Origin of the sequence: Mesorhizobium sp. M3A.F.Ca.ET.080.04.2.1 (assembly GCF_003952525.1) — a bacterium.
Classification (GTDB): Bacteria; Pseudomonadota; Alphaproteobacteria; order Rhizobiales; family Rhizobiaceae; genus Mesorhizobium.
The window spans coordinates 3,955,580-4,408,872 of the sequence record NZ_CP034451.1 but is presented as its reverse complement, the minus strand read 5'-3'; the positions used below and the strand labels follow the sequence as shown (position 1 = coordinate 4,408,872).

The following is a 453,293-nucleotide window of genomic DNA, read 5'->3' as shown; positions in this document are numbered from 1 at the left end:
AACCCTGACGGTTCGCGCAGATTGTTTCCGCCGATCACGGCGAAATAAAGCTTGGCGTGCCTATTTCCGGCGGCGGGCGACAACCGGCGGCGGTTCGATTGCGCCAGCCCTGACGCGAGCAGGTTTCAGCGCTGGTGCGCCGGAATCCTTCACGATCGTCAACGAGCGCGGGAAGAACTGGACGTTGTGCAGGCCGCGGCCGATGTTGAGGATAGCTGTCTCGGGCAAACGCTTCTCCAGCATCGACAGCACCCGCCTCAGCGATGGGCCATCGAAGGCGTCCAGGGCCTCATCGATGATCACCCAGTTCGGTTTCCGCAGGGCGAGCCGGGCAAAGGCGAGCGAGCGTTGTTCGTCATCGCCCAGTTCACGTTCCCAGCGTCCGCTGCGGTCGAGCGAGGACGACAGCCGTTCGAGACCAACCTCGGCAAGCACCGCCGCGATCTCGGCATCGCTCGCCGGCGCAGATCCGTTCGCATGGTCGAGCACCTCGCGCAACGTTCCGGCCGGAAAATAGGGAACGCGAGGCACGAAGATGGGCGCTTCTCCCTCCGGCAGGCCGATCTTCCCGCTGCCCCACGGCCACAGGCCCGCAAGGGCGCGGAAGAACAGTGTCTTGCCGGCGCCCGGCTCGCCGGTGATCATCACGCGCTCGCCGGCACGAATCTCGACATGCTCGTCGGCGAGCCTCGTGCATCCCTCCGGCGAGGCTACCTCGAGTCTTTCGAACGTCATGCTGCCATCGGCATTATCAGCGAACGCAATGCGCTTTTCCCTGTCGTGCAGCACATCGGTTTCGTTGAGCGCGATGCGGAAGTCTGCCACCCGCATCAGCGTGGCGCGCCAATCGGCGATGGCGCCGATGTTGTTGATGAACCAGCGCAATGACGAGTGCACCTGATTGAAGGCGCCGACCGCCATCATCAGCCCGCCGAAACTGATAGTACCCGAGAAATAAACCGGGGCAGCGACCAGGATCGGCGCCACCACGGTGATCCAGCCATAGGTATCGGTCACCCAGGCCAGGTTGATCTGGGCGGTGTAGATGCGCCGCATGGCGCCGAGCACCGCGCCGAGGTCGAGCTGAAGCCGTCGCCTTGCATCGGCTTCGCCACGGTAAAGCGCGATGGCGTCGACATTCTCGTTGACCCGCACCATGGAGGAGCGCAGCTCAGCCTCCCGTGTGTAGCGATCGCTGTTGAGGCCGATCAGCGGACGTCCGACCAGCCAGCTCAGCCAGGAGGCCGTGCCGGCATAGAGGAAGGCCGCCCAGACCATGTAGCCCGGTATTGCCAAGGAGCGATCGCCGATGTGGAAGACGAAACCCGAGGACAATTGCCACAGCACGCCGACGAAGGACACGAGCAGGATGAACGATTGCAGCAGCCCGACGCCGAGATCCGTCGACAGGTCGGACAGATGCCCGGCATCCTGCTGCATGCGCTGATCGGGATTGACGCCGATCGCTCCGGCATTGGCCAGCCGGAAAGCGCGCGCGGGTCGCATCCATTCCTCGATCAGATCGAGCGTCAGCGCCTCGCGCAGCTTCAGCCGGATCATCTGGTTGAGCCAGGTCTGGCCGATGTTGAGCACCAGCAGCCCGCCGGCAATGGCCGCGAAGACGAGAAGCTGGTGCAGGAAGTCCGCCATGTCGCGGCGCGCCAGCGCATCGTAGAACGGTTGGTTCCAGCGGTTGAGCAGGACCTGGCCCATCGCCGTCGCGACGATGACGCCCACCATGCCGACCGACGTCCACAGCAGCCACCTGCGAACTGGTGATGCTTTGAGCGCCAGCCCGATCGTCGCCACCTGATCGGAAAGGCTGCTGGCCTCGACCGACACGGCGGCCCGCTGGGTTTCGGGCAATTGATCCAGTTGATCAGCCATGAAGGAAATTCCCGATTTCGGGCACGATCACCGGCACAGCGCCGGGAACCCGCCCCTCAGATAGGGGAATGGCGAGCATGCGATGCAAGGAGCGCACCCGTTCACGAACGCGTCAATCGCTTCCGCGTGGCGTCCAAGGCTGTGCGGCCGAGCGTCGTCGCCCCTTGCGGCGAGAAGACCGGCACGAAGACACGGCGCGAGGCGCGCTGCGCGACCGGCACGCCTTGATAGAGCCGTTTCTGCGCCTCGACGATGATGACGCCCGAAAAGATCGGCCAGAACCGTCGCCCCGCCTGCTCCAGCACATTGTGGAACCGCATCATGAAGTGCCGCGGCGACGGCGGAAAGAACAGCGCGTCGGACCATGCCGCCGGAGTGAAATTGGCCTCGCGCAGCAACTCGGTCAGTTGGCCGCGCGAGAACGGCCGGCCATTGCCGAAGGGCGTGTGCTCGAAACGCGCCCAGACGCCGCGTCGGTTCGGGACCACGATGACGACCCGACCCGCCGGCGACAGCACGCGCCAGATCTCGTTCAGCGTCTCGCGCGGATTCTCGACATGTTCGAGCGAATGGACGAGCAGCATCCGGTCGATGCAGGAATCGACCAGCGGCAGCTCCTCGTCGAAGACGAGCGCCGTCGCCGTCGGCCCGGTCGGCGGCCACACCACCGCTCCTTGGGTCGCCGGCATGAAGGCGAACACCCGCTCGGCGTCGGTGCCGAAGCGCTCCAGCCAGGGCAATGTATAGCCGAGCCCGACCAGCCTTTCGTTCGGCACCGCCGCCCATATCGACGACAATGCCATGGTGATCGCGCGCTCGGCCAGGCGCCCGAGCGTGGTCGAATAGAATGAGCGGAGATCGACGATATCGGAATGCATGGCCGGAACGGTAGCGGCGAAGCCTGCCAAGTTCAACAAAGGCCGATGACATCGGCGGCCGAGCGCCCTATGTCTCTGCGGCGCCTGCATCAGCCTGAAATCAATTTCGATTTCGGCAAGGACGATGCGGCAGGTAACAAGTGTTAGGCGTCCTCTTGTGCGTCCACCTGGACGCGCGGCGCTCTGACGGAGGGAGATGCAATGTCCGTCCAGATCGAGCAGTTCATGTGCCGCACCGACAATTTCGGCGTACTCGTGCACGATCCCAGGAGCGGACAGACGGCGCTCATCGACGCGCCGGAAGAAGCGCCGATCCTTGCGGCGGTCAAGCGCACCGGCTGGACGCCGACGATGATCCTGACCACGCACCACCATGCCGATCACGTCGAAGCCAATCGGGCGCTGAAGGAGCGGTTCAAGCTGCGCATCATCGGGCCGGCGGCGGAGAAGGATAAGATCCCCGGCATTGATGAAACCGTCGAGGAAGGCTCAGTCGTCCATCTTGGCGACGAAAGGATCGAGGTCATCGCAACGCCCGGGCACACCGCCGGCCATGTCTCCTACCATCTGCCGGCATCGAGAGTGGCCTTCACCGCCGACACGCTGTTCGCGCTGGGCTGCGGCAGGCTGTTCGAGTGCAAGCCGCCGGTGATGTACGGCTCGCTTAAGAAGCTTGCAGCGCTGCCGGCCGAGACGGCGATCTATTGCGGGCATGAATACACGCTCTCCAACGCCCGCTTCGCGCTGACCATCGACCCGAGCAATTCGGCGCTCAAGGAACGCGCCTCCAGGATCGAGGCGCTGCGCGCCGATAACAAGCCGACCTTGCCGACGACGATCGGCGAGGAACTGTCGACCAACCCGTTCCTGCGCTGGCACGACCCGGCGATCCGCAGGCATCTCGGCATGGAAAGCGCGAGCGACGCCGAGGTTTTCGCCGAAATCCGCAAGCGCAAAGACAACTTTTGATGCATGTCGCCCAAACTGCATTGCGGTCTTGGGGTAGCCACATGCATTAAGGTGAACGGCCTCTTTCCATGACCAGCGCTGCCGAAATCATAGCCACGCTCGACCTCAAGCCGCATCCCGAGGGCGGCTGGTATGCCGAGACTTTTCGTGACGGTGCCGCAGGCACGCGCGGCCACTCGACCGCGATCTATTTCCTGTTGGAAAAAGGCCAGCTTTCGGCCTGGCATAGGGTCACGGACGCGGCCGAGGTCTGGCACTTCTATGCCGGCGGACCGCTGGCGCTCGCCATGCATGAGGAAGGCTCCGCCACAGTGATCGAACAGGTGCTGGGCACCGCACTTGCCGCGGGCGAGCGGCCGCAGATCGTCGTTCCGGCCGGCTGGTGGCAGTCGGCGCGCAGCCTCGGCGAGTGGACGCTGGTCGGCTGCACGGTGGCCCCGGGCTTCGACTTCGCCGCCTTCGAATTGGCCGAACCGGACTGGCAGCCAAAAACCGCCTGATGCATGTCGCCCGGAAGTGCGCAGCGGTTCTGGGGCAACCACCAGCGTAAGAACCAAGACTTAATGCGCGTCGCTGAACCCACTCAGCGCGACGCGGTACTAAAACAGCAGGAATCCCAGGGTGATCGCCAACTGGGCTGCATAATAGAGCACCCAGACCGCGTAGCGCATCCAGACGCGATGCGGCGAGATCGCGGCGAGCAGGAACCGCTCCGCCGCCAGCAGCCCGTCCGAGGTCATGAACAGCACCGCGCCCGGGATGACCAAGGGCTGGAAGGTGGTGAGCGCCGCGATGCCCATTCCCATGATCGTCGCGACATAGACGGCGATCGGGATCCGCAGAGCGGGGCCGACGCGGCGCCAGAGCGCAGCGAGCATCACGATGCCGAATGCAACCATCGCCAGCGCGATCGCGCCGCGCCACGATTGGGCAGAGAGCAACTCGAGGCCGCCGCCGATGTCGAGAAACAGCACGACATAGGCGACATGCGCGGCGAGGAAGCTCGCCAGCCCGGCGAGAAAGGCCTTCTCGCCGTCGCGCGAGAGAAAGGCATCGCCGGCCGCGCTGAGCGCCAGCGCCGCGACGAGCAGCACTGGGCCGCCCTGCATGGCGGCGAGCACCGCCAGAAAGGCGACGGCCAGCGTCTTGGCCGCCGACCGGGCAAGCCGCGGCGGCATGTCGAGGGCAAAGGCGTAGATCACCGCGGCGGCAAACGAAAACAGCAGCGTCGCGTTGGCGTTGGCCTCGATGCCGCCCGCAAAGGGCATCATGCGCCGGCGTCTCCGATTGCCGGCCTGCGCAACAGGAGCGACTTCGCCGCGAGCGCGGCGCCCCCGGTGATAAGCAGACAGGCGGCGAGAATGCGCAGCGACGGCTCGGCGACTCCGGCCGCAAGCAACACCAGGGTCGACAGCAGCGGCGCGGCATAGCTTGCCGCCCCGAGGACCTGGATGTTGCCGCGCTTGACGCCGACATCCCAGGCGTAGAAGGCCGCCCCCACCGGCATCAGGCCCAACCCAAGCACGGCCAGCCACTGTGCGGCGCCGTCGGGCAGAACTGTCCTCTCGAGCAGAAAGTGGCAGGCCAGCGAAAGCACCGATGTCGCGGCGCAGAACCAGGTGACGATCGAGGTCGGCACCGAGGGAAACCGCCGCGACAGCAGCGAATAGGAAGACCACAGGAGCGCGCAGACGCCGGCCATCGCGTAGCCGAAGGCATAGCGGGCGTCGAAGGCCAATCCACCGCCCTTGGTGACGATCAGGACCGTGCCGGCTAGGCCGAGCAGCGCGCCGACGACATGGTTCCAGGCCAGCCTCTCGCCCGGCATCAGTGCCGAGCCGAGCACGATCAGGAGCGGCCACAGATAGGCGATCAGGCTGGCCTCCACCGCCGGCGCATTCCGCAAGGCGGTGAAGTAGAAGAAGTGGTAGCCGAACAGGCCGGCGATGCCGATGACCCAGACCTGCGGCGGAACCTTCTCAGGCCGTCCGGCGGCCGGCATCACCAGCCGCGCGGCAAGTCCGACGCCGGTGCCGATGGCGAAGGTGACGGCCGACAACAGGAACGGCGGCACCTGCCCGGAGGCGTCGGTGAGCAGCGCCAGCAGCGCCCACATGGCGACCGCGGAGAAGCCGATCAGTGTTGCCCGCCCCATCCGCGTCTCCTGCGGCGCATAAGGGCGCCTCTGACAATTCCAGGAAAAATGCGTAGCGGCTTTCCGTCCGGAATTGTGAAAAACAAGCTAGTTGGTTGCCTCAAACCGTCTCGCACTGATGGTCAGCGGCCCGATCTGGGTGCCGACTGTGGCGCGGATCGGCGCATATACGCCGGTTTGGCCGAGCGGTGCAAACGTCACCATCATTCGGCTCTTGTTCTGCAGGAAATCCAGGGCTTTGCGCCCCTTGCGATAGCCCGCCACCGGCTGGAAGCCCATTTTGCAGGTCACCGTGTCGCCTTTGTAGCCGCGTACCGAGATCGAGCCCTTCGAGGCATAGGTCAGCGTCAGATTGGCGCGCATCTCGCCGTCATAGAATTTGACCGTGCGGCCGCAGACCTGGTCGAGGCTGTCGGCATGGACGACCGTCGCCGCCATCGGATCGAGCACCGATGTCAGATCGCCGGCGCCGAGCGGCACCCAGCTTTTCGGATCGCGCTTTTTCGGCTCCGGAACGACCTTGGTCGAAGCCACCGCGCCGTTGGCGAAGCGGATGTCGACCATCGACGCCTTCTTGCCGGAGGTGTAGTCGGCGCGGAAGACCTGCGGCCGGATCTGCTTGCCCGAAATCGTGCCTTTCGAAGAGATTGTGCCCTTGGTGTCGTCGAAAATCCTGGCCAGACCGGCCGCTGAGACGGTGCCGTTGATCGCATAGTTGTCGCCGTCGTAGCGGCTGGAAAACGTCGCGCGGGCGACCGAAAGACCAAGGAAGGATACGGTATATTCGCCGTTGAACGACTGCGGCGCCGCGGCAAGGCTTGCCGTCGGCACCGCGAAGGCAAGCAGGCTGGCAAGTGCATGGGATGGGCGAAGCATGACGGGCGGCGAGTCCTTGGTTCGGCCTGAACACTATGGTTCCAGCCTGGCATATCCCTTCGCAACGGGGTTATAGGGTGGAATCCGGCCTTTATATGGAGCGCACGCTGTCGCCGCCCATCTGCCGGAGCTTGACGCGCTGGCGAAATGCAACTATGGAACGCCAACTTTTCCAAAGGCCGCCTGACAGAGACCGCGCGCCGCCTGGCGCGGGCAGAATGGTTTGGCAGGTTTAGAAACTGAAGGTTAGACAAGATGTCCCGCACCTGCGAACTCACTGCCAAGGCAGTCCAGACTGGCAACAATGTGAGCCACGCCAACAACAAGACCAAGCGCCGCTTCCTGCCGAACCTGGTCAATGTGACGCTGATTTCCGAAGTGCTGAACCAGAACGTTCGGCTGCGCATTTCGGCCAACGCGCTGCGTTCGGTCGAGCATCGCGGCGGCCTCGACGCGTTCCTGGCCAAGGCCGATGCCAAGGAGCTGTCGCAGCGAGCTCGCCTGCTCAAGAAGCAGATCGCCAAGAAGCTCGCCGAGCAGCCGGCCGCCTAAGCAACTTTCCGGCGGATGACCGCCACGGGCTCCGGGCGGATCCGGTGCTCGATATCGTAAGCGAGCGCTCATCTGACGCTCAGCTGGTTCCATCACCCAGGATAAAAAAATGAACTTCCTGTCGCGATACCTGCCTTTCGTGGCTGCCATGGCGCTTGTCGTCGTGGCGTCGAACATTCTCGTGCAGTTCCCGATGCAGGGCCAGATCGGCGGTCTTTCGCTGGCCGACCTGCTCACCTGGGGCGCTTTCGCCTATCCCTTCTCGTTCCTGGTCACAGATCTTGCCAACCGCCGCTACGGTCCGGCAGTGGCGCGCAAGGTGGTCTTCGTCGGTTTCATGACGGCGGTGATCTGCTCGATCCTGGTTCCGCCCTTCCTGTTCCGCCACGGCCTGATCGAGTTCGAGACCGCGGCCGACCGGCTGGTGCGTATCGCGGCTGCCTCCGGCGCGGCGTTCCTGACTGCGCAATTGCTCGACGTGACCGTGTTCAACCGGCTGCGGCGGCAGAGCTGGTGGCGCGCACCGATCGTCGGCACGCTGGTCGGCTCGGTATTCGACACGGCCGTGTTCTTCGCCCTTGCCTTTTCCGCCGCCTTCGCCTTTGTCGGCCCCAACGATGCCTTTGCGCTGGAGACGGCGCCGCTGCTGGGCGTGCTGTCGGTCGAGACAATGCGCTGGGTCTCCTGGGCGCTCGGCGACCTCTCGGTCAAGCTGATCATCGCCATCGTGGCTTTGATCCCCTACCGGCTGCTGGCGGCCCGCTGGAGCCAGCCTGCCATCGCCTGACGCTTCCAACTGGCCGGGTGTGCCAGCGCTTTACGCTTTGTTACGTCACATGGTGCAGGATCGCGAAAAATTTCCAGGACATCGCGACCCGCATGACCACGCAGGCTACCGGTTGGAAACATGATCTCCTGCTGGCGTTCTGCGCCACGCTGCTGGTCCTCGCGATCAACGCTATATCCGGCTTTCCGTCGCTCGCCGACTATGGCGGCGACAACGACAGCATGCTGCGGATGGTCGAGGTCCGCGATCTTCTCGGCGGCCAGGGCTGGTTCGATCTCCATCAATACAGGATGGGCCTGGCGGGCGGCTTCGTCATGCACTGGTCGCGCCTGGTCGATACCCCGATCGCGCTCATCATCCTGGCTTTCGATGCGCAGGGCGCCGGCGCAGCCACGGCCGAGAGGGCCGCACAGATCATCTGGCCGCTTTCTCTCTACGGCATGACGATATTCGTCATTCTGCGCGCCTCGCAGCGTTTTGCCGGCGCGAATGTGGCGATGCCCGCTCTGGTGCTCTCGACCGCCGCGCTGTTCTTCCTCCGCATCTTCAGCCCTGGCTTCCTCGACCACCACAACATCCAGCTGCTTTTGACAGCGGCGAGCCTCTGGCTTTTGATGGAGGCGCCCCCCTGGCGGATCGCCGCCGTTCTCTCCGGCATGTGCGCGGGCCTCACGCTTGCGATCGGCATGGAAACCGCGCCTTACGTGGCGACGCTGGGCGCCGCTGTCGCCGTGCTCTTCATTCTCGATGAAAAGGAGCGCATGACCGCATCCGGCTTCGGCATCGGATTTGCAGCGGTCGCGTCGGTGGTCTTCGTCGCCACCATACATCCGTCCTCCTGGGGCGCACCCCAGTGCGATGCCTTTTCGTCCTTCCAGTTCGTGATCGCGGCGCTCTCCGGCCTCGGTTTGGCCATGCTTGCCGGCCTGCCCGGACAGTCTACGGCCAAGAGCCGGCTCATCCGCATGTCGATGCTGGCCGTGGCGGTCGCAGCGGTCGCGGTGGTGTTCTTCCCGCAATGCCTGGCCGCGCCCTATGCAGATGTAGACCAGCGACTTCGCACCTATTGGCTGAACGACGTCGTCGAGGCGCAGCCCTTCTTCAGCGTTGCGGTCCATCAGCCGAAGCTGATGGCCGCGCGCTATGTGACGCCCTTCATCGGCATCCTGCTGATCGCCTTTCAGCTTCGCAGCCGACGCCTTCGCCGCGAGGAGGCTCTTGCCGGCTTGCTGCTTGTCGTCGCCTTCGCCGTCAGCCTATGGCAGGTCCGCGGCTCCACCTTCTCGGTCGCCTTCGCGGTGCTGCCGCTCTCGGCCTGGATCGCCCGTATCCGCCTTCAGGCAAGCATCGCTCGCTCATGGCGCATATCCACGCGGATGGCCGCAGCCTGGCTGATGTCGCTCAACGCGACCTGGGCCGGCGTCGCGGTCGCCGCGCAGTCGATGGTCCAGACGGCGCCCAGAGCCATCAACTCCGACCCGGACCACGGACTGAGCTGCGGCAAGCCCGGAGACTTCCGCGATCTTGCCGCCATGCCGGCAACCACCGTGCTTGCCTCGTCCAATCTCGGCTCTGGAATACTGATGTTTACCGGCCACAGGGCGCTGGCCGGCCCGTACCACCGCAATGTCGGCGGCAATCTCGCCATGTTCGACGCCTTCATGGGAACGCCGGAAATCACGCGTGCGGTCATCGAGCGCGAACATGTCGGGCTGGTCGTGATCTGCCGCGGCAATTCGGAGGAAATCTCGCTTGCGCAGGACGCTCCGCTTGGGCTGGCGGCCCAGTTGGTGAAGGGGCGTGCACCGGACTGGCTCGAGCTGGTCGCCTCGACCGCCGGCAAGCCGATCGAGATCTACAAGGTCCGCTGACCGCGACCCCGCTTCAATCCTCGTGCAGCATGAATTCCAGATAGAGGTTGCGCTGCAGGATCGAGTGATTGTCGTCCGACATCAGTGACACGATCAGGGCGCCGTCGTCCCGGGTCCAGACGTCAAGCCCTTCCATATTGTCGATCTGGTCGCCCATATCGGCTTCCATCAGCACTGGACCGTCGGCAACGGCGCCCTTCTCGACGCTTTCGCCATAGATGCGTCGCAGCCGCATCTTCACCCCGCGCGCCATCGAGAAGCTGCGCTCCAACAGCAGAAGGTCACCGTTCGGCAGAAAGGCGCCGTCAGTGATGTCGAAATCGCCGTTGCGCTTGACCGTGAAGACGCCCTTGTGCGGTCCCTCGATGACGGCCGCGTAGATGTTGCCGGCCTTGTCCAGGCTCTTTTCCGACACCACCACCAGGCCGCCCTCATGCTGGCCGTAAGGATGCGCATGCGTCACGGTCTCGAAGCCGCGGTTCATCCGCAGCTCCCGGGCCGGAACCAGATAGTCGAGCTGTCTGAACGGTCCCTTCATATTATCGGCATCGATCTTGAACTGGGCGATCCGCTGGTCGCGCTCGAAACCGACGGTAGCGACGCCGTCCTTCACCGCGAGCCCTTCGGCATCGACCTTCCATTTCCTGTCGATCGGCAGGCCCGAGGCGTCGACCATCTGCTGCATACGGAAACTTGTTACGCCCGAGGGACGCCCCTCGGCATCGCGCGCGATGCTGCCGAAGAACCAGAAGCCGGTGTCGGCGACGCCGATGAAATCGCTGCCGGGCTTCAGGAAGCGAAAGGCCGACAGCGCGCCGAAATCGCGCGACGGCGAGGTCATCTCCAGCCCGCCGACGAATTCCAGCGGTCCGAACCGTTTCTCATCCCGGCCAGTATGGAACTCGGTGATTGGCCGCGCCGAAACCTCGATCGTCTCGATCGGGGTGCGCGCCTCGGCAAATGCCGGCGAAACCCACGCACAGGCCAGCGCACAAGCCGATATTGCCCGCCGGATCCGCGCCCTCGACAAGATCATCCGGCGCGCCGCAAGCCGCCGCGCCGGCTGTCGCGGGCGCTCTCCTCGTCGAACAGCGACGCCAGTTGCTCGGTCATGGCGCCGGCCAATTCCTCGGCGTCGACGATGGTGACGGCGCGCCGATAGTAGCGCGTGACGTCATGGCCGATGCCGATGGCGAGCAGTTCGACCGGCGAGCGCGTCTCGATCAGCTCGATCACGGCGCGCAGGTGCCGCTCGAGATAGTTGCCGGGATTGACCGACAGCGTGGAATCGTCGACCGGCGCACCGTCCGAGATCATCATCAGGATCTTGCGCTGCTCCGGCCGGCCGATCAGCCGGTTATGCGCCCAAAGCAGTGCCTCGCCGTCGATGTTTTCCTTGAGCAGGCCCTCGCGCATCATCAGGCCGAGGTTGCGGCGCGCGCGCCGCCACGGATGGTCGGCGGACTTGTAGATGATGTGGCGCAGATCGTTGAGCCTGCCGGGGTTCGGCGGCTTGCCGTCCTTCAGCCATTTCTCGCGCGCCTGCCCGCCCTTCCACGCGCGCGTGGTGAAGCCGAGGATCTCGACCGAAACACCGCAGCGCTCCAGCGTGCGCGCCAGAATGTCGGCGCAGGTCGCCGCCACGGTGATCGGGCGGCCGCGCATCGAGCCCGAATTGTCGAGCACCAGCGACACCACGGTGTCGCGGAACTTGGTGTCGCGCTCCTGCTTGAACGACAGCGGCTGCATCGGATCAATGACGACGCGCACCAGCCGCGATGGATCGAGGTAGCCTTCCTCGAGGTCGAAATCCCAGGAGCGGTTCTGCTGCGCCATCAGCCGGCGCTGCAGCCGGTTGGCCAGCCGGCCGACGACGCCGGAGAGATTGGCGAGTTGCTTGTCGAGGAAGGCGCGCAGCCGATCGAGCTCTTCTTCCTCGCAAAGATCCTCGGCGCCGACCGTCTCGTCGAAGGCGGTGGTGAAGACCTTGTAGTCGATTTCCTTCGGCAGGTTGAGGAACGGATTGTCGTTGCGCCGCGCTTCGCCGGGCGTCTCCGCGTCGGAATCGTCCTCGTCGGAAAGGTCGTCGGAGGTCGCGTCTGTCGCTTCCGTTTCGGCCGACTCTTGTTCGTCGGCAGAAGACTCGGCATCCTCGGACTGCGACTGCTCGGAGCCGGAGTCGTCCTCGCCGCCCTCCTCGCTTTGTTCTTCGCCCTGCTGCTCGTTTTCTTCGTTGTCCTCGGTGTCCTCCGTCTCCTGGTCGTCGCCGAGTTCCTCGGCCATTTCCATCGAGACGAGCATGTCACGCACCAGGCGGGCAAAGGCCTGCTGGTCGTCGAGCTTGGCCGACAGCGCATCGAGATCGGCGCTGGCCTTTTCCTCCACCCATGGGCGCCAGAGATCGACCAGCCGCTCGCCGCTCTTCGGCACGGTGCGGCCGGTGAGTTTTTCGCGCACCATCAGGGCCAGCGCTTCCTCGAGCGGCGCGTCGGCCTTGTCCCTGACATCGACCAGGTTCGCCTTGGCGTATTTGTCCTCGAGCATCGAGCCGATATTGTCGGCGACGCCCTGCATGGCGCGGCTGCCGATCGCCTCGACCCGCGCCTGCTCGACCGCGTCGAAGATCGAGCGCGCCAGCTTGCCTTCCGGCGCCAGCTTGTTGTGGATGCGCTGGTCGTGGCAGGCGCGCTTCAGCGCCATGGAATCGCCGATACCGCGGGTGATCGCTATGTCGTTTCGGGTAGCCTTCTTCGGCAGCTCGGGCAGCCGGGCGCGGCTGCCGGCCAGTGCGGGCCGGTCCTTGGCGAAACCGACTTCGAGATCCTTGTCGCCGGCGACGGCGCGCATGCATACCGTGACGGCACGTTTGAAGCTGTCCGCTTCAGACCCGTTCTTCGGCTTGTTGCGCGTGTTGTCGCCCGGACCCGCCATTGTCATTCCCTGCGCGATCTGGCCTGGAAGCTCAGGCCCTTCGGCACGCGCTTAGCCCAGCACCACGTTGGCGGCGCTCTCCGGCAGGTCCTCGCCGAAGGCGCGTTGGTAGAATTCAGCCACCACCGAACGCTCCAGCTCGTCGCATTTGTTGAGGAAGGTCAGCCGGAACGCCATGCCGATGTCGCCGAAGATCTCGGCGTTCTCGGCCCAGGTGATGACGGTGCGCGGGCTCATGACGGTCGAGAGATCGCCGTTGATGAAGGCCGAGCGCGTCATGTCGGCGACGCGCACCATCTTGTTGACGATATCCTTGCCCTTGCTGTCGCGGTAATGCTTGGCCTTGGCCAGAACGATGTTCACCTCGTTGTCATGCGGCAGGTAGTTGAGCGTGGTGACGATCGACCAGCGGTCCATCTGCGCCTGATTGATCTGCTGCGTGCCGTGATAGAGGCCGGTGGTGTCGCCAAGACCGACCGTGTTGGCGGTGGCAAACAGCCGGAACGCCGGATGTGGGCGGATGACCCGGCTCTGGTCGAGCAGCGTGAGGCGGCCCGAGGATTCCAAGACGCGCTGGATGACGAACATCACGTCCGGCCGGCCGGCATCGTACTCGTCGAAGCAGAGCGCCACATTGTGCTGATAGGCCCAGGGCAGGATGCCGTCGCGGAATTCGGTGACCTGCAGGCCTTCCTTGACGACGATCGCATCCTTGCCGACGAGATCGATACGGCTGACATGGCTGTCCAGATTGACGCGCACGCAGGGCCAGTTGAGGCGGGCCGCGACCTGCTCGATATGCGTCGACTTGCCGGTGCCGTGATAGCCGGACACCATGACGCGGCGGTTGTAGGCGAAGCCGGCAAGGATCGCCAGCGTCGTCGCCTTGTCGAACAGATAGTCCGGGTCGATGTCGGGCACGTGCTCGGTCGACACCGAATAGGCGGGAACCACCATCTTGGAGTCGAAGCCGAATTTCTCCTTCACCGGCACCGTCGTGTCGGGCAGGTTGGCGATGTCGCGATCGACCTTGTTCATCTCTATCAACGTCTCCACGGGCGAACGCGGCGTTTCGCCGGCAATCGATTTTGTTCGGGGGCGGTCTTAGAGCCTTTTCCTACCCGATGAAAGTTGGAAAACGACACGGACCGTAAGGCCGCTCAGCACAACCCTGCTTGCTTGAGCACGCGATAGGCCTGCAGCACGTCGCGGAACCGGTCTTCCGAACCTCTGTCGCCGCCATTCGCATCCGGATGGTGGCGCTTCACGAGTTCCTTATAGCGCGCCTTGATATCCTGACCAGTCGCCTTTGTATCAAGGCCAAGCGTTTCCAGCGCCTTGGCCTCAAGCGGCCTGGCCTTGCGCTCGCGCGGCTCGCGCGACCCGGTGCCGAACAGGTTGAACGGATCGCGCATGCGGTTGTAATAGCCGGCGCGCCCCGAACGCTGCTGCGCGAAGTCGGGCGCCGAACGCATCCCGCCGCCATTGGCGCCCATGCGCCAGGTCGGCCGATGGCCGGTCAGCGCCTCTTTCTGGAAGCGGGCGATCTCGCTGTCCGACACGCCGGAGAAGTAGTTGAAACTCTTGTTGTATTCACGCACGTGCTCGAAACAGAAGCGGAAATATTCCCCCTCCTTCAGCCGCCCGACCGGCGCCCGGTGCGTGCCCGCCTCCTTGCAACCGTCCCACTGGCAGATTGGCGCACGCGACTTCAGCTCGGCGTCCTTTTCCGGCCGTATGCGGATCTTCTCGAAATATTTGGGATACGGTTTCATCTCACCCATTTATGGGCTGTTCGCTGGTGCGAAACAAGAATTGACATTTCGCCGATGATCGCCCTAACCGCTGAATCGCGGCTTAAAAGCGGTCGAAAACTGAGATTTTGCGGCGGTGCCGTAGATGTGGTGAAGGGAAGCCTCGATGTCCATACAGGCGACGATGGAAAGCAAGCTGAAGGCGGCATTTTCGCCGGAAAGGCTGGCCGTCATCAACGAAAGCCATCTTCACGCCGGCCATCATCACCATGGCTCCGATCACCATGGCGCCTTCGACGGCGCCGGCGAGACGCATTTTCGCGTCCGCATCGTCTCGCCGCGCTTTGCTGGCATGAGCCGCGTCGAGCGCCACCGCGCCGTCAACGACCTGCTGGCCGACGAACTGAAGGCCGGCGTGCACGCGCTGGCGATCGAGCCCGCCGCGCCAGGCGAAAAGACGCGCTGGTAGGTGCTGCGAGCCCTCTCGGCTCGCTTAGATCACCGCTTCGATCAGGAACGGCCCTGGACGTGACAGGGCGCTGTCGAGCAGCGCATCGAACCGTTCGCATGTGTCGGCGCGGGCCGCTTCCACGCCCATGCCGTTGGCCAGCGAGACCCAGTCGAGCGCCGGCTGATCGAGGTCGAGCATGCGCCTGGCGTTCTCGCCAATCGCGTTCACCCCGACATTGCGCATCTCGCCATGCAATATGGCGTAGGTCCGGTTGGAAAAGACGATCGTGACCACGTCGAGCTTCTCCCTGGCCTGGGTCCACAGCGCCTGCACCGTATACATGCCGCTGCCATCGGCCTCGAGGTTGACCACCTTGCGCCCCGGACAGGCGATCGCGGCACCAGTCGCCATCGGCATGCCCTCGCCGATCGAGCCGCCGGTCGTCATCATGTAGTCGTGCTGGGCGGCGAAGGCTGAAAGCGCGAAATAGCGCCGCGCCGAGGTGACCGCCTCGTCGCAGACGATCGCATTGTCGGGAAGTCTCCTTGCCACCGAAAGCGCGATCGCATCGTCCGTCAGCTTGCCGCGCGGCGTCGGCTCATCGGGAAAAGCCGTGGCGGCAGCTACAGGCTGCGACGGTTTGATGCCGAGTTCGTCCCGAAGCAGGGCAAGCGCGGTCTCGAGATCTTGGCCGTGCTCGGCCAGCGACATCACCGCGCAGCCTTCGCGCACAAGCCGCCCCGGCTTGCCGGGATAGGCAAAAAAGGCCACCGGCTCCTTGGCGCCGACGAGGATCAGCACATCGATGTCGGCAAGGAAGGCCCGCGCGGCGTCTATCGGGTAGGGAATGCGGGCCGGCGCGACCCGTCCGCGGCCGCGCTGCATTCGGGCCACAAGGACCTCGCTGAACAGGCGGACATCCATGGCCGCGGCGATCTGCCCGGCAATTTCGAGCCCGTCGGCGCGCGCCGCTGGTCCGCGCAGGATCATGCCGACGCGACCGGGCGCGGCGCGAATGGCTTCGGCAACGTTGCGCACCGTGTTCATGTCGACCGCTGGTGGCGGGGCAAGTTCCACCTTGGCCGAGGAGACCACGCTAGCCTCGCCCCAGGCAGCGTCCGCCGGCAGGATCAGCGTTGCGGTGCCGGGAGGCGTCAGCGAAGCGCGAAAGGCCGCCTGCGCGGCCGGCGCGACATCGGCTGGACCGGCGATGCGGCGGACCCAGTTCGACATCGGCGCCGCAAGGCTTTCTATGTCGCTGGTGAGCGGCGCGTCGAGCGGCAAGTGATAGGAGGCATGGTCGCCGACGATGTTGATCATCGGCACTCGCGCACGCCTGGCATTGTGGATGTTGGCCAAGCCATTGGCCAGTCCGGGGCCGGTATGCAGCAGCGTCGCGGCCGGGCGGTCCGTCATCCTGGCATAGCCGTCGGCGGCTCCGGTCACCACGCCCTCGAAAAGGCCGAGCACGCAACGCATCTCGGGCTTGCGGTCGAGCGCCGCCACGAAATGCATCTCCGAAGTGCCGGGATTGGCGAAGCAGACATTCACGCCGTTGGCCAACAGCACGTCGCACAGGACATCGGCTCCGTTCATCGCTTCCCTCCTGCGTGACGATCCGGCGGCAATTGAGCGCATGCACGGTCAGGCGACAATGTCCCGCCGCGGATTTTGACGTGATCCAGTTGAGGCGCGTGCTGCGGTCAGGCGACCGTCGCCTTCAGGAACGCCATCACCGCGGCCGTCAGTGCGTCACCGTCCTCGCCGAAGCGGCGGTTGATGGCCATGTGCGAATAGGCGCTGCCGTCGAACAGCGTGACTTTGGTATCCGCTGCGCGCAGCCGCTCCGCGAAGTCGCGCGCGACTGTCGCGCGGATCGGCGCATTCGAATAGGCGATGAAGACAGGCGGAAGCTTGCCTTTGCCGACATAGGTCGCGGGCGAGAGCGCCCGCCATTGGCTCGGATCGGAAAACGCCTGCGCGTAGACCGGTCGCAGCTTGCCGCCCTGCGCCTTGGCCAGGGCCTCGATGTCGTAGGCCTCGGTGTCGTCCAGCACCAGCGCGGCGACGCCAGGCAGGCCGCCACGTAAGCCGGTCAGCGCCGCCAGATGGCAGCCGGCCGAGTGACCCATGACCGCGATGCGGTCGGGGTCGCCGCCATAGCTGGCGATATTGGCGCGAACATAAGCGTAAGCTCTCTCCACATCGGCTGCCTGGGTAGCGACGTCGGCGTCAGGCAGCATGCGGTAGTCGATGGAGACGAACAGGAATCCGTTGGCAAGCAGAAAGCCCGGCTTGCCGTTGACGTTGCCACGGCTGCCGATCCGCCAGGCGCCGCCATGGATGAAGAGCAGGACCGGCCTGTCCCTGGCGCCGTCGGCCGCATAGATGTCGAGCTTGGCGGGGCCATAGTCGACGGTCTTCGGCTGGCGAAGCCATGCGGGAAAAGCCTCCGCCGGCAGCATCGCCGCAAGGGACGCAAGCACAAGACTTCGCCGATCGATCATTATGCCTCTCCGACCGTTTTGCCAGAGTGTGCATGCCGGCACTTCGCGCGTCCAGTTACGGATTGGCAATTCTGAGGACCGAAGCTGCGAGCGGATCACAGTCAGGCTCGGGACAGATCCTAGGCATCCCCGGCAGGCCGGATCCGCAGCCTGGCGATGCGATTCTTGTCGCGTTTCATCACGACGAAACGCTTGCCGTGAAAGGTGAACGCCTGCTTCTCTTCGGGGATCGACTGCGTCTCGTGGATGACCAGGCCCGCGATGGTCGTGGCTTCCTCATCCGGCAGGTTCCAGTCGAGCGCCCGGTTGAGGTCGCGGATCGGCACCGTGCCGTCGACGACCACCGAGCCGTCCGCCTCCTGCTTGACGCCCTGCATGTCGACATCGTGCTCGTCGGCGATCTCGCCGACGATCTCCTCGATGATGTCTTCCAGCGTCACCAGCCCTTCGACCTCGCCATATTCGTCGACGACGACGGCGAAATGCGCCTTGCGGCGCAGGAAGGCATTGAGCTGGTCCTGCAAGGTGGTGGTGTCCGGCACGAACCACGGCTTCGACGCGATCTTCATCACGTCGATTTGGGAGAAGTCGTTGCCGACCTCATTGAGTGCCCTCAGCAGATCCTTGGCATGCAGCACGCCCACGATGTTGTCGAGCGAGCCCTTCCACAGCGGCATGCGGGTGTGCGGGCTCTGCAGGATCTCGCGCACCACCGCTTCCGGCGCATTGTCGGCATTGACCGAACGCATATTGGTGCGGTGGACCATGACGTCCGAGACTTCGAGCTCCTCGAGCTCGAAGAGGTCGCCCAAACGGTTGCGGTGCTGGTGGCCCGCTTGCCCGTCGCGACGGGATTCCTCCTCGTTCTCTTTCGCCCCGTCGTTTTCTGGACGCTGCGCCTCGATCGGCTTCAGCATGTAACCGAAGGCGGCAAGCAGGCGCGTGCGCAAGGCAAGCGCCAGCAGCACGACAGCGGCGAGGACGGCTGCGGCTATCCAGCCGGTCTCGATCATCTGGAATGGCTCATCTTGAGCCACTCGGGATGGCTCGCCTTGAGGAAGGACAGCACTTCCGAAGGCGGAACGTCCCTGGCAATGAAGGCCTCGCCGACACCGCGCGTCAGGATGAAGGTGAGCGCCCCGCGCGACACCTTCTTGTCCTGGGTGATGAAACCGAGCAGCGTCTCGGCGTCCGGCAACCCGCCGGGGATGTCGGCCATCCGCCAAGGCAGGCCTACCGCGCGAAGATGCGCCTCGACGCGGGCCGCGTCGTCCGGGCTCGCCAGATTGAGGCGCGCCGAAAAACGATGCGCAAGCGCCATGCCGATCGCGACGCCCTCGCCATGAACGAGGCGGGTGCTGTCATAGTTGGTTGCAGCTTCGAGCGCATGGCCGAATGTGTGGCCGAGGTTGAGCAGTGCGCGGTCGCCAGTCTCGAACTCGTCGCGGGCAACGACATCGGCCTTGGCGCGGCAGGCTTCCGCGATGGCTTCGGTCCGCTCCGGGCCGCCGGCGAACACTTTTTCCCAGTTATCCTCCAGCCAGGCGAAGAAGACGGGGCGGTCGATGAGCCCGTATTTGGCAAGCTCGGCATATCCGGCGCGGAATTCGCGGATCGGCAGCGTGTCGAGCACGCCGGTATCGGCCAGCACCAGCTTCGGCTGGTTGAAGACGCCGACCAGGTTCTTGCCGCGCGCACTGTTGATGCCCGTCTTGCCGCCGACCGAGGAATCGACCTGTGCCAGAAGCGAAGTCGGTATCTGCACGAAATTCATGCCGCGCCGCACGATCCCGGCGGCGAAGCCGGCAAGATCGCCGATAACGCCGCCGCCGAGCGCGATGACCACGTCGCGGCGTTCGAGCTTTGCGGCGAGAACGCCGTCGACCACGTCTTCAAGATGGGCAAAACTCTTGGTTTTCTCGCCGGCTGGCAGCGTGATGACGGCGGCCTGGATGCTGCCCTTTTCCAAGCCGGCCTTGAGCGCTTCCAGATGCGCGGCGGCGACATTCTCGTCGGTGATGATGGCCGCGCGGGTGCCGGGAAGGCGCCTCGCGATTTCGGTTCCGGCATCGGATAGCAGGCCGGGGCCGATCAATATGTCATAGGCGCGGTCGCCGAGCCCGACCTCGACCTTCACCGGTGCGGTCTTGTTCACGAATGCACCCCATCGCTGGTCGCAATCACAGCAACGCCGAGATGCCCGCAAAGCGCCGACACCACCTCGCCGGCAATGACCTCCTTGCGGTCGTCGCGGGTCGGAACCGTGATGTCGGCAGTCGCATAGACCGGGTAGCGCTCGCCCATAAGCCGCTCAAGCACGCCGCGCGGATCGGGGTTCTTCAGCAACGGCCGGTTCTGCTTCTTCGAGACCCGCTCCATCAAGAGGTCGAGGTCGGCCTTCAGCCACACCGACACACCATGGACCGCGATGGCCTCGCGCGTCTGCGCGTTCATGAAGGCGCCGCCACCGGTCGACAGCACCTGCGGCCCGTGTTCCAGCAGACGCAGGATAACCCGCTGCTCCAGCGCGCGGAACTCCGGCTCGCCATAGCGCTCGAAGAGTTCCGGCACGCTCATGCGCGAAACGGTTTCGATCTCCTGGTCGCTGTCGATGAACGGCAGGCTGAGCATAGCCGCCACCTTGCGGCCGATCGCCGTCTTGCCGGCGCCCATCAGTCCGACGAAGACGATCGAGCGGCTGCCCAGTTGTTCGAGCAGTGCGGCTTGGCCTTCGTCCGGCGGATTTGCTGGCGGCGCGTTCATGCGAGACCCCTTTGGGCCGTATCGACATCAAAAGCCTGTTTGCGTCAAGCGCGGCGCTTCGGGCGCGCCATCGTGAGGTTTTCCAGCATAGCTTCGACGGCGGGTGGTCCTTGGTCCTTGAATTGGCCGGACTGGCGTCCCATAAGGGCACAGGCTTGGAATCGCAGAACAAGAAGACAGGCGAAAACTGAATGCCGACATTGTTTCGCTTCGTCGTGACGCTCGCGGTTCTTGCAGGCATCGTCTACGGCGCGATGTTCGCGCTGGCGATGTTCGTGGAGCCGAAGAAGGCGGAAATGAGCGTGCGCATTCCGGCCGAAAAGCTCAATCCCAAGAAGAACTGACCAAAATTGCCCCCGCCCAGATGAACAGCGCGGCCCGCATCGAAGCCTTCCTCGAGATGATGAGCGCCGAGCGGGGGGCGGCCGAAAATACGCTTTCCTCCTATCGCCGCGACTTGGAGGATGCCTCCGAAGCGATCGGCGGCGGGCTGGCTGGAGCGGGAGCAGCCGACATCCGCGCCTATCTCGACGGCATTGCAGCGCGCGGCTTCGCGCCGACCTCGCAGGCGCGCAAGCTGTCGGCGATCCGCCAGTTCTTCAAATTCCTTTATGCCGAGGGCCTGCGCGGCGACGATCCGACCGGCACGCTGGACAGCCCGAGAAAGGGCCGGCCGCTGCCGAAGACCATGACCCAGGCCGAAACCGGGCGCCTACTCGACCGCGCGGCTGAGGAGGCGCGCGGCCCCGCCCCGGACGGCGACAGGCTGGCGGCGCTGCGCCTGCAGGCGCTGGTCGAGGTGCTTTATGCAACGGGTCTGCGCGTTTCGGAGCTGGTCGGCCTTCCGGTGACGGTGGCGCTGCGCGACGATCGCTTCTTCATGGTTCGCGGCAAGGGCGACAAGGAGCGCATGGTGCCGCTGTCGGCCAAGGCGCGCGACGCGATGCGTGCGTGGCTTGCCGCCAGGGCAGAGATGCCGGCTTTTGCCGACAGCGCCTATCTGTTTCCGGCCGCCTCCGACAGCGGGCATCTTTCCCGGCAGGTCTTTGCCCGCGACCTCAAGGGGCTGGCTGCCAGAGCCGGCATCGCCTCCGCCAAGATCTCGCCGCATGTGCTGCGACATGCCTTCGCCAGCCATCTGCTGCAGAACGGCGCCGATCTACGGGCCGTGCAGCAGTTGCTCGGCCATTCCGACATCTCGACGACGCAGATCTACACTCATGTGCTGGAGGAGCGGCTGGTGCGGCTGGTCAACGATCATCATCCGCTTGCCGACTAGGCCTCATATCGTTATGTGAGGACGACGTTCCTCCGCCCGGAGCCAGCATTTCCAGGGTTCCGCCAGCCATTGCCTTCCGACGGATCGGTCCGCCCAAGCATGTACAATTACCTCGATTTCGAAAAGCCGGTGCAGGATCTGGAGCTCAAGATCCTCGAGCTCAAGAAGCTCGCGGAGAACGGCGAGGCAGTCGATGTCGCTGACGAGATCAGCAGGCTGGAGAAGCGCTCCCGCGATGCGCTGCGCGACCTCTACAAGGCGCTGACCCCCTGGCAGAAGGTGCAGGTGGCGCGCCATCCGGACCGGCCGCACTGCGTCGACTACATCAAGGGCCTGTTCAGCGATTTCACGCCCTTGGCCGGCGACCGCAATTTCGGCGACGATCAGGCGATCGTCGGCGGTTTCGCCCGTTTCCGCGGCGAACCGGTGGCGGTCATCGGCCAGGAGAAGGGCTCGGACACGGCAAGCCGCATCAAGCATAATTTCGGCTCTGTCCGGCCCGAAGGCTATCGCAAGGCGGTGCGGCTGATGGAGCTTGCCGATCGCTTCAACATTCCGCTGCTGACGCTGGTCGACACCGCAGGCGCCTATCCCGGCGTGGGCGCCGAGGAACGCGGCCAGGCCGAAGCGATTGCGCGCTCGACCTCTGCCTGCCTGGCGCTCAAGGTGCCCTCGATCTCTGTCGTCATCGGCGAAGGCGGCTCCGGCGGCGCCATCGCCATCGCCACCGCCAACCGCGTCTACATGCTTGAACATGCCATTTATTCGGTGATTTCGCCGGAGGGCGCGGCCTCGATCCTTTGGCGCGACACCACCCGCTCCAGGGACGCTGCGACCAACATGAAGATCACCGCCCAGGATCTTCTCGACATGAAGATCATCGACGGCATCGTTGCCGAGCCGATCGGCGGAGCACAGCGTGCCCCTGAGACGGTGATTGCGGCCACCGGCGATCTCATTGCCAAGACGATGAAGGATTTTGCCGGCGCCAACACCGATTTCCGCGAGCAGCGCCGCGAGAAATATCTCGCAATGGGTCGCAGCCTTTAAAGCCATCCCAGGAAAAGTGCATAGCGGTTTTCCGTCCGGAATTGCGTAAAACCAAACACTGTCGGGCGACGCGCTTCCCAGGTCGGTCGTTTTGCTGCAGGTCGTTGCCCCAGAGACGGTTCCGCTTGGGGGCGACATGCATTGGCAGCCACGCGGCAAAGTGGTGATTGCGCATGATTCTGCCACAAAAATGCCGCCGCTTTCAGTTCAATGAAATCACCGTGAGGGGTTGGCCAAGGCTTGCGGTAAGGAATTTTCAAGGTTAACGGGCCTACGGTCCGTCAATGTTCAGCGTGCGGGCTCGGCGCTGCCGAAGCCTTTGGCCCGAGAGAAAAGACATAGCCGTACCCATGTTCGCCAAGCTTGCCCGCACCGGAGTCCTGATCGCCGCTATCGGCGTTGCCGGCTGCAATGATTCGTCGATGAAGGATTTTGCGCCGGAGGCCAACAAGCCGCTGCCGGACAAGATCCTCGCCGACATGAAGGCCAAGGGCATGGTGCGTACCTCCTCCGTGATGGCGCGCATCTTCAAGGAAGAAGGCAAGCTGGAAATCTGGAAGGCCAAGACCAACGGCCGCTACGATCTCGTCGCCACCTACGACATCTGCAAATGGTCGGGCAAGCTCGGCCCCAAATACACCGAGGGCGATCGCCAGGCGCCGGAAGGCTTCTATACCGTCCGGCCCTCGCAGATGAATCCGCGCTCGAACTACCACCTGTCCTTCAACATCGGCTTTCCGAACGCCTATGACCGCGCCAACGGCCGTACCGGCGCCAATCTTATGGTGCACGGCGCCTGCTCGTCGTCCGGCTGTTATTCGATGACCGACGCCCAGATCGAGCAGATCTACGCTTTCGGCCGCGACGCCTTCCAGGGCGGCCAGACCGAGTTCCAGATCCAGGCCTTCCCGTTCCGCATGACCGCCGCCAACATGGCGCGCTACCGCAACGACCCGAACTACGACTTCTGGAAGATGCTGAAGGTCGGCTACGACAATTTCGAGATCACCAAGGTGCCGCCAAAGGTTGACGTCTGCGAGAAGCGCTACGTCTTCAACCAGGTGGCGCCCGAAGGCACGACGTTCAACCCGACCGGCCCCTGCCCGGCAACGACGCAGCCGGATTCACTGAAGTCGGCCTATGCCGATTACGAGAAACGCTACGACGCTGCATACAGCTCCGCGGTCAAGTCGAGCACGCCTGCGCCCAAGCCGACCATTGCTGGCATCAAGGAAGCCAGCCTCGTTTCCGACTGGTCTAAGCGCCGTGCCCGCGGCGAACGCGTGCCGATCGAGCCGCCGTCGATGAACGCCGACGGCTCGGTGACCGAAGTGACGCGTATGGGCCGTATCGATTCCCCGCTCGGTCGCAAGATGGCGGCAATCGACGCGGAGAAGGAGGCCAAGCGCAAGGCCGAGGAGCAGCGCCTGGCGGCCATCGAGGCGGCCAAGGCCGCCAAGGAAGCGGCCCGGGCCCAGGCTTTGGCCGAAAAGGAAGCCGCCAAGCAAGCTGCCCAGCAACCGGTTGAGACTGCTGGCGTCACCCAGCCCGCCGGGCCGGCAGCCGAGACGCAGTCGGCAAGTGCCGACGAGGGCACCGTGTCGAAGCTGAAGAAGAAGCTGGTCGGCCTGTTCGGCGGCTGAGATCGGTGATGCATGTTGCCAAACATAAGGTGGCTTTGGACAACGACATGCCGGAACAAAAAGTGGCCAGGCACTCCATTTACGACCTCAAGGGCCTGAACTGCCCGCTGCCGGTGTTGAAAGCCCGCAAACGCCTGGCCGCAATGCGGCCGGGCAGCCGGGTGTGGCTGGAAACCACCGATCCGCTGGCTGTAATCGACATTCCGGCATTCTGCGCCGACGCCGGGCACCAATTGATCGAGTCGGCCGCGGTCTCCGGCGGCCATCGCTTCCTGGTCGAGCGCGGCGCCGCGGCCTGAGCCGCCCTTGTTCCAGGTTACAACCCGGCGATCGCCAGCGGATTGGCTTCGAGTGCCGCCCGGTCCGGCGTGTCGATCGATGGCTTGTTGGTGAGGGCGGAAAACAGCCGCTGGACGTAATCCTGCGGCATGTCGATCGTGATCAACACCAGCCTTGTGCCGCGCTGGCCTTCCGGCCAAGCCGGCAGCCGTGCCGGCGGATGCAGGATCTTCTGCACCCCGTGAATGACCAGCGGCCGTGAGGGATCTTCCTGGAGCTCGATGACGCCCTTCATACGAAGCAGCTTTTCGCCATGCGTCGAGCGCAGGAGATCCAGGAACATCTCGATCGCCGAGAACGGCACCGGGCCATCATGCACCAGCGAATGTGAGCGCACGCGCTCGTCGTGCCGATGATGGTGATGGTCGTGATCGTGATCGTGATGATCATGGTCATCATGATGATGGCCGTGATCGTGCACGGCCTCTTCGCCGAGCCAGCGCCGCACATCGGCGGACTTGGTTTCGGGATCGTAGACGCCACAATCGAACAGCGAGGACGCCGCGGTCTCGGCCACGTCGAGCAGCACAGCGCCCGGATTGATCTGCCTCAGCCTCGCCCGCAACGCCTCGACACCGGCCGCGTCTGCCAGGTCTGTCTTGGCCAGCACGATGCGGTCGGCAACCGCAGCCTGCTTCACCGCTTCGACATGCGCGTCGAGCGTGGCAGTGCCGTTGACGGCGTCGACCAGAGTGATGACGCCGTCGAGGCGGAAGGCCTGCACAAGCGCCGGATGCGCCATGATCGACTGCAGCACCGGGGCTGGATCGGCAAGGCCGGTGGTTTCGACGACGACGCGGGCAAGCCTGGCGATGCGGCCGGTCTGCAGCCGGTCGACGAGATCGGCCAGCGTGTCGACCAGATCGCCGCGCACCGTACAGCAGAGGCAGCCGTCGGACAGTTGGATGATGCCGTCTGTCGCCTGCTCGACCAGCAGATGATCGATCGCCACCTCGCCGAACTCGTTGATAATGACCGCCGTATCGGTCAGGGCCGGGTCCTTGAGCAGCCGGTTGAGCAGCGTCGTCTTGCCGGCGCCGAGAAAGCCGGTGAGCACCGAGACGGGGATCGGAAAACCAGCCATGGACCTAGTTCGCGGGCTTGGCCGATTGGTCGCCCTGGGCGGCGGCAGCGGCTGTTCCGGTCGCGGCGGGCTCGGCGCCGGCCGGCACCTCCATGTCGGGCCGCCAGGTCGGCACCGGAACATCGGCATAGTTCTCGTCGGTCTGGTCGACGAAAGCCTTGGGCGCGGGTCCGGTCGCGCCCCCGAGGCCGACCGCGATCAGCGTCGGGTGGTCGAGCCTTACCTGATAGGGCGATTTCTGCTTGCCCTTGGCGGCAACGGCAGGCGCTGCCTCGGACTGCTCGTGCTTCGGCTTCCTCTTGCAGATCTCGTCGTTCATGTCGGTCGGCGACAGCGTGTCCCCATAGGGCTGCAAACCGGCCAGCGTCGTCGAGCCGGCGGCCGGCATGCCGAAACCCTGGTCGAGCAGCCTCGCCGCGGCCTCGGCACGGCTGACGGCCGATCTCTCGCCCAGCACCACGGCCACCAGCGTGCGGCCGTTGCGCGTCGCCGAACCGATCATGTTGAATCCAGACGAGCAGACGAAGCCGGTCTTCATACCGTCGGCGCCGGGATAGCGACCGATCAAGAGATTGTAGTTCGGCAGCGCCTTCTTGCCGACGGCAAGCCCCTCGATCGAGAACCACGGCGCGTATTGCGGAAAATCGGTGCGGATCGCGGTGACCAGCAGCGCGAGATCGCGCGCCGTCGTGTACTGGTCCGGCGAATAGAGCCCGTTCGGATTGACGAAGTGCGTGCCGGTCATGCCGAGCCGCGCCGCCTCGGCGTTCATCCTGTCGGCGAAGGCGGCCTGTGACCCGCCGATATTCTCGCCGACAGCCATGGCGATATCGTTGGCCGACTTGACCAGCATCATCTTCAGCGCATTGTCCAGCCGCATAACCGAGCCGGGCTTGAAGCCCATCTTGCTCGGCGGTTCGCCGGCGGAATGCTTGGTCATCTTGATCGGAGAATCGAGCGCCACTTCACCGGCGGCGATCGCACGAAAGGTGACATAGGCCGTCATCAGCTTGCTGAGCGAGGCGGGATACCAGCGCTTGAAGGCATCCTGATGCTCCAGCACCTGGCCGCTCTTGAGATCGAACAGCACCACCGGATTGGCGCGCGCCGCGCCTGAAAGCATCGGCAGCGCCAGCGCGCCCGCAAGCAACAGGTTGAGGAAATGCCTTTGCCGCATGATCAAATCCGAAATCGCCTCTTGCCGTAATCGCTGCTGGGTCCGTAAGATTTGGTTACGCATAGCCAGCATAATGCGGTTCGGCCCTCGATCTCGACCCGCATCGTTGCGGTGCTATTTACCCTATGTGACGCCAAAATGGCAAAGCGCCCGACAATCGCGATTGCTGAGCGGCGGATCTGAACCGACTGCTCCAACAAGGAAACGGACTGATCATGCCAATTCTGAACCGTGCCGCGGAAATGCAGGAAGAGGTCGCCGGGTGGCGGCGACAGCTGCATCAGACGCCGGAATTGAACTTCGACGTTTTCCAGACCGCCGGCTTCGTCACCGACAAGCTCGAGGCCTTCGGCTGCGACGAAGTGGTGACGGGCCTCGGCAAGACCGGCGTGGTCGGCATCATCCACGGCCGCAAGGGCAGCGGCACGACCATCGGGCTGCGCGCCGACATGGACGCGCTGCCGATCGACGAGATCAGCGGCAAGCCCTGGGCCTCGACGGTGCCCGGCAAGATGCATGCCTGCGGCCATGACGGCCACACCGCCATGCTGCTGGGTGCCGCCAAATACCTTGCCGAGACGCGCAATTTCGCCGGCACCGTGGCGGTGATCTTCCAGCCGGCCGAGGAAGGCGGCGGCGGCGGCAACGAGATGGTCAAGGACGGCATGATGGAGCGATTCGGCATCGCAAAGGTGTTCGGCATGCACAACATGCCGGGCCTCCCAGTGGGCCAGTTCGCCATCAAGCCCGGCCCGATCATGGCGGCGACGGCCGAGTTCACCATCACCGTCAAGGGCCGCGGCGGTCACGCCGCTATGCCGCACAGCACGATCGACCCGATCGTCATCGCCAGCCAGCTGGTCGGGGCTCTGCAGACCATCGCCTCGCGCACCACCGACCCGGTCGAGTCGGTGGTGGTCTCGGTTACGAAGTTCCACGCCGGCGACGCCTACAACGTCATCCCCGAGAGCGCCGAGATCGCCGGCACCGTTCGCACGCTGAAGAAGGAAGTCGCCAAGCGGGCGGAAGAGCGCATGCGTGCCATCTGCGCCGGCCTCGCCGCCGCCTTCGGCGCGACGATCGAGGTCGACTACGACCCCAATTATCCGGTCACCTTCAATCATCCGGAGGAGACGGTTTTCGCCAGCGACGTTGCCGCCGACATCGCCGGCGACGCGCATGTCCACCGCGCCATGCAGCCGGTGATGGGCGGCGAGGATTTTTCCTACATGCTGGAAGCACGTCCCGGCGCCTTCATCTTCATCGGCAACGGCGACACCGCCGGTCTCCACCATCCTGCCTACGACTTCAACGACGAGGTCATCCCCCACGGCATGAGCTATTGGGTCAAACTGGCCGAGACGGCGCTGGCGGCTTAAAGCATGTTTCCCGAGGGGAACCGGGTTCAAGACAAAGACATGCCTAGAATCAAAGACCTGAAGCGCATGGAGCGAACCTGAAAGATCGCGACGCGCTTTGAGAACGCGTCGGCTGAACGGGTATCATGCGTGGCGGAGGGTTGTCCTTCCTGTCCGCCCTGCTCACTCGGCGAAGTGTCTTTTTATCTGATTTTTATGCATAAAAAACAGCTTGACACTTATAGCTTCCGGGTTGTCTTTTACGCGAAGAAAAGCAACATGTCGCCCAGAACCGGGTTAGCGGTTCTGGGGCAAGGACAGCATCAAAACAAGGACTTAAGGCGCGCAGCCGGAATTCACTTGAGCGGACGCGCTTTAGAAACCTTCAAGGCGACGAGACTTCGGTTTCTGTCGCGGGAGAGAACGTGTGTTTGAACGACTGCTAGCGCTATTCGGTCGGTCTTCTGCGCAACTCCAAATCTTTTCGCGCTAGGTTCGCTGCCATGATCAAGACTGTCCGTTGTATCGCACCGGGACAACTGGAGTTCGGTGACCAGCCGGCACCGGGTGCCATTCCCGAAGGTTGGGCTCTTATCGACGTTGCTCACGTCGGGGTTTGCGGCACCGACTACCACATATTCGAGGGTAAGCACCCCTTCTTGGCCTATCCCCGTGTCATGGGGCACGAAGTCTCGGGCACGGTGGTCGCGCTCAATGGCGAGGCGGAGGTCGCGGCTGGCCAGGACGTGATCATCAACCCGTACCTGTCCTGTGGGAAATGCGTCGCCTGTCGGCAAGGCAAGCCGAACTGCTGCGTGGCGATCCAGGTGCTTGGCGTGCACCGTGACGGGGCGATGTGCGAGCAGATCATTGTGCCTGTGCAAAATCTGCTTCCAGCCGGCGGCTTGTCGCTCGTCGAGGCGGCGACTGTCGAGTTTCTAGCCGTCGGCGCACATGCCGTGCGCAGGTCGATGGCAAAGCCGGGCAGCCGCGCGCTGGTCGTCGGCGCCGGCCCGATCGGCTTGGCCACCGCGCTGTTTGCAAGGATTGCCGAACAGGATGTGACCGTCATGGATCTCAGCGCCGAGCGACTGACCTTCACGCAAGGCAAGCTTGGTCTCCAGGTGCTCGACGGATCCGAAGGCGTGCTCGAGAAAATATCCGAACGGACCAGCGGCGCGGGTTTCGATGTCGTTTACGACGCGACCGGAAACAGCCGTTCGATGCAATCGGCTTTCGCCTACGTCGCGCATGGCGGCGTGCTGGTCCTGGTCAGCGTCGTGCAGGGTGACATAACCTTCTCGGATCCCGAGTTCCACAAGCGCGAGATGATGTTGATCGGTAGCCGCAACGCCACCAACGCTGATTTCCAGCACGTGGTCGCCTCGATCCAAGGCGGCAGGATACCGATTGACCGCCTCGTCACGCACCGCACCAGCCTGGCCGACAGCCCCCGCGACATCGCGCTCTGGGCACATCAGAAGTCCGGCCTGATCAAGGCCGTGATCGATGTCCGAAACCCGGGCTGATACGCCCGTGTCATTGGGGACAGGGACTCGCCGCGCCGCCTGCGACGCGCTTTCAATGTAGCAGAATCCCGCTAATTCAAGGTCAAAAAAGAGCAGGATGCCAAGTCAATTGCATCCTGCTCCAGATACCACGATCGCGAAAGCTTATTTCAGCATGTCGCTCGGAAGGTCGAGATTGTTGTACTTCTTGTAGATCTCGTTCAGCTTGCCGTTCTTGAGGTTCGCGTGAACCCATTCGTTGATCGTTGTCTTTAGCTCATCGTCGCCCTTGCGAAGGCCGATGGCGTAAGGATTGACCTTGAGAACAAGCTTGGTTTCCAGCGGATCGTTTGTGCGGCGCTGATTGACGGCATTCAAGATCTGCGGAGCCGAGATCATGATGTCGTTCTGGCCCGACACCAAAGCCGTGACGAGGGTCGCATCGTCATCGTAGCGAACGATGTTGGCGTCCTTCGCCTGGGTCGTGGCTTCCTTGTCGTTGGAAGTCCCGCGCGTCGTGGCGACATCCTTGCCCTTCAGATCGTCCAGGCTTTTGATCGCCATACTTGCCGGCGCGGCAACGATGATCTTGATGACGCCATGGGGATCGGCGAAATCGATGACCTTCTTGCGTTCGTCCGTAACCGACAGCGAGGCGACCACGATGTCGGCCTTGCTCGTCTGCAGGAAGGGAATGCGGTTGGGGCTGGTCACCTCGACGATCTGCAGCTTCACACCCAGGGAGTCGGCAAGCAGCTTGGCGGTTTCCACTTCCGAGCCGGTCGGCTGCATGCTTGCGTCCTGCATGCCGAACGGTGGCGAGGCGAGGTCGATTGCCGCGCGCAGCGTGCCGCGCGCCTTGATGTCTTCGAGCGTGCCGGCCACCGCCGCGATCGGCGTGGCGATGAACAGCGCGAGGAACGTCGCGCGCGTGACGATGCTGTTGATGAATTTCACGTTGTATTCCTCCTTGAATTGCGTTGATCTGTCGGTGTCAAAGGCCGTTGCTTAAAAAGTCCTGCAGTTCGCGCGTCTGTGGCCTGTCGAGCATCGCGCCTGGACCCGTCTCCCAAACCTTTCCCTGGTGCATGAAGATGACCTTGTTGGCGACCTTGCGGGCAAAGGGCATTTCATGCGTGACCAGGATCATGCTCATGCCGCCACGGGCCAGATCCTCCATCACGCGCAACACTTCGCCGGTAAGCTGCGGGTCAAGCGCGGACGTGACCTCATCGAAGAGCATGAGCTTCGGCTGCATGGCGAGCGACCGCGCGATGGCGACACGCTGCTGCTGCCCGCCGGAAAGCTGCTCCGGATAGTTTTCGGCTTTTTCGGCCAGGCCGACACGGGCAAGCACGCTCTTGGCCAGCGCCCGCGCCTCGCCTTTGCCGATGTTCTTCACGCAGGTCGGCGCCAGCATGATGTTCTGTGCGACCGTGAGGTGCGGGAACAGATTGTAGCTCTGGAACACGATGCCGACATCGCGGCGCAGCGCGCGCCTGTCGAGCTTGGCGTCGTCCACCCGATGGCCGCAGACGAGGATTTCGCCACTGCTCACCGTTTCCAGCGCGTTGATGCAGCGGAGCGCCGTCGACTTCCCCGACCCGGAGGCGCCGATCACGGCGACAACCTCGCCGGCGCCGACCTCGAAGGTGACACCTTTCAGCACCTCCACCGAACCGAAGCTCTTATGGACGTTGGTAAGGCTAACGACGGCCGGCATTGAGGTTCCTTTCCAGGCTGCGGCTCCAGACGGACAGCGGGTAGCAGATCGCGAAATAGAAACAGGCGACGATCGCGAAGACTTTGAAGGGCTCGAAGAGCGAGTTGTTGATCAGCTTGCCGGCCTGGGCGAGTTCGACGAAGCCAACGACCGACGCGAGCGACGTGTTCTTGACGATCTGAACGAGGAACCCGACCGTCGGCGGCGTCGCGATCCGCAGCGCCTGCGGCAGGATCACCCGGCTCATGCGCTGCCAGCGGCTGAGCGCCAGGCACTCGGCGGCTTCCCACTGTGTTTTGGGAACCGACTGCAGGCAGCCTCTCCATATCTCCGCCAGGAAGGCCGAGGAGTAGATGACGAGGCCGGAGCCGGCTGCCACGATGGAGGGCAGGCTGTCGAAACCTGCAATGGCCAAGCCGAAGTAGAGCACGAAAATGGTGACGAGCAGCGGAGTTCCCTGCACGAGCTGGATATAGGCGCTGGCCGCCACGCGCAGCGACTTGTTCGGCCCGATTCGCGCCAGCGCCAGCAGGAAGCCAATGAGGGAGCCTCCGACAAAGGCGATGGCGGAAAGGCCGAGCGTCCACAGAGCGCCGATCGCTATGAACTGAAATTGGGTGAGACTGAGTGACATGCGCGTACCTCAGCTTTCAGATGGCCGTGCCGAGTTTGCGTCGCCGCGGGAAGACCACGAGACCAAAAACGGAAAATGCAAAACGCACGATGAAAGATAGAATGATGTAGAGCACGCCGGTCACGATGTACGTTTCGAAGGAGCGGAACGTATCCGACTGGATGCGATTTGCCACCGCTGTCAGCTCTTCGGCGGAAATTTGCGACGTGATTGATGACGCCAGCATCAGCAACACGTACTGACTTGTCAAAGCAGGATAGACACGCTCGATGGCCGGCCGGATAATCACGTGCCAATAAGTCTGCCCTCGCGTCAATCCGAGGCATTCAGCAGCCTCGAGCTGCGATTTGTGTATCGACTGAAGCCCCGCCCGCACGATCTCGCAGGTATATGCGCCGACATTCACCACCAGCGCCGCGACGGCTGCGGTATTTGCCGTAACTTTCAAGCCCAGCGAAGCAAATCCGAAATAGACCAGGAAGACCTGTATGAGCAGCGGCGTGTTGCGTATCAGCTCGACATAGAAGGAGACGAGCAATCGCAGCCAAGGCGGGCCGTCGGCCCGGGCTATGGCGCAGAGCGTGCCGACGGCGAAGCCGATCACCGTCGCCAGCGCGGATAGCTTGAGCGTCAGCCAGACCCCGCGCAGAAACTCGGGCCAATAGGGCAGCAGCGCTGAGAAATCGAAGATATAGCTCATGCCGCCACCCCGTGCCGCGCCACGATGGATTCGAGGATGGGCGCGGATGTGCCTGCCCATTCGATGAATCCGGCGATGCGCCGCCTCACCTTGAGTGCATGGTCGCCGGCGATGTCGGCGACGCGGTGGTTCAGATAGGGATTGAGGAAGCGATCCATGGTGGTCTGCACATACCCCCGGGCCTCCAATTCCATGCCGCGCGCGGCAAAACCCGGCACCACTTCATTCTCATAGAGCCTGTCGAGTTGGGCGCGCACGCCCGGATCGGCAAGCATGCTCTTGACTGTTTCTTGCTCGGCCCGTCCTTCATTCCGCCAGGCTTCGGCCAGGAATGTGTGTCCAAGATTGAGGATATGAAGCTTCAGCCGCTCATACGGCTCGAGATCGTCCACCAAAACGATGCTCGGATGTTCGCAGGGTAAAGCCAGTCCCGGCGCCTTCTCGATCGCCCAAAGGGCATAGGGCTCGGCGACGGCTCCCGCCGGCTCGATCGGCTCGGACACGATGCGGTCGACCAGCGTATTGGCGAACAGCACCTGCGCGTCGAGCCAGGACAGGAAGTCCGCTGGAGCGCCCGCCGCCACGGCGATACCGCGCACAAGCTTCTTCAGGACCTGCCCGTTCCGGCTGACAAGTTCGCATGGAAGACAGGTGAGCGGCGCGCCGCCGGCATGCCAGCGGGCATAGAGCAGTTGCGCAAGCTTGCCTGGAAAAGAAGCCAGCGGCGCCTTGCCGTCGAGCCCTTCGGCGCCCTCCCCGGCAGCGACCGCATATCCCGCATCGGCCGTGTTGGAGATGACGAAACGCGCTTGGAGGAAGAGCTCCGTGACCGTTGCCCAGTCGCGACCGGCGGAAAGTCCTCGGGTCACACTTTTGCAGGAAATACGTCGCTCGATCGGGTTGCCGCCTTCGAGACCCCGCACGATCACCGGAAAACCCGCGGGAGCGGACAGGCCGGCAAGTCTCGCCTCGCGCTCTGCGGCGCCAGTCGTCTGCACCACCACGATAGGCGGCACGGCCTGCCCCGCTTCACGCGCCTCGTGGAGAAAGAGATCGGCATGCGCTTGAAGGAAGCGGCTTGTGCCGAACTGCATCACAAGCCCCGTTGCCGGGTCGGAGCCGGGCATAGTGCTTGGATGTGGTGTCGCGCCTAGGCGCTGTCCTCCTGCTTGCATCAAGCTCCTCCCGCTAGGCAGCAGACTGTTCTTTTTACATAAAACACATATTCACTTGCGCGCAATCTGTTTTTTTTATAAAAAAGCCATTGAAAAAAACATCGCGGCGAGCGTGTCGCGGAGGCGGACCTTGAAGACCAATACACTCTACAAGCGCACCTATAACCAATGCCTCGATCTTCTTGCGCGCCATGAGGTCGGCCGGACGCTCCCTTCGGAAGTGGCCGTGGCGGCCGACCTGGGTGTCAGCCGGACGACGTTGCGGGCCATACTGGCTGAGCTCGCCGGCCGCGACATGGTTGCAGTCCAGGGGCGCTCAAAAATATTGCTGAGGCTGCCGAACCCAAACGATTATCTCGTCGGCCTCGATCTCGAGCCGCTTGCGGATATGGTCGAACGCAAATTCATGGCCTGGATGGTGGGCCCCGAATGCAGGCCCGGACAAATCATCAACGGCCTTGAACTGGCCCGCCAGTTCGGCGCCTCGACATCGGCGATCCGGGAATGCCTCAACAGGTTCAGTCATTTCGGTTTGCTGGAGCGTCAGAGAAATGGCCGCTGGCGGGTGCTCGGGCTGACCGTCGATTTCGTCACCGAGCTTTTCGACATGCGCGAGTTCATGGAGTTCGGCGCCGTCGATCGCTTTGTGGCCCTGCCCAAGGATCATGCTGCCTGGCCGGCCTTGGCGGCGCTCAAGCAGGAGCATTCCGAACTGCTCCTGCGTCAACGGCATGGCGATTTTCCGGACCTTGACTATCGCTTCCATCGCCTGGTCAACAGCGTTGCCCCGAACCGCTTCTTCACCAATATTCAAGGCGTCATGTCGGTGATCTTTCACTACCACTATCAGTGGAACAAGCACGATGAGAGGGAGCGAAACCTCGTCGCGGCAGCGGAACATCTTGCCTACATTGCCGGCCTGGAAAGCCGCGAGATCGGCAGGGCGCGCGAGGCATGTCGCAACCACCTTGAGACCGCTCGCGCGACTTTGCTGGCTTCCATACTGCGCCAATAGCCGAACTGGAGCATGTGCGGTTGGACGGGGTCGCACGCCAGGCATGGCAAAGCGGTCAGCCATCCGGCCTTGCGCGCGACCGGCAGCCTTCAGTACGCTCTTGGCGAAGCGGTCCGAAGCGGTTATGTGTCGGGCGCGTGGTCCCGTAGCTCAGTAGGATAGAGCGGCAGATTCCTAATCTGTAGGTCACAGGTTCGATTCCTGTCGGGATCACCATTTTCGCAACCTCCGGCGCAGCCCGGCCGCTGCGCGCTCAGATGCGCCGGCCGGTCTTGGCGTCGAACAGGTGGGCGCAAGCGCGGTCGACCTCGATGCGCACGTCCTCGCCTTGCTTCAGCGCCAGCCGCTCGCGGAAGAGGCAGGAGATCACCTCCCCGCCGCAGTCGACCGTGGCGAAGATTTCCGATCCGGTCGCCTCCATCAGCGTGACGGTGCCGGAAAGCCCCTGGCCGGTCGCCCGGATATGCTCGGGGCGGATGCCGTAGACCAGTTCCCTTCCCGCGGCCTCGCTCGGCTGGATGCCGTCCGGCAGCGGCAGCGTCAGCCCGCCGGCGCTGCGGAAGATGCCTTCCTCGATATGGCCGTGGATGAAGTTCATGGAGGGCGAGCCGATGAAGCCGGCGACGAACAGATTGGCCGGACGGTCATAGAGATCGAGCGGCGCGCCGATCTGCTCGACGAGGCCGTCATGGAGCACGACGATCTTGTCGGCCATGGTCATGGCCTCGATCTGGTCGTGCGTGACGTAGATGGTGGTGGTGCCGAGCCGCTGGTGCAGCGCCTTGATCTCGCCGCGCATCTGCACGCGCAATTTGGCGTCGAGATTGGAGAGCGGCTCGTCGAACAGGAACACCTGCGGGTCGCGCACGATGGCGCGGCCCATGGCGACGCGCTGGCGCTGGCCGCCGGAAAGCTGGCGTGGATAGCGATCGAGCAGTTTCTCGAGGCCGAGAATGCTTGCCGCCCGCTTGACCCGGCCCGCCGTGTCGGCCGGATCGGCCTTCTTGATCTTCAGCGCGAAGCCCATGTTGTCGGCCACTGTCATATGCGGATAGAGCGCATAGTTCTGGAACACCATGGCGATGTTGCGGTCCCGTGCCCTGAGGTTGTTCACGGTGCGCTCGCCGATCGCGATCTTGCCGGCCGAGATCGTTTCGAGCCCCGCGATCATGCGCAGCAGCGTCGACTTCCCGCAGCCCGACGGTCCGACGAGGATGACGAACTCGCCATCGGCGATGTCGACGCTGACGTCGTGGATGATCTTGGCGCTCCCGAAGGCCTTCTGCACGTTGTTGATCGTTACCGATGCCATTGCGTGTCTCCGAAAAAGAGTGAGGGCGGATCAGGCGCTCAGCCGCCCTTGACCGCGCCGGCGGTAAGCCCGGCGACGATCTGCCGTTGCGCGAACATGGTCAGAACCAGCACCGGCAGCGTCACCACCAATGCTGCCGCGGCGAGCGGTCCCCAACTCACCTGCTCGTAGGACAACATGTTGTAGACCGCGACCGGCAGGGTCCTGGTCTCGCGGCTGGCGAGCACCACGCCAAAGACGAAATTGTTCCACGAGAAGATGATCGACAGGATGAAGGCGACGACGATGCCAGGCTTGGCGATCGGCAGCGCCACCAGCCGGAACACCTGCCAGGAGCTGGCGCCGTCGATGTTGGCCGCCTCTTCCAGCTCCATCGGCGTCGTCTCGAAATAGCCGATCATCACCCAGACCACGATCGGCACCGTCACCACCAGATGGATGATGATCTGCGGCCACAGCGTGCCGAGGATGCCCAGCCACTGGAACAGGAGGAATAGCGGGATGAGGTAGGAGAGCCCCGGCGTCATGCGGGCGATCATGATGACGATCGCCGAGCGTTCCGCCTTCAGCCTGGCGATGCCGTAGCCGGCCGGCACGCCGATCAGCAGCGCCAGAAGCGTGGCCGTGCCGGTGACCAGAACCGAATTCCACATGTAGAGCAGGAAATTGTTCTCCTCGAAAACCTTCGCATAGTTCGACCAGGCGAAGCGCTCGGGGATCAGGATCGGCGGATAGGCGCCGTTGTCGATCTCGAACTTCAGCGACAGCGAGATCATCCAGAGGAAGAACAGGATTGCCGGCGAGACCAGCACCAGCGCCGCGAAGAACAGGCTCAGCTGGTTGAGAAGCCGCGAACTCATCTATTTGCCCTCCACGTCGATCCATTGCGAGCGCTGGCGCAGCATCAGCAGGATGAAGGACAGCGCCACGATGACGATGAAGAAGACGACGGCCATGGCCGAGCCGTAGCCCATGTCGTAATAGGAAAAGGCGGTGTTGTAGAGGTAGATGTTGATGGTCTCCGACGCCGTGCCGGGCCCGCCCTGGGTCATCGCGTAGATGATGTCGAAGCTCTTCAGCGCATCGATGGTGCGGATGATCACCGCGATCATCAGGAAGGGCGCGATCATCGGCAAGGTCAGATAGCGGAACTGCTGCCACGCGTTGGCGCCGTCGATCTCGGCGCTCTCGAACGGCTCGCGCGGCACCGACGCCAGCCCGCCCAGCACGATCAGCATCACCAGCGGCGTCCATTGCCAGGTCTCGACCGCGACCAGCGAAGGGATGACCGAGTTGGCGTTGAATATCCATTCCTGCGCCGGAATGCCGACCAGCGACAGGAGATAGTTGAGCACACCGAGCTGCGGGTGGAACATCATCGTCCAGACCAGCGCCACGGCAACCGGAGTGGCCATCATCGGCATCACGAAGATACCGCGCATCAGGCCCCGCAGCGGGAACTTGGCATCGAAGATCAAAGCGGCCACCGTGCCGAAGAGCATTGGTGCCGCCACCGACAGGAAGGTGTAGGTCAAGGTGTGCCAGAGCGACTCCCAGAAGCGCGGGTCACTCGCCAGGCGCAGATAATTCTCCATGCCGGCAAAGCTGCGCGACTGGCCGAGGGTCCAGCTGTTGACGCTCATCCACAGCGTGAATGCCCAGGGAAAGACGATCACCGCGCTGACGACGACGAGCGCCGGAAGGACGAAAGGCCAGTAGTTGGGAGCCAGCCGCACCGGCTGGCTCCCGTCGACGGCTTGCGTCGTCACCCCTGCGCGTTCTGGGGCGATGGCGGACATCAGCCTTGCTCGCTCCTGTCGAGAACCGGCTGGAACTGCTCGGTCGCCTTCTTCAGCTCTTCGGCCGGATCGGCGCCGGCGATCATGTTGGTCAGCGCCACGCCGTAGATGTCGCGGAACTCGGTGACCGGGATGATGACCGGCAGCGCCAGCCGGCTGATGTTGCCGGAGCCGACCACGGCATCCAGCCAGCTCGGCGGCATGGTGACGCCCTCGCGCACCTTGGGATCCTCGAGCACCGATTTGCGGAACGGCACGCCGCCGCCGGCCTGCAGCAGGCGCGCGCCCATTGCCGGCGACACCGCCCATTGGCAGAACAGGTAGGCCGCTTCCTTCTTGGTGCTGGCCGAGGTCACGCCGATACCGTCGCCGAAAGTGCCCGCGGCATGCGCCTTGGGACCCTTGGGCACGACACCATAGCCGACCTTGCCGACCACCCGCGACTTCTCGGGGTTTTCCATGGGCGGCGCAAAGCCGACGCCGTCGAACCACATGCCGATCTTGCCCTGCAGGAAGGCGGACTGCGCCTCGGCCCAGTTGAACCCGGTGACGCCCGGAGGCGCCGCCTTGGTCATCAGCCGCTGGTAGAGGCTGGCGGCTTCGACCGCCTCCGGCGAGGTGGTGCGCAGCTTGCCGTCGCTGCCGAGCGGCGTCATGTCGTAGCCGAGCATCAGCGACGTCCACACCGGCGTGTTGGCATTCTTGAGGCCGCGGGCGACGAAGCCGAAGGTGTTGCTCGATGGGTCGGTCAGCGCTTCGGCGGCGGTCACCAGCTGCTCGAAGGTCTCGGGATATTTCAGCCCCTTGGCGTCGAACAGCTCCTTGTTCCAGTAAAGGATCCAGTAGTCGACCGAGAACGGCAGCGAGCGCAGCACGCCCTGGCCGTCCTTGGCGAACTGCATGCCGGCCTCGGCGAAGTCGCTTTCGACGAGGCCCGGATCGGTGAGCGCCGGATCGGCCAGGTAGCCTGAGATGTCGGCCAGCCAGCCGCCCTTCTCGAACTGCCGCTTCTGCACATGGTAGCTCAAATGCACGACGTCGAAGCTGGGCTTGCCGGAGCTGAGCTCGATCACCGTCTTCTGACGCTGCTGCTGCTCCGGCGTCGCTTCCGCATTGACCTTGATGCCGGTCAGTTCCTCGAACTCGGCGAGATTCTTCAGGATGGTGTCGCTGCGCGGGCTCTTTACCAGATTGACGTCGAGCGTGGTGCCCGCAAAGCGCTTCCAGTCGACGCCGGCGGCGAAGCCCGGACGAAGACCGGCAAGACCCGCGGCGGCGAGCGCGGCGGTTCCTTGGAGCAGCTGTCTCCTGGTTGGATTGAACGAATTGGTCGACATTTCTTCCTCCCGGTTGCTGTCGTTGTCGATTGCGCCGCGTCATTGCGGCGCGGTCTGCTGCCTCAAAACTGGAGCGCCAGCCGGCGCGCATTGTCGATGTGCTGGCTGATCGCCTCGACCGCCTTCTGCGGATTGCGGCTTTCCAGTGCCTCGATCACGGCCAGATGCTCGCGCATCACCGGCACCACGCGTCCGTCGATGCGAAACCGCTCCTGGTGGATGAGCCGGATCTTCACCGAATTGACCAGATAGGCCTTGGCGATGATCTCGTTGTCCAGCGCGGTTATGAATGTGTCATGCATCGCCCAATCGATGTTCTGGGCCTTGGCTTCCATTTCCGGGGTCGCCGTCTGCGCCAGCGCCTGGGCCAGCATGTCCTCATGCTCGCGCCTGAGACGCGCCAGCTCGGCGTCCGAGGCGCTGACGGCAAACAGCGCGACGGCCTCGCGCTCCATGAACAGGCGAAACTGGAACGCCTCGCGGATCAGGCTGATGTCGATATGCGCGATCTGCATGCCGCGCTGCGGGATCGTCATCAGCAGGCCCTCGGCCTCGAGCCGCGGCACGATCTCGCGGATGGCGCCAAGCGGCAGGCCGGTGAAGGCCACCAGCTCGCGCTGCGACACGAACTGGCCGGGCTTCAGGTCGCGCGCCAGCAGGTGCCGCGTGAAGCTGGCATAGGCCTTCTCCCTGAGGGTCGCCGGTTCGCTCGTGTCGTCCATGCCGATGCGCGTCCTCCGCCGATCACGCCGCCTGTGTCGCGAACAGCCTGTCGTAGGCAGCGCCCAATTGCTGCCGCTCCTGCAATGTCACCGGCTCCAGCGGCGGCCGCACCGTCAGCCAGCGTTCATCACCGCTGGTCCGCGCCACCATGGCCTTCACCGCCGGAATGACCGGCTGCTTCAGCAGCTCGAGCACAAAGCCTTCGACGCGGGGATCGTCGGTCCCGTTTTCGGCCATGGCGCGAAGCTCGCCCGCGGCGAAATTGGCCATGCCGGAAATCGCTCCCTGGCCGCCGATCCGCACCGCAGGCGCCAGATGCCGTTCATCGCCGATCAGGATGATCAGATCGCCATGCGCTTTGAGCAGCGCTTCGCTGTAGGCCCAGTCCCCGCCGGAATCCTTGACCCCGGCGACCACGCCCGGATAGGCCTTGCGCAGACGGCCGATCAGGTCCAGCGACAGCTTCACCGTGGTGACCGAAGGGATGTTGTAGAGCAGCATGCCCCGGGCGAGCGGACCGAGCGACTCGAACACTGCGGCAAACCAGCCGAACAGCCCGGCGTCGCCGACATTCTTGAAGTAGCTCGGCGGCGCGAGCAGGATGTTGCGGGCGCCGAGCTGCAAGGCTTGGCGGCACTGCTCGGCCGCATCCTCCGCCGCATCGACCAGCACCCCGGCGACGAGCTGGTCGGCCGCAATCCCTGCCGCAAGCATGGCGTCGATGACCATCTGCCGCTCCGCCCTGCCGACCGAGGCGCCTTCCCCGGTGGTGCCGAACAGCGTCACGCTGCTGCAGCCGGCGTCCAGGCAGGCTCGGGCATGCGCGGTCATGAGCGGCATGACGATCCGCCCGGCGGCGTCAAAGGGCGTTGTGAGGGCAACCGATAATCCAAAGCGCGACGCCACGTAAGTCTCCACATCAATCCGCGCGCAGCCGTAGCACACTAACATGTTAGCTGTAAACAGAGAGCGCGATCACGTTTGCAGACGTGCAGAAAAAAATCACAATGCCTGGAGGGCAAGCCCCAGCAGCGCCGATCCGAGAAGCGTCGGCAACATACCGGCTTTCAGTCTCAACATGGCAATCATCGCAGCGATAGAAAGCAGTGCCGCGCGCCAGTCGAGAGAGGAGAGGACGGGAACCTCGACGCCCCAAGCGACGCTCTGGACATGAGCGAAGACGACATGCAGCGCGAACCACAGCGCAAGATTCATCACCACGCCGACCACCGCGGCCGTGATGGCGCCGAGCGCCGCCGACAGCGCCTTGTTCTGCCGCAGCTGCTCGATGTAGGGGGCGCCGAGAAAGATCCAGAAGAAGCAGGGCACGAAGGTGGCCCAGAGCGTCAGCAGCGCTCCGAGCGAGCCGGCCAGAAGCGGGCTGATGGCGCTTCCGTGGCGATAGGCGGCGGCAAAACCGACGAACTGCAGCACGAGGATGAGCGGGCCTGGCGTCGTCTCGGCGAGCCCCAGCCCGTCTACCATTTCTCCCGGCGACAGCCAGCCGAAGGAGTTCACCGCCGCCTGCGCGACATAGGCGAGGACCGCATAGGCGCCGCCGAAGGTGACGACCGCCATCAGGCTGAAGAATCCGCCTATCTGCGCCCACACGCTGCCCGGCCCCGCCAGCGCGGCGATGAGCGCCACAGGTCCGAGCCAGAGCGGCAGCCAGATGGCGATGATGCGGGCCGCGTGCCATCGGGTCGGCCTGGTGTGGCCGAGTTCACCGCGTTCGAACATCAGGTCGACCACGCCACGCGTATCGGCTGCGGCGCCGCCTTTGCCGTGCGCCGAGCCTGAAAACAGCCCCGGCGCATAACGGCTGCCGATCCAGCCGATCAGCCCTGCCGCAAGGACGATCAGCGGAAACGGCAGCCTCGCCACATAGATGGCTAAGAAAGCCATCACCGCGATCGCCACCATCATCCGGTTCTTGAGCGCTCGCCTGCCGATGCGGATGACGGCTTCGACGACGACGGCAAGCACCGCAGCCTTGACGCCGAAGAACAGCGCTTCGATGACAGGTGCATCGTTGTAGAGCATGTAGAAGCTGCTGAGGCCGAGCATGACCAGCGCGCCCGGCAGCACGAACAATGTGCCGGCAACCAGGCCGCCGGCCGTCCGGTGCAGCAGCCAGCCGACATAGACGGCGAGCTGCTGCGCCTCCGGCCCCGGCAACAGCATGCAGTAGTTGAGCGCGTGCAGAAAACGCTCCTCGCCGATCCAGCGGCGCTCCTCGACCAGTTCCTTGTGCATCAGCGCGATCTGCCCGGCCGGGCCGCCGAAGGACAGGACACCAATCTTGGCCCAAAGCCGCGTCGCTTCGCGGAAGGTCGGCACAGCGGGAATCTCGGCTGGCCGCGCGGTGCCGTCTTTGGCAAGGACGGTCATTGCGCTTTGCCTCCGGCCGGCCAGTTATGCGTCTCCTCGGTGGCATCGCGGCACCAGCGGAAGAAGGCGTCGTAAAGAAGCATGCCGGCTTCGAGCTGCTCGAGGTCGTCGCGGAACATGCGCGACAGGCCGAGCGAGGCGGCGAGAAAACCGGCCGCCTGCGGCACGAGGTCGAGCCGCGCCGTGTCAGCCCCGCGCACGATCAGTGCCAGGCGATCGAGCGCCTCGATGCGCAGGCCGAATTCCTCGATCATCGTGTCGAAGGTGCAGCGCTCGCCGCGATGGCTCCAGAACACGCCTTCGATGTCGAAGGCAACCGCGGCGAAGCGATCGGCCACCAGGGGCACCTCGGCCGGATCGACGAACAGGAACACCGCATCGGGATCGACGAAACGGCGGATCAGCCAGGGACAGGCAACGCGATCGACCTTCGGCCGGGAACGGGTGACCCATACGGTGCGTCCCTGCTCGTCGCGCGGCGGGATCGCGCTGGCGGAGACCAACGGTGCCTTGGCGGCAGCCCAGGCCTCGAAACCGCCTTCGAGCGATTCCGCCGGAATGCCTTCGTGGCGTAGCCATGCGGCAACGCCCTGCGAGAGCTTCTGCCCCCTATGGCAGATGACGACGACCTTTGATGCAGAAAACTCGGCCGCCCAGGTCGAGACGGTTTTGAAATCGCGCCGGTAAGAAGCCGGCAGCAGGCGCGGATCGGCCTGGTAGTCTTCATCGGTGCGGACGTCGATGAGAATTGGAGCATCCGGCAGCCCGACGAGACGGGAAAGCTGCTGAACGGTGATTGCGGTCGTTGATGGCATGGCGTCCACCTCCTGAACGAAGAGAGTTTGGACGCGATCGTTGGGCTGACGCCTCACGGGGTCGTCGCGGGAACCCCTTGCCCGAATGCTGGATCGCCCGCCGCCGATTGTCAAGAAAAGCGTTGCCTTCGGCGCCTTCCCTTTCAGCCGATCTGGACAGGCGGCAAGCCAGCCTCGTCGGTTTTCAACCAGCGATCTTGAGCAGCGATTCGATCAAGAGCTGGCGCTCATCCTTCGACAGCACATCGAAATCGAACAGATTCATGCTGCGCATTCCCTCGATGGCGAGGAAACAGACGAGCAGCGATCCGACATCCTTCGTCTCGCCCTTCAGCCGCTCGAACAGCTGCCGCTTGAACGACTTTATCGGCGTCAGGAAATCGGGGTCCTCCGCAATTGCGGAAAACATCCACGAAGCCGACGGCTTCGGCTCCTCGCAATCGTCGGCCGAGAGCTTGATATAGGCCGATAGCGCGCTTTCTTGCCCAGCCCCGGCGACGCGCGCTTCCAGGGCCTCTTCGAAGGCGCTGAGGTAGTTTTCCACCAAGCCCTGCATCAGCTTGGCTTTGGTCGGAAAATTATAAAGCAGGCCGCCCTTGGAGACGCCAGCCCGGCTGGCGACGGCATCGAGCGACAGGCTTCCCGGACCCGCCTCGCGCGCCACATCGGCGGCGGCGGCCAGTATCCTGTCGCGCGAATTTGCCCTGCGTGCTTTCATCAACTCTTCCATACATGAGCATGCGCCGAATTGACAAGACCGTCCAGACGGTACAGTAAAGCGCCAATTATTTGAGATGGGGACCTGTCGTCGACAAGTGTCCCGCTGCCGACTGTCATGCCGGGGTTCCGGCTCGAGGGGACTTACCCGTGAAGCGCTTCACCATCATCACCGCAATACTGCTGCTGCTCGTTTTGGTGTGTGGCGGCATCGTTGGCTTCAACATCATGCGCGACAAGGGCATCAAGCAGTTCTTCGCCGCCATGAAGCCGCCGGCCGCGACTGTCTCGACCGTTGTCGTGAAGCCTTCCGACTGGACGCCGGGCGTCGAGGCGATCGGCACCGTGAGTGCCGTGCGCGGCGTCGATCTCACGGTCGAAACCAGCGGCATCGTCAAGGAGATCCGCTTTCATGCCAACCAGAAGGTCGCCGCCGACGCTGTGCTGTTGCAGCTCGACGACGCCGTCGAGCGCGCCGACCTGGTTGCGCAAAAGGCCCAGGCCGCCTCCGACCAGGCGGCCTTGACCCGCGCGCTCGAATTGCAGCGACGCGGCGTCGGCACCGATGCAACCCTCGACGCTGCGCGCGCGGCGGCGACCGCCTCCGCGGCGCAGGTCAACAAGCTGCAGGCGGTGCTCGACCAGAAGCAACTGGCCGCGCCCTTCACCGGCACCGTGGGCATCCCGAAAATCGATATCGGCCAGTATCTGGCGCCCGGTAATTCGGTGGTGACGCTGCAGGACCTGGATACGATGCGCGTCGACTTCTCGGTTCCCGAACAGCAGCTGCCGCTGCTGAAGATCGGGCAGACCGTCCGCTTGGGCACCGGTGGTGGCGAAATGCCGTTCGCCGGCGCCATCCGCGGCATCAATCCCAAGATCGATCCGACCAGCCGGCTCGTGGCGATCCGGGCCGAAGTCGCCAATCCGGAGGGCAAGCTGACGCCCGGTCAGTTCGTTCAGGTTCGCGTCGAATTGCCGGAGGAGAACAATGTCCTGTCGCTGCCGCAGACGGCTCTGACGTCCAGCCTTTATGGTGACTATGTCTTCGTGGTCGTACCTGCCAAGCCCGCGGACGCAGGCGCCGCCCCGGCAGCGAAGCCCGACGAGCGGAAGGCAGCCGCCGACAAGCCGGCGGCGAGCGCCGACAAGGCGCAGTCCGATGCCGCGAAGCCTGCAGCCGGGGCGACCACCCCCCCTGCCGACCCGGCAAAGTCCGCTGCCAAGCCGGCCGTCGATGCGAGCAAGCCGGCGGCCGACGCACAGAAGCCCGCGCTCGTCCTGTCGCAGGTGTTCGTAAAGCCCGGCCGCCGCAACGAAGGCATGGTCGAGATCGTCGATGGCCTGAAGGCCGGAGACGAAGTGGTGACCGCCGGCCAGAACCGCCTGTTCAACGGCATGCCGGTCGCCGTCGACAACACCATCGATCCGAGCAAATCGGCAAACAAGCAGGCGCAGCAATGAGCTTCTCCGACATCTTCATTCGCCGGCCCGTCCTCTCGACGGTGCTCGCCTGCATGATCCTGCTCCTGGGCTTCCAGGGCATCTTCAACCTGTCGATCCGGCAGTATCCCAAGGTCGACGAGACGGCGATCACCATCACCACGGCCTATCCCGGCGCCAGTGCCGACCTCATCCAGGGTTTCATCTCGGCCCCGATCGCGCGCGCCGTCGCCTCGACCGAGAACATCGACTACGTCACCTCCTCCAGCCGTCCGTCCGCGAGCACCGTGACTGTGCAGATGAAGCTCGGCTCCAACCCGGACGTTGCGCTGACCGAGGTTCTGTCCAAGGTCCAGGGCGTGCGCGGCACCTTGCCGGACGCCGCCAAGGATCCGGTCATCGTCAAGGGTACCGGTCAGCAGTTCGCGATGATGTACATCTCGATGCAGAATCCGAACATGACCAAGGAGCAGCTCACCGAATATATCGAGCGCGTCGTGCGGCCGCGCATCTCGACGGTCGAAGGTGTGGCCGACGTCCAGATCTTCGGCGCCGAAGAATATTCGATGCGTGTCTGGGTCGACCCGGTCAAGCTCGCCGCCCGCGGAGTCACCGCGGCCGAGGTGCTGGCCGCGATCAACAATTCCAACTTCCTTTCGGCGCCCGGCAATACGCAGAACGAGTATGTCGTTTCCTCGATCACCGTCCACTCGACGCTGCAGACGCCGGAAGCCTTCGCCGCGCTTCCGCTGCGTTCGACGGATGGCCAGGTGGTGCGGCTGCGCGACGTCGCCCGTGTCGAGCTCGGCGCGGCCAGCACCGACACCAGGGTGAGCTTCAACGGCAAGCCTGGTACCTTCCTTGCCATCTTCCCGACGCCGGCGGCCAACCCGCTGACGACCGCGGCCGCGGTCACCAAGCTCGTGCCGCAGATTCAGGAGACGCTGCCGAAAGGCATGACGATCGAAGTCGTCTACGACGCGACCGGCCAGATCAGCGCCTCGATCGAGGAGGTGTTCAAGACCATCGGCGAGGCGGTCGCCATCGTCGTGGTGGTCATCCTGCTGTTCCTGGGTTCGTTCCGCTCGGTGCTGATGCCGATCGTGACCATCCCGCTGTCGCTGATCGGTGTCTGCTTCATTCTGTTTTCGATCGGCTATTCGATCAACCTGTTGTCGCTGCTTGCCATGGTGCTGGCGATCGGCCTCGTCGTCGACGATGCCATCGTGGTGGTGGAGAACATCCATCGTCACATGGAAGAAGACCACATGTCGCCGATGCAGGCGGCCTTCAACGGCATGCGCGAGATCTTCTCCGCCATCGTCGCCATGACGATTACGCTTGCCGCCGTGTTCGCGCCGCTGGCCTTCACCGGCGGTCTGACCGGCGCCCTGTTCCGCGAATTCGCCATGACGCTCGCCGGCTCGGTGGTGCTTTCGGGCATCATCGCCGTCACCATCACCCCGATGATGTCGGCGCGCATCCTGAAGGCGGGCTCGCACAGCCGCTTCCAGCGCATCGTCGACGGAACCTTCGGACGCGTCGAACGCGTCTACGAGCGAGCTGTCACTGCCTCGCTCCGCAACCGGCCGGTGACGCTGATCATCGTCGTCGCGCTCGTCGCCCTCACCGGCTTCATGTTCACCAAGACATCCGGCGAGCTGGCGCCGGAAGAGGATCAGGGCTTCCTGCTCTCGATCGTGACTGCCCCGCGCTACGCGACCTCGGATTACACCGAGACCTACGTCAACCAGATGCTCGGCCTCGTGAAGGACATTCCCGAAACCAGGGCGCAGTTCTCGGCCGTCGCCTTCGGCGGCGCGACCAACAGCGCCTTCGTCGGCTTCGCCTTCAAGGACTGGGCCGACCGCAAGCGCAACTCGAAAGAACTCCAGGCCGACATCACCGCGCGCCTTGCCAAGGTGGCAGGTGTCCAGGCCTTCGTCTTCGCGCCGCCGACGCTCCCCGGCTCGGGCGGCGGGCTGCCGATTTCTATGGTGGTGCGCTCGACGGGCGACGCCTCTGAAGTCTACGAGGTGGCCGAGCAGATCAAGAACAAGGCACAGGCATCCGGCCGCTTCATCGTGGTGCAGAACTCGATGTCCTACGACGCGCCGCAGACGACGGTCACCATCGACCGCGACCGCGCCGCGGCTCTGAACCTGCCGATCGCCGAGATCGGCCGCACGTTGACGCTGCTGGTCGGCGGCGCCGAGGTGGCCCAGTTTGATCGCGACTCCAACAGCTACGACATCATCCCGCAGGTACCGCAGGAGTTCCGCGACAATCCTGAGAAGCTCGGCGAATATTTCGTGCGTAGCGTGGACGACCAGATGGTGCCGCTCTCGGCGGTGGTGAAGATCTCCACCAATGCCGCGCCGGCGGCGATCGAGCAGTTCAACCAGCTGAACTCCGCCACCATCTCCGCCTTGCCGCTCCCCGGCGTGACCACCGGCGACGGGCTGAAGGCGCTCGAGGACATTGCCAGGGAGAACCTGCCCGACGGCTTCTTCATCGACTATTCCGGCCAGTCCCGGCAGGAGAAGGAGCAGGGCAACACCATCCTGATCGCGTTCGTTGCGGCCGTGTTCGTCATCTATCTGGTGCTGGCCGCCCAGTTCGAGAGCTTCCGCGATCCGTTGATCATCATGATGGCCGTGCCGCTGTCGATCTTCGGCGCCATCGTGCCGCTCAACATCGGGCTGGGTACGCTCAACATCTATACCCAGGTCGGCCTGATCACGCTGATCGGCCTGATCACCAAGCACGGCATCCTGCTGGTGGAGTTCGCCAACCAGCAGCGCGAGATCCACGGCATGCGCCGGCGCGATGCCATCATCGCCTCGGCCAAGGTGCGCTTGCGGCCAATCCTGATGACCACGGCGGCCATGGCCCTGGGCGTCGTGCCGCTGATCATCTCCAGCGGCGCTGGTGCCGCGGCCCGCTATTCGATGGGCCTCGTCATCTTCACCGGCATCCTGGTCGGCACCATGTTCACGCTCTTCGTCGTGCCCATGTTCTACACATTCATCGCCAGCAAGGATCTGCCGCACCTTGCCGAGAAGCCGGACCCGAAGTTGATGCCGGCGCTGCCGAGCTGATGCGCGTTGCCCAGAAGTGCGTAGCGGTTCTGGGACAACGACATGCATCAAAGCAAAGATCCGAGCGCGTCGCCCGAACGCGCGCTCCAAGAAACGAAAAGAGGCCGGAAAAAAACTCCGGCCTCTTTTTTGGCTGTGCTCGATACCGCAGGATGTTTCCAGCGGGAGTCTTGAACAGGACACGGCGGTTCCGCCGGCCCGTTCACAGCCTGCTACTTGACGATGACGATGCTGGTGTTGGCGGGGCCGAAGGCCTCGACCAGCTGGTAGAAGTCGGCGGCGGCATCCGGATGCAGACGCACGCAGCCATGCGAGGCCGGCCGGCCGAGATGCTTGACGGCATAGGTCGCATGCACTGCGTAGCCGCCGCTGAAGAACACCGAGTGCGGCATCGGTGCGTTGTCGTACTTCTTCGAATACCACATCTCGTGCAGGCGGGTCGGCTTGAACGATCCCGTCGGCGTGACATGCGCCCTGTCGCCCGTCGACACCTTCCAGGTGAAGGTCGGCCGGCCGTCGACCATGACTTGCATGACCTGCTGCGACAGCGAAACCCGCGCAACGATCTGATTGGCGTGGGCGTTGCTGCCGGCGCCGAGGAAAAGGGCCGCACCGGTGAGGGCGGCGGCGGTCACATTGATGAGCTTGGCTGAAATGGCGGTATGCATGACGATCCCTCTCTCTTTTTCTCGCCGGTCCGACCGGCTGTAATTCGATGGATCGCTTTATCGTGGCCGCTTGTTTCAAGCCTATTTCGTTTGATGATCGGTTTTGTTTCGAATCTGTTTCCCATGATTAACAGCGACGAGCTGGCGAGCAGCGGCCGAGAACGCAGCTTGAGTGCTTGAAAACACGGCCAGACGGCCAAACGAAAGCGCGCATGGCGCTGAAATAAAAGCAGTTTCGCCGGCCCCGAAACCAATTTGCAACAAACCGCGGCCCTGGCGGCATGATCCGGATACAGGCCGGCGGGACAGTTTGACGCAACGGGAACAGACGACGGCAAACGAAAATGGGCAGGAAAACGAACCTACGCTCCTGGCTCCTCGGGCTCAGTGTCGCGGCGGTCATTATCGGCGGCGCCGGCTCGGTGGCCGGCAACCCGGTCACGACGCTTGGGGCCATGAATTCTGGCGAGGTTTCGACGCTGCACACCGCTCTGTTCATCGCCACGGTCTGGATTGTTTCCAGCCTGCGCATCCACCGGCTGAAGGCCCTCTGGCGGGTCGGCCTTCGGCTGATGAGGATGCGCGGCCCCTCCGGCTACTTGCTGCCGAGAGGACCGAAGGCCCGCGCCGCAGCGGGGGGCTCCGTCAGCGGCGCGGGCGCTTCGGGAGTTTCCTGAAGCACAACGGAAATCGAAGTCTGGGGATACTGATATGAAGACGAAATTCGCCGCTTCCGTGCTTTCCGCCCTGCTCTACGCCCAGGGGCTGCTTGGTTTTGCCGCGCTCGCCACCGTGCTCCTGAAGGATCGCGCCCATGCCGAGCTTTCCGCCAGCGCGGAGATGCCATCGGGACCCTCGGTGCTCGTGGTGCGTTGAGCCGGGGTATCGGACCCACCATCGAAATTCGGTTTGCAGCATCCGATGACGCGCCAACACCCACATCGGGCCCAAATGTGACAACCGGCTTTTGGGAACTCCGATCTTGAAGCAGACAAACCTGGGAAAAACCGATTGCGTCTCAGTCGGTGCGTTGCGTCGGCGGGTCGAACCGATAGCCGGCACCGCGGATGGTGGTGATGGTGTCGGTGTCGAGCTTGCGGCGCAGCCGCACGATGCGGGAATCGATCGAGCGGTCGAAGGCATCGGCATTCTCGGCGGGCGCCGCGGCGATGATGTCGTCACGCGTCAGCACCTTGCGCGGACTGGCCAGGAAAAGCCGCAGCAGCGCCACCTGCCCCGGCGAGAGCTGATCCTCGGCACCCGAGCGATGCATGACCATGGCCGACCTGAGGTCGACCGTGGCGTTCTCCAGCACGATCAGCTCTCCGGCATTCCTGCCGCGCCGCATCAGCAGGCCGCCGATACGCGCCGCCAGCTCACGCACGTTGAGCGGGCTCTCGACGACGTCGGCGGCACCGAGCTCGAGCGCCAGCACCTTGTCGACCAGGTCGGCTGGCCGGCAGATCAGGATGAAGTCCGGGCCGCCCTCGCCGCCATAACGTTTGAGCAGCTCGCGGCCTTCCGCCTGGGTCACGCTGTCGCCGACCACCGCGACGTCGATACCGCCGGCCGAAAGCAGCGACTCCGCCTCCCAAGGCTGACGCGCCTGGCGCACGTCATGGCCGCGCCGTTCCAGATGGTCGGCGAGATCGCCCGCCACCACATCGGCAACGGACACAAGCGCGACAACGGATCGTGCGGCCATTTTTTCCACCCCGCCACAGACATCTAGAGATGAGTGCTGGACATCATGTTTATACCCAATCTACTTTCCACTGAAAGCGGGAGTGAGATCATAGTGAAGGCACGCATCATCGTCGTCGAGGACGAGCCGGACCTGCGGGAGGCGGTCGCCGAGTATCTTGGCGCCAGCGGCTACGACGTGGCAACCGCCGAGAACGCGGCGGCGGCGCGCGCCCTGCTCGACATGCAATCCTTCCATCTTGCCATTCTCGACATCGCCATGCCCGGCGAGGATGGCCTTTCGCTCGGCCGCTGGCTGCGGTCGAAAACGCAGATCGGCATCATCTACGCCACCGCGGCCGGCACCGCGCTCGACCGCATCGTCGGGCTGGAGCTCGGCGCCGACGACTACATCGTCAAGCCCTATGAGCTGCGCGAGGTGCTGGCACGGGTACGCAGCGTCCTGCGTCGCGTTCCGCAGCTGGCCGAGCCGCAGCCGACGAAGGCCGACAACGGCGCTGCCCGCCGCTTCATGAACTTCGGCAGCTTCCAGGCCGATTTCGATGGCCGCCTCGTCACTGGCGCCAACGGCGCGGTGATCGACATGGCCAAGAGCGAATTCGACGTGCTCGAAGTCTTCCTGACCCGCGCCAACCGCCTGCTGACGCGGGCGGCGATTTCCGAAGCGATCGGCTTTGTCGAGGATCCCGAATCATCCCGCGCGGTCGACATCCGCATCATGCGGCTGAGGAAGAAGATCGAGGCCGACCCGGCCAATCCGAAATTTCTGCGCACGGTTCGCGGCGAAGGCTATATTTTCTCGCTGCCGACAGGCGACAGCAACTGAACGACCAGACATCCGAGCCCCCGAATGACGGCCGAACATGACTGCTGAGGCAGCCCGCACAGACATGCCAGGCTCGCGCCAGGGCGCCGCGATGGCGGCCGTCCACGTCGTTCGCCGGCTGCGCGAGGCCGGCGATTGGCAGCGCGAGATGGACGGCATACTGGAGACGCTGTGCCGCGCCATGGATTGCCAGCGCGGCATTCTGTTTCGCCTGCGCGAACTGCCCGGCCAGGGCTTTGCGCAGTCGGTTTCAGCCTACTGGATCGACCCCGCATTCGGCGGCGAGCTGGCATTGCCGACCGTGATCATGCAGTCGATCATCAATTCCGATCCACTGCTCGAACGGCTGCAGGAGGACGAGCGCCAAGGCAAGGTCTTCGCCGGCCACACCCGCAATCTCGACGGTTTCCTGCGGACCGACTTCGAAAAGCAGAACATCAAGTCGTTCCTGTCCGTGTCGGTCTTCGCGCATGGGCATCTCTGGGGCACGCTGGCCGTCAACGACTGCGTTGCCGAGCGCGAATGGACCGAAGAGGAAGAGGCGACGCTGCACATCATCGCGCTCGCCATCGGCGATGCGATCGAGCACTCGCCATCGGAAGCGCATGCCAGCGAGGTCATTCGCCGCACTATGCTGCAGGCCTCCCTCGACGCCATCATCGTCATCGACGAGGCGGGCTCTATCATCGAGTTCAACCCGGCAGCCGAGAAGATGTTCGGCTTCCCGCGCAGCGATATCCTCGGCAAGGACCTGCTCGACACCATCGTTCCGATATACTACCGCAAAGGCTACGTATCGGGCGCCGAATATATGTCCGGCCGCGGCGCGCCGATGGTCGGCCAGCGCTTGGAGACCGTGACCCAGAACGCCGCCGGCGAGGTCTTTCCGATCGAACTGACGGCGACCGAGATGCGCGTTGCCGACCGCCGGCTGATCTTCGGTTCGATCCGCGACCTGCGCGACAAGCTGAGGGCCGAGGAGGAAATCAACCGCCAGCGCGAAAAGCTGCACCAGAACGAGAAGATGGCGGCCATGGGCTCGCTGCTTGCCGGTGTCTCGCACGAGCTCAACAACCCGCTGGCCGTGGTGGTGGCGCAGTCGACGCTGCTGCACGAATTCGCTGGCGATCCGCAGACCAAGGTGCGTGCCGAGAAGGTGCGTGCCGCGGCCGAGCGCTGCGGCCGCATCGTCAAGAGCTTCCTGTCGATGGTGCGCCTGCATCCGACCGAGCAGACGGAAACGGATCTCAACCAGGTGATGCGCGCCGCGCTCGAAGTCACCGCCTATGGTGCGCGCTCAAGCGGCATCATCATCGATACCGACTTTGCCAGCGGTCCGCTGCTGGCGATGGCCGATGCCGACCACGTGACGCAGGTCGCCGCCAACTTCCTGGTCAACAGCCAGCACGCGCTCGCCGGGGCGGCAGGGGAACGGCATATCAAGGTGCGGACTTTCCGCAGCGACCGCGGCAACCCGGGCTTCTCCGTCGAAGACAACGGGCCGGGCATACCGGAGGCGATTCGCTCGCGCATTTTCGAATCCTACTTCACCACCAAGCCGGTCGGCGTCGGCACCGGCATCGGCCTGTCGATCTCCAAATCGATCGTCGAAAGGCACAAGGGCAACATCTGGTTCGAGGAGGTGGTGCCGCACGGCGCGCGTTTCGTGGTCCAATTGCCGGCGCTGGTCGGCGATGTCGCCAAGGCCGGCGAAGGTCCGGCGCGCTCGAGCGGGTTGCGCCATGCGCTGATCATCGACGACGAGCCCGACGTCGCCGGCTCGCTTTCCGACATACTCGAACTGATGGGCGTCAAGTCGCGGGTCGTGGCGAACTGGAGTTCGGCCGCGCAAGCGCTCGACGGGCACATGCCGCCTGACATCGTCTTTTCCGACCTGCGCATGCCGGGCACCAGCGGAATTTCGATCTATCGCGAACTGCTTGTCGAACGCCCGATGCTGGCGCGGCGGTTCGTGCTGGTCACCGGCGACCTGATCGGCGCCAAGGCAGAGATCGAAGCACTGCCGCCGCAGCAGCGACCTCAGATCCTGGAGAAGCCGTTCTCGACGCTCGACGTACGCGGCGTCCTGTCGATAGTGGCGGAGGACGCGGTGGCCGACGGCGCAGCGCATCTCTGATCCTGCGCCATCGGGATGGCGGCTGTCCCCCGTCGCTGCCGCATCGTTCGCGTTGGCGCCAAAAAAAGAGGCTCCCGACCGACATGCGGTGGGAGCCTGACTGGAGCGCTGGAGGCGCGCTCTGGGGAGGTTGGGCGTGATCCGAAGACGCAAAACCAGTTTCGGATCAGCCCAGCAGAACTCAGAAAATATTCGGCGTATTTGTGAGCGGCGCGGCGTTGGCGATCATGCGCACCGCACGCGCCCGGTGCTGGCCCGACTGTTCGGCGATGGCGCGCAGGCATTCGGCGCTTTCGGCGCCCCAGTTCTGGCCTTTGCACGCAAACTCGATCGCCGGCTGCGGCAGGCGCGCGGTCTTGAGCGTGGTCGAGGCACCCTCGACGACATTGGCCGGCGGATTGATCGAGGCGAAAGCTGGACCGGCGGCCGGCGCGAGCAGCATGCTGCTGAAGGCGGTGGCGCCAAGCAGCATGAACATCGCCATCGGATGGTCGCTGGCGCGCTGGCGCAGGGAAAGCTTCGGCCGGCGGTCATTGAGCTCCGGGCCATGGGCGCGACGCTTCATGTCGGCGGTCTGGACTTTCGCAAACATCGGATGTTCCCTTCGTTATCTTTCTTTTGCTTATGAAACGAATGTAGTCGCGTCAGGTAACGAGCGAATGCTAACTGCAATTGCCTGTGTAACAGGAATGAAACAGCATCTTCGTCGTGACGTCGGATCCCTGATCGGACCGGCCGGCACTCGCCGCTTCCGGTTTGGCGACGCTCATGCACGAGCCTGGCCTCGCGCACTGTAAGCGAACTCACACAGCAGCTTGATTTCGGGCCTGCGACCACGATCCTGGAGATGCCGCGCCGGAAGGCGGTTTCGGTGGTCGCTCCGATAGTTCGGGCGCAGCCGGCATTCGGATCGATTTGTCGATCCGCCTCGGTTACGAGGTTCTCGTCACCCTCGCCGATTGAAGCTCGCCCGCGATCTTCTGGGCGGCGATACGCCCCGCGACAATGGCGCCTTCGACATAGCCCGGATAGGACGGCGATAGTTCCGAAGCGGCGAAATACACTGGCGGTGCGCCGGCGAGCATCGTGCGCTCTGCATCCGTCGCCGTCACGTCGACGATGAGATCGCCGTAGCCGCCGCCGCTCCAGCGGTCACCTGTCCAATCGCGCTGGTTGAAATCGAGCATGTCGGCTGCATCCGGGCCGAGCGCGTCGGTGAGCCTGACCGTCACTTGCGCGCGCAGCGCCGCTTTGCCAAGCGCGCGCCAGCGCAGCGCCAGCGGCCCGCCAACGAAGACGGTGAGCGCGGCGTGCTCGGCATCTCTGCTCGCATCGCAGACAAACAGGCCCGGCAGGTCGCGCCACATCGCCATGCCGCTCAAATGCCGCTCGCGCCAGAACGGCCTGGCATAGCGCACCCGGATCTTGATCACTGCGCCGCTTTCCCACACGCTCAAAGCCGCAGCCAGCTTGGCGGGCAAGGCCGGCGCGAAATCGAGCTTCGCGGCCGTCGCCGGCGGCAGGGCGACAAGGACCTGGCGCGCTTCGAGGACGCCGCTTGTCGTATGAAGGCGGACATTGTCACCGCCATGCTCGACGCGCGTGACTGACCGGTTGAGCCGCAGCCGGTCGGCGAGATCATCTGCCAGATCGTCGGCGAGCGACTGCATGGTTTCTCGCAGGGAATATTGCAGCTCCGGCACATCGTTGGTGATGCGGCGATCATTGTCGATCAGATGCCAGAGCGGCAGCTTGTCGATCGCAAGACACCACAACCCTTCGATCATCGAACGGAAGGCTGATTTGGCATCGGCGGTGCCCTTCTGGCGCTCCAGCCAGCCGGCGACCGTCAGGCCGGCGATCGCCGCGTCGTCCGGCTCGATCCCGTTCATCCGCTCGCGCATCGCCACGGCTTCGCGATAGGTTCGCTCCGCCTGTCGGATCGACATCGACGGATGAGTGACGAAATCGCCTTCGACATAAGTCTCGACGAAGGTCTTGCCGCGCGCTTTCGCCAAAGCCATCAGTTCCGGCATGTCCTGGCAAAGGAACTGACCGCCCGTGTCGATCCGTTCGCCCAGCCCGTCCTGCACGGCTTCCACACGACCGCCGACACGATCGCGGGCTTCCAGGACTATCAAGTCGATGCCGGCGCGCTTGAGTTCCAGCGCGCCGGACAGGCCGGTGAACCCGGCCCCGACGATGGCAACATCGGTTCGTTCGATTTTGCTGCTCACTCGCCCGCCTCGATCTGCCGGCTATTCGATCGCTTCCAAGCGCGCCGATTACCTTAGCCGATCGTTCGCTCGAGCACGCTGAGCCAATTGCGGTAGGCGATCTTTTCGATCAGCGCCCGGCCGAAGCCGCGCCCGGCCAGCGCATCGATGAGCTTCGGCAGGCCGGCGACGTCGCCGATGGCGGCCGGGATCATCGCTCCGTCGAAATCCGAGCCCAAGCCGACACCGTCCTCACCCAGCGCCTGCAGCAGCGATTCGATATGGCGGACCATGATGTCGAGCCCGGTGTCGGCATTCATGCGGCCGTCCTCGCGAAGGAAGCCGGTGGCGAAATTGAGCCCCACCATGCCGCCCGACTCGCGAATGGCGCCGAGCTGCCAGTCGGTCAGGTTGCGCGAATGGCCGCAGATCGCATGCACGTTGGAGTGGGTCGCGACCAGCGGCGCCTCGCTGAGCGCCGCGACATCGCGAAAGCCCTTCTCGTTGAGGTGCGAAAGGTCGATCATGATCCTGAGCTGGTTGCAGGCCTTGACCAGCGCCTTGCCGGCGTCGGTGAGGCCGGGCCCCGTGTCAGGTGAGGACGGGAAGCGGAACGGCACGCCATTGCCGAACGCGTTCGGCCGGCTCCAGACGATGCCCAGCGAGCGCAGGCCCGCGGCATGGAGCACGTCGAGCATGGCAAGCTCGGGATCGATCGCCTCGACGCCTTCGATGTGGAACACCGCTGCGATCGAGTCCCTCGCCATCGCCTCGCGGATATCGTCGGCCTTGCGGCACACGGTCAGGGCTCCCGCGCGCTCGAGGCGGAACAGAATCGAGGCCATGCCGATGGTGGAGGTGACCGCCTCGGCATGCGGCAGTTCCGGCGGCAGCGGCTCGTTGTCGCTTGGCGCCGGCGGCACGGCGCTGCGCTTGGTCTTTTCGATCGGCGGCGGAAAGATCGCGAACATGCCGCCTGCGAAGCCGCCCTTCCTGGCGCGCGGCAGATCGATATGACCGCCCGCCGTGCCGTCGGTGAACAGCTTTTCGACGTCCGTATCCTGCGACTGATACAGCCGGAGCAGCGTGTCGTTGTGCCCGTCGAAAACGGGAATGAGATCGGGTTCAGTCATCAGGCCATTCGCTTTTGAGGTAGCAGGTCGGAGGCGGGAAAGCCGCAGGTGATCTGTCTACTTAGGCAAGATGGCCGGACTGCGCAAATGCCAGAGGCGTGTTCGGAATTGTGGCTGGCTGGCGGTTCCCCTCCTCCCCCTTGTGGGAGAAGGGGAATGCCGCCCCTACTGCTTCAGCACGTCGGCCCATTCCGGATGGCGGCGGAACTGGGCGTTCGCGAAGGGGCAGAGCGGGATGATCTTCTTGCCGGCGGCGCGTGCATCCTCGACGGCGCGGGTGACGAGCCGAAGCCCGGCGCCCTGGCCGCGAAAGACATCAGGCACTTCGGTGTGGTCGATGATGAGCTGATGCTCGCCGATCTTGGTGAAGGTCATCTCGGCCTCCGCCCGGCCCGGCCCGCGCAGCACGTAGCGCCCCTTGGAGCCGCGGTCTTCGAGTTCGATCTCCGGCAGTTGCTCAGCCATTGTCCTTGCCTCCTTCGGCCGGCGCCAGCGCAAACAGCCGCCGTGCCGCCTCGATTTCGTTCGGCCGCACCTCGTGCCCGCCGTCGTGCCACTCAATCGCGACGTCGGCGCCGTCAGCGCGCAAATAGGCTTCCAGCCGCGACGTCAGGTTGGGAGGACAGATCGGATCGCGGCGGCCGGCCGTGATCAGCATGCGGCGCCCGGCGAGGCTGCCTTTCACTTCCGGCTCGAACGGGATCAGCGGGTGCATGAGCGCCGCCGCGTCGAACAGGCCTGGCGCGGCGAACACCACCGATGCCAGGATATTGGCCCCGTTGGAGTAGCCCAGGCCCAACACCGCCGTGGGCTTTGTCGCCTCGACATGCGCGCTGACGAAGCCCCCCATCTTGGCCGTCGCCCTTGCGAGATCGTCCATGTCGTAGACGCCCTCGCCGGTGCGGCGGAAGAAGCGGGCAGCCCCATGCTCCGGCACATCGCCGCGCGGCGAGACAATGGTCGCGGAAGCCAGCAGCTCGCGCCCGAGCGACAGCAGTTGGTTCTCGTCGCCTCCTGTTCCGTGGAAGACGAACAACAGCGGGCCGCCCGGCGACCCGGGCAGCGTTTTGTGGATGTAGGCGTCCTTGCTCATGGCTTCAGTCTTCCAGCTTCTGCAGGTGCTGTTCCAGATAGGACCTGAGATGCTGATGCTGCCGCGGCAGCTTCAGCGCCTCGCCGAGATGGGCGGTATCCTCGTCGCGGTCGAAGCCCGGCTCGTTGGTGGACACCTCGAACAGCACCCCGCCGGGCGTGCGGAAATAGATCGCCCAGAAATAGTCGCGATCGATGACCGGGGTCACGCCATAGCCCGTGTCGATCAGCGCCTTGCGCACCTCGAGCTGCCTGGCGCGATCCTCGACCGCGAACGCGACGTGGTGCACCGAGCCGGCGCCGAGATTGGCAAAACCGGCGCCCGGCAGCGATTCGATGTCGACGACGTCGGCGCCGTTGCCGTTCTGGATCGCAAGCCGCCGGACATTGCCCGACTTGTCGACTTCCTCATAGCCCATGAACTTCAGCAGCTCCTCGGTGGCGCCGCCGTCCTTCAGCCTGAGCGCAACCGAGTGGAAGCCGCGGATCGCTTCGTCGCCGGGAACCCCGCCTTTGACCCAGGGCGCGCGGCTGTCGGCCTTGTCCTCGAGCAACGCAAAACTGTCGCCGTCGGGACCGGTGAAGGTGAGGCGCTGCTCGCCGAAGCTTTCGCCGCGGGAGACACCGCCCACGCCTTCGTCGGCAAAGCGCTTTTCCCAATAGCCGAGCGTGCCTTCCGGCACGGAAAAGACGGTGGTGCCGACCTCGCCGACGCCGTGCCGGCCCTTGCCGATGTCGGGAAACGGGAAATAGGTCATCACCGAGCCAGGCGTGCCGAATTCGTCGGCATAGTAGAGGTGGTAGACATCGGGCGCATCGAAGTTGACGGTCTTCTTCACCCGCCGCAGGCCAAGCTTCCTGGTGAAAAAATCATTGTTGCGGCGCGCGTCGCTCGCCATGGAGGTGACGTGGTGCAGGCCCTTGATCTGATTGAGCATGATCGTGTTCCTTGCCTATCCTTGCTGCGGCCCTTGCCGCTGTCCACGCCAATATGAGGATGGCACCGGCGGTGGCAAAGCCGCCAAACACAGAATGCACTGTGTCACAATAGTGAACGAATGCACTTCATATGTTCACCAATTCACCAATGGCTGCAACTTGCAACGGCTGCGAAATTGGGCTCCATGAGCCGCACACCTTCCCGAGGGAATCGATTTGGCCAACCGAACCAGCCGCCCGAATGTCCTCCTCATCACCTGCGATCAGTGGCGCGGCGACTGCCTGTCGGTTGCCGGCCATCCGGTGGTGAAGACGCCGAACGCCGACGCGCTCGCCGCCGAGGGCGTGCTGTTTCGACGCCATTATGGCGGGGCTGCGCCCTGCTCGCCGGCGCGCGCCTGCCTCTACACCGGTCTCTACCAGATGAACAACCGCGTCTGCCGCAACGGCACGCCGCTGGATGCGCGGCACGACAACATTGCGCTTGCGGCCCGCCGGCTTGGCTACGACCCGACCCTCTTCGGCTACACCGACGTCTCGCCGGACCCGCGCGCGCTGGCGCCTGACGATCCCCGGCTGACGACCTACGAAGGCGTGCTGCCTGGCTTCACCGTCCGGCAGTTCCTGCCCGAACACCAGAAGCCGTGGCTTTCCTGGTTGCGGGCACAGGGCATCGACAGCAGTGCCGGCTATCCAGGCATTCATCGGCCGCTCGGTCATCCAGAACCCGATGTGACCAGCGCCCCGCCCGTCTATTCGAAAGATCAGACGCCGACCGCCTTCCTGGCCGGCGAATTCGTCCGCTGGCTGGGCGAGCAGGAGCAGGGCGCGCCGTGGTTCGCGCACATCTCCTTCATCAGTCCGCATCCGCCCTTCATCGTGCCGGAATCCTACAACACCCTGTATGACCCGGCCGAAGGTCCGGCTTTTTGGCGGGCCGCAGACCGGCAGGCCGAGGCGCAGAGCCATCCCTACCTCGCCTACGACCTTGGCCGGCAGAAAAGAACGAATTTCGTTCCCGGCGTCGGTGGCAATGTCCGGGATTGGGGCGACGAGAATTTCCGCCGCATACGCGCCATCTATTACGGCATGATTTCCGAACTCGACGCGCAGCTTGGCCGCATCTGGAACGCGGTCCGGGCGGCGGGCGCCTGGGACGACACCGTGATCGTTCTCACCTCCGACCACGCCGAGATGATGGGCGACCATTACATGCTGGGCAAGGGCGGTTTCTTCGACGGCAGCTACCATATTCCGCTGATCGTCCGCGATCCTCGCCGGAGTGCGGCGGCTGGCACCTCCGTCGATCGCTTCACCGAGGCCGTCGACGTCTTTCCGACCCTGCTCGAGCTGACCGGCGCCGCACCCGAGCCGCACCTCGACGGCCGGTCCCTGGCGCCCTGGCTGGACGGCAGCGAACCTGCCGACTGGCGCGACGCCGCGCATTGGGAGTTCGATTTCCGCTCGGTCGCCGCCGGCGCAGCGGAGCGTCATTTCGGCATCGGACCACGCCACTGCAATCTCAGCGTGATCCGCACCGCGGAGTTCAAATATGTCCATTTCGGTGGCGGCCTGCCGCCGCTTCTCTTCGACCTGACAAAGGATCCGGGCGAGTTGGCCGACGTCGCCCGCGACCCGGCCTATTTGTCTGTGAGGCTTGAACTCGCCGAACGGCTGCTGGCATGGCGTGCCGAACACCTCGACCAGTCACTGGCGCTTGCCGAATTGACGGAGGCCGGCGTTGTCGGCCACGTGGCCAAAGCAATAGGGCAGTAGGTTCAGAATTTTCTTTGCCTACTGCCCTACTGCCTACTGCCTTAATTCACCTACTTCAGGATCATGCGCTGTTCGTCGCGCTTCTGGGCATAGGTGCCTTTGTCGTAGGCTGTCTGTGCCTGCAACTGATCCTTGGTGAAGTTGGTGTAGAGGTACTTGTTGCCGTCCTTGTCGGTCATGACCTTGAGCTTGTCCAAACCGAGTGCGACCTCCTTGGCGCCGATGCCGAGGAACCCGCCGACGTCGACGATCACCGCGTCCGGCTTGTTCTCGGGTGTCAGCACCACGTCGCCGATCGTACCGATCTTGGCGTCATTGGCGCCGTAGACGGTCGCTCCCTTCAGGTCCTCGCCCCTGATATTGCCCATCGGCATCTCCGTCAGGGTCGACTTGTCGATCGAGGCCGTCTGGGTCTCGTCGGTGGCGGACGTACCCGTTGTCGCGGCCGGAGCCGCAGGCTTGTTCTCGGCCGTCGTCTGGGCAGGCTTGGCCTGCTTATCGGTCGTGGTTTCGGCCGATGTCACGGCAGGGGTGGTCGTTGCCGGAGCATTGTTCGAAGCCGCGGTGGCCGGCGCCGGGGCCGGATCATAGGCCTTGCGGTTGAAATCCGCCTGTGCCTGCAGCTCTTCCTTGGTGGTCTCGGCCACCAGCCAGCGATCGCCGTTCTTCTCGGCCCACTTTGCCTTGGCAAAGTCGTAGGTGACGTTCTTTTCGCCCATGCCGAGGAAGCCGCCGACACCGATGACGAGCGATTCGGCCTTGCCGTCCTTGGCCAGCACGATGTCGTTCACGTCGCCGATCTTTTGGGCATCGTCCGCGGTGCCGTTGTAGACCGACTCACCCATGATGTTGGTGGCGAGATTGCCTTCGGCTTTCTTCACCGGTTCAGCCGGTTTGGCGGTTTCGGTGGTTGCGGGCTGTGTCGCATCGGTCGACTGCGCCGGCGGGGCCGGATCATAGGCCTTGCGGTCGAATGCCGGCTGAGCATTCAACTCATCCTTGGTTGTCTTGGCCACCAGCCAGCGGTCGCCGTTTTTCTCGGCCCATTCCAGCTTGCCGTAGTCGAAGGCCACGTCCTTCGTGCCGACGCCGAGAAACCCGCCGACTCCGATGATTGCCGACTTGGCCTTGCCGCTTTCATCGAAGATGACATCGTCGACCTTGCCGATGTTCTGGGCGTCGTCACCCGTGCCGTTATAGACGGATTCGCCGATGATGTTGCTCATCAGTGCGCCCTCCGCGCGCACAACGGGCGCGGGGTTCTCCGCGGCAGGGGGCTGAGCCGGCGCGGTGGTTGCCGTCTGGGCAAAGGCGCCCGTCGCAAGCAGCGTCGCAAGCGCTGTCGTCGCAAAAAGAGTGCGGATCATGATGGTCTCTCCTCGTGCCTGATTAGTGCACGCCGCACCCTGACCGGCCTCTGAAAACCAGGTCGGACGCGGCATCGTTTGACAGTTTCACAACGTCGTGAGCGGAGCGTTGTTCCAAAAAGAGCGTCGCTACCTGAGGCTGCGAGTTTCGGCTCGTTCCTGGAACCTTCGAACCGCCTCTCTCGTTTTCAGCCTGCGGCTGAGAGGCCGTTTTCGGCTATGGATCCACACAAACGGAGCGGGGCATGCGGTTTGCTGCAGTGCTGAACCAAAGCGGCGGCACGTTGCGCACGACCGATCTCTCTGCTCTGTCGGATCAGTTGCGCCAGACGCTGGAAGCGGCCGGACATTCGGTTCAGCTGGACATCGTCGCGGGCCGCGACGTCGCTGCCGCGCTGGAAAAGGCCATCGCCAACCCCGACATAGACGTCGTGCTTGCCGGAGGCGGCGACGGCACGATCTCGACGGCGGCATCGCTTCTCATGTACAAGCAAAAGGCCCTGGCCATATTGCCGGCGGGCACGATGAACCTCTTTGCTCGCGGCCTCGGTGTTCCCCAGACCCTGGATGCGGCCCTGAAATCCTTTGCCGACGGCGAGGTGAAGGCCGTCGACATGGCGACCGCCAACGGCCAGCCCTTCGTGCATCAGTTTTCGATCGGCATGCATGCCAGGATGGTCCAACTGCGCGAGAAAATGGATTTCGGCTCCCGCCTTGGAAAGATGCAGGCGTCGGTCCGCGCCGCCTGGGCGACGATCAAGAACCCGCCGGCCCTCAAGGTCACGCTGATCGTCGGCAACGCCGAGATCGTCACCCGAACCACCGGCATCGGCATCAGCAACAATCTGTTCGGCGAGGGTCATCTTCCCTATGCCGACAATCCGGCCGGCGGCGTGCTCGGCATCTATGTCAGCGTCGCGCGGCGGCGCCGCGATCTGGCGAAACTCTTCCTCGACATGCTGCGAGGCCGGTGGCGCGACAGCGAACATGTCGAAATCCACCAAGCCGACAAGGCGGTGCTCAAGATCCATTCGTCGACGAAGAAATTCCGTGCGGTGATGGACGGAGAGTTGGTCAAGCTGGAACGCGAGACGGTGATTGAAATCCATCCCGGCGCGCTCAATGTGCTGGTCCCCAGGAGCAGCACTCAGGCCAAGGCCGCCTAACCAGAAGATACGACTATTGGCTTTGGCCACTCGGAGCGGGCGCCTGTTCCGTACCCGGAGGCTGCGGAACGTGCTGCTGCTCGGTGGCTGGCTGCTTGATCATGACACCATAAATCTCTGCCACCCCCCAGGCGATGAAAACCAGCAGCAGTCCGGCGATGAGAATCCTCAGGGCGTGCCAGCCCCAATGCGCCTGGCGGGCTTTGTTCTCAGGAACGGTCTTCGTCATCATTGGCCTCCATGTGACGTGGCGGCGAAACGCACCTGGCGCGACATGGTCGGGTAACGACCCCTTTCCCCGAAGGTTCCCAATCTCCGGCTCTTCGCCCTATCCGGCTGGGTCCTTTGGCCCTGGCTTCACATTCTCGCGATAGATGGCATAGGCGACGAGCGCTATCGCGGGTGCAAGAACGGCGCCGAGGCCGCCCTTGCTCTTGGCAAGCGCCGGGAGCAGCGCGAGCGCCGCCGTCACCCCGACAGCCGTCATGTCGGTCTTGCGCCGGCGCGCCCGCCGCCGCGCGCGTATCCCTGCCGTCACGCGATGATACAACAGGATAAGCCCGGCTATGACGAGGAAGCCCACGCCGAAGCCGAAGGAAGTCGCCAATGGGCCATAGCGCTCGGCGAACCAGATATAAGCGGCGCCGATCAGGAAACCGAGGCCGCACAGAGCCAAGACACCGGCAAGCCCGTAAAGCATTGCCGTCGTGCGCGCTCGTTGGAGAGCCGCGAGAGCCTCGCCGGAGGCAAGGGCGGTAATGAGCGAAACCAGCGTCCCCATGCGCACTAGCGACGGGACAGCAGCGCGAACAGGAAGCCGACGCCAGCGGCTATCGCCAGTGAGGTCACCGGCTTTTCGCGAACGCTGGCCACGATTTGCGCTTCAAGGTCCTGGGCGCTGCCGCGCACGCTTTCGAACGCCGCTTCGCCTTGGGCGCGCAGTTGTTCGACGCCTTCGGCCGCCGCACGTCGTGCAGCGCCATAGCCATGTTCGCCGGTCTTTGCCAATTGCCTGGTGAGTTCTTCGATGTCGGCCCGCAATTGCCGGATGTCGGCTTCGAGATCGGCATTAGAGGGGGCATCTGATGAGGTTCTGCCTGCGGCGGTCGCCATCGCTTAACTCCTTGCGTTTGCTTCGGTTTCAACGTCGGATCGGCGCCAAGGTTCCCGCCCCCTCGGCTCGTGCTTTGCTCAAATCAGTGGCCGGCGCTGTTCACGCAAGCCTTCCCAGCGGGCGAGCCCTTTGAGCCCTTCATGATCGACCACCTCACAACCGCCATCACGCCACAGAATGAGCTTGCGGTCGATCAGTTTCCGGATCGTCTTGTTGGTGTGAACCAGCGACAGGCCGAGCGTATCGGCGATGTGCTGCTGCGTGATCGGGACCTGCACCGGCGTCTTGCCATTCAAGCCGGCGCCGCGCGCCCGGCTGGAGATGAAGGCGATAAGATAGGCGGCGCGTTCGAGAGCCGTGCGCCGTCCGATGCTGAGCAGGTTCTCGTCAAGCATGCGTTCCTCGCGCGATGCAAGCCAGGTGATGTCATAGGCAAGGCCGGGATGATTGCGGTAGAGCTCGTGCAATTGCTCGCGCTCGAAGACGCACATCAGCATCGGCGACAGCGCCTCGACGGAATGTTGCATCTCGCCCATCAGGCTGCCTTGCAGCCCGATCAGGTCGCCTGGCATCGAATAGTTGAGGATCTGCCGCCGCCCGTCCGGCAGCAGCTTGTAGCGGAAGGCCCAGCCGGAAAGCACCGTGTAGAGGTGCGCGCTATGGCTGCCTTCGACCAGCACTGTCGCGCCCTTGTCGACTGAAAGCTCCCCTCCTTTGAAGATGCTGACGAATGCCAGTTCCTGCTTTTCGAACTCGCGAAAGGCCGGCAGCGGCCGAAGCGGACACTTCTCACAGGGATATTGGCGGCTGGAAGGGAAGCGGGCGGTTTGGCTGGACATTTCGACCCCTCTTCGAAATTCCCGCCCCGCGGGAGATCGCTCCCTGTGGGGCGCATAGAAACGCTCCAGCCAAGCCGAGGTTCCGTATTCCTTGATGTCTCGCCTCAGCCATGTCTTTTTTAAATGACATGAGACCAAATACCGAGCATCACTGCTGACCTTGCATTTAGGAGTCCGCCGCCACGTGCCCTCATTGCTAGCCGGACTACGCATTCTGGTCCTGGAAGATGAATTCCTGATCGCCATGGATGTCGAACAGCTGTGCCGCGACCACGGCGCCGCCGAGGTCGCGATCGCGCGCGGTTTGACCGAAATCGACGAGCAGGAGCTGCCCGCACGGTTCGACGCGGCTGTCGTCGACCTGATGCTGGGCGGCACGTCGACGCTCGATTTCGCCGCCCGACTGCACACGGCCGGCATTCCGTTCGTTTTTGCGTCCGGCTATTCCGACTCGGATGATCTCAAGTCGGCCTTTCCAGAGATTCGGCTGGTGAGCAAACCCTATTCCGGCGAAGATCTGATCGCCGCCCTGGCGGCGGCCTGCGGGCGCGCCGAGGCCGCCTGAGCCGACATTGGGCGCAAGCCATGTCGACCGGGCTCAGGCGGCGTTCGAGCCTGTCACCTGCGCCGAGATGGCGTCGGGCCCATATTCGTCCTCGCCGGAAATCTTGAGGATCTCCTGCAGCCTGGCGCGGGCGCGGCTGACGCGGCTCTTGATCGTGCCGACGGCACAGCCGCAGATCTCGGCCGCCTCTTCGTAAGAGAAGCCGGACGCGCCGATCAGGATGATCGCTTCGCGCTGATCCTCCGGCAGTTGCTCGAGCGCGCCGCGAAAATCCTTGAGGTCAAGCTGGCCGTGCTGGGCTGGGTGCACGGCAAGCCTGGCGGTCATAATACCGTCGCTGTCCTGCACCTCGCGACCGCGCTTGCGCATCTGCGAATAGAATTCGTTGCGCAGGATCGTGAACAGCCATGCCTTGAGATTGGTGCCTGGCTGAAAGCTCTCGTGCTTGTCCCACGCCTTGACCAGTGTTTCCTGCACCAGGTCGTCGGCCTTGTCGGCGTTCTGCGTCAGCGACACCGCAAAGGCGCGCAGGCTCGGGATCGCGCCGAGCAACTCGGTCTTGAAGCTCTGGGAGACCGCCGCCATGCTTCAGTCCTTTTTCTGGGCGGGTTCGGCCTTTTCCAGCTGGCTGAGCAACTGAGCGAATCGATCCGGCACATGATCGGAGACCAGTTCGTCATAATATTGCTTGAGCTTGCGCCCGATCTCGGAGTTTGGCCCAAGCGGATCGCCATTGGCGAGCCGGCGCTTGTTTGCGGCGCCAGCCGTGATGTGTTTCGTCATATCTTTCATTTCGCCCTAATTCCCAGCACCCGAAACCGCTTCTGAAATCGATACGACATAAGGCAAGCGGCACCCTCGTCTGGTCGCCCATCCCGAAGCCCCGAAACGTGTTCCGACTAAATTAGTTCCACAAACATCGGAACTTTTTCTAAAAGTCCACGTTGGGTTGGCCGGGACTTGCAAATCCGCCAGGCCTGTAAAAGTGCAATACGTCATCTGAGGGAGACGTCCAATATGAGCCTTTCCGCAACCATCGCGCCTCACCTGCCGTTCCTGCGCCGCTTCTCGCGGGCCGTCTCCGGATCGCAGGAAAGTGGTGACGCGCTGGTCGCCGCGATGCTTGAAGCCATCATCGCCGATGTCGAGATTTTCCCGCAGGCGTCGAGCGACCGCATCGCTCTTTACAAGGTCTTTGCCCGGCTGTTCACCTCGGTGGCCATTCGCGTGCCGCAGGAGCATGCACAGACCGCCTGGGAGCAGCGGGCTGCCGCCAATCTGAATGCCATCGCGCCGCGGCCCAGGCAGGCCTTCCTGCTGGTTGCCGTGGAAGGCTTCAGCGAGGACGAGGCCGCGGAAATTCTCGACGCCGACGAGCAGGAGTTTTCCGAGCTGCTTGCCCAGGCCAGCAATGAGATTTCGCGCCAGGTCGCGACGGACGTGCTGATCATCGAGGACGAGCCGCTGATTGCCATGGACATAGAGGAGATGGTCGAAAGTCTCGGCCATCGCGTCGTCGGAACGGCGCGCACCCATGCCGAGGCGGTCGCCATGTTCGGCAAGACGCGGCCCAAGATGGTCCTGGCCGACATCCAGCTCGCCGACGGCAGTTCCGGCATCGAGGCCGTCAACGAGATCCTTTCTTCGACGCCGATACCGGTGATCTTTATCACCGCTTTCCCCGAGCGCCTACTGACCGGCGAGCGACCCGAGCCGGCATTCCTAGTCACCAAGCCGTTCAACCCCGACATGGTCAAGGCCTTGATCAGTCAGGCGCTTTTCTTCGATCGGCAGGCCAAGGCGGCCGCCTGATCAGGCGTTTTCGTTAGTGCGATTCTGACGCGCGCGGCGCGGCCTGCCGCGGGTTCGACGCGTTCGACATTTTCGATCTGGAAGAGCGTCGTGGGGGGTCCTCTTTTTCAGCGAATGGTGGAACAAACGGCACCGAGCCACGTTTTTCCCCCGACATAAGAAGGAGACGCATCATGCTGTACTGGGCGCTCGTGTTCCTTGTGGTTGCTATCATTGCCGGCGCGCTTGGGTTCGGCGGCATAGCCGGCACTTCGGCCGGTATCGCGCAGATACTGTTCTTCATCTTCCTGGCTTTCTTGATCATTTCGCTCATCGCCGGCCTGTTTAGACGGGCTTGACGGGATAGCGGCTGAACACTGGAAGCCGCACCCCTCAAACGGTTTCCAGCCACCGCCGGGCGGAGTCCTCCACGGGAAGCCGCCCGGCGGACCTTTTTGAGAACCCGTTTTCGAACAGAGCCGTTCAGCCTCCGTCGGGTGGACATACGATCGATGCGTTCCACGGGAGACAAAAGCCAAGATGATGTGCGCGAAAGCGAAGTCATTGCCATGCATCCCGCCGAAAGCGGCATGCAGCTCGGGCGAGCTCTCCTTCATGCCCTCCACAATGCAGGCATCTCCGTTCTCTACCAGGATCGCGAGATGAAGACGGTCTGGGCTCGCAACATGCGCGCGCCCTGGGCAGCGGACACCGCCGACGGAACCGATCAGATTCCTCCCGCTCAGGCCGAGCGAATCAAGGCCGCCAAGCGAAGGGTGGTTCAATCCGGCAATGCGGATCGGCTCGAGCTGAGCATCCCGGCAAGCGATGGCATACGCTGGTTCCATATCTGGATCGACGCCGACCGCAGCGAGGCCGGCGAGGTCCAGGGCGTCGTTACCACGATGGTCGAGACCACCGAGCAGAAACGGCGCGAACAGACGTTGAAGACGTTGCTGCGCGAAGTCAGCCACCGCTCGAAGAACCTTCTGGCCATCATTCAAAGCATCGCCAGCCAGACCGGACGCTACTCGGAAACGCTTGGTGACTTTCTGACCCGTTTTCGCGGCCGCTTGCAGTCGCTCGCCTCCTCGCAGGATCTGGTGACGTCATCCAACTGGCGCGGCGCCGCGCTCCGCGAGCTCATATCCGGTCAGGTCGGCCGCTATGGCGCGGACCCCAAGCGCAGCCTGCGGTTCGAAGGCGAAAATCCCTACCTCAACCCCAACGCGGCTCTGCACATCGGACTGGCGATGCACGAGCTTGCCGTGAACTCGGTGAGCTATGGGGCACTGTCGCGGCCGGGCGGCTATGTATCGGTCAACGCCAGGCTGGCCACGGCTCCCGGCGAGGCTCCCGCGTTGTGTTTGATCTGGAGCGAAATGATCGAACTCGACAAGCCTCACAACGAAAAGCGCTTCGGCAGCGTGGCCCTCGAGCGTGTCGTCCCAGCCTCGCTGAACGGCACCGCCACGCTTGACATCGGCGAGGGTCATCTCGAGTACCGTCTCACCGTCCCTCACGGCAATTTCGAAACGGACTGATTGTTCTCGTAATCCCGAGTATGACCGCCGAGGTGGGCGGCGACTTTAACCGGCTGTTCACCATAAAGTCCGATGCTGGGCTTCCCGACAATCGCTGCGGCCCATGCACCGGCAATCCCGGCCGTGCCGAAGCGCGATTGGGGAGATGGTGAACGTGATCGTTGCCGATATGAATAGCCTGGAGCAGGCCGCCCGCATCTCGATGGGCGGCGTCCAGGAGGTCGAGCCGCAGCCTCCGCCTCAGCCCTTTCTCCGTCCGCTCCGCCTCGGCGCTGTCGTGCTGCTGGCCGCCGTGGCGCTGCTGGCGGCCTGGCAGTTGACCTGATCGGGTTCGCCGGCTGCTTCGCAAGGCTCAAAGGGCAGGCTGAGGCAGCATGGGCAAGCCCTGGACGCGGAACCTTTACCAACTCGGCGTCGTTTCTGCGGCCGGAGGTTCTTCCGCCATGGAACACATCGCTGCCTTGCTGCTTGTCATCGGCTGTTCGAACGGCATGACCGATTGCCGGGAGCTGTCGGTGCCGGTGAGCGTCTTCGAGACCTTCGAGGAATGCACCGCCGAACGCCCCTTCGCGCTGGACGGCCTTCGGAGCAAGGCCCAGCATGTCATCGGTGAGTGCCTTGCCGTCGATCCGGCGCTGGAGGACGACTACGACCAGATCGCCTGGAACGTGCGCCCTGACGGCACCCTCGAGGCCTCGCTCCAGATCGCCGGCACGCTCATTGCGGCGAACGGCCCGCGCCCCGAAAAGGACTATCTTCACCAACAGTAAAATCGAGCAGGCAAAGCTCGTTTTTTCGTGCTAAACGGCTGCTGGCATTGCCAAAAGTTAGTTCAAAATGAGGGAGCATTTTATGCGGAAAATGATTATTGCCTTGGTTGCGGTCGTCGGTGTCAGCGGCTGCACTTCGACCGAGCGTGACGTCGGCGTGGGCGCCGGTGTCGGCGCTGTGGCCGGCGGCCTTATCGGCGGCACCAAGGGGGCGCTGATCGGCGCGGCCGTCGGTGCCGGCTCCGGTCTTCTGGTGCGCAACCTGCGCAATGGCTACTGCCAGTATCGCGATAATCGCGGCCGGATCTACACGGCCCGCTGCAACTAACTTCCGCTTCAGACAGACGCATCCATCCAGAGACCGGCGGGCCGGTCTCTGGATTTGCTTGCGCGGGAAAACTGCGTAGCGGTTTGCGCCCGGGCTGCGTGAGAACCGCGCTCTTCAGCCGGTCAGGGGGATTCTGATTTCCACCGTCAGGCCGTCGGCCTGGAAATCGCGCCTGATCGTGCCGCGCAATTCGCGGGTGACGTTGAGATCGATCAGCTTGGTGCCGAAACCGGTCTTGGCCGGTGTCTCCAGTTTTTTCTGGCCGGCTTCGCGCCAGTTGAGCACCAGGATCCGCTCCCGGCTACGCCTCTCGACGAACCAGTCGACCTTGAGCGCGCCGACCACATTGCCGGCTTCGCCATATTTCAGCGCATTCGTCGCCAGTTCGTGAAAGGTCAGGCCGAGCGCCTGTGTCGTGGTCTCATCGAGCATCACCTCGGGCCCCGACAATATGCCGTCCGGCAGTTCCTTGCCGAACACCTGACCGAGCTCGATGCGCAGCAGATCCCCGAGGTCGGCCTTCTGCCAGCGCGAACGCGTCAGCATGTCCTGCGAGGCCGCCATCGCTTGCAGGCGCGCCGAGAAGGATGACGAGAACTCCTTCACATCCGTGGCCTGCGATGCGGTCTGGCGCGCGATCGCAAGAACCCGCGTGATCGAGTTCTTGATGCGATGCTTCATCTCCTGCAGCATCAGATCCTTTTCGAGCAGGCTCTTTTCCGTCGTCTCATGCAGCAGCGACACGGCGTCGTAAGCGCGTTCCTGGTAGCGCGCCACCAAGGCGATGGCGCCGGCAAGCAGCAGTCCGAACAGACCGAGCATCACCGGCACCGCGCGGGAGGAAGGCAGCGAGAAGGCGCTCGTCGGCCTGAACAGCACGGTCCAAGGCCTGCCCGCCACGACGATCTCGCGGCGCGCCAGAAGCCTGTCGCCCAAGGCGTGCGCCGGAGGGGTCTCGGAGCGGAACAGCAGCTTGCCGGCCTCCGCCTTGCCGTCATAGATCTCGATGTTGACCGGCAGCAGCGGCGCGCGGCTGAGAGATGTCTGGAACAGCTCGCGCGCCCGGAAGGCGGCATAGAGGAATCCGGCCGTGGAGGAGCGGCTTGCATCGATGACATCCGGAGCGGTCTCCACATTGAGCCGCACGAAGACCAGAAAACCCGTGAAGGTCTGCGCGGCGCCCGTGCCCTGGCCGAGCTGGACGAGCCCGCTGGCATGCTGCCGGTCGTCGGCCATCGCCTTTTCGATCGCCGCCCGCCGGACCGGCTCGGTGAACATGTCGTAGCCGATGATCGACTGGTTGGATGTGTCGAGCGGTTCGAACAGCACGATCGGCGTGCGCCATTGCTGGGTCGTGGCGGGATAGACGGGATGCGCCGATCCGTGATCGCGCAGGATATCGCGCTCGACCGCCGCCTCATCGCCGGTCTTGGCCAGTCTCAGGAATCCGATGCCGCGCAGGCCGGCGAAATTGTCGTTGATATCGAGCGCGGTGAAGAACGCCTTGAATTCCCCGCGCGTGATCTCACCGTTGTTGGCATCGAACAGTGCCTGCGTGGAGCGCAGCAGCGACAAATGCAGGTCAATCCGGCTTTCGATGCGGTTGAGCGCGTCGTCGGCCGTTCCTTCGAACTTGATGCGCGCCGCTTCCTGGGTGGCGAAATAGGCGAATCCCGCCATCGTCAGGCTGATAAGCGCGACGGCGACAAAGGCAACGATCGGAAAGAGCTTTTTCAACGCAGGATGCGGCCCATGGACGGTCGTTGCCTTTATGGGCAAGTCTCCGCGCCAATACAATGGCGAGGCCAAATCATCGCGATGGCTGGCACACCGGCAACGCAATTAGCCGGCTAAATTACCTCAGGCCGCGATCTTCAGCGCTCCCGGTCCCGGTATGGCGCCGGGCGGGCATTTGCCCAGAATGATCATGCCGAGCACCTCGTCCTGGGTCACGTCGCCGGTGCGCGCGGTGCCGACGACCTGGCCGTTCTTCATCACGCAGACCCGGTCGGCGAGCTCGAACACGTCATGGATGTCGTGGCTGATCAGGAAGATGCCGATACCGTCGGCCTTGAGCTGCCGCACCAGCTCGCCGACCTGGGCGGTTTCCTGCGGGCCGAGCGCCGCTGTCGGCTCGTCCATGATCAGGATGCGGGCGTTGAACAGGATGGCGCGAGCGATCGCCACCGATTGCCGCTGGCCGCCGGAAAGCTTGACCACCGGCTCCTTGAAGCGCTGGAAACGCGGATTGAGCCGACCCATGACCTTGCGCGCCTCCGCCTCCATGGCCACGTCGTCGAGCGTGCCCCAGCCGGTCATCAGCTCGCGACCGAGGAACAGATTGGCGGCGGCATCGACGTTGTCGGCGAGCGCCAGCGTCTGGTAGATCGTCTCGATGCCGTATTTCTTGGCGTCGCGCGGGTTGGAGATCGATGCCTCCTCGCCATTGACGAAGATCTGGCCCGCATCGCGCTTGTAAGCGCCGGACAGGATCTTGATCAGCGTCGACTTGCCGGCGCCGTTGTGGCCGAGCAGCGCCACCACTTCGCCGGGGTAAAGATCGAGGGAGGCGTCGTCGACGGCGCGGATGCCGCCGAATGCGATCGAGATGTTGCGCATGTCGACCAGCGGAGCGCCGGCGGGGGCGGACTTGTCTGCCATGATCGTTCTCCTCCTCCTTCAGCCTGCTCAGACGCGCTTGCGGTAGATCGTGTCGAGCCAGACGGCGACGACCAGCACGCCGCCGACGACAATGCTTTGCAGCGGCGAGTCGACGCCGAGCAGCACCATGCCGGACTGCAGCGACTGCATCAGCAGCGCGCCGAGCATGGCGCCGAGCACGGTTCCGGAGCCGCCGGCAAGCGAGGTGCCGCCGATCACCGCCGCGGCGATGACCAGGAGCTCGTCAAGCGTGCCCAGCGCATTGGTCGAGGAGTTCTGCCGGGCGGACGAGATCGCCGCGGCGATCGTCGCCAGCACGCCCATGATCATGAACACCTTCATGGTGATCCAGCGGGTGTTGATGCCGGCAAGATTGGCCGCCTCCGGATTGCCGCCGATGGCGAAGACATAGCGCCCGAAGCGGGTTCGCTTGGTGATGAAGGTCATGATCAGTCCGACGGCAATCGCCATCAGCACCGGGATGGCTATGCCGTGGGCGATGAACAGACCGCCCTCGGGCACAGTGATGTTGTTGGCCGCCGCGTAGCGGTTCACGATGCCGACCGGCCACGGATATGAATTGGCGAGCCACACGGCACCCATGATGATCGCGCAGGTGACCGCACCGAGCAGCGCCTCGGCCCAGATCGGGCGCAGCGGGAAGCGGAAGCGCTTTCGCTGCACCCGGCCGTGAAACAGCATGAACACCACCGCCAGGCAGGCGACGACGCCCACGACCCAGCTCCAGCTGGCGCCGATCGAGCCTGCCGGTCCGCCGCCCATCAGCTGGAAGGTGGCGTCGAGCGGCGCGACGGTCTGGCCGCTGGTCACCCACCAGGCAGCACCGCGCCACACCAGCAGTCCGCCCAGCGTCACGATGAAGGCTGGAACATCGAGATAGGCGATGACGAAACCCTGGAAGGCGCCGATCAGCAGCCCGAGCGTCAGGCCGATCGCCAGTGCCAGCACCCAGACCCACGGATTGCCCAGTTCGAGTCCGACCATGCGCACCAGGAAATGCACCTGGGCAAAACCCATGACCATGCCGATCAGCCCTTCGGCCGAGCCGACGGAAAGGTCGATGTTGCGCATGACGATGACCAGCACCATGCCGGAAGCCATGATCGCCACGGCCGAGGTCTGAACCGACAGGTTCCACAAATTGCGCGGCGTCAGGAACGTGCGGCTGTCGAAATCGAACGGATTGACCCCAAGCCGCAGGCTCGAAATGACGTGCAGCCCGATCCAGATGATCAGCAGCGCGCCGACCATGCCGAGCATGCGCGTGTCGAGCTCGGTCGCCTTGAGGAAGCGCCCGAGGGCGCTGAGTTCGGAGGCACGCGCGCGATCCGCGGCCGGGTTGGCGGCGGCATCAGAGGTCGTATCGGTCATGATATCCTCCCACCGGCGTGCCGTCTGTCGCGAATTGCCGGACCACGATGCTAGGGCAGTTCCAGGAAAAACGCGCACGGTTTTTGCGTCCGGAATTGCGTGGAAACCAACGGCGGCGCAGTTCGGCGATCCTGCCGGACGCGTGCGCTGCCCGCATGGCTCTTCCCGCCCCGTTGAAGCGGAAAGTCCTTGGCAAACGCCGCGGCTTTTCTCGACCGCGGCGTGCTGTTCGGTCGGCTGGTTAGTTGCAGACCGCGACGCTGCCGGCGGCAACGCCCGCGCAGACCTCGTCCTTCTTGATCCAGCCGGCGTCGATGACGACGTTCAGATTGTCCTTGGTGATCGCGACCGGGGTCAGGAACACCGATTTGACGGTGTTGCCGCCGGGCGTGGTGAAGTCCTTGGCGCCGGGGATGTCGGCCATCTTCTTGCCGTCGGCCAGTTGCGAGGCGATCTCGGCGGCGTTCTTGCCGAGCTCGCGCGCATCCTTCCACACCGACACAGTCTGCGTGCCAAGCGCAATGCGATTGAGCGCGGCGTGGTCGCCGTCCTGGCCCGACACCGGAACGGTCCCAGCCAGCCCTTGCGCGGTCAGTGCCGCGACGACGCCGCCGGCGGTGCCGTCATTGGCGGCGACCACGGCGTCGATCTTGTTGTCGTTGGCGGTCAGGAACTGTTCCATGTTCTTCTGCGCATTGGCAGGCAGCCAGCCGTCGGTATAGGCCTCTCCGACATTCTTGACCTTGCCGCTGTCGATCGCTTCCTTCAGGACTTCCATCGAACCCGAGAACAGGAAATCGGCATTCGGATCGGAACCCGAGCCCTTGATGAAGACGTAGTTGCCCTCGGGCTTGGCCTTGAACACCTCGCGAGCCTGCATGCGCCCGACTTCCTTGTTGTCGAAGGTCAGGTAGAACACGTCCTTGTTTTCGATCAGCCGGTCGTAGCCGACGACGGGGATGCCTTCGTCCAGTGCCTTCTGCACCGCGGGCCCGATCGCCGAGGCGTCCTGCGCCAGGACGATCAGCGCGTTGGCGCCCTGCGAGATGAGGCTTTCGACATCGGTCAGCTGCTTGCCCGGATTGGACTGCGCGTCGGCGGAAATGTATTTGTCGCCGGCAGCTTCGATCGCCGCCTTCATCGCCGCTTCGTCGGTCTTCCAGCGCTCCTCCTGGAAATTGGACCACGAAACGCCGATGACCTTGTCCTTCGCCTCTGCGACCGGGGCCAACGTCATCGACATGGCGACGCCCGCCAGCATGGCGGCTGCGAATTTCTTCATGATATCCTCCCTGCGCCGTGCGTGGCGCGACCTAGTCTGGCCCGAAGGCCGGCACAAGGCTCTTTTTTTCGAGCCTCGAAAAAATACTGATCCAATGGCGGAGTGCTGTCAACTGCGATTCTGAGGGTTTTTGAGCTGACAGCAACTTTTTTTCGGGTTCCGCAATAAATAATGACAGCTTCGCCTGGTTCTGCCACTATCCACACCTGTCACCCGCTGCCCATGTCATCGGAAAGCCTGCGGTGACTGGGAGGAATGCAAACGATGTCGGTGGGAATCCGCCACGACGACCTGCGTCGGCGCAACCGTGCGATGGTGCTTGCGGCCGTGCGCCGGGGTGGGCAGCCGTCGCGCACGGAGATCGCCGCCACCACCGGGCTCAGCCATTCGACCATATCCGCGATCTCCTCCGACCTTATTCAGGAAGGCATACTCGCCGAGAGCAAGGCGAGCGAGGCGGCAGCGCTGAAGCGGGGGCGGCCACAGGTCGGCCTTGCCCTCAACCCCGAGGCGGCTGCGGTGGTCACGGTGGTGCTGTCGCTGAATTTCCTCTCCGTCGCCGTCATCGACTATGCTGGCCAGGTCATCGCCGAGGAGCAGCGCCGCCTCGACACTCTCACCCTGCCCCGCGATGAACTGATCGGCGAATGCACCGCAATCGTCCGGCGCCGGCTGGAGGACCCCGACCTCGACGTCAGCAGCGTCGCCCGCATCGCCATGGGCATCCAAGGCATCACCGATTCCCATGCCCGCTTGATGCTGTGGTCGCCGATCACGCCGCTGACCGACATTGCCTTTGCCGACATACTGGAACAGGAATTCGGCATCCCGGCCACCATGGAGAACGACTGCAACATGATGGCGGTGGCGCTGCAGTGGCGCGAACCCGAGCGCTACCGCGACAATTTCATCGCCATCCTGCTCTCGCATGGCATTGGCATGGGCCTGGTGCTGAAGGGCGAGCTGTTCACCGGCACCCATTCTTCGGGCGGCGAGTTCGGCCACATGATCCACCGACCCGGCGGTGCGCTCTGCCGCTGCGGGCGGCGCGGCTGCGTCGAGGCCTATGCCGGCAACTACGCGATCTGGCGCAACGCCATGCGGATGGGCGAGGATGCCGAGCCGGTCGACATCGGCGACGCCGACATGCGGGCTCTGGCGGCACGGGCACGCGAGAATGACGGCCCGGAGCGCGAAGCCTATCGCCGGGCGGGAGAGGCGCTGGGCTTCGGCCTCGGCAGCCTGTTCGCGCTGATCGACCCGGCGCCGGTCGCCATGGTCGGCGTCAGCGCCGCCGCCTTCGACCTGATCGAGCCGGCGCTGCGCGCAGCCATCGCCCAGACCGCCGGCGGCCAGCATTCGAAGTCGATTTCCTTCGACACCGAGCCGAATGAATTGCCGCTGATCCGCGAGGGCTGCGCCGTCCGCGCGCTGACCTTCGTCGACCAGGAGATCTTCGCGCCGGGCATCCAGGCACGGGCAGGCGCCGGAAAGAACGTGGCGTGAGCCAACGCTGCTTCGATAGATCGCCACCAATGCTGAAGGTTGGCCGGGCGCCCTCGAGGTCGGCATAAGGGTCGCCGCCGGACCTAATCCTCCCTTATCGCGTAGCCCGCCCCGCGAATGGTGCGGATGACATCCGGCATGCGGCCGTTGTTGACCGCCTTGCGCAGGCGCCCGACATGCACATCCACCGTGCGCTCGTCGATATAGATCGTCTCGCCCCAGACATTGTCGAGCAGCTGGCTGCGCGAGAACACGCGGCCGGGATGGCGCATCATGAATTCGAGCAGCCGGAACTCGGTCGGTCCGAGCCGGATCTCGCTCTTCTTGCGGTAGACACGGTGCGATTCACGGTCGAGCACGATGTCGCCGACCTTGAGCACGCTGGACAGCACCTCCGGCTTCGCGCGGCGCAGCAGCGCCTTGACGCGTGCCATGAATTCCGGCGTCGAGAACGGCTTGACCAGATAGTCGTCGGCGCCGGTCGACAGCCCGCGCACCCGGTCGCTCTCCTCGCCGCGCGCGGTCAGCATGATGATCGGCAGCCGCTCCGTCTCGGGCCGCATCCTGAGGCGCCGGCACAGCTCGATGCCGGAAACCGCCGGCACCATCCAGTCGAGCACCAGCAGATCGGGCACGTTCTCCTGCAGGCGGATCTCGGCCTCGTCGCCGCGCGTCACCACTTCGACCTGATAGCCCTCGGATTCGAGGTTGTAGCGGAGCAGCACGCCCAGCGGCTCCTCGTCCTCCACCACCATGATGCGTGGCGCGATCATTGGAAATTCACCCTTGTCGTCAGGCCGCCGGCGCCGACATCTCGTCCTGCTTCGGACGGTTTGCGGGCAATTGGGTGCCGGTCAGCACGTAATAGGCGTTCTCGGCGATGTTGGTCACATGGTCGCCGATGCGCTCCAGATTCTTGGCGCAGAACAAAAGGTGCGTGCAAGCGGTGATGTTGCGCGGATCTTCCATCATGTAGGTCAAGAGCTCACGGAAGACCGAAGTGTACTTGACGTCGATGCGCTCGTCGTCGTTGCGCAGCCTGGCGAGTGCCGCCGCGTCGCCCGCCGCATACTCCTCGATCACGCCCTGCACCTGGATCAGTACAAGCTGCGCCATGCCGTCGATGGAATGCGAGAGGTCGCGCGGCGCGGCGCTGACGCCGACGGTGCCGACGCGCTTGGCGATGTTCTTGGCGAGGTCGCCGATGCGCTCGAGGTCGCCGGCCATGCGGATGGCGCCGACCACATTGCGCAGGTCGTCGGCCATGGGCTGCCGCTTGGCGATCAGGGTGATGGCGCGGTCGTCGAGCTCGCGCTGGCGGGCGTCCATGATGGCGTCGTCGGAGACCACGCGCTGCGCCATCGCATTGTCGGAATTGAGCAGTGCCTTGGTCGAGGCGCCGACCATCGCGCCGGCAAGATCGCCCATGTCACGGATGAGCCGGCTGATCTGGGCGAGATCCTCGTCGAAGGAAGCGACCGTATGGGCCATGATTCATGTCCTCGTATGAGATCAGCCGAAGCGGCCGGTGATGTAGTCCTGCGTGCGCTTCTCGCGGGGCGAGGTGAAGATCTTCTCGGTGCGGTCGAACTCGACCAGCTCGCCGAGATACATGAATGCCGTCTGCCGGGACACGCGCGCCGCCTGCTGCATGTTGTGGGTGACGATGACGATCGTGTAGTCGGCCTGGAGTTCGTCGATCAGTTCCTCGATCTTGGCGGTCGACAGCGGATCGAGCGCCGAGGCCGGCTCGTCGAGCAGGATGACCTCGGGCTTCACCGCCACGGTACGCGCGATGCAGAGCCGCTGCTGCTGGCCGCCGGACAGGCTCTGGCCGCTGGCGTGAAGCTTGTCCTTGACCTCGTTCCACAATGCCGCGCGCTTCAGCGCCTGCTCGACGCGGCCGTCCATCTCGGACTTGCTGATCTTCTCGTAAAGCCGGACGCCGAAGGCGATGTTCTCGTAGATCGACATCGGAAACGGCGTCGGCTTCTGGAAAACCATGCCGATCTTGGTCCTGAGCAGGTTGAGGTCCTGCGAGCGGTCAAGGATGTTCTTGCCGTCGAGCAGCACCTGGCCCTCGGCGCTCTGCTTCGGATAAAGTTCGTAGATGCGGTTGAAGACGCGCAGCAGCGTCGACTTCCCGCAGCCCGACGGCCCGATGAAGGCGGTGACGCTGCGTTCGGGCAGCGTCAGGCTGATATCCTTCAGCGCCTTCGATTGGCCGTAGTAGAAGTTGAGGTTCTTGACCTCGATCTTGGCCTTCTCGACGGCTGCTTCGGCCACGTTCAAATCGGTGGACAACATCGGTTTCATCTGTCCTCTCTGCGTCCGGTAAGGCTGCGGGCGAAGATGCTCAGCCCGAGAACCGTCAGGGTGATTACGAGGGCGCCGGTCCAGGCCAGTTGCTGCCATTCCTCATAGGGGCTGAGCGCAAACTGGAAGATGGTCACCGGCAGGCTGGCCATCGGCGCGTTGAGATTGCTCGACCAGAACTGGTTGTTGAGCGCGGTGAAAAGCAGCGGCGCCGTCTCGCCGGAAATGCGGGCGATCGCCAGCAATATGCCGGTGACGATGCCCGACAGCGCGGCGCGATAGGCGACGGAGCGGATGACGATCCAGCGCGGCGCGCCGATCGCCGTGCCGGCCTCGCGCAGGGCGTTCGGCACCAGCAGAAGCATATCCTCGGTGGTGCGCACGACCACCGGAATCACCAGAATGGCAAGCGCGAAGGCGCCGGCGATGGCCGAGAAATGCCCCATCGGCCGGACCAGGAGCTCATAGACGAACAGGCCGACGATGATCGAGGGCGCCGACAGAAGGATGTCGTTGATGAACCGCACCACCGTGGTGAGCTTCGAGAAGCGCCCGTACTCGGCCATGTAGGTTCCGGCGAGCACGCCGATCGGCGTGCCGACGACGATGCCGATGATCGTCATCACGATGCTGCCGTAGATGGCGTTGAGCAGGCCGCCCGCATCGCCGGGCGGCGGCGTCATCTCGGTGAAGACGGACAGTGAGACGCCGGATAGGCCCTTGTAGAGGAGCGCGCCAAGGATCAGCGCCAGCCAGGCAAGGCCGATGCCGGCCGCGACGACGCAAAGCGTCATCATCACGGCATTCCTGCGCTTACGGCTTTGGTGGAGCGACGTGGCTGTCGACATCGGTCAGGCTCCCGTGCGGCTATCCATGCGCAGCAGCATGTAGCGCGCCATGGCGAGGATCAGGAAGGTGATGATGAACAGGATCAGGCCGAGCCCCACCAGCGAGGACGTGTAGAGGTCCCCGTCCGCTTCCGTGAACTCGTTGGCGATGGTCGCCGAGATCGTCGTGCCCGGCGCGAACAGCGAGGCGCTGATGCGATGGGCATTGCCGATGACGAAGGTGACGGCCATGGTCTCGCCGAGCGCGCGGCCAAGACCGAGCATGACACCGCCCATGATGCCGACGCGGGTGTAGGGGATGACGACGCGCCGCGTGACCTCCCAGGTCGTGCAGCCGATACCGTAGGCCGATTCCTTCAGCACCGCCGGAACCGTGTCGAAGACGTCCTTGGTGATCGAGGTGATGAAGGGCAGCACCATGATGGCAAGGATCAGCGCCGACGTCAGCAGCCCGATGCCATAGGGCGGACCGGCGAACAGGCTGGAGAGCCCCGGCACGTGGTGGAACAGGTTGATGATGAAAGGCTGCACCGTCGTCTGCAGGAACGGCGCGAAGACGAACAGGCCCCAGATGCCGTAGATGATCGAGGGAATGCCGGCGAGCAGCTCGACGGCGATGCCGATCGGGCGCCTGAGGGGGCGCGGGCAGAGCTCGGTCAGGAAGATGGCGATGCCGATACCGATCGGAACGGCAATCAGGATGGCGATCGCCGCGGTGACGACGGTGCCGTAGATCGGCGCCAGAGCGCCGAAGTTCTCCTTGACCGGATTCCAGGACTCGGTCGTCAGGAACGAAAAACCGAACTTCGACAGCGCCTGCCATGAGCCGGCAAAGAGCGAGATGGCGACGCCGCCCAGGATGAGCAGCACGAGGACGGCCGAAAGGCGCGTCGCCGTGCGGAAGATCACGTCGGTAAGGGCGAAGCGCCGGACCGTTGCTTCCCTGGTCCGCATGGCGGCCGACGTCATGGCTTCGGAAACGGCTGTCATCTAGCCCCTCGCATTTGGAAAGGAGAAACGGGAGGGCGCCGGAAGCGCCCTCCTGTTCCGGAAATTACATTCCCGAGTAGAGCGGCTTGCCGTCGTTGTCGACGATGTCCTTGCCCCACATCTCCTCGACGCTCTTCACGACCGCATCGGGCATCGGGACATAATCGAGCTCCCCAGCCATGTCGTCGCCCTTGCCGTAGGACCAGGCGAAGAACTTGAGCGCTTCGGTCGTCGCCGCCGCATCGTCGGGCTTCTTGTAGACGAGGATCCAGGTGGCGGAGGTCATCGGCCAGGATTCGGCACCTGCCTGGTTGGCAAGGATCACGCCGTAGCCCGGCTGCGAGTTCCAGTCGGCGTTGGCCGCGGCAGCCGAGAAGGCCGCTGCGGTCGGCTCGACCTTCTTGCCGTCCTTGTTGACCATGTCCGTATAGGTCAGCTTGTTCTGCTTGGCGTAGGCATATTCGACATAGCCGATCGCGCCGCCGGTCTGCGACACGTTGTTGGCGACGCCTTCATTGCCCTTGGCACCGATGCCCACCGGCCATTCGAGCGCCTTGTCGACGCCGACCTTCGACTTCCACTCGGCGCTGACGTCGGCCAGGTAGTAGCTGAAGTTGAAGGTGGTGCCCGAGCCGTCGGAACGGTGGACGACCGCGATTGCCTGGTCGGGCAGCTTCAGATCGGGATTGAGCTTCTTGATCGCCTCGTCGTTCCAGTTGGCGATCTTGCCGATGAAGATGTCGGCCAGGGTCGGGCCGTCGAGCACGAGCTCGCCCGGCTTGATGCCTTCGAGATTGACGACCGGAACGATGCCGCCCATCACCATCGGGAACTGCGCGAGCCCGGTGGACTCCAGTTCATCGCCCTTCAGCGGCGCGTCGGAAGCGCCGAATGTCACGGTCTTTGCCTTGATTTGCTTGATGCCGCCGCCCGAGCCGATCGACTGGTAGTTGAGACCGACGCCGGTCTCCTTCTTGTAGGCATCGGCCCACTTCGCGTAGATCGGATAGGGGAAGGTGGCGCCGGCACCCGAGATGTCCGCGGCCCAAGCGGCGGACAGGGTGAGCGTGGACGCCGTAGCCATTGCAATCGCAACGGCCGCCGAGCGGATGAAATGTCTCATGTGGCCTGCTCCTGTTCAGAAATATTGTCTCTCGGCACCGTCGTCTGCCGGCGCCCGCCGTGGCCAATAGCTTCCGATTATTACAGTCGCATGACAGTTTCGTGTCAGCGCGATAACGTCCGCACGGCGGCGCCCGCGCCATTCCCACGGCCCAGCCAAAGTTCGCTTCCAGAATCAGTAACTTGCGTCGCCTTTGAAGAAAAATTTATTCCGGCGGCCGGTCTGCGGCCGCCGGAATAATAAAAACCGGGCGAGAGCGCGTCGCATGAATGCCAGAGCGTGTCATGGCCAAGCCTTCGCCGAAAACAGGTCCGTTGGGGTAGAGTCGACGCTGTTTCTTGACCGGCGGTCGCTGCTCCCGCCCGTAACCGAAAGGCGGAATCGATGCAGCCATTGTCCAGACTTGGTGCTCGCTTGGTATGGTGCGATCGCACCATACGCATACGTCAACCTCGCGCGACGGTCGGCGAGCCGCGTTGTTAGCCGGCGCTGCGCCGCGCTTGCTCGTCGTTGTCCAGCCAACGCTCGAGCTTCTCGAGCAGCGCGCGCGGGCTGATCGGCTTCGGCAGGTAATCGTCCATCCCGGCCTCGAGGCAACGCTCGCGATCGCCCTTGAGCGCATGCGCGGTGACGCCGACGATCGGCACATGCGTGTCCGTCTCCGCCTCGAGCTGCCGGATGGCGGCAGTCGCCTCGAGGCCGTTCATCTCCGGCATCGACAGATCCATCAGGATCATGCGCGGGTTGAGCCGGCTGAAGGCATCGATCGCCTTGCGTCCGTTGCCGACGATCTCGAATCCATAGCCGGTCTCGCCGAGGATCTGCGTGAACACGAGCTGGTTCACCTCATTGTCCTCGGCAACGAGAATATCGAGGCCGGTTTCCCCATTGGTCGGGCGCGGTCGGGCGCGGGTCGGCGGCGGCTGCAGCAGGGCGCGGTCCGAGGCCGCCTGCGCCGCGGAGGTCTGCGAGCCGGGTCCCGCCGACATCGGCGGACGAGTGCCTGTGCTGTGGCGGTGACGCTGGATGGTGGACACCAGCGTCTCAAGCAGGATGGAGGAGCGCGCCGGCTTGATCAGCTGCGCATCGATGCCGAGGTCGCGATAGCTCGTGTTGGCAAGCGACTGGTCGACCGAGGTCAGCATGATGATCGGGGTATTGGCGAGGCCATCGTTGTTGCGCACGATCCGCGCCGTCTCCGCGCCGCTCATGCCCGGCATCTGGTAGTCGAGCACGATGCAATCGACCGGCACGCCATAGGCGGCGGCGGCGATCAGCACCTTGAGGCCTTCGGCGCCGCTTTCCGCCGCGCAGGAATCGAATGTCCATGAGGCCATCTGCTCGCTGAGGATCGACCGGTTGACGGCATTGTCGTCGATGATCAGCACCCGCGCGCCGGTCACGTCCACCGGCATGACCCGCTGCCCGCCCTGCTGCATGGCGCGCGGCAGCGTCACCGTGAACCAGAAGGTCGAGCCCCTGCCTTCGGCGCTGTCCACGCCGATCTCGCCGCCCATCAATTCGACCAGCCGCGAGGTGATGGCAAGGCCGAGGCCGGTGCCTTCGTGCCGTCGCGTCGATGATGTATCGACCTGGCTGAACTTCTCGAACACCAGCTTGAGCTTGTCTTCCGGAATGCCGATGCCGGTATCGGTGACCGAGATGGTGAGCCTCGTCCCCATTGGCACGGGCTCGCCGGTGACATCGACCAGGACATGGCCTTCGTCGGTGAATTTCACCGCATTGCCGAGCAGGTTGGTGACGATCTGCCTGATACGGCCGACATCGCCGATGAACTGGCCGTCGAGGCCGGGCTGCACGCGCACGATGAGCTCGAGATCCTTCTCCTTGGCGCGCGTCGACACCAGTGTCGCCACGTCCTCGATCGCCTCAGCGAGATTGAACGGCGCCGGGTCGAGCACCAGCTGGCCGGCGTCGATCTTGGAGAAATCGAGGATGTCGTTGATGATCGTCAGCAGCGCGTTGCCCGACTTGACGATGATGTCGGTGAAGGTCTTCTGCTTCGGATCGAGCTCGGACTTGGCCAGCAGTTCTGCCATGCCGAGCACGCCGTTCATCGGCGTGCGGATCTCGTGGCTCATATTGGCCAGGAATTCCGATTTGGCGCGGTCGGCGAGCACGGCGCGCTGCCGCGCCTCGCTGAGCTCCGCCTCGCGCTGCTTCAGCTCCGTGATGTCGGTGGTCGATCCGATCAGGTAGAGCGACCCGTCGGAAGCAATCATCGCGCCTTTGCGCGCGAACTGGTGCCGCACGCTGCCGTCCGGCAATGTCACGGTCTCCTCGGTTTCCTGCGTCTCGCCGGTGCGCAGCACCGCTAGATCGCTCGCCACGAAGGCTTCGCCGTCCGGCCCGAAGATCTCGACATCGGTCCTGCCGATCGCCTCGTCCTTGCTGAAGCCGGTAAGGTCGCACCAGCCCTGGTTGACGTAGAATTGCCTGAGGTCCGAGCGCTTGGCGTAAATCGACACCGGCACGTTGTCGATGAGGCTGCGGAACACCTCGTTCTCGCGCATGCTTTCCTTGAGCGCCCGCTCTCGCGCCTTGACCTCGGTGATGTCGGTGCTGGAACCGACCAGGTGCACCGTGCCGTCGATCGCCACGAGGCGGCTTTTGCGGGTCATCAATTGCCGGACCGTTCCATCGCGATGGGTGACCGGCTCCTCGACCTCCCGCCCCTTGCCGGTGGTCATGACCTCGGTATCGTCATGGCTGTAGCTTTCGGCATCGTCGGTGCCGAACAGCTGGCGGTCCGTCTTGCCGATGACGTCTTCCTTGGCGATGCCGGTCAGCGCGCACCAGGCCTTGTTGACGAACTCGATGCTGAGGTCCTCGGCCTTGATGAATGCCGCCACCGGCAGCTCGTCCATGACGTGCCGGTAGAGATCGGTCTGGCGCATCGAATCGTGCAGCGCCTTTTCGCGGTTTTTGATGTCGGTGATATCGATATAGGAAATCAGCCGCTTGCCGTGGGCAAGCGGTGCCAGCGATGCAATCAGCGTGCGGCCGTCATTGCGCGGCAACTCCCTGGAGCCCGTCGCGCCGGCCGTGATCTCGGCCTCACGCTCGGCAATGTGGCGCTGCCAGGCCGCCTCCTCGGTGCCGTATGGGTCGGCATCGCGGGTCGCCTCCATCAATTCGCGGAAAGTGCAGCCAACCATGGCGCGACGCGGATCGACCTTCCAGAAATCGTAGAAGGCCCTGTTGATGATCTCTACCTTGAGACTGCCATCGAGGACGATGACCCCGATCGGCATCGAATCGACCATCAGGCGAAGATCGGTGAGTGCCTGCGAAATGCCGGCTGCGTGCTGTTCATGGGCAGGGCACACCACTTCCTTGCCGCGCGGAAAATCGCGCGTATCGCTCGCCCCGAACGTTTCGTCCCTACCCGCCATTCCCACCCCCAGGCTGATCCTTCCGGGTCCGTCGGCGGAATGTGCCCGACAAGCATTAACGATCCGCTAACCTTAACGATTCGCAACCAGACACGCGGCCGCTCGTTTCGGACGCAGGTCTGACCGGCTGCGATAATCGGTCCGTTGGCGCGGCAGCCGTCGCCGGGTTATAAGATGCGGGGGGTATGCTTATGCTTGGTCGATTGCTGGCTTTTGTCTTGTGCCCGGCGCTGCTTGCGGCAAGCGGTTGCGCCCGCAGCGACGACGGCACGGTGATTATCCCCAAACCGCTCGACGTCAGGCGCGTCTGGGACAAGGCCCCGCCGGGAGCGGCTCCTCCAAGTCAGACGGCCGCGGATGTGTTTCCTCAGCCGCCGCCGTCTCCGCCGACGACTGCGGCTCCCCGCAGATACTTCAAGCCGTCAGCGGGAACGCCTTCCCTGAACCAGCAAGATGCAGCTTCCGGGCCGCAGAGGTCGCTCGCCTGCAGGAACGTCAGCGAACCCGGCAAACGCTATCGCGTCGTGTGCAAATAGCTCTCGTCGTGTCTTCGTCATCCTGAGCCGGAGCAAGCAAGCGATGCGAAGCGGCTTCGGCGCAATGCGATGTTCCCGAACGGTGAGACTGTGGCCGCCCGTTCCTGCGCCCGGCTACGGCAAAATCGCGGATAGACCGTTTGTATAGCTGGCGCGCCATGCCGCCTGCGATAGAATGAACCATTGCTTTTTCATGTCTGATCGAGGCGCGCCGAAGGGCGCTGCCGTTTCGGTTCGCAGCCGCCCGGGCGCGCCTGCGGTCACGGACGGCTGATGAAACCATTGGCAGGCGTTTGACGTTATCGGCGGAACGCAAGGAGACCGAAGATGTCCATTCACTTCACCGTCTCTGGCCTGACCAGGAACCTGATCCATTCCCTTGGGCTGGATCACGAGCGCACGCCGAGACATCTGACGCCTGAGCAGAACCTTTTGCTGGAATGCTATCTGGCCGGGCAGATTCCGGATTCGGCCTGGAACGACTATGTCTACGAAATGCCGGAGCTGGGAAAGCACGTCGTTGCGCGGCGTTCTGGCAAAAGCGCGTAGCGGTTCTCCATCCGGCATCACGCAAAAAGCAAAGACTTGGAGCGGACCGGTTCGCCTGCGAAAAGGCTGGCCCGCTCTTGTCGATGCCGGGTGTGCCCAGGCCGGAACGGCGCCTTGCGTGACTACTGCTTCGGCGAATTGAACTGCAGAGTGAAGATGTTGCCGGCAATCCCCTTGGCGAGTGCCGGCGAGAAACTGAGCGGCAGGCAATTGCGCAACGCTGTCGTCGCCGCATCGACATAGGCTTGCCGCGCCTTGTCGTCGCCGCTGACCTTGATGGCGGTCGGTTTCGGCGGACCGATCAGCGTGCCGTCGCGCTTGAAGCTGAAGCTCAAGGTGACGGAGGCTGTGCCGGAATTGGCTGGCGGAGTCCAGCAGGCCTGTAGCGCGGTGCCCACCTCGTTCATCGTGTTGAGCGGTGCGGCATTCACCGGAATAGCAGGCGCCAGCATCACGCCCGCGATCGCCAGGATTCTTGCCATGCTTGTCATGACGGGGCCTCGTCGCTTTCGCCGCTCGCCTGAAGGTATGGTAGGTCCAACCAGAAGGATGACAATAGGCTTCAGCCGGGCGGCGGCAACAAATCCCGTCGTCGCGATTGCCGTAGCGCTCGCCGGAAAAGCAAAAGGTCGGCAACGAGCCGACCTTTCCCTTGGCCTCGGCGCTGCGCCAGTACATCCGTGGTCGCAGCGAGGACCACAACACTAGACAGGGTTTTGGTTAACCAATCCTTAACCCGTCCAAGCGCGCTACGCCCCGGCCTGAGCCTTCACATGGGCGATGTAGGCGCGCACGTCGCCGGCCGGCTCCGCATAAGCCTTGCCGAGTTTCTTCTCTATCGCGGCCATATAGTCTTTCGCCCATCCTGGCAGCTCGTAGTCGACCACGGCCAGGAATTCGAGCGTCGCCGCCAGCCGGATGTCGGCGATCGAGGGATTGCTGCCGCCGATGAACGGCTTGCCGTCGCGGAAGAAGCTGTGGAACACCTCCAGCGGTTCGGCGATCGCGGCCAGCGCCGCCTTCTGCGCCTCCGATTTCTTCTCCGGATGTGCGTCGCTGTGGCCGACCTCGCCGGCATATTGCGGGAAGCCCAGCGCGGGATAGGTGGCTCTAGCCACATAGGGATAGAGCGTGCCGACGAGATAGAACATGGCGCTGTCGACCATCGCGCGCTTGGCCGGCGCCTTCGGATAGAATTTATCGAGCCCATGCTTGTTGGCGAGGTACTGCATGATGGCGCAGCTTTCCCACAGCACGCCGCGCGGCAGGCCCTTGTCCTCGATCATCGGCGTCAGGTGCGCCGGGTTGCGCGCCAGGAATTCCGGTGAGCGCGTCTGGCCCCAGGCGTCCGTCTCGGAATGGTCGAGCCCGGCCGCGCGCGTGAACACCCGCACCGTCATGTTGTTGACGCTCGGCCGCAGCATGCTGAGCTTGACCGTCGGTTTCCTTGCCGGCTTCGCTTTAGGCGCGGCCTTGGCCGTCGTCTTAGGCGCGGCCTTGGCCGTCGTCTTAGGCGCGGCCTTGGCCGTCATCTTGGGTGCGGCTTTCGCCGTCGCTTTGGGTGCGGCTTTTGCCGCTGCCTTTGCGGCCGGCTTGGCTGACGCCTTGGCGGCGGCCGCTGTCTTTGCTGTGCTCTTCGCCGCCGGCTTGGCGACGGCCTTCTTGGTTGCCTTCGTTGCAGCCTTTGCCATCTTTCGTCCTCCCTCTGACCTGTTCAGTATGGGTTTTTCGCCGCCCGCTCCTCGGACAAAGTCGCGCGCGACCGCTCGACCAGCGCCTGGATGGCGTCGGCAAGGTGCACTTCGGCTATTGCGTAGTCGCCGCGCCCGACGCGGATCTTGTGCGCCTCCATCAAGACGTCGGCATGGGTGAAGCTGGCCGGCGGCTCGAAGCGGTAAGAGGCCAGCTCGATCAAGAGCCCGAGCGGATCCTCGAAGTAGATCGAATCCATGAAGCCGCGGTCCTTGACGCCGCTATGCTTGATGCCGCGCTCGTCGAGCCGCGCGACCGCCTGCAGGAACGTGACCCGCGACACCGAAAACGCGATGTGATGGACGCAGCCGATGTCGGTCGGCGTGCGCCGCTTGACCGGCGTGCGGCTCTCATCGGTGAAGATCGTGATCAGCCGCCCGTCGCCCGGATCGAAATAGAGGTGGCTTTCGCTCGCCTTGTCGAGATTGGGCTGCTCGAAGATGAACGGCATGCCGAGCACACCTTCCCAGAAGTCGATGGAAGTCTGGCGCCCGGCACCGACCAGCGTGATGTGATGGACGCCCTGCGACTGCAGCTTCTGCATTGGCTCTCCTCCCGGGATCGCTCGCCCGTGTGCCGAACGGAGTCCAGCCCGCACGAGCGCGCCTCGTCAGCCGTCTTGCGAATGCATAGCCGCCCGCCGGCTTGTTCCCTTGCGCCCGGTGTCGTGCAAAGCTGTATTGCGCCCCAGGCTTGCTGATCTGATGCTAATTCAATCGGCGGCATTGCGCCAGAAGCGGCAATGGCGGCTTGCTCGACATTTGAAGGAGAGGAACTTGGTACGCCCAAGGGGAATCGAACCCCTGTTCCCGCCGTGAGAGGGCGAAGGCATCTAGACCGCATTCTTCGCCATTGCCCGCCTTTGTTTTTTGTCTGTTCCCGGTTAATTCACGTTTGGCAGGATAGCTTTCGCCATTGTTCGTGGTCGCTCGCGGCTGTATAATTGACGAATATTACACGAATCTGGCTTAGGTCATGTCCAAGACTCTCCGCGAAGCGCCCCTAACTACTCCCAACGCTCGTAAGGGCTTGGCCGAGGGTGTCCACTGGCGCGGCGTGAGCGCAGAGGTGCATCTTGGATACCGGAAAGGAAAACGGGCTGGCCGGTGGCTGGTGCGCTGGCGGCTCCCCGATGGCCGCTACAAGCAGGATGGCCTAGGGGCCGCCGACGATGGCATCGCGGCCGATGGTGTCGAAACTTTGAACTTCGAGCAAGCCAAGTCCAAAGCTGCCAGGCACGTAGAGCAGGAGCGCCAGAAGCAGCAGGACGCCGGCAAGGCTCCGATACCTACGGTGCGCGAAGTTGTGGAGGCGTATGCGGCCGGCAGGAAGGCCCGCGCCATGAAGCAGGCAGGCGCCAGACCGGAAGACGCCAAGGGCCGCCTGGGCCAGCATGTACTTTCCCACTCCATTGCGGCAAAACGGCTTGATGTTCTGACCGACGAGGATCTAGCCGACTGGCGGGAGGGCTTGGGGGCCGAACTCGCCATCGCGACGGTGCGGCGTATCGTGAATGATTTCCGGGCAGCGCTGAATGGATTGCCGGCGAGGACATTGAAGCGCTTGCCAGCGACATATCCTATGACCATCAGGCTTGGCCTCAAGGTCGGGGATGCAGAGCCCGCCGCAGCTCGGGACGGCGCCGCCCTACCCGATGCAGATATCCGGCGCATTATCGAAGCCGCGAAAGTCGTTGACGAACAGGACGGGTGGAGCGGCGATCTGTTCCTTATGGTGCTGGCGCTCGCCGCCACTGGCGCCCGATTCTCCCAGGTCAGTCGAATGCTGGTAGGTGACGTACAGGCGGCACAGTCGCGATTGATGGTCCCGACCTCTCGCAAGGGACGGGGCCAAAAACGAGCCACGCACACGGCAACTCGCGTCGGCACCGATGTGATTGAAGCCTTGAGGCCTATTATCGCCGGCAGACGTCCTGCTGATTCTCTCTTGGAGCGTTGGCGGCATCGGCAGGAGAAGGCGAAGCCGGGCAGCAAGCCGGAGTGGGTGCGCGACAGTCGCGGCCCTTGGAAGTCTCCGACCGAGTTGACCCGCCCTTGGGCTGCCATAGTCAAGCACTCAGGCTTGCCCGCCGACACGGTTCCATATGCCTTGCGACACTCGTCCATTGTTCGTTGTCTGCGCGCAGCTCTTCCTGTGCGCTTGGTGGCGCAGCTTCATGACACGTCCGACAAGATGATCGAGCGGCATTATGCCTCAGCAATCGTCAACGCCCTGGACGATCTGGCCGCCGCCGCAGTGGTGCCGCTGGTCGATCGTGAGCGCGGCAAGGTGGCGAAGTTGCGCGGATGAAATATTCTCAATTGGCCTGAAACCGGAACACTCAAAAGGTTCAAAAGGTCTGATCGAACCCGCAGGGATAGGCCGGCCAGCCGACAAGCCAAGGTGCACCTCTTGGCTTCCCTGCGGCCACTCACGGTGCATCGCGAGGTGCGCGGTGGAAGAAGAATGGATTCCGTTTTTGGAGGCAACCGAGCGCACATGCCGGCGACTCTTTCTGACTGATTTCAGCGCAAAGCCGCTTCTGCGAGCCGCGTGCGGTACGAAACGAATCCGCAGTCGCGGGGAGTACGAAGAAGCCGGGCGAATCGTAATCAGCGGCACCACCGACCTGTCCCAAGATCCAACTGTCATGAAGGTAGGCGGCTATTACTATGTCAGGGAAACTTACCCGGCTGAGATAGGTTTGGCGAGCCTTCATGCCTGGATCGTTTCAATGGAGAAAGACGCCCTTCCTCCAGTGCTTGTACCCCTCAGAGTCGAGAACAGGACGGCAGACGGTGCCGAGAATCAAAGCGCCAGTTACAGCGCCATTGATTTCGCGGTTGCCGAACTGGGAGACAAGCTAAAGGGCCTGTCCGTCGAGAGGTCAGACGAGCTGATCCAGACTTTCCTGCGGAATAACGGCAGACTCGTGCCAAGCGTCAGAACGCTTGCCCGTTACCGAGCGGACAAGAGGGCCAAAATCAGCCAAAGATAGCCATGAGATGCAATAATCCGCCATCGTCGCCTGGCAAAAATTGTCCTGTATTGTCAATTACTTGAGGCCACGAAATCGCTGATCCTTTCCACCGGTTCACGGCACTTGCTGGTGAACAATGGCGAAAGGAGTAAGATCGAAATGGCTGCAATATCACTTACAATCAAAACCGCCTGCGAAGCTTCAGGGCTCGGGCCGACGAAGCTTTACGCGCTCATCAAGGAGCGGAAGATTGAGGCGAGGAAAGAGGGGCGCCGCACCTTGATCCTGGCTGATAGTCTCCGCCGCCACATCGAAGGCCTGCCATCGATGGCGGAGGGATGAGCGGATGCACCTCCATAACGAAACGCCGCTCCTGAGCAGGAACGGCGGATCGGTATTCGAAAAGGTCTGGACCCCTGCTGAATACCGCATTCCGCTCGCTGCTTCAAATGAAATAGCATCTCGCCACCTCGCGGCGAGACACCGCCTGCCCCTCCATATCGCCCGGCTCATCTGCGAGCTGGCGCGCATCGGTGGGAGGGCGGCGGCATGATCAGCGACAGCAAGTACCGCATCCGCGCCCGGGTTCTGCCTGACGGCGAGCCAATGACGATCTATGGGCGCGAGGCATGGTGCCTCGAAAGGCTCATGGCGGCCGGCAGCCGAGGCTGTACGCCCATCGAGCAACCCGCGCCCCGCTGGTCTGCATACGTTCATGATCTGCGGCACAAGTTCGGCTTGGTCATCGAGACCATCCACGAGCCGCACGCCGGCCCCTTCGCGGGCTCGCACGCTCGCTATGTCCTCCGCTCTGAGGTGGAAATTGTCCCTGAACCGGTGGAGGGCTTGGTATGAACATGCAGTTCGCAGCCCATGCACTCTTCGGAGATGTAAGCGGGCGAGATTCGGTGCTCTGCCCAGGTCCCGGCCATTCCCCTAGAGACCGCTCATTGTCGGTGACGTTCGACGAGGGTGCGCCGGACGGGTTTCTGGTCCACTCGCATGCCAATGATGACTTTGCCGACTGCCGTGACCATGTGCGGCAACTGCTGGGCATCGAACGGCGACCGCAAGGCGAGCGGCGAGCCGTCTTTGTCCCTCGCCAGACCGAGCCTGCACCCGAAGCCGCAAAGCGCCGAGAGTTTGCATTCTCGATCTGGCAGGAGACCAAGGCTATCGGCGGAACGCCGGTAGAGCGCTACCTGACAAGCCGGCAAATCATAATCCCGGCCGTTGTGTTCAGGGGCCGCGCCATTCGCTTCCATCCTGCCTGCCCGTTCCGACTGGACAGCGGCGAAACCATCCGCCTGCCGGCAATGGTCGCGGCTATGGTCGGCATTGTCTCGAATAACTTTCAGGGCATCCACAGAACGGCACTTGCCCCGAATGGCAACGGCAAGGCCCAAGTTCGCGGCCTCGATGACGCAAAGAAGATGCTCGGCTCCAACAAGGGTGCCGTGGTGAAGCTTTCGCACGACGAGGATGTCACCGAAGGCCTCGCCATTGCGGAGGGTATCGAGACCTCGCTGGCGGTGATGGGCAATTTCGGCATAGGGCCGGTCTGGTCGACGATGGTTGCCGGGACGATGGCGCAGTTCCCCATCTTGCCGAGCATCGAGTGCCTTTCGATCTTTGCGGACAACGACAAGGCCAAGCTTCAGGGCGGCAAGCTCAGGCAGGCTGGCAATGAAGCAGCCATGCAATGCGCTCTCCGATGGTCGGTCGCTGGCCGCGAGGCCGTTATCTGGACCCCGCCCGACATCGGCACCGATTTCAACGACACGGCGGCGAGGGCTGCGGCATGATCAATTTTCAATCCCCCGAAGATGCGTTGAAGACGGCGGGCGCTGTCCGCCAATCAGTCGCGCCAAGTCTTGTCTCGATCGAGGGCGGCAAGGCGGGTGAACCTAACGGTTCATCCTGGGGCTCGCCCAAGCCAATCAAGGCGGCCCTACCGCCTGTGAAGCGCTTCCACGCCGATCTGCTGCCTGATCGCCTTCGCCGGTATGTCTACGACGTTGCCGAACGCCAGCAATCACCGGTCGACTTCTCGGCCGTCTCGGCCTTGGTCGCGGTCTCTGCCGTGGTCGGCAACCGCGTGCGCATTGCTCCGAAGACCAATGATGACTGGCTGGTGGTGCCGAACCTCTGGGGCGGCATCATTGGGCGTCCCAGCGCCATGAAGTCGCCAGCCATGCAATCGGCGCTTGCGCCGGTCTACGGCTTGCAGGATGCCATGCGCAAAGACTGGGAAGGCGAGACCCGCACGGCCCGCATTGATCAGACGTTGGCCACGCTCAGCGCCAAGGACGCCAAGAAACAGGCCGAGAAGGCACTGAAGGGTGGCGACAGGCAAAGGGCTCGCGGCATCATGCAGGAGGCCATGGCTGACGATGACGAGGCGGATAAGCCCTGCCCTCGCCTTGTCGTCAACGACGCGACGGTTGAGAAGCTTGGCGAGTTGCTGAACGAAAACCCTCGCGGCCTTCTACTCGTGCGGGATGAGCTGCCCGGTTTCCTGGCCCGGATGGAAAGCGAGGAGTTTCAGAGCGAGCGCGCTTTTTACCTTGAAGCGTTCAACGGCGATGGCCGGTTCACGTACGACCGCATCGGCCGGGGCACGGTTCAGATTGAAAGCTGCACCCTGTCAATCATCGGCGGCATCCAGCCGTCTCGCATCGCTCCCATAGTGCGCGGCGCTCTTACGGGCGCAACCAATGACGGTCTCATCCAGCGGCTTCAGCTTTCGGTCTGGCCGGATGATATCGGCAAATGGGAATGGGTGGACCGGCATCCGAATGGAGCAGCGCGCGAAGCGTACAACGCTGTCTTTTCGGATCTTCACGCAATGGAGCTTGGCAGCCCTGAAAACCCGCAGACCATGCGCTTTGCACCCGGCGCACAGGAGGCGTTCCGCGATTGGATGTCGAGCCTCCAAAATGAGGCCAGAGGCAAGGGCATTTCGTCGGTGCTGGAAAGCCATCTGCTCAAGATGCCGAAGACAATTGCGAGCCTGGCGCTGCTGTTCGAATTGATCGACGGCGGCCGATTTGAGGTAGGGGACGTTTCTACGCTTCGCGCTCTTGATTGGTATGACTACCTCCGCTCGCATGCCAACCGGCTCTATGCTGCCGGCGAGACCATGGCAGAGGACGGGGCGAAGCTCATCCTGGACCGGCGCCACCAACTCCCCGAGGCGTTCACGGCGCGGGCCGTTCATCAAAAGAAATGGGCCGGTCTTGCCGACCATGCAGCGGTGGCGGCCGCTCTCGAAACGCTCGTGGATACCCATCACTGCGAGGAATTCCATCTGGCCGATACTGGCGGTCGCCCGACCATCGCGTACCGCTGGAATCCTCGCCTCCCGAAAGAGGGGAATTAGACATGCTGGAAACCGCGAAAATATCTGAAAACGGCCAAGTGCCGAACCTTCAAAAGGTTCAAAAGCCCTGGCCGAAGCCGATCAGCGTCAGCATTGCGGCCATGAGAGCGGGCGTAGTGCCTGAAACTATCGTGCGGTGGTGCAAACGCGAGGGGATCGGGAAACAGCTTCGTCCGAAGGCTCCCTGGCGCGTCGATCCGGTGGGGCTTGCTATCGTCGTGGCCGGCGACAAAGAAGCGCTGGAAGCCTACCAGGCCGGTGACTTGAACCACCCGAGTATCGAGCGATACGCCGACGCGGCTCGGGCACTGGAGCGTCAGCGAATTGGCTAACCGAAGATGTCGGTAAATGTCTGATGTTATTTTACATTTTGGTGCCCGTCGCGTTGTGACTGGAACGCGTGAAAACTAAAATTTCCCCATGTCCATCAAGGGGAAACCCATGCGCTCTACCACCGGAATGCCTGATCGCATCCGCGTTCGCGTATACGCCGACGAGAAAGCCGCGATGCTTGAGGCTGCGGCCAAGCGCGGCCTCAACCTCTCTGACTTCATCAGGCAGATCGCTAGCTGTGGAGCCTCAACAGGTTGTCCTCGGTTAGAGCGAGGCGACTGATAGGTGTTTTGGACTTTAGGCTCCCGTGGGGACGGTGCCAATTGTATCTGTGCAGCCAGACCGGCAACTCTGCGGCGCGGTGATCTGAAGTCGGATAAGCGATGGCATAAGCCCATTCGCGCAGTGCTGTCTGGATGAAGCGCTCGGCCTTGCCATTGGTCTTGGGTGTATAGGGTCTTGTCCTGACGTGCTTGAGGCCGAGATCGCGGCAGGCCTTGGCGAAGGCCTTTGATCTGTAGCAGGAGCCGTTGTCGGTCATGACGCGGGCTATCGTGACGCCGAGGCTGGCGTAGTAGGCCACCGCCGCCTTGAGGAAGGCGATGGCGCTTTCTTTTTTCTCGTCGGGCAGGATCTGCGAGAAGGCGATGCGGGAGGCGTCGTCGATGCAGACATGGACGAACTCCCAACTGCTGCCGCGCGAGCTGGCATTGCCGGTGCGCTTGCCGGTAATGCGATGACCGATGCGCTCGAAACGACCGAGCTTCTTGATATCGATATGGATCATCTCGCCAGGATGCTCGCGCTCGTAGCGTCGGATCGGCTCGGCCGGTTCGATATCCCGCAACCGCGACAGTCCGGCACGCTTGAGAACCCGGCTAACGGTGGCGGGCGAGACGCCGACCTCATGGGCGATGTGCTTGCCGGTCCAACGTTGCCGCCGCAGCGCCATGATGCGCTCGGCGATCAACGCAGCGGTGGCCTGCGGCATATGGGCGGGCCGCGAGGAACGGTCGATCATGCCGGCCCGCCCTTCGGACTTGTAGCGCTCGACCCAGCGCGCCACGATCTTGGCCGACACGCCGTAGACACGCGCCGCATGGGCTTTGGAGAAAGCGCCTTCTATCACCGACAGCGCCATCTCCTCTCGACGCAGCGGTGTGAGACGGGCATTCTTATGGATGTTCATTCGGATCCTCCGATGGATGCTGAAGCGTGGTAACTCCAGTCTCCTCGGTCCGGTCCGAATGGACAACCTCCCGAAAGCTCACAGCTAGCGAAGCGATGAGGGCCTGTGCATGACGGCGCAGGATCTCATGAACGCGAAAACCCTTATGGGCTTCTGGGCCGAGCACAAGCGCGAGTGCCGGCCGATAGGTGACATCGTGACCGAGGCCCGCGCCGGCGCCCTGCCGGGGGTCAAGCCATTGGAAAGCGGCTTTGGCTTCCGGGTGACGGATGAAGCCGTCGCGCTCAATGCGATGAGGAGAGCCTGATGTTGCCGGGTATTTGTGGCATCATGGCCGGACTTGGCCAGGGTCTTTTGGTAGAGCAGACCTATTCCGCTGGCGCTGCTGCGACTTCGTTCTCCGGCGCCAGCTTCGGCCCGGACACCACAGGCAGAGGAAACATATTTCTTGTCTGGCATGGTGACCGCTCCGTAAGCCCCGGTTTAACACCTTCATTGACCATTAACGGGTCGGCGACTGGCGTGGCGCGTTATCAGCCACATTCAACTGGTGACGATACGTCGGGCAATGATGCTTGCGGTACGGCTATTTTCACAGCGGCACCAGGCGGGACTTCTGGCGACATCGCTGTAAATTGGGGTGGAGGTATTGTTACGCTCGTTATTCTACGAACCGTTGGCTATTCGATTACGCCGTATACGACTTGGGGCAATTCGACAGGTAGCGCGAACACGAATATCAATGTTTCGACTAACAACAGCGCCATGATCGGCATCGCTGCTGCTGGCCAAAATTCCAACAATCTGGTTTGGACGGGCATTACGGAGCGCGGCCAGACGGCACTGATGGGTGCGAACAACGTTGAATCGTGGGCCTTTGATTATAAAGTCGCCACTAATGCCAGCCGAAACGTTCAGGTCTCCCCGTGGAGTTCGGCGCAGGGTAGCAATAGCTGGTCAGGAATCGTACTGGCTCCGACTTAATCGGGGTGGCTCGCCGGCCATCCGTTGCAATGGCCGATCTCGTGCCGAAGAACAGATTCCGGCGTGGCTCGCTTATATGGCTCGTCAATGGTGATTACGAGACAGGAATGGTTCGAGGCTAGGATAGAACACCCGCGTTGCTCCGGGTGGGACATGGCTGGCACTCTGTAGATCGAAAACAGAACGCGGCAGGCTTCCACGACACTTTCTTGTGGGATGCGCCTGACTAGCAACTCTCCCTTGTACGGGTGGTCAAATCGTGCGGGTGGGTTCCATTCGGCATCATCCTTCCCGGCGCACGCCGGCCCCAGGAGGAGCAGCGAAACAGCCCCTACCAGCGATACCTGAGTACGTGCTTTGTTGCCGAACCCCATTGCGGGGCTCCTCCCGAAATAGTCGTGGCGCATAAATATACGTGACGACTAATCGTTACAAGGGAGAGTAGACGCTACGTCGAATCCTTTGTTACCGACCAAAGGCATGGAGAATTACCCATGGCAGCAGCGGGCAAAGGCCGCTGGCCTGACGCAGAGGGCCTTAGCGAAGCTGCTCGGCCGTCCAGAGATGACCATTTCCCGGCAACTCCGAGGCCACTGGCAAAGCGGCATTCCCAAGCACGTCATTGCAGTGATTGTCGCGTGGGAATTGATGTCCGAAGAGCAGCGCCTAGAGTGGCAGCAGCAGATGGACAGCCTGCCCGCGCAGGATTGAATCTCACGGCGCCCGCTTTTTAGCGGACAATAGCGGCTTTTGGGACGGCCCGAAGATCAGTTGCCCTTCTGGCACTTGATCTCAGCCAGCGCATTTCGACCAATACGGGCGCATGAGAAGCGGCACCAAAAGGCCGGTGTCTTGTAGGCAAATGTCTGATATTGTTTTGTTTTATGGTGCCCGTCGCGTTGTAGGCTGAAGCGACGGGAAATAGAATGATGCTGGCGAATTTTGATTGGGCTTGCATCACCTATGGACCTTCAGGAAATCCTCGCAGCCATCTTGAACCCCGGCGGAATATCGCAGCAGAACCAGCTTGCCGCCGCCGGCCTTCCAATGGCGGCCGCGCGAGTTGGCGACCACGCTGACCCCGCAGCACTTCAGCAGTCGATAGCGCGCTTCTCCGGACCGCAGGCGGCACCGCAGCAACCGGCACCCATGTTGCATGCTCAGACTTCGGCCGCCCTTCCGGCATCGGCTCCGCGCTTCGCGGCCCGTCCTCAGGCACGATCTGCCTTGATCTCCTCCGAGCCGGTAGCGACTGGCTCACCGTGGCAATCACCGGGGCCTGCCTCTGGATCTGGTATTGGCGACTTGCTGGGCGACCTTATCGCCCCTCAGCGCCGGCAAAAGAACATCACTACGCAGTGGCTCCAGGCCCAGGGGCTCGACCAGGGCACCGCAATGGTTCTTGCTTCCGACAAGCCGGCGCTGCGGAGCTACCTGCTCCAGCGCTCCAAGGGTGGCGGTCTGACGGAGTTCGACCAGCGTGCCGCGGCGGCGCAACAGTTTGGCCTCGACCTCACTTCAAAGGATGGCCGCAATTTCATCCTGACCGGCAAACTTCCCGACGAAAAGCAGCGCGAGATTCGAAACGATGCCAACGGCGTCCCCCGCTATGTGGACAATGGCGCGGCAGTCTATCCGAGCGACCAGAGCGCAAGCGCAGGAACGCAGTTCTTCTCGGGCCGCAGCGTTGAGGCGCAGGGCCTCAACTATCTAATCGAGAGGGGCGTTCTGACCAAGGATCAGGCCGCCAACGTTGCAGCCGGCAAGACGGTCACCGGTCCGAACGGCGAAATCATCTTTATGACCCCTCAGGGCATCTTCCAGCAGCCGGCTGGCGGCGGCGCTGCACAGCCAGTCGGTGGGCCGCAGCCCGCACAGCATGGCGGCAATATCCCGATCACTGGCCCGAAGTATAGCGAGGATATGCGCAAGGCCGGCGGCTTCGCCATGCGTGCGGACGAGGCGGACAGGACCGTCTCTCAGCCCAATATCACCGCTGCCGGTGCATCAATGGGGCAGCATGCGCGGGCAGCGGCGCCGTTCGGCCTTGGCAACTATCTGGTCAGCGACGACTATCAGAAATTCGATCAGGCGCAGCGCGATTTCATCAACGCTGTTCTCCGGCGTGAATCGGGCGCCGCCATCAGCGAATCCGAATTTCAAAATGCGCGTCAGCAGTATTTCCCGCAGCCTGGCGATGGTCCTGACGTAATCCAGCAGAAGGCGAGGAACCGCCAGCTTGCCATCCAGAGCTTGCGGGAATCAGCAGACCCAGTCCCGAGCCTGAACGGCGCGCCGCAGACGCCTTCATCCGGCAGTGGCTGGACTGACATGGGCAACGGCGTGAAGATTCGGAGGAAGCAATAGTGCCCATCTTCGAAATCCAAGGCCCTGACGGCACCACCTACGAAGTCGATGCGCCGGATGAGAGCGCTGCTTTCAATGCGTTCAAGAGCGCAGGTAGCCAGCCAGCAGCTCAGGCAAACCCGGGCGGCCTGGACCCTCGCGTGCAGGATTACATTGCTCGCGCGAAAGCCCGCGTTGAAAGTGGTGCCCCTCTAGGGCCGGCGAACTCGATGGCGCCGGGCCAACCAATCCACTCGGAGTTTGATCCGGCTCGCGTGCAGCCTCGGTATCCGACACTGGATAAGGCGGGCGCGTTCTCGATGAGCGCGCTCGAAGGTCTCCCGATTGTCGGGCCGTCGTTCAAGAATGTGACGCTGGATATTGCGGGTGGGCTTGGTCACGCAATCTCAGGGCAGCCCTTCGACAAAGTTCGAAGCGAGATGGCAGCAGACACTGCCCGCGCTCAGGAGCAAAACCCCGACACGTCATTTCTTGGGACAGCGACCGGCACCATCGGCCCCATGCTCGGGCTCGGGGCAACCCAGGCGGGCGCAAAAGCGCTGGGCCTTACCGGGGATTCCCTCCTGGGCCGTATGGCGGTGGGCGGCCTCACCAATGCGGCAATCGGTGGAGCTGACACTGCCGCGCGCGGCGGTTCCGCTGCCGACATCGGCAAGTCCGCTGCGATAAACGGCGGGCTCGCTCTGGCCATTCCGGGCTTCGGCAGCCTGCTTAATGGCGTCGGGCAGATTGCCGAGCGCATGAACATCCCGTCCCTGCTCAATCCCGAAAGCGCTGCGATAAAGCGTGTTGGCCGGGCCATGGTTGCCGACCGTAACAATCTCGGAGCGCCCCTCATGGGGCCTCAGGACGAGCTTTCGGCCATGCTCAATGGCCAGCCGATCCTAAACGTCGATCGCGGTGGCGAGAGCGCTCGCGCTCTGATGCGTTCAGCCGCCAACAATGATCCAGAAGCTCGCGCCATCATCGACAGGACAGTATCAGACCGCTTTGCGGGCCAAGGGCCGCGAGCGGTTGGATTTGTCGACCGGCTCATGGGCGGCAGTGCGGACGATCTGGCCTTGCAGAACACCCTCAAGACCGCAGCCAGGAAGGCAAACAATCCGGCCTATCGGAAAGCCTATCAGGACGGCGCCGCCGGCATCATCACCCCAGAGCTTGAGCGACTGGCCGGAAGCCCTGCCGTTGCCGACGCCATGAGGGCCGCTGCCAAGAGCGGACAGAATAGGTCTATCGCCGAGGGCTTCGGTGCCTTCAATCCAAAGGTGACGTTCACGCCGGATGGTCGCGTGACATTTCGCAATAACGGCGGCGTGGCCGCTTACCCGGATCTCCAGCTTTGGGACTACACCAAGCGCGAACTGGACGACATGGCGAGCGCGGCACGTCGAGCCGGAAGGAATGGCGAGGCTGGCACGCTGGAAAACCTCGCGTCAACGCTCCGAGGTGAACTCGACAAGGCTGTTCCATCCTATGCCCAGGCACGGCAGGGCGCCGCTACTTTCTTCGGCGCAGAGGACGCGCTGGACGCCGGCCGAAAGTTCGTCTCGCAGAACCGGACCCTTCCCGAGACCCAGCAGGCGCTTTCTAGGATGACGCCGGCCGAGCGCGATGCATTCGCCACCGGCTTCGCTTCTGAGCTGAAGAACGCAATCAACTCCATGCCGGACCGCGCCAACGTGATCGATCGCATCTATGGCTCGCCGGAATCGCGTCAGAAGATCGAACTTGCGTTAGGTCCGAACAAAGCCCGCCAGTTCGAGGCCTTCACTCGCGTCGAGAACATCATGGACAAGCTTCGCGGCTCGATGGGCAATTCCACCACCGCTCGCCAGTTGAAAGAGCTTGGCATGGCTACAGCAGCCGGGACTGGCGCCGGCTATGTCACAGGCGATTGGAAAACCGGCCTCACCACCGGCTTGCTGGTGCGCGGTGCGCGGGCCTACGGCGCCAAGGTCGACGAGAGCATGGCAAAGGGCATCGCAGGTCTGCTGCTGTCCAACGACCCTCAGCGGATCAAGATGGCGATTGCTGTTGCGAGCCGCAGTCCCAGGGCTCTTGAGACGGTTTCGGCTATGCAGAGATTCCTGGCATCGACGGCTCAGGGAGCGACCTTGGCCGGCTCAAGAGCACCAGCCCAACCATGAGCAGAAGTACGGGTCCAGAACATGGTTCCGAGTGAGATAGAGCCCAAGCCCGGTCAGAAGCGCATAGGCGAGATAATCGCCCCACCGTCCCCCGCTGTGAGGCGGGCGCTTCTCTTTCGGATCATGATCGATCTGGACCATCGGCCAAGATGTAATCCTGCCGGTGAGTCCTGTCCACAGCGGTACCGAAACACAGCTAACGGGAGCATAGGCGCATGAGCATCCCATCACTGTCTGACTACATGGCTGAGGTGCAAAGCCGCTTGGTGGCCAATGCCTCGCTCGCAGTGGACCCCGATATCGTCGCCAATCTGTCAGAGGTCTTCACGAGCGACACGGCCACTGATGCCGATCTGTTCAACTTCATGGCCTTTGGCTTTGGCTGCCACGCTGCGGCCGAGGAATACCGCTTGCAGGGCCAGGCCGATCTAGCTGGCCTGTATCACGCCATGGGCCAGGATCTGCTCACCAAGGCAATGCTGACGTTTGGACTTCAGCTCGCGGCCGGTCTCGATCTGGTAGGAATAGTGAGGCACTGATGGCAGTCGTTCCCATGCGCAAGAAGGCACAAGCGGCTGAGAGTACCGCAGTTGCAAAACCGTATGAGCCGACGCCTCAGGAAGTGGCTGGGCGAGCTGCCTATGTCAAACGGCGAGAGACCCGGACGCCTGGACCCGGAATGAAAATTGCGAACATCCGAAGAGATGACGGCGGCCTCAACGTTTCCATCGAGGTAGACCATCCCGAGCCAAGCTTGGGCCATGAACTGATATCGGCTGCGATCGGCAGCGAATGCGGAGACTTCACGCGCGGGACTCTAGAAGCTCTGACCATGGCCGCGCAGAAGGGCGAGGGCGTGGACGAGCGACTGATGAACTATGCTCTGTCAATGGTGTACGGGATGCATCCAAAGGACCAGCTGGAGGCTACGCTTGGCGTCCAGATGGCAGCGGTCCAGATTGCAACTATGAAGGCGGCGGCTTGCCTGGGGGCATCAAAGTCGACGCAAGCCATGGAAGCGCACGAGCGGATCTTCAACCGGCTTGCCCGAACCTTCGCGGCTCAGATGGAAGCCCTGAAGCGCTACCGGTCGAAAGGCGAGCAGCGGGTGTACGTCGAGCGCGTGAACGTCGAGAAAGGCGGCCAAGCCATCGTCGGCAACGTAGGGCGCCGGGGCGGGGAGCAAGGTGAAAATGGCCGATAACCCCATGGACCAACTCAGGGCTCGGATTGCGAAGGCCCATGCTGCCCCAAGGTGCTCAGCGACGAGCAAGAGGACTGGCGTAGGCTGCAAGGCGCCAGCCGAGCGCGGAAAGCGTGTCTGCCGCTTCCATGGAGCCCGTGGCGGCGCGCCCAAGGGCGAGGCTCACGGGATGTATCGGCATGGGCGGTTCACATGTGAAGCCATGGGCGCAAAGCGTTCGCTCCGCCTCCTGCTAGCGCTCTCAAAGGCAACGATTCTCGATTTGTAAGGTTCAACATATGGGCCCGGACTCGTTTACCGATTCGAGTCAATAGGGATGCTATGGCTTTTTGCAGCAAATCACTCTACGATTTGCCAATCTATTGGGGCGCATAATGGATCTAACCGACCTTTCGCGTTTGCAGCACGTCTCGGTAGTCTTCGAAAAGCGGCCGGACGGTGGTTTGCGTGTGTCGAGTCCAGATGTGCCAGGGTTCAGGCTTTCCCATTCCAATCCGGCGTTGGTGACTGCTGACATAATTCCCGCGCTGGAAACCATCATCAGCGAGATGATTGGCAGACCTGTTCGGGTGGCGATGGCCAGCTCGCGATTGCCTCTTCCCGATTCTTCCTCCGAACAGACCAAAGCTGATTATGTGGCCAAGATAGCCGCTTGATGATAGCCGTTCGGCTGCTACAGCGAAACGAGTGGGAAAGGCGGTTACGTTCGTATGGGTGTTTCCCGGCCGAAGGCTTGACCACGCTCAACACGGCAGAATGGTGGCGCTGGCCTTGGGGCGGTCCGCCTTTCACGGTCCCATGCGAGTTCGACGGGTCCATGGACGACTTGTCTTACCAAGGTCTCATGCGAGACATGGCTGAACTCGCTCCTCCAACGTGGGAATTTAGCGACCCTTATAATGCCGGCAAACCCAAGGTATAGGTTTCCAGGGGGTCAAAAAGCTGCCCCCGCTTTGACGGCCGGCTAAGTCTCTTCATTCCCCGCTGCGCAAGGGCTGAAGGTGGCCGTGTTCATCGGACCAGTATTCATCGAATAACGAAAGCGCGTGCGGTGTTGTTTGCCAAAGACGTCGTCGTATTCGATTACACCAAAAACCCAGAACGAGAGCTTGTTGTCGAGAACCTGCTGGATCTCGCTCTGGCCGAGGCGAAGGTCAGTTTTATCTCCCGCATAAAAGGTCATTCCGGCCCCGACTGAACCCCGGCCTTCCGGAATTGCTACGACGGTCGCGTGACTGTCCTCAACAAAGGGTGGTTGTCCGCATTCCCATCGTAAATTGAAGCGCAAGTTCCGTGCAGGAGTCTGCCCGAAATTCTTAAATGTCACCTTGAATGCAATATGCGGCCGGACGTTCTGGTTGGTAACGGTTGTTTCGAAGTCAAAGACGGAAACGTAAGCACGCAATTGAGTTTGCGTGGTCTTGATGCTGGTGATTGCCGTCCAAAAACTGACAACGAGGGCAATAATTGCAACAAAGGTGCTTGCCCCGCCAAAGATGATTTGGACAAAGGCTGGCAACTCTTGCCGCTCGGCCGTTGCCGCGCTCCTTTCGGCCGCATTGGCCGCGCGCGTCTGAGCATCCAAGTCAGCGGCATCATGGGTATCGGATAGCTTCTCCCGATCAGCCGCGTGAACAGCCTGCTCTGGCGTTTCGAAGATCGTCACGGGCACCCCTCGGTGCGTGGTCCCTTGCGACTCCTGCGAGAATGCTTGTACGGCCAGGAGCATCAAAAAAGCGGCAAAGATGATCCGCATACTTGCCCTCAACCAGTCTGGTTTGAAGTTGTGCGTCACGTGCAGGTGGTCAGTGAACCCTGCTTGATTAGCTTCGGCCATTCTGGACCGAGCGTCGTCCTCGCATCGACGGCGTTGGCGCCAGCCGGATCGTTGGCCTTGAACATCTTTATCGCGAACGCCTGGGAATGGTGCCCGGAATAGATCGTCGGACCGGGCTGATAGGTCGTCGTCGCGTTCAGCATCCCTCCGTTGACGGTGCCCATCGTCGTGTACGTTCCAGGCATCTGCCTCGCAGTCACTGTGTTCTGTGCCGCAGCATCGTAGATGACGTATTTATCGAACCCTGCCTTGATCGTCTCGATGGCGGCTTCTCTGACTGCCACCCTCTCAGCGCCAACCCCACCGCAAACAGGCGCGGCTCGGGCGGTCACAATAGCGGTATTGCCCGAGGTCTGAACAACGCTGGTCCCGGCGCAGCCGGAGACGAGGAGCGCAGTACAAAATACAATTATGGTTTTCACGAATCCCCCCAAAACTTCGATCCGACATGCTCAATACGGTGGCCTGGGGAAAAAATGAAGATGGGAAAGTGCAATACTAACCAGTTATCTGCGGTTTAGCAGCTCCTGGGCTGTTCGGCATTGTCGTGTACAGCAATCGCGCAAACCGTTCGCGCCTTCACGCCAGGCGTCCGCGCCAATCGGCAGAAGGACAGGGCGACCGACGACACGGCGGGGGGGGCGCGGGAAGTCGTCGGTCACCCGAGGTAAGGGGCCATCGAATCAGGAAAAGCTTGGCCCTACAACGGATTATGGCATGTACCCTGAAGTCTGGAAATAACATTTGTAGCCAGCTTGGGGTCTGAGTTGGCGGCCGACGTATACTGGGGTTGGGGACACTTGAAAACGTCGGCCGCCGGCAGTTGGGCGGGGCGCGTCATACGACGCAGGGGTAGACTAGGCGCGATTGGAACGCCTTCAATCACGATGCCCGCTCATGGTGAACAATGGGTTACTTTCCACACTCGATGTATACGTACGTTGAGGTTTTCCCCCGCTCGACAGCAAATGAATGCGCTCGTTAGAGGAGAAAACTCGCCGGGCGAGGAAACCCCAACCTCAAGCCCGGCGAACCTGATCCCCCGCGATCAGGACCGGTGTGTGTGAAGTACCGGCCACCTGTTCAGTGCAAGAGATCTGCCAGCATTTTGGTCTCGAAACGATACAGCTAGGCGTCCATCTCTAGCGGCCTATGTCCTGGCGTCTCATGCCAGATCACTTGTCTAAGGTCTCGCCGATCCACAGCTTGGCGGCAGGCTGGGCAAATATGGAAATGGTCGTGTCCTGAAGCTTTGACCTTCACGTGCGGGGTGCTGCCGATCGGAGGGCCAAGGTCGGACAGCTTGGTCATGTAGGGACATCCACCGGCGGCTTGTAAGACGTGACAAGCCGCACCTTATCCAGATCCACCGTCACCGGCACGCCTATTTGCACTGTAACGCGGTTCTCATCAATGTGTATGACGTGGCCGACCAGTTCGATCAGTTGGCCTTTTTTCACCTTGGATGATCGGTCGACGATGGAATGCGGGAAGCCGTAGGACGGAATAGAGACGCTAACACGGTCTTCCGTGACGCGACGCCGCACCGTCGCGGTTATCGACACCTCGTCGCCTACCTTAATTCCTCGCTTGGCCATGCGAACTTTCTGGGCCAGAATCACCGCGCCTCGCTCCCAACAGCGGGTGGGGCTCGGCCTGTCCCATTCCTCCGCCGGGATAAGCGGGCCGAGCCGCCGATTGTTCCATTGTGGAACAACTTCACGGTTCCGTAGTTAACCTAAGTGGTCGATCTCTCTCACCGGTGTAGCCACTTCAAAGCCCGTCGCTTACGCTCATTAGCTGCGACGGGCTTTCCATTAGCTCATCCTAAAATAGGTGCTGCTCGGCCGCCGAAGGCGGCGCATAGTGTCGGTCTTACCTCTCCCACGGGGTAAGAGCCCGGCCTGTCGCCATATACCCCTAATCCCCTGAGCAGGCCGGGCACCCTGATTGACAAGCACATGCTAACTGGAACATTGCGCCAATCACCCAGTTCGATTTGCGGTGCTGCGCTTTCCCGAGGGGCGCCGCATCGTTGGGCGAGACCCCTGGAGCCCGCTCGGACCCTCAAACGGGCGGGCTCTTGCTGGGAACCTCTGAGCCCGGCTTCAATTGAGAGGGTAGGCGCCGTTCCCGTTATGGTCGAGCAGCGCCATGGAGCCCGCGGTCCGGGAGGTTTTTGGCGGCGGGCTCTATCCTGACTGAAGACGCTGGACGCTTGGCCATAGATACTTTCTGGGGCAGGATGGCCGTGCCTCGCTGACAAGGCGAGGTCGGCTCGGCCTGTGTCACTCCTCCTCCGGATTAGCAGGCCGGGCCGCCTATGCTCCGCCTTCCGGACGCCTATATCAACGGATGATGTCCGCCGATCGCCTAAGAGTCAGCAAAGCCGCCGACGGCTTCCAGGTGGCCGACGAAAGCGGCCCGATGCGCAGCTTCGATACCATCATCGAGGCTGTGCGGTTTGTTCGCGACCGTGGGGCTCGCCTGTGGCTTGACTGGGGCCGAACCATCATTGGGGGCCAGACAGTCCCACACGACTTTTCGCCGACCTTCCTTGGCTCTCCGGTCGGCCGCATTCAGGGCGAGGCACACGGCGCGAGCGCTGGCACGTGGCGCTGGTCGATCGCGACGCATGACAAGCGCTGGCGCGGCCACGGCGGCCAGCGCGGCCGGGCGAACACCAAGAATGAGGCGGTGGCCGAGCTGGAGCAGGCATTTACGGACTACATCGCCAATACGCCCGCCGGGCCTTCACCCTATGAGCGAGCGAGGGGCTCTGACAGATACTAGAAGCCCCGGTGCTGATTCCCCAGCGGCTTTTACTTCTGTACAATCCAATCCAGCATTTGCGGGTCGATATCCTCAACCCCTGTCATGGTATGCACCAGACGCCGGGCGCGCTCGCGCCATTGATCCTCTGGCACGTTGTCCTCGACAACCCACTTTCTGAAAGCCTCGCGAATGACGTCGCACTCGAAGGCGGTAATGTCGCCGCGTGGTTGAGCTTTGGCCATATTCGGCTCCCTCCGTCCGTTCTGGCGGGAGCACCCGAGTTAAGCGTCCGCTTGCCTTACAAGGTGCGGATTGCAGCGAGAAGCCTAAGCTTCACCCGAGAGATAGGCCATTACATGCGTTAACGAGGGTTTAGTCTGTCACCAGATAGTCGCCACCCGCGCGGCCGACCTTTTGAACCTTGAGGGTTCGGCCTAAGGCTATTTTGAAATTCTTCGTCCGATCGCTGCAATAGGTAAGTGGACTAGGCCCCCCTGTCAGGGGTTCACCGGGAGGTGCTGTTCTATCGAAATGGCGATCAGAGCCCATATAACGCCGGCTGCAAAACAAACCATGGAGCCATTCATCAGCCAGTTGGTGGCTCTAATCATCTCGGCAAGCTGTTTCTTTGACAACAGGGATGCCTCAATCGCCCGCTTTGATTCGATCGAATCCGCCAAAATTTTTTCCGTCTCTTCGGTTCTGTGCTCCGCGAACTCTATGTTCATTATGGTTTCTCGAATCTGCAACAGAGTGTGCAGATTCCCGAAATGAGTTGTGGAGAGAGCGTTCGTAGTCATGAGGGCGTAAGCCAAAACGAGCCCGATTAGAAACAGCCAGCTAGGCACCACGGTAACCATTGCCGGAACAGCAGAACCCTTTAGCAGATTACTGGCGGCGACAACTGAAAGAGTGAGAGCCGCGCCATTGGCTTTGAATGCCAGCTGGATAAATTTTGCAACTGCATCATCTTGATCAGCCATTGCGGGTTCCTTTCTGGATCAGGGCAGGGATCAACGGCCAGACTGATGCCATAAGGGCGCTGTGCCGTCCCGACCATATCGCGCTGCCGGCAGCGCCAGACAGCACTGGCGAGTAACTTCGAGTTCCGTGAATGCCCTTTGCTTTCCTGTGTGTCGCCAACTTGGCGACTTACGCCAGGCGAGCCGAGCGCCGTCTCGGATGCCTTGTTCCAACAAGCCGCATGTTTTGGCATCGCATTTGACCGTATCGCCGTCCACTGCCGGCAGGCTCAGGCACAGCGATTCAACCATTGCCGGTCACCGGACCAGCCTGGCGCCTGTCCCATCCCCATTCGTAATCTCTACCTTGTGGGTCAGATAGGCGGCCTTGATCTTCTCTTTGGTGGTGTCAGTGGCTACGCCCGTCGTTTCGAAGCGATGCACAGTGGAAAACGCAATGCCGGCGTGCTCGGCCAATTCGCGAACAGACCACTTCAGTATCGCTCTGGCAGCCCTGTTTGCCTCAGGGGTCAGCTCGGCCATCGGTCAAAACTCCCTTTTTTGAATACAAGCGTATCTAAAATGCTTGACGGTCGCTACAGACGTAGCTATGAATACACCTGTAAGCAATTTGGCGCAACGGGTGCATGATGACTGCCTTGCTCTCCCTCGATCTCACGCCAGCCGCCGATGCATACGACTCTCGTATCGCGGATGCGTGGCGTATTTCCAGCCAGGACGTTGGTGAAGCCATCCGGTTCGTTCGTCAGAGCCTCAAGGTGATTGCCGAAACAGATGAAATGCTGACGCCGACCGTTCGCCTGCATAGCGCGGCCTTTGTCGATCAGTGCCGCAAGCGGCTTCCGTGGGAGCTTTCGCTGTACCTCGAACACGTCCGCCGCGTCAGCGAATGCGAGGCCGAGATGGAAGCGAGGGGAATGCCTTTCGCGCGCTCTTCTCATGCCTGGGAGGCCTAGGCGTTCGCCGCCACTCATTGCCGTATCCAACCAAAGGGAGTTGCCCCAATGTCGATCGCATCCGCTGAGGCCCGCGCTGCAAAAGCATATCCCCGAGATTCACACGCCGCCGTGGGCTGGTTGGCCTTCTTTCGTAAGATGCTCATGCCTTGGCATGCGCGTGCGGAAAACACACCGAACCCATTTGAACAGGAGAGTTTCATGAACCAGCATGTCGATCGTCGCGCCCTTCTCGCATCTTCAGCAGTCGCTACGGCTGCCGTCGCCGCCGCCGTAGCCAGTGTTCGGGACGCGCATGCAGAGGGGCCGGGCGTCGGAGCTCTGGGTGCGCTGATCGCGGCAAAGGATGCGGCTCTTGCGCGCTTCAATAAGGCGATGGATCGCAACGACGAGATGGAGAGCGGCTATTTCGCTACCAACAGAAGGGAGCTGCTTGTGCCCCTCTCCATAGGTGGGGCGCAGTCCCTTTACGTGACGGCCCACGATCTGGAGGAATGCTCGATCGCTTGCCAGATCGAGATCTGCAAGCGCTATGACGAGGCGAGAAGCAGGATGAGTGGCCTCACAAGCGCCGCTCCTGAAGTTGCTGAACAAGCTGTCGCGGCGCTACGAAAGGCCGAAAAGGCAGACCTCCGTAAAGTCCAGAAGATGATCCGCGAAGAGCATGCCAAGCGTGTTGCCTTCGGTTATGGGCAAGCGCTGGTCGAACTTGGAGAAGCTTCACAGGCGGACATCGATGCGTTGACCGCAGTGTTCGCTTACCGCTGCGGGTCTCTCGAAGAGTGCCGCACCAAGGCTGAATATCTGCTCACTGTCACCGACGGACGCTTCACCGAGATGTTGCAACATGACTCGGTGGCGCTTTTGCAGTCCTTCCTTCCCGAAGGGGATGCGGCTGCGTGACAACCCGGTGGGGCTCATAGCTTCGGTTTGCGGATGAGCTTCTTGCTGCGGGGTGCCGGCTTGGCCCTCGCAGCTTTTCTTTCAGCCTCCCACTTCGCGCGCAACTCGGCATGATAATGCTCCAGGCGCCGAACTCCGTCCAACAAGTCCTTTTCTCCGTGCCGCTCTTGTAGATCCTGTCTGAGCAAGCGAGCGGCAGCCAAGCGAAGGGCACCCTCCACGATGTCCTCGATCGCTGACGACCGCTCATCATACGGCCGGCTATAGTCACGAAGTTTCGGATCGTGAAAATCGAGCGCCTCGCGGACCTCGTTGTCGCCCGGCCAGTCACCGCATTTATCGCAGAATGCTTGGGCACCCTTTACGACGTCGATGCACTGCTGAATTACGCTATAGGGTTCACCGGCACCTCGCGACACGCGCATGATGTTCGCAGCCAGCTTTTGGAGCGGCCAATCGATCTCATATCTCGCGCGCGCTTTGTCGACAGCCTTCCGATCATTCTCGGCCGCCAGCCGAAGATGTGGTCTTTTCTCGCCATTGTCTCCCAACCTGTCCTCCCCTGGCGCCTACTTAGAAGATGACCAATTTGCTAGTCGGCGGCAACTGCGTTTCCTGAGGGCTGTCTGGCGGGAGTAAACTTTGCAATCGGGCTGGCTTTTGAATCTTTTGAGGGTTCGGCTTATGGGCCTTTGCTGAATTTTGCGACGCCGAAAACAGATGCGCTGGGGATTACTGGCCAATCGCGCTCGCGCATTCTTTCTCCAGAAATGCGCTTACCGGTGAATACCGGGTGTCCTCACTGAAAACAGTGGCGGAACAGTGGGACCTGAGGGACGGGGCCGTTTTCTAACGGCGGATAACAGTCGAGCGACAAGGCCCCGTGCCACTGCGATGAGCCTACTTCTTTCCGCCGGTCCCTGACGAAGGCGTATTAGCTGGGGCACCCGAGCCACTAGCCGGCTGGTAACCTCCTTGAACACTCTTGGGGCCATTTGCTGACTGGCCAGTGCTGCGGCTGGGCTGGTAGCCTTTTTGCTGGTGGACCGGCAGACCTCTATTACCTTTGTCTGTCACTTTCACTCTCCCTGTCGATCAACGTCTAGAAACTCGATTGTGCTAATTTCTGACGCCTGAACCCAAAGCCCGTTCTTCGTGGGGACCCATTTGGCGTCGGGCTGATCGCCCCTCAAAAACACCTGCTCGATGTAGATATCCCGCTCCTCGTCGGACGATGCAAAAGAGCGGCGACCATAGTAGCCGTAAAAACAGGTGTCGTCTTTAAGCTTAACAACCACCCAGTGTTCAGTTCGCTGCCCAAATTTCCAATCCCAAGCTGTCGGCATCGTGTGCACAGGCTCTAGGCCGAGCACATCAAGTGCCTTGGCCGTCCATCCATATTGGAAAGCCATCCCAAACAGGAGGCCTAACGTGAAAGGCCCCACCAGGATGAAGACAACCCATGCAGCATATATTTTCGGCAACGTCAGCCCAGACGAATAGGCTAACCCGAACAGCGGTGCAAAGACGGCAAGATAGAGCAGCGTAACCAGCACATAGGAAAAAAACTCTTCAGTCCTTGGGCGGCGCCGGCCGGTTATGAATTGGGATCGAACCACCAGGATGAGAGCACCGGGTAGAAGAGCTAGACCCGTAGCTAACTTTTGAAGGTCGTCTACCGCGAAGTCCGGCAAGTTGGTCACCCCGCTTAACCTGTCTGAGAATTGGCTGATTCTCGGGGGCAGGCAAGGACGGCGCGCAAACTGGGTAACGTGCAAGCCATGGCGCGCGCAGAAAAAAATTCGCTGTCCAGAACGCTTATTCGACCGTTATTAGGCCGGTTTAGTGGGGAAGCGTCTAACTATTTGAAATCGTTGGTACGCCCAAGGGGAATCGAACCCCTGTTCCCGCCGTGAGAGGGCGGTGTCCTGACCGCTAGACGATGGGCGCGCTCAAGAACCGGCTACATAGGCTGGCGGCAGCGAAAAAGCAACTGGGGTTTCGGTCCGCTTCGCGCAGTTTGCCCAACGGCTTGGCTTAGCCCTGCCGTTTTGGCTCGATCAGGTCCCAGAGATTGCCGTAGAGATCGGCAAACACCGCGACCGTGCCATAGCCCTCATGGCGTGGTCCCTCGCGGAACTCGACGCCTTTGTCGAGCATCGCCCGATGGTCGCGGGCGAAGTCGTCGGTCTCGAGGAAGAGAAACACCCGGCCGCCGGTCTGGTTGCCGATGCGGCTCGCCTGCGTTTCGCCGGACGCCTGCGCCAGCAACAGCCGCGCGCCGTTACCGTTCGGTGGCGAGACGGTGACCCAGCGCTTGCCGTCGCCGAGGTCGACATCCTCGGTCAGCACGAAGCCCAGCCGCTCGACATACCAGCCAACCGCTTCGTCATAGTTCCCGACGACGAGCGCCACGGTCGCAATGCTGCGGCGCTCTGCGAAGGCGCTCATTTGTTGCGGGCTCATTTATTACGGATTGGGAACTGGCCGATCATGCGGCGCTCGGCAATGTCGTAGACGAAGATCGCGCGGCTGCCGTCGGCAAGCTCGGCATCGATCGACAGCCGGTTGCCGGAAAGCGACTGACCGGCCACCTTGGCCCCGACCGGCAGCACGATGTCGCCGGAAAGCGGCGCGCCCGCCGGAGCCTGGATCTCGCCGGCTGACTCCGAGCCGGCCCCAGGCGCGTTGCGCGCTTTGTAGACAAGCGCCCCGATCACCACCATAAGGGCAAGAAACAGCAGCCCGAGATTGACGATCATGAAGCGGATCAGCTTCTGGCGCACTCTCTCGGCCGCGGGATCGAGCGGCTTTTCCTCTTCTTCTTCGGCGATCGGCCGGGCCATGGCTAAACAATCCGCAACGGGTTTCGATGAGCGCTCATAACGAAGACACCCCGATTTTGATAGGGGGCGAAGCAGTGGAACTGGAAGCCGGAGCCGAAGCCGCCGGCCAGCGCCTCGACCAGTGGCTGGCCTCCAGGCTTGGGCCCGACATCTCACGCAGCCGCGTCCAAGCCTTGATCAAACAGGGCGCGATCTCGATCGCAGGCAAGCCTGTCGAGGAAGCCAGGCGCAAGATGGCGGCCGGCGAGCGTGTCCTGGTCGTCTTGCCCGATGCGCAGCCGGCCGAGCCGCAAGGCGAGGACATTCCACTCGATATCCTGCACGAGGATGAGGAGTTGGTCGTCATCAACAAGCCGGCCGGGCTGGTCGTTCATCCCGGCGCCGGCAACTGGACCGGCACGCTGGTCAACGCGCTGATCCATCACTGCGGCGACAGCCTCTCAGGCATAGGCGGCGTCAAGCGGCCGGGCATCGTCCATCGCCTGGACAAGGAAACCAGCGGCGTCATGGTGGTGGCCAAGACCGACCGCGCCCACAAGGCTCTGTCGGAAGCCTTTGCCGATCATGGCCGCACCGGCGATCTCGAGCGCGCCTATCTGGCGTTGGTCTGGGGCATTCCGCAGCGGCCGGCCGGCACCGTCGACGCGCCGCTCGGCCGTGCCGCCGACCGGGTCCGCCGCGCCGTGGTTCCCGCAGGCCGCGACGACGCCCGCCACGCCATTACCCATTTCACGGTGGTCGAGCGCTTCGGCGAGCAGCAGAAGACCTTCACCACGGCGAGCCTCGTCGAATGCCGGCTGGAGACCGGCCGCACCCACCAGATCCGCGTCCACATGGCCCATATCGGCCACCCGGTCGTCGGCGACCCGGACTACGGCCAGGCCTTCCGCACCAAGGCCAACCGGCTGCCGGAACCGCTGAAAGGCGCGGTCGGCGCATTTCCAAGGCAGGCGCTTCACGCGTGGCTTCTTGAATTCCGGCATCCGGCCACCCATCTAACGATGAGGTTCGAGGCGCCGATGCCGAAGGACATGGAGGAACTCGTCGGCGGCTTCCGCAAGCTCTGAACCCGCCTTCAAGACGCTTCAAACCAGCCATCAAAAAACCTGACTGGCGTTGTTCACTTCAGCGTGACACACTGTTTCGTGTTGAACAAATGCCTGTCTTTTCTGGTTTTGTTCCTATATATACCCGTTGCCGCGAGTGAGCCTTTGGCATTCGCGACGCATGCCCGCCGCATCGCGGGGGCATCACTCCAATAGAGAGGGGGCGCTATCATGGCCCAGTCATTACCCAGTATTGTTTCCGGTGAAGGCGGTCTCGCCCGTTACCTGGAAGAAATCCGCCGCTTTCCGATGCTGCAGCCGCAGGAAGAGTACATGCTCGCCAAGCGCTACGCCGAGCATCAGGACACTTCGGCCGCGCACAAGCTAGTCACCAGCCATTTGCGGCTCGTCGCCAAGATCGCCATGGGCTATCGCGGCTACGGCCTGCCGATCGGCGAGGTCATCTCGGAAGGCAATGTCGGCCTGATGCAGGCCGTCAAGAAATTCGAACCGGAGCGCGGCTTCCGTCTCGCCACCTATGCCATGTGGTGGATCAAGGCCTCGATCCAGGAGTACATCCTGCGCTCGTGGAGCCTGGTCAAGATGGGCACCACCGCCAACCAGAAGCGCCTGTTCTTCAACCTGCGTAAGGTGAAGGGCAAGATCCAGGCGCTCGATGAAGGCGACCTCAGGCCCGATCAGATCGCCGAGATCGCGACCCGCCTCAATGTCTCCGAGGCCGAGGTCGTGTCGATGAATCGCCGCCTCTCGGGTGACGCTTCGCTGAATGCTCCGATCCGGGCAAGCGAGGGCGAGTCCGGCGAATGGCAGGACTGGCTGGTCGACGATCACGACAACCAGGAAGAGATGCTGATCGAGCAGGACGAACTGGAGAACCGGCGGACCATGCTTTCGGGCGCGCTGTCGGTGCTCAACGACCGCGAGCGGCGCATCTTCGAGGCACGCCGCCTCGCCGAGGAGCCGCTGACGCTGGAAGAGCTGTCGGCCGAGTTCGACATCAGCCGCGAGCGCGTGCGCCAGATCGAGGTGCGCGCCTTCGAGAAGGTCCAGGATGCGGTCAAGGCAGCGGCCAAGCGCCAGAGCCAGGCGCTGCGCACCATCGAGGCGCAGCCGGCGGCCTAGGCCTCGGGATCGCGTAGAATACGAAACGGCGGCGCCAGGATCTGGTGCCGCCGTTTGTGTTTGTGCAACGCTCGCGATTGGCCGAGGCAGCGGTTCCAGCCCTTTTTCCCCGTCACTATACGAGGAGACATGTCCGGCAGGACAATGAGGGGCAGCGCCGATGCCTCGAGGTTGTCCTACCAGGGCCGCGGTTGCGTCTGAGGATATTGGCGCGGTGATCGCCGAACGCCGCGCCGCCCCTCATCCGCCCTTCGGCACCTTCTCCCCGTGGAACGGGGAGAAGGAAAGCTCAAGCCGCAGGCTGCTTGGTCTTCCTCAGATACGGCAGCACCGTCTCATAGGCGCCGAAGCGCTTGACCGCATCTTCGTCGGAGACGGCGGCGGTGATGATCACGTCCTCGCCCTGCTTCCAGTTGGCCGGCGTCGCCACCTGGTGCTTGGCCGTCAGCTGGATGGAATCGACCACGCGCAGGATCTCGTCGAAATTGCGCCCGGTGGTCATCGGATAGGTCAGCACCAGCTTGATCTTCTTGTCCGGCCCGATGACATAGACCGAACGCACGGTTGCGTTGTCGGCCGGCGTGCGGCCCTCCGAACTCTCGCCGGCGCCGGCCGGCAGCATCTCATAGAGTTTGGCGACCTTGAGATCGCGGTCGCCGATCAGCGGATAGTTCACCACCTGGCCGGTGGCCGTCTTGATGTCGTCCTGCCACTTGCCGTGGCTTTCGACCGGATCGACCGAGATGCCGATGATCTTGACGTTGCGCTTTTTGAATTCCCCTTCCAGCCCGGCCATGGTGCCGAGTTCGGTCGTGCAGACCGGCGTGAAGTTCTTCGGGTGGCTGAACAGCACCGCCCAGCCGTCGCCGATCCATTGATGGAAATTGATCGTCCCCTGTGTCGTCTCGGCCGTGAAGTCCGGCGCGATATCGTTGATGCGAAGGCTCATGACGTGCTCCCTACCCTTGTGACAAATCGCCGGCATGGCCAACCCCACCGGCGCGGTTGCCGTTTTATACCGCCGGATGGCCCGGTTCAAAAGGCCTGTATCAGCAAGCGTGATCGGGGTCGCAGAAAATCTTCGTCTTTTCCTGGAAAAGACAGCTGAAATTTCCGCAGTGAAGGCGAGCGGCTTACTTTAGGCCTTCTTCAGCGCCAGCGTCGCCGCGAGATCTTCCATGCGCTGGGCCAGCGCGGCAAGCGCCGTGGTCAGCACGCTGTCGCTCTTGTCCGCCTTGGTCAGCGCCTCGTCGCGCGTCTTGCGCAAGGTCAGCACTTCACTCTCCATGCCCTTGACGCGCTTGGCGAGCTCCGACAATTCGTCCATCACCATGATGCCGGCCATAACCGTCAGCCGCTGGTCGCCGATCTCGCCGAAGGAATCCTTCAGATGCGCGACATAGCGGTCGAAGCGCTCGGCGAGATCGATGAGATGCTCTTCCTGGCCCTCGTCGCAGGCCATCCGATACTGCTTGCCGTCGATGGAAACCGTGACCTGTGCCATTGGCCTGCCTGCCCAGCCTTATCTGTCCAACACGGCGCGGATGGTTTCCATGGCGGTCACCAGCCGGCGTGAGACTTCCTTGTTGGCATCTTCCAGCCGTTCGGCGCGCGCCTCCGAATTGTCGAGCTCCTGCGCCAGCCGCGAGCGGTCCGCGTTCATGCGCTGCACCTCGGCCTCGGCTTCGGAATAGTCGCGCTCCTGCTCGAGCCGCGTCGCCACGGCATTTTCGAGCCCCTCAATGGCTTTGCCGAGCCTCGCGATGACTTCCTTGAGTGTCGTTTCCCCGGTCATGGCCTTCGTCCTGTGCCCTGCCCATCACCGAATCGTTCGCGTTCAGAACGCGTTATCTGGGAAACATTAGGCGCCGTGTGAAGCGCGCGTCAATAAAGCTCTCGCGACTGTCCCCCGCTAACGCTAATGTAGCTCGGCCGACGCTTCACAAGACTGGCAAAAACGCACCCGATTTGTTGACTCAAGGGCCCCGCCTGCTATGTGTCGCGCACCCTTTTCCAGGGCTCTCCCAAGGCCCCAACCCCCATTTCCGGAGGAAGCATGACCTCGCGTGAACAACATGACCGGATGGCCAATGCGATCCGTTTCCTGTCCATGGACGCCGTCGAGAAGGCAAATTCCGGCCATCCCGGCCTGCCCATGGGCTGCGCCGACATCGCAACGGTGCTGTTCACACGCTTCCTGAAATTCGACGCCAAGGCTCCGCACTGGGCCGATCGCGACCGCTTCATCCTGTCGGCAGGCCACGGCTCGATGCTGCTCTACTCGCTGTTGTACCTCACCGGCTACGAGGACATGACGATCGACCAGATCAAGAATTTCAGGCAGCTCGGCTCGAGGACCGCCGGCCATCCCGAATATGGCCATGCCGCCGGCATCGAGACCACCACCGGCCCGCTCGGCCAGGGTCTTGCCAACTCGGTCGGCTTCGCGCTCGGCGAGCGCATCATGAACGCCGCCTTCGGCAACGACCTCGTCAACCACTACACCTATGTGCTGGCCGGCGACGGCTGCCTGATGGAAGGCGTTTCCCAGGAAGCCATCGCGCTCGCAGGCCACCTCAAGCTCAACAAGCTGATCGTCTTCTGGGACAACAACAACATCTCGATCGACGGCCCTGTCTCGCTCGCCGACAACACCGACCAGGTCGCGCGGTTCCAGGCCTCCGGCTGGAACGCCAGCCATATCGACGGCACCGATCCGGAAGCGATCGCCTACGCCATCGAGGCGGCGCGCCATTCCGACAAGCCGACCATGATCGCCTGCAAGACCACCATCGGCTTCGGCGCCCCGACCAAGGCCGGCACCAACAAGGCGCACGGCTCGCCGCTCGGCGCCGACGAAATCGCCGGCGCGCGGAAATTCTTCAACTGGCAATCGCCGCCCTTCGAGATTCCGGCCGACATTCTCGACGCCTGGCGCGCCGCCGGCAAGGCCGGCGCCGAGGCGCGCGCAGACTGGGAGGGACGCCTTGCCAAGGCCGACGCCACGCTGAAAAGCGAATTCGAGCGGCGCATCGCCGGCAAGCTGCCAGCGAATTTCGACGCCGTCATCGCCGACTACAAGAAGAAGTTGTCGGCCGACAAGCCGAAGGTCGCCACCCGCAAATCATCGGAGATGGCGCTGGAGGTTATCAACGGCGCGGTGCCGGAGACCATCGGCGGCTCGGCCGACCTCACCGGCTCCAACAACACCAAGACCAGCCAGACCAAGAACATCACGCCCGACGACTACGGCCAGCGTTATGTCCATTACGGCATCCGCGAACATGGCATGGCGGCAGCCATCAACGGACTGACGCTGCACGGCGGCGTCATTGCCTATGGCGGCACCTTCCTTTGCTTCTCCGACTATGCCCGCCCCTCGATGCGCCTGGCCTCGCTGATGGGCATCCGCTCGATCTTCGTCATGACGCATGACTCGATCGGCCTTGGCGAGGACGGCCCGACCCACCAGCCGGTCGAGCATCTGGCGGCACTGCGCGCCATTCCCAATCACAATGTGTTCCGACCCGCCGATGCGGTCGAGACCGCGGAATGCTGGCAGCTGGCGCTCGAATCCGAGAAGACACCCTCGACACTGGCGCTGACCCGCCAGAACCTGCCGACGGTGCGCATGGAGTTCAGCGAGAAGAATCTGAGCGCCTCCGGCGCCTATGAACTCGCCGCCGCCAGCGGCGAGGCGGCCGTGACGATCTTTGCCAGCGGCTCCGAGGTGGAGGTCGCGCTCGGCGCCCGCGATCTGCTTGAGCAGCACGGCCATCCGACCCGCGTCGTCTCGGTGCCGTGCTTCGAGCTGTTCGAGCAGCAGAGCGAAGACTATCGCAGCAAGACCATCGGCAACGCCAAGGTCAAGGTCGCCATCGAGGCCGGCATTCGCCAGAGCTGGGACCATATCATCGGCAGCGACGGTATCTTCGTCGGCATGACCGGCTTCGGTGCCTCGGGCACCATCGAGCAGCTCTATCCGCATTTCGGCATCACCGCCGAAGCAGCGGCGAAGGCTGCAGAAGCCCGCTTGCACGGCAAGTGAGAAAACGCGCCGATCCGGTGAAGCCATCCAGAGAGTTTCACCGGGCTGGCTCAACTTAATCGATTTAGAACTGGACTTCTGCGGCTGGATTCTTTGTCCACCCGCCGTTATGAAGCTGCGGACCCATCCGCTTTCCAGCCCCCAAGGAGAGAAAAGAAATGACCGTCAGAGTTGCCATCAACGGATTTGGCCGCATCGGCCGCAACATCCTGCGCGCCATCCATGAATCCGGCCGCAAGGACATCGACGTGGTCGCCGTCAACGATCTCGGCCCGGTCGAAACCAATGCGCACCTGCTGCGCTACGACAGCGTCCATGGCCGCTTCCCGCATGAGGTGACGGTCGACGGCGACCAGATCTCCGTCGGCACCGAGAAATTCAAGGTCACCGCCATCAAGGACCCGACGCAGCTGCCGTGGAAAGAGCTCGGCGTCGACATCGCGCTCGAATGCACCGGCATCTTCACCGCCCGTGACAAGGCCGCCGCGCACCTGACCGCTGGCGCCAAGCGCGTCATCGTCTCGGCCCCGGCCGAAGGCGCCGATCTCACGGTCGTCTACGGCATCAACCACGACAAGCTGACCAAGGACCACATCGTCATCTCCAACGCGTCCTGCACGACCAACTGCCTGGCGCCGCTTGCCGCCGTGCTGCACGAGACCGTCGGCATCGAGAAGGGCATGATGACGACGATCCACTCCTATACCGGCGACCAGCCGACGCTGGACACCATGCACAAGGACCTCTACCGCGCCCGCGCGGCAGCGCTCTCGCAGATCCCGACATCGACCGGCGCGGCCAAGGCGATCGGCCTCGTGCTGCCCGACCTCAAAGGCAAGCTCGACGGCATCTCGATCCGCGTGCCCACACCGAACGTCTCGGTGGTCGACTTCAAGTTCATCGCCAAGCGCTCGACGACCGCGCAGGAAATCAACGAGGCGCTGATCGCCGCCTCCAAGGGCAAGCTGAAGGGCGTGCTCTCGGTCACGCATCACCCGAATGTCTCGATCGACTTCAACCATGATCCGCATTCCTCGATCGCAGCGCTCGACCAGACCAAGGTCATGGACGGCAACCTGGTTTCGGTCCTGTCCTGGTACGACAACGAATGGGGCTTCTCGAACCGCATGGGCGACACCGCCGTCGCCTTCGGCAAGACCATCGCCTGATAGCGGCCTCCTTTGCTGATGTCCAAGACGCCCGGCTTCGGCCGGGCGTTTTCGTTTCAGCCGGTCCGACTTCCGGAGACTCCGGAAAATCTGCGGCATGGTGCGAAAAACCACGCTGTTGCCTTGCACTGGTCATGTCTTCGCCCCAGTCTGCCTTGAAGCGACAAAACACAGGGTTTGGAGGGGCGATACCGGATGGAGCATGCCATCTATCTCGTGACGCTGGTCGGCACGGCACTCATTGTTGTCGCCGCGTTCTCGAGCCTGATCGCCTTTCGCTTCGGCGCTCCCTTGCTGCTTCTCTTCCTCTGCATCGGCCTTGCCACCGGCACCGATGGCCTGGGCATCGAATTCGACAATGCCAGGCTGGCTTATTTTGCCGGCTCCCTGGCATTGGCCATCATTCTGTTCGATTCGGGTTTCGGCACCCCGCTCAATGCGCTCCGTCAGGCGGCCGGGCCGGCGCTTTCGCTGGCGACCTTCGGTGTCGTCCTGACCACCGCGATCTTCGGCGCCGCCGCCTACTATCTTCTCAATCTCAGTTGGCTGGAATCCTCGCTGCTCGGCGCCGCCGTCGCCTCGACCGATGCGGCCGCCGTCTTCTTCCTGCTGCGCGCCGGCGAGATCCATCTGCGCGAGCGCGTGCGTTCGACGCTCGAGGTCGAATCCGGCACCAACGACCCGATCGCAATCTTCCTCACCATCACCCTGGTCGAGATCATCGCCGCGCATGCCAATCCCGAGGCGGATGTTCTCGCCACCAACCTGGTGCTCGGTTTTCTCATTAATATGGGGCTCGGCGCCGTCATCGGCGGGCTGGGCGGCCTCGCCATCGTGCGTCTCGTCGAGCGGCTCAACCTCGACCACGGCCTGCTGCCGATCTTCGTGCTGACCCTGTCCTTGATGGTGTTCGCAGCCGCCGGTGCCGTCGGCGGTTCGGGCTTTCTTGCCGTCTATCTCGCTGGCTTGGTCGCCGGCAATTCCGACATCCGCGCCGTCACCATCCTGAAGCGCTTCCAGGACGGTATGTCGTGGCTTGCGCAGATCATCATGTTCCTGATCCTCGGCCTGTTCGCGACCCCCTCGCAATTCCCGGCGATCATGGTGCCGGCGGTGCTGCTCGGCCTGTTCCTGATTTTCGTCGCACGGCCGCTCGCCGTCTGGCTCTGCCTGATCCCGTTCCGCCTGCCGCGCCCCGAAGTCGCGTTCGTCTCCTGGGTCGGCTTGCGCGGCGCCGTCTCGATCCTGCTTGCCATCACGCCGCTGCTCGGCGGCCTCGCCAACGGTCGCCTCATCTTCAACGTCGCCTTCATCATCGTGCTTGTGTCGCTTGTCGTGCAGGGCTGGACCGTCGGCCCGCTGGCGCGGCGGCTCGGCCTGATCGTGCCGGCGCGCCTTGGGCCGCTCGACAAGGTCGAGCTCGAGTTGCCCGGTTCGGCGCATCACGAGCTGCTTGCCTATCGCGTCGCGCCCGGCAGTCCGGTGGCGCGCGGCGAACGCATCCCGCGCTGGGCGAGGCCCTCGCTGGTGCTGCGCGACGGCCGTTCCATGCGTTTCCAGGACATGGGCCGGCTTGCCGCCGGCGACCAGGTCTACATCTTCGTGCCGGATCGGTATCCGCGCCTGCTCGACAAGCTCTTCGCCAGCCGCGCTGTGGTCGATCCCGAGGATGCCGATTTCTTCGGCGCCTTCTCCCTCGATCCGGCCCGCTCCGCGGCCGAGCTGGAGGCCGCCTACGGGCCAGGCCTCACCGAAGCCGAACAGAAGCTCACCGTCGCAGAGCTGGTTACGGAGCGTCTCGGCAGCCACGCCGAATATGCCGACCGAGTGATGATCGGCCCGATCGAGCTGATCGTGCGCGACGTCGACGAGAAGGGCAGGATCATCAGCCTTGGCCTGTCCTTCGAGCCGACCGCTCCAGTGGCGCGCGTGCCGGTTTTCCTCAGCGCCGGCGAGATCGTCGACCGCATCGCCGCTTTCATTCGAGGCTGGCGCAAGCCTGCCGAAATGCGGGCAGCCGAAAGCGGGCCCAACGAGCCGGCGACGCCTGAGCCTGAGGCGAAAAAAGCAGCGAGCGAAAGCTGACGTCACACAGCGACATCATTTTTGCGCGCGCGTCACCATGCGGGCCTTGCATCCCCGACCATGCCGGGTAAGGTCGCCGCGTTTTTTGCGGAAAGGAACGACCATGGCCGGCTTCAAGACACTCGACGACATCGGCGCCGTAAGCGGCAAGCGGGTTCTGGTGCGGGTCGACCTCAACGTGCCGGTCGCCGACGGCAAGGTGACCGACGCCACGCGCATCGAGCGCATTGCGCCGACCATTTCCGAGCTTTCGGCCCAGGGCGCCAAGGTGATCCTGCTCGCGCATTTTGGCCGCCCGAAGGAGGGCCCGTCGGCCGAGTTCTCGCTGGAGCCGATCGCCAGGGCCACGGCTGAAGTGCTCGGCCGTCCGGTCGGCTTCGCCTCCGACTGCATCGGCGACAAGGCTGCGGAAGCGGTCGCGGCCATGAAGAACGGCGACGTGCTGCTGCTGGAAAACACCCGGTTCCACAAGGCCGAAGAAAAGAACGAGCCCAGCTTCACCGACAAACTCGCCGCCAACGGCGACATCTATGTCAATGACGCCTTTTCCGCTGCCCACCGGGCGCATGCATCGACGGAGGGCCTGGCACACCGGCTGCCGGCCTATGCCGGCCGCACCATGCAGGCCGAGCTCGAAGCGCTGGAAAAGGGTCTCGGCAATCCGGTGCGGCCGGTGGTGGCGATCGTCGGCGGCGCCAAGGTCTCGACCAAGATCGACCTGTTGATGAACCTGGTGAAGAAGGTCGACGCGCTGGTCATCGGCGGCGGCATGGCCAACACCTTCCTTGCCGCGCGCGGCACGAATGTCGGCAAGTCGCTTTGCGAGCATGACCTTGCTCCCACTGCCAAGCAGATCATGATCGAGGCAGCCGAGGCCGGATGCGCCATCATCCTGCCCAACGACGGCGTCGTGGCGAAGGAGTTCAAGGCCGGTGCCCCGAGCGAAACCGTCGCCATCGAGGCAGTGCCGGCCGACGGCATGATCCTCGACGTCGGCGCAAAGACCGTGCAAAGCGTAACCGACTGGATCGACAGGGCTGCGACGCTGGTCTGGAACGGTCCGCTCGGCGCCTTCGAGATCGAGCCGTTCGACCGTGCGACGGTGGCGGCGGCCAGGCACGCGGCGGCCCGCACCAAGGAAGGCAAGCTGGTGTCCGTGGCCGGCGGCGGCGACACGGTCGCCGCTCTCAACCATGCCGGTGTCGCCGACGACTTCACCTATGTTTCCACCGCCGGCGGCGCGTTCCTGGAATGGATGGAAGGCAAGCCGCTGCCCGGCGTCGATGTGTTGAAGCGGTAGAGCACATCCAGGAATGCGCGTGGCGGTTTTTCCTCTGAACCGCGTGAACGCGGAGCATCTTGCAGCCAGGCGGAAGCGCCTGGCAACGCAATCAAAACCAGCAGAGCCCGCCGCTTCTGCTCGAATCCTGCTTCTCGCCGATGCTTCTTTGGCGGTAGAGTTCCGCAAAAGCGCGGAACCACCATCAGGGAGAAGCGAAAATGAGCGAACGTCTCGAAGACATTGCCGCCGCGATCGTGGCCGATGGCAAGGGCCTTTTGGCTGCCGATGAAAGCTCCGGCACCATCAAGAAGCGCTTCGACGTCATCGGCGTCGAATCGACCGCCGACAACCGGCGCGATTATCGCGAGATGATGTTCCGCGCCACCGACGCGATGACCAGATACATCTCCGGCGTCATCCTCTATGACGAGACGATCCGCCAGAAGGCAGCCGACGGCACGCCGCTGGTGGACATCATCAAGGCATCCGGCGCCATCCCAGGCATCAAGGTCGATGCCGGCGCCAAGCCGCTGGCCGGCTTTCCCGGCGACACCGTCACCGAGGGGCTGGACGGCCTGCGCGAGCGGCTGGCGGACTATTACAAGCTCGGTGCCCGTTTCGCCAAATGGCGCGCCGTGATCGATATCGACACGGCAAAAGGCGTGCCTTCCGCGACCTCGATCGCCTCCAACGCGCACGCGCTGGCCCGCTATGCGGCACTTTGTCAGGAAGCCGGCATCGTGCCGATCGTCGAGCCGGAAGTGCTTATGGACGGCGCCCACAGCATCGATACCTGCTATCAGATCAGCAAGGCGACGCTGCTGAAGCTCTATGACGAGCTCTATGCGGCACGCGTGGTGCTGGAAGGCACCATTCTCAAGCCGAACATGGTCATCTCCGGCAAGAAGTCGGGCCGGACCGACAGCCCCGAAGCGGTGGCCGAAAAGACCATAAAGCTGTTCCGCGAGACCGTTCCGGCGGCGGTGCCGGGCATCGCCTTCCTGTCCGGAGGACAGGGTGACGAGGAGGCCACGGCCAACCTCAACGCCATCAATGCCATCGGCCCGCATCCATGGAAACTCACCTTCTCCTATGGCCGCGCCCTGCAGGCCGCCGCGCAGAAGGCCTGGAGCGGCAAGGCATCGAACGTCGCCGCCGGCCAGGCGGCCTTTATCCATCGCGCCCATATGAACCATCTGGCGGCGCTTGGAAAATGGCAGCCGACGCTGGAAAAGGCCGCCTGACCAGCCTGACCTTTCTTGCAAACTCAAAGCCCGTGCAGCTTCGCCCGGGCTTTGCTTTTGGGTGATTGTCAAACGGGAACCACCATGCAGCGCCTGCTCGCCCTCCTTACCTGGCTCGCCTATCCGGTCTATGCCTGGCAGGGCCTTGGCGTGCGCCGCCGCACGACACGCATGCTGCCCGCGCACGGCCCCGTCATGCACGAGATCGCCGGCGCGGCGCCGGCCATCTCGCTGCTGGTTCTGGGCGATTCCTCGGCCGCCTCCGTCGGCATCGAACAATCCGAATACGGCCTTGCCGCGCAGCTTGCCGGCCTGACTGCCGAGCGTACCGGCAGCACTGTGCGCTGGCGCGCCGCCGGCTTCAACTCGGCAACGTCCGGCCAAATCCGTGATCACGTCCTGCCGAACCTGTCGGCGGATCCGTGGATGCATATCGTGCTCGCCATTGGCACCAACGACACCAAGAATTTCCATTCCGTGCCCCGCTTCAAGAAGGAGTTCGGCGGCCTGCTGTACGCGCTGCGCGCCAAATGGCCGGAGGCGCGCGTGGTCTGGTCGCCGGTGCTGGAATTCACCCGCGCGCCGGCAATGCCGCCGCTGCTCGGCAAGATCCTCGAAATCCGCGCCACGCAGATGAACCGGATGGGCGTGCGCCTCTGCAACGAGCGCGGCGGCGTTCCCGCCGCGCGCCTGCCGATCGACGATCCGGCGGCCGGTTTCGCCTCCGACGGCTTCCACGCTTCGGAAGCGGGCTATCGTGCCTGGGCCGAGCATCTGTTGGATTTTGTGCTCGGCAACGAAAGCCCGCAGAAGGCTTGCTGAACATCAAGTCAGGACGAGCCGGAAATGTTGGTGGCGTACTCGTGAGCTCCGGAAGCGCAGGGCACCCTCATTTGCAAGCCGTCCTCACCTGAAACTCATCGAACCTTAGGCCCAATGCCCGAGCATCGCCGCGAGCGAGATCGCCGCCATGGCGAGCACCGCCAGCTTCCAGAAATCGCTGCGCCGCTTCAGCCCCGGCCAGCCGAGCGGCTTGATGATCTGGATCAGCATGATGCCGATGATGACAAGGGCGAGAAGTTTGGTCATGGCGCCTTTGACCAGCATCGCTGGCTGCTGTCAAAGCGCTTCTTCGGCGGGCCGGCGATCCAGACCATTGCTGCCAAAAGCCTGGTTTGCTGTTCGTCCGCAGCGTCGCGCGATCTGTTTTTCAGAAGGCTGCCACCCTCCTGACAGACTGCTGTCAGCAGGGGTGTGCGATACTGCTCTCATCAAAAAGAGAGGAGTCTGGTCATGAACGGTTTTACGATTCTGCGTAGCGTGCAGCACTATGTCGGCAAGATTCGCACCGTACGGAACGAGATCCGGACCCAGCGTTTCCTGAACACTTTGCCCGCGGACATCCGCAAAGACATCGGTTGGCCCGATCTCTACGACGGCCGTGTGCGCAGGAACTGAAATTTTTCGACGCATGACTTGGATGTCGGCCGTGCCGCGCCCAGATGTAATGTCGGTCGAAACGCTCGGTTTCAGGAAAGATGCCATTGTTTGCGAGTTGATTCAGCGCAGCCTCCTGACACTATGTTGTCAGGAGGCCTGCGCTATTGAAGCTGACTCGAACCTGCGCCCGGTTGTGGGACCGCGGCATGCATAGAACCGAAACCAAGGGGTCAAACGATGCGCCGCGCCGACAGGCTCTTCCAGATCGTGCAGCATCTTCGCGGTGGTCGGCTCGTCACCGCGCAGAAGCTCGGCACGTGGCTCGAGGTATCCGAGCGGACCATCTATCGCGACATAGCCGACCTGCAGTCGACCGGCGTGCCGATCGACGGCGAGGCAGGGGTCGGCTACATGATGAGGGAGGGTTTCGACCTTCCGCCGCTGATGTTCACGCGTGACGAGATCGTGGCCTTGGTTGCCGGCGCGCGCATGGTGCGTGCTTTCGGCGGAGCCGCCATGGCGAGGGCCGCCGACGAGGCGCTGGTCAAGATCGGCGCGGTGCTGCCCGACGCCGAAAAGGACCGCATCGCCCGCACCGAGATCCATACGCCGATGTGGGTGGTGAGCGATGCCGCGCGGGAAGCGATCGACCTGATCGAGCGCGCCGTCGAGAAACGCCAGGTGCTGACCATCGACTATTCGGACGAGGCGGGCCGCAGCACGGCGCGCGATATCCGGCCGCTCGGCCTGTGGTTCTGGGGCAAGGTCTGGACCTTGGTCGCCTGGTGCGAGATGCGCGACGATTTCCGCGCCTTCCGCATCGACCGCATCGCCTCAGTGGTCATCGCCGGCCGCATTTTCAAGCCGGAGCGCGGCAAGCAGCTCGCCGACTTTTATCGCGCCGTCGAGCGCAGCGAGGATTACGGCATGGCGCCCGACCGTGCCGCCCGGACATGATGCCTCCCAAGCCATTGTCCAACAAAAAAGCCCGCTCGAAGCGGGCTTTTTTGTCGAGCCTTTGCAACTCGCCAAAAGTGCGGTTTTGGGCGAATGCATCGCCACGAGGCTTAAACTGCGGCGCGCTGAAAGGGATTCAGGCGACGCGCTTTAAGGTTTTGTTTGATGCATGTCGTAGTCTCAGAACCGCTGCGCACTTCTGAGCGACATGCATTAAGGAATCTCACTCCTCGTCCTCGGGCTTGTCCTTCGACTTCAGCGCCGACAGCTTGGCGAAGACGGCGTTGGCGTCGAGCTCCTGATCCTCGTCCTTGGGCTTTTCCGGCGCCGGCACCAAGCGCTCGGTAAGAGCCGCCGGCAGCAGCGTGTCGCCGGCGACGGGCTGCGCCTGCTCGCGTCCGCGCGAAGCGCGGTTGACCTCCATGTCGAGATCGATCTGCGAGGCCAGGCCCAGCGTCACCGGATCCATCGGCTGGAGATTGGCCGAGTTCCAGTGCTTGCGCTCGCGGATCTGCTCGATCGTCGACTTGGTGGTGCCCACAAGACGGGCAATCTGCGCGTCCTTCAGTTCGGGGTGGTTGCGCACCAGCCACAGGATCGCGTTCGGACGGTCCTGGCGCTTCGACAGCGGCGTGTAACGGGGGCCCTTGCGCTTCGATTCCGGCACCCTGACCTTGGGGTCGGAGAGCTTCAGCCGATGGTTCGTGTCCTTCTCGCCGCGCGCAATCTCCTCGCGGGTCAGCTGGCCGGTCATGATCGGGTCCATGCCCTTGATGCCTTGCGCCGACTCGCCGTCGGCGATTGCCTTGACCTCCAGCGGATGCAGTCCGCAGAACTGTGCGATCTGCTCGAACGAGAGCGCAGTGTTGTCGACCAGCCAGACGGCGGTCGCCTTGGGCATCAGCAGCGTATTGGCCATGTCAAAAATCCTTCTCGTTCGCCCGCGTTCCCGCGCGGGCGGTGGTTTAGGGCCACCAAAATGGGAAATTCGCGGCCTGTATAAACGCTCCGTCACGATTTCGCAATATTTTTGGGAAGGGAGGCGTCCGAGGCATGTCGCCCGAAAGCGCACGGCGGCTTTGGGAAGACGACGTTGATAAACAAAGTGCCCCAAAAGACAAAACCCGCTGGACAGGATCCAGCGGGCTTGGAACCGGAGACAGCAAGCGTCTGCGACGGCTCTGGCTTTTCGGCGCAGCCCGGCCCTGCGGCCGGGCATGCGTCATCAAAGCGCCTGGCGGGCGACCTTCTCGATGTCGCCGCGGTTGATGCCGAGGTCGTGCAGCTGACGAGCATTGAGCTTGTTCAGCTCGCGCACGGTCTCGTTGTACAGGCGCCAGTTGCGGTAAGCGCGGATCGGGTTCATTTCAGTCCTCCATTCGTCTGGATCGTGGATTTCGATGACGCGTAAATAGGCATCGTTGCACAGGAAATGAACGGATGGTTTTGCATGGCGGCAATGCATTTGTTGCATTGCACCATTAAGGTTCTGTTCAGCTTGCGGAAGGCGATGCGGACACCCCAGGCTGCATCGAGCTTCAGGTCAGGTCGAGCCGAGAGTTGCGCCTTCGAGAACCGGGGCGGAGCGCATTTGAAACACGTGAGCACCGCAAGCGCCCCGTCCACAGACCAACCTCGCCTGAATTTCGACGCGCCTAGCCGACGTCGAGCACGATCTTGCCGATATGCTCGCCTTCCTCCATCCGCTCATGCGCCCGCCAGGCTTCGGTCAGCGGGAAGATCATATCCATGACCGGCGCGACCTTGCGGGTGCCGAGCAGGGGCCAGACCTGAGCCTCGAGAGCGGCGGCGATGGCGGCCTTGAACTCGACTGTGCGCGGCCGCAGCGTCGAGCCGGTATGGGTGAGGCGCTTGACCATGATCTTGGAGAAGTCCGCGCTCGCCACCGCGCCAGCCTGCACCGCGATCTGGACGATGCGGCCCTCCATGGCGGCGGCGTGGTAGTTGCGGGCGACATAGTCGCCGCCGACCATGTCCAGGATGAGGTCGGCGCCCCGGCCATCGGTTGCGTCCTTGACCTGGGCGACGAAATCCTCTTCGCGATAGTTGATCGCGCGGTCGGCGCCGAGTTTCAGGCAGGCGTTGCACTTCTCCCTGGTGCCGGCCGTGGTGACGACATAGGCGCCGAACGCGGACGCCAGCTGTATGGCAGTGGTGCCGATGCCGGACGAGCCGCCATGGACGAGCAGCGTTTCGCCCTTCTTCAACCCGCCGCGCTCGAAAACATTATGCCAGACGGTGAAATAGTTCTCCGGCACCGCCGCGGCTTCCGAATAGGTGAAGCCGGCCGGGATCGGCAGCACGCTGCCGGCATGGACCTTGACATATTCGGCGTAGCCGCCGCCCGGCGTGAGCGCGCAGACCCGGTCGCCGATGCGCCAGCGCGAAATCTCGTCGCCGAGCGCCGCCACCTCGCCGGCCGCCTCGAGGCCGGGCAGGTCCGAGGCGCCGGGCGGCGGCGGATAGGCGCCCTTGCGCTGCTGTACGTCCGGCCGGTTCACGCCGGCGGCATGGACCCGAATGAGAACCTCGCCGGGGCCGGGCTTCGGCACGTCCCTCGTCTCCGCCTTCAGCACCCTGGGACCGCCCGGCTGCGAAATCGCGATGGCCGTCATCTTCGCCGGAATCTTGTGTCCGCTTGGCATGGTTCCCGTCTCCTCAACGCCGGTCGAGTCGCCGGCTGTTTGCATCGGCGCCCTCGCCCTATGTATGCTGATTGCCAAATCAGGCAAATGGCCAACTCAGGGAGGAGCGACGATGGCGACCTTCGACGACGAACCCAGGAAGAAGCCGCGCTCGCACGAGATCGGGCAGGACCTGGCGCTGCTTTCCGTCGATGAATTGTCCGAACGCATAACCCTGTTGCGTGACGAGATCGCCCGGCTCGAGGCCGAGCGGGCCGCCAAGGGCGCCACCAAGTCAGCCGCCGAGGCACTGTTCCGCCGCGGTTGACTTCCGCGGCTCGTTGCCGCTGAAAAGCCCCAATAAGCCTGTCAGACCTGCGCCACGACATTCCAGCCAGACGAGCCCATGTTCGCCACATACAGACCGATTCTCTCGCTGCTTCGCGGCACCGCCTTCCTGCTTGCGGCTTCCGGCCTGCACGGCCTGCTTCTGCCGCTGCGCGGACAACTGGAAGGATTCTCCACCGCTTCGCTCGGCCTGATGGGCACGGCCTGGGCCGGCGGCTTCGTCGCCGGCTGCTTCTTCGCCCCGCGCCTCGTGCGCCGTGCTGGCCATGTCCGCGCCTTCGGCGCCTTCGCCGCGTCGGGCGCCATAGTCGCCCTGCTCACCGGGCTGATCATCGAGCAGTATATCTGGATCCTGCTGCGCGCCTTCACCGGCTTCACCATGGCCGGCGCTTTCATGGTCATCGAAAGCTGGCTGAACGAGAAAGCGACCAACGAGAACCGCGGCACCGTCTTCGGCCTCTACATGATGGTCACTTTCGCCTCGATCATGGGTGGCCAGATGATCGTCGCCGGCGGCGACGTGAGATCGGCCTCGCTGTTCATGATCACCGGCATATTGTTCTGCCTTTCGCTCATTCCGACGGCCGTCTCGACGCAGTCGCACCCCAAGCCGCTGCAGGATGTGAAGCTTGACGTCAAAGGCCTCTACGCCAATTCTCCGGTATCGGCCGTGGCTTGCCTCCTGATCGGCATCGCCAACGGTGCGTGGGGCACGCTTGGGGCCGTCTATGGCGCGCGCATCGGCATCTCGACCGCCGAGATCGCGCTGATGATGAGCCTTGTGGTGATTGCCGGCGCGGCCATGCAACTCCCCGCGGGTCGGCTTTCCGACACCACCGATCGCCGCTTCGTGCTGGCTGGCGCCGCCTTCGGTGCGGCCGTGTTCGCGGTGCTGGTCTTCCTGATCGAACCGCATTCGGGCGCCTTCGTGATCGCCATGACCGCTGCCTATGGCGGCTTCGCCTACACCCTCTATTCCATCGCGGTTGCGCATGCCAACGACCATGCGCGGGCCGAGGATTTCGTAAAGGTCTCCGGCGGTCTGCTCCTGCTTTATGGTTTCGGCACCATGATCGGGCCGCTGCTGGGGGCTGCCCTGATGGGACTGCGCCCCGAGGGGCTTTTTCTTGCCACCGCCTTCGCGCACCTTTGCCTCACCGGTTACACGCTGCTGCGCATCCGCCGTCGCGCTCCTGTGCCCATCGAAAACCGCGAAGCCTTCAAGACGCAGCCGGCTGATAGGGCGGTCACGCCGGAAGCCTTGCGGCTCGATCCGCGCAGAAAGGTTGAAACCGACGGTTGAGATTCGGCGAAGTTTGCCTAAAAATATGGTATGATGTTCTCCGACGCCTTCATGGCGATAGCCGATCCCAACCGGCGTTATCTCTTGGAAGAGCTCCGACGCGGCCCGAAGACGGTCAACGAACTGGCGGCCGGATTGCCGGTTTCCCGTCCAGCCGTTTCCCAGCATCTGAAGGTCCTGCTCGACGCCGGCCTGGTCCATGCCAAGGCCGAGGGCACGAAGCGCGTCTACACCGTCAGCCAAGCGGGCTTCCTCAGGCTGAACATCTGGCTCGACCAGTTCTGGGAATCCGAGGAACTCGGCGCGCCCGGCAGCTGAAGCCGTCAGCTGCCGGGCGGCTGTCGCTTCCGAACTGTTTCTGCCGGCTCAACCGTCATTGTAGGGGAAGAGCTTGAAATAGGGCTGCGCTTCCTTGATCACGCGGGCAAAGGAAGCGCGATCCATCAGGCGATCGTGGTAGCGCCTCACGGCAGGGAACTTGTCGCCGAACGGTTCGACCTTGTTGGCGTAGAACAGGGCCGGCGAGGCAGCGCAGTCGGCCATGGTGAAGGTCTCGCCCACTGCCCAGGTCTTTCCCTTCATCTCCTGTTCGATGATGGCGTAGGAGGTGCGAAGCTGCGCGCGGGCCTGCTCGACGCCGAACGGATCGGTCTTGTCCTGCGGCCGCAGCCGGTCGCCGACGATCTTCTGCATCGGCTCCTGCACATAGAAATCGTAGAAGCGATCGGCCTGGCGGATCTTGATGGCGAGGTCGATGTCGGCCGAAACGAGTTCGACCGGTCCTGGATAATAGGCGGCGAGATATTCGATCACGATGGTCGATTCCAACACCGTGCGGTCCCGCGTGTCGTCACGAAGGGCCGGCATCTTGCCGGTCGGCGATACCTTCAGGAAAGCCGTGCGCGACTGCTCGTCGCCGAGATCCACGATGACCGGCGTGAAAGGCGTGGCGTTTTCGTAGAGCGCGATCAGCGGCTTCCAGCAGAAGGAGGCCAATGGATGAAAGTGCAGGGTCAGGGACATTTCTTCTCGCTTCCATTTTATCCGCCATGCTGCGTGATGGCTTCGATGATTTGCGGCCAATCCATGCGATGCAGTTCATGGCCACCGCCTTCTATCCGCACCAGTCTGGCGCCGGGAACCGCCGAGGCCAAGGCCTCGCCGTGCTCGATCGGGAAGATCGGATCGGCCGTGCCGTGGATGACGAGCAGCGGCACCGACAAATCTTTTGCCCGCCGCTCCTGCCCCCCACCCTTGAGCAGGAAATGATTGGTCGCGCTGGCGAGGCCGCCGGAACGGTCGAAATCCTCCTCGATCGTGGCGCGTGCGCGGTCCTCGTCGAACGGATGCAACGTGCTGGCGAGCGCATGCGCGTCCTCAAGCATGTAGGAGAGCACCTGATTCCTCTTCGACCAGTCGACGTCGGCGCCATGCGCCGAATGCTTCCGGTAAGCCTCGCTGGTGTCCGGCAGGCCGGACGTGTCGACGCCAAGCGGCGAACTGGAGATCACGGTGAGTGCCCGAACGCGTTCGGGATATTTCAGCGCCGCGATCTGCGCGATCATGCCGCCCATCGACATGCCGGCGACATGCGCCTCGCCTATCAGGTGATCGTCGAGCACCCGGATGGCATCGTCCACCATGTCCTCGAACGTATAAGGCGGTTCGCCCGGTGTGTATTTCGTCGACAGGCCTGTATCGCGATTGTCGTAGCGGATGACGAAGCGGCCGCGCTCGGCGAGCTGCCGGCAGAAGGCCTCCGGCCACCAGAGCATCGAAGCCATGGCGCCCATGATCAGCAGGATGGCCGGGTCGGCCGGATTGCCGAAGCCTTCGCAGACAATTGTCGGGCGGCGGATCAGGGTCATCGTCCAGTCCTCCAATCCGATTGCATTTTGCAATCAGTTGCACGATAATCAAACCGATATCATTATGCAACTGGTTTTGGAGAAATATATGAACACCGAGCACCGGTCCGGCTGCCCGATCAATCTGTCGCTCGAGGTCTTCGGTGACCGCTGGAGCCTGATCATCCTGCGCGACATGATCTTCGGCGGCCGCCGGCATTTTCGCGAGCTGCTCAAGGGATCGCTGGAGGGCATTGCCTCCAACATCCTGGCCGACCGGCTGAAGCGGCTGATGGAACTGGGCCTGCTCACAAAGGCCGACGATCCCAGCCACAAGCAGAAGGCGATCTATAGCTTGACCGAGATGGCAATCACCTTGGTGCCGATCATGGCGCATCTCGGCGCCTGGGGACGGGTCTGGTTGCCGGTGAGCGAGGAGCTTTCGATCCGCGCCGAGCTGCTGGAAAAGGGCGGCCTGCCGCTATGGGATCAGTTCATGGACGAGTTGCGCCACGAGCATCTCGGCGCGCCGGTGAAGACGCCGCCAGGCACGCCGAGCGTCCGCGCGCAATTGCAGGCCGCTTATGAAGCGGTGGTGGCGCGCAAGGCTTCGGCCGCCGCCAGATGACCGCGCTTGAGCGGCAGGCCGCAGGATGGTCGGCACAGCCTAATTCAGATTGATATCCCGGCTCGCCGACCGCATCGACACCGAGAACCCGGCAAGCACATCGAAGAGCGCGATGATCATCAGCGTGAAGAAAACGGAGTGCGCGGCGCCCTTGACCAGCAGGAACTCGACCAGAAAGGCGATGAAGACCAGCGTCGACAGAAGATGATCGAGGATCGATGCATTGGTGGTGCGCACCGATTTCGAGATCTCGACGAACAGGAAGATCAACCCGATCAGCACCATCAGGTCGCCGAGCGTCATCGAGAACACGCCGCCCGACATCATGCGGAATGAAAACATCTCGGTCATCCACGGATCGTCGCCGCCGCCGAACAGTCCGAGCAGTCCGAGATTGTAAAGGACGAAAGGCACGATCAGCAGCGGGATGGCACCGAACATCTGGGCAACTCCAATGGGCTCCCATTTGTAGAATGCCGGGCAGGCACGCCGTCAAGGTTTTTCAGGCGCGGCGGCAAACACGCTTTGGAGCAATTCCGGGAAAAGCGTGAAACGGTTTTCCGTCAGCAATTGCGTCAAACAAAGGGATAGAGCGGTTCGCCGTTTGCGTGAAACGGTGAACCGCTCCAAAACCCGAATGAAACAGGAATGCCAGCCGGTTGCCGGCCTTTCGCCGGTCTGCGAGGCTCGGCCGGAAGGCAGCGATCCGGCCCAGACCGCGAGCCCAAAACGCAAAAAGACCGGCCAGTGGCCGGTCTTTTGACTTGCCCAAACCGTGGAAGCTGCTCAGCTTTCCTTCGGCTCCAGGACCTGGCGGCCGCGATACATGCCGGTCTTCAGGTCGATGTGGTGCGGGCGGCGCATTTCGCCGGAATTCTTGTCCTCGACATAGGTCGGGGCCTTGAGAGCGTCGGCCGAGCGGCGCATGCCGCGCTTCGACGGAGAGGTTTTTCTTTTTGGAACGGCCATGGATATGCTCCACTACATGGTCAAAATGCCCCGGCAACCCTCGCGAAAGGGCCGCATCGAGGCCATAATCTGAGAAAGTCGGGTGCCTATACACGCCTTGCGCCGTTTTGGCCAGCACTGCCGCGAATTTTTTTGACCCGCCGCCGCCTTTCCCTAATCCAGGCAACCCACATACGCTCCGGACCTGCCCGCGCGCCGCTCGATCAGATTGGCGAGACGCCTCAAGCCAGGGCCGGGCTTGGCCGGATTGCGGGCGATCGGGTTGGGCAAGGTGACGGCGAGAAGCGCGGCCTGCCGTCGCGACAATTGCTTGGCCGAGACGCCGAAATGATGCTGGGCGGCCGCCTCGATGCCGTAGATGCCCGGTCCCCATTCGGCGATGTTGAGATAGATCTCCATGATGCGCCGCTTCGACATCACCGCGTCGAAATAGACGGCCAAAGGCAGTTCGACCACCTTGCGCACGCTGCCCAGCGGCCGCGACCACAAGAACAGGTTCTTCACCGTCTGCATGGTGATGGTGGAGGCGCCGCGCGTCGCCTCGCCGGCCAGGGCATCGTCGACGACGCCGCGCAATTCGCCGAGGTCGACGCCGCGATGGAAGCAGAACTGCCCGTCCTCCGACATGATCACCGAATTCGCCAGCACCGGCGCCACGTCGTCGATCGACACCCAACGCCGGTCGTAGCCGGAGAAAGTCACGAGGTCTTTCAGCATCAGTGTCGATACCGGATGCACGAAGGAGGGCAGATAGAGGAAGGCGAGCACGACCGGCATCGCCACCAGGACGGCGGCGACAACCACCAAGCGCCGGCCGAGGCGCTTGAGACCGGCGCGGTTCAGACGCCTCGGCCGCGCCATGTCCAGCACTTCGCTTCCATGATCCACGATTGGTTCCGTCAAGCCGCCCCACCCGCGCCATTCGCCCAACCGGCATAAAGGCGCGACGCTTCTTGCGCAATGTCTGAGTGTCGGCTACCGGTCCCGACCATGACGAAAGACGACCAGATGGCCTTCGATTCCGCGCTTTTTGCGCGTGCCGCCACGATCGAGACCCTGCTGCGGCGCCTGCTCGACGCGCGCCCCTCGCAAGGCGAGATCGCCCGGCCGGAGCGCCTGATGGCTGCCATGCGTCATGGCGTGCTGAATGGAGGCAAGCGGCTCCGCCCTTTTCTGGTCATGGAAAGTGCGGCTCTGTTTTCGGCCGATGGCGAGGCCGCGCTGCGTGTCGCGGCGGCGCTCGAATGCGTGCACTGCTATTCGCTGATCCATGACGACCTGCCGGCCATGGACGACGATGACCTGCGCCGCGGCCAGCCCACCGTGCACAGGGCCTTCGACGAGGCGACCGCGATTCTGGCCGGCGACGCGCTGCTGACCTTGGCCTTCGATATCGTCGCCGACGAGGCGACCGCGCTGCCGGCCGAACGCCGGGCGTCGCTTGTCCTGGCGCTCGCCCGCGCCGCCGGAACCGGCGGCATGGTCGGCGGACAGAGCCTCGATCTGGACGCCGAGCGCAAGCGGCCGGACGAGGCCGGCATCATCACGCTGCAGGCGATGAAGACCGGCGCGCTGATCCGCTTTGCCTGCGAGGCCGGCGCGATCGTCGCCGGTGCCTCCGCCACTGATCGCGAACGGCTGGCGGAGTTTGGCTCGGCAATAGGGCTTGCCTTCCAGCTAGCGGACGACTTGCTCGACCTCACCGCCGACGTGCACCAGATGGGTAAGGCGACGAAGAAGGACGCCGCCGCCGGCAAGGCGACGCTCGCGGCGCTGCATGGCCCCGACTGGGCGCGCGGTCAGCTCCATGGCCTCATCGACCAGGCGCATGCGCTGCTCGAACCCTATGGTGAGCAGGCGGCGATGCTGAAAGCCGCCGCGACGTTCGTCGCGACCCGGAGCAGCTGACGCTGCATCTCTGGGCCTGACTTCATCCGCGCCCGGCGGCATTCGCCGCGACGAACACCGCATAAAGCGACTGCCGCGCGGTGATGAACAGGCGGTTGCGCTTGGGGCCGCCGAAGGTCAGGTTGGCGACCGTCTCGGGGATGCGGATCTTGCCGATCAGCGAGCCGTCGGGATCGAAGCAGTGGACGCCGTCGCCGGCGCCCGCCCAGATGCGGCCGGCGGTATCCACCCTGAATCCGTCGAACAGCCCGGCCGAGCAGGCGGCGAAGACGCCGAGCTCCTTGAGCGCATTGCCCTCGACGGCGAACTTGCGGATGTGCTTCGGCCCATCCTTCTGGTGCGTGACGCCGGTGTCGCCGACATAGAGGACAGTCTCGTCCGGCGAGAAGGCAAGGCCATTGGGCTTGGCCATCGTGGAAACGACGCGCGCCACCGCGCCCGTTGCGGGGTCGGCGCGGTAGACGTGACAGCCCTCGATTTCCTGCTCGGCCCGGTCGCCCTCGTAGTCGGTCGCGATGCCGTAGGGCGGATCGGAAAACCATACCGTTCCGTCCGAGCGCACCACCACATCGTTGGGCGAATTCAACCGCTTACCCTCGAAACCGTCTGCGATCACCGTAATCGAGCCGTCATGCTCGGTCCGCGTCACCCGCCGCGCCCGATGCTCGCAGGTGACCAGCCGTCCCTGCGTATCGACCGTGTTGCCATTGGCATTGTTGGCCGGCGCGCGGAAAACCGAGACCACGCCGCTGGTGTCGTCGTAGCGCATGATGCGGTCGTTCGGGATATCGGAGAAAAGGAGATAGCGGCCGGCGGCGAACCATGCCGGACCTTCGAGCCAGCGGCCCCCCGTCCAAAGCCGCTCGACCGCCACATGACCGACGAAACAGCTCTCGAACCGCTCGTCGAGAACCTCGAACCCAGTGCCGTCAATGTCGCCGAACATGGCTGTCTCTCCGCAAAATCGGTTCATCGATAGCCGTCGCCTCGCCCCTTTTTCAAGACTTGACCTGCAAAAATGTTAGCGATAACATCCGCGCCAATTCAATCCGTCTGCTTGGCTTGGGAGGAGCCAAAAATGCGGCCCAAGCTCATCGAATTCATCGACATCTCCAAGCGCTTCGGCGGTACGCTGGCGTTGAAGTCGGTGTCGCTCGACATTCACGAGGGAGAGATCGTCGCGCTGCTTGGCGAGAACGGCGCCGGCAAGTCGACGCTGATCAAGACGCTCGCCGGCATCCACAAGCGCGACCAGGGCACGATCCGGTTTCGCGGCGAGGACTATCATCATCGCCCGCCGAGCCCCAGCCTGCCACAGAAGGTCGCCTTCATCCATCAGGACCTCGGTCTGATCGAATGGATGACGGTGGCCGAGAATGTCGGCATGGCGCAGGGTTTCTCGCGCCGTTCCGGCCTGATCGACTGGCGCGACACCGAACGCCGCGCCGAGCGCGCGCTGGCGCTGGTCGGCTGCGCTTTCGATCCGGCGACACGCGTCCAGGATCTGTCGCGAACCGAAAAGTCGCTGGTCGCCATCGCCCGCGCCCTGGCCACGGAAGCGGATGTCCTGGTGCTCGACGAGCCGACGGCCAGCCTGCCGGCGGACGAGGTCGAGCGGCTGTTCGAGGCGCTGCGGCCGCTGCGCGAGCGCGGCGTCGGCATGATCTATGTCTCGCACCGGCTGGACGAGGTGTTCCGCATCGCCGACCGGGTTGCGGTCATGCGCGACGGTCGCATGGTCGCGGTCAAGCCGGTCGCCGAGACCACGCCGCAGGAACTGGTCGACCTCATCGTCGGCCGCCCGGCGCACCAGATGTTCGCCAAGTCGCGCTGGCAGGAGGGGCCGGAGCGGCTCAAGGTGGAAAATCTCACCTGCGGCAGCGTCGGCCCCATCCGCTTCGAGGCCCGGTCCGGCGAACTGCTTGGCCTAGTCGGCCTGCGCGGCGCCGGGCAGGAAGCCGTCGGCCGCGCCTTGTTCGGTGCCGAGCACTTCGAGGGCACCGTCCTGCTCGACGGCAAGCATCTCGACCTGTCCTCGGTCGGGGCGGCCCTTGCCGCCGGCGTCGGGCTGATTGCGCGCGACCGCACCGAGGAGTCGGTGGCGCTGTCGCTCTCCGTGCGCGAGAACATGTACCTCAACCCGTCGGCCATCGGCCGCGGGCTTTTCTCCTTTATGAAGCCGGCGCGGGAGAGTGAGCTAACGCGGGAGCTCGGCACCCGGCTGGGGCTGCGGCCCAACGACCCGCATCTCCCGATCGAGGCGCTGTCCGGCGGCAACCAGCAGAAGGTGGTGGTCGGCCGCTGGCTGGCGACGGAACGCAAGCTCTTGATCGCCGAGGACCCGACGGCGGGCGTCGATGTCGGCGCCAAGGCCGAAATCTACCGGCTGATCGCGGCCGCCGTCGAAGCCGGGCTGGCGGTCATCGTCGTCTCCACCGATTTCGAGGAGGTCGCGCATATCTGCCATCGCGCACTGGTCTTCTCGCATAACCGCATCGTGCGCGAACTGGCCGGCGATGCCTTGACGACGGCGGCGCTCATCAGCGCCGCGTCCGTATCCGAGGCAGCCTGAGGAGGATCCATGAATTCGATCAAATCGACGGCGCTGGAGCCGACCCGCTCGGAACTCTCGGGCCTGAGCGCCAGCCAGAAAGCGGCGCGCTACCTGCCGGTCTACGGTCTGCCGATCCTGACGCTGCTTTTGATCCTGCTCTTCTCGCTGCTCCTGCCGCGGACCTTCCCGACCCTGCTCAACCTGCGCTCGATCATTTCCGACAAGGCGATCATCGCGCTCCTGTCGCTGGCGGCGATGATCCCGATGGCCTCGGGACGCATCGACCTGACGGTCGGCTACGGCATCGTGTTGTGGCACATCCTCGCCATCAGCCTGCAGACCGCCTTCGGCGTGCCCTGGACGCTTGCCGTGCTGATCGTCATCCTGCTCGGCGTGCTCACCGGCTTCATCAATGGCCTGCTGGTCGAGGTGGCACGCATCGATTCCTTCATCGCCACTCTCGGCACCGGCACCGTGCTCTATGCCTTGGCCATGTGGTACACGGGCGGGCGTCAGGTCGTCGGCGTGCTTCCCGACGGCTTCCTCTCGCTCAACGGCACGATGCTGTTCGGCCTGCCGATCACCGGCTACTACGTGGTCGCGCTGGCACTCGTGATGTGGCTGGTGCTCGAATACATGCCGCTCGGCCGTTATCTCTACGCCATCGGCGCCAATCCGAAGGCTGCAGCGCTCAACGGCATTCCGGTGCAGAAATTCGTCATGGGCGCCTTCGTCGCCTCCGGCGCGCTGACCGCGCTTGGCGGCGTGCTCCTGGCGTCCAAACTCAGGATCGGCCAGGCCAGCGTCGGCCTCGAATACCTCTTGCCGGCACTGGTCGGCGCGTTTCTCGGCTCGACCACCATAAAGCCCGGCCGCGTCAACGTCTGGGGCACGATCGTCGGCGTCGTCATCCTCGCCGTCGGCATTTCCGGCATCCAGCAGTTCGGCGGCTCGTTCTGGGTCGAGCCGCTGTTCAATGGCGTCACGCTGCTGGTCGCGATCGGTATTGCCGGTTACGCGCAGCGCCGCCGCGGCGCGGTCGTGCCGCCCCCCGCATCCACCAGCCAACCAGCCACTAGCCAACCGACAACGACATCCAACAACGCTTAATGGGAGAAACGATATGCAGCGCAGAACAGTCCTTCAGCTTGGCGTCGCCTGCCTGGCGCTCGGCATTGCCTCGCCGAGCCTGGCCGACCCGATGGCCGACGCCAAGGCGGTCGTCGACAAATACGCCAGCAAGGTCGAGAAGTGGGATGGACCGACGACCGGACCGAAGGGCGCTGCCGGCAAGACAATCGTCGTGCTCGGCGCCGACATGAAGAACGGTGGCATCCTCGGCGTCACCAAGGGCGTCGAGGAAGCCGCTGCTGCGCTCGGCTGGACGGTCAAGACGCTTGACGGCGCCGGCTCGATCGGCGGCCGCACCGCGGCCTTCGGCCAGGCGCTGGCGCTCAATCCCGACGGCATCATCATCAACGGCTTCGATGCCGTGGAGCAGAAGCCGGCGATGGAGCAGGCCAGGGCCGCCAAGATCCCGATGGCGGCATGGCATGCCGCGCCGACCGTCGGACCGATCGACGATCTCGGCATCATCGCCAATGTCTCGACCGATCCGATGGAAGTGTCGAAGGCCGCCGCCGACTGGGCCTTTGTCGACGCCAAGGGCAAGCCCGGCGTCATCATCTTCACCGATTCCACCTACCAGATCGCCATCGCCAAGGCGGATCGAATGAAGAAGGAGATCGAGGATCTCGGCGGCAAGGTGCTCGAATATGTCGACACGCCGATCGCCGAGACCTCGCAGCGCATGCCGCAGCTCACCACCTCGCTGCTGCAGAAATACGGCGGTCAATGGACGCATTCGCTGGCGATCAACGACCTCTATTTCGACTTCATGGGACCGTCGCTGGCGGCGGCCGGCAAGTCGGGCACCGACGCGCCGATCAACGTGGCGGCGGGCGATGGCTCCGAATCTGCCTACCAGCGCATCCGCTCCGGCCAGTTCCAGAAGGTGACGGTGGCCGAGCCGCTGAATCTGCAGGGTTGGCAGCTCGTCGACGAGCTCAACCGCGCCATGGCCGGCGAGAAATGGTCGGGCTACATCTCGCCGTTGCATGTCGTGACTTCGGACAATGTCGAATTCGACGGCGGCCCGGACAACCGCTTCGACCCGGGCAACGGCTACCGCGACCAATACAAGGAGATCTGGGGCAAGTAAGCGCCATTCGCAGGACAAGCGAGCGGCCGGCGGTCACCGCCGGCCGTTTGTTTTTCCCAAGCTCAGGCCGTGTGGCGCACGATCACCTTGGGCGTCATGCCGACCACCACCCGATCGTCGGCCGCGCGGCGTCCACTGAGCAGGTCGAGCACCAGCTCCGCGACACGCACGCCGATCTCGTGGGCGCCGACATCGATCGTGGTGATCGGCGGCACCGACTGCTCGGCAAGGTCATAGGCGCCGAAGCCGGCGATCGCGACATCCTCCGGCACGCGGATGCCGCGCCGCACGCACTCCATCAGCGCGCCGAAGGCCGAAAGGTCCGACACGCACATCACCGCCTGTGTGTCCGGCCAGCGCGAGATCATCTCGACCATGGCGGCCGCGCCCTCGCGCATCGAGATCGGCGGCACGCCGGACGCAATCACGCGCGACGCATCGAGCCCGCGGCCCTGCAGCGCCGCGACGAAGCCGCGCCGACGGTCCAGGCCGCGCGTGTCGCGCGAGGTGTCGCCGCCGATGAAGCCGAGCCTCGAGTACCCGCGTTCGACGAAATGATCGACCATCAGGCGCCCGGCCTCCGCGTTGGAAAAACCGACGACATGGCCGATCGGATCGGCCGGCAGGTCCCAGGTCTCCACCACCGGGACGCCGGCATTGGCCAGCATCTTGCGGCAGCGCGGCGTATGCCGCCCGCCGGTGACGATGATCGCTTCCGGCCGCCGCTGCAGCAGCTGGCCGACCAGGCGCTCTTCCTCCTCGACATTGTAATCGGTGAAGCCGAGCAGGATCTCCAGCCCGCTGTCGCGCAGGCCCTCGGTCATGCCGCGCACCGTGTCGGCGAAGTTGGCATTGTTGATCGAAGGGATCGTCACCGCGACGAAACCCGACCGCCGCGACGACAGGTTGGCGGCAATGCTGTCGAAGACATAGCCGAGCTCTTCCGCGGCCTTGAGGATGCGGTCGCGCGTGTCGGCGCTGACCGAGGCGTCGCGCTTGAAAGCGCGCGAGACGGTCATGGTCGAGACATTGGCGCGATGCGCGACATCGGCCATGGTCGGGCGTTTTGGCGAAGACTGCATGGCCGTACGTTATCGATATCACATCGGATTGCAACGCATCGCCGCCGCCTATGCGAAAGCGATCTGGACCTTCATCGCCTGGCTGCGGTCGTTGGCGAGCTCAAAGCCGGACAGCGCCTCGCCGCAGGCCACCGTGTGGGTGATCAGCGGCTTCACGTCGATCAGCCCCTTGCGCATCAGTTCGACCCCGACGGCGAGTTCGGGGTGGAAGCGGAACGAGCCGTGCAGCGACAGTTCCTTGGTGGTGATCGCCGTCATCGGCAGCGCCATTTCGCCGCCGCCAAGGCCAAGCTGGACGATCGTCCCGCGCGGGCGCAGCGCCGAGATGCCTTGCGCCAGCGCCGCCGCCGCGCCCGAACATTCGTAAAGGACATCGAATGTTCCCTTGTCGGCAAGATAGGGCGCGAGCCCATCCGGATCGGTTCGGGTGTTGATGGTCTTGTCGGCGCCGGCGCGCATCGCCATCGCCAGCGTGAAATCGGCAATGTCGACGGCGACGATCTCGGCGGCGCCCGCGCGCCGCGCGCTCAGGATCGACAGCAGGCCGATCGGTCCGCAGCCGGTGACCAGCACGCGCTTGCCCAGCATCTCGCCGGCCCGGCGCGTTGCATGCAGACACACCGCCAGCGGTTCGGCCATCGCCGCCTCGGCGGCGGTCAGCCCATCGGCCGGAACGCATTGTATCGCGTCCGCTACCAGCATTTCGCGGAACGCCCCCTGGATATGCGGGAACGGCATGGCGCTGCCATAAAAGCGCATGTTGAGGCACTGGTTGTGCATGCCTTCCCGGCAATAGCGGCAGGTGTAGCAGGGCCGCGACGGCGAGACGGCGACCAGTTGCCCGGTCTCCAGCCCGCTGACGCCGGGACCGATCTTTTCGATGACTCCCGATACCTCATGGCCGAGGATCATCGGCTCCCTCAGGCGCACCGTTCCGAAGCCGCCGTGATTGTAGTAGTGCAGGTCGCTGCCGCAGATGCCGCCGACGGCAAGACGCAGCAGCACCTGGCCCGAATCCGCGTCCTCGACGGCCCGGTCCTCGATACGAAGGTCCTTGGCGGCGTGGATGACGATTGACTTCATGATGAGCGAACTCCTCGAGCAGTTCATGAAAAGGCGCGCAACGGTTTGCCTCGAAACGCGCAAAACATGTCTAGAGCACAGGCGTCAGCAGCGGCTCGCCGGCGAAATGAGCGGCAAGATTGTCGCGCACCAGCTTGCCCATCGCCTTGCGCGTTTCGACGGTGCCGGACGCATGGTGCGGTTGCAAAAGCACGTTGTCGAGCGCCAGGAAGCGGGGATTGAGCTTGGGCTCGCCTTCGAAGACGTCGAGCGCGGCCGAACCCAGCACCTTCTTCTCGAGCGCGTCGAGCAGCGCTTCCTCATCGATGTTGGAGGCGCGCGAGATGTTGATCAGCATGCCGTCCTCGCCCAGCGCTGCGATCACCTCGCCGTTGACGATGTGGCGCGTCGCGGCCGACGCCGCCAGCGTCACGAACAGGAAGTCCGAACGCCTGGCCAGCTTGACCGGATCGGCGACGAACTCCCAATCCGGAGCGAAGTCCTTCGGCGCGACGTCGCTATAAGCGATGTCCATGCCGAACCCGGCAAGACGCTTGGCCACCTCGTAGCCGATGCGGCCGAGCCCGAGCACGCCGGCCCGCCGGCCCCAGACGCGGCGCTTGAGCGGATAGAGCCCATTCGCTGCCCAACTGCCGTCGCGCACCCAGCGCTCGGCGCCGATCATGCCGCGCGACAGGCACAGCATCATGGCGATGCCGAGATCGGCGACGTCGTTGGTCAGCACGTCGGGCGTGTTGGTGACGCGGACGCCCCGTTCCCGGCATGCGGCGAGATCGACCGCATCGAAACCGACGCCGTAGACGGAGACGATCTCCAGCGAGGGGCAGGCATCGATCATGGCGCGGCTCGCGCCCAGTTCGCCGCGGGTTGCGATGGCGCGCACCTGCGGACCGATCTCGGCGAGGAAGGACGGCTTGTCGTCGGCGGCAAAATAGCGATGCACCACGAAGGCCTCATTGAGCGGCGCCTCGTCCCACGCGGGATAGGGTCCAACCTGAAGGATGTGAGGCCGCTGCATCGGTTTTTCGCTCCGCTTGACTTGACAGAAGATGTTATCGATAACATAAGGCGCTCAGCGACGAGAGGCAATTGGAAAAATGTCATCCACTCTGTTCGATCTCACCGGGCGCATGGCGCTCGTCACCGGCTCCTCGCAAGGCATCGGTTTTGCCCTGGCCAAGGGCCTTGCCGACGCCGGAGCCAGGGTGATCCTGAACGGCCGCGACCCGGCGAAGCTCGCTGCCGCGGCCGCTCAAATCCCCCATGCACTCACACTCGCCTTCGATGCGACCGACCATGAGGGGGTCCGGGCCGCGATCGACGCGTTCGAGCAGGCCCACGGTCCGATCGACATCCTGGTCAACAATGCCGGCATGCAGTTCCGCACGCCGCTCGAGGATTTTCCCGCCGACGCGTTCGAGCGCCTGCTGCAGGCCAATATCGCCAGCGTCTTCCACGTCGGCCAGGCGGTGGCGCGCCACATGATCCGGCGCGGCCGCGGCAAGATCATCAACATCGCCAGCGTGCAGACGGCGCTCGCCCGCCCGGGCATCGCGCCCTATACGGCGACCAAGGGCGCGGTCGGAAATCTGACCAAAGGCATGGCGACCGACTGGGCCAGGCACGGGTTGCAGTGCAACGCGATTGCGCCCGGCTATTTCGACACCCCGCTCAACGCCGCCCTTGTCGCCGACCCGGCCTTCAGCGCCTGGCTCGAAAAGCGCACGCCGGCCGGCCGCTGGGGCAGGGTCGAGGAGCTTGTCGGCGCCTGCGTCTTCCTGGCCTCCGAGGCATCATCCTTTGTCAATGGACATGTTCTCTATGTCGACGGCGGCATCACGGCTTCGATCTGACCCGCCGCCGCGCATGGTGGTCATGGGCGTCACCGGGTCGGGCAAGACGACCATCGGCGAAGCGCTGACCCGCGCGATCGCCGCAACCTTTGTGGATGGCGACAAGCTGCATCCCGAGGCCAATATCGCCAAGATGAGCGCCGGCATTCCGCTTGACGACGCCGACAGGTGGCCGTGGTTGGCGAAGGTCGGCGAAACGCTGAGGCGGCAGCCCGCACCGGTCATCGTCGGCTGTTCGGCGCTCAAGCGCGCCTATCGCGATTTCATCACCGAGCGGGCCGGTGCGCCGGTGCTGTTCGTATATCTCGAGGGGTCGCGCGAACTGATCTCGCGGCGCATGCACGAGCGCACCGGCCACTTCATGCCGACCAGCCTCCTCGACAGCCAGTTCGCGACGCTGGAGGTGCCGGGCAAAGACGAGAATGCGATCACGGTCGCGATCGACGCGCCGCTCGAAAAGATTGTCGCGGACATAACGTCCAGATTTGAGGAGCGGCCGTCATGACCAACATAGTCGCGCTCATCGGCGCCGGCGCCATGGGCGGAGCGATCGGCGAACGCCTGCTTGCCACCGGCAACCGGCTCTTCGTGTTCGACCTCGACACCGCCAAGGTGGAAACGCTGGTTGCCAGGGGAGCCAGCGCCGCGGCCAGTGCGGCCGCGGCCGCCGCTGCGGCCGACTTCGTCATCCTCAGCCTTAATTCCGCGGCGATCGTACGCCGCGCCGTGTTCGGCGATGGCGGCGTCGCCGCCGGCGCGAAGCCCGGCACGCTGATCGTCGACATGTCGTCGATCGACCCTGACGCCACGCGCCAGCTGGCGGTGGACGCCGGCGAAAAGGGTCTGCGCTGGGTCGACTCTCCGCTCTCGGGCGGGGCGCCGAAAGCCCTCGTCGGCGAGTTGACGCTGATGGCCGGTGGCAAGGCGGAAGATGTGGCGGACGCGCACAAGGTGCTCCGCCATGTCGCCAGCAACTACACGCATATGGGCCCGGCCGGTGCGGGGCAGACGACGAAGCTGATCAACCAGGTGCTCTGCGCGCTGAATTTCATGGCCGTGGCGGAGGCGACGCGGCTGGCGCTCGACGCCGGCGTCGACGCGCTGAAGATCCCGCAGGCGTTGAAGGGCGGCCGCGCCGACAGCGCCATCCTGCAGGAATACCTGCCGCGCTTCGCCACCCGCGACTACCGCCGCACCGGCCGCATCGACAACATGGTGAAGGATCTCAACGCCGCGCAGGATCTGGCGCGGCGCACACATACGGCCATGCCGCTGACGGCGCTCTGCGCCGAGGTGCATCGCCTGCTGACGGCCGCCGGACTGGGTGGCGAGGATCAGGCTGCTTTGATGGAATTTTTCCGGCGCAACGACGAGGAGAAGAACACATGATCACCCGCTATGCGCTGTTTGAGGGCAAGGTCAAGCAAGGCCAGATCGAGGCGTTCCGCAGGGACGTGATCGAGACCATCCTGCCGAAGTGGAAGGCTTTCCCGGGTGCGCTCGATGTGCGCGTCAGCTTCGCCGAGAAACGCGACGATGGCGCGCCGGAATTCCCGCTGATCCTGGCGATCAACTATCGCGACATGGCAGCTGTCGACGCGGCTCTCGCCAGCCCGGTACGGGCCGAGTCGCGGGCGGCGACCGAGGCAGTGCTGGCCAAATATTTCGAAGGCCGCATTCACCATCACGTCACCATCGCCAACGAGTTTCCCCTGGCGGCGGATTGATGGTGCCCAGAAGCCTTGAATTGGGAGGCAGGAGAGGCGGCAGCGCGAACGAAATCTTAATGTAAATCAAGCGTAATCCCGACCATTCAAATGATGCGTATTGGTTGGGGTTGCGCATGCCGGAATATTCCTCCTTCCTCCGGTCGATCCGGGTCCGCTATGTCTCGGGCCTGTTGATCTTCGCGCTGGCTTCCGCCGCCGTGATGTTCGCCCTCAATCGCGTGAACTCCTTCCGCCACGACGTCGATACGCTCAGCGGCAATTTCGTCATCTTCGCGCGCGACCTGCGCAACGCCACCAATTTTGCCGAGACGACCAGCACTGCCTGGCGAGCCGAGACACGCGACGCGTTGACCACGGCCGCGCGCGGCCATTCCGAACGCCTGACCAGCGAGATCAATATTCTCACGGCGGAGCTTGCCGCTATCAGGCCGCGCCTGTCGAAGAACACGGTCAACGCGCTCGAGTCCGCTTCGGTGAACGGCGATCTGTTCTGGTCGGCACGCGACATGGTGCGCAACTTCAATCTTATGTCGACGGCGCAGAAGGTCGATGAGTGGAGCTACCGCGAGATCCGCAACCAGAACGACCTGTTCGCCCAGCCGATGCTGGTGCGCGTGCGCACCGCGCTCGATGACGAGCGCCACCTCGCCGACGCCTCCAGCGACCGGCTGCTTTTGTGGGCGAGCGGCCTTCTGTTCGCCGTGCTCGCCATAGCCGCGTTCTGGATCTTCCGGCCGATGGAAAGGGCGATCCGCCGCGCCTTCGCCGAGACCGCTGCATCGCTGTTCAAGGCCGAGGCGGCCGACCGCGCCAAGTCCGAGTTCCTCGCCAATATGAGCCATGAGATCCGCACGCCGATGAACGGCGTGCTGGGCATGGCCGAGCTTCTCGCCAAGACCGAGCTGACGCCGCGCCAGAAGACCTTCACCGACGTCATCGTCAAATCCGGCAATGCGCTGCTCACCATCATCAACGACATCCTCGACTTCTCGAAGATCAATGCCGGCCAGCTCACACTCGACCCCGCCCCGTTCCGTCTTGCCGAAGCGGTCGAGGACGTGGCGACGCTGGTGTCGGCACGCGTCGCCGAGAAGAACCTCGAGCTCATCGTGCGCGTCGACCCGCACCTGCCGGGCTTCGTCGTCGGCGATGCCGGACGTTTCCGCCAGATCGTCACCAACCTGCTCGGCAACGCGGTGAAGTTCACCGAGAAGGGACATGTCTTGATCGATGTCGGCGGCAATGTCGTCGACGGCGTGGTCCAGCTCAAGGTGCGCGTCGAGGATACCGGCATCGGCATCCCCGCCGAGAAGCTGCAAAGCGTGTTCGAGAAGTTCGCGCAGGTCGACGGCTCCTCGACCCGCCGCCACGAAGGCACCGGCCTCGGCCTTGCGATCGCCGCCCGCCTCGTCGACCTGATGGGCGGCAAGATCGGCGTCGAAAGCGAGATCGGGCGTGGTTCCGTGTTCTGGTTCGCCGTGCCGCTGCCGGCGCACAACCAGGATGCGCGCGACGAGATCGTGCCGGTGGATGTCACCGGCGCGCGTGTGCTGGTCATCGACGACAATCCGGTCAACCGCGAAATCCTGCTGGAACAGCTGAGAAGCTGGAGCTTCGACTGTGCGGCGGCCGAAAGCGGCGCTGTGGGCCTCGCTTTCCTCGACCGTGCCTGCCAATTGGGCGCTTCGGTCGACTGCATCATCCTCGATTACCAGATGCCCGGCATGAACGGCGCCGATGTCGCCAAGGCGATTGCCGCCGACAGTCGCCTCGCCGGCATTCCGGTCGTGCTGCTGACCTCAGTCGACCAGATCGATTTCGGCAGGATGGTGATCGATTTCGGCATTGCCGCCCATCTCACCAAGCCGGCGCGCTCGGCGGTGCTGCTCGGCACCGTGATCTCCGCCATCCAGAAGGCGCGCACGCAGGCCGGCAGGGCGCATTTCGTGCGCGAGCCGGTTGCGATTCAGGCCGCGCCCCCGGCCTTTACCGTCATCCGCGGCCCGGCGGTTTCGGTGCCCTCGGCTCCGGAGACCGTCGCCCCGGGCGGCCCGATCGACATCCTCATCGCCGAGGACAATGAGGTGAACCAGTTGGTCTTCGGCCAGATCCTCAACGGCCTTGGTCTCAGCTACCGCATCGCCGGCAATGGCCGCACGGCGGTAGAGATGTACCGCTCGCTGCGGCCGCGGCTGGTGCTGATGGATGTCTCGATGCCGGAGATGAACGGCTACGAGGCGACGCGCGCCATCCGCGCCATCGAGCAGCAGAATGGCGGCCATACGCCGATCATCGGCGTCACCGCGCATGCGCTGAAGGGCGACCGCGAAAAATGCATCGAGGCCGGCATGGACGACTATCTGCCGAAGCCGGTCTCGCCCGACCGCCTCGGCGCCAAGATCGGCACCTGGCTCAGCGAAACGGTGGCAGCGAAGAGAGCGTGAGGCGCTTCTGAAGGAGGCGACCGACGACCCACCGCCGAGTTCCTTCGACAGCGTTTCTAATATTTTGTCGCAGGCGTCCTACCGGTTGCGCATCACCACGCAGGCGCCGCCGACGCCGTGCAGCTTATTGCAGATGCCGTTGGCCTCGGCCCTCGTATCGGCGCCGATCCTGACCGCATAGATGCCGCGCCGGCCGATCGGCGTGCGCACCCGGCTGACCACCGGATCGTGGTTGGCAAGCAGCGCCGGGAAGCGGCCGCGCACCCTGAGCCACTGGCCGATCGCCGCCGAGCGCCGGAAATTGCCGGCCACCTGCACGCCCCATGGCTTGACGTTGATCGACGCCATGGCGACGGTCTGCGACATGATCACCGGCAGCCTGCGGCAGGCGACCGCGAAGCTCATCTTCGGATCGAGTGGCCGGATGGTGCCGTCGTAGGCGGTGTCCGAGAACTTGTCGACCGGCTCGCCCATGATGTCGAAGACATAGCTTTCCGTCTCCATCGGCAGGAAGCCGCCGGAGGAGAGCCAGCGCGACACGCGGTTCTCGCCCGCATTGTAGGCGGCAGCCGCAAGGCCGAGATTGCCGTAGCTGACCTTCATCTCGGCGAGATATTTCGCTGAAGCCGGAATCGCCTGCCCGATGTCGAAGGGATCGGCGAGCCCGCGCAGCTTGGCGGTGCCCGGCATGAACTGGGCGATGCCTTCGGCGCCCACCGGGCTCACCGCGTTGGGGTCGAAGCGGCTTTCCTTCCAGATCAGCCTGGCAAAGAAATCCTTGGGCAGACCGTTCCTGACGGCCTCGCCCTCGATCAGGTCGCAGACGCGGCCGATCAGCCTTTTGGCGGCCGAATGTGACTGCGGCGGATCGGCGAACGCCTCACCGGCCGACATCAGCGCGCAAGTCAGGATCAGTGCCGCCCCGAACAAGCGTCGCATCGGCCTACTCGGCCGCTGCTTTGCCGTGTCCGTACCTCTGCTCGATATAGTCGGCGACCATCTTCTCGAAATCCTGGGCTATCGACGGTCCGCGCAAGGTCGCCGCCTTCTTGCCGTCGATGAAGACCGGCGCCGTCGGCGTCTCGCCGGTGCCCGGCAGCGATATGCCGATATCGGCATGCTTGGATTCGCCGGGACCGTTGACGATGCAGCCCATCACCGCGACCTTGAGGTTCTCGACGCCGGGATATTTCTCGCGCCACACCGGCATGTTCTTGCGGATATCGGCCTGGATGCTCTGGGCCAGTTCCTGGAAAACCGTCGACGTCGTGCGGCCGCAGCCCGGGCAGGCGGCGACGATCGGCACGAACTGCCGGAAGCCCATGGTCTGCAGCAGTTCCTGCGACACCTGCACCTCGCGGGTGCGGTCGCCGTTCGGCTCCGGCGTCAGCGAAATGCGGATCGTATCGCCGATGCCCTGCTGCAGGAGAATGCCCATGGCGGCGGATGATGCGACGATGCCTTTGGTGCCCATGCCGGCCTCGGTGAGGCCGAGATGCAGCGCGTGGTTCGAGCGCGTCGCGAGCTCGGTGTAGACGGCGATCAGGTCCTGCACGCCGCTGACCTTGGCCGACAGGATGATCTTGTCGCGGCCGAGCCCGATCTCTTCCGCCATCTCGGCCGACAGGATTGCCGACTGCACGATCGCCTCGCGCGTGACCTCCTGCGCGGTGAGCGGAGAGCCCTGCGCCTGGTTCTCGTCCATCAGCCGGGTCAGGAGCTCCTGGTCGAGCGAGCCCCAGTTGACGCCGATGCGCACCGGCTTGTCGTATCGGATCGCCATTTCGACGATCGCCGCGAACTGGCGGTCCTTCTTGTCCTTGAAGCCGACATTGCCGGGATTGATGCGGTATTTCGCCAGCGCCTCGGCGCAGGCCGGGTGATCGGCGAGCAGCTTGTGGCCGATATAATGGAAATCGCCGACCAGCGGCACATTGACGCCGAGCCGCGCCAGGCGCTCCTGGATGCGCGGCACCGCAGCGGCGCTCTCGTCGCGATCGACGGTGATGCGCACGATCTCCGAGCCGGCACGATGCAGCGCCGCGACCTGGGCAACCGTCTGGTCGACATCGGCCGTATCGGTGTTGGTCATCGACTGCACGACCACCGGCGCGCCGCCGCCGACGACCACGCCGCCGACGGAAACGCCGACCGAAGCCCGGCGCGGGAAGGGAGAAGAGAAATATCCGGTCATGCCGGCCGCCTTCATCTGGAAGTTCCGGGCATGAGGTGGAGGAGCAAGGATGGCTTGTCAATGCCGACTGGCAGGTAAGCCCGCAAATCGGCCGCAGTGCTGGGTGTTGAGAATATGTGCCCAATTACGGCACCGGAGGCGTCCAAAGACGCCACCGAGCCGAAACGACCCAAAATCCGAAGTAAGAACCCAAGCTCCGGCGGCTGAGACGCTACCGGAGGAGGACTGCGCCGCAGGGGCGCGGGGTGTTGCCTAAAGGAGCTTCAGTGTGCCGTCGGTTTTGCCTTCAGCTTTTCAATCTCGTCCTTGATTGCCAGCTTGCGCCGCTTGAGATTCACGATTTCGAGGTCGTCCACCGACGGATGGTTCATGGCGTCGGTGAGTTCGCGCTCGATGTCGCCGTGCTTCCGCTGCAGCTCATCAAGATGGGACGCAAGAGACATGATTGGTTCTCCCTTTCATGGTTTCCTCGATTGCAGCCATCACAAGGCAACGTCCACCGCAGGCTCGCTACTGTGACGGCATGATGACAGTCTGCCACCATCCGATCTCGATGTCGAATGCCGCGTGGTAGCATTCCACGACAATGTGAAATGTGATATCAGCGGCGCGCCGGTCACAAACCCCACCGGCCGCGCTCAACAAGGCCCCTTGGGCGTCGCATTTGCACACGGTAGATAATGTCCGAGCAGGAACAGGCTGAGATACGCCTAGAATTTTCCCGGCTGAAACAGGAACACGCCGATTTCGACGCCGCCATCAATGCGATGATCGCCACAGGCTGTGACCCGCTTCAGATCCAGCGCATGAAGAAAAAGAAGCTGCTCCTGAAGGACAGGCTGATGAGGTTGGAAGACCGCATCATCCCCGACATCATCGCCTGAGCCGCCTCCGGCTTCAGCCGTATCAGGAGATCGAAAGCCGTGCGGCGCGTTCGCGCAGCAGCGCGACCAGTTCGCCCGTTCGTTCTTCCGACGTGTCGATCGGAACCACCAGGCACATCGTCGCCTCGACCTTGCCGGGTGCCGAAAAGACCGGCGCCGCCAGGCATTTGGTGTAGGCGTCGACGAGGCCCGACGTCACGCAATAGCCGGCGACGCGCGCCCTGCCGATGTCGTCGATGAAATCGTCGAGCGATAGCTTGCGCCCATCCGGCAGCACGAGGTCGCCGTCCGAGATCATCGCTTCGATGCGGCTTCTGTCCAGGCCCGCAAGCAGCAGCCTGCCCGACGCCGTCCAGGGAAGCGGTATCTGCAGGCCGGTGGCCGAGCTGATCCGGAACGGCCTCGTGCCCGGACTGGAGTGGACGATCGTGTAGCGGCCGCTCTGCAGCATGCACAGTTCCGAGGTCTCCCCGGTCTCCCGCGACAGCGTGTCGACCTCCTGGCGGCCGCGCCGCAGCAGGTCGTTGCCGCGCATATAGGCCATTCCGTAGAGATAGAGCTTCTTGCCGAAGTAGACGCGGTTGCCGTCGCCGGCCATCTCAAGCAGCCCGGCATCCACCAGGTCGCGCACCAGCGTGTAGGTCGTCGAGCGCGGCGCATTCACCCCCTTTGCCAGCTCGCCGATGCCGATCGCCCGCTGGGTCGCATGCAGGAACTCCAGAATGTGGAGCACCCGATTCATGCCCTTCTCGCGGGAATTGGCCGGCCTTTCCTCGTCCGCCCCGCCAGCCTGCCATTCGGTCAGCGTCTCGCCATCTTGCATTGTCGATTCCTGGTGTTAGTATTGTCTTGTACAACATACATGCGTCTCTTGTAAGAGACAACCGCTTGTCGATCACGGACGCGTGTATGGCTCGCAGGGGAACACAACACGAAGGGAGGTCGCCGTGAACGACGCATCCGGAAGACGTGACTTTTTGAAGCTGGGAATGGCCGGACTGGCAACGGCAGGCGCGCTCACCGCCATCAGTGCCGAGAAGGCGGCCGCGCAAGCCGCGTCCGACAGCGTGCTGCGCACGGCGCTCGACCGCGGCAAGCTGATTGTCGGCACCGGCAGCACGAACGCGCCGTGGCATTTCGAGAACGACGCCGGCGAACTGGTCGGCATGGACATCACCATGGGCCGCATCCTCGCCAAGGGTCTTTTCGACGATCCGACAAAGGTCGAGTTCGTCGCGCAGGACCCGGCGCAGCGCATTCCGAACGTGACCACCAACAAGGTCGACATCACCATCCAGTTCATGACCATGACCGCGCAGCGTTCGCAACTGATCCATTTCTCGCGGCCATACTATGTCGAAGGCGTCGCCCTGCTGACGCTGCCCGGCGCCGAGAACAAGACCTTCGACAAGCTGCTTGCCGCGGGTTCGGCCACGCGCGTCTCGATCCTGCAGAATGTCGATGCCGAAAGCTCGGTGCACTATGCCCTGCCGCAGGCGCAGGTGATGCAGATCGACACCCAGGCCAATGTGTTGCAGGCGCTGGAATCGAAGCGCGTCGATGCCGCGGCGGTCGATCTCTCAACCGTGCGCTGGCTCGCCTCGCGCAACCCCGAGAAATATTTCGACGCCGGCAAGAGCTGGTACTCGATGCTCTACGGCGCGGCGCTGCGGCAAGGTGATCTCGACTGGCTGACCTTCGTCAACCAGACCTTCACCATCGCCATGTTCGGCCACGAGACGGCACTCTACGATGCTGCCTTCAAGGAATATTTCGGCCAGGAGCCGCCGCCGCGCCATCCGGGCTTCCCGGTCATCTGATCAAGCGCATCAGACGGAACCGGCGGAAGGAAACGTCCTTCCGTCGGTTTCTCCTCGACACGGGCCGAGCGGACGATGATCCGCCGCTGGCCATTGAGACGGACGCATGGGCTACACGCTCAACTTCAACCTGATCTGGCGCCATTTCGACAAGCTGTGGGGCGGGCTGCTGCTCAGCCTCGAGCTTGCCGTGATCTCGATCGCCATCGGCATCGTCATCGGGCTGGTGCTGGCCGTCTGGTATGTCTCGGCCGGGCGCGTCGTGCGCGGCATCATCGCGGCCTATGTCGAATTCATCCGCAACGTGCCGCTGATCCTGCTTGTCTATCTCGTCTTCTACGGCCTGCCGACGGTGGTCGACCTCGCCTATAGCGCGCAGACCTCCTTCGTTGCGACGCTTGCGCTCTATAGCGGCGCCTATCTGGTCGAGGTGTTCCGCTCCGGCTTGGAGGCAGTGCCGCGCGGCCAGATCGATGCCGGCAAGGCGATTGGGCTGACACCCTGGCAGCGTCTGCTGCATGTGCGCCTTCCGACGATGATGCGCATCACGCTGCCGGCGCTCTCCAACACCTTCATCTCGCTGTTCAAGGACACCTCGGTCGCCTCTGTCATCTCCGTGCCCGAGCTGACCTACGGCGCGCAGTGGATCAACTTCAACACCTTCCGCATCGTCGAGGTCTATCTCGTGGTGACGGCGATGTATCTGGTAACGGGATACGCCCTGCTCTTCGCGCTCCGCCTGGTCGAGCGCTGGTACAGGACGGCACGCTGATGCTGAGCCAGATCGCCTACGCCCTGCCGTTCCTCGCCCAGGGCTTCGCTCTGACGCTCTGGGTATCCTTCCTGGTCGTGGTGCTGTCGCTGATTGCCGGCGTCGTCCTCGGCGTCGGCCTGGTCTACGGACCGGCGCCGTTGCGCTGGGCGGTGCGCATCTTCAGCGACACCATTCGCGGCATCCCGATCCTGGTGCTGATCTTCTTCGTCTATTACGGCCTGCCGGCGGTCGGCGTGCACCTGCAGTCCTTCTGGGCCGCTGTGCTGGCGCTGACCCTGTTCAAGACCGCGCAGGTGGTCGAATATCTGCGCGGTGCGGTCGCTTCGATCCCGAAGGGCCAGTCGGAAGCGGCGATGGCGATCGGCCTCACCTTCCGCCGGCGCCTTGCCTACGTCATCTTCCCGCAGGCCTTCCGTCGCTTCCTGCCGCCATGGATCAATGGCGTCACCGATGCGGTGAAGGGCAGCGCGCTCGTCTCGCTGCTCGGCATCACCGACCTGATGCAGGCCATCAACCAGGTCATCGGCCGCACCTATGAGGCGATGCCGCTCTATATCCTCGGTGCCCTGCTCTATTTCACCGTCAACTACGCGCTTTCATACGCCAGCCGCCGGCTGGAACAGCGCTTCGCCTTCATTCGGGAATAGGACGATGGCCGCCAATTCGAACGCAAGCCCCGCTCTTCTCGATATCGCCGAAGTGTCGAAATCCTTCGGCTCCGTCGCGGTTCTGCGCTCGGTCAGCCTGCAAGTGGCGAAGGGCGAGGTGGTCACCGTCATCGGACCTTCCGGCAGCGGCAAGACAACGCTGCTGCGCTGCGTCAACTTCCTCGAAAGCTACGACAGCGGCTCGATCCGCATCGACGGCAAGGAGGTCGGCTTTCGCCCCGGTCCTGCTCGCGACTCCGGCGCGCGCCAGCGGCGCAGCGAGCGCGACTTGGCAGCCATGCGCGCCGAGACCGGCATGGTCTTTCAGAGCTTCAACCTGTTCCCGCATCTGACCGCAGCCGGCAATATCATGCTCGGCCTCACCAAGGTGCGCGGCAAGAGCAATGCGGAAGCGCGTTCGATCGCTGAGCATTGGCTGGGCCGTGTCGGCCTCGCCCACAAGGCCGACAGCCTGCCGGCCGAACTTTCCGGCGGCCAGCAGCAGCGTGTCGGCATTGCCCGCGCGGTGGCCATGGAGCCGAAGATCCTGCTGCTCGACGAGATCACCTCGGCGCTCGATCCGGAACTCGTCGGCGAGGTGCTGGCCGTTGTGCGCAGCCTGGCCGAGGACGGCATGACCATGGTGATGGTGACGCATGAGATGGCCTTCGCCCGCGATGCCTCCAGCCGCATCGTCTTCATGGCCGATGGCGGGGTGAGCGCCGTCGGGCCGCCGAAGGAGGTGCTCGCCGCGGAGACCAGCAACGAGCGGCTGCGCACCTTCCTGGCGCGTTTCCGCGCCTCGCATTTTTGACATCGGGTGGCCGAAGCCATTCATTGTGGACATCGGATGGCTGAGACCATCCAAGGAGCCTTCTTCCATGACGCCTTACATCCGGCTCGCCGAACTCGGCCTGACGCTGCCCGAGCCGCCGACACCCATCGCCAACTTCGTCACCCATGCCGAGAGCGGCCGGCTGATCTTCCTCTCCGGCCAGGGACCGCTGCGCGCCGACGGCACGCTCTGCACCGGCAAGGTCGGCGAGGACGTCACCGTCGAGCAGGCCTATGAGCACGCCCGCCTCACCGGCCTCAATCTGCTGGCGGTCATGCATGCGGCTGCCGGCGATCTCGGCCGCATCGTGCGTGTCGTCAAGCTGCTCGGCTTCGTCAATGCGACGCCGACCTTCAGCGACCACCCCAAAGTGGTCAATGGCTGCTCCGATCTCTTCGCCGACGTCTTCGACAAGATCGGCGGCCATGCGCGTTCGGCGATCGGCGTCGGCTCGCTGCCTGGAAACATAACCGTTGAAATCGAAGCGGTGGTCGAGATCGCCGCCTGACATTAGGATCTGCTGCCATGAAGACCTATTCCGACACCGGCTCCAACACCACGATCCGCGAAAGGCTAGGCTTGAGGCCCATCATCAACGTCTCCGGCACGATGACGGCGCTTGGGGCCTCGATCATCGTTCCCGAAGCGATCAGCGCCATGGCCGAGATCGCCTCGCAATGGGTGGAAATGGACGATCTGCAGCGCGCCGCGAGCTCGGTCGTCGCGCGCCTCACCGGCGGCGAGGCGGGCTTCATCACCGCCTGCTGCGCCAGCGGCATCACCATGGCGATCGCAGGCGCCATGACCGGCACGAATCTTTTGGCGATCGAGCGGCTGCCGGACGACACCGAAGGGCTGAAGTCGGAGGTCGTCATCCAGCTCGGCCACATCGTCAATTACGGCGCGCCGATCGACCAGTCGATCCGCGTCGCCGGCGCCAAGGTGGTGCCGGCGGGCACCGTAAGCGTCACGCAGGATTATCACGTACGCGAAGCGATCAACGAGCGCACGGCCGCAGCGCTCTACGTGGTCGCTCACCACACGGTGCAATACGGCATGCTCTCGCTGGAGGAGTTCTGCGAGATCTGTCATGCCAAGGGCGTGCCGGTGATTGTCGACGCCGCTTCGGAATACGATCTGCGCGCCTTCCTCGCGCGCGGCGCCGACATCGTCGTCTACAGCGGCCACAAATTTCTCAGCGGCCCGACCAGCGGTATCGTTACCGGACGCAAGGATCTGGTGCGCGCCGCCTATTTGCAGAACCGCGGCGTCGCCCGCGCCATGAAGGTCGGCAAGGAAAGCATCGCCGGCACCATGGCGGCGCTCGAGGCCTGGGAGAAGCGCGATCACGCCGGCATCCGCCGGCGCGAGGAGGCGGCGCTCAAGCTGTGGAAGGATGCGCTCCAGGACATTCCGGGCATAGGCGCTCAGATCATCCCCGACCCGACCGCCAATCCACTCGACCGCCTGCAGGTGTTCGTGCGTCCGGAGAGCCGCTTCACCGCTGCCGGCCTCGCTTCGGCGCTTGCGGCCGGGTCGCCGCCCGTCATTGTGCGCAACCACGAGGTCGAACGCGGCCACTTCTTCCTCGACCCCTGCAATCTCCATCCCGGCGAGGCCGAGATCGTGGCCGAGTGCTTGCGCGCGGTACTGACTGCCAAGGACCGCCCGGCGGATGCGATGAAAGCGCCGCGCAAGAATTCGAGTGGGGCGCTGCGCTGGCCGGACTAAACTCTCCCCGGGGCGCCACAGCCGCGACAATCCTTGCGGCTGTCGGCGAATTCCGCTAAGGCGCGCCTTTGCCGCCGGGGAGCGATGCATTGACCGATCAGCATGCCGACGTCGCCATCATCATGGGCAGCCAGTCCGACTGGGCGACGATGCGCCAGGCGGCGGAAATCCTGGATGCGCTGGGCGTTCCGCACAAGAAGCTGATCGTCTCGGCGCATCGCACGCCGGACCGCCTTTATGAATTCGCCAAGGGTGCCAAGGCGGCCGGCTACAAGGTGATCATCGCCGGCGCCGGCGGTGCCGCGCACCTGCCCGGCATGACCGCGGCGATGACGCCGCTGCCCGTCTTCGGCGTGCCGGTGGAATCGAAGGCGCTCTCCGGTCAGGACTCGCTCCTCTCCATCGTGCAGATGCCGGCCGGCATTCCCGTTGGCACTTTAGCCATCGGCAAGGCGGGCGCCGCCAACGCCGCCCTTCTCGCCGCCGCGGTGCTTGCGCTCCACGATGACAAGCTCGCCGCCAGGCTCGACGCCTGGCGCGCCGCGCAGACCGCCAAGGTCGCCGCCGAGCCGGCGGATACGCCGTGAGCCTGGTCCCCGGATCGACCATCGGCATCATCGGCGGCGGCCAGCTCGGCCGCATGCTGGCGATGGCCGCCGCTCGTCTCGGCTATCGCACGATCGTGCTGGAACCGCAGGTCGACTGCCCTGCGGCGCAGGTCGCCAATCGCCAGATCGTCGCCGCCTATGACAACCCGGCAGCGCTTGCCGAACTGGCTGCGGCGAGCGCCGTCGTCACCTACGAATTCGAGAATGTCCCAGTTGCGGCGGCCGAGACGCTCGCCACCAAAGTCGCGGTCTACCCGCCGGCCCGCGCGCTCGAAGTCGCGCAGGATCGCGTGATCGAGAAGCATTTCTTGAACGGCATCGGCATCCCGACCGCTGAATTCTGTCCCATCGACAATGACGAGCAGCTGACGGCCGCGCTGAAGAAATTCAGCGGCAGCGGCGTCTTGAAGACGCGGCGCATGGGCTATGACGGCAAGGGCCAGCGCGTCTTCCGCAACATGGAGACGGGCGGCTTTGCCGGCACCTGCGAGGCGATGGGCAATGTGCCGCTGATCCTCGAATCGCTCGTCGCCTTCGAGCGCGAGATTTCGGTGATCGCCGCGCGTGGAATTGACGCAAGCATCGCCGCCTACGACCCGGCCGAGAACGTCCATCGCGAGGGCATCCTGCGCAGCTCGACCCTGCCGGCCGCCATCAGGCCGGATACGGCCGCGGCGGCGAAGAAAGCGGCGGCGAAAATCCTGTCGGCGCTCGACTATGTCGGCGTCGTCGGCGTCGAGTTCTTCGTCCTTGCCGATGGCTCGCTGCTCGCCAACGAGCTGGCGCCGCGCGTTCATAATTCCGGACACTGGACGGAGGCGGCCTGCCTCGTCTCGCAGTTCGAGCAGCACATCCGCGCCGTCGCCGGGCTGCCGCTGGGTGCGCCCAGCCGCCATTGCGACTGCGTGATGGAAAACCTGATCGGCGACGACATGCTGCAGGTCCCGGCGCTGCTCGCCGAGCCTGATCTGATGCTGCATCTCTACGGCAAGGCGGAATCACGCCCCGGCCGCAAGATGGGCCATTTCACCCGGATCAGCCGCCGGGCCTGACCTGGCGCTATTGCATGTCCTGATCTTCGTCCTCGTCCGGGCTGGCACAGCTTGGATCGCCTTCCTGGCAGTTGGGACCGGACGTCAGCTGCTTGGTGCGCTCGTTGGTCAGCTCCGTCAGGCACTGCGATACCTCCATCGGATGGATGGAGCCGCCCTCGCTGCCGGCGGTCGAATAGGCGCATTCGGCATCGCGGAAGGCGATCCAGGCGCGTTGCGCCGTTTGCAGCAGCTTGTTGGCTTTCTCGTCGTTGCGGCCGACCAGATCCTTGTAGGCGGCATTGAGCTTGGCGTCGGCGGTCTGAAAGTCGGCATTGGCGCAGATATTCATCATCGACTGGCTGTCGTCGCTGCGGTCGCACTCCTGCCCCCAGGCAACAGGCGCCGTTCCAAGGAGGATAAGGCAGGCGGAGAGAAAGAGAGGGCGCAAGGTGGACTCCGATCGCTTCACGCGGGCACTTTTCCAGCAGCTTTCGAGTCGCGCAATGCCGCGCGGTTGCGATGGCGAATATTTGATGAGCCCTGCCATTTGCGGCATAGGAGCCGGCCATGCGGTTGACATAGGCAAGGCTCCTCGTTTAAGAGCCACGCAAGTTCACAAGGCGCGCTTTTTCGGGCGCGCCTTTAAAATTCGGCCCGGGACCGGGCCCCGACCAAACAGGCAAGACCATGAAGATCAAGAATTCGCTCAAGGCGCTCAAGGCGCGTCACCGCGACAACCGGCTGGTTCGCCGCAAGGGACGCATCTACATCATCAACAAGACCGCTCCGCGCTACAAGGCGCGCCAGGGCTGAGGCTTGCGCGCGGCTTGATGCATGTCCCCCAAAAGTGGGAAAACGGCATGCGCAAAAAACAACGGGCCGCGTTTGCTGATGTTGACTGCCGGTTCGCCGGCGCTCTCACGCTAAAATCAGATTGACGATCCGCCGTCCGGGATTAGATTCCGGCGATGCGGACTCTTTTTGCTTCTCTCGCCGCCCTGCTCCTCGCCTGCCCTGCCTTGCCTGCTTCGGCGCAGGATCAGCCCACGCAGCCGTCCGTGGCCTCGCCGCCACCGGCCATCACACCGCCGCCGGTCCCCTCCACCAGGCAGGGCCGCCTCGACCAGCTGTTTGCCGACCTCAGGCGCGAGCGCAATGAAAAGGCCGCCGAGCGCATCGCCGGCCGCATCTGGAGCGAGTGGAACCAGTCCGGCAGCGCCTCGATCGACCTGATGATGCGGTGGGCGCAAAAGGCGGCGGAAGACCAGAAATTCGGCGTCGCGCTCGATTTTCTCGACCAGGTGGTGATCTTGCAGCCGGACTATGCCGAGGGCTGGAACCGGCGAGCCACCGTGCATTTCCTGATGAAGAACTACGGCAAGTCGATGTCCGACATCGATCACACGCTGCGGCTCGAGCCGCGCCATTTCGGCGCCCTCTCCGGGCTGGCCCAGATCATGACCGAGACCGGCCACAAGCAATCGGCGCTCGAAGCCTGGCAGAGAGTGCTGACCATCTATCCGATGATGCGCAGCGCCCAGGACCAGGTCTCCGCGCTTTCGGAAGAGCTGGCAGGCGAAGGCATTTGATTCTTTTAAGGGAGTAGGGGAATAGGGGAGTAAGGGAATAGCGTAGATTGGCTCGGAACACCTCCCCTGCTCCCCTACTCCCCTACTCCCCTAAAACTAATTCCTCCCATCTTCGTACTTCCTCGCATGAACCTCATCTTCGCCGCGCTTTTCTTCCTCATCGCGTCCGTCTTTGCCCTGGCCGGCGTTACCCGTGCCGGCCTCTGGGTGGTTGAGCGCCGCAATCCGCCAGTGGGTCAGTTCACCGAGATCAACGGCGCCCGGATCCACTACGTCCATATCCCGGCTCCCGCCGGCGGCGATCTGCCGCCGGTCGTTTTCATCCATGGCGCCAGCGCCAACCTCAACGACCAGATGCTGCCGCTCAGGCCGCTGCTCGAAGGCCGTGCCGAGATGCTGTTTTTCGACCGGCCGGGCTTCGGCTGGTCGGAACGCGGCAACAACGAAACGCTGGCGGCGCAGGGAGACACAATCGCCGCGCTGATGGATCGCCTCGGTCTCGCCAAGGCCATCATCGTCGGCCATTCCTTTGGCGGCGCGGTCACCACCGCCTTTGCGCGAAACCATCCGGAAAAGACGCTCGGCCTCGTCTTCCTGGCGCCCGTCAGCCATCCCTGGCCTGGCGGCGCGACCGCCTGGTATTACAAGCTGACGGCCACCCCCGCAGTCGGCCGGCTGTTTTCCGAGACGCTCGCCTATCCCGCCGGCATGCTGCAACTCGGCAATGCGACGGCCTGCGTCTTCTCGCCCAACAAGGTGCCGGAGGGCTATATCGCCAACGCCGCCATCCCGCTGGTGCTGCGGCCGTCCGCCTTCCGCGCCAATGCCATCGATGTGGCCCAGCTCTATGAATACACCCGGACGGCCTCGCCTCACTACCGCGAGATCAGCGCGCCGACGGTGGTTATCTCAGGCGATCGCGACAAGGTCGTGTACGCCACGATCCACTCGGTCGGCCTCGAGCGCGACATCCCTGGTGCTGAGCTCGTCTGGGTCCACAATCTCGGCCACAAACCCGACTGGATCGCGCCCGATCTGGTGGTCGGCGCGATCGAGAAAGCGGCCGGAGCGGCCATCGACCTTCTGGCGATGGCAAGGACGGTGGAAAGCCGCGTTGCCGGCGACACCCAAGGTGCCGGCAGATGCCCGGAACTCAAAGCGCCCGACGCGGAGCTCGCGCCGGGCTAAGCGGTTTTCACCACTGTCGCCAAACGCCATCGAAATGGCGCTGCATAGGCTCATGCGGCGGCAGCAATCGCTGGTGCTTCGCGGAAGCGATTGGCCAGTGATTGGCTACAGGCAGCGGCTAATGCGTGTCCGACCCCACATACGCAATCCGCAGCATGTTGGTCGAGCCCGGCGTCCTCAGCGGCACGCCGGCGGTGATGATGACGCGGTCGCCCGGCTTGCCGAAGCCTTCGTCGAGCGCGATGCGGCAGGCGCGGTTGACCATGTCGTCGAGATCGGTGGCATCCGGGGACACGACGCAGTGCGTGCCCCACAAAAGCGAAAGCCGCCGCGCCGTGTTGACGATCGGCGACAGCGCCACGATCGGCACCTGCGGCCGTTCGCGCGCGGCGCGCAGGCCCGTCGTGCCCGAGGCGGTATAGGTGATGATCGCCGACAGCTTCAGCGTCTCGGCGATCTCGCGCGCGGCGAGTGAAATCGCGTCGGCACCGGTTGCTTCCGGCTCCGAGCGCTGTGCGTTGATGATGCCGGCATAGGTCGGATCGGTTTCGACCTTGGTGGCGATGCGGTTCATCATGCCGACCGCCTCGACCGGGTAGGCGCCGGCCGCGGATTCGGCCGAAAGCATGATCGCGTCTGCGCCCTCGAACACCGCGGTCGACACGTCGGATACCTCGGCACGGGTCGGCACCGGCGCGGTGATCATCGATTCCAGCATCTGCGTTGCGATCACCACCGGCTTTCCGGCGCGGCGGGCGGCGCGCGTGATCTGCTTCTGGATGCCGGGCACCGCCTCCAGCGGCATCTCGACGCCGAGATCGCCGCGCGCGACCATCAGCGCGTCGGACAATTCGATGATCTCCGTCAGGCGGGCGACCGCCTGGGGCTTTTCGATCTTGGCCATGATCAGCGCCCGGCCGCGCGCGATCTTGCGCGCTTCGGCCAGATCCTCCGGCCGCTGCACGAAGGACAGCGCCACCCAATCGATGCTTTCCGCGAGCACCGCGTCGAGGTCCGCGCGGTCCTTCTCGGTGAGCGCGCCGACTGGCAGCACGGTGTCGGGAAGGCTGACGCCTTTCTTGTCCGAGATGGAGGTGCCGGCCACGACCGTGCAGGTGATCGACTTGCCGTCGCTCTTCACCGCCTTGAGCTCCAGCTTGCCGTCGTCGATCAAAAGCCGGTGACCGGCCTCGACCGAGCTCAGGATTTCCGGGTGCGGCAGATAGACCCTCTTCGACGTGCCGGGTTCGGGATTGTCGTCGAGCGTGAACGTCTGGCCGGCGGTCAGCGCCTCCTTGCCATTGGCAAACTTGCCGACCCTGAGCTTCGGACCCTGCAGGTCGGCCAGAATGCCGATCGGACGCCCGACATCCGCCTCGACGGCGCGGATGCGGCGGACGAGCGTGCGCATCAGTTCGTGGTCGGTGTGGCTCATATTGATGCGAAAGACATCGGCGCCCGCTTCGAAAAGCTTCTTCAGCATCTCGTCGGATGAAGAAGCCGGACCGATGGTGGCGAGGATCTTGACCTTGCGGCTACGTCTCATTGACTGTTTGTTCCCGGAGCGGGGGTCGCTGGCGCGCCTCCCGTTGCGGGCTCGTCGGTAAGCTGGACCATCCAGCTTGCCTGCTCGCCCGTGTCATATTCTTGAAATCCGGCGCGCTGGAAGCCCCGGGCGACGCAATCATTCACGCCGGCGATCTTGAACTCTTTTTCGGCCACGCACATGTTGATCGGGCCGTCCCACCGACCGCCGCGCTCGGCGTCTTCTGCATAGAGATAGTAAAACCTTGATGACAGCGGCCCTTCGATCAGCGTCTTGCAGGTCGATCCTTCGATGTGCCACCAGCCTTCGGTGATCCAGCCGGCCTTGGCGCGATAGCCGATGCCGACCCCGACAAGGTTCTGCGTCGCGTTGCAGACGCGGAAGTCGGCGCGCGCCGGCGAGGTCGCCGCGATCGCGCACAGGCCCGCGGCAAAGATCAGCAGCGGCACGGCCATGCGCTCGCGCAGCCTGCCGCTAAAACCCATCCCAAATCCCCTCACGAACCACATCTGCATCTCTCGACGCCCCTTTTCAGCAAACTCCGGGCCCATGTCAACGCGCCGTTTTGTTGAATTCCAATCGATTTAGAAAGGTCCGGCGCCTGACCTCGAAAAATCGGAATCGATTTTCGGAAAGGATCATGCGCCAAATCAAAGTGCTACAGCATCCTTTGCCCATCCAAGAGGACGCGCGGCGCTGTAGTTGCACGGTTTGTCGTCTCATCCGGGATTTTTTTGCAGAAACCGTGGCCAAACAACGGCATTGCACCGGCGTCCTCTTCGTGGAATGACGATACCACCCTGCCGGACACCAGCGACCAGCCCATTTCCTAGCCGATGACCCGATCCACAGTTTTCGCGCCATTCGATATCGTCGAGGGCGATCGCAAGAAGGGCATCGTGCTTCTCGCCGATCACGCCCGCCGCGACCTGCCCGAGGAATATGGCAGCCTCGGCCTGCCCGAGGCCGAGTTCGAGCGGCACATCGCCTACGACATCGGCGTCGAGACGGTGACGCGCGAACTGGCGGCGGCGCTCGATGCGCCGGCCGTGCTCGCCGGCTTTTCGCGGCTTTTGATCGACCCGAACCGGGGCGAAGACGATCCGACGCTGATCCGCCAGCTCTATGACGGCACCATCGTGCCGCGAAACTACCCCATGGCCGCCGACGAGCGCGAGCGGCGCCTCGACCGCTTCTACCGGCCCTACCATGACGCCGTCGGCGCGATGATTTCCTCCGTGGCGCACGCCTCCGGCAAAGCGCCCTTCATCTTCTCGGTGCATTCCTTCACGCCCCGCATGCAGGGCTTCGTCCGGCCGTGGCATGTCGGCATCCTGTGGGACCTCGACGATCGCGTGGCGCGGCCGCTGATCGACATGCTGGCCGAAGACAAGACGCTCGTCGTCGGCGACAACGAGCCCTATGACGGCGCGCTGCGCGGCGACACGATGTTCCGACACGCGATCGTCAACGGCTATGCCCATGCTCTGCTCGAGATCCGCCAGGACCTGATCGCCGACCGCGCCGGCGCGCTGGCATGGGCCGAGCGGCTGGCGCCGATCGTTGACGCCATCGACTGTCGTGCCGATATACATCAGGTGAAGAGGTTCGGCTCCCGCACCGGCCCGGTGTGACAGAGGCGGCAAGGAGGTCCCGGCGATGATCGATCTCAGCGACGAGCAGAAACGCGATTTCGAGGCCGCCGCCTTCCGCCGGCTGGTCGGGCATCTGCGCGAACGCGGCGATGTCCAGAACATCGACCTGATGAACCTCGCCGGCTTCTGCCGCAACTGCCTGTCGAACTGGTATCGCGAGGCTGCCGCGGCCGATGGCGTGGCGCTGTCGAAGGACGAATCCCGTGAGATCATCTACGGCATGCCCTATGCCGAATGGCAGGCGCTCAACCAGACGGATGCGTCCGAAGCCAAGAAGGCGGAATTTGAGGCAAAGCGGCCGAAGGATCACTAAACGATCGCCTGCGGCCTCGTCGTTCTAGGGCGAAGCGCTTCTCAAAACCTACGGGAGGATCAATCGTCGCCAAGCCGCCTGGCGGTGGCGGGAGAACGGCCGAGCTTTGAAGAGCCCGGCCGCAAGTGCTTGCGTCAGATCCTGCCCATCAAGAGGAGGATCAGCAGCACCACCAAAATGACGCCGACAATCCCCGAGGGGCCATAGCCCCAGGAACGCGAATGCGGCCACGCCGGTATCGCGCCGATCAGGATCAGGATCAGGATGATTACGAGAATTGTGCCGAGCGTCATGGAATCCTCGCCGTGTGGTTGAATCGAGGAGACAATGCAAAAGGCCGCCCGATAGTTCCCGGGCGGCTCAGAGCATTCTGCAGCCGGCGCAGCCGCCTGGCGTCGCTGGAATGCGTTAACAAATAGCCTGAGCAGGATGCCGGATGTATCCTGCCCCAAGCGGCTATCCAGAGGAGGCGGCTATCCAGAGAAGGCCCCTACTCCGCGGCCTTCTGGAAGCTGACCTCCGTCTGGGCGGCCAATTCGGCCGCCTTGGTGGTTGAAGAGACCTCGCCCTTGCCGCGCCGGAAGAAGGCATGGAAGCGGCTGTCCTTGCTGCGCGTGAACACCATCAGCATAGACGGCGTCACGACCAGCGTCAGCAGCGTGGCGAAGGACAGGCCGAAGACGATCGCCGACGACAGTGAAATCCACCATTGCGTCGAAGGCGCGTTGATAGTCGTCTCGTGGTGGAAGATTTCGAGGCCGAGGCCGAAGGCGATCGGCAGCACGCCGAGGATGGCCGAGACAGCCGTCAGCACCTCCGGCCGCGCGCGCTCGCGGCAGGTCTGCAGCACCGCCTCCATCTTGTCCCAGCCTTCCTCGCGCAGCCGGTCATAGGTGTCGATGAGCACGATGTTGTTGTTCACAACCACGCCGGCCAGCGCGATGACACCGATGCCCGACATGACGATGCCGAAGGCCTCGCCGGTCAGAAGCAGCCCCAGGAACACGCCGACCGTCGCCATGACGACGCAGGACAGCACCAGCCAGACGCTGGTGAACTTGTTGAACTGCATCAAAAGCACCAGGAAGATCAGGAAGATCGCCGCGCCGAATGCCTTGCTGAGGAAGGCGCCGGCCTCGGCGCTGTCCTCGTTGGAGCCGGCGAGCTTCCAGCGGATTCCGTTGCCGAGATTCATCTCGGAGACGGCCTTGGTCACCTCCTGCTGCACCGCCGCCACCTGCGCGCCGGCGCTGACATTGGCCTGGACGACCACGGTGCGCGCGCCGTCGATTCGGTTGAGGATGCCGACCGTCGGCTCGGGCTTGCGCACCACGAAGTTCGAGATCGGCACCGACCCTTGCGAGGTCTGCACGCGAAGTTCGTCGAGCGTCGACAGCGTGCGCCGGTCCTCAGGCAGGCGCAGCCTTATATCGACCGCGTCGTCGGCGCCGGCCGGCCGGTATTCCGACAGTTTGAGGCCGTTGGTCACCAGCTGCACCACAGTGCCGACCGAAGTCGGACTGATGCCGTATTGCGCCGCCTTGGCACGATCGACCTCAAGCGCCCAGTCGACGCCGGGCGGCGGCAGGCCGTCCGAAATGTCGATGACGTTGGATATCTTGGCGATCCGCGCCGCCACCGCGCGGGCCTTGTCGTCGAGCCCGGCCGGATCGGCGGCCGAAAGCCTGATCTGGATCGGCTTGCCGGTCGGCGGGCCGGCCTCCGGCACCCGCACCTCGACGTCGACGCCGGGAATGCCGGCCATGACGCCGCGCAGGTCGCTGAGGATCTGGTTGGCGGACTTGCGCTCGCGCCAGTCGACGAACTCGTACTGGATCACGCCGACGACGTCTTCCGGAATGTCCTGGCCGCCGCCCTGCGTTTTGCCGACGCGCGTGTAGACCGACTTCACGCCGGGCCAGCCGAGCAGACGGCCTTCCGCCGTCTTGGTGGCGGCATCCATTTCGGCCAGCGAAAGGTTGCCGCGCGCATGCACATAGAGCAGGCCGTAATCAGGCTCGACGCTGGGGAAGAATTCGACCCCGGCGCCGTATTTCGAATAGGCGAAGCCGACGCCGACCAGAAGGCCGACGGTGAGCAGGATGACCGTTATCGGGAAACGCACGGCCTGCTTGACCAGCGCCATGTACCAGCCGTCGCGATGATCGCCCTCGTGATGCGCCGGCGCCTTGGCGAAGATGGCCCCGAGCGTCGGCGCGAAGACCAGCGCGTAGAGCATCGATGCCGACAGGGTCACGATCAGCGTGATCGGCATGTACTTCATGAAGTCGCCGATGATGCCGGGCCAGAACAGGAGCGGCGAGAAGGCGGCGATGCGCGTCATCGTGGCCGCGATGACCGGGCCGGCCATGCGCCTGGCGGCGAGCGCGAAAGCGTCCGCCTTCGGCATGCCTTCGCTCATGCGCCGTTCAGCGAATTCGGTGACGATGATGGCGTCGTCGACCAGCATGCCGACCGCCAGGATGAGGCTGAACAGCACGATCATGTTGATCGTGTAGCCCATCATCGCAAGCAGCAGGATGCCGATCAGGAAGGATGACGGAATAGCCAATCCGATCAGCAGCGATGCCCGGCCCGACAGCGCATAGAGGATGACGATGAACACCAGGATGACGGCGATCATCACATGGTTCTGCAGGTCGCCCAAAAGCTGGTTGACGAAGACCGACTTGTCCTGCGTGTAGGTGACGTGCATGCCTTCGGGCATGGTCTTGATAAAGCCGTCCGAGACGGCCCGCACCTGGTTCAGCGTGTCGATCAGATTGGCGCCGATGCGCTTCTTGACTTCGATGGCGATGGCCGGCTTGCCGTCGAGCCGTGTCACCGTCTCGGCGTCCTTGAAGGTCGAGCGGATGGTGGCGACGTCCTTGGCCTGCACTACGGCATTTGGGGTGGCGACCACCGGCAGGTTGGCGACATCCTCAGGCGTCTCGATCAGCGACGGCACCTTGACCGCATACTTGCCTTCGGAGCCCTCGAGATTGCCCGCGGCGACCAGGCTGTTGGATGCGCCGACGCCCTGCATCACCTGGTCGAGCTGCAGCCCGTAGGATGACAGCTTCACCGGATCGATGACGACCTCGACCAGATCGTCGCGCGCGCCCTGCAGCGAGCCTTCCAGCACGCCCGGCACTTCCTCGATGCGGTCGCGCAACTCGCGCGCCGCCGCCGTCAGCACGCGCTCAGGCACATCACCCGAAAGCGTCACGACCATGACCGGGAATTCCGAAACGTTCACCTCGGTGACCGTCGGTTCCTCGGCCGCCTGCGGCAGGTCGGCCTTGGCGTCCTGGACCTTGCTGCGCGTGTCCTGCAGTGCCGTCGCCAGATTGGTCTGCGGCTGGAATTCGACCAGCACGTAGCCGCCGCCCTGGAAGGCGGCCGAGCGCATCTCCTTCAGCCCCTTGAGGCTCTTGAGCTTGCTTTCCATCGGCCTCAGCAGCAGGCGCTCGGAATCCTCCGGCGAGATGCCCTGGTAGATCAGGCTGACATACATCATCGGAATCGGAACGTCGGGCTCCGCTTCCTTCGGCGTCGACTGATAGGCGACCCAGCCCGCCACCAGCAGGAACATCAGCGCCGATATTGTGAGGCGGGCGTTGTGTATGGCGAGTCTGACGATATCCATGACTTATGCCTGCTGTTTCTTCGGAAGCGGAGAAGGGCCGGCGCCATTGATGGCGCGGTGCCGGGTGCTCGCGCTACTGCGTGCCGGCGGTGGCTTCGCCGATCAGCTTGCTGATGGTCGCCTGGTCTGCTTCGACCGGCTTCACCAGATCGCCTTCCTTCACCAGCTCCTGGCCGGCCACGATGATGCGTGCCTCCTGCGGGATGCCGCCGAGCACCAGCCCCTGGGGCGTGTCGTCGACGAGGTCGATCGGGAAGAACGCGACCTTGTCGTCCTTGCCGACCGCGCGAATGCCGAGATCGCCCTTGTCGCCCAGCGTCACCACCGAACGCGGCAGCATGATCGCATCGGTCGGCTCGGCGCTGAGCGTGATCTCGGCCGTCATGCCGGCCGGAATGGAGCCGTCCCCATTCGGGATCGCCACCTCGACGCGGAAGGTGCGGGTCTGGGAAGAAGCGTCGCGGCTGATGTAGCGAAGCGTGCCGGTCACCTTCTGGTCGTTGACCAGGCGCACATCGGCCTCGTCGCCGATCTTGACGTAGCGCAGGTCGCGCTCGCTGATCTCACCGCGCGCGATCACCGGATCGAGCTTGAGGATGGTCGCGACCTCGCCGCCCTGCATGACCGAACTGCCGAGTTCCACCGGCACGCGGTCGATGACGCCGTCGAATGGCGCCTTGACCTCGTTGCGGTCGAGTTCGGCTTGCGCCGTTTCCAGCATCGACTGCGCCGCCGTCAGGTTCGAGCGCGCGGTGTCGAGCTGCAGCTTGGGCAGGTTGCCGGTCTTGGCCAACTGCTCGGCGGCTTCGAGTTCGGCCTTGCGCTGCACCAGCAGCTGCTTGGCGTTGTCGACATTGGAGATCTTTTCTTCGGCGGCCAGCATCAGCACCAGGTCGCCCGTCTTGACGCGCTGGCCCTGTCTGACCGGCAGCTTGTCGATCACGCCGGCGACGCGGGTCGCCAGCACCGCCCGCTTGTCGGCCTCGGTCAGCCCGGAGATGCGGATGGCCCGCGCATAGGTCTTGCGCGGCGGCGTCACCACCGCGACCGTGCGCAGCGGTGCCTTCGGCTCGGCCTCGGCCGATTTCGGCTTGGCGTCCGGCTGCTTGGGCTTCGAAGCATCAGCTGTCTTCTGATCGTCGGCGGCAGCGCTGCTGCCGACGGACGAGAACTCGCCCGTTCCCATCCAGGCTGCGAAGCCGATGAGCACAGCAATAGCGGCAAGCTTGTGAAACCTGATTTTCGGCATCGTCATTTTTCCGTTGCGGGCCTGGCGAGGTCGGCGCGTCCGACTCCCGGGCGCGCGGCCGATATGGGTGCGCGCAGGGCCCAATTCAATTCGCCGTGATCGGCGACGGGGCGCTTCTTACCGCAAAGTTGCAACCCAAAACAGTCAGAAACTTTGATGTTTCCTGCGGAGTTACTGCATGCCGCGCAAACGTGTGCAGCTGTTTTGCGAAAACGACATGCACAAAACTAAGACCTGAAGCGCAGCGCATGGCTGCGTTCCACCGCGACGCGCTCTAGGTATTTCGCGTTCTTCGGCTTCCGCGCCTGCCGCTGCGTTTTTCTCGCTCGGAAGCCGAATGGCAGCAGGCGTCAGGATGATGCGAAACTTTGTTCTCGAATTCGCGCGAACCGGCCCATATCGGAAAAGCTGCCGTCAGGTGATCAGGTTCAGCAGTCGGAACAGCCACTCGAACCGTCTGCCATAGGGCGGACGCAAAAGCCCGCCAGCGCTGAGCCTCGATTGCACGAAGATCGGCTTTTCCTTGCTGAAGGTCCGAAATCCCCATTCGCCGTGGTAGGCCCCCATGCCGCTCTCGCCGACGCCGCCGAATGGCTGCCGCTCCTGCACCAGATGCATCATGCAATCATTGACCGTGACGCCGCCGGCAATGGTTTCGCGCATCATCCGTCGCCGATTGGCGCTGTCGCTGCCGAACCAGTAAAGGGCAAGCGGTCGCTCCGCCCGATTCACGTGATCGATGGCCTGCTCGAGGGTGCCATATTCGACGATCGGCAGCACCGGCCCGAAGATTTCCTCGCGCATGAGCCGCAAAGTCTCGCCGGCATTCCTGACCAGCACGGGCGACATCTTGCGGTCCGTCACGCCAAGCTCCTCCCTGGCCGGATTGACCTCTACGACCTCGGCGCCGCTTTCGCGCGCCTCGGCGACCATGTCGCCCAGGCGCTTGTGATGCCGCTCGCTGATGATGGCCGTGTAGTCGGGGTTGTTGCGCAGGCTGGGATAGAGCCGCGCCATGGCTGCCGCCAGCTTGGCGGCGACTGTCGCCCCTTGTCCGCGCGGGACCATGAGGTAGTCCGGCGCGATGCAGGTCTGGCCGGCGTTGAGCAGCTTGCCGTAGGCGACGCTGGCGACCGCCGCGTCGAGATCGCAGGACGGATCGAAGATCGCCGGCGACTTGCCGCCGAGCTCGAGCGTGACCGGTGTCAGGTTGGCCGCCGCCGCCAGCGCCACCTGCCGGCCGACCGCGGTTGAGCCGGTGAACAGCAGATGATCGAAAGGCATCGACACGAATGCCTTGCCGGCTTCGGCGTCGCCGACCACCACGCTCATCTCGTCGGGAGAAAAATGTTCTTCGACCAGCCGGGCAAGCAGGTCCGAAAATTTCGGTGTCAGCTCGGAGGGCTTGATCAGCACGCGGTTGCCCGCGGCGAGTGCCGCGGTCGCCGGCGCGATGGCGAGTTGGAAAGGATAGTTCCAGGGCGACACGATGCCCACGACGCCCAAGGGCTGCGCCAGCAGGCGATTGCGCCCAGGCAGGAACGGCAGGCTGGTGGCGAGGCGGCGCTCGCGCATCCAGCCGCGCAGATGGCGAATGGCATGCCTGATCCCGGCACGGACGACGAACAGCTCGGCAAGCCGCGTTTCCTGTTGTGCCCGGCCGCAAAAGTCGCCGTCGATCGCCGCGCAGATCTCGGCCTCATGCTTTTCGGTGAGCGCCAGCAGACGGTTCAGCCTATCCTTGCGGACCTCGAGAGCGGGGAACGGCTCCCTCTCGAAGGCCCGGGCCTGCGCTTCAAACCTGACTGCAAGGGCATTCTGTCCGGTCTGCAGCATCGCCACCTCCCGTTTACGTCGAGGTAAGCTATATCGCTGAACAGCGACGAATCCAGCGCCTCCGCGGTTTCCGCAAGGGAAGACGTCGCGCCGATTGCGTAAAAGCCGTTCGAGCGGTCCGCCCACGATAGACTGAACTGCTCCAGACCCGAACGGACAGGCGAAGAATTCTATGCCTGCCGCCGCGCCGCGTCAGGCTTCATGCGAGCGGCGAGGAATTCCTTGACCCGCCGGCCCGGCGCCGGGCCGCGCACAGGCTTGAAGCCGTCGTCGAGCTCGCCCGAGAGGTCGAGCGTCGCGCGCTTGCCCACGGCATCGTAATTCTCCTCCAGCCAGTCGCTCGCCGCGCTTCGGCCGAGGTCGCGCAGATAGACGAGGAAGGCCCACTCTGCATTGATCTTGGATGAGGCCGACAGGTCCTTGAACGCCTCGTCGGCATCGATCCGGTGCATGCGGATGTCGCGGTATTCGCCATGCGGCAGGCGGCCGGCGGCGATCAGCTCCTTGACGAAGGCGATGGAGCGGAATTCGCGCAGCAGCCCGGCGTTGAAGGTGATCTCGTCGATGCGGTTCTGGATCTCGTTGGCGCTTTTCGGCGTGCCTTCGCGCACCACGGGGTTGATCTGCACCAGCAGCACGTCCTCGGTCGCTGTCGCCTTGAAGAACGGGTAGAGCGCCGGATTGCCGCCATAGCCGCCGTCCCAGTAGGGAACGCCCTTGATCTCGACGGCGCGGAACAGTTGCGGCAGGCAGGCCGAGGCCATCACGGTGTCGAGCTCGATCTCGCCGTCGGAAAAGACATGCAACTGTCCGGTTTCGACATTCGTCGCAGAGATGAACAGTTCCATCGCCTTGCAGGCGCGCACGTTGGAGAAGTTGATTTCCTGCTTGAGCACGTCGCGCAGCGGGTTAAGCCCGAGCGGATTGGCGACATAGGGGGAAAACACCCGCGACATGGTGTCGAAGAACAGGTAGCCGGGCGTGTTCTCGATCGACCAGTTGCCCCACAGGACGTCCCACGGCATGCGCTGCACCGGGCTGAAGCGGCCTTTCGAAGCTACGGCGCGCCAGAGATCCTCGAGCTTCTTGCGCGCGCCCTCGACGCCACCGCGCACAAATCCGTCGGCCAGCGCCACGGCATTCATGGCGCCGGCGCTGGTGCCGGACACGGCAGCGATCTCCAGCCGTCCGTCCTCCAGCAGGCGGTCGAGCACGCCCCAGGAGAAGGCGCCATGGGAGCCGCCACCCTGCAGCGCGATGTTGATCTTCTTGTTGTCTTCCGCCTCGCCGTTCTTCGTCATGGCGTTCCTATCGTCTTGATGCGTCAGCCTGCCCCAGCGTCATCGCACGAAGCAAGCTGCCGTCGACCTATGTTGCAGTGCAGCATATAGGAGCGGACCAAGGCAAGAACACGAACACGCTCGCGTGATCACATGAAATTTCTGCGACGAAAAGGCGCCTTCCGCTATCCTGAGCGGAAGCGCGCCATCAAGGCTGTGGCTTGCAACCCTCAGGCGACCAGACCGGGCATCGGTCCGACATAGTGCGATTGCGGCCGGATCAGACGGCCGGTCGCCTGCTGCTCGCGCGCATGCGCAATCCAGCCGGCGACGCGGCCGGCGGCAAAGACATTGGAGAACGCCTCTTTCGGAAAGCCTGCGGCCTCGAGCAGCAGGGCCGTGTAGAACTCGACATTGGTCTGGATCGAGCGCTGCGGCTTCGCGACCCGAAGCACCTCGAGCGCCGCCTGCTCCACCGCCTCGGCAAAGGCCAGCCGGCTGCCGGCCTTGCCCGCCGCGCCCAGTTGCCGCTTCACCGCCTTCAGCACATCGGCGCGCGGATCGCGCACGCGGTAGATGCGGTGTCCGAAACCCATGATGCGCTCGCCGCGCGCGATCTCGTCGCGCAACCAGGCGGCAGCGTCGCCGCTGGCTTCGATCGCATCGAGCATCTCGATCACCGGCCCCGGTGCGCCGCCATGCAGCGGACCTTTCAGCGCGCCGAGGCCCGCCAGGATCGCCGAGGTCAGCCCGGCCTGCGTCGATGCCACGACGCGTGTCGCAAAGGTTGACGCATTGAGCCCGTGGTCGCAGACCGTCACCAGATAGGTGTCGAGCGCCTTCGCAAGCGCCGGCCTTGGGCCGCCGCCAAGCATCCTTAGCATGTCGGTGGCGTGATCGGCGCGTTGGTCCGGCGCGACAGGGCTTTCGCCGCGGCGCAGCCGCAGCAGAGCCGGCGTCAGCACGGCCGGCGCCGCGATCAGCCTCAGCGCATCGGCAAGGCCCTCCCCATCCGGCAGCGCGGCGATGCCTGCCCGCATGGCGCTGTAGATGTCCAGCGGCGCAAGTTGGGCGAGCAGCGGCTGCAGCCGCTCGAACACCTCGACACGCGCCGCGCCGATAGCCCTTTCCAACTCGGCGTCGGCCGGCAGTCCGTCGAAGAAGCCATGGAACAGCAGCTGGACGACCTGGCTGTAACGCCAACGGCCGGCGAGTTCTGTCACCGAGTAGCCTCGAATGGTCAGATGACCTGCCGCGCCATCGACGTCGGAAAGCACCGTGTCGGCCGCCACCACATCATCGAGCCCGTTTGCCATGACCGTCTCCTTGACCTCTTGCGCATTGCAATTAATGCTGCGCAATCAATGCATCAATCTTGATCAACTGAATCAATATGAGGCTGGAACGGGGATGTCGGAATGGCTGACAAGGGAGGAAGCGCTTCAACGGCTCAACGTTCGGCCGCAGACGCTCTATGCCTATGTCAGCCGGGGCCGCATCGGCATGCGGCCCGACGCGGCCGACCCGCGGCGCAGTCAGTACCGCGCCGACGACATCGCCGCGCTCGCCACCCGCAGGGCGCGCGGGCGAAGCCCGCAGGCGATCGCCGAGAGCGCCATCGCCTGGGGCGAGCCGGCGATCACCACCGCCATTTCGACGGTTCTGCATGGCCGCCTTGTTTATCGCGGCAAGGACGCGGCGGCGCTGTCAGCGACGGCCACTCTGGAAGAAACCGCCGGCCTGCTCTGGGCCTCCGACAAACCAGTTTCCTTTGCTTCGCTGACCTCTGCCGCCGTTCGGCAGAGCGGCACTCCCACAGCATTTGCAAGGTTGTCGGCGCTGGCTGCCCAGGGCTGGTCCTCGCTCGGCCGCAGGCCAGCCATGCTGCAGCAGGATGGCGCCAGCGCCACCAGCGCACTTGCCACGGCGCTCGGCGCTGCCCCCGGTTCGGCGCCGCCTCACGAGAGGCTCGCGCATGGCTGGTCGGCGGACCAGGCCGGCGCCGATCGCATCCGCAGGGCGCTGGTGCTGCTCGCCGATCACGAGCTGAATGCATCGACATTCGCCGCGCGCGTTGCCGCCTCCACCGGTGCGCCGATCGCTGCGTGCCTGCTCGCAGGCCTCGCGACCCTCTCCGGCCCTCGTCACGGCGGAGCCGGCGCGGCGGCGATTGCAATGGTCGAGGATGCCGAGCGGCTCGGCCCGGACGAAGCGATCGCGCGCTGGCTTGCCCAGGATCGGCCGTTGCCCGGGTTTGGCCACCCGCTCTATCCCGAGGGCGACCCGCGCGCCGAAGCCCTGCTGTCCGACCTCGCGATCGATGCCGGGCTCCAACGCCTGCGCGAGGCGGTGCTTGCCGCGACCGGCCTGCTGCCGAATATCGATTTCGCGCTGGCCGCACTGACGCGGGGCCTGCGACTGCCCGCCGACGCGCCGTTCCGCCTGTTCGCGCTTGGCCGCAGCGTCGGCTGGACGGCGCATGCGATCGAGCAGGTGACGAGCAACCGCCCGATCAGGCCACGCGCCCGCTATGAGGGAGCGGTCGGACCGGGACGATAGCTTCCCGGAAGTTAGCAGTTCTAGGGGCGGAGCAGGAGCGAAGCGACGCGCGCAAACCCTCCATGCCGTGACACTAAGGCGTCGCAACGATTACAGAATTCTGCACCGTTGTACCCTGGATCCTCGGGTCAAGCCCGAGGATGACGAAGCGAGGGGCGTTTTCGGCTAACCACAAACGCGAGCGACCGCCAGAAACGATGGCACACCGTCAGGACATCGTGTCGAGCTTGCGCTGCATCGCTGCGATCTGCGCCTTCAATTCCTGCAGATCGTCGGATTTCTCGTCTTTCTTCGGCGGCTCAGCGGGCGCTGCGGAACCTGGACCGGCCGACGGAAACGGCGTGAACATGCGCATCGCGTTCTGGAACATCTCGACGTTGCGGCGCGTCTGTTCTTCCAGCGCCTTCATCGGTGTCTTCATCATGTCCATCGGCGTCTTGCCGAAGGCGCCCTTCATCTGCTCGCGAAAACGCTCCTGCTCCTTGGAAAAGGCGATCATCGACTGTTCGAGGAAGCTCGGCACGATCATCTGCATCTGGTCGCCGTAAAACGAGATCAGCTGGCGCAGGAACGGGATCGGCAGCATGTTCTGCCCGTCCTTGTTCTCCAGCTCGAAAATGATCTGGGTAAGCACCGGATGCGTGATGTCGTCGCCGGTCTTGGCGTCCTGAACGGTGAACTCCTCGCCCTTCTTGACCATGTCGGCCAGATCCTCGAGCGTCACATAAGTGCTGGTGCCGGTGTTGTAGAGCCGGCGGTTGGCATATTTCTTGATGACGATCGGGTCGTCCTTGGCCATCCGTATCCTCCCCAGGATACCGGCGCATTGAGAGTAAGCAGCCGGTAACGATTGCGCCATCCGTTAAGGATATGCGCAAAAGCGTCGCAATTCCAAGTGGTTTGTGCAGTGCGGCATCAATTAATGCTGCAGAGCCGGGCAGAATATGCTGCGGAGCAGCGGCAGGCGGTGGCCGCGGATCTCCCTGTCCTGCTTGCCGCGCATGACCGCTATGCCGAATTCCGGTTTGACTCGGGGTCCGTAACGGGCAAGAAAAGTCTTCAAAGATACTGAGAAACGACACTCGAAGTCTGGAGAAGAAAATGGCTGCTTCCAATTCAATCGTCGTCGCCAGCGCCGCCCGCACCGCGGTCGGATCCTTCAACGGCAGTTTCGCCGCGACGCCGGCGCATGAGCTCGGCGCCGTGGTGATCAAGGAATTGCTCGCGCGGGCCAACGTCCAGCCCTCGGAAGTCGACGAAGTCATTCTCGGCCAGGTGCTGACCGCGGCCCAGGGACAGAACACCGCCCGTCAGGCTTCGATCAAGGCCGGCCTGCCCAAGGAGACCACTGCCTGGGGGCTCAACCAGGTTTGCGGCTCCGGCCTCAGGGCAATCGCGCTCGGCATGCAGCAGATCGCTTCCGGCGATGCCAAGGTGATCGTCGCCGGCGGTCAGGAATCGATGTCGCTCTCGCCGCACGCCCAGCATCTGCGCGCCGGCGTCAAGATGGGCGACTACAAGATGATCGACACCATGATCAAGGACGGCTTGTGGGATGCTTTCCACGGCTATCACATGGGCACCACCGCCGAGAACGTCGCCCGCCAGTTCCAGATCACCCGCGACGACCAGGACCAGTTCGCGCTGGCCTCCCAGAACAAGGCCGAGGCGGCACAGAAGGCCGGCAAGTTCAAGGACGAGATCGTCGCGTTCACTGTTGCGGGCAGAAAGGGCGACACCATCGTCGACCAGGACGAATACATCCGCCACGGCGCGACGCTGGATGGCATGACCAAGCTGAAGCCTGCCTTCGACAAGGAAGGCACGGTGACGGCCGGCAACGCCTCCGGCATCAATGACGGCGCCGCCGGCGCACTGCTGATGAGCGAAGCCGAGGCCGCCCGCCGCGGCATCACGCCGCTCGTGCGCATCGCCTCCTGGGCGACCGCCGGCGTCGATCCGACGATCATGGGCACGGGGCCGATCCCGGCGTCGCGCAAGGCGCTGGAAAAGGCCGGCTGGTCGGTCGGCGACCTCGATCTGGTCGAGGCCAACGAAGCCTTCGCCGCGCAGGCCTGCGCCGTCAACAAGGACATGGGCTGGGATCCTGCGATCGTCAACGTCAATGGCGGCGCGATCGCCATCGGCCATCCGATCGGCGCCTCCGGCGCCCGCGTCTTCAACACGCTGGTGTTTGAGATGCGTCGCCGCGGCGCCAAGAAGGGTCTCGCGACGCTGTGCATCGGCGGCGGCATGGGCGTCGCCATGTGCGTGGAAGCGCTCTGAGAAAAGAGTGAATGGTGAATGGCAAAATGGTGAATGGCCGGTCGCGACCGTCATGAACCCGTTCGCTATTCACCATTGACCATTCACCAGATCTTTAGGGAGAGGAAATTTCATGAGCAAGGTAGCAATCGTCACGGGCGGATCGCGCGGTATCGGTGCGGCGATATCGGTGGCCTTGAAGAATGCCGGCTATTCGGTTGCCGCGAACTATGCCGGCAATGACGCGGCGGCCGAGAAGTTCAAGGCCGAGACCGGCATCCCGGTCTACAAATGGTCGGTCGCCGACTACGACGCCTGCGCGGCCGGCATCAAGCAGGTCGAGGCCGATCTCGGTCCGGTCGGCGTGCTGGTCAACAATGCCGGCATTACCCGCGACGCCATGTTCCACAAAATGACGCCCGCCCAATGGAAGGAAGTCGTCGACACCAATCTCTCCGGCGTCTTCAACATGACGCATCCGCTGTGGGGCGGCATGCGCGACCGCAAGTTCGGCCGCGTCATCACCATTTCCTCCATCAATGGCCAGAAGGGGCAGGCCGGCCAGGCCAACTACTCCGCCGCCAAGGCCGGCGACATCGGCTTCTCCAAGGCGCTGGCCCAGGAAGGCGCGCGCGCAGGCATCACCGTCAACGTCATCTGCCCCGGCTACATCGCCACCGAGATGGTCAAGGCGATCGACGAGAAGGTGCTCAACGAGCGTATCATCCCGCAGATCCCGGTCGGCCGCCTCGGCGAGCCGGAAGAGATCGCGCGTTGCGTCGTCTTCCTGGCGTCCGACGAAGCCGGCTTCATCACCGGCTCGACGATCACCGCCAATGGCGGCCAGTATTTCGCCTGAGATCTTGTTCGCCTGATTTCCTTCGACATCGCTGGCAGGCGGTCCGGAGCAACCGGGCCGCCTGTTTCGTTGGCGCCGCCAGGCTGGTCGCGGCGCATGCCTCAAGACGGCACGCAAAGGTTAACGGCCGCGCGGCGGCCTGTGCGAAAGCCTGTTCACAAGCTGTGAATTATCGGTGCGCAAGCTGTGCACAACACCATATCTGGGGGTGAACAAACCGGGAAAACTTGCAGATCGCTGATTCGTCGCCGATTCGTTCCGGGTTTGGCCGGAACGTTAACGCGACGGCCCCGAAATGACGCCTGAATTGTTAACGTCGATTAAGAAACGTCAATAATTTCATAACCTTGACAGCAACGCGCGGGGAGGTCGCCAGCCCTCGCCGGCAAAGGTTAACGCCGCGCCGGAAGGTGGCTCGTCCAAGCACGAAACGGGCCAATCCGGGGATTCAGCATGTGGTAAGACTCATCGTCAAAAAATCCACATATAGCCGTGAACAAACCCTGAATCAGGACGAGTCAGCGATTCGTCGCCGATTCGTTCCAGACTCGTTCCAACGGTTAATCGGCAGCGGTTTCTGACAGCGAATTGCAGCATCGCCGGCCTCCGCCGGAACAATTCCGCTTTCGCTTCGCGTCCGAAATCCCTATGTGTCGCCTGTCACACGCGGCGGCACCGCAGCGTTCCCGACAACAAGCGGCAGAAAGCCTCATTTCCGAGCCGATGAACATTCAGCCGAAACATACTAAGCCGCTGATCCTTTCGGGCCGCGACGTGACGGCCGTGCTGGGGCCGACCAACACCGGCAAAACCCATCTCGCCATCGAGCGCATGGTGGCGCACGAGACCGGCGTCATCGGCCTGCCGCTGAGGCTGCTCGCCCGCGAGGTCTATACCCGCGTTTGCGAGAAGGTCGGCGCCCACAAGGTGGCGCTGATCACCGGCGAGGAGAAGATCGTCCCGGCGAGCGCGAAATATTCGGTCTGCACCGTCGAGGCCATGCCGCGCGAGACCGACGCTGCCTTCGTGGCCATCGACGAGGTGCAACTCGCCGGCGACCTCGAACGCGGCCACATCTTCACCGACCGCATCCTGCATCTGCGCGGTCGCCAGGAGACACTGCTGCTGGGCGCCGCAACCATGCACGGCATCCTGCAGAAACTGCTGAAGGGCGTGTCGGTGGTGACGCGGCCACGGCTGTCGCACCTGGCCTATGCCGGCTCGAAGAAGCTCACCCGCCTGCCGCGGCGCACGGCGATCGTCGCCTTCTCCGCCGACGAAGTCTACGCCATCGCCGAACTGATCCGCCGCCAGCAGGGCGGTGCCGCCGTCGTGCTCGGTGCGCTCTCGCCCCGCACCCGCAATGCCCAGGTGGCGCTGTTCCAGTCGGGCGACGTCGATTATCTCGTCGCCACCGACGCCATCGGCATGGGGCTGAACCTCGATCTCGAGCACGTCGCCTTTGCCCAGAACCGCAAGTTCGACGGCTATCAATATCGCAATCTGACCGCCGCCGAGCTCGGCCAGATCGCCGGCCGCGCCGGCCGGCACCTGCGCGACGGCACGTTCGGCGTCACCGGCCAGGTCGACCCGTTCGACGAGGATCTGGTCAAGAAGATCGAGGCGCACGATTTCGACCCGGTGAAGGTGCTGCAGTGGCGCACCGCCGATTTCGATTTCGCCAGCCTCGACGCGCTGAAGCGCTCGATCGAGACCAACGCGCCGGTCGAAGGCCTGACGCGCGCCCTTCCGGCAGTAGACGCCCAGGCGCTCGAGCACCTGTCTCGTGACGCGGATATCCGCGCGCTCGCCAACAGCCCCGAGCGCGTGGCGCTGCTCTGGGAGGCCTGCGCCCTGCCGGACTACCGCAAGATCGCGCCCGCTCAGCACGCCGACCTCATCGCCTCGATCTACATGGATCTTGCCCGCCATGGCCATGTCGATGAGAACTACATGGCCGAGCAGGTTCGGCGCGCCGACACCACGGACGGCGATATCGACACGCTGTCGCACCGGATCGCCCAGATCCGCACCTGGACCTTCGTCTCCAACCGCCCAGGCTGGCTGGCCGATCAGGCACACTGGCGGGAAAAGACACGCGAAATCGAAGACAGATTGTCCGATGCGTTGCATGAGCGGTTGACGAAACGCTTCGTAGACCGCAGGACTTCCGTCCTCATGCGGCGCCTTAGAGAAAATACCATGCCTGAAGCCGAAATCAGCCCAACCGGAACCGTCCTCGTCGAAGGCCATCATGTCGGCGAGTTGCAGGGTTTCCGCTTCACCGCCGACCAGAGCGCCGGCGGCGAGGACGCCAAGGCGGTGCGCACCGCCGCGCAGAAGGCGCTTGCGGCCGAGTTCGAGGCACGCGCCGAACGCTTTGCCGCCTGCGCCAATGGCGACCTGGCGCTTGGCTCGGACGGCATCCTGCGCTGGATCGGCGCCCCCATCGGCACACTGGTTTCCGGCGACGAAGCGTTGAAGCCGCGGCTGGTGCTGCTCGCCGACGAGCAGCTCACCGGCCCGGCCCGCGACAAGGTGGCAGCGCGCGCCGAGCGCTTCGTCAACTACCAGATCGAATCCCTCCTGAAGCCACTGGTCGACCTCAAGAACGCCGAGCAGCTCACCGGCATCGGCCGCGGCATCGCCTTCCAGCTCGTCGAGCATTTCGGCCTCATCAATCGCCGCGATATCGCCGACGAGATGAAGTCGCTCGACCAGGAAGGACGTGCGGCGCTGCGCCGGCTTGGCGTGCGCTTCGGCGCCTACCACGTCTTCGTGCCGGCGCTGATCAAGCCGGCGCCCGCCGGGCTGGTCACGCTGCTCTGGGCGCTGCAGAGCGACGGCAAGGACAAACCCGGCTTTGGCGATGTCGTCCACGCTCTGGCGTCGGGCCGCACATCCGTGGTCATCGACCCAGCCTTCGACAAGACTTTCTACAAGCTTGCCGGCTACCGCAATCTCGGCCGCCGCGCCGTTCGCGTCGACATACTGGAGCGACTGGCCGATCTCATCCGACCGGCGACCAACTGGAAGCCCGGCCTCGGCCAGCGTCCCGACGGCGCCTATGACGGCCACGCCTTCATGGTGACGCCGCCGATGATGTCGATCCTCGGCGCCACCGCCGACGACATGGAAGAAATCCTCAAAGGCCTGGGCTACCGCGCCGAACCAAAGCCGGCGGCCGAGGTGAAGGCCAAGCTGGAGGCGCAGGACAACGCGGCTCGCGAAGCCGCCGCGGCCAAGCTCGCGGCCGAAGAGGCGGCTCGCGCCAGCCAGGCGGCGCAAGCAGAAGCTGCGGCGACAGACGCGATTGCCGCAGCATCGGTCGAAGGTTCGGAGCCGGCAGGCGTCGTCGAAGCGCCCGAAGTTGCCGCTGAAGCCGGCACGGAAGCGGCAGCGGAACCTGTCGCGGAAGAGCCGGCAGAAGCTGCCGTCGAGGTTGCGGAAGTGGCCCATCCTGCGGAGGAGAATTTCGCCGTGCCCGAGTCGGCCGAGAGCGCCGACGCCCTTGCCTCCTCCTCGATGGGGGATGCCGCGGCGCGAAGCGAAGCGGGTGATGGCGCCGACGATGCAGGCACTGCTGCCGCTGACGCTGCCCCGCCGTTGCGCGCCGGCCTTTCGGGCGAGGCTGACACCGCGGGAAGCCCGTCCGAGCAGGAAGAACCCAAGCCGATCCTGCTATGGCGCCAGGCCCGCTTCGACCACCAGCGCCCGCGCCACCGCCACCACGACAACCGTTCGCGCACCGGGAAGGCTGCCCGCGAGGGCCAGGCCGATGCCGCAAGCGGACAACCCGGCAATCGGTCAGGGCAAGAAGGTCGACGCGATCAGCGCGACGGCGCCGGCAAGCCGCGCTTCGATCGCAGCAAGTTCAAGCCCAGGCCGGAGCGCGAGACCGGCGAACGGCGCGAAGGACGGCCGCAAGGCGAGCGCCCCGAGCGCCGTGAGGCTCGGCCCGACTGGAAAGGCAACAGGCAGGACGCCAAGGAAAATGCCGCCGGCAAGCCGAGCTTCCAGGGCAAGCCGCGCGAGGAGCGCCCGCAGCGCTTCGATCCGGATTCGCCTTTCGCCAAGCTCGCCGCCCTGCGCGACCAGCTGAAGAAATAGCGTCGGCCGGTTGCGATGGTTGGAGAAGGCCGCCAGCGCATCGACAAATGGCTGTTCTTCTCGCGTGCGGTGAAATCACGCTCGCTGGCTGCGAAGATCGTCGTTGCCGGGCGGGTCCGCATCAATCGCGACAAAGCAGCGCAGGCCTCCGATCTGGTCAAGCCGGGCGACGTGCTGACCATCACGCTTGAGGGGCGCATCCTGGTCTGGAAGGTGCTTGGGCCCGGAACCCGACGCGGTCCGGCCGAAGAGGCGCGGCTGCTCTATGAGGACATGTCGCCGCCGCCTACCCCGAAGGGCGAGGCGGTCCCGGACGCCATTCCGGCACTGCGCGAGGCCGGCAGCGGCCGGCCGACCAAAAGGGAACGCCGCCAGACCGACCGGCTGCTCGGCGAAGATTGATCCGATCGATTGCCGGGCGCTTGTTGGAAATGCAATCCGGAAACGCCGGTTCAGCCGACAAGCTGCGCCCTTGCAAGCGACCGGCAAAGGCGGTACCTCACCTGAAAAAGCCCTGCAAAGACGGGACGTCCCGGAGCCTGCGATGACCTATGTCGTGACCGATAATTGCATAAAATGCAAATACATGGACTGCATCGAGGTCTGTCCGGTCGACTGTTTCTATGAAGGCGAGAACATGCTCGTCATCCATCCCGACGAGTGCATCGACTGCGGCGTCTGCGAGCCGGAATGCCCGGCTGACGCGATCAAGCCCGATACCGAGCCGGGGCTCGAGAAATGGCTGCAGGTCAACACCGAATATGCGGAGAAATGGCCGAACATCACGGCCAAGAAGGAACCGCCTGCCGACGCCAAGGCCTTCGACGGCGAGACCGGAAAATTCGAGAAGTATTTCTCGCCCGAGCCCGGCGAAGGCGACTGACATCCGCGGCGGCTGCCTTGCGATGACCGCCGCATGACACGACCGACACAATAACTGTCTTGACAGGCAGCGATGGCGTTCGTTGTTAGCGACCGCAGCAAAACCTTGATTCTTCCGACTTTTTGTGTTACATCAGCTAAACATGCCGGTGACACAACGTCGATTTATGGCGCTAACGCCCCAAATCACTGAAAGGTGAGCTTTCCATCCGGACCAGAGCGATCTGGGGCAGGCGGTCGCATCATGATGCGGTTAGCTCGTCTCGGCTTTTCCGGTGGCTCATCTGTGCGCGGCTGACAGTCGGCGACCGCCGACCACGTGGGTTTTGCCGGCGCCGCCATGCCGGCGCTACAACTAAGGAGTTCACGGCGTAATGGCAACGATCACCCCGCAGAAGAAGTCCAGTGCAGCGCGTCACGGTTTCAAGACCGGCGAGTTCATCGTCTACCCGGCCCACGGCGTCGGCCAGATCGTGTCCATCGACGAGCAAGAGGTTGCGGGCCACAAGCTGGAACTGTTCGTAATCGATTTCCAGAAGGACAAGATGCGGCTCAAGGTGCCGGTCGCCAAGGCGACCTCGATCGGCATGCGCAAGCTGTCGGAAGAGGATTATGTCGACCGCGCGCTGAAGGTGGTGCAGGGCCGCGCCCGCATCAAGCGCACCATGTGGTCGCGCCGCGCCCAGGAATATGATGCCAAGATCAACTCCGGCGACCTGATCTCGATTTCGGAAGTCGTGCGCGACCTCTACCGTGCCGACAACCAGCCGGAACAGTCCTATTCCGAGCGCCAGCTCTATGAAGCCGCGCTGGACCGCATGGCGCGCGAGATCGCCGCCGTCAACCGCATGTCGGAGACCGAAGCGGTTCGCCTCATCGAGGTCAACCTCAACAAGGGGCCGAAGCGCGGCGCCAAGGCCGACAATGAGGAAGCCGAGCAGGACGAAGCAGCCTGAGGCTTTTTGCTCACCACGACACGAAAACCCGGCCGAGCGCCGGGTTTTTGTTTTTGAAGACAGGATACTTGAGCCTGATGAATGTCGTTGCCAGAACCGCGGCACATTCCGGGCGACTATGCATTACACACCGCTCGCGCCGCTGCCGGCTTCCTTCTGCGCCTCCTCCTGCCGCAACGAGGCAATGAAGCGCCTGGTCCGCTCGCGCTGCGGATTGTCGAACACCACCGAGGCCGGGCCCTTCTCGACGATGGCGCCGGCATCGAGGAACACCACCTCCTGCGCGATCTTGGAGGCGAGCCTGAGATCATGGGTGGCCATCACCATGGTCGTGCCCTCGCGAGCAAGCTGGCCGAGCACCTCGACCACTTCCTGCGCCAGCTCCGGATCGAGCGCCGAGGTCGGCTCGTCGCAAAGCAGCACCCTGGGCGACGGCGCCAGCGCCCGCGCGATCGCCACGCGCTGCTGCTGACCGCCGGAGAGCGTCGCCGGCCAGGCATCGGTCTTGTGCCCCATGCCGACCTTGTCGAGCAGCGCCAGCGCCCGCTCGCGCGCCCTCGGCTCAGGCCATTTCAGCACCGTCACCAGCCCTTCCATGACATTCTCGATCGCGGTGCGATGCGGGAACAGCTGGAAGTTCTGGAACACCATGCCGGTCTGCAGACGGATGCGCTGGACATCCTTTGCCGCCACCTTGCCGCCCGGCCGGAACTCCAGTGTCTCATCGCCGATCCGCAAGGTGCCGGAGGTCGGCATTTCCAGCAGGTTGATGCAGCGCAACAACGTGCTCTTGCCCCCACCGGAGGGACCGACCAGGGCGGTCACGCTGCCTTCGTCGATGCTGACGGTGACGCCCTTCAGCACCAGGTTGTCGCCGAAGCGCTTCTCGATGTTGGTGAGGCCGATCATGCGTTCGCCTCCAGGAAGCCGCCATAGCGGTTGAGGCGCACCTCCAGCCGCGCCTGCAGCGCCGACAGCACCGAGCTCATGACCAGGTAGAGCGCCGCCGCCTCGACATAGAGGATCAGCGGCTCGTAGGTGGTGGCGACGATGCGCTGCGCCGCCTGGAACATCTCGGGCACGGTGATGGCGGCGGCCAGCGAAGTGTCCTTGACCAGCGAGATGAAGGTGTTGGAGAGCGGCGGCACTGCGACACGCCCGGCTTGCGGCAGGATGGTGCGTCGCATCGCCTGGCTCCAGGTCATGCCGATGGAATAGGACGCCTCCCACTGTCCCTTCGGCACTGAGCCGATGACGGCGCGAATGATCTCCGAACTGTAGGCGCCGATGTTGAGGGTGAAGCCGATCAGCGCGGCCGGAAAGGCATCGAGCAGGACGCCGACAGAGGGCAGCCCGTAGAAAATCAGGAAAAGTTGCACCAGCAGCGGCGTGCCGCGGAAGATCCAGACATAGAAGCGGACGAGCGCGACCAGCGGTTTCGGGCCGAACAGCCGGATCAGTGCCGTGACCAGCCCGGCAAGGAGCCCGAAGGCGAACGACAGCAGCGTCAGCGGCACGGTGAAGATCAGCGCCGCCCACAGCAACGTCGGCAGCGACTCCAGCATCAGTTGCAACCAGTGCGGCACGGAGCCCTTCTCCTTTCGGACGCGACAGCGTCTTGCCTGGCATCCTCAAAGGACCATCACGCAAAAACCGGCGGACCATCGAAGACGGCCCGCCGGGATTCAAGAAGGAAAGGCGGTATGCCTTACTGCGAAACGTCCTGGCCGAAATAAGTGTCGGCGATCTTCTTGTAGGTGCCGTCGGCCTTGATGTCGGCCAGCGCCTTGTTGATGGCCGCGACCAGTTCCGGATCGCCCTTGCGCACGATGACACCGGAATAGTCGGCGTTCTCTTCCTGCGCGGCGATCTTCACATTGGCGTCAGGCTTGTGTTTCTTGAAGTCGAGGAAGGACAGGCTGTCGTTGATGGTGGCGTCGGCGCGGCCGGTCAAGAGCAGCTGGATCGACTGGTCGAAGCCGTCGGTGCCGACCAGCTCGGCGCCGTTCTTCTCGGCAAGCTTGCCGAAGTTGGACGTCAGCGACTGCGCCGCCTTCTTGCCCTTGAGGTCGGCAAAGGTCTTGATGTCGGTGTTGTCGCCACGAACGATCAGCACCGCCTTGGAGGCAATGTAGGGATCGGAGAAATCATACTTGGCCTTGCGGGCGTCCGTGATGCCGACCTCGTTGATGACGGCATCGTAGCGGTTGGCGTCGAGACCTGCGATCAGACCGTCCCATTTGCCCTCGAGGAATTCGACCTTGACGCCGAGCTTCTCGCCGATCGCCTTGGCGATCTCGACATCGAAGCCGACCAGGGCGCCTGACGCGTCATGATAGGTGAAGGGCGCGTAGGTGCCTTCCGTGCCGACCTTGATGACGCCCGCCTGCTTGATCTGGTCGAGATTGGCGCCGGCGTGTCCGGCGGCAATCGCCAGAGCCTGCAGCGTTCCGGCGATGATGAGCGATTTGAGCCATTTCATTTTTCTGTGATCCCGTCTTGACCGGTGCGCCGGCGCGTTTGTGAGAGCCTGGAAACTGGCAGATGGAACTCGGCGAAATAAGGAACGCGATTTCAAAAATCGGGCATCTCGGGAATGCAATTCTCAAAAGACTCCGCCTCTCGCCAATCGGCCTGCCCGCGACGGTCGTGTTCGCACCGCGCGCCGGGTCGCGCGCCAACGGGTTGCATCGGAACCAATCCCGCGCCTGGCACGTTGCTGGCTGTTGTAGGGCGCGGCGCCGCCATTTCAACCACCATCGATGAACATAGCCGCCAACGGAAACCGCCATGATCGAAGATACGGCAGGACGGACACTGGTCAGGGCGGCGATGCAGGCTCCCTATCTCGAGCGCGACGAGGAGCACCTTCTGGCCGTTCGCTGGAAGGAAGAGAACGACCAGCACGCCCTGCACCGGATCACCGTCGCCCACATGCGTCTGGTGATTTCCATGGCCTCCAAGTTCCGCCACTACGGCCTGCCGCTCGGCGATCTGATCCAGGAAGGTCATGTCGGCCTGCTGGAAGCGGCGGCGCGTTTCGAGCCGGCCCGTGAGGTACGCTTCTCGACCTATGCCACGTGGTGGATCCGCGCCTCGATGCAGGACTACATCCTGCGCAACTGGTCGATCGTGCGTGGCGGCACCAGTTCGGCGCAGAAGGCGCTGTTCTTCAATCTGCGGCGGCTCCGCGCCCGCCTGGCCAACAGCGCCGAGCCGATCTCGAACACCTCGCTCTACCGTCAGGTATCGGCTGCGCTGGGTGTCCCCGAAGCCGATGTGGCGATGATGGATTCGCGTCTGTCGGCGCCCGACAGCTCGCTCAATGCGCCGCTCGCCGACGAGAATGGCGCCGCCGAGCGGCTGGATTTCCTGATCTGCGAGGATCCGCTGCCGGACGAGGTGGTCGGCGAAATGATCGATGTCGAGCGACGCGCGGTTTGGTTGAAGGGCGCGCTCGGCGCGCTCAATGAACGCGAGCTCAGAATCATCGAGGAGCGCCGGCTGAGCGACGATGGCGCCACGCTGGAATCGCTGGGCGAGCAACTCGGCATCTCCAAGGAGCGCGTGCGCCAGATCGAAGCGCGGGCCATGGAAAAACTCAAGGTGGCGCTGGTCAAACAGAACCCCGCATTCCTCGCGGAGGCAGCCTGAGAGCTATGCGGCGACTCGCATTTGCCAATTTAAAAAATTACTAAATAAGAATATCTCGCCATCGGGGCGGATTTGTTCTTAACTATCTGCGGATTGTGAATTCTTTAACAGACCGCGCGCGCCGACTGGCCTTTCATGAAGCCGACAGACGATAGCGGGTGAGGATTTGCGATGCTGCGATGCTGCGCGTTCCTTGCAGCCTTGATCCTCGTGGGTTTCGCGACGTTCGAAGCTCGCGCCGATCGACGGGTTGCCCTTGTAATCGGCAATTCAGAATACCGAGAGATCCCTGCGCTCAAGAACCCTGACAAGGATGCTCAGGACGTGGCGAACACGTTCCGGCTGGCCGGCTTCGACGTGTTCGTCGCCAAGGACTTGACCAAGCTGCAGTTCGAACAACAGTTCCGCAATTATCTGGCCGCGGCGGACGGCGCCGATCTGGCGGTCGTCTATTATTCGGGCCATGGCTTTCAGATCGGCGGCGAGAACTTTCTTATCCCCGTCGATGCCTCCCTGAAGGATGCGGCCGATATCGAGGTCCAGGCAATCAAGCTCGACGACGTGCTGCAGCAATTGCGCTCGAAATCGAAGATCCAGGTGATCATCCTCGATGCCTGCCGCAACAATCCGTTCCCACGCAAGGACTATTGGCTGCGCGACCAGTTGATCACCGCAAGCGGCACCGGCCTGGCGCAGGTGAAAAGCTCGCAGAACACATTGATCGCCTTCGCTACCGAGCCTGGCGCTGTTGCCTTTGACGGGACCGGCAGCCTCAGCCCGTTTTCATCCGCCTTTTCCCGCCGTGCGCTGGCGCCGAACCAGGAGATACGCACCGTCATGGCCGCCGTGCGCCGCGATGTGGTGCGGGCGACCGACGGCAAGCAGGTTCCCTGGGAAAACTCCTCGCTGATCGACGACGTGGTGCTGATGCGCCGGGCGACCCGGCCCTCGCTGCCGCCGGTGCTGGAGAAGGTCGTGCCGTCGGGCGTCGGCCCGGTCGCCCTCGACTTGCCACAGCCGGTCGACGTCGACGGCGGCGCAGTTACCGTCAGCATTGAAACGCTTCCGACGCTCGGGCGCCTGACATTGGACGGCCGACCTGTCGCCGTAACCGAACCGATACAGGGCAAGGATCTGCCACGCCTGCGCATGGAGGTGGCCAAGACGATCGACGCGCAGGAACAGGTGGAAACGTTGGCCTATACCACACGTGACGAGTGGGGCGGCCAATCCCAGGGCATTCTGGTGCTGCGGATCAAGAGCGGCGGCGGCGCCGAGGGTCGGCAGATCGTGGCTTCGCAGAAGGAGCAGGTCGTGGAGCGCGGCCTCCATATCACCGGCGCGGTCAAGGTGATCGAGAACCGCGACGTCACGATTCCTGTCGGCGTTGGCCCGGTTCCATTGAAGCTGGACTTCCCGACCAAGGATCCGGCGATCAGCCTGAAGCTTGCGAGTTATCCGGCGACCGGAACATTGTCCCTGCCGGATCGCATTCTGTCGCCTCAATCGAGTCTGATGGCCAAGGAAGTCGGCGATCTTCGCTACGAGCCGCAGATCGGCTCGGCAGTTCCTGTCGAGGTCGGCTTCCAAATCCGCGCCAGCAAATCGTCCAAGCAGGCGACGATGAAGCTGTCGCCAAGCATCGACCCTTGCGATCAGGCGGCGGGCGCTCCGCTCGACCTGCAGGGCGTCGTCCCGGGCCGGTTGCCGAATGAGATCGGCGGCCAGGCGGTGGAGGCCTGCGAGGCGGCGGTGAAGGCCTACCCCGATGTCGCCCGCTTCCGCTACGAGCTCGGGCGGGCGCTGCTGGCGGCAAGCAAGGTCGACGAGGCCAGGAAGGTCATCCAAGCTGCTGCCGACAAGGGCCATGTCCGCGCCGGCTTCGAGCTCGGCTATATCGCGTCGTCCGGCACCGGGACGGCGGCGGATCCTGCGAAAGCGAACACCTTCTATTCACAAGCGTCCGACAGGGGAGATCCCTACGCCATGGCCGCTTGGGGGCGTGCCTTGTTCAATGGCCTCGGCGTCCAGCGCGATACCGGCAAGGGCTTGGACCTGCTGCTCAAGGCGGCGGCGATGGGGCATGTCGATGCCATGAACGATCTTGCGGTGATCTTCACGGAAGGCCGCAATGGCATGCCCGCCGATCCGGTTCGCGCCATGGCCTTTCTCAGAGCCGGCATCGAGCGGCAAGGCAACTTTTCGACGAGCGCTCTCGCTCCTGGCGGGCGCAACCTCCAGACGCTCGCTGTGTGCACGCCCAAGATCGTGCCGAAAATAATAACCAAGATAAAGGTGATCCGCGTACCCGCGCCAAAGCCGCCGAGAGTCGTCAGACCGGTGAAACCAGTGCAGGACGAACCCGGGCGGGCTACTTGGAGTGGCAATAATGGCGGCGACCGCCCAGGTCCCTCCGAAGGCGGCGGCAACACTGACGGCACTGACGGCGGCAGCACCGGCGGCACGGACGGCGGCACCACTGGCGGCACCGACGGCGGCACGACCGGCAGCACTGATAGCGGGACCGGCGGTGGCTTTGACACCGTCAGCGGCAGCCCCGGGTAGCAGCGGCGACGGCATGCCCGGGCCGCCGGAGCCAATCCTGGCGGAAGCGGCCGGAACGCGGAGCCGGGCTTTATCTGTCGGTGACGATCTTGACCTTGTCGCCGGCCGACACCGTGGCCCCCGGTGACATCGCGTTGAGCACCCGGAACAGATCGAGCTTACGGTCGACGCCGATCATCTGCGCGGCGAGCGAGCCCATGGTCTGGCCGGCTTGCACGGTCACCACCCGGATATGCAGCGGCTTCAGCGCCGCCTTCTCGGCCGCGCTCAGGATGCGGAACGAACCGCTGACGGAGCGCGCGACCGGCTCCAGCGCCGTGCTGGCCGAGGGTGCGGCGGTGAGCAGCCGGTAGACCTGGCCGCCGGCGCGGATCACCGCGATGTCGAATTGCCATCCTTGAGCGACGGCATGCGCCATCGCCGCTTCATTGCCATTGATCGATTCCTGGCGGACGCTTGCGTCCTCGAGGCCGGCAACCCAGCCGCTGCGGATGTAATCGGTCAATGAAACCGATTTGTCGATCGCCACGCCGTCGAAGCGGATCGCGATGTCCCCAGGCCCTGTGGCGGTCACGGCGGCGGCCGAATTGTCGATCACGAAGCCGTCCGGCACCGAAAACGACACGCCAAGGCCAGGATGCAGGAAGGTCTGGCCACGCACATAGCCCTCTTCCGGCGTGTCGCCGTAGAGCAGGCCGTCTATGCCGGCAAGAAAGGCGTCGCGGTCACGAGTGCCCACGCCCGGCGGGCCGAAATTGCGGGCAAGACGCTGCGCCAGTTCGATGCGCTGCGGCGTGTTGGGATGCGTGGCCAGGAAGTCGAGGCTGGCATCGGTGGCGCCGCTGACCGAACGGAAATCCGTATAGGCCGACATCGACTGCAGGAAACGGCCGGCGGCATAGGGGTCATAGCCCGCCTCGCCGATCGATTTGATGCCGATCGCATCGGCCTGCAGTTCCTGGTTGCGCGAGAACTGCGCCAGCTTCAGCTTGCCGCGGATCAGCGCGGCCTTGGCGGTCGGGCTGTCGCCGAGCACGTCGGAGACGACCTTGGTGGCCAGCCCCTCCTCGGCCTCGAGCTGCTGCCGCTGCAGTCCGTGATTCGCGGTGACGTGGCCCATCTCATGCGCGATGACGGCGGCGAGTTCCGAGGAATCATTGGCCAGCGCCAACAGGCCGCGCGTGACATAGAGATAGCCGCCCGGCAGCGCGAAGGCATTGACGTTGGGCGAATTGAGGATGGTGATGCGGTAGGTCTGGGTCGGGTTGGCTGACACCACGGTCAGGTTGCCGACGACCTTGGCCACCATCCGCTCGAGCTTCGGATCCGAATATTCGCCGCCATAGGTGGCCAGGATGCGCGGATGCTGCGCCTTCGCCATTTCCGCCAGCTTGGCATTGGCGACGACATTGTCGACCGTGATCGGCTTGTCGGAAGGCTGGAATCCGGATTCCTGCACATCCGGCGGCGTGAACATCTGGCAGCTCGCCAGCGCCACGGCAAAGCTGGCCAGCGCAAGGAATCGCGCCAGCGGCTTCGTCCGCACTTTCTCGATGCCGGTCGGCAGATCGGCCTCCGTTCCAAATCTCTCGGCAAATCACGGCCTATGCCGGACCAGTGTGGCCGGACCTAGCCACACTCCTCCTGACAAGGCAAGCAAACGCCGCATCGCACCCTGACGGTTTGGGCGTAAATTATGTCCGCTTCCGGGCAATATCCTGTGATCCGTTGCCCGCGCCTTCGCTCCCGATATAACGCCGGAAAGCTTCAGGTCCAGCACGATCGAAGAAATCTTCGGCCGGCCCTGTGGCTGCGACCTTACCCGCGTCGACAAAGGCCACATTCTGGCTGATTCGGCGCGCGTCTTGCGGCTGATGGGTGACGAAAAGCACCGTCATTTGCCGCTCGGCATGGATGGCGGCCACAAGATCCAGCATGTCGTCGCGCAATGCGGGGCCGAGCGACGCGAAAGGCTCGTCCAGCAGAAGCACCGGCCGGTTGCGCAACAGGACCCTCGCCAGCGCGACGCGCTGCCGCTCGCCGCCGGAAAGCTCGCGCGGCAGCCGTCTTTCCTTGCCGCCCAGGCCGACACGCGCCAGCGCCTCCGCGACTGCGGCGTGATCTCCATCTGTCAGCCGGAGCGAAGGCGAACGCCCGAGCCCGACATTGGCTTCGACCGAAAGATGGGCGAAGAGGTTGTTTTCCTGGAACACCATCGACACCGGACGAAGCGAGGGCGGCACATCCCCGACATCCACCCCGCCGATCAGAACCCTGCCCGCTCCGGGCGATTCGAAGCCGGCCACCAGATTGAGCAGCGTCGACTTGCCGGAGCCGCTCGGCCCCATGATCGCCGTGATCCTGCCGGCCTCGAACTCGGCATCAAAGCGGAAGATCGCCTCGCCATAGCTGAACGAGACGCTGTCCAGCCGCACGGCCGAGCCTTTCCCCGCCTGAATGCCGGTGGTGGCCATGGTCATGACCTTTCTTCCCGCCCCAGCCAGTCGGCGGCAACAACCAGCATCAGGCAGACGAGGCCGAGCAGCAAGGCGAGCCCCGCTGCATCGGCGGTCCGGTAGCTGCCCATGCGTGCGAACAGGAGATAGGGCAGGGTCTGCACCGAGTCGCTGCCGAACAGCGCAATCACGCCGAGATCCCCGAGCGAGAGCGCCATGGCAAAGGCAAAGCCGGTGGCCAGTGGCCGCCGGAGCGCCGGCCAGTCGATCAGGTGCAGCCGGTGCCATCCGGAAATGCCGAGCGCCAGGCAAAGCCGCTCGTGGCGTTCGCTGGCGGAATCATAGGCGGGGCGGACGGCGCGGAGGACGAACGGCATCGCCATCATTGCGTTGACGGCGACGACCATCACGGGCGCAATGGCGAAGACGTCGGTGACGCCGCGCAGCGCCAGGAACCAGCCTGCGCCGATCACGATCGGCGGCACGACCAGCACGAAGCCGGCGCCGGTGTCGGCGGCATGTTCGAGCAGGCTCATGGCGCCGCCGCGCCGCCGCAGGGCAAGCGCCCGCCGCGCCGCAACCAGCGCCAGCGAGAGCGCCACGGCAAGCAGCCCCGAAAGGAATGAGAGCCCGGCGCTGGTGAGCGTCGCGCGGCGCACCGCGTCTTCGCCCGCCAGCCGACCGAGATCCGCCTGCAGCCCCGCCAAAACGGTCGCCGCCATCGGCCCGGCGACGAACAGCAGCGCAAGCGCGATCAGGCAGGCGTTCAGCACCGTTTCGGTTTTGCCTGACGAGAGATACCGGCGCCGCGCCACCGGCAGATTGGCGTCGCCGACCGTATTGGCGCCGAGCCGCGAGAGCACGGCGATGACGAGGACGGTCAGGGCGATCTGCAGCAGCGTCAGCACCACCGCGCGGGCCGGATCGAAATCGAAGCGCAGCGCCTGGTAGATAGCGACCTCGAGTGTCGTGGCCGCCGGCCCGCCGCCCAGCGTCAGCACGATGGTGAAGGATGTGATGCACAGCATGAAGACCAGTCCGGCGACGCTCGGCAATGCCGCGCGCAATGCCGGCCACTCGATCAGCCGCAAGGCCGGCCAGCCCCCCATGCCAAGCTGGCTTGCCAGCCGCCACTGGTCGGGCGCTATGGTGCCCAGCGCTTCGAGGAACAGCCGCGTCGCCAAAGGCAGGTTGAAGAACACATGCGCGACAAGAATGCCGGACAGGCCGTAAATGCCCGGCCATTCCTGGCCGCCGAGCTTGCCCAGGACGCCGGCGAAATAGCCGGCGCGTCCATAGAGCGCCAATATGCCGAGCGCCGCGACGATGGCCGGCAGCGCCAGCGGCACGGTGAACAGCCTGAGCATCATATTTCGGCCGGGAAAGCGCGGGTGCGTGGACAGCGCCCGCGCGACCAGAAGCGCCGGTGCGACTGACAGCAGCGTCGACAGCAGCGCCTGCCACAGCGTGAAGCGGGCGACGCGGAAGAGATAGCCATCGAAGGCAGCGAATGCGCCGGACGGATCGTGGATGCCTTCGAAGATGAGGCCGGCGAAGGCGCCGCCGATGAGCAAGGCGATTGCCGCGAGGGCCAGGACGCCGGCGACGACGCGGGCCTCAGAGCGCGCGGCGGACTGCACGCTGCACCATGTGGGCAGGGCTGGCTGGCGAATGCCGCGATCCTTCGCGCCCCCCTCTGTCCTGCCGGACATCTCCCCCTCCAGGGGGGAGATTGGAAGTTCGGGCGCCCCGCCCGGTCCCGCAACGTTTAAGATTGGCGAAATCGCCGATGACAGCCAATCTCCCCCCTCGTGGGGGAGATGTCCGGTAGGACAGAGGGGGGCGCCGTAGAACACTCATCTCAGAAGGCTAGCCAAGACCAGCTACTTGCTCATCACCGCAAGCCACTCGTCCACCCAGGCCTTGCGGTTGGCTGCCACTTCCTCGGGGCTGAACAGCAAAGTCTTGGTCGGCTTGACCAGCTTGTCGAAGGCCGGGTTGAGCGGCTTGTCGGTCTTGCCGGCCGGGAACATCCAGTTGGTCTCAGGGATGATGTCCTGGAATTTCGACCCGGTCATGAAGGCGATGAACTTCTCCGCGAGCGGATTCTTCGCGCCCGTGGTCGTGATGCCCGCAACCTCGATCTGCAGGTATTCGCCCTCTTCGAACGAGGCAGCCTGGTAACGCTCGGTGTTCTCGGCAACCATGTGGTAGGCGGGCGAGGTGGTGTAGGACAGCACCATCGGCGCCTCGCCCTTGGTGAACAGGCCGTAGGCTTCGCTCCAGCCCGGCGTGACGGTGAGCACCTTGGTCTTGAGCTTGGCCCAGGCTTCCGGCGCCTTGTCGCCATAGACCGACTTCACCCACAAAAGCAGGCCGAGGCCCGGCGTCGAGGTGCGCGGATCCTGGATGACGATCTTGTCGGTGGCGCTACCCTCGACGAGTTCCTTCAGGCTCTTCGGCGGGCTCTTCAGCTTTTCGGTGTCATAGACCACGGCGAAATAGCCGTAGTCGAAGGGCACGAAAGTGTCGTCCTTCCAGCCGCCGGGCACATTCGCATCGGCTACGGCGCCGTGCGGCGCGAACAGACCGCTCGCCTTCGCCTCTGCCGTCAGGTTGGTGTCGAGACCGAGCACGACATCGGCCTTGGTGCCGGCGCCTTCGAGCTTGACGCGGTTGAGCAAGGCCACGCCGTCGGCGACCGAGACGAACTCGAGATCGCAGCCGCATTCGGCCTCGAATTCCTTCTTCACCGCCGGGCCGGGGCCCCACTCGGCGGTGAAGCTCTCATAAGTATAGATGGTGAGCTTGTCTTTCGCCTCGGCAGCGCCGACGCCTGTCAGCAGCGAAACAAGACCTGTTGCGAAAATAAGCCGGGACAGCAGTGAGCGCATCGGCGCCTCCTTCGTTGGTGTGACAAGGAATTGAGGCGCCGGATGGTCCGAAACGTCTAATCCCTCCGCCGGTACAAACCGGATCAGGTTCAGCGGGTTGGCTTGTCTGCCTCTCAGCCGGCCGCGAAAACAGCGTCCGGCACCCCGTTAGAGCGGCTGCAGACATAGGCCCGGCCGAAACGGCGCGCAAGCGGAAGTTTGCCGGGCCTCCAATGCATCACGGTTCATTCTAAAACGAGCGCCGTTCCGTTTGGATGCGCCCGGCTTCCGTTTCGCGGGCCGGGCTGGTAAGGGCGACACCCATGGGCACATTCACCATCCTGCTTGGCGGCGAGCTTGTCCGCACGCCGCGGCTCGAGCGCCAGATCGAAGGCTCGCGCCTTATCGCCGCCGACGCCGGCATCGGCCATGCCCGCATGCTCGGCCTCGTGCCGGAGCTCTGGGTCGGCGATTTCGATTCGGTGCCGGCGGACCTGCCGGACGACCTGGCCGCCGTGCCGCGAAAGATCTTTCCGACCGAAAAAGACATGACGGACGGCGAACTCGCCATCGCCGAGGCCCTCCAGCGCGGCGCCACCAGCCTGGTGCTGGCCGGCGCCTTCGGCGGCAAGCGGGCCGACCATGCCTTTTTGCATCTGGCGCTTGCGCTTCGACTGGCGGACGCGGGCACGGACCTGCTGCTGACCAGCGGCGCGCAGGAAGGCGTGCCAATCCTGCCCGGCAAAGCAGCCGGTTTCGACTATGCCGACGGCACTCTGTTCTCGGTGCTCGGCTTTTCCGATCTCGCCGGCCTGACGGTCACCGGCGCCAAATGGCCGCTGGATCGCGTCGAGGTGGCGTTCGGCTCCTCGCTCACCATATCAAACGAGGTCAGGGGGCGGCTCGGCATTGCGCTCGAACGTGGCCGGGCTCTGCTTCTCGCCCACCCCTATCCTCTTCCCGAAAGCTGACATGGCGCCGCCTCTCCTCAATCTCGACGGCATCGTCCTGACCTTCGGCGGCGCGCCGCTGCTCGGCGGCGCGGCGCTCAGCGCTTCCGCCGGCGAGAAGATCGCGCTGGTCGGCCGCAACGGCTCGGGCAAGTCGACCTTGCTCAAGATCGCCGCCGGGCTGATCGAGCCGCAGGACGGCGAGGTGTTCCGCCAGCCCTCGGCGACCGTTCGCTACCTGCCGCAGATGCCCGACATGGATGGCTTCGCCAGCGTGCGCGCCTATGTCGAGGCGGGCCTCGGGCCGGCCGACGACCCGCACCGCGCCACCTATCTCATGGAGCATCTCGGCCTCACCGGAGAGGAGCGGCCGAACGACCTTTCCGGCGGCGAGGCCCGCCGCGCGGCACTCGCCCGCGCGATGGCGCCCGAGCCCGACATCCTGCTGCTCGACGAGCCGACCAACCATCTCGACCTGTCGGTCATCGAATGGCTGGAGGAGGAGCTCGCCCGCACCTCCTCGGCGGTGATCCTGATCTCGCACGACCGCCGCTTTCTCGAGCGCGTCTCGCGCGCCACCGTCTGGCTCGACCGCGGCCAAACACGCCGGCTGGACAAGGGGTTCGCGCATTTCGAGGAGTGGCGCGACCAGGTGCTGGAAGAGGAGGAGCGCGAGCAGCACAAGCTCGGCCGGCAGATCGTGCGCGAGGAGCATTGGCTGCGCTATGGCGTGACGGCCAGGCGCAAGCGCAACATGCGCCGCCTCGGTGAGCTTCAAGCCATGCGCCAGCGCTTCCGAAGCCACCGCGGCGCCGAAGGCACCGCGACCATGGTGGCCAGCGACGCCGCAGAATCCGGCAAGCTGGTGATCGAGGCAAAGGGCATCGACAAGAGCTTCGGTGACCTGACCGTCGTCAAGGGCTTCTCGACCCGCATCCAGCGCGGCGACCGCGTCGGTCTGGTCGGCCCCAACGGCGCCGGCAAGACGACGCTGTTGAAGATGCTGACCGGCGAGCTTCCACCCGACGCCGGCAGCGTGCGGCTCGGCGTCAATTTGGAGATCGCCACGCTCGACCAGAAGCGCGAGGCGGTCGATCCGCAGGAGACGCTGGCGCACTACCTGACCGATGGCCGCGGCGAGAACTTGCTTGTCAATGGCGAGCAGCGTCACGTCGTTTCCTACATGAAGGATTTCCTTTTCAAGCCGGAGCAGGCGCGCACGCCGGTGCGCGAGCTCTCGGGCGGCGAGCGGGCGCGGCTGCTGCTTGCCCGCGTGCTGGCAAGGCCGGCCAACCTCCTGGTGCTCGACGAGCCGACCAACGATCTCGACATGGAGACGCTGGAGTTGCTGCAGGAGCTGGTCGCCGGCTTTGCCGGAACGGTGATCCTGGTCAGCCACGACCGCGATTTCCTCGACCGCACGGTGACCAGCGTCATCGCTCCGGACGGCGGCGGGCGCTGGATCGAATATGCCGGCGGCTACTCCGACATGCTGACGCAGCGCGGCGGCTCAAGACTGGAGGAGCGCAGGACGAGGCCGAAGGTTGAAGCAAGCGAAGCGACAGCCAAGGCCGAACAGGCCAACGCGAAAAGCCCGGCCAAGAAACTCTCCTTCAAGCAGAAGTTCGCGCTGGAGTCCCTGCCGAAGAAGATCGAGGCGGTGACCGCGTCGATCTCGAGGCTGGAGAACAACATCGCCGACCCGTCCTTCTACGAGCGCGACCCCGCCTCGTTCCAGAAGACCATCGCCGCCCTCGACAAGGAGCGCACGACGCTGGCGGCGCTCGAGGAGGAATGGCTGGAGTTGGAGATGCTGCGCGAGGAGATGGAGGGGTAGGCGCCGAACAGTCTGCTCGTTGTTTTAGCGAGGAAAAGCGCATATGGTATACGCATGTTGCGGAGGCCATTATGCGCAAGATTGCTGCAAACGCGGTCCGTCAGCCTGCAAATCTGTCGATCGATTCACAGCTCATGAAGGAAGCGAAAGGTCTCAATGTAAACGTGTCCCGTGCCGCCGAGGCCGGGATCGCGGAAGCCGTGGCCGCCGAGAAGACGCGTCTCTGGAAGCTTGAGAACCGCGACACGATGGACTCCTGGAATGACTATGTCGAAAGGCATGGCATTCCGCTTGAGGAACATCGGCAGTTCTGATGGCGCGCTATGACGTCTTCGCCTCCAGCGGCTCCGAAGGCGTCTACCTTCTGGACGTCCAATCCGACTTGCTCGATCATTTCAAGACGCGGGTCGTTGTCCCGCTTCTGCCTATGGCTTCGGCCCCGCCCCCGATGCGCAAGCTCCATCCCGTCTTCGAGATCAACGGACGCAAAGTGGTGATGGCGACGCAGTTGATCGCAACGGTCTCGACGACGGAATTGGGCGAAAGCCGGCTTAACCTGACACGACACCACGACGAGATCGTCGCTGCGCTGGATATGCTGTTTCAAGGCTTCTGAACGTCGGGGCCGCCACCCGTTTTCTCACCCCGACGTCTTCGTCGCCCAGGCCTTCAGCGCCTCATCAAACACTTTCTCGCCCGGAATGCCCTTTTCCATCGTGAGCAACGCCCGTCGTCCGGTCTTGTAGACCACCGGCACGTCGATCCAGGCCTGGCCCCTGAGCAGCGTCAAATTGGCGTCCTCATCGGCCTTGGTGTCGTTGAGCGCCACGAGGAAGAACCCGTCGGCGATCTTGGCCGGGATGCCGATCAGCGGGCTGCCGGCATCCTGTTCCGAGCTCTTCATGGCGATGCGCAGGATGTTGTCGACACCGCCGCCGTCAAATCCTTCCGGTGTCAGGAAGATCATCTCGATGATATGGCTGGCCGGCAGCGTCTGGTCGGTGTTGCGCCGGATCGTCATGCGCAGCTGGATGTCCTTGCCCGGGATCGTCGCCTCGGCGCGGATCGCCGGCTCCGGCGGCAGGTCGCCGCCCGGCGATTCCTGCACCAGCGACCAGACGATGCTGCCGGGCTCAGCCGTGCCCTGCTGCGTGCTGGTTCGTTCCTCGTAGAAGATCGCCTTCTGCCCAACAGGCACGGTCGCTTCGGCCGTCGCGGGCGTAGGCGCAGCGCCGGCAGCGGGTGGCGTCGGGGCGGCCGCCGGCGGTGTGGTCCCGGCGGCGGGCGGCGCGGTCCCGGCGGCCGTCGCAGGTGGATTGGCGGCATCGGCGGACGGCGCCGGTGTTCCGGCAGGCGGTGCCCCCGGCGCTGGCGCCGCCGGAGCAGCGCCGGATGCAGCCGGCGGAATGGTCGGCGCCGGCGTGACGGTCGGCGGCGTGGTCAGCGCAGCGACGGATTCGCCTTCGCCGATCGTGGCCTGTCCGCCGGCGGGGCCAGGATCGGTCTCCTTGCCTTCCGGGGTCAGGCGTTGGGTGAACTTGGCTGTTTCGGCCGGTTCATTGGCACCGGCCGCATTGGTGCCCGCGGCCGGCGGGGCAGCCGCCGTCTCGGAAGCCGGTTTTGCCGGAGCCGGCTTGACCAGCGGCTCGGTCGCGACGGTCTTGCTCTCTCCAGCCAGGCCGAACAGCGAGCCGAACGCAGCCTTGTTCAGCCAGATGCCGTAGCCGCCGCCAGCCAGAACCAGAAGCGCGACGACGGCGGCGGTCAACCCGCCATAGCTGCGCCTGCGCGCTGGCGGGCGCACCCGCTGGAAGCTCTCGGCCGCCGGCTGTTCGTCATTGGCGAAGACGTCGCTGCCATCGTCGGCTTCGGCCGGTGCCGTTGCGGCATGACCGATGTCGTCGTCGCGCGGCGACGGCATCGGCGGCGGGGGCCAGCTGGGTTCAGGCTTCTTCGTCGCACTTTGCCACGCCGGTTCCGCTTTTGCGGGCGCCGGTGCCGGTTTGGGGGGCACGGGCCTGGCCGGCTCCGGTTTGGCCAGCGGCTGCCGGACATGGCTCGGCTGGTTCTTGTTGCGGTCGATCGACGAGAAAATATGCTCCAGCTCCGCCAGCGGATCTTCTGCCGGGGCCGGCTTGGCATATTCCCGCTCGACGCTGGAAATGGCCTCTTCCAGCGAACGCTTCTGCTTGGCTATGACATCGGCCGTGAGCGGCGGGGAATAATCCGCAAGCTTCTTCGCCAGTGCCGCACGAGCATTCTCGTACGTCCGCTTGCGCAGCTCGGACGACGGTTCGCCGTGCTTCTCAAGCGACTTTTTCAGAACACTAACGAAATCCGCCATGCGTCAGTTGACCTGCATTCTTTCCCCGGGCGACCGCAAATCAGTCGCAGCGCCGGGAAGGGCTGTGAAACTAGTCTTGAAACGGGTCGGTCACAAGTATCGTGTCGTCCCGTTCCGGGCTGGTGGAAAGCAGCGCCACCGGGGCACCGATCAGCTCCTCGATGTAGCGGACATACTTGACCGCTTGCGCCGGCAGGTCGTTCCAGCTCCTTGCGCCGGCCGTGGTTCCCTTCCAGCCTTCGAGCGTTTCGTAGACCGGCTCGACGCGCGCCTGGGCGCCCTGGCTGGCCGGCAGATAGTCGATAAGCTCGCCGTCGAGCTTGTAGCCGGTGCAGACCTTGATCTCGTCCAGGCCGTCGAGCACGTCGAGCTTGGTCAGCGCGATGCCCTTGATGCCGTTGACGGCGACGGCCTGGCGCACCAGCACCGCGTCGAACCAGCCGCAGCGGCGCTTGCGGCCGGTGACGACGCCGAATTCGTGGCCGCGCGTGCCGAGGAATTCGCCGACCTCGTTCTGCTGTTCGGTCGGGAACGGCCCTTCGCCGACGCGCGTCGTATAGGCCTTGGTGATGCCCAGCACATAGCCGACCGCGCCCGGGCCCGTGCCCGAGCCGGCGGCGGCCTGGCCGGCGACGGTATTGGACGAGGTGACGAAGGGATAGGTGCCGTGGTCGATGTCGAGCAGCGTGCCTTGCGCACCCTCGAACAGAATGCGCTCGCCCGCGCGCCGTTTGTCGTCGAGCACCTTCCAGACACGGTCCATGTAAGGCAGGATATCGCCGGCGACCGAAGTCAGCTCCTGCATGATCGCCTCATGCGTCGCCTCGGCATGGCCAAGCCCGCGGCGCAGCGCATTGTGGTGCGTCAGCAGCCTGTCGACCTTCAGGGGAAGCGTTTCCAAATCCGCCAAATCCATCACCCGCACGGCGCGCCGGCCCACCTTGTCTTCGTAGGCGGGGCCGATGCCGCGGCGGGTCGTGCCAATCTTGGTTCCGGAATTGGAAGCGGCGTCTTCGCGGAATCCGTCCAGCTCCCGGTGCAGCGACAGGATAAGCGCGGTGTTTTCGGCTATTTTCAGGCGTTCGGGCGTCACGTCAACGCCTTGCGCCTTGAGCTTCGCCACTTCGGCGACGAAGGCATGCGGATCGAACACCACGCCATTGCCGATGATAGACAGCTTGCCTTGCCGCACCACGCCGGACGGCAGAAGCGACAGCTTGTAGACCTTGCCGTCGACGACCAACGTGTGGCCGGCATTATGGCCGCCCTGGAAGCGCACGACCACGTCGGCCCGCTCCGACAGCCAGTCGACGATCTTGCCCTTTCCCTCGTCGCCCCATTGCGAGCCGACGACCACCACATTGGCCATGTTCTTTTCCCTTGAGATGCCGCCCTGGCGGCTTGAAACGACAGGCCTCTATAGCCTCATGTGCACGCCGATGCGACCCTTTCTTTGCCGCGCGGGAACAGTCCGAGGCACAACCGATTCCGGCTTTCGCATCATTTACTTGGGTCGGCTTGCGCAATAGGCCGGCCCGCAGGTCGAACCATCCTTCACTTCGGAATCAGCGATGCATCGGAACGCCTACCTGTTCCTTTTCCTCACCACCCTGCTATGGGGCGGCAATTCCGTGGCCGGCAAGCTGGCTGTCGGCCACGTCTCGCCCATGACGCTGGTGTTCCTGCGCTGGGTGATGGCGGTGATGATCCTGCTGCCCATCGGCTGGCGGGCGTTGCGCGAGGACTGGCCGCAGGTGCGCCGGCATTGGCTGTTGCTCGCCGGCCTCGGCGCCTGCGGCTTCACATTCTTCAATGTCATCTTCTACACGGCGTTGAACTACACCACCGCCATCAATGTCTCGATCGAGCAGGCCGCCATACCGATCGTCATCATCATTGCCAATTTCGCGCTGTTCCGGCTGCGTGTGCGCCACTTGCAGATCGTCGGCGTCGCGCTGACCATCATGGGTGTCGCACTCACCGCGAGCCACGGCGATCTGGCCCAGTTGCTGAAGCTCGGTCTCAACTATGGCGACGCGATCATGCTGGTCGCGGTGCTCTGCTACAGCCTCTATTCGGTGGGTTTGCGCTTGAAGCCGGCGATCCGCTGGCAAAGCCTGATACTGGCCTTGTCTTTAGCCGCGCTTTTGACCTCGCTGCCCTTCTTTGTCTGGGAGGTCGCGGCGGGACGTGTCATCGTCCCGGACGCGCGCGGATGGGCGATCGCGGCCTACACCGCGCTCGGTGCCTCTGTGGTCTCGCAGATCTTCTACATCAGGGGCAATGAACTGATCGGCGCCAACCGGGCCGGGCTGTTCATCAACCTTGTGCCGATCTTCGGCACGCTGCTCTCGGTGCTCATCGTCGGCGAGAAATTCCAGCTCTATCAAGGTCTTGCGCTTGTGCTGGTGCTCGGCGGCATTGCCCTCGCCGAATACAGCGGCCGAAAGGCTGCCCTGTAGAGCGGCACCAAAATGCCCCGCTTGCCGAAGCGATGCGGGGCATTCCCAATGGCGTGTCTCAATCGCCTACGTCGAACCGCAGCCGCTTGGCCGAATCGATCGACTTGTGCGCCCGCAGCTGATCCAGGACCTTCTCCGGGAAGGGCGCGTCGAGATAGAGCAACGCAATGGCGTCACCGCCGGGCCGGTTGCGCCCGAGCTGGAAGTTGGCGATGTTGACGCCGTTCTCGCCGCAGACGGTGCCGAGCAGGCCGATGATGCCGGGCACGTCGGCATTGGTGGTGTAGAGCATGTGCTGTCCGACTTCGGCGTCGAGGTTGATGCCCTTGATCTGGATGAAGCGCGGCTTGCCGTCCGAGAAGCAGGTGCCGGCGATCGAACGCGTCCTGTGCTCGGTCTTGACCGTCAGCTTGATATAGCCGTCGAACACGCCCGACTTGTCGCGCTTCACCTCGGCGACGATGATGCCGCGTTCCTTCACCAAGATCGGCGCCGACACCATGTTGACGTCCGAGACCTGCGGCCGGATCAGGCCGGCAAGCGTGGCGCTGATCAGCGCCCGCGTGTTCATCGACGCTGTCGAGCCGTCGAAGAGGATCTCGACCTCCTTGATCGGATCCTCGGTGACCTGGCCGACGAAGGCGCCGAGCACTTCGGCAAGCTTGACGAAGGGCTTCAGCCTCGGCGCTTCCTCGGCGGTGATCGAAGGCATGTTGATGGCGTTGGAGACGGCGCCCTTGATCAGATAGTCCGACATCTGCTCGGCGACCTGCAGCGCGACATTCTCTTGTGCCTCGGCGGTGGAGGCGCCGAGATGCGGCGTCGCCACGACATTCTCCAGGCCGAACAATTCATTGTTCTCCGCCGGCTCGGTCTCGAACACGTCGATGCCGGCGCCGGCCACCTTGCCGCTCTTCAGCGCCGCCACCAGGTCGGCCTCGACGATCAGCCCGCCGCGGGCGCAATTGATGATGCGCACGCCGGACTTCATCTTGGCGATCGCGGCCGCATTGATGATGTTGCGCGTCTTGTCGGTCAGCGGCGTGTGCAGCGTGATGAAATCGGCGCGGGCGAAGAGCTCGTCGAGCTCGACCTTCTCGACGCCGAGCTCTTCGGCGCGACTGTCCGACAGGAACGGGTCGAAGGCGATGACATGCATCTTCAGGCCGACTCCGCGTGTCGCGACGATCGAGCCGATATTGCCGCAGCCGACGACACCCAACGTCTTGCCGGTGATCTCGATGCCCATGAAGCGGTTCTTTTCCCACTTGCCGGCATGCGTCGAGGCGTTGGCCTCCGGGATCTGGCGCGCCAGCGCGAAGATCATGGCAACCGCGTGCTCGGCAGTGGTGATCGAATTGCCGAAGGGCGTGTTCATCACGATGATGCCCTTGCGGCTGGCGGCGGGGATATCGACATTGTCGACCCCGATGCCGGCGCGGCCGACGACCTTCAGCTTCGGGGCGGCATTGATCAGCTTCTCGGTGACCTTGGTCGCCGAGCGAATGGCGAGGCCGTCATACTGGCCGATCACCTCGAGCAGCTTTTCCTTGTCCTTGCCGAGATCGGGCAGATAGTCGACGTCGACGCCGCGATCCTTGAATATCTGCACGGCTGTGGGAGAAAGTTTATCGGAAACGAGAACGCGGGGCGCCATGGCGACCTCCTTCGAAAATGGGATTTGATCCGTTTGGGGATCGGCGGCTCGCGGGCCGCCGCGAATGGATTTCAGGCCGCTGCTTTCAGCGACGCCTTCTGCGTGGCAAAGGCCCAGTCGAGCCAGGGCAGCAGCGCTTCGAGGTCGGACGTCTCGACCGTGGCCCCGCACCAGATGCGCAGCCCCGGAGGCGCATCGCGATAGGCGCCGATGTCGTAGGCCACAGCCTCCTTGTCGAGCACCGAGACGATGGCTTTGGCGAAGGCCGCCTGGCCGTCGGCATCGAGCACCGCCACGTCCGCATCTCTGAAGGAGAGGCACACGGACGTGTTCGAGCGCGTCGCTGGGTCGATCGCCAAGTGGCCGAGCCACGGCGATTGCGCCACGAACCGGTCGAGCACCGCGGCATTGGCATCGGCGCGGGCGATCAGCGCGTCCAGGCCGCCGATCGACTTCGCCCAGTTGAGCGCATCGAGATAGTCCTCGACGCACAGCATCGACGGCGTGTTGATGGTCTCGCCCTTGAAGATGCCCTCGATCAGCTTGCCGCCGGAGGTCAGCCGGAAGATCTTCGGCAGCGGCCAGGCCGGCTTGTAGGTCTCCAACCGCTCGACGGCGCGTGGGCTGAGGATCAGCATGCCGTGCGCGCCCTCGCCGCCCAGCACCTTCTGCCAGGAGAAGGTGACGACATCGAGCTTTTCGAAATCGAGCCTTTGCGCGAACGCCGCCGACGTCGCGTCGCAGATGGTCAGCCCCTTGCGCCCAGCCGGAATGAAATCGCCGTTCGGCACGCGCACGCCCGAGGTGGTGCCGTTCCAGGTGAAGACCACGTCGCGATCGAAATCGATCTGCGCCAGATCAGGCAACGCACCATAGTCGGCCTCGAACCTGCGCACGTCGGCGAGCTTGAGCTGCTTGACGACATCGGTCACCCAGCCGGAACCGAAGCTTTCCCAGGCGACCATGTCGACGCCGCGCGCGCCGAGCAGCGACCACAGCGCCATTTCGACCGCGCCGGTGTCCGACGCCGGCACGATGCCGATGCGATAGTCGGCCGGCACCTGCAGGATCTCGCGCGTCAGCTCGATCGCCTGCTCGAGCTTGCTCTTGCCGATCTTGGCACGATGGGAACGTCCGAGCGCGGCAGCCTTCAGCGCCTCGACCGACCAGCCGGGGCGTTTTGCGCAGGGACCTGAGGAAAAATTGGGATTTGCCGGACGGAGTCCGGGCTTGGTAAGCGTCGTCATCGTGGTCTATCCTTCCAGATAGTGGCCCCTCGTTGGGGAGGGGTGGCCCACGGACGGCGATATGCTGTCAGCCTTCCGGCGTCAAGAGCAAAGTTTTTGTCGCTGGCGGGATATTCGTCAGGTTTTTCACTACACGGCGAAACGACGGCGGATCAGTGGATCCGCCGTTTCGCGTTTCAGGAGTTGCGCTGCTCACCAGAGGTCGTAGCGAAGACCCAGCTTGACCTGGTTGTTGCTGATCCCCTTGTGGATGGAATAGGAATTCAGACTGTCGGCCGTGGCGTACTCGGCATCAGGCGCCGAGAAATACTGATATCCGAGGTCAATCACTACATTCTTCGTTACCTGGTAGGCAAAACCTGCATTCAAAGTATATGCCAGGGAATATTTCGTCTTGTTGTCACTTACGACAAAGTCATCGGTAGGGTCCAAGTTGTCGGTAAAATAGCTAGCCGAAAGGCTATATTTGCTTCGAACGATGCCGACACCGGCGCCGACATAGGGCGTGACCCCAACATAGGTGCCAAGATCGACATAGCCGTTGAGTATGCCGGAGATGGCATTGTTCTTGAGGGTCGCGGAAGCCACGGTCGCCGTTGCCGGCGGTATCACAGTCGTTGAATCATCGTAGCTGACACTGACCTCGTTGCCCGGCAGATAGCCGAGGTTGAGATCGGCGCGCAGATAGTCGTTGAAGTGGTAGCCAAAGCCGATGCTTGCAAAGATCGGATCTTCACTCTCGCTGAAGCTGGTGGGGGTGGAGCTGAAATTCTGGTCCTTGAAGCTCTTGTCTACCAGGTAGGAGACATCACCGCGCAGGTACCAGCCGGAGCCCACCTCGACCGGCTGATAGTCCGGCGCCTGGTCGACATAGATCGGCGGGTCGTAGTCGGCCGACAGCGCCTGCGTCGCCGGCGTCAGCACGATTGCGGCGAGCACCAGTGCAATACGCGATTTTGATATCATGGTCCCCGGCTCCTGAAGGTGGCGCCAGTCGCGAACGCGAGCACAGCTGCCGTTTCCAGGATGCATTGTTAACCATAGTGGTTAAGTGCCGGTTAAGGATAACAGTCAGTTACCGAATTGATTTCGATCGACTTTTGCCCAACGCTTGACAAAGGAAAACCGCCCGGCGGATCGCCGGGCGGTTCGCAATGCCTCGAAAAATGGACGCCTACTTGGTATAGATGGGCTCAGGTTCGGGCTGATAGGCCACGACCGGCGCGGCACACCCATTGTTGCCGCCGAATTGATAGCGCAGGCCGCCGCGCACCTCGTGCGTATCGATGCCATGGTCGAAACCTGGCCCGGAGCTGCTCGTATCGAACTCAAACATGCGGCCTCCCTGGATATGGGAGAAGCGATAGCCCGCATCCAAGATCAATTTGTCGGTCAAGCAGTAGGAAGCGCCGGCCATAAGAGCGTATGCGAAACGCCAGCTGGATACGCCGGGGTTGAACTCGGTGGTGTTCGGGTCCCTGACGTCGTCCCATTTGACACGCGCGCCGCCGATGCCGGCGCCGACGTAAGGCGTGATCCCATGATAGGTGCCGAGATCGACATATGCATTGGCGAGCAGGAGGAAGGCGCTCATTTTTGAGACCTCGGTCGACGTCGTGACGAGGTCGGAGGTCTGGCCGTTGAAGTCTGACTTGAACCAGTAATCGGCAGTCAGATCGGTGCGGAAGTAGTCGTTGACCTTGTAGCCGACGCCGGCGCCCAGCGAGAATCCACCCTTGAGGTCGCCGAAATCGAAATCGTTGGTGCCGGGCGGGGGGCCGTATGTAATGTAGTCGATGCTATCCAGATCCGACTGGTGGTAGTCGATGTCGCCGCGGATATACCAGCCGCCGACATCCGCCGGCTGCGCCTCGACGACAGGCGGCGGTGCCTGCTCGACCATCGGCTCCACCATATCGGCCGCGAAGACCGGTCCGGCTGCCCCTGCGAACAGCGCGGCAAACGCCGCCATTCTTGCTGTATTGAACATGACTGTCACCCCTAAGAAGCCTCGGGACGACGCCCGAAGATGGTTGCCTCGGGTGGATAATGAATTGCAAAGGTTAAAGGCCGTTTAACCGTACCGATTAACCACGAATCTATGCAATTCTAGATGGCAAAGCCATGTCCATGGCGGCGCGGTCGCAGCAAAAAGCCCGCCTGCTGGCGGGCTCCGGGATGTCGGACGCGGCGGCGGGCGTCAGGCGGCGCTGCGGGTTTCCGAAATGATCCCGACGATGTCGTTGACGACGGCTTCGACCAGTTGCGGGTCGTCGCCTTCGGCCATGACGCGGATCAGCGGCTCGGTGCCCGAGGGCCGAATGACGAGGCGCCCGCTCTTGCCCAGCCGGTTGCGCGCATCCTCGATCGCCGCCTTGACGGGGGCCTCCTCCAGCGGCTTGCCGCCGGCGATGCGCACGTTCTTCAGAAGCTGCGGCACCGGCTCGAATTTCCTCGACAGCTCGCTGACCGGCCGGTTCTGCCGCTTGATGCAGGCCAGCACCTGCAGCGCCGAGACGAGGCCGTCGCCGGTGGTCGAGAAATCGGAGAGCACGATGTGGCCGGACTGCTCGCCGCCGACATTGAGCCCGTGCGCGCGCATGTGCTCGACCACATAGCGGTCGCCGACCTTGGTGCGGTGCAGTTGCAGCTTCATGTCGCCGAGGAAGCGCTCGAGACCGAGATTGGACATCACCGTCGAGACGACGCCGCCGCCGGCGAGCCGGCCGCTCTGGTGCCAGGATTCGGCGATCAGCGCCATGATCTGGTCGCCATCGACGATGGCGCCGTTCTCGTCGACGATGACCACGCGGTCGGCGTCACCGTCGAGCGCGATGCCGATGTCGGCGCGCACCTCATGCACCTTCTTCTGCAGCCCGGCCGGATGGGTCGAGCCGCACTCCTTGTTGATGTTGAAGCCGTTCGGCTCGACATTGATGGCAACGACCTCGGCGCCGAGCTCCCACAGCGCCTCGGGCGCCACCTTGTAGGAGGCGCCATTCGCGCAGTCGACGACGATGCGCAGCCCCGAAAGCGACATCGAACGCGGCAGGGTGCGCTTGGCGAATTCGATATAGCGGTCATGGACACCATCGACGCGCTTGGCGCGGCCGAGGCCGTCCGAATCGGCAAGCGCCAGCTCGATGTCCTTGTCGAGCATTCCCTCGATGCGCTCTTCGATCTCGTCGGAAAGCTTGTAGCCGTCAGGACCGAACAGTTTGATGCCGTTGTCGTAGTAGGGATTGTGCGAGGCCGAGATCATCACGCCGATGTCGGCGCGCAGCGAGCGCACCAGCATGGCGACTGCCGGTGTTGGGATCGGGCCGAGCAGGAATACATCCATTCCGGCGGCGCACAGGCCGGACACCATCGCGTTCTCGATCATGTAGCCGGAAAGCCGGGTGTCCTTGCCGAGCACCACGCGGTGGCGATGGTTGCCGCGCTGGAAGGAGAGTCCGGCCGCCATGCCAACCCTCATGGCGACCTCGGCCGTCATCGGAAACTTGTTGGCGCGTCCGCGGATGCCGTCGGTGCCGAAATATTGCCCTGCCATGTTTATTAGGTCCCCGTCGGTTTCAGCGGCCCGTATTGCCATAATTGGGCCGCATCCGATCATCACGTTTCGCGATTATATATTACCATTCCCTTAGAAAATCATTGTGGCGGCGGATTCAAATGATTCGGCGTCCCTGCCACGACCTCTCATTGTAACGGCAATATAGCAGCCGAGACGAGCTTTTTCCGTTCAAAGCGCATATCCGACCTTGCTTGCCTGGAGAATCGTAAGCAATTCATCACCTTATCGGGAGGAACACACTTTGTGACGGGGTTCGCAATGGAAGCATCTGGCGCAACCCGACATTGAGAGTTATTGATTTGGCATAGGGACACAACCTGACGGCAACAAGGGAGAGACGCCATGCTTATTCATAGACTTGCAACAGTGACGGGCCTCGCCGTGGCAGCCTTTTTCGTGGCGGCGCCGGCGAGCGCGCTGACCATGGCCGAGTGCAGCACCAAGTACAACACGGCCAAGGACGCCGGAACGCTCAACGGCCAGACCTGGAATCAGTTCCGCAAGGCCCAGTGCGGCAGCGAGGCCTCGGCCACGACCGATACCAAGGCGACGGACACCAAAGCCACTGACACCAAGACCAACACCGAGGCGGCCGAGACCAAGCCGGCCAAGAAGGCGAAGGAGCCCACCGCAGCAGCGGACAGCTCGGCCAAGGGCCTGACCGCCAAGGAATGCAGTGCCAAGTACCAGGCCGCGAAGGCCGCCGGCACGCTGAACGGCATGAAGTGGAACGACTTCCGCAAGACCGAATGCGGTGCAGGCGCGACCGCCGCGGCCGAGACCAAGCCGGCTGCGGCCAAGACCTCGACCGAAGCCGCCGAAGGCTCCAAGGGCCTCACCATGGCTGAATGCAGCAGCAAGTATCAGGCAGCCAAGACGGCCAACAAGCTCAACGGCATGAAGTGGAACGACTTCCGCAAGGCCGAGTGCGGCACAGGCGCCGCCGACGACGACACTGTCCCGGCCCCGACGGAAGCGACCTACACCAAGGAGCCGGCAAAGCCGACCGCAGCCGCGCCGAAGGGCGTCACCTTCCCGACCGCCATCTCGTCGAAATTCGCCAACGAGACCCCGGCCAAGGCCCGCATGCACACCTGCCTCGAGCAGTACTACGCCAACAAGGACGCCAACACGCTCAACGGCCTGAAGTGGATCCAGAAGGGCGGCGGCTTCTACAGCCTGTGCAATGCCAAGCTGAAGAGCTGATTTCAGCACAGACTCTCCAGATGAAGGCCCGCGCGTCGCCGGATGCGCGGACCTTTTGCTGGAGATCATCGAGACTGTGTCTGCGCTGTTGGCGAAGCGCCGACGACGACGCTGCCAATCTCCCCCCTCGAGGGGCCCGCGTGGGGGAGATGTCCGGCAGGACAGAGGGGGGCGCGAAGGATCGCTTCCTTCATCCTACTTGGTTTGCTCACGAAGGTGCGGCTCGGCAGGCCGAGACCCGGCGGGGACTTATTAACGGGCGCAAAGCCACGCTCGACATGCCGGCGGGACAGCGCCCCTCTCTGCCCTGCCGGGCATCTCCCCCAGGAGGGCCCCAGGAGGGGGGAGATTGGCTGTCGCGCCGGCTTTCGACAATCGCCGGCGTGTAGGCCCGACCTCCGGCTCTTCAAAGCAAAAACGCCGCGGCAAGGCCGCGGCGCTCGTTCGATCGGTGTTTCCAGACTAGCCCTGCGGCTGGGGCTCCATGCCGCCTTCGGGCTCGGGGCCCTTCTTGCGGCGGCCGCCGGTGCCGGCCTTCGGCACGGCCGAGCCGCGGCTGGGGGGCGTGTCGTCGCCGAGGTCGCGGGCGGGCTTGTGGCCGGCGATCAGTTGCTTGATCTCGTCGCCGGTCAGCGTCTCGTATTCGAGCAGCCCCTCGGCCAGAGCGATCCAGTCCTTCTTCTTCTTGGTCAGCACGGCCTTGGCGGTCGAGTAGGCATCGTCGATCAGCCGGCGCACTTCGGCGTCGATGATCTGCGCCGTCTCTTCCGAGATGTTCTGCGTGCGCGCCACGGAGTGGCCGAGGAAGACCTCTTCCTGGTTGTCGCCATAGGCGACATGGCCGAGCTTGTCGGAGAAGCCCCAGCGCGTGACCATGGCGCGCGCCAGCTTGGTCGCCTGCTCGATGTCGGAAGAGGCACCGGAGGTGATGTTCTCCTTGCCGAACTTGAATTCCTCGGCAACGCGGCCACCCATCATGATCGCCAGACGCGAGATCATGTATTTGTAGCTCATCGAATAGCGGTCGCCTTCCGGCAGCTGCATGACCATGCCGAGCGCGCGGCCGCGCGGAATGATGGTCGCCTTGTGCAGCGGGTCCGCCGTCGGCACGTTAAGGGCCAGGATGGCGTGGCCGGACTCGTGATAGGCGGTCAGTTCCTTCTCGGCCTGCGTCATCGCCGACGAACGACGCTCGGCGCCCATCATGATCTTGTCCTTGGCATCCTCGAACTCGGCCATGGTGACGAGCCGCTTGTTGCGGCGCGCCGCCATCAGCGCGGATTCGTTGACGAGGTTCATCAGGTCGGCGCCGGAGAAGCCGGGCGTGCCGCGCGCGATGACCTTGAGGTCGACATTGGGCGCCAGCGGCACATTGCGCACATGCACCTTGAGGATCTTCTCGCGGCCGACGATGTCGGGGTTCGGCACCACGACCTGGCGGTCGAAGCGGCCGGGCCTCAGCAGCGCCGGGTCGAGCACGTCGGGCCGGTTGGTGGCGGCGATCAGGATGATGCTCTCGTTCGACTCGAAGCCGTCCATCTCGACCAGCAGCTGGTTCAGCGTCTGCTCGCGCTCGTCATTGCCGCCGCCGAGGCCGGCGCCGCGATGACGGCCGACCGCGTCGATTTCATCGATGAAGATGATGCAGGGCGCGTTCTTCTTGGCCTGGTCGAACATGTCGCGCACGCGGCTGGCGCCGACGCCGACGAACATCTCGACGAAGTCCGAGCCGGAGATGGTGAAGAACGGCACATTGGCTTCGCCCGCGACCGAACGCGCGAGCAGCGTCTTGCCGGTTCCGGGCGGGCCGACCAGCAGCACGCCGCGCGGGATCTTGCCGCCGAGGCGCTGGAACTTCTGCGGGTCGCGCAGGAACTCGACGATCTCCTCGAGATCCTCCTTGGCCTCGTCGACGCCGGCAACGTCCTGGAAGGTGACGCGGCCGTGCGCTTCGGTGAGCAGCTTGGCCTTCGACTTGCCGAAGCCCATGGCGCGGCCGGAGCCGGACTGCATCTGGCGCATGAAGAAAATCCACACGCCCAGGATCAGGATCATCGGCAGCCACGAGATCAGATAGCCGAACAGCGAATTGGAGCCATCGGTTTCAGGCTTGGCGGTGATGGTGACGTTCTTGTCCTGCAGCCTGGAGACCAGCGACGGATCGCCGGGCGAATAGGTCTGGAAGCCGTTGGCGTTGTCCGTGTAGTTGCCGAAGATGCGGGCGCCGGCAATCGTCACGCTCTTGACCCGGCCGGAAGCGACGTCCTGCAGGAACTGCGAATAGGCGATATCGCTGGTAGCGCCCCGCGTCTGTGGCGTCTGGAAAAGGTTGAACAGGGCAATGAGCAGGACGGCTATGATCGCCCAGAGCGCGAGGTTGCGATAGTTCGGGTTCATCTATTGTCCTGTTGGCGTCCGCGCGGGGACCACGATGATGGAGGAAGCTTGAGCCTAACATAGGGAGAGCGCCTCTCCTTGCCAAGCAGAACAGCACGGGTCGGTTAAGCTTTCGACCATGGTCGGCCGCGATCATGGCCGCGAAAGGGCGAAGCCGGCGGCTGCGCTGCGCCGATCAGCCGGGCCACGGCGGCGGCGGGCAGCAAATCGAAGCACGGCAGGAAGCGTGCGAACGGCGACACCAATGGGGCCGCCGCGATTGGCGGCCGCAAGCCGCCGCCGCCAGCAGAATCAAGGCGTTCGTCATCGCGCCACAGCGCGGGTTCGCTGGCAAGCGCCTTGCGCACTATGCCGGCGGGCGCAGCTTCGTCGGCGCAAGCGCGTTTGGCGGCGGCCACTCCCAACGGGGCGATCACCAACCCGTCCGATTTGTCGCCCAATGTGATCCGCCGCCGACCGTCCCAGCAGTTGTGGTCCTCGGCCGGAGCGGGTGCCGGCAGATTTCGGCTCTCGCGGTGGAGAAAGATGCCGCTTCGACGCGCATCCACCACGCTCCGCGACAATGTGGCGCAAAGCGAACCGGAACGCAGTCTCTCGAACAGGCGACGCGAGCGCGCCTCGTCCGCGAGAAACGATGTGCCCCCCATCGTGGCGAGCAGGATGCGCAGCGCGTAGGTCGCGGCCTCGCCGTCCTCGCTGGCGGCAAAGGCGGGATCAAGGCGGACAAGTCCGGAAGCCGGCCGGCTGGCGAAGGCCCCGATCAGAATGGCGGCGCGGCTGCCGAGTTCTTCGCGCGCGGCGGCGGCCTGCCCGGCCTCTGCGATCGCCGCGGCGAAGCGAGCCTCGCCCTCGCCGCCCGAGAGCGCCGCCCGCATCCGCGGGCGCTCGAAACGCTGGTCGACATTGGTCGGATCCTCGATCCAGCCGATGTTTCGCCGCTTGAGAAACTGACGCAGCACCGCCCGCCGCGTGCCGAGCAGCGGCCTTCCGATCCAGGTCCGCCAGCCATAGAGCGTGGCAGGCGCCATGCCCGCCAGGCCGCGCCCGTCATCGTCTCCGTCGCGAGTTCCGGCGTCGCGCGCCTGTCGCATCAGCACGGTCTCGGCTTGGTCGTCGGCGGTATGGCCGGTCAGGATCAGGCCGATGCTTTCCCCTTCAGCCGCCTCGGCCAGCAGCCGGTAGCGGGCTTCGCGCGCCGCGGCGGGCAGGCCGGTCGCCGGCTTGGGTCCGGACCAGATCAGGGTGCGATGCGCGATGCCATGAGCGGCGCAGAGTTCCGCCACGGCGCGCGCTTCCGCTGCCGAATTCGGCCGCAGGGCATGATCGATGGTTACCGCCAGCAGCCTTGCCGCGGGCGCGTCTCGATCGAGGCGGTCTTTGAGGAGAAGAAGCAGGGCGGTCGAGTCGCTGCCGCCGGACACGGCTGCAACGGCGCCGCTGGAAAAATCGAAATCTGAAAAAAGGCGGCCCGAAAACTCAGGCTCAGTGCCGGGCATTACTGCATGTCGCGCGGAAACGGTCCCGCTTGTGGAGCAACCACATGCGAGAGAAAAGCTAGCACGACGCCAGCGCCTTCTCCTGCTTGATGCGTTCCTTGAGCGCGCCGGAAACATCGGGATAGCGCTTCCCGATCTCGCTGAAGGTGGCGCAGGCCACGTCGTTCTGCTTCAGGCCGACCAGCGCTACGCCGAGCTTGAGCAGCATGTCGGGAGCCTTCTTGGCCTTCGGATAATCCTTGCTGGCGCCAAGGAAGACCTCTGCCGCGTCGCGGTATTTCTGCTGGCCGAGCAGCGACTCGCCCAGCCAGTAATGCGCATCCGCAGCCTTGGCATCCTTGGGGAAGCGGGAGATATGGTCGCGAAAACCCTGCTCGGCGGTCGGATAGTCGCCCGACAGGATGAACTGGTAGGAGTTGCGGTAGAGTTCGTCCGGGTCGTTGGTCGAGGGCAGAGAAGCCATGACCGTGCCGCCCGACTTGGTCTTGCCGCTCTTGGCCGGCGTCTCGGCGGTCGGAGCGCTCGCCGTCGCCGCCGGAGCTCCCGCTGGCGCGCTGGCCTGCGGATCGGTCTCGGCATTGACGACATTGCCGTTCTTGTCGACCGTAATGGTGCCGAAGGTCTTCGGCGGCGCGCCGGTGATCACCTTGCCCGGATCGCCGGTCTGCGACTCCACGATGACCTCGCTGACGCTCTTGCCGCCGCTCTGCGTGCCGGCAGCGGCCGGAGCCTGCGTCGGCGGAGCATCGGCGACGTTGGTGTCGGCGCCGGCATCAGCCATGCCCGCATCGCCACCATTCGCATCGCCGTTCTGGGGCGCGGCCTCGGACTTCTTCTGGCCCGTCGGTTTAGCGCCTTGGGAGCCGCCCTCGAGCTGCTGGAAGCGGAACTCGTTGTCTTCCTGCTGCTTGCGCATCTGCTCCTGCATTTGGAGGATCTGGAAGTTGAGTTCCTCGATCTTGCCGTTCATCTGGCGAAGCTGATCTTCCAGCCCGGTCGCCCCGGCGCCGTCCTGCTGCGCGACCTGCGCCTGCTCTGGCTTCGTCTTGTCGCCGAAGATCCCGAGTGTCGGCAGATGGAAGGTGAATCCGCTGTCTGGCGATTGCGCGGTGCTGCCTGCCGGGGCGGCGACGCTTGAGATGCTTGATGCGAGCAGCAGCGCAAGCGTGCCGCTCAGGACCGTTCTGAAATGCATTTATGTCTCTCGCCGTGAAATCTGTTGGCCTGATGCGCCTTTCCAAATCGGAATGGGAGGAAGCGCCGTCGCGCTCATAGCAGGACGCGAGACTTCGGCCAAATTTTGTTTCAGCCTGTCGCATGCGAAAAAGGCGGCCCTGAGGCCGCCTTTCGTGAGGAGATGTTGTATTTTTGCCGCCGATGCGATGCGTCAGGAACCGGCGCCGGAAAGCGTGGTGACGGCGCGGCGGTTCTGCGACCAGCAGGAGATGTCGTCGCAGACCGCGACCGGACGCTCCTTACCGTAGGAGATCGTCTTGAGGCGGTTCGCGGCAACGCCCTTCGAGACCAGGAAGTCGCGGGTGGCGGCGGCGCGGCGGGCACCCAGGGCCAGGTTGTATTCGCGCGTGCCGCGCTCGTCGGCATGGCCTTCGATGACGATGGCATACTGCCTGTACTGGTTGAGCCACTGCGCCTGGCGCGACAGCGTGGTCTGCGCGTCGGCGCGGATCGACGAGGAGTCGGTGTCGAAGAAGATGCGGTCGCCGATGTTGACGGTGAAGTCCTGCGCCGAGCCGGGCGTGGCGGCGCCGGCGCCGTTCAGGCCGAGATCGGCCGCGCTGTTGGGCGTCTTCTTCGAGGCGCAACCGGTGATGGCAAGCGCTGCCACCAGCGCGATCATCGCCGGGTTTCTGGTAAGTGCTGCGATACGGCCCATGCCGCCTCTCCTTCGCATTCGAGTGATTTCGTTGATCACCCAGTAACCACGTTTGGGTTAACCGGCATTCAAGAAACACGGTTAATATTTGGTTTCAGGCCGCCGTCCTCGGCCATTCTCGCGAGGGCGCCACGATGCGCGCGGACCGTAGGCGGAAATGCGGCCAAAACATGAAAAAAGGGGGAATTGAAGAACTGAAGAATTGAGGAACTGAGGAACTGAGGAACTGAGGAACTGAGGGAAAAAATTACGTCAGCTTTTCCCTCAAGTTCACAAGCATCCCATGAACGAGGGCGTAAGACTGCCGCCACGCATCGAGTTGGTCCGGTGTGATGTACTCAAGGTCGAACGCGTAGGATATCCAGGTCTCCACTTCGCTGCACGAGCCGATCGCCATCGAAACGAAACGAGCAAATTCGGCTTTGGAGTGGCTCTGCTTGGCAAATCCCTCGGCCAGATTGGCGCAAATCGCTTTACTCGAGCGGCGCAATTGATCGGCCAGCGCGTATTGCTCAATTTTCGGAAAACCAAGGGTGGGGTGCATCTCGAGAGAAACTGCATAGGCGCGCTGGTAGACTCCCAGGTCTCTCGCGCGCTCAACGAAGCGCCCTGGCTTCTCCATTCCTCAGTTCCTCAGTTCCTCAGTTCCTCAGTTCTTCAGTTCCTACTCAAGCAACGGCGACCACGCCGGATCCGAGGCGAAGTTCGCCGTCGGTATCGGCTGCTCGTTGCGGCCGGTGAGATCGACCGAAACCAGTTTCGGACCGCCGGCGGAGTCGCGGAAGAACATCAACACGCGGCCGTTCGGCGCCCAGGTCGGGCCTTCCTGCTGGAAGCCGGAGGAAAGGATGCGCTCGCCCGAGCCGTCGGTGCGCATGACGCCGATCTGGAACTCGCCGCCGGTCTGCTTGGTGAAAGCGATGAGGTCGCCGCGCGGCGACCATACCGGCGTCGAATAGACGCCGTCACCGAAGGAAATGCGGGTCTGGCCCGAGCCGTCGGCGCCCATCACATAGATCTGCGCGCGGCCGCCGCGATCCGAGGTGAAGACGATCTTGCTGCCGTCGGGAGAATAGGACGGCGAGGTGTCGATGGCAGGCGAATTGGTGAGCCGCGTGGTCGAGCGGCTCCTCAAATCCATGGCGAAGATGTTGGAATTGCCATCGTCGCGCAGCAGGCTCATGATCACCTTCTGGCCGTCGGGCGAGAAGCGGGGCGCGAACGTCATGCCGGGGAAGTTGCCGACCAATTCGCGCTGCCCGGTCTCGATCTGCAGCAGATAGACCTTGGGCTGCCCGCTCTCATAGGACATGTAGGTGATTTCCTGCCGGTTCGGCGAGAAGCGCGGTGTCAGCACGATCGAGCGGCCGTCCGAGAGATAGCGCACATTGGCGCCGTCCTGGTCCATGATGGCGAGCCGCTTCTTGCGCGCGTTCTTGGCTCCGGACTCGTCAACGAAGACGACGCGCGTGTCGAAGTAACCCTTCTCCCCGGTCAGCCGCTCATAGATCGCATCGGCAATGATGTGGGCGACGCGCCTGGTGTTGGCGTCATTGGCGAAAAACTGCTCGCCCGCCATCTGCTGGCCGGCGAACGTGTCCCACAGCCGGTACTGGGCGCGGATGCGGCCGTCGGCTTCCTTGCCGACGCTGCCGGTGACCAGCGCCTGTGCGTTGATCACCTTCCAGTCCTCGAAGCGCGGCGTGGCGTCCGGGCCCGAGATCTTTTCGATGAAGGCGCTTTTGTCGATCGGGGCGAACAGGCCGGAGCGTTTCAGGTCGGCCGTCACGATCTGCGTGATCTGGGCGCCCAGCGCATCGTTGGACTGGAAGTCCGTGATCGCGATCGGCAGCGGCTCGACATTGCCCTTGTTGACGTTGAGCTCGACGAGGGCCCAGGCCGGCAGTGTGGCGCCTGCCGTCATGCCCAGCGCCATGGCTGCAATCGTCAGGAGCGGCTTGAGGAAAGATCTCATGTCTTCTCGCTTCTCTTCTTAGATGGTTTGGACGCCGGCCCTACAGGCCGAGCATCTCCCGTGGATCGAACGTGACCCGGATGTCGTTCCAGATGTCCTGCTTGCCGGCGGGAACCTGCAGGCCGGCCACGTCGCATTTCTGCACCGCGCGCACCGCGCTTTCGTCGAATTGCCGATTGCCGCTCGACTGCTCGACCGACGGGCGGCCGTCGAGCTTGCCGTTGGTGTCGAGATTGAACCGGACCACCACGACGAAATTCTCTGAACCTTCCAGCCCGACAGGCAAGGTCCAGCAGCCTCCAAGCTGATTTTCCAGCGCCCCCTGCTCAGACTTCGACAGCTTCTGGCCCTGGTCCTTTTCACCGCCGAGCGACGACTGCTGGGTCGAGCGCTTGGCGCCACCGCCTGACGGCTTCTGCTTGTCGAGCAGCGCCGAGATCTCATCGGCATTGAACTGCTTCTCATCCGACTTCGGCTTGGACGAGGCTTCCTTGACCGGCTTTTCGGCATCCTTGCGGTCCGGCGCCTTGGCGCTCGCGGCCGGAGCAGGCTGCGGCTTCGGCCGCGCCGCCGGCGCCGGCGCCGAATCCGGAAGCTTCGCCTCCTCGGTCGGCTGTTGCTTGGCGATCGCCTCGGCCACAGCGTCCGGCTTGACCTCTTCCTTCGGCTGGATGGCTGCGGTCGTGTCCTTTGTCGGCGCGGGCGTCGGCTCCTTGGCCGGCGCCGGCTTGGGATCCGTCTGCTTGACCGGCTCGGGCTTGACCTCTTCCTTCGGCGCAGGCGTCGGCGCCACTTCGGTGGCCGGCACCGGCTTCGGCTTTTCCTGCGGCTTCGGCACGTCCTCGGCAGCCTGCTTCTCTTTCGGCGTCGGCGCCGGCGGCGGCGCCGAAGTCTTCTCGACCGGCTTCGGCTTCGCCTCGTCCGTCACCGGCTTGTCGGTGTCGACGCTGTTCTCGCCGACCTTCTGGGCATCGGGAACGATATCCGGACGCTTCGTCGGCAGCGGCGCCGGCTTGTCATGCATGACCGCTTTCTTGTCGCCTTGCAGCGACTGCGCGACAGCTTCCATCGGCACGATGTCGACCGCCACCGACTCAACGTCGGCGGCGGGCATGGCCGGCGGCGTGGACAACGTGAACAGCCCGAAGGCGATCGCCGTCGCATGCAAGATGACCGATGTGGTGAGGCCGGTCCTCATCTTCGTGTCTACTGGTCCTGTTCCTGCAGAGAGACCAGGCCGATGTTCTTGTAGCCCGCGGCCGAAATGCGGGCCATGACCTTCATCGCCGTGCCGTAGTCGGTCATCTTATCGCCGCGGATGAAGATGCGCTCGTCATAGCCGGTCTTCGAGATCGCCTGCAGCTTGGCCACCAGTTCCTCGATCGGGATCTCGGTTTCCTGCAGATAGATCTGGCCGGCGGAGTTGATCGACACGGTGATCGGCTGGGTGTCGACATTCATCGCCTTTGCCTGCGTGTCAGGCAGGTCGATAGGCACGCCGACGGTGAGCAGCGGCGCCGCGACCATGAAGATGATCAACAGCACCAGCATCACGTCGACCATCGGCGTGACGTTGATTTCCGACATCAGGCCGTGATGGCGCCCACGCCGCCTATGGCCGCGTCCGCCTCGCCCCATGCCACCTGCGCCTGCAGCAGACATCCCCATGATCGATCCTCAGGCCTTCTGGGCTACTTTTTCATCGATTTGGCGCGAGAGTATGGCGGAGAACTCGTCCGAGAACCCTTCCATGCGCATGGCGAGTTTGTTCGCATCCGATGACAGCTTGTTGTAGGCGATGACGGCGGGGATGGCCGCGAGCAGGCCGATGGCCGTCGCCAGCAGCGCCTCGGCGATGCCGGGAGCGACGACCGAAAGGCTGGTGTTCTTCGACGCGGCGATCGCCTGGAACGAGGTCATGATGCCGATGACGGTGCCGAACAGGCCGATGAAGGGCGCGGCCGAGCCGGTGGTGGCGAGGAAGCCGAGCCGGCCCTCCAGCCTTTCCATCTCGCGCGTCAGCGCCAGGTCCATCGCCTTGTCGATGCGGGTCTGCAGCGCCAGCGGCGATTTGGCGCCTTTCTCGAAGCTCTTCTTCCATTCGCGCATTGCCGCGACGAAGATCGCGCCCATGCCCGTGGTCTTGCGGTCGGCCAGCGTGCGGTAAAGGTCTTCCAGCGACTGTCCCGACCAGAACACCTGCTCGAAGCGGTTCAGCGCCAGCCGCATCCGGCCATAGGCGACGAGCTTGTCGATGATGATGGCCCAGGTCCAGATCGAGGCACAGAGCAGGCCGATCATGACCAGCTTGACCACCCAGCTGGCCTGCATGAACAGGGCCCAAATCGATAAATGCGCGCCCGGTTCGGCGAGTGCGATGTTTTCCATGACTTAAGTCCTTAAGAATTTCCGGGCATCGCTGGCGTGGCCCATGGGCATCCCTTTGGTCCGATCGCGCGAAGCTTGAAGCTTGCGGGACAAGCCCCGAATGCACCGTTTCGCGGCCTTTTCGGGGCAAATCTTGGTGAAAGGAAGGCGCAGGAATTGCGCCAATCTTCGCCAATTCCTTCATGAACCGTTATGGTTAAGGATGGGTTAGGATCCAAAAGCGCGGCGCATTGCCGCGCCTGGCGCTGAACGCTTCGGCGCCACCGAGATCAAGTTGCGTTGAAATTCATGTCAGCCAGGGCTCACCTGAATGTCACCGTCCCTTGGGCATGAAGGCTGATATCCACTCTTTTGGAAAGCGCCTTGGTCTCCCGCCCTCGCCGACGATCGCCGCCTCGACCTTGGCTTCGACCAGCACCTCGGCGCCGCGCTTCAGTTGCTGCGCCATGAAGATGCGGGCGCCGGAAATATCTTCCGTGCGTGTTTCGACAGTGAGAATATCGTCCATGCGGGCCGGTGAGCGAAAGTCGATCACCATGCGGCGCACCACCCAGACGATGCGCTCGCCATGCTTGCCGTCGGCAAGCTCGGTGTGATGGACGCCGGCGAGCCGCAGATAGTCGGACCGGCCGCGCTCGAAGAACTCGAGGTAGCGCGCATGGTAGACGACGCCTGAGAAGTCGGTGTCGGCATAGTAGACCCGAGCCATCAGGCGATGGCCGAACTCGGTCAGCGCCCCGGAAAGCCCGGCGCTGAGCGTCGCCGATTCACCATGATCGTCCATCGCGCTTTCCTTTTCGGCCCCGAACGGGCACCTAACGCCCGGCGGGCTTTAGGCATTTTCCTTTTGCGTGTCGTTGTCCCAAAACCGCTGCGCACTTTTGGGCGACACGCACTGTTCCCGCGCGGGAACCGGATGGCACTGTTGGGCGGCATGATCAAGACCTTGATGGCGGCACTGCTGGCGCTCTTTGCGCTCGCTCAGCCAGTTGAAGCGGCGGCCTTCACCATGAAGCGCGGCCTCAACCTCGACCAGTGGGTCACCTGGCCGGCTGAAGACAAATGGGGCGATCGCGCGGCGATCCTGCCTTATCCGGAGTGGCGCAAGTTCCTCAAGGAAGATGACCTCAAGGCGCTCAAGGACGCCGGCTTCGACTTCCTGCGCATGCCGGTCGATCCCTCGCCTTTCCTGTCCGAGCGGACGCCGGCGCTGCGCGACGACCTCTATGCCAGCGTGCTGGACTCGGCGCGCCTGATCAACCGCGCCGGCCTCAAGGTCATCGTCGATCTGCATCTGATCCCGGCCGGCGGCAACCGCACGATCGGCATGGGCGAGGTGATGGGCGACCCCGCCACCTTCGACGCTTACCTCGAACTGGTGCGCAAAATGGCGCGCACGCTCGCCGCCGAAGAACCGGGCCAGGTCGCGCTCGAACTGATGAATGAACCGATCGTCGATTGCGACGGCAGCGCCACGAGCCTTTGGCCGGACCGCCAGAAGAAACTGTTCGCGGCCGCGCGATCTTCGGCGACCAGGCTGACGTTGATCCTCACCGGCGGCTGCTATTCGAATGCTGAATCTCTGGCCAGGATCGACCCGAAGGCGATCCCCGATGACAACGTCATCTGGACCTTCCATTCCTACGACCCGTTCCTCCTTACCCATCAGGGCGCGACCTGGGCCGGTGATTTCATTCAGTATGTCACCGGCCTGCCCTATCCGCTGACAGCCGTGTCACGTGCGCAGCTCGACGTGACGCTGGACACGATCCGCGACCGGATCAAAGCCGAGGCGCCATGGGCGCGGCAAAGCGGTCTGCTGGCCTATCTCGACGAACAGGTGGCTGGTCTCGACAGCCCCGAGAAGCTGCTCGCGGCCATGGACGCGCCGTTCAAGACAGTCGACGCCTGGGCGAAAGCCAACGGGATCAAGCCGGAAAACATCACGCTTGGCGAGTTCGGCATGATCCGCAAGGAGTATGGCAACGCCTATGCCATGCCGGCCGAATACCGCGCCGCTTACGTCGGCGACATGATCGCCCGCGCCGAAACGCATGGCTTTTCCTGGTCGGTCTGGAGCTACGGCGGCGCCTTCGGCATCGTCGACGGCTTCGATGGCGAGAAGGCGGAGCCGGAAGTGATGGATCTGATCAGGTCACTTCACTGATTGGTTTCAGCCCAGCTCGATATGCAAAATTTCCGGCCGCACGCCGAAACGCACCGGCATGATGCTGAAGCCGAGCCCACCGGAGACGATCAGGTGACGGTCGTTTTCCACCACATGGCCATAGGCGTAGCGGTTGCCGAACACGGACGGCACGACCGGCGAATAGCCGAACAGCCGCACCTGCCCGCCATGCGTGTGGCCGGACAGCGTCAGTGAAACCCGCCACGGCACTTCGGGAAAGATGTCGGGCTCATGCGCAAGCAGGATGATGGGCGCGTTGTCGCTCACCTTGGCGAGCGTGCCTTTGAGATCGTCCAGCCCCTTGAAGCTGGACCGGCCCCAGGCACGACCCGGACGCAGTGCAAGCTGGTCTGCGAGCCCGGCTATCCAGAAGCCTTGTCCATCCTTTTCCAGGCGCACGACATCGTTTTCCAGCACTGGAATGCCGACGCCTTCCAGTGCCTTGCGCGAAATCGTCGGCCCGGCCCCGGCCTCTTGCGCGGCAACATCGTGCCACCAGTCGTGATTGCCGAGGATCGACAGCACCCCGAGCGGCGCCTTCAGTCCGGACAGGGCCGAAGCCCATTCCGCCGCCGACACCTGCTCCGTGACCAGGCGCATACCGGCAACATAGTCGCCGAGCAGCACAATCAGATCCGGCTGCAGTGCGTTCGCCTCCTCGGCCAGCGAGGCGACGCGCTCCGGCGTCATCCAGGGCCGGCAGGCATGGATGTCTGCGAGCGCCACGATGCGGAGCTTGAGCCCGGCCGGCCAATGCGGCGGCGTCAGCGCGTAGCGCTTGACATGGGTGAGCAGCATCGGCTCGATGCCGACCGCATAGGCGCCGAGCGACACCAAGGAGAAGAACGAGCCGCCGACGAGCCGCAGGAAACCACGTCTGGTGATCATCGATAAGTCCCTGGCCCGGGCAACGGCAATTGCATCAATCCACCCCTGTCTTAGAGGCCGCAATTGCGCCTTCGGCTTGGCCGAGGCGAGGAGATTTTGCGCAGATAAGCCGTCACCCGGCAGCGGGCGACCAAATCACATTACTCTTCCTGGAACAGGCTGATCTGCTGCTGAGCAAGGTCCTTTGGCGCATCGAGACCGAGATGCCGCCAGGCATTGGCTGTCAGCACGCGGCCGCGCGGCGTGCGCTGGATGAAGCCCTGCTGGATCAAATAGGGCTCGATGATGTCTTCGATCGCGTCGCGCGGCTCGGAAAGCCCCGCCGCGATCGTTTCGATGCCGACCGGCCCGCCGCCGAAATTGCGCGCGATCATCGAAAGATATCGGCGGTCGAGCGCGTCGAGTCCGAGACCGTCCACCTCCAGCCTGGTCAGCGCCTCGTCGGCGATGCGTTTGTCGACATGGCCGTCTCCGGCGACGGAGGCGAAATCGCGCACCCGTCGCAACAGCCGGCCGGCGATGCGCGGTGTGCCGCGGGCGCGGCGCGCGATCTCCAGCGCGCCGTCGTCGCCGAGCGGCATCGAGAGGATGCGGGCGCCGCGGCGCACGATCTGCTCCAACTCCTCGACCGTATAGAAATTGAGCCTGACCGGAATGCCGAAACGGTCGCGCAGCGGATTGGTCAGCAGCCCGAGTCGCGTCGTTGCAGCAACCAGCGTGAAGCGGGCAAGGTCGATCTTGACCGAACGCGCCGCCGGCCCCTCGCCGATGATCAGGTCGAGCTGGAAATCCTCCATCGCCGGATAGAGGATTTCCTCCACCGCCGGATTGAGGCGGTGGATCTCGTCGATGAAGAGGACGTCGCGGTCCTCGAGATTGGTGAGAAGTGCTGCAAGGTCGCCGGCCTTGGCGATGACCGGCCCCGAGGTCGAGCGGAAATTGACCCCGAGCTCGCGTGCCATGATCTGCGCCAGCGTCGTCTTGCCGAGGCCTGGCGGCCCGACGAACAGCACATGGTCGAGCGCCTCGCCGCGGTTCTTGGCGGCGTCGACGAAAACCTTGAGGTTGGCCCTGACCGCCGCTTGGCCGACGAACTCGTCGAGCGACTGCGGGCGCAAGGTCTGGTCGGCATCCTCGCCGCGCTTGTCGGGAGCAATGAGGCGGGGCGAAAGGTTCATGCCGCCTTCCTTGCATACGCCAACAAACTGGACAAGCGCCGCGTCACCGCGCCAGTTCCTTCAATCCGAAGCGGATCAGCTTCGAGGCATCGGCACCCTCGCCGGCCGCCTTCAGCGCCGCCGCCACCGCATTGGCGGCGATGTCGCGCGAATAGCCGAGATTGACCAGCGCCGAGACCGCGTCGGTGATCGGTGCTGCCGCCACGCCCGCGCCGAGCTCCTGCTTGAGTCCGATCGTGCCGGTGGCAGCGCCCGCATAGGCGGGCGCCTTGGCCTTCAACTCGGTGACGATGCGCTCGGCCACTTTCTTGCCGACGCCGGGCGCTCGGCTGACCATGGCGATGTCGCGCAGCGCGATCGCATTGGCGAGATCGGCCGGGGCCAATGTCGACAGCACCGCCAGCGCCACCTTGGCGCCGACGCCCTGCACATTGTTCATCAGCAGGCGGAACCATTCGCGCTCGAGTGCTGTCTGGAAGCCGTAGAGCCGGATCATGTCCTCGCGCACATAGGTCTCGATGAACAGCACCACCGCCTCGCCGGGCCCCGGCAGGGAAGCCAGCGTGCGCGCCGAGCAATAGGCGACATAGCCGACGCCATGCACGTCGACGAGACAAGAATCCTCGTCGATCTCGTCCAGCGTGCCTTTCAGCTTGCCGATCATGGCATTCCTCTCATGCCAAAGCCGCCATCCGATAGGCGACGCTCTGGCGATGATGCGCATGGCAGATGGCGATGGCCAGCGCATCGGCGGCATCGTCCGTGTCGAAGATGGCCTTCGGCATCAGCACCTTCACCATCATGTGGATCTGCTTCTTCTCGCCGTGGCCGACGCCGATCACCGCCTTCTTGACGGCGTTGGGGGCGTATTCGGCAACGACCAATCCGGCGCGCGCCGGCACCAGCATGGCAATGCCGCGCGCCTGGCCGAGCTTCAGCGTCGCGGTCGCATCCTTGTTGACGAAGGTCTGCTCGACCGCTGCCTCGTGCGGCATGGCTTGGTGCAGCACCTCGGCCAGTCCGTCATGCAATTGGCAGAGTCTTGCTGCGAGCGGCGCCTTGTCGTCCGAGCGCACGGTACCGGAAGCGACGAAGCGCAGCGAATTGCCAAGGCTCTCGACGATGCCCCAGCCGGTGCGCCTCAGCCCCGGATCGATGCCGATGATGCGAATCGCTTCCCCCATGCGCCAACTTTACCCGTGGCGGCAAGCGATGCCAGCGAAATGTGAACAAACCAGAAACGATTCAAGGGGGAAACAGGCTGCTCGGATTTTGGCTAAGCAGCCGGATCAGCCGCGGGCGAAAGCCGTGTTCAGCAGGCTGATCTGGTCGGAGACCGGGTTGGCGCGGCGGCTGACGGCCGGCGTGTCGTAGATCGAGCCATAGATTTCCTCGTCCATGCGGCGCACCAGCGCCTGCAGGCGCAGCGACCGGCTCACGAGTTCCAGAAACTCCTTCGGCAGTTCGCTCCATCCGGCTGCTTCGTCATGCGCGGACGCCGTGTCGAGGCGCACCTTTGACTTCTCGGAGGCGACCTGGTCGCGCGTCATCTCGCCGGAATTCGCCGCGCGCTGCAGAAGCAGCCAGGACGCAACCTGCATCAGCCTTGTGGTCAGCCGCATCGATTCGGCCGCATAGAGCGTCGCCGCCGCGCGCGACAGCTTCTTCGCCTCGGCTCTGCCCTTGCCGTCGAGATATTCGGCGGCCTGTTCGACCAGTCCCATACCCTCCTGGTAGAGCGGCTTGAAGGATTGGGAAAAGACCCGGCGCTCCGCGAGCTTGATGGTTTTCGCGCTGCCTTTCGAAGGCTCGGTCATTGATACGCCCCTGCACTGCCGCAAGCCGATTCGGCATTCTTGCCGACGCGTCTGCACCCTAAACGACTGAGGCTTGAAAATGCGCTTAGGCGCCCATGAAGGCAAGCGCATGTTTAACAAACGGTTAACGCAAACCCTGCCACCGGCCGGCCTGCCGGGGACAAAAAAAGAGCCGCGGATAAGGCGGCTCTCAGGAGTTTAACAGGGAGGCGTCAAACAAAGTGGCTCCAACCACTCGGTAAGAATCCAGCAAAACTGGATGTGCATAGTAAACACCTGTAAAGCTTAACGAAGCCTTAACGCCGGGCGGATTTTTTGACCGATTGAGCTCTTCTGTGCCGGAACAGGACAGGCTGCATCGCGATCCCGATTTTCGGCGGCGGCTGACCTTCCCTCGCGATTCGCAGCGCCGAAACATACCGGCCGCCGGCGCGACATCGTTCCGATACAGCCCGCACGCTAAAGGCCCGCTTCTCTGAGGGGGCGGGCGCGAATTCGCGCCGCCGCGACATAAAAATGCATTCCAGGAGCAAAGCATGGACTGGTACTCGATCGTCAAATTCCTCCACGTCGTCTCGGCCATTCTGTGGGTCGGCGGTGGATTCGTCCTGTTCCTGCTCGGTGTGCTTGCCCAGCGCGCCGGCAACATCGAGGATAAGCTGCAGGCGATGCGCGCAAGCGGTCAGCTCGGCGGCAAGTACTTCGCCCCGATGTCGATGCTGACCCTGATCTTCGGGCTTATCATGTGCGGCTTCTGGGTCGGCTTCTCCGACCTGTGGATCATCATCGGCCTCGCCGGTTACGTCACCACCTTCTCGATTGGCATGCTCGTCTTCAAGCCGACCGGCGAGCGAATGGGCGCCATGATCGCCAAGGACGGCGTCACGCCCGCGGTTCTCGCCATCGGCCAGCGCATGATGAGTTGGGCACGCCTCGACTATGCCGTCATGCTGGTGATCATCGCCGACATGGTCCTGAAGCCGACTGTGCATGATGTCGGCATGCTCGCCGGCATGGCGCTGGTCGTGGTAGTGGGCGCGGCACTCGCCGTCGGCGGCGGCCGTCAGATGGTGCCGAGCGCTGCCTGACGGCAAGGGCGGCGGCAGGCCGCCCTCCTCCTTACATGAGGCCGGCGATACCGTCCCACAAAAGCTTGACCGCCACCACCGCGACGGTTGCGTATGTGAACGGATAGAACACCTCCGGCCGCATGCGCCGCACCAGCCACGCGCCTGCGATCGTGGCGAGCGGCGCCAGCGGCATCAGCACCGCCGAAGCGGTGAGGTTGGTGGTGTCGAACTGTCCGAGCGCGAAATAGGGAACGAGCTTCAGCGCATTGGTGGCGGCGAAGAAGATCGTCGCCGTTCCCGAAAGCACCTTCGGGTCGAGCCGTATCGGCAGTGCATAGACCTGGAAGGGCGGGCCGCCGACATGGGCGACGAAGCTGGTGAAGCCGGCAACCGTGCCCCAGAATGCGGCCGCCGTGCGGTTCGGCTCGGCCGCGTGGTCGGCACCATGACGCAATTGCAGATAGAGCCAGCGCAGCACGAAAATCAGCGCCACCGCGCCGACGATCAGCCGCACCATCTCCTCGGTCACCAGAGCCGCCGTCAGCCAGCCGAGGCCGATACCGACGATGGCGCCCGGCATCATCTCGACCAGCATCTTGCGGTCATAGATGCCCCACCAGGTCCATACCGAAACGATATCCATCAGGCACAGGATCGGCAGCAGGATGGCGGCGGCCTGCACCGGCGGGATGGTCAGCGCCATCAACGGCACGCCGACGAAGCCGACGGCACCGCCGAAGCCGCCTTTCGACAGGCCGACGAGGATGACCGCCGGAATGGCGGCGGCGTAGAACCACGGGTCGCTGGGCAGGCCTGACATTGAGAAGAGAGCGGCTGGGAGATGAGGTCGGCAGGAGGTCCTGCAATAGACCAGAATGCGAACTGTCGCGATAGCCAATGTGGCCGGACAACCGGACGGCACGATCAATTGTCCGTAACCCGGCCTTTGCGGTTTGCGGCAATCGCGCCGGCCATGCATAACTCCTCGACCCAGCAGAGGTTCTGACAATGAGCAAAATCGCGATCCGCCGCGCGACCGAAGCCGATCTCCCGACGATCGTCGCGATGCTCGCCGACGATGAGCTTGGCAGCGCCCGCGAGGATACGCGACTGCCTTTGGCGCGGGCCTATCTGGATGCCTTCGCCGCGGTCGACCGTGACCCGAACCAATTCCTTGCTGTCATGACTGACGGCGCCGACGTCGTCGGCACGCTGCAGATCAGCTTCCTTGCCGGCCTGTCGCTGCAGGGCGCCTGGCGCGGCCAGATCGAGGCCGTCCGCGTCGCGGCGGACCGGCGCGGCGAAAGGCTTGGACAGCGCATGTTCGAATGGGCGATCGAAAAGTGCCGCGAGCGGGGCTGCAGGGTGGTGCAGCTAACGACCAACAGAAGCCGCCTCGACGCGCACCGCTTCTACGAACGGCTCGGCTTCAAGGGAAGCCACCTCGGCTACAAGCTGGCGCTGTAAATGGAGGTGGCCCGACACCGCCTCCGTTCGGACCATCGATCCGCGCCGGCCGCATAGCCGGCTGTTCAAGCCGCCCGGTTTGCTCTATGCCGCAATGCAACCATCTTCGCCCGGCATAGGCGAAAACCGGGATCGAAGACCGATGAATGAAGCCACGCCGCCCAACCGCTGCCGCATCGTTTTGATTGCGCCGCCGCTTGCGACGGCTGAACATATCTGCGCGGCATTCGAGGGCGGCGACGTCGCCTCGCTGATCCTGCCTGAAAACGGCATGGACGATGCGGCTTTCCAGGCCTTCGCCGAGAAGATCGTGCCGATCGCCCAGGCCGCCGGCGTCGCTGTCGTCATCGCGGGCGACAGCCGCATTGCCGGTCGCGTTCACGCCGACGGCATCCATGTCGAGGCGGGCCGCAATGATCTCGCCGAGACGATCGAGCGCCTGCAAGGCAAGATGATGGTCGGCGCTGGCGGCGCCAAGACCCGCGACGACGCGCTGGACCTTGGCGAGGAGCGCCCGGACTATATTTTCTTCGGCCGCTTCGGCTACGACAACAAGTCTGAGCCGCATCCCCGCAACCTCTCGCTTGGCGAATGGTGGGCGCAGATGATCCAGATTCCCTGCGTCGTCATGGGCGGATCCGATCTCGGGTCGGTGGAAGCCGTCGCGGCGACAGGCGCCGAGTTCGTGGCGCTGTCCAGCGCGGTCTTCGCCGACGGGCTGGACCCGCGCGCGGCGGTCGCCGCGGCCAATGCGCTGCTCGACCAGACCGCGCCCCGCTTCGAGGACTGACGTGCGCCTGCCCCGGCTCCCCTTCGCGGCCCTGGCTGCCGCCCTTGCGATCCAGGCCGCGGCTGCAGCCGAACCCGTGCCGATGCCGCAGCCCAAGCCGGCTGCGAGCGCGCCGGATCCCAGCAAGCCCGCTGCCGGTGCGCATGAAAATCGGGTGCATGCCGACAAGGCGATCGACAAACCGCTGCCGCAGCCGGCCACGCTTGCGCCGCCCTCGGCCGACAGCATCAATCCCGACCGCTTTGGCGCGAGGCCTCCGGACGCCGCCTATGGCGCCTTCCAGCGCGGGCTCTACAAGACCGCCTACAACCTCGCGATGGTGCGGGCCAAGAATGGCGATCCGGCGGCCCAGACGCTGGTGGCCGAGATACTGTCGCGCGGGCTGGGCGTGCCGCTCAACGCCGCCGAGGCGGCGAAGTGGTATGGGCTTGCCGCCGAGCAGGGCGTTCCGGAAGCACAGTTCCAGTACGCCCTGATGCTGCTCGACGGGCGCTATGTGAAGAAGGACGAGAAGGCGGCTTTCGCGCTGATGCAGGCCGCCGCCGAGGCCGGCAATCGGCTGGCGCAGTTCAACTTCGCACAACTGCTCGTCCAGCAGGATCCGGGCGACGCCGGGCTTGCCAAGGCGGCGGCCTACTATGAACGCGCCGCCGCCACGGGCCTTGCGGATGCGCAATACGCATTGGCGCAGATCTACGCCAACGGCGTCGGCGGCAAGCCGCACGACGATGCCCGGGCGCGCATCCTGCTCGCGCAGGCCGCGCGTCAGAACTACGACACCGCGCAGATCGACCTTGCGGCCTGGATGATCGAGGGGCGCGGCGGCGCGCGCGACCTGAAGTCGGGCTTCGCCTGGATGAAACGGGCCGCCGAGGGCGGCAACGTCGCCGCCCAGAACCGGCTGGCCAAGCTTTACATGGGCGGCATCGGCACCGATCCGGACGTGATCCTCGCCGGCGCCTGGTACATTGTTGCCCGCCGCGCCGGACTGATCGATGCCGAGATGGATGATTTCCTGCAAGGGCTCGACGACGAACAGACCAGGCAGGCGCTGCAGAAGGCCAACCGCCTGCCCTGAAGGTCTCCCTTGCCCGCCCTCCCTTGCCACTGTGCGCGATTTGTGGTCTTGGAGGCGCCACACGCGCGGGCTGCGCCAAAAATCTCATTCCGGATCAGTTCATCATGGCCAAGATCAGTGGCAGCGAAATCCGTCCAGGCTATGTCATCGAGCACGACGGCGGCCTGTGGGTGGCGGTCAAGACCAACACCGTCAAGCCCGGCAAGGGCGGCGCCTACAACCAGGTCGAGCTGAAGAACCTGATCAACGGCACCAAGCTCAACGAGCGCTTCCGCTCGGCCGAAACGGTCGAGCAGATCAGGCTGGAAATGAAGGACTTTTCCTTCCTTTACGAACAGGGTGACGCGCTGGTGTTCATGGACACCGAAAGCTACGAGCAGCTCGAACTGCAGAAGGACTTCGTCGGCGACCGTGCCGCCTTCCTGCAGGACGGCATGATGGTGACGGTCCAGCTTTACGAGGAACGGCCGATCGGCATCTCGCTGCCCGACCAGGTGACGCTCACCATCACCGAGGCTGACCCGGTGGTGAAGGGCCAGACGGCCGCCTCCTCCTACAAGCCGGCGGTGCTGGAGAACGGCATCCGCGTGCTTGTGCCGCCCTTCATCGCGGCGGGCGAGCGCATCATCGTCGACACCAACGAAATCACATACGTGCGCCGCGCGGAATAGGCGGCGAGCAGCGGGAAGAAGGGCAGCAGGAAGAAGAAATGGCGCGTTCCGCGATCCTCAATGTCATGGTCCAGGCGGCGATGAAGGCCGGGCGCTCGCTGTCGCGCGATTTCGGCGAAGTGCAGAACCTGCAGGTGTCGATGAAGGGCCCCGGCGACTATGTCAGCCAGGCCGATCGCAAGGCGGAAGAAATCGTCTTTGCCGAGCTGTCCAAGGCGCGGCCGGGCTATGCCTTCCTGATGGAAGAGCGCGGCGCCGTCGAGGGCGACGACGACCAGCACCGCTGGATCGTCGATCCGCTCGACGGCACCACCAATTTCCTGCATGGCATCCCGCTGTTCGCTGTCTCGATCGCGCTCGAGCGGCAGGGCCAGATCGTCGCCGGCGTCGTCTACAATCCGGCGATGGACGAACTCTACACCGCCGAGCGCGGCGGCGGTGCCTTCATGAACGACCGCAGGCTGCGGGTCGCCGGTCGCGCCAAGCTGACCGATGCGGTGATCGGCTGCGGCGTGCCGCATCTCGGACGCGGCCAGCACGGCAACTTCCTGATCGAGCTCCGCAACGTCATGGCGGAAGTGTCGGGCGTTCGCCGCCTCGGCTCCGCCTCCCTCGACCTCGCCTACGTCGCCGCCGGCCGCATGGACGGGTTCTGGGAGATCGGGCTCTCCGCTTGGGATATCGCCGCCGGCCTATTGCTGATCCGGGAGGCGGGCGGCTTCGTCTCCGACTTCGAGGGCGGACAGGAAATGCTGGAGCGCGGCTCGGTCGTCGCCGGCAACGAGGTCATCCAGCGCGCGCTGCTCAAGACCGTCAGGAAGCCGCTCGCGTCCCGTTGATCGCAGGTCGCGCCGCAGGCACGACGCGCCAGAGCGTGCGCAAATGAAAATGCGGCAGCGTCCTTTGCGCGTCGAAAGGACGCGCTCGTGGTCGCAAAACCGCAACCGAAGCTTGAAATACTGGTTCGCAGCTGCCCAGATAAGGTCTGCAGGACCATTTATGAGCAAAGCCCGTCAAGAAACCCAGATCGAGATCCCGTTCATCGGGCGCTGGCATTACTCCCGCGCCGAGATGATCGCGGATGGCATCGTGCATGCCGTGGGCATCGTGCTGGCGATCGCCGCCGGTTCGGCCTTTCTGGCTTTAGCCGCCTTCCATTCAGGGCCCGGCGAATATTTCGCCGCGGTCTTCTACGTCATCTCGCTGCTCACCGTGCTTTCGGTGTCGCTGGCCTATAATCTGTGGCCGGTGGCGTGGCCGGCGAAATGGATATTGCGCCGTTTCGATCATGCCGCGATCTATCTGCTGATCGCGTCGACCTACACGCCTTTTCTCGCCCAGCTCCACAATTCGACGCTTGCCGTGCCCATGATCGTGGTGGTCTGGACCGCCGCCGCGCTGGGCATCGCGATCAAGATGCTCCTGCCAGGGCGCTATGACCGGTTGGCGATCGTCTTCTATCTCGCCATCGGCTGGAGCGGCGTCGTGCTGGCCGGGCCGCTGCTCGATACGCTGCCGACAGCCTCGATCGCCCTGCTCGTCGCCGGCGGCGTCGTCTATTCGCTGGGCGTGGTCTTCTTCGCCTGGAAGGGCATGCGCTTCCACAACGCCGTCTGGCATGGCTTCGTCGTCACCGGCGCCGGCTTGCACCTGGCGGCCATGGTCGACTGCCTGGTCGTAAGCCGCTTCTGATGGTTGTCGCCCGGAAGTGTGCAGCGCTTCAGGGACGATGGCATGCATCAAACAAAACACGCTGCCTGAATCCGTTTCAGCGCGATCCGCGTCGAGGCGACCGGCGCTGGCCATATTGCCAAGCGCCATTCAATTTGGTCACAATTCCGTTTAGAGTCGCGTGAATTCTGCGGCGGTGGCATCGGAAACGGGGCACGGATGGCTTTTCTCAGATCCTTCGGCAGGCGCTCGGATGTCCTGGTCTATGATCCGCACAAGCTATCGAGCCCGCAGGTCTTCCTGCTGACCATGGTGATCTTCCTGGTCATCGTCGCCTTCATCGCCGCCATCCTGACCCGCCAGATCTCGAGCGCCTTCGGCTCCAATCCCGGACTCAATGGACTGATCGTCGGTGTGCTCGGCATCGGCATCCTGCTTGCCTTCGTCCAGGTCGGCCGGCTCTTTCGCGAGGTGCGCTGGGTCAATTCCTTCCGTGCCGGCTCGGAGACCACCGAGCCCGTCCTGCTGGCCCCGATGAAGGCGATGATCGGCCGCTCGTCGTCGATGGCGTTTTCGACCTCGTCGATGCGCACCATGCTCGATTCGATCGCCACCCGCCTCGACGAGACCCGCGACACCTCGCGCTACCTGGTCGGCCTGCTGGTGTTCCTCGGCCTGCTCGGCACCTTTTGGGGCCTGCTCAACACCATCGCCTCGATCCGCGAGACCATCGAGGCGCTCGACCCCGGCACGGGAGACGCGGCCGCCGTGCTCGACGCGCTGAAGCAGGGCCTGTCGGCGCCGCTCGCCGGCATGGGCACCGCCTTCTCGTCCTCGCTGTTCGGTCTTTCGGGCTCGCTGGTGCTCGGTTTCCTCGACCTGCAGGCCGGCCGAGCCCAGACTCGCTTCTACACCGAGCTCGAAAACTGGCTGTCCTCGGTCACCGATCTTTCATCCGACATCGTCGTCTCCGACCATCCGGCCCGGACCGAGCCGTCCGAGGAAATTCGCGTGCTGTCGGAGCGGCTGCGCAGCCTGCAGGAAAATGGCGGCGGCTCCAACCCCCGCGTGGCCACCGCCATGGCCAATCTCGCCGACGGCATCTCCGGCCTGGTCAAGAACATGCGTTCCGAGCAGCAGATCATGCGCGACTGGGTCGAGGCCCAGTCCGACGAGCAGAAGGCCATGCGCAACACGCTGGAGAAGATCGCCGACGCGCTGAAGAAGCAAGGGGTCCACTGACGTGGCGCTGGCAAGGCGGCGCGCCGATCGCCGCATCGACTATTGGCCGGGTTTCGTCGACGCGCTGTCGACGCTGCTGCTCGCGATCATGTTCCTGCTCACCGTCTTCGTGCTGGCGCAGTTCCTGCTCAGCCGCGAGATTTCCGGCAAGGACGCGGTTCTCAACCGGCTGAATTCGCAAATCAACGAATTGACCCAACTGCTGGCGCTGGAGCGTTCGAACACGCAGGACAAGGAAGACTCGCTCGCCAACCTGCAAGCCTCGCTGTCGGCGGCCGAAGCTGAAAAGAGCCGTCTGCAGCAATTGCTGGCGCAGGGCGCCGGCGCCGGCGATGCCGCCAATCAGCGCGCGGAAGCTCTGTCCGGCGAACTCAGCAACCAGCGCCAGATCAGCCAGCAGGCGCTGAGCCAGGTCGAGATCCTGAACCAGCAGATCGCGGCACTGCGCAAGCAGATCGGCGCGCTCGAGGACGCGCTCAACGTCTCCGAACAGCGCGACCGCGACTCCAACACCAAGATCGCCGATCTCGGCCGCCGCCTGAACGTGGCGCTTGCGCAGCGCGTGCAGGAACTCAACCGCTACCGGTCGGACTTCTTCGGCCGCCTGCGCGAAATCCTCGCCGACCGTGAAAACATCCGCATCGTCGGCGACCGCTTCGTCTTCCAGTCCGAGGTGCTGTTCCCGACCGGTTCCGAGGTGATCAACGATGCCGGCAAGGTCGAGATGAAGAAGCTGGCCGACGCCATCATCGAATTGCAGAAAGAGATCCCGCCGGAGATCAACTGGGTGCTGCGCGTCGACGGCCACACCGACAACAAGCCGCTGTCGGGCACCGGCCGCTATCGCGACAATTGGGAATTGTCGACGGCGCGCGCGACCTCGGTGGTGAAGTTCCTGATCGAGAACGGCGTGCCGGCCAACCGGCTGGTCGCCGCCGGCTTCGGCGAGTTCCAGCCGCTCGATCCGGCCGACACGGACGAAGCGCGCAGCAAGAACCGGCGCATCGAACTGAAGCTCACCGAACGTTGATGTGAAGCATGTCTCGCGAAAGTGGGAACCGGCCTCGGGACAAAGACATGCGTGGAATCAAAACCCTAAGACGCATGCAGCGAATCTGAAGGATTGCGACACGCATCAACATCACGCGAGTTCACGCGAATTTGTTCGCCGGCGCAACTCTAGGGCGCAACAGGCTGCCGGCAAGGCCTGAAAACATTATCTTTTTTTAATTACACATCCTGCGCGGGCACTCCTAATTTGCCGTGCGGGCCGAGAACCGCCGGCGATGCCTCCCATCGCGACGCGACGGAACCGGACGGCCCAAACGGTCGGAAGGCGAAGCGGCAGGGCCGCTCACTTCCCAGCAAAAGGAGGCGCCGTCATGCGCACTTCAGCATCTCTCAAGACTGCAACCATCGCCGCGTTCCTTGTCGCCGCTCCGCTTGCCGGCGCCTATGCCGCTGGGCATCACAAGGGCGCGCTCGACGCGACCGAGCCGACCGACCTCACCGGGCCGCGTGTGACCAGCCTCATCGATCAGATTCAAGGCGTCGACCAGGGCATCAAGGAGGCACGGGAAGCCAACACCATCTCGGCCGCCGAGGCGCAGTCGCTGCGCATGCGTGCCAATCACATCAGCCTGGCAGCCGAGAAGGTCGCTGCTTCGGATCATGGCAGAATCCCTGCCGCGCAATATCACGACCTGTTGCGCCGGCTCGACAATGTCGACCAAAAGCTGATGCTCGATACCGGCAGCAGCTTCCTGATGGGCGATGGCGCCGACGGCGGTCACTACCCGAACGGCTGAGCAATTCCAGGAAAAGTGTGAAGCGGCCTTCCGTCCGGAACTGCCGCCAGAGCAAGAGCAACTCTTCGGAGGAACGGAAGGGACCACCTGACGCCCGAGGGACCTGGCCCCATGGGCGTCCTTTTTTGTCACCAACCCAGCCACAGGGCGACGATTGCGAGCACCGCCGGCACCGTCTGGATGAGGAGAATCTTCCGGCTGACGGTCGCCGCGCCGTAGAGGCCGGCGACGGCAACGCTAAGCAGGAAGAAGATCTCGATCTGGAACCCGGCGGCGCCGAGATAGAGTCCCCAGATCAGGCCGGCAGCGAGAAAGCCGTTATAGAGCCCCTGGTTGGCGGCGAGTACTTTTGAGGCGCTGGCGAAATCCGGCTTCAGCTTGAATGCCTTGTGGCCGCGCGGCGTGTCCCAAAGCACTATCTCCAGATAGACGATGCAGCAATGGATCAAAGCCACCAGCCCGACCAGGATACTGCCGATCATTGTCTCCTCCGCGCCTCCGGTTGAAGCATTGATCACGCATCGCCATGGCCAGGCAAGACGGCCTGATCCGAACCGCTGCGATCAGGGTTGCCAAGCTCTGTGCATTGGTATCTTTTCCCGCCAGCCAATTTCCAGTTGGGATCCATCATGTCTTTCCAGAAACTCGACGATCTCGGCCGCAAGCTCGAAGCGCTGGAGCACGCGCTTGCCATCCTCGGTGCCGACGAGGCGACCCACATGGCGGTCGGCGGCGGCGAGAAACGCGCCGAGGCCATGTCGGCGCTTGCCGGCATGCTGCACGCCCGCGCGACGGCGCCGGAGATCGCCGACTGGATCGCCGCTGCCGAGGCAGAGCCGCTGAACGAGGAACAGCAGGCGGCGGTCACGGAACTGCGCCGGCAATACACCAACCTGACCTGCCTGCCGGTCGAATTCGTCGAGCGGCAGACGACGGCGCGCATGCGCTCCGAGCAGCTCTGGCGCGATCTGCGCGCCAAGAACGACTGGGCCGGCTTCCTGCCGGCGCTGGAAGGCATTGTGGCGCTGGTCCGTGAAGAAGCGGCTCTGCGCGCCGACGTGCTTGGTCTGGACCCTTATGACTCGCTGATGGAACAATACGACCCCGGCAATCGCGCCGCCGACATCACGCCGGTGTTTGCCGAGCTGAAGGTATTCCTGAAGGATTTCCTGCCGCATGCGCTGGCCGTGCAGGACGCCCGGCTGGCGAAGCATCCGCTGAAGCCGCTCTCCGGCAGCTACGCAATCGACAGACAGCACGAGCTCGGCCTCGCGATGATGACGGCGGTCGGTTTCGACCTCACCCACGGCTCGCTGTCGGTGTCGCACCATCCATTCTGCGGCGGGGTGCCGAGCGATGTGCGCATCACCACCCGCTACAAGACCTCCGATTTCCTGTCCGCGCTGATGGGCGTGCTGCACGAAACCGGCCACGCGCTCTACGAGCAGAACCTTCCGAAAGCCTGGTCGCACTGGCCGCTCGGCAAGGCGCGCGGCATGGCCGTGCATGAGAGCCAGAGCCTGTTCGTCGAAAAGCAGATCGGCCGCAACCCCGGCTTCTGGCGCTGGGCTTTGCCGGCGGTCGAAAAGCATCTTGGCGAAGCCTGGTCGCTCGACGATATCCTGCCGCATGTCCACCATGTCGAGCGCGGGCTGATCCGGGTCGATGCCGACGAGGTCACCTATCCGCTGCATGTCATCCTGCGTTACGAGCTCGAGCAGGAACTGGTCTCCGGCCGGCTGGAGGCCGCCGACCTGCCCGAGGCTTGGGACGCCAGGATGCGCGACTATCTCGGCCTGTCGACCATCGACAACCCGGCCGATGGGCCGATGCAGGACGTGCACTGGCCCAGTGCCGCCTTCGGCTATTTTCCGTCCTACACGCTGGGCGCCATGATGGCGGCGCAGCAATGGGCCGCCCTGACCAGTCAGCACCCGTCGGCGGATGAGGATCTCGCGAAAGGCGATTTCAGCGCCATCAACGATTGGCGCCGCGACAAGATCTGGTCGCAGGGCTCGCGCTGGTCGACACCCGACCTGCTCGAACGCGCCACCGGCGAGAAGCTCAACGCCGCCTATTTCACCCAACATCTGCGCAGGCGCTACGGCGACTGAAGCGGCTTCGCGAACCACCAGGCCGACCGGCGCGAAAGATGCGTTATCGACCCTTTACTTTGGCGGGAAAGACTCTGACAAAGGGCGTTCCTTGCTTCAGTGGGCTTGAATGTTGGTGGGTGGCAGTTTTCGTCAGGTTGCGCCGTTCCGTTGCCTCGTTGTGATTTTGGCCGTACTGGCCGCTCCGATCCTTCCAGCCGGTGCTGATGAGATCGTGCTCAAAGGACCGGAGGCGGGCTGGATCAAGTCGGTCGATGTCCCGGTGGCCGATCCGGCGCGGGCCGATCAGATCAAGAACGGGATATCCTGGCTGCTAGCGGATGAGCAGATCATCCATCGCGACTATGGCTATGACGACTATTCGCGCACGGTCTACAGAATTGTCGACCGTCCCGGTCTTGAGCAGGGCGCGAGCATCGACCTCGAGTTCGATCCGTCGAGACACAAGGTCACGCTCAACCATCTGCGCATCATCCGCGACGGCGCCGTGCTGGACCGGCTCGATGACGTAAAGTTCGACATTTTCCGGCAGGAGAAGGACGCCGAGAAGGGCGTCTATGACGGCTGGCTGACCGCTCATGTCAACATTGACGACGTGCGTGTCGGCGACATAGTCGACTACGGCGAGACCTATGAGATCACACCGCTCGTCGGCAAAGGCCTGTTCTTCTACAGCTTCTCCACCGAGTGGGAAGACCCGGTGGGGCTGATCCGCACCAGCATCACCTGGCCGGCCTCGCAGCCGCTCGCGATCAAGCCGCGAGGCACCGAGATCAAGCCCACCATCTCCGCCTCGGGAACGGACTCCGTCTATCTTTGGCAGATTGCCAATCCGAAGCCTGTCAAGGTGGAGGAGAACGTGCCGACGGATTTCCCGGCCTGGGGATCGATCGACGTCTCGTCCACCGCCAGTTGGCAAAGCGTGATCGACGCCGTTCAGCCTTACTACAAACCGGCGACGGCCTTTCCGCCCGCCTTTGCCGCCAAGCTCGACGAGATCGCGGCCAGGCACCCTCTGCCAGAGGATCGGATGATCCAGGCGATGCGCCTCGTCCAGGACGAGATACGCTATGTCAGCCTCTCGATAGGCTCCGGGTCGTACATTCCGCGAGATCCGGCGATGGTCATCCAGAGCGGCTTCGGCGACTGCAAGGACAAGGCGCTGCTGCTGACCTCGGCGCTCGCGCGGCTGGGTGTTTCGGCCCAGGTCGCGCTGGCCGACCTTGACCACGGGCGGGCGCTGGACCAGCACCTGCCGGCGTTGCGCAACTTCGACCATGCCATCGTCAAGACGACGATCGGGGCCAAGACGTACTGGCTCGACGCCACCAATTACCTGCAGGGCGGCGACGCCAGCAATTTCCCACAGCCGGACTACGGTTTCGCCTTGCCGGTCTTTGGCACTGGCGAGTTGGAGAAGATGCCCAGTCGGGAGCTTAAAAGCCCAAGTATCAAGGTTGCCGAGGAGTTTTCCTTTCCCGACAAGCCTGGTGGCCAGTTGACGCTGTCGGTGCTGTCGACCCATGAGGGCGCCGACGCCGACTACATGCGCAGCAAGCTCGCCAGCCGGTCGGTCAGCGAACTGTCCGACGCCTACCTGAAATACTACACCAAGCGCTACCCCGGCATCGAAAGCGCGGCAAAGCTGGAAATCTTCGACAATCGTGACGGCGACATCATCAACATACGGGAGAGCTATCGGCTGCCGGCTGAAGCGCTCGCGGCCAACGATCTCGCCAAGAACTTCTCGCTCAAGGCGGCCGACCTCGGCACCGACCTGCCGACCCCGACCGTGGTGGATCGCGCCGGACCCGTGTCGCTGGGATCGCCGGTCTATCGCAGGCACAGCGTGACGGTGAGCAATCTGAGGGCGAGGTTTTCCGGCGGGGAGATGAAGAGTGTCGTCACGCCCTATCTCTCGCTGAAGTCGTCATGGAGCAATACACCGACAACTTTCGAGGTGCAGTGGGATTTCCGGACGTTGGCGACGCAGGTGCCGGCCAAGGAAATCACCGACTACCTGAGGTCGGTCAAGGACGTCGGCGACAACATCGACTGGACATACGACTTCACCTACCAGGATGCGCCCGCAGATCCGCTAAGCAGCGATCCTGACAGGTCGCAACAACAGGTCATAACCGGGGTGCTGCTGGTCTCGATCTTCATAGGCGTGCCGCTTTTCATGGCCTTCCGGCGCAGATAGCCGCACGGCAGCTCCTGCCGAGAAGGCTGGTGCTATTCCGCCGCGCCCTGGAAGGCGTTTGCACCGGTCTCGAACTGCAGCTTGGCGAGCCGCGCATAGATGCCGCCCTTGGCGACGAGGCTTTGGTGGGTGCCTTCCTCGACGATGCGCCCGCCTTCCATCACGAGAATGCGGTCGGCCTTGAGCACCGTCGCCAGCCGGTGAGCGATGACGATGGTGGTGCGGCCGCGCATCAGCCGTTCGAGCGCCGTCTGCACCAGCGTCTCGCTTTCGGCATCGAGCGCCGACGTCGCCTCGTCGAGCAGCAGGATCGGTGCGTCGCGCAGGATGGCGCGGGCGATGGCCACGCGCTGGCGCTGGCCACCGGAGAGCGTCACGCCCCGTTCGCCGACCTGGCTGTCGTACCCTCTGTCGAGCTTGCGAATGAACTCGTCGGCGAGCGCTGCCTTGGCGGCCGCCTCGATCTCGGCATCGCCGGCGCCCGGCCGGCCGAAACCGATATTGTCGCGGACGCTGGCGGCGAAGACGGTGACGTCCTGCGGCACGATCGCGATGCGTTCGCGAACCGCGGCGGGGTCCGCCCCGCGCACATCGACGCCATCGATGACGATGCGGCCGCTCTCGGGATCGTAGAAGCGCAGGATCAGTGAAAAGACGGTGCTTTTTCCCGCACCCGAAGGCCCGACGATCGCCACGGTCTCGCCGGGCTTCACCTGGAAACTCAGGCCATGCACGGCAGCCCTGTCCGGACGCGCCGGATAGGAGAAAGAGACGTCCTCGAAGCCGATTGCGCCTCTGGCGACGGCCGGCAGCGGCTGGGGATCGACCGGCGACTGGATCGCCGGGCGCTCGGCGAGAATCTCGGTCAGCCGTTCGGCGGCGCCCGCCGCCTGCGACAGCTCGCTCCAGACCTCCGACAGCGCGCCGAGCGCGCCGGCCGCGAACACCGAATAGAGCAGGAACTGGCCAAGCGTGCCGGCCGACATCGTGCCGACAAGCACGTCGCGCGAGCCGAACCAGAGCACCGCCACCACCGAGGAGAAGATCATGAAGATGGCAAAGAAGGTGAGGAAGGAACGGGCGAAGACGGAGGTGCGCGCCGCGTCGAAGGCAGCTTCGACCGCCGCCGAGAAGCGGTCGGTGACCAGCTTCTCGTTGGTGAAGGCCTGCAGCGTGCGCACCGCGCCGATCTGCTCGCTGGCATAGGCGGTCGCCTCCGCCAGCGTATCCTGCGCCTGGCGCGACTTGCGGCGCACCGACCGACCGAAAGCGACGAGCGGCAGCACGATCAGCGGGATGGCGGCCAGCACCAGGCCGGAAAGTTTCGGGCTGGTGAAAACCATCATGCCGACGGCGCCGAGCCCGAGAATGAGATTGCGCAGCGCCACCGAGGCGGTGGCGCCGACCGCCGATTTCACCTGCGTGGTGTCGGCGGCAAGCCGCGACACGATTTCGCCCGACTGCGCGCGGTCGAAAAAGGCCGGCGAAAGGGTCGTGACATGGGCGAAAACGTCGCGACGAATATCGGCGACGACCCGCTCGCCGAGCGTGATGACGAAATAGTAGCGGCTGGCGGACGCCGCAGCGAGCAGGGCCGCCATCACCACGAGCGCCGCGAAATACTCGGCGATGAAGCTGGAGCTCGCCGCCTGGAAGCCGTGATCGATCATGCGCCGCACGGCCATCGGCAAGGCCAGCGTCGTCGCTGCCGCCACGCTCAGCGAGATCAGGGCGCCGACCGCCAGTTTCCGGTAGCGCGTGACATAGGGAAAGAGGCTTCTCAGCGGCCGGATCGATCGCCTGCGCGCGTCTGCACTGCCGTCGATATCCGCCATGGGCGCTTCCTCCGGCCGCTTGCTGGTTTTGCGCTTCAATATGCGCTTACCGCGGCCTTGTGATTCAATTCCGGCTGATGTATAGGCTCGCCGACCGTTTTAGAAGCCGTGGCTTTCCAATAGCTGCGGCTTCGAGTTTTAAAAAGGGGCGCATCGACGCAGGCCATTGGCCCGTCACCGGCGCCGGCAAGCCAGGAACACGACAATGAAGGCCGATATTCATCCCGACTACCACACCATCAAGGTCGTCATGACCGACGGCACCGAGTACACCACCCGCTCCACCTGGGGCAAGGAAGGCGATACGATGAACCTCGACATCGACCCGACCACGCACCCGGCCTGGACCGGCGGCCAGCAGACCCTGCTCGACCGCGGCGGCCGCCTGTCCAAGTTCAAGAAGCGCTTCGAAGGTTTCGGCCTTTAAGACTTTCTCTGCTTTGTCGCAGATCAAAAACCCGCCTTCGAGGCGGGTTTTTTGTTGCAGGTCTCAAACCATAGCCAGCGACTGCTCAAGCCCTAGCCTCGGCCGCCGATCCGTGGACTAAGGTGAAGAATTCGCCTCAGGCAGAGCCTTCTTTCGTCTGCTCTTTTGACGTGTGGCCCTTGCGGTCGGCATGGCCGAGATCGCGATCCGGGTCGATGACATCGCGGACCAGCTGCTTCAGCTTCGCCGCATCCGGAAAGCCGCCGTCGCGCTTGCGATCCCAGATAAGCACCTCATTGCAGGAAATGGTGAAGATGCCCCCGGTGCCCGGCACCAGTGTCACTTCGCCGAGATCGGCGCCGAAGGTCGAGAGCAGTTCCTGCGCCATCCAGCCGGCACGCAGCAGCCACTGGCATTGCGTGCAGTAGGTTATGACGATCCGAGGCTTTTCCAATGGGGTCATGCGTTAGTCTCGCTGATGCGGACGGTCGTGTCGGCTAGTCTATCGTGTATCGGGTCGTTACCCGAGGCAATCGATAGCCCAATCCACACCGGCCAGATCAACGCTAAAGCAAATGCGGCGAACGCGCATACAATTTCCACCTTGGAATAGCTCGGCGCAGGTCCAGGAATGCTCCCCCAGGTCTGGAAAGCAAACCACGCCCCAGTCAGGGTGACGGGGACGACGCCCAGAAACTTTATCACTTGTCGACGAACCGCTTTTCGCACGGACAGGCCGGTTCTATGCCAATCGTATTCATCATGCACGACAAGCGACAAAGCACGCTTGCCGACCGACTGGCCGGCGGCCATCTCCATGGCAAGAAGGTAGAGCGCCAGGATGGGCAATTCGAGGAAGCCCAGATCCAATGCGGCAGGTCGAAAATTGCCTTTCGAATCAAGATCGAGTGAAACGGCCTCAGCCGCGCTCGATTGGGTATCTATGGGCGTGCCAACTGCCCATTCGGTAACCGGGAAACCGAAGATAGATGTTCTGCAGACCTGCCAATTGTAAGCTTCAAGCGATGGATTTCCGTGCACCGTCGCGGAGCTACATATTCTCCAGTTGAGCCAGAAGTGGCCATTCACCCCACCGTCGGTCAGCAGAAAAAAACTTGCTACCACCGAATAAACAGGTATCAGAACGACAAGATAATCGATTAGAGACGCGAAACACCGTCGCCAGAAACCACCTCGGCGAGGCCAATCCAACGCATCGGCAAATTGAACCCCTTCGCCAATCATCACCCCTCCCAACGATAACACACGAACTTATACGTTGGGCGGAGAGTTCTTGGCTATGGCATTTGAATATATTTCCGCGTGACAGTCTGAGACTCAAGCCGCGCTGAGCTTGGCCATCGTCTCTTCGTCGACCTCGAAATTGGCATAGACGCTCTGCACGTCGTCATCGTCCTCAAGCGTGGCGACCAGCTTCATCAGCGATTGCGCCCGCTCTTCGTCGACCGGCACGTTGTTCTGCGGCCGCCAGATCGGCTTCACCGATTCCGCCTCGCCGAGCGACGCTTCGAGCGACTTCGACACTTCGCCGAGATTCTCGAAGCTGCAGTAGATGGTATGGCCTTCCTCGTCGGACTCGACATCGTCGGCGCCGGCTTCGATCGCCGCTTCCATGACCTTGTCGGCACTGCCGGCCGCGACCGGATAATAGATCTCGCCGATGCGATCCCACATGAAGGAGACCGAGCCGGTCTCGCCGAGCGCACCGCCGGCCTTGGTGAAGGCGGCGCGCACGTTGGAGGCGGAGCGGTTGCGGTTGTCGGTCAGCACCTCGACGATCAGCGCCACGCCGCCCGGGCCGTAGCCTTCGTAGCGCACGGCCTCGTAGTTTTCGGCATCGCCGGCGGAAGCCTTGTTGATGGCGCGCTGGATGTTGTCCTTCGGCATCGACACCGCTTTGGCGTTTTGCACGGCAAGGCGCAACCGTGGATTCATCGCCGGATCCGGGGTGCCGGTCTTGGCGGCTACGGTGATTTCGCGCGCCAGCTTTGAAAACATTTTCGACCGCACCGCGTCCTGGCGGCCCTTGCGGTGCATGATGTTCTTGAACTGTGAATGGCCAGCCATGGCACCCCTGTCGCGTTCGGCTAGAGCATTCGCATGCGAGGTGCCATCACCTCGTCATCCGCGACATGCTCGAATTCAATTTTCAGAACGCCCGGGCCATGCCTTTGAAGGCGCGCGGCGCTCTCTGTCGGAATGGCCGGCTTATAGATAAATCGGCTCAATTCGTCCAGCCGCGCCGTTTCGCCGCCGCGACGCTCAAGCCATCAGCCTTCCAGATCCGACTTGAGCCGGTCGAGGATGCTGATCGCGTGGCCGGCATACTGGCTGATCCAGCGATCATGGATCTGCTTGATCGGCAGAGCGTTGAGATGGTTCCAGCGCTCGCGTCCCTCACGCCGCGCCACGACCAGGTCAGCCTGCTCCAGCACCTTGAGATGCATCATCACCGTGCAGCGGTCCATATCGGGGAACGCCTCGCAGAGCGCGCCGGTGGTCTGCGGTTGATCCTTCAGGCGATCGAGCAGCTCGCGCCGGCGCGGATGCGCCAAGGCCTTGAAAACATGATCATCTCCGGCGCGGGTTGACATGTTATCTTTTTATAACATATCGTGGGGGCAAGCAAGAAAGGGAGCTGTGGATATGTCTCTTGGATTCAAGATTTCCGGGCGTATCGGCAAACCGGTCGCCGAAGTCTTCGACGCGGTCGTCAATCCGACCAAGCTCAGCGGATATTTTACGACCCTCGGCGGCGCAAGCGCCCCGCTCGTTGCCGGCACCACGGTGACATGGTGGAAGACGGTGCCGGTCGAGGTCGAGGAAGTGGTTCCCAACAAGCGCATCGTGTTGCGTTGGGATGGCAGCGGCCCCGGCGTCGTGCCGGCCTACAAGACCAGCATCGAGATGAGCTTCGAAGCTCTGGATGACGGCGGCACTTTCGTTACCATCGCCGAAAGCGGATGGCGCGACGATGAGGCTGGCCGCAAATCATCCTACGGCAATTGCGAAGGCTGGTCGCAAATGCTGTCTTGCATGAAGGCCTACCTCGAATACGGCATCAACCTGCGTGAAGGGTTCTACCCCAGCGAGATGCGCGGTGAGTTGCCGACGTCGGAAAGCAGATGAACCCGGGCCAGCAGGGATAGCCACTCGGCTGGCGGCCAGGTTGGCTTAGTCAATGCTCGCCGCCGGCCTTCTGCCTCCTGCGTCGCCTTGCCAGCATATTGAGCCCCTCGACCAGCGCCGAGAACCCCATGGCGGCATAGATGTAGCCCTTGGGCACGTGGTAGCCCATGCCGTCGGCGATCAGCGTCATGCCGATCATCAGCAGGAAGCCCAGCGCCAGCATCACGATGCTTGGGTTCCTGGCAATGAAATTGGCAAGCGGTCCGGCCGCCAGCATCATCACGCTTACCGCCACGATCACCGCGATATACATGATGCCGATCTCGTCGGTCATGCCGACGGCAGTGATGATCGAATCGATCGAGAAGACCAGGTCGAGCAGCAGGATCTGGAAGATCGCGCCGGCCAGGCTCATGTGCAGCGTCTCGCCCATCATCGTGTCCTGATGGTCCTGCGGGTCGACCGTGTGATGGATTTCCTTGGTCGCCTTCCAGACCAGGAACAGCCCGCCGGCGATCAGGATCAGGTCGCGCCAGGAAAAGCCGTGCCCGAACGCGGTGAACACCGGCGTCGTCAGTTGCACGATGATCGAGATGGTGGCGAGCAGCACCAGCCGCATGATCAGCGCCGCCGAGATGCCAAGCCTGCGGGCGCGGGCGCGCTGCGCTTCCGGAAGCTTGTTGGTCAGGATCGAAATGAAGATCAGATTGTCGATGCCGAGCACGACCTCCAGCACCACCAGCGTCAGCAGCGCGATCCATGCGGTCGGGTCGGAGACAAAGGCAAGGTGCGGCGCCAGAAACTCGATCAGCTGCATGAAGTCGTCCCCTCTTAAGATCTAGAGCAATTGCAGTCGCGGTTTCCCGTCCGGAATTGCGTAGAAACAAAATTTTGTGGAGCAGTTTTCGCGGGTTTCGTCGCCAGTTAGGTATTGCTGGCGCCCATATCAATATTACGACCAGAAAGATGGGGCAGTTTCTTCCAGCCGCGGCCCGCGACGAAACGGCGCGATCTTCTCCGCAAGCCCCGTGCGGTCGGAAAGGTCGACCCCGACGCCGCACAGCGTCGCCGGCCCGCTCGCCGCCTCGAATCGGCCCTTCGGCACTTTCGACAGGAACCGGTTGAGCGGCTCCTCCTTGTCCATGCCGAGCGAGGAATCGTAATCCCCGCACATGCCCGCGTCCGAAATATAGGCGGTGCCGCCATTGAGGATCTGATGATCGGCGGTGGGCTGGTGCGTGTGGGTGCCGACCACCAGGCTGGCGCGGCCGTCCACGAAATGCGCGAAGCACATTTTTTCCGAGGTCGCCTCGGCATGGAAGTCGATGACAACCGCATCGGCCTGCTCGCCGAGCGGACAGGCGGCAAGCTCGCGCTCGCCGGCCTGGAACGGATCGTCGAGCTCGGGATGCATGAAGACGCGCCCCATGATATTGGCGACCAGCACCCGCGCGCCGTTGCGGGCGATATAGACGCCCGAGCCACGCCCCGGCGTTCCCTTGGGAAAATTCGACGGGCGCAGGAAGCGCTCCTCGCGCGGCGCGAAGACCAGCGCGTCGCGCTGATCCCAGACATGGTTGCCGGTGGTGACGACGTCTGCGCCGGCGGCGATCGTCTCGCGAAAGATCGCTTCGGTGATGCCGAAGCCGCCAGCGGCGTTCTCGCCGTTGACGATGACGAAGTCGAGTTTGAAGTCCGATATCAGCCCCGGCAGTTGTTCCCACACCGCCGTGCGTCCCGTCTTGCCAACCATGTCGCCGAGGAAAAGAAGTCTCATGCCCACTTCTATCTAGAGCCATGGACGCTAGGCAAGCGGCACCGCGATTGGTTTTAACGCGGGCCGAAGCGACGCGCTGCCCTCATAAACAGCCCCTAGTGCGCACGCCGGGCTCGCAGCCAGAATAACCAGACGTAGAAGGCGACGAAACCGGCGGTACTGGCAAGCAGCAACAACCCGCCGCGCCAGCCCTTCATTGCGGCAGTATCGAGGTTCGACGGATCGGCAGGGTCGTAGTACAATTCAACCTTGTCGCCTGGGTTCACGCTATAAAGACCGATAATCTTTCCCTTTCCGGACCAAGTCATCGGCGTGTCGCCAACGAGATAGGCAACGGCAACATTGATGCCGTCGGTGGTGAAGCCTTTTTTGTGCACTTCAGTGTACGGAACGACCTCTGTCACGGTAGCGACCGTCTGAATCCAGAAGGCTTGGTGATAGAAGCCTGTCCCGAAAATGTGCAGTCCCATGATAAACAGTACTGCCGCGATCAAAGCGAACGGCATCAGGAGGAACCGCATTAAACGCATAGCCGCCATCGACTTGGATTGTCACAGCGAAACATTATCTGGGCATGTCTTAGAATGACGTTAAGCGGCTGGGATATTTATTGGTCGCCGAACCTTCGCAACCCGCTCTCGGTCAGTATTTCCGAGATGATGACATCGTGGTTCTCTTCCGGAACCATCGCCACTTCCTGGCAGTCGAAAGCAATGCCGATGAGCCTCGGTGTCATTCCCTTGTCGGCCAGCTTGGCGATGGCGCGATCGTAGTAGCCGGCGCCGTAGCCGATGCGGTGGCCGCGCGCGTCGAAAGCGGCAAGCGGCACCAGCATCAGCGATGGATCGAGCACTTCGGCCTCTGCATGCGGCCCGACCGTGCCGAAGCCCATGTCGACCATCGGCGCCCCGCGCACCAGCTCGCGAAAGACAATCGTGGTCTTGTCGAGGATCGCCGGCAGGCAGAGCCTGGCGCCCTTTTCACGCAACGCGAACATCAGCGGCCGCACGTCGACCTCGGAGCGCATCGGCCAAAAGCCGGAGACGACTTGTCCGGGCTCGACGGCGATTTGGTCGCGCGCCGTCTCGGCCATTTCCAGCGCGATTTCCACCCGCCAGAATTCGTCGAGCGCATCCCGGCGCGCCAACGCCTCCTTGCGAAGCTGCTTTTTCAATTCCTTGGATGAGGTCATGCGGAACTCGTTTGCGGCGCCGCAGGAAAATCCCAACTTCGGACGCAGGTCAAGGAAAACCGGTCCAGGGCCTGGAGTTGACGTCGCGGTCAATCAGAGGAGCACCGGAACCGCTTGAATCTTTCGGGAGGTGACGATCCACACAACCGGTGGAGAGGTCGATCCCGGGTGCCTACAAAGTAGGTGGGCGCCGTGTGAGAAAACCCACGGGTCTTCCCAGGGACAGCTCCCTAAGGATCGATAAGGCCCCGGGGATAAGTTTCTCCTGCCGGGAAGCGCAGACCGCCAATGCCAATATAGGCCCATGCTTGCCCCAGCGCCAGAGAAACGGAGCGACCGTTAAGCCTTGCGCGCATGCGCATCGCTCCTTACGGTCCCGCCGCACGGACAGGAGACAGAATGCGTTTCGAAGGCACTGCGGCCTATGTCGCCGACAAGGATCTGATGGTTGCGGTGAACGCCGCGATCGCGCTGGAGCGGCCCCTGCTGGTCAAGGGCGAGCCCGGCACCGGCAAGACCGAACTTGCCCGCCAGGTCGCGGCCGCGCTCGAACTGGACTTCATCGAATGGAACGTCAAGTCCACCACCAAGGCGCAGCAGGGCCTCTACGAATACGACGCCGTCTCGCGGCTCCGCGACAGCCAATTGGGAGACGACCGCTTCAACGACATCGCCAATTACATCAAGCGCGGCAAGCTGTGGGACGCCTTCGCTGCCCAGAAGAAAGTCGTGCTGCTGATCGACGAAATCGACAAGGCCGACATCGAATTCCCCAACGATCTCCTGCAGGAGCTCGATCGGATGGAATTCTTCGTCTATGAGACAGGCGAGACGATCCGCGCCGCTTTCAGGCCGATCGTCATCATCACCTCCAACAACGAGAAGGAGCTGCCGGACGCCTTCCTGCGCCGCTGCTTCTTCCATTACATCCGCTTCCCCGACGTCGAGACGCTGCATCGCATCGTCGATGTGCACTATCCCGGCATCAAGCAGAACCTGGTGCGGGCCGCACTGACACAGTTCTACGAAATCCGCGAAGTGCCGGGGCTGAAGAAGAAGCCGTCGACCTCGGAAGCGCTCGACTGGATTCGCCTGCTCGTCGCCGACGACATCGCGCCGGAGGACCTGCGCGCCGACCCAAAGAACATGCTGCCGAAGCTGCACGGCGCGCTGCTGAAGAACGAGCAGGACGTGCATTTGTTCGAGCGCCTGGCCTTCATGGCCAGACGCCAGCAATAGGCCCGCAGCAACAGCACTTTCCCGAGCTGTGGACCGTTGCCGACAATCGGCCGAGGCCGCAGCTTCGGAAGCAAAGCATCGAGGGAGAAGAAATGTCCGAGATCGCCATCCGTCCGCTCGCCCAGTCCGACCACGCCGACTGGCGGCGGCTTTGGACCGCCTATCTCACCTTCTACGAGACCAGGCTGCCGGACGAAGTCTACGACCAGACCTGGAAACGGCTGTTCACGGCAGGCGAATTCGAGCCGAAGGGGTTCATTGCCACGCTCGGTGGCAAGGCCGTGGGCATCACCCATTATCTCTATCACCGCTCCTGCTGGTCGCAGCTCAACAACTGCTATCTGCAGGACCTGTTCGCCGACCCGCAAGTGCGCGGCAAGGGCGTCGGCGCCGCCCTGATCAAAGCGGTGCAGGACGAGGCCGGCAAGATCGGCGTCAAGAACGTCTACTGGATGACGCACGAAACCAACGCCACCGCGCGCCGGCTCTACGACCATGTCGCGCGTCGCACGGGCTTCATCGAGTACGATCTGCTATAAACAACCATGTTCATTCCCTTCTTCCTCGAGCTGAAGGCTGCGCGGATTCCCGTTTCGCTGCGGGAATATCTGACGCTGCTGGAAGGCCTGGAAGCAGGGCTCGTCGATTATGATGTCGAGGGTTTCTACTACCTTGCCCGCTCGGTCCTGGTGAAGGACGAGCGCCATATCGACCGATTCGATCAGGTCTTTGCGCATGTCTTCAAGGGTGTCGAGGCGCTTTCCGGCCCGGATGCCGTCGATGTCGCCAACATCCCCGAGGAATGGCTGCGCCGGCTGGCCGAAAAGCACCTGACCGACGAGGAGAAGAAACTGGTCGAGGCATTGGGCGGCTTCGACAAGCTGATGGAGACGCTGAAGAAGCGGCTCGAGGAACAGAAAGGGCGCCATCAAGGCGGCTCGAAATGGATCGGCACCGGCGGCACCTCGCCCTTCGGCGCCTATGGCTACAACCCGGAAGGCGTGCGCGTCGGCCAGCATGAGAGCCGGCATCGCCGCGCGGTGAAAGTCTGGGACAAGCGCGAGTTCAGGAACTTCGACGACACGGTCGAACTCGGCACGCGCAACATCAAGGTGGCGTTGAAGCGGCTGCGCCGCTGGGTGCGCGAAGGCGCCGAGGAAGAATTCGATCTGCCCGGCACCATCCACGCCACTGCCGAGCATGGCTATCTCGACGTCAAGACACGGCCGGAACGGCGCAACGCGGTAAAGCTTCTGATGTTCTTCGATGTCGGCGGCTCGATGGACGACCATGTCCGCGGCGTCGAGGAGCTGTTCTCGGCCGCACGCGCCGAATTTCGGCAGCTCGAATATTTCTACTTCCACAACTGCCTCTATGAGCGCGTCTGGAAGGACAATCGCCGCCGGCTTGCCGAGACGATCCCAACCTTCGACCTGCTTCACAAATATGGGCCGGACTACAAGGTCATCATCGTCGGCGACGCTTCGATGAGCCCCTACGAGATCGTTCATCCCGGCGGCTCGGTCGAGCACTGGAATCCGGAGGCCGGCAGCGTCTGGCTGGCACGACTGTTGCAGCAGTGGCCTAACGCGGTGTGGCTCAACCCGGAAGGCGAGAAGAACTGGCGCTACACCCACTCGATCCAGTTGATCGGCGACATCTTCGGCGGCCGCATGTTCCCGCTGACGCTGGCCGGGCTTGAGGCGGCGACGAAGCAGCTGTCGCGCAGGCACTGACCGCTTTCCCTGGCAGCGCCTGTAACAAAGGCCTATCTTCCGACGAATACGGGCTGCAACCGACAACGAGCCGCCAAGGCCGAGGAGATCTCATGGACACCCACGCCTATCCCGTTACCCGCAGCGACGCCGAGTGGCGCGCCCGGCTGACGCCGGAGCAATATGCCGTCATGCGCAATCACGGCACCGAGCGTCCGGGCAGTTGCGCCCTGCTTTACGAGAAGCGCGCCGGCACCTTCTACTGCGTCGGCTGCGATCAGCCGCTGTTCGAATCCAAGCTGAAGTTCGAGAGCGGCACCGGCTGGCCAAGCTTCAATGATCCTGTCCCGGGTTCGATCGAGACGACCGTCGACCGCAGCTACGGCATGGTTCGGACCGAATGCCATTGCTCGCGCTGCGGCAGCCATCTCGGCCATGTCTTCGAAGACGGCCCGCCGCCGACCGGCCTGCGCTACTGCATCAACGGCGTAGCGCTGCGATTCGAGCCGGCGGCCTGAAGGCGTCGCTTCGATCGTCAGCCAGAGGGCGGCTTCGGCCGCCCTTTTTTGTTTGCGCGGCACCGGGCGCCGGTCAGACAACCACCGTCGCGATCAGCCAGAGCGCCGAGCCCAGCATCGTCAGCGATGCTTTGGCGCCGGCTGTCTTCTCTGCCATCCGCCAGACGGCAAGAGCGAGAAAGATGTTGTACGGCACGGGGAGGAAATGCACCGAGAGCACCAGCCACAGCGGCAGCTTCGATCCGAGCAGGACGAGCGCGACCGCGGACGACACGATGTTGATTACGGTGCCGACCAGCAACATGTCGCGCCAGAACAGCCGGTCGAGCGGCACTTTGCCTTGCCAGCGCGAGCGAAAGAAATCCGCCAGCATCGGCCTATCCCTGCCTCAGAACTTCAGTGACGGCGCGCTCGAAGCGAGAGCATTCCGTAACCAGCCAATCGGTCATGGCCGGCCAGTTGTCCTCGGCAAAGCAATTGACCCGCCACTGCGAATTGATGCCGAGATTCTGTGCGCTCTGCTCCGGCCTGAGCTTCAGCCGCGCCTCGATCGCTGGCTGGACCGGCTTCAGCCGCGTCCAGACTTCCGTCGCGCCAAGCTTTTCGTTGCGCCCGAAGAAGACGCCGACGACGTTCTCGCTGGGCGCGACATACATGGAAAGCACCAAGCCGAATTCAGGCAGCCCGCGCTGCCAGAACCAGGGACCGCGCCTAGCCAGCCGAGCGCGCTCCTCTGGGTGCCGTTCCGAAAACAGCCCCCAGAAACCGCGGTGCCGGAACTCCGAGGCGCGGCGGCCGCCGAAGTCGAACTCGCTCATGGCCGGCCTCGGCCGCGAGCCTTAGACCATGCCGAGCGCGGCCTTGTACAGGTCGAGGATGGACTCCTCCTCCTGGCGCTCGGCCTGGTCCTTCTTGCGCAGCCGGATGATGGTGCGGATCGCCTTGGTGTCGAAACCGGTGCCCTTGGCCTCGCCATAGACGTCCTTGATGTCGTCGGAAATCGTCTTCTTCTCTTCCTCGAGCCGCTCGATGCGCTCGATGATGGCGCGCAGCTGGCCGGCGGCTACAGTCTGGCTGGTCTCGGTAATTTCGTCGGCCATTTTTCTCTCCGCGTCGTTTCAGCGCCGCGACTCTGGCGGCAAATTGGAGCGGGTTCGATGCCCGAGCGGGCGCTGCGGGTCAAGCCGTTATTGGTGCGGCATGAAACGCCAATTTCTTGCGAGGGCGGTGCTGACATCGACTATGCCCCCGGCCGAACCCACTCGTCGCGGCCAAGCGATTTCGTTGGGCAGCCTGCCCTGAAACAGCTTGTCTCAGGCAAACGCGATCAGCAGGTCCTTGGCATCGATCTGGTCGCCGGCCTTGACCAGCACCTCGGCGACCACGCCGTCGCGCTCGGCGTGGAGCGCGGTTTCCATCTTCATCGCCTCGATCGAGAGCAGCACGTCGCCCGCCTTCACCGGCTGGCCGGCAGCAACGGCAAGCGCCGAGACCACGCCCGGCATCGGTGCGCCGACATGCGCCTCGTTGCCTGGCTCCGCCTTGCGCCGCGCCTTGGCGGCAGAGGCGCCATGCGCGCGGTCCGGCACCTTCACGCGGCGCGGCTGGCCGTTGAGCTCGAAGAAGACGGTGACCATGCCCTTTTCGTCGACATCGCCGAACGCCTGGCAACGCACGACCAGCGTCTTGCCCTTCTCGATGTCGACGAAAATCTCGTCTTCCGACTTCATGCCGTAGAAATAGGTCGGCGTCGGCAGCACGCTGACCGGGCCGTAGGTCTCCTGCGCGGCGGCGAAGTCGGTGAACACTTTCGGGTACATCAGCCAGGAGGCGAATTCGAATTCGCTGAGCTTGCGCTCGAGCTTCTCTTCGATCTCCTTGCGGCTGGCCTTGAGGTCGGCTGCCTTCAGCAGCGAGCCCGGCCGCACGGTGATTGGCTTTTCGCCCTTAAGCGCCTTCTTCTGCAAGGGCGCCGGCCAGCCGCCCGGCGACTGGCCGAGATCGCCGCGCAGCATCGAGACGACCGAATCCGGAAAGGCGATGTCCTTTGCGGGATTCTCGACATCGGCGACCGCGAGATCCTGGCTGACCATCATCAGCGCCATGTCGCCCACCACCTTGGACGACGGCGTCACCTTGACGATGTCGCCGAACATCAGGTTGACGTCGTGATAGGCCTGCGCCACCTCGTGCCAGCGTGTTTCCAGTCCCAGGGAGCGCGCCTGCTCCTTGAGATTTGTGAACTGGCCGCCGGGCATCTCATGCAGATAGACTTCCGAGGCCGGCCCCTTGAGGTCGCTCTCGAAGGCGGCATACTGGTTGCGCACCGCTTCCCAGTAGAACGAGATGTGGCGGATCCATTGCGGATCGAGGCCGGGATCGCGCTCGGTGCCCTTCAGCGCCTCGACGATCGAGCCGAGACAGGGCTGCGAGGTGTTGCCTGAAAAGGAGTCCATCGCTGCGTCGATGGCGTCGACGCCTGTCTCGACCGCCGCCAGCACAGTCGCCGCCGAGAGGCCGGACGTGTCATGCGTGTGGAAATGGATCGGCAGGTCGGTGGATTCGCGCAGCGCCTTGAACAGCACGCGCGCCGCCGACGGCTTCAACAGCCCCGCCATGTCCTTGACGGCGATGATGTGGGCGCCGGCGGCCTCGAGTTCCTTCGCCAGCCCGACGTAATATTTGAGGTCGTATTTGGCGCGCGCCGGATCGAGTATGTCGCCGGTGTAGCACATCGCCGCTTCGATCAGCTTGCCTTCGGCGCCCACCGCGTCCATGGCGAAGCGCATGTTCTCGACCCAGTTCAGGCAGTCGAAGACGCGGAACAGGTCGACGCCGCCGGCCGCCGCTTGGCGGACGAAATGCTGCACCACGTTGTCGGGGTAGTTGGTGTAGCCGACGCCGTTGGCGCCGCGCAGAAGCATCTGCAGGAGCAGATTGGGCGCGGCTTCGCGCACCCGCGACAGACGCTCCCACGGATCCTCGGTGAGGAAGCGCATGGCGACGTCGAAGGTGGCGCCGCCCCAGCATTCCAGCGACAGCAGCTGCGGCAACGCCCGCGCATATGTGCCGGCGATGCCGGCAATGTCATAGGTGCGCATGCGCGTGGCGAGCAGCGACTGATGTCCGTCGCGCATCGTCGTGTCGGTGACCAGCACCTGGGTCTGATCGCGCATCCAGGCGGCGAACTTCTGCGGCCCGAGCGCGTCGAGCCTCTGCTTGCTGCCGTCGGGAATGTTGCCGTTGAGATAGGGCACGACCGGGGCCGCCGCATCGACCTTGGGCATCGGCCGCCCGCGTGTCTCGGGATGCCCGTTGACGCTGACGTCGGCCAGATAATTGAGCAGCTTGGTGGCGCGGTCCTGCCGCTTCACCTGCTCGAACAGCTCCGGCGTCGTGTCGATGAACTTGGTCGTGTAGGAATTGTCGGCGAAGCTCTGGTGGTTGATGATCGCCTCGAGGAAGGTGAGGTTGGTCGCCACGCCGCGGATGCGGAATTCGCGCAGGGCCCGGTTCATGCGCGCGATCGTCTCGGCCGGCGTCGGCGCCCACGCCGTCACCTTTTCCAGCAGCGGATCGTAGAAGCGGGTGATGACCGCGCCCGAATAGGCGGTGCCGCCGTCGAGGCGGATGCCGAACCCGGTCGCGCCGCGGTAGGCGGTGATGCGGCCGTAATCCGGAATGAAATTCTGCTCCGGATCCTCGGTGGTGATGCGGCACTGCAGCGCGTGGCCGTTGAGCCTGATGTCCTTCTGCGCCGGCACGCCCGATTCCGGCGTGCCGATGGCAAAGCCGTCGAGGATGTGGATCTGCGCTTTGACGATGTCGATCCCGGTCACCATCTCGGTGACCGTATGCTCGACCTGGATGCGCGGGTTGACTTCGATGAAATAGAACTTGCCGGTGTCGGCGTCCTGCAGGAACTCGACCGTGCCGGCGCCGATATAGCTGGTCTCGCGTGCGATCTTCAGCGCATAGCCGCAGAGTTCCTGGCGCAGTTCCTCGCTGAGATAGGGAGCCGGGGCGCGCTCCACGACCTTCTGGTTGCGACGCTGGATCGAGCAGTCGCGTTCGAACAGATGCACGGCGTTGCCATGCGTGTCGCCAAGCACCTGCACCTCGACATGGCGGGCGCGCTCGATCAGCTTCTCGAGATAGACTTCGTCCTTGCCGAAGGCCGCCTTCGCTTCGCGCTTGCCTTCCATCACCTCGCGCGCCAGGTCGGCTTCCGCGCGGATGGCGCGCATGCCGCGTCCGCCGCCGCCCCACGAGGCCTTCAGCATCACCGGGTAGCCGATCTCGGCGGCAAGCTTCTTGACCGTGTCCATGTCGTCCGGCAGCGGCTCGGTGGCGGGCACCACCGGCACGTCCACCTCGATCGCCAGATTGCGCGCGGCGACCTTGTTGCCGAGCCGGCGCATCGTCTCCGGCTTCGGCCCGATGAAAGTGATGCCGGCGCCAGCGCAAGCCTCGGCGAATTCCGGGCTTTCCGACAACAGGCCGTAGCCCGGATGGATGGCATCAGCGCCCGATAATTTGGCGACGCGGATTACCTCGTCGATCGACAGGTAGCTTTCGATCGGCCCCATGTCCTTGGCAAGATGCGGTCCGCGTCCGACCTGATAACTCTCGTCGGCCTTGAAGCGATGCAGCGAATATTTGTCTTCCTCGGCCCAGATCGCCACGGTTTTGAGCCCGAGTTCGTTTGCCGCGCGAAAGACGCGGATGGCGATTTCGGACCGGTTGGCGACGAGGATCTTCGTGATGGCCAAGGACTGGGCTCCAGCAGCGGAAGGTTGGGTGGACCGGCGCATGATTAACGTGAAAATGCTGCAGCGCAAACAAAATCGCGCGACACCTAAAACGATTTAAATCCTCTGTTTGCGCCAAAACAAAAATGCCCGGCGCGACGCACCGGGCATTTCTGGTCTCCGGCCTATTGCCGGGCTTATTGCTCGAAGTAGGAGTACTTGCCGTCGTCGCCCTTCTTCCAGGTGTACATGACGTAGTCCGGACGAGTGATGTCGCCCTTGGCGTCATAGCCGATGTCGCCGATGGCGGTCTTCCACGGCCCGCCGGACTTGATGGTGTCGGCGACCTTCTGGGCATCATCGGCGGAGCCGGTCTTGGTGATAGCCGCTGCGATGATCTGTATCGCGGCGTAGGAGTAGAGCGTGTAGGCTTCCGGCTCGAAGCCGGCGGCGCGGAACTTCTCGACAAGCTCCTTGGCGTTCGGGTTCTTGCGCGGATCGGGAGCGAAGGTCATCAGCGTGCCCTGGACGGCGTCGCCAGCGATCGAAGCCAGTTCGTTCGAGACGATGCCGTCGCCGGACATGAACTGGGCCTTGAGGCCCTGGTCGGCGAGCTGGCGAATGATCAGGCCGGCCTCGGTGTGCAGGCCGCCATAGTAGACGACGGTGACGCCGGCTTCCTTCATCTTGGCGATGAGCGCCGAGAAGTCCTTGTCGCCGACATTGATGCCTTCATACATGGCTTCCTTGACGCCATTGCCGTTGAGCGCCTTCTTGGTTTCGTCGGCGAGGCCCTGGCCATAAGGTGTCTTGTCGTGGATGAGCGCGATCTTGGCGTCCTTGAAGTTCTTGGCGACATAGTCGCCCGCAACCTTGCCCTGCTGGTCGTCGCGTCCGCAGGTGCGGAATGTGTTCCACATGCCGCGTTCGGTGAACTTCGGATTGGTCGCGGCAGGCGTGATCTCGAGGATGCCATTCTCGGCATAGACTTCCGACGCAGGAATTGAGACGCCGGAATTGAAGTGGCCATCGACGTACTTGATGCCGTCGGCGACAAACTTGTTGGCGACCGAGATACCCTGCTTCGGATCCGACACGTCGTCACCGACGCTCAGCTTGAGCTGCTGGCCGAGGACTCCGCCGGCCGCGTTGATGTCAGCGACGGCCTGCTCTGCGCCCTTCTGCAACTGCGCGCCGAAGGCGGCGTTCGGGCCGGTGATCGGACCGGCAACGCCGATCAGGATGTCGGCCCACGCGCTGCCGGTGAACGCGACGAGCGCGGTCAGGGCCACGGCGGACAAGAGAGATTTTTTCATTTAGTACGCTCCCATTTACGGAGTGGGCGTGGATGACACTTTCATGCGATGCCCACCCTTATCGCAGAAAGCACAGTTTGCCGATTTTCAGGCACTTGTCACGCCGAATTCATCCCTGAAGCGGCGCTAATCGTGAACATCAACCTTTCGGTTTCCAGCTCAAGAGGGAAGCTCTTTCGTAGAGCCAATTATACTGTGTCACCATCTGATTGGTGCGCGTGTATTGGTAGCCGAGGAAACCCAGTATGGTCAGCACAATCGTGTCGACGATATAGTAATGCAGCGAGAACATCGTGCCGTCGAACAGCGCGTGGTGGATGAACCTTATGCCGATGCCGAGCCCGAGCATGTAAAGGAACAGCTGAAAGAAGCTGCGCCAGGTTTGCGCGCTCGCCTTGCCGGTCATCCATGCCGCCCAGCCGCCGAGCAGGCAGGTGACGAACAGGAACTGCCAGATCGAGGCTTCCTCGTAGAGAATGCCCTGCATGATGAGTCTCCTGAACTCAGTGGTGGCCGCCCTCGAGATAGGCGGCGCGCACTTCCGGATTGGCGAGCAGCTCTTTGCCGGAGCCGCTCATCGTCACATTGCCGTTGACCATGACATAGCCGCGATTGGCGAGCTTCAGCGCGCCGAAGGCGTTCTGCTCGACCAGGAATACGGTCAGCCCTTGCGTCCTGTTCAGCTCGCGGATGGCATCGAAGATCTGCTTGACGATCAGTGGCGCCAGACCCAGCGACGGCTCGTCGAGCAGCAGCAGCTTCGGCCGTGCCATCAGCGCTCGGCCGATCGACAGCATCTGCTGCTCGCCGCCCGACAGCGTGCCGCCGCGCTGGCCGATGCGCTCTTTCAGCCGCGGGAACAGCGAAAAGACCTTCTCGACGTCCTCGTCGTAATGCTTGAGGTTGTCGAGGCTGGCGCCCATCTGCAGGTTTTCCATCACCGTCATGCGCGGGAAGATGCGCCGTCCCTCCGGCGACTGGGCGATGCGCATCCGTGCGATCTCGTGCGTCGGCAACTGCGTGATGTCGGTGCCGGCGAAGGTGATGGTGCCGGTGCGCGCACGCGGGGCGCCGAAGATCGTCATCATCAACGTCGACTTGCCGGCGCCGTTGGCGCCGATCAGCGCCACCACCTCGCCCTCGTTGACGCTGACATTGACGCCGTTCAGCGCCCGGATGTTGCCGTAATAGGTTTCGACGCCCTTGATGTCGAGCAGCGCTGTCCCGGCCATTATTTGCGCCCTCCGCGCGGCTTGGCTGTCGAGGATTTCGTCGCCGGCTTGGCCGGCGAGGTGGACTTGGTGGCCGAGGTCTTCGCCTTCGCAGCGGGCTTCCCGGCCTGCGCGGCCGGTTTGGTCCTTGCCGAACTTGCGCGTGCATCGACCTGAGCCGCTTTCGAGGCGCCTTTCGATACCGTGACCCGTTCGCCTTCGTCCGCGTGTTCGACGGTATCGGAAACCGGTCCCGCCATCATCGAGGCGGAACTGCCGGGCCCGTGCGCCGCATCCGGCCCGGTATCCAGCTGCTCGATGACGTCCTCGTCGCCGACCTCGGTCAGCACCGTCTCGACCTCTTCGTCGTCGACGCCGAGATAGGCGGCAATCACGCGCGGGTCCGTCCTGACCGACTGCGGATTGCCGTCGGATATCTTGCGGCCGTATTCCAGCACCACGACGTGGTCGGAGATCTGCATGACCACCGACATGTCGTGCTCGATGAGCAGGATCGAGGTGCCGGTGTTGTCCTTGATGTCCATCAGGAGTTCGTTGAGCGAGGCCGACTCCTTCGGATTGAGGCCGGCGGCCGGCTCGTCGAGGCACAGAAGCTCGGGGCCGGTGCACATGGCGCGTGCGATCTCGAGCCGCCGCTGCGCGCCATAAGGCAGGTCGCCGGCCGGGTCGTCGGCGCGGTCGACGAGATTGGCTTTCTCCAGCCAGTGCTTGGCGAGATCGATCGATTCGGCCGAGGCCTGCCGGTAACTGGAAAAGCCGAACAGGCCAAGGAAGGTGTAGCCGGAAGCCTTCATGAGCTTGTTGTGCTGGGCGACCAGGAGGTTCTCCAGCACAGTCATGCCCGAGAACAGGCGGATGTTCTGGAAGGTGCGCGCCACCTTGGCGCGCGCCGGGATCTCGTGATTGGGCAGGCGCTCGAGCAGGTAGCTCGACCCGTCGCGCCGGCTGAGCGTGATCATGCCTTCCGACGGCTTGTAGAAGCCGGTGATGCAGTTGAACACCGTGGTCTTGCCGGCGCCGTTCGGCCCGATGAGCGCGGTGATCTCGCCGCGCTTGGCCTGGAACGACAGGTCGCCGATGGCGATCAGGCCGCCGAACTTCATCGACAGATGCTCGACCTGCAGGATGACGTCGCTGATGGAAGGTTGCGCGTTCATCAGCCGTGGCCCTCCTTGGTGAAGGAGCCTGAGACGGCTCTTCGCTCCTTGAGGAAGGCTGTCGGCTCACGGCTGCCGACGAAGCCGCGCGGCTTCCACAGCATGACGACGACCATGGCGATGCCGAACAGCAGCATGCGGTAGAGTTCCGGCGTGAAGTCCGGACCGAACAGCACCTTGAGGAAGCCCAGCTCGCGCAGGATCTCGGTGCCGCCGATCATCACCAGTGCCGCCACCGCGATACCGCCCAGCGAGCCCATGCCGCCGAGCACGACGATGGCGAGGATGATCGCCGATTCCAGGAAGACGAAGGATTCCGGACTGACGAAGCCCTGGCGCGCGGCGAAGAAAGAGCCGGCGAAGCCGCCGAACATGGCGCCGGTGGCGAACGCCGTCAGCTTGGTGGTGGTGGTGTTGATGCCGAGCGATCGGCAGGCGATCTCGTCCTCGCGCAAGGCTTCCCAGGCGCGGCCCACCGGCAGGCGGCGCAGCCTGATGGTGACGAACGCGGTGAGGAAGCAGAGTCCCAGGATGAGATAGTAGAGGAAGATCTTGTAGTAGGCGCCCGACTGGGCGATGCCGAGAACCTTGGCGATGTAGTTCGGGTCCGAGACGTTGAACGACATCAGTCCGAAAAAGGAGACTTTCGGGATGCCGGAGATGCCTGCCGAGCCGTTGGTCACCTCACGCCAGTTGATCAGCACCAGACGGATGATCTCGCCGAAGGCGAGCGTGACGATCGCCAGATAGTCGCCGCGTAGCCTCAGCACCGGGAAGCCGAGCATGACGCCCCAGAAGGCCGCCATGCAGCCGGCGGCGGGCAGCAGGATCCAGAACGACAGGCCGAAATGCGTGCCGAGCAGCGCATAGGCATAGGCGCCGACGGCGTAGAAGGCGACGTAGCCGAGGTCGAGCAGGCCAGCCAAACCGATGACGATGTTGAGTCCCCAGGCCAGCATCACGTAGATCAGGATCTGAATGCCGAAATTGTCGACCCATTTCAGCGAGCCCTGGAAGCCGAACAGAAGCACCATGGCGACCGGATAGATCAGCAGCACGACGACGCCGATCTTGTTGAAGTTGCGCCGCACGAAGCCGGGCTCGACGGTGACCGCGGGCGCCTTGGCCTTCTCGACCTTGGCCCGCTCCATCGCCGGCTGAGCGAATCCGACATAGAGGAAGCGTCCGGCCGCGGTGAGGATCACCACCAGCGCGAGCAGACCCCAGCGCTGCACCAGGATCAGTTCGTTGTTGATGTTCTGGTCGGTCCTCAGACCGATGAACAGCACGAACAGCCCGAGCGCGATCGCGCCGGCATAGAGCGCTTCGCGAAATGCGCGCTGGATGGGAGTTGCGACGCTGTCGCTCGCCGGAGACACGGTAACGGCCATGGCTCAGACCTTTTCGACTTCAGGCCGGCCGAGAATGCCGGAGGGCAGGAAGATCAGCACGATCGCCAGGATCGAGAAGGCGGCGACGTCCTTGTAGTCGATCGAGAAATAAGCCGACCACATGCTTTCGATGAAGCCGATCAGAAGCCCGCCGAGCACAGCGCCGGGCAGCGAGCCGATGCCGCCGAGCACGGCCGCCGTAAACGCCTTCACGCCCGGCACGAAGCCGTCGGAAAACACCACCACGCCATAATACATCAGGAACAGCGTGCCGGCGACCGCCGCGAGCGCCGCGCCCATGATGAAGGTGATGGAAATGGTACGATCGACGTCGATGCCGAGCAGGGCCGCCATCTTGCGGTCCTGTTCGCAGGCGCGCTGCGCGCGGCCAAGCGCCGTTCGGTTGACCAGGTACCAGAAGATCGCCAGCAGCACGATCGTCACCAGCACGATGATGATCTGCTTCAGCGAGACGCTGATTCCGTCGAAGGAATAGACCTGGCTGACCAGCGGCGGAATCGGCTTGTTGCGCGGACCTTGCGTGACCTGCACGAAGTTGGACAGAGCGATCGACATGCCGATGGCTGTGATCAGCGGCGCCAGCCGGAACGAGCCGCGCAACGGCCTGTAGGCCACTTTCTCGATCGTCCAGTTGTAAAGACTGGTGAGCAGCATGGCCACGATCATCATGATCAGAAGCGCGACCACGACCGGGACGGAATAGAAAATCGCGCCGAGGATGAGGAAGACGATGAGGGCCGCGAAGGCCCCAACCATGAAGATGTCGCCATGCGCGAAATTGATCATGCCGATGATGCCGTAGACCATCGTGTAGCCGATCGCGATCAGCCCATAGATCGATCCCAGCGTCAGCCCGTTGATAAGCTGCTGGACGAAATACTGCATATTTATGCGGCTCCCCTGGAACGTCGCCCTTAAGGGCGCGTCCCTTTTCGTATTTCCCCTAGTCGTAAAGTTTCGAGCCCGGATTGCAACGTGATTTTTCGATCACGCGACATGTTTCCGACGCCCGCCTTACGATCGTTCGTTTTCTTGCACCCGACCCCCTGGACTATGGCGGACCCTAGCATTGGCACAACGCAATGTCTTTGACGATTCAGGCGCATCATGCGCCGCCTTTCGAAGAAATCGCCGTCAAAAGTAGGTGATGAGGCGATTCCTTGCGCCCCTGACAGGGTTCCGTTGCCCGCCCCGACTGCTTCCGCAAGGGCAGGATTCTGCCATGTGGCGGCCAGGCAAGCAGGGGCATCGCCTGGCCGTGAGTGGCCGCGACACCGGCTGCCGAGCACCGGCCAGTCCATCGGGACGTCAAGCGACGATAAACCCGTGCGCGAACGGATCGCGCTCGTCGATGAAAATGGTGTTCAAACCCGTCATGCGCGCCCAGCCGCCGATCGAAGGGATGATCGCCGGCTTGCCGGCCACGCTGACCTCCTTTTCCACCCTGCCCTTGAACAGCGAGCCGATGATCGATTCATGGACGAAGCTGTCGCCTTCCTTGAGCTTGCCCTTGGCGTGCAGTTGCGCCATGCGCGCCGAAGTGCCGGTGCCGCAAGGCGAGCGGTCGATCGCCTTGTCGCCATAGAAGACGGCGTTGCGCGCATCGGCCTCGGCATGTTTCGGCCGGCCGGTCCACAGCATGTGTGACAGCCGGTTGATGCCGGGATTCTCCGGATGGACGAAGGAATATTTCTCGTTGAGGCGCTGGCGCACCACAGGGCTCCAGGCGATGAGGTCGCCGGCCGAGTAGTCGGCCATGTCACGGTAGTTCTTCTGCGGCTCCACGATGGCGTAGAAATTGCCGCCATAGGCGACGTCGACGCTGATCTGGCCAAGCACCGGGCATTCGACCGTCAGCCCTTCGGCATAGAGGAACGACGGCACGTTGGTGATGCGCACTTCCTCGACGTAGTCGCCGACCTGTTTGTATTCGGCGACGACGAGGCCGGCCGGCGTGTCCAGCCTGAGCACACCAGGCGTCTTCGGCTTCACCAGCCCGTGCTCGATCGCCATCGTCACCGTGCCGATCGTTCCGTGTCCGCACATCGGCAGACAGCCGGATGTCTCGATGAAGAGGATGGCGATGTCGCAGTCCCCGCGCGTCGGCGGATAGAGGATCGAGCCCGACATCACGTCGTGGCCGCGCGGCTCGAACATCAGCCCGGTGCGGATCCAGTCATACTCGGCCAGAAAATGCGCCCGCCGCTCCATCATTGTGGCGCCCAGCAGCGGCGGCCCGCCGCCGGCGACCAGCCTGACCGGATTGCCGCAAGTGTGGCCGTCGATGCAGAAGAAGGTTTGCTTGGCCATGATGATTTCCTAACTTTCAGAACCGCTGCGGGCGGAATGGTGTGAGATCGAGCGCCGGCGTCTGCCCGAGAACGAGATCGCGGATCAAGCGCCCGGTCGCGGCCGACTGGGTCAGGCCGAGGTGGCCGTGGCCGAATGCGTAGAAGACATTCGGCGCCCCGGCCATGCCGATGACCGGCAGCGAATCCGGCAGCGACGGGCGAAAACCCATCCATTCCCGGCCGCCGCTTGGATCGAGCCCCGGCAGGAATTTTTTCGCTTTTTCGAGCATCGCCCTCGAGCGGGCGAAATTCGGCGGCCGCTCGATGCCGCCGAGCTCGACGGCACCGCCGATGCGCAAGCCGGTCTCCAGCGGCGTGATGACGAAACCATGCCCGGAAAAGATCAGCTGCCGCTTCACATCGAAGGCTGAGACCGGCAGTGTCGTGTTGTAGCCGCGCTCGGTCTCCAACGGGATTCGGTCGCCGAGGTTTCTGGCTAGCAGGTGCGACCATGCACCTGCGGCGATGACGAGATGCCTTGCCCGCCGCGTCGTTCCGTCGGCCAGCGAAATCGTTGGGCCTTCGGATCCTGTTTCGACCCGCTGGACCTGCCCCTTTTCGTAGCGGGCGCCCAGCCGCTCGGCGTAGGCCCAGACCGCCTTGCCGAACAGCTTGGGGTCGGTGACCGTTTTCCAGCTCGGAACGAAGGAGCCCTTGACGAATCGCGGGGCAAGCCCCGGCTGCAGGGCGGCAAGCTCCTCCCTTTCGACGTGACGGAAGGCGATGCCGAAACGTCCGCGCGCCGCCCAGCCGGGCAGTGAAGCACGGAATTCCGCTTCGCTCTCATAGAGTTCCAATGAGCCGTCCTCGCGCAGCATCGACCTCGTGCCGGAGCGATCGAGCAGACCCATCCATTCGGCCTCGGCAAGCTTCATCATGCCCGCTTGCGCCGCGAGGCTTGCCTCGTAGCGGCCGCTTCGCCCGGCACGCCAGAAGCGGATCAGCCAGGGCAGGAGCTTCGGCAGATAGGTGGGGGAATGCTGAGGGGCCCGAGCGGGTCTGCAAGCCACTTCGGCAGCTGCCTGATCATGCCCTTGTGCGCGAGCGGCAGCACATCGGAGAAGGCGAATGCCGAGGCATTGCCGGAACTCGTTTCCTCGCAGATGCCGGTGCGGTCGAAGACGGTGACGCGGCGCCCCGCCTCCGCTAGGTAGGTTGCCGCGCAGATGCCGATGATGCCGCCGCCGATGATGGCGATATCTTCTGCTTCTCCCGGCTCGCGAGATGAAGCTGCACGCGGGGCGGCTGAGGAGTGCCGCCTCTCTTGTGTCTCTTTGGAGTCTTCTTGCACGTCGGCACTGCCCTTCATCCGGCTGCCTTACCTTCTCTCCGGCGCGGGGAGAAGGCTGCAAGCCGGAGCCAAGTTTAGAACGCCGGCAGTTTCGGCCGCACGGCGAGCGCATCCCGCACGATCTTCTCGACAGCCTTGCGGCGTTCGCCCGACAGCGGCTGCCGCGGCATGCGCACGCGGTCATTGGTATCAATCGCCAGCACTTCAGCAAGCTTGATGTTCTGTACCAGATAGGTCGAGACGTCGAGATCGAGCAGAGTCCGGAACCAGCGGTAGATTGCCAGCGCCTCCTCGCGGCGGCCCTGCTTCATCAGTTGGTAGATGGCGACCGTTTCGCGCGGGAAGGCCGTCACCAGGCCGGCCACCCAGCCGACGGCGCCGACCGATAGCGCCTCGAAGGCGAGATTGTCGACGCCGGTGAAGAGGTCGTAGCGGTCGCCGAGGCGGTTGATGATCTCGGTCGACCGGCGGATATCGTCGGACGATTCCTTGATGGCGACGAAGCGCTCGTCGGAAGCAAGCTCCTCCATCAGGTCGACCGTGACGTCGACGCGATAGGCGAGCCGGTTGGAATAGATCATCACCGGCAGGTCGCCCGCTTGCGCGACGGCGCGTAGCGCTGCCACCGTCTCTTGCCGGTCGGTGTGGTAGATCGGGCTTGGCACCACCATCAGGCCATTGGCGCCCTCCCTGGCGGCGCGGCGCGCAATGTTCGCCGCCTCGCGGGTGCCGGGCTCGTTGACGGTCAGGAGCACCGGCTTGCGGCCGGCGACCTTCTGCGCCGTCTTCAGCACCTCGATCTTCTCGTCATGCGACAGCATCGGACCTTCTCCGAGCGAGCCACAGACGATGATGCCGTCGCAGCCAGCCTCCATCTGCAGCCCATAGCAGCGCTCCATCTCGGCGTGGTCGAGGCGGTCGTCGGTCGTGAATTTGGTCGTGACGGCGGGGAAAACTCCGGTCCACATGGCAGCACCTCCATCTGATATATCAGGCATATATCTATTAAGAAATGGCCCGTCAACGCGGAATCGATTATGATATATGAAAAATATATCAGGAGCCTGCCTTTGATATCCCTCGAGACAAGGACGGCGTTCGAGCCGGCGGCGACGCGAGCCTACCGGGCCCTCGAGCACATGATCGTCACCCTGGAGCTGCCTCCGGCTAGCTTTGTCACCGAGGGCGCGCTGATCGATCGGCTGGGGTTGGGCCGGACCCCGGTGCGCGAGGCAATCCAGCGGCTGGCGTGGGAAGGCCTGCTCGATGTGCGCCCGCGCGCCGGCGTCGCGGTCGCGCCGCTTCACCCCGGCGACTGGCTGCGGGTGCTCGACGCAAGGCGCGGCATCGAGCTGGTGCTGGCCCGCTCAGCGGCCCGCTTCGTCACCCGCGAGGCGGCGGACCTTTTCCACGAGGCCGCCCTAGCCATGCAGAAGGCGGTGATCTCCGGCAACGTGCTTTCTTTCATCCAGGCCGACAAGGCCCTCGACGAGGCCCTTGCGATGGCGGCCGACAATCCGTTCGCGGCACGCGTGGCGGCTCCCTTGCAGACCCACAGCCGCCGCTTCTGGTACCGCTACAAGGCCGATACCGGCTTGGCCGAATCGGCCGAACATCACGTCGCGCTGATCCGCTCCATCCTCGACGGCGATGAGGAGGCGGCCGCCAAGGATGCTGACAAGCTGATGGCGCTGCTGCGCGGCCATGCCGAGGTCGCGGCGACGCGCTGACCGGCGCGTCGCGCGTCACCCGCCCGGCTGCCCGACCGCGGTGGCCGGAGTCTCTTCCCAACCCTCACCGGCCGCAAGGATGCAGCTTTGGCCGTTGACGTCCGTCACGACGATGGTCCAGGTGCCGCTTGCCGAGGCGAACACCTCAAAGATGGCGACATCTCCGGCTACACCATAGCCGAGCCGCTTCTCCTCGAACGTCGCCGCCAGTCCGGTGACCAAAACGTCATGGGCGTCGCAAATGACCTGCGCCGATGCGGGGAATGCCAGCAACGCCATCGTCGACCCGACCGCCGCCGGCTTGATCCATTGAAACGAAAATATGCGTGCCATCGGGCACCTCCTTCGCCGTCGCATTTCGGCAAGGGAGGCACATTTGGCCGCCTCAGCGTGCCGGAATGCTCCAGGCCGGATCGGACGTTCCCATCACGTCATTCCTTCTGGTTTCCGGTCTGTCGGGAGCTGTCACTTCCTGGATTCGATATGGTGAACCTGCGCCCCGCAAACAAGCTGACCGAGCGCAAGCAACCTGCTTTCTCCGCTTCGGGCTGTAAACCTGGCGAGGCGCTCAGGCGCCTTGCATCTCGACGTTCAAGCGCCCGGCAGGGCGGCGGCGATCGTCGGGCTATCCCAGCCTTCGCCGACCGAAAGCACGCAGCTCTGACCCTTGGTATCGGAGGCAAGGACCGTCCAACTGCCCTGCTCGGAAACAAAAATCTCGAGCACCACGTTCGGATTGATCAGTCCGCGGCCGGCCTCGCTTTCATGGAACTTGTCGCCGAGCGCTTTGATCACCTCGGAACGTGGAGCACATTGCCCGGCCGCGTTTGCCTGGGCGATGCCGCCGGATACCGCAACCGCAAGGCTCATCGTCGCCATAAGAAATCGTGTCACCTGACACCTCCTCGCGCCAGACGAGTACCCCGGCTGCTACCGGCGCTGTTTGATTGGCCTGCACGCGGCAGGAATGTAATTTAAGGCAGATATTGCCTGTTGGTTCCATGGTCGTGACATTCGCTTGATTCCGCTTTGAAAAGGAGAGGCCCAGCGCGAGCGCCGGGCCTCTCATTCAATCACGATCGGATGCCGCGCGCCCGCAGCCGCAACGCGGCGAGGACGCGCAACCAAAAGCGTCCGGTCAGTTCATCGTCGGGATGACGAACTCGGCGCCGTCTTTGATACCGGACGGCCAGCGCGAGGTGACCGTCTTGGTCTTGGTGTAGAAGCGGAACGCGTCCGGACCATGCTGGTTGAGGTCACCGAAGGAGGAGGCCTTCCAACCGCCGAACGTGTAGTAGGCGATCGGCACCGGGATCGGCACGTTGACCCCGACCATGCCGACCTGGACGCGCGAGGCAAAGTCGCGCGCGGCGTCGCCGTCGCGGGTGAAGATGGCGACGCCATTGCCCATTTCGTGGTCGTTGGCGAGGTGGATGGCGTTCTCATAGGTCGGCGCGCGCACCACCGACAGCACCGGTCCGAAGATCTCTTCCTTGTAGATGCGCATGTCGGCGGTCACATTGTCGAACAGGCAGCCGCCCATATAGTAGCCGTTCTCATAACCTTGCATCTTGAAGCCACGGCCGTCGACGACGAGCTTGGCGCCTTCCTTGACGCCCAGGTCGACATAGCCCTTGACGCGCTCCAGCGCTTGGCGCGTCACTAGCGGGCCGAAATCGGCGGAAGAGTCGGTCGACGGGCCGACCTTCAGGCTTTCGACGCGCGGCACCAGCTTTTCCATCAGCCGGTTGGCGGTGTCGTTGCCGACCGGCACGGCGACGGAGATCGCCATGCAGCGCTCGCCGGCCGAGCCGTAGCCCGCGCCGATCAGCGCATCGACCGTCTGGTCCATGTCGGCGTCGGGCATGATGATCATATGGTTCTTGGCGCCGCCGAAGCACTGCACGCGCTTGCCGGCCGCGCAGCCGCGCGAATAGATGTATTGGGCGATCGGCGTCGAGCCGACGAAACCGATGGCCTTGATGTCCGGATCGTCGAGGATGGCGTCGACCACTTCCTTGTCGCCGTTGACGACGTTGAGGATGCCGGCAGGCAGGCTGGCCTCGATGAACAGTTCGGCGATGCGCAGCGGCACGCCCGGATCGCGCTCGGATGGCTTCAGGATGAAGGCATTGCCGCAGGCGATCGCCGGCGCGATCTTCCAAAGCGGGATCATCGCCGGGAAGTTGAACGGCGTGATGCCGGCGACCACGCCGAGCGGCTGGCGCATCGAATAGACATCGATGCCGGGGCCGGCGCCGTCGGTGAATTCGCCCTTCATCATGTGCGGGGCGCCGATGCAGACTTCGACCACTTCGAGGCCGCGCTGGATGTCGCCGCGCGCATCGGCAAGGGTCTTGCCGTGCTCGCGCGCCAGTATGTCGGCGAGCTCTTCATAGTCGCGCTGGACCAGCTCGAGAAACTTCATCAGCACGCGCACGCGGCGCTGCGGGTTGGTGGCGGCCCACTTGGGCTGCGCGGCCTTGGCGTTCTCGACCGCGGAGCGCAGCTCCGCCTGCGAGGCCAGCGCCACCGTGCCGCGCACGGAGCCGTCCATCGGCTGCATCACATCCTGCTTGCGCCCGCTCGTGCCGGCGACACGCTCGCCGCCGATGAAATGACCGTATTCGATCATGGTTTCTCTCCCTGTTTTCGATGATGAGGCATTGTCCGCCTTTGCGAGGGCGAAGGCAACGCGAGCCAGAACGCAACCGTTGTGCGAAAAATAGACAACAGGAGCCGGACGTGCATTAATTGCCGCAAATAGCCAGAGCCTGTCGCCAAGGATTTCTCAAGTTGAGCTTTGTCACGCCCCCCTCCGTCCTGCCGGACACCTCACCCTCTAGAGGGGAGATGTCCGGCAGGACGGAGGGGGGCGCGAGGGATCGCGGCCTTGACCGTTGCCACCGAGGTCATCCCCATGAACTGGGATGACGTCCGCATCTTCCTCGCCGTGGCGCGCGCCGGCCAGATCCTGGGCGCGGCCAAGCGCCTGGAGCTCAACCACGCCACCGTGTCGCGCCGCATCGCCGCGCTCGAGGAGGCATTGCGCACAAAACTCTTTCGTCGCCTGACCACCGGCAGCGAGCTGACGCCGGCCGGTGAGCGCTTGCTCGACATTGCCGAGCGCATGGAGAGCGACATGATCGCCGCGCGCTCGACCATTGCCGGCGAGGGCGACGACGTTTCCGGCACGGTGCGCATCGGCGCGCCCGACGGCTTTGGCGTCGCCTTCCTGGCCAAGCGGCTCGGCGGTCTGACGGCGCTCCACCGCGAACTCACCATCCAGTTGGTGCCCGTGCCGCGCTCCTTCTCGCTGTCGCGGCGCGAGGCCGATATCGCGATCACGGTCGAGCGGCCGACCGAGGGCCGGCTGATCGCGGGAAAGCTGGTCGACTACACGCTTGGCCTGTTTGCCTCCCGCGCTTACGTGGATTCCAACGGGCTGCCGAAGTCGGCGGCCGAGCTCGGTCAGCACACGCTGATCGGCTACGTGCCCGACCTCATCGTCAGCCCCTCGCTCGACTACGCCGCCGAGTTCAGCCCCGACTGGCGCTCGACCTTCGCCATCTCCTCGGCCCTCGGCCAGGCGGAAGCCGTGCGCTCCGGCGCCGGCATCGGCATCCTCCACACCTTCGTGGCGCGCTCGATGCCGGAGCTCGTCCCGGTCGACATCGTGGCGCCCATCCGCCGGGCCTACTGGCTGGTCTATCATGAATCGGTGAGGCCGCTGCGGCGCGTGCAGATCGTCGCCAACTTCATCACCAAGGCGGTCGAGCGGGAGCGCGCGTTGTTCATGTGAGCAGGCCGCCTTGCGCTTGCCACAAAGTCGGCGAGTGTGGCACCGGCGATCGTCACGGACGACCGTGGACTGTTCTTCGTAACGTCGGCGGAAACATGCGTGCCTCTCTTGCCATCCTGCCGCTGTTTTGCCTCGCCGCCTGCGCCAATCCCTGGACCAAACGTCCGGAGGCGGAACTTCCGAAACCGATCCGCTATGCAATGGCTCGCCCCTCGCCGTTCGTCTTCGGCAACTATTGTGGGCCCGGGACCCGAACCGGGGACCTGTCGTCCAAGCCGGTCGATCGTCTTGATGCCGCCTGCCAGGTCCACGACGCCTGCTACATCGCCCAGCGCAATCATTGCGACTGCGACGGCGCGCTGATCGCCTCGGCGAGGGCGATCCGCGACGACCGCAGCGCACCGAGGAAGATGCGTGGCGAGGCGGAGCTTCTGCTCGCCACCTTTGCGCTTCCCGTCTGCAGGATGTTCCCGCATGGCTTCATGCCGCCGCGCGATCCTGCCCAGCTCAAGGCCATGAACGGGGCCATCGGGTGAGCTTGAGGTCCGTTGGAGCAAGCTCGTTGGCGGGTTTGGCGCTGACGGTGCTGGCCAGTTGCGCGGGCATGCCGGGCCGTTCCGCCTGCGCCTATTTTCCAGGTGATGGTGCCTGCGCCCGCCCCCCAATATCGGCCGACACCAGCGGCGCCGAGACCGCGACCGCCCGCATCTTCGCGGATGACGGCGACTTTGCCTACGAGAAGCGGTTCCAGGCATTGCTCGCCCAGAGCCGGATCGACGCCCTCGACCGCTCAAACGGCACCGGCCGCTTCGGCCGCAACTGGCGCGACGTCCATAACGATAGCTTCCAAAGGACCTATCGAGCGCTGCAGCGGTTGGCAAATCCGCTCGACAGGACAGAGCTGCCGCCGGCATCGGGCAAGCCGGGCGAAAGCCATTTCACCGGCCGCTGGCGCATGTCGCGGCAGACGCTTTATCTCGATGCCACCGCGCGGCCCTCTGACCCCAAGACCTTCAGCTTTTCAGGACTTCAGGCGCGCTCCGTCGAGATCGTGCTGCGACAGGCCGGCAACACGCCCCTCGACATTGACGGCAGTTGCGATGGCCCGCTCGCCCTTCGCTCGTCGGCGCGATCGGGCACCGTCGCCGCGGGCTCGCAATTCCATCTCAGCCTGCCCGCAGCCGGCACTCCGGTCAGCCTCTTTCCCAGCGAGGCGCTCGGCCGCTGCGACCTGCGCGTCAGCTCCAGAGAGGCCCCGGCCGGAGCCCCGCTGACCATTCTGCGCGAGGAGACCGCCGATCCCTGGATCACGGCGCTCGACAGCCGCTATGACCGCTGCCCGGTACCCGATGCGAAAAGCCTCGAAGCGCTCGACCGCGCTTTCTATGCCGGCCGCTGGCTGTCGCAGACCTGCGCTCTGCCGCTCGGAAATCCCACGCTCCTGCGCAAGTCGCGCGACGGCTTCAACGCCAAGGTCGAGGCCCTGCTCGGCAAGACGCTGCCCGACAGTGCCTTCGACAAAGCCGATCCGGAACTGCCGCTCGATTTTTCCGACGCTCCAAAGCTCAGGCTGATCTATCTGTCGTCGCTGGAGTTCAAGGCGGACTTTTCCGGCCGCATCATCGAGCGGCTGATAAGGTATCATGCCGCGCGGGGCGCCAAGGTGCGCATCCTGATCACCGACGTGCTGGAACGCGAGAAGGACGACGCCATGCTGCACCGCCTGGCCGCCGAATTCCCCAATGTCCAGCTGCAGGAATATCGCTGGCGGGCCTACCGCGGCGCGCCGATCGACGAGCAGATCTCACAGCTGCACAAGACCCACCACATCAAGATGCTGGCGACGCTGGCGGATCAGCCTGGCCGGTCCCGCGTCATCATCGGCGGACGCAACATCCATGATGGCTTCCTTTTTCACCGGCCGGTCGACCTGACGCGTTATCCGAACCTGCAGCAATACGGCAAGACGGACGGGTTCTCGCTGAACTACTATTCCAACTGGAGCGATTTCGACGTCGAGGTCGCGGACGAGGCGACGGTCGCGACGCTTGCGGCGCACCTCTCCACAGTCTGGCTGCGCGATGCCGACACCAACCTGTCACGTCCGTTTTCAATCCCGGTTCCTTCAGCCGGTCGCAGCTCGCCAGGCGTGGCGCGGCACTTCATCTCGGTGCCCTACGAGGATGGGCATGCGCTGGAGAACTACTTTGTCGAGCTTATCAACGCCGCCAGGCGCCATATCCAAATCGTCAACCCTTATCTCAACCCGACGCCCGACCTTGTTCGCGCCCTCGACCGGGCGCTCGCCCGAGGCGTGAAGATCGACATCGTCGGCCGCATCGACCTCAAGGGCGACATCGGCGGCAGCTTTCTCACCGCGCTCAACAGGCTGTTCGTCGAGAAATATGGCGACCATATCGACATCCGCGAGTTCAAGGCCCCGGATGTCGTGTTACACTCCAAGATCATGATGATCGACGAGCGGCTGGTCACCATCTCCTCGGTCAATCTCAACAACCGCAGCTTCTTTCACGACAGCGAGAACGGCATGGTGGTGCTCGATCCCGCCTTCTACCGCCGCATGAAGCCGGTCTATGACGACTATCTCGCCCATTCCCGGCCGGTCGCCGCCAATGTGAGCATCGGCTGGGCCTACAGGCTGCTGTTCAGCGGGGCATGGGTGAGGCAGGCCTTTTGATCAGCGTGGCCTTCACTAGAGATACCGGTCCGGGCTGAGATCGCGCGCGTTGATCTCCGGGACCCTGTTGGAAAGGATGTCGGAGAGCACCCTGGCCGACCCGCAGGCCATGGTCCAGCCGAGCGTGCCGTGGCCGGTGTTGAGATAGAGATTGGACAATTCGCTTTGTCCGATCAGCGGCGGTCCGTCCGGCGTCATCGGCCTGAGCCCGCACCAGAACGTCGCCGCCTTGAGGTCGCCGGCGCCCGGAAAGAGGTCGCCGACTGAATGCTCGAGCGTGCGGCGGCGGGATTCGTGCAGCCTCATATCGAAGCCGGAGATCTCCGCCGTCCCGCCGACGCGGATGCGGTCGCCGAGCCGGGTGGTCGCCACCTTGTAGGTCTCGTCCATGATCGTCGACACCGGTGCCGCCTCGGCGTTCTTGATCGGCACCGTGATCGAGTAGCCCTTGACCGGATAGACCGGAATCGGCCGCTTCATCTTGTGCATGAAAAGCGCGGAATAGCTGCCAAGCGCCAGCACATAGGCATCCGCCATGCGCCAGCCCTTGTCGGTGATGACATGGCCGACGCGGTTGCGGCTCCTGACGATACGCCGGATGGTGGTGCCATATTCGAAGCTGACGCCGCGCGCCGCGCAAAGCTCGGCCAGCCGATCGGTGAACATCTTGCAGTCGCCGGTCTCGTCGCCGGGCAGCCTCAGGCCACCGACGAACTTCTCGCGAACGGCGGCCAGCCCCGGTTCGGCACCGATGCAGCCGTCGCGATCGAGGAGCTCGTAGGGAACGCCGTATTTCTTCAGCACCTCGACATCGCCGCCCGTGCCGTCGAGCTGCTTCTGCTGGCGAAAGAGCTGCAGCGTGCCTTTTGCGCGCTCGTCATAGGCAATGCCGGTCGCCGCGCGCAGCGCCTTCAGCGTGTCGCGGCTGTATTCGGCAAGCGGCACCATGCGCGACTTGTTGAGCGCATAGCGTTCCGCCGTGCAATTGCGCAGCATCTTGAGCAGCCACGTCCACATTTGCGGATCGAAGGCAGGCCGCACCACCAGTGGGCCGTGCTTCATCAGCAGCCACTTGATCGCCTTGATCGGCACCCCCGGCCCGGCCCAGGGCGAGGCATAGCCGGGCGAGATCTCGCCGGCATTGGCGAAGCTGGTCTCCAGCCCCGGCCCCTTCTGGCGGTCGATCACCGTGACCTCATGGCCGGCCTCTGCGAGGAAGTAGGCGCTTGTGACACCGATCACGCCGCCGCCCAACACCAGGATCTTCATCGCATGCTCCCCTCAAGACCGACCCGCCGTGCGGGGGCGAGATCGCTCCCGCCTGTCTGCCGGATTCTGAGGCGCGCGCCAAGGGCTTGCGTGCTACAGGCCGACATAGCGGCGATGAAAGCGGGGACCAAGGCTGGTCAGAATCTCATAGCCGATGGTGCCGGCCTGGCCGGCGGCGGCGTCGACGCTTTGCGAGGGGCCGAGGAGCTCGACGAGATCGCCTTCGCCGAGCCGTCCGGCCGGCAGCGCGGAAATGTCGAGGATGATCGAGTCCATCGACACGCGGCCGGCAAACGGCAGCCGCACCCCCTCGAACCAGGCTGCCGAGGCTGCGCGCCGGTGCCAGCCATCGGCGTAACCCAGCGAAATCGTCGCCAGCCGAAGCGGCCCCTCCGCGTGGAAGCTGTGGCCATAGCCGACGCCCGCGCCTTTTTCGACGCCGCGCGTCTGCGCCACCTTGGCCTCCAGCCGCACCACGGGCAGCATCGGGTTGGGTTCGCCAGGTGTCGGATTGATGCCGTAGAGCGCCGCACCCGGGCGGGCGAGATCGTAGCGGTACAGCGGCCCCAGGAATATGCCGGACGAATTGGCGAGCGAAGCGGGTGCCTCCGGCAGCATTTTCCGCAGCCGTTCGAACGCCAGCCACTGCTCTTCGTTGGCCGGATGCCTCGGATCGTCGGCGCAGGCGAGATGGCTCATGACGAGGCGCAGATCGATGCCCTGGAAGGCACTGTCATCCTTCGCGAGCGCCTCGACTTCGGCCGGCGACATGCCGAGCCGCGACATGCCGCTGTCGACCTGGATCGCGCCCGCCAGGCTTTGACCGGTCTGGCGGCCTGCCTGACGCCATGCTTCCAACTGCGCGGTGCTGTTGATGACGGGATAGAGCGCAGCCGCAACCGCTTCCGCTTCTGAACCCGGCGGCAGCCCGTTGAGCACATAGATCTGGGGCACCGGCCCCAGCGCCTTGCGCAGTGCAATGCCCTCGGCCAGCAGCGCCACGAAGAATGTCTCGCAGCCTTCTTTCGCCAGCGCCCCTGCCACCTGTGCGGCACCGAGACCATAGCCGTCGGCCTTGAGCACGCCGGCGCAACGCACACCGCCGAGCCTTGCCTTGAGCCGCCGGTAGTTCTCGCCTATCGCGCCGAGATCGATCGTCAGGATCGCGCCGGCCGCCGCTTCGCTGACCAGCGCGCCGGGAGCTGATTTCGGAAAAGGCCCTCTGGCGTCGTCGTTCATGGCGCCCCTTTTGCGTCAGCCCATCAATAGTGCGGTCGTGCCACCGGGGCAACCGCCGTGGAGACGACCGCCGCCTATGCATGTGGCTCGCAAGTGGCAGCGGGTCTGAGCTAGCGACATGCATCAAACAAAAACCTGGACCGCGTCGCCTGGATCCCTTCAGCGCGAGGCGCTTTGCGGAGCGAGATGCCGGAATGCCTGCACCACCTGTTGGTAGACCTTGCGCTTGAACGGCACGATCAGGTCGGGCAATTCCTGCATCGGCCGCCATGCCCATTGGTCGAATTCGGCCTTGTGATCGCCTGGCGGCGGATTGATCTGGATTTCGCTCTCGTCGCCCTCGAAGCGGTAGGCGAACCATTTCTGCGTCTGGCCGCGGTAGCGTCCCTTGAAGGCGACGCCCACTAGATGCGGCGGCAGGTCGTAATGGATCCACTGCGGCGCCTCGGCGAGGAACGACACGCTGCGCATGCCGGTCTCCTCATAAAGCTCCCGCCCGGCCGCCTGCAGCGGCTCCTCGCCCTTGTCGATGCCGCCCTGCGGCATTTGCCAGAGCTGTGTCGTGCCTGAAAATTCGCTGTCCGGTTCGGCGATGCGGTGCCCGACCCAGACCAGGCCGGCGGGGTTGAGGATCATCAGGCCGACGCAGGGGCGGTAAGGCAGCGTCTCGGGATCGATCATTTTCTTGGACATTCTGGATACCAGCATCAACGGAAGGCCGAGGGCTAACCTTTCTGAGGGTCTATGGCCACAGCCGAAATCGGCACGATCTCGATGCCGCGCTTCTTGGCCTCGGCGATCCAGGACGTCACCGCATCGACGGTGACGTCGAAGGCCGAGCCGATACCGACGGCCGTGCCCTTGGCCCGCGCAGTCGCCTCCAGGCTGTCGAGTTTCTTGAGGATCTCGCCCCGTTCCTGCACGGCATCGATCGACATGTCGCCGGCCACGAAAGGCACGCCGTCCTTCAGCGCCAGGTCGGATGCCAGGCTGCGCGCCGACGACCCGTCATCGACATAGGCCAGCCCCCGCTTGCCGAGTTCGGCGATGAATGGACCCATCGCGGCGGCGTCGGCCGAAAATCGCGCGCCCATGTAGTTCATGATGCCGGTGTAGTTGGTCGTCCTGGACAGCGCCCAGTGCAGGCTCTTCAGGTTCTCGGCCGGGCTTGCGGTGACAGTCAGCGTGTTGCGGCCGGGATTGACGTTCGGATAGTCGAACGGCTCCAACGGGATCTGCATGACGATCTCGTGCCCGCCCTGCCGTGCCGCCTGCATCCAGCGGCCGATGCTGTTGCCCTGCGGCGCGAAAGCCAGCGTCACTTCGGCCGGCAATTTGGCGATCGCCGCCTGCGTCCCGGTCTGCGAGACGGCGAGCCCGCCGATGACGATCGCCACGCGCGCCCCGCGCGCCCCGGACCATGGCCGCGCATAGACGTCGAACGGCCGCCTGCCGTCGGCCGCCCGGATCGGCAGCGGACCGGTATCGCTGGCCTCGATCAACGCCCGGTCGGGAATATGCGCTACCTTCAGATCCTGGCCGAGCGTGGAGGGATCGCGGATGACGATCCCTGCCTTGGGCGCGCCGTCACCCTCTGCGGGCTGGACATGGATGATCTGCGGACCACCGCTCTTCATCGATGTGCCCGCATTGGGGCTCGTCGCGGCGACCTCGGCCGGTGCCGGCGGCGGCGCCGGTGCGGGGGGCGCGGGAGCTGGCGCCACTGCCTCTTTCGGCGTCGAAACGGCTATCTCCTGCGGCTTGCGAAAGGGCCTGTCGCGCAGCGCGATAGCGGCGGAAACGCCCATCACGGCGAGGACGGCGATCGTTGCGACAAGCGTGCCTGTGCTGATGCCGCGCGCGGCGGAGCGTTGGGCGCGGAGCGTCTGTCCGAGCGGACGTTCGATGTCCTTGCCGATGTCAGCCAAGCCGCATCCCCAAGCCCGTGATCCAGCTCGCCAGGTCGTCAGCGGTCACGTGCGCATTCCTCTTCGGCGCGTCGCGGCGCCAACTCCCCGAATCAAACTGCCGGAACCTCGCGGTCCCGGCAGCATCGCATTGCTTCGATCGGGCGGCCAGAGTCTTCTCTAGCCATCCCAGGTTTACTGGTTCATCACAGCCTTGTCCGGGTTCGGCGGGAAGGCCGGATCGGTCTTTTGGCCGCGCAGCAGCTGCTCGGCATAGATCAGCTGCAGATCGTCCTTCGGTTCCGGCGGCACATAGGCGGCCGACCCGGAGCCGGTGGAGCTCTCGTCGGCGCCCTTGATATGGCCCTTGAGGTCCGATTCGCCACGGGTCAGGTCGCGGCCCTGCAGGTCCGGCGGCAGCGGCTGCTCGACCTTGATGTCGGGCGTGATGCCCTTGCCCTGAATCGACTTGCCCGACGGGGTGTAATAGAGCGCCGTGGTGAGCCGGAGCGCGCCATTCTCGCCGAGCGGGATGATGGTCTGCACCGAGCCCTTGCCGAAGGACTGCGTGCCGACCACGGTGGCGCGGCGCAGATCCTGCAGCGCGCCGGCGACGATTTCGGACGCGCTCGCCGAACCGCCATTGACCAGTACGATGAGCGGCTTGCCGTTGATGTCGTCGTTCTGCTTCGGCTTGGCGTCGAAGCGGGTGACGTCCTTGGGGTCGCGGCCGCGGGTCGACACGATCTCGCCGCGCTTCAGGAAGGCATCCGACACGCTCACCGCCTGGTCGAGCAGACCGCCGGGATTGAGCCTGAGGTCGAGCACGTAGCCTTTCAGCTTGTCGTTCGGCACCTGCTTCTTGATGTTCTCGATGGCGTTCTCGAGATCGTCATAGGTCTTTTCGGTGAAGGAGGTGATCTTCATGTAGCCGACGTCGTTCTCGACCCGGTACTTCACCGCCTTGACCTTGATGATGTCGCGCACCACGGTCAGCTCGATCGGCTTGTCGGCGCCCTGGCGCAGGATGGTCAGCTTGATCGGCGTGTTGACCGGACCGCGCATCTTCTCGACCGCGTCGTTGAGGGTCAGGCCGCGGACCTCCTCGCCGTCGATCTTGGCGATGTAGTCGCCGGCAAGCACGCCCGCCTTGGCGGCCGGCGTATCGTCGATCGGCGTGATCACCTTGACCAGGTCGTTCTCCATCGTGACCTCGATGCCGAGGCCGCCGAACTCGCCCTTGGTCTGCACGCGCATGTCCTGCGCCTGCTCGGCATTCATGTAGGAGGAGTGCGGGTCGAGCGAGGCCAGCATGCCGTTGATGGCATTCTCGACCAGCGACTTGTCGTCCGGCGGCGTCACATACTGCGCCCGCACCCGCTCGAAGATGTCCCCGAAGATCGCCAGCTGCTTGTAGGTTTCGGAACCCGCAGCGTTCGCCGCCGAGCCCGGTGCGCCGTAGACCAGGCTCATTGCCGATGCGCCCATCAGCGCGCCGGCAAACAGAAGCGACAATTTCCGCATCATTTCACGTCCTTCCAGAAAATCGGTCCGCCCACCAGGGATTCGGATCGACGGGTTTTCCATCCTTGCGGAACTCAACATAGAGTTCCGGCACCGCATTTCCATTCTGCGAGGCCGAAGTGCTTGCCACTCGGGCCTCTCCCATCGCGCCGACCGGCTCTCCTGCGAGCACCGACTGTCCGGTCGTGACGCTGATTCTGCTCATCCCAGCCAGGACGACATGATATCCGTCGCCGGCATCGAGGATCAAGAGTTGACCATAGGAGCGAAACGGGCCGGCATAAAGCACATTTCCGTCCGCCGGAGCGGTTACGATGGCGCCCGATTGTGTCGCAACCATGTCCCCCTGCATCGGGGCGCCGTTGCCGTCGTCGCTGCCGAAACGGCGCTTGATCTTGCCGGTGACCGGCGGCGCCACCTGTCCCAGCAGCGCCGAGAACGGCGCCGACGAGGCCAGACGGTTGGCCTCGGGGACAGGCAGCGCGGCAAGCTCCGTCGTCGATGCCGTCTGGTCGCCGTCGGCCGATTTCTGCTCGGCCGCCTTGGCCTGGTCGGCGGCCTTGCGCGCCTTGTCGGCCTCGAGCGAGGCGATGAGGTCTTTCAGGCTGCTGGCCTTGGCCGCCAGCTCCTGCGAATGCTGCCGTTCGGCGGCCAGCGCCGTTTCGGTGTCGGTCTGCAGCCTCCGCTTGGCCTCCAGCAGCATGGTTAGGCGCTTCTTCTCCGCTGCCTGCTCGGTCACAGCCGCGCTGAGGCGGCCCCGTTCGGCCTCGATCGACGCCGTCACCCGGGTCTGTTCCTTGAGATCGGCAACCAGCCTGTCGGTCTGCTGGCGCAGTTCCGGCACCACCGCCCCGAGCAGGATGGCGCTGCGCACCGACGACAGCGCGTCCTCCGGCTTGACAAGGATCGCCGGCGGCGGGTTGAGCCCCATGCGCTGCAACGCGCCGAGCACTTCCGCCAGCACGTCACGGCGCGCCGCCAGCGAGGCGCGCAGCTTCTCTTGCTCCGTCTTCAAACCCTCGAGCTTGGCGCCGATGTCCTCGATGTCCTGGCTGAGCTTCTGCTCGGTCATCGCCGATTGGATAAGCGCCGCGCTGATCGATGCGTGGTCCTTCTTGACCGCGGCGATATCGGCCGCCAGCTTGGCCAGCTTCTCCGCGGACAGCGTGATTTCCTTCGAGACCTGCTCGTATTCGGCGCGGCTCCGGTCCGGATCCGGCGCGCCATCCAGCGTGTTCTCCGCTCGCGCATGGCCCAAAGCCAACAGCACGGCGGCTACGGCCAAGCCGCAGCGGCCGCGCCAGGCGCGCTTCCTCGAATTCCAGCCTTCAGACATCAGGCTTCGACTCTATCCGCCGCTTCGTTAACGAACCATCAACCATGTTGGACGAACACCAGCCATTGGGATGATGTGGCATTGGGCTGATGTGGCCTGCCATTGGGGCGGAAATCCGGGCAAACGGGCCTCATCCCCAGCTTTCGATCGATGGTTTTCAGGATCGGTGGTAGGGATGGCCGGCGAGAATGGTCGCGACGCGGTAAAGCTGCTCGCCCAGCATGACCCGCACCAGCTGGTGCGGCCAGGTCAGCGCCCCGAACGAAAGAACGAGATCGGCCTGATCGCGCAGGGATTTGTCATGGCCGTCGGCGCCGCCGATGGCGATGACCAGCGCCTTGCGGCCACCGTCGCGCAACTGGCCGATGCGGGTGGCGAGGTTCTCCGAGGACAGCGCCTTGCCGCGCTCGTCGAGCAGGAACAGCACGGCTCCCGTCGCCAACTGGCTCTGCAATCTCTGGCCTTCTTCCCGGCGGCGCTCGTCGGCACTCTGTCCACGGCTCTCGGGAGTCTCGGCTATGCCGCCAAATTCCAGCCCGACCGCTGGCCCAGCCTTGGCGAAACGCTCGAAATAGCGGTCGGCGAGTTCTCTCTCGGGGCCGGTTTTCATTCGGCCCACGGCATGAACGGTGATCTTCATCCTCGCCCCCGCGAGATTCTCGATGCATGCCGCCGAAAATTCACGGCATGCCGATCAAGGCTCAGTGCAAGGTCTCTTCCTCGAGATCCGGCGCCTGCCACATCTTTTCGAGATTGTAGAATTCGCGGACTTCGGGGCGGAAGACATGGACGATGATGTCGCCCGAATCGATCAGGACCCAGTCTGCGCTGGCCAGCCCCTCGACGCGCGCCATGCCGAGACCGGCATCCTTGAGCGCCTTGAGGAGATGATCGGCGACAGCCGAGACATGACGGTGCGATCGACCCGAGGCGACGACCATATAGTCGCCCAAGCTCGATTTTCCCTGGATGTCGATTGAGACGATGTTTTCGGCCTTGGAGTCTTCCAGACTGGCAAGGACTGTCTTGATGGCGAGGGACGCAGCATCGTTCTCGCTGATCCCGGCCGGCGAAGGCACGATATCGGCCTTCTTCCGCAGTGCTGTTCTCAGTGTGTTTCCTTTCCCAACAAGAACAACCAAATCACCCATCAAATCAGGTGACACCACTTAGATAGGCAGAGTTCCGTTGCAGTTTCAAGACGCCGGCGCTCGCCGAGGCCAACGCGCCGCCAGCTTGGCGGTTCCACGACAGTCGGAAAATGTCGGAACCCTTTGCGCGCCGCAGGGGTTAACGGCCCGCCCACCAACCGGATTCCCGCCATGCCCATCGATCCCCAAAGTGCTTTCCTCACCGTGCAGGCTGGGCTCGCGCAGCTCAGCACATTGATCGTTTCCTATTCCTTCTCAGCCATCGGCGCCGTCATTCTCCTGATCGTCGGCTACATCGTCGCCGGTCTTGCCGAGCGGTCGATCTATGCCGGGCTCGGCCACATTCATGGCTTCGACGAGACCCTTCGCCATTTCTTCTCGCAGGTGGTGCGCTACGGCATCCTGATCCTGGTGGTGATCATGGTGCTCGGCCAGTTCGGCGTGCAGACCGCTTCGATCATCGCCACCATCGGTGCCGCCGGCCTGGCCATCGGGCTGGCGCTGCAGGGCACGCTGCAGAACATCGCAGCCGGCATCATGCTGCTGGCGCTGAGGCCGTTCCGCATTGGCGAATATGTGGAGGTCGGCTCGATCGCCGGCACGATCGAGGAAATCGGCCTGTTCGCCACCACGCTCCGCACTGCGGAAGGCGTGTACATCCTGGCGCCCAACTCGACGCTGTGGAACCAGCCGGTGCGCAACTTCACCCGCAACGGCGTGCGCCGCTGCGACGTCACGCTCAGCATCGGTTCCTGGAACGACATCGACCGCGGGCAGAAGACGCTGCTTGCCATCGCCAATGCCGAGAAGCGCATCCGGCGCGAACCGGCGCCGATCGCCTTCGTGGCGAGCCTGGGCGAAACCACGGTCACGCTGACCTTGCGCTACTGGACATCGGCAGCCGATTACTTCGCCACCCAGATCGGCATGACCAAGCGCGCCAAGCAGGCCTTCGACAATGAAGGCATCTCCATCCCGCTGCCGCCGCCCGAGGTGCCGCTGCCGGAGGCGCGCAAGCAATAAACCAATCCCTTTGACGATTCAGCGCTCGGGCCGATCTGTCGAATCGTCCGGCGCGAAGGCGAGTTCCACCGGCAACGGCGTCTGCGCGCACATCGGCGCGAAGCCGCCAGTCGCCGGGGCGGAGGCCCGCCGCGCCGCCATCACGCGCCACAGCACGAACACGCAGAACATTGAAGCGATGACAATGCCCACATAGATGAAGGTCGCGGTGCCGAAGACAGCCGAAAGCGCCGTCACGATGCCCGGCACGATGAAGCCGGACAGCGACCAGGCAAACAAAAGCGAACTCGACAGGGCAAGCAGTTCGTCCTTGCTTGCGCGGTCGGCAGCGTGCGCGCTGGACAGCGAATAGATCGACTCCGCCGCACCGTCCCAGACGAGGTAGATCACCACCAGGGCCATCAGCGCGCCGCCGTCGAAGCCGATCGCCAGCAGGCTGGCGACGACCGCCAGCGCCGCGGTGCCCGCCAGCACGTAGCGCCGGTCGGTGCGGTCGGAGAGCCAGCCGAGCGGGATCTGCAGGATCAGGGTGCCGACCGGCATGGCCGAGAGGAGCAGCGCGACATCCGCCTGGCTGTAGCCCTTGGCGGTGGCGTGGATCGGTGCGAAACCGGAAATGATCATCGACAGCCCGCCAACCGCCAGCATGCCGGCGACGCCGACCGGCGAGATCCGCCAGGCCTTGCCGAGCGCCACCGAAGCCGCCTGCGGCGCCGGCGGCTGCGCAAGCCGCGTCATACCAACCGGCAGGATGGACAAGGCGGTGAACGCGATGCCGATCAGCGGCGCGGCGGCGGTTTGGATGTCGATTGCCGCGAGCGTGCCATAGCCGAGGCCCAGTCCGCCAATGTAGGCGACATAGAACACCGCCATCACGCGGCCGCGTATGGCATTCGGCAAGGCATCGTTGAGCCAGCTTTGCGCGACGATGAACAGGCCGCAAATGGCAAAGCCGTAAAGCGCCCGGGCCGCGATCCAGACGAGCGGGATCGGACCGGCGCCGATCGCCGCATTGGAGAGCGCGATCAGTGCCGAGAGCACCATGAACGCGCGGGCGTGGCCAACCCTCCTGACGAGAGGTCCGGTCAGGATGCAGCCGGCGAGGCCGCCGGCCGAAAGACCGGTGACGATGAGCCCGGCCCAGGTCGGGTCGAAACCCCCGGCACCGAGCCGCACCGGTATGTAAGCGAACATCAGCCCGTTGCCGATCGCAATCAGCGCCATCGACACGATGACGCTGGCGATGGCGATCAGCGGCGCCGGCTTGCTGCCCTGGTTATTGTCGATCGTGGTGCGCTTCTTCGCCGGCATGATGTTGCGCAGCATCGCTTACCCAGGGACGAAAGACCGCCGTAAAAGCGACATGGCCGGCTTTTCCCCTTCTCCCCTTGTGTGGGAGAAGGGGGCGCCCGCGCTCAGCCCTTCGCCGCCTTGCGCAGCGCGGTAGAAGACAGTGACGAGCGCGGGCCGTGGATGAAGGTCCAGGCCGGCGCCTGCGTGCGGGCGAGCCGCGGCGCGTCGCCCTCGTCGACGCGGGCATAGTCGAAGGTCTTGGCGACGACCGACGACAGGAAGGAGAGCGTGGCGCCCGGACGGTCGATGACCGCGATCGGGAAGGTGAGCACGATCTCGCGCCAGCGCTGCCAGCGATGGAAGTCGCGCAGCGAATCCGCGCCCATGATCCAGACGAAGTCGACGCCCGGATTGCGCGCCTTGACCAGCGCCAGCGTGTCGGCTGTGTAGCGGACATGCTGCGCCGCCTCGAAGGCAGTGACCTTGATCTTAGGGTTGCGGGCAATTTTCTCGGACAACGCGATCCGCTCGGCGAGCGGCGCGAGTTCGCGTGCGCTTTTCAGCGGGTTGCCGGGCGTCACGATCCACCACAGCTGATCGAGCGCTAGCCTGCGCAGCGCGATCTCGGCGACCAGCGCATGACCGGCATGCGGCGGATTGAACGAGCCGCCGAACAGGCCGACGGCCAGTCCTCTGCCGGCATGCGGCATGTGGAGATAGGGTGCCGGAACAGGTGGCTCGGGCTGGGAAAGCATGGTGCCTCAGGCCCTTTGGCCAACCAGCTTCAAGGCCGCACCTGTCCCGACCCGCGCACGCGGTATTTGAACGAAGTCAGCTGCTCGACGCCGACCGGACCCCGCGCATGCATCTTGCCGGTGGCGATGCCGATCTCGGCGCCCATGCCGAACTCGCCGCCATCGGCGAACTGCGTCGAGGCGTTGTGCAAAAGGATGGCCGAGTCGATCTCATTGAAGAATCTTTCGACCGCCTTCGCGTCCTCGGCCACGATCGCCTCGGTGTGGTGCGAGGAGAAGGTCTCGATATGCTCGATCGCGCCGGCGACGCCGTCGACCAGCTTCACCGCGATGACGGCGTCGAGATACTCCGTCACCCAGTCCGCATCGGTCGCCGGGCTGGCATCGGAATAGGCCAGCAGCACCTCGGCGTCGGCATGGATCTCGCAGCCGGCGGCGTGCAGCGCCTCCAGGATCGGCACCAGATGCGTCGAGGCGACGGCTTGGTCGACCAGCAGCGTCTCGGCGGCCCCGCAGATGCCGGTGCGCCGCATCTTGGCGTTGACGGCGATCGCCACCGCCATGTCGAGCTTCGCGGACCGGTCGACATAGAGGTGGCAGATGCCTTCGAGATGCGCAAAGACCGGCACCCGGGCTTCGGTCTGCACGCGCCCGACAAGGCTTTTGCCACCGCGCGGGATGATGACGTCCAGATTGCCGCCCAGACCCTTCAACATCTCGCCGACGGCGGCGCGGTCCGTGGTCGGCACCAGCTGGATAGCGTCTTCCGGTAGGCCGGCGGCCTTCAGCCCCTCGGCCATGCAGGCATGGATAGCGGAGGAGGAATTGAGCGAATCCGAGCCGCCGCGCAGGATCACCGGATTGCCAGCTTTAAGGCAGAGCGCGCCGGCGTCCGCCGTAACGTTCGGGCGACTCTCATAGATCACCCCGACGACGCCGAGCGGCGTGCGCACGCGTTCGATATGGAGGCCGTTCGGCCGGTCCCATTCGGCAATCACGTCGCCGACCGGGTCCTTGAGCGCGGCGATCTCGCGGATGCCGTCGGCCATGGCCTTGATGCGCGCCGGATTAAGCTTCAGCCGGTCCATGAGCGAGGCGGAGAATCCGGCCTCTTCGCCGTTCGCCATGTCGATGGCATTGGCCTTAAGGATCGCCTGCTCGTTGCGCAGGATGGCGTCGGCCATCGCGGATAGGGCGCTGTTCTTGGCTTCTGTCGATGCGACGGCCAGCGGTCGGGCGGCAGCGCGGGCGCGACGGCCGATATCGGTCATCATCGCCACCGTGTCTTCCCCGGATTTTTCATGCAGCTTGAGCATGGTCATCCTCCACTGGGCTACTCGTCGGCCAATACGTGGTCGCCGGCAATGCTCACCACAAGGTCGTCGCGGTGGATCATCGCCGAACGCGCCTCATAGCCGAGCACGGTTTCGATCTCGGCGGTCTTCAGGCCTGCGATCCTTACGGCATCGGCGGCGTCGTAGGCAACCAGCCCGCGCGCGATCTCGCGCCCCTCGGGCGACAGGATCGCCACCGTGTCGCCGCGCGAGAAGTTGCCGCTGACCAGCCTGACGCCGGCCGGCAGCAGCGACTTGCCCGACTTCAGCGCGCCGACGGCGCCGGCATCGACGGTGAGCCGGCCCGCCGGCTCCAGCTGCCCAGCGATCCAGGTCTTGTAGCCCTTCACCGGATTGGCGCTCGGTCTGAAGAAGGTGGCGCGTTCGCCGCGCTCGATCGCCATCAGCGGCGACAGCCTTGTGCCTGAAGTGATGATCATGGCGGTGCCGGCGGCGTTGGCGATCTTGCCGGCATCGAGCTTTGTCCGCATGCCGCCGCGCGACAGCTCCGAGGCCGCGGCGCCCGCCATCGCCTCGATGTCGGGGGTGATGCGGTCGACCACCGGGATGAACTTCGCCGTCGGATCTTTCGCCGGCGGCGCCGTGTAGAGCCCATCGATGTCGGAAAGCAGCACCAGCAGGTCGGCGCCCATCATGGTCGCCACCCGTGCGGCCAGCCGGTCGTTGTCGCCATAGCGGATTTCCGAGGTCGCCACCGTGTCGTTCTCGTTGATGACCGGCACCGCCTTCATCTTGATCAGCGTCGAGATCGTCGCGCGCGCGTTGAGGTAGCGACGGCGCTCCTCGGTGTCGCCCAGGGTCAACAGAATCTGGCCCGACTTCAGCCCGTCCTTGCCGAGCGCGTCCGACCAGGCGCCGGCGAGCGCGATCTGGCCCACCGCGGCGGCAGCCTGGCTTTCCTCGAGCTTCAGCGCGCGCTTGCCGAGGCCGAGGATGGTGCGGCCGAGCGCGATCGCGCCGGAAGAAACGACGAGCACCTCGGCGCCGGCATTGGCGAGCGCCGCAATGTCGGCTGCGAGCGAGTTCAGCCAGTCGCGCTTCAAGCCCGTCGAGCGGTCGACGAGCAGCGCCGAGCCGATCTTCACGGTAATGCGCCGGTATGATTTCAGCGATTTCATGAGGCTTACCGCCAGCGCGTGTCGACAGGGGCGGGAACAGCGTCGCGCGCCTCAGTGACGACCGCCATCAGCGCGCGCTGAACAGCCTCGACACCTTCGCCGGTGACCGCCGACAACAGCATCGGCGCACGCCCGGCCGCGCGCTTCAGCGATGCCGCCTTCTTCTTGCGGGCATCGGCGTCGAGGACGTCGATCTGGCTCAGCGCGACAATCTCGACCTTGTCGGTGAGCCCCTGGCCATACGCTTCGAGCTCGGCGCGCACGGTTTTGTAGGCCTTGCCCGGATTCTCCTCCAGCGCCGAGACGAGATGGAGCAGCACGCGCGTGCGCTCGACATGGCCGAGGAAACGGTCGCCGATGCCGACGCCCTCATGCGCGCCCTCGATCAGTCCGGGAATGTCGGCCAGCACGAATTCGCGGCCGTCTATGCGGGCGACGCCGAGGCCGGGATGGAGCGTGGTGAACGGATAGTCGGCGATCTTCGGCTTGGCGGCCGTGACGGCGGCGAGGAAGGTCGACTTGCCGGCATTGGGCAGGCCGACAAGGCCGGCATCCGCGATCAGCTTCAGCCGCAGCCAGATGCTCAGCTCCTCGCCCGGCTGGCCGGGATTGGCGCGGCGCGGCGCCTGGTTGGTCGAGGTCTTGAAATGCTGGTTGCCGAAGCCGCCATTGCCGCCCTTGGCGAGCAGGAAGCGCTGGCCGACCTCGGTCAGGTCGCAGATCAGCGTCTCGTTGTCCTCGGCGAATATCTGCGTGCCGGCCGGCACTTTCAGCGTCACGTCGGCGCCCTTGCCGCCGGTCATGTTGCGGCCCATGCCGTGCATGCCGGTCTTGGCCTTGAAATGCTGCTGGTAGCGATAGTCGATCAGCGTGTTCAGCCCGTCGACCGCTTCCGCCCAGACATCGCCGCCGCGGCCGCCGTCGCCGCCGTCCGGGCCGCCGAACTCGATGAACTTCTCGCGGCGGAACGAAACCGAACCGGCGCCGCCGTCGCCGGAGCGGATATAAACCTTGGCTTGGTCGAGGAATTTCATGGATTACAGGTTTCTGTGATGGTCTTGCGCGACTGCTTAAACCAAGGCGAAGCTTAGGGCGAGGCTGTTTTGTGACGAAAGCGCTGGCACACGCTTTTGCGCGCGCCGCAGAAGCGGTAGCACTGTCAGGCCGCGAGCGATCGCGCGCGACGGTCCGTTGTGCTGTTCGCGGTTCCGCGTCGGCGTTGGAGCACCGGAATGAAGCTCGTCACCTACAACATCCAGTATGGCATCGGTCTCGACGATCGCTACGACGTCGGCCGCATCGCGGAAGCGGTGCGCGGCGCCGACGTGATCGCGCTGCAGGAGGTCACCCGCAACAACCCGCGCAACGGCGACCGCGACATGGTGGCCGAGATCGGCGAGGCGCTGCCCGACTATTTCGCCGCCTATGGCTGCAATTTCGAGGTCAATGTCGGCTCGCGCCTGGAGGCCGGCCGCGCCGTCACCCGGACTTTCCAGCTCGGCAACATGGTGCTGTCGAAGTCGCCCATTCATCTGTCGCGCAATCTCCTTTTGCCGCGCAGCCGCAGCCTCGAGGCGATGAACTTCCAGCGCGGCGCGCTCGAGGCGCTCATCGAGACGCCGCTCGGCTTCGTGCGCTTCTACTCCACCCATCTCGACCACCGCAGTCCGGTCGAACGCCAGGCCCAGATCCGGTTCCTGCGCCAGCGCCTGCTGAACTACGCGCTGGAAGGCGGCGGCCTGTCCGGCATTCCCGAGATCGGCCTGCCGGATTTGCCCTATCCGGAAGCCTTCATCGTCATGGGCGACTTCAACATGCTGCCGGGCTCGCCCGAATATGTCGAACTCGCCGGCCGTCCGGACCATCAGTTCGGCATGCCGCTGACCGCCGATCTGGCGGTCGACGCCGCCCAGCGCCTCGGCGCTTCTGATCTCGTCACCTGTGTCGATCCCGACCGACCCGACGACGCCAGCCGTCACAAATGCATCGATTACGTCTTCACCAGCGCTTCGCTGGCCAAATCGCTGCAGCGCCTGTGGGCCGACAGCAAAGCGGTCGGTTCCGACCACCTGCCGGTCTGGGTCGAGCTCGGCTGAGCCCCCCAGCACGATCAAGCGCACCCAGATGGGTCGAGATTGAGGTCAGGCCGCGCCGAGAGCGGCGGCTTCCGAGAACCGGAGCGGAGCGTGCTTGAGGCACGTGAGCACCGGAAGCGGAGGAAGTAGCCACTCGCAGGCCGGCATCACCTGAATATCGGCCCATCTCAGAAGTGGACCCAGTTGCGCAGGCTGCTCCACGTCTTTTTGTCCAGGCGGTAGCGCTCGACCGGCACCTGGCCGGCGACGATCGAGTTCAGCATGCCCTGGCCGGCATACTGGAAGCCGCACTTGTGGATGACGCGCCGCGAGGCAGGATTGATGACCCGGGTCGAGACGTGCAGCACCTGGATCGAGGTCTTCTGGAAGGCGAGGTCGACCAGCGCGTGCGCCGCCTCTGTCGCATAGCCGCGCTTCCAGTAAGGCTCGCCGATCCAGTAGCCGAGCTCCAGCCCGCGATCGGTGGTGTTGAGCCCCGCGCAGCCGACGAAGGTGCCGGTGCCGGCGAGCGTCAGCGCATAGACGATGCCGGCGCGCTGAGAGGAGGCCATGGCGAGAAAGGCCCGGCCTTCGGCCTCGCCATAGGGATGCGGCATGCGGGCCAGCATCTCGGCGACGTGACGGTTGTCGGCCAGCGCCACCAGTTGCCCGAGATCGCTCTCGCGCGGGGCGCGCATGACCAGACGCTCGGTCGCGAGCACCGGGCAATCGATCGCATAACTTTCGTCTTCGCTGTCTTCCGCTTCGGCAACCATTTTAGTCCTCCAGGCAAAAAGAAAATGAAAAAAGGAGAGATGGAAGCCCATCTCTCCTGATCCTTTTCCTGGACTGGCCAGACACCGGTTCCCGAGATGGGCGCCGGTGTTATGGTGCGGAACCGGCTACTCCGCTGCTTTGGTAATCGGGTTCACCGAAACGTAGGTTCGGCCGTTGGCTTTTTTGTTGAAGGCGACTGCGCCGGCTTCGAGCGCAAAGAGGGTGTGGTCCGTGCCCATGCCTACGTTGGTGCCCGGATGCCATTGCGTGCCGCGCTGACGAATGATGATGTTGCCGGCAACCACGGCTTCGCCGCCGAACTTCTTCACGCCGAGCCGCTTGGAATGCGAGTCGCGACCGTTGCGCGACGAACCGCCAGCTTTCTTGTGTGCCATCTAACTAACTCCGATGCGCCCTGGGGGCGCTTGAATTGTCTTATGAACGCGTTCGCGTTCCGTTTCAAGTCCGTACCGGCGGCAGCCGCCGGCCCGTCTTACTTATTCGTGCGCCTTACTTCTTCTTCGCCAGTTCCTTGGCCTGCTCGCGCCAGTCCTTGATCTGGTCGGTGCTGAACGGCATGTGCTCGTCGATCTTGGCGACATCCTTGTCGGTCAGCTTGGCGAGCTGCGCGAAGGTGATGATGCCCTGCTCGTTGAGGTCCTTCGCAGCGACGGGGCCGATGCCCTTGATCACGGTCAGGTCGTCCGGCTCGCCCTTCGGCGCCTTGAACAGCGGCGCGGCAGCGGTCTCGGCAGTGGCGTCGTCCTTCGCAGCCGCCTCTGTCTTCTTGGCCTTGGCTTCCTTCGGAGCGGCTTCGGCCTTCGCCTCGGCAGCGACTTCAGCCTTGGCTTCGGCCTTCGCAGCAGCCTTCTTCGCCGGCTTGGCGCCACCCAGCAGGATCTCGGAAATCCGCACGGTGGTCAGCAGCTGGCGGTGGCCGATCTTGCGGCGCGAATTCTGGCGGCGGCGCTTCTTGAAAGCGATGACGGTGCGGTTCTTGCCCTGCTCGACAACTTCCGCCGTGACCATGGCGCCATCGACGAAGGGTGCGCCGAAGGTGACGTTCTCGCCCTCGCCATGCGCGAGCACATTGCCGATCTCGACGATATCGCCGACCTTGGCTTCGACTTTCTCGATCTTGAGCAGATCGTTGGCGGCGACGCGATACTGCTTGCCGCCCGTTTTGATGACTGCGAACATTTTTTGCCTTTCGCTGTTCGGTCGGCCTCGATGAACCGCCTCAAGCGGTTCGGCCGTCTTTTTGTCAGTCTGCGGGTTCAAAAAACAAGCGGCGCGGAAGAGCCTCCACGCCGATTGCGGGCTGTCCCTAACCGATGGTTGCGCGGAAGTCAAGGCAATGAGCCTTTCCGGGAGCCAGCACCGGCGCAGCGTCCGGCGCTGGTGGTAGCTTGCAGCCTGTGCCAACCGCCCCACGGTCAGCCGACCCTCAAGGGGCAACACGGCGAGGACGCGCTGAAACCTCGCTTGCGGCGAAGACCGAAGCAGCGTGCCCTGCCGACTTTCGAAGAAGCTGGAAATCCGCCAAGAGGGCCTTGTAACTGCTGCAGTCAGCCGTTATCTAGTGCGCCGCGCCGGCAACGGCCGACCATGACCTCGCGGAGAGGTGGCAGAGTGGTCGAATGCACCGCACTCGAAATGCGGCATACTCGCAAGGGTATCGGGGGTTCGAATCCCTCCCTCTCCGCCATTTAGCTTCCATAATAATCGTTTCCTTTCAAAAGCTTCCTTGTTGCGCTTGACCAGCGCGAAGCGAAACTTATCTTAGACTGTGTAACAAACTGTGTAACATTAGAGAAAGATAATGCGACGTTCCGCAGCGCCAAAGCCGCATAAACGTGAAGGCATCTGGTATCTCGTCCGCAGGGTGCCGAAGGAATTCGCGGCGTTTGATCGCCGCTGCCTAGTACGCATTTCCACGGGCGTCGCCGTGGCTGACGATCCCCGCGGTGTACGGGCGCGAGATGCAGTGCAAAGCCTCGGCGCGGGGCTGGAGGCGTATTGGCGTAGACTGCGGGAAGGCCAATCCGCCGAGGCGGGGCTGCGTTTCGAAGCCGCGAGGAAGCGCGCGCGGTCATTTGGATTGGCCTATCGCTCTAACGAGGAACTAGCAGCGGGGCCGCTCGACGAACTCATGGCCCGTATCAAGCTGCTCCTCGACAAAAAATCGATCGAGGACGCGCAGGACGTCTCGGCCGTCATGGGTGGGGAGAAGCGGCCAGCGGTCCGCCTGAGCGGTCTTATCAAGGAATTCGAGACGATCGAGCAACAGAACTTGCTGACCATGTCGCCTAACCAAATCAAGAAATGGCGTAACCCCAAAAAGCGCGCAGTTGCCAATCTGGTTGGAGTCATTGGCGACAAGGAGATCGCAAGCCTCACTCGGGACGACGCAATCGCGTTCCGCGAGTGGTGGCAAAAGCGGATCGTTGAGGATGGACTTGATATCGGTACGGCCAACAAGGACATCGGCCATGTTTCGAAAATGCTGCGCGTCGTCGATCTGACTCACCAGCTCAAGCTGGAGCCGGTTTTTCGAAACCTGCGTCTTTCCGGCGCCGTCCCCGGGCAACGCGCTGCGTTCACAGCGGAGTTCATTCAGGAGAAGATACTCGCTGAAGGCGCGCTCGACGGACTCAATGACGAAGCCCGCCATCTAATCTATGTGATTGCCGATACCGGACTCAGGCTTTCTGAAGCGGCAAACCTCACCACCGAAACAATCCACCTCGATCAAGAAATCCCGCATGTGCGGGTGCGCCCCAATGGCCGTCGCTTGAAGACCGGTCATTCAGCCCGTGACATTCCCTTGGTTGGCGGCGCACTTGCAGCCATCAAGCTCCATCCGGACGGCTTTCCTCGTTATCGCGACAAGGCCGCGTCACTTTCAGCGCTCGTCAACAAGGTGCTCGCCAGCAAGGAACTTCTGCCGACTTCCGAGCATAGTCTTTATAGCCTGCGACACACTTTCGAGGACCGGCTGACGGCAGTTGAGGCGCCGGAGAAGGTAATTGCTTCTCTGATGGGCCACAAATGGATCCGGCCCAAATACGGCGCGGGACCTTCGTTAGCGCAAAAGCGCGAGTGGCTTCAAAAAATCGCTTTTACCCCGCCCGGGCGAATGTGATTGCGGCGCCATCCAGGCCTTGAGAACCAACCTCACGGCTCCAGCTGTCCGAGCCATTTAGGTTGAGCGTGGCCAGCACGCGCTGCGCTCGCTCGCGATTTCCGAGCTTCCGCCGCATTTGTTCGACCTCGTATTCCAGCCTTTCGAAGGTCGGTATATAGGCATCTCCATGCCGGATGACCAAGTAGGCGGCAACAGCTAGACAGCATTCTAGCTCCGTGGCCGATGGATCGGAAAAAGGGGCGACGCCATACCAAGACGAGCAACGCCTCTCGAGGGCTTCCGAACTAGGCAAACGGCCAGCATGTGGCATGGGATACAAACCTATGCCTGATCGACGAACCTAAAGTGCTCACGAAGCTTGACCGGTACGCGGGCCATCGGAGGGTTCTGCCTAAAACCGCCAAAAATTTTGAAACACCCATTCATCCGGCTCGAATTCAAAGGGATCGGCGATTTTTGGGTTATGGCTTGCAAGCATAGTTCAGCCCAGACAAGAACGCCTGATATCTTGTCGTTCACTGTCACCCTGCCAAATATGGTGCCGGTGACAACGGCAGTTTGGCGAGCAGAAGAATTCCCGAGACTGAGACGTTCTACGGCTTGGCCCATGTTCGCGCTCCTCCTCGATTGGAGACAGGATGGGCCATATGGAAGCGAATAAAAGGAGGTTGGTGACGAGTCTCGGTAGTGGAGTAGAAACGGGTGGAAAAGCTTGCGCTATTCGCCGTCGGCGCCGCTAAGCGCATTTGAGAGAAGGGGCAACGATCGCCAAGAGATGACGTCCGATCGCAAGCCGGCTAGAAATGCGACAGTGACGCGCCTTTTTTGGCACGACCTTAGCACCCGATCGGGCCTCAGCTGGTCGTCGTTGCGCAGCCGATCGGGTGCGATTTTTATAAAGCTCTCTTGGCTTTAGCTTTGAGAGCCCGTCATCGAGACAAATGCAAGGGAACGGTCCCGCCCCCTGGGGACATTCGACATGCCGTGGCAGCTTCCTATGGTGAGCCAGCGCATTCCGATACACGTTTTCCGCGCTCTACCGTTGCTCCAGCACCTGTGCTGAGGCTGAGCGCTTGATCAGGACCCGACCGCTGCTGTTGCGGGATGGTGACTGGGTTGAGGTCGCGAAAACCTTGACCGCGGGTACGTTGTTCATCCAGATGAGCGCTGAGCCGAGAAGCAGCCAAGAACGCTTCCCGTAATCGAATCCTACGGGAACCGCGAAACCAGCGTCCAAGGGACGCAATTCTCCGACGTCGTTCACTCAAGCTCATCTCGCAACTTGAACGCTTGTATGAAGCCGCTGCATGTGCGCCGGTGGACCGGATTGCTGCTATCCAAACCACGTGCTCAGTTTCGCCCCCGTAATAACTCTACCGTCCGAAACGGCTTTCGCGCGTCAGGTCCACCCCACATGAAAGTTCCGCGAGCAGCACGGACGGAGAGGCCGGTCACAACTCCTTCGCGTGCTCTTTTACTACCGAATCAAGTGCCAAATGGAGAGGCACTGCCTTAGAGAACAGGAAGCCCTGCGCGGTTCTGCAGCCAAGCTTGTACAGAGTTTGCCGATCTGCCTCTGTTTCAACGCCCTCGGCCATGACCTCGATCCCGAGCGTCCTACCAAGGTCAATCACCGCTTTGACAAGCAGCCGATTCTCCCGGGACTTGGCTAAGCCGCGAATGAAGCCCTGATCTATTTTCACTTTCCTGATCCGACTGTCCTTGAGCGATGCCAACGTCGAAAAACCGGTGCCGAAGTCCTCGAGCGCGATAGAAATGCCAGCATGTGAAAGCTGGCCGAGCTTTTCATCCACTCTGTCCGGATCCACTGGGGCTTCTTCGGTAATCTCGATGTCGAACATCGTTGCAGGGAGGTCTTTTGCCGCCAGACCATTAAGAATCATCTCGTCAATATCGCCAGCTTCCAACTCGCGCGGTGAAACATTCATCGCCACACGAACATCACGACGGTCAGCTTTGACCAAGCCCTCGATAAGAGCGCAACAGTCGGCGAATACCGTTTGAGTTAGCAGCTGAAGCATTCCAGTTTCGCGTGCCGCTGTCATGATCTCGGGCGGAGAAATGGGACCGTGAAGCGGGTGAGACCATCTTAGCAAGGCTTCAAAACCGACGACGCTTCAGTTTCGAGTCTTACGATTGGCTGAAACCAAGCGACCAAGCTTCTCATCGTTATCGCCGAATGAAGATCGCGTTCGATTGACTGGCGGCGTTGCAGTTCCCGGGCTAGCTCGGCACCGAACAGACAAAATTCATTCCTGCCGCGGCGCTTAGCTGTGTAAAGGGCGATGTCGGCCCGCAACAACATTTCCGTCAGTCCGGGGTTTTCAGCCAAGTAGATTCCTATAGACGCTCCAATGCGGACGGATGCGATCCCAGGATAGGGGCGAGCAAGCTTGGCTATGAGATTGGACGCGAGATTGGTGGGAGAAGGAGAATTCTTTCGCGAAGAAAAAACCAGCACGAATTCATCCCCACCGATGCGGGCGAGCGTTGAGCCCTCCGGTGCTTCTTCCTCTATTCGGCGGGCGATCCTGGCAAGCAGCTCGTCACCCGTTCTGTGACCGTAGGTACCGTTGACAGATTTGAACCCGTCCAGATCAATCAGCATGGCCACAAAGGGTCCATCGGTGTTCTCAAACTGATCGATTGCATGTTCGAGGCCCCGCCTGTTGAGGAGCGCGGTAAGATGGTCCTCCCTGGAATTGCGCTCCATTTCCGCGGCAAGCCGCTCGGCTTGATGTCTCAGGCGGCTCGCGTCACGGAAGCGCGCTTGTCCAACGAACGAGGATCGAACCAGGCCGCCCTCGAAAAGCAGGACGGCAAAAGCCAGAATGTAGTTTTCCGGGGCTCCCTTCGTCAGCAAACATGCGGCGGCAATGAGGAGTGGCGGTGTGATGAAGCATATCGCTGCCGCAGCATATGAGCTGCCGTACGTGACCGCGCCAGCTGAAATGCCCGCCAGAATTATTAGATGCAGCGATGCTTGAGACGTCGTGTATCCAGCCGTTAGGATGGCAAGGAATGACCAGGTGAATCCCGCCAGAAGAGCAAGCCTGCCAAACCAGCGAAGCCGCAGCCAAACCCGTGTCAGATCATCCTGGACTCCGGGTTCCTTCAGCTGATGACGGGCGAGTGCAAGGCGGGCGGCATTTATCGCATTAACGACCGAAAACCAGGCCGCGCCAGCAAGACCGTTCCCGGAAAGGGCCTGCACGGTCAAAATCAGCCCGGACAGCACAATGCTTATCGGCATTGAGACGAAAAGGCCTGCCCTCAGATCAGCGAGCTGGTCCTGAAGGATTCTCGCCTCCAGCGGATCTTCTTTTCCAAGGCTGGACGGGTCAGCTTGCTTACTCCTGCTTGTCCGCAGCCTATGCAGCCCCCCTGAAGGACGGGTTAATTCTTCAATCGGAGATCAGCGTCGGGGAGCAGGATTACTCCGGTGCATCATGCACTCTCTCCCATCGCTCGCCCAGCACGCGCAAAAATGCGACTGCTGGTGCAGTATCACCGCTGGAGCTCCGCCGATATCCCATGCCGGACAAGGGGAACATGTTGGGCAAAGCGAAGCCCCAGATGCCTTGCAAGCCGTGCCGCCAGGTGGTCTCTGGAGTAGAGTCCAATCAATATGTTCGTTGCATGGTAGAGCGGCGCCGCCGACAGGCGCAGCCGCCTTTCGTATATATGCAGCATGTCGGGGTCGCCAACATTGCGGCCGTCGCGGCACGCAGTCATGATTCCACGGGCGAGTTGCTTCTGGCTGCTGAGACCGATGTTGAATCCGTGAGCGGTCACCGGGTGCATGCCGATGGCAGCGTCGCCGATGAGTGCGGCGCTCGGCGCCCGGAATTTGTGCGCCCAGGTCGTGACCAGCGGATAGGTGTGGCGCTTGCTTGCCAAGGTCATTTTTCCAAGGCGCCCTCGACACCGTTTCGTCAACTCCGACAGGAACAAATCATCATCGAAGGCAAGCAGTCTATAGGCCTCGTTTGAGCGCAATGTGAGCAGCAGCGACGACATGCCCTCCGCGAGGGGCAACATCGCTATCGTCTGATGGTGATCGAACCATTCGATGGCGATCTGGTGGTGGGCGCGCTCGTGCCTCACTCGGCAAATCAGCATCGAGTGGCCAAGCCGGTTGATATCGGCGCCGATGCCTAGCAGATCACGCGTGGCGGACAAACGCGAATCCGCGGCAACAACCAGCCGAGCAGTTAAACGCGCGCCATTAGAGAGCGTTACGACTGCTCCTTCTTGGCTGTTTGTTGCATCGACGACCGAGTGGCCGCACAACAGCCGGGCGCGATCCTGCAAGCGGACGATTTTGAACAGCGCCTCGCGGATCCGGCAATTTGGAACCAAAACCCCCAGCGGTTCTCCAGAGTTGCTGGGAGGATCGAAACGAAGAGCGAATGCGCTCGAGCCGTTGAGCACGCGCGCGCCTTGAAGTGCTGATTTGTCCGAAGCCGGGATGACATCCCAGGCGCCGAGCTCGCGAAGGGTTCTGATCGAAGCGTTGGTCAGCGCGATTTCGCGACCATCGAAAGCCGGATTCGCCAGACTATCGAATGTGTTCTGTTCAACAACTGCCACCTTGAGTTCGCTTTGGGCAAGCGACGCAGCGAACGAAAGGCCGACCGGGCCGGCTCCAACGACAACGATGTCAAAATTATCGTCAGAGCCCATCAGCGTGCCGCCATCCGGTCGCCTATCCTCGTGTAACGGTGGAACTGAGCCGAGTGACATGAGCTCCGTGGCCGCCGCATTGCCTAAAGGCGCTGGGCCGGGAGATTCGCATCGATCGGCAACGAAGCACTCAAAGCGCTCAGAGGTGGATGCGGCTAACCGATCCCGCCCTTTGGCCGCGCAGCCGCGCAGATCGCCGCCAGCAAGCGAGACACTCGCGACGCTGGTCAGCCACGGCCGCGCCGCATCGATCGCCACATTCCACCTGGAACCCTTGCGCATACTACTCACGCTCCACGACGTCGAAGCGGGCTCTCTTGCGAGGGTATCGAACGTAGCGCTCTCTCTCGTCATCCCAGCCAAGGTAGCGGAAACTTTTATCCACGACCGCGCATATCTCATCAAGAACCTGCTGCATGGCTTCGATGTCGATGTCCTTGCAATTCAGTCGCCGATAGAGCAAAGCCCACGCGGCGACATAGTCGTCGAAATAGCGCGCGTCACTCGAACCAATGATCAACTTCGGACGGTTGATCGATCTCGAAAACGCACGTCCCAACCCCGATGATGCTCCGCAGCACGTTGACATCACGAGGATCTTCGGCGCTGGATGCGAGCCCTGGAACATTTCTACGAAGTCAGCCCAAAGAAGGCCACTTTCGACGCACACAACCCATCAAAGGCGAAAGCTGTTGATCGGCCCCCGTGTCCGCGCAGCCACGCGGATGGTCAGCCAGCAAGCGAGATACACACGACGCCGGTCAGCTAATGGCTGCGCCGTAAGCACAAGGCATGGCCGACCACACGACAGAAAACCCAGAACCGTGAAGGTGCTGATAATGACGACCAATCTTTCCGTAAGTCATGCATTTCTCCGTCGAAGACTGGTCAATAGAACACACCGATGAGTATGACCCTGATCTGGATCAGCCAGACATGACCAATCGGCACTGGCGGTTCACGGTCAGGTGATCGACCGTGACGTTCCACTTTGGAACCCGTGCGCACATGGCCAAGCTCTCGTCCGGCCACGCGAGGTACTCTCGTGGCATCAGCCGCCTCATACTGGGTGCAATGGGAGGCAGTCCTTCGCACGACAGAGGCTTTTCACAAATGTAGTGTGCAGCTTAGGTCAAGATGGTCATGGAGCATGGAGCATGGAGCATGGACAGCTTGTTCCCGACCGAGCCGGCTCGACTGACGAGCGCGATCCGCGCATCTTATGCACAGCGGATTGAAATCAGCGTTCCGGTTTGTCGTCCCGATCAATTAGTATCCGCTCGGCGGCTCCGTCGAGATCTTCGTATTGACCGCTTCGCAATGCCCAGACGAAGCCGGACACACCCAGTGCACCCAGAAAAAGGGCCACTGGTATGAGATAGAGCAACGTCGTCACGAGGATTATGCCGAATAGCTGACTGCGGAGCGTCCGACTTTTTGAATAACTTGCAGCGTCGCATTCGCCCCGAAGCCGTGCAAGCGCAATGCGTTTCCAATAACAAGCACCGATGAGGCAGACATGGCAATCGCCGCTAACAAAGGCGTGGCGTGCCCGAGGATGGCGATTGGTACTGCCACCGCATTGTAGACGATCGCAATCGCGATGTTCTGGCGGATCAGGTGTCCCGCCTTGCGCGAGACGTCCAGCGCGAGAGGCACTGCCAGAAGGCTTTCGCGCAGGAATACGAAGTCGGCGGCATTGCGGCCAATGTCGGCGGCGGTAGCTGGAGCGATCGAGACATGCGCCGCGCTGAGCGCCGGCGTGTCGTTGAGGCCGTCGCCAACCATCAGAACCTTGTGTCCGTCTTTCGCCAGGGTCTCGATGCGCTCGACCTTGCCGGATGGCAGCAGGCACGGAACGAAGTCCTTGACACCCAGCATTTCTGCGACTTCACCGCAGGCACCCGCAGTATCGCCCGACAGCATTTCCACTGACACCCCGGCATGGCTCAATTGCCCGATCGCCGCCTTGGCGTCTGCGCGCAGCGCGTCCTCAAAATCGAAGGTCGCGACAATGAACCCGTCTTTTGTCAGCACGGTTCCGCCATGTTTGCCTTCACCACCGGTCCGGGCTCTCCATCCAGCCCATCCGCGTCGGCCTAGCCGCCAGGTGCTTCCGGCTCCAGTGGCTTCGATTCCAAACCCTGGATGCTCGGTGACGGCATCAAATTTGTACTGCCCGCCGGGATGGGCAAAACCGGCTATGGCCTTTGAAAAAGGATGGCGGGAATGCGTAGCCATGTCTCCCGCGACTGCCAGCATGGCCGGATCGATCGACGATGCATTGACCAGCCGGGGCTGGCCGAGCGTGAGCGTTCCGGTCTTGTCGAACACCGCTGTATCAATCGTCGCCAGGCGCTCCATGGCAGAACCGTCCTTTACCATGATGCCGTTCTCAAACAGGCGCCGCGCGGCGACCACCTGAACGATCGGTACGGCGAGGCCGAGCGCGCACGGGCAGGTGATGATCAGAACGGCAATGGCGATGGTTATCGCCCGGTGCCAGTCGCCGGTCACCGCCATCCAGCCAAGGAACGTCGCGAAGGCTGTGAGATGAACCACCGGGGCATAGAGCGCTGAAACGCGATCGGCGATCCGGCGATAATGCGCGCGGCCGCCCTCTGCGGCTTCCATAAGACGAACCATTTCCGCCAGAAACGAATCCTTCGCGGCGGCTGTCGCCTCAATCGTCAGCGGGCCGGTAAGATTGAGCACGCCGGCCTGAACTGCTTCGCCCGGCGCCACGTTTTTCGGCGTGCTTTCGCCTGAGGCCAGCGAGCAGTCGAGATCCGACGTTCCCTGGATGATCTTGCCGTCGACGGGGATCCTCTCACCGGCTGCGATCAACAACCGCATGCCTGGTTCGATCTCGCCGACCGGCAAATAGTCGCGCGCGCCGTCGCTGCGCAGCACCATGGCGCCATGTGCGGCCAACTGGGACAGGCCTTTCACAGCGGTCCGGGCACGTTCGCGCATCACGTGATCCAACGTGCGGCCGATCAACAGGAAGAACAGCAGCGATACCGACGCGTCAAAATAGGCGTGATCGCCATGGTTGATCGTCTCGTAGAGGCTCATGGCGTAGGCGAGCGAAACACCGACCGCGATCGGCACGTCCATATTCATGCGGCCATGGCGCAAAGCATTCCAGGCCGAACGGAAGAAGATGCCGCCGGCGAAGGCGAGGGCAGGAATGGCGATCAGCGCCGAGACCCAGTGAAACAGGTCGCGGGTAGCACCTTCGGCGCCGGACCAGACCGAGACCGAAAGCAGCATGATGTTGCCCGCCGCAAAGCCGGCAACCGCGACCGCGCGGATCAAATCCGATAACGTCCTGTCCTTGTCGCCGACCTCGGAAGGGAAGAGATGCGCCTGGTAGCCTAGCCGCCCAAGCGCGACGACGAACGGTGGGACCTCGTCACCACGCCACCGGACAGAGACCCGTTTCGTCGACAGGTTGACGCGGGCGCTCTCGACGCGATCGAGCTTTCCCAGCGCCGTCTCGATCGTCTGGATGCAGCCTGCGCAATGAACCGTCGGTACTGAAAGATCGGTCTGGTGAAGATCATCGCCAAGCGATCGGCTCGCCAGCCTGATCTCCTGGCTGGACGGCAGGACCGATCCGGTGTTGACCAGATCAAGCGCCATTTCGGCGCCCGGTGCACAACAACTCATTGCAGCGCTCCATTGGAAATCATGATCCGGCGGACGTCGCGATACGGTTTGTCCAGACCGGCGTCGGCGTCGACTTCGACAATCCAGACGCCGTCCTTCGGCATGTGCTGGGCTGCGAATTCCTGGCCCGAGGCGGGTGCGAGGGTGACCGACTTGTCCTCCTTCTCGTACGCGGGATGGCGAAACAGCACCTTGACGCCGTGCAAGGGAACCGGCTTGCCGGCGACGTCGGCGAGGCCATAGCGAACTTCGCCCCATGCGATGGTCAGCTTGCCGGTCCAGCCAAGTGCTGCCTGCGCCCGTCCTTCCTCGGCCTTCTTGTTGAATTGCTGGCTCGCCACATAGGTGTTTTCGACGACGAGGCCAGTCCAGCTTGTGCTGGCGAGCGTTGCCATGGTCAGATTGACTGCGATGACCACGCCGAAAAAGGCCAGGATGATGACCAGCATGTGCCTGCCGGTGAATTCACGAGGCTTTTGTACATTGGCAGTCATCTGAGGGGCTCCGGCGCGTTGAAGGTGGCGGTGTACTCGTTCGACTCAAAGCTGGCTCTGTCCTCGACGCGGAACTTGAAGGTCTGTGCCGGAGCGCGGATCTGGTCCGCCGGCTGGCGAACGAAGACCCTCAGCATTTTCAGGCGGTCGGGTTCGACCGGAATGGCGAAGGAACGGCCTGCGGGGATGTCGTCGCCGACGACGACCATGTCAGCGCCTTCAAGGCCCTGCATGGTTACGACGATCGTCCTCGGCTCGGGGATCATGTTGAGCAGCTTGACGGTATAGCCATTGCGGATGGATCCGTCGGTCAGCGTGACGAACTGGGGATTGCGATCATGCAATACGTTCAGTTCGAGCCGATCGCGCGTCAGCAGCGAATAGAGCAGGCCGAGGCCGATCAGCGACCACAAGCCCATGTAGACGTAGGTGCGCGGCCGAAAGATCTTGCGGATGTGAAAATGCGCCACCTTGTCGGAGAACAGGCCATCAGCGGTCCTGATCAGCGATGGATTGACTGAGCTGGACCCGCCTGCAGTCGCCAGCATCATGTTGGCGTTGTAGTCGGAGAGCGTCGCATAGGCGATCAGCCCACGCTCCTTGCCGAGCTTGTCCATGACGCCGTCACAGGCGTCGATGCAGAGCGCGCAAGTGATGCATTCGAGCTGCTGGCCGTCGCGAATGTCTATCCCCATCGGGCAGACCGCGACACAGGCATTGCAGTCGACGCAGTCGCCCACGGGCTGGCCTGCGGCCAGCACCTTCTTGGCGTGGCGCGAACGCGGTTCGCCGCGCCAGTCATTGTAGGTGACAGTGAGGGAATTTTCATCGAGCATGGCCGCCTGGATGCGGGGCCACGGGCACATATAGGTGCAGACCTGTTCGCGCATCAGACCGCCGAACGTGTAGGTGGTAGCCGTCAGGACGGCGACAGTGATGTAGGCGACGGGCGCCGCAGTGCCGGTGAAGAGCTCGCCGAGCAGCGTCGGTGCATCGGCAAAGTAGAAGATCCAGGCGCCGCCAGTCGCCGCCCCTATGACCAGCCAGATGGTGTGCTTGGACACACGCAGCATGAGCTTGCGCGCGGTCCAGGGACCTGCGTCAAGTTTCATGCGGGCGTTGCGGTCCCCCTCGATCGCACGTTCGACGACGAGGAACAGATCGACCCACACCGTCTGAGGGCATGCATAGCCGCACCAGGCACGGCCGACAGTCGAGGTGATCAGGAAAAGACCGACGCCCGCCATGACCAGGAGGCCGGCCACATAGAAGAATTCCTGGGGCCATATCTCGATGAAGAAGAAGTAGAAGCGCCGGTTCGCGAGATCGAGCAGGACTGCCTGGTCCGGGGCAAATGGACCGCGAGCCCAAGGCAGCCACGCAGCCAGGTAGTAGATGCCAAGTGTGATCGTCATCACCAGCCATTTGAAGCGACGAAAGTTGCCCGAGGCGCGCTTCGGAAAGATCTTTTGACGCGCGGCATAAAGCGGCTTGCGGGTTTTGGCGGAATTGACAGTTTCTGTTTCGAGCCGTGTCAACTGCGTCTTATCACGCATGTGCAACTCCACTTTCCCAGCCAATGTCAGGGGCACCTGTCGTAAAGCCTCGCGGTAGGATAGCCTTGCCGGGTTGTGCAGATCGCATTAGGGATGGTGTCGAGGCCCGGCTCACGCCGGGCCTCGTCCGCTTGGCAGGGGGGACCGAAGAATAGGACTTCCATTCCTATTCTCCGCCGCCAAGCGAATGGACATAAACTGCAAGTTCCTTGACCTTGATCTCGCCGAGACGGCCAACCCAGGCCGGCATGACGCCCTGTTTTGGCGCACGGACCTGTGCGGCGATGGCTGTCTCACCGGATCCATAGAGCCAGATCGCATCGGTCAGGTCGGGGGCGCCGAATTCCCTGTTGCCTTTTGCATTGTCGCCGTGACAGGCGACGCAGTTCTCGGCAAAGACCTTGGCGCCGGGTTGGATCAGACTTGCATCGCGGACCTTGCCGGAAAGGCTGGCCACGTAGGCGCTGACTTGTGCGATCTGGTCGGCGGTAATGATGTCGCCGAAGGCCGGCATTTCCGACAGGCGCGTGTCCGGATCGGATGCGAAGCGGATGCCGTGCGTAATCGTCTGCTGGATCTGCTCGGCCTTGCCGCCCCATAGCCAGTCGTCGTCGTTGAGATTGGGAAAGCCCTTGGAACCTTGGGCGCCGGAGCCGTGACATTGTACGCAATTGACCTTGAAAGCGGCGCCACCGGCGGCGATTGCGAATTCGCGCAGGCCGTCGTCCGCGGAGATCTCCGAGACGCTCTTGGACTCCACCGCCGAGATATATTTGCCCTTGGCGGCCTCAGCCGCAGTCAGCTCGTTCCTGACCTCGTTGCGGCTGGAATAGCCGAGCACACCCTTCGTCGCCGAGTGCAACAGAGGCCATGCTGGATAGGCGATGGTGTAGCCTATCGCCCAGACAATGGTGACGTAAAAGGTGATAACCCACCATCTGGGAAGCGGGTTGTTCAGCTCCCGGATGCCATCCCATTCGTGGCCGGTGGTCGAGACGCCAGAGATTTCATCGATATGCTCGTCGCTCATGATCACTCGTCCTCGAGCGGAATGCGGGCCGCTTCGTCGGCCAGCCTTCGGCTGCCGGGGCGTAGGGCAAAGGCGATGCACCCCACGAAGAACAGCGCCATCGCAACCAGGCCCCAGCTGTCGGCAAACGCCCGCATCAAATTGTAGGTCATCAGCGTTCTCCTCAGCGGTAGCCGGCGGCTTCGTCGTAATTTTTGAAGTCGACCAGTGTGCCAAGCATCTGCAGGTAGGCGAGCAGGGCATCCATTTCGGTGACCTGTTGCGGGTTGCCGTCGAAGTCGCCGATCTTGGCTTTTGGGTAACGCGCCTCAAGGCCTGATGTGTCGGCATTGGGATCGGCCTGCGCCGCCAGATCCGCATTGGCGTGGACGATCATGTCATCGGTGTAAGGGACGGCTACAAGCCTGTTGGCGACCAGATGCGTTGAGAAATCCTTCACGTCGATCGGCGTGTCTTTCAGGAACCCATAGCTCGGCATGATCGATTCCGGCACCACCGAGCGCGGGTCGGTAAGATGCGCGACATGCCATGCATTCGAGTAGCGGTCGCCAACTCTGGCGAGATCCGGCCCGGTGCGCTTCGATCCCCACTGGAAGGGGTGATCGTACATGGACTCGGCAGCTAGGCTGTAGTGGCCATAGCGCTCAACTTCGTCGCGGAACGGCCTGATCATCTGGCTATGACAGAGGTAGCAGCCCTCGCGCATATAGATGTTGCGCCCGACAAGTTCGAGCGGCGAATAGGGGCGCATGCCTTCCACCTTCTCGATCGTATTGTCGAGATAGAAGAGAGGCGCGATCTCGACGATGCCGCCGACCGTCACCACGAGCAGCGAGCCAACGAGAAGAAGCGTGGCGTTCTTCTCGATGATTGCGTGTTTGTCCATCAAGCCCATTACCTGGCTCCTGATCGCGCAGGTCGGATGGCGACGGGGCTCGGCATCGGCTCCTCCTCGCGCTGGTGGCCGAGGATGGTCCTGGTGATGTTCCAGGCCATGATCAGCGCGCCGGAGAGGTACATGGCCCCACCGATGGCGCGCATGACATAGTAGGGGTGCATGGCGGCGACGGTCTCGGCGAAGGAGTAGACCAGGAAGCCCTGCTCGTCGTATTCGCGCCACATCAGGCCCTGCATGACGCCGGATACCCACATCACCGCGGCGTAGACAACGATACCAAGTGTCGCCAGCCAGAAATGCCAGGTGACCAGCCGCAACGAGTAGAGCCGTTGCCGGTTCCAGAGCTTCGGCACCATGTAGTAGATTGCGCCGAACGAGATCATGCCAACCCAGCCGAGCGCGCCCGAATGGACGTGGCCGATCGTCCAGTCGGTATAATGCGACAGCGAATTGACCGCCCGGATCGCCATGATGGGGCCTTCGAAGGTCGACATGCCATAGAAGGCGACGGCCATCACCATCATGCGTATGATCGGATCGGTGCGCAGCTTGTCCCAGGCGCCGGACAGCGTCATCAGGCCGTTGATCATGCCGCCCCAGGACGGCATCCACAGCATGATCGAGAACACCATGCCGAGCGTCTGCGCCCAATCGGGCAAGGCGGTGTAGTGCAGGTGATGCGGCCCGGCCCAGATGTAGAGAAAGATGATCGCCCAGAAATGGACGATCGACAGCCGGTACGAATAGACTGGCCGGTTCGCCTGCTTGGGCACGAAATAATACATCATGCCGAGGAAGCCGGCGGTGAGAAAGAAGCCGACCGCGTTGTGGCCGTACCACCATTGCGTCAAGGCGTCCTGGACCCCTGAAAAGGCGGAGTAGCTCTTGGAGCCCAGGAACGAGACTGGTATGGACAGGTTGTTGACCACATGCAGCATCGCGATGGTGACGATGAACGACAGGTAGAACCAGTTGGCCACGTAGATATGCGGTTCCTTGCGCTTCAGGATCGTGCCAAGGAACAGAATGAGGTAGGCGACCCAGACGATGGTCAGCCAGACATCCACATACCATTCGGGTTCGGCGTACTCGCGGCCCTCGGTGATGCCGAGCAGGTAGCCGGTCGCGGCCATGACGATGAACAGCTGGTAGCCCCAGAAGACGAACCAGGCCAGATCACGGCCGAAGAGGCGGGCGCGGCAGGTGCGCTGCACGACATACAGAGACGTGCAAAGCAGCGCGTTGCCGCCGAAGGCGAAGACGACACCGGATGTGTGCAACGGCCGCAAACGACCGAAATTGAACCAGGGCTGGATGTTGAGATCGGGGTAGGCGAGCTGCAGCGCGATCACCACGCCGACCAGCATGCCGACGACACCCCAGAACACGGTGGCGATCGCGCCGTAGCGGATCGGACCATCCATGTAAGCGGATGGGTCAATCGGAGCTGCTGGCTTGAACTCCGTGTTGCGCAACAGGATCGCAGTGAAACCAGCCACTGCGAAGAACAACACCCACATGTGTCGGCGGAAAGGTTCATCCACGCCGAAGCCGGCGGCCACCAGGGCCGCAAAAGCGAACACGCTTAGAAGGACGATCTCTGTGCCGAATTTCATTGCAGATCCCGATCTCGAATCTGGTGGATGCCAAATCCGCAGCGCACTAATCGCGCAGCCGCCGCCCCCTCGCCCTGATCTATGTCAGGCCGCAAGATTTTGTGTCGGCGGCGCAATCAGCAGGTGGCGAATGAACGAGGAACGCAGCGCGGGCTCACCCCCCTCATGGAAGGCGTTCCCTGGGTTGGGCGGGCGCAGACGCGATCGCTGAGGCGAAAGCTGAGGCCCTGCGCGCGTTGGATGCTATTGCCGATGCCCTGCCAAACGTTGTTCGGATCCCATTGGAAACGAACGCGATCGTTCCGCCGAGCCGTGGCAGATTAAGGACCATGCTTCGCCGGTATGTGCCGAAACACACCTGGCGATTGGTCACGTTCCTATCAAAGCCCGAAAGCTGTTTGTCTCGACCGTGACGCCGCTTCGTCGAAGGCGCGGCAACATCGCATTAAAAGGCAAACACGGCCCGCCCCGGAGTCATGCGACATGGCCTCGCCGCTTAGGGCCGCTCGCGTCCGCCGCCACAGCGCTTCTCCAGACGGCTTATGCTGTCCACCGTCACATGGCGTGCGTTCTCAATCCGAATCACCCCGTCAGCCCGCAATCGCGTCAGTTGGCGGCTCACGGTCTCGTTGGTGATTCCAAGGAAATCAGACATTTCGACACGCGTCAGCGGCAGATCGAAGGACGCCGACCCGGAAGCCGCATCGAGACTGGAATCGATATTCCGGGCCATCATGAGGAGAAAAGTCGCTACCTTTTCCGGAGCTGTCTTGCGCCCCAGCGTCACCATCCACTCGCGCGCCTCATCGAGTTCATTCAGCGTCTGTTTGAGCAGGCGATGCTCGAATTCCCGTGACGCCTTCATCATCCGTTCGACGGCCGCTCGCGGAAACGAACACAGCGTGACTGCTGTTGCCGCTTCCGCATTGATCGAGCTTTCCACCTTGAAAGGACGTCCCAGAAAATCCGGTGCAAACTGGAGACCGACGATCTGCTGGCGCCCATCCGACAGGCTCTTTGATAGCTTTACAACGCCTGAAAGCACGTTGGAGTAGCTGTCGACGTTCTGTGCCTCGCCGGTCAACTCCATTCCTGACTCGATCCGGCGACGCGAGCAAGTCTTGGCGAGCCCAACCAAATTGTCTGGATCGAGCGCACCGCAGACACCGCGACGCCGTGCCTCGCAAGGGAAGCAAAGAACAGGAATGCCGGAACTATGAATGTCTTGCCGAAAGGTCATGCGTTCGCCTTACCCGATCCTAACTGCCGGCAGGATACCCATCCAGGGTAGAGAAATCCTGCGGCGGTTTGTCCATGAGCGCGGCTGATCGAGATCAGGGTCTGCTTCAGCGATGCGTGCAGTGTTCCGGCGGGCAACACGGTGAACGCGAGATGCAATCGGAAATAGCTGTCAAACTCAGCGAGAACGTCCCACGCTACACCAGCTATCCGACGGCGCCGCATTTCCATTCGGGGATCGATGCTGCCATTTACCGTGGCTGGTTGGAGACGCTGGAAAGCGGCGACGAAATCTCGCTGTACCTGCACATTCCTTACTGCGACAAGCTCTGCTGGTTCTGCGCCTGCCACACCAAGCAGACGCACCAATATGAGCCGGTGGCCGCTTATCTGCGCTCGCTGAATGCCGAAATCGTCACGATTGCCGGTCTGCTGAGCGGCAAGGCACATGTCCGTGCAATCCACTTCGGTGGCGGTTCGCCAACTATTCTGAGGCCCGATGATATGGTTGCTCTTGGAGCGGCCTTGCGGGACAGCTTCGACTTTCTCCCGGATGCTACGGTCAGCATCGAAATCGAAACCAACGACATGGACAAGGCGCGCCTTGATGCACTTGCTCAAATCGGCGTAACCCGGGCGAGCCTCGGCGTGCAGGATTTCGATCCGCAAGTGCAAAAAGCAATTAATCGTGAGCAGAGTTTTTTGCAGACCAAGGCAGTCGTCGACGGGGTTCGTTCGCGGGGCGTCGAATCGGTCAATCTGGACCTGCTCTACGGGCTCCCGAATCAGACACGCGAGACGATCTGTTCCACGGTGGCGCAGGCACTGACCTTGGAGCCAGACCGGATGGCCCTGTTCGGCTACGCACATGTGCCCTGGTTCAAGAAGCATCAGACGATGATCGACGAGGCATGGCTGCCGAGTCCCACTGAGCGTTTCGCCCAATCTCAACTCGCGGCGCGGGCAATTGTCGCCAAGGGATATGAGGCAATAGGACTCGATCATTTCGCGAAGCCCGACGATGCGCTGGCCATAGCGGCCCGCGCAGGGGTTTTGCATCGCAATTTTCAGGGCTACACTGAGGATCGCTGCCCGACACTGATCGGACTTGGCCCTTCGTCCATCGGTCGTTTTCGCCAAGGCTACGTGCAAAACATGGCTTCGACTGCCGGGTACGGGCGCATGGTTGCGGATGGCGGGTTGGCTGCCGTCCGCGGCGTTGCCCTTTCCGACGACGATCGCGTCCGTGGCTGGATCATCGAGCGGCTGATGTGTGATTTTGCCTTCTCGGCAGTCGATCTGGTGGAGCGGTTCGGCAAAGCCGGCGAGCAGCTCCTTCATCGCTCGAGGTCCATCGCACTCCACGATCCTGCCCGAGCGCTTGAATTCGATGGTGACAGTTTCCTCGTACGGACTGAAAGTCGCCCCTTCATTCGAACCATCGCGGCCAAGTTCGATACATATTTCAAAGGGGGAACGGCGAGGCACTCGGTGGCGGTCTGAGCAAAGCACAGTGCGCTCGCCGTTTGGTCGATCGGCGAACCAGCTGCGTTCGTTTTGACCGCTCATAGGCGACTACCGCATCAAATCGAAAATGCAAACTTAGGCTGTTGCGCGGTATCTCCTTCCACATCCTCTCTTGCGCATACCTACATTCCAAGGGGTTTGATCCTATGCTTCGCGAGGAGCAGGTAGGTCGCGACAGCTAGGCAATGTTCCAGCTGCCCTAGCGGAGGAGTCACGATTTTCCGGCAAGCTCCGTCGGCAGACGTTCTTTTCTGGCCCTGGCAAAGGCTCGGTCGCCTTCCAGAAACGCCGCCAGCATGAAAGGGATGAGTTCTGCCACGGTTTCAGACTGACCATAGGTCTGACGGTAAAGTGCAGCATACTCCTTGAGTGTTTGGCTCAGCTCCGCGCTGACGGTAATGGTGATCTTCGAAGCTGTTCGGTCCGGAAGTTTTCCAAGTTTCAGGTCAGCCATGATAACTCCTGCTCAACTGGCGTATGGCCGCAGCACGATGTCCTTGTGCACGATGACGCGCAGTGGCCAACCTGGGCGGACGACGATGGTGGGCTGGATATTGAGGTTTTTTTCGGTGATGCGCTGGCCGGCTCGACTGGCGTTCTGCTGGGCTGATTCCCGGATCGCCTTGACCAGATCGCTCTCGTTTTCGCCGAGGCTGAATTCTGTGCCGACACCGAGCAATGTGGCAAGCGCCACTCCCTTGATCATCTGCCAAGTGTGGAAATCGACTTTGTCTTCCAGCCCTGCGTAGCCGGCGGTGTCGCTCGCGGGCAGATTGTCGATTTCGGCCGACGAGCCGTCGGGCAGCAGAATGCGCTGCCAGACCAGCAGCGCTCGCTTTTGCCCGAACGCGACGACGCTGTCGTAGACGCCGATAAGACGTGAGCCCTGCGGAATCAGCAATATGTTGCCCGTGACCGTGTCGTGCACATTTTCGGTGACTTGCGCGACGACAAGGCCCGGCAAATCGGAATTGATGCCGGTGATCAGGCTGGCGGCAATCACGCTGCCAGCCATCAGTTGATATGGCGAGATCGGCGTCTGAAGCGCATGCGGATTGTAGATCCCGCCAGTGCTCCGCTGGCTGAGAAAATCAAGCTTTCGCTGCTGATTGTTCTGGTCGCCTTCCGCCGCCGCCACCGAGGCTGACGCGCGTCCTGCTTCGGATTGGGGAAGCGCCTCAAATGGATGCTGAGCAGTTTGCACGCTCTCTCCGACATCTGTCTGTTGAGCTCGATTTTCGACGCGGAAAAGCACCCGCGATTCACGCGCTTCGATCGCCTGCTGCGCTAGACGCTGCTCCTCGGCCGAGATGTCTTGGCCCGGCACGATGCCGAGCTGGCGCTGCCGCTCGAGGATGGGGCGGCCGAGGTCGCCCGGCAAAGGTAGCCCAAGGACGGGAGGCTTTGGCTTCATGCCGGAATAGTCATGGGGAAGCGTATCGAGTCCCTCGGCGGTTGGTTTGCGCTCAGTGTTGTAGAGATCTTCCGCCTGATCCCTGATGCGAAGGGCCGGCCCCTGGAGGGCGATCATGGTAACGCCGAAGACAGCGCCGGATCCGAGCGCTGCGATAGCGATGATCACACCGCGCCTGAACCGCACCACGCGGCGGGGAGAGGCCCGAAGCTGCAGTTCCTCGGGATCCAGTTTCGGCGGGATGCCAGAGCGGGAATTTTCGATCATGAGCCCTCACCTCGCCGGCTGCCGCGAAAGAGCGAGATCCGCCGTTGCGGTTGCCTGCCGTCAATCCTGCTGATGCGGATCACCTGCTGCCGCTTGGTGCCGAGGCGAAGTTCGGCCGCGGCGAAGAGCCGATCGACGATGTAATAGTTGCCGCGCACGCGATAGTTGACGAGCTCGCTGCTCCCATCTGCGCCGACGATGAAGAGTGGTGGCGCCTCGCCCTGATCTATGCGACGAGGGAACTCAATATAGACCTTGCTGCCGTCGTCGAAGGCTCGCGTCGGTCTCCAGGGCGGTGTGTCGCCACTGATTGAGTAGCGAAAGCGAAGGTTTTCGAGCGCGATGTTCGACGCGACCGGTGTAACTGCCTCGGCTTGAGCATTGCGCTGGCGAAGCGCGATGATCTGGTCTTGGCTGTAGGTCCAGGAGATTGCCGCCATTGCGGTCTTCTCGGTGCTTTGAAGCTGCAAATGATAGGTCCGCCGGTCCGTCGTAATGACGACATTGGTGGCAAGACCCGGCGCGAAGGGTTTTACCAGAACATGGGTGCGCTGATTGTCACCGGTGCCGCTTGCGGTATCGCCAATGACCCAGCGCACGGTGTCGCCAGCCGACACGGCGGTTAGTTTCTCGCCCGGCTGCAGAGCGATGTCGGTCACGCGCTCCGGCGCGGCATAGAGTTGATAAAGCGCGCCATCGGTGAAGGGGTAGACTTGCACTGCATTAACATACCCGTACTTGGTGGGTTGCTGGGTCGCGGCTTTGTTGGCATCAGCGACGCGTTCTTCAGGAGGGCGCTTGTCCTCGGCCTTGCCGGGCTCGGGCTGCATTTGGCCAGGCAGCGGCAGTGGTTTTGGCACCTCGACAATTCTAATCGGCCTCTCCGGCGCTTTTTCGATCGCGGCCGGTTTGAAGTCGGCAGCGTCATAGGAAATCTCAGGCGGCGGCACCTTCTTCGATGCACAAGCGGAAACGACCGCTGCCGACACCGATAGGATCAGCACGGCACGAATCGGTGACATTTTACCTTTCATTGGTGGACTCCGTCGGAGAAAGGGGGGCTGGGACGGCGCTGTCGAGCTCGCGTGACCAGTCAATGGCATTGATGAAGACGCCGAGCGGATTCTTGCGCAGCTGATCCGTATTGCTTGGCGAGCGGATCACGATCGTGAGGATCGCAGTCCAGCGCATCGTGCTGGCAAGGCTTCCGCGCTCAAACACCTGCTCGGTCCATTTGACCTGGAATGAACTTTCGGAGGCTCTGACCACGCTGGTGACCTGTACCGAAACACTGCGCGTTCCGATCTGACCGAAGGGGTCGTTCGCCTTGGCGTATTCGTTGAGGAAGAGCGCTGCGCGATCGCTAGCAAAGTCGTACGCTGCCAACCAGTTCTGCCGAACCAAAACCGGATCGGTGGAAACGGAACGGACATTCTGGATGAAGCGGCCGAGATGCCAGGCGATCTGAGCATCCGAGGGCTCATAATTCCGGACCGCCGGCGCGACGGCGCGCGTCTCGCCGAAGCCATCGACCTCGACGACATAAGGCACGACACGGCTTTGCATCGACTGCCATACGAGTCCGCCGGAAAGCCCGGTCGCCAAGGCCAGGCAGCCAAGGGCCATGATCCGCCAGTTCCTGGCCTGCAGTCGAGATGAGCCGATGCGCTCGTCCCACAGTTGGGCGGCTTTTTGATACGGCGTGACCGGTTCGGGTGTTTTGCCGTAACGGTGCACGGGTCGCTTGAAGAGCATCTAGTCATCCTTGTCGTTGAGAGAGGGGTTGGCGCTGCCTCCCGGCCGGTCTCCGTCTCGGACAGCTTGCATGGCAGCGTGGCGATTTGCCCGGGCGGTCTGTTCAGAACGTAGGCGCCTTGCCCACGTCGGCGCCGAAACAGTGGCCGAACCGGCAGAGCGTTCGGTCATTGACGCTGTCGGCGCGCCGCCGGTCGCGGTCCACGCGGCATCGCGCCCGGCATCGGCGTTGCGCCCAACACTTGCAGTGGCGGATCGCGCTATGCGTATAGCGGCGCCGCCAGCTGCACTGGTTACACCATGCATTCCAGCAGCCACACCGGAGAGGCCAGCGTCGGGCGAGGTTGCGCGCCCGATCTGCCATGACGTGGAAGCAGCCGATCCCATTGTTGTGCCGGCTCGGATGGCGGCGAGACCGCCGCTGGTTGCCATACGCGCGCCAGCAAATGCTGTGCCTCCAGCAACGAGTGATACACCCGCTGCCGCCGCGGTCGTGCCGAGGGCGGCGCCCGCCCCAAGCTGCGGTGCGCCTGAGACAAGACCCGACGCGATCCCCGGCCCAAAAATGCCAAGGCCAAGCAGTGCCAGTGCGCCCAGTACCTGGGACATGGCACCGGCAAGATCCGGCTCCTTGCCTTGCAATGCGGAAGCGAACTCCCCGAAGAGCGTGGAGCCGATACCGACAATGACGGCGAGCACCATCACCTTGATGCCTGACGAGATAACATGGCCGAGCACGCGTTCGGCCAGGAACGCTGAACGGTTCCAAAGTGCGAATGGAACCAAAACAAAACCTGCCAGCGTGGTGAGCTTGAACTCTAGGATGGTGATGAAAAGCTGGATGGAAAGGATGAAGAAGGCGATGATAACCAGGAACCAGGCCATCAGCAGCACGAAGATGGTCAGTGCGTTGCCGAAGATTTCCGGGAAGCCCAGGAGCTGACTGGCTTGGTCAAGCATTGGCCAAGCACCTTCGAAACCGGTCGCGGCAATGCGGCCCGGGCGCAAGAGATTGTCTGCCGACAGATTGCCGGCCGACGCCTTAATCCCGAGACCGGCAAAAGAACGATAAACGATATCGGCGAGGTTCTTGAAATTGTTCAGAATGAAGGCGAAGACGCCAACATAGAGCACCTTGCGGACAAGCCGGCCGAGAACGCTGGTTTCGTCGCCGAGCGCCCACGCCAGGCCGGCAAGTGTGATGTCAATGCCGATCAGAATGGTAGTGAGGAAGGCGAGGTCGCCCGATAGCAGACCGAACCCGCTGTCGATGTAGCGGATGAAGGTCTCCATGAAGCGATCGATGACGCCAAGGTCGTTCATGCCGCTGCCTTTCTCGTCGTGATGAACTCGTGATTAATTGCCGGGATAAGCCGAGCCGGTACCCAAGAACCGCTTCGTCATCTCGCGGGCGGCTTCGTCTGACTGGGCCTTGCGGGCGGCATCCTCGGCCTCAGCTCGAAACTGCGTTGCGAGCAGCGTCTGGATCTGCATCTGCTGTTTTGTCGAAAGCGCCATCAGCTGGTTGGTGGCCTGGCTTGCCTGAAGCGCACCGGCCGCCCCTTGGCTGCGGTTGACGAGATCGGCGAGCAGATCGCCGTCGGCGCGGACGTTCTCGACGATTTGCGACTGGACACCCATGGTCTGGCGGAACGCCTGCATGGCGGTTTGCCAACGCTCCCGCGCAGCACTCGCCACATCGCTGACTTTGATCGTGGCGTCGTAGCTTTCCGGATATTGGCTGCGCCACTGGTCTTGAAGCTTGCCCAGATCAAAGCTGAGGCCACTCGCCTGGTCCATCAAGCCGTCGATGCGATGGAGCGAACCGGTGAGTTGGCCAACGGAAGAGAAATCCAGACGCTGAAGATTGCGCGCCATGTTCTGCAGCATGGTCGCCTGATTCTGCAGCGACTGGATTTGGTTGTTGATCTGCTCCAATGCGCGCGCGGCCGTCAGCACGTTCTGCGCATAATTGGACGGATCGAACACGATAAGGGCGTACGCGGGCTGCACATAGTCGGCCATAGGCTTGGCGATCAGGGAAACGGTGATCAGGCCGGAGAGAAGGCGTCGCCGCATCATGAGAATTGCTCCTTGTCTGGTTGAGGGAATTGCTTGAGAAGTTCGCCGGCCCAATCGAGGCCGCGCGCGATCAGGAACTGCGAGGCAAAGCTGCCTTGCCCGTCTTCGGACATGATCCTGTCGATCAGAGTCTGCGTGGCCGGATCGGAAGCACCGCAAAGCGCAAGAGCGATGGGGCCAAGCTCGAGCTCGAACAGACGGTTGCCGCGGCGCGATTGCAGATAATACTGACGCTTCGGCGTGGCGCGGGCGATCAATTCGATCTGCCGCTCGCTTAAACCGAAGCGCTCGTAGGCTGTGCGCGCCTGGGGTTCCACGGCACGATCATTGGGAAGGAAAATGCGCTGCGGGCAGCTTTCGATGATTGCCGGCGCTATGCCAGAGCCCGCGATATCAGCCAGCGACTGCGTAGCGAAGACAACCGACACGTTCTTCTTTCGCAGCACCTTCAGCCATTCGCGGATGCGGGCGGCGAACAGCGGATTGTCGAGATAGACCCACGCCTCGTCGAGCATGATCAGCGTGGGCCGTCCGTCGAACCGTTCCTCAAGTCGCTGGAACAGATAGGTAAGCACCGGCAGCAAAGCGCCTTGGCTGTGCATTAACTCCTCGGTCTCGAAACACTGCACATCCGACAAGGCCAGCCCATCATGATCGGCATCGAGCAGGCGGCCGAAGGGACCGTCGAGCGTGTAGGGCATCAATGCGGTCTTCAGCGCATTGGATTGAAGCAGGACCGAAAGACCGGTCAGTGTGCGTTCCTGCGCCGGCGCGGTGGCAAGGCTGGCCAGCGCTGACCAAATAGCCTCCTTCACCTCCGGCGTGACGGTGACGTTCTCGTGGGCAACAAGGCTGGCGATCCATTCGGCCGCCCAGCTTCGGCTAGCCTGGTCGTTGATGCTGCGCAGTGGCTGAAAGGCAAGGGAACCGTCCGCTCCTAGCGCGTGGTGTTCTCCACCCATGGCAAGTGTTGCAGCACGGGCCGAATTGCCTTTGTCGAAGACATAAACCTGGGCGCCGGCATAGCGCCTGAACTGCAGAGCAATCAGAGCAAGCAGAACCGACTTGCCGGCGCCGGTCGGACCAACAACCAGCATGTGGCCGACATCTTCGACGTGGGTGGAAAGCCGAAACGGTGTCGACCCACTGGTCTCGGCAACGAAAAGCGGTGGCGCTTCGGTTTGGGTGACTTTCGCGAGATGCTCGTTTGTCGCAGGACCGGCCCAAACCGACGACAGCGGCATGAGATGGGCAAGGTTCAATGTATGAACGAGCGGTTGGCGAACGTTAGCGTAGACATGGCCAGGCAATGAGCCGAGCCAAGCCTCGACCGCATTGACGCCTTCTCGGATCGTGGTGAAGCCGAGCCCATTGATGATGCGCTCGACCGCGCGAAGCTTCTCTGCAGCGGCTTGGCGATCCTCGCCCCACACCGTCACGGTGGTGGTGAGATAGCCGAAACTCACATGATCACCGCCCAATGCCTGAAGGGCTTCGTCGGCATCGAGCGCCTTGTTGTCGGCATCGTTATCGACAAGCGGGACCGGCTCGTTGGTAATGACCTCGCGTAGGATTGCCACGATCGATTTGCGCTTGGCAAACCACTGCCGGCGCAATCGCGTCAGCGTCTTCGTGGCTTCCGTTTTCTCGAGCGGAATGAAGCGCGTCATCCAGCGATAGGCGAAATCCTGATGATTGAGGGTATCGAGGATTCCGGGCCGGGTGAGGTTCGGAAAGCCGAGGATGGTCAGTGTGCGAAGATGCTGCTCACCCAGCATCGGCTCCAGGCCACCGGTAAGCGGCGCATCGACCAGGATTGCATCCAGATATATCGGCGTTTCCGGGGCCATGATAGGATGGCGACGAGGCGAAATCGTGCCGTGGAGGTAGGTCAACGTCTGAGCATCATCGAGGACGCGTACTTCGGACATGAAACCCGAGAAGAGATCGAGCACGCGGTTGGTCTCGTCACGGAACCTCGCCAGATCCTGGCGCCAGTCTCTTTCTCCTCGGGAATAATGAGAGTCGACGAGCGCGCTTTCTGCGCGCGCCTGGGCGTCCGGCGGTGGCATAAACACCAAGGTCAGATGATAGCGGCTCTCGTAGTGCGCTACCTTCCCCTCGAAAGCAGCGCGGCGTTCTTCGTCGACCAGCCACGACGCGGCGTCAGGAAAATGCGAGTTCGGATAGCCCAGCGCTTCTGTGCGCTCGGCCTCAAAGAACAATGCCCAGCCAGAGCCAAGGCGTCTGAGAGCATTGTTCGCCCGGGCGCAAATGCCGACGAGTTCAGCCTCCGTCGCACTTTCGAGATCCGGGCCGCGGAACCGCAACGTCCGCTGAAAGCTGCCGTCCTTGTTGAGCACGATGCCGGGCGCCACCAAGGCAGCCCAGGGTAGATGGTCGGCAAGCCGGTCGGCTTTGCTTCGATATTCCGAAAGGTTCAGCATGCAAGCCACCCCTTCAGACGTAGGTGGCGCACAAGCACGCTGGCGAAGTCCGGATCGCGTCTTGCGGCAAACACCGCTAACGAGTGGCCTGCGATCCAAAGCACCAGACCAGCAATCCATTGCTGCAAGCCGAAGCCAATGGCCGCGGCCACTGTACCGTTGAGGATCGCCACCGCGCGCGGAGCCCCGCCGAGCAGGATCGGCTCGGTCAGCGCCCGGTGGACCGGTACTGCGAAGCCCTCGATATGCTGCTCCCCGGCGGCCATCAGACGAGCGCCCCACCACCGAAGGAGAAGAAGGAGAGGAAGAAGCTCGATGCCGCGAAGGCGATTGACAGACCGAAGACGATCTGAATCAGGCGCCGAAAACCACCGGCGGTGTCGCCGAAGGCAAGCGTCAGGCCGGTGGTGATAATGATGATCACCGCAACGATCTTGGCGACCGGTCCCTGCACGGACTCCAGGATCTGCTGCAGCGGCTGCTCCCACGGCATGCCGGAGCCGGCGGCATAAACCGGGGCCGTGTTAAGAAACGCGAGCGCTGTGGACGAAAGAAAGCGAAGCTTCTTGCGCATGAGGAAGGCCTTTCAAAGCTGCTGGAGTTGCGAAAGCGTGAGCGGGGCAACGGCGTAATCGCCGCTGCCGTCGAGACCGGTGACCTCGGCGATTGCGTCGATGTGGCGCGACGAGCCGCGTCCCGCTATGAAGACGATCAGATCTATCGCCTCAGCGATGAGCCGGCGGGGAACGGTGACCACCGCTTCCTGGGCGAGTTGCTCAATGCGATAGAGAGCCGAGCGCGCGGAATTGGCGTGTACGGTAGCGATGCCGCCTGGGTGCCCGGTGTTCCATGCCTTCAGCATGTCGAGCGCTTCCGCGCCCCTCACCTCGCCCACGATGATGCGGTCCGGCCTGAGCCTCAGCGTCGAGCGCACGAGATCGGCAAGGGTGACCGAGCCCCGCCTTGTTCTCAGGGCAACGCAGTCCCTGGCCGCGCACTGCAGTTCGCGTGTGTCCTCGATCAGGATCACCCGATCGTCGCATTCGGCGACTTCAGCCAGCAGAGCGTTGGCGAGTGTTGTCTTCCCCGAGGAAGTGCCGCCGGCGATCAGCATGTTGCGCCGCTCGCGGACGGCCTTTTTCAGCGCATCGGCCTGCAGCGGCAGCATGATGCGTTCGGCAACATAGTCGGCCAGGGTGTAGACTTTCGCGGCGGGCTTGCGGATGGCAAAACATGGCGCCAACACCACAGGTGGCAGCAGGCCTTCGAAGCGTTCGCCAGACGGCAATTCGGCACTGACGATCGGGTTGTCGGCGTGCGCCTCGGCGCGCACGTGCGAAGCAACCAGGCGGATGATACGTTCTGCCTCGGACGGGTGCATGTGAACGTCGGTATCGACCCGACCTTCGCCTAACCGGTCGAGTCGCAGCGCGCCGTCGGGATTGACCATCACCTCGATGACGGACGGATCGGCCAGGGCTTCGGTGATTGCCGGACCCATGGCGGTGCGCAGCATGACACGCCGCCGGTGGTCGGCCTCGGGATGAGAGCTCATCCTTCCCCTCCCCCACCATTGTCTTTGCTAAGCGACTTTTTGCCGGAAGCGATCTGGCGGCCGACCTTCTCAACGAATTTCTCGAAACGCTCTTGGGCAATAGCCTGCGTTGCCCGATCCGGGACCGGCGTGTGGGCGTGAAGGGTGATCGAAAAGCGGATGAAGAGCGCCAGGCTCTCCAGGATCACCTCGGAATCGCGCCTGACGTGGGCAAGATCGCGGGAGAGCCGGTCAAGCCTTACGCCGTAGCGCCGATCGAACTCGCTCTCGCCACGCCGCTCGATGAACGCCTCGATCGCCTTCGCCACGATCGCTGATTTGGTCGTTGACGGATCGCGACTGAGGTTGTCCAGTTTCTCGCTGAGCTCCGGCTCAAGCAGAAACTGATGGCGAATGCGGTGCGGCTTCATGCGGCTCGTTCCGACGGCCCGGCGTTGCGCCGGCGACGGGAGAAGCATCGGCCAGACGCTCAAAATTGCTTATGGCCGTTATCTACGCTGAGGTGCGCTCTGCAACTCAGCGGACTTCAGAAGCCGGGAATGACATCGTCGCCCCTGCCCTCGTTGATACCGTAGGCGCGGGCCGCAGTGGAAATCCGATCCATGACACGCTTGTCCGCGAGCGCTTCGCTGTCATCGTCTGCGGGCTTGTACAGATCGGCCTGATCGGGCTCTTGAGAGACAACAACGTCTTCTTCGGGCAGGCTTGGATGGCGTTGCTGCTGAACGCCTCCCTCGTCTTCAACTGGCGCGTCGGCGCTTTCCTCGTCCGCAGCAAGTCGGCTATCGACGCTGCACACTTGTCCAGTCCAGCCGTCCGGGCGTGATGCAGGGCAGTCCGCATAGGGTCCGTCGTGCAGCACCGGCGCAGGCAGCACCCGATCTGTGAAATTCTGATCCTGATAATAGCGCAGCTTCTTGGCGCGGATCGGCGGCAACCCAGAAACCAGGACCAATTCGTCTGACGGCGGCAATTGCATCACCTCGCCTGGCGTCAGGAGCGGGCGCGCGGTTTCCTGGCGGCTCACCATGACATGTGAAAGCCAGGGCGCAAGCCGATGGCCCGCATAGTTGCGCATCGACCTAAGTTCGGTTGCGGTGCCGAGGGCATCCGAGATGCGCTTGGCCGTGCGTTCGTCATTGGAGGAAAAGGCAATTCGCACGTGGCAATTGTCGAGAATAGCATTGTTCTCGCCATAGGCCTTTGAAACCTGGTTCAAAGATTGTGCGATCAGATAGGAGCGAATGCCATAACCTGCCATGAAGGCGAGCGCCGTTTCGAAGAAGTCGAGGCGACCGAGCGCCGGAAACTCGTCCAGCATCATGAGCAGCTGATGCTTACGGCTCTTCTTCGGGTCCCCCTCCAGACGCTCCGTCAACCGCCTGCCGATCTGGTTCAAGATCAGTCGCACCAAAGGCTTGGTGCGCGAGATATCCGAAGGCGGCACGACCAGATAGAGCGACAGCGGTCGCTCTCCATCCACTAGGTCAGCGATGCGCCAGTCGCAGGACGAAGTGGCCGCCGCGACCGTTGGATCACGATAAAGCCCAAGAAAGGACATGGCGGTCGAGAGGACGCCTGAGCGCTCGTTTTCCGACTTGTTCAGGAGTTCGCGAGCCGCCGAGGCCACTACGGGATGGACCTGAGGGTTATGCCCCGTCCCGAGATGGTTTGTCGTCATCATCCGCCGTAGCGTTGCGGCAAACGAGCGTTGCGGGTCCGACAGGAAGGTGGCGACGCGGGCTAGCGTCTTGTCCTCTTCAGCGTAGAGCACGTGCAAAATGGCGCCAACTAGGAGTGAATGGCTGGTCTTCTCCCAGTGATTCCGTCGCTCCAGCGCGCCCTCGGGATCGACGAGGATGTCGGCGATGTTTTGAACGTCCCGGATCTCATCTGGGCCTTTGCGCACCTCCAGCAGCGGGTTGTAGCGTGCCGATCTCGGGTCGGTCGGATTGAACAGAAGGCAGTACGAGAATTTCGACCGCCAGCCGGAGGTCAACTGCCAATTTTCGCCTTTTATATCATGAATGATGGCAGACCCGGTCCAGGAAAGTAGCGTTGGAACAACCAGCCCCACGCCCTTGCCCGAACGCGTCGGCGCAAATGCCATGACGTGCTCCGGGCCGTCATGGCGCAGATAGCGATCGTTCAGCCTACCGAGGAAAACGCCCGCCGGCCGTAACAACCCTGCCGTCTCGACCTCATGAGTCGTGGCCCACCGTGAAGACCCATAGGTCGTAACCGACCCGCGCTGTCGCGCGCGCAAAAGCGAGCCTGCGATTGCGGCGGCACAGCCCAGGAATCCGCTGGCGCCTGCAAGCGTACCGGCTTTGTCGAAGACCTCCGGCGCATAAGCATCGAAGTGGAACCACCATTCAAACAGCTTCCACGGCTTGTAGATTGGCCAGCCGGCGAAGAGAAACCATGGTGCGCCGAGAGGCGTCTGGTAGGTCAGCATTTGAGCGCACCATTGGGTTGCCGTCCATACGCCGATAATGACAATTGCGCACACAACGGCGATCTGCCCGATCAGTAGCTTCGTAGGTGTCATCGGCTTGGCCCGCTGAACAACGCGACCTAGCATCGCGCGGTGCAGCCGGGACAGGAATGTTCCTCACATACGATTTGGGAGCAATGAACGACTTCCTACTATGCAGGTCGGTCAGCACGCGTGTTGCGCCTTCACGCGACACCATCCTCTCCATTCACCCTGAGGCCCGGCGCCGCCGACAGTTGCGTGACCGCTCCTCCGCAAAGTTATCTTCTGCGTTCAGGGAGCCAGGGCGCCTGGGCTGGCTGATGAACACCGTCCGCTCGCGCATGTGGGGTCGAATTGATTTGTGCCCAAGTGGAGGCAGGCTCATCATTCAACAGTTGCCGCAGTTCCCCTGGCTCGAACGCCATCATTGGTGGGGAGGCAGGCTCGTCTTCCAACAGTTGCCGCAGTTCCCCTGGCTCGAACGCCATCATCGGTGGGGAAGCGGGTTCATCCTCCAACAGCTGCCGCAGTTCCCCTGGCTCGAACGCCATCATCGGTGGGGAAGCGGGTTCATCCTCCAACAGCTGCCGCAGTTCCCCTGGCTCGAACGCCATCATTGGTGGGGAGGCAGGCTCGTCCTCCAACAGTTGCCGCAGTTCCCCTGACTCGAACGCCATCATTGGTGGGGAGGCAGGCTCGTCTTCCAACAGTTGCCGCAGTTCCCCTGACTCGAACGCCATCATTGGTGGGGAGTCAGGCTCGTCTTCCAACAGTTGCCGCAGTTCCCCTGGCTCGAATGCCATCATCGGTGGGGAGGCGGGTTCATCCTCCAGCAGCTGCCGCGGCTCTTCCTCGTGCGGCAAGCGCCTCCTTAGCCGGTCTTGCAGCGCCTGCCGATCGGCAACGAGGTTGTCGAGGGGCAGCGGCTCGTGGTCTGGCCGCTGCCCTTTCACCAATCGTTCAACCAGCGCCCACGTGCCCTCCAGGACAAATACGCCGCAATCATAATGGTTCGTCTGTCTGGCCATGGGGGCTGGCGCCAAGGTAGCATTCAGCAGTCCTGCGAGCTGTTTTGCAGGCACGTCGTTATATCCCTCTCGCTGGAGGGAGTCGTAGTGATAGGCGAACCGCCTTTCGGGGTCGCGGCGATCAACGAGCAGCAGCGACCAATGGGTGCCGGGGCTAGTAGCCGTGCCATTATTCACTGGCAAGAACAGGAAGTCGGCTGTGGCGTTGTTTTGATTATAGATGGACTGCAATATGCCTCGAGCGTCTTGCGGCGACGTGTGTCGCAGTAGATGGGATACGGAAGGATCCACCAGCCGAGTCCGGGCAGCGAGCGCCGGATTGATCCCCTGCAGTTGCCGCTCCAGCAAATTGTAATCTCTCTGGACATGGGCGTCGCTCAGCCATTCGGCGGCGCCGAGCACCCGCCCCGTTGCAACGTTGGACGGGGCTGTCGGATCGAGCGCCCCGATCTGAGCCCCAGAGGAACTGGTCGTCAGTGTGGTCACATCAACCAGTGGAAGGCCGCGGTAGGTGCCTGGCAGCTTAGCGGTTGCTGGCGAGGCGGGTTGGGGAGCTCTTGCCGGTGCCGCTGGCCCAGCTTCAGCAGCGGCCCCAACGCGCCTGGTGACTGCGTCTGCCGGATGAGCAGCAAGGACAGTTTCGCGCCCGAGCACAATGCGCGGCAGGATATCCCGGAGGTGAGCCAATGCAGAACCGATACTTAGTCTATTACCATAGGAGACAGCCTTGAAGCTCTCAACATCTTTATCCAGCGATTTGTCGTGAATCCGAGCGGCAATCCCAGGCTTGTTATTTTGACGCAGATACTGGCTAAAATGTCTAAGAAAATTTGTATAGCCGCCCACGGTATCTGGATTCCGTCCGGTCGCAGGCGCTGCCAGGTACTCCTTGGTCGAAGCGGCTCTGTAATCTCTAATGAGCTCGGCATCGTCAGGATAGGGGATCACGAGAGGGCGACCCATAATCGGGGCTCCGCTTGTCGACTTCTTGAGGTAACGCAGTGCGCCAGCCACGGTGGAGGAACCACCCGTACTCTCGTACTCCTTGAGATCCTGATCCAGCGACGAATGGTAAAGCCGAGCAGCAAACCCTGGCTTGTTGTTTTGAAGGAGCCACCGACTAAAGCCGAAAAGAGAATTTACATTGAAAGTGACCGTGTTCGCGCTGGCCTTACCCGCGTGGAATGCTGCCCTCAGCCCTTCGATAGCGGTCGCATCGTTGGAATAGACAGGACGCTTGTCGGAACCGTTGGGGACTACAATTGGACGATCCGGCTGCACTGTCGAGGACATCGAACCACCACCTCCGGGATGCGGTGCTGGGGTGGATTCGTGTTCATCCCTCTGCCTGACGAGCTGCGCCTCAGATTCCGGTGTAGCCACCTTATGAGGATCCTGCATCGGTTCGATCCCCTCCATCTCCTGCTGCAACCAAGCCAAAGCTTGGCGAGCGGCGGCTTCATCAACCGCGGAGGATGTCTCCACACCTCTGGCGGACGCCGGCAGAGCCTGCTCCGCCCGCCGTCGAAAGAGCTCTGGCGAGGCGGATTTCTCCGCCCACAATCTGGGCTGCGTAGCGAGTCCCCGTCCAGATTTATGTGGCACCGCCTCGCTTGGCAGCGGGCTGCTCCTGTCCCGTGCAGCTACCAGCCCCTCCGGGGCGCCCTGGTCGCCGTGGCGCCAGTTCAAGTGAGGGACGGCCTCTCCAAAGTCGGGTGCTTGGTGTTGGTGCGCGGTTGGGGCGAGAGACAATGGTAGATCGGTGCCCTCCTTATAACCTACCGGCAGGAGCTCCTCTGGCCAATCGAATCCCTGCTGTGGTGCGGTATGCTGAGCAGCGTCGCCACGGGGACGAGCCTCCATGCTGACCGCGTTTTCCAGATGACTCCCGAGTATAACGCGCGGCGGGTGCTTGCGGATATAAACCAGTGCAGATTCGATCGGAGCTCCACGAGTAGAGGAGGCGGCCTTGTAGCTCTCAACATCTTTATCCAGCGATTCATCGTAAATCCGGCCCGCAATCCCGAGCTTGTCATTTTGACGTAGGTAATGACTGAAATGGTTAAGAGCAGTTGCGTAGCCGCTCGCGGATCTGAAATGTCTAGTGAGCGCGGCGTCGTCAGGATGGGGGTTCAGGACAGCGCGACCCACAATCGGGGCGGCTCCGCCTATCGGCTTCATCAGTTGACGCAGTGCGCCAGCCACTGTGGAGGAACCACCCCTACTCTCGTACTCCTCGAGATCCTGGCTCAGCGACGGATGGTAAAGCCGAGCAGCAAACCCTGGCTTTTTGTTTTGAAAGAGCCAACGACTAAAGCCGAAAAGAGAATTTGCGCTGCGAGTGACCGTGTCCGGCCTGGCTTTACCCGCAAGGAGTGCAGACTTCAGCCCTTCGATGGCGGTGGCATCGTTGGAATAAACAGGACGCTTGTCGGCACCGTCGGGGGCCACAATTGGACGATCCGGCTGCACTGTCGAGGGCATCGACCCATCGAGATGCGGCGCTGGGGTGTATTCGTGCTCATCCCCCTGCATCGCGAGCTGCGCCTCCCGTTCCGATGTACCCACCTGATGGGCAGGGAGTTGCATCATCGCGCGAGCGCCTGAGTCACCAACCTGACCTGGTTGCCGCTCAGTGACAGCATGCTGCAGATTGCTTTGGATCCTCTGCCTCTTCGTTGGTCTCAACTCACCTTTGCCATGCGAGCCATTGACGAGGACATCCTCGCCTGGTGCACTCATCAACTCATCCGCCGCCTGCAATTCGCCCAAGTGCTGCTCAAAACCGGCTTGGCCGGCTTGTCCGCTTGCTCGTGCGGTACGGCGTGCTGCACCTGCAGCCAAGCTGCTACGATGAATGTCCAGTTTGTACGGGTGCACGCTAGCCTCACTTCCACAGATCACATGAGCAACCTACTCAGGCAAGCTTTCGAAAGGCTGACGAGGTCCGCCGCCGCGGAAGGCGAAGGCTGGTTTTCTGCTCAGCGGTTGACGGCCTAGCGTGTTGCGGCCGCGCCGGGTATCACGCCAATCAATCTGAATAGTCGATGCGTCAAACGAACCAGGATAGGATTTTCGTAGCGGGGCTGCTCTACTCACTCTTGTCCTGAGGTAGAATTCAACCATATCGCCGAGCAACTGGATGCCGATTGGATACCCGATCCGGAAAGCTTCAGCTCATATGTGACGCGAGGATGAGAATCGTGGCAGCTCCAGACCGACGGGCTGCCACCCACAGCGGCGATGACCGACGAGGGTCTTCTATTGCCAAGGTAATCGTCCGTTCGGGGACCTATGTGTTCCTATGCTCGTCGAGCGGATCGGGTGGGCCGCACCGCCGTAGCGTTACGGCGAGCGGAAGCGGCGTTGGGTGCGGCTTTTCCCCTGAACGCTTCACACCAGGCTGATAGGGGATCTTGCAATCGCACACACGCGGTCTGCAGGCGTGCCTATCAAGCAGTTTGCTCAGACCAACGTCGCGGCGAGCCTATCCTCAATACGCAGCGCAAGTCCTAGACTCCACGATCGTCCTTCGGTGCAGATTTGCTCGCGCCTCGCCCTGATTACAGCCGATAAGGCGAGCTAACAATTGCAAGAGCCACAAGCTACTCCAGCTCGATCGGTTTGCTGTTCCAGTCGGGCGGGGTCTGACCGAGAATGTTGCGAACGAAGAAGTCTAGGAGTTTGCGCTCGGTGTAGGTGCCTAGAGTATGGTGATTGGCACCAGGAACGTAGACAATGTCAAAATCTTTTCCTGCCTTGATGAGTCGATCGGCAAGCTGGAACGAGCAAAACGGATCGACATTATCATCCATTTCGCCGACCGCGATCATCAGCTTGCCCTGCAGCCTGTGAGCATTGTCAACGGCGGAGGATTGCGAATATTCAATGCCGACCGGCCACCCCATCCACAGTTCATTCCACCAGGTCTTGTCTATCCTGTTGTCGAAGCAGCCGTTTTTGGCGACGGCGACCTTGTAGAAATCGGGGTGAAAGAGCAGCGCGCTGACTGCACTCTGGCCGCCGGCGGATGCGCCAAAAATGCCGACGTTGGATATGTCGTACCATGGATATTGCGCGGCCGCCGCCTTGTGCCACAGAATGCGATCGGGAAATCCTGCGTCCTTCAGATTCTTCCAAGCAACATCATGGAAGGCGCGGGAGCGGTTGTTGGTGCCCATGCCGTCGATCTGAGCAACGACGAAGCCCAGCTGCGTGAGCGGCTCTGTCCACCGCGAGAAGGATTTTGGGACGAAGGAGCCGTGGGGTCCAGCATAGATATTCTCCACAACCGGGTATTTCTTCGTCGGGTCGAAGTTGGCTGGCAGGTGGAGCACACCCCAGATGTCAGTTTTGCCGTCGCGCCCCTTGGAATGGAAACTGAGCGGCGGCTGCCAGCCTGCGGCGACGAGCTCGGAAATGTCGGCCGTCTCGATCTGCTGGAGCTTGGCATTGTCGCTGGCGCGGTAGAGTGCCATGCGCGGGGGCAGATCGATGCGTGACCAGAGATCGACATAATAGCGCCTGTCAGGCGAGAACTCGATATGGTGGTTGGCCGGTTCGGGCGTCAGTGCAGTCAGTCCCTTGCCGTCAAAGCCGATGCGGTAAGCATGGACCCAATAGGGGTCCTCCTGCGAGTTCATCCCGCTCGCCTCGAACCAGATCTGACGCTTCACCGGATCGACATGGTTGACCCTCCGGACGACCCACTCACCTCGGGTGATCTGGTTTTCGAGCGCGCCTGTCCGGCCGTTGAAAAGATACAAATGCTCATACCCGTCGCGCTCTGATGCCCAGATGATCTCCTTCCCGTCATCGACATCGTAACGGAAGATTTTTCCGGCATCCTCCTGGCCATGCCCCAGCGGCAAATAATCCACGAATGTCTCGCTGGTCTCATCGATCAGGGAGCGCCCGCGGCCCGAGGCGGCGTCTACCTCGACCAAGCGATAGAGCTGATGCCCGCGCTGGTTATATTCGAAAGTGAAGCCGCGGCTGTCCGCCCACCACCGGAGAGGGGAAAGTTCGAAGACGTTCGAGAAGAGGGCACCGTCAATCACGATCTGGCGCCGGCCGGCAATGTCGAACAGGACTGGTTGGGGCAGCGGAAGGACATCGCCCGGCCTGGGATAGAATATTGTTGAATATTCCCGCTCCAACTGGTCCGTCGATGAATTGAGGTAGCGGACCTCTCGCCTATAGCCGGGGCGAACAAGGTAAGCGGCGAGGTGGCGCGAGTCCGGCGACCAGCTCAGCGTCGAAAAGACGTAGCAATTGCCTTCGGCTCCGTCCCGGCTCAGAGGAACATCCTGCAATCCGTCCTCGCTGCGCAGGAAAACGTTGCAGTTCTTGATATAGGCGATCCATTTGCCGTCGGGCGACGCGTTGCTCTTGTCGGGGTTGTTCTCCGCTGGCGGCGTGTAGCGGTGGCTGAGCTCCCTACGGTCCCCTTTCCTTGCATCGAATGTGGTGCTGGTACAGTCATAGCTTGCAAGGTCGCAGCTCCACCGGGTGTCTTCAATCTGGAAGTCGAGCCTGCGACCATCCTCACTCAGTTCGAAACGGTCGAACGGAAGATTGCCGGCTTGATAGCTCTCATGGCTCACCTTGTTTAGCGCTGCCGCCAGACGCGCCTGATCGAAAGCGGGCCGCTTGAAACCCGTGGCAGCATCGACCTGCATGAACTGCTGCTCGCCGTGGCTAGTCCGGCGGTAGACGAAGGCTTCACCCCCGGTCAGCCAGAAAGGCATTTTGGGGACATTGACAGTGAGCCCGCCATATCGATCGTTGATCGTAAGTGCGCGCTTGAAATCGGCCGGCGCTAGCGTCGGGTGTAAACTTTTCGAACCCTTGGCCAGCGTCTGAGTTGCCGATCGCCATGCCGCGCGCGTCAAAGCGCCGATCCTGGACATACCTGTTCACTTCTTTCGGTTTTCGGAATGCTAATTTTGAAGTTGGGTTCTCGTCGCCGGTCTGCAGCAGCGCCGAGCGTCGCCTTGGAGGAGAGCCAGCACGCGGGTGCAGCCAGGCACGCGCAACAGGGGCGCTCCTTGGACATCCAGGCACTGGTTCGGGTGCCGATTGAAGAGTTGGCGTCCGTCGCCGAAACAACCAGGAAAGAGCGTCCATGCAGCCCTGACGCGACTATTTCCCCGCGAGTATGGCCGCTTGCTTTTCTGCATCATCTGAAAGGTCCTGCTCTAGTCGGGCCGGATGTCACCCCGGCAGATTGTGCTATTTCGACAATCTCCGAGCGATTGCCGCCGGCCCATGACGAGGTTTACCGATAGGGCGCAATATGCGTGCCAAAGGAAAAGCGGTTTAATACACGGCAATCCGCCTATGTCGCATCCCCAACATCGTCGCACACCGGACAATGCCGGACGATATTGTCCCGGGGCGTCAAATTGGTTTGATGGTGACCCAACAACTGGCGGATGACGATCTCGAAATGCGCGACAACGGCCTCGGTGGACACTGTCGCCGCGCCCAGCACGCTGGCCGCCTGCCCGGCGATGTCCGCGCCCAGGCGGATGGCCTTGGCCACGTCGACGCCATCGCGGATCCCGCCCGACGCGATCAGCTTCACCGTTGGCAGCGCCCGACGCACCGCCTGCACGCTGGTCAGGGTGGGAATCCCCCAATTGGCGAATGACATCGCCACTGCACGGTCGGCGGCATTGCGGGCGCGCTCGCCCTCCACTGCGGCCCAACTGGTGCCGCCGGCGCCGGCGACATCGATTACCGCCACGCCCGCCTCGACGAGCGCACAGGCCACCGAGGCGGACAGGCCGCCCCCACTTCCTTGGCCACGATCGGCACGCCCACGATGCGCGCGGCGCCAGCGATCAGCGCCAGGACGCCGCGCCAGTCGCGGTCGCCCTCCCGGCTGTACCGCTTCCTGCAGCGGATTGAGATGGACGATGAGCCCATCGGCCTCCAGCGCGTCCACCGCGCGACGCGCCAGGTCCAGGCCGTCGGCCTCCCGCAGTTGCGCGGCGCCGATATTGGCCAGCAAGGGAATGTCTGGCGCCAGGCGGCGCAGCGCGCGCGTTAGCCCCTGGGAGTTACGGGATTGCAGGCTCACACGCTGCGAACCGCACATGGCGATCCGCAAGGCTTGCGCTGCCTCGCTCAAATGCCGGTTGATGGCCTCGGCCCGTGGCATGCCGCCGGCCATAGAGCTGATCAGCAGCGGCGCGCGCATAGCCTTGCCCAGCAGCGAGGCGCGCAGGTCGATCTGCGTCAGGTCCAACTCGGGCAGTGCGCAGTGTTCGAAATGGATGTACTCCCAGCCAGCGGCCACCGTGGCCGGCGCCGTTCGCCGATCCAGCACCAGCGAAGCGCGCAGCTGAGCGCAGCCCTCGAATCCGGAGAGAACGCACGGTACGCCGTGCCCCAGCGCCTGCTCCACGGCGGCGAGCTGCTCCGGCGCGATCAGGCCAACGTCGTTGCAATCGTCTAGCCAGAACAGCAGCGCCAGTTCGCGATAGAACGCCACGATCAGCGTTTCGTTCTGCGGATCACGGCCGGTGCGGGCGCTGGTGTCGCGCAGGCTCGGGTGAATGCGTTGCAGGATTGGGGGACGCGTGACGCAGTCAAAGCTCCCCTTGCCAAGCACGGAGCAGGCGAGTGAGAGAGCAGATGAATAGGCGTGTCGCCAATATTTTCGCATTGCTATAATCGATTATAGTTGTGAGGAGCAATTTGAGACCATTTACTTGCGGCTCAAGTCACCCATAAAAGAAGGCAAGCACCGATTCGGTAGCTTATCCCCTGTCTTTCGCGTACTCGCGGCCGTGGCGCCGGGTGAACGATTGAAGACCGCCGGTCTCACTCGCAGGTGGGCGCCAGGGCGTGGGACGGTTGGCAAGCCACAGGAGTAGGACAATGTCGAAGGATTCGGGTAAGGGCGATAATCACGGCGGCGGGCCGGGCAAGATCGAGATCACGATGGTGGTGAACGGCCAGCCCACGCAGGTCGAAGCCAATCCCAACCAGCCGCTTCACGTCATTCGTACCAAAGCCCTTGAGAACACGCAGAATGTCGCCCAACCAGCCGAGAATTGGGAATTGAAGGATGAGGCCGGCAACTTGCTCGACGTCGACAAGAAGCTTGGCGATTTCGGTTTCCCGAATACTGTGACCCTGTTCCTCAGCCTGAAGGCGGGCGTCGCAGGTGCCTAAACCCCAAAGTGTGGATCCGGAGGTCTCCCGAGCGAAGTTTGATCGGGAGATCGGCCGGTTCCGGCCATATGCTGATGTCTATCGGGCTCAGGGCTGCTTCTTGATCGAGGCGACCTTTCCGCGCGCTTTCTTCATTTTCGCAAGCCTCAAGTTAAAACCACGGGTGATCAGCGCAGCGAGCGAGGTCGACTTCACCGACTACGACTTAAGACCACCGTCCGTGGTCTTCGTCGATCCGTTTACGCGTCATCCGATTGCCCGGAAAGATCTATACCTGAAAATGCTTAGACGTCCGCCGCTGCCCGGAACGCCGCCGGAGATGATAGGAGCTCTCATCCAGCAGAACGCCGTGCCGCTGACGGACTTCATCCAGGCCAACAGTCCCGAGGACGAACCATTCCTGTGCATGGCGGGCGTCCGGGAATACCACGACAATCCAGCCCATTCAGGTGATCCATGGCTACTTCATCGGGGTTCTGGCGAAGGCTGTTTGGCCTTCATCCTGGACAAGATCATCAAGTACGGAATCATTCCTATAGAGCAGTTGCAGATTCAACTCCCACCGGCAATCGTAGGAATGGTGGTATCCCCTCAGGCGATACAAGAATGACTGGTTTGAGAGATGTAACGATCGTGACTCTCCCGCGCGGCTGCATCTCGACCACGCATGGGCATCTGCGCTCAGTTGGTCGCGAAGGCAATGAGGGGATGGCGCTCTGGGTCGGCGTTCAGCAAGACCGGCACTTTGCCGTAACAGAGACGGTTATCCCGGCGCAGCGTCACATTCGGACAAACGATGGCGTTTGCGTGATCGTTGCGGCCGAAGAACTGCACCGGCTCAATGTCTGGCTCTACAAAAGCGGCCTGAAACTCTTGGCCCAGATTCACAGCCATCCGGGCCGCGCCTACCATTCGACGACGGACGACGCTTATGCGGTTGCTACCACGGTTGGGTGTCTGTCGCTGGTAGTGCCGAATTTCGCCCGCGAGCCTTTCGATTTTGCTCGGGTCGCCGCCTATCGGCTTGACGAAAAGGCCAAATGGAATGCGCTCCCTCCCGCGGCACTGTCGCGAATGATCATGATATCGAGTTGAACAATGGCATTCGCTAACTTCATCGATCGTGCCGCCACGGCGGCATCTCAGGTCCTGGCCGATTTTCATCTGGGAGACTTCAAAGCAGCTCTTGAAAAGCAGGTCGTGGCAGTCGCCTTCGACCATCAGGCCGCTTCCTGCGCCGAAGGCCAGGCGACACTAGATCTTGCGGTGAGATTGCTCGCTAGGCTCTACCCGGTTCTGGCGATACTCCCGCTGGACAGCGCGGCGAGCTCTCAAGCCCAAGCGCTGGAGCGCTTGGCAAAGTCGATCAATCCAAAAGTCGGCATCCGGCGTTCCGGCAAGTCTGCCACCGTCTGCGTCGTTGCAGGGGTAACGCGCCCATCACTCCGGTGCCCGATCTTTTTCGTGGGATCGGACGGTTGGGCGGCAAAGCTGTCGCGTACGGACCCGGTGGGCTCTGGCCCAAGTCTGCTGCCTTTTGGAGCTGGCGCCGCCAGTTGCTTCGGCGCCGCCAACGTCTTTCGAACTATCTTCGCCGCCCAGTTGACCGGCGCCGAGTTGGACGAAACCATCGACCTCTCGCTATGCAGCTACGACAAGACCAAAGCCGGGGAGGCTGGCCCGATCGACTTCCCAGTCGACCTTGGCGAAACCCACCTCGTTGGGCTCGGTGCGATAGGCCATGGCTCGCTTTGGGCGCTAGCGAGACAACCCGATCTCAAGGGTCGTCTGCATGTAATCGATCACGAAGCGATCGAACTCTCAAACCTGCAGCGCTACGCATTGGCCGGCCAGGCGGAGATTGGTATGTCCAAGGCGGTTCTTGCAGCCACCGCCCTTAGATCGACTGGCCTTGAGGTCGAGGCGCACCCTCTGACGTGGGCAGAATATGTTGCGCGCCGGGGCAATTGGGTCTTAGACCAAGTGGGTGTGGCGCTTGACACCGCCGCCGACCGTCTGGCTGTCCAAGGTGCACTGCCGCGATGGATCGCAAACGCTTGGATGCAGGAGCACGATCTCGGTATCTCCCGGCATGGTTTCGATGACGGCCAGGCTTGCCTTTGTTGCATGTACCTGCCATCCGGAAAATCCAAGGACGAGCACCAGCTGATTGCCGAGGAACTCGGAATACCGGAAGCACACGAGCAGGTGAAAACGCTCCTGCAGACAAATGCCGGAGTTCCCAACGACTTTGTAGTTCGCGTGGCTACAGCGATGGCTGTGCCGTTTGAACCGCTAGCCCCGTTTGTCGGCCAGCCCCTGCGCTCCTTTTATCAGCAGGCTATCTGCGGCGGTCTGGTGTTCCAGCTTAGCGAAGGAAGTCGCCGCGTTCGAACTGTGGTTCCGATGGCCTTTCAGTCGGTGCTTGCCGGGATTATGCTTGCCGCGGATTTGGTCAAGCATAGTGCGGGGTTTCCCATGAGCCCGACGACGAGCACTCGGGTGAATCTTCTGCGCCCCCTTGGCTCTCACTTGCACGATCCGAAGGCCAAGGACTCCAGCGGCCGCTGCATCTGTAGCGACGACGATTTCATTGCCGCTTACAGGCGCAAATACGGAGCGCGTTGATCAGGTAAGCGATGTCTCGGCCGCCTAAGCAGACGCGCACCTCTCCGTAGACGCAGGGGGCGCGGCTTGTGGGCGTGACCATGGGCGCCATTATGACACGCTTGGCCCGCTCCTTTGCCGGCCTATCGTCCTCCGCGCATGATCCCGTGCCGACGTGATGATCCAGCACCAGCCGCCATGGCACCAGAGGCTGGTCAAACCTCCGTTGTTGGCCGGTTTGGACAGTGCTGCATCAGGTCTCGACCGACGTCTCGACAGTCAGGGCTGCTTCGACGGGTGTGAAGATGTCAACATCGACCCCAGGCGCCCGAATCGTCACAATCAGGGCGTACCGAGCCAGAGCGTCGACGCGTTCCAGGTAAGGCTTCTCCTTCCACCAGCCCCCGACCGGGAACACGCCGATCGCGTCACGCTCGGCGAGATCGGCGGCGCTGCCCGACCAGAAATCGGCGTGCAACGAGCCGCGATCGCGGAAGGTGCCGAGCAGCCACTCTTCTCCGCCTCCAGCAGGCGCCCCTTCCTCCTCGTCCCGAGCGGCCTGATTGATGCGGGCTCGGAATTCGTCGACTGTCTCGGTCGCTGACTTTACTCTGAACCGAAGACCATGGGACGCGTAACGATGCCGGCGGGTCCATCCGCGTTCACCGGGGTTGGGTTCGATGAAATAGGACAGCGTGACGCGGAGCTGGGCAGCGCCGAGCGCCGCGAGCTGCTCCTTCGGCCAAGGCAGGCGATGCAGCTTCATGTCACGCGTTTTGGCAGCCGCGCCGCCCTCGCGCTGGAAAGGCTGAAGCTCATCTTCAACGATAAGCGTGAGGTCGTTCACCGTTGACAGAAGCGCGCGCCCAAGATCTGGCACGCCGTAACCATAGCGCCGCACGAGCGCCTGGATCTCGCCCTTCGCTCCGTTGCACGCATCGATGCGTGCGCGCATCGCCGGAGTCCATTCGGCCGAGTGGACGATCAGGGCGCGAACCGATTCAGGCCACAGCTCGGGGCGCGCTGATAGAATTAGTCCCGCCATCCGTGCGGCATGGGCCGTTGCCGCGCTCGTATCTCCGAGGGTGGTGAAGTGGCGCAGTTCGGGTCGACAGAAAGTGGTCAATATCTGCAGATCGTCGATCGGCTCGCCGGGCAACACACCGTCATGGGCGAGATTGCCGCCTTCGAAGACGACCTCGGGCTTCACCGGCCACTGCCTGTCCCAAACGACCGAAGTGCGACTGCGCGGCGAGAGCTCGCCGACCGGCGCGATCGGAGCGTAGCCCGAAAAGTCGGTGTCAATGATATCGACCTTTTCTGTGAAAGCGCCGACCGTCAGCGCATTCCAGGCCTGAGAAGGATCATCGACTGCTTCCAGATCGTTGCGCGTCAAATGCTCGGCCGGCATGAGGTCATCGCCGATGTTGCCGGCAGAGAGAACGATCAAGCGTCGCTGTTCCTCTTCGAAACAGAGTTGGTCGATAGCGGCAGACCACGATGTGGGCCTTCCACGCGCCGGACTGGCGCTTGTCACAGCCATTGCGATCGCGCGGCGGCGCTCCGGCGCCTGCACCTCGGCGCGGGCGATCGCTTCCGCGGTGATCGCGCCATAGAGTTCTGGATCGTTTGCCTCGTCTTCTGGCGGAAGGATACGAACACTCTCCAGCCGAAAGGGCAATGGAACTGGATCGCCTCCGACCAGGAGCGGGACCAGATCACCGTACAGGCCGACACCTGCCATTCGCGTCCCGTGGCCGCTCCACGCAGGTGTGTCGTCGCTGCCCCATGCCGGTTTGACGGTGTGCCAGTCTTAAACGGCAAGTGCGGGTTCGATCAACGGGTGGGTGCGACGCACGCCGCTGTCGAGAATGCAGACCGCAATATCGGATTGAGGCGGTCTGACGCGCCCGAGAAGCTCGTCGCTCCAGTCCCTTTGCTCCGCGCCGCCAAGGCCCAGGAAGAAGGACGGCGTATCCTTCGCGCGCCGCAGCTCGGCGACGACATCGCTGTGCGCAATCATGCGGTCGAGCATTGCCGTGCTGGCGAGGGCCAGCATGACCACCCGCTCCGGAAACCTAACCGCATGCGTGCGCAAAGTGATGTTCAGGGCTTCGGCAATGTGCTCGAAGTTCTCGCGGCGACCGTCGCGCAGCCAGACTTCCCACCACACCTGCTCGTCAGCGGCCTGGGGGAAGAGGTCGTCGTGGTCGGTAAACAACGATCGTGCAGTCGCCAGCCTGACTGTCTCCATGCGGGAGACGAGCGGCTCGTTGCGCGGTCTGCCGCGGTCAGTATCAACGTCTCGATACGCCTCGACTTTCCGCAAATAATAGGCTTGCGCGCTTTGCGGCAGGAACACCGACGCTGTGATGGGAGCACCGGGTTGAGTTGGCTCATGGACGGCGACCAGCTCCATGTGCTGGCGACGATCGGCCAACTGGTCGAGGGCCGCCCGTCCGGACATGGGCAGATCGATCGCGAGGTAAAAGCCAGGCGTGCCGACCGACAGCTGGGGGTCACGCGCCGCAATCTGCTGGCGTGCACTTTCGACCGCTTGTTCGATGGATTGCGTCAAGGCCGCAGCATGCGACGCCCGATCACGCGCCGGCAGCGGCGGTGCATGTATAAGTTGGTTGGGCCGCCGATAGGCTTCCCGAATGCCGTTGTTGCGAAGGTGGATATGGGCGCGGTCGCGCGGAAAATCGTCTGCCATTATGATCTGTGCTGTCGCTACTCAAACAGCGACGCCTGCCGGCGTTCCTTCAGAGCGTCGATGAGCGCTTCCGAGGTGATCCGCTTCCCCCCCCGCAATATGATGGTTTTTGCAGCGTCGTCGGCCGCGCGCGTGATCTCGGCCTGCGACAGTCTCTCTGCCTGAGAGATCGCCTCGTTCCAGGCAAGCCCTCTGGTGTCGAAGCGGTCGAGTCGAGCCCGAAGCAGCGCCTCTATAATCGGCCGATCGGGCACGGCGTATTCGATGACATCGTCGAAACGGCGGAACAAAGCTCTGTCGAGCAGCTCGGGATGATTTGTTGCCGCAATAATCAGGCTGTGGCTGTCGTCTTGCTCGAGAAACTGCAGAAACGAATTCAGCACGCGCCGAATCTCGCCAACATCCTGGCGTTCGCCTCGACGCGCGCCGATGGCATCGAATTCGTCAAAGAAGTAGACGCCCCGCGTCGCCTGCATTGCATCAAAAACAAGCCGCAGCTTTCCGGCAGTCTCTCCCATGAACTTGGTGATCAAACCATCGAGGACGATCGTGAAAAGGGGCAGATGAAGCTCCCCGGCCAATGCCGATGCGGTCATCGTCTTGCCTGATCCTGGCGGGCCGACCAGAAGCAGTTTGCGACGGGGAACAAGCCCGTGCTCGCGCAAGCTTGCTTGTTGGCGCTGCTCTCCCAGCACGCGGTGCAGGCGCGAGCGCAGACTGTCCGGCAAAATCATGTCGGTCAGTCGCAGGTCCGGATAGCGCACATGCAGGAGCCCTGCGAGCTCGCCCTTTGGCTGAAAAAGGGGAACCGGCCGACTGCTCTTGACAATCCGGGCGTCCCTGCTCTTGGCTGCGTCGACCAGATCCTTGAGCTCCTGAGCAAGCTTACCATGGCCTTGACGTGCCTCATGCGCAGCAAGCTGCATCGCGATAGAGAGGAAACGATCCTCGTCGCCGGCAATGTGGCTTTTAAGCAGCGTCACGATATGGCGGGCCGTGGTCATGGCTCTCTTCTGGGGTATCCGTTTACTTGGCGAAGCGCATGCAACCTAAACGCTTTCAACGGCGATTTGTATCGCGCAATGGTGTTTTTTCTCTTGTCGATGTTCGCCCGTGGCAACTTCAGCGGTGAACTGTTGCGCCGCGGTCATAGGCCAGCCGGAATAACGCCGGCCAGCAGACAACAGTCCGCATCTTCGAGCGCTCGAAGTCTGGCCACTCACGCAGCGTGTCGGGTCCGAACGCTCCAAAGCCGCCCCGCCTGGCAGGTCCATGCGACCGATTGCGGGCGTGCGGCCATAAGGTCTACGCGGGCTCGCATGGCTGCCCGCGCCGCTGGCTAAAAAGCTGTACACCATCTCACGAAACACCAGGTCCGCTCCTTTGCCGGCCGACGGTCCATGAAATCCCCTCCCCACTTACGACACCGGAGACCTCCTTGCCCACATGGCGCTCAAGCACCGGCCGCCATGGCACCAGCGTGAACTCGCGCGACTTTTCAACGACGGCATATTTTCCGCTGGCAAGCTCGACGGAGCGGCGGAGCGTACCCTCTACTCGTCCTCCGGATCGCGCTTCGGCATAGGGCAGGCCAAGTTCCTCCGACAGTTGGCCAGCAACACGGTTCAGTTCTCGCTGGCGCAGGATCGAAAGCATGTTGGCTCGATAGACGATCCCATCCTGTTCTTTATGCGCGAGGCCTTGCGCGATCAGCCACTGCCGCCGGCGAGCTTGCGCCTCTCTCACGTCGCGGCCGAAGCCGGATCCGTGCAAAGGCTCGGGTCTATCGGCAACCAGCTCCCGGTCGAGCCAGGTGGCGCCGTTGAAGCTGACCTGTCGCTCCAGCGCCATTGAGGAGAGCTTGTCGGCAACGACAGGCTCGGCCCTGGCCCGCTGGCCCTCATAATTCGCGACGCGATCGAGATGGTCCGGCGCGATGAGCCAGGTGCCGTTCGGCTCTCGCTCGACGCCGCCGGTCGCGCGGCGGATCGCCTCCAGCCGCCGCACATGCGTTCGCGCAAAGCTCTCGGTGGCGGATGGGTCATGCTTCAGGTGCATATCGACGTCGTAACGGCCGCCATGCGCGGCGGCGATTTCGGCGATGGTACGATCGACCTGCCTCGGCTCGGTGTTCCTTGGCGCGACACGCACGATGCAGCCATTAGGCATCGTTTCCATCGCCTCGCCTCTACCGATGTTGATCCAATGGCTCTTACCGTCGACGGCGTCGACGATCATGTAATGGCGGTCATTGATCTCGTCGGCCAGTCCACGCGCGACAACGCGACCGACGAGAGACTGGACGGGCTCGCCGGATCGATCGTGGATCACCCAGTCGGCGGCCCTGCGGGCAAGCCCCTTGCCGGTCAGTTCGCGGTGCATGGTCTTGATGATGTCGCCGCGTTCGCCGGTGCGGCGCAGCGTGGCTTCGAGCTCATCGTCGAGGCGCCAGGAGCCAGCGCCGACCTCCGCGGCCAGACCCATCCGCTCGAGCTTGCGCAGCCGTCCCTGGTGCAGCGTCTGGCGAATGGCGTCGGGACCGCCCGGCGAGACCAGGCCGTCATCATCACGCATGCTGAGCAGCCGACGGTCGATGCTGGTGAAGCGTTCCTGCTCCATTTCCCGGCGCAGGCGAAGCTCAATCTCGCGGTCGGTTCGCGGACCGAGATCGAGGCTGACCAGCTCGGCCGCCCGCTCGCGGATGCCAGATGAGATATATTCGCGCGCGATGACCAGGTTCTCGCCACGGTCGTCCCTGCCACGGACGATGATGTGGCTGTGCGGGTGGCCGGTGTTGAAATGATCGACCGCGACCCAGTCGAGCTTCGTGCCGAGGTCTTCCTGCATCTGCGCCATGAGCCGCCGCGTCAGCGCCTTGAGGTCGTCGTACTCGATGCCGTCTTCGGCAGCGACGATGAAGCGGAACTGATGGCGGTCGCCGTCCGCGCGATCGATGAACGCCTTGCCGTCGACGCGGCCGCTGTCGGCGCCGTAGAGCTCGCCAGGTTCACCTTCGCGGGTGACCCCGTCGCGCTGAAGATAGCGTAGATGGGCACGCGCCCCGTCCGCGCCCTTGCCGGCGAGCTTGACGACCCGCGCCTTGACGATCACCCGGCGCTGGCGGAAGGCGGCATACCGGTCGCGCGATTTCAGCAGTGCGGCGGCCGCCCCGCCGCGCCCTGTCCGGCTTCCTGTGAAGCGACCACCGCGTTGCGGCCGGCCGCCAGCCCGGTTGATCGCCGCACGAACCTGGCCGGCATAGCGTTTGCCGGCCTTCGAGCCGCGCGACCCGATTTTGCCGAGCTTCGGCCTGAACTCGTCATCCTTAATGCGAGCCTCCCAGACATATCAAGCAAAATCAGACACTTACACGTCAAACCCTCTTGGCACCGGCGGCAGCCTCCCGGAAAAACGATGTGCAGACAAAGATTTAACCGCCTCCTGGAGGCGGTACCTTTATCTTGCCTTCCGCGCCCAGCCCCGCCAGACGCGCCCCCGTCCGCCATGGCTAACGCACCGGCTCCTTCGGCTGCGCGCCGTCCTTGCCGAGCGGCACGAAGAGATCGCCGTTTCGCACGCCTGAGTGAACACCGTCATGAATGAAGAACAGCGACCGTCCGAGAGGAGCGATTTGCGCCTTTGGAGCGACAGATTGGCTTTCGAACGCCTCGATGTCGGCCGCCGAAACTCCGGCCGCCTTGAGTTGGTCGAGGTACTCGACGGTCTCTTCTGGCAGCGGTTTGCCACGCTTCAAATGCTCGTCGTAGCGCTCGGGACCGGCATTGTAGGCGCCAAACAGGCCAGGAAATCCGAAGCGGTCATACATGGCACTGAGATAGGCCGTGCCGGCCAGGATATTGTCGCGCGGATCGTGGGGGTTAGGCCCAAGGCCGTGTTCGACCCGCATCTCTTCATAGGTGCCGGGCATCACCTGCATGAGGCCCATGGCGCCAGCGGGGGAGGTGATGGGGCGGCCGCCGCGCATTGTCTTGCCGCCGCTTTCGGCAGCCATGACGGCATAGATCCAGGCTTGGGGAATATGGAAGCGCCGGCTTGCTTCCGATACCAACGTCTGCCACTTTCGCAGCTGCGGACTTTGGGAGATGGCGACCGGCTCAGCGCCGGTCGAGGCGGAACAGGCGCATGGCGCAATGGCGATCATGCCCAACAAGAGGAGGGTCACTCGGTCCATAGTGGTACGAGCCTCCCGATGACATTTTGAGTGGGAACAGGCCCGAAATAGCGGCTGTCGAAGGAGCGGTTTTTGTCGCTGCCGAGCAGGAAAACCTCGTTATCCCCGAGCGCTCGGCAGCCGTTCCACCATGGCAAAGGTCGGCCTTCGGCGTCGATTTTGAGCCGGCGCGCGACGATGTCGCCGCCGATGATGATGGCGTCATTGAAGGCGCAGACATTATCGTCCGGCAGCGCTGCAAGACGTTTTGCCAGCGGCACATTGCGAGGCAGATAGCTGCGCTCGGCGGCGAGATACGCCGCGTATTCAGGCGGGCGCACGAGCACGAGATCGCCACGCGCCAGCGCTCCCGCAGCGATGCGGTAAAGGCCGATCGGCGCGCTGGCCGAGGCGTTCCAGACCAGCCAAGGGGCGGGCTTTCCCAGCGCCGTGAAGCCCAAAAGACCGAGACCGGCCGCGGCCAAGGCGACCGTCTTACGGGCTCGAACACGCCTCAGGCGGCTGCCGATCAGATGGATGGAAGGGCGCCGCCTCATGAACGGCCTCCCGTGCCGCCCTGGCCGGAACCGGCCTTGCCATCGCCGGCGATGGAGTGCTGCGGGTGTCCTTTCGACCAATGGTCGAGTTCGTCGATGTGATAGCGGACATAGCGGCCGTGCTTGCGGAATTTCGGGCCGCCGCCCTTGAGCCGCATCTTTTCGAGCGTGCGCTGGGAGAGCCCGATATAGAAGGCGGCTTGGGCTGTGCTGAGAAACGGGCTGCCCTTTTTCGCGCGGGCCGCGCGTTCGTTTTCGTCGTCCATGATGATCCTCGTTTCGCTTCGGACAAGCGAGGGCGAGGATGGGCGAGGGAGATCGTCTCGGGGACGGGCGAAGAGTCGGGGGAGAGTTTTCGCCGCCCTTTAGGGCGGACGGGGTTTGGGTGGAACTCCTGGGAATGAGCCCCGCGCCGGGGCTGCGGCGCGAGGCTCTTATCTCGGCCGGTCAGTCGGCCGGGTTCCAGATGATGGCGTAGGTGTCGTGATCGTCCTGGCCGGCGGCTCGGCCGAGATTGGCGTAGAGCTTGCGCGGTCCGAACTCCGGCGCTGCAATCGACAGGCTCACATAATCCTTGCCGGAAGTCTCGCCGGTGCGGATCCAGCCAGCGCCGACTTCGACCCCTTGCGTAAGCACCCGGAAGTCGGGATGGTTATCGGCGCTCTTGGCCTGGTTGGGGACGATATCGATGTCGGCGCGGACGCTGAGCGTCTTGAACTGGCCCTTGTAGGCGCCGTTTTCCTGCTTGTTGACGTAACCGATCGCGGTCATTTCGAAGTCTCCTTTTGTGGTTTCGCCGGGGACCATCCCCTGCGATGGCGCACCGTAATGGGCGCGTCAGGACCGCCTGAATCCGACAGGGCCGCAGCGACAGTGAAGGACCCGAGCGGGCAGCTTTTTTGTGAGCGAAGCGGCGCGAGGAAGCCGCCGCAGGCGGCGGGGAAAAAAGCTGATGGCGCGAGGGTTTCGGGCGGCCGGACCCGCCCATAGGTCGACAAGCCAGCCGCAGGGATGGTCCTTGGAGAGAGCATGGAGACCGCTCGCCAAGTGCGGTCTGTCAGCCAAGCAGGACGCCGGGATGAAACGGCCTGCAAAGATGCTGCGCCCTTATGCCGGATCGAGATCGTGCCAGCGGGTCGGGCGCCAGAGCAGACATCCGGCATGGTGCGATCTATGAAAGCAGGGCTCGCCAGCGGGAATTTGATACGCGAGGGGGCCAAAGTAAGGCTGGATGAGAAGCCGGTGCTACCTGCAGGTCCAGTGTCATGTGGCGGCGCTCGGGAAACCGCTACGCAATGTAACGCGCTCTTATGAGGCGAACAGACCGGCCCCAAAACCGATCGACCGGTGGTCGGCGCGAAACGCGTCATGCCTGTCCGAAAGCTGACAGTGGCAGAAGACGCATGTCGGGTTCCGCACAATTGACCATGCTGGATTTGTGAGGTTTTCAGGGAGAGCCATGCGTTCACTTCCCAGTGAGCTTTGGCACGGCATTTGCTCTTGATGTGGCAACACGGATCGAAGGTTGACTGCATGCACAAGCGCGAGATGAGCAATGCTCTCCTTTCCTGGAGGCTTGGCAGCAGATTCGATTTGACGTTGCGAGGAGCTTCAGCCGCTCGCGGCGGAAGTGATCTCAAATCTGAAGGCACCGTTGGGGCCGCAGCCATCAAACACATCTTTCTCTTTTTCGCAGCTCGTCTTCAACGCGATGCGGACTTCTTCGCGTCGACGGCGGCCGAAGGTGGAGAAGGGGCTCGACTTGCAAAAAGGAGTTGTCAATGACGTCTTACGTTCGCACCAACAGCCCGGCGCAGGTGCGCTCACTGTCCACCTTTGGCAAGCATCTGCAAAGGAGCGTGCTGACGGCGACGCTGCTTGCCGCGGCTTCGACGGGAAGTGAAGCGCAGCCCTATGTTCGTGCTGACGGCAGCACGACTGACGACTTGGAAGCGGCGCGAGCAAGTTGGCGTCATGACGCCGAATTCAATGGAAATGTGGGGCTCGCAGCCATCAACGCGGATGCCGCGTATGCGTTGGGTTCCACCGGGGAGGGGGCCAGAGCTCCTCGCCTGCCCTCGTCCGTCTTGACGAGTGCCCGCTTACAGCCTACCTCACTATCGCGTTAGCACTCGTCCATCGCGAGTGCTAACAAAAACCCCTCAACAGCGCACCAGGGAAAAATCCGAAAATGGCAAAGTCGAAGTTCCGCCCGCTGCATGACCGCGTGGTCGTTCGCCGGGTCGAATCCGAATCCAAGACCGCTGGCGGGATCATCATCCCCGACACGGCAAAGGAAAAGCCGCAGGAAGGCGAGATCATCGCTGTCGGCTTCGGCGCTCGTGACGAAGCTGGCAAGCTGGTCCCGCTGGACGTCAAGGCCGGCGACCGCATCCTGTTCAGCAAGTGGTCGGGCACGGAAGTCAAGCTCAATGGCGAAGACCTTCTGATCATGAAGGAATCCGACATCATGGGCATCATCGGCTCATATCAGGCCCTTTCGTCAACTGAATTCCCGGGCTCGATTGAAGCCCCTGCCAGGAGCTAAAAATGGCTGCCAAAGACGTAAAATTCTCCCGCGATGCCCGCGAGCGCATGCTGCGCGGTGTCAACATCCTCGCTGACGCGGTGAAGGTCACGCTCGGCCCCAAGGGCCGCAACGTGGTCATCGACAAGTCGTTCGGCGCCCCGCGCATCACCAAGGACGGCGTCACCGTCGCCAAGGAAATCGAGCTTGAGGACAAGTTCGAAAACATGGGCGCGCAGATGGTCCGCGAAGTTGCTTCGAAGACCAACGACATCGCTGGCGACGGCACCACGACCGCGACCGTTCTGGCGCAGTCGATCGTCCAGGAAGGCCACAAGGCCGTTGCCGCCGGCATGAACCCGATGGACCTGAAGCGCGGCATCGACCTCGCGGTAACCGACGTCGTTGCGACCCTGATCAAGAACGCCAAGAAGATCAAGACCTCCGAAGAGGTTGCCCAGGTCGGCACCATCGCCGGCAACGGCGATGCTTCGGTCGGCAAGATGATCGCCGAAGCGATGCAGAAGGTCGGCAACGAAGGCGTCATCACGGTTGAGGAAGCCAAGACCGCCGAGACCGAACTCGAAGTCGTCGAAGGCATGCAGTTCGACCGCGGCTACCTCTCGCCCTACTTCGTCACCAACGCCGACAAGATGGTTGCCGAGCTCGAGGACGTCTACATCCTCCTGCACGAGAAGAAGCTGTCCAACCTCCAGGCCATGCTGCCGGTTCTCGAAGCCGTCGTGCAGACCTCGAAGCCGCTGCTCATCATCTCGGAAGACGTCGAAGGCGAGGCTCTGGCCACGCTGGTCGTCAACAAGCTGCGTGGCGGCCTGAAGATCGCCGCCGTCAAGGCGCCGGGCTTCGGTGATCGCCGCAAGGCCATGCTGGAAGACATCGCCATCCTCACCGGTGGCCAGGTCATCTCGGAAGACCTCGGCATCAAGCTCGAGAACGTCGGCCTCAACATGCTCGGCCGCGCCAAGAAGGTGTCGATCTCCAAGGAGAACACCACCATCGTCGACGGCGCCGGCAAGAAGGCCGAGATCCAGGGCCGCGTTGCCCAGATCAAGCAGCAGATCGAAGAGACCACTTCGGACTACGACAAGGAGAAGCTGCAGGAACGTCTGGCGAAGCTCGCCGGCGGCGTTGCGGTGATCCGCGTCGGCGGTGCGACGGAAGTCGAAGTCAAGGAAAAGAAGGACCGCGTCGATGACGCCCTCAACGCGACCCGCGCGGCCGTCGAAGAAGGCATCGTTGCTGGTGGTGGCGTCGCGCTGCTGCGCGCTTCGGCCAACATCAAGGCCACCGGCGTCAATGCCGACCAGGCCGCCGGCATCAACATCGTGCGTCGTGCGCTTCAGGCTCCGGCCCGCCAGATCGCGGCCAACGCCGGTGCGGAAGCATCGATCGTTGCCGGCAAGATCCTTGAGAACAAGGGCGCGACCTTCGGCTACAACGCCCAGACCGGCGAGTATGGCGACATGATCGCCATGGGTATCGTCGATCCGGTCAAGGTTGTCCGTACGGCTCTTCAGGACGCGGCCTCGGTCGCCGGCCTGCTGGTCACCACCGAAGCCATGATCGCGGAGGCTCCGAAGAAGGAGTCGGCTGGCGGCGGCATGCCTGGCGGCATGGGCGGCGGCGGCATGGGCGGCATGGGCGGCATGGATTTCTAATCCAGCTCTGGCAGCTTTCGCAACGAGAGGGCGGCATCAATGCCGCCCTCTTTTTTTGCGAACCTCGGTCCGATGAACGATCGACGCCAACGCCGGCCATCGGCGTTAGGGCAACCTCAAAAGAACTGTCGAGTTGGTTGCGCGCGGCTTTGCGTCATCAGAGGCGCAAGGCGGTCGCGTGTGAGGATTGCGCGCTCCCATAGGCGGTTTCGGCATGTGCCTCGCCTTCGACATCGACATTGCGGCCAAGCAGGAAATCGGCGGCTTTCGAGGCATGGCTTGCGGCGCGGAAGATGGCGCGGTTGTCCTCGCGCAAAACCGTCAGCCATGAGCCGATGTAGTCGGCATGGCGCACGCTCGGCTCGATGCCGAGACTGCTGCAGATGAAGGCTGATGCGATTTCGGCGACCAGTTCCTCGCGCGCATAGGTGTTGGACCCGAAGGAGCCGGACAGGTCGCGCGCGAGTCGCCTCGGGTGGCCGGTCCAGTGTCCAAGCTCGTGAAAGCAGGTCCGGTAATAGTCGATCTGGTGGAAGAAAGCCGGCTGCGGCGGCACCTGTATGGTGTCGCTGCCGGGCATGTAGAAGGCGCGCTCGCCGCCGATGCGAAAATCAGCGCCGGTTGCATGAATGAGCGCCTCGGCCTGCGGGACCATCTCGCGCTCAGGCAGAGGCTCGCCGGCGGCGTAAAGATGTTCGGGCAGATTATCGCACTGCGCGACATCGAAGACGGTGAAGCGCTTCAGGAAGGGCACCGCCTGCGGTTCGTCGCCATCGGTGTCGGCGCGTTGCTTTTCGTTCTTGGGAACAAAGCGGTCAGCGTGAACGATGGTGGTGCCGTGCTCGCCCTTCCTGACATTGCCGCCAAGCGAAAGCGCCTGCCGGAAGGTGAGCCAGTTCTGGCTGGGGAAACCGCGCTCGATGACCGCGCCCCACAGGATCAGGATATTGATGCCGGAATATCGGCGCTGGGTGGCCGCATTCCGCGGCAGGCCGAGGCCTGTCCTTGCCCTGCCCCACGGCTTGACCCATGGCACGGTGCCGCGCTCCAGTTCGGCAATGATGCGGTCGGTGATTTCCTGATAAAGGCTGGCGCCGGTGCGCCCGCCACTGTCTGCGCCAGCCTGTCGGCTGCCGCAACGTTTGTTGTTTGCACGCATCGTGATGTCCTCCGCTCTACAATCGCGCGCCCTCCCCGGAAGCGGGGTGGGCGGCAAAAGCGACCGGAAAGGCCCGCCGTCGGAGGCGGACTGCATCAGCAGGACCGGAACGGAGTGGAGGACCCGAAAGCGACAAGCGAAGGGTTGCGGGACGCCGCGGCGGGCCTAGAAGGGAGTGCTGCCCACCCTGCGCCAGGGGGAAGGCCACAATAGAAAGACGCCGGCCGACAGGCCGGCGACCGTCAGCAGCCGAAGGCTGCCCCGCGCCAGGGGGCGATGCCGCAGGGCCAAGACCGCCTGAGCTTGCCGAAGAAAAGCGGGCTCGGTTCACGAGCACCCGGCCAGCGACTTCAGGCGCGGGCGCTCAGGATTGTTGTTGGCGCCCACGGCAGCTGGATGACCGCAACAAGATTACGAGGAGCGACAGCAAAGCCAGCTGCCACAAACGGCACGCTCCGGCAACAACAGCGTGGCCGGTCTACAGATGCTGCCCCGCACGAGAGCCAGCACGCTTTGAGCGCGCATCGGCGATGCAAGCGTTGCAAGCTGGCCATGTCCACAAGGTCGGCGACCACTATATCGCCGACCACCAACGCGGGCGTACCGTCTAAGTGCAGACCTTTCGCGAGTGCGCGGACCGCGCATTTCATCTGCGATGGCCGGATCTTGCATTCCCGCTTGAGCTGCTCAACGTCAAGGCCTACACGCGCTGCGATCTTGAGAGTGACCCTTCAACTGGGGGAAATCATAAGGGCGCGGTGGAATTCGTCGAACTTTCCCTGTTTTCTCGAGGCGAGTGCGGCGAAGGCTGGGAATTGGGAATCCGGTCCCAGGACCGGGAACTGTTTGATCACAAGCTTCAGATTGGGTTCATGCTTGAAGGCTTTTTGGTAGTTGATATCAGCCAGTCTGCAATGCGGACAGTTGTGGTAGTCATTGAATATGACCAGAACGGCATCGCCTTGCGGGTTGCCGGCGATTGGCGAAGGAGATCGTTGTCGAATGCGCCGCTCCACTTTTGCCTGTCGGTCGACCACGCCTGCCGGTGCAGGTTCGCGCTATATTGGCTCGCCAGCAAGGCGAGGAGTAAAAGAAGAGCTGCGACAGTGATGGCAGTCGGCTTAGACATGAGTCTCCAATCCATGGACGGCGTGGCAGCAACGGCCGCCTTTTTGGTGTAAAATGGGTCAGTTTTGATCGTGCCCCGCAGTTGCTACAGGCGCACAGGTGCCGGTGCGATCTGGCGGTTTCTCAAATACGGCTTTGCGCCATCGGGTCCACCCCAATAGCTGAGCGTCGTTCGCACGGGGAATTGTGTTCACCACGCCGGGCGACTTGACCGTCCACCGCCGGAGCGCTGAACGGTCCGCTAGTGAGGCGCTCCCCGAATCGTCGTTTATCCCGCTCGCCCCGGACCGGGTGACAGCCAGCGTTGCCGCTACGCTGCGGAGAAAAACCGTCAGCGCGTGGCATTCGGACATAAGCTGATCGACGCCAAGAATAAGCCCCACGGAGGTGACCGGTGCGGCCGGAACAAGAAAGAGCGTTGCAGCCATTGTGACGAGGCCTGCACCGGTAATGCGGGTTGTTCCGTTCGAAGGGAACAATGCGACAAACAGCATGAGGATCCGGCAGCCGATCGGGAGATCAGTTTTCGTCGCTTGGGCGATGAAAAGGGCGGCGAGCATCATATTCGTGCCGTCCAGATTGAATGGAATGAGACCCACGACCGAATGCGTGGCGCCGGCCCTTTCCATCTTCTCCATGAGCGAGGCCAGCGCGGCCTCTGAGGAGGACATTGCGAGCAGCAGCTCGTCCTTGATGTATCGGACGAGAGAGAAGAGCGAGCGGCCGTTGTAGCGGCAGACCGCGCCGAACAGGACCGAGAGGAACAAGACTTGCAGGATGTCGCCTTCCGCGAAGGCATTGGCAATCGTTGACGGGATGATGTTCATCAGGAAGCTGGTCACGGACTGCTCGTGAGCCGTGGCCACATAGCCCTTAACGGCTTGGACATCGAGCGAGGCCGGATCGATGTTGAGGCCGGCGCCAGGCTGAACGATATTCGCGACAATCAGCCCGACAACAAAAGCGAGCGTCGAAAAGGTGAGAAAATAGACCATCGCCTTGGCGGCAACTCGGCCGACCTTCTGCAGATCGCTCATGCCGGCAATGCCGGTCGCCATTGTCAGGAAGATGACAGGTACGGTGATTATCTTGACGACATCGACGAAGGCATCGCCGAGCGGCTTCAGGCTGTGGCCGGTCTCCAAATGGAAATAGCCGATTGCGGCACCCAGGATTATGGCGGCAAGTACCTGCACGTAGGTCCGGGCAAAATGGCGCTTGCGGGGCGCTGCGATCGCGCGGGGAACTCTTGGAACCAACACCGTCTCTCTCCTTGACCGGATCGGGGTGGGGCTCCTCCCTCTCCCATGCAGTGCTCCGGTCGAACGCTGCGCCCACTTCGGCGCAAACGATGTGCCAAATAGCAAAGAGGGGAAAACGCGCAGGACCTCACGCAATGCTTGCGATTCGCTCTCCCACACTCGTGCAGTGGTTGCCTGTCGCAACTATGGAAGGGTCGATTCTTGGGAACTCCAAAGGCCGCTCTTTGCGTCGAGCAGCTTGGCTGCCTGGAAGGTTCCCTCTTTGCCTTGCGGTCTGCGAGCTGAGTCCAGATCGTCATCATTTGGCTGCGCGCCGCACGGGGCTCGAAAGATTCAATCGAGGACGGGTCCTCTTGGAAAACGGGGGCAGCGTTGGTCAAGCCCTTCCACCCTGCTGTCCCAATGGTGTTCAGAAGCTCAGTTCACGATCAAGCGATGGATCAGCGTCATCTGGCGTTTGCGCCATCGCGGCGGCGTTGCAACGGGTCTGCCAAAGATGAGAAGGCCGCGAGGCAGGGTCCGAGACCTAGACTCCAACCTCATAGCGCGCTCGGCTCGCGTTCGGAAGGTTCGAACCGCAGCACGATCAGGTGGCGACACCGTTGGTCGGAACCGGAACCCGACGAATGATCGTTCGTGACCGACATCTGTGAACAAGCAGTATGTGTCATTGCAATCACCACCCGTTGCGCGGAAATGCCCATATGGCCGTGAATGAACTGGATTTGGTGATTTTCCAGATGGCGGTGGAAAGCGTCCGCTTGCTCTCTTCAAGCTTTGATGAGAAGGCGGCTGAGATAGCCACGAGGAGCCGTGGTAGCCTTCTTTTTGACGTGCGGGTGGACGGTGACCTGGAGGTCCAGCGAGTCGCAGCCATTGGATATCCAGGCGACAAGATCGGTGTGGTGGCATTGGACCGAGAGGGCCTTGTTAGCTGTTGTTGCCTAGTCAATGGCACCTTCTCACCTTTCATTGCACCGTTGGAGAACTGGACCAGCATGCCCCTTTCGATGCAGGCCCAGATCGATGTCACAGGCTATGCGAGGCTCCTTCTGGCCGCCTTGCGAAATGCTGGACATATGCTGGACAGGTAGCATCGCGATGATGTCTGTGATGAGATGGTGCAAACGGCTGGATGAGGCGATCGCTTGCTGGCAGCTTTGGCAACAAAGCGATCGGTGAGTTCGCAATGCTGGAACACGTCCTTTAGACTCTGCAGTTAAGTTAGCGGACTACCATCTGACGAATGCCCTCTGACAGTCTGCATGGCGCGGCATGCCCTCTTAGGAATGCAGCCGTGGTTCTACACCATCGGCTGTTTTTGTGTCGAAGGCGACGGGCACGCCATGAACGAAGGAAGCGGCCGCCAACAGTTCCTCCAACTCGCGGTCGGTGGCCTTGCATGCCGGCATTAGTGTTCGGATGGCGCGGATCGCCTGCGCCATGGAGAGAAAGCGGACCCTTCCCCTGGAAAGGACATAGGCTTCTGCGGCTTTTTCGACGGTGACGGTGTGAAACGAATTGGTCATGACGAATTCCTCCCTGAACCCTGACCAACCCGACTTATGGCACGAATTCGACCGCCTTCAAGCCTATGTCCGATTGCGGACAATAGCTGCGATTCGTTCAAAACCGCTGATGCTTTTGGGCGACCTGGTGAGGGGCAAGGAGACGTCGGCTGAACCCGTTTCAACCGACATGCTTCAGGCAGCGGCCAGGCCGAAATAACGCTGCTCCTCCTTGTCATAAGCGCCATGTGTGAGCTTTATCAATCCGGCACGGTCGATGATCGTGATCTCGCCGCGCTTGGCGTGCACCAGTCCTCGATACTCAAGCATTTGCAGGGCCGTGGTGACCCCGGGCGGTGGGCGCGAGCATGGTCGCCAGAAATTCATGCGTCGGGAGGATCTTATCTCCTTCCGCACGGTCGTGGACCATCAGCTGCCAGCGGGCCAGCCGTTCTTCGATCTTGGAGTGGCCATTGACCAGTGCCGTCCGGCATGATTGGACGAGGAACGCGTGGGCATAATCCAGCACTGAGGTGCGAAGCGACGGGCTAATCGCAGGGCGAAGGTTTTCAACCGGCAGGCGCCAGGTAGTGCTTTCCTTTCCGAGAATGACGGCAATTCCTTTCATCCCGTCATAGCCGACAATGCCGACTTCACCTTGCCGCCCGCCGGTCATGGTGGCGACCACCGACGCGATGCCCCTCTCGGGAAAATATACGTTCTTGATCGGCTGATGCGCGACCTCCAACTGGTCCTTGATGCCCGGTTCGACGTGATGCAGCGATGGTCGCAAAAGCGCGAAGTCCTGCGGGGTGAGGGCTTCAGCACCTGGTCGCGAAAGAGGGATCGGGCAAGGCTCTCTTCCAACGGGGCAAGAGCGCGTACGTCTTACTGTCGGCTGCACCGAAGTAAATGCCGGCCGATGCCAAAGCATAGGCTTCGAAACGCGCGATTGCAAAGCCCTGTCGGGGCAGTGCAGTCATGCTAGAAGTCGCGCCGCCTACGATAGGCAGCGGATGACATGATTCCCTTCTGCGGCGGCCACCAAGAACGGCTCGGGCACGCTTTAATCGTTCATACACAAGCTCGCAGGAATGTAAGCAGCGGAACAATCGGGTGATTCGTACCGCCCTGCCCTTTCAGAGATCAAGTCATTGGACGTCAATTCGGCTGGAACGCCTCGTCGAACGGCCCAGGAAAATGCAGCCGGATGAGCAATGGTGGTTCACCTTATGTGCGGTCCCGGATATGCGGTCCGGCGGCTCATCTCCCAATAGCTTGTCGATGGGGAAGTGGAACTCGTCATGTCGCCGCGAACCGTCACCGCGCTAGCGGGGCTCTTTTGAAGACGCCGGTGTTTTTCTTTGTGGAACTGAATCTGTGAGGTGATTGATGCATGAATCAAACATTTGCGTATTTCCGCTGCATCGGCGACGTATATTGGTCGAAAGTATCGCCCAGGCCCTCGAGACCAAGAACGGCGAGGCGGCGAGTGCGTTCTGGCGCTGTGCTGCCAAGAAAATGCTCATTCAATTGTCCGATGTAGGAATTGCGCCAGAGCTCGCTGCGCAGGAGGTTGGAAGCCTTCTTCATGCGGTCTTGGACGACATGGCCAACCGAACGGTAATGCACAAAGCATAGGCTCGGGCGCTGTTGGACCGCGCGTCAGCTCGGGTCCTTATCAGGGGACTGCTCCGACTGGCCGACGGTCCGGCCAAACCGGCATACCGGCAAAGGTTTGAGGTTGCGATCGCTCACGGCGGCCGGTCCAATATTCTAAGACGACCTCAGAAGCCACGTTGGCTTCTTTGGACGAAGCGGAGGGGCGCCATTTTGGCGTGCTCACGCTGGACTGCGGGTTGCGCCTACGGAAATCCAAAGTCCGGCCGCGCGAGCCAATCGACCGGAACAGTCGAAAGCTCGTGGGGGCGGGTCCGCTCACCCTCACGGCGGCGGTGGCGGCCGTGAGCAGACTTAACTCAAGTCACGGCTGAGCATCCGCAGGCGCTATGCCGATTGGATGAGAACTGGTTGCCACAACACCGGCCCGTTGAGGCGTCCCCTCCAGCGGATGCGCAAGAGACTGGCGTAGGAAATATCGAGGAAGCCGGCGACTGCCTCGGTGTTGCCGACCTGCTTGGGCTGTCCGATACGTGACAACGGCCAGGTGGCGAGACGAAGGATCCTTTCGATGCGCGTATCTGTCACCGTTACGATCCCGGAGAGATTGTTGGCCAAGCCGAATTCGATGATCCCCGCGAAGAGCTCGTAGGTTGCTTGGGCCAGGCCGCCAGCTGCCTTCGGCGCTGTCGCAGGGAGATCGAGCGCGAAACGACTACTCTCCCAGATATCGGCACTCGCAGGGACCACCATCTCATCCAGCAGCGTCGGAAACGTATCGCGCAACATTGTCGGTCCGGTGGTCGGCAAAAGGCGGACGCAGCCGCAAGTTCGCCAATCGGACCCCTTGAGAAGCAGGTAGACGGGGTTCAGGCTGTCAAACGGGTCCGTTTCCATTTCGCCTTCGGTCTGCACTTCCCAATCGAGCCGCTTCTTGAAAACCCGATACCTAAGTCCGTGCATTTCCTTGAGTTCGCTCGCAAACTCGGCGTAGCAGTCGGGTGTTATCAGCTGCATCATTGTCGTCTCCGTGCGGGATGTGTCCACGCAATCGAAGGGCAAAGCCGTCATGAATGCAGCCTGTAGACCTTTACAGCTAGACTTGGAGAGGATCAGGATCTCGCCCGAGCAGCCATCCGCACTACGGCCTGGTTGATGGTTCGCACGCCAAGCTTCGCCTTGGCGTTTTCCTGATGGAAGGTCACGGTGCGTTTCGAGACACCGAGAATCTGGCTGATATCCCAGGCCGACTTGCCGCACGCCGCCCATTTCAGGCACTCGAACTCCCGCCGGGTGAGCGTTATGCCATCTACCACGCAATCTTCGGCGAGCCTGCGCCGGGCATGGATATGAACGTTGATCGCAACCAGTTGCATTGCTTTTTCGTAGCGCGTCAGCGACCTCAGAAATGGCGGATGCGCCTCGTTGGAGGCGAAGGTCAGTGCGGCGAACCGGCCGCGATGATCATGCATCGACATGGTCAGTCCGCCGCGAATGCCGAACTCAGCTGCTTTTTCCAGGACTTCCTGCTGAGAGGTCGGCAAATAACGGTGATCGCGGTCCACACCCCAGTCGAAGGTATCCCAGCCCCGCAGTCCCCGCAGGATCACGGGATCCACGCTGTGGTAGCGCTGTTGCAGGTAATGTGATGTCCATGATGATGGATAATTCGAGATCAATCGCGGCCTGTCGCCGGAAGCGGATGGGTAGGTGAAATAAGCGAAGAGCGGAAAGTCGAACCCGGCTGCGGCGGACGCCATTGCCTCATGGAGATCGACGGCATCGACGCTTGCAGAGAGTTGCTCGACCAAGGTTTCAAATACGCGATGCATCTGCGCTTAGCGTACCTCGCGGAGGTTGCTGGAAGCCGACGGAGACGTGGTTCTAAATGATGGCCTGTCCCTGCAGGGCATACGACGCGCCGCCGTCATCACCGCAATTGCTGTGCTGCTTCCGATTGGAGAGAGCTCCGCCCACCTGACCAACTACCGATGGGTGATATTGCGACGTTATCGATGAGCCGCGTGTCGCCAAGCCAAGCCGCAGCAAGCAAGCGTGCCGGTCGGTCAAGGCTTGCTAACGATTGCAGGTCTGTTTCTCCGCGCAGCTCCAGGTATTCGAGCTCGCGATAGCCGGCAGCCAGAATTGCTGCACGCGCTTCATCAAGCGTAGGCAGGATGGGGGAGCCGCGTGCAAGCCGCTCGGCCGTATCGAGCAGGACCGATGCTAGTTTTGGGGCAATGGCGCGTTGGGCTGGGGAGAGCCGCACGTTACGCGACGATAGCGCAAGACCATCGGCTTCGCGGACTGTCGGACAGGGCACAATAGTGATCGGAATGTCGAGATCCCGGACCAAGCGCCTGACAAGCTGAAGTTGCTGAAAATCCTTTTCGCCAAAAAAGGCGAAGTCAGCGCCGGCCTGCAGGAAGAGCTTGGCCACGACCGTCGCCACGCCATTGAAATGGCCGGGCCGGAATGCGCCGCAAAGGCATTCGCTGATGCCGGACACTGAAACGGCCGTGGCGAAGCCCACCTGGTACATTTCCTCTGTGTCCGGCACATAGAGCAGATGCGTGCCCAGCAGAGCGAGCTTGGCAGCATCGTCGCTTTCCGTCCGAGGGTAGGCAATCAGGTCGGCGGGGCTGTTGAACTGCTTGGGGTTTACGAACAGCGTCACGATCACCCGCTCGGCCCTTTCGAGCGCCTTCCGCACGAGGCTCAGATGCCCGTCGTGCAAGGCTCCCATGGTCGGCACAATACCGATCGTGGCACCCGAGCGACGCCATTGCGCAACGACGCCGCGCAGCTCGCTCACGGTTCGAGCGATCGGCACGCTCATGTGAAGTCACCGGCCTTCAAGGCGTTGACATAGAGATGTTCGACCGCCGGAAAGTGCCGGTTCCGCACATCGGTGGCGTAAGCGGCGATTGCCGCCTCAGCCTGCTCACCGAGCTCGGCATAGCGTTTGACGAACTTCGGCCGAAATGAGGTGAAGAGCCCGAGCATATCGTGGCTCACCAGAATCTGGCCGTCGCAAGCTGGCGAGGCACCGATGCCGATTGTGGGTATGTCGATATCGGCGGTTATCTGCCGTGCAAGCTGCTCCGGTATCTTTTCCAGCACCAAGGAGAAGGCGCCCGCTTCGGTTACCGCCCTGGCGTCGCGCCTGATCCGCTCTGCATCGGCTCCCCGGCCCTGCACACGATAGCCTCCAAACGTGTTTACCGCCTGCGGCGTCAGGCCCACATGGGCCATGACAGGTACGCCGCGCGCGGTAAGGAAGCGGATGGTTTCCGAGATGGTCTCGCCGCCCTCGATCTTTACCGCTGAACAACCGGTCTCACCCATCACGCGCGCAGCGTTGCCGAAAGCGTGCTCTGGGCTTTCCTCGTAGGAACCGAAGGGCAGGTCGACGACCATCAGCGCGTGTTCAAGGCCGCGGCGAACGGCCTGTCCGTGCATGATCATCATGTCGAGCGTGACCCCCAGCGTCGACGACAGGCCGTGCAGCACCATGCCGACGCTGTCGCCGACAAGAACGATGTCGCAGTGGCGATCGAGCAGCCTCGCGACCGGCGTGGTGTAGGCCGTCAAGCATACAAGTGGCGTCTGGCCTTTTCGCGATCGAATATCTGGAGGAGTCATCCCTTTTATCTCACCAGCCGCGCTCAACCGAGGCCCCTTCCCTTACGTTACCAACAGCGGGTGTCGCGTTTGGCATATTTTTGTGCGACTGCGAAGAGCTAAAAACAGCGCTTGAGTACTCTGGTGTTGACGTGCTGGCTTCCAAGGTTACATTCAATCGATTAAGGCGCTCCGTTGGGCCAACCCGCTTTCGCAAACATGGATCCTCAGACAAGAAGAACCAAGAAAGGCAAAGCCGCCGTCAAAGCTGACGAAGCCAAAGTGGACCTGACTGCCGTCGTGGTCGCCGTAAACGACAGTGAGCCCTGTGTCCTCACAGTCGGTCATGCGGACACCCTCCCTTCTGGACCTTTTGCCCTTGAGCATCGATCACTGCAGTCGGGTTTGAGGGGGTGGGTGGAGCAGCAGACCGGCCATGCACTTGGATACATCGAGCAACTCTACACCTTCGCCGATCGCGATCGCATCGGCACTGAGCGCCACCAGCGCGTCATCTCAATCAGCTATCTCGCATTGACCAGGAAGGAACAGGCAACGAACTCGGCCGCGTGCGGCTGGCAAAGTTGGTACGAATATTTTCCCTGGGAGGACCACCGCTTCGGCACGCCGCCTGTGCTGCTCGATAGATTGCGGCCCCGCCTGATTGAGTGGGCCGGCGGCGCCAGCGAGCCGACCACTCAACGCGAGCGCCGGCAGCGCGCTGCGATAGCCTTCGGCTTCGACGACCGCCATTGGAACGAGGAACTCACGCTCCAACGCTACGAGTTGCTCTATGAAGCTGGTCTGATTGAGGAGGCCGGTGGCGGCAGGGACGCGATTGCGGCCGCGGCTGGCAAACCAATGGTCGCTGACCACCGTCGTATTCTGGCAACCGGGATCGCGCGGCTGCGTTCGAAGATCAAATACCGGCCGGTCGTGTTCGAGCTTATGCGGCCTTCCTTCACGCTGCTGCAACTGCAGCGAACCGTGGAAGCTTTGGCTGGCAGGCTGATCAACAAGCCGAACTTCCGGAGATTGGTCGAGCAGCAGGAACTTGTTGAGGAGACCGGGGAGACCTCCCTCGACACGGGCGGCCGACCGGCGAAGCTTTATCGCTTCCGGCATGCCGTCCTCGACGACAGGGCTATCGCCGGGACAAAATTACCGCTGGCGCGGGCTTGACATACTTATAGTCAAGGTAGATATATTCCCTTATTGTCAAACCGAATATAATCGAGGCGCCAATGACTGGGGCGTTACCTATGGCTGCGTCCCTGTATGAGCGTGTCCGGCGGGTGATCCCACCCGTTGAATGGCTCGCGTTCGCCGGCGATATTGAAGCCATCTTAGCGCTGAAGCGTGAGCGCAATGCGGTGGTGCTGGCGCACAATTACCAGACGCCCGAAATTTTTCATTGCGTGGCAGACATCGTCGGCGACAGCCTGGCGTTGGCCCACAAGGCGGTGACGGTCGACGCCGACATCATCGTGGTTGCCGGCGTTCATTTCATGGCCGAGACGGCAAAACTGCTCAATCCGAACAAGACCGTGCTCATCCCGGATCTCCGCGCCGGCTGCTCGCTGGCCGAATCGATCACGGCAAACGACGTGCGGCTAATGCGGCTGCGGTATCCGGGGGTCCCCGTTGTTACTTACGTCAACACTTCCGCCGCCGTAAAAGCGGAGTCCGACATCTGCTGCACGTCCGGCAACGCCAAGGCGGTGGTGGAATCGCTTGGCGTGGCGCGTGTGCTGATGCTCCCGGACGAATATCTGGCGAGGAACGTGGCAGCCGATACAGACGTCGAGATCATCGCCTGGAAAGGCCATTGCGAGGTGCATGAGCGCTTCACCGCAGCAGACATCCGGGAACTGCGCGATGCCCATCCAGGCGTCATCGTGCTGGCCCATCCAGAATGCCCACCAGACGTTGTCGCGGAGGCGGAGTTCTCCGGCTCGACCGCGGCGATGTCGGATTATGTCGAGCGTGAGAAACCGACGCGTGTCGTCCTTCTGACCGAATGTTCGATGAGCGACAACGTCGCGGTCGCGCATCCCGACGTCGAGTTCGTTCGCCCATGCAATCTGTGCCCGCACATGAAGCGCATCAACCTGGCCAACATTCGCGCCGCACTCGAGCAGAACCGGCATGAGGTCCGGATTGATCCCGAAATTGCCGGCCCCGCCCGCCGCGCGGTCGAGCGCATGCTTTCCCTATGAGTCTGGAGGTTCGCGACATCGCCGGGGCGCCGGTCGTCATCGGCGGCGGCATTGCCGGCCTGATGACGGCGCTTCATCTGGCGCCGGAACCGGTCGTGCTTTTGACCAACGCGCCGCTTGGAACCGGAGCCTGCAGTGAACTTGCCCAGGGCGGTCTTGCGGCAAGTCTCGGGGGCGACGACGGCCCAGATTTTCACCTTTGCGACACGATAGCTGCCGGCGACGGACTCTGCGATGAGGCCACGGTGCGGCGAGTGGTACGAGCTGCACCCGAAGCGATTAGGACGATCCAAAGGTTCGGCGTCGACTTCGACCAGCACCCTGACCGCGCGTTGCGACTTGGGCTCGAGGCGGCACACTCGCGACGGCGAATTGTGCATGCAGCCGGCGACGCCACCGGTCGCGAGTTGGTGCGCGCGCTCGTCGCCGCGGTTCGGCGTACAGCCTCGATCACCATTATCGAAAATGTGGAGGTCCGCCGGCTGGTCGTGCAGGACGGGTCGGTCATCGCCGTGGTCGCAGCAGGACGAGCCGGCGCGCTCGCTCTGCCCACGCGTCGCGCGGTGCTGGCGACCGGCGGCGTCGGCGGGCTGTTTTGCGACACGACAAACCCCGCTGGCTCATGGGGTCACGGGCTGGCGCTCGCCGCATGGGCGGGGGCGGAACTCGCCGACTTGGAATTCATACAGTTCCATCCAACTGCGCTCGACGGTCCGCGCCGGCCGATGCCGCTGGTGAGCGAAGCCGTGCGTGGCGAAGGCGCGGTGCTCATCGATGAGCGAGGAGAGCGCTTCCTCGCCGACACACCTGGCGGTGAACTTGCGCCTCGCGACGTCGTAGCGCGCGCCATTTGGCACCAGCTTGCCGTTGGACGCCGCGTATTCCTGGACGCACGGCAAAGTCTCGGCCCGAGATTTGGCAAGCGTTTTCCAGGCATCGCCGAATTGTGCCGGAGCGCAGGAATCGACCCCGCGACCGACCTGATCCCGGTGCGCCCGGCGGCACATTATCACATGGGCGGCGTCGCCGTAGACAGCGCCGGCCGCAGCTCCATCGAGGGATTGTGGGCCTGCGGTGAGGTGGCCTGTACCGGCCTGCACGGCGCCAACCGCCTGGCCAGCAACTCGCTCACCGAAGCGGCGGTCACCGCGAGCTGGGTTGCCGAAAGCGTTGCCGGCACGTCGTATACCCGGCGACCGCGCAGATGCTCCACATTCGTCCCTCCACGACCAGACGCTTCCGTGGTCCGCCCGATTGTCTCCGCCGCCCTGGGTATCATCCGCGACGGCGAGGCAATGCGCGAAGCGGTGGCGACCCTGCTGCCGATCGCAGCCAATAGTGTCGCTGCCTCTGGTCCGGCTTTGGTCTCACTGATGATCGCCGCGGCGGCCCTGAGGCGGGAAGAGAGTCGAGGCGCGCACTGTCGGTCCGATTTCCCGCTCCACGATGCCAACGTGCGCCCATCACGGCTGACACTGCACAGCGCAATGCGGGCCGCGGCCGCACTCGATTGCCGGGCTACCATACGGAGCACTTGATATGACTTCATTCTCCCCCCTCCCCGCGACCCTGATCGAACCGATTGTGCGCGTTGCGCTCCTCGAAGACCTGGGCAGATCCGGCGACCTGACCACCGATGCGGTTATCCCGTATGATTGCACTGCCACGTTGGTGCTCAAAGCGAGGCAGGCGGGCGTCGTTGCCGGGCTCGATCTGGTCTCGTATGCCTTCCTTCTCGTGGAACCGGCGATCAACATCCAGATCTGGCGCCCTGATGGCAGCGAGGTTGGGGCCGGGGAAACCATTGCAAGATTGTCCGGACCCGCACGAGGCCTGCTCACGGCCGAACGCACGGCCCTCAATTTCTTATGCCGGCTGAGCGGCATTGCCACTGCCACAGCGGCCATGGTTGAGGCCGTGCGCGGTCACAAGGCGAGGATTGTATCGACGCGAAAGACGACGCCCGGGCTGCGGGCATTGGAGAAATACGCCGTGCGCGTCGGCGGCGGTGCCAATCACCGGTTCGGCCTCGATGACGGCGTGCTCATAAAGGACAACCACATCGCGATCGCCGGCGATATCCGCACAGCAATAGAGCGGGCGCGCGCCGCAGCAGGGCATATGGTGAAGGTCGAGGTCGAGGTCGACACGCTGAAGCAGCTCGATGCAGCGCTCGCGATTGGTGTTGACGCGGTGCTGCTCGACAATATGTCGGTCGAGGATCTTGCCCGCGCGGTTTCTATAGTGGATGGCCGTACGATCACCGAGGCGTCCGGTCGGGTGATGCCGAAAACGGCGGCGGCGATTGCGGCGACCGGTGTCGATCTCATCTCCATGGGTTGGCTGACGCACAGCGCCCCGATCCTCGACATCGGCCTGGACATGCCGGACCACCAGAACATCTGCAAGCACTTGAACTGAGGATTACGGCGTGAGGAGCAACATCAGCTCGGCAGGCGTAGGAGGTGCTGGAAAGACGTGCCGCAGCTCGCCTTTAGCGAGTGCGCCCCAAAGCCAAGAAGGCGTACCGGACTAGCAAACAAAGGTTTGACGATGACGATTGGAATGAACTCGGAGTTCGACGTGAACCAGACCATGCAATCGGTCGATGGAACGCCTCCGCGATGGAACCGCAAAGAGGCCGAGGCCATCTACGGCATGCCATTCAACGATCTGCTGTTCCTAGCTCAGACGATCCACCGCCAGAACTTCGATCGAAACCGAGTGCAGCTGTCGCGGCTCCTTAGCATCAAGACCGGCGGGTGCCCCGAAGATTGCGGCTATTGCAGCCAGTCTGCGCATTACGAAACCGGTGTGAAGGCGTCGAAGCTGGTGGACGTCAAGCATGTCATCGACGAAGCGGCCATGGCGCGTGATGGCGGCGCAACGCGCTATTGCATGGGCGCGGCGTGGCGAAGTCCCAAGGAGCGCGACATGGAGGTTGTGGTCGCCATGATTGAGGGCGTCAAGGCCCTCGGCATGGAGACCTGCATGACGCTCGGCATGCTCGATCTTGAGCAAGCTGCTCGCCTGAAGCAGGCCGGTCTCGACTACTATAACCACAACATCGATACCTCTGAGCGCTACTATGGCGAGGTTATTTCAACCAGGACTTTTGCCGACCGGCTGGAAACGCTTGGGCACGTGCGCGCGGTTGGGATGAAAGTCTGCTGCGGCGGCATTGTCGGGATGGGAGAAGAAAAGACCGATCGCATCGACATGCTGGTCACGCTCGCGAACCTGCCCGAGCCGCCGGAAAGCGTGCCGATCAACATGCTTATTCCCATCGAAGGCACGCCGCTTGCCGCGGCCGACGCCATCGATCCGATCGATTTCGTCCGCATCGTTGCGCTCGCGCGGGTGATGATGCCGAAATCCTATGTAAGGCTGTCCGCCGGCAGGACGGCGATGAGCGACGAAACGCAGGCGCTGTGCTTCTTTGCCGGGGCCAATTCGATCTTTGTCGGCGACACGCTGCTGACGGCGGGAAATCCCGGCGAGGACAAGGATACCCTTCTGTTCCGGCGCCTCGGCATTGAGCCTATGGAACTCGCCACGCAATGAAGGAGGCAATTCTTGCCCGCTATGACGCAACCTTGCGGGGACTGGGGCGCAAGGACCGGTTGCGGACGCTCGCACCGCGCGCCGGGCTCGACTTCTCGTCGAACGACTATATCGGACTTGCCGCCTCCAAAAGACTGGGCGATGCGGTTTCGACGGCGATTGCGCGGGGCACGCCAGTGGGCGCCACCGGATCGCGGCTGTTGCGCGGCAATGCACCGGAACATGAGCAACTGGAGGCGGACGCAGCGGCATTTTTCGGAGCCGAGCGTGCACTGTTCTTCGGCAGCGGCTATATCGCCAACTTCGCTCTGCTGACGGCCCTGCCGCAGAAAGGCGACCTGCTGGTCCTCGACGAGCTCGCTCATGCCAGCATGCATGAGGGTGCCCAGGCCGGGCGCGCTGAGTTCAAGCTGGCCGCGCACAACGACGTCGACGCTGTCGAGGACGCAATCACCCGCTGGCGCGCCGAAGGCGGCATGGGGCGGGTGTGGATCGCCTTCGAAAGCCTTTACAGCATGGATGGCGACCGTGCGCCGATGGAGAGCCTGGTCGCGCTGGCTGATCGGTACCAGGCATTCATCGTCGTCGATGAAGCGCATGCCACCGGCGTCTGGGGACCGGACGGCCGGGGACTGGCCGCCGCGTATGAAGGCCGCGACAACATCGTCACGCTCCACACATGCGGCAAGGCGCTTGGCGCATCCGGCGCGCTCGTTACCGGACCGCGAACACTGTGCGACTATCTTATCAACCGGTGCCGGCCATTCATCTATGCGACCGCACCATCGCCGCTGATGGCAGTCGCGGCACGTGAGGCGCTGACTATTCTGTCTGACGAGCCTATGCGTCGTGCTCAGTTGCACGAGCGTGTCGCTTTCGCGAGCCGGCAATTGGCCGAACGCTGCGGCGTGATGCCCAGCGGTTCGCAGATCCAGCCGCTTGTGATCGGCGATAACAGCCGCACCATGGCGGTGGCGGCAGGACTGCAGGCACGCGGCTTCGACATACGCGGCATTCGCCCGCCGACAGTGCCTGAGGGTACGTCGCGCCTGCGCATTTCGCTGACTCTCAACGTCGACGAAGCCGACATTTCCGCCATGGTCGAGGCTCTCGTCGGAGTGTTGGCCACAGCATGACCAAACGCATCGTCGTCACCGGAACAGACACTGGAATTGGCAAGACAGTGTTTTCGGCCGGACTTGCCGGGCTGCTCGACGGCTTCTACTGGAAGCCGGTGCAATCGGGCCTCAACGAGGAGACCGACAGCGAGGTCGTCGCCCGGCTTTCCGGCTTGCCCGACGGACGCGTGCTGCCCGAAGTCTATCGACTGACGATGCCGCTGTCGCCGCATCGATCAGCCGAAATCGACGGCGTCGCGATCGAGGCCGACGATCTTTCATTTCCGGTCCTGCCGACACCGCTCGTCATCGAAGGCGCCGGCGGGCTGATGGTGCCGCTCAATCGACAGACAAGGTTCATTGACATATTCGAACAATGGCGGCTGCCGGTCATACTGTGCGCCCGCACCGCGCTTGGCACCATCAATCATACGCTGTTGTCGATCGAGGCCCTGAGAGCCCGCTCCATCCCGCTCATCGGCATTGCCTTCATTGGCGAAGAGGTGGCCGATACACAAAGGACAATCGTGGAATTCGGCGGCGTGCCGCAGCTGGGCAGGCTGCCGCACCTCGGTCCGCTGACGGGTGAAACGTTGAGAGATGCAATGATTTCCGGCTTCGACCTGGCCATGATTGCCGGAGGCGACTGATGGCGGAGTCTCGAGTCTGGCATCCGTTCACGCAGCACGCGCTAGAGCCCTCGGTCCCTGAAATCGTGCTGACTGAAGGCGCCTATCTCCACAAGGCCGACGGCTTCCGCATCCTCGATGCGATTTCTTCCTGGTGGGTCGTCACCCATGGCCATCGCCACCCCCGCATCATGAAGGCCATCGAGACGACCGCGTCGAGCCTCGACCAGATCATCTTCGCGGGCTTCACCCACGAGCCGGCCGAACGGCTGGCCGAGGCGCTTATCGGCATCGCACCCGCCGGCCTCGACCGGGTGTTCTATTCCGACAGTGGCTCCACCTCAGTCGAAGTCGCGCTGAAGATGGCGCTCGGCTATTTCCGCAACATCGGCGCGCCGCGTTCGCGCATCGCCGTCATGGAGCACAGCTATCATGGCGACACGATCGGGGCGATGAGCGTCGGCGCCCGCGGCGTCTTCAACGCCGCCTATGATCCTTTGCTGTTCGAGGTCGACGCCATCCCCTTCCCGGCCGCCGGGCGCGAGCAGGAAACGCTGGATCGGTTCGAGGCCGTTAGCCGCGACCGGCGCGCAGCCGCGCTGATCGTCGAGCCGCTGGTGCTTGGCGCCGGCGGCATGCTGATGTATCCGGCCTGGGTTCTTGCCGAATTGAAGAGGATCGCCGAAGCCTCCGGCACGCTGCTGATCGCCGATGAAGTGATGACCGGCTGGGGGCGCACCGGAACCATGTTTGCCTGCGAACAGGCGTCCGTCTCGCCCGACATCTTGTGCACCTCGAAAGGTCTGACCGGTGGTACCATCCCGCTGGCCGCCACGATCGCCACCGATGCCATCTTCCACGCTCACTTTTCGGAGGATCGCAAGAAGACGTTTTTCCATTCGAGCTCCTACACCGCCAATCCGATCGCCTGCGCGGCAGCACTTGCCAATGTCGAGATCTGGCGTGACGAGCCGGTGGCCGAGCGGATCGCGGTCTTGAGCGCGAGGCAGGCCGCCGGGCTGCAACGCTTCCGGGTCAATCCATATTTCACCGACTGCCGGACAACCGGCACCATCGCGGCACTCGACCTACGCACCGGCTCAGCCGGTTATCTGGCCGAGATCGGGCCAAAACTGCGCGCTTTTTTCCTTGAGCGGGGGCTACTTGTGCGCCCGCTCGGCAATGTCCTCTATCTTCTACCGCCCTATTGCATCACCAGCGACGAATTGGGCGGGCTCTATGACGCGATAGAGGAGGCCGGCGAACGCTTCGGCTCGCGGCCATGAACCTATCGTCGCGCGTTCTCGGCTTCGGCCATCATGCGCCGGCGCGCAAGGTCGAGAACCCGGAAATCGAAGACCGGCTCGGGCTTGAGCCCGGCTGGATCGAGCGGCGCACCGGAATTCGCTCGCGCTTCTGGGCAACAGACGAAGACACGCTGTCGGGCCTTGCCGCCTCTGCCGGCGACATGGCGCTGACCAATGCCGGTATCGACCGCGGCGACGTCGGTCTACTCTTGCTCGCCACGTCGACGCCCGATCACCTTCTGCCGCCAAGCGCGCCGCTGGTCGCACATCGGCTGGGGCTAGGCCGCGCCGGAGCGATCGACCTGACCGGCGCCTGCGCCGGCTTCATCTATGCGCTGATGTTCGCCGACGGGTTCACCCGCCTGCACGGCAAAGCGAGCCTTGTCATCGCCGCCAACATCCTCAGCCACCGCATCAATTTGGCCGAGCGCGCCAGCGCCGTGCTGTTTGCCGATGCCGCCGGCGCCATGGTGATCAGTCCTTGCGATGACCCGGATCGAGGCATTCTCGGCGCTTCGGTGGATTCCGACGGCTCGCGCTACGGGCTAATCCAGATTCCCGCCGGGGGAAGCAACACTCCGTTCCATGCCGACCTCGACCTCGCGCAGACACGGATGACGATCACTGACGGCCGTGAAGTATTCAGCAAGGCCGTGGAGATGATGACCGCCTGCTCGAGAGATGCGCTCACTGCTGCCCGACTGAGGCCGCAAGACCTCGATCGTTTCGTGCCGCATCAGGCCAATGCGCGCATTTTCGACGCGGTCGGCAGGAACCTCGGCATCGCTGATCACTCGATCGTCAAGACGATCGCCGAATATGGCAACTCTTCCGCCGCGACGATCCCGCTCTCATTGTCGCTGGCCCATCGGGCGCAGCCGTTTCGGCCTGGCGAGAAAGTCCTCTTGGCGGCAGCGGGTGCGGGTCTCAGCGGCGGCGCGCTTGTGGTGGGAATTTAGCAAAGCAATGCTTGCGCACAGGACTGCTCATGAATGAGACTATGAGAATGGCTCAATACGTAAATAGTCGCCGGCAAGCTCCATAGAGCTGGGTTCCGTGCGGTGCTCCGCGATGTCTAAGTATCGACCCGCTTGCTCAAATCGCAGCGCTCATCGAAGGCCAGCAATACCTCATGCAGAGCGAAAATCCTCAACCGCCCGTTTCAAAGACGCTCGCCCCATTTCGAAACAAGGTGTTTCGCTCAATTTGGGCGGCCACCCAGATTTCCAGCCTCGGTTGGCTAGTGCAAACGGTCGCCATCAGTTGGCTTATGGCAACGATTTCAGCGTCCGACCTCATGGTGGCACTCGTCCAGGCCGCATCCACATTGCCGGTGTTCTTCCTCTCAGTTTTCGCCGGAGCCATTGCCGACAACTTCAGCCGCCGGTGGGTGATGTTTGCGGGACACTGCCTGATAGCATCGGCGTCGACGACGCTGATGATTTCTGTGGGTCTGGGATTTGTCAGTCCTTGGCTGATTCTCGGGTTAGGTTTCCTGGCCGGCTGCGGCTTTGCCTTGAATGATCCGGCTTGGCACGCTTCGGTCGGCGATATCCTTCACAAACGCGACATTCCGGCCGCAGTGACGCTTATGTCCGTCGGATACAACATTGTGCGCAGCGTTGGTCCGGCCTTGGGGGGCGTGATCCTGGCCGTCTTTGGGCCGCTGGCCGCTTTCGCCTTGGCTGCGGTGAGTGATCTGGCGCCCATAAGCGCGATATGGCGCACCAAATGGGAGGTCCGCTCTTCGCCTCTCCCTCGTGAGAGAATGACGACGGCAATTCATGACGGAGTGCGCTTTACTGCGATGTCTTTGGAGATCAGGGCAGCGACCGCCCGAGCCGCTCTTTTCGGATTGGCAAGCATCTCCATTCTGGCGTTGCTCCCCCTCGTCGTCCGGGATCAGTTGAAGAGTGGGCCAATTGTCTACGGTATCTTATTGGCCGGCTTCGGCATGGGTGCTTTCATCGCGGGCATGGGCAACGGCTTCTTGAGGAAGGTCACGTCTCAAAACAGGCTGGTGGCCTTCGCCTCTGTGGCTTGTGCAGTCTGTTGCCTCTCCCTTGCCCTTACATCGTCGATTCCTGTGGCGGCCATTTCGCTGGCGCTCGGCGGAGCGGGTTGGCTTATCACCTGGACGGGCATTGACGTGTCGGTGCAGTTGGCAAGCCCAAGGTGGGTTGTAGGCCGCACGCTCTCCATTTACTACGCCTTGAGCGCAGGCGGTATGGCTGCTGGCAGCTGGATCTGGGGTTCTGTCGCGCAAAACTATTCCTTGACCTTAGCATTGGAGGGCGCCGCAGGCGCTCTGTTGCTGGTTGCAGCAGCGGGGATCGTGTTGCCGGTCCGTCCCTGGGAAGAAACCGATCAAGAAAGTTCAGTTTTTCATCCGCCGGACGTGGCTCTCGATCTGAAACCCAGAAGTGGCCCTATCGTGGCCAAGGTCGAGTATTTGATATCGGAGGAAAATATCGAGGCCTTTCTGGGCTCCATGCGCACGCGGCGACACGTCCAGAGCCGTGCCGGTGCACGAAACTGGACGCTCCAGCGAAATCTGCAAACACCGTCACTTTGGACGGAGACATTCCGCACCCCCACCTGGATGGACTTTCTCCGCCTAAATCATCGACTCACCGCAGCAGATAAGGAAGTCGCCCAGCATCTCCTGTCACTGCATGAAGGAGAGGTGCCTCCGCAGACAGTGCTTTCGATTGAACGGACGACCGAGGCAATTCGTACCCGTACCTCGACAATCTTTTCTCGTCCTCCAAGATGACGCCATCAAGCTGCTGTCCAGGGACAGGGTGGATCACCGGTGCTTTGCAGAGCACAGCCTCACACCGAGAGCAGCGTGCTCCGGGTTGTGCGCTTTCGCGCGCACCCAGGCGAGATGATGGTGAACGCGGCGTCAAGTGGAAGTCCCCTGCATACGCTTGCGGAGTCTTCTGCGAGAGCCCATGCCGACGAGCGCCAAACAAGGTTTGATGCCTTTCGGCGTCGTGGCCTCAACTCATCGATTCGCGAGAAAAGCATCGAATGCAGCAGCAACGGCGCGAACAACAAAGCGGTGCTCCGGCCGCACGCGGATGAAGCCGTTTTCGACGTCCAGGATCCCCTCCTCAGCCAGCGTCACCAAACTCTCAACTGAATCGAGAAAACGAGCTGGTTCGATTTCGTGGGCGGCACAGATGGTCGGCACGTCGGCCTCCAAATCGCACATCAGTCGCTCGATGATCGCTGCGCGCACCCGGTCATCGTCGGTCAGACGGTGACCCTTTGATGTCGCCAGACGTCCACTTGCGATGTGCCGGGCGTAAGAATCCCGTGTTACTTCGTTCTGAACATACCCCTCGCGGACTCGGCCAATAGCCGACGCGCCTAAGCCGATCACGTTTTGCAAGTATCGGCCGAGTATCCCAGCGAATTACGCCGTAGGCGCGCCCGGTCTTCTGCGCTAGCGCGAGTTCGTCGTCCGGCGGAGCGAAATGATCGAGCCCGATCTCCCGGTAGCCAGCGCCAACCAGTGTCTCGGCGACAGCTGCAGCCTGTTCGGCGCGAAGATCGCCGTCCGGTAGACCTGCCTGCTCGATAGGCGCTGGTTCTTTATCACGGAAGGAATATGCGCGTATCCGAACACCGCAAGCCGGTTGGGGCGCATGGCGACCGCAGCCATCGCGGTCTGGATGCAGGACTGCACAGTCTGTTTCGGTAGACCGAAGATGAGGTCGAAGTTGATATGGCCAACGCCATGCCGGCGGAGATTTTGGACTGCAGCGGCCGTCTGCACCTTACTCTGGATCCGATTGATCGCCTTTGCACATCGGGATCAAAGCTCTGCACGCCGATGCTCGCGCGGTTGACACCGTTAGCTGCCAAGGCTTCGGCCATTTCCGGTGTGAACGTTCGGGGATCGATCTCCACGGTGATCGCAGCAGTTTTGCTGAAAGCGAAGTGGCGGCGTAGAAATTCCATCAGCGCCAAGTGCTCGGCTGGCCCGATAAGGTGAGGCGTTCCGCGCCGAAATGCACATCGCTCACCGGCAGCCCTTGCCGCACTTGCTCCGACACCAAACTGATCTCCTGACGCAGCACCGCTAAATAATTAAGGATCGGGCCGTTGCGACGGATGACCGCGGTAGGGAAGCCGCAATACCAGCACATGGATCGGCAAAACGGAATGTGGAAATAGAGCGACACCGATTCGTCGGCCGGGAGGCCCCCCAGCCATTCCTCATAATCGTCAGCACCAACTGCCGCAGAGAAGTCTGGCACAGTCGGATAGATGGTATACCAAGGCGGCCGGGGGTCCCGGTACTTTGTCAGGATTGAGGTGTGCAAGGAGCTGTCATCCCACGTCGCTGATCCATCATTCTTTCGTTGCGCGCTCGTCCTGGTCTCTGACCTAAGTCAGTGCGTCCCGCTTATGTCGCAGTCTCGTTTGGACAGGATGGGGTCAACCACGCCGGGGAGCGCGCGTGCCATGGTTGCGCCTGAGGTGATGGTGCGGTGCCGCATTCAACGTCTGAGTAGTACGTGACGCCAGTGCAGTGTGCTTGAGGCGTCTGCGGAAGAACTTTGCAATGCGAAATTCATGTCCGACGCAACGGACCTGTCAAGCCTCGTTCAGACGCCATCCAGGTCCAGCCAGCGGCCTTCCCTGCCGGCCGAAAAACCATACCGGCTTTAGCCACCGAGACGCTCTAAAGCTGACGTCGGCTCATTTGATGAAAGGAGGACGCCGCTAGGGGGTGCACAAGGTTCCCCGGCTTGACGTCGCTTCGAGCGAAGAGCGGCGGTGTGGCTTGTCGTCAAGCGCCGGGCAGCGTGCCCCCTACCGATATCCCGAAAAGATCGACCAAGATGGCCATGCCGACGCCACACGCGGTCTGGATGAGGCCGACCATGAAAATGCGATTGGCGCGTTCGTAGATGGGGCGCCGCAAGGAACTCATGTCGAGCAGCATGGACAGCGCTCTCATCTGCAGTGCGATGCCGAGCAGGATCGGCACTACGGCGAACAGATCGTAGAGTTGCCATGGCAAGGGGTTCGCGGCCCAATGAGTGAGGAAGCCGAGCGAAAAGGCAAGCAGGATACCCACGGCAGTGATTGTGCCGTTGCGGAAAATGGTCTCGATCGGTTCTTCCTTCGGATCGTGCTCGTCCAAGCGGCTTCCTTTCGTTGCTCTTTCCGTCGAGACTAAGTTCTCGAGAATGCTGTTCATCGCCAATTACTCGAGGCGAGCCGTAGGCAGCCGTTTCAGGGTGCGCTCCCTCTCGCTTCCGGCCGCGCAATGTACCTGCACGGCGAACTTACAGCGGCGAAAAGGTGCTGCGGCCACCATGCGACGCCTCGGACGCGCACGCCCTCTGTTCCTGGCGCAGCCCTTGCGGAGCGTACGCGCAGTGATCCTTCTCGGTAGCGCATGGCGCGGCCTCCGTTGCGGTCAGACGGGAAGCCGTCGCTGTTAAACGAGACTGTCACATATCGAACATGGCGAACCGTGTCGCACATTGCTTTTCGCAGTGACCCTCAAAAAAAGTGATTCCAGCGAGACGAAGGCGCGTCGGCCCGATTTTGGTGTCGGCCGCATTTACGCTTCAGGTTGGCATGTCGCTTGCTGCTCTATTTCGGAGAGCTGCAGCGGTCCGACCGGAGTGTTTCACATGTAAACGATAATGAATCTCCTAACAGAAAACACTATTATAAGTACATGTGGCTTTTACGCTGGCTCACCTCTCGTGTCAAGCGCTTTGGCGTCCACATATTGGAGACAACACGCACAAAATTTAGAGGAAAAGCTTGCTCTTTCGCCTCTATCCTTTTTATTCCTTCATGGAGATCTAGACATGTACATCAAGAGTCCTCTTCTCGGCTTAACTGCTCTGATGACCGTTTCCGTCGGTCGAGCAGCTGGCGCCGAGCGGGAACCGGCCGAGTACATCAAGATCTGCGACGTCCTCGGCTCGGGATATTCCTATATTCCCAACACCGAGACCTGCCTGCGCATCGGCGGCTATGTCCGTTACGATATCGGCCTGGGTGACGTCCGATCGTATGACAGCGCAAGAACCTCGGACGTGAGAACTGGCGAGGACCAAGGCACTTGGCGAAACAGCACACGCTTCACGTTCAAAACTTGGACCGGCCAGCAGACCGAGCTCGGCGCGTTGACGACCTATACCGAAACCCACGTGAATTTTGGCAACAGCGCTAACTCGCATGACAGTCCTCAGAACTATGATTTCAACAGCGGCCTCGCACTGGCTTCTGCCTGGGTCGAGCTGGGAGGCCTGCGAGTTGGCAAGGAGGGGTCGGCCTTCGATACGTTTGTAAGCTACGCTGGCGACGTTCTCGATAGTATGCTCGTTCCGTCGGCCGGCTTCGACACCAACGTGGCTCAGTACCACTTCGACGCCGGCAACGGCATTTCGACTGTGATTTCGCTCGAACAAGGATCGGGCTCAGCCGGTACTATCGACAGCTATATTCCGCACGTTGTCGCCGGCTTGAAATACACGCAAGGCTGGGGCTCGATCACCGGCGTCGCGGCTTATGACAGCAATTACGAAGCTTTTGCCGGCAAGATCCGCGTCGACGTCGCTGTCACAAACCAGCTGTCGCTGTTTGGACTCTTCGGCTACGGTTCCAATGCCAGTCTCAACGAGGACTCAAACGGCGCAATTGCCAATCATGGGCGCGGCTCGTACAAAATCTGGAACGGCCAGTGGGCTTTCTGGGCGGGCGCCACCTACGAGTTTGACGAGAAAACTTCGTTCAACCTTCAGGTCTCGGGTGATCAGCTCAAGGATGCTGGTGTGGCTGCAAACGTCGCCTACATGGTCGTTCCCGGCTTCACGGTCACAGCCGAGGTCGATTACGACCACTACGGCAACTCTGGCCTCGGCCCTGCCGAGCCTACCGCCGTCAAGGGCACGAGCAAGCCGAACAGCGTCGGCGGCATTCTCCGCTTACAAGGCTCATTTTGAAATCTCTCCAGTCGCGAGCATGGCAAAGGCACTTGCCTCGACAACGCACGCATGGAGAGCTTCGTTCGCCATCTTGAAGTCTGCATCGACCGTCCACGGCCCATCGTACCAACTAGAAACTGAAAGTTATGAGCCCTGTGTACTACACCTAGCCCTTGACCTGCCCGATGAACCGGCCAGGGGCCGTCAGTTCAAATTCGGGGCCGCTTAGAGGGCAGTGTGAGGCCGTGTTAGGTAAGCGCCACTGCAATGTCGAGGCCGCGACACGCCTGTCGCTTTGGACGGCTGGAATTGCCCTTCGCGGCGCCATTCATTCTCTCAACATTTACGTGATAATGCACGCTGAGTCCGAGCCGCGTGGCAGCACCCATCCTAGGTCACTATCGGGGGCCTTAAACCTGAACAGCTCCATCGTCGCGGCTGCTGCGGAAGCAGGAGCTATCACTGGGACCCGTACTGGTGCTTGTCAGCCGCTGAGCCGCTACTTCGTCTTAGGAAGAGCATTGTCCTTGCCAAAAGCCGGCCAGTATTTCGAGATTGCCAGTGTGGCGCCGGCTGAAGAGAAATGACCATAGTCGAAATATAAAAACTCTCCTCTATCGGAATAGGCGCAGCGTCCTGCGCTGCACAGGAATTTCAGCGGATCGATGAATGTGGCGCCTTTGGTAAATGAGCGCACACGTTCGTTGATGTCGGGGTCCATCGCGATCGGCCAGGACGTATCGTCCAGATTTTGGCGCTTGGCGAAGAACGCAATTTTCCGGACGTCAGTTGGGAACTGCGGAGACTGGCCGATGACAAACACGCGCACGCCCAGGGCACGAAGCGTAGCGATTGTTTGCTGAAGACCGTCGAAACCTCTGACCTCATAGTCACTCCATCTACCGCTGAGGATAACCGTCTTGATGTCCGCTTCCAAGATGACGTCCAAGGCCTTGCGATTGAACCGGACACAATCAAGACGATCGTAAGGGTAGTAATAGAGTATCGGCGCGCAGCTGGCGTACGTATATTCAACGATGTTCGCCTGCAATCGATTTATGTTAGCACCCAAGCCGGAAACATAGTGCGCGGCGAAGGAGTCGCCCCACAAAAAAACCGTTGTTGGAAAACCGCTGGTGCGCGTGCAATCCTCCATATTCCAGCTTTCGATCCGGCTGGTGCCCTCGTTGAAACAGATGCCATTCCTCCAGTCCCCGACGGAAATGCGCCGCTGGACATAGTCCGGAAACCGTTGCGGAAAGCCATTGCCGAGCGCCCCCGCCGCTCCGCCGGCACAAAGGACAACGATCGCGAGCGCTGAAAAGGCGAAGATAGGCCCCGGGGAGGTGAAGGCCCTCTTCTGTCGAAACGGCTGCTCTACAAACTTCCAGGAGAATGCAGCCAATGCGAGGCTTGCCACCAACATCGCACCGGTCATCAACGGATCGAGTTTTTGGAACGAAAGATAGTGCGCGAACGCATTGAGAGGCCAGTGAACAAGATACAACGAATACGAGATGAGCCCAATCCAGACCAGCGGCCGGACTTCGAGCATGCGGGTGGCGACCGTCGAGGGGGTATTTTGGCCAACATAGATCAGAAGGGCCGTTCCGATGCATGGATACAAGGCGTTGTAGCCTGGGAACGGATCACTCGCCGAAATCGCGAAGAACCCGATGGCGAGAAGGCCAAATCCGGCCACCCCCACCGACTCCATCAGGAATCGGTTGCCCAGCGGCGAGGGGCATTTGAGCATGAGCAGGGCGCCCAACATGAGTTCCCAGATTCGGGTCGGCAGCAGATAGAATCCGGCGGTGGGTGCCAGCGATGTCGCCATCACCGCCACTACGAAGCTGCAGAGAATTATCGGAAGAAGTGTCGTCAGCCAGCGCTTCCCGATGTAGCGATAGATTAGGAACATCAGGATTGGTGCGAAGATGTAGTACTGCTCCGCTACGGAAAGCGGCCAAGTGTGCAACAGTGGTAGAAGCGCGGCATCGATAGAGAAGTAACTTGACGTTTTCCAGAAGAAAACGTTCGACCAGAAGGTCGAGGTAGCTATGATGCTAAGACTGAATCCGCGCAGATCCGGTGGCAGAAGAATGAACAATGCTGCAATGCAGGTGAGAAGCATCACAAAGACGAGCGCCGGCAGAATGCGCCGGGCACGGCGCCAGTAGAAGTTGACGATGGAAAATTGGCCGCGTTCAAGGTCATCCAGGAGGCTTCCGCTGGTTAGGTAGCCGGAGATGACGAAGAAGATATCGACCCCGCTAAAGCCACCCGGGATCGCCGAAATTCCGAAATGAAAGAGTACGACCGGAAGTACAGCAACGGCCCTAAGGCCCTCGATATAGCGCCTATATTGCATCCAGCGGTTCCTTTTATTTTAGATCAGGACGCGATTGGAAGCTTTCAATCTCCGGTAGGAGTGCTGCCGAGATAAGGGCGGTATCAGCCACCTTTATCCGTCCCGAATGTTCTGTAAGTTGCAACTGGTACAGAAGCACGATCGCCATCGCCGGCCTTGACGGCCTGATTGTCGAGCAGATCGCGCGGATCGTTGACCATCACGGCCAGGTTATGTCCTGTCGAACAACCAAGCGGCTGTTTGAAGGATTCTTCATTGGGTAAGGCACCATATGAGGGACAGACCGGCGGACGGGCGTGATAGACAATCGCCTCAATTCGCACTGAGCCGGCGTCGTGTTGATCGCGCAATTGAATGTTGTCTTCTTCGATTGCCAACTGCCTGGCCTGATGGGCTACCCCTGCGCTGAGCTGGGGCGAACCGCTGATGAGGAGGTGGATGGCATCGAACCGGCCGCGACTGGCCTTGTCTAGGAAAACACGCAAACGCTGCCGTTCGGAAGCGCGCAGGCTTTGCAACGTCAGGACGGTGGTCTCCTCTCGGACAAGCATTGGTGCCGATGGTTCGACATCAACTGGCGTAGTGCTTGTGCAGCCACTTACGCTTGGTGCCAGAGCGACAAAGAGGATTATAAAACGCAACATCTTTGGATGACACTATTCGATGATGAAGCCGAGACCGCCCTGGGCGCTTGGCGCGCCCGCACGGATAGCAGCGCGGTCTCGCGGGGGACTTGTCACGGAATTCGTCGGAGCGCCCCCTCCGTTCAAAGCCGGTGCCGCCCGCTCGGTCGGTGCGCTCATCTGGTTTGGGTTGGAGCCTGGTCTTACAATGTAAGGCGTAACTAGAATGACCAGTTCTGACTCCTCTTTTTGAAACGAGGTCGAGCGAAAAAGCGGTCCCAGGATCGGCAGTTCTCCGAGCCAGGGAAAGGCCCTGACATCATTGTTGACGTTCCGCCTGATTAGACCGCCGATTGCGAAGCTCTGGCCGCTGGCGAGTTCGACGACCGTATCGGCTCGGCGCGTGGAAACTGCCGGCACGGAAATTCCGTTGATTTGCACGGCACCTTGCGTCGACAGTTCACTGACTTCGGGCGTTACGTGAATGTTGATTTGATTGTTGCTGAGAACTGTCGGCACAAATTCCAGACTGACGCCGAAGTGACGGAATTCAACCGATACCTGCCTGTTTTCCTGCAGGACAGGAATGGGAAATTCGCCGCCCGCGAGAAAGCTGGCCTTTTCACCCGACATAGCGGTGAGGTTCGGCTCAGCCAGGACGGAAGCTATATGCTCCTTGGCGAGCGCGTCGAGAACCGCGCTGACGTTGACGGCACCGTTGTCGAATCCGATTTCTGCTGTACCGCCACCCTGGGTTGAACCAGACCCAGCGCTTGCAGCGCTTCCGCTTAGAACGCCCACTTTGAAATTGCCGATTTGACCGAAGGCGGACAAGTTGACGCCGAGTGACTTCATGGCGCTGCGTGAGACTTCGGCTACGCGCACGCTGAGGTTAACTTGCAGGGATCCAGCGACCTTGATGTTGTTGACGACTTGCGCTCCGTCGCCCAGATATTGCTCAGTGACTCTTTTTGCGGTGTCGGCGACCTCTGCGTCGGGCGCCGTCCCGCTAAGGATTGCGCCGCGCGGCGTATAGTTGACGCGGATGGGATAGTCGCCGACCTGCTCCCGCAACATGGCGCGTAAATCCCCGATCGGTTGCGTGACAACGATACGCAATTCGGCGAGAGGCTCGCCATTGCCATCCAAGGCGAATAGGCTGGTCCGCCCCGATTTCTTGCCAAAGACGAAGATTGTTTTGCTCGATGGCGCCTGAAAATCCGCGATCGTGGGGTCAGCAACAAAGATGGTCGTGGCTGGCGCGGGCAGATGAACGGTCTCCCCGAGCGAAGAGGAAAGGGTCAGCGTGGCGTTGATGCTATTCGAAGCCGCATGCGGCGGGCCTTTGTCCTGCTTGTTTTGCGCCGCGACACCAAGTGGGAAAGTCACAATAAGCGCGCAGAGGAGATGGCCCAGGTAACGGGGAACTGCAGGTCTTGTAACCTTGTTGGCGATCGCCCGCCAATTGAGCGCATGGCAAGGATGTTGAAGGATCAGCAAAATAGATCTTCTTTCGATTCGACAAACTATGCGGACGAGGCGTCAGTCAATTCTAGGATGTAACCAATGCCTCGGATGGTCTTGATCCGTGGCGTTGCACCTGATCTGGTCAGATGTCCCCGTAAACGATAAATTCCGACTTCAAGCGCGTTGGCAGACACGTCGTCGTTGAATGAATAGAGGTGATCTTCCAATTGCGCACGGGGCACGATGCGGCCTGCCCGGTTAAGCAGGTGCTCTAGAATACAGAGTTCGCGACGTGCGATCATCATTGGGTGCCCATCAACGAAAACCTGGCGGGCGACCGGATCAAAGTCGAGATTGCCAAATACGAGCCTCAGGTCGGTCATCTGTGTCGCCCGGCGCAGAATGGCTCTCATTCTGGCAATAAGCTCATCGGTAGAGATGGGTTTGAGCAGAAAGTCGTCCGCACCACCGTTGAAGATCGCAATTCGCTTATCGAGATCGTTAAGGCTGCTCATAATGACGGCAGGAACTGAATGCCCGTGGGTCCTCAACTGCCTCAGCCAACCCAAGCCATCGCCATCTGGCAGAGCCAATTCCAGCAGGAGAATTTCATAGCTGGCGCAAGAAAATGCACTCGAAGCCAGTTCCAGAGTACCAACGACATCAACGACGAAGCCGCCATCCCCGAGCGCAAGTCGCATGGCGCGCGCAAGATCCGCATGATGATCCACGAGCAGCGTTCGCATTTCATCTCCTCTCGAAGAGGGACGGCCCATCGAACGCGTCACCGGCGGCCATCTGATCGGAGCACACGGCGCGCAACTCGTCGCAGCTCTCGGAACTGGTCCGAGTCGGAGGGACATGCAAGTCGCTCGGTGGCAATAGGCGCGGGTGAGGACCAACTGACGGGCTCAAATACGCCGGTCGGCGAACCCACGAGGCCAGCAACCCGCGTGCGATTTCTCGTTGCATCATCTCTCCTACGTGCAGCCCCTGCGCTCGCAAGGCAGCGTCGCGGCTCAGAGCCCGATTCCCACAGAGGGTAGGGTTAGCTTTCGAGAAACTGATTGAACAAATCGATTATTTGGATCGAATGCATCCACGGTATGGATGCAGCGCACCATCTTCAACGACTGCGGCGTCCTGATGCACTGTTGTGTCTGTCGTGCTCTGCTTTTTTCGCTGTCCTTCAAGGCTGGCGAGCCTGGTGGAACCTGCGCGTCATTGGCTTGGTAGCTTGAATGCTCAACAACGGAGCGCCCTGCGCAAAGCCGCTCTCATTTCCAAAAAGCCTTGCAATCTGGTTGGAGCACTTCGCGCTCGACACCAAAATAGGCGAGGAAAACTGACGTCTGACAGGGATGTACATGCAACAGCCGATTTGCGGCACCAGCAAACGACCGCGTTCAGGCTGAAGATCGACGACCAACGGCTCCTCGATTTCCGCACCGACCGCTTTTACAAGCTCTTCCTGTGCGGGCGGATGCCGGCAAACAGCAGCACAGGGTCAGCGAAACCGGGAGCGGGCCTGCTTGATCGCCATGATCACATTGCCGCTGTCGCGCGTGCGGAGCGGAATGCAATCGGTCCAGCCGGCGGCAATCCGGTCAGCACCATCGTCTGCACGAAGCTCCCTGACGAAGACGTGCCCGAATGCGCTCAACAAAGCCGGGCGGCGGATCTTTCCAATCGCCGAAGGTGCGGGCTGGCACCGAGCGGCGAACTGCGAACTCATTCCTGCCCGGCGGCGCTGGCCGCCGCGAGCGTCGATGCGGACCCAGCCGCTCCGAATCCTCCCACAACACGATGAGCGCGTCGCGGACATCGCTGCCGTAACAGCGGCTGCGGCTCTTGCCCGCAGACGGCCTCTGCTCACGACGGTTCATAAGACGGATCGCGCGCTTGCGAATAATAGCCGGTTACCGCCTCGAACTCATCCAGAATGCGCCGCTTGTCAACGCCGCAATAAAGCTCCACGATCGCCGCTTCACCGTGTCGCCATGCTGAGCCGCGCCATCCTTCCCCCGAACCGGAATGGCACGACCTGTCCATCCCCTTTGGAACAGGACACTATTGGTAACATTTTGCTTGAGGCAATGCGGCTCGTTGCCTTCCTTTTCGCTGACCGGAAGGGTACCGGAAGTCGTCTATCGCATTTTACCCGCTGAAAGCGGCAACACCTCGACCTCAATCGCAGATCATAGGAAATAGACGATCGCGTCGGGGCCTCAGCATCGGTTCACCGGGTTTCCGTCATCGACTGAAGCGAATTGCCCCATCGACCGTCACCGGGTGGGCCGCGATACGTCGCCGTGTATGATTAGCGAGCGCACGTAGCGGAGCCATAGCTCTCCACCCAGCCATGTTCCCCTAGTTGGAAAATGTCCGGCGGACCAGAGGTGCTGTCGTCAGCTTTTCCTGAATAGCGGCCAAGGCAATCCCTACCAGTCCATCACCACCTTGCCGGAACTGCCGCTCTTCATCGCATCGAAACCGATCTGAAAATCGTCGATGCCGATGCGGTGGGTGATCAGGCCGGAGACATCCAGCGGACCCTGCACAAGCGCGATCATCTTGTACCAGGTTTCGAACATCTCGCGGCCGTAGATGCCTTTGAGATGCAGCATCTTGAAGATGACCTTGTTCCAGTCGATCTCGAAGCCGGTCGGCGCGATGCCCAGAATGGCGATCTTGCCGCCATTGTTCATGGTGTCGATCATGTCGCGGAAAGCGGGGGCGGCGCCTGACATTTCGAGCCCGACGTCGAACCCCTCGGTCATGCCGAGCACCGGCATGACGTCGCGCAGCTTCTCCTTCGAGGCGTCGACGACATGCTGGACGCCGAGTTTCTTGGCTAGCGCCAGCCGCACCGGGTTGATGTCAGTGATGACCACTTTGCGCGCGCCGACGCATTGGGCGACGAGCGCGCCCATGATGCCGATCGGCCCGGCGCCAGTCACCAGCACGTCCTCGCCGACCAGATCGAAGGACAATGCGGTGTGGACGGCATTGCCCAAGGGATCGAAGATCGCGGCAATCTCATCGGGCACATCGTCGGGGATCGGCACGACATTGTGCTGCGGGATCGCCAGATACTCGCCGAAGGCGCCTGGACGGTTGACGCCGACGCCGAGTGTGTTGCGGCACAGATGCCCTCGCCCGGCGCGACAGTTGCGGCAATGGCCGCAGACGATGTGGCCTTCGCCCAATACACGCTGGCCGACCTTGTATTCGGTGACCGCTGCGCCGAAATCGGCAACGGTGCCGACGAATTCATGGCCCGTCACCATCGGCACCGGCACCGTCTTCTGCGCCCACTGGTCCCAATTGTAGATGTGCACGTCGGTGCCGCAGATCGCCGTCTTCTTGATCTTGATCAGCACGTCGTTGGGGCCGATTTCCGGCACCGGCACCTCTTCCATCCAGATGCCCGGTTCGGCCTTGGCCTTCACAAGCGCCTTCATCATGTTCGACATCAGGATTTCCCTATTCCGTGATTGCGCTTCTGGCGAGATAGCCTGCACAACGGGAAGGTAGGCCACTAACTCGTTTGAACGTCCGGAATGGTCAGCCCCGCCTGCTCGGCCTCGCGGCGCAAATTCTGACGGGGCCTGGGGCCGATCTGCTGGATCACCAATCCGGCTGCCAGTGAGCCAAGGTCGCCGCAAGTCTGCAGGTCGCGGCCTTGCGTGTAGCCATGCAGGAAGCCGGCGGCATAGAGATCGCCGGCGCCCGTCGTGTCGACCAGTTCCTTGATGGCGGTCGCCTTGATCACCACGGTCTCGTCGCCGCGCACGATCACCGAGCCTTTTTCCGAGCGGGTGACGGCGGCGATCCGGCAATCCTTGCGGATCTGGGCCAGCGCCTCGTCGAACGACGATGTCTGGTAGAGCGACTTGATCTCGTGGCTGTTGGCAAAGACGATGTCGACCGTGCCCGAGCGCATCAGGTCGAGGAATTCGTCGCGGTAGCGGTCGACGCAGAACGAATCCGATAGCGTCATCGACACTTCTCGGCCTGCCGCGTGCGCCAGCTTCGCCGTCTGGCGGATTGCCTCCTTGGCGCGCGGCGGGTCCCACAGATAGCCTTCGAAATAGGTGACCTTGGCGCCGGACGCCTTGTCGGCTTCGACATCCTCAGGGCCAAGCTCGACGCAGGCGCCGAGATAGGTGTTCATCGAGCGCTCGCCGTCGGGCGTGACGAAGATCATCGAGCGCGCCGTCGGCGGCTCACCCTTGAGCGGCGTGGTGCCGAAGGCGACGCCCTGCGCATGGATGTCGTGGGCGTAGATTTCGCCCAGCGCATCGTTGGAGACCTTGCCGAAGAAGGCCGCGCGGCCGCCAAAGCTGGCGACGCCGGCCGCCGTGTTGCCGGCGCTGCCGCCGGACGCTTCGATCGCCGGACCCATGCGGCTGTAGAGCAGTTCGGCGCGTTGTGTGTCGATGAGGTTCATCGCGCCCTTGATGATGCCGTTGGTCTCGAGGAATTCCTCGTCGCACTGGGCGATGATGTCGACAATGGCATTGCCGATGCAAAGCACGTCATAATCCGGCATCAAAATCTCCGCCAAAACCCGAGCCGGCTTCTTGCCACGCCGGCCGGGCGTGGTCTCGCGAGTTGAAATGGGTTGCCGCATGCGCTTGATCCAGCCGCCCTCACGCAGCTGCCGGTCCGGCTTCACGCAGCAAATCGTCAGCTTTGTCCGTCTTCTCCCAAGTGAACTCAGGCTCTTCACGCCCGAAGTGTCCGTATGTCGCCGTCTTGCGGTATATCGGCCGTAAGAGATCAAGCATCTTGATGATGCCTTTCGGTCGGAGATTGAAAACCTCGAGAACAAGGCGCTCGATCCTTTTTTCCTCGATCCTTGCGGTTCCGAAGGTATTGACCATGACAGAAACCGGACTGGCCACGCCGATCGCGTAGGCAAGCTGAACCTCGCAGACCTCTGCAAGGCCGCTGGCAACGATGTTCTTCGCGACATACCGGGCGGCATAGGCCGCCGAGCGGTCAACCTTGGATGGGTCCTTGCCCGAAAAGGCACCGCCGCCGTGACGCCCGGTCCCACCGTAGGAATCGACGATGATCTTCCGTCCTGTGAGGCCGCAGTCGCCGGCAGGCCCACCGACCACGAACCGCCCTGTTGGGTTGACCAGAAATCTGATCCCCGAAGTATCCAGGTGGGCCGGCAGGACCGGTTTTATGATCTCCTCAATGACGCCTTCGCGGACCGTGGCTTGTGAGACCGCTTCGTCATGCTGCGTTGACAGGACTATGGTATCCAGCGCCACCGGGCGGAGCCCTTCGTAGCGTACCGACACTTGAGATTTCACGTCCGGACGCAGCCAGCCAAGCTGTCCCGCTTTCCGGACCTCGGCCTGTCTTTTCGTCAAATGGTGAGCGAGTTGGATCGGCAGGGGCATCAATGTATCCGTCTCGTTGCATGCGAATCCAAACATGATGCCCTGATCCCCTGCCCCTTGCCCGAGATCCTGCCCTCGTCCTTCATCAACGCCCTGGCTTATGTCGGGCGACTGCTCGGTGAGGGCCAGAACGACGGCGCAACGTCGACCATCAAAGCCAATCGCATCATCGTCGTAGCCAATATCGAGTATCGTATCGCGGGCGACTTGGCTGTAATCGATGTGGGCATGGCTGGTGATCTCGCCAGCCACAACGACCATCCCCGTCTTCACCAACACTTCACAGGCGACGCGCGCCTTCGGATCGGTGCGCAGGACCGCATCGAGAATGGCATCGGAGATGTTGTCTGCCATCTTGTCGGGGTGTCCCGCGCCGACGGATTCGGAAGAGAACACGAACTGCCTGGTCATAAAAATGCCCTCGCTTCAAGTGCTGGAGTTAGTGAGGAGTTTCTGGATTGGGGTGGCTTATCGGTCGCGGATGCCGGGAACATCGAACGCAGTGCAGAAGTCGGCAACGTCTCTTCGTACGCTCGCATGAACTTCCTGGTCATCGGGCTGGCGGCAGACCGAGTCGATGAAAGCGGCGATCTGCACCATCTCCGTTTCGCGCATGCCCATGGACGTCACCGCTGGTGTCCCTAAGCGGATGCCGCTTGTCAGCGCCGGATGCCGCCGGTCGCCCGGGACCATATTGAAATTCGCAATGATGCCTGCACGCGATAAGCGCTCCGCATAGGCTTTGCCTGACAGCGGCCGGTCCCGAAGATCAAGGATCAGCATGTGATTGTCAGTGCCCCCAGTGACGAGTTCATAACCTCGCTCCAGAAGCGCCTGGGCCAGAGCCTTGGCGTTGTGGACGATCTGCTGACCGTAGACACGAAAGGACGAGTTCGCTGCTTCCTGCAAAGCGACGGCAAGCGCGGCGATAGTATTCATATGCGGTCCGCCTTGCAGAAGAGGGAACACGGCGCAGATTGTGTTTGCTCTTCGGATGATGGAGGGGCTGATAACGGTCTTCATTCCTTGATAAAATGAAGCCACCCCGGGGACCGCGGATCGACTTGTGAGAGGTGCTGGTGACCACATCGCAATGGGACACGGGGTTCGGATGCACTCCTGCGACAACCAGGCCGCAGATGTGGGCGATGTCAGCCACCAGATACGAGTTCACCTCCGAAGCAATTTCGGCCATTGCCGCGTAGTCAAAAATACGCGGATAAGCAGTTCCGCCGACCCAAATTAGCTTCGGGCGTTCCCGCTTGGCGGTCTCGCGCAAGTGGTCATAGTCAATTTGCTGTGTCTTTTCGTGCAGCCTGTACGGGACGCGCTGATAATCGCTGCCGGAAAAATTGACGGACCAACCGTGAGTCAGATGGCCGCCTTCGGGTAAAGGCAAGCCCATGACTTTGTCACGGGGGCTCAAAAGCGCGCGATAGACAGCCTGGTTGGCTGGCGAGCCTGAATAAGGCTGGACGTTGGCGTGTTCACTGCCAAATAGCGCTTTCAGGCGCTCGATCGCGAGGGTCTCAAGCTCATCGACGATCTCGTTTCCGGCGTAGTAGCGCGCACCGGGGTATCCCTCGGCATACTTGTTGGTGAAAATCGACCCGGTCGCTTCCAACACCGCCGAGGAGGCAAAGTTCTCGGAGGCGATCAGTTTGAGAGTTGTCCGCTCCTGACGCTCCTGTCTTAGAAGCAGTTCGTGAACGCGGGAGTCGACGGCGGCTAAGTGAGGCCGCCCGTAAGTGTCGGGCTGCGCGATGGCGCCGCCGGCGGAGTTATCCATGGTAGTCGCGCTCCATTTGGACTGATCTATTTCACGATCAAGCAGGCGGTCCCTTCAACCGCGCGTCTTGTATTGCTTCCAGGCGTTGTAGGTCTCTTTTATGATGGCCATCATCGTGGGGCAGGAGATCGACCACCAATTGAGCCAGCCCGCCATCCTTGCCTCCTGCTTGCATATGGTACGAAGACTGCGGACGTTGTTCGTTGCAGCAAAGAAAGTTGGCTCTGCCCAGCCGCCGAACGTGGCGTCGAACCTGCTCGCGAGGCAGACTGGTAATATCGGCCAGCTCGCCGACGGTTAGATCCGCATGCGCGCAAAGGCCCAGGATTCGAAGGCGATCAAGATGCGCTGCCGTCCTTAGGCGATTTACCAGTGTCAACATTGGTTGGCATCAACCCGGACGGGATGCAGCAAGCCGCTAGCCCTTCTATCCCCATCAATCCGCATGAGACCTCTCTCGTCATTTGCTGTAAATCCGCTGGTATGGATGCTAATGGAAGATGGATCACAGTCCTTTCTACGACTAAGACGCCAGATATTGGGGCTAATGTACCACCTGACAGGAGACTACACTCACGAACATTATGTGAATTTTTTTTAACGTTGCTGAGAATCAAGGGTGAGGTTTGGCGAATGTCTCGCCGTCGACTGTCGAATCCTGCCCGACGGGATTATGGGGTGCGTAGCCTGCTTGTCCTTTCCACATGACCAGCGACGATGGGGCGGAGGCGGCAGACATAGCTCTGGAGCATGCTGCGGTATCTTTGGCCTGAAGCCGAGGAAGGCGGACCGTGGCTTCCGCGCCGCTGCCGGGAGCCCGCGAACAGGCCAAGTTGATCAGCCGGGTGTTGCCGTCATAGAGCGTGAGACCCAAAGCTGGCCAGCCGCGCCCTGAGGCTGACGCACCGCTCAGCGTCCACCTTGCTCTCGAAGCCCATCGGCATAGCGCCGATAACGACTTGACCGCGTGCGTGTCGACGAGCGATCGGTGAGCGCAAGGATCGAGGGTGCAGTGCAGGATAATGCTGTTTTAAATCAGCGCTGTTTTCAGCCGACTGCCTTGAGCGTGGGCACAAGGATATAGGCCCAAGGCAGGAGATCATCGTCTGCTGTTCGGGAGGCCGCCCTGGGCGCGCGACAGCCGTTCCTTCGGCTGCGCCGCTCCGCCACCATCCGCGCCGTGCCTTCCGGAGACCATTCCCGCTGCCGGCCGGCGCCCGTGAAAACCTCGACCCGGCGCACCGGCTCGAGATGGCTGGGCTCAGCGTAACTCTGAAGTCGTCATATACCGAAGCCTTCACAGACTTCGGACATCCCCCTCACAGTCCGATCCAGATGGCGTCAGGAACACCGCTGCGTTGATGCGGATGAACCCCTGCTTGTGCCACAATGACCCTTATGTCAGCGCGCGAGCCAAAGCTTCCGCGCAAGGCGACGGCTAGGATAAGGCAATGCCGACGAAGGGCACATTGCTTGCCACACTCTGGAATGATGGCATGCTCGGAAGGCCTAGGCTTTGCTCAGGGCCGCCTGCAAGGCGCGCTTTGAGGTTATTCACATAGCCTTCTGCGTAGTCCTGCGCCGTCGAGACCGAAAGATCAATGCCTGCCGCCAAGGCCTCTTCCATCAGGTGCTTTACGAGCCCATTTCGAATGGCCAGCTTGACCTCGGGGCCTGCGATAAGGCCGATCGCCTGCGCGGCCATATTGAGGCCAGCTTCCTCCAGCGCTCGCTTCATATCGCCTCCGTTAATGGCCGTACGCAGGAGATTGGCTGCTTGCGACTCAGCCTCGAGAACCATCGAGGCAAGATCGGCTACTTGTCCGAGGCCCGGAATGAAGCTGAGCAGTCCCACCGCCGTTGCCGCCAAGTCGAGCACTTTCGTCTCGATTTTGAGCACGGAGTCGACGACGTGCATGACGGCCCCGCCGTTCTTTTTGGCTGACTTAATGTCAGGCTGGTCCATCAGGCCCATCTTCATGTCCGCGACGGCATTCTGCTCTTCTGCGGTTTGGGCGCCGTGGGTGATTGGCTGCTGAACGTTGCGGTTCGCAGACGACATGTTTGTGCAAAAATGGGCAAAGTCTTTTTTGCTGATATTGCCGGAATCAACCGTATGCCCGCCGCCAAAGTCGAAGAATTTATGATGGGTCTTATAGCCCGTGATCGAATTGTTCAGGAGGCCAAACAGAAGAGGATCTGAAAGGAGCTGAGAGGCTGCTTCCCGCACTTTCGGATCAAGGCTCTTGTCGTCTTTCATTTTCGCCAGTTTGTCGCGAGTCAGAACACCGCTTCCAAAGAACGTGTCCTGATGGTCCTTGATCATCTCGACCGTATTCAGCTCAGTTTGCGTGAGGCTCATCGACGATGAGGCGACTTGCAGGAAATCCTCTTTGTGCATCTTCCCTTTCGAGCCACCGCACAACTGGTTCCAAGCATCGGGGTGATCGAGGAAATATTGCGCCGCCGCAATGACCTGGGGCGGAAATTTGCCGTTTTTCGATTCGCCGCCGACCATTTTCTTGAACTCATCCAGACTCAGGTCCTTGGACAGATTTTCGGAGTACCGGTAAAACTCCCGCAAGGCATCGCTCAAGGTCATGACCGAAGGCTGCAAACCTCCGCTGCCGTCGGATGGTATGTAGTTCTGCTCGTAGCTTCGCGCTTGGGCTTCCTGAAATGCAGCAACTTGTGGGTGGTGGTTTGAAAATCCGGCCAAGTCCTTGGCGTTGATCTTGCCTCCACAGCGGCCGTCGCCCTGCGAGCCAATCGCATAAAAAAGTCCCGAATCCTGCTGCAGTCCCTGGATCGCCGCTTTCAGATCCGGTGGCGTAGAGGGATCATTGGCTTTGTCGGTCAACGACTTCCAAGTAAGCGGGCATTGGTCCTTGTGACGGTTGAGTACCGCAACAATCTGCAACTCAGCCGTGGTCAGCGACCCACCGTTCCACGTGATTCCGGGGCTCGGCCTGGGAGCCGGCTCGATCTTCGGAGTGACGCCGAGCAGATGTTGGGCTTCAGTCGCCTTGGAGCGTTGCGATTGGTCCTCCTTGAGAGCCGCCCTCATATTTGGCGGCAGCAGATCCAGTGGGTGTTGCTCCAAGCCATTCAATGTCAAGACATCCGGTGCCAGATGGCCCAAAGGGTCCTGCCGCAATTTATCCATTGTCGAATCAAGATTCGACGCTGGCAGATCCCCTTGCGCGAAAGAGCCGGGCTTGTCTGCCAGCACACAAGTGGACAGCATCGCTTCGAAGCACGATGCACTTTGCTGATGCTGGGTCGCAAAATGGGAAACTTTCAGGCCCGGCCAACCCCTTGCGGACTGTAGCGAATTTGAGCGGTAGAAAGTTGAAAGATTACTGGCCGACATTATGCATCCTCAGACGTGACGTTGAAATCCCCACAAGAGACCCCGACAGAAGATCCCTTGCGTTTCACAAAATTCGACAATTCCAAGCGTCGGCAGGTCACGAATGCGCCTGCCCTGCCTTCAATTGCTGTGTTCCGGGCCGGCTCCAAGGTTCGGTCCAACACAATGGCCGGAGTCACCGCGAGAGCTGCCGGGACTCATCATGAGCGGATTAGCTTTCGAGAAACTGACGAGTTTGCGAAGAGTTCACAAAGGGGTAGCCGCAGTCATGTTCTTCAGAGCTGCGGGAAATCCTCAATGTTCATTTCTTGCCCAGCTCAGGCTTCCCGCCAACGCTATCCTGTTGTGGGATGTCAGAAGAATAAGAAGCATCCGGTCGTCCGTCGCGAACGACCGTAGTGGAGGAGCCGCGAAACAAGATCAGCACTGATTCCTTTGGCGTTGCCGCTATGTGAGTCTGCGCCTGCGCCTGCGCCACCAAGCCGTTAAAGGTCTGCTCCACGAGTGCGACGAAGCGCGGTGGACCGGAAACGAAGACGAGGCCATTGCCTGGCACGGGTTTGACCACATAGCGCTCGTCGGAGATATCAAGCTTGTCGAGAGCCCCCTTGAACGCATCGAAGCGAATCGACGTCATCAAAAGCATTCGAGTTTGCGATTCTTGTGCAGCAGACACATAGAGCACAAGGCCGTCATAGTACCATTGTAGACCGTAAAGGTTCGTCAAGCGGTCGAGGAACGCGCGCGGTGGCAAATCAGGCATACGTCCGCGAATTCGCCCCTTCACCGCAGGACTGATGTTGACCCTGATATTCAGGTTGTTGCCGAATTCCTGCAACGCTGCAGCGAGCTCCTGATCCAGAACCGTGTATCTATAGGGTGTCGCCGGAAGGGACAGCGGGACTGCATGCGCCGGGTGAATCCCGGTGGACAGAAAAAACCCGGCACAAAGAAGTCTCAAAACATGCAGGGTGACGGGTTGGATAAGCGTTCTCGGCATGTCGCACTGATAAACCAAACGCTGAAATCATCACAAGTGACTAAATTGCCGAAGAGATTTTAGATTGTCGAAATGACGCCGCCGTTAGTCAGCTTGTTGTCAGCTTGCCCCCCTAGGAGTGTTGCGCCGACACCGGGTGATGAATGGGCGGGGCTCGCCCGGTCAGAGAGAGCAACCGAGTCCTTACATGATGATGCCTGTCACGTCGATCTCTGCCACTCTAACGGCTGGCCTCCCCAGGGTCGGATCACCGTCGATTGTCGAGCAGGCCCAGTTTGAGCGCGCCTTAGGGCATGCAGCCGACTCGCTGAAAAACGATGCCGCCGCGGGGCCAGCGAGTGCGGCGCCAGTTGCTGCGGCGATGGATGTTCAGCGCGCGGCTGCGCCGACGAGCGGCATGGGCGATCGCGTGTTGCAGACGATTTCCTCCCTATATCCACACAACACTGTTTCCTTCCCCGCGCTCGACCATGACATAGCCCTTTCGAAGGGCGCTCTACCGGGACCGGCGCAGAAGCTTCCCGTTCCAGGTGAGGCGGGAACCGGAATCTCGGGCATTCCCCAACAAGGGCAAGACTTCGAAACGATGATGGCTGGTCTTCGGGATGTTTACAACGGCGTCACCCAGGTGGCGCTTATCTCCAAAGGCGTCAGCGGCGTCACATCATCCGTGAATAAACTTTTGAAGGAAGGCTGAACCGCGCGCATGATTGGCTTGGCCGAGGGCGAAATCATGCGTGGCCTGTCAGGGTGGCGGTCGGTTAGACTTGTCATGCTGCCAGTTCTCGTCGCCCTCACTGCTTGCAAAGCCGACCTCTACACGCAATTGCAAGAGCGTGAGGCAAATGAAATGCTCGCACTTCTTGAAGACAACGGGGTCGCCGCGATCCGGGTGGTCGCCAAGGATGGAACCAGCACGATCCAGGTTGACGAAAAGCTGCTCGCCTTCTCAATCAACCTTCTGAACGCCAAGGGGCTGCCGCGCCAATCCTTCAAGAACCTCGGTGAGATATTCCAAGGATCAGGCCTGATTGCCTCGCCGACCGAAGAGCGTGCCCGTTACGTGTATGCCCTGAGCGAAGAGTTGTCGCGGACGATCAGCGATATCGATGGCGTTTTTTCTGTACGTGTTCACGTCGTGCTGCCGCATAACGACCTTGTGCGAGCCGGTGCCACGCCATCCTCGGCCTCGGTGTTTATCAGGCACGACGCAAAAACAAATGTCGCGGCTCTGCTGCCAAAGATAAAGATGCTTGTAGCCGACAGCATCGAAGGCCTGTCCTACGATAAGGTGGAAGTGGTTTTGGTGCCGGTAGAACGGTCCGCACACGAGCAACGGCCCGATCCGACTGCTGTTTTGCCACAAGCATCACTACCTCTTCCTGCGCCACTTCTGGCGACCGTAACAGGTTTTGCCGCAGCCGTATTCGCCGTGGCCTGTTATCTCTTGATCGGCGTTGTTACGCGTCGGCGCAAGCAATCAACCGGCGTTTCCAAGGTCGAGGGGCGCCGGGATGCTTCTGCTGTCGAGGCCATTCGCAAAAGAATGCCTGCAATTGGACGTGGGTGACATCTCATTGCCAATGCCTATACAGACCGCCCGACCTGATGGTCCGCACTTTCCGGGCGCGAGCGAGCTTGCGGCTTCGGCCCATCCAACCCGTCTTGCGGCGCGTCTTGATCCAGCGTTATCGGCCGAAACGTTAGTGAAGTTGCAGAAGTGTTCCAGACTGCATCCAAGGCTGGCAGAATTGCTGGGCAACGATGACGTGGATCTGAACCACATCGGCTGCAGGCCGGACCTTCTACGCGGGCATGATCCATATCGAGCGGCCCTTCTTGCTGGTAGTATCTGGCATGCCCGTTCGCTGGTCGCGTTTGTCTCTCAGCCTGAGCTTGCCATCCTTGTTAAACGCATCGGCGTGGATGCACACGCATTCGGAATCCGACACCTGCTGCATGCTGTTGACAAAAGACTGATCTCGGACCCAGAAAAACTCGCTCAGCAAATCGAATACGATGGACACGCATGTCTTGGAGCTTGGCTCCAGGACAGTTCAGCGACCGAGCGTAACCGCGTGCTTCTTCGATTGCCCGAGGGGACTGCCGCGGAGACTCCAGCACATGAGCATTGGACCGCCGCCGGCCAATTGCTTTCACTTGTAGTAGCTCATTTTGAGACAGAGACCCCGGTGAAATGACAGTCGAACTTTCCGAGGGGCCAATAGCGCCGCAGATGCGTCCAGTCGGACCACTGATACCCGCGAGCGAGCTCGAAACCTGGCACAGCGCCGCGCAAGCCCTTGCCGCGGCAGAACGGCATCGGCAGCGCGTTCGAAACTGGGCACGCGCGGTTTACCAGCGGGCGTGGGCGCGCGGCCACATGGAGGGCTCGAATGCAGGCACCGAGGAGATGGCAGGGTTGATTGCGGAGACAATCTCCGAAATCGCGCGACGAAAGGCGGCTCTGGAGCAGGAATTGCCGCAGCTCGTGATGGAAATATTGAGCGATCTTATCGGCGCTTTCGATCCGGGCGAGCTATTGGTGAGGGCTGTTCGTCACGCCATAGAGTGTCAATACAGCGGCGCCGACGTTTGCCTTCATGTTTCTCCCATGCAAGTCGACATGCTTGCACGAGAGTTTGCTCGATGCGACGGCCAGGATGGTCGACCAAGGGTGCGGATCGAGCCCGACCCGACATTGTCGCCGCAACGCTGCGTGCTGTGGAGCGAGTACGGCAATGTTGACCTTGGACTTGACGCCCAGATGCGCGCGCTGCGCCTTGGTTTCGGGACGCTCTGTGAGAAAGGCGAGCTATGAGAAAGCCCGTCCCAGAACATAACGCTGACGCCGACACTCGAGCTCTCGTTCCAGCAATCTCGTCTTTGAGGGCTGCGGCCAAGCGAATTGACACGCGTGCGGTGCGCGGTCGGATCACGCGGGCTATCGGCACACTGGTTCATGCCGTCTTGCCAGACACTCGTATTGGGGAACTTTGCCTCCTAGAGGACCCGCGAACCGGGCTGTCGCTCGAGGCCGAGGTGATCGGCCTGTCGGGTGATGGTGTATTGCTGACACCGATCGGGGACTTGGTGGGCCTATCCAGCCGCGCAGAGGTCGTGGCCACTGGCCGAATGCGTGAGGTGCCCGTCGGCGGCGATTTGCTCGGTCGCGTGATCGACAGTCGTTGCCGCCCATTGGACGGCAAAGGCGAAATCAAGACCGTCGAAACTCGGCCCCTGCATGGCAGAGCCCCCAATCCGATGACGAGGCGCATGATTGAGCGGCCATTCCCGCTTGGGGTCCGTGTCCTCGATGGTCTGCTGACGTGCGGCGAGGGCCAGCGGATCGGGATTTATGGCGAGCCAGGTGGTGGCAAGTCGACGCTGTTGTCACAGATCGTAAAGGGTGCCGCCGCTGACGTCGTCATAGTGGCGCTCATAGGCGAACGTGGACGGGAAGTTCGTGAATTCATCGAAAGGAATCTTGGTGAAGAGGGCCTTCTCCGTACGGTCGTCGTGGTTGAAACATCCGACCGCTCGGCGGTAGAGCGTGCGCAATGCGCTCCAATGGCGACTGCGCTCGCGGAATATTTCCGCGATCAAGGCCTACGCGTTGCTCTCATGCTGGATTCGCTGACGCGCTTCTGCCGCGCTATGCGCGAAATAGGCCTTGCTGCGGGTGAGCCGCCGACGCGACGGGGCTTTCCTCCTTCCGTTTTTGGCATGCTGCCAGGCCTGCTCGAGCGCGCCGGCATGGGTGAGCGGGGCTCAATCACGGCCTTCTATACGGTGCTTGTAGAGGGTGATGGCACGGGTGATCCAATCGCCGAGGAATCGCGTGGTATTCTCGATGGCCATGTCATCCTCTCACGCGCTATTGCGGCGCGATCGCATTTCCCCGCTATTGATGTGCTGCAGAGTCGCAGCCGCGTCATGGATGCAGTCGTTTCGGGGACACATCGCAAGGCAGCATCCATTTTCCGCGAGCTCCTGTCGCGCTATGCCGAGACCGAGTTCTTGATCAATGTTGGCGAATACAAGCCAGGTGGAGATCCCCTGACTGACCGGGCTGTCGCGTCAATCGACGAACTGAGGGAGTTTCTGCGCCAGAGCGAAGATGACGCGTCAGATTTCGAGGAGACGGTCGCATGGATGTCGCGTCTGACCGCGTAAACTGGATTCAGTCTTCGAGGTTACGGCTTCTGAAGGAAATGCAAGAGCGTCGTGCCCTTGGCGAGCTGTCCAAGAAGGAAGCCCAGCGCGATGTGGCCGCCTCAGCCGTACAAAATGCCTCTAGGGAGCTTGCAATGATACAGCAACATTGTTCAAGAAAAGAAGCAGCGCTCTATCAGCATCTGATGTCACTCGACAACTTGTCTAGCGCAGCGCTCGACCGTCACCGCCTTCACACTGAACAACTTGCCGCTGAGATCAATTCCAGACGGCAGATGCTTGATGATACCCAAATCGCTCAAGAGGAGGCTGAGATGGCGGCGTCCAGGACGAGGGAGCTATGGGTCATATGTTCGGCGGCAAGGGACAAATGGCAACAAATCGAGGACGACGTGCGGCGCGCCGTCGAGACTCATTCGGAGGCCGCAGCCGAGATCGAGGCCGACGATGAGATACTGCTGAAATATGCGAGGGGGTCGCTTGCCTAAATGCCGCGCAACCGGATCCGACGGTCGCAAGAGGTCGTCCGAATGACACGACCGTGCAGTCTTTGATAGGCGCTGCGGTCACACCCGCCATGTTCGAACCAGTTCTGAAACTGTCCCACACGGTTGTCTCGTGGCTCAATGATACAGCAGCGCCGCGCACGCCGTTTCAAAGCCGGATCAACGAGGTGCCGCTATCGGTGCGAACGGCAGGGCTTGTCTGGCAGCAGGAACCTGCTGCCATTCCGATGCTTGACTGCGTCTGGAGAGTGGGAGCCGAAACGGTCATCTTGTCACTGTCGCGCCCGCTCGTAGAGGAGTTCATCACGACAGTGCAGAACGGCTTGGCCTTCCCTTCCGAGCCAACTGCTTCGCTAATTCTCGAACTCGCTCTGGAGCCGCTTGTCACTCGACTGGAGGAGACGACGCGTCTGAACGTGCAACTCGTGCGGGTATGCGAAGCCACGATGCTGGCTCCTCATCTTGAACTCGACATCATTTTCGGCGCGGTCAAGGGCAAGGGCCGTCTATTCCTGTTCACGCCACTTGACGGCTTAGTACCGCCTGCGTTTCGCGCGCTAGGCGAACTGCTTGCCCAGTTGCCGCGGCAGCTGGGCGGGCTGCCTCCAGAGCTCCCGCTCATTGTTGCAGGAGAGGTCGGCACGCTTCGCCTTCCTGCGGCGCTTCTTCGAAGCGCATGTGTCGGTGATGCATTGTTGCCCGATATTGCGCCGTTCGGCCGCGGCCAGATCACCCTAGCTGTCGGCCAGTTGTGCGCCGAGGCGGATCTTGACGGCGATGAATTAATCTTGCGGGGGCCTTTCCGCCCGCGACCGTGTCCTTTGGAGAGTGCGCATATGACACAACCCGGATCGCAACTGGAGCTTACTAAGGATCTCGACGATGTCGAGATCGTGCTTGTCTTTGAATGCGGCCGCTGGCCTATTTCTCTTGGGGAATTAAGAAGTGCCGGCGAAGGGCATATTTTTGAACTTGGATGGCCGATCGACGGCCCGGTCGACATAGTGGCCAATGGTCAGCGTATCGGGCGTGGCGACATTGTCCGCATCGGAGAAGAGCTGGGCATCAGGCTCCGTGGCGGGTTTGCATGCAATGAGTGAAGCTCAGCCGACAATCCTGGCGCTTCTTGCGGTTACCGCCGGACTCGGTCTGCTGGTTTTAGCAGTTGCCACGACAACGGCCTTTGTAAAGGTATCAATTGTTCTTTTCCTCGTCCGCAATGCGCTCGGGACCCAGACCATACCACCCAATGTGGTGCTGTACGCCGCGGCGATGATCCTCACTATGTTCGTTAGTGCGCCCGTTGCTGAGCAGACCTATGACCGCATGTCGGATCCCAAGCTCCACTATCAGACATTCGACGACTGGGTAAGCGCCGCTAAAGCCGGAAGTGAGCCCTTGCGCGAGCATCTCAAGAAATTCACAAATGAAGAGCAGCGGCGATTTTTCCTATCTTCGACAGAAAAGGTCTGGCCAGAGGAAATGCACGCTGCAGCCACGCCTGATGACTTTGCAATACTTGTACCATCTTTCTTGCTATCAGAATTGAAGCGCGGATTTGAGATAGGATTTCTACTTTATCTGCCTTTTATTGTTATAGATCTGATAGTGACAACTATCTTGATGGCAATGGGTATGTCGATGGTCTCACCAACTGTTATATCTGTCCCGTTCAAGATCTTCTTGTTTGTTGCCATTGATGGTTGGTCAAAATTGATGCATGGGCTTGTGCTGAGTTATACGTTACCGGGAGGCTGATCATCACTGAATCCAGCATCATTACTCTTATGAGCCAATCACTGGTGGTTTTCATGATCTGGATTCTACCGCCGCTCATTGCATCAGTGGTTGTCGGCCTCGTCATCGGCATCCTCCAGGCGGCGACGCAGATCCAGGATGAAAGCTTGCCGCTCACCGTGAAGCTTCTGGTCGTTGTCGCGGTGATTGGGCTGTTTGCTCCTGTGCTAAGCGCCCCGCTCATAGAGCTAGCCGATCAGATCTTCACCGAGTTTCCCGCAATGACACTTAGCTACTAGTCCGCCCCATGGACGCGCCATCGGCCGATATTCAAATTCTGATCCAGACGGCTCTCGAACTCGTCGTTGCGGCAGGTCTTGGGGCAGCCCGCGCGATGGGCATCATGCTGATCTTTCCCGTATTCACACGCTCGCAGATCAGTGGGCTGATCCGGGGCTGTTTGGCTGTTGGCTTCGCACTACCATGCCTGGCACACGTCAGCGGCGGATTGCCGGCGCTGGATCCTGATACGCGCCTGATCCAGCTAACCCTGCTCGGATTCAAGGAAGTTTTTGTCGGTGTACTCCTTGGCACTTTTCTTGGCATTCCGCTTTGGGGCCTTCAGGCTGCCGGGGAGCTTATCGACAACCAACGCGGCATCAGCAGCCCGACCGCTTCGGCCGATCCCGCGACGAACAGTCAGGCTTCCGCGATGGGCGTTTTTCTGGGGATCACTGCGATTGCCATATTCGTCGGATCAGGAGGCCTGGAAACTTTGATCAGTGTCCTGTACCGCAGCTACTTGATCTGGCCGGTGTATCAGTTTCACCCGACACTGAGTGGGCCAGGAGCAATGGAGTTGTTGGGGCTTCTCGACAGCATAATGCGCACGGCATTATTGGTATCGGGGCCTGTCGTGTTCTTCCTGATACTGATTGATATATCGATGATGCTGCTGCGTCGCTTTGCCCCGCAATTTAAGGCGAGCCAACTGTCTCCGGCAATCAAGAACATTGTCTTTCCAGTTCTCATGGTCACCTACGCTGCCTATCTGGTGGAGAGCATGAAACTGGAGGTCACACGTGCCAACGGCGTGCTGGAGTGGTTCGACAAATTGCTGCCATGAGCGACACAAGTGAAGAGAAGACACACGCCGCCAGCCCGAAGAAGTTAAGTGAAGCGCGCAAAAAAGGACAGCTGCCACGTAGCTCCGATTTCGTCCGCGCGGTCGGGACTTGCGCTGGGCTCGGCTACCTTTGGCTAAGAGGCAGCGTGATCGAGGACAAATGCCGGGAAGCGCTCCTATTAGCCACCAAGTTGCAGAGCCTACCTTTCGATACCGCGGTGCCGCAGGCATTGGTTGTGCTCGTCCAACTCACAGTCGCGGCTGTTGGCCCGCTGCTTGGAACCCTTGTCGCCGCGGTGATTTTGGCCAGCCTGCTAGCCAATGGTGGATTTGTCTTCTCTCTGGAGCCGATGAAGCTCAGCTTTAAGAAAATTGACCCCTTTGAAGGGCTGAAGCGCTTGGGGTCTGCTCGTTCCATGGTCGAAGTCTGCAAGACCATGTTCAAGGTATTGGTTCTCAGCGCAACCTTTTCCATTGTCCTTCTCGGGATGTGGAAGACAATGGTCCCTCTGCCGATCTGCGGCATGGGCTGTGTTGGCCTCATCTTTATGGAGACAAAATTGCTGATGGGAATTGGCGCCGGCGCACTGCTGGTCGGCGGACTGATCGATCTTCTGCTCCAGCGCGCGTTGTATCTGCGCGAAATGCGCATGACCAATACCGAAGTGACGCGCGAGTCGAAGGATCAGCAAGGAGCGCCAGAGTTGAAAGGTGAACAGCGTCGCATCCGCGAGGAGGCGGCCGACGAGCCTGCGCTTGGCGTGCATCGCGCCACGCTGGTCTTAACAGGAAGGGCGGTCCTGATCGGTCTGCGTTACGTTCGCGGTGAAACCGGGGTGCCGTTCTTAGTTTGCCGTGCCGAAGGTGAGCGCGTTTCACATGTGTTGAGCGAGGCGCGGGCACTACGCCTGACGATCGTCCATGACCATGTCTTAGCGCGTCAGCTGATAGGCACTACAAAACTCGGCCACGCGGTTCCTATGCAATATTTCCAGCCTGTCGCGAAAGCATTCTTTGCCGCAGGCTTGGCCTAGTCATTGGAAGTCCACGACTGCCCAGTTCAAAACTGACCTGGCTCCATGCTAGTGGCAAATGTCGGCTGGCCATCCGTGCCCCAGTGTCTCTGTCAGGCCAACCGCGCAACCGCGGGCCTGGGGCAATCACTCCCCTCGGATCTGCCACCCAGCAACTACGGCAAGTCCTCCGGGCATGACCTTGCAGCCTCTGCTGGCCGGTGCGTGGCGCAGTCCGAGGTTTTGAGGCCGGCAGTGCGGATTTGATTGGTGCAGCCGTTGGAATGCCCTCGTCAGCTAGTCGTCAACTAAGCGCCCTATGTTGAACAGCCGTGCTAACTTGAGCTCGGTTGCGAAACATAGGAGTACGAATCGTCATGTATGGTCGAATTGGTGGCTCATCCGATAGTTACCGCGCGCATAATGCCGGCGAGCAATCGGATGCAGGAAGCGAAGGGTTCGCGGACACATTTGCCCGAATGCACTTATCCGGATCGGAAGGTAGCGGCGCCTCATCATCGGCGGCTCCCCAAGCATACTCCCTCAATTCCCGACCTCCTGTGGTGGAGATCAACAGGACTTCCTTCAGGAGACAGGTGAGGCAATTTCATGGTGATGAAATCACGCACATCGCCGACAATCCTCAAGAGTATTCGGAGTTCGTATCGTCACGAGCCAGGCGCACCGCGGACGTTGCTCAGCAATATGGCATCCGTCGAGATACGGAGCACGCGCGATATTTCAGTTACCAATTGGGAGACCGGAGTGCCGGACTGCTGAGAATGGAAGGCGGATTCAGCATGAACGAGTTCGAATCGGAAAGTTGGCGGGAACAATTTCCTGGTCGAACTGAGGTCACTTCCATAGTGGATCTTCAAGTCGCCCATCCGCTCGTCGAAAATGCGGGCGATATTCTGCTGGAGCATCAACTTCGGATAGACGGCGACCGACCGTTGCTGAATTGGCGTGCGGCTAATCCGGAAGCACAAGCGCGCGCGCAGACGATGGGGTTTGTTGAAGTGGATCATGGCGACCTGGTGCTTGACCCTACGCAGCATCCCGACAAATGGACGAAGAACAGTGCCGGTGAGTGGCAGCGTGCAGGCAAACCTCCACTCTATCTCCACAAAACCGAGGATAGCGACAGCAGCGATAGCGGGTCCGACGACGATTTCATGTGATTTGTCGACCCGCCGCCGAGCCTTGCAACTGGTGACGGTTGCAAGGCTGTTGGCAGTGAATGCTAATTGTCCGGCGACAGCCCCGCCTTAGCGCCAGCGCCGCCGAGCAATCCAGCCCATCTCCCAGACAATAAACTGCGGATGCGCATCGTGGGTGCTTGCGAGCGGATTGTATTCGGGCCGGAACTCCGCCTCTTGGAACCGAGCTCTCCCGAATCCAATTTTCTCCACCACACCGTTGGGTCGTTGCGATGCGCCGATCCCGATCGGATCGGCTATGCCTGCTCCGCGCTCGCAGGAAGACCTTCCGCCTCGATCTTGGCGGCGCGATCTCGGCGATAAGTTGGATGGGAGGCAAGATACGCCGCCACGTCAACAGCCGGTAACGCGACATCGCAAATCGGCCCTGACGGTAGCCGATCGACTCCAATCGCCGGACCGCAACTCGCGCAGCGGCATTCGCGGTTTGGCCAGGAGAAATGCTCGCTGACTCACAGCGTGGCCGGCCGCATTCTGAGTGCCCTGTCATGCAGCCTGCGCCGACGGGAGCTCGGCACGCGAATGGCGTGGTTGGCGGCCAAGCCCTGAGGTCAACAAGGACTTACAGAAAGCGGGGGTGAGTTTGCCGCGATGAATTATGACCTTCTCGCGACCGGACCTAGCATCGGCTTCCTCTCGCTCTCGATTGTAGCCGCGCTGTTCGTTGGATTTAACGTGGCAAGCGGTGAATTCGGAATCAGCCAGCCCTTCCAAGTTTCTGGCCATGACGGGGCGACTCGTGTGGATGTGCACCCACATCGGGCTCGGCATCGCACCATTGACCAGCATCTTGGGCTGCAGCTTCATCTCAAACAGCTTTCCTGGCTCGCCACGCAGCGCGACCGGTGCCTCCGGCGGCATCAATTCGTCGGCATTGCACAAATGTTCCAGGTATTTTTGCGCCGGAAATGCGTAGGTCTTCATGCAATCAGTCGTAATGCCGGCTTTTCCTTCATTCAATGCGTTGGCCTGTCCCAGCACCATGTTCAGCAACCCTTTGAGCTGGTCTGTGCGTTCGTGCACTTTGGGTAGCTGGGTGGAGGTGAGTAGCAGGCGTACATTACGCCCCTGCAACCCGGCGAGACAGGTTTGCATCTCAATGGCCTGGGCTCGCAGGTACTGGGCCACATCGTCCACGACCTTACCGGCCTCCTCAGGCTTCATCTGGCGCACTTGGGAGACGACGCTTTGCTGACCGGCCAGATCGAACTGCAAAAGTTCGTCCAATCGTTTGAGCCGCTCCGTCAATACCTCCATTGACAACGCGGCGCCCCCGATTGTCGAGCCTGCCCCCGACGAACTCGCAGCCACCTCTTGCGCTCTCACCTGTGTACTCGCAACTTGATCCGAGCGCGCGAGAACCTTGGCTGCTGGCACTGTGCCGGCGTTCGCAGCGACTGGTGTTGATGGCTGCCCGGCGGCAGAAGTCCCGGCGCGAGCTGCCGACTTATGCTTTGACTTCCCTTTCCTTCGCGCTGTAGTGCCTTCTGACACTGCAGCCGTACCAGCAGTGCCAGCCGGTATCGCAGCGCCTGCCCTGGCCGGCATCGCAGCGCCCGCCTGGGCCTGTGGCGCCATGATGGCTGACGGCGGAGACTGCAGGTTCAACAAGTGCATGGCATCGTGCGCAGTGATCCATGCATCGTCCACGATCCGTTCGAACAGTTTCAATGGGAGGCCGGCATCTGGGTAGGTATGGCTTAGCTTGGTATGCACCTCGTGCAACGCCAATCCAAAATCCGAAAGCCGCTCCATGATTTTTTCTACAACCGCGCAATCATGAGCGTTGAGTGTTTTGCCATCATCCATTATGCCCTTCGCCAAAGAGAGGGCGCGAAGAGCTTCTTGAGCGGCGCTTGCCATCAGCTGCACCACTCCATTTCGACCGACGAGGAGTTCCTTCAAATCTGGCTCGAACCTGCTCGCCCGCAGTTCAATCTTGGCCCGCGCAAGACCGATCCGCTCACGGACCAGCCAGATCCTGACACTCAGTACCGAGCCGGCACGCAGCCGCAGTGCGCACCGCTCGGCTTCCCGCATCACGGGCGTTCCACTGGATAGGCTAGCGGTGGCAGCGCAGGCGGATCGCTGCCGTTCGGAGCGCCATGCCTTTTTTTCCCACCACTTAATTGCCGCCGTATGGTGGTTCTCCACATTTAAAATCAACAGCTCCTGCCGGTCCGCCTGGGAGTAGGAGTAGAGTTTATCGACCATACCTGCCGCTTTCTTGGTCTTTTTGTCCAATTTCGTGATCGTCGACAGGCCAAGTTTGTCTACTTCATTCGCGGCGTCGCACACGATCTGGCAACATCTACGCACCTTGTCGTCTGGCATAATTGTCTGCGCCTCAGCCGCAGGCAGGCTAGCGCGGTACTCCAGAATTGCTGAGGCTGCATCGACGACCCGACTGATCAGCTCCACCGCCTCCTCGGGGACGTCGGTTTTCCTGGCCGCAGCCTCGCAATCAGTCAGTTGTTGAACAAGACTGTTCATTCTGAGCTGTGTCGGACTGATATCTTCATTTGACGATGAGCTGGTGCCTTCCACCTGCGCGGTTGATAGTTGGCTACCGACCGGCGCCATGGCTTCGCCCTCAGACATGGAGGGAGAACCGCGCCGCCTTGCGGCTGCGCCACGTGGCGCTACGGTTCCGCGTGGTGGCGCAGCGGCTCCACGTCGCGGTGTGTTCAGGATTTGATCTTCGCCAATCGAGGCGCCTGGCAGACTTTCGCGGGCATCGCCTGGACCGCGCGCAACTGGAAGGGAGGAGGGCCTCCTATCGGCGTCCCCAGAGCGCATCTGCTCCACAACGGAATCGAATGACTGTCCACCTTCTCCCGCAGCAAGACTTGATTGCGAAAGGGAACTGCTCGCCCGCCCCGCGCGGCTGGCTCCAGTTTCAGCCTGCGATTTCCGTGGTCGGCCAATGCCCTTCATATTGCGTCTCCGTAGTAGGCGAGAATGTGCTGCTATTGTGCTGGCGGCTGACGAGACCAGCGGCATCTTTCGGTTAACGTCACGGTCAGCCAGACCCGCGACGGCGTAATGTTCCCGCCAAAGTGCTTCTCAGTAGCAGGCCAAGATTGGCCCGAGCTCACAGGACTTTCGCAACGTTGCCATCGATGTCCTGAGATTATCAGCGCTTCAGTCCGCCGATTTCCAGGAACAGCGAATGAAATCAGACCAACTCGGCTAGCTCCCCTTCCTAGACACGTGCCTGACGATTTTATTGATGCGTCACTCCTCTCGTTCGCCACCGACAAAGTCACACATTTGCTTCAGAGAAGCGTGTGCGTTGCGTATCACGCGGACCATTTCGATCTATAGTTACAAAAAGTGTCGAGACGGGACCTTTGGATCCGAAGGTCAGGCACGGCCGGCCTAGATAGACCGCTTGGCTGACGATTAGCTGACGATGGGAGTTCTCACGAACAGGGCAAGAAAATCCGACCGCTTCAAGCTTTCGATATGGTGAGAAGAGGATCCGCACCGGCCTCCCAAAGCCGGCAGACCATCCCATGTTCGTACGGTCGCCGACCTTCTCGAAGCCAATGAGCTCACCGCGCCGGGCCGTGATGTGCAGGCGAGAGAATGGTGATGCAAAGACCGAGTTCCTGCTCGTTGCGTGCGCCCGTGGAGCCAGCAAGAATACGGTCATTGCGGTCATGCAGCACGTGGACCGTGTCTCCTGTTCGACACCACAGCATCGAGGATGCAAACGAGCTGCTGCGGCTGCCATTCGGTCGCGGCATGCGTGGACGGCGGGATTGGCCGAACAGCCGAGATCGTGGTCGACTGTTCGATGCGAGAGCAACATCCTGCAGAGCATACGTTTTTGCGCTGGCCGGTTTTTGTCAAAAGCCGTCAGGTTCTCGAAAGCTCCCGCCCTTAGCTTGATCGAGGCTAACCTTTAACACGTCGCCGCCAATGGCAAATGCCGGAGTACCTGATGATAGCAGCAATTGGGAGTGGAGTTGGCAACCTCGGGACTTCCTTGATCCGAAAGGGCCATGGGGATTCGAAATCCGAGCATTCTGGTGATGGCAAGCCGGCTGATGGCAATGATGGCAAGCCAGCTGGTGGGAATGATGGCAAGGCAGCTGGCGGGAACGATCGGGCGGATAACCGGACCGTTTCAAATGATCAACTTCAAGACAACTCACAGTCTGCAGCACAAAGTGAAGCCTTCCAAAGTATCCTGCGATCGTTCGCGTTCCAATTCGCGAACGATGCGATGGCTGAGGCCGATGAAGCTTTGGATGACACAGAAGATGCCTGACGCGGGAAATCCGGCGTGAGGTCATACAGGCCGTTATTGACGGCACAACTCCAACAGAAAAAGGAATGATCATGGCTGCAGTTGATAATAATAAAAAATCAGGCAATACCAATACCAGTAGCGCCGGCAATACCGATAAAACTAACAGTGGCACTCCCGGCAATACAAGCGGAGCTGATGCTACTGCTTTTCAGGCGCAAGTGCAGGAACTAACCAATGTTAGCTTGGAGGCGACGAAAAGGAGTGTCCAGTTGCGCACTCTAACGACCAATCTCCAGACCATCAAGAAGGCCGCCGACGAACGCGTTTCGTAATGTCGGAAGCGGGTTTTAGACTGCCCCCTAGCGCGTCTCCTTATTGACGCGACGTAGTCCCGAAATGAGCCGCATGGCAATTGCCATGCGGCTTCTATCCTGTTTGAGAGATGCTCTGTGGATGACGCCGTTTCCCTCCGTTTCGAAGTGCGTTCGGGGCACTATTGCGGTCTGACCGGCAAGACGGATCTTCAAAAGTGTTTAATCGGCAGCGGCTTCGATGCCGATTTGGTCTTTGTCGAGCAGGGACTGGCACCGCATCACCTTCGTGTAACTCTTCTTGGCAAGTCGATCGAACTGGAGGCGCTTGCACCCGGACTCAGTATCGAGGGCAACCGGAATATCGCCGCAGGCCAGTCCGTTGTTGTGCCCCTTCCTGTCGTCCTGCTCGTAGGCGAGATGTCCATTGCTTTGTCCGTGCAGGATGCAGAGCCGCCTGGTTCGACCGGCATACCGCGCCTACCGATCGGTGTGCTCGCCATGGTCATAATCAGCTCACTCGGGATCGGCGCGCTTTCAGGCACGATCTCCTATCTTGGCAATGCAAGTGGATCGAGCCCCAATTCACTTCGGGCTGAAGTCGCGTCCAGAACGATCAGTCACCGCGCTGACAATGAACTTACGGAGGCAGCGGCCCAAGAGCTGCAGGAGGAAGTCGATCGAGCGGGTCTTCTCGACGTCAAGATTGGGTCGGCAAAGGGTGTTGTGACCGCCGAAGGCACCGTCACGTCTGAATCGGTCATCAGCTGGCAGAAGCTTCAGCAATCGTTCGATCGTCGCACCAAGGGTACTCTAACACTGGTGAACGGAGTGCTCATCAAAGAGGAGAAGGCGCCATCCGCAATCGCGGTCGAAGCTGTGTGGCATGGGGTCCAACCATATATTGTCATCGACAGCGAGAAGTATTTTGTCGGCGCCATTTTGGCTGATGGATGGGTGGTCGAACGTATTGAGGACAGCCGTGTGCTGCTGAGCAGGAATGGCCGCATTGCTGCTCTCCAATATTGAAAGCTCGCAGGCCCCATCAAGCAGCACTCTATGGCCAGCCAAACATCCTGTCGCGCTCGGTGCTGACAAGCTGGCTGCGTTGGAAACATTTGCTGCCCAGCCATTTCGCGCCTGCTTGTGGCTCTCATGCAGGGTCACGCGCTGGCCAAGGCTGAGGCGCCTTCGGAGTTCGAAAGCCACGTTTCATGGCGTAACAGCAGAGTAAGTCTCAACCGATTGCAAAGGTGTCTCGATGGCCAACGTCCTGCGTGACTTCATCAAGCGTGCGCCGGCCAGCCCGGATTTAATGGTTGCGTTGATGCTGCTTCTGGCTGTCGCGATGATGGTCATGCCTATCCCGGTCGTGGTGGTCGACGCCCTGATAGGATTCAATATGGGGTTGGCCATACTGCTGATGATGGTTGCCCTGTATGTCAGTACTCCACTTGATTTTTCCTCTTTGCCCGGCGTTATTTTGATTTCCACTGTATTCCGTCTCGCGCTCACGGTCGCAACGACGCGACTGATCCTGGCCGAGGGGGAGGCCGGCAGCATTATTCATACTTTTGGCGATTTCGTCATTTCAGGCAATATCGTGGTGGGTTTCGTCATATTTCTGGTCGTCACCATGGTGCAATTCATGGTCCTCGCGAAGGGTGCCGAACGGGTGGCAGAAGTGGCGGCGCGTTTCACGCTGGATGCTCTGCCGGGCAAGCAAATGGCGGTCGACGCAGAGCTACGCAACGGCCACATCGATGCCAACGAATCCCGCCGGCGGCGCGCCGAATTGGAGAAGGAAAGCCAACTCTATGGCGCGATGGACGGCGCGATGAAATTTGTGAAGGGCGATTCCATCGCCGGGCTGGTGGTTATCTGCATCAACATGCTGGGTGGAATTTCGATCGGCCTGCTCTCCAAGGGCATGTCCTTCGGCGAGGTACTGCATCACTACACTCTGCTGACGATAGGCGATGCATTGATATCGCAGATTCCGGCCCTTCTGCTCTCCATTACTGCGGCGACCATCGTCACCCGTGTGACTGGGACGGCGAGGATCAACCTCGGTACAGAAATGGTCAGTCAGCTCACGGCCAGCACTCGAGCCTTGCGACTGGCGGCCGGCGTCCTGGTTGTAATGGGGTTCGTTCCTGGGTTTCCCCTCCCCGTCTTTCTGATGCTGGCCGCAGTGTTCGCTGCGGTAAGCATTGTCAAGGCTGATGTGCTGGGCGCCGGCACTGCCGATGCGAAAGGTGGAACTGCAGCGGAGCCTAAGCAAGCCGCGCCTGCGAAGGAATTCCCGATCGCATTTTTTCTAGCGCCAGATCTTATGCAGGCGGTCGATCAAGCCGAATTGCAAAAACATATTGGGCGCGTTTCGCTCCTGGTCACAGCCGATCTGGGCATTATCGTTCCTCGCATCCCTGTCTTGGTTGACGAGCAGCTGCCTGAATCGCAATTCCGAATTGATGTCGAGGGCGTGCCAGTCGAACAGGACGCCTTAGATCCAAACCAGATGGCGCTCCGAGCCGATGTAGCGCACGTCGACTCGAGCGGTGTCCCCCTTAGACGTGAGCCGAAAACGGACACACTCCCGGTTGAACATACCCCTGCAAAGGCCCTTACGGGCGCCGGCACGGAGCATAGGGCTCCCGGCGAACTCCTCGCCTTGCGCGTCCATGCAGCGTTGACCCGCTACGCACCGCGATTGGTGGGCATCCAAGAGACCCGACATTTCCTGGGCCGAATGGAGCAGGAATATTCTGAGCTTGTGAAAGAGGTGCTACGCACGACGCCGATTCCTCGGATTGCCGATGTTCTGCGCCGCCTCCTGGAGGAAGGTATCCCAATCCGCCACACCCGTCTCGTGTTGGAGGCATTGGCCGAATGGAGCGAGCGTGAGCAGAACGTTGCCCTGCTGACGGAATATGTCCGTTCTGGTTTGAAGCGACAGATCTGCCACCGCCATGCCAACACGGAGGGCATCGTGTCCGCCCTGGTCGTCGAGCGCGAGAGCGAGGATGTGATGCGTGGCGCGGTTCGAGATTCGGATGCAGGCCCCTATCTCGCACTGGAGGATCGGCAAAGCGAAGCGATGCTATCACAGATACGTCAGGTCCTTTCGAACGCAGAACCGGGTCAAACCCGCCCTATTCTGTTGACGTCGATGGATGTCCGACGTTTCGTCCGCGGCTTTCTGACGCGAAACGGGGTTGATCTCGCCGTGCTGTCTTATCAAGACCTCGCCTCCGACTTTACAATTCGCCCCGCAGGATCCGTCACACTCCCGCACGGATCGAACAGCGGATTGTTAGAGTAGTCCCACCTTTCCTAACTGAACGCCACGCGCCTCCCCGATAACTGAGAGATAACATGAATAGTAATACAGTTTCTCCATCGCCTATGTTTCTGCGCCGGAACTCACTTCTTTTTGCCGTACTCGCCATTCTGCCTTTGGGCGGTTGCGCCAGCTGGCAAAAGCCGGCTCTTTCCGTGCAGGAGACATCTTCCCCCGAGTTGCTCAGCGCCGATCAAATCGATCCGGCTATGCGCGAACGCATTTTGCGCGAAGTTGGTCAGGATGTTCAAGAGCGGGCTTTGCGGGATGAGGTGAAGCAGCACCCGGACAATGTTGATGCGGCGATACGACTTACAAATGCCTTGGTGGGCCAGAAGCGCCCGCACGAAGCGGTTGAGGTGCTCGACAGCGTCTTGGTTGCAGCCCCAGGAAACGTACGTGCATTGAATGCGAAGGGCGTGATTTTGGACATTGAGGGGCGGCATGACGCGGCACAGGCCCTGTATCGGCGAGCTCTCGAAAACGAGCCAGGCAATCAGATGGTGCAGCATAACTTCAATCTGTCGCTTGCCTTTAACGGCAAGTCCAAACAACCAAGGTTAGCACGATCGCAATAGGTGGGCACAGTGCATGCGCAGCCTGTTCCCCGGCTCGAACACGCGCTCGGCTCCCATCATAGATGGCCCCCTGAAGAGAGCCATATCTATGCAAAACAGTTGCTCCAGATCTGGCCGGCAGAGATCGGCAGGAGAGCCGGATGACATCACGCGGCCACCCGCAAGGCCACCCGCCTCGCTTCGTTGCCAGAGCGCCCTCTCCCTCGCCGGTCACCGTCTCGCAATGCGGCGACCTGGCTTAAGGCGGTCGACCGAGCGCCCGATGCAGTAGCCATGAATACGTAACGCAGCGATGGACCCGCCGGATCGTGTCGCGCTTGTGCTGGCCGTCCCTGCCATTACAGCACGGTGATTGTAGCTGGATCCTATTCTAGAGGCATCGATGGTGTGGATGCCTTCGATCCAAACAATCGATTTGTTGAATTCGTCCGCCTGAGGAAATTAGCTGCGGCGATCCGACTTCCGACGCCTGCAGGCGCAAAACCAACAGCGTGAGCGCTGCGGGTCCGGAGGCAGGCTGCAAAGTGCAATCACCAGCGCTGATAAGCGGCAAGTGAAGAATGTATCGCTCGGGCGACTCCTGTGTTGTGCACGGTTGCCCCGCGAGGTGAACTGTAGCAGCTTGGCAGCTCAGCGTTCACGAAAGGAGAAAAGATTTGGGGCCAAGCAAAGACCGGCTTTTTTGATTGTCTTGCTGTATCGCTATGGTGGGGCGGGCGCGACCGCTCCCATAATTCAATACGCTGCCTTTAGCGATGGACGATGACGGGATGCGTCGCCGAGACTTCAATGGTGGAGGAGCAGCGCACCCGTCGATCCATTTGCTTTCAGCGGCAACCGCCACTATGAAGCGACACTTCGCCCAACTGTGTTTCAAGCTGCCCGGAGAAGTTTATGACAGAAGAACCCCACAAGACCGACATCCTCATCGAGCTCACTGCCGATGTTGTATCAGCCTACGTCTCCAACAACCCCGTCCCGGCGGGGGAGCTTCCTGCCCTGATCGCCCAAGTGCACGGGGCTCTAAACGGCACGGCTGGACTCATACCGGCAGAAGAGCCTGTGCCTGTAAAAAAACCTGCTGTCCCGATCAAAAAGTCGATCGAACCGGACTACATCATTAGCCTTGAAGACGGCAAGAAATTCAAATCGCTAAAGCGCCATCTGGCGACGCACTATGGTCTGACCCCAGACGAATATCGCGCCAAATGGGGTCTGCCGTCGGATTATCCCATGGTGGCGCCGAATTACGCCGCTGCGCGCTCCGCCTTGGCCAAGACCATGGGACTCGGCCGCAAACCGAAAGAGCCGGAAGCCCCAGCCACGGCGCCGGCGAAACGGACCCGCAAGAAGGTCGCAGCCTAAATCCGTATCAACAGTCGTTCGGACGCGCAGCAGCCGTTGGCCCAATCTGCGCGGAATCAAAGGGCGGGGATGAGCCCCGCCTTTCCCGTCCAAGAGCCTCATTTCCAGAGTAATTCATGATGGCTCCAGCAATCCCTGCCGCGGCATTAACTTGCATGCTCCGGCCCGGGTTTCGAGCCGTCAATGCGTTCCGGCGATGACGAACCTTGCCAAGGCTTTCCCGGACCGTTAGCCAGCCTTGCTGAGGCTGCCTGCAGAGGACTTTCCCGTGCGGCGATCCTGTTCCACCTCGTAGTTGATCTTCTGGCCCTCATTAAGGGTCGACAGGCCCGCTCGTTCAACAGCGGAAATGTGGACAAAGACATCCTGACCGCCGTTGTCAGGCTGAATAAAACCAAAACCCTTCGTGCTGTTGAACCACTTCACCGTTCCAGTCGCCATATCCATTCCTTTGTAATAAGTCGCAACTTAGGCAGGCCATTCACGCCAGCCTGATTTGTACACGAGACTTTAGGCGCATCAAAATCGGAAAATTGCAAGGCCCACTCGATCGCCTGATCTCCAGCAGCAACTGCAACATATGCGAGGCGCGTGCCAGACGAGGCGTATGCCAGACGTTTCGTCGTGCGCTGTCGCTCGAACGTTGACAGAAACAATGACACACCTTGCAAACTCGGCACATCTTGTGGACGTGCTCGGGTCGCTTCTCGACTGCGATACCCGCTCCTGACCGGGTATCGTCGGCCAAAATGAGGGTTTTTGTCATGTGCCGCCAGACCGAAAGATCAGGCGCGCAGCGACCTGCACATTCAAACCGGAACCCGCGAACCTCGATTAGCTTCTGCCTGCTCCGAAGGGCGGTAGCCTGCTCTGAGGCGGGCCACTGTCGGGTTGAAAACCAACTGTCGGGTTCGGAACCCCAGATTGTCGGCAAGGTACGCGCCGCCCACTGGTTGGCCAAAGGGCACTGGCTCCTGATCCTGCCGCCATGCTCGCCCGATCTCAACCCGATCAAGACAGGTCTGCTCAAAACTCAAGGCGCGGCTGCGGAAGAAGGCGGCCAAAACTTTCGACGCTCTCTGCGGAACTCTCGGCGATATCTGCCAGCTGCTGGAGCCAAATCAAAAACCATTAATTGCGACAGGTGATTTTATGACATTCATTGCGAAGAGGCCAGAATGAACAGCGGAAGAGAGTAGCAGCTCTCTGGTCGCGGCGAGGTGGATCGTCGACACGATCGGCACCTGGCCCGTGCGGGGATCGCACCGCAGCCAGCACCAGAGCCAGACCTTGACCGCTTGCCTTGCTCAGGCGCCACAACAACGAGTGGCTGGAAGCAGATCCACGTGAACTCAGCGATATCGATCAGACGATGCTTACCCTCATGAAAGCCGATCCCGACGCTGTCCAGCGCCGCGAAATCCTGACCAGCATATGGCGCATCGGATGCCACCGCCTGCACACTCACCATCGACATGCCGGAACTCGGAACCAAAGGCCGCAAGCCTCGCCGGCCTCGGCAAAATGGAGCGGCCGCGCCTGGGCGGCCGGGCCAATGTTCGCCAGGCCCTCTACATGCCCGGCCCTTCGCCCTGCGCTTCAACCCCGACCTCAAGGCAAAATACCAGGCGCTAAAGGCGGCAGGCAAACCCGCAAAGGTCATCATCTTGTTGCGAAAGCTCCTCATCCTAGCAAACGCTCTCCTCAAGGCGCAGCGAAAATGGCCCCTAAAACCCTTGACCGAAACGGATACCTTAGCCTTTCAGGTGAGGCGGGCCGAGATAGACCAACCGCGGGTTTAACTTCGCGAGTTTAAGCTGATTATGCCGATGCAACTCTAGCGCCTGCGCGACCGTTTTAGCTTCCATCAACAAGGCGGCAGGGTGGGAGGAAGTACCCTCCCCTGCCGCGAACAAGCTTTGGACAAAGCCCCACCTTGTCCGTAATGTGATCGGGAGGCCGGGGCGCGGCGGTGCTCAGCGGATGTGACGCGCGAGATCTGCGACCCTACCCATCAGCACTTCCATCGGTCCTCGCTGGAAGACGCGCAGCCAAAGCACCGCAAAAGTGCTGATAACCACAACGAAGCCAAAGAGCGTGGACAGGCTCTCGTCTTTGAAAATGTTTATCTTCATAAGATAGGCTATTCCCGCAATGTGCAGCACATAGGCCGTCAAAGACATCGAGCCGACTGCGATTATTGGCCAGACCAGCTTTCGCAGACGCGGGAGCGCATCCACAGCGAGCATGCAAGCCGCCAAGATGATCATTGCGCAACCGGTGCTGCCCACGATCGAAAGCGTCGTTTCGCTATGAGGTGCGGCTATCCATGACGACTTGACTATAAATGACGACTTGGAAGGCTCAAAAGCGCCGTCAACGTCAGACCACCACAAGGAGGTTTCAGTCAAAGCGCGGGAACTCAGCGCGAGCAAGGATCCCCCATGGCCCAACACGGCCAGCGCGACCCCCGCCAGACCAAGGCGCCAATGCGCTGCTAGCGTATTAAGATTAAGGCGCGCGATGGCCATGCCAGCGATGAGGAAAGGAACCCAGGTCACCGCGGGATAGTAGCCGTTGACCATGAGGTTGAAGACCGGGTCGAGGAGGTTGGGGGCAACCGACAGAAGGGAGGAACGGACTTGCGGGAGAACTAATGCCGTAGCGGCAGCGATCAAGCCCAGCTGATATGCGCTGAGCCGATGGAGCGGCAATACCAACAAGAAGCAAATTCCGTAGTATTCTAGGATGACTTCGACCTGGGTACCGAGGCAGCCCAGGATTGAGCCAAGCGCGAGCAAAACAAGGGCACGAATTGCGACTCTGGCGATGGCCTGTCTACCGGCTATCCCCGACTTCGGCGCCTTGCGACCTGTAATCAGGAGGATTGAAAAACCGGCCAATACGGCAAACAGGGCCGACGGCCGCCCATGGGTTAGTTCCATCAGAAACCCGACTAGTCCTCCTTCGCCGGGGTCGGGACCGAGATGGGCGGCATACATCCCGAAGACAGCCAGGCCCCGAGCGAGGTCGATGCCGACCAGCCGATCTACTACCGACCCATTCCTAGCGTCGGCAACCGGTGCCTTCATTACCATGGTAGATTCCCTTGCTGGGTGTGTGGATCGCGGGAGCCGCGATAGGAGAGCCGGTCGGCTGCTGCCGTCGCCTCGTGAAAGGGTTCAAAACATCGCGCCATCTGGCGCATCGAGCCGGCGACAGAGCTGTTCAGCCATTAGCCTGGGGTAAGAACAACAGATCGGCTCACAAAGCCTGTGTCACGGACCTGAAAAGTGGTGTCGCGGAACCGTCGTTTTTTGCATGATGGCTAAGCCGAGAGATCCACTGCACCGACGAGAGACTCAGCGACGTTAGATATCCGATCAGTACGCCGCGGCTCCGCCGGTGACGATCACCCCGGGTGTCAAGGCCAGGGCGTAAACCTGCCATAATCTGTGGTAGTGCGCCCGCGACCAATCCGTTCGACAAAGCTCGGCGCATGGTCGAGCCAATCATATTCTTCCATGTGGCTGTTGCCTGAAAAACCGAAGACGCCGTTCGCTGGTCCAGCTGTTCCAGACCTCGGCCTGCGTCGGTCATTAGAACCGGCGCGCCTGTTTCCCAAATCAATTTGCTGATGCAGCCGCCGGGGGTCACATTGAGCAAAAGTGCCGAGGTCAGGACGGGTTTCATAGGGGCTCTTCGTTTGGCTTTGTTAACGACCCCTTTCTTGCAAGTTGTAGCTGACAGCAGCCTGAAAGCTCCCCAAATAATTCGCTGCCGCCGGTTCAGCCTATTGTCAGCTTCGACCAATAAGATGGGAGCCTTGCCCTCATACCGGAGCTCGGCAGCATGATGCGAATACTGCTCACTGAAGACGATAAGGACCTTGGAAGTGCTATGCACGATCATTTGGTGGCTGGTGGCCACGCGGTCGACTGGGCCAAGAACCTGTCCGAAGCGCGCGATTATGCAGCTGTGGTCGGCTACGACCTTATTTTGCTCGACGTTCACCTGCCGGACGGCAATGGGATCGACTATCTGCGGGAGCTGATCAAGGAACTTGAATCGGCACCGGTCATCATTCTGACAGCCTGCGATCGGATTTCGCATCGCATCGAGGGCTTCAACGCTGGAGCCGACGACTATTTGGTCAAGCCGTTCGATCTGGGGGAACTCTCAGCGCGTATCCATGCAGTGGCACGTCGCCATGGGCATTTTCCGGAGCCGCAATTTTCGGTTGGGACGCTTTCCATACAGGCAGCCGAGCGACGCCTCTTCCGCGACGGGCAGGAGGTCTACCTGACTTGACGCGGATGGGCGGTGCTCGACTACCGTCTGCCCCAGCCCTGCACGGTCGTTTCAAAAGGGAAGATCGTGGACGCGCTTTTCGGCAGACGGCGCTGATTCATACTCTAAAAGAAAATTCGGCTTCCAGTTGCCTTGGCCATGACTGCCCTTCCCGAAAGATGGGTGACAGTTCATTCCGGATAGATGGGTTACACTTTCGGCCCTTTGCAAGGAGAGCAAGGTGCCTTGGAAGGAGTGTAACGTCATGGAAGAGCGGCTGAAGTTCGTCGCCCGGCTGCTGGACGGCGAGAAGATGGCGGTGCTTTGCCGGGAGTTCGATATCTCGCGCAAGACCGGCTACAAGATCCTCACGCGCTACAACGACAGCGGCCTGGAGGGGCTGACGGACCGATCGCGGCGGCCCTATCGCCACGCCAATCAGCTTCCGTTTCAAATCGAGAAGCTGATTGTGCGCCTCAAGCAAGACAAGCCGACATGGGGTGCGCCGAAGATACGCGAGCGGCTGGCCCGGCTGTATCCGGATGTGCACCGGCCCGCGATCTCGACCGTGCATGCCGTGCTCGACCGCCGGCATGGTCGAGCGCCGCAAGCGCAGGCGCAACAGGGCGACGGGGACACCACTTTCAAACGGCTGTCGCCCTAACGATCTTTGGTGTGCCGACTACAAGGGCGAGTTCGGCAGAGAACACGGCCGGGACAGGGGATCACAAACACTTGACCGTTCCAGACCCTGGCAGTGGCGCATCGATTGACCGTTGGCTCTGTTCGTGGGCACCGAAAATAGGGCCTTCTTGGTCCTCGGCAGAGAATATGGCCCGGACGGGGGATAACAAACACTTGACCGTTCCAGACTCTGGCAGTGGCGCATCGATTGACCGTCGACTCTGTTCGCGAGCGCCGAAAATACGGACGACCCCTATGGTCAAAGTGCACTTCTGACCTGCTAGGCACTGTTCGATAACTGGAGGCACCCGCTACGGTGCCCTCGTATTTAAGACACCTGTCAGTTTCAAGCCTGGACATTGACGCGTGGCGCGGCTGCCATTCGTTGACCGCCACGTCGAATTGCCCGCCAACCAGTGTACAGCCGCCGGTGGTCACATTGAGCAAAAGTGCCGAGATCAGGAGGGGTTTCATAAGGCCTCTTCGTTTGGCTTTGTTAACGACCCCTTTCTTGCAATTGTAGCTGACAGCAGCCTGAAAGCCCCCAGATATTCGCTGGCGCCGGTTCAGCCTACTGTCAGCTTCGATCAATAAGGCAGGAGCCTTGCCCTCATACCGGAGCTCGGCAGCCTGATGCGAATACTGCTCATTGAAGACGACGACGACCTTAGAAGTGCTGTGCACGATCATTTGGTGGCTGGTGGCCACGCGGTCGACTGGGCCGAGGGCCTGTCCGGAGCGCGCGGTCATGCAGCTGTGGCCGGCTACGACGTTATTTTGCTCGACGTTCACCTGCCGGACGGCAATGGCATCGACTATCTGCGGGAGCTGATCAAGGGGCTTGATACAACGCCGGTCATCATTCTGACAGCCCGCGATCGGATTTCGCACCGCATCGAGGGGCTCAACGCTGGCGCCGACGACTATTTGGTCAAGCCGTTCGATCTGGGGGAACTCTCGGCACGCATCCGTGCAGTGGCACGTCGCCAAGGGCATTTTCCGGAGCCGCAATTTTCGGTTGGGACGCTTTCCATACAGGCAGCCGAGCGACGCCTCTTCCGCGACGGGCAGGAGGTCCACCTGTCTGGACGCGAATGGGCGGTGCTCGACTGCCTTCTACGCCGGCCCGGTTCGGTCGTTTCAAAGGGGAGGATCGAGCACGCGCTTTATTCATTCAATTCGGAGTTCGAGAGCAACACAGTGGAGGTTTATGTCAGCCGGCTCCGCAAGAAGATCGGCGGGGATAGAATAGCAACCGTGCGTGGCTCCGGATACAGGCTCGTGGTCACATGACGAACTCGAACAGCATGACGAGAAAGCTGATATCGTGGTTAGGCGGGGCAACGCTCCTGGTTTGGATCGCCGCCCCAACCATTGCTGCGTTCATTTTTTGCAATAATGTAAACGAAAGTTCGGATGACTTGCTCCAGGCGAGCGCAGAGTACAGAGAACCAGAGCTGATCAAGGTCTTGAATGGAAAACACGTTGATCAATACAATAACCACTTGCCAACTTACAAGTACTGGACCTATCGTGAGCAGGTTATTAATAAGTACGGGGTAGTGCTTATTTCCGAACCGGAAGAGGGTCAGCAGCCCTTCCCTGATGCTCCCCTGAGTAACGGCTTTTGGGGAAACGCTGATTACCGCGTCTACACAGAGGAGATCCAAGACGGCGTGTATCATCAGTTGGCCGAACCGCTTGATGGCCGCCGTACCACAATCGCGAAGGGCGCACTTTTTGTCTTCCTTCCGACACTCGTGCTCCTGCCCTTTAGCTTAGCTGTTTGGTGGATCGTGATCCGGCGCTCGCTGCGGCCAATCGAGGTACTGCGACAGCAGATCGGATCGCGCGACGGCGGCAATCTGTCACCAATGGACTTGGGCGATTTCCCGGCAGAGTTGGCTCCAATCGCGGCATCCGTCAATCGGCTTCTCGATCGTCTGCGGGCGGCTCTCGAGGCCGAACGCGAGTTCGCCGCAAACAGTGCGCATGAACTGCGCACGCCGATCGCAGGTTCAATCGCTCAGATGCAGAGATTAGTGGCCGAGCTTCCCAATGGGTCGGCCAAAATGCGTGCGCGCGGCATCGAGCAAGCGCTGTCGAGCCTTGGCCGCCTTGTCGAAAAAGTGCTTCAGCTCGCTCAAGCCGAATCGGGGGTTGGCATGGCGGATCACGCGATCGATCTTGTCCGATCGGTTCGGCTGGAAATCGACGACCTGAGGAAAAAGCCGCAATATGCCGGACGCCTGCATCTTAACGTCGACGGCTGCACCACTTTGATGCGCAAAGTGGATGTCGATGCGTTTGGGATCCTCCTTCGTAACCTGATCGAGAATGCGCTGATACATGGACTGCCCACTGTTCCGACAACAGTTTCCGTCCAAACTGATGGAACCATCGCTATTGCAAACGCCGGACCGGTGGTGCCCCTCCCCGACCTCGAAGGGCTTACAAAGCGATTTAGTCGTGGTGCTACTCCTGCTGCGGGCTCAGGCCTTGGTCTACATATCGCTAACATGGTTATCCAGCGGATCGGTGGCAGTCTAGAGCTTGCGTCGCCCGCCCGCGGTCGCAATGATGGTTTCGAGGCGATCATACGAATTCCTCAATGACACCGGTGAATTCGACGACAGTTGGACACAGGGCGGATTGCTGGCAAGGCTGCTGACAGGGCGAACTGTACGGCAGTATGTATACGGCGTAGAAATCGTACTTCACACAACGCATTTCGGCCGCGGCAATCAATGCCGCTATCATCGTCTGAGCAGTTCGATCGAAGCGACACGACATGATCGGCAAAATCGAAGGCTCCGCCTCACCGCTCGCTCGATTTCGCCCGGGGAGAAAAAAGGCCATCCGAGAAAGTGCAAGCCGCCGCGCAAAGGCGACGTGTCCAATTGTCTGGGTGCCCCTGTGCGCCGGCCCGATCGGGTTGGCGGGGTCCAGTAAGGACCCGGACCAACCATTCCATTTAGACGACCGGCAGGTTTTAATCGGCGTCCGGATCGCCGTCCCAAAATGCCCCAAGTATACGGCTAGAAAGGCTGCCAACGATCGAGCTTTGGTCGGAGGCGTGCTTGTCAGCGTCTTGGGTGCTTGACCGGCCTTTGCAATGGCCATCGCCATCGCAAGTATCGTGCGTGGCCAGTGAGACCGCAATTTCATCAGCCTGGAGCCGACCGTATCGGTGCTTTTTTATGATTTAGGGATTTTTCGTTTTCCTCTTGGATCATCACGGGTTTGGAGAGGATCTGGTGTTAAGTGCCATTCGGAGCGCCGGCGAACCGCCCGAAATTAATGTGGTCGAGTGATGAAGCCTCCCGAATGCGTTAAACGAGACCCTTTATGGCGGCCCTGGCTGACAACAGTCTGAAAGCTGCAAGCGGCATGCGAAAATGGGGCGATCCTGAATGACGACAGATGCTATCAACATGAAAGAGGCTCGCCCTGAAAGCTGAGCACGCTTTATGCTCAGGCTGCTGACAAGGCCAAAGCAGCGTAAGTGCGTAGTGAAATCCAAGGTCCACATGGGTCGTCGCGCGTCCCATGCGCCTGGGAAGGCGCCGGCCCGGCCAAGCTTTCCCAGCTCGTCCGCATGATGCTTCGCTGAGCGTCAATGGACGTTGGCGCGAGACCAAGGCGTCGTGCGTTGCAATCCGGACGGTCCAGGGTATCAGGAGTTTCACGGCCTCGGCCCGCTTGGCTGGCCACAGTTGAAGCTCCAACGTACCGGCTGGCACCGGGAAATTGGGCTCTGCGCTGCCTCAACGCTGATGGCACGGTCAATGCTTGCCTACCGATGGGGCCGCCCATGCCGTGATGCTGTCGGTCGACGTTCGCAAACCAGACCCTCGCGAGACCCAGCGAAGGGGCTCGCCGGTACGACGAGGGACCTTACCTCTTTATGCGCGGCATCATTAGCCTTACACGTCGTCCCTCGCGCTCGGGTCTTTGTGGGGCGGATGAAGTCCTGATCGCGGTGGCACTGCTGCATGTTTGCGTAAGACCCATCCAGTCACGATCGCGCTGTCCTTCGATGTCGCGGTGCTGATAGGCGGGCAGATCGGTGTGCGCGGCGCCCGCCAAAGGATCGTCGTCACGCCGGAGGAGGCGAGCGTCATAGCCGGCGCGCCGGCGAAAGGCGCTTTCTGTCGGATGCCCGACAATGTCGGATATCGCAAGTATCAAGGTTGGATCAAACCTTGCGAATCGGGGCTTTCTTACTTGGCACGGGGCATGCTCAGGTATCCGCAAACACCCAATGGATAACGAGCAGACTTCCCATGGCCTCACCATGCCGAAAGTTTCCCGGACGCATCCAAAGATGAGGCTCGCGTCAGGCCCAGCAACACGCTGACGGCTCATGTGGCTCGGCGTCGCGTGCCGATCCACTTTCTCCCAATAGGCGTTCGGGAGACATAGATCCTTCAAAATGAGGAACAGATCACTTTGCCAGGAACGCAGCCCATAACCCCACTCTCCCTACCAGAACTACCAAGCAAGCCCCGCACTCATGGGCTTCGCAGGACGTCCGTTGCGTCCGAGTTGGTCGGCGCGGGGCCGGCTCCGATCCCCGTCGCATGGGAGGACGGCAAGGCGAGGGATTTCGTGCTCGACAACGGCATGGAGGTGGTCGTCATTCCCAACCACCGGGCGCCGATCGTCACCCACATGGTGTGGTACAAGATCGGCAGCGCCGACGAGCCGCCGGGCAAATCCGGCATCGCCCATTTCTTCGAGCATCTGATGTTCAAGGCGACGACCAACCATGCGGGCGGCGAATTCGACCGCGCAGTGTTCGAGATCGGCGGCTCCAACAACGCCTTCACCTCCTCCGACTACACCGCCTTCTATCAGACAGTGGCGCCGTCGGCGCTCGAGCTGATGATGAGCTTCGAGGCCGACCGAATGCGAAACCTCATCCTGACCGACGATGTCGTCAAGACCGAGCGCGATGTGGTCATCGAGGAGCGCCGCTCAAGCACCGACACCAACCCGCAGGACGTTCTCCATGAGGAGATCGACGCGACGCTGTGGCAGAACCACCCCTATCGCATCCCGATCATCGGCTGGATGCAGGAGATCGAGCAGCTGAACCGCGTCGACGCCACCGTCTTCTATGAAAAGTACTACTGGCCCAACAACTCCGTGCTGATCGTGGCCGGCGATGTCGAACCGGACACGGTGCGGGCGCTGGCCGAAAAGACCTATGGCAAGGTGGCGCGCGGACCTGACCTGCCGCCGCGCATCCGGCCGGTTGAGCCCGAGCAGAACACCAGGCGCACCGTCACGCTCTCAGACGCCCGCGTCAGCGTGCCCAGTTTTTCGACGCAGTGGGTGGTGCCGTCCTACCACACCGCCAAGCCGGGCGAGGCCGAAGCGCTCGACCTGCTGGCCGAAATTCTCGGCGGCGGTAACCGCGGCCGGCTCTACCAGGCGCTCGCTGTCCAGCAAGGTATCGCTTCCAGCGCCCGCGTCTATTTCCAGGGCACTGTGCTCGACGACACCAAGTTCGCCATCTATGGCGCACCGCGCGGCGATGCCAAGCTGGCTGATCTCGAAGCGGCGGCCGCTGCCGAAGTTGCCCGCATTGCCGAGGATGGTGTCAGCAACGAGGAACTAGGCAAGGCCAAGGACCACTATTTGCTCAATATGATCTTTGCGGAAGACAACCTGGACTGGCTCGCCAGCATCTACGGCTCGACGCTGGCCACCGGCGGTACCGTGAAGGATGTCGAGGAACGGCCGAATCGCATCCGCAAGGTTACCCCCGAGCAAATCAAAGCAGTTGCCGCCCGCTATCTCGCGTTCGACCGTTCGACCACGGGCTATCTCTTGCCCAAGACGGAGAATCAAGAGATGACGCTCGGCGCTCGGCCCCATGCTGCGATGAACATCCAGGAGGTGAAGTCCGAAAAGGGCATCATCGCCTGGCTGGTGGAGGACCACACAGTGGAAATCGTCAACATCGGCTTTGCCTTCAAGGGCGGCACCAAGCAGGACCCGGTCGGGAAGGAGGGGATGGCCAAACTGATGGCCGGCCTGTTCATCGAAGGCGCTGGCCATTACGACAGCGGTGCCTTCCAGGTGAAGCTCGACCATGCCGGCGCCGAAATGAGTTTGGACGCGCAAAGCGACGACATCTACGGATCGATGTGCATGCTTTCCAAAAAGCAGGACGCGGCGTTCGGCCTGCTTCGGCTCGCGCTGAACGCGCCGCGCTTCGAGCAGGGGCCGATCGATCGCGTCCGCGCCGAGATTGTCTCCCGCATCGTCGGCAGCGAGCGAGACCCTAACGCCATCGCTCAGCGCAAATGGCTGCGCGCGATCTATGGCGCGCATCCTTGTTCAAGGCCGGGAGAAGGCACAAAAGAGAGCCTCCCCGGCATCACGCCGTCCGACCTCCGCGCCTTCCACCAGGCCATTTTCGCTCGCGACGGGCTCCATATTGCCGTGGTGGGTGACATTGACGCGAACACGTTGAGGGAAAGGCTTGACCAGCTGTTTGGTGATTTGCCTGAGCAACAAACCCTCGTCCCCGTCTACGATGTCGCGCCGAAACTCGGTCAACTGGTGGAGGAGAACTACGACCTGCCGCAGACTTCGCTGACGTTGGCCTGGCCTGGCGTGAAGCCTAGCGCGCCGGATTTCTACGCGGCCGTGCTGCTGAACGACATCCTTGGCGGCTCATACTTGACTTCCCGCCTTTACGAGGAGGTACGTCAAAAACGCGGCCTTGCCTATCACGTCAGCTCTGAACTAACCCTTGACTCGCTTCTGGTTACGACAGAGACACGCTCGGACTGCGCTGCCCAAACACTGAGCATCGTGCGAGATGTGGTAAAGCAGATGGCGCAGCAAGGACCGACCGGGGCCGAGCTCAAGGCGGCGAAGAAGCACCTGATCGGCGCCTATGCCATCGACCAACTGGGCTCGACCCGCTCGATTGCAGACCGGCTCCTGGATTTGCAGATTCACAAGGCCGACGTCGACTACAACCAGCGTCGCGCCCGCAGCATCGGTCGGGTGACGCTCAAACAGGTCAAGGCGGCGGCCAAAAAGCTGCTTTCGGCCGAGCCCGCCATTTTGGTGGTCGGCCCGCCGCTGGGCGGCAAGGATGAGTAAAGAAACTCATCACACCTTCCTTCTTCATCGGGGCTTCTCGTGGGAAGAGCGTTGGAGGCCCGTGGGCCAAGCAGATCATGCAGACGCGCGGAGTCGTTTTCGCCGACCTTGCGCGGCATTGGCGGTCCGGCGGCCTCTCGCCGAAATGGCGCTCCTCAGCATGTATGCCGCCTTTTTGCAGAATTCAGTCGCACGCCACCAGCAGGCATGGTGGATGAAGCAAACATCCGACTGCTTAATCCATCAATTGATGAACCGCGGGCACTCAAACTAACGAAACTGCTGTCTTTTCATCGGGCTAGCGTGGTCTACCAGCTGCTTTGCCGAGGCCCTACGACGAACCCACTGGTGCAGAATACACACTGACGGCCCGTCGACCTGGATGTTCGCTGCGTTGAGGAGGAATCCGGTATTGCCCCTGTGCCTGCCGATGATCCGTCGCCTGAAATCCCCGCACCTGTTTGGAGCCATCGACCGCCTGCCGGCACTCGGCAGACCAGTTGGCAATAAGACGTTCGAGGTCGTCAATCCGTCGACCGGCGAAGTTTTGGCAGAGCTTCCCGATATGGGCGTGGAGGAGACACGTGCTGCGGTAGACAAGGCCTATGTTGCGCAGTCGGGATGGGCCGCGTTGACGGCCCGAGAACGTAGCGACGTTCTTTGGCGATGGCATCAGCTGATCATCGACCATGCAGGCGATCTCGCCGCGATTCTGACTGCGGAAATGGGCAAGCCGCTTGCCGAAGCCATTTCAGAGGTATCGCATGCGGCGGCGTATCTGCAATGGTATGCCGAAGAGGCCAATCGCGTCTATGGGGAGACGATCTCGGCACCCTCGACAGACCGCCGAATGCTAGTGATCAAGCAGCCCATCGGCGTTGTTGGCACGATCACGCCATGGAATTTCCCGGCCTCCATGGTGGCGCGCAAAATCTCGCCGGCCTTGGCTGCGGGCTGCACAATCGTGCTCAAGCCCGCTGAACAGACGCCGCTTGTGGCTGGCGCAATGTTCGCCCTCGCCCATCAGGCCGGCTTTCCCGATGGCGTGGTCAACCTGATCTATGCGTCCGAAGGTGATCGCGTGGGCCGTGAACTCTGCACCAATTCCAAGATTCGAAAGATCAGCTTCACCGGTTCGACGGAGGTCGGACGGCTGCTGATGCGTCAGTGCTCTGACCAGATCAAGAAGGTCAGCCTTGAACTCGGCGGCAATGCACCTTTCATCATCTTCGATGATGCCGACATTGACGGTGCTGTTGACGGTGCGGTCCAGGCGAAGTTCCGCAATGCCGGCCAGACCTGCGTTTCCGCGAACCGCATTTACGTCCAATCGAGCGTTCACGATGAGTTCGTCAAGAAATTCGTGGAAAGAATCCGGCACTTGTCGGTTGGCGACGGATTCGATGCCGGAGTGGACATCGGACCGCTCATCGACAAGCATGCTCTGGCCAAGATCGAGTCTCACATCGCAGATGCCATTGCGAAAGGCGGCACAATACGATGCGGGGGCCAGCGTATCGGCAAGAATGGCACGTTTTTCGAACCCACGGTCCTCACCGAGATTTCCAGCGTCATGGCAGTCGCGCAAGAGGAGACATTCGGGCCGCTCGCGCCGATCATTCGCTTCAACGATGCGGATCAGGTCGTGCGCGAGGCCAATGACACGATCTACGGCCTCGCCGCATACTTCTATGCCTCAAACCTGAAGCGGGTCTGGCGTGTGGCAGAGGCTCTGGAATATGGCATGGTTGGCATCAACACGGGACGCATGTCCTCGGAGGCGGCACCGTTTGGCGGGATCAAACAATCCGGCATCGGGCGGGAGGGTTCCCGTCATGGCCTCGAGGACTATCTGGAAATGAAATATCTTTGCATGGGCGGGATTTGAAACCTGCTGCACTGTCTCTCCGCCCCACCGGGGGGCGGCCTGCGGTCAATGCCGCCACCTAATTGGAAGTTCCAAACGCCGTTGACCTGAAACACGGATGCCCGGCAGGAGACTGAGCTCGCTGCCGGGCCGGACATGCCTTGGGAGGGCATAAATCAGCGCTCCTAGGGCCGATGGGCCACTCAGTTCGTGCGCCTTTTGCCGATTGCGTTGCATGTGCCGTGCCAAGCCAAAAAGCATTGATAAACCGCCGATGGATCAGCTTTTGCCCTGTTGCGCATTCTACATTGTGGGATATGCGACAATGCCCAAGCGGTTGAATCGTCGTGTTGCAGAACCCCAGACGGGTCATGACTGCTATTCTTAGGACAGTGCGCAGCAAGCCGCTACTCGCTGCACTCCAGGCACACCATTTCCATAATCAAGCGGTGGGTGCTATGTCTGACCGAGCTGTCGACCAGGGAACGGTGTGAGGCCTCAAATCCCTCCATATTGTTGCACCCGCCGGTCCAACAGGACTGCAGGTCCGGACTCAAAGGATCTTGGCTGCTATGGCGACATTGCGGTGCACGCCGCTTTCCGACCAATGATGTGCGTCCAGGTCGAGGCCGGCCCTAATGAACCACCGCCTTGGCACCCTCGCCCATCTCATTTTCGGCATCGACAAGCTAGACCAGAGCGCACTTGCAAGGCGCCATGCAGTCCTGTCGGCGGGCGAACTGTTGGTGACGGGTACAGCTGCGAGCGAACGTTCATCCACCGACGCACAGCGCGGACTGTCGCTTTTCAAATTAGGAAATCTCTGTAGCCACCATTCATGAGCGCGCGGCCACGCGAGACGGCCCGACGGATGCGGTCGCGCAGATGATCGCGAGGATCCGCCCAGTCGGCATGGACGCGCCGTTGACCGATGAGAACTTCGGCGAGCTCGCGATGAGGTGCTCCGGCGAGCGAACCGTCGAGCGCACGAAGAACGAAGGACAAACGAACGCCGCGCTTTTCCGGCGCAAACAAGCGGGGGGGCAACTGTTGCCCTAGACTGAGAGCATTGAGGCACTCCAGTCCCCTCAGTCGATGCTTTAAAAGCACCGCGGGCCAGATGGCTTGCGTATGCAGGCAAACAGGGTGGAGGATATTCGCGCCCGAGACGGCGAGCTGCAGCGCGTGGTCCGCATTGCGAAGAAGAACATGCTGGCTCTTGTCGGGCGCCAGCAGGACGATTGCACGACAGGGCAATGCCGAGAGTTCGAACGGCGGTGTCGGCGACGAGGCAGGCAACCGTTCCGCAATGACCGGCAGCACATGGACGCACCAGAGCGGACACCAGAATACGACCGAAGCGCGGCCACAAGACTCCGCGAAACAGAACACCCCAGCGTGACAGGTCGCCGGCCGACGCGACCATATCGAGAAAGGATTGGAGAGACCAAGTCTTGCAATGCTGGCGCGCAGCGGTCAGATCGCGCTGGAACGCTGGATTGCGGCGTAAGAACTCCCAAGCCCACTCCCGCAGCGTCAGGCCAGCGGTGTAGTCGTATGATCTTTCATCCCGCCAATCGGCCTGATCCGCGCCAGTCAGGAGATTCATGACTGACATCCCCTGCCCGCGCCTGCGTGCGTCGAAACATTATGCCACTTCGCAAAGCATCGGCGTAGGCAGCAGACGTCGAAGACCCCGTTTCGTTGAAGCGTCAGCCATCGCCACTGTCGGCGACAGAAGATGTGCCCAAATTGCCACCAGACCGTCGAACTGGCACAGCGACGGCCAGCGCGACCTGGAATTGATCCCGTAACAGTCATCGGCTCCTGCGTCGCGATCCAGACGTCCCTTGAAGGCGCAGTAGCGCGGCAGTGGATCGCACGCTGCTTGTCGGCAAGTTGTCGTAGCGGCGGCGCCATAGGCACGGTCATCGGAGGGTCTCCTGCGGCAAGCTTTCGCCATTGGAGGCCAATCTCCCCGCTAGGGCAGCCTGTGCAGTTGCACAGGTGAAGCGGATCAATCAGGGGGAGCCATGGCGGAAACTGGATGATGGCGGCTTGAGGAGAGCGGCGTATCGAGGCGGGTGATGAAGCCTGCCAGTACCTCTCAAGGAGAGTGATACGCCATGAACGAGACTATCAACACATTGTTCGCCTTCGTCAGCCCGACGAAATCGATGATACCCTGACGGATGTACTTCGCAGCGGCGCGCGCAAATTGCTTGCGCATGCGATCGAGATGGAGGCCGAGGCGTATGCCAAGGCGGTCGACTGCCTGACGAAAGATCATATTGCGTCGCTGGCGCTCTACGATTTCCCCGCCCAACACTGGGATCATCTGCGAACGTCCAATCCCATCGAAAGCGTCTTTGCAACCGTTCGCTATCGCACGGTGCGTACCAAGGGCTCGCTATCCTCGAAAACCGCCCAGCTGATGGTCTTCAAGCTGTTGGCCGCGGCCAGGAAGTGGCGACGATTGAAAGGACAAAATCAGTTGCCGAAACTCATCGCAGGTGCCAGGTTCCTGGACGGAATCCAGGTCATCGAAACGAAGCCGCAGAGCGCCGCTTGATCAGCCTCGTCACCCAAATTCCAGCATAGCTCCATCGGAACTGCCAGCCTTCCTTGCCGATCAGGCGCATATCAGCGCTGACGATACCGAGGACGGCGATGGCGGTCACCTCCAGGCCGCCGAGTAACGACCCTCAAAACACCGCACTGGTCGAGGCCAGCCTGAACCGGTATCTTGTGCCTGCCCTCGGGAGTCGCTCTATCCACCATGTGATCGACACCGACATTGCTAACGTCACCAAGAAGTTCGTCGCCGGGGGTCACCCGCAAGCGGCTAACACGGCCTTCTGGTGTATGCGGGCATTTTTCAACTGGTGTCGCAAACCGCCGCAACGGCTCATCCGCGGTTTCCCCGCGAGGGATTGGAAAATCCGGATCCGGCCCCGATCGTCAAGCGCAAGCGAGTGGTGAACGATGCCGAACTGGCGGCTATATGAACGGGCTGTGAGCCCGAACCGGGCGATATCGGCTATTCGTTCGGCTCCATCGTCAAGCTGCTCATTCTGACCGGACAGAGGCGTACGGAAGTTGCCGCGATGCGTTGGTCCTCAACCTTGAAGCCGGAACATGGAACTATCGGGTGACCGCACGAAGAACGAAGAGCCTACGCTTATTCCGCTGCCCACACTGGCGGTGTCGGTCCCCCAGACGGTACCGAAGACCAATGACACGTTTTTTTCCCTGCGAGGGGCAACGAAAGAAGCCACTTCTCAGGCTACGCGAAGGGCAAGAAGGCTCTAGACGGCAAGGTCAATACTGACGGGGTGGCTTTGGAGAACTGGACCCTTCACGATCTGCGCAGGACGCTCGCGACAAATCTCGGCAGGCGGCAGGTATTGCCACACGTCATCGAGCACATACTGAATCACAAGGCGGCGTCCTTGACAGACATTGGCGAAATCTACAATCTCTATAGCAAAGTCAAGGAGAAGCGCGAGGTGTTGCAGATGTGGTCAAATCACATCGAATGGCTGATCAAGCAGGCTGCGGATGACGCTCTGGCGGCGTAGCTGCTGGCATGGGCGGAAGATGCGGCGCAACAATCGTCAGAGCCTCATCGAATTGGAGATCATGCTTGACCAGCAAATGCGCGGCCAATGCTTCGATGGCCGACCAGTGATCGAGTACTAGCCGGGCCGTGCAATCTTCGATCCGCCCCCAATCGGGGCGGCGCGGCATCAGGAACCGCAACTCACCATAGATTCGCTTGGCATCCGCGTAGTCGCAGCTCCCCTCATTCCCATCGGACGCATTCATCGCCATATCGCGCGGGTCCAGATAGCCTTCGAATGCGGAGTCTGCAAAAGGACCTGCCAGACACGCAACTATCTCCCGGATCGCATCATCGCGTTCCAAACATCGATCCATATCGTCCTCGAAAATCGGCTTTCGCTTCGAGGTGAATCCTTGCGCTGAATAAAAACCCGCGCCTTCGACAACACCACCGCACTCTCCGTCACCGGCGTCGGGGTAAATACTAACACTTGAGAAAGCAGGGAGTTCACGGTCGTCGTCGAACGTCTGACGGTGCAAAACGATGGCGGCCACCGCGTGCCCGGCTTCGTGATGCGCCACAAGCGGCAGATATTGGGAGGCTACATTCATGCGGTGCGGCTCTCAGGTCTAGTTTGCTTTTGCGCATAGGACCGCAATTGTCGTGCCAACTGGGAAAATCGTTTCGGGCAATGCGATCGCTCCGATAGCGTTGCGTCTCCTGTCTGACATTGTTGGGAAGTCGACACGCGCCCGTCGCAATGCGGTCGACCTTCCGCGCGAGTTGGGTGACCCGTGAAGGCGGCCGACCAGGACGATGTTGCGCTGATCGGCGACGAAGGCGCGGCCGGGCGAGATCGCGCATCAGGGGGTGACCGGCGTGTCGGCGAAGTCGAAGTCGTCGATGTCCTTGGCCAGCGGCAACTTGGCGACAGCGAACTGGTATTTGATGGAGCGGGCCTGCTTCTCCGATATCTCGGCCTGCAAGAGATCACCGACAATCCTGGGCGGCTCGTGCCGTCGCTTGATGGCGACGCGCCCATGATCTCGTCATAGGCTCTGCGCATTCCGTAGAGCTTCAGCGCTCCCATCAGTTCCAGTACCTCGGTGCGTTCCATGGCTGTTTGTCCTCCTGAGACTGTCATAGCGGGTGCAGTCGGCGACACTCGTGAGCTAGCTTCAGCGCTTGGGGAATGGAAAGGATCGTGCCCGGCGCCGGATCGCGGCTGCGGGCCAGGATGTTGAGGATCACCGGCGCCGACGATGCACCGTGCTCGATGGCTTCCTGACAGGCGGCCTCGACCGCGCTCAATCCGTCGGTCAGCACCCAGGTGAGGATCAACACCATCTGCCGGTCGACGTCATCAACCGCCTTGAGCTGCGCCGCACCTTCTCCATTGCCGACCGCACGACCCAGCTAAGGAACGGCGCGCGCCGTGTGCCAGGGATCGTAGACGACCTCGTTGCGGCCAAAGGAGCGAACGTGTTCTCCCACGACCACGCCATCCTCTGGCGGATGCGATCCGATCGACATAAGCATGGATCTCGACGGGCCGACCGACGGCACTCGACAGCACCGAGTATTTGTTGTTGTCGAAGCGCACCGTGCAGGTCTTCGACACCGACGGGGGAATGCAGTGGAAGCCGTCGAAGCGACCGGCAGCCGCTCCCGCTGCGGCTTGGCCGCATTCGCCGACAGCAGCCGGTCCCGCGTCTCACGCCGAGCTCCCATGCGGGGATAGGGCTGGTGCTTGCGCTCGTAGCGGAACTCCGTCTGCTCAGAACGCAGGACCTTGCGCACCACCTTGCGCGAGATCTTCAGCTCACGGCAGATCGCCTTGATCGACTTCCCCTGGACCAGCGACAGCCGACGTATCTTTGCAATCGTCTCTAAAACCAACATCCAAAACACAAATGCCTCCGATCAAGCCGGAGGCATCTTGATGACCCCATCGTTAAAGGGTCCCGTTTGGACGAAAATCACCCTTTAAACAGGGTCCCCATTCCACGAAAAATCAATGCACTACCTTCCAAAGCTGCGAGAGATCGCCACCGACCGCTTTGAAGGGGCTTTCGGCGGTCTCGTCAGCGAGGTTGTGGCATGAAGAAACATCAATCCACAGCATTGGGCCGAAGCATGCCACGGGCTCATGCCGCGGGAGAGCGGGAAGATATTCTTGAAAGAAGCGGTCTCCGACATCAATACCGACAGGATGGGCAGCTTTCTCACATCACTTGAGGTCGAGCGTGGCAGTTGCGACCCGCAATGCAAGGCTGGCGGCGATGGATGCCTTTGCGCGGTTCCTGATTTCGGAGCACCCCGAATATTAGGATACGCTGCAACTGGTGGTGACACTTCCCTTCAAGAGGGCGCGTGGGTGGCACCTGTCGAATATCTCGATGAGCCCGGAAATCAAGAGCGTCCTGGCGCGTATCGTCCGCCGCACGCCTTCTGGACAGCGGGATTACGCTCTGTTTTCGCTGATGTTCAATACGGATGCACGAGTTCAGGGATCCTGAATCTTCGATTGTGACCTTCGTCTGGTATCGCCCTGTCCCGCCGAGCAAAGCAACGACCGCCCCACACTGCTCACCCGGTTCGGTGTTCCATACTTGCTGCGCACACATGGCTGCGGGCGAAGGAACCACCATGGCGGAAAAAAGCATCCATCATCGCCCTTTGCGGGACACGACGGCCATCCACCTCGTCAAGGCGGGTGTTGACATCGCCACCATCAGTCGATGGCCAGGCCACTCGGGCTGAACTAACGATGCGCTACGCCCAGGCCGGTATCGATATGAAGCGGCAAGCGCTCGAACAAGGCTTCCCCGACGTGATGTCATCGGCAAAAGATCAGACGATCATCGCTTTGATGGCTGGATGTTTGGCTGGCTGCACCGCTTGTAGACGCTCAGTTATGTGGAGTTGTATCGCGGGAAGTCGCGCGTCTTGGGCTTTTGCGGTGTCAGCTCCACATCTCTCCGCAGTGCACGTTGTCACTGTTGAAGAGCCGTTTGTTCAATCTTCGTCCTGGCACGGCAAGGGTTGTCGATATTGTGGGCGTCTTGCGCTTGCCGAGCTTGTCCGAAATCCAGCGCCGGATCAGGCGTGAACACTGTTGCGTAGTTCGTCAGCCAGAGCGCGGAGAACGTCGGCGCTTCCTTCCAGCGCCGTAAAAGCGTAGGGATTGAGGAACTGTCGGCCCCAGAACAGATTGCGATCTGTGCCGGATAGCGTAGCTTCCTCGCTGACACGCGGCCAATTCTCCGCAATGCATCGGAGCTGGCCTTCAACAATCGCAAGAGCTTCCGGCGCGCTGAGCAGGAAGTGATGCGCCGCTTCAAGGCAGGACGCTATCCGGCTCATGCGGTTATTGCCGCTGATGAGCATGGCCTGGCTGGCCTCCTGGCCACTGCGGGCCTGCGGACAAATATCGTACGCAGGCGTGAGGGTGAGCTTAGCGCCGTCCCAGAATGCCGCATGGTTGCGGGCATGATCGTCGGTGTTGCCGCAAAGTATGTTGAAGACAATGCGGCTGAACAACTCGCGCAGAGTTTCCGACGGCGCGGTGAATCGGTGGCGAATGATCTCCGCCAAATCCTGGTAGCTGGCGTAACGCGCCATCATCTCATCGAGCGCGAGCATCGTCAGCGCTGAGACCATGGATTTGCGTTGCCAGCCGCCCGTGACCTTGATCCGGTCGAATCGCTCGACGAGCAACACGTCGTTGCCTGCGGCGCGAACGAGCGAGACGGATGCCGCTCTGATGCCGCACAAGGCGGCAAGCCGCATGGCTATGAATTCTCCTTTGACGACGCTGTAAAGGTCGGCAGACGAGGAAAATTTCGCGACATGCTTGACGGCGTCACCCTCGATCAGCGCCTTTGGCCTTGCGCCGCCGATCGAGCTGCCGTGATGCAGCGCCTGATCTAATTCGGGGGTGAGCGGAATACCTTTCTCTACCCGCTCCGCCGATTGGACAAGCTCTTCGAGAGTGGCATTGGCCAGTGCGCGCGGCTCGTAATGCATTGGCGAAAACTGAAAATCGAGCGCGCCGATGCGGTCCGAGCCTGATTCCAGCAAGAACGTCAGTTCTGAAATATCGAGCCGCGCGATTTCATCGCCCTTCACACCGAATTTGCGGTTTAGGATAACCCGTCGTCCCCAGGCATCAGGGGCAGCATCGCGGATGCATCCCGGCATGGTTAGGCCAGGAAGCAAAGGCAATTCGCCTGCCTTCAGGGGCAGTTCCGGGAGATAAAGCGGGATCGCGCTTCCCAGTTCACGAAAGCTCCTGCCATAGTTGAAGCTGACGAGTCCGTCATGGGCATATAGCCGCCCGGCGACAACCGGCGCGGTCTCGCCCGGCAGCCAGACCCAGACATAGGCTTCGTCGTACTTGGGGACCTTAGAACTCATCGACGATCTGCTTGCCGGCCTTGTAGACGTGCTTCGGCAGCAGCGCGATGCGATCGTCCATGCGGCCTGTGAGGGCTGTGATGCCATTGCCGTCGGCATCGAACAGCTTCACACCGACAATGGCAGCAGCTTCGAACATCAGTCCGATTTCGACTTTGGGATCGCCCTTCTCGATGCGCTGCAGGGTGCTGCGTGAAACACCGATTCTCTCGGCTAACTCCTGTGCGGTTAACCGGTGCTGCATCCGGCCAAGCCGGATGGTCTTACCGAAAAGGCCAAGCGCTTCCATCGCGTAGCGCGAATAGGTGCGTTTATACGTTGCCTTCATTCGGGTCTCTGTGACCTATGCATGATCCATATCGCCTTCTTTCGAACTTTATATAGGTAATGTCACAGAGCGACTGCCAAAGTCAAGACTCCGTATCGCAAGCGTTACCCATCCGAACGAGGAAGGCGGATATTGCCGACGGCTCCTGCACAACCGGCCAGCTCTGCGCGTCTCGGGCGAGGCGGAGATCTGGCGCTGGATCGCGGACAGCCTTGAGACGCCTCGCATGAGTCATTCATGGGCGGTCCCTGGTGCGGGGCCGCGGCGCTCGACTGCTGGCCGACATTCTCGGCGGCGGGACCCGCATCCGGCTACACCAGCACTTTTCGACCGCATACGCGCCCAGCTTCTCTCCGAAATCATTGCCAATGAGCGCGAACCTCATGCGATCGCCGAGCTGGCCTGGCGGCGCGGAATCTACGCACGCATCCGTATTCGAGACCGCCCAAGGGAGGCTGACTAGCGTAACGCCCTCCGATCTAAGCGCCTTCCACAAAGCCGCTTTCGCACGCGACGGGCTGCATGTGGCGGTCGTAGGCGACATAGATGCCAAGCCCTGAGAGTAAGGCTCTACCAGCTGTTCGGCGATTTGCCTCAGAAACTGGCGCTTGCCGGCGCGAACCAGTGGTATCGCGAGGGCGAGCACGCCGAGCGCTTTTCCTCCGCCCTCCACTGACCACAGACCCGCACGCAACGAAGCCGCGCTCGATCTTATCGTGGCGTGGCTAGGTGCAATGTTTGCTCTCGCCATCAGGCCGGCTTTCCCGATGGCGTGGTCAACCTGATCTATGCGTCCGAAGGTGATCGCGTGGGCCGTGAACTCTGCACCAATTCCAAAGATCAGCTTTACCGGTTCGAACGAGGTCGGACGGCTGCTGATGCGTCAGTGCTCTGACCAGATCAAGAAGGTCAGCCTTGAAACCGGCGGCAATGCACCTTTCATCATCTTCGATGATGCCGACATTGACGGTGCTGTTGACGGTGCGGTCCAGGCGAAGTTCCGCAATGCCGGCCAGACCTGCGTTTCCGCGAACCGCATTTACGTCCAATCGAGCGTTCACGATGAGTCCGCCGAGAAATTGTGGAGAAGGTCCGGCACTTATCAGTGGTCCGACGTCTACTCCCGGAGCGAAGCCGTCGCCAACCCAAGATCGAGTCCCACATCGCAGATGATAATTCGATGCGGGGCCGAACGATAAATATGCATGCTTTGGCCACCCCGAGGCAGGGCTCATTGAGATGATCCGACCGCCTTGGAACAAAGATGGGGTAGAGCAGATGAAGCGTTGGCAGCGTGTCTCCATTCGACGCGAGCGCTTAGGATGGGATCACGATCATTCGCATCACGCGCAGCCGCAAGGGCGATGCCATGGCTACTTTGGAATCGTTGAAGTGGTTTGAGCCGGACAGTCACAAATACACCCGTTACGCCGCGGCTCAGGAAACGGGGCGGCGTCCGGCGGTGGAGGTGCTCGCTGACTTAAAAAGGGTGCGGGCAGTCGTTGCGCTTGAGAGCGACGACATTTGGGATCCGGCACGGGGTGACCTGCTGCCAATCGGCAGTTAACAGGGTCCGACAAAAGTGTGCACAACATGCTGCTGAAGTGGCCTCCGGAAGCGCTACCGGAAGTTACGCGTCTTGAACTTGATAGGGTCGATATGGTCATACTGCATCGACGATGTCGCGCCCCTTCGGCATGCCGCGCGGATCGATGCCCGATCCGCCGTGATGAGCCTCGTCCCTCGGCCGTGCGGCAACGGAAACGGCGTCTTGCGGTTTCCCACGCTGGCCAGCCCGGCCGACAGATCGGTCAGCTCGTGGGCGACGAGGTGCACCACCTCCTCTTCCGTCGGATGCGTCCGCGGACGCCGAGCATGGCCGAAGCAAGAAGCACGCGCCGGAATTTCTCGAGAGATCTTGACCCAGACGACGACGTTTGCCGCACCCGTCTCATCCTCCAGAGGAACATGAAGCCTTTGGCCGAGCCCGGCCGCTGCCGGACCAGCACCAGGCCGGCGGCCTCGAGCCAGCTTCTGCCTCGCGCCTGCATAGCATCCTGACAGGTCACGGTGCGGCGCCGGTTAGGCGGCACGCCGATTTTGGCAACGCTAGCCTGTGAACTGAAGAATGAAGGTCGGACTTGCGGCACATCGATTAGGTTCAAATGATAAGTTGCTGCCCGGCGAGGTCGTTTCAGCGCATCTCGACTGGTGGGTCGGCAAGACAATGCGGAACGGAAATGATCGCAGGCGTAAAGGACGGCTTTCGGGGCCGGAAGCTTCAGGCCTGGAACCGGACCCCAGTTTGGCGCAAGCATCGTGGCCTCCGCCCGGTCAGGCATTCACCGGCTCGCGAAATGCCAATTGATTCTGCTTAACCGGGCATACCTAAACGGCCACTTGCGTTCCGATCTCGACCACACGTCCGGTCGGGATCTGGAAATACTCCGTCGCGTCGGCGGCCGTGCGCGCCAAGCCGATGAACAGCTTGTCCTGCCACACCGGCATGCCGGAGTTGGGTGACGCCTTGAGCGAGCGACGCGACAGGAAGAAGGACGTCGTCATGATGTCGAACTTCCAACCCTGCTTGCGGCAGATCGCCAGCGCACGCGGGATGTTAGGCTGTTCCATGTAGCCGAAGGTCAGTGTCACCCGCATGAACAGCTCATTGATCGTTTCCATCTTGATCCGCTCGCTGTCGGGCACCACGGGCTGCTGCGCCGTCACCACAGAGAGGATGACGTTCTGTTCGTGCAGCGCCTTGTAGTGCTTCAGGCTGTGCATCAACGCGGTCGGCGCACTGGCGGGATCGCTGGTCAGGAACACGGCCGTACCGGACACCAGCTGCGGTTTCTTCTTCAACAGATTGCCCGCAAGGAAATCGAGCGGAATCTGGTTCCTGCGCGTCTTGTCAAATAGATACCTGCTGCCTCTTATCCAAGTCCACATGGTCATCACGATCACTGCGGCAATGGCAAGCGAGGCCCAGCCGCCTTCGAATACCTTGACGATGTTAGCTGCAAAGAAGCCGGTATCGATGAAGACGAACACCGCCATTAAGGCTATCGCGACGCCGAGCGGCCATTTCCAGATGCGCGTCATCACAACAAAAAGCAGTATGTTCGTCACCAGCATATTGCCGGTCACCGAAATACCGTAGGCCGAGGCCAGCCGGCTGGATTCGCCGAAGCCGACCACCAGCAGCATCACCACCAGCGCCAGCATCAGGTTGATGCGCGGCAGATAGATCTGGCCCGACTGTTTTTCCGACGTGTGCTGGATGACGAAACGCGGCAGCATGTTGAGCTGTACCGCTTGCCTGGTCAGCGAAAAGGCGCCGGAGATCACCGCCTGGCAGGCGATCACGGTCGCCGCCGTGGCAAGCACGACCATCGGAATAAGCGTCCAGCCCTGGTTCATCTCGAAGAACGGATGACCGACAACGCCGCCATTTGCCAGCACGAAGGCGCCTTGCCCGACATAATTGAGCAACAGACAAGGGAACACGATCGCCAGCCAGGCGAGCACGATCGGCTTGCGGCCGAAATGGCCGAGGTCGGCGTAGAGCGCCTCGGCTCCGGTGACGGCGAGGAAGACTGCACCAACCGTAACGAAGGCGACGTCAGGCGAGTTGACCAGGAACGACACGATGTAATGCGGGCTGATTGCCAGCAGGATTTCCGGGTCGTCCATGATGTGGTTGAGCCCGGAAAGGCCGATGGCCAGGAACCACAGCGCGGTAACGGGTCCGAACACCAATCCTACGCCGCCGGTGCCAAACCGCTGTACCGCAAACACGATCGCCAGGATGGCCAGTGTCAGCGGCACCACATAGGGCTGGAACGTCGGCGTGACGACATTCATACCTTCGACCGCCGACAGTACCGAGATTGCCGGCGTAATGACGGCGTCGCCAAAAAAAAGCGCCGCGCCGACGATGCCGATGCCGATGCCGATGCCGAGGATCACCGCAGAGCAGGTCGGGAAACTGTTGCGCGCCAGCGCCATAAGCGACAGCACTCCGCCCTCGCCTCGATTGTCGGCGCGGAGCACGAACATGATGTATTTGATCGTCACGGTGATCGTCAGGGACCAGATGATCAGCGAGAGTACGCCGAGGATGTCGCCACGGCTGGCGACGTTGCCACCCGCTGATGCATGCAACGCCTCGCGAAATGCATAGATCGGGCTGGTGCCTATATCGCCATAAACGACACCTAGTGCGCCCGACATCAGCGCCTTGGTGCTGTGCTGCTCGACCTCAGAATGGCTCGATTGTTCGACAGGTTCTGCCTCGTTACCAGCATTGGTAAGGGCCATGGACGACACTCCGATAAGCGCGCGGTGCTCTACGCTTGCTGCACTGCAATATCAAGTTCCGTCACGTAATGTCTGCCGTCTCGCCTGTCGTTGCTCGCCTTGGTAGACTCGCCAGCCCGCAGCCCTACCGAGCAGCAATAGCGCCCCGGCAGAACCCTCAATCGCCCAGATCAATGAATGGTTATCGCCCACAGTGCCCCCCCGCGATGCGGCCGATGGCGACCAGGGTGTCGTGGGCGCACAAGGATGGCGCTTTCCTGATGACGCCGTGCTCCAGGTGTGATCGCACCGTTGCTGCGCAAGCCATTTACTTGCTCGTCCCAGCGAGGACCGTGGCCAACTGGAACGCAGGGCCACGCCGCTCACCGGCCGCACTTTGCGGCGCAGATAACGATTCGATCTCCGCGGCGAGATTCTGGTTGAAGAAGCCACCAAGCTTGTCGAAGGACACACGGTCGTAATATCGACATGCCAGTATCCGCAACCCAGAAAAGCTCCTTGGGCTCCGCTGCGCGCGCCACGAACAACCCGATCTTCTCTGCGAAGAGGACGCCGTAATCCTTCAGGTTGAAGCCAAACCGGGGGGCGGCCGTGACGTATGGGCGAAGGGCTAGGAGGCGGGTTCGGTGAGGAACGGCATTGATGTCCACGCCGTCTCCTGGAAAGACAGAGGAATGCGGTGTCACCGACTGGCGCCGGAGGTTGATCCGGTGATTAGGAGGAGCACTCGTTGTCGGATTCTCGACGATGTCGGACATCTGACACAACGCTGCCAGAGCGATCACGTTGTTCCGAAACGATTTTCCCAGTTGGCACGACAATTGCGGTCCTATGCGCAAAAGCACTGCGATGCCGCACCGACTGGAAGAACTCATCAATGATCACGCTTTTCGAACATGTGGGCGCCGCTACCAACACTAAGCGTTCCCGATCAAACGGAAGCCTCTATCCCTTCTTTCTGAAGGCTGTCCGGACATGAACGCATTTGATGTCCGTCCAACGCTGGATGCTCCCGACGACGATCTCTATCTTTGGCTTGAAGATGTGGAAGGCGAGCGGGCACTTGCCTGGGCCGCCGGCCAGTCGGCAAAGACCCTGAAGCACTTCAGTGGAACGCAGTTCGAGCGCGACCGCGCGACTCTGAAGGCAGGCCTGTTCCCTAAGCGGCGTCGCATCTCCCCCGGCCGAGTCGCATGGCTTGAATCCGATATCAGGGCTTGGATGGAAACTAGATCTGAGAGCCGCACCGCATGAATGTAGCCTCCCAATATCTTCTCCCGTCTGTGGCGCATCACGAAGCCGGGCACGCGGTGGCCGCCATCGTTTTGCACCGTCAGATGTTCGACGACGACCGTGAACTCCCTGCTTTCTCAAGTGTTAGTATTTACCCCGACGCCGGTGACGGAGAGTGCGGTGGTTTTGTCGAAGGCACGGTTTTCTATTCAGCGCAAGGATTCACCTCGGAGCTAAAGCCGATTTTCGAGAACGATATGGATCGACATTTCCAACGCGATGAAGCGATCCAAGAGATAGTTGCGTGTCTGGCAGGTCCTTTTGCAGAATCCGCATTCGAAGGCTATCTGGACCCGCGCGATATGGCGATGAATGCGTCCGATGGGAATGAGGGGAGCAGCGACTACGCGGATGCCAAGCGAATCTATGGTGAGTTGCGGTTCCTGATGCCGCGCCGCCCCCGTTGGAGGCGGATCGAAGATCGCACGGCCCGGCTAGTACTCGATCACTGGTCAGCCATCGAAGCATTGGCCGCGCATTTGCTGGTCAAGCATGATCTCCAATTCGATGAGGCTCTGACGATTGTTGCGCCGCATCTTCCGCCCATGCCAGCAGCTACGCCGCCAGAGCGTCATCCGCAGCCTGCTTGATCAGCCATTCGATGTGATTTGACCACATCTGCAACACCTCGCGCTTCTCCTTGACGTTGCTATAGAGATCGTAGATTTCGCCAATGTCTCCGGTGCGGGCTCACAGCCCGTCCATATAGCCGCCAGTCTGCTGCCTTCGAGTGGCCCATGTTGGCCGCGGCCAGGAAGTGGCGACGATTGAAAGGACAAAATCAGTTGCCGAAACTCATCGCAGGTGACGGTCTGGTGGCAATTTGGGCACATCTTGTGTCTCGTCGCCAGTAAACACGGATGCCCGGCAGGAGCTGAGCTCGCTGCCGGCGGAAATCGTAGAGCGCCAGCGACGCATTCTGATCTTTCGTCAGGCAGTCGACCGCCTTGGCATACGCCTCGGCCTCCATCTCGATCGACCTGAACCGGTATCTTGTGCGCCATCCGGACGATCTGGGAAAGCTTGGCCGGGCCGGCGCCTTCCCAGGCGCACGGGAAGCGCGACGACCCATGTGGACCTTGGATTTCACTCCGCACTTACGCTGCTTTGGCCTTGTCAGCAGCCTGAGCATAAAGCGTGCTCAGCTTTCAGGCCGAGCACTCATCCATTGTTGACAGCACCTGTCGTCATTCAGGATCGCCCCATTCTCGCAGGCCGCTTGCAGCTTTCAGGCTGTTGTCAGCCAGGGCCGCCATAAAGGGTCTCGTTAAACAATTCAGGAGGCCGTTCCAATGAACAATCAGTTTGCGAGACTTTTTCGAGGACCAGGTATGCAGGCTTGTTTCAGGACAAAGAACTTTCTGGCGGCAACCACCGCGATGACGACGGTATTCCTGCCGGCTGTGTCTCTCGGGGTGGGTCTGGTAGCATTTCCAACTGGAGAAGCGTTGGCCGACGACCCGATTTCGATCCCGCTGGAGTATGTCGGGGAAGGCCATGACCGCCTGGGCATCTGGGCCAAGATCAACAATGGCAACGCGCAGCGATACGTATTCGACACGGGCTCGGACCAGCTCAACACGCAGATCGGGTCAGAGGTGACCGGGGTCCGCCCGATTGCCGACACGCCTTACGTATATACGTACGGGGACGGAACGTATGGTAATAAGCTTCAGAACGTGGAAATTGATAAATTTACATATGTCGATCCAGATCAAAAGATAACAATCGACGGGCCGTCTGTAAGCGATAAGAAATACCGGGCTGCTCGCATTCTCGATTTTGTCTATACCCATGCGTATTGCAAGGACAACAATCTTAAGTGCACGCCGGGATCCGTGACGGATGGACTTAAAGATATGTATGGTCAGGATCTCCAAGAACCTTATCACGCCGATAAGGAGCAGCGGGCGAAAATGACCGCTGGCAAGATGGCAGACGAAGGCGGCGATTTCGCAGGTACATTCGGGGCCGGCGATTTTCTTGGCAAGACAAGTGTCTGGGGCATGATGGGCAGTGTCACCAGGTCTGGCTACGTGGTCTCCGCCAATGTGAATCCGGATTCCGAGAGCGACCAAACGCCTGGCTGTTCCCCCTGCACGATTGTCAACCTCAATCCAAGCCTCCGGGCCCAATATACTAATGCCATGCCATGGGGAGAACCCGAGGAAAAAGATCAGGATTCTTATCAGAATTTTCCTGGCTCTGGCGCCAATGCCTCGACCGAATACGAAGGCAGCTACAATCTGCAGTACACGGTTAAGGATGGAGCCCCACCAATCACCGACCCCAACAAGACCGCGGTATTGCTCGACACCGGCACACCGGGCGGTGGCAGTCTGGAGATCAGTGATGCGATGCTGAAGCAATTTCAGGATGCGGGCGTCAAACTTAAAAATGTTCGGAGAAATGAGCAACGCGAGATCGTAAGCGCATCGGGCAACATCCCGAGCGTTACAATCGCAGGAACGGATGGCGATCCGGTAAGGCTGGACAATATCGACTTCACCTACACCAGCGGCACGACGGAACAACCCAATGACCAGACCAGTTTTGTTGCCGGTCTTGACTTCTTCAAAAACAGATCGGTCATTTTCGATCTGGAGAAGAAGTATACCGCTTATACGTCACATTTCGTCACTGCCAGCAACTTCTCTACCGATTCATCCGCACCCGAAGGGACCGGTCTGAGCAGGATCACGACGAGCATGGGGAATGAGGGCGGGTTCGGCATAGCGGGTGTCGTCTCCGGCTCCGGATCGCTGACGCTTGATACAAAGACGGTGGTCCGGATGACGAATGTCAACACCTACACCGGCGAGACGAATATTGCTCAGGATGCCTATCTCTCGCTTGCGGGGCTCGGCAACATCCAACGGTCAGCGAAAGTCGTTGCAGACGGCACGTTCGATATCTCCGAACATGGAAATGGCAGCGACTATTGGGGAATCTCCGACGCCTACAACGATGCCCGTATTCGTAGCCTGAGTGGCAGCGGAACGGTCGAACTGGGCAAGCGTACCCTGGTGCTAACGGATTCGAACGACACGTTCGCCGGCAGCATCAACGACCTCGACGTTGATAACAATAATATGGGCGGCAAACTATTCGTTGCCGGTGGCGTGCAAACGCTGAGCGGAAAGAACAATTTTTCCGGCATGACGACGGTCGGTTCCGGCGCGGGATTGCTGCTTGCCGATACAGGTGTGCTTTCCCATGATGCGACCACGTCCGGCTTTCTCGGGAATGACGGGCAGATCGGGGGCACGGCTATCGCAAACAGCGGCGGTGTCGTCGCAGGCGGCGGCACCTACGGTGCGGTCACCATTTCCGAGGGCGGCACGGTCGCTCCTGGCAGTGCGACCGATCCGAGCAGGATCGTCACCACACTGACTGTCACGGGCGATTTCGCGCAGCAGTCCGGATCGATCTATCAGGTCGACCTCGCAAGGTCGTCCGATCTCATCGATGTTGGCGGAGCAGCGGCGATCGACAGCGGCGCGCAGATCGAGCTGCTGCGGCAGGGAACGCTATCGGTCGATGCCCGATATACTCTGCTCTCCGCAGCAGGCGGCGTAAGCGGCACCTATGGCGGGCTGACGGGGGCTCTGGCGACAGACGCGACGCCCTTCGTCGATTTCCAGCTCGTCTACGATGCCAACAATGTCTATCTCGATATCAGCCGCACATCGACGGCGTTTGCCGATGTAGCCAGCACCTTCAATCAACGCTCGGTCGCCGCAGCGGCTCAGGCGCTTGGAAGCGGTAATCCGATCCAGGACAACATCCTGTTCCTGACGGCGCCGGAAGCCCGCAACGCTTTCGATATGCTATCAGGCGAGGTTCATGCTTCCATTCATAGCGGCCTCATCGAGGACAGTCATTCTGTACGCGATGCCGCGAGCGAACGGATCCGTGCGGCGTTCGACGGCGTCGGTGCCTCCAGCGTTCCGGTGATGACTTATGGGCTGGGTGGTCTGGAACTGGCCCCGGCAACGAGTGAGAATTTCGCCGTATGGGGCCGTGGCTTCGGCGCCTGGGGTCATCTCGACAGCGACGGCAATGCCGCCGGTCTCGATCACTCGACAGGCGGCTTTCTGGCTGGCGGTGACGCGGCTGTCGGCGAAAGCTGGCGGCTCGGCCTCATCAGCGGCTACAGCCATACCTCCTTGGAGGCGGACGATCGCGCGTCGTCGGGCTCGAGCGAGAATTACCATCTCGGTCTTTTTGCCGGCACGCAGAACGGCAATCTCGGTTTTCGTTCCGGCCTTGCCTATACCTGGCACAGCATCGAGACCGGCAGGTCCGTGGTCTTTCCAGGCTTCGCCGACAGCCTTTCGGCCGATTACGACGCCGGCACGTTCCAGGCCTTTGGCGAGCTCGGCTACCGTATCAATACGGCTTCGGCTTCCTTCGAGCCCTACGCTAATCTCGCTTATGTGAATTTTGACGCCGATGGCTTCACCGAGAATGGCGGCGCAGCCGCCTTGTCGAGCGGGGATCGCTCGAGCGACACGGCGTTTACCACGCTAGGTCTGCGTGCGTCGACGGTACTGACCCTCGGCACCGTGACTGCTACCGCGCGCGGCGGTCTTGGCTGGCGCCACGCCTTCGGCGACGTCAGGCCGGATACCGTTCTTGCCTTTGCTGGCGGTTCCTCCTTCGCCATCAAGGGCGTGCCGATCGCAAAGAACGCAGCTCTGCTCGAAGCTGGGCTTGACGTAAACATCACCGAGAACGCGACGTTCGGCATCGCCTATCAGGGACAGATCGCCTCGGATGCCCAGACACACGGGTTCAGCGCCAAGCTCGGCGTCCGTTTCTAAATCACCCGCAAAAGAGATTGGTTATGAAGTCAGTGAGTGCATTTTCTTTTACCGTCGTTCTCGGCTCAGCGACGGTGATGTCTGTGTCCGCCGCGCGAACGGACGATGCCTGCTACAACAAGGCACAAAGCCTATGATGACGCAATGTTCAATCGACGACCTGAAGCCAGTCGATGGCGAGCTTGACAAGCTCTACAAGGAGATGGAGACCCGGCTCAAAGAGTCCCGGCGCATGTCCAGGAACTGGTCGAGACCGCGAGGGGCTACAACGCCACCTCGGAGAACACGCGCGACGCCTACCCCAAGGATTGGCGGCATTTTTCCTCCTGGTGCCGGCGCGCTGGCTTCGATCCCCTGCCTCCGGGCTCGAAGGTGATCAGGCTCAATATCAGCGCCTGTGCCTCGGGCACCGCCGCCGGCGATCCGAAGCGTGGCGCCCCTGCCCTTTAGTTTGCGACCATCGAGCGGCGGCTTTCCGGCCTCGCCTGGAACTTTACCCAGCGCGGCCGGCCGTTGGACCGCGCGGAGCGGCATATCTATAAGGTTCTTGCCGGCATTCGCCGCAAGCACGCAAAGCCACCGCGGCAGAAAGAGGCGGTCCTGGCGACGATCTGCTGGCGATGATCGCCACGCTCGGCCACGACCTCAGGGCCTGCGCGACCGCGCTATTTTGCTCCTGGGCTGTGGCGGCGGCCTGCGGCGCTCCGAGATCGTCGGTCTCGACGTCATGCGCGACGACAACAGCGATGGCGCCAGCTGGATCGAGATTTTTGACGGCAAGGGCTGCTGGTCACCCTGCGCGGCAAGACCGGCTGGCGCGAGGTCGAGGTCGGCCGCGGCTCCAGCGACCACACCTACCCCGTAGTCGCGCTCGAGAGCTGGATCCGCTTTGGCCGCATCGCACGTGGACCCCTGTTCCGCCGCATCTTCAAGGACAACAAGACCGTCGACGTCGAACGGCTCTCCGACAAGCACGTCGCCGCCTGGTCAAGCAGGTGACGATCGCCGCCGGCGTCCCCTCCGATCTCCCGGAAGGGTAACGGGCGCTGCTGTTCTCGGGCCACTCGCTGCGCGCCGGACTTGCCTCGTCGGCCGACGTCGAGGAGCGTTACGTGCAGAAGCAGCTCGGCCATGCCTCGGCCGAGATGACCCGCAAATATCAGCGGAGGCGCGGCAGATTCCGGACCAACCTCACCAAGGCGTCCGGGCTCTGAGAAACCCCTCCCCTCCCTCGGTTGGTCGCTAGGTCGTGGGGGTCAGGTTCTTTGAGTGATGACAACACCTCGTCGAGCGCAGCGAACGCTGCGTCCAGACTGTCGGCGGCCGACGCTTCGTAGTCAGGGCATGATCATCAGCTGTGCAATGGCCGACGAATTCATTGTTGAGTTTTTCCATCCGCTGTCTGGTTCGAGCGACCTGTTCTGGGAGCGCACGCAGAGCGTTGACGACCTCGCCCAATTGCGACCGGGCTGCGGCGGCGATGTCGAAGATGTCGCGCGGGTTGGCTTCCGAAATCCCCGGTAATAGACCTTTTTGGCGATGATTTCCGGGATGGTCTCGAGCCGCACGGTCCTGCCTTCCACCACGCGGGTCTAGAACGGCTTCGTTGTTAGCGCTCCGGCAACGATGAAGTCGATTTCGCCAACGTCTTCGAAGGCGAATTTCTGGAACCGAAGCCCGTCGCCCAAATAGTCGGACGGCATCGTTTCAAAGTGCTGGTGGCTTTTGGATGGTCGATGACCGAGCAATTGAGGGTCGTCGAGGAAAATATCGATGTCGTGGCTTTCGCGATGGCCGATCTGGATCATCATAGCCGTTCCGCCGCCAAATGACCATTCAAAGTCGTAGCCCCGGCATTCCCGCGAAGCTGGCCGATCAGGTCGATATAATACGAAAAAGCCGCCGCCATTCGGACGGGCGTCGGCTATCATGTCCAGCCATTACGCGGCGAGCGGATAGCTTTCGCCGGACCAGGCAGAGAACTTGGCGGCAAAAGCCTTCATCTCGTCGACCGCGAATGTGGTGCGCGGTTGCGAACTCGACTTGCTGGGCGAGAGGGACCTCGCCGAGAAAGGCGCTGACATGAGCGGGATGCTGCTTGGCCAAATCGAGATCCGCAAAGCAATCGGCCAGCGCCGCGTCGTCCAGCTGTACGCTGCAGGGCGCGTTCACGGTCGTCAAGACGGATGCCAAATGCTTGCTCATAATGGCCGCAAGGTAATCGTTTCGGGTCGGAGACACAAGTTGCCGCCTCCTTCGCCGTAGAGTGGCCCGATACAATCACGATCGATATTGCCACCTCTTATCGATAGTGATCGCATAGTTCCCTGATTCGACTCTCAACCGCTCATATCAAGCGATTACTTCCATGTATCTGCTGCGCTAGCCCGTCCTGGCCTTGGAGTGTCGCTCCTCACCTCCTCCACCACTCACCAGCCCGATGGCAGTATCGCCCGCCAGCAGCTTCTCCTTGCTGGGCAGCGCGGCAACCTCAATCGCCTCGAAATCGGGCAAATCCCGCAGTGTGTCGAGGCCGAAGTGCAACAGGAAGGTCTTGGTCGTGACGTAGGTGTAAGGCGTGCCAAATTCAGCGGGCAGGCAGACGTTGACCCACACTTAGAGCATTGAGGCACTCGAGCCGCCCTCAGGCGGTGCCTCAAAAGCTCGCGGGCCAGATCGCCTCGGTTCGGAGACAGACAGGCTCAAGATATCCACGCCAGAGACGGCGAGCTGGAGCGTATGCTCGGCATTGCGAAGAAGAACATGTTGGCCTTTGCCGGGCGCCAGGCAGGACCGTCGCACGACCTGGCAATGCCAAGAGTTCGCACGGCGTTGTCTCCGACGATGCTGGCAGATGTTCTGCAATGACTGGCAACACATGGACGCACCAGAGCGGAACCAGAAACGATCGAATTTCGCCCATAAGACTCGGCGAAACAGAACACCCCAGCGTAACAGGTCGCCGGCCGACGCGACCAGGTCAAGCAAGGGTTGGTAAGACCAGCTATTGGCCTGCTGGCTTGCAGCGGTCACCTCACGCTGGAATGCTGGATTGCGGCGCAAAAACTCCCATGCCCTTTCGCGCGGCGTCATACCAGTGGTGCAGTCATATGATCGTTCATCCCGCCCATCAGCCTCGACCGCGCCAGTCACGAGAACTGCAGGCACGACTGTGCCCCCTTGCCCGCCCCCACGGACGTCCAAACATCATGCAATTTGGCAAAGCACCGGCGCCGAAGCCACCCGACCTCGATGACGCCATTTCGTCGAAGCATGTGTCGTCGGCACTGTGCAGGGCAGAAGCAGGCTGTCGGTCCCGCGCAGCGACAGCAAGCGCGGCCTGAGCATGCGAAGGGGGTCGCTTTGATAGGAGTGCCCGGCTGGGTTCCGTTCAGGACGTTCCCTGAAGACCTGGTGGCGTGGCGGTGGCTTCGACGCTGGTTGTGGGCAGGTTGTCGTAGCCGGGTGCTATAAGCTTAGTCATCTAGGTCTCCTGGGGGAAATTTCCGCCATTGGAGGCTAAGTTTCACGCTATGCCAGCCCGTATTGTACAGGTGAAGCCGACTGGTCAGTGGACCGCAAAACGAACGGCGCGCCGCTTCTCTTTGGTGATGCTCGCGCCGCGCTTTCTTCGCGGACGGTATGGAGATGAAGCGCGGCATGCCCCTGTAGCAGCCGATTTCACAACCAGACTTGCGCCCGAACGCCCCTTTTGCTGCGGCATACCAATGCGTGGCGTCAGGAAGACTTCGTCGACCATTAGCCGTCTCGCTGAGATACTACCGAGCCCGAGCTCCCCTATCCTAGACCCTCGTATCGCATATCGACGGCCCCACATCAGCCCAAGTTGCGATGGGGACCAGCCCCATGCGTTCGCCCGAATGCAGCTTCCTGGCTTGATCGACAGCAATCAAGGGGACGGTGCAGGCCAAGATTGCGGCAGGGCTTGGGCAACCATCAGGTCGCCCAAGGGGTGCCCCACCCTTCTCGTCAGAACTCAGCTGCTTCCAGCTGGCGGCTGAAACTCACAGGCGCAGCCAGCTTGGTCTCTAACCGCATCGATCGCATCATGGTGTCTGCCATGAAGATCGTGCCCACTGGAGTGGTGTAGCTGACGGCATTGGTCGCCGTGCTCTCCGGCATGGGCCGGAATTGATCAGCGCGCCACTGCCGGCAGGCTGATGAGCGGATCATCGCTCATTTGGCTGATGGTCTCAAGAGTCATGTAGCGCGCCCGCTGCACGGCCCATTCATCATTCTGTTCAAGCAGCAACGCGCCGACGAGACGGACAATGGCATCGTCATTGGGGAAGATGCCGACGACCTCGGTGCGCCGCTTGATCTCGCCGTTGAGACGCTCGATCGGATTCGTCGAGTGGAGCTTGGTGCGATGTTCCTTGGGGAAGGTCATGTAGGCCAGCACGTCGGGCTCGGCCTCGTCCATGATTGTCGCCAGCTTCGGCACCTTCGGCCGGATCTGGTCGGCGACGGCACGCCATTGGGCGCTGGCAGCCTCGGGCGTCTCCTGGGCGAAGGCGGTCGCGATGAAGGCCGAGACGACCCTGCGGCCGCTCTTGCCGGCGTGCGCCAGCACGTTTCGCATGAAGTGGACCCGGCAGCGCTGCCATGTGGCGCTGAGCACCTTGGTGACGGCGGCCTTGAGGCCCTCATGAGCATCGGAGACGACAAGCTTGACGCCGCGCAGGCCGCGACGGGTCAGCTTGCGCAGGAACTCGGTCCAGATCGGCTCGGCCTCGGAGGTGCCGACCTCCATGCCCAGCACCTCGCGGCGGCCGTCCGCGTTGACGCCGACGGCGATGATGACGGCGACCGAGACGATGCGGCCACCGCGGCGCACCTTCAGGTAGGTGGCGTCGATCCACAGGTATGGCCAATCGCCCTCGATCGGCCGCTCGAGAAAGGCCTTCACCTTGCCGTCGATCTCCTCGCAGAGCCGGCTCACCTGGCTTTTGGAGACGCCGCTCGCGCCCATCGCCTTGACCAGGTCGTCGACCGAGCGCGTCGAGATGCCCTGCACGTAGGCCTCCTGGATGACCGCGGTGAGCGCCTTCTCGGCCATGCGTCGCGGCTCCAGGAAGCTGGGGAAGTAGGAGCCCTTCCTCAGCTTTGGGATGCGCAGCTCGACCGTGCCGGCCCGCGTCTCCCAGTCCCTGTCGCGATAGCCGTTGCGCTGGACAAGCCGCAGCGGGTTCTTCTCGCCATGGGCCGCGCCGGTCGCCGCGCCCACTTCCAGCTCCATCAGCCGCTCAGCGGCAAAGCCGATCATCTCGCGCAAGATATCGGCGTCGGGGGTCTTCTCCACGAGCGTGCGCAGGTCCATCATGTCGTCGGTCATCGGTGCTTCCTTCGAATCAGGTTGTGTCAGCAACCCAACCCTACCGAAGAACATCGATGACCACCGCTACGCCGCTCGCTCGCTACGGCGCTGTTGAGGGCGCGCTCGCGAGCGGCTTCGCTACCGCCGAGCTACACCACTCAGCGGGGCACGACCGCCATGAATCCGTGTGCGTGAAGCGCTCCAGAGCGAAGATGTTGGGCGTCAACCAGGTTCACCAATGAGCTTCACTGCTCGAGTTCTGCACGGTGTCACCGCCTGGCGCCGGAGGTTGATCCGGTGATTAGGAGGAGCACTCGTTGTCGGATTCTCGACGATGTCGGACATGTGACACAACGCTTCCAGAGCGATCGCATTGTTCCGAAACGATTTTCCCAGTTGGCACGACAATTGCGGTCCCTATGCGCAAAAGCACTGCGATGCCGCACCGACTGGAAGAACTCATCAATGATCACGCTTTTCGAACATGTGGGCGCCGCTACCAACACTAAGCGTTCCCGATCAAACGGAAGCCTCTATCCCTTCTTTCTGAAGGCTGTCCGGACATGAACGCATTTGATGTCCGTCCAACGCTGGATGCTCCCGACGACGATCCCTATGTCTGGCTTGAAGATGTAGAGGGCGAGCGGGCACTTGCCTGGGCCGCCGGCCAATCGGCAAAGACCCTGAAGCACTTCGGTGGAGCGCAATTCGAGCGCGACCGCGCGGCTCTGACAGCCATTTTCGACAATCGCGACAATCTTCCCCTGATCGCGCGCCGTAGTCAGTACCTCTACAATTACTGGCGAGATGACGGTAATCCACGCGGACTGTGGCGCCGGACCACCCTTGCCGCCTACATGAAGGCGGATCCCCAATGGGAGCTACTGCTCGATCTGGATGCTCTCGCGGCTAGCGACGGAGAGGACTGGATCTGGGACGGCGCGTCCATCGAGCCGGAGAGACGGGAAAGAGCCGTTCTGCGCCTGTCGCGCGGCGGCAGCGACGCGGTCGTGCATCGCGAATTCGACCTGATCTCTCTGAGCTTTGTCGCCGACGGCTTCAACCTCCCCGAGGCCAAAGGCTACGTTAATTGGCTGGACCCTGACACGCTTCTGCTTTCCAGTGCGCTTGGTAATGGCATGGCCACCCGCTCCGGCTATGCGCGCACCGTTCGACTGTGGAAGCGTGACGCGGATCCCCTCACCACGCCGGCAATCTTCGAGGCCGGGTTCGAAAGCTTCCAAGTGTCTGGTCATTCGGACCGCACCGGCCGCAGCGAGCGCCTTTGGTTCATCGAGCAGCCGGCCTTCTTCGAGAAGATCAGTTGGATCGGCGATAGGAGCGGGCCGAGGAGGCAGATCGATCTTCCTCGCGACGCGTCGTGGCGGGTCTTCGGCGACTGGCTGGCGGTAAGGCCGCGCAAGCCCTGGACGGTGGGAGGCACCACCCATCCCGCCGACGCGCTGATCGTCATCTCGCTTTCCTCTTTCCTCGCTGGCGGACGCCGTTTTGAGACCCTGTTTCAACCAGGGGAAAGGCGCTCCATGCAGTCATTCTTCTGGAATGACGGGAAGCTCATTATCTCTTACCTCGTCAATCTCGCACCGCGTTTCGAGATGTTCACTCCCAGCCACCAGGAATGGACGCGCCGAGTCCTGAACACCCTGCCCGCCGAAGGTAGTGTCGACGTCTGGTCATTCGATGCGGCAGTTCACGAGACCAATGGAGAGGTCCTGATCTGTGCTCAGGATCCGATCACGCCGCCGCAGCTCTTGCTGTTCGATCTGAATGCCGCGCCGTCTCTCAGCGCTTCAGCAATCCTGAAGCGCAGCCCGGAGAATTTCGATGCATCCGGACTGGTGGTCACGCGCCACGAGGCAGTCTCTATCGATCATGAACTGATCCCCTATACGCAGGTTGGTCCGGCGAACGGGAACGGAGATGCTCCGATTCACCTTTCCGCTTATGGCGGGTTCGGCGTATCACTCCTGCCCTACTACAACTCCCCTCTGGGCAAGCTGTGGCTCGAGCGCGGCGGCACGTGTGTCGAGGCGAACATCCGCGGCGGCGGCGAGTTCGGCACCCGCTGGCACGAAGCCGGGCGCAGGGAGGGCAAGCGTCTCGCCCATGACGATTTCGCCGCCGTTGCCGCCGACCTCGTGCGAAGGGGCATCACCCTGCCGAGGCGGATTGCCGCCGAGGGTGGCTCAAATGGCGGCCTGCTGATCGCAAACATGCTGACCCGCTATCCTGAGCATTTCGGGGCTCTGTTCTGCACAGCACCGCTTATCGACATGCGTCGCTACACCAAGCTCTTGGCGGGCGCGAGCTGGATCGACGAATATGGCGATCCGGACAAGGTTCACGATTGGGCTTTCCTGAAGGAAATCTCCGCCTATCACGCCGCAGCGCCGGGACAGCCCTATCCGCCTATCCTGATCGCCACCACGAAACGCGACGACCGCGTCCATCCGGGCCATGCGCGCAAGATGGCCGCAAAACTGCAGGCTCTTGGCTATCCCGCTTACTTCTACGAGGCCAGCGCAGGCGGGCACGGCTGCGGCGAGGACAATCGGGAGCAAGCCGCATTCATCAGTCTAGGCACCAATTTTCTCCGCAGCGCAATCGGCTTCAACGATCACTTTCCGGAGACGGCGGAACGCGTTGCAACGCAAGTGGGGCATTTGAGGTCCATCAACAATTCATTCGAGCAGGAGACGAAATAGTGCAGTGCATCCTTTCTGAACATCAAGGAGTGAATCTCATGGCGAGAACGCGAATGGGCGTAGCGCGGGCAACAGCAGCGGCGGTGGCCCTGATCATGGTGGGACAGCAGGCCGTCGCCGCGGAGCCTGCGCAAGCAGAGACCGTCCTGGCGGAGACGGGAGCCTCGGTCACCGAAGCGCCAATCCCTTGGCAGGTCCGCCTGCGGGCGTTGGGCGTCGTTACGAAAGATCTGGGCTACGTTGATACGCTTCCCGGCTCCGGTCTTTCGTATTCGGACACGGTGACGCCGGAACTCGATATCTCGTATTTCTTCACCGACAACATCGCCGCCGAACTCATACTCGGTACCACTTAT

At 62.6% G+C, this 453,293-nt stretch carries 413 protein-coding genes, 3 tRNA genes, 1 other RNA gene, 18 pseudogenes and 1 riboswitch (1 of these 436 cut by a window edge); of the genes and pseudogenes, 189 read left to right on the top strand and 246 right to left on the bottom strand.

The features are described from left to right. Positions 1–60: 60 nt before the first annotated feature. Together EJ074_RS21065 and EJ074_RS21060 are read right to left on the bottom strand one after the other, a co-directional pair. Complete coding sequence (locus EJ074_RS21065) at positions 61–1,887, bottom strand: ABC transporter ATP-binding protein/permease (RefSeq protein WP_095804521.1); 1,827 nt, start codon at positions 1,885–1,887, stop codon at positions 61–63. A 101-nt stretch (positions 1,888–1,988) separates the two neighbouring features. Beyond that, positions 1,989–2,765: a methyltransferase domain-containing protein gene (locus tag EJ074_RS21060; RefSeq protein ID WP_095804927.1), complete on the bottom strand. Its 777-nt coding sequence runs from the start codon at positions 2,763–2,765 to the stop codon at positions 1,989–1,991. Between the two features lie 201 nt (positions 2,766–2,966). Here EJ074_RS21060 and gloB point away from each other — a divergent pair, with 201 nt between their 5' ends. Continuing rightward, positions 2,967–3,734, top strand: a complete 768-nt coding sequence (gloB, locus tag EJ074_RS21055) for a hydroxyacylglutathione hydrolase (RefSeq protein ID WP_095804522.1) — start codon at positions 2,967–2,969, stop codon at positions 3,732–3,734. Between the two features lie 68 nt (positions 3,735–3,802). Beyond that, on the top strand, positions 3,803–4,234 hold the full coding sequence (locus EJ074_RS21050; RefSeq protein WP_095804523.1) for a cupin domain-containing protein: 432 nt from the start codon (positions 3,803–3,805) through the stop codon (positions 4,232–4,234). A gap of 99 nt (positions 4,235–4,333) precedes the next feature. Here the strand turns inward: EJ074_RS21050 and EJ074_RS21045 are convergent, their stop codons facing one another. The 3 genes from EJ074_RS21045 to EJ074_RS21035 form a co-directional block, all read right to left on the bottom strand. After that, positions 4,334–5,005: a lysoplasmalogenase family protein gene (locus EJ074_RS21045; RefSeq protein ID WP_095804524.1), complete on the bottom strand. Its 672-nt coding sequence runs from the start codon at positions 5,003–5,005 to the stop codon at positions 4,334–4,336. Further along, positions 5,002–5,889: an EamA family transporter gene (locus tag EJ074_RS21040; RefSeq protein WP_095804525.1), complete on the bottom strand. Its 888-nt coding sequence runs from the start codon at positions 5,887–5,889 to the stop codon at positions 5,002–5,004. Before EJ074_RS21040 ends, EJ074_RS21045 begins: the two co-directional genes overlap by 4 nt. 87 nt (positions 5,890–5,976) lie before the next feature. Continuing rightward, positions 5,977–6,765, bottom strand: a complete 789-nt coding sequence (locus tag EJ074_RS21035; RefSeq protein WP_129553712.1) for a DUF3108 domain-containing protein — start codon at positions 6,763–6,765, stop codon at positions 5,977–5,979. 255 nt (positions 6,766–7,020) lie between these two features. On the opposite strand from EJ074_RS21035, the gene rpmB reads away from it, so the two are divergent. The 3 genes from rpmB to EJ074_RS21020 all read left to right on the top strand — a co-directional run bounded on the left by rpmB (position 7,021) and on the right by EJ074_RS21020 (position 9,975). Further along, positions 7,021–7,317 (top strand): 50S ribosomal protein L28, encoded by a 297-nt coding sequence (rpmB, locus tag EJ074_RS21030; RefSeq protein ID WP_095804527.1) that lies wholly within the window; start codon positions 7,021–7,023, stop codon positions 7,315–7,317. 109 nt (positions 7,318–7,426) lie between these two features. Beyond that, positions 7,427–8,104 carry a queuosine precursor transporter gene (locus EJ074_RS21025; protein WP_095804528.1) on the top strand — a complete coding sequence of 226 codons (678 nt, stop codon included), beginning with the start codon at positions 7,427–7,429 and terminating at the stop codon, positions 8,102–8,104. Positions 8,105–8,121: 17 nt separating this feature from the next. Continuing rightward, complete coding sequence (locus EJ074_RS21020) at positions 8,122–9,975, top strand: GtrA family protein (RefSeq protein ID WP_245454741.1); 1,854 nt, start codon at positions 8,122–8,124, stop codon at positions 9,973–9,975. Positions 9,976–9,988: 13 nt separating this feature from the next. Here the strand turns inward: EJ074_RS21020 and EJ074_RS21015 are convergent, their stop codons facing one another. The 4 genes from EJ074_RS21015 to EJ074_RS21000 form a co-directional block, all read right to left on the bottom strand. After that, positions 9,989–11,011 (bottom strand): esterase-like activity of phytase family protein, encoded by a 1,023-nt coding sequence (locus EJ074_RS21015; RefSeq protein ID WP_095804530.1) that lies wholly within the window; start codon positions 11,009–11,011, stop codon positions 9,989–9,991. Continuing rightward, positions 11,008–12,906 (bottom strand): cobaltochelatase subunit CobT, encoded by a 1,899-nt coding sequence (gene cobT, locus EJ074_RS21010; protein ID WP_095804531.1) that lies wholly within the window; start codon positions 12,904–12,906, stop codon positions 11,008–11,010. Before cobT ends, EJ074_RS21015 begins: the two co-directional genes overlap by 4 nt. 51 nt (positions 12,907–12,957) lie before the next feature. Further along, the gene (cobS, locus tag EJ074_RS21005; protein ID WP_095804928.1) at positions 12,958–13,944 is read right to left on the bottom strand and encodes a cobaltochelatase subunit CobS; all 987 of its coding nucleotides are present in this window, start codon (positions 13,942–13,944) and stop codon (positions 12,958–12,960) included. 122 nt (positions 13,945–14,066) lie between these two features. Then, the gene (locus tag EJ074_RS21000; RefSeq protein WP_095804532.1) at positions 14,067–14,690 is read right to left on the bottom strand and encodes a J domain-containing protein; all 624 of its coding nucleotides are present in this window, start codon (positions 14,688–14,690) and stop codon (positions 14,067–14,069) included. A gap of 136 nt (positions 14,691–14,826) precedes the next feature. On the opposite strand from EJ074_RS21000, the gene EJ074_RS20995 reads away from it, so the two are divergent. Beyond that, positions 14,827–15,129, top strand: coding sequence for a BolA family protein (locus EJ074_RS20995; RefSeq protein WP_095804533.1), 303 nt, complete (start codon positions 14,827–14,829; stop codon positions 15,127–15,129). A gap of 24 nt (positions 15,130–15,153) precedes the next feature. Here the strand turns inward: EJ074_RS20995 and EJ074_RS20990 are convergent, their stop codons facing one another. From EJ074_RS20990 to EJ074_RS20970, 5 genes are all read right to left on the bottom strand, one after another. Further along, a complete protein-coding gene (locus EJ074_RS20990; protein ID WP_129553711.1) occupies positions 15,154–16,707 on the bottom strand; it encodes an acetolactate synthase large subunit in 1,554 nt (517 codons plus the stop codon). A gap of 107 nt (positions 16,708–16,814) precedes the next feature. Next, entirely contained in the window at positions 16,815–17,618 is an 804-nt protein-coding gene (locus tag EJ074_RS20985) for an alpha/beta hydrolase (RefSeq protein WP_095804535.1), read from the bottom strand. Between the two features lie 119 nt (positions 17,619–17,737). Next, positions 17,738–18,631, bottom strand: coding sequence for a transporter associated domain-containing protein (locus tag EJ074_RS20980; protein WP_095804536.1), 894 nt, complete (start codon positions 18,629–18,631; stop codon positions 17,738–17,740). After that, positions 18,628–19,773 carry a 3-dehydroquinate synthase gene (aroB, locus tag EJ074_RS20975; RefSeq protein ID WP_095804537.1) on the bottom strand — a complete coding sequence of 382 codons (1,146 nt, stop codon included), beginning with the start codon at positions 19,771–19,773 and terminating at the stop codon, positions 18,628–18,630. Before aroB ends, EJ074_RS20980 begins: the two co-directional genes overlap by 4 nt. Continuing rightward, complete coding sequence (locus EJ074_RS20970) at positions 19,770–20,381, bottom strand: shikimate kinase (protein ID WP_095804538.1); 612 nt, start codon at positions 20,379–20,381, stop codon at positions 19,770–19,772. Before EJ074_RS20970 ends, aroB begins: the two co-directional genes overlap by 4 nt. Positions 20,382–20,572: 191 nt before the next feature. Between EJ074_RS20970 and EJ074_RS20965 the strand changes: the two genes are divergently transcribed. The 5 genes from EJ074_RS20965 (at position 20,573) to EJ074_RS20945 (ending at position 24,652) form a co-directional block, all read left to right on the top strand. Further along, positions 20,573–20,725, top strand: coding sequence for a histidine kinase (locus EJ074_RS20965; RefSeq protein ID WP_095804540.1), 153 nt, complete (start codon positions 20,573–20,575; stop codon positions 20,723–20,725). A 20-nt stretch (positions 20,726–20,745) separates the two neighbouring features. Continuing rightward, positions 20,746–21,660, top strand: coding sequence for a site-specific tyrosine recombinase XerD (locus EJ074_RS20960; protein ID WP_095804541.1), 915 nt, complete (start codon positions 20,746–20,748; stop codon positions 21,658–21,660). A 99-nt stretch (positions 21,661–21,759) separates the two neighbouring features. Beyond that, complete coding sequence (locus EJ074_RS20955; RefSeq protein ID WP_095804542.1) at positions 21,760–22,710, top strand: acetyl-CoA carboxylase carboxyltransferase subunit alpha; 951 nt, start codon at positions 21,760–21,762, stop codon at positions 22,708–22,710. A 350-nt stretch (positions 22,711–23,060) separates the two neighbouring features. Beyond that, the gene (locus EJ074_RS20950) at positions 23,061–24,353 is read left to right on the top strand and encodes a murein L,D-transpeptidase family protein (protein WP_095804543.1); all 1,293 of its coding nucleotides are present in this window, start codon (positions 23,061–23,063) and stop codon (positions 24,351–24,353) included. A 47-nt stretch (positions 24,354–24,400) separates the two neighbouring features. After that, positions 24,401–24,652, top strand: a complete 252-nt coding sequence (locus tag EJ074_RS20945) for a sulfurtransferase TusA family protein (RefSeq protein ID WP_095804929.1) — start codon at positions 24,401–24,403, stop codon at positions 24,650–24,652. Positions 24,653–24,669: 17 nt separating this feature from the next. Here the strand turns inward: EJ074_RS20945 and EJ074_RS20940 are convergent, their stop codons facing one another. Both EJ074_RS20940 and EJ074_RS20935 read right to left on the bottom strand, forming a co-directional pair. Next, positions 24,670–25,776, bottom strand: coding sequence for a GTP-binding protein (locus EJ074_RS20940; protein WP_095804544.1), 1,107 nt, complete (start codon positions 25,774–25,776; stop codon positions 24,670–24,672). Positions 25,777–25,780: 4 nt separating this feature from the next. Further along, positions 25,781–26,953: a D-alanyl-D-alanine carboxypeptidase family protein gene (locus tag EJ074_RS20935; protein WP_095804545.1), complete on the bottom strand. Its 1,173-nt coding sequence runs from the start codon at positions 26,951–26,953 to the stop codon at positions 25,781–25,783. A gap of 215 nt (positions 26,954–27,168) precedes the next feature. On the opposite strand from EJ074_RS20935, the gene EJ074_RS20930 reads away from it, so the two are divergent. Both EJ074_RS20930 and EJ074_RS20925 read left to right on the top strand, forming a co-directional pair. Further along, positions 27,169–28,332, top strand: coding sequence for a M20 aminoacylase family protein (locus EJ074_RS20930; protein WP_095804546.1), 1,164 nt, complete (start codon positions 27,169–27,171; stop codon positions 28,330–28,332). 485 nt (positions 28,333–28,817) lie between these two features. Next, positions 28,818–29,840, top strand: a complete 1,023-nt coding sequence (locus EJ074_RS20925) for a zinc-binding alcohol dehydrogenase family protein (RefSeq protein ID WP_095804930.1) — start codon at positions 28,818–28,820, stop codon at positions 29,838–29,840. A 144-nt stretch (positions 29,841–29,984) separates the two neighbouring features. Here the strand turns inward: EJ074_RS20925 and EJ074_RS20920 are convergent, their stop codons facing one another. The 5 genes from EJ074_RS20920 to EJ074_RS20900 are packed head-to-tail and all read right to left on the bottom strand — an operon-like array spanning position 29,985 to position 33,970. After that, entirely contained in the window at positions 29,985–30,776 is a 792-nt protein-coding gene (locus EJ074_RS20920; protein WP_095804547.1) for a transporter substrate-binding domain-containing protein, read from the bottom strand. Positions 30,777–30,813: 37 nt separating this feature from the next. Beyond that, the gene (locus EJ074_RS20915; protein ID WP_095804548.1) at positions 30,814–31,542 is read right to left on the bottom strand and encodes an amino acid ABC transporter ATP-binding protein; all 729 of its coding nucleotides are present in this window, start codon (positions 31,540–31,542) and stop codon (positions 30,814–30,816) included. Next, positions 31,526–32,176 (bottom strand): amino acid ABC transporter permease, encoded by a 651-nt coding sequence (locus tag EJ074_RS20910; protein ID WP_095804549.1) that lies wholly within the window; start codon positions 32,174–32,176, stop codon positions 31,526–31,528. The genes EJ074_RS20915 and EJ074_RS20910 overlap by 17 nt, the downstream gene beginning before the upstream one ends. Positions 32,177–32,192: 16 nt before the next feature. Continuing rightward, positions 32,193–32,876 carry an amino acid ABC transporter permease gene (locus EJ074_RS20905; protein ID WP_095804550.1) on the bottom strand — a complete coding sequence of 228 codons (684 nt, stop codon included), beginning with the start codon at positions 32,874–32,876 and terminating at the stop codon, positions 32,193–32,195. Beyond that, positions 32,873–33,970: a mannitol dehydrogenase family protein gene (locus EJ074_RS20900; protein ID WP_245420278.1), complete on the bottom strand. Its 1,098-nt coding sequence runs from the start codon at positions 33,968–33,970 to the stop codon at positions 32,873–32,875. Before EJ074_RS20900 ends, EJ074_RS20905 begins: the two co-directional genes overlap by 4 nt. Between EJ074_RS20900 and EJ074_RS20895 the strand changes: the two genes are divergently transcribed. Beyond that, positions 33,957–35,066 (top strand): GntR family transcriptional regulator, encoded by a 1,110-nt coding sequence (locus EJ074_RS20895; protein ID WP_095804552.1) that lies wholly within the window; start codon positions 33,957–33,959, stop codon positions 35,064–35,066. The two genes, EJ074_RS20900 and EJ074_RS20895, sit on opposite strands and share 14 nt — an antisense overlap. Before the next feature lie 139 nt (positions 35,067–35,205). Continuing rightward, a tRNA-Arg gene (locus tag EJ074_RS20890) sits at positions 35,206–35,282 on the top strand. Positions 35,283–35,319: 37 nt separating this feature from the next. Here EJ074_RS20890 and ugpC read toward each other — a convergent pair. The 9 genes from ugpC to EJ074_RS20845 all read right to left on the bottom strand — a co-directional run bounded on the left by ugpC (position 35,320) and on the right by EJ074_RS20845 (position 44,161). Beyond that, positions 35,320–36,378: a sn-glycerol-3-phosphate ABC transporter ATP-binding protein UgpC gene (gene ugpC / locus EJ074_RS20885; protein ID WP_095804553.1), complete on the bottom strand. Its 1,059-nt coding sequence runs from the start codon at positions 36,376–36,378 to the stop codon at positions 35,320–35,322. 38 nt (positions 36,379–36,416) lie between these two features. Beyond that, positions 36,417–37,238, bottom strand: a complete 822-nt coding sequence (locus EJ074_RS20880; protein ID WP_095804554.1) for a carbohydrate ABC transporter permease — start codon at positions 37,236–37,238, stop codon at positions 36,417–36,419. Continuing rightward, positions 37,239–38,177, bottom strand: coding sequence for a sugar ABC transporter permease (locus tag EJ074_RS20875; protein ID WP_095804555.1), 939 nt, complete (start codon positions 38,175–38,177; stop codon positions 37,239–37,241). After that, a complete protein-coding gene (locus EJ074_RS20870; RefSeq protein WP_129553710.1) occupies positions 38,177–39,514 on the bottom strand; it encodes a sugar ABC transporter substrate-binding protein in 1,338 nt (445 codons plus the stop codon). Before EJ074_RS20870 ends, EJ074_RS20875 begins: the two co-directional genes overlap by 1 nt. Before the next feature lie 62 nt (positions 39,515–39,576). Next, a complete protein-coding gene (locus EJ074_RS20865) occupies positions 39,577–40,236 on the bottom strand; it encodes a GntR family transcriptional regulator (RefSeq protein ID WP_095804557.1) in 660 nt (219 codons plus the stop codon). Between the two features lie 22 nt (positions 40,237–40,258). After that, positions 40,259–41,143 carry a dihydrodipicolinate synthase family protein gene (locus tag EJ074_RS20860; protein WP_095804558.1) on the bottom strand — a complete coding sequence of 295 codons (885 nt, stop codon included), beginning with the start codon at positions 41,141–41,143 and terminating at the stop codon, positions 40,259–40,261. 96 nt (positions 41,144–41,239) lie between these two features. Further along, positions 41,240–42,628, bottom strand: coding sequence for a chromate efflux transporter (chrA, locus tag EJ074_RS20855; RefSeq protein ID WP_095804559.1), 1,389 nt, complete (start codon positions 42,626–42,628; stop codon positions 41,240–41,242). Beyond that, positions 42,625–43,443: a chromate resistance protein ChrB domain-containing protein gene (locus EJ074_RS20850; protein ID WP_095804560.1), complete on the bottom strand. Its 819-nt coding sequence runs from the start codon at positions 43,441–43,443 to the stop codon at positions 42,625–42,627. Before EJ074_RS20850 ends, chrA begins: the two co-directional genes overlap by 4 nt. Before the next feature lie 184 nt (positions 43,444–43,627). Beyond that, positions 43,628–44,161 carry a TetR family transcriptional regulator gene (locus EJ074_RS20845; protein WP_095804931.1) on the bottom strand — a complete coding sequence of 178 codons (534 nt, stop codon included), beginning with the start codon at positions 44,159–44,161 and terminating at the stop codon, positions 43,628–43,630. 149 nt (positions 44,162–44,310) lie between these two features. Here EJ074_RS20845 and EJ074_RS20840 point away from each other — a divergent pair, with 149 nt between their 5' ends. Together EJ074_RS20840 and EJ074_RS20835 are read left to right on the top strand one after the other, a co-directional pair. Continuing rightward, positions 44,311–45,624 carry an efflux RND transporter periplasmic adaptor subunit gene (locus EJ074_RS20840; protein ID WP_095804561.1) on the top strand — a complete coding sequence of 438 codons (1,314 nt, stop codon included), beginning with the start codon at positions 44,311–44,313 and terminating at the stop codon, positions 45,622–45,624. After that, positions 45,621–48,704: an efflux RND transporter permease subunit gene (locus EJ074_RS20835; RefSeq protein ID WP_095804562.1), complete on the top strand. Its 3,084-nt coding sequence runs from the start codon at positions 45,621–45,623 to the stop codon at positions 48,702–48,704. The genes EJ074_RS20840 and EJ074_RS20835 overlap by 4 nt, the downstream gene beginning before the upstream one ends. A 212-nt stretch (positions 48,705–48,916) precedes the next feature. Here the strand turns inward: EJ074_RS20835 and EJ074_RS20830 are convergent, their stop codons facing one another. Further along, entirely contained in the window at positions 48,917–49,372 is a 456-nt protein-coding gene (locus EJ074_RS20830) for a L,D-transpeptidase (protein WP_095804563.1), read from the bottom strand. A gap of 344 nt (positions 49,373–49,716) precedes the next feature. Here EJ074_RS20830 and EJ074_RS20825 point away from each other — a divergent pair, with 344 nt between their 5' ends. Together EJ074_RS20825 and EJ074_RS20820 are read left to right on the top strand one after the other, a co-directional pair. Beyond that, complete coding sequence (locus tag EJ074_RS20825) at positions 49,717–50,049, top strand: hypothetical protein (protein ID WP_095804564.1); 333 nt, start codon at positions 49,717–49,719, stop codon at positions 50,047–50,049. A gap of 34 nt (positions 50,050–50,083) precedes the next feature. After that, positions 50,084–50,248 carry a hypothetical protein gene (locus EJ074_RS20820; protein ID WP_095804565.1) on the top strand — a complete coding sequence of 55 codons (165 nt, stop codon included), beginning with the start codon at positions 50,084–50,086 and terminating at the stop codon, positions 50,246–50,248. A gap of 142 nt (positions 50,249–50,390) precedes the next feature. On the opposite strand, the gene EJ074_RS20815 is transcribed toward EJ074_RS20820, so the two are convergent. Beyond that, a complete protein-coding gene (locus EJ074_RS20815; protein ID WP_095804566.1) occupies positions 50,391–51,077 on the bottom strand; it encodes a response regulator transcription factor in 687 nt (228 codons plus the stop codon). A gap of 93 nt (positions 51,078–51,170) precedes the next feature. Between EJ074_RS20815 and EJ074_RS20810 the strand changes: the two genes are divergently transcribed. Beyond that, a complete protein-coding gene (locus EJ074_RS20810; RefSeq protein WP_165349987.1) occupies positions 51,171–51,902 on the top strand; it encodes a response regulator transcription factor in 732 nt (243 codons plus the stop codon). Positions 51,903–51,939: 37 nt separating this feature from the next. Beyond that, positions 51,940–54,039: a sensor histidine kinase gene (locus EJ074_RS20805; RefSeq protein WP_165349986.1), complete on the top strand. Its 2,100-nt coding sequence runs from the start codon at positions 51,940–51,942 to the stop codon at positions 54,037–54,039. Positions 54,040–54,220: 181 nt separating this feature from the next. Here the strand turns inward: EJ074_RS20805 and EJ074_RS20800 are convergent, their stop codons facing one another. The 6 genes from EJ074_RS20800 to EJ074_RS20775 form a co-directional block, all read right to left on the bottom strand. Next, on the bottom strand, positions 54,221–54,631 hold the full coding sequence (locus EJ074_RS20800; RefSeq protein WP_095804568.1) for a hypothetical protein: 411 nt from the start codon (positions 54,629–54,631) through the stop codon (positions 54,221–54,223). 340 nt (positions 54,632–54,971) lie between these two features. Then, positions 54,972–56,276, bottom strand: coding sequence for a flavin monoamine oxidase family protein (locus EJ074_RS20795; RefSeq protein WP_095804569.1), 1,305 nt, complete (start codon positions 56,274–56,276; stop codon positions 54,972–54,974). 53 nt (positions 56,277–56,329) lie between these two features. After that, on the bottom strand, positions 56,330–57,388 hold the full coding sequence (locus EJ074_RS20790) for a dipeptidase (protein WP_095804570.1): 1,059 nt from the start codon (positions 57,386–57,388) through the stop codon (positions 56,330–56,332). 165 nt (positions 57,389–57,553) lie between these two features. Then, positions 57,554–57,853 (bottom strand): GNAT family N-acetyltransferase, encoded by a 300-nt coding sequence (locus tag EJ074_RS20785; protein ID WP_095804571.1) that lies wholly within the window; start codon positions 57,851–57,853, stop codon positions 57,554–57,556. Further along, the gene (locus EJ074_RS20780; RefSeq protein ID WP_095804572.1) at positions 57,846–58,481 is read right to left on the bottom strand and encodes an alpha/beta hydrolase; all 636 of its coding nucleotides are present in this window, start codon (positions 58,479–58,481) and stop codon (positions 57,846–57,848) included. The genes EJ074_RS20785 and EJ074_RS20780 overlap by 8 nt, the downstream gene beginning before the upstream one ends. A 4-nt stretch (positions 58,482–58,485) precedes the next feature. Beyond that, entirely contained in the window at positions 58,486–59,418 is a 933-nt protein-coding gene (locus EJ074_RS20775; RefSeq protein WP_095804573.1) for a VOC family protein, read from the bottom strand. A 217-nt stretch (positions 59,419–59,635) separates the two neighbouring features. On the opposite strand from EJ074_RS20775, the gene EJ074_RS20770 reads away from it, so the two are divergent. Continuing rightward, the gene (locus tag EJ074_RS20770) at positions 59,636–61,195 is read left to right on the top strand and encodes an alkaline phosphatase family protein (RefSeq protein ID WP_095804574.1); all 1,560 of its coding nucleotides are present in this window, start codon (positions 59,636–59,638) and stop codon (positions 61,193–61,195) included. A 50-nt stretch (positions 61,196–61,245) separates the two neighbouring features. On the opposite strand, the gene EJ074_RS20765 is transcribed toward EJ074_RS20770, so the two are convergent. Then, complete coding sequence (locus tag EJ074_RS20765; RefSeq protein WP_095804575.1) at positions 61,246–62,562, bottom strand: PRC-barrel domain-containing protein; 1,317 nt, start codon at positions 62,560–62,562, stop codon at positions 61,246–61,248. 245 nt (positions 62,563–62,807) lie between these two features. Between EJ074_RS20765 and EJ074_RS20760 the strand changes: the two genes are divergently transcribed. Further along, positions 62,808–63,728, top strand: a complete 921-nt coding sequence (locus EJ074_RS20760) for a diacylglycerol kinase family protein (protein WP_095804576.1) — start codon at positions 62,808–62,810, stop codon at positions 63,726–63,728. 13 nt (positions 63,729–63,741) lie between these two features. Here the strand turns inward: EJ074_RS20760 and EJ074_RS20755 are convergent, their stop codons facing one another. The 4 genes from EJ074_RS20755 to EJ074_RS20740 form a co-directional block, all read right to left on the bottom strand. After that, positions 63,742–63,960 (bottom strand): hypothetical protein, encoded by a 219-nt coding sequence (locus tag EJ074_RS20755; RefSeq protein WP_348626968.1) that lies wholly within the window; start codon positions 63,958–63,960, stop codon positions 63,742–63,744. Positions 63,961–64,056: 96 nt separating this feature from the next. Continuing rightward, complete coding sequence (locus EJ074_RS20750; protein ID WP_095804577.1) at positions 64,057–64,509, bottom strand: phage holin family protein; 453 nt, start codon at positions 64,507–64,509, stop codon at positions 64,057–64,059. 5 nt (positions 64,510–64,514) lie between these two features. After that, positions 64,515–64,841: a DUF883 family protein gene (locus tag EJ074_RS20745; RefSeq protein ID WP_095804578.1), complete on the bottom strand. Its 327-nt coding sequence runs from the start codon at positions 64,839–64,841 to the stop codon at positions 64,515–64,517. A gap of 78 nt (positions 64,842–64,919) precedes the next feature. Beyond that, positions 64,920–65,681: a Crp/Fnr family transcriptional regulator gene (locus EJ074_RS20740; RefSeq protein ID WP_129553709.1), complete on the bottom strand. Its 762-nt coding sequence runs from the start codon at positions 65,679–65,681 to the stop codon at positions 64,920–64,922. Positions 65,682–65,925: 244 nt separating this feature from the next. Here EJ074_RS20740 and EJ074_RS20735 point away from each other — a divergent pair, with 244 nt between their 5' ends. Continuing rightward, positions 65,926–66,246, top strand: a complete 321-nt coding sequence (locus EJ074_RS20735; protein ID WP_165349985.1) for a response regulator — start codon at positions 65,926–65,928, stop codon at positions 66,244–66,246. A 33-nt stretch (positions 66,247–66,279) separates the two neighbouring features. On the opposite strand, the gene EJ074_RS20730 is transcribed toward EJ074_RS20735, so the two are convergent. Both EJ074_RS20730 and EJ074_RS20725 read right to left on the bottom strand, forming a co-directional pair. Continuing rightward, complete coding sequence (locus EJ074_RS20730; protein WP_095804581.1) at positions 66,280–66,831, bottom strand: RNA polymerase sigma factor; 552 nt, start codon at positions 66,829–66,831, stop codon at positions 66,280–66,282. Between the two features lie 3 nt (positions 66,832–66,834). Then, positions 66,835–67,038 (bottom strand): NepR family anti-sigma factor, encoded by a 204-nt coding sequence (locus tag EJ074_RS20725; protein WP_095804582.1) that lies wholly within the window; start codon positions 67,036–67,038, stop codon positions 66,835–66,837. Between the two features lie 225 nt (positions 67,039–67,263). On the opposite strand from EJ074_RS20725, the gene EJ074_RS20720 reads away from it, so the two are divergent. The 6 genes from EJ074_RS20720 to EJ074_RS20700 all read left to right on the top strand — a co-directional run bounded on the left by EJ074_RS20720 (position 67,264) and on the right by EJ074_RS20700 (position 70,679). Continuing rightward, entirely contained in the window at positions 67,264–68,058 is a 795-nt protein-coding gene (locus EJ074_RS20720; protein ID WP_095804583.1) for a response regulator, read from the top strand. 173 nt (positions 68,059–68,231) lie between these two features. Beyond that, positions 68,232–68,396, top strand: a complete 165-nt coding sequence (locus EJ074_RS20715; RefSeq protein ID WP_095804584.1) for a DUF1328 domain-containing protein — start codon at positions 68,232–68,234, stop codon at positions 68,394–68,396. A 153-nt stretch (positions 68,397–68,549) separates the two neighbouring features. Further along, the gene (locus EJ074_RS20710; RefSeq protein ID WP_165349984.1) at positions 68,550–69,581 is read left to right on the top strand and encodes a sensor histidine kinase; all 1,032 of its coding nucleotides are present in this window, start codon (positions 68,550–68,552) and stop codon (positions 69,579–69,581) included. A 145-nt stretch (positions 69,582–69,726) separates the two neighbouring features. Then, positions 69,727–69,906, top strand: a complete 180-nt coding sequence (locus tag EJ074_RS29810; RefSeq protein ID WP_095804586.1) for a hypothetical protein — start codon at positions 69,727–69,729, stop codon at positions 69,904–69,906. A gap of 118 nt (positions 69,907–70,024) precedes the next feature. Further along, positions 70,025–70,351, top strand: coding sequence for a hypothetical protein (locus EJ074_RS20705; protein ID WP_095804934.1), 327 nt, complete (start codon positions 70,025–70,027; stop codon positions 70,349–70,351). Positions 70,352–70,433: 82 nt separating this feature from the next. Next, positions 70,434–70,679 (top strand): YMGG-like glycine zipper-containing protein, encoded by a 246-nt coding sequence (locus EJ074_RS20700; RefSeq protein ID WP_095804587.1) that lies wholly within the window; start codon positions 70,434–70,436, stop codon positions 70,677–70,679. 114 nt (positions 70,680–70,793) lie between these two features. Here EJ074_RS20700 and EJ074_RS20695 read toward each other — a convergent pair whose 3' ends face one another. The 4 genes from EJ074_RS20695 to xylF form a co-directional block, all read right to left on the bottom strand. Continuing rightward, positions 70,794–72,416: a CHASE domain-containing protein gene (locus tag EJ074_RS20695; RefSeq protein WP_095804935.1), complete on the bottom strand. Its 1,623-nt coding sequence runs from the start codon at positions 72,414–72,416 to the stop codon at positions 70,794–70,796. 123 nt (positions 72,417–72,539) lie between these two features. Then, entirely contained in the window at positions 72,540–73,340 is an 801-nt protein-coding gene (locus EJ074_RS20690) for an ATP-binding cassette domain-containing protein (RefSeq protein ID WP_095804588.1), read from the bottom strand. 27 nt (positions 73,341–73,367) lie between these two features. Beyond that, positions 73,368–74,732 carry a sugar ABC transporter permease gene (locus EJ074_RS20685; RefSeq protein ID WP_095804589.1) on the bottom strand — a complete coding sequence of 455 codons (1,365 nt, stop codon included), beginning with the start codon at positions 74,730–74,732 and terminating at the stop codon, positions 73,368–73,370. A 241-nt stretch (positions 74,733–74,973) separates the two neighbouring features. Beyond that, positions 74,974–76,014, bottom strand: coding sequence for a D-xylose ABC transporter substrate-binding protein (xylF, locus tag EJ074_RS20680; protein ID WP_095804590.1), 1,041 nt, complete (start codon positions 76,012–76,014; stop codon positions 74,974–74,976). A gap of 264 nt (positions 76,015–76,278) precedes the next feature. Here xylF and EJ074_RS20675 point away from each other — a divergent pair, with 264 nt between their 5' ends. Continuing rightward, positions 76,279–77,520, top strand: coding sequence for an ROK family protein (locus EJ074_RS20675; RefSeq protein ID WP_095804936.1), 1,242 nt, complete (start codon positions 76,279–76,281; stop codon positions 77,518–77,520). 83 nt (positions 77,521–77,603) lie between these two features. On the opposite strand, the gene phoB is transcribed toward EJ074_RS20675, so the two are convergent. From phoB to EJ074_RS20640, 7 genes are all read right to left on the bottom strand, one after another. Continuing rightward, positions 77,604–78,293, bottom strand: a complete 690-nt coding sequence (phoB, locus tag EJ074_RS20670; RefSeq protein WP_010911896.1) for a phosphate regulon transcriptional regulator PhoB — start codon at positions 78,291–78,293, stop codon at positions 77,604–77,606. 19 nt (positions 78,294–78,312) lie between these two features. Then, positions 78,313–79,014: a phosphate signaling complex protein PhoU gene (gene phoU, locus EJ074_RS20665; protein ID WP_095804591.1), complete on the bottom strand. Its 702-nt coding sequence runs from the start codon at positions 79,012–79,014 to the stop codon at positions 78,313–78,315. A gap of 18 nt (positions 79,015–79,032) precedes the next feature. Further along, on the bottom strand, positions 79,033–79,836 hold the full coding sequence (pstB, locus tag EJ074_RS20660) for a phosphate ABC transporter ATP-binding protein PstB (RefSeq protein WP_095804592.1): 804 nt from the start codon (positions 79,834–79,836) through the stop codon (positions 79,033–79,035). After that, positions 79,833–80,684 carry a phosphate ABC transporter permease PstA gene (gene pstA, locus EJ074_RS20655; protein ID WP_095804593.1) on the bottom strand — a complete coding sequence of 284 codons (852 nt, stop codon included), beginning with the start codon at positions 80,682–80,684 and terminating at the stop codon, positions 79,833–79,835. The genes pstB and pstA overlap by 4 nt, the downstream gene beginning before the upstream one ends. 3 nt (positions 80,685–80,687) lie before the next feature. Next, on the bottom strand, positions 80,688–81,674 hold the full coding sequence (gene pstC, locus EJ074_RS20650; RefSeq protein ID WP_095804594.1) for a phosphate ABC transporter permease subunit PstC: 987 nt from the start codon (positions 81,672–81,674) through the stop codon (positions 80,688–80,690). Between the two features lie 64 nt (positions 81,675–81,738). Beyond that, a complete protein-coding gene (gene pstS, locus EJ074_RS20645; protein ID WP_095804595.1) occupies positions 81,739–82,797 on the bottom strand; it encodes a phosphate ABC transporter substrate-binding protein PstS in 1,059 nt (352 codons plus the stop codon). Between the two features lie 479 nt (positions 82,798–83,276). Further along, positions 83,277–86,213 (bottom strand): response regulator, encoded by a 2,937-nt coding sequence (locus EJ074_RS20640; RefSeq protein WP_245420280.1) that lies wholly within the window; start codon positions 86,211–86,213, stop codon positions 83,277–83,279. A gap of 863 nt (positions 86,214–87,076) precedes the next feature. Between EJ074_RS20640 and EJ074_RS20630 the strand changes: the two genes are divergently transcribed. After that, entirely contained in the window at positions 87,077–87,298 is a 222-nt protein-coding gene (locus tag EJ074_RS20630; RefSeq protein ID WP_095804596.1) for a hypothetical protein, read from the top strand. Between the two features lie 122 nt (positions 87,299–87,420). Here EJ074_RS20630 and EJ074_RS20625 read toward each other — a convergent pair whose 3' ends face one another. From EJ074_RS20625 to EJ074_RS20615, 3 genes are all read right to left on the bottom strand, one after another. Next, positions 87,421–87,789: a hypothetical protein gene (locus EJ074_RS20625; RefSeq protein WP_095804597.1), complete on the bottom strand. Its 369-nt coding sequence runs from the start codon at positions 87,787–87,789 to the stop codon at positions 87,421–87,423. 258 nt (positions 87,790–88,047) lie between these two features. Then, on the bottom strand, positions 88,048–88,989 hold the full coding sequence (locus EJ074_RS20620) for a glutathione S-transferase family protein (RefSeq protein ID WP_095804598.1): 942 nt from the start codon (positions 88,987–88,989) through the stop codon (positions 88,048–88,050). 23 nt (positions 88,990–89,012) lie between these two features. Beyond that, the gene (locus EJ074_RS20615) at positions 89,013–89,594 is read right to left on the bottom strand and encodes a VOC family protein (protein ID WP_095804599.1); all 582 of its coding nucleotides are present in this window, start codon (positions 89,592–89,594) and stop codon (positions 89,013–89,015) included. Between the two features lie 431 nt (positions 89,595–90,025). On the opposite strand from EJ074_RS20615, the gene EJ074_RS20610 reads away from it, so the two are divergent. The 7 genes from EJ074_RS20610 to EJ074_RS20575 all read left to right on the top strand — a co-directional run bounded on the left by EJ074_RS20610 (position 90,026) and on the right by EJ074_RS20575 (position 95,744). Then, on the top strand, positions 90,026–91,360 hold the full coding sequence (locus EJ074_RS20610) for a site-specific integrase (RefSeq protein ID WP_129553708.1): 1,335 nt from the start codon (positions 90,026–90,028) through the stop codon (positions 91,358–91,360). Positions 91,361–91,505: 145 nt separating this feature from the next. Then, positions 91,506–92,048, top strand: a complete 543-nt coding sequence (locus tag EJ074_RS20605; protein WP_129553707.1) for a hypothetical protein — start codon at positions 91,506–91,508, stop codon at positions 92,046–92,048. A 111-nt stretch (positions 92,049–92,159) separates the two neighbouring features. Continuing rightward, on the top strand, positions 92,160–92,372 hold the full coding sequence (locus EJ074_RS20600) for a helix-turn-helix domain-containing protein (RefSeq protein WP_129553706.1): 213 nt from the start codon (positions 92,160–92,162) through the stop codon (positions 92,370–92,372). A 207-nt stretch (positions 92,373–92,579) separates the two neighbouring features. After that, positions 92,580–92,885, top strand: a complete 306-nt coding sequence (locus EJ074_RS20590; protein ID WP_129553704.1) for a hypothetical protein — start codon at positions 92,580–92,582, stop codon at positions 92,883–92,885. Positions 92,886–92,986: 101 nt separating this feature from the next. Beyond that, positions 92,987–93,835, top strand: a complete 849-nt coding sequence (locus EJ074_RS20585) for a toprim domain-containing protein (RefSeq protein ID WP_245454884.1) — start codon at positions 92,987–92,989, stop codon at positions 93,833–93,835. After that, on the top strand, positions 93,832–95,412 hold the full coding sequence (locus EJ074_RS20580; RefSeq protein WP_129553702.1) for a YfjI family protein: 1,581 nt from the start codon (positions 93,832–93,834) through the stop codon (positions 95,410–95,412). The genes EJ074_RS20585 and EJ074_RS20580 overlap by 4 nt, the downstream gene beginning before the upstream one ends. A 2-nt stretch (positions 95,413–95,414) precedes the next feature. Beyond that, a complete protein-coding gene (locus EJ074_RS20575) occupies positions 95,415–95,744 on the top strand; it encodes a hypothetical protein (protein WP_129553701.1) in 330 nt (109 codons plus the stop codon). A gap of 233 nt (positions 95,745–95,977) precedes the next feature. On the opposite strand, the gene EJ074_RS20570 is transcribed toward EJ074_RS20575, so the two are convergent. Then, a complete protein-coding gene (locus EJ074_RS20570; protein ID WP_126063820.1) occupies positions 95,978–96,934 on the bottom strand; it encodes an IS481 family transposase in 957 nt (318 codons plus the stop codon). 109 nt (positions 96,935–97,043) lie between these two features. Here EJ074_RS20570 and EJ074_RS20565 point away from each other — a divergent pair, with 109 nt between their 5' ends. The 8 genes from EJ074_RS20565 to EJ074_RS20525 all read left to right on the top strand — a co-directional run bounded on the left by EJ074_RS20565 (position 97,044) and on the right by EJ074_RS20525 (position 104,292). Next, positions 97,044–97,241 (top strand): hypothetical protein, encoded by a 198-nt coding sequence (locus EJ074_RS20565; protein WP_129553700.1) that lies wholly within the window; start codon positions 97,044–97,046, stop codon positions 97,239–97,241. Beyond that, a complete protein-coding gene (locus EJ074_RS20560; RefSeq protein ID WP_129553699.1) occupies positions 97,241–97,918 on the top strand; it encodes a hypothetical protein in 678 nt (225 codons plus the stop codon). Before EJ074_RS20565 ends, EJ074_RS20560 begins: the two co-directional genes overlap by 1 nt. Positions 97,919–98,398: 480 nt before the next feature. After that, the gene (locus tag EJ074_RS20555; protein WP_129553698.1) at positions 98,399–98,629 is read left to right on the top strand and encodes a helix-turn-helix domain-containing protein; all 231 of its coding nucleotides are present in this window, start codon (positions 98,399–98,401) and stop codon (positions 98,627–98,629) included. Between the two features lie 252 nt (positions 98,630–98,881). Further along, positions 98,882–100,285, top strand: a complete 1,404-nt coding sequence (locus EJ074_RS20550) for a hypothetical protein (RefSeq protein WP_129553697.1) — start codon at positions 98,882–98,884, stop codon at positions 100,283–100,285. Beyond that, positions 100,285–102,432, top strand: a complete 2,148-nt coding sequence (locus tag EJ074_RS20545) for a hypothetical protein (RefSeq protein WP_129553696.1) — start codon at positions 100,285–100,287, stop codon at positions 102,430–102,432. Before EJ074_RS20550 ends, EJ074_RS20545 begins: the two co-directional genes overlap by 1 nt. A 215-nt stretch (positions 102,433–102,647) precedes the next feature. After that, the gene (locus tag EJ074_RS20540) at positions 102,648–102,971 is read left to right on the top strand and encodes a hypothetical protein (protein ID WP_129553695.1); all 324 of its coding nucleotides are present in this window, start codon (positions 102,648–102,650) and stop codon (positions 102,969–102,971) included. A gap of 140 nt (positions 102,972–103,111) precedes the next feature. Further along, complete coding sequence (locus EJ074_RS20535) at positions 103,112–103,636, top strand: hypothetical protein (RefSeq protein WP_129553694.1); 525 nt, start codon at positions 103,112–103,114, stop codon at positions 103,634–103,636. A gap of 374 nt (positions 103,637–104,010) precedes the next feature. Further along, positions 104,011–104,292, top strand: coding sequence for an NAD(P)/FAD-dependent oxidoreductase (locus EJ074_RS20525; RefSeq protein ID WP_129553693.1), 282 nt, complete (start codon positions 104,011–104,013; stop codon positions 104,290–104,292). Between the two features lie 308 nt (positions 104,293–104,600). On the opposite strand, the gene EJ074_RS20520 is transcribed toward EJ074_RS20525, so the two are convergent. From EJ074_RS20520 to EJ074_RS20505, 3 genes are all read right to left on the bottom strand, one after another. After that, complete coding sequence (locus tag EJ074_RS20520) at positions 104,601–105,473, bottom strand: hypothetical protein (protein ID WP_129553692.1); 873 nt, start codon at positions 105,471–105,473, stop codon at positions 104,601–104,603. Continuing rightward, positions 105,428–105,757: a hypothetical protein gene (locus EJ074_RS20515; protein ID WP_245454740.1), complete on the bottom strand. Its 330-nt coding sequence runs from the start codon at positions 105,755–105,757 to the stop codon at positions 105,428–105,430. The genes EJ074_RS20520 and EJ074_RS20515 overlap by 46 nt, the downstream gene beginning before the upstream one ends. A 1,023-nt stretch (positions 105,758–106,780) precedes the next feature. Further along, positions 106,781–107,071, bottom strand: a complete 291-nt coding sequence (locus tag EJ074_RS20505) for a hypothetical protein (RefSeq protein WP_129553690.1) — start codon at positions 107,069–107,071, stop codon at positions 106,781–106,783. A 757-nt stretch (positions 107,072–107,828) separates the two neighbouring features. On the opposite strand from EJ074_RS20505, the gene EJ074_RS20500 reads away from it, so the two are divergent. Then, positions 107,829–108,266 (top strand): hypothetical protein, encoded by a 438-nt coding sequence (locus EJ074_RS20500; protein ID WP_129553689.1) that lies wholly within the window; start codon positions 107,829–107,831, stop codon positions 108,264–108,266. A 29-nt stretch (positions 108,267–108,295) separates the two neighbouring features. On the opposite strand, the gene EJ074_RS20495 is transcribed toward EJ074_RS20500, so the two are convergent. From EJ074_RS20495 to EJ074_RS20485, 3 genes are all read right to left on the bottom strand, one after another. Continuing rightward, positions 108,296–108,490 carry a hypothetical protein gene (locus EJ074_RS20495; protein WP_129553688.1) on the bottom strand — a complete coding sequence of 65 codons (195 nt, stop codon included), beginning with the start codon at positions 108,488–108,490 and terminating at the stop codon, positions 108,296–108,298. Between the two features lie 255 nt (positions 108,491–108,745). After that, positions 108,746–109,231: a hypothetical protein gene (locus EJ074_RS20490; protein ID WP_129553687.1), complete on the bottom strand. Its 486-nt coding sequence runs from the start codon at positions 109,229–109,231 to the stop codon at positions 108,746–108,748. Positions 109,232–109,528: 297 nt separating this feature from the next. Further along, on the bottom strand, positions 109,529–109,753 hold the full coding sequence (locus EJ074_RS20485) for a helix-turn-helix transcriptional regulator (protein ID WP_129553686.1): 225 nt from the start codon (positions 109,751–109,753) through the stop codon (positions 109,529–109,531). 104 nt (positions 109,754–109,857) lie between these two features. Here EJ074_RS20485 and EJ074_RS20480 point away from each other — a divergent pair, with 104 nt between their 5' ends. Further along, positions 109,858–110,187, top strand: a complete 330-nt coding sequence (locus tag EJ074_RS20480) for a hypothetical protein (protein WP_129553685.1) — start codon at positions 109,858–109,860, stop codon at positions 110,185–110,187. 48 nt (positions 110,188–110,235) lie between these two features. Then, on the top strand, positions 110,236–111,090 hold the full coding sequence (locus EJ074_RS20475; RefSeq protein ID WP_129553684.1) for a hypothetical protein: 855 nt from the start codon (positions 110,236–110,238) through the stop codon (positions 111,088–111,090). 14 nt (positions 111,091–111,104) lie between these two features. Here the strand turns inward: EJ074_RS20475 and EJ074_RS20470 are convergent, their stop codons facing one another. From EJ074_RS20470 to EJ074_RS20450, 5 genes are all read right to left on the bottom strand, one after another. Further along, positions 111,105–111,641 (bottom strand): hypothetical protein, encoded by a 537-nt coding sequence (locus EJ074_RS20470; RefSeq protein ID WP_129553683.1) that lies wholly within the window; start codon positions 111,639–111,641, stop codon positions 111,105–111,107. 528 nt (positions 111,642–112,169) lie between these two features. Further along, complete coding sequence (locus tag EJ074_RS20465; protein WP_129553682.1) at positions 112,170–112,793, bottom strand: DUF6338 family protein; 624 nt, start codon at positions 112,791–112,793, stop codon at positions 112,170–112,172. Between the two features lie 172 nt (positions 112,794–112,965). Beyond that, positions 112,966–113,040: transfer RNA gene (locus tag EJ074_RS20460), tRNA-Glu, on the bottom strand. 87 nt (positions 113,041–113,127) lie between these two features. Beyond that, on the bottom strand, positions 113,128–113,541 hold the full coding sequence (locus EJ074_RS20455) for a VOC family protein (protein ID WP_095804600.1): 414 nt from the start codon (positions 113,539–113,541) through the stop codon (positions 113,128–113,130). Positions 113,542–113,552: 11 nt separating this feature from the next. After that, complete coding sequence (locus EJ074_RS20450; RefSeq protein ID WP_095804601.1) at positions 113,553–113,936, bottom strand: fimbrial protein; 384 nt, start codon at positions 113,934–113,936, stop codon at positions 113,553–113,555. Between the two features lie 26 nt (positions 113,937–113,962). Here EJ074_RS20450 and EJ074_RS20445 point away from each other — a divergent pair, with 26 nt between their 5' ends. Beyond that, a complete protein-coding gene (locus EJ074_RS20445) occupies positions 113,963–115,003 on the top strand; it encodes an RluA family pseudouridine synthase (protein WP_129553681.1) in 1,041 nt (346 codons plus the stop codon). Between the two features lie 210 nt (positions 115,004–115,213). Further along, entirely contained in the window at positions 115,214–116,125 is a 912-nt protein-coding gene (rpoH, locus tag EJ074_RS20440; RefSeq protein WP_095804603.1) for an RNA polymerase sigma factor RpoH, read from the top strand. A gap of 289 nt (positions 116,126–116,414) precedes the next feature. Here rpoH and EJ074_RS20435 read toward each other — a convergent pair whose 3' ends face one another. From EJ074_RS20435 to EJ074_RS20425, 3 genes are all read right to left on the bottom strand, one after another. Beyond that, positions 116,415–117,074 (bottom strand): peroxiredoxin, encoded by a 660-nt coding sequence (locus tag EJ074_RS20435; RefSeq protein WP_095804604.1) that lies wholly within the window; start codon positions 117,072–117,074, stop codon positions 116,415–116,417. 189 nt (positions 117,075–117,263) lie between these two features. After that, positions 117,264–117,629: a cell division protein ZapA gene (locus EJ074_RS20430; RefSeq protein WP_095804605.1), complete on the bottom strand. Its 366-nt coding sequence runs from the start codon at positions 117,627–117,629 to the stop codon at positions 117,264–117,266. Positions 117,630–117,647: 18 nt separating this feature from the next. Continuing rightward, complete coding sequence (locus EJ074_RS20425; protein ID WP_095804606.1) at positions 117,648–117,920, bottom strand: DUF4164 domain-containing protein; 273 nt, start codon at positions 117,918–117,920, stop codon at positions 117,648–117,650. A 261-nt stretch (positions 117,921–118,181) separates the two neighbouring features. Between EJ074_RS20425 and tkt the strand changes: the two genes are divergently transcribed. The 6 genes from tkt (at position 118,182) to EJ074_RS20395 (ending at position 126,775) form a co-directional block, all read left to right on the top strand. Next, positions 118,182–120,173 (top strand): transketolase, encoded by a 1,992-nt coding sequence (tkt, locus tag EJ074_RS20420; protein WP_129553680.1) that lies wholly within the window; start codon positions 118,182–118,184, stop codon positions 120,171–120,173. A gap of 158 nt (positions 120,174–120,331) precedes the next feature. Then, positions 120,332–121,342 (top strand): type I glyceraldehyde-3-phosphate dehydrogenase, encoded by a 1,011-nt coding sequence (gap, locus tag EJ074_RS20415; protein ID WP_095804608.1) that lies wholly within the window; start codon positions 120,332–120,334, stop codon positions 121,340–121,342. A 195-nt stretch (positions 121,343–121,537) separates the two neighbouring features. Next, on the top strand, positions 121,538–123,427 hold the full coding sequence (locus EJ074_RS20410; RefSeq protein WP_095804609.1) for a potassium/proton antiporter: 1,890 nt from the start codon (positions 121,538–121,540) through the stop codon (positions 123,425–123,427). A 103-nt stretch (positions 123,428–123,530) separates the two neighbouring features. Then, positions 123,531–124,727 (top strand): phosphoglycerate kinase, encoded by a 1,197-nt coding sequence (locus EJ074_RS20405; RefSeq protein WP_129553679.1) that lies wholly within the window; start codon positions 123,531–123,533, stop codon positions 124,725–124,727. 200 nt (positions 124,728–124,927) lie between these two features. Beyond that, positions 124,928–125,953 (top strand): class I fructose-bisphosphate aldolase, encoded by a 1,026-nt coding sequence (locus EJ074_RS20400; RefSeq protein WP_095804611.1) that lies wholly within the window; start codon positions 124,928–124,930, stop codon positions 125,951–125,953. An 84-nt stretch (positions 125,954–126,037) separates the two neighbouring features. After that, positions 126,038–126,775, top strand: coding sequence for an SGNH/GDSL hydrolase family protein (locus tag EJ074_RS20395; protein WP_129553678.1), 738 nt, complete (start codon positions 126,038–126,040; stop codon positions 126,773–126,775). A gap of 105 nt (positions 126,776–126,880) precedes the next feature. On the opposite strand, the gene EJ074_RS20390 is transcribed toward EJ074_RS20395, so the two are convergent. After that, complete coding sequence (locus EJ074_RS20390) at positions 126,881–127,060, bottom strand: hypothetical protein (RefSeq protein WP_165349790.1); 180 nt, start codon at positions 127,058–127,060, stop codon at positions 126,881–126,883. Positions 127,061–127,246: 186 nt separating this feature from the next. On the opposite strand from EJ074_RS20390, the gene EJ074_RS20385 reads away from it, so the two are divergent. Beyond that, positions 127,247–127,411 (top strand): hypothetical protein, encoded by a 165-nt coding sequence (locus tag EJ074_RS20385; RefSeq protein WP_095804613.1) that lies wholly within the window; start codon positions 127,247–127,249, stop codon positions 127,409–127,411. 219 nt (positions 127,412–127,630) lie between these two features. Beyond that, complete coding sequence (locus EJ074_RS20380) at positions 127,631–128,350, top strand: YafY family protein (protein ID WP_095804614.1); 720 nt, start codon at positions 127,631–127,633, stop codon at positions 128,348–128,350. A gap of 223 nt (positions 128,351–128,573) precedes the next feature. Here the strand turns inward: EJ074_RS20380 and EJ074_RS20375 are convergent, their stop codons facing one another. From EJ074_RS20375 to EJ074_RS20365, 3 genes are all read right to left on the bottom strand, one after another. Continuing rightward, on the bottom strand, positions 128,574–129,269 hold the full coding sequence (locus EJ074_RS20375; protein WP_095804615.1) for a DUF1013 domain-containing protein: 696 nt from the start codon (positions 129,267–129,269) through the stop codon (positions 128,574–128,576). Positions 129,270–129,575: 306 nt separating this feature from the next. Continuing rightward, complete coding sequence (locus EJ074_RS20370; RefSeq protein WP_095804939.1) at positions 129,576–129,716, bottom strand: DUF1127 domain-containing protein; 141 nt, start codon at positions 129,714–129,716, stop codon at positions 129,576–129,578. Positions 129,717–130,005: 289 nt separating this feature from the next. Continuing rightward, positions 130,006–131,016 (bottom strand): NAD(P)H-quinone oxidoreductase, encoded by a 1,011-nt coding sequence (locus EJ074_RS20365; RefSeq protein WP_095804940.1) that lies wholly within the window; start codon positions 131,014–131,016, stop codon positions 130,006–130,008. 112 nt (positions 131,017–131,128) lie between these two features. Between EJ074_RS20365 and EJ074_RS20360 the strand changes: the two genes are divergently transcribed. From EJ074_RS20360 to EJ074_RS20350, 3 genes are all read left to right on the top strand, one after another. Then, positions 131,129–131,323: a DUF1192 domain-containing protein gene (locus tag EJ074_RS20360; protein ID WP_095804616.1), complete on the top strand. Its 195-nt coding sequence runs from the start codon at positions 131,129–131,131 to the stop codon at positions 131,321–131,323. A gap of 78 nt (positions 131,324–131,401) precedes the next feature. Continuing rightward, the gene (locus EJ074_RS20355) at positions 131,402–132,646 is read left to right on the top strand and encodes an MFS transporter (protein WP_095804617.1); all 1,245 of its coding nucleotides are present in this window, start codon (positions 131,402–131,404) and stop codon (positions 132,644–132,646) included. 30 nt (positions 132,647–132,676) lie between these two features. Continuing rightward, positions 132,677–132,964 (top strand): metalloregulator ArsR/SmtB family transcription factor, encoded by a 288-nt coding sequence (locus EJ074_RS20350; protein WP_095804618.1) that lies wholly within the window; start codon positions 132,677–132,679, stop codon positions 132,962–132,964. A gap of 48 nt (positions 132,965–133,012) precedes the next feature. Here the strand turns inward: EJ074_RS20350 and EJ074_RS20345 are convergent, their stop codons facing one another. Together EJ074_RS20345 and EJ074_RS20340 are read right to left on the bottom strand one after the other, a co-directional pair. Continuing rightward, positions 133,013–133,669, bottom strand: coding sequence for a glutathione S-transferase family protein (locus EJ074_RS20345; RefSeq protein ID WP_095804619.1), 657 nt, complete (start codon positions 133,667–133,669; stop codon positions 133,013–133,015). Positions 133,670–133,686: 17 nt separating this feature from the next. Next, complete coding sequence (locus tag EJ074_RS20340; protein WP_095804620.1) at positions 133,687–134,514, bottom strand: alpha/beta hydrolase; 828 nt, start codon at positions 134,512–134,514, stop codon at positions 133,687–133,689. 88 nt (positions 134,515–134,602) lie between these two features. Here EJ074_RS20340 and EJ074_RS20335 point away from each other — a divergent pair, with 88 nt between their 5' ends. Further along, complete coding sequence (locus tag EJ074_RS20335) at positions 134,603–135,121, top strand: helix-turn-helix domain-containing protein (RefSeq protein ID WP_095804941.1); 519 nt, start codon at positions 134,603–134,605, stop codon at positions 135,119–135,121. A 39-nt stretch (positions 135,122–135,160) separates the two neighbouring features. Here EJ074_RS20335 and EJ074_RS20330 read toward each other — a convergent pair whose 3' ends face one another. The 3 genes from EJ074_RS20330 to EJ074_RS20320 form a co-directional block, all read right to left on the bottom strand. Next, positions 135,161–135,562 (bottom strand): hypothetical protein, encoded by a 402-nt coding sequence (locus tag EJ074_RS20330; RefSeq protein WP_095804621.1) that lies wholly within the window; start codon positions 135,560–135,562, stop codon positions 135,161–135,163. 345 nt (positions 135,563–135,907) lie between these two features. Further along, positions 135,908–136,090, bottom strand: a complete 183-nt coding sequence (rpmF, locus tag EJ074_RS20325) for a 50S ribosomal protein L32 (protein WP_006203806.1) — start codon at positions 136,088–136,090, stop codon at positions 135,908–135,910. A gap of 153 nt (positions 136,091–136,243) precedes the next feature. Continuing rightward, positions 136,244–136,951, bottom strand: a complete 708-nt coding sequence (locus EJ074_RS20320) for a transglycosylase domain-containing protein (RefSeq protein ID WP_095804942.1) — start codon at positions 136,949–136,951, stop codon at positions 136,244–136,246. Between the two features lie 129 nt (positions 136,952–137,080). Here EJ074_RS20320 and EJ074_RS20315 point away from each other — a divergent pair, with 129 nt between their 5' ends. Further along, positions 137,081–137,998 carry a polyprenyl synthetase family protein gene (locus EJ074_RS20315; RefSeq protein WP_095804622.1) on the top strand — a complete coding sequence of 306 codons (918 nt, stop codon included), beginning with the start codon at positions 137,081–137,083 and terminating at the stop codon, positions 137,996–137,998. A gap of 22 nt (positions 137,999–138,020) precedes the next feature. Here EJ074_RS20315 and EJ074_RS20310 read toward each other — a convergent pair whose 3' ends face one another. Further along, on the bottom strand, positions 138,021–138,944 hold the full coding sequence (locus EJ074_RS20310; protein ID WP_095804623.1) for an SMP-30/gluconolactonase/LRE family protein: 924 nt from the start codon (positions 138,942–138,944) through the stop codon (positions 138,021–138,023). 132 nt (positions 138,945–139,076) lie between these two features. Between EJ074_RS20310 and EJ074_RS20305 the strand changes: the two genes are divergently transcribed. The 3 genes from EJ074_RS20305 to EJ074_RS20295 are packed head-to-tail and all read left to right on the top strand — an operon-like array spanning position 139,077 to position 142,773. After that, complete coding sequence (locus EJ074_RS20305) at positions 139,077–140,570, top strand: sugar ABC transporter ATP-binding protein (RefSeq protein WP_129553677.1); 1,494 nt, start codon at positions 139,077–139,079, stop codon at positions 140,568–140,570. 9 nt (positions 140,571–140,579) lie between these two features. Next, entirely contained in the window at positions 140,580–141,662 is a 1,083-nt protein-coding gene (locus EJ074_RS20300) for an ABC transporter permease (RefSeq protein WP_129553676.1), read from the top strand. 13 nt (positions 141,663–141,675) lie between these two features. After that, positions 141,676–142,773 (top strand): substrate-binding domain-containing protein, encoded by a 1,098-nt coding sequence (locus EJ074_RS20295; protein ID WP_129553675.1) that lies wholly within the window; start codon positions 141,676–141,678, stop codon positions 142,771–142,773. Positions 142,774–142,835: 62 nt separating this feature from the next. On the opposite strand, the gene EJ074_RS20290 is transcribed toward EJ074_RS20295, so the two are convergent. The 3 genes from EJ074_RS20290 to EJ074_RS20280 all read right to left on the bottom strand — a co-directional run bounded on the left by EJ074_RS20290 (position 142,836) and on the right by EJ074_RS20280 (position 145,956). Then, positions 142,836–143,855, bottom strand: coding sequence for a LacI family DNA-binding transcriptional regulator (locus tag EJ074_RS20290; protein ID WP_165349980.1), 1,020 nt, complete (start codon positions 143,853–143,855; stop codon positions 142,836–142,838). Between the two features lie 48 nt (positions 143,856–143,903). Further along, entirely contained in the window at positions 143,904–144,938 is a 1,035-nt protein-coding gene (locus tag EJ074_RS20285) for an L-idonate 5-dehydrogenase (protein ID WP_129553674.1), read from the bottom strand. A 70-nt stretch (positions 144,939–145,008) separates the two neighbouring features. Beyond that, a complete protein-coding gene (locus EJ074_RS20280; RefSeq protein WP_129553673.1) occupies positions 145,009–145,956 on the bottom strand; it encodes a 2-hydroxyacid dehydrogenase in 948 nt (315 codons plus the stop codon). A 79-nt stretch (positions 145,957–146,035) separates the two neighbouring features. Here EJ074_RS20280 and EJ074_RS20275 point away from each other — a divergent pair, with 79 nt between their 5' ends. The 5 genes from EJ074_RS20275 to EJ074_RS20255 all read left to right on the top strand — a co-directional run bounded on the left by EJ074_RS20275 (position 146,036) and on the right by EJ074_RS20255 (position 150,965). Next, positions 146,036–146,791 (top strand): SDR family oxidoreductase, encoded by a 756-nt coding sequence (locus tag EJ074_RS20275; protein WP_129553672.1) that lies wholly within the window; start codon positions 146,036–146,038, stop codon positions 146,789–146,791. Next, complete coding sequence (locus EJ074_RS20270; RefSeq protein ID WP_129553671.1) at positions 146,760–147,296, top strand: gluconokinase; 537 nt, start codon at positions 146,760–146,762, stop codon at positions 147,294–147,296. Before EJ074_RS20275 ends, EJ074_RS20270 begins: the two co-directional genes overlap by 32 nt. Beyond that, complete coding sequence (locus EJ074_RS20265; protein ID WP_129553670.1) at positions 147,293–148,180, top strand: NAD(P)-dependent oxidoreductase; 888 nt, start codon at positions 147,293–147,295, stop codon at positions 148,178–148,180. The genes EJ074_RS20270 and EJ074_RS20265 overlap by 4 nt, the downstream gene beginning before the upstream one ends. Beyond that, positions 148,177–148,518, top strand: coding sequence for a hypothetical protein (locus tag EJ074_RS20260; RefSeq protein WP_095804632.1), 342 nt, complete (start codon positions 148,177–148,179; stop codon positions 148,516–148,518). The genes EJ074_RS20265 and EJ074_RS20260 overlap by 4 nt, the downstream gene beginning before the upstream one ends. A 116-nt stretch (positions 148,519–148,634) precedes the next feature. After that, positions 148,635–150,965 (top strand): response regulator, encoded by a 2,331-nt coding sequence (locus EJ074_RS20255; protein WP_095804633.1) that lies wholly within the window; start codon positions 148,635–148,637, stop codon positions 150,963–150,965. Positions 150,966–151,043: 78 nt separating this feature from the next. Here EJ074_RS20255 and EJ074_RS20250 read toward each other — a convergent pair whose 3' ends face one another. From EJ074_RS20250 to EJ074_RS20240, 3 genes are all read right to left on the bottom strand, one after another. Next, positions 151,044–151,859, bottom strand: coding sequence for a lytic transglycosylase domain-containing protein (locus tag EJ074_RS20250; RefSeq protein WP_245420297.1), 816 nt, complete (start codon positions 151,857–151,859; stop codon positions 151,044–151,046). A 49-nt stretch (positions 151,860–151,908) separates the two neighbouring features. Beyond that, entirely contained in the window at positions 151,909–153,159 is a 1,251-nt protein-coding gene (gene ispG / locus EJ074_RS20245) for a flavodoxin-dependent (E)-4-hydroxy-3-methylbut-2-enyl-diphosphate synthase (RefSeq protein WP_095804944.1), read from the bottom strand. A 263-nt stretch (positions 153,160–153,422) separates the two neighbouring features. Beyond that, positions 153,423–153,602, bottom strand: coding sequence for a YdcH family protein (locus tag EJ074_RS20240; RefSeq protein ID WP_095804635.1), 180 nt, complete (start codon positions 153,600–153,602; stop codon positions 153,423–153,425). A 237-nt stretch (positions 153,603–153,839) separates the two neighbouring features. On the opposite strand from EJ074_RS20240, the gene EJ074_RS20235 reads away from it, so the two are divergent. Beyond that, positions 153,840–154,043 carry a YdcH family protein gene (locus tag EJ074_RS20235; protein ID WP_095804636.1) on the top strand — a complete coding sequence of 68 codons (204 nt, stop codon included), beginning with the start codon at positions 153,840–153,842 and terminating at the stop codon, positions 154,041–154,043. A 22-nt stretch (positions 154,044–154,065) separates the two neighbouring features. Here EJ074_RS20235 and EJ074_RS20230 read toward each other — a convergent pair whose 3' ends face one another. After that, positions 154,066–154,866, bottom strand: a complete 801-nt coding sequence (locus EJ074_RS20230) for an IclR family transcriptional regulator (RefSeq protein ID WP_095804637.1) — start codon at positions 154,864–154,866, stop codon at positions 154,066–154,068. 166 nt (positions 154,867–155,032) lie between these two features. On the opposite strand from EJ074_RS20230, the gene EJ074_RS20225 reads away from it, so the two are divergent. The 8 genes from EJ074_RS20225 to EJ074_RS20190 all read left to right on the top strand — a co-directional run bounded on the left by EJ074_RS20225 (position 155,033) and on the right by EJ074_RS20190 (position 161,511). After that, a complete protein-coding gene (locus tag EJ074_RS20225) occupies positions 155,033–155,863 on the top strand; it encodes a transporter substrate-binding domain-containing protein (protein ID WP_207210082.1) in 831 nt (276 codons plus the stop codon). 106 nt (positions 155,864–155,969) lie between these two features. After that, on the top strand, positions 155,970–156,635 hold the full coding sequence (locus EJ074_RS20220; protein WP_095804639.1) for an amino acid ABC transporter permease: 666 nt from the start codon (positions 155,970–155,972) through the stop codon (positions 156,633–156,635). Then, a complete protein-coding gene (locus EJ074_RS20215) occupies positions 156,635–157,285 on the top strand; it encodes an amino acid ABC transporter permease (RefSeq protein ID WP_095804640.1) in 651 nt (216 codons plus the stop codon). The genes EJ074_RS20220 and EJ074_RS20215 overlap by 1 nt, the downstream gene beginning before the upstream one ends. A 4-nt stretch (positions 157,286–157,289) precedes the next feature. Next, on the top strand, positions 157,290–158,099 hold the full coding sequence (locus tag EJ074_RS20210; protein WP_095804641.1) for an amino acid ABC transporter ATP-binding protein: 810 nt from the start codon (positions 157,290–157,292) through the stop codon (positions 158,097–158,099). 67 nt (positions 158,100–158,166) lie between these two features. After that, complete coding sequence (locus tag EJ074_RS20205; RefSeq protein ID WP_010911960.1) at positions 158,167–158,628, top strand: RidA family protein; 462 nt, start codon at positions 158,167–158,169, stop codon at positions 158,626–158,628. Between the two features lie 17 nt (positions 158,629–158,645). Continuing rightward, positions 158,646–159,851 carry an aminotransferase class V-fold PLP-dependent enzyme gene (locus tag EJ074_RS20200; protein WP_095804642.1) on the top strand — a complete coding sequence of 402 codons (1,206 nt, stop codon included), beginning with the start codon at positions 158,646–158,648 and terminating at the stop codon, positions 159,849–159,851. Positions 159,852–159,940: 89 nt separating this feature from the next. Next, complete coding sequence (gene purE, locus EJ074_RS20195) at positions 159,941–160,438, top strand: 5-(carboxyamino)imidazole ribonucleotide mutase (RefSeq protein ID WP_095804643.1); 498 nt, start codon at positions 159,941–159,943, stop codon at positions 160,436–160,438. Continuing rightward, positions 160,435–161,511: a 5-(carboxyamino)imidazole ribonucleotide synthase gene (locus EJ074_RS20190; RefSeq protein WP_129553669.1), complete on the top strand. Its 1,077-nt coding sequence runs from the start codon at positions 160,435–160,437 to the stop codon at positions 161,509–161,511. The genes purE and EJ074_RS20190 overlap by 4 nt, the downstream gene beginning before the upstream one ends. A 7-nt stretch (positions 161,512–161,518) precedes the next feature. Here EJ074_RS20190 and EJ074_RS20185 read toward each other — a convergent pair whose 3' ends face one another. After that, positions 161,519–161,941, bottom strand: a complete 423-nt coding sequence (locus EJ074_RS20185) for a lysozyme inhibitor LprI family protein (protein ID WP_095804945.1) — start codon at positions 161,939–161,941, stop codon at positions 161,519–161,521. Between the two features lie 239 nt (positions 161,942–162,180). On the opposite strand from EJ074_RS20185, the gene ykgO reads away from it, so the two are divergent. The 3 genes from ykgO (at position 162,181) to EJ074_RS20170 (ending at position 164,270) form a co-directional block, all read left to right on the top strand. Next, positions 162,181–162,306, top strand: coding sequence for a type B 50S ribosomal protein L36 (gene ykgO, locus EJ074_RS20180; RefSeq protein ID WP_040974291.1), 126 nt, complete (start codon positions 162,181–162,183; stop codon positions 162,304–162,306). Between the two features lie 155 nt (positions 162,307–162,461). Next, positions 162,462–163,082 carry a hypothetical protein gene (locus EJ074_RS20175; protein WP_095804645.1) on the top strand — a complete coding sequence of 207 codons (621 nt, stop codon included), beginning with the start codon at positions 162,462–162,464 and terminating at the stop codon, positions 163,080–163,082. Between the two features lie 126 nt (positions 163,083–163,208). Continuing rightward, entirely contained in the window at positions 163,209–164,270 is a 1,062-nt protein-coding gene (locus tag EJ074_RS20170; protein WP_129553668.1) for an alpha/beta hydrolase, read from the top strand. Between the two features lie 118 nt (positions 164,271–164,388). On the opposite strand, the gene pyk is transcribed toward EJ074_RS20170, so the two are convergent. Beyond that, positions 164,389–165,816 carry a pyruvate kinase gene (pyk, locus tag EJ074_RS20165; protein WP_095804647.1) on the bottom strand — a complete coding sequence of 476 codons (1,428 nt, stop codon included), beginning with the start codon at positions 165,814–165,816 and terminating at the stop codon, positions 164,389–164,391. Further along, positions 165,813–166,301 carry a DUF1036 domain-containing protein gene (locus EJ074_RS20160; protein WP_095804648.1) on the bottom strand — a complete coding sequence of 163 codons (489 nt, stop codon included), beginning with the start codon at positions 166,299–166,301 and terminating at the stop codon, positions 165,813–165,815. The genes pyk and EJ074_RS20160 overlap by 4 nt, the downstream gene beginning before the upstream one ends. Before the next feature lie 351 nt (positions 166,302–166,652). On the opposite strand from EJ074_RS20160, the gene EJ074_RS20155 reads away from it, so the two are divergent. After that, entirely contained in the window at positions 166,653–167,450 is a 798-nt protein-coding gene (locus EJ074_RS20155) for an N-formylglutamate amidohydrolase (protein ID WP_095804649.1), read from the top strand. Between the two features lie 25 nt (positions 167,451–167,475). After that, a complete protein-coding gene (locus EJ074_RS20150) occupies positions 167,476–167,784 on the top strand; it encodes a DUF1244 domain-containing protein (RefSeq protein ID WP_095804650.1) in 309 nt (102 codons plus the stop codon). Positions 167,785–167,918: 134 nt separating this feature from the next. Here the strand turns inward: EJ074_RS20150 and EJ074_RS20145 are convergent, their stop codons facing one another. The 6 genes from EJ074_RS20145 to EJ074_RS20120 all read right to left on the bottom strand — a co-directional run bounded on the left by EJ074_RS20145 (position 167,919) and on the right by EJ074_RS20120 (position 177,114). Then, positions 167,919–168,077 carry a DUF3309 family protein gene (locus tag EJ074_RS20145; protein ID WP_095804651.1) on the bottom strand — a complete coding sequence of 53 codons (159 nt, stop codon included), beginning with the start codon at positions 168,075–168,077 and terminating at the stop codon, positions 167,919–167,921. Positions 168,078–168,274: 197 nt separating this feature from the next. Then, positions 168,275–171,433, bottom strand: coding sequence for an efflux RND transporter permease subunit (locus EJ074_RS20140; protein WP_129553667.1), 3,159 nt, complete (start codon positions 171,431–171,433; stop codon positions 168,275–168,277). A 73-nt stretch (positions 171,434–171,506) separates the two neighbouring features. Then, positions 171,507–172,682: an efflux RND transporter periplasmic adaptor subunit gene (locus EJ074_RS20135; RefSeq protein ID WP_095804946.1), complete on the bottom strand. Its 1,176-nt coding sequence runs from the start codon at positions 172,680–172,682 to the stop codon at positions 171,507–171,509. 414 nt (positions 172,683–173,096) lie between these two features. Further along, positions 173,097–174,518, bottom strand: a complete 1,422-nt coding sequence (locus EJ074_RS20130; protein ID WP_129553666.1) for a coniferyl aldehyde dehydrogenase — start codon at positions 174,516–174,518, stop codon at positions 173,097–173,099. Between the two features lie 170 nt (positions 174,519–174,688). Beyond that, entirely contained in the window at positions 174,689–175,819 is a 1,131-nt protein-coding gene (locus EJ074_RS20125) for a patatin-like phospholipase family protein (RefSeq protein WP_095804653.1), read from the bottom strand. Between the two features lie 209 nt (positions 175,820–176,028). Then, positions 176,029–177,114, bottom strand: a complete 1,086-nt coding sequence (locus EJ074_RS20120) for a citrate synthase/methylcitrate synthase (protein WP_095804654.1) — start codon at positions 177,112–177,114, stop codon at positions 176,029–176,031. Between the two features lie 94 nt (positions 177,115–177,208). Here EJ074_RS20120 and EJ074_RS20115 point away from each other — a divergent pair, with 94 nt between their 5' ends. Beyond that, a complete protein-coding gene (locus EJ074_RS20115) occupies positions 177,209–178,357 on the top strand; it encodes a citrate synthase (RefSeq protein ID WP_095804947.1) in 1,149 nt (382 codons plus the stop codon). A gap of 208 nt (positions 178,358–178,565) precedes the next feature. Here EJ074_RS20115 and phaR read toward each other — a convergent pair whose 3' ends face one another. Continuing rightward, positions 178,566–179,156, bottom strand: a complete 591-nt coding sequence (phaR, locus tag EJ074_RS20110; protein ID WP_095804655.1) for a polyhydroxyalkanoate synthesis repressor PhaR — start codon at positions 179,154–179,156, stop codon at positions 178,566–178,568. 302 nt (positions 179,157–179,458) lie between these two features. Here phaR and EJ074_RS20105 point away from each other — a divergent pair, with 302 nt between their 5' ends. The 6 genes from EJ074_RS20105 to EJ074_RS20080 all read left to right on the top strand — a co-directional run bounded on the left by EJ074_RS20105 (position 179,459) and on the right by EJ074_RS20080 (position 187,429). Further along, positions 179,459–180,643 (top strand): acetyl-CoA C-acetyltransferase, encoded by a 1,185-nt coding sequence (locus tag EJ074_RS20105; protein ID WP_129553665.1) that lies wholly within the window; start codon positions 179,459–179,461, stop codon positions 180,641–180,643. Positions 180,644–180,755: 112 nt separating this feature from the next. Then, a complete protein-coding gene (gene phbB, locus EJ074_RS20100) occupies positions 180,756–181,481 on the top strand; it encodes an acetoacetyl-CoA reductase (protein ID WP_095804657.1) in 726 nt (241 codons plus the stop codon). A 723-nt stretch (positions 181,482–182,204) separates the two neighbouring features. After that, positions 182,205–185,591 (top strand): helicase-related protein, encoded by a 3,387-nt coding sequence (locus EJ074_RS20095; RefSeq protein WP_095804658.1) that lies wholly within the window; start codon positions 182,205–182,207, stop codon positions 185,589–185,591. Positions 185,592–185,606: 15 nt separating this feature from the next. Beyond that, positions 185,607–185,993 carry an RNA-binding S4 domain-containing protein gene (locus tag EJ074_RS20090; protein WP_095804659.1) on the top strand — a complete coding sequence of 129 codons (387 nt, stop codon included), beginning with the start codon at positions 185,607–185,609 and terminating at the stop codon, positions 185,991–185,993. Between the two features lie 142 nt (positions 185,994–186,135). Then, a complete protein-coding gene (fdxA, locus tag EJ074_RS20085) occupies positions 186,136–186,474 on the top strand; it encodes a ferredoxin FdxA (RefSeq protein ID WP_095804660.1) in 339 nt (112 codons plus the stop codon). Positions 186,475–186,847: 373 nt separating this feature from the next. Continuing rightward, positions 186,848–187,429 (top strand): CarD family transcriptional regulator, encoded by a 582-nt coding sequence (locus EJ074_RS20080; protein WP_095804661.1) that lies wholly within the window; start codon positions 186,848–186,850, stop codon positions 187,427–187,429. 123 nt (positions 187,430–187,552) lie between these two features. Here the strand turns inward: EJ074_RS20080 and EJ074_RS20075 are convergent, their stop codons facing one another. From EJ074_RS20075 to EJ074_RS20065, 3 genes are all read right to left on the bottom strand, one after another. Further along, positions 187,553–188,338 carry an amino acid ABC transporter ATP-binding protein gene (locus EJ074_RS20075; RefSeq protein WP_129553664.1) on the bottom strand — a complete coding sequence of 262 codons (786 nt, stop codon included), beginning with the start codon at positions 188,336–188,338 and terminating at the stop codon, positions 187,553–187,555. Beyond that, complete coding sequence (locus EJ074_RS20070; RefSeq protein WP_095804663.1) at positions 188,335–189,015, bottom strand: ABC transporter permease subunit; 681 nt, start codon at positions 189,013–189,015, stop codon at positions 188,335–188,337. The genes EJ074_RS20075 and EJ074_RS20070 overlap by 4 nt, the downstream gene beginning before the upstream one ends. A gap of 122 nt (positions 189,016–189,137) precedes the next feature. Then, positions 189,138–189,911 carry an amino acid ABC transporter substrate-binding protein gene (locus tag EJ074_RS20065; protein ID WP_095804664.1) on the bottom strand — a complete coding sequence of 258 codons (774 nt, stop codon included), beginning with the start codon at positions 189,909–189,911 and terminating at the stop codon, positions 189,138–189,140. Positions 189,912–190,219: 308 nt separating this feature from the next. On the opposite strand from EJ074_RS20065, the gene EJ074_RS20060 reads away from it, so the two are divergent. Then, a complete protein-coding gene (locus EJ074_RS20060) occupies positions 190,220–191,083 on the top strand; it encodes an RNA polymerase factor sigma-32 (RefSeq protein WP_095804665.1) in 864 nt (287 codons plus the stop codon). Between the two features lie 171 nt (positions 191,084–191,254). Beyond that, entirely contained in the window at positions 191,255–193,648 is a 2,394-nt protein-coding gene (locus tag EJ074_RS20055) for a caspase family protein (RefSeq protein ID WP_176478329.1), read from the top strand. A gap of 70 nt (positions 193,649–193,718) precedes the next feature. Here EJ074_RS20055 and EJ074_RS20050 read toward each other — a convergent pair whose 3' ends face one another. The 4 genes from EJ074_RS20050 to thiB form a co-directional block, all read right to left on the bottom strand. Continuing rightward, positions 193,719–195,125: a M48 family metalloprotease gene (locus EJ074_RS20050; protein WP_348627031.1), complete on the bottom strand. Its 1,407-nt coding sequence runs from the start codon at positions 195,123–195,125 to the stop codon at positions 193,719–193,721. A 217-nt stretch (positions 195,126–195,342) separates the two neighbouring features. Then, positions 195,343–196,128, bottom strand: a complete 786-nt coding sequence (gene thiQ, locus EJ074_RS20045) for a thiamine ABC transporter ATP-binding protein (protein ID WP_245420284.1) — start codon at positions 196,126–196,128, stop codon at positions 195,343–195,345. Beyond that, positions 196,125–197,744, bottom strand: a complete 1,620-nt coding sequence (thiP, locus tag EJ074_RS20040) for a thiamine/thiamine pyrophosphate ABC transporter permease (RefSeq protein ID WP_245454883.1) — start codon at positions 197,742–197,744, stop codon at positions 196,125–196,127. Before thiP ends, thiQ begins: the two co-directional genes overlap by 4 nt. 243 nt (positions 197,745–197,987) lie before the next feature. Next, positions 197,988–198,998, bottom strand: coding sequence for a thiamine ABC transporter substrate binding subunit (thiB, locus tag EJ074_RS20035; protein ID WP_095804668.1), 1,011 nt, complete (start codon positions 198,996–198,998; stop codon positions 197,988–197,990). A 43-nt stretch (positions 198,999–199,041) separates the two neighbouring features. Then, positions 199,042–199,155: riboswitch (TPP riboswitch) on the bottom strand. Between the two features lie 145 nt (positions 199,156–199,300). On the opposite strand from thiB, the gene EJ074_RS20030 reads away from it, so the two are divergent. The 4 genes from EJ074_RS20030 to EJ074_RS20015 all read left to right on the top strand — a co-directional run bounded on the left by EJ074_RS20030 (position 199,301) and on the right by EJ074_RS20015 (position 202,380). Beyond that, a complete protein-coding gene (locus EJ074_RS20030; protein ID WP_129553663.1) occupies positions 199,301–199,948 on the top strand; it encodes a thiamine diphosphokinase in 648 nt (215 codons plus the stop codon). 1 nt (position 199,949) lies between these two features. Continuing rightward, entirely contained in the window at positions 199,950–201,764 is a 1,815-nt protein-coding gene (locus EJ074_RS20025) for an ATP-binding cassette domain-containing protein (protein ID WP_095804670.1), read from the top strand. 71 nt (positions 201,765–201,835) lie between these two features. Beyond that, complete coding sequence (locus EJ074_RS20020) at positions 201,836–202,078, top strand: type II toxin-antitoxin system CcdA family antitoxin (protein WP_095804671.1); 243 nt, start codon at positions 201,836–201,838, stop codon at positions 202,076–202,078. Continuing rightward, positions 202,078–202,380 carry a CcdB family protein gene (locus tag EJ074_RS20015; RefSeq protein WP_095804672.1) on the top strand — a complete coding sequence of 101 codons (303 nt, stop codon included), beginning with the start codon at positions 202,078–202,080 and terminating at the stop codon, positions 202,378–202,380. The genes EJ074_RS20020 and EJ074_RS20015 overlap by 1 nt, the downstream gene beginning before the upstream one ends. A 24-nt stretch (positions 202,381–202,404) precedes the next feature. Here EJ074_RS20015 and EJ074_RS20010 read toward each other — a convergent pair whose 3' ends face one another. Next, the gene (locus EJ074_RS20010) at positions 202,405–204,108 is read right to left on the bottom strand and encodes a hypothetical protein (protein WP_129553662.1); all 1,704 of its coding nucleotides are present in this window, start codon (positions 204,106–204,108) and stop codon (positions 202,405–202,407) included. A 70-nt stretch (positions 204,109–204,178) separates the two neighbouring features. Continuing rightward, positions 204,179–205,477: an adenylosuccinate synthase gene (locus tag EJ074_RS20005; RefSeq protein ID WP_095804674.1), complete on the bottom strand. Its 1,299-nt coding sequence runs from the start codon at positions 205,475–205,477 to the stop codon at positions 204,179–204,181. Between the two features lie 202 nt (positions 205,478–205,679). Between EJ074_RS20005 and EJ074_RS20000 the strand changes: the two genes are divergently transcribed. Next, the gene (locus EJ074_RS20000; protein ID WP_095804675.1) at positions 205,680–206,570 is read left to right on the top strand and encodes a DMT family transporter; all 891 of its coding nucleotides are present in this window, start codon (positions 205,680–205,682) and stop codon (positions 206,568–206,570) included. Between the two features lie 58 nt (positions 206,571–206,628). Here the strand turns inward: EJ074_RS20000 and serA are convergent, their stop codons facing one another. The 5 genes from serA to glmM form a co-directional block, all read right to left on the bottom strand. Further along, complete coding sequence (gene serA / locus EJ074_RS19995; RefSeq protein WP_095804676.1) at positions 206,629–208,227, bottom strand: phosphoglycerate dehydrogenase; 1,599 nt, start codon at positions 208,225–208,227, stop codon at positions 206,629–206,631. A 71-nt stretch (positions 208,228–208,298) separates the two neighbouring features. Continuing rightward, a complete protein-coding gene (locus EJ074_RS19990) occupies positions 208,299–209,474 on the bottom strand; it encodes a phosphoserine transaminase (RefSeq protein ID WP_095804677.1) in 1,176 nt (391 codons plus the stop codon). A 192-nt stretch (positions 209,475–209,666) separates the two neighbouring features. Then, positions 209,667–210,440 (bottom strand): outer membrane protein, encoded by a 774-nt coding sequence (locus tag EJ074_RS19985; protein ID WP_095804678.1) that lies wholly within the window; start codon positions 210,438–210,440, stop codon positions 209,667–209,669. 208 nt (positions 210,441–210,648) lie between these two features. Next, a complete protein-coding gene (locus EJ074_RS19980; protein ID WP_095804679.1) occupies positions 210,649–211,464 on the bottom strand; it encodes an outer membrane protein in 816 nt (271 codons plus the stop codon). A gap of 210 nt (positions 211,465–211,674) precedes the next feature. Then, positions 211,675–213,027, bottom strand: a complete 1,353-nt coding sequence (gene glmM, locus EJ074_RS19975; protein ID WP_095804680.1) for a phosphoglucosamine mutase — start codon at positions 213,025–213,027, stop codon at positions 211,675–211,677. A gap of 366 nt (positions 213,028–213,393) precedes the next feature. Between glmM and EJ074_RS19970 the strand changes: the two genes are divergently transcribed. After that, positions 213,394–214,257 (top strand): hypothetical protein, encoded by an 864-nt coding sequence (locus EJ074_RS19970; RefSeq protein WP_095804681.1) that lies wholly within the window; start codon positions 213,394–213,396, stop codon positions 214,255–214,257. 462 nt (positions 214,258–214,719) lie between these two features. On the opposite strand, the gene ftsH is transcribed toward EJ074_RS19970, so the two are convergent. From ftsH to ybgC, 10 genes are all read right to left on the bottom strand, one after another. Continuing rightward, positions 214,720–216,654 carry an ATP-dependent zinc metalloprotease FtsH gene (ftsH, locus tag EJ074_RS19965; protein ID WP_095804682.1) on the bottom strand — a complete coding sequence of 645 codons (1,935 nt, stop codon included), beginning with the start codon at positions 216,652–216,654 and terminating at the stop codon, positions 214,720–214,722. A gap of 104 nt (positions 216,655–216,758) precedes the next feature. Continuing rightward, positions 216,759–218,150: a tRNA lysidine(34) synthetase TilS gene (gene tilS / locus EJ074_RS19960; RefSeq protein WP_095804683.1), complete on the bottom strand. Its 1,392-nt coding sequence runs from the start codon at positions 218,148–218,150 to the stop codon at positions 216,759–216,761. A gap of 58 nt (positions 218,151–218,208) precedes the next feature. Then, complete coding sequence (gene ybgF / locus EJ074_RS19955) at positions 218,209–219,345, bottom strand: tol-pal system protein YbgF (RefSeq protein WP_095804684.1); 1,137 nt, start codon at positions 219,343–219,345, stop codon at positions 218,209–218,211. A gap of 192 nt (positions 219,346–219,537) precedes the next feature. After that, entirely contained in the window at positions 219,538–220,044 is a 507-nt protein-coding gene (gene pal, locus EJ074_RS19950; RefSeq protein WP_095804685.1) for a peptidoglycan-associated lipoprotein Pal, read from the bottom strand. A 247-nt stretch (positions 220,045–220,291) separates the two neighbouring features. Then, on the bottom strand, positions 220,292–220,666 hold the full coding sequence (locus tag EJ074_RS19945) for a four helix bundle protein (RefSeq protein ID WP_129553661.1): 375 nt from the start codon (positions 220,664–220,666) through the stop codon (positions 220,292–220,294). Between the two features lie 42 nt (positions 220,667–220,708). Beyond that, entirely contained in the window at positions 220,709–221,980 is a 1,272-nt protein-coding gene (gene tolB / locus EJ074_RS19940; RefSeq protein ID WP_245420299.1) for a Tol-Pal system beta propeller repeat protein TolB, read from the bottom strand. Positions 221,981–222,059: 79 nt separating this feature from the next. Further along, complete coding sequence (locus EJ074_RS19935) at positions 222,060–223,217, bottom strand: cell envelope integrity protein TolA (protein WP_095804688.1); 1,158 nt, start codon at positions 223,215–223,217, stop codon at positions 222,060–222,062. 8 nt (positions 223,218–223,225) lie between these two features. After that, positions 223,226–223,687 (bottom strand): protein TolR, encoded by a 462-nt coding sequence (gene tolR, locus EJ074_RS19930; RefSeq protein ID WP_095804689.1) that lies wholly within the window; start codon positions 223,685–223,687, stop codon positions 223,226–223,228. A gap of 9 nt (positions 223,688–223,696) precedes the next feature. Then, positions 223,697–224,407, bottom strand: coding sequence for a protein TolQ (tolQ, locus tag EJ074_RS19925; protein ID WP_095804690.1), 711 nt, complete (start codon positions 224,405–224,407; stop codon positions 223,697–223,699). Positions 224,408–224,720: 313 nt separating this feature from the next. Next, positions 224,721–225,191: a tol-pal system-associated acyl-CoA thioesterase gene (ybgC, locus tag EJ074_RS19920; protein WP_095804691.1), complete on the bottom strand. Its 471-nt coding sequence runs from the start codon at positions 225,189–225,191 to the stop codon at positions 224,721–224,723. A gap of 132 nt (positions 225,192–225,323) precedes the next feature. Between ybgC and EJ074_RS19915 the strand changes: the two genes are divergently transcribed. Further along, positions 225,324–226,574, top strand: coding sequence for a cellulase family glycosylhydrolase (locus EJ074_RS19915; RefSeq protein WP_095804692.1), 1,251 nt, complete (start codon positions 225,324–225,326; stop codon positions 226,572–226,574). Between the two features lie 6 nt (positions 226,575–226,580). Here the strand turns inward: EJ074_RS19915 and EJ074_RS19910 are convergent, their stop codons facing one another. The 5 genes from EJ074_RS19910 to EJ074_RS19890 form a co-directional block, all read right to left on the bottom strand. After that, positions 226,581–227,483, bottom strand: coding sequence for a metallophosphoesterase (locus EJ074_RS19910; RefSeq protein WP_095804693.1), 903 nt, complete (start codon positions 227,481–227,483; stop codon positions 226,581–226,583). Between the two features lie 140 nt (positions 227,484–227,623). Beyond that, positions 227,624–228,661, bottom strand: a complete 1,038-nt coding sequence (ruvB, locus tag EJ074_RS19905) for a Holliday junction branch migration DNA helicase RuvB (protein ID WP_095804694.1) — start codon at positions 228,659–228,661, stop codon at positions 227,624–227,626. Between the two features lie 43 nt (positions 228,662–228,704). Then, positions 228,705–229,325 (bottom strand): Holliday junction branch migration protein RuvA, encoded by a 621-nt coding sequence (gene ruvA, locus EJ074_RS19900; protein ID WP_095804695.1) that lies wholly within the window; start codon positions 229,323–229,325, stop codon positions 228,705–228,707. A gap of 10 nt (positions 229,326–229,335) precedes the next feature. Next, positions 229,336–229,845 (bottom strand): crossover junction endodeoxyribonuclease RuvC, encoded by a 510-nt coding sequence (gene ruvC / locus EJ074_RS19895; protein WP_095804696.1) that lies wholly within the window; start codon positions 229,843–229,845, stop codon positions 229,336–229,338. 105 nt (positions 229,846–229,950) lie between these two features. After that, positions 229,951–230,478 (bottom strand): DUF1465 family protein, encoded by a 528-nt coding sequence (locus tag EJ074_RS19890; protein ID WP_095804697.1) that lies wholly within the window; start codon positions 230,476–230,478, stop codon positions 229,951–229,953. Between the two features lie 536 nt (positions 230,479–231,014). Here EJ074_RS19890 and EJ074_RS19885 point away from each other — a divergent pair. Beyond that, positions 231,015–231,566 carry a DUF2269 family protein gene (locus EJ074_RS19885; RefSeq protein WP_095804698.1) on the top strand — a complete coding sequence of 184 codons (552 nt, stop codon included), beginning with the start codon at positions 231,015–231,017 and terminating at the stop codon, positions 231,564–231,566. Positions 231,567–231,597: 31 nt separating this feature from the next. Here EJ074_RS19885 and EJ074_RS19880 read toward each other — a convergent pair whose 3' ends face one another. Continuing rightward, positions 231,598–232,368 (bottom strand): sulfite exporter TauE/SafE family protein, encoded by a 771-nt coding sequence (locus EJ074_RS19880; RefSeq protein ID WP_095804699.1) that lies wholly within the window; start codon positions 232,366–232,368, stop codon positions 231,598–231,600. Between the two features lie 188 nt (positions 232,369–232,556). Here EJ074_RS19880 and EJ074_RS19875 point away from each other — a divergent pair, with 188 nt between their 5' ends. The 9 genes from EJ074_RS19875 to EJ074_RS19835 all read left to right on the top strand — a co-directional run bounded on the left by EJ074_RS19875 (position 232,557) and on the right by EJ074_RS19835 (position 240,275). Continuing rightward, a complete protein-coding gene (locus tag EJ074_RS19875; RefSeq protein ID WP_095804700.1) occupies positions 232,557–233,015 on the top strand; it encodes a GNAT family N-acetyltransferase in 459 nt (152 codons plus the stop codon). A gap of 142 nt (positions 233,016–233,157) precedes the next feature. After that, positions 233,158–233,805, top strand: a complete 648-nt coding sequence (locus EJ074_RS19870; protein WP_095804701.1) for a thiamine phosphate synthase — start codon at positions 233,158–233,160, stop codon at positions 233,803–233,805. Between the two features lies 1 nt (position 233,806). Beyond that, positions 233,807–234,883 (top strand): tetratricopeptide repeat protein, encoded by a 1,077-nt coding sequence (locus tag EJ074_RS19865; RefSeq protein WP_165349979.1) that lies wholly within the window; start codon positions 233,807–233,809, stop codon positions 234,881–234,883. A gap of 104 nt (positions 234,884–234,987) precedes the next feature. After that, positions 234,988–235,554 carry an elongation factor P gene (efp, locus tag EJ074_RS19860; protein ID WP_095804703.1) on the top strand — a complete coding sequence of 189 codons (567 nt, stop codon included), beginning with the start codon at positions 234,988–234,990 and terminating at the stop codon, positions 235,552–235,554. A 38-nt stretch (positions 235,555–235,592) separates the two neighbouring features. Then, entirely contained in the window at positions 235,593–236,393 is an 801-nt protein-coding gene (locus EJ074_RS19855) for an inositol monophosphatase family protein (RefSeq protein WP_129553660.1), read from the top strand. A 160-nt stretch (positions 236,394–236,553) separates the two neighbouring features. Continuing rightward, positions 236,554–237,246 (top strand): hemolysin III family protein, encoded by a 693-nt coding sequence (locus EJ074_RS19850; RefSeq protein WP_095804705.1) that lies wholly within the window; start codon positions 236,554–236,556, stop codon positions 237,244–237,246. Positions 237,247–237,444: 198 nt separating this feature from the next. Continuing rightward, a complete protein-coding gene (locus EJ074_RS19845; RefSeq protein ID WP_095804706.1) occupies positions 237,445–238,467 on the top strand; it encodes a MotA/TolQ/ExbB proton channel family protein in 1,023 nt (340 codons plus the stop codon). 1 nt (position 238,468) lies between these two features. Continuing rightward, positions 238,469–239,497, top strand: a complete 1,029-nt coding sequence (locus tag EJ074_RS19840; protein ID WP_095804707.1) for a peptidoglycan -binding protein — start codon at positions 238,469–238,471, stop codon at positions 239,495–239,497. Between the two features lie 352 nt (positions 239,498–239,849). Beyond that, positions 239,850–240,275: a hypothetical protein gene (locus tag EJ074_RS19835; protein ID WP_095804708.1), complete on the top strand. Its 426-nt coding sequence runs from the start codon at positions 239,850–239,852 to the stop codon at positions 240,273–240,275. A gap of 128 nt (positions 240,276–240,403) precedes the next feature. Here EJ074_RS19835 and EJ074_RS19830 read toward each other — a convergent pair whose 3' ends face one another. Beyond that, the gene (locus EJ074_RS19830; protein ID WP_095804709.1) at positions 240,404–240,757 is read right to left on the bottom strand and encodes a DUF1304 domain-containing protein; all 354 of its coding nucleotides are present in this window, start codon (positions 240,755–240,757) and stop codon (positions 240,404–240,406) included. Between the two features lie 147 nt (positions 240,758–240,904). Here EJ074_RS19830 and EJ074_RS19825 point away from each other — a divergent pair, with 147 nt between their 5' ends. Continuing rightward, a complete protein-coding gene (locus EJ074_RS19825; protein WP_095804710.1) occupies positions 240,905–242,389 on the top strand; it encodes a carboxypeptidase M32 in 1,485 nt (494 codons plus the stop codon). A gap of 214 nt (positions 242,390–242,603) precedes the next feature. Further along, positions 242,604–244,592 (top strand): DUF3857 domain-containing transglutaminase family protein, encoded by a 1,989-nt coding sequence (locus tag EJ074_RS19820; protein ID WP_165349978.1) that lies wholly within the window; start codon positions 242,604–242,606, stop codon positions 244,590–244,592. A gap of 32 nt (positions 244,593–244,624) precedes the next feature. On the opposite strand, the gene EJ074_RS19815 is transcribed toward EJ074_RS19820, so the two are convergent. Next, a complete protein-coding gene (locus EJ074_RS19815; RefSeq protein WP_095804949.1) occupies positions 244,625–246,427 on the bottom strand; it encodes an ABC transporter transmembrane domain-containing protein in 1,803 nt (600 codons plus the stop codon). A gap of 205 nt (positions 246,428–246,632) precedes the next feature. Here EJ074_RS19815 and rpmE point away from each other — a divergent pair, with 205 nt between their 5' ends. Further along, the gene (gene rpmE, locus EJ074_RS19810; protein ID WP_095804712.1) at positions 246,633–246,854 is read left to right on the top strand and encodes a 50S ribosomal protein L31; all 222 of its coding nucleotides are present in this window, start codon (positions 246,633–246,635) and stop codon (positions 246,852–246,854) included. Positions 246,855–246,990: 136 nt separating this feature from the next. Here rpmE and EJ074_RS19805 read toward each other — a convergent pair whose 3' ends face one another. The 4 genes from EJ074_RS19805 to EJ074_RS19790 form a co-directional block, all read right to left on the bottom strand. Then, entirely contained in the window at positions 246,991–247,317 is a 327-nt protein-coding gene (locus tag EJ074_RS19805) for a SelT/SelW/SelH family protein (protein ID WP_095804713.1), read from the bottom strand. Then, entirely contained in the window at positions 247,314–248,099 is a 786-nt protein-coding gene (locus tag EJ074_RS19800) for an RDD family protein (RefSeq protein ID WP_095804714.1), read from the bottom strand. The genes EJ074_RS19805 and EJ074_RS19800 overlap by 4 nt, the downstream gene beginning before the upstream one ends. A 93-nt stretch (positions 248,100–248,192) precedes the next feature. Next, the gene (locus tag EJ074_RS19795) at positions 248,193–248,942 is read right to left on the bottom strand and encodes a YebC/PmpR family DNA-binding transcriptional regulator (protein ID WP_095804715.1); all 750 of its coding nucleotides are present in this window, start codon (positions 248,940–248,942) and stop codon (positions 248,193–248,195) included. A 203-nt stretch (positions 248,943–249,145) separates the two neighbouring features. Continuing rightward, positions 249,146–249,469, bottom strand: a complete 324-nt coding sequence (locus EJ074_RS19790) for a metalloregulator ArsR/SmtB family transcription factor (RefSeq protein WP_095804716.1) — start codon at positions 249,467–249,469, stop codon at positions 249,146–249,148. A 52-nt stretch (positions 249,470–249,521) separates the two neighbouring features. On the opposite strand from EJ074_RS19790, the gene EJ074_RS19785 reads away from it, so the two are divergent. After that, positions 249,522–250,004, top strand: a complete 483-nt coding sequence (locus EJ074_RS19785; RefSeq protein ID WP_095804717.1) for an SRPBCC domain-containing protein — start codon at positions 249,522–249,524, stop codon at positions 250,002–250,004. A gap of 49 nt (positions 250,005–250,053) precedes the next feature. Here the strand turns inward: EJ074_RS19785 and EJ074_RS19780 are convergent, their stop codons facing one another. The 5 genes from EJ074_RS19780 to ssrS all read right to left on the bottom strand — a co-directional run bounded on the left by EJ074_RS19780 (position 250,054) and on the right by ssrS (position 253,260). Further along, positions 250,054–250,821 (bottom strand): TerC family protein, encoded by a 768-nt coding sequence (locus EJ074_RS19780; protein WP_095804718.1) that lies wholly within the window; start codon positions 250,819–250,821, stop codon positions 250,054–250,056. A 135-nt stretch (positions 250,822–250,956) separates the two neighbouring features. Continuing rightward, entirely contained in the window at positions 250,957–251,781 is an 825-nt protein-coding gene (locus EJ074_RS19775; protein WP_129553659.1) for a YmdB family metallophosphoesterase, read from the bottom strand. A 95-nt stretch (positions 251,782–251,876) separates the two neighbouring features. Next, a complete protein-coding gene (locus EJ074_RS19770; protein ID WP_165349977.1) occupies positions 251,877–252,302 on the bottom strand; it encodes a DUF3592 domain-containing protein in 426 nt (141 codons plus the stop codon). A gap of 86 nt (positions 252,303–252,388) precedes the next feature. Next, the gene (locus EJ074_RS19765; RefSeq protein ID WP_095804721.1) at positions 252,389–252,973 is read right to left on the bottom strand and encodes a 5-formyltetrahydrofolate cyclo-ligase; all 585 of its coding nucleotides are present in this window, start codon (positions 252,971–252,973) and stop codon (positions 252,389–252,391) included. A 131-nt stretch (positions 252,974–253,104) separates the two neighbouring features. After that, positions 253,105–253,260: non-coding RNA, 6S RNA (gene ssrS / locus EJ074_RS19760), on the bottom strand. 112 nt (positions 253,261–253,372) lie between these two features. Here ssrS and EJ074_RS19755 point away from each other — a divergent pair. The 4 genes from EJ074_RS19755 (at position 253,373) to msrB (ending at position 256,445) form a co-directional block, all read left to right on the top strand. Beyond that, positions 253,373–254,212 carry a MoxR family ATPase gene (locus tag EJ074_RS19755; RefSeq protein WP_095804722.1) on the top strand — a complete coding sequence of 280 codons (840 nt, stop codon included), beginning with the start codon at positions 253,373–253,375 and terminating at the stop codon, positions 254,210–254,212. Between the two features lie 92 nt (positions 254,213–254,304). Beyond that, positions 254,305–254,751 carry a GNAT family N-acetyltransferase gene (locus EJ074_RS19750; protein ID WP_095804723.1) on the top strand — a complete coding sequence of 149 codons (447 nt, stop codon included), beginning with the start codon at positions 254,305–254,307 and terminating at the stop codon, positions 254,749–254,751. A gap of 6 nt (positions 254,752–254,757) precedes the next feature. Next, on the top strand, positions 254,758–255,948 hold the full coding sequence (locus EJ074_RS19745) for a VWA domain-containing protein (protein ID WP_095804724.1): 1,191 nt from the start codon (positions 254,758–254,760) through the stop codon (positions 255,946–255,948). Positions 255,949–256,040: 92 nt separating this feature from the next. Beyond that, positions 256,041–256,445 (top strand): peptide-methionine (R)-S-oxide reductase MsrB, encoded by a 405-nt coding sequence (gene msrB / locus EJ074_RS19740; protein WP_095804725.1) that lies wholly within the window; start codon positions 256,041–256,043, stop codon positions 256,443–256,445. 73 nt (positions 256,446–256,518) lie between these two features. Here the strand turns inward: msrB and EJ074_RS19735 are convergent, their stop codons facing one another. The 13 genes and pseudogenes from EJ074_RS19735 to EJ074_RS19675 form a co-directional block, all read right to left on the bottom strand. After that, entirely contained in the window at positions 256,519–256,818 is a 300-nt protein-coding gene (locus EJ074_RS19735) for a hypothetical protein (RefSeq protein WP_095804726.1), read from the bottom strand. 4 nt (positions 256,819–256,822) lie between these two features. Then, a complete protein-coding gene (locus EJ074_RS19730) occupies positions 256,823–257,263 on the bottom strand; it encodes a hypothetical protein (RefSeq protein WP_095804727.1) in 441 nt (146 codons plus the stop codon). A 21-nt stretch (positions 257,264–257,284) separates the two neighbouring features. Beyond that, positions 257,285–257,545, bottom strand: a complete 261-nt coding sequence (locus EJ074_RS19725) for a DUF2312 domain-containing protein (protein WP_095804728.1) — start codon at positions 257,543–257,545, stop codon at positions 257,285–257,287. Positions 257,546–257,758: 213 nt separating this feature from the next. Next, the gene (pyc, locus tag EJ074_RS19720; protein WP_095804729.1) at positions 257,759–261,217 is read right to left on the bottom strand and encodes a pyruvate carboxylase; all 3,459 of its coding nucleotides are present in this window, start codon (positions 261,215–261,217) and stop codon (positions 257,759–257,761) included. 176 nt (positions 261,218–261,393) lie between these two features. Beyond that, positions 261,394–262,512 (bottom strand): branched-chain amino acid ABC transporter substrate-binding protein, encoded by a 1,119-nt coding sequence (locus EJ074_RS19715; protein WP_095804730.1) that lies wholly within the window; start codon positions 262,510–262,512, stop codon positions 261,394–261,396. 139 nt (positions 262,513–262,651) lie between these two features. Next, positions 262,652–262,999, bottom strand: coding sequence for a DUF6867 family protein (locus EJ074_RS19710; RefSeq protein WP_095804731.1), 348 nt, complete (start codon positions 262,997–262,999; stop codon positions 262,652–262,654). A gap of 16 nt (positions 263,000–263,015) precedes the next feature. Beyond that, the gene (locus tag EJ074_RS19705) at positions 263,016–263,744 is read right to left on the bottom strand and encodes an ABC transporter ATP-binding protein (RefSeq protein WP_095804732.1); all 729 of its coding nucleotides are present in this window, start codon (positions 263,742–263,744) and stop codon (positions 263,016–263,018) included. A gap of 32 nt (positions 263,745–263,776) precedes the next feature. Further along, positions 263,777–264,901, bottom strand: a pseudogene (locus EJ074_RS19700) (ATP-binding cassette domain-containing protein); the annotation flags it as partial. Continuing rightward, positions 264,901–266,292 (bottom strand): high-affinity branched-chain amino acid ABC transporter permease LivM, encoded by a 1,392-nt coding sequence (livM, locus tag EJ074_RS19695; RefSeq protein WP_095804734.1) that lies wholly within the window; start codon positions 266,290–266,292, stop codon positions 264,901–264,903. The pseudogene EJ074_RS19700 and the gene livM, both read right to left, overlap by 1 nt. 3 nt (positions 266,293–266,295) lie before the next feature. Further along, positions 266,296–267,198, bottom strand: a complete 903-nt coding sequence (locus tag EJ074_RS19690) for a branched-chain amino acid ABC transporter permease LivH (RefSeq protein ID WP_095804735.1) — start codon at positions 267,196–267,198, stop codon at positions 266,296–266,298. Between the two features lie 423 nt (positions 267,199–267,621). Then, positions 267,622–268,623 (bottom strand): 4-hydroxyproline epimerase, encoded by a 1,002-nt coding sequence (locus EJ074_RS19685; protein WP_095804736.1) that lies wholly within the window; start codon positions 268,621–268,623, stop codon positions 267,622–267,624. Positions 268,624–268,639: 16 nt separating this feature from the next. After that, positions 268,640–269,973: pseudogene (locus EJ074_RS19680) on the bottom strand (FAD-binding oxidoreductase). A 56-nt stretch (positions 269,974–270,029) separates the two neighbouring features. Beyond that, positions 270,030–270,923, bottom strand: coding sequence for a dihydrodipicolinate synthase family protein (locus EJ074_RS19675; protein WP_095804738.1), 894 nt, complete (start codon positions 270,921–270,923; stop codon positions 270,030–270,032). Between the two features lie 69 nt (positions 270,924–270,992). On the opposite strand from EJ074_RS19675, the gene EJ074_RS19670 reads away from it, so the two are divergent. Next, the gene (locus EJ074_RS19670; RefSeq protein WP_095804739.1) at positions 270,993–271,685 is read left to right on the top strand and encodes a GntR family transcriptional regulator; all 693 of its coding nucleotides are present in this window, start codon (positions 270,993–270,995) and stop codon (positions 271,683–271,685) included. 15 nt (positions 271,686–271,700) lie between these two features. Here EJ074_RS19670 and EJ074_RS19665 read toward each other — a convergent pair whose 3' ends face one another. The 3 genes from EJ074_RS19665 to EJ074_RS19655 all read right to left on the bottom strand — a co-directional run bounded on the left by EJ074_RS19665 (position 271,701) and on the right by EJ074_RS19655 (position 274,320). Then, positions 271,701–272,018, bottom strand: a complete 318-nt coding sequence (locus tag EJ074_RS19665; protein WP_095804740.1) for a hypothetical protein — start codon at positions 272,016–272,018, stop codon at positions 271,701–271,703. Between the two features lie 258 nt (positions 272,019–272,276). Then, positions 272,277–272,579 carry a hypothetical protein gene (locus EJ074_RS19660; RefSeq protein ID WP_095804741.1) on the bottom strand — a complete coding sequence of 101 codons (303 nt, stop codon included), beginning with the start codon at positions 272,577–272,579 and terminating at the stop codon, positions 272,277–272,279. A 244-nt stretch (positions 272,580–272,823) separates the two neighbouring features. Next, entirely contained in the window at positions 272,824–274,320 is a 1,497-nt protein-coding gene (locus EJ074_RS19655; protein ID WP_129553658.1) for a CoA-acylating methylmalonate-semialdehyde dehydrogenase, read from the bottom strand. A 285-nt stretch (positions 274,321–274,605) separates the two neighbouring features. Here EJ074_RS19655 and EJ074_RS19650 point away from each other — a divergent pair, with 285 nt between their 5' ends. The 3 genes from EJ074_RS19650 to EJ074_RS19640 all read left to right on the top strand — a co-directional run bounded on the left by EJ074_RS19650 (position 274,606) and on the right by EJ074_RS19640 (position 278,185). Beyond that, the gene (locus EJ074_RS19650; protein WP_095804950.1) at positions 274,606–275,487 is read left to right on the top strand and encodes a LysR family transcriptional regulator; all 882 of its coding nucleotides are present in this window, start codon (positions 274,606–274,608) and stop codon (positions 275,485–275,487) included. Between the two features lie 95 nt (positions 275,488–275,582). Then, positions 275,583–276,023 carry a hypothetical protein gene (locus EJ074_RS19645; RefSeq protein WP_095804743.1) on the top strand — a complete coding sequence of 147 codons (441 nt, stop codon included), beginning with the start codon at positions 275,583–275,585 and terminating at the stop codon, positions 276,021–276,023. Between the two features lie 26 nt (positions 276,024–276,049). Further along, entirely contained in the window at positions 276,050–278,185 is a 2,136-nt protein-coding gene (locus tag EJ074_RS19640; protein WP_348626967.1) for a phosphatidylserine/phosphatidylglycerophosphate/cardiolipin synthase family protein, read from the top strand. Positions 278,186–278,200: 15 nt separating this feature from the next. On the opposite strand, the gene EJ074_RS19635 is transcribed toward EJ074_RS19640, so the two are convergent. The 8 genes from EJ074_RS19635 to rsfS form a co-directional block, all read right to left on the bottom strand. Next, a complete protein-coding gene (locus EJ074_RS19635) occupies positions 278,201–279,454 on the bottom strand; it encodes a D-amino acid dehydrogenase (protein ID WP_095804744.1) in 1,254 nt (417 codons plus the stop codon). A gap of 93 nt (positions 279,455–279,547) precedes the next feature. After that, on the bottom strand, positions 279,548–280,693 hold the full coding sequence (gene alr / locus EJ074_RS19630; protein WP_095804745.1) for an alanine racemase: 1,146 nt from the start codon (positions 280,691–280,693) through the stop codon (positions 279,548–279,550). 159 nt (positions 280,694–280,852) lie between these two features. After that, positions 280,853–281,386, bottom strand: a complete 534-nt coding sequence (locus EJ074_RS19625) for an RNA pyrophosphohydrolase (RefSeq protein WP_095804746.1) — start codon at positions 281,384–281,386, stop codon at positions 280,853–280,855. Between the two features lie 32 nt (positions 281,387–281,418). After that, entirely contained in the window at positions 281,419–282,621 is a 1,203-nt protein-coding gene (locus EJ074_RS19620; RefSeq protein WP_095804747.1) for a divergent polysaccharide deacetylase family protein, read from the bottom strand. 174 nt (positions 282,622–282,795) lie between these two features. Continuing rightward, positions 282,796–284,127, bottom strand: a complete 1,332-nt coding sequence (locus EJ074_RS19615; RefSeq protein ID WP_165349976.1) for a S41 family peptidase — start codon at positions 284,125–284,127, stop codon at positions 282,796–282,798. Between the two features lies 1 nt (position 284,128). Then, positions 284,129–285,460 carry a murein hydrolase activator EnvC gene (locus tag EJ074_RS19610; RefSeq protein ID WP_095804748.1) on the bottom strand — a complete coding sequence of 444 codons (1,332 nt, stop codon included), beginning with the start codon at positions 285,458–285,460 and terminating at the stop codon, positions 284,129–284,131. A 157-nt stretch (positions 285,461–285,617) separates the two neighbouring features. Beyond that, complete coding sequence (gene rlmH, locus EJ074_RS19605; protein WP_095804749.1) at positions 285,618–286,100, bottom strand: 23S rRNA (pseudouridine(1915)-N(3))-methyltransferase RlmH; 483 nt, start codon at positions 286,098–286,100, stop codon at positions 285,618–285,620. Positions 286,101–286,161: 61 nt separating this feature from the next. Beyond that, positions 286,162–286,539 carry a ribosome silencing factor gene (gene rsfS / locus EJ074_RS19600; protein ID WP_095804953.1) on the bottom strand — a complete coding sequence of 126 codons (378 nt, stop codon included), beginning with the start codon at positions 286,537–286,539 and terminating at the stop codon, positions 286,162–286,164. Positions 286,540–286,782: 243 nt separating this feature from the next. Here rsfS and EJ074_RS19595 point away from each other — a divergent pair, with 243 nt between their 5' ends. Beyond that, the gene (locus EJ074_RS19595) at positions 286,783–287,634 is read left to right on the top strand and encodes a mechanosensitive ion channel domain-containing protein (protein WP_095804750.1); all 852 of its coding nucleotides are present in this window, start codon (positions 286,783–286,785) and stop codon (positions 287,632–287,634) included. A gap of 18 nt (positions 287,635–287,652) precedes the next feature. On the opposite strand, the gene EJ074_RS19590 is transcribed toward EJ074_RS19595, so the two are convergent. The 5 genes from EJ074_RS19590 to obgE all read right to left on the bottom strand — a co-directional run bounded on the left by EJ074_RS19590 (position 287,653) and on the right by obgE (position 293,189). After that, positions 287,653–288,960 (bottom strand): MFS transporter, encoded by a 1,308-nt coding sequence (locus EJ074_RS19590; RefSeq protein ID WP_245420286.1) that lies wholly within the window; start codon positions 288,958–288,960, stop codon positions 287,653–287,655. Positions 288,961–289,049: 89 nt separating this feature from the next. Beyond that, positions 289,050–289,637 carry a nicotinate-nucleotide adenylyltransferase gene (locus EJ074_RS19585; RefSeq protein ID WP_095804751.1) on the bottom strand — a complete coding sequence of 196 codons (588 nt, stop codon included), beginning with the start codon at positions 289,635–289,637 and terminating at the stop codon, positions 289,050–289,052. A 74-nt stretch (positions 289,638–289,711) separates the two neighbouring features. Further along, the gene (locus EJ074_RS19580) at positions 289,712–290,998 is read right to left on the bottom strand and encodes a glutamate-5-semialdehyde dehydrogenase (protein WP_095804955.1); all 1,287 of its coding nucleotides are present in this window, start codon (positions 290,996–290,998) and stop codon (positions 289,712–289,714) included. A 17-nt stretch (positions 290,999–291,015) separates the two neighbouring features. Further along, complete coding sequence (gene proB / locus EJ074_RS19575) at positions 291,016–292,155, bottom strand: glutamate 5-kinase (RefSeq protein ID WP_095804752.1); 1,140 nt, start codon at positions 292,153–292,155, stop codon at positions 291,016–291,018. A gap of 5 nt (positions 292,156–292,160) precedes the next feature. Then, on the bottom strand, positions 292,161–293,189 hold the full coding sequence (obgE, locus tag EJ074_RS19570) for a GTPase ObgE (protein WP_095804753.1): 1,029 nt from the start codon (positions 293,187–293,189) through the stop codon (positions 292,161–292,163). A gap of 198 nt (positions 293,190–293,387) precedes the next feature. Here obgE and EJ074_RS19565 point away from each other — a divergent pair, with 198 nt between their 5' ends. Next, on the top strand, positions 293,388–294,251 hold the full coding sequence (locus tag EJ074_RS19565) for an endonuclease/exonuclease/phosphatase family protein (protein ID WP_095804754.1): 864 nt from the start codon (positions 293,388–293,390) through the stop codon (positions 294,249–294,251). A gap of 167 nt (positions 294,252–294,418) precedes the next feature. On the opposite strand, the gene EJ074_RS19560 is transcribed toward EJ074_RS19565, so the two are convergent. From EJ074_RS19560 to EJ074_RS19550, 3 genes are all read right to left on the bottom strand, one after another. Further along, on the bottom strand, positions 294,419–295,006 hold the full coding sequence (locus tag EJ074_RS19560) for a GNAT family protein (RefSeq protein WP_165349975.1): 588 nt from the start codon (positions 295,004–295,006) through the stop codon (positions 294,419–294,421). Between the two features lie 126 nt (positions 295,007–295,132). Continuing rightward, complete coding sequence (gene rpmA / locus EJ074_RS19555) at positions 295,133–295,402, bottom strand: 50S ribosomal protein L27 (RefSeq protein WP_059189273.1); 270 nt, start codon at positions 295,400–295,402, stop codon at positions 295,133–295,135. Positions 295,403–295,517: 115 nt separating this feature from the next. Then, complete coding sequence (locus tag EJ074_RS19550; protein ID WP_095804956.1) at positions 295,518–296,207, bottom strand: 50S ribosomal protein L21; 690 nt, start codon at positions 296,205–296,207, stop codon at positions 295,518–295,520. A 418-nt stretch (positions 296,208–296,625) separates the two neighbouring features. Here EJ074_RS19550 and EJ074_RS19545 point away from each other — a divergent pair. Further along, positions 296,626–296,715 (top strand) — tRNA-Ser (locus EJ074_RS19545). Positions 296,716–296,829: 114 nt separating this feature from the next. Next, positions 296,830–298,152, top strand: a complete 1,323-nt coding sequence (locus tag EJ074_RS19540) for an integrase (protein WP_126057794.1) — start codon at positions 296,830–296,832, stop codon at positions 298,150–298,152. Between the two features lie 1,454 nt (positions 298,153–299,606). On the opposite strand, the gene EJ074_RS30420 is transcribed toward EJ074_RS19540, so the two are convergent. The 13 genes from EJ074_RS30420 to EJ074_RS19480 all read right to left on the bottom strand — a co-directional run bounded on the left by EJ074_RS30420 (position 299,607) and on the right by EJ074_RS19480 (position 313,371). Beyond that, positions 299,607–300,272, bottom strand: a complete 666-nt coding sequence (locus EJ074_RS30420) for an EAL domain-containing protein (protein WP_245454739.1) — start codon at positions 300,270–300,272, stop codon at positions 299,607–299,609. Next, positions 300,266–301,414: a GGDEF domain-containing protein gene (locus EJ074_RS30415; protein WP_245454738.1), complete on the bottom strand. Its 1,149-nt coding sequence runs from the start codon at positions 301,412–301,414 to the stop codon at positions 300,266–300,268. Before EJ074_RS30415 ends, EJ074_RS30420 begins: the two co-directional genes overlap by 7 nt. Positions 301,415–301,683: 269 nt before the next feature. Continuing rightward, complete coding sequence (gene ubiM / locus EJ074_RS19530; protein ID WP_185928959.1) at positions 301,684–302,865, bottom strand: 5-demethoxyubiquinol-8 5-hydroxylase UbiM; 1,182 nt, start codon at positions 302,863–302,865, stop codon at positions 301,684–301,686. Between the two features lie 280 nt (positions 302,866–303,145). After that, on the bottom strand, positions 303,146–303,490 hold the full coding sequence (locus EJ074_RS19525; RefSeq protein ID WP_126057793.1) for a hypothetical protein: 345 nt from the start codon (positions 303,488–303,490) through the stop codon (positions 303,146–303,148). Positions 303,491–304,102: 612 nt separating this feature from the next. Continuing rightward, positions 304,103–304,258: a cbb3-type cytochrome oxidase assembly protein CcoS gene (gene ccoS / locus EJ074_RS19520; RefSeq protein ID WP_081714250.1), complete on the bottom strand. Its 156-nt coding sequence runs from the start codon at positions 304,256–304,258 to the stop codon at positions 304,103–304,105. Between the two features lie 5 nt (positions 304,259–304,263). Then, complete coding sequence (locus EJ074_RS19515; protein WP_126059322.1) at positions 304,264–306,537, bottom strand: cation-translocating P-type ATPase; 2,274 nt, start codon at positions 306,535–306,537, stop codon at positions 304,264–304,266. Further along, a complete protein-coding gene (locus EJ074_RS19510; protein WP_126057792.1) occupies positions 306,534–307,031 on the bottom strand; it encodes a FixH family protein in 498 nt (165 codons plus the stop codon). Before EJ074_RS19510 ends, EJ074_RS19515 begins: the two co-directional genes overlap by 4 nt. Then, on the bottom strand, positions 307,028–308,587 hold the full coding sequence (ccoG, locus tag EJ074_RS19505) for a cytochrome c oxidase accessory protein CcoG (protein ID WP_126057791.1): 1,560 nt from the start codon (positions 308,585–308,587) through the stop codon (positions 307,028–307,030). The genes EJ074_RS19510 and ccoG overlap by 4 nt, the downstream gene beginning before the upstream one ends. A 166-nt stretch (positions 308,588–308,753) precedes the next feature. Beyond that, the gene (gene ccoP, locus EJ074_RS19500; RefSeq protein ID WP_126057790.1) at positions 308,754–309,617 is read right to left on the bottom strand and encodes a cytochrome-c oxidase, cbb3-type subunit III; all 864 of its coding nucleotides are present in this window, start codon (positions 309,615–309,617) and stop codon (positions 308,754–308,756) included. A gap of 2 nt (positions 309,618–309,619) precedes the next feature. After that, positions 309,620–309,769, bottom strand: a complete 150-nt coding sequence (locus EJ074_RS19495) for a cbb3-type cytochrome c oxidase subunit 3 (RefSeq protein WP_024502864.1) — start codon at positions 309,767–309,769, stop codon at positions 309,620–309,622. 11 nt (positions 309,770–309,780) lie between these two features. After that, a complete protein-coding gene (gene ccoO / locus EJ074_RS19490) occupies positions 309,781–310,512 on the bottom strand; it encodes a cytochrome-c oxidase, cbb3-type subunit II (protein WP_126057789.1) in 732 nt (243 codons plus the stop codon). Next, positions 310,512–312,131: a cytochrome-c oxidase, cbb3-type subunit I gene (gene ccoN / locus EJ074_RS19485; protein ID WP_126057788.1), complete on the bottom strand. Its 1,620-nt coding sequence runs from the start codon at positions 312,129–312,131 to the stop codon at positions 310,512–310,514. The genes ccoO and ccoN overlap by 1 nt, the downstream gene beginning before the upstream one ends. 496 nt (positions 312,132–312,627) lie before the next feature. After that, a complete protein-coding gene (locus tag EJ074_RS19480; RefSeq protein ID WP_126057787.1) occupies positions 312,628–313,371 on the bottom strand; it encodes a Crp/Fnr family transcriptional regulator in 744 nt (247 codons plus the stop codon). A 152-nt stretch (positions 313,372–313,523) separates the two neighbouring features. On the opposite strand from EJ074_RS19480, the gene hemN (EJ074_RS19475) reads away from it, so the two are divergent. Next, entirely contained in the window at positions 313,524–314,873 is a 1,350-nt protein-coding gene (gene hemN, locus EJ074_RS19475) for an oxygen-independent coproporphyrinogen III oxidase (protein WP_126059321.1), read from the top strand. Between the two features lie 235 nt (positions 314,874–315,108). Here hemN (EJ074_RS19475) and EJ074_RS19470 read toward each other — a convergent pair whose 3' ends face one another. The 16 genes and pseudogenes from EJ074_RS19470 to EJ074_RS29960 all read right to left on the bottom strand — a co-directional run. Then, a complete protein-coding gene (locus EJ074_RS19470) occupies positions 315,109–315,351 on the bottom strand; it encodes a DUF2274 domain-containing protein (protein ID WP_126057786.1) in 243 nt (80 codons plus the stop codon). Between the two features lie 12 nt (positions 315,352–315,363). Next, a complete protein-coding gene (locus tag EJ074_RS19465; RefSeq protein WP_126057785.1) occupies positions 315,364–316,578 on the bottom strand; it encodes a TrbI/VirB10 family protein in 1,215 nt (404 codons plus the stop codon). Continuing rightward, positions 316,575–317,600, bottom strand: a complete 1,026-nt coding sequence (gene trbG, locus EJ074_RS19460) for a P-type conjugative transfer protein TrbG (protein WP_127232321.1) — start codon at positions 317,598–317,600, stop codon at positions 316,575–316,577. The genes EJ074_RS19465 and trbG overlap by 4 nt, the downstream gene beginning before the upstream one ends. 1 nt (position 317,601) lies before the next feature. Further along, positions 317,602–318,333: a conjugal transfer protein TrbF gene (trbF, locus tag EJ074_RS19455; RefSeq protein WP_126063930.1), complete on the bottom strand. Its 732-nt coding sequence runs from the start codon at positions 318,331–318,333 to the stop codon at positions 317,602–317,604. Next, positions 318,334–319,656, bottom strand: coding sequence for a P-type conjugative transfer protein TrbL (trbL, locus tag EJ074_RS19450; RefSeq protein WP_126057783.1), 1,323 nt, complete (start codon positions 319,654–319,656; stop codon positions 318,334–318,336). A 33-nt stretch (positions 319,657–319,689) separates the two neighbouring features. Beyond that, positions 319,690–320,415: a P-type conjugative transfer protein TrbJ gene (gene trbJ / locus EJ074_RS19445; RefSeq protein WP_024502854.1), complete on the bottom strand. Its 726-nt coding sequence runs from the start codon at positions 320,413–320,415 to the stop codon at positions 319,690–319,692. Further along, positions 320,412–322,862, bottom strand: coding sequence for a conjugal transfer protein TrbE (gene trbE, locus EJ074_RS19440; protein ID WP_126057782.1), 2,451 nt, complete (start codon positions 322,860–322,862; stop codon positions 320,412–320,414). The genes trbJ and trbE overlap by 4 nt, the downstream gene beginning before the upstream one ends. Then, the gene (locus tag EJ074_RS19435; protein WP_024502852.1) at positions 322,856–323,128 is read right to left on the bottom strand and encodes a VirB3 family type IV secretion system protein; all 273 of its coding nucleotides are present in this window, start codon (positions 323,126–323,128) and stop codon (positions 322,856–322,858) included. Before EJ074_RS19435 ends, trbE begins: the two co-directional genes overlap by 7 nt. Beyond that, entirely contained in the window at positions 323,128–323,436 is a 309-nt protein-coding gene (locus EJ074_RS19430; RefSeq protein ID WP_126057781.1) for a TrbC/VirB2 family protein, read from the bottom strand. The genes EJ074_RS19435 and EJ074_RS19430 overlap by 1 nt, the downstream gene beginning before the upstream one ends. Positions 323,437–323,448: 12 nt before the next feature. After that, positions 323,449–324,417: a P-type conjugative transfer ATPase TrbB gene (gene trbB, locus EJ074_RS19425; RefSeq protein WP_024502850.1), complete on the bottom strand. Its 969-nt coding sequence runs from the start codon at positions 324,415–324,417 to the stop codon at positions 323,449–323,451. After that, positions 324,414–324,827 carry a CopG family transcriptional regulator gene (locus EJ074_RS19420; protein ID WP_095488561.1) on the bottom strand — a complete coding sequence of 138 codons (414 nt, stop codon included), beginning with the start codon at positions 324,825–324,827 and terminating at the stop codon, positions 324,414–324,416. The genes trbB and EJ074_RS19420 overlap by 4 nt, the downstream gene beginning before the upstream one ends. A gap of 116 nt (positions 324,828–324,943) precedes the next feature. Continuing rightward, a complete protein-coding gene (locus tag EJ074_RS19415; protein WP_024502848.1) occupies positions 324,944–326,968 on the bottom strand; it encodes a conjugal transfer protein TraG in 2,025 nt (674 codons plus the stop codon). A 206-nt stretch (positions 326,969–327,174) separates the two neighbouring features. Continuing rightward, positions 327,175–330,696 carry a Ulp1 family isopeptidase gene (locus tag EJ074_RS19410; RefSeq protein ID WP_245454737.1) on the bottom strand — a complete coding sequence of 1,174 codons (3,522 nt, stop codon included), beginning with the start codon at positions 330,694–330,696 and terminating at the stop codon, positions 327,175–327,177. Between the two features lie 833 nt (positions 330,697–331,529). Then, the gene (locus tag EJ074_RS19405; protein ID WP_126080685.1) at positions 331,530–333,836 is read right to left on the bottom strand and encodes a S9 family peptidase; all 2,307 of its coding nucleotides are present in this window, start codon (positions 333,834–333,836) and stop codon (positions 331,530–331,532) included. A gap of 515 nt (positions 333,837–334,351) precedes the next feature. After that, positions 334,352–335,275: pseudogene (fni, locus tag EJ074_RS19400) on the bottom strand (type 2 isopentenyl-diphosphate Delta-isomerase); the annotation flags it as partial. Continuing rightward, positions 335,264–335,503: pseudogene (locus EJ074_RS29960) on the bottom strand (hypothetical protein); the annotation flags it as partial. The pseudogenes fni and EJ074_RS29960, both read right to left, overlap by 12 nt. A gap of 311 nt (positions 335,504–335,814) precedes the next feature. Here EJ074_RS29960 and EJ074_RS19395 point away from each other — a divergent pair. From EJ074_RS19395 to EJ074_RS19380, 4 genes are all read left to right on the top strand, one after another. Next, the gene (locus tag EJ074_RS19395; protein WP_126057779.1) at positions 335,815–336,111 is read left to right on the top strand and encodes a DUF2604 domain-containing protein; all 297 of its coding nucleotides are present in this window, start codon (positions 335,815–335,817) and stop codon (positions 336,109–336,111) included. After that, entirely contained in the window at positions 336,104–336,721 is a 618-nt protein-coding gene (locus EJ074_RS19390; protein WP_126057778.1) for a putative metal-binding protein, read from the top strand. The genes EJ074_RS19395 and EJ074_RS19390 overlap by 8 nt, the downstream gene beginning before the upstream one ends. 98 nt (positions 336,722–336,819) lie before the next feature. After that, the gene (locus EJ074_RS19385) at positions 336,820–337,206 is read left to right on the top strand and encodes a Mov34/MPN/PAD-1 family protein (protein WP_245454736.1); all 387 of its coding nucleotides are present in this window, start codon (positions 336,820–336,822) and stop codon (positions 337,204–337,206) included. A 3-nt stretch (positions 337,207–337,209) separates the two neighbouring features. Continuing rightward, on the top strand, positions 337,210–338,739 hold the full coding sequence (locus EJ074_RS19380) for an E2 ligase fold family C protein (protein ID WP_126057776.1): 1,530 nt from the start codon (positions 337,210–337,212) through the stop codon (positions 338,737–338,739). Positions 338,740–338,971: 232 nt separating this feature from the next. Here EJ074_RS19380 and EJ074_RS19375 read toward each other — a convergent pair. The 7 genes and pseudogenes from EJ074_RS19375 to EJ074_RS19345 form a co-directional block, all read right to left on the bottom strand. Beyond that, positions 338,972–341,434 (bottom strand): annotated as a pseudogene (locus EJ074_RS19375) (S8 family peptidase). A 17-nt stretch (positions 341,435–341,451) separates the two neighbouring features. Then, complete coding sequence (locus EJ074_RS19370; RefSeq protein ID WP_126057775.1) at positions 341,452–342,438, bottom strand: ATP-binding protein; 987 nt, start codon at positions 342,436–342,438, stop codon at positions 341,452–341,454. A 355-nt stretch (positions 342,439–342,793) separates the two neighbouring features. After that, the gene (gene rlxS / locus EJ074_RS19365; protein WP_024505648.1) at positions 342,794–344,764 is read right to left on the bottom strand and encodes a relaxase/mobilization nuclease RlxS; all 1,971 of its coding nucleotides are present in this window, start codon (positions 344,762–344,764) and stop codon (positions 342,794–342,796) included. Between the two features lie 178 nt (positions 344,765–344,942). Continuing rightward, the gene (locus EJ074_RS19360; protein WP_024505647.1) at positions 344,943–345,626 is read right to left on the bottom strand and encodes a lytic transglycosylase domain-containing protein; all 684 of its coding nucleotides are present in this window, start codon (positions 345,624–345,626) and stop codon (positions 344,943–344,945) included. Continuing rightward, positions 345,614–346,066: a S26 family signal peptidase gene (locus EJ074_RS19355; protein WP_244514236.1), complete on the bottom strand. Its 453-nt coding sequence runs from the start codon at positions 346,064–346,066 to the stop codon at positions 345,614–345,616. Before EJ074_RS19355 ends, EJ074_RS19360 begins: the two co-directional genes overlap by 13 nt. Before the next feature lie 92 nt (positions 346,067–346,158). Beyond that, complete coding sequence (locus EJ074_RS19350; RefSeq protein ID WP_024505645.1) at positions 346,159–346,428, bottom strand: helix-turn-helix domain-containing protein; 270 nt, start codon at positions 346,426–346,428, stop codon at positions 346,159–346,161. A gap of 181 nt (positions 346,429–346,609) precedes the next feature. Beyond that, positions 346,610–346,933 carry a DUF736 domain-containing protein gene (locus tag EJ074_RS19345; RefSeq protein WP_024505644.1) on the bottom strand — a complete coding sequence of 108 codons (324 nt, stop codon included), beginning with the start codon at positions 346,931–346,933 and terminating at the stop codon, positions 346,610–346,612. 1,010 nt (positions 346,934–347,943) lie between these two features. Between EJ074_RS19345 and EJ074_RS19340 the strand changes: the two genes are divergently transcribed. From EJ074_RS19340 to groL, 3 genes and pseudogenes are all read left to right on the top strand, one after another. Then, complete coding sequence (locus EJ074_RS19340) at positions 347,944–348,291, top strand: hypothetical protein (RefSeq protein WP_063169239.1); 348 nt, start codon at positions 347,944–347,946, stop codon at positions 348,289–348,291. A gap of 62 nt (positions 348,292–348,353) precedes the next feature. After that, a pseudogene (gene groES, locus EJ074_RS19335) lies at positions 348,354–348,647 on the top strand (co-chaperone GroES); the annotation flags it as partial. 65 nt (positions 348,648–348,712) lie between these two features. Then, positions 348,713–350,368, top strand: coding sequence for a chaperonin GroEL (gene groL, locus EJ074_RS19330; RefSeq protein ID WP_126057772.1), 1,656 nt, complete (start codon positions 348,713–348,715; stop codon positions 350,366–350,368). 157 nt (positions 350,369–350,525) lie between these two features. On the opposite strand, the gene EJ074_RS19325 is transcribed toward groL, so the two are convergent. Further along, positions 350,526–351,527 (bottom strand): zincin-like metallopeptidase domain-containing protein, encoded by a 1,002-nt coding sequence (locus EJ074_RS19325; protein ID WP_126059319.1) that lies wholly within the window; start codon positions 351,525–351,527, stop codon positions 350,526–350,528. 611 nt (positions 351,528–352,138) lie between these two features. Between EJ074_RS19325 and EJ074_RS30410 the strand changes: the two genes are divergently transcribed. Beyond that, entirely contained in the window at positions 352,139–352,708 is a 570-nt protein-coding gene (locus tag EJ074_RS30410) for a hypothetical protein (protein ID WP_245454735.1), read from the top strand. Positions 352,709–352,714: 6 nt separating this feature from the next. On the opposite strand, the gene EJ074_RS19315 is transcribed toward EJ074_RS30410, so the two are convergent. Next, positions 352,715–353,914, bottom strand: a complete 1,200-nt coding sequence (locus EJ074_RS19315) for a cation:dicarboxylase symporter family transporter (RefSeq protein ID WP_306462679.1) — start codon at positions 353,912–353,914, stop codon at positions 352,715–352,717. Between the two features lie 707 nt (positions 353,915–354,621). On the opposite strand from EJ074_RS19315, the gene EJ074_RS19310 reads away from it, so the two are divergent. Next, a complete protein-coding gene (locus tag EJ074_RS19310; protein WP_024505560.1) occupies positions 354,622–355,011 on the top strand; it encodes a hypothetical protein in 390 nt (129 codons plus the stop codon). 189 nt (positions 355,012–355,200) lie between these two features. On the opposite strand, the gene EJ074_RS19305 is transcribed toward EJ074_RS19310, so the two are convergent. The 3 genes from EJ074_RS19305 to EJ074_RS19300 all read right to left on the bottom strand — a co-directional run bounded on the left by EJ074_RS19305 (position 355,201) and on the right by EJ074_RS19300 (position 356,218). Beyond that, a complete protein-coding gene (locus EJ074_RS19305; RefSeq protein WP_063169243.1) occupies positions 355,201–355,446 on the bottom strand; it encodes a hypothetical protein in 246 nt (81 codons plus the stop codon). Positions 355,447–355,620: 174 nt separating this feature from the next. Further along, the gene (locus EJ074_RS30675; protein ID WP_256754986.1) at positions 355,621–355,755 is read right to left on the bottom strand and encodes a hypothetical protein; all 135 of its coding nucleotides are present in this window, start codon (positions 355,753–355,755) and stop codon (positions 355,621–355,623) included. After that, positions 355,748–356,218 (bottom strand): hypothetical protein, encoded by a 471-nt coding sequence (locus EJ074_RS19300; protein WP_245454734.1) that lies wholly within the window; start codon positions 356,216–356,218, stop codon positions 355,748–355,750. Before EJ074_RS19300 ends, EJ074_RS30675 begins: the two co-directional genes overlap by 8 nt. A gap of 599 nt (positions 356,219–356,817) precedes the next feature. Between EJ074_RS19300 and EJ074_RS30405 the strand changes: the two genes are divergently transcribed. Continuing rightward, positions 356,818–357,066 (top strand): DUF6074 family protein, encoded by a 249-nt coding sequence (locus EJ074_RS30405; protein ID WP_063169245.1) that lies wholly within the window; start codon positions 356,818–356,820, stop codon positions 357,064–357,066. 366 nt (positions 357,067–357,432) lie between these two features. Here the strand turns inward: EJ074_RS30405 and EJ074_RS19290 are convergent, their stop codons facing one another. The 4 genes from EJ074_RS19290 to panB form a co-directional block, all read right to left on the bottom strand. Further along, positions 357,433–358,065 carry an acyl-homoserine-lactone synthase gene (locus tag EJ074_RS19290; protein ID WP_126057769.1) on the bottom strand — a complete coding sequence of 211 codons (633 nt, stop codon included), beginning with the start codon at positions 358,063–358,065 and terminating at the stop codon, positions 357,433–357,435. A 92-nt stretch (positions 358,066–358,157) separates the two neighbouring features. Next, on the bottom strand, positions 358,158–358,877 hold the full coding sequence (locus EJ074_RS19285) for a LuxR family transcriptional regulator (RefSeq protein ID WP_126057768.1): 720 nt from the start codon (positions 358,875–358,877) through the stop codon (positions 358,158–358,160). 98 nt (positions 358,878–358,975) lie between these two features. Then, positions 358,976–359,884 (bottom strand): pantoate--beta-alanine ligase, encoded by a 909-nt coding sequence (gene panC / locus EJ074_RS19280; protein WP_024505565.1) that lies wholly within the window; start codon positions 359,882–359,884, stop codon positions 358,976–358,978. Continuing rightward, positions 359,881–360,717: a 3-methyl-2-oxobutanoate hydroxymethyltransferase gene (gene panB, locus EJ074_RS19275; RefSeq protein ID WP_126063927.1), complete on the bottom strand. Its 837-nt coding sequence runs from the start codon at positions 360,715–360,717 to the stop codon at positions 359,881–359,883. Before panB ends, panC begins: the two co-directional genes overlap by 4 nt. Positions 360,718–360,888: 171 nt before the next feature. Here panB and EJ074_RS19270 point away from each other — a divergent pair, with 171 nt between their 5' ends. From EJ074_RS19270 to EJ074_RS19225, 10 genes are all read left to right on the top strand, one after another. Further along, a complete protein-coding gene (locus EJ074_RS19270) occupies positions 360,889–361,851 on the top strand; it encodes a hypothetical protein (RefSeq protein WP_126063926.1) in 963 nt (320 codons plus the stop codon). Positions 361,852–361,913: 62 nt separating this feature from the next. Beyond that, complete coding sequence (nadA, locus tag EJ074_RS19265; protein WP_126063925.1) at positions 361,914–362,888, top strand: quinolinate synthase NadA; 975 nt, start codon at positions 361,914–361,916, stop codon at positions 362,886–362,888. Then, complete coding sequence (locus EJ074_RS19260) at positions 362,885–364,426, top strand: L-aspartate oxidase (protein ID WP_024505569.1); 1,542 nt, start codon at positions 362,885–362,887, stop codon at positions 364,424–364,426. Before nadA ends, EJ074_RS19260 begins: the two co-directional genes overlap by 4 nt. Before the next feature lies 1 nt (position 364,427). Next, on the top strand, positions 364,428–365,309 hold the full coding sequence (gene nadC, locus EJ074_RS19255) for a carboxylating nicotinate-nucleotide diphosphorylase (protein ID WP_024505570.1): 882 nt from the start codon (positions 364,428–364,430) through the stop codon (positions 365,307–365,309). Positions 365,310–365,483: 174 nt separating this feature from the next. Further along, the gene (bioB, locus tag EJ074_RS19250; protein ID WP_245454882.1) at positions 365,484–366,452 is read left to right on the top strand and encodes a biotin synthase BioB; all 969 of its coding nucleotides are present in this window, start codon (positions 365,484–365,486) and stop codon (positions 366,450–366,452) included. Beyond that, the gene (locus tag EJ074_RS19245) at positions 366,449–367,588 is read left to right on the top strand and encodes an 8-amino-7-oxononanoate synthase (protein WP_024505572.1); all 1,140 of its coding nucleotides are present in this window, start codon (positions 366,449–366,451) and stop codon (positions 367,586–367,588) included. The genes bioB and EJ074_RS19245 overlap by 4 nt, the downstream gene beginning before the upstream one ends. Further along, positions 367,585–368,220 (top strand): dethiobiotin synthase, encoded by a 636-nt coding sequence (bioD, locus tag EJ074_RS19240; protein WP_063169254.1) that lies wholly within the window; start codon positions 367,585–367,587, stop codon positions 368,218–368,220. The genes EJ074_RS19245 and bioD overlap by 4 nt, the downstream gene beginning before the upstream one ends. Next, entirely contained in the window at positions 368,220–369,485 is a 1,266-nt protein-coding gene (locus EJ074_RS19235) for an adenosylmethionine--8-amino-7-oxononanoate transaminase (RefSeq protein ID WP_126080683.1), read from the top strand. The genes bioD and EJ074_RS19235 overlap by 1 nt, the downstream gene beginning before the upstream one ends. After that, the gene (locus EJ074_RS19230) at positions 369,482–370,465 is read left to right on the top strand and encodes a beta-ketoacyl-ACP synthase III (RefSeq protein ID WP_126063924.1); all 984 of its coding nucleotides are present in this window, start codon (positions 369,482–369,484) and stop codon (positions 370,463–370,465) included. Before EJ074_RS19235 ends, EJ074_RS19230 begins: the two co-directional genes overlap by 4 nt. 173 nt (positions 370,466–370,638) lie before the next feature. Next, the gene (locus tag EJ074_RS19225) at positions 370,639–372,282 is read left to right on the top strand and encodes an MFS transporter (RefSeq protein ID WP_126063923.1); all 1,644 of its coding nucleotides are present in this window, start codon (positions 370,639–370,641) and stop codon (positions 372,280–372,282) included. 234 nt (positions 372,283–372,516) lie between these two features. Here EJ074_RS19225 and hemN (EJ074_RS19220) read toward each other — a convergent pair. Continuing rightward, positions 372,517–373,843: pseudogene (gene hemN / locus EJ074_RS19220) on the bottom strand (oxygen-independent coproporphyrinogen III oxidase). 470 nt (positions 373,844–374,313) lie between these two features. Then, positions 374,314–374,670 carry a hypothetical protein gene (locus EJ074_RS19215; RefSeq protein WP_024505577.1) on the bottom strand — a complete coding sequence of 119 codons (357 nt, stop codon included), beginning with the start codon at positions 374,668–374,670 and terminating at the stop codon, positions 374,314–374,316. Between the two features lie 682 nt (positions 374,671–375,352). Here EJ074_RS19215 and EJ074_RS19210 point away from each other — a divergent pair. After that, positions 375,353–376,492, top strand: a complete 1,140-nt coding sequence (locus EJ074_RS19210; RefSeq protein ID WP_126063922.1) for a porin — start codon at positions 375,353–375,355, stop codon at positions 376,490–376,492. Positions 376,493–376,973: 481 nt separating this feature from the next. Here EJ074_RS19210 and EJ074_RS19205 read toward each other — a convergent pair whose 3' ends face one another. The 9 genes and pseudogenes from EJ074_RS19205 to glyA form a co-directional block, all read right to left on the bottom strand. Continuing rightward, the gene (locus EJ074_RS19205; RefSeq protein WP_126080682.1) at positions 376,974–378,845 is read right to left on the bottom strand and encodes an acyltransferase family protein; all 1,872 of its coding nucleotides are present in this window, start codon (positions 378,843–378,845) and stop codon (positions 376,974–376,976) included. A gap of 83 nt (positions 378,846–378,928) precedes the next feature. After that, on the bottom strand, positions 378,929–379,489 hold the full coding sequence (locus EJ074_RS19200; RefSeq protein ID WP_063169261.1) for a CpaD family pilus assembly lipoprotein: 561 nt from the start codon (positions 379,487–379,489) through the stop codon (positions 378,929–378,931). A gap of 12 nt (positions 379,490–379,501) precedes the next feature. Continuing rightward, the gene (locus EJ074_RS19195) at positions 379,502–380,923 is read right to left on the bottom strand and encodes a type II and III secretion system protein family protein (protein WP_050580548.1); all 1,422 of its coding nucleotides are present in this window, start codon (positions 380,921–380,923) and stop codon (positions 379,502–379,504) included. 71 nt (positions 380,924–380,994) lie between these two features. Then, complete coding sequence (locus EJ074_RS19190) at positions 380,995–381,681, bottom strand: response regulator transcription factor (RefSeq protein ID WP_024505585.1); 687 nt, start codon at positions 381,679–381,681, stop codon at positions 380,995–380,997. Positions 381,682–382,493: 812 nt separating this feature from the next. Further along, positions 382,494–382,662: pseudogene (locus EJ074_RS30400) on the bottom strand (transposase); the annotation flags it as partial. Positions 382,663–383,376: 714 nt separating this feature from the next. Continuing rightward, positions 383,377–384,411, bottom strand: coding sequence for an L-threonine 3-dehydrogenase (gene tdh, locus EJ074_RS19180; protein ID WP_126063920.1), 1,035 nt, complete (start codon positions 384,409–384,411; stop codon positions 383,377–383,379). Between the two features lie 65 nt (positions 384,412–384,476). Further along, complete coding sequence (locus EJ074_RS19175; protein ID WP_126063919.1) at positions 384,477–385,490, bottom strand: adenosine kinase; 1,014 nt, start codon at positions 385,488–385,490, stop codon at positions 384,477–384,479. 100 nt (positions 385,491–385,590) lie between these two features. Then, positions 385,591–386,766 carry a methionine adenosyltransferase gene (gene metK, locus EJ074_RS19170; protein WP_063169265.1) on the bottom strand — a complete coding sequence of 392 codons (1,176 nt, stop codon included), beginning with the start codon at positions 386,764–386,766 and terminating at the stop codon, positions 385,591–385,593. A gap of 57 nt (positions 386,767–386,823) precedes the next feature. Continuing rightward, a pseudogene (gene glyA, locus EJ074_RS19165) lies at positions 386,824–388,144 on the bottom strand (serine hydroxymethyltransferase). Positions 388,145–388,244: 100 nt separating this feature from the next. On the opposite strand from glyA, the gene EJ074_RS29800 reads away from it, so the two are divergent. Next, positions 388,245–388,445, top strand: coding sequence for a hypothetical protein (locus tag EJ074_RS29800; protein ID WP_024505365.1), 201 nt, complete (start codon positions 388,245–388,247; stop codon positions 388,443–388,445). 1,137 nt (positions 388,446–389,582) lie between these two features. Here the strand turns inward: EJ074_RS29800 and EJ074_RS19150 are convergent. Both EJ074_RS19150 and EJ074_RS19145 read right to left on the bottom strand, forming a co-directional pair. Next, entirely contained in the window at positions 389,583–391,517 is a 1,935-nt protein-coding gene (locus EJ074_RS19150; RefSeq protein WP_024505366.1) for an HrpF/NolX family T3SS translocon protein, read from the bottom strand. 301 nt (positions 391,518–391,818) lie between these two features. Beyond that, on the bottom strand, positions 391,819–392,517 hold the full coding sequence (locus EJ074_RS19145) for a secretin N-terminal domain-containing protein (RefSeq protein ID WP_024505367.1): 699 nt from the start codon (positions 392,515–392,517) through the stop codon (positions 391,819–391,821). A 187-nt stretch (positions 392,518–392,704) separates the two neighbouring features. On the opposite strand from EJ074_RS19145, the gene EJ074_RS19140 reads away from it, so the two are divergent. The 12 genes from EJ074_RS19140 (at position 392,705) to EJ074_RS19085 (ending at position 402,256) form a co-directional block, all read left to right on the top strand. Further along, positions 392,705–393,214 carry a nodulation protein NolB gene (locus tag EJ074_RS19140; protein WP_024505368.1) on the top strand — a complete coding sequence of 170 codons (510 nt, stop codon included), beginning with the start codon at positions 392,705–392,707 and terminating at the stop codon, positions 393,212–393,214. Positions 393,215–393,250: 36 nt separating this feature from the next. After that, complete coding sequence (gene sctJ / locus EJ074_RS19135; RefSeq protein WP_272483026.1) at positions 393,251–394,087, top strand: type III secretion inner membrane ring lipoprotein SctJ; 837 nt, start codon at positions 393,251–393,253, stop codon at positions 394,085–394,087. After that, positions 394,080–394,718 (top strand): nodulation protein NolU, encoded by a 639-nt coding sequence (locus EJ074_RS19130; RefSeq protein ID WP_306462680.1) that lies wholly within the window; start codon positions 394,080–394,082, stop codon positions 394,716–394,718. Before sctJ ends, EJ074_RS19130 begins: the two co-directional genes overlap by 8 nt. After that, the gene (gene sctL / locus EJ074_RS19125) at positions 394,715–395,338 is read left to right on the top strand and encodes a type III secretion system stator protein SctL (protein WP_024505371.1); all 624 of its coding nucleotides are present in this window, start codon (positions 394,715–394,717) and stop codon (positions 395,336–395,338) included. The genes EJ074_RS19130 and sctL overlap by 4 nt, the downstream gene beginning before the upstream one ends. Continuing rightward, positions 395,335–396,693 carry a type III secretion system ATPase SctN gene (gene sctN, locus EJ074_RS19120; RefSeq protein WP_024505372.1) on the top strand — a complete coding sequence of 453 codons (1,359 nt, stop codon included), beginning with the start codon at positions 395,335–395,337 and terminating at the stop codon, positions 396,691–396,693. The genes sctL and sctN overlap by 4 nt, the downstream gene beginning before the upstream one ends. Next, entirely contained in the window at positions 396,669–397,181 is a 513-nt protein-coding gene (locus tag EJ074_RS19115; protein ID WP_032899688.1) for a hypothetical protein, read from the top strand. Before sctN ends, EJ074_RS19115 begins: the two co-directional genes overlap by 25 nt. 89 nt (positions 397,182–397,270) lie before the next feature. Next, complete coding sequence (gene sctQ / locus EJ074_RS19110; protein WP_095769044.1) at positions 397,271–398,299, top strand: type III secretion system cytoplasmic ring protein SctQ; 1,029 nt, start codon at positions 397,271–397,273, stop codon at positions 398,297–398,299. Continuing rightward, a complete protein-coding gene (gene sctR / locus EJ074_RS19105; protein ID WP_029354851.1) occupies positions 398,292–398,957 on the top strand; it encodes a type III secretion system export apparatus subunit SctR in 666 nt (221 codons plus the stop codon). Before sctQ ends, sctR begins: the two co-directional genes overlap by 8 nt. Before the next feature lie 2 nt (positions 398,958–398,959). Next, positions 398,960–399,235 carry an EscS/YscS/HrcS family type III secretion system export apparatus protein gene (locus tag EJ074_RS19100; protein WP_024505375.1) on the top strand — a complete coding sequence of 92 codons (276 nt, stop codon included), beginning with the start codon at positions 398,960–398,962 and terminating at the stop codon, positions 399,233–399,235. 8 nt (positions 399,236–399,243) lie between these two features. Continuing rightward, positions 399,244–400,062, top strand: a complete 819-nt coding sequence (gene sctT / locus EJ074_RS19095) for a type III secretion system export apparatus subunit SctT (protein ID WP_024505376.1) — start codon at positions 399,244–399,246, stop codon at positions 400,060–400,062. Next, positions 400,059–401,096, top strand: a complete 1,038-nt coding sequence (locus EJ074_RS19090) for an EscU/YscU/HrcU family type III secretion system export apparatus switch protein (protein ID WP_024505377.1) — start codon at positions 400,059–400,061, stop codon at positions 401,094–401,096. The genes sctT and EJ074_RS19090 overlap by 4 nt, the downstream gene beginning before the upstream one ends. A gap of 575 nt (positions 401,097–401,671) precedes the next feature. Then, positions 401,672–402,256: an effector protein NopP gene (locus tag EJ074_RS19085; protein ID WP_278050856.1), complete on the top strand. Its 585-nt coding sequence runs from the start codon at positions 401,672–401,674 to the stop codon at positions 402,254–402,256. Between the two features lie 525 nt (positions 402,257–402,781). Here EJ074_RS19085 and EJ074_RS19080 read toward each other — a convergent pair. Beyond that, entirely contained in the window at positions 402,782–404,896 is a 2,115-nt protein-coding gene (locus tag EJ074_RS19080) for a hypothetical protein (protein ID WP_245454733.1), read from the bottom strand. A gap of 1,348 nt (positions 404,897–406,244) precedes the next feature. On the opposite strand from EJ074_RS19080, the gene EJ074_RS19075 reads away from it, so the two are divergent. The 6 genes from EJ074_RS19075 to EJ074_RS19050 all read left to right on the top strand — a co-directional run bounded on the left by EJ074_RS19075 (position 406,245) and on the right by EJ074_RS19050 (position 412,153). Next, positions 406,245–406,574, top strand: coding sequence for a hypothetical protein (locus EJ074_RS19075; protein WP_081714433.1), 330 nt, complete (start codon positions 406,245–406,247; stop codon positions 406,572–406,574). Positions 406,575–406,645: 71 nt separating this feature from the next. Beyond that, positions 406,646–406,888: a nodulation protein NopA gene (locus EJ074_RS30395; protein WP_224570034.1), complete on the top strand. Its 243-nt coding sequence runs from the start codon at positions 406,646–406,648 to the stop codon at positions 406,886–406,888. A gap of 117 nt (positions 406,889–407,005) precedes the next feature. After that, the gene (locus EJ074_RS19065; RefSeq protein ID WP_024505382.1) at positions 407,006–407,896 is read left to right on the top strand and encodes a hypothetical protein; all 891 of its coding nucleotides are present in this window, start codon (positions 407,006–407,008) and stop codon (positions 407,894–407,896) included. A gap of 232 nt (positions 407,897–408,128) precedes the next feature. Continuing rightward, positions 408,129–410,192, top strand: coding sequence for a type III secretion system export apparatus subunit SctV (gene sctV / locus EJ074_RS19060; protein ID WP_024505383.1), 2,064 nt, complete (start codon positions 408,129–408,131; stop codon positions 410,190–410,192). A 53-nt stretch (positions 410,193–410,245) separates the two neighbouring features. Next, positions 410,246–410,788, top strand: coding sequence for a tetratricopeptide repeat protein (locus EJ074_RS19055; RefSeq protein ID WP_081714429.1), 543 nt, complete (start codon positions 410,246–410,248; stop codon positions 410,786–410,788). Between the two features lie 894 nt (positions 410,789–411,682). After that, complete coding sequence (locus EJ074_RS19050; RefSeq protein WP_024505385.1) at positions 411,683–412,153, top strand: MucR family transcriptional regulator; 471 nt, start codon at positions 411,683–411,685, stop codon at positions 412,151–412,153. 228 nt (positions 412,154–412,381) lie between these two features. Here the strand turns inward: EJ074_RS19050 and EJ074_RS19045 are convergent, their stop codons facing one another. Next, positions 412,382–412,594 carry a cold-shock protein gene (locus EJ074_RS19045; RefSeq protein WP_008874821.1) on the bottom strand — a complete coding sequence of 71 codons (213 nt, stop codon included), beginning with the start codon at positions 412,592–412,594 and terminating at the stop codon, positions 412,382–412,384. A gap of 524 nt (positions 412,595–413,118) precedes the next feature. On the opposite strand from EJ074_RS19045, the pseudogene EJ074_RS30390 reads away from it, so the two are divergent. Beyond that, positions 413,119–413,335: pseudogene (locus EJ074_RS30390) on the top strand (transposase); the annotation flags it as partial. A gap of 794 nt (positions 413,336–414,129) precedes the next feature. On the opposite strand, the gene EJ074_RS19040 reads toward EJ074_RS30390, so the two are convergent. Further along, positions 414,130–415,245 (bottom strand): DUF418 domain-containing protein, encoded by a 1,116-nt coding sequence (locus EJ074_RS19040; RefSeq protein WP_245454732.1) that lies wholly within the window; start codon positions 415,243–415,245, stop codon positions 414,130–414,132. A gap of 760 nt (positions 415,246–416,005) precedes the next feature. Here EJ074_RS19040 and EJ074_RS19035 point away from each other — a divergent pair. From EJ074_RS19035 to EJ074_RS19005, 7 genes and pseudogenes are all read left to right on the top strand, one after another. Further along, entirely contained in the window at positions 416,006–416,464 is a 459-nt protein-coding gene (locus EJ074_RS19035; RefSeq protein WP_224570033.1) for a response regulator transcription factor, read from the top strand. Positions 416,465–416,708: 244 nt separating this feature from the next. Continuing rightward, a pseudogene (locus EJ074_RS19030) lies at positions 416,709–417,141 on the top strand (helix-turn-helix domain-containing protein); the annotation flags it as partial. 619 nt (positions 417,142–417,760) lie between these two features. Further along, on the top strand, positions 417,761–418,420 hold the full coding sequence (locus EJ074_RS19025; RefSeq protein WP_024505389.1) for a response regulator transcription factor: 660 nt from the start codon (positions 417,761–417,763) through the stop codon (positions 418,418–418,420). Next, positions 418,417–419,742, top strand: a complete 1,326-nt coding sequence (locus EJ074_RS19020) for a HAMP domain-containing sensor histidine kinase (RefSeq protein WP_129553657.1) — start codon at positions 418,417–418,419, stop codon at positions 419,740–419,742. Before EJ074_RS19025 ends, EJ074_RS19020 begins: the two co-directional genes overlap by 4 nt. Before the next feature lie 1,933 nt (positions 419,743–421,675). Beyond that, a pseudogene (locus EJ074_RS19015) lies at positions 421,676–422,980 on the top strand (pitrilysin family protein); the annotation flags it as partial. A gap of 9 nt (positions 422,981–422,989) precedes the next feature. After that, complete coding sequence (locus tag EJ074_RS19010; RefSeq protein ID WP_236383468.1) at positions 422,990–424,255, top strand: pitrilysin family protein; 1,266 nt, start codon at positions 422,990–422,992, stop codon at positions 424,253–424,255. Positions 424,256–424,667: 412 nt separating this feature from the next. Beyond that, positions 424,668–426,143, top strand: a complete 1,476-nt coding sequence (locus EJ074_RS19005) for an NAD-dependent succinate-semialdehyde dehydrogenase (protein ID WP_095486045.1) — start codon at positions 424,668–424,670, stop codon at positions 426,141–426,143. Positions 426,144–426,929: 786 nt separating this feature from the next. Here EJ074_RS19005 and EJ074_RS19000 read toward each other — a convergent pair. Then, a complete protein-coding gene (locus EJ074_RS19000; RefSeq protein WP_224570032.1) occupies positions 426,930–427,445 on the bottom strand; it encodes a DUF2285 domain-containing protein in 516 nt (171 codons plus the stop codon). Positions 427,446–428,238: 793 nt separating this feature from the next. On the opposite strand from EJ074_RS19000, the gene EJ074_RS18995 reads away from it, so the two are divergent. After that, entirely contained in the window at positions 428,239–428,694 is a 456-nt protein-coding gene (locus EJ074_RS18995; protein WP_256748481.1) for a transposase, read from the top strand. A 763-nt stretch (positions 428,695–429,457) separates the two neighbouring features. Further along, positions 429,458–429,703, top strand: a complete 246-nt coding sequence (locus EJ074_RS18990) for a tyrosine-type recombinase/integrase (protein WP_126080680.1) — start codon at positions 429,458–429,460, stop codon at positions 429,701–429,703. Here the strand turns inward: EJ074_RS18990 and EJ074_RS18985 are convergent. From EJ074_RS18985 to EJ074_RS18965, 5 genes and pseudogenes are all read right to left on the bottom strand, one after another. After that, a complete protein-coding gene (locus tag EJ074_RS18985) occupies positions 429,669–430,298 on the bottom strand; it encodes a hypothetical protein (RefSeq protein ID WP_126080679.1) in 630 nt (209 codons plus the stop codon). The genes EJ074_RS18990 and EJ074_RS18985 overlap by 35 nt on opposite strands. 192 nt (positions 430,299–430,490) lie before the next feature. Then, positions 430,491–430,804 (bottom strand): annotated as a pseudogene (locus EJ074_RS30385) (ATP-binding protein); the annotation flags it as partial. Between the two features lie 10 nt (positions 430,805–430,814). Then, positions 430,815–431,347 (bottom strand): annotated as a pseudogene (locus EJ074_RS30380) (IS21 family transposase); the annotation flags it as partial. Between the two features lie 1,442 nt (positions 431,348–432,789). Then, on the bottom strand, positions 432,790–434,106 hold the full coding sequence (locus EJ074_RS18970) for a HipA domain-containing protein (protein WP_063169281.1): 1,317 nt from the start codon (positions 434,104–434,106) through the stop codon (positions 432,790–432,792). Further along, positions 434,096–434,434, bottom strand: a complete 339-nt coding sequence (locus EJ074_RS18965; protein WP_063169282.1) for a helix-turn-helix transcriptional regulator — start codon at positions 434,432–434,434, stop codon at positions 434,096–434,098. Before EJ074_RS18965 ends, EJ074_RS18970 begins: the two co-directional genes overlap by 11 nt. Positions 434,435–435,045: 611 nt before the next feature. Here EJ074_RS18965 and EJ074_RS29795 point away from each other — a divergent pair. Continuing rightward, a pseudogene (locus EJ074_RS29795) lies at positions 435,046–435,542 on the top strand (aldehyde dehydrogenase family protein); the annotation flags it as partial. Positions 435,543–436,054: 512 nt separating this feature from the next. Here EJ074_RS29795 and EJ074_RS18950 read toward each other — a convergent pair. Together EJ074_RS18950 and EJ074_RS18945 are read right to left on the bottom strand one after the other, a co-directional pair. Next, positions 436,055–436,515: pseudogene (locus EJ074_RS18950) on the bottom strand (OB-fold nucleic acid binding domain-containing protein); the annotation flags it as partial. Positions 436,516–436,822: 307 nt separating this feature from the next. Then, on the bottom strand, positions 436,823–438,754 hold the full coding sequence (locus tag EJ074_RS18945) for a potassium transporter Kup (RefSeq protein WP_126080677.1): 1,932 nt from the start codon (positions 438,752–438,754) through the stop codon (positions 436,823–436,825). A gap of 975 nt (positions 438,755–439,729) precedes the next feature. Between EJ074_RS18945 and EJ074_RS18940 the strand changes: the two genes are divergently transcribed. From EJ074_RS18940 to EJ074_RS29790, 5 genes and pseudogenes are all read left to right on the top strand, one after another. Beyond that, on the top strand, positions 439,730–440,008 hold the full coding sequence (locus tag EJ074_RS18940) for an AlpA family phage regulatory protein (RefSeq protein WP_063169289.1): 279 nt from the start codon (positions 439,730–439,732) through the stop codon (positions 440,006–440,008). After that, a complete protein-coding gene (locus EJ074_RS18935; RefSeq protein WP_063169290.1) occupies positions 440,005–440,637 on the top strand; it encodes a hypothetical protein in 633 nt (210 codons plus the stop codon). Before EJ074_RS18940 ends, EJ074_RS18935 begins: the two co-directional genes overlap by 4 nt. Before the next feature lie 702 nt (positions 440,638–441,339). Continuing rightward, on the top strand, positions 441,340–444,873 hold the full coding sequence (locus tag EJ074_RS18930; RefSeq protein WP_129553656.1) for an autotransporter domain-containing protein: 3,534 nt from the start codon (positions 441,340–441,342) through the stop codon (positions 444,871–444,873). 219 nt (positions 444,874–445,092) lie between these two features. Beyond that, positions 445,093–446,087, top strand: a pseudogene (locus EJ074_RS18925) (tyrosine-type recombinase/integrase); the annotation flags it as partial. A 148-nt stretch (positions 446,088–446,235) separates the two neighbouring features. Then, positions 446,236–446,397, top strand: a complete 162-nt coding sequence (locus tag EJ074_RS29790) for a hypothetical protein (RefSeq protein WP_158302656.1) — start codon at positions 446,236–446,238, stop codon at positions 446,395–446,397. A 68-nt stretch (positions 446,398–446,465) separates the two neighbouring features. Here EJ074_RS29790 and EJ074_RS29950 read toward each other — a convergent pair whose 3' ends face one another. Continuing rightward, positions 446,466–446,684 (bottom strand): hypothetical protein, encoded by a 219-nt coding sequence (locus EJ074_RS29950; protein ID WP_207210048.1) that lies wholly within the window; start codon positions 446,682–446,684, stop codon positions 446,466–446,468. Positions 446,685–446,856: 172 nt separating this feature from the next. Here EJ074_RS29950 and EJ074_RS29785 point away from each other — a divergent pair, with 172 nt between their 5' ends. Next, positions 446,857–447,138, top strand: a complete 282-nt coding sequence (locus EJ074_RS29785) for a hypothetical protein (protein ID WP_164748801.1) — start codon at positions 446,857–446,859, stop codon at positions 447,136–447,138. 117 nt (positions 447,139–447,255) lie between these two features. On the opposite strand, the pseudogene EJ074_RS18910 reads toward EJ074_RS29785, so the two are convergent. Continuing rightward, positions 447,256–447,456, bottom strand: a pseudogene (locus EJ074_RS18910) (SMC-Scp complex subunit ScpB); the annotation flags it as partial. Between the two features lie 1,573 nt (positions 447,457–449,029). Then, positions 449,030–450,229, bottom strand: coding sequence for an IS256 family transposase (locus tag EJ074_RS18900; protein WP_127863054.1), 1,200 nt, complete (start codon positions 450,227–450,229; stop codon positions 449,030–449,032). Positions 450,230–450,774: 545 nt separating this feature from the next. On the opposite strand from EJ074_RS18900, the gene EJ074_RS18895 reads away from it, so the two are divergent. Then, positions 450,775–452,937: a prolyl oligopeptidase family serine peptidase gene (locus EJ074_RS18895; RefSeq protein WP_129553654.1), complete on the top strand. Its 2,163-nt coding sequence runs from the start codon at positions 450,775–450,777 to the stop codon at positions 452,935–452,937. A gap of 38 nt (positions 452,938–452,975) precedes the next feature. Next, positions 452,976–453,293, top strand: the 5' portion of a protein-coding gene (locus EJ074_RS18890) for an OmpW family protein (RefSeq protein ID WP_129553653.1). 381 nt of this gene lie beyond the right edge of the window; only the first 318 of its 699 coding nucleotides appear in the window; its start codon is at positions 452,976–452,978; its stop codon lies off the right edge, out of view.

What these genes read in the sequence shown, in the direction of transcription:
- EJ074_RS29800 (WP_024505365.1), top strand. Translation starts at nt 388,245, where the DNA reads ATGATGGCCATCATCGTGGGGCAGGAGATCGACCACCAATTGAGCCAG.
- EJ074_RS19670 (WP_095804739.1), top strand. Translation starts at nt 270,993, where the DNA reads ATGATATATGAAAAATATATCAGGAGCCTGCCTTTGATATCCCTCGAG.
- EJ074_RS19495 (WP_024502864.1), bottom strand. Translation starts at nt 309,769, where the DNA reads ATGACCTACAATTTGATGCGGGCGTTTGCCGACAGCTGGGGCCTGGTT.
- EJ074_RS19045 (WP_008874821.1), bottom strand. Translation starts at nt 412,594, where the DNA reads ATGGCGACTGGAACGGTGAAGTGGTTCAACAGCACGAAGGGTTTTGGT.
- EJ074_RS19675 (WP_095804738.1), bottom strand. Translation starts at nt 270,923, where the DNA reads ATGTGGACCGGAGTTTTCCCCGCCGTCACGACCAAATTCACGACCGAC.
- EJ074_RS19075 (WP_081714433.1), top strand. Translation starts at nt 406,245, where the DNA reads ATGATAGCAGCAATTGGGAGTGGAGTTGGCAACCTCGGGACTTCCTTG.
- EJ074_RS20170 (WP_129553668.1), top strand. Translation starts at nt 163,209, where the DNA reads ATGAACCTCATCTTCGCCGCGCTTTTCTTCCTCATCGCGTCCGTCTTT.
- EJ074_RS20345 (WP_095804619.1), bottom strand. Translation starts at nt 133,669, where the DNA reads ATGTCCCTGACCCTGCACTTTCATCCATTGGCCTCCTTCTGCTGGAAG.
- EJ074_RS20020 (WP_095804671.1), top strand. Translation starts at nt 201,836, where the DNA reads ATGCGCAAGATTGCTGCAAACGCGGTCCGTCAGCCTGCAAATCTGTCG.
- gloB (WP_095804522.1), top strand. Translation starts at nt 2,967, where the DNA reads ATGTCCGTCCAGATCGAGCAGTTCATGTGCCGCACCGACAATTTCGGC.
- EJ074_RS19305 (WP_063169243.1), bottom strand. Translation starts at nt 355,446, where the DNA reads ATGACCAATTCGTTTCACACCGTCACCGTCGAAAAAGCCGCAGAAGCC.
- EJ074_RS19225 (WP_126063923.1), top strand. Translation starts at nt 370,639, where the DNA reads ATGCAGAGCGAAAATCCTCAACCGCCCGTTTCAAAGACGCTCGCCCCA.
- EJ074_RS20985 (WP_095804535.1), bottom strand. Translation starts at nt 17,618, where the DNA reads ATGATCGATCGGCGAAGTCTTGTGCTTGCGTCCCTTGCGGCGATGCTG.
- ccoP (WP_126057790.1), bottom strand. Translation starts at nt 309,617, where the DNA reads ATGAGCGACGAGCATATCGATGAAATCTCTGGCGTCTCGACCACCGGC.
- EJ074_RS19200 (WP_063169261.1), bottom strand. Translation starts at nt 379,489, where the DNA reads ATGTTGCGTTTTATAATCCTCTTTGTCGCTCTGGCACCAAGCGTAAGT.
- EJ074_RS19800 (WP_095804714.1), bottom strand. Translation starts at nt 248,099, where the DNA reads ATGATTGGCGAAGGGGTTCAATTTGCCGATGCGTTGGATTGGCCTCGC.
- phaR (WP_095804655.1), bottom strand. Translation starts at nt 179,156, where the DNA reads ATGGCCAAGGACGACCCGATCGTCATCAAGAAATATGCCAACCGCCGG.
- EJ074_RS20480 (WP_129553685.1), top strand. Translation starts at nt 109,858, where the DNA reads ATGATGACTGCCTTGCTCTCCCTCGATCTCACGCCAGCCGCCGATGCA.
- EJ074_RS30405 (WP_063169245.1), top strand. Translation starts at nt 356,818, where the DNA reads ATGCATGAATCAAACATTTGCGTATTTCCGCTGCATCGGCGACGTATA.
- EJ074_RS19480 (WP_126057787.1), bottom strand. Translation starts at nt 313,371, where the DNA reads ATGACCTTTCGGCAAGACATTCATAGTTCCGGCATTCCTGTTCTTTGC.
- EJ074_RS19850 (WP_095804705.1), top strand. Translation starts at nt 236,554, where the DNA reads ATGAGCAAAGCCCGTCAAGAAACCCAGATCGAGATCCCGTTCATCGGG.
- EJ074_RS20200 (WP_095804642.1), top strand. Translation starts at nt 158,646, where the DNA reads ATGAAGACCTATTCCGACACCGGCTCCAACACCACGATCCGCGAAAGG.
- EJ074_RS20250 (WP_245420297.1), bottom strand. Translation starts at nt 151,859, where the DNA reads ATGTCGGCCGGTGAGGCGTTCGCCGATCCGCCGCAGTCACATTCGGCC.
- ugpC (WP_095804553.1), bottom strand. Translation starts at nt 36,378, where the DNA reads ATGGCATCGGTAACGATCAACAACGTGCAGAAGGCCTTCGGGAGCGCC.
- ybgC (WP_095804691.1), bottom strand. Translation starts at nt 225,191, where the DNA reads ATGGACGATCATGGTGAATCGGCGACGCTCAGCGCCGGGCTTTCCGGG.
- glmM (WP_095804680.1), bottom strand. Translation starts at nt 213,027, where the DNA reads ATGGCAGGGCAATATTTCGGCACCGACGGCATCCGCGGACGCGCCAAC.
- EJ074_RS20965 (WP_095804540.1), top strand. Translation starts at nt 20,573, where the DNA reads ATGCCGACATTGTTTCGCTTCGTCGTGACGCTCGCGGTTCTTGCAGGC.
- tdh (WP_126063920.1), bottom strand. Translation starts at nt 384,411, where the DNA reads ATGTCGAACATGATGAAGGCGCTTGTGAAGGCCAAGGCCGAACCGGGC.
- EJ074_RS20940 (WP_095804544.1), bottom strand. Translation starts at nt 25,776, where the DNA reads ATGGCTGGTTTTCCGATCCCCGTCTCGGTGCTCACCGGCTTTCTCGGC.
- tilS (WP_095804683.1), bottom strand. Translation starts at nt 218,150, where the DNA reads ATGCCCGGCACTGAGCCTGAGTTTTCGGGCCGCCTTTTTTCAGATTTC.
- EJ074_RS20485 (WP_129553686.1), bottom strand. Translation starts at nt 109,753, where the DNA reads ATGGCCGAGCTGACCCCTGAGGCAAACAGGGCTGCCAGAGCGATACTG.
- EJ074_RS20175 (WP_095804645.1), top strand. Translation starts at nt 162,462, where the DNA reads ATGCGGACTCTTTTTGCTTCTCTCGCCGCCCTGCTCCTCGCCTGCCCT.
- EJ074_RS20275 (WP_129553672.1), top strand. Translation starts at nt 146,036, where the DNA reads ATGTCATCCACTCTGTTCGATCTCACCGGGCGCATGGCGCTCGTCACC.
- EJ074_RS19515 (WP_126059322.1), bottom strand. Translation starts at nt 306,537, where the DNA reads ATGAGTTGTTGTGCACCGGGCGCCGAAATGGCGCTTGATCTGGTCAAC.
- sctL (WP_024505371.1), top strand. Translation starts at nt 394,715, where the DNA reads ATGACAGTCGAACTTTCCGAGGGGCCAATAGCGCCGCAGATGCGTCCA.
- EJ074_RS19705 (WP_095804732.1), bottom strand. Translation starts at nt 263,744, where the DNA reads ATGGCCGGGACAGCGCTGCTCGACATCAAGGGCGTCGAAACCTATTAC.
- EJ074_RS20565 (WP_129553700.1), top strand. Translation starts at nt 97,044, where the DNA reads ATGACGGCGCAGGATCTCATGAACGCGAAAACCCTTATGGGCTTCTGG.
- EJ074_RS20830 (WP_095804563.1), bottom strand. Translation starts at nt 49,372, where the DNA reads ATGCATACCGCCATTTCAGCCAAGCTCATCAATGTGACCGCCGCCGCC.
- EJ074_RS20290 (WP_165349980.1), bottom strand. Translation starts at nt 143,855, where the DNA reads ATGCAGTCTTCGCCAAAACGCCCGACCATGGCCGATGTCGCGCATCGC.
- EJ074_RS19140 (WP_024505368.1), top strand. Translation starts at nt 392,705, where the DNA reads ATGATGATGCCTGTCACGTCGATCTCTGCCACTCTAACGGCTGGCCTC.
- EJ074_RS20125 (WP_095804653.1), bottom strand. Translation starts at nt 175,819, where the DNA reads ATGACGAAGAACGGCGAGGCGGAAGACAACAAGAAGATCAACATCGCG.
- EJ074_RS20525 (WP_129553693.1), top strand. Translation starts at nt 104,011, where the DNA reads ATGGATCTAACCGACCTTTCGCGTTTGCAGCACGTCTCGGTAGTCTTC.
- EJ074_RS20240 (WP_095804635.1), bottom strand. Translation starts at nt 153,602, where the DNA reads ATGTCTCTTGCGTCCCATCTTGATGAGCTGCAGCGGAAGCACGGCGAC.
- EJ074_RS19830 (WP_095804709.1), bottom strand. Translation starts at nt 240,757, where the DNA reads ATGATCGGCAGTATCCTGGTCGGGCTGGTGGCTTTGATCCATTGCTGC.
- EJ074_RS20685 (WP_095804589.1), bottom strand. Translation starts at nt 74,732, where the DNA reads ATGACCGATACGACCTCTGATGCCGCCGCCAACCCGGCCGCGGATCGC.
- EJ074_RS19020 (WP_129553657.1), top strand. Translation starts at nt 418,417, where the DNA reads ATGACGAACTCGAACAGCATGACGAGAAAGCTGATATCGTGGTTAGGC.
- EJ074_RS20055 (WP_176478329.1), top strand. Translation starts at nt 191,255, where the DNA reads ATGCTGCGATGCTGCGCGTTCCTTGCAGCCTTGATCCTCGTGGGTTTC.
- EJ074_RS29950 (WP_207210048.1), bottom strand. Translation starts at nt 446,684, where the DNA reads ATGATGATCCAGATCGGCCATCGCGAAAGCCACGACATCGATATTTTC.
- EJ074_RS19245 (WP_024505572.1), top strand. Translation starts at nt 366,449, where the DNA reads ATGAAGGAGGCAATTCTTGCCCGCTATGACGCAACCTTGCGGGGACTG.
- EJ074_RS20620 (WP_095804598.1), bottom strand. Translation starts at nt 88,989, where the DNA reads ATGGCAAAGGCTGCAACGAAGGCAACCAAGAAGGCCGTCGCCAAGCCG.
- EJ074_RS19780 (WP_095804718.1), bottom strand. Translation starts at nt 250,821, where the DNA reads ATGCAGCTGATCGAGTTTCTGGCGCCGCACCTTGCCTTTGTCTCCGAC.
- EJ074_RS19725 (WP_095804728.1), bottom strand. Translation starts at nt 257,545, where the DNA reads ATGGCCGACGAAATTACCGAGACCAGCCAGACTGTAGCCGCCGGCCAG.
- EJ074_RS19625 (WP_095804746.1), bottom strand. Translation starts at nt 281,386, where the DNA reads ATGTCCAAGAAAATGATCGATCCCGAGACGCTGCCTTACCGCCCCTGC.
- EJ074_RS20095 (WP_095804658.1), top strand. Translation starts at nt 182,205, where the DNA reads ATGAACATTCAGCCGAAACATACTAAGCCGCTGATCCTTTCGGGCCGC.
- EJ074_RS19710 (WP_095804731.1), bottom strand. Translation starts at nt 262,999, where the DNA reads ATGCAGGGCATTCTCTACGAGGAAGCCTCGATCTGGCAGTTCCTGTTC.
- EJ074_RS20370 (WP_095804939.1), bottom strand. Translation starts at nt 129,716, where the DNA reads ATGAACCCGATCCGCGCTTACCGCAACTGGCGCCTGTACAACGAGACC.
- EJ074_RS19560 (WP_165349975.1), bottom strand. Translation starts at nt 295,006, where the DNA reads ATGGTTGCCGAAGCGGAAGACAGCGAAGACGAAAGTTATGCGATCGAT.
- phoB (WP_010911896.1), bottom strand. Translation starts at nt 78,293, where the DNA reads ATGATCGCGCCACGCATCATGGTGGTGGAGGACGAGGAGCCGCTGGGC.
- EJ074_RS19420 (WP_095488561.1), bottom strand. Translation starts at nt 324,827, where the DNA reads ATGAAGCCGCACCGCATTCGCCATCAGTTTCTGCTTGAGCCGGAGCTC.
- EJ074_RS20550 (WP_129553697.1), top strand. Translation starts at nt 98,882, where the DNA reads ATGGACCTTCAGGAAATCCTCGCAGCCATCTTGAACCCCGGCGGAATA.
- EJ074_RS20140 (WP_129553667.1), bottom strand. Translation starts at nt 171,433, where the DNA reads ATGGATATCGTCAGACTCGCCATACACAACGCCCGCCTCACAATATCG.
- EJ074_RS19815 (WP_095804949.1), bottom strand. Translation starts at nt 246,427, where the DNA reads ATGGCGGATATCGACGGCAGTGCAGACGCGCGCAGGCGATCGATCCGG.
- EJ074_RS20845 (WP_095804931.1), bottom strand. Translation starts at nt 44,161, where the DNA reads ATGAAAGCACGCAGGGCAAATTCGCGCGACAGGATACTGGCCGCCGCC.
- pal (WP_095804685.1), bottom strand. Translation starts at nt 220,044, where the DNA reads ATGGGCCGTATCGCAGCACTTACCAGAAACCCGGCGATGATCGCGCTG.
- EJ074_RS20295 (WP_129553675.1), top strand. Translation starts at nt 141,676, where the DNA reads ATGCAGCGCAGAACAGTCCTTCAGCTTGGCGTCGCCTGCCTGGCGCTC.
- EJ074_RS20750 (WP_095804577.1), bottom strand. Translation starts at nt 64,509, where the DNA reads ATGGGGACGCTGGTTTCGCTCATTACCGCCCTTGCCTCCGGCGAGGCT.
- EJ074_RS20300 (WP_129553676.1), top strand. Translation starts at nt 140,580, where the DNA reads ATGAATTCGATCAAATCGACGGCGCTGGAGCCGACCCGCTCGGAACTC.
- EJ074_RS19610 (WP_095804748.1), bottom strand. Translation starts at nt 285,460, where the DNA reads ATGTCTGAAGGCTGGAATTCGAGGAAGCGCGCCTGGCGCGGCCGCTGC.
- EJ074_RS21065 (WP_095804521.1), bottom strand. Translation starts at nt 1,887, where the DNA reads ATGGCTGATCAACTGGATCAATTGCCCGAAACCCAGCGGGCCGCCGTG.
- EJ074_RS20060 (WP_095804665.1), top strand. Translation starts at nt 190,220, where the DNA reads ATGATCGAAGATACGGCAGGACGGACACTGGTCAGGGCGGCGATGCAG.
- EJ074_RS20900 (WP_245420278.1), bottom strand. Translation starts at nt 33,970, where the DNA reads ATGCAGTTCGGCACAAGCCGCTTCCTTCAAGCGCATGCCGATCTCTTT.
- rlmH (WP_095804749.1), bottom strand. Translation starts at nt 286,100, where the DNA reads ATGAAGATCACCGTTCATGCCGTGGGCCGAATGAAAACCGGCCCCGAG.
- EJ074_RS20740 (WP_129553709.1), bottom strand. Translation starts at nt 65,681, where the DNA reads ATGTCCAGCCAAACCGCCCGCTTCCCTTCCAGCCGCCAATATCCCTGT.
- EJ074_RS20800 (WP_095804568.1), bottom strand. Translation starts at nt 54,631, where the DNA reads ATGTTTGCGAAAGTCCAGACCGCCGACATGAAGCGTCGCGCCCATGGC.
- EJ074_RS19115 (WP_032899688.1), top strand. Translation starts at nt 396,669, where the DNA reads ATGGATGTCGCGTCTGACCGCGTAAACTGGATTCAGTCTTCGAGGTTA.
- EJ074_RS20135 (WP_095804946.1), bottom strand. Translation starts at nt 172,682, where the DNA reads ATGCCGAAAATCAGGTTTCACAAGCTTGCCGCTATTGCTGTGCTCATC.
- EJ074_RS20825 (WP_095804564.1), top strand. Translation starts at nt 49,717, where the DNA reads ATGGGCAGGAAAACGAACCTACGCTCCTGGCTCCTCGGGCTCAGTGTC.
- sctN (WP_024505372.1), top strand. Translation starts at nt 395,335, where the DNA reads ATGAGAAAGCCCGTCCCAGAACATAACGCTGACGCCGACACTCGAGCT.
- EJ074_RS20000 (WP_095804675.1), top strand. Translation starts at nt 205,680, where the DNA reads ATGCATCGGAACGCCTACCTGTTCCTTTTCCTCACCACCCTGCTATGG.
- EJ074_RS20495 (WP_129553688.1), bottom strand. Translation starts at nt 108,490, where the DNA reads ATGGCCAAAGCTCAACCACGCGGCGACATTACCGCCTTCGAGTGCGAC.
- EJ074_RS19650 (WP_095804950.1), top strand. Translation starts at nt 274,606, where the DNA reads ATGAACTGGGATGACGTCCGCATCTTCCTCGCCGTGGCGCGCGCCGGC.
- EJ074_RS20990 (WP_129553711.1), bottom strand. Translation starts at nt 16,707, where the DNA reads ATGAACGGAGCCGATGTCCTGTGCGACGTGCTGTTGGCCAACGGCGTG.
- trbG (WP_127232321.1), bottom strand. Translation starts at nt 317,600, where the DNA reads ATGTCACCGATTCGTGCCGTGCTGATCCTATCGGTGTCGGCAGCGGTC.
- EJ074_RS20320 (WP_095804942.1), bottom strand. Translation starts at nt 136,951, where the DNA reads ATGGCGCGGCCGAGGCGTCTGAACCGCGCCGGTCTCAAGCGCCTCGGC.
- cobS (WP_095804928.1), bottom strand. Translation starts at nt 13,944, where the DNA reads ATGAACAAGGTCGATCGCGACATCGCCAACCTGCCCGACACGACGGTG.
- pstB (WP_095804592.1), bottom strand. Translation starts at nt 79,836, where the DNA reads ATGAAACCGATGTTGTCCACCGATTTGAACGTGGCCGAAGCAGCCGTC.
- EJ074_RS19715 (WP_095804730.1), bottom strand. Translation starts at nt 262,512, where the DNA reads ATGAAAAAATCTCTCTTGTCCGCCGTGGCCCTGACCGCGCTCGTCGCG.
- EJ074_RS20160 (WP_095804648.1), bottom strand. Translation starts at nt 166,301, where the DNA reads ATGGGTTTTAGCGGCAGGCTGCGCGAGCGCATGGCCGTGCCGCTGCTG.
- pstS (WP_095804595.1), bottom strand. Translation starts at nt 82,797, where the DNA reads ATGAGACATTTCATCCGCTCGGCGGCCGTTGCGATTGCAATGGCTACG.
- EJ074_RS19385 (WP_245454736.1), top strand. Translation starts at nt 336,820, where the DNA reads ATGGCGCTCTGGGTCGGCGTTCAGCAAGACCGGCACTTTGCCGTAACA.
- EJ074_RS20235 (WP_095804636.1), top strand. Translation starts at nt 153,840, where the DNA reads ATGTCCGAGCAGGAACAGGCTGAGATACGCCTAGAATTTTCCCGGCTG.
- EJ074_RS19465 (WP_126057785.1), bottom strand. Translation starts at nt 316,578, where the DNA reads ATGATCGAAAATTCCCGCTCTGGCATCCCGCCGAAACTGGATCCCGAG.
- EJ074_RS20790 (WP_095804570.1), bottom strand. Translation starts at nt 57,388, where the DNA reads ATGACTGAACCCGATCTCATTCCCGTTTTCGACGGGCACAACGACACG.
- EJ074_RS19205 (WP_126080682.1), bottom strand. Translation starts at nt 378,845, where the DNA reads ATGCAATATAGGCGCTATATCGAGGGCCTTAGGGCCGTTGCTGTACTT.
- ruvA (WP_095804695.1), bottom strand. Translation starts at nt 229,325, where the DNA reads ATGATCGGCAAGCTGAAAGGCACGCTGGACGAGATCGACGAGGATTCT.
- EJ074_RS20520 (WP_129553692.1), bottom strand. Translation starts at nt 105,473, where the DNA reads ATGGCCGAAGCTAATCAAGCAGGGTTCACTGACCACCTGCACGTGACG.
- EJ074_RS20340 (WP_095804620.1), bottom strand. Translation starts at nt 134,514, where the DNA reads ATGACCCTGATCCGCCGCCCGACAATTGTCTGCGAAGGCTTCGGCAAT.
- EJ074_RS20130 (WP_129553666.1), bottom strand. Translation starts at nt 174,518, where the DNA reads ATGCTGCAGACCGGACAGAATGCCCTTGCAGTCAGGTTTGAAGCGCAG.
- EJ074_RS18935 (WP_063169290.1), top strand. Translation starts at nt 440,005, where the DNA reads ATGAATGTAGCCTCCCAATATCTTCTCCCGTCTGTGGCGCATCACGAA.
- EJ074_RS20105 (WP_129553665.1), top strand. Translation starts at nt 179,459, where the DNA reads ATGGCTGCTTCCAATTCAATCGTCGTCGCCAGCGCCGCCCGCACCGCG.
- xylF (WP_095804590.1), bottom strand. Translation starts at nt 76,014, where the DNA reads ATGAAGAAATTCGCAGCCGCCATGCTGGCGGGCGTCGCCATGTCGATG.
- EJ074_RS19595 (WP_095804750.1), top strand. Translation starts at nt 286,783, where the DNA reads ATGCCCATCGATCCCCAAAGTGCTTTCCTCACCGTGCAGGCTGGGCTC.
- EJ074_RS20505 (WP_129553690.1), bottom strand. Translation starts at nt 107,071, where the DNA reads ATGGCCAAGCGAGGAATTAAGGTAGGCGACGAGGTGTCGATAACCGCG.
- EJ074_RS20590 (WP_129553704.1), top strand. Translation starts at nt 92,580, where the DNA reads ATGATCAGCGACAGCAAGTACCGCATCCGCGCCCGGGTTCTGCCTGAC.
- EJ074_RS20720 (WP_095804583.1), top strand. Translation starts at nt 67,264, where the DNA reads ATGAGCCTTTCCGCAACCATCGCGCCTCACCTGCCGTTCCTGCGCCGC.
- EJ074_RS18940 (WP_063169289.1), top strand. Translation starts at nt 439,730, where the DNA reads ATGAACGCATTTGATGTCCGTCCAACGCTGGATGCTCCCGACGACGAT.
- EJ074_RS20435 (WP_095804604.1), bottom strand. Translation starts at nt 117,074, where the DNA reads ATGAGCCTTCGCATCAACGATATCGCGCCGGACTTCACGGCCGAGACG.
- EJ074_RS20080 (WP_095804661.1), top strand. Translation starts at nt 186,848, where the DNA reads ATGGCAACGATCACCCCGCAGAAGAAGTCCAGTGCAGCGCGTCACGGT.
- EJ074_RS19190 (WP_024505585.1), bottom strand. Translation starts at nt 381,681, where the DNA reads ATGCGAACGCTGCTCGTGGATCATCATGCGGATCTTGCGCGCGCCATG.
- EJ074_RS20005 (WP_095804674.1), bottom strand. Translation starts at nt 205,477, where the DNA reads ATGGCCAATGTGGTGGTCGTCGGCTCGCAATGGGGCGACGAGGGAAAG.
- pyk (WP_095804647.1), bottom strand. Translation starts at nt 165,816, where the DNA reads ATGAGACGTAGCCGCAAGGTCAAGATCCTCGCCACCATCGGTCCGGCT.
- EJ074_RS20270 (WP_129553671.1), top strand. Translation starts at nt 146,760, where the DNA reads ATGTCGACGGCGGCATCACGGCTTCGATCTGACCCGCCGCCGCGCATG.
- EJ074_RS20915 (WP_095804548.1), bottom strand. Translation starts at nt 31,542, where the DNA reads ATGCCGGCCGTCGTTAGCCTTACCAACGTCCATAAGAGCTTCGGTTCG.
- sctJ (WP_272483026.1), top strand. Translation starts at nt 393,251, where the DNA reads ATGCGTGGCCTGTCAGGGTGGCGGTCGGTTAGACTTGTCATGCTGCCA.
- panC (WP_024505565.1), bottom strand. Translation starts at nt 359,884, where the DNA reads ATGAGCGTGCCGATCGCTCGAACCGTGAGCGAGCTGCGCGGCGTCGTT.
- trbB (WP_024502850.1), bottom strand. Translation starts at nt 324,417, where the DNA reads ATGAGCTCTCATCCCGAGGCCGACCACCGGCGGCGTGTCATGCTGCGC.
- EJ074_RS19310 (WP_024505560.1), top strand. Translation starts at nt 354,622, where the DNA reads ATGGCCGTGAATGAACTGGATTTGGTGATTTTCCAGATGGCGGTGGAA.
- bioB (WP_245454882.1), top strand. Translation starts at nt 365,484, where the DNA reads ATGCAATCGGTCGATGGAACGCCTCCGCGATGGAACCGCAAAGAGGCC.
- EJ074_RS19340 (WP_063169239.1), top strand. Translation starts at nt 347,944, where the DNA reads ATGACGTCTTACGTTCGCACCAACAGCCCGGCGCAGGTGCGCTCACTG.
- EJ074_RS20455 (WP_095804600.1), bottom strand. Translation starts at nt 113,541, where the DNA reads ATGAGCGCCTTCGCAGAGCGCCGCAGCATTGCGACCGTGGCGCTCGTC.
- EJ074_RS18970 (WP_063169281.1), bottom strand. Translation starts at nt 434,106, where the DNA reads ATGAGTTCTAAGGTCCCCAAGTACGACGAAGCCTATGTCTGGGTCTGG.
- EJ074_RS20820 (WP_095804565.1), top strand. Translation starts at nt 50,084, where the DNA reads ATGAAGACGAAATTCGCCGCTTCCGTGCTTTCCGCCCTGCTCTACGCC.
- chrA (WP_095804559.1), bottom strand. Translation starts at nt 42,628, where the DNA reads ATGACCGTCCTTGCCAAAGACGGCACCGCGCGGCCAGCCGAGATTCCC.
- EJ074_RS19750 (WP_095804723.1), top strand. Translation starts at nt 254,305, where the DNA reads ATGTCCGAGATCGCCATCCGTCCGCTCGCCCAGTCCGACCACGCCGAC.
- EJ074_RS19260 (WP_024505569.1), top strand. Translation starts at nt 362,885, where the DNA reads ATGAGTCTGGAGGTTCGCGACATCGCCGGGGCGCCGGTCGTCATCGGC.
- EJ074_RS19325 (WP_126059319.1), bottom strand. Translation starts at nt 351,527, where the DNA reads ATGCGTGCAAACAACAAACGTTGCGGCAGCCGACAGGCTGGCGCAGAC.
- EJ074_RS19025 (WP_024505389.1), top strand. Translation starts at nt 417,761, where the DNA reads ATGCGAATACTGCTCATTGAAGACGACGACGACCTTAGAAGTGCTGTG.
- EJ074_RS19175 (WP_126063919.1), bottom strand. Translation starts at nt 385,490, where the DNA reads ATGCCGGATTATGACGTGCTTTGCATCGGCAATGCCATTGTCGACATC.
- EJ074_RS20065 (WP_095804664.1), bottom strand. Translation starts at nt 189,911, where the DNA reads ATGAAATGGCTCAAATCGCTCATCATCGCCGGAACGCTGCAGGCTCTG.
- rpmE (WP_095804712.1), top strand. Translation starts at nt 246,633, where the DNA reads ATGAAGGCCGATATTCATCCCGACTACCACACCATCAAGGTCGTCATG.
- EJ074_RS20015 (WP_095804672.1), top strand. Translation starts at nt 202,078, where the DNA reads ATGGCGCGCTATGACGTCTTCGCCTCCAGCGGCTCCGAAGGCGTCTAC.
- bioD (WP_063169254.1), top strand. Translation starts at nt 367,585, where the DNA reads ATGACCAAACGCATCGTCGTCACCGGAACAGACACTGGAATTGGCAAG.
- EJ074_RS19150 (WP_024505366.1), bottom strand. Translation starts at nt 391,517, where the DNA reads ATGTCGGCCAGTAATCTTTCAACTTTCTACCGCTCAAATTCGCTACAG.
- EJ074_RS19970 (WP_095804681.1), top strand. Translation starts at nt 213,394, where the DNA reads ATGCTTATTCATAGACTTGCAACAGTGACGGGCCTCGCCGTGGCAGCC.
- EJ074_RS19395 (WP_126057779.1), top strand. Translation starts at nt 335,815, where the DNA reads ATGTCGAAGGATTCGGGTAAGGGCGATAATCACGGCGGCGGGCCGGGC.
- EJ074_RS19435 (WP_024502852.1), bottom strand. Translation starts at nt 323,128, where the DNA reads ATGGCCGCCGGGGAGCAGCATATCGAGGGCTTCGCAGTACCGGTCCAC.
- EJ074_RS19655 (WP_129553658.1), bottom strand. Translation starts at nt 274,320, where the DNA reads ATGATCGAATACGGTCATTTCATCGGCGGCGAGCGTGTCGCCGGCACG.
- EJ074_RS20500 (WP_129553689.1), top strand. Translation starts at nt 107,829, where the DNA reads ATGATGTCCGCCGATCGCCTAAGAGTCAGCAAAGCCGCCGACGGCTTC.
- EJ074_RS19990 (WP_095804677.1), bottom strand. Translation starts at nt 209,474, where the DNA reads ATGACGACGCTTACCAAGCCCGGACTCCGTCCGGCAAATCCCAATTTT.
- EJ074_RS21015 (WP_095804530.1), bottom strand. Translation starts at nt 11,011, where the DNA reads ATGATCTTGTCGAGGGCGCGGATCCGGCGGGCAATATCGGCTTGTGCG.
- EJ074_RS19645 (WP_095804743.1), top strand. Translation starts at nt 275,583, where the DNA reads ATGCGTGCCTCTCTTGCCATCCTGCCGCTGTTTTGCCTCGCCGCCTGC.
- EJ074_RS19380 (WP_126057776.1), top strand. Translation starts at nt 337,210, where the DNA reads ATGGCATTCGCTAACTTCATCGATCGTGCCGCCACGGCGGCATCTCAG.
- tolQ (WP_095804690.1), bottom strand. Translation starts at nt 224,407, where the DNA reads ATGGAAAACATCGCACTCGCCGAACCGGGCGCGCATTTATCGATTTGG.
- EJ074_RS20805 (WP_165349986.1), top strand. Translation starts at nt 51,940, where the DNA reads ATGACTGCTGAGGCAGCCCGCACAGACATGCCAGGCTCGCGCCAGGGC.
- EJ074_RS20535 (WP_129553694.1), top strand. Translation starts at nt 103,112, where the DNA reads ATGAAAATTGCGAACATCCGAAGAGATGACGGCGGCCTCAACGTTTCC.
- EJ074_RS20400 (WP_095804611.1), top strand. Translation starts at nt 124,928, where the DNA reads ATGAGCGAACGTCTCGAAGACATTGCCGCCGCGATCGTGGCCGATGGC.
- hemN (WP_126059321.1), top strand. Translation starts at nt 313,524, where the DNA reads ATGCAATCGGAAATAGCTGTCAAACTCAGCGAGAACGTCCCACGCTAC.
- ccoN (WP_126057788.1), bottom strand. Translation starts at nt 312,131, where the DNA reads ATGAAATTCGGCACAGAGATCGTCCTTCTAAGCGTGTTCGCTTTTGCG.
- EJ074_RS20575 (WP_129553701.1), top strand. Translation starts at nt 95,415, where the DNA reads ATGCTGGAAACCGCGAAAATATCTGAAAACGGCCAAGTGCCGAACCTT.
- EJ074_RS19370 (WP_126057775.1), bottom strand. Translation starts at nt 342,438, where the DNA reads ATGACCACGGCCCGCCATATCGTGACGCTGCTTAAAAGCCACATTGCC.
- metK (WP_063169265.1), bottom strand. Translation starts at nt 386,766, where the DNA reads ATGACCAGGCAGTTCGTGTTCTCTTCCGAATCCGTCGGCGCGGGACAC.
- EJ074_RS19145 (WP_024505367.1), bottom strand. Translation starts at nt 392,517, where the DNA reads ATGCCGAGAACGCTTATCCAACCCGTCACCCTGCATGTTTTGAGACTT.
- ispG (WP_095804944.1), bottom strand. Translation starts at nt 153,159, where the DNA reads ATGACCGGATATTTCTCTTCTCCCTTCCCGCGCCGGGCTTCGGTCGGC.
- EJ074_RS20780 (WP_095804572.1), bottom strand. Translation starts at nt 58,481, where the DNA reads ATGAGCAAGGACGCCTACATCCACAAAACGCTGCCCGGGTCGCCGGGC.
- EJ074_RS19405 (WP_126080685.1), bottom strand. Translation starts at nt 333,836, where the DNA reads ATGTCCAGGATCGGCGCTTTGACGCGCGCGGCATGGCGATCGGCAACT.
- EJ074_RS19510 (WP_126057792.1), bottom strand. Translation starts at nt 307,031, where the DNA reads ATGACTGCCAATGTACAAAAGCCTCGTGAATTCACCGGCAGGCACATG.
- EJ074_RS20215 (WP_095804640.1), top strand. Translation starts at nt 156,635, where the DNA reads ATGCTGAGCCAGATCGCCTACGCCCTGCCGTTCCTCGCCCAGGGCTTC.
- serA (WP_095804676.1), bottom strand. Translation starts at nt 208,227, where the DNA reads ATGGCGCCCCGCGTTCTCGTTTCCGATAAACTTTCTCCCACAGCCGTG.
- EJ074_RS20050 (WP_348627031.1), bottom strand. Translation starts at nt 195,125, where the DNA reads ATGTTCACGCCGCCGGATGTGCAGGAATCCGGATTCCAGCCTTCCGAC.
- EJ074_RS20385 (WP_095804613.1), top strand. Translation starts at nt 127,247, where the DNA reads ATGAACGGTTTTACGATTCTGCGTAGCGTGCAGCACTATGTCGGCAAG.
- EJ074_RS19915 (WP_095804692.1), top strand. Translation starts at nt 225,324, where the DNA reads ATGGCACTGTTGGGCGGCATGATCAAGACCTTGATGGCGGCACTGCTG.
- EJ074_RS20490 (WP_129553687.1), bottom strand. Translation starts at nt 109,231, where the DNA reads ATGGCTGATCAAGATGATGCAGTTGCAAAATTTATCCAGCTGGCATTC.
- EJ074_RS20970 (WP_095804538.1), bottom strand. Translation starts at nt 20,381, where the DNA reads ATGAACGCGCCGCCAGCAAATCCGCCGGACGAAGGCCAAGCCGCACTG.
- EJ074_RS20210 (WP_095804641.1), top strand. Translation starts at nt 157,290, where the DNA reads ATGGCCGCCAATTCGAACGCAAGCCCCGCTCTTCTCGATATCGCCGAA.
- nadC (WP_024505570.1), top strand. Translation starts at nt 364,428, where the DNA reads ATGACTTCATTCTCCCCCCTCCCCGCGACCCTGATCGAACCGATTGTG.
- EJ074_RS20090 (WP_095804659.1), top strand. Translation starts at nt 185,607, where the DNA reads ATGGTTGGAGAAGGCCGCCAGCGCATCGACAAATGGCTGTTCTTCTCG.
- EJ074_RS20230 (WP_095804637.1), bottom strand. Translation starts at nt 154,866, where the DNA reads ATGCAAGATGGCGAGACGCTGACCGAATGGCAGGCTGGCGGGGCGGAC.
- EJ074_RS19010 (WP_236383468.1), top strand. Translation starts at nt 422,990, where the DNA reads ATGACGCTCGGCGCTCGGCCCCATGCTGCGATGAACATCCAGGAGGTG.
- EJ074_RS20450 (WP_095804601.1), bottom strand. Translation starts at nt 113,936, where the DNA reads ATGGCCCGGCCGATCGCCGAAGAAGAAGAGGAAAAGCCGCTCGATCCC.
- EJ074_RS20610 (WP_129553708.1), top strand. Translation starts at nt 90,026, where the DNA reads ATGTCCAAGACTCTCCGCGAAGCGCCCCTAACTACTCCCAACGCTCGT.
- EJ074_RS20355 (WP_095804617.1), top strand. Translation starts at nt 131,402, where the DNA reads ATGTTCGCCACATACAGACCGATTCTCTCGCTGCTTCGCGGCACCGCC.
- EJ074_RS20330 (WP_095804621.1), bottom strand. Translation starts at nt 135,562, where the DNA reads ATGTTCGGTGCCATCCCGCTGCTGATCGTGCCTTTCGTCCTTTACAAT.
- EJ074_RS19985 (WP_095804678.1), bottom strand. Translation starts at nt 210,440, where the DNA reads ATGATATCAAAATCGCGTATTGCACTGGTGCTCGCCGCAATCGTGCTG.
- EJ074_RS19735 (WP_095804726.1), bottom strand. Translation starts at nt 256,818, where the DNA reads ATGCTGGCGGATTTCTTTCGCTCGCGCTGGCAAGGCAAAGTGCCGCTC.
- EJ074_RS20960 (WP_095804541.1), top strand. Translation starts at nt 20,746, where the DNA reads ATGAACAGCGCGGCCCGCATCGAAGCCTTCCTCGAGATGATGAGCGCC.
- EJ074_RS20075 (WP_129553664.1), bottom strand. Translation starts at nt 188,338, where the DNA reads ATGATCGGCCTCACCAACATCGAGAAGCGCTTCGGCGACAACCTGGTG.
- EJ074_RS21035 (WP_129553712.1), bottom strand. Translation starts at nt 6,765, where the DNA reads ATGCTTCGCCCATCCCATGCACTTGCCAGCCTGCTTGCCTTCGCGGTG.
- EJ074_RS21060 (WP_095804927.1), bottom strand. Translation starts at nt 2,765, where the DNA reads ATGCATTCCGATATCGTCGATCTCCGCTCATTCTATTCGACCACGCTC.
- EJ074_RS19745 (WP_095804724.1), top strand. Translation starts at nt 254,758, where the DNA reads ATGTTCATTCCCTTCTTCCTCGAGCTGAAGGCTGCGCGGATTCCCGTT.
- EJ074_RS20225 (WP_207210082.1), top strand. Translation starts at nt 155,033, where the DNA reads ATGGCCGGACTGGCAACGGCAGGCGCGCTCACCGCCATCAGTGCCGAG.
- trbL (WP_126057783.1), bottom strand. Translation starts at nt 319,656, where the DNA reads ATGAACGACCTTGGCGTCATCGATCGCTTCATGGAGACCTTCATCCGC.
- EJ074_RS20405 (WP_129553679.1), top strand. Translation starts at nt 123,531, where the DNA reads ATGGCCGGCTTCAAGACACTCGACGACATCGGCGCCGTAAGCGGCAAG.
- EJ074_RS20475 (WP_129553684.1), top strand. Translation starts at nt 110,236, where the DNA reads ATGTCGATCGCATCCGCTGAGGCCCGCGCTGCAAAAGCATATCCCCGA.
- EJ074_RS19055 (WP_081714429.1), top strand. Translation starts at nt 410,246, where the DNA reads ATGAATAGTAATACAGTTTCTCCATCGCCTATGTTTCTGCGCCGGAAC.
- ccoG (WP_126057791.1), bottom strand. Translation starts at nt 308,587, where the DNA reads ATGCGTGATAAGACGCAGTTGACACGGCTCGAAACAGAAACTGTCAAT.
- EJ074_RS19765 (WP_095804721.1), bottom strand. Translation starts at nt 252,973, where the DNA reads ATGACCTCATCCAAGGAATTGAAAAAGCAGCTTCGCAAGGAGGCGTTG.
- EJ074_RS20285 (WP_129553674.1), bottom strand. Translation starts at nt 144,938, where the DNA reads ATGAAGTCAATCGTCATCCACGCCGCCAAGGACCTTCGTATCGAGGAC.
- EJ074_RS20305 (WP_129553677.1), top strand. Translation starts at nt 139,077, where the DNA reads ATGCGGCCCAAGCTCATCGAATTCATCGACATCTCCAAGCGCTTCGGC.
- EJ074_RS20865 (WP_095804557.1), bottom strand. Translation starts at nt 40,236, where the DNA reads ATGGACGACACGAGCGAACCGGCGACCCTCAGGGAGAAGGCCTATGCC.
- EJ074_RS19040 (WP_245454732.1), bottom strand. Translation starts at nt 415,245, where the DNA reads ATGAAGGCACCGGTTGCCGACGCTAGGAATGGGTCGGTAGTAGATCGG.
- EJ074_RS19050 (WP_024505385.1), top strand. Translation starts at nt 411,683, where the DNA reads ATGACAGAAGAACCCCACAAGACCGACATCCTCATCGAGCTCACTGCC.
- EJ074_RS20430 (WP_095804605.1), bottom strand. Translation starts at nt 117,629, where the DNA reads ATGGCACAGGTCACGGTTTCCATCGACGGCAAGCAGTATCGGATGGCC.
- EJ074_RS19755 (WP_095804722.1), top strand. Translation starts at nt 253,373, where the DNA reads ATGCGTTTCGAAGGCACTGCGGCCTATGTCGCCGACAAGGATCTGATG.
- EJ074_RS19775 (WP_129553659.1), bottom strand. Translation starts at nt 251,781, where the DNA reads ATGAGACTTCTTTTCCTCGGCGACATGGTTGGCAAGACGGGACGCACG.
- EJ074_RS21045 (WP_095804524.1), bottom strand. Translation starts at nt 5,005, where the DNA reads ATGATGCCCTTTGCGGGCGGCATCGAGGCCAACGCCAACGCGACGCTG.
- ftsH (WP_095804682.1), bottom strand. Translation starts at nt 216,654, where the DNA reads ATGAACCCGAACTATCGCAACCTCGCGCTCTGGGCGATCATAGCCGTC.
- EJ074_RS20335 (WP_095804941.1), top strand. Translation starts at nt 134,603, where the DNA reads ATGAACACCGAGCACCGGTCCGGCTGCCCGATCAATCTGTCGCTCGAG.
- EJ074_RS19885 (WP_095804698.1), top strand. Translation starts at nt 231,015, where the DNA reads ATGGACTGGTACTCGATCGTCAAATTCCTCCACGTCGTCTCGGCCATT.
- EJ074_RS29810 (WP_095804586.1), top strand. Translation starts at nt 69,727, where the DNA reads ATGGTGAACGTGATCGTTGCCGATATGAATAGCCTGGAGCAGGCCGCC.
- EJ074_RS19360 (WP_024505647.1), bottom strand. Translation starts at nt 345,626, where the DNA reads ATGGACCGAGTGACCCTCCTCTTGTTGGGCATGATCGCCATTGCGCCA.
- ccoO (WP_126057789.1), bottom strand. Translation starts at nt 310,512, where the DNA reads ATGGGCTTGATGGACAAACACGCAATCATCGAGAAGAACGCCACGCTT.
- EJ074_RS19935 (WP_095804688.1), bottom strand. Translation starts at nt 223,217, where the DNA reads ATGAGGACCGGCCTCACCACATCGGTCATCTTGCATGCGACGGCGATC.
- EJ074_RS20700 (WP_095804587.1), top strand. Translation starts at nt 70,434, where the DNA reads ATGCGGAAAATGATTATTGCCTTGGTTGCGGTCGTCGGTGTCAGCGGC.
- EJ074_RS20625 (WP_095804597.1), bottom strand. Translation starts at nt 87,789, where the DNA reads ATGACAAGCATGGCAAGAATCCTGGCGATCGCGGGCGTGATGCTGGCG.
- EJ074_RS20730 (WP_095804581.1), bottom strand. Translation starts at nt 66,831, where the DNA reads ATGGCGGCGGTCTCCCAGAGCTTCAAGACCGAGTTGCTCGGCGCGATC.
- EJ074_RS19795 (WP_095804715.1), bottom strand. Translation starts at nt 248,942, where the DNA reads ATGGCTGGCCATTCACAGTTCAAGAACATCATGCACCGCAAGGGCCGC.
- EJ074_RS20760 (WP_095804576.1), top strand. Translation starts at nt 62,808, where the DNA reads ATGCGGTTTGCTGCAGTGCTGAACCAAAGCGGCGGCACGTTGCGCACG.
- groL (WP_126057772.1), top strand. Translation starts at nt 348,713, where the DNA reads ATGGCTGCCAAAGACGTAAAATTCTCCCGCGATGCCCGCGAGCGCATG.
- thiQ (WP_245420284.1), bottom strand. Translation starts at nt 196,128, where the DNA reads ATGACCATGGCCACCACCGGCATTCAGGCGGGGAAAGGCTCGGCCGTG.
- alr (WP_095804745.1), bottom strand. Translation starts at nt 280,693, where the DNA reads ATGAACGACGACGCCAGAGGGCCTTTTCCGAAATCAGCTCCCGGCGCG.
- msrB (WP_095804725.1), top strand. Translation starts at nt 256,041, where the DNA reads ATGGACACCCACGCCTATCCCGTTACCCGCAGCGACGCCGAGTGGCGC.
- EJ074_RS20955 (WP_095804542.1), top strand. Translation starts at nt 21,760, where the DNA reads ATGTACAATTACCTCGATTTCGAAAAGCCGGTGCAGGATCTGGAGCTC.
- EJ074_RS20445 (WP_129553681.1), top strand. Translation starts at nt 113,963, where the DNA reads ATGAGCGCTCATAACGAAGACACCCCGATTTTGATAGGGGGCGAAGCA.
- EJ074_RS20935 (WP_095804545.1), bottom strand. Translation starts at nt 26,953, where the DNA reads ATGCGGCAAAGGCATTTCCTCAACCTGTTGCTTGCGGGCGCGCTGGCG.
- ykgO (WP_040974291.1), top strand. Translation starts at nt 162,181, where the DNA reads ATGAAGATCAAGAATTCGCTCAAGGCGCTCAAGGCGCGTCACCGCGAC.
- EJ074_RS29790 (WP_158302656.1), top strand. Translation starts at nt 446,236, where the DNA reads ATGGCCGACGAATTCATTGTTGAGTTTTTCCATCCGCTGTCTGGTTCG.
- EJ074_RS30675 (WP_256754986.1), bottom strand. Translation starts at nt 355,755, where the DNA reads ATGCTTGAGTATCGAGGACTGGTGCACGCCAAGCGCGGCGAGATCACG.
- EJ074_RS20910 (WP_095804549.1), bottom strand. Translation starts at nt 32,176, where the DNA reads ATGTCACTCAGTCTCACCCAATTTCAGTTCATAGCGATCGGCGCTCTG.
- EJ074_RS18930 (WP_129553656.1), top strand. Translation starts at nt 441,340, where the DNA reads ATGAACAATCAGTTTGCGAGACTTTTTCGAGGACCAGGTATGCAGGCT.
- EJ074_RS20725 (WP_095804582.1), bottom strand. Translation starts at nt 67,038, where the DNA reads ATGAAAGATATGACGAAACACATCACGGCTGGCGCCGCAAACAAGCGC.
- ruvB (WP_095804694.1), bottom strand. Translation starts at nt 228,661, where the DNA reads ATGAACCTTTCGCCCCGCCTCATTGCTCCCGACAAGCGCGGCGAGGAT.
- EJ074_RS19855 (WP_129553660.1), top strand. Translation starts at nt 235,593, where the DNA reads ATGGCGCGTTCCGCGATCCTCAATGTCATGGTCCAGGCGGCGATGAAG.
- EJ074_RS20150 (WP_095804650.1), top strand. Translation starts at nt 167,476, where the DNA reads ATGATCGATCTCAGCGACGAGCAGAAACGCGATTTCGAGGCCGCCGCC.
- EJ074_RS19210 (WP_126063922.1), top strand. Translation starts at nt 375,353, where the DNA reads ATGTACATCAAGAGTCCTCTTCTCGGCTTAACTGCTCTGATGACCGTT.
- EJ074_RS19090 (WP_024505377.1), top strand. Translation starts at nt 400,059, where the DNA reads ATGAGCGACACAAGTGAAGAGAAGACACACGCCGCCAGCCCGAAGAAG.
- EJ074_RS19470 (WP_126057786.1), bottom strand. Translation starts at nt 315,351, where the DNA reads ATGGCTGACCTGAAACTTGGAAAACTTCCGGACCGAACAGCTTCGAAG.
- tolR (WP_095804689.1), bottom strand. Translation starts at nt 223,687, where the DNA reads ATGGGGATGTCTGCTGCAGGCGCAGGTGGCATGGGGCGAGGCGGACGC.
- EJ074_RS20145 (WP_095804651.1), bottom strand. Translation starts at nt 168,077, where the DNA reads ATGACGCTCGGCACAATTCTCGTAATCATCCTGATCCTGATCCTGATC.
- ruvC (WP_095804696.1), bottom strand. Translation starts at nt 229,845, where the DNA reads ATGGGGGAAGCGATTCGCATCATCGGCATCGATCCGGGGCTGAGGCGC.
- EJ074_RS20615 (WP_095804599.1), bottom strand. Translation starts at nt 89,594, where the DNA reads ATGCAGAAGCTGCAGTCGCAGGGCGTCCATCACATCACGCTGGTCGGT.
- EJ074_RS20315 (WP_095804622.1), top strand. Translation starts at nt 137,081, where the DNA reads ATGACGAAAGACGACCAGATGGCCTTCGATTCCGCGCTTTTTGCGCGT.
- EJ074_RS20690 (WP_095804588.1), bottom strand. Translation starts at nt 73,340, where the DNA reads ATGGCAGACAAGTCCGCCCCCGCCGGCGCTCCGCTGGTCGACATGCGC.
- EJ074_RS20375 (WP_095804615.1), bottom strand. Translation starts at nt 129,269, where the DNA reads ATGGCCAATACGCTGCTGATGCCCAAGGCGACCGCCGTCTGGCTGGTC.
- trbE (WP_126057782.1), bottom strand. Translation starts at nt 322,862, where the DNA reads ATGCTGAACCTTTCGGAATATCGAAGCAAAGCCGACCGGCTTGCCGAC.
- EJ074_RS19235 (WP_126080683.1), top strand. Translation starts at nt 368,220, where the DNA reads ATGGCGGAGTCTCGAGTCTGGCATCCGTTCACGCAGCACGCGCTAGAG.
- EJ074_RS20880 (WP_095804554.1), bottom strand. Translation starts at nt 37,238, where the DNA reads ATGAGTTCGCGGCTTCTCAACCAGCTGAGCCTGTTCTTCGCGGCGCTG.
- EJ074_RS20765 (WP_095804575.1), bottom strand. Translation starts at nt 62,562, where the DNA reads ATGATCCGCACTCTTTTTGCGACGACAGCGCTTGCGACGCTGCTTGCG.
- EJ074_RS19345 (WP_024505644.1), bottom strand. Translation starts at nt 346,933, where the DNA reads ATGACCGCGATCGGTTACGTCAACAAGCAGGAAAACGGCGCCTACAAG.
- EJ074_RS20030 (WP_129553663.1), top strand. Translation starts at nt 199,301, where the DNA reads ATGGGCACATTCACCATCCTGCTTGGCGGCGAGCTTGTCCGCACGCCG.
- EJ074_RS20950 (WP_095804543.1), top strand. Translation starts at nt 23,061, where the DNA reads ATGTTCGCCAAGCTTGCCCGCACCGGAGTCCTGATCGCCGCTATCGGC.
- sctT (WP_024505376.1), top strand. Translation starts at nt 399,244, where the DNA reads ATGGACGCGCCATCGGCCGATATTCAAATTCTGATCCAGACGGCTCTC.
- EJ074_RS20755 (WP_348626968.1), bottom strand. Translation starts at nt 63,960, where the DNA reads ATGATGACGAAGACCGTTCCTGAGAACAAAGCCCGCCAGGCGCATTGG.
- EJ074_RS19415 (WP_024502848.1), bottom strand. Translation starts at nt 326,968, where the DNA reads ATGACACCTACGAAGCTACTGATCGGGCAGATCGCCGTTGTGTGCGCA.
- EJ074_RS19665 (WP_095804740.1), bottom strand. Translation starts at nt 272,018, where the DNA reads ATGGCACGCATATTTTCGTTTCAATGGATCAAGCCGGCGGCGGTCGGG.
- efp (WP_095804703.1), top strand. Translation starts at nt 234,988, where the DNA reads ATGGCCAAGATCAGTGGCAGCGAAATCCGTCCAGGCTATGTCATCGAG.
- tolB (WP_245420299.1), bottom strand. Translation starts at nt 221,980, where the DNA reads ATGGCGCTGGGCATGACGGCAGGCGCCACACTGCCGGCCTGGGCCCTC.
- EJ074_RS18895 (WP_129553654.1), top strand. Translation starts at nt 450,775, where the DNA reads ATGAACGCATTTGATGTCCGTCCAACGCTGGATGCTCCCGACGACGAT.
- EJ074_RS20570 (WP_126063820.1), bottom strand. Translation starts at nt 96,934, where the DNA reads ATGAACATCCATAAGAATGCCCGTCTCACACCGCTGCGTCGAGAGGAG.
- EJ074_RS20710 (WP_165349984.1), top strand. Translation starts at nt 68,550, where the DNA reads ATGCGTTCCACGGGAGACAAAAGCCAAGATGATGTGCGCGAAAGCGAA.
- EJ074_RS20785 (WP_095804571.1), bottom strand. Translation starts at nt 57,853, where the DNA reads ATGGCTGAGCAACTGCCGGAGATCGAACTCGAAGACCGCGGCTCCAAG.
- sctQ (WP_095769044.1), top strand. Translation starts at nt 397,271, where the DNA reads ATGTTCGAACCAGTTCTGAAACTGTCCCACACGGTTGTCTCGTGGCTC.
- EJ074_RS20540 (WP_129553695.1), top strand. Translation starts at nt 102,648, where the DNA reads ATGAGCATCCCATCACTGTCTGACTACATGGCTGAGGTGCAAAGCCGC.
- EJ074_RS19770 (WP_165349977.1), bottom strand. Translation starts at nt 252,302, where the DNA reads ATGCGGTTCCTCCTGATGCCGTTCGCTTTGATCGCGGCAGTACTGTTT.
- EJ074_RS20390 (WP_165349790.1), bottom strand. Translation starts at nt 127,060, where the DNA reads ATGCTGGTCAAAGGCGCCATGACCAAACTTCTCGCCCTTGTCATCATC.
- EJ074_RS19540 (WP_126057794.1), top strand. Translation starts at nt 296,830, where the DNA reads ATGCGACGTTCCGCAGCGCCAAAGCCGCATAAACGTGAAGGCATCTGG.
- EJ074_RS19730 (WP_095804727.1), bottom strand. Translation starts at nt 257,263, where the DNA reads ATGAGCGAGTTCGACTTCGGCGGCCGCCGCGCCTCGGAGTTCCGGCAC.
- EJ074_RS20205 (WP_010911960.1), top strand. Translation starts at nt 158,167, where the DNA reads ATGACGCCTTACATCCGGCTCGCCGAACTCGGCCTGACGCTGCCCGAG.
- EJ074_RS20580 (WP_129553702.1), top strand. Translation starts at nt 93,832, where the DNA reads ATGATCAATTTTCAATCCCCCGAAGATGCGTTGAAGACGGCGGGCGCT.
- trbF (WP_126063930.1), bottom strand. Translation starts at nt 318,333, where the DNA reads ATGCTCTTCAAGCGACCCGTGCACCGTTACGGCAAAACACCCGAACCG.
- thiB (WP_095804668.1), bottom strand. Translation starts at nt 198,998, where the DNA reads ATGCGCTCACTGCTGTCCCGGCTTATTTTCGCAACAGGTCTTGTTTCG.
- EJ074_RS19945 (WP_129553661.1), bottom strand. Translation starts at nt 220,666, where the DNA reads ATGGAGAAGCCAGGGCGCTTCGTTGAGCGCGCGAGAGACCTGGGAGTC.
- EJ074_RS20310 (WP_095804623.1), bottom strand. Translation starts at nt 138,944, where the DNA reads ATGTTCGGCGACATTGACGGCACTGGGTTCGAGGTTCTCGACGAGCGG.
- EJ074_RS20675 (WP_095804936.1), top strand. Translation starts at nt 76,279, where the DNA reads ATGTCGGTGGGAATCCGCCACGACGACCTGCGTCGGCGCAACCGTGCG.
- EJ074_RS18985 (WP_126080679.1), bottom strand. Translation starts at nt 430,298, where the DNA reads ATGAATGTAGCCTCCCAATATCTGCCGCTTGTGGCGCATCACGAAGCC.
- EJ074_RS19825 (WP_095804710.1), top strand. Translation starts at nt 240,905, where the DNA reads ATGTCTTTCCAGAAACTCGACGATCTCGGCCGCAAGCTCGAAGCGCTG.
- EJ074_RS19590 (WP_245420286.1), bottom strand. Translation starts at nt 288,960, where the DNA reads ATGCTGCGCAACATCATGCCGGCGAAGAAGCGCACCACGATCGACAAT.
- EJ074_RS18945 (WP_126080677.1), bottom strand. Translation starts at nt 438,754, where the DNA reads ATGGCCCTTACCAATGCTGGTAACGAGGCAGAACCTGTCGAACAATCG.
- EJ074_RS20410 (WP_095804609.1), top strand. Translation starts at nt 121,538, where the DNA reads ATGGAGCATGCCATCTATCTCGTGACGCTGGTCGGCACGGCACTCATT.
- EJ074_RS19580 (WP_095804955.1), bottom strand. Translation starts at nt 290,998, where the DNA reads ATGCTCAAGCTGCATGAAAAATCCGGGGAAGACACGGTGGCGATGATG.
- EJ074_RS20775 (WP_095804573.1), bottom strand. Translation starts at nt 59,418, where the DNA reads ATGCTCAATCAGATCAAGGGCCTGCACCACGTCACCTCCATGGCGAGC.
- EJ074_RS20875 (WP_095804555.1), bottom strand. Translation starts at nt 38,177, where the DNA reads ATGTCCGCCATCGCCCCAGAACGCGCAGGGGTGACGACGCAAGCCGTC.
- rpmA (WP_059189273.1), bottom strand. Translation starts at nt 295,402, where the DNA reads ATGGCACACAAGAAAGCTGGCGGTTCGTCGCGCAACGGTCGCGACTCG.
- EJ074_RS19870 (WP_095804701.1), top strand. Translation starts at nt 233,158, where the DNA reads ATGAATGAAGCCACGCCGCCCAACCGCTGCCGCATCGTTTTGATTGCG.
- EJ074_RS19035 (WP_224570033.1), top strand. Translation starts at nt 416,006, where the DNA reads ATGATGCGAATACTGCTCACTGAAGACGATAAGGACCTTGGAAGTGCT.
- EJ074_RS20835 (WP_095804562.1), top strand. Translation starts at nt 45,621, where the DNA reads ATGAGCTTCTCCGACATCTTCATTCGCCGGCCCGTCCTCTCGACGGTG.
- EJ074_RS21025 (WP_095804528.1), top strand. Translation starts at nt 7,427, where the DNA reads ATGAACTTCCTGTCGCGATACCTGCCTTTCGTGGCTGCCATGGCGCTT.
- EJ074_RS19880 (WP_095804699.1), bottom strand. Translation starts at nt 232,368, where the DNA reads ATGTCAGGCCTGCCCAGCGACCCGTGGTTCTACGCCGCCGCCATTCCG.
- phbB (WP_095804657.1), top strand. Translation starts at nt 180,756, where the DNA reads ATGAGCAAGGTAGCAATCGTCACGGGCGGATCGCGCGGTATCGGTGCG.
- gap (WP_095804608.1), top strand. Translation starts at nt 120,332, where the DNA reads ATGACCGTCAGAGTTGCCATCAACGGATTTGGCCGCATCGGCCGCAAC.
- EJ074_RS20930 (WP_095804546.1), top strand. Translation starts at nt 27,169, where the DNA reads ATGCCAATTCTGAACCGTGCCGCGGAAATGCAGGAAGAGGTCGCCGGG.
- pstA (WP_095804593.1), bottom strand. Translation starts at nt 80,684, where the DNA reads ATGTCGACAGCCACGTCGCTCCACCAAAGCCGTAAGCGCAGGAATGCC.
- EJ074_RS21040 (WP_095804525.1), bottom strand. Translation starts at nt 5,889, where the DNA reads ATGGGGCGGGCAACACTGATCGGCTTCTCCGCGGTCGCCATGTGGGCG.
- EJ074_RS19615 (WP_165349976.1), bottom strand. Translation starts at nt 284,127, where the DNA reads ATGATGCGGAAATTGTCGCTTCTGTTTGCCGGCGCGCTGATGGGCGCA.
- cobT (WP_095804531.1), bottom strand. Translation starts at nt 12,906, where the DNA reads ATGGCGGGTCCGGGCGACAACACGCGCAACAAGCCGAAGAACGGGTCT.
- EJ074_RS19685 (WP_095804736.1), bottom strand. Translation starts at nt 268,623, where the DNA reads ATGGCCAAGCAAACCTTCTTCTGCATCGACGGCCACACTTGCGGCAAT.
- EJ074_RS20425 (WP_095804606.1), bottom strand. Translation starts at nt 117,920, where the DNA reads ATGACCGGGGAAACGACACTCAAGGAAGTCATCGCGAGGCTCGGCAAA.
- EJ074_RS18900 (WP_127863054.1), bottom strand. Translation starts at nt 450,229, where the DNA reads ATGACCGACGACATGATGGACCTGCGCACGCTCGTGGAGAAGACCCCC.
- EJ074_RS19525 (WP_126057793.1), bottom strand. Translation starts at nt 303,490, where the DNA reads ATGTTCCAGGGCTCGCATCCAGCGCCGAAGATCCTCGTGATGTCAACG.
- EJ074_RS20870 (WP_129553710.1), bottom strand. Translation starts at nt 39,514, where the DNA reads ATGTCGACCAATTCGTTCAATCCAACCAGGAGACAGCTGCTCCAAGGA.
- ybgF (WP_095804684.1), bottom strand. Translation starts at nt 219,345, where the DNA reads ATGCATTTCAGAACGGTCCTGAGCGGCACGCTTGCGCTGCTGCTCGCA.
- proB (WP_095804752.1), bottom strand. Translation starts at nt 292,155, where the DNA reads ATGAAATCGCTGAAATCATACCGGCGCATTACCGTGAAGATCGGCTCG.
- EJ074_RS19910 (WP_095804693.1), bottom strand. Translation starts at nt 227,483, where the DNA reads ATGATCACCAGACGTGGTTTCCTGCGGCTCGTCGGCGGCTCGTTCTTC.
- EJ074_RS20905 (WP_095804550.1), bottom strand. Translation starts at nt 32,876, where the DNA reads ATGAGCTATATCTTCGATTTCTCAGCGCTGCTGCCCTATTGGCCCGAG.
- EJ074_RS20350 (WP_095804618.1), top strand. Translation starts at nt 132,677, where the DNA reads ATGATGTTCTCCGACGCCTTCATGGCGATAGCCGATCCCAACCGGCGT.
- EJ074_RS19230 (WP_126063924.1), top strand. Translation starts at nt 369,482, where the DNA reads ATGAACCTATCGTCGCGCGTTCTCGGCTTCGGCCATCATGCGCCGGCG.
- EJ074_RS19980 (WP_095804679.1), bottom strand. Translation starts at nt 211,464, where the DNA reads ATGTTCAATACAGCAAGAATGGCGGCGTTTGCCGCGCTGTTCGCAGGG.
- EJ074_RS20365 (WP_095804940.1), bottom strand. Translation starts at nt 131,016, where the DNA reads ATGCCAAGCGGACACAAGATTCCGGCGAAGATGACGGCCATCGCGATT.
- EJ074_RS20640 (WP_245420280.1), bottom strand. Translation starts at nt 86,213, where the DNA reads ATGGCGGGTAGGGACGAAACGTTCGGGGCGAGCGATACGCGCGATTTT.
- EJ074_RS19635 (WP_095804744.1), bottom strand. Translation starts at nt 279,454, where the DNA reads ATGAAGATCCTGGTGTTGGGCGGCGGCGTGATCGGTGTCACAAGCGCC.
- EJ074_RS30395 (WP_224570034.1), top strand. Translation starts at nt 406,646, where the DNA reads ATGGCTGCAGTTGATAATAATAAAAAATCAGGCAATACCAATACCAGT.
- EJ074_RS19565 (WP_095804754.1), top strand. Translation starts at nt 293,388, where the DNA reads ATGAAGCTCGTCACCTACAACATCCAGTATGGCATCGGTCTCGACGAT.
- obgE (WP_095804753.1), bottom strand. Translation starts at nt 293,189, where the DNA reads ATGAAATTCCTCGACCAAGCCAAGGTTTATATCCGCTCCGGCGACGGC.
- EJ074_RS20115 (WP_095804947.1), top strand. Translation starts at nt 177,209, where the DNA reads ATGTCGGAATGGCTGACAAGGGAGGAAGCGCTTCAACGGCTCAACGTT.
- EJ074_RS20255 (WP_095804633.1), top strand. Translation starts at nt 148,635, where the DNA reads ATGCCGGAATATTCCTCCTTCCTCCGGTCGATCCGGGTCCGCTATGTC.
- EJ074_RS20025 (WP_095804670.1), top strand. Translation starts at nt 199,950, where the DNA reads ATGGCGCCGCCTCTCCTCAATCTCGACGGCATCGTCCTGACCTTCGGC.
- EJ074_RS21000 (WP_095804532.1), bottom strand. Translation starts at nt 14,690, where the DNA reads ATGGGTGAGATGAAACCGTATCCCAAATATTTCGAGAAGATCCGCATA.
- EJ074_RS20260 (WP_095804632.1), top strand. Translation starts at nt 148,177, where the DNA reads ATGATCACCCGCTATGCGCTGTTTGAGGGCAAGGTCAAGCAAGGCCAG.
- EJ074_RS19835 (WP_095804708.1), top strand. Translation starts at nt 239,850, where the DNA reads ATGCGCACTTCAGCATCTCTCAAGACTGCAACCATCGCCGCGTTCCTT.
- EJ074_RS19790 (WP_095804716.1), bottom strand. Translation starts at nt 249,469, where the DNA reads ATGTCAACCCGCGCCGGAGATGATCATGTTTTCAAGGCCTTGGCGCAT.
- EJ074_RS19350 (WP_024505645.1), bottom strand. Translation starts at nt 346,428, where the DNA reads ATGGACGACGAAAACGAACGCGCGGCCCGCGCGAAAAAGGGCAGCCCG.
- EJ074_RS20265 (WP_129553670.1), top strand. Translation starts at nt 147,293, where the DNA reads ATGACCAACATAGTCGCGCTCATCGGCGCCGGCGCCATGGGCGGAGCG.
- EJ074_RS19785 (WP_095804717.1), top strand. Translation starts at nt 249,522, where the DNA reads ATGTCTCTTGGATTCAAGATTTCCGGGCGTATCGGCAAACCGGTCGCC.
- EJ074_RS19080 (WP_245454733.1), bottom strand. Translation starts at nt 404,896, where the DNA reads ATGTCTGAGGGCGAAGCCATGGCGCCGGTCGGTAGCCAACTATCAACC.
- EJ074_RS20705 (WP_095804934.1), top strand. Translation starts at nt 70,025, where the DNA reads ATGGAACACATCGCTGCCTTGCTGCTTGTCATCGGCTGTTCGAACGGC.
- EJ074_RS20815 (WP_095804566.1), bottom strand. Translation starts at nt 51,077, where the DNA reads ATGGCCGCACGATCCGTTGTCGCGCTTGTGTCCGTTGCCGATGTGGTG.
- EJ074_RS20280 (WP_129553673.1), bottom strand. Translation starts at nt 145,956, where the DNA reads ATGCAGCGGCCTCACATCCTTCAGGTTGGACCCTATCCCGCGTGGGAC.
- EJ074_RS19845 (WP_095804706.1), top strand. Translation starts at nt 237,445, where the DNA reads ATGGCTTTTCTCAGATCCTTCGGCAGGCGCTCGGATGTCCTGGTCTAT.
- EJ074_RS20980 (WP_095804536.1), bottom strand. Translation starts at nt 18,631, where the DNA reads ATGATCGAGACCGGCTGGATAGCCGCAGCCGTCCTCGCCGCTGTCGTG.
- EJ074_RS19430 (WP_126057781.1), bottom strand. Translation starts at nt 323,436, where the DNA reads ATGCGCAAGAAGCTTCGCTTTCTTTCGTCCACAGCGCTCGCGTTTCTT.
- EJ074_RS19585 (WP_095804751.1), bottom strand. Translation starts at nt 289,637, where the DNA reads ATGCCGCATGCCGGCAGAGGACTGGCCGTCGGCCTGTTCGGCGGCTCG.
- rpmB (WP_095804527.1), top strand. Translation starts at nt 7,021, where the DNA reads ATGTCCCGCACCTGCGAACTCACTGCCAAGGCAGTCCAGACTGGCAAC.
- EJ074_RS19270 (WP_126063926.1), top strand. Translation starts at nt 360,889, where the DNA reads ATGGATCCTCAGACAAGAAGAACCAAGAAAGGCAAAGCCGCCGTCAAA.
- EJ074_RS20220 (WP_095804639.1), top strand. Translation starts at nt 155,970, where the DNA reads ATGGGCTACACGCTCAACTTCAACCTGATCTGGCGCCATTTCGACAAG.
- sctR (WP_029354851.1), top strand. Translation starts at nt 398,292, where the DNA reads ATGAGTGAAGCTCAGCCGACAATCCTGGCGCTTCTTGCGGTTACCGCC.
- livM (WP_095804734.1), bottom strand. Translation starts at nt 266,292, where the DNA reads ATGGCCGTTACCGTGTCTCCGGCGAGCGACAGCGTCGCAACTCCCATC.
- EJ074_RS20995 (WP_095804533.1), top strand. Translation starts at nt 14,827, where the DNA reads ATGTCCATACAGGCGACGATGGAAAGCAAGCTGAAGGCGGCATTTTCG.
- EJ074_RS20155 (WP_095804649.1), top strand. Translation starts at nt 166,653, where the DNA reads ATGACCCGATCCACAGTTTTCGCGCCATTCGATATCGTCGAGGGCGAT.
- EJ074_RS20945 (WP_095804929.1), top strand. Translation starts at nt 24,401, where the DNA reads ATGCCGGAACAAAAAGTGGCCAGGCACTCCATTTACGACCTCAAGGGC.
- sctV (WP_024505383.1), top strand. Translation starts at nt 408,129, where the DNA reads ATGGCCAACGTCCTGCGTGACTTCATCAAGCGTGCGCCGGCCAGCCCG.
- EJ074_RS20120 (WP_095804654.1), bottom strand. Translation starts at nt 177,114, where the DNA reads ATGGCAAACGGGCTCGATGATGTGGTGGCGGCCGACACGGTGCTTTCC.
- pstC (WP_095804594.1), bottom strand. Translation starts at nt 81,674, where the DNA reads ATGACAGCCGTTTCCGAAGCCATGACGTCGGCCGCCATGCGGACCAGG.
- EJ074_RS20745 (WP_095804578.1), bottom strand. Translation starts at nt 64,841, where the DNA reads ATGGCGACCGCCGCAGGCAGAACCTCATCAGATGCCCCCTCTAATGCC.
- EJ074_RS20395 (WP_129553678.1), top strand. Translation starts at nt 126,038, where the DNA reads ATGCAGCGCCTGCTCGCCCTCCTTACCTGGCTCGCCTATCCGGTCTAT.
- EJ074_RS20850 (WP_095804560.1), bottom strand. Translation starts at nt 43,443, where the DNA reads ATGCCATCAACGACCGCAATCACCGTTCAGCAGCTTTCCCGTCTCGTC.
- EJ074_RS19290 (WP_126057769.1), bottom strand. Translation starts at nt 358,065, where the DNA reads ATGATGCAGCTGATAACACCCGACTGCTACGCCGAGTTTGCGAGCGAA.
- EJ074_RS19890 (WP_095804697.1), bottom strand. Translation starts at nt 230,478, where the DNA reads ATGACCGAGCCTTCGAAAGGCAGCGCGAAAACCATCAAGCTCGCGGAG.
- EJ074_RS19285 (WP_126057768.1), bottom strand. Translation starts at nt 358,877, where the DNA reads ATGCATCGCGTATTTGAAACCTTGGTCGAGCAACTCTCTGCAAGCGTC.
- EJ074_RS19690 (WP_095804735.1), bottom strand. Translation starts at nt 267,198, where the DNA reads ATGCAGTATTTCGTCCAGCAGCTTATCAACGGGCTGACGCTGGGATCG.
- EJ074_RS20735 (WP_165349985.1), top strand. Translation starts at nt 65,926, where the DNA reads ATGGATGTCGAACAGCTGTGCCGCGACCACGGCGCCGCCGAGGTCGCG.
- trbJ (WP_024502854.1), bottom strand. Translation starts at nt 320,415, where the DNA reads ATGATGCGGCGACGCCTTCTCTCCGGCCTGATCACCGTTTCCCTGATC.
- EJ074_RS20380 (WP_095804614.1), top strand. Translation starts at nt 127,631, where the DNA reads ATGCGCCGCGCCGACAGGCTCTTCCAGATCGTGCAGCATCTTCGCGGT.
- fdxA (WP_095804660.1), top strand. Translation starts at nt 186,136, where the DNA reads ATGACCTATGTCGTGACCGATAATTGCATAAAATGCAAATACATGGAC.
- EJ074_RS20555 (WP_129553698.1), top strand. Translation starts at nt 98,399, where the DNA reads ATGGAGAATTACCCATGGCAGCAGCGGGCAAAGGCCGCTGGCCTGACG.
- EJ074_RS20630 (WP_095804596.1), top strand. Translation starts at nt 87,077, where the DNA reads ATGTCCATTCACTTCACCGTCTCTGGCCTGACCAGGAACCTGATCCAT.
- nadA (WP_126063925.1), top strand. Translation starts at nt 361,914, where the DNA reads ATGACTGGGGCGTTACCTATGGCTGCGTCCCTGTATGAGCGTGTCCGG.
- EJ074_RS20560 (WP_129553699.1), top strand. Translation starts at nt 97,241, where the DNA reads ATGTTGCCGGGTATTTGTGGCATCATGGCCGGACTTGGCCAGGGTCTT.
- tkt (WP_129553680.1), top strand. Translation starts at nt 118,182, where the DNA reads ATGACCTCGCGTGAACAACATGACCGGATGGCCAATGCGATCCGTTTC.
- rpoH (WP_095804603.1), top strand. Translation starts at nt 115,214, where the DNA reads ATGGCCCAGTCATTACCCAGTATTGTTTCCGGTGAAGGCGGTCTCGCC.
- EJ074_RS21050 (WP_095804523.1), top strand. Translation starts at nt 3,803, where the DNA reads ATGACCAGCGCTGCCGAAATCATAGCCACGCTCGACCTCAAGCCGCAT.
- EJ074_RS20715 (WP_095804584.1), top strand. Translation starts at nt 68,232, where the DNA reads ATGCTGTACTGGGCGCTCGTGTTCCTTGTGGTTGCTATCATTGCCGGC.
- EJ074_RS19875 (WP_095804700.1), top strand. Translation starts at nt 232,557, where the DNA reads ATGAGCAAAATCGCGATCCGCCGCGCGACCGAAGCCGATCTCCCGACG.
- EJ074_RS20010 (WP_129553662.1), bottom strand. Translation starts at nt 204,108, where the DNA reads ATGGCGGATTTCGTTAGTGTTCTGAAAAAGTCGCTTGAGAAGCACGGC.
- EJ074_RS20360 (WP_095804616.1), top strand. Translation starts at nt 131,129, where the DNA reads ATGGCGACCTTCGACGACGAACCCAGGAAGAAGCCGCGCTCGCACGAG.
- EJ074_RS19805 (WP_095804713.1), bottom strand. Translation starts at nt 247,317, where the DNA reads ATGACCCCATTGGAAAAGCCTCGGATCGTCATAACCTACTGCACGCAA.
- EJ074_RS18965 (WP_063169282.1), bottom strand. Translation starts at nt 434,434, where the DNA reads ATGAAGGCAACGTATAAACGCACCTATTCGCGCTACGCGATGGAAGCG.
- rpmF (WP_006203806.1), bottom strand. Translation starts at nt 136,090, where the DNA reads ATGGCCGTTCCAAAAAGAAAAACCTCTCCGTCGAAGCGCGGCATGCGC.
- EJ074_RS19550 (WP_095804956.1), bottom strand. Translation starts at nt 296,207, where the DNA reads ATGTTCGCAGTCATCAAAACGGGCGGCAAGCAGTATCGCGTCGCCGCC.